The organism is Sphingomonas sp. NIC1, assembly GCF_001638925.1.
In the GTDB taxonomy this organism is placed as follows: Bacteria; Pseudomonadota; Alphaproteobacteria; order Sphingomonadales; family Sphingomonadaceae; genus Sphingomonas; species Sphingomonas aquatilis.
Genome location: NZ_CP015521.1, coordinates 2,149,419 through 2,608,654, shown reverse-complemented (window position 1 = coordinate 2,608,654; position 459,236 = coordinate 2,149,419). Strand labels below are relative to the sequence as shown.

At 67.7% G+C, this 459,236-nt stretch carries 415 protein-coding genes, 8 tRNA genes, 2 other RNA genes and 4 pseudogenes (2 of these 429 cut by a window edge); 191 read left to right on the top strand and 238 right to left on the bottom strand.

The genetic code is table 11. The annotated features are described in order from the left end of the window. The 10 genes in view from A7E77_RS12300 to A7E77_RS12255 are tightly spaced (at most 12 nt apart) and all read right to left on the bottom strand, a layout consistent with a single transcriptional unit that may run on beyond the window. Positions 1-1,677, bottom strand: the 5' portion of a protein-coding gene (locus A7E77_RS12300; protein ID WP_053111623.1) for an XrtA/PEP-CTERM system amidotransferase. The gene continues 210 nt to the left of window position 1, outside the view; 1,677 of the gene's 1,887 nt are visible here — the first part of the coding sequence; the start codon lies at positions 1,675-1,677; its stop codon lies off the left edge, out of view. After that, positions 1,677-3,173 (bottom strand): exosortase A, encoded by a 1,497-nt coding sequence (gene xrtA / locus A7E77_RS12295; RefSeq protein WP_053111622.1) that lies wholly within the window; start codon positions 3,171-3,173, stop codon positions 1,677-1,679. The genes A7E77_RS12300 and xrtA overlap by 1 nt, the downstream gene beginning before the upstream one ends. After that, on the bottom strand, positions 3,170-4,324 hold the full coding sequence (locus A7E77_RS12290) for a TIGR03087 family PEP-CTERM/XrtA system glycosyltransferase (protein WP_053111621.1): 1,155 nt from the start codon (positions 4,322-4,324) through the stop codon (positions 3,170-3,172). Before A7E77_RS12290 ends, xrtA begins: the two co-directional genes overlap by 4 nt. Continuing rightward, positions 4,324-5,367 (bottom strand): FemAB family XrtA/PEP-CTERM system-associated protein, encoded by a 1,044-nt coding sequence (locus A7E77_RS12285; protein WP_053111620.1) that lies wholly within the window; start codon positions 5,365-5,367, stop codon positions 4,324-4,326. The genes A7E77_RS12290 and A7E77_RS12285 overlap by 1 nt, the downstream gene beginning before the upstream one ends. Beyond that, the gene (locus A7E77_RS12280; RefSeq protein WP_053111619.1) at positions 5,367-6,221 is read right to left on the bottom strand and encodes an XrtA system polysaccharide deacetylase; all 855 of its coding nucleotides are present in this window, start codon (positions 6,219-6,221) and stop codon (positions 5,367-5,369) included. Before A7E77_RS12280 ends, A7E77_RS12285 begins: the two co-directional genes overlap by 1 nt. Continuing rightward, entirely contained in the window at positions 6,211-7,632 is a 1,422-nt protein-coding gene (locus A7E77_RS12275; protein ID WP_053111618.1) for an ExeA family protein, read from the bottom strand. Before A7E77_RS12275 ends, A7E77_RS12280 begins: the two co-directional genes overlap by 11 nt. Positions 7,633-7,644: 12 nt before the next feature. After that, positions 7,645-9,246 (bottom strand): hypothetical protein, encoded by a 1,602-nt coding sequence (locus A7E77_RS12270; protein WP_053111617.1) that lies wholly within the window; start codon positions 9,244-9,246, stop codon positions 7,645-7,647. Next, on the bottom strand, positions 9,246-10,277 hold the full coding sequence (locus tag A7E77_RS12265) for an AAA family ATPase (protein ID WP_053111616.1): 1,032 nt from the start codon (positions 10,275-10,277) through the stop codon (positions 9,246-9,248). The genes A7E77_RS12270 and A7E77_RS12265 overlap by 1 nt, the downstream gene beginning before the upstream one ends. Positions 10,278-10,287: 10 nt before the next feature. Then, a complete protein-coding gene (locus A7E77_RS12260) occupies positions 10,288-11,799 on the bottom strand; it encodes an XrtA system polysaccharide chain length determinant (RefSeq protein WP_053111615.1) in 1,512 nt (503 codons plus the stop codon). A gap of 4 nt (positions 11,800-11,803) precedes the next feature. Continuing rightward, positions 11,804-12,451 carry an XrtA/PEP-CTERM system exopolysaccharide export protein gene (locus tag A7E77_RS12255; RefSeq protein ID WP_017978189.1) on the bottom strand — a complete coding sequence of 216 codons (648 nt, stop codon included), beginning with the start codon at positions 12,449-12,451 and terminating at the stop codon, positions 11,804-11,806. A gap of 161 nt (positions 12,452-12,612) precedes the next feature. Between A7E77_RS12255 and A7E77_RS12250 the strand changes: the two genes are divergently transcribed. After that, positions 12,613-13,050, top strand: a complete 438-nt coding sequence (locus tag A7E77_RS12250) for a DUF4879 domain-containing protein (protein WP_053111614.1) — start codon at positions 12,613-12,615, stop codon at positions 13,048-13,050. 188 nt (positions 13,051-13,238) lie between these two features. Here A7E77_RS12250 and A7E77_RS12245 read toward each other — a convergent pair whose 3' ends face one another. Then, positions 13,239-14,453 (bottom strand): pyridoxal-dependent decarboxylase, exosortase A system-associated, encoded by a 1,215-nt coding sequence (locus A7E77_RS12245; protein ID WP_053111613.1) that lies wholly within the window; start codon positions 14,451-14,453, stop codon positions 13,239-13,241. Next, positions 14,450-15,943 (bottom strand): AMP-binding protein, encoded by a 1,494-nt coding sequence (locus A7E77_RS12240; protein WP_053111612.1) that lies wholly within the window; start codon positions 15,941-15,943, stop codon positions 14,450-14,452. The genes A7E77_RS12245 and A7E77_RS12240 overlap by 4 nt, the downstream gene beginning before the upstream one ends. Before the next feature lie 85 nt (positions 15,944-16,028). On the opposite strand from A7E77_RS12240, the gene A7E77_RS12235 reads away from it, so the two are divergent. Genes A7E77_RS12235 through A7E77_RS12225 form a run of 3 tightly spaced genes read left to right on the top strand, consistent with a single transcriptional unit; the run spans position 16,029 to position 17,775 of the window. Further along, entirely contained in the window at positions 16,029-16,301 is a 273-nt protein-coding gene (locus A7E77_RS12235) for an acyl carrier protein (RefSeq protein WP_017978185.1), read from the top strand. 11 nt (positions 16,302-16,312) lie between these two features. Next, entirely contained in the window at positions 16,313-17,023 is a 711-nt protein-coding gene (locus A7E77_RS12230; protein WP_053111611.1) for a hypothetical protein, read from the top strand. Beyond that, positions 17,011-17,775 (top strand): hydrolase 1, exosortase A system-associated, encoded by a 765-nt coding sequence (locus tag A7E77_RS12225; RefSeq protein WP_053111610.1) that lies wholly within the window; start codon positions 17,011-17,013, stop codon positions 17,773-17,775. The genes A7E77_RS12230 and A7E77_RS12225 overlap by 13 nt, the downstream gene beginning before the upstream one ends. Positions 17,776-17,851: 76 nt before the next feature. On the opposite strand, the gene trxB is transcribed toward A7E77_RS12225, so the two are convergent. Further along, on the bottom strand, positions 17,852-18,820 hold the full coding sequence (gene trxB, locus A7E77_RS12220; RefSeq protein WP_053111609.1) for a thioredoxin-disulfide reductase: 969 nt from the start codon (positions 18,818-18,820) through the stop codon (positions 17,852-17,854). A gap of 87 nt (positions 18,821-18,907) precedes the next feature. After that, entirely contained in the window at positions 18,908-21,970 is a 3,063-nt protein-coding gene (locus tag A7E77_RS12215; protein ID WP_226341740.1) for a TonB-dependent receptor domain-containing protein, read from the bottom strand. A gap of 360 nt (positions 21,971-22,330) precedes the next feature. Here A7E77_RS12215 and A7E77_RS12210 point away from each other — a divergent pair, with 360 nt between their 5' ends. From A7E77_RS12210 to fdhD, 3 genes are read left to right on the top strand one after another with little or no spacing between them, the layout of a single operon-like run. After that, the gene (locus A7E77_RS12210; RefSeq protein WP_053111607.1) at positions 22,331-24,619 is read left to right on the top strand and encodes an FdhF/YdeP family oxidoreductase; all 2,289 of its coding nucleotides are present in this window, start codon (positions 22,331-22,333) and stop codon (positions 24,617-24,619) included. Then, positions 24,526-25,119: a molybdenum cofactor guanylyltransferase gene (locus A7E77_RS12205; protein WP_226341739.1), complete on the top strand. Its 594-nt coding sequence runs from the start codon at positions 24,526-24,528 to the stop codon at positions 25,117-25,119. The genes A7E77_RS12210 and A7E77_RS12205 overlap by 94 nt, the downstream gene beginning before the upstream one ends. Next, entirely contained in the window at positions 25,116-25,907 is a 792-nt protein-coding gene (gene fdhD, locus A7E77_RS12200; RefSeq protein WP_053111606.1) for a formate dehydrogenase accessory sulfurtransferase FdhD, read from the top strand. The genes A7E77_RS12205 and fdhD overlap by 4 nt, the downstream gene beginning before the upstream one ends. On the opposite strand, the gene A7E77_RS12195 is transcribed toward fdhD, so the two are convergent. From A7E77_RS12195 to A7E77_RS12175, 5 genes are all read right to left on the bottom strand, one after another. Beyond that, complete coding sequence (locus A7E77_RS12195; protein ID WP_017978177.1) at positions 25,904-26,197, bottom strand: hypothetical protein; 294 nt, start codon at positions 26,195-26,197, stop codon at positions 25,904-25,906. The genes fdhD and A7E77_RS12195 overlap by 4 nt on opposite strands. A gap of 97 nt (positions 26,198-26,294) precedes the next feature. Beyond that, positions 26,295-26,371, bottom strand: a tRNA-Met gene (locus tag A7E77_RS12190). 44 nt (positions 26,372-26,415) lie between these two features. After that, entirely contained in the window at positions 26,416-26,925 is a 510-nt protein-coding gene (locus A7E77_RS12185; RefSeq protein ID WP_053111605.1) for a 2'-5' RNA ligase family protein, read from the bottom strand. Further along, positions 26,922-28,844, bottom strand: a complete 1,923-nt coding sequence (locus A7E77_RS12180; RefSeq protein ID WP_053111604.1) for a potassium transporter Kup — start codon at positions 28,842-28,844, stop codon at positions 26,922-26,924. The genes A7E77_RS12185 and A7E77_RS12180 overlap by 4 nt, the downstream gene beginning before the upstream one ends. Positions 28,845-29,044: 200 nt before the next feature. Next, the gene (locus tag A7E77_RS12175) at positions 29,045-29,488 is read right to left on the bottom strand and encodes an Lrp/AsnC family transcriptional regulator (RefSeq protein WP_053111603.1); all 444 of its coding nucleotides are present in this window, start codon (positions 29,486-29,488) and stop codon (positions 29,045-29,047) included. Positions 29,489-29,611: 123 nt separating this feature from the next. Here A7E77_RS12175 and ald point away from each other — a divergent pair, with 123 nt between their 5' ends. Both ald and A7E77_RS12165 read left to right on the top strand, forming a co-directional pair. Continuing rightward, positions 29,612-30,718 (top strand): alanine dehydrogenase, encoded by a 1,107-nt coding sequence (gene ald, locus A7E77_RS12170; RefSeq protein ID WP_053111602.1) that lies wholly within the window; start codon positions 29,612-29,614, stop codon positions 30,716-30,718. A gap of 38 nt (positions 30,719-30,756) precedes the next feature. Continuing rightward, on the top strand, positions 30,757-30,975 hold the full coding sequence (locus A7E77_RS12165) for a DUF3072 domain-containing protein (protein ID WP_017978172.1): 219 nt from the start codon (positions 30,757-30,759) through the stop codon (positions 30,973-30,975). 142 nt (positions 30,976-31,117) lie between these two features. On the opposite strand, the gene A7E77_RS12160 is transcribed toward A7E77_RS12165, so the two are convergent. Further along, positions 31,118-32,479, bottom strand: a complete 1,362-nt coding sequence (locus A7E77_RS12160) for a carboxylesterase/lipase family protein (RefSeq protein ID WP_413243577.1) — start codon at positions 32,477-32,479, stop codon at positions 31,118-31,120. Between the two features lie 70 nt (positions 32,480-32,549). Between A7E77_RS12160 and A7E77_RS18260 the strand changes: the two genes are divergently transcribed. Further along, positions 32,550-32,903 carry a hypothetical protein gene (locus A7E77_RS18260; RefSeq protein WP_226341738.1) on the top strand — a complete coding sequence of 118 codons (354 nt, stop codon included), beginning with the start codon at positions 32,550-32,552 and terminating at the stop codon, positions 32,901-32,903. Here the strand turns inward: A7E77_RS18260 and A7E77_RS12150 are convergent. The 10 genes from A7E77_RS12150 to A7E77_RS12105 form a co-directional block, all read right to left on the bottom strand. Next, on the bottom strand, positions 32,900-33,289 hold the full coding sequence (locus A7E77_RS12150) for a response regulator (RefSeq protein ID WP_053111681.1): 390 nt from the start codon (positions 33,287-33,289) through the stop codon (positions 32,900-32,902). The two genes, A7E77_RS18260 and A7E77_RS12150, sit on opposite strands and share 4 nt — an antisense overlap. A 58-nt stretch (positions 33,290-33,347) precedes the next feature. Continuing rightward, entirely contained in the window at positions 33,348-35,783 is a 2,436-nt protein-coding gene (locus tag A7E77_RS12145) for an ATP-binding protein (protein WP_053111599.1), read from the bottom strand. Between the two features lies 1 nt (position 35,784). Further along, a complete protein-coding gene (locus A7E77_RS12140) occupies positions 35,785-37,077 on the bottom strand; it encodes an EAL domain-containing protein (protein ID WP_226341737.1) in 1,293 nt (430 codons plus the stop codon). A 409-nt stretch (positions 37,078-37,486) separates the two neighbouring features. After that, positions 37,487-38,971 carry a flavin-containing monooxygenase gene (locus A7E77_RS12135; protein WP_053111598.1) on the bottom strand — a complete coding sequence of 495 codons (1,485 nt, stop codon included), beginning with the start codon at positions 38,969-38,971 and terminating at the stop codon, positions 37,487-37,489. Between the two features lie 55 nt (positions 38,972-39,026). Beyond that, complete coding sequence (locus A7E77_RS12130) at positions 39,027-43,283, bottom strand: translocation/assembly module TamB domain-containing protein (RefSeq protein WP_053111597.1); 4,257 nt, start codon at positions 43,281-43,283, stop codon at positions 39,027-39,029. Continuing rightward, positions 43,283-45,466 (bottom strand): BamA/TamA family outer membrane protein, encoded by a 2,184-nt coding sequence (locus tag A7E77_RS12125; RefSeq protein ID WP_053111596.1) that lies wholly within the window; start codon positions 45,464-45,466, stop codon positions 43,283-43,285. The genes A7E77_RS12130 and A7E77_RS12125 overlap by 1 nt, the downstream gene beginning before the upstream one ends. 150 nt (positions 45,467-45,616) lie before the next feature. Continuing rightward, positions 45,617-47,032, bottom strand: a complete 1,416-nt coding sequence (locus A7E77_RS12120) for a coniferyl aldehyde dehydrogenase (RefSeq protein WP_053111679.1) — start codon at positions 47,030-47,032, stop codon at positions 45,617-45,619. After that, positions 47,029-47,472 carry a hypothetical protein gene (locus tag A7E77_RS12115; protein WP_053111595.1) on the bottom strand — a complete coding sequence of 148 codons (444 nt, stop codon included), beginning with the start codon at positions 47,470-47,472 and terminating at the stop codon, positions 47,029-47,031. Before A7E77_RS12115 ends, A7E77_RS12120 begins: the two co-directional genes overlap by 4 nt. Then, positions 47,469-48,221, bottom strand: a complete 753-nt coding sequence (locus tag A7E77_RS12110; RefSeq protein ID WP_053111594.1) for a prepilin peptidase — start codon at positions 48,219-48,221, stop codon at positions 47,469-47,471. Before A7E77_RS12110 ends, A7E77_RS12115 begins: the two co-directional genes overlap by 4 nt. A gap of 1 nt (position 48,222) precedes the next feature. Continuing rightward, a complete protein-coding gene (locus tag A7E77_RS12105) occupies positions 48,223-48,435 on the bottom strand; it encodes a hypothetical protein (RefSeq protein WP_053111593.1) in 213 nt (70 codons plus the stop codon). Between the two features lie 151 nt (positions 48,436-48,586). On the opposite strand from A7E77_RS12105, the gene A7E77_RS12100 reads away from it, so the two are divergent. Then, entirely contained in the window at positions 48,587-49,771 is a 1,185-nt protein-coding gene (locus tag A7E77_RS12100; RefSeq protein WP_063688299.1) for a thiolase family protein, read from the top strand. 46 nt (positions 49,772-49,817) lie between these two features. Here the strand turns inward: A7E77_RS12100 and A7E77_RS12095 are convergent, their stop codons facing one another. The 8 genes from A7E77_RS12095 to A7E77_RS12060 all read right to left on the bottom strand — a co-directional run bounded on the left by A7E77_RS12095 (position 49,818) and on the right by A7E77_RS12060 (position 57,728). Further along, a complete protein-coding gene (locus A7E77_RS12095; RefSeq protein WP_063688297.1) occupies positions 49,818-50,402 on the bottom strand; it encodes a GNAT family N-acetyltransferase in 585 nt (194 codons plus the stop codon). 4 nt (positions 50,403-50,406) lie between these two features. After that, positions 50,407-51,534, bottom strand: a complete 1,128-nt coding sequence (locus tag A7E77_RS12090) for a calcium:proton antiporter (RefSeq protein ID WP_063688295.1) — start codon at positions 51,532-51,534, stop codon at positions 50,407-50,409. A gap of 249 nt (positions 51,535-51,783) precedes the next feature. Beyond that, positions 51,784-52,320, bottom strand: coding sequence for a hypothetical protein (locus A7E77_RS12085; protein ID WP_063688293.1), 537 nt, complete (start codon positions 52,318-52,320; stop codon positions 51,784-51,786). 312 nt (positions 52,321-52,632) lie between these two features. Continuing rightward, positions 52,633-53,904 carry an ATP-dependent Clp protease ATP-binding subunit ClpX gene (clpX, locus tag A7E77_RS12080; RefSeq protein WP_017978154.1) on the bottom strand — a complete coding sequence of 424 codons (1,272 nt, stop codon included), beginning with the start codon at positions 53,902-53,904 and terminating at the stop codon, positions 52,633-52,635. A gap of 112 nt (positions 53,905-54,016) precedes the next feature. Continuing rightward, positions 54,017-54,706, bottom strand: a complete 690-nt coding sequence (locus tag A7E77_RS12075; RefSeq protein ID WP_017978153.1) for an ATP-dependent Clp protease proteolytic subunit — start codon at positions 54,704-54,706, stop codon at positions 54,017-54,019. A 55-nt stretch (positions 54,707-54,761) separates the two neighbouring features. Continuing rightward, a complete protein-coding gene (locus tag A7E77_RS12070) occupies positions 54,762-55,703 on the bottom strand; it encodes a glycosyltransferase family 2 protein (protein ID WP_063688291.1) in 942 nt (313 codons plus the stop codon). A gap of 177 nt (positions 55,704-55,880) precedes the next feature. After that, positions 55,881-57,572 (bottom strand): trigger factor, encoded by a 1,692-nt coding sequence (tig, locus tag A7E77_RS12065; protein WP_063688289.1) that lies wholly within the window; start codon positions 57,570-57,572, stop codon positions 55,881-55,883. Between the two features lie 71 nt (positions 57,573-57,643). After that, positions 57,644-57,728: transfer RNA gene (locus tag A7E77_RS12060), tRNA-Leu, on the bottom strand. A 152-nt stretch (positions 57,729-57,880) separates the two neighbouring features. Between A7E77_RS12060 and A7E77_RS18030 the strand changes: the two genes are divergently transcribed. Together A7E77_RS18030 and A7E77_RS12055 are read left to right on the top strand one after the other, a co-directional pair. Then, positions 57,881-58,042 (top strand): hypothetical protein, encoded by a 162-nt coding sequence (locus A7E77_RS18030; protein ID WP_017978150.1) that lies wholly within the window; start codon positions 57,881-57,883, stop codon positions 58,040-58,042. Between the two features lies 1 nt (position 58,043). Next, positions 58,044-58,295, top strand: coding sequence for a hypothetical protein (locus A7E77_RS12055; protein WP_063688287.1), 252 nt, complete (start codon positions 58,044-58,046; stop codon positions 58,293-58,295). A gap of 56 nt (positions 58,296-58,351) precedes the next feature. Here A7E77_RS12055 and A7E77_RS12050 read toward each other — a convergent pair whose 3' ends face one another. The 7 genes from A7E77_RS12050 to A7E77_RS12020 form a co-directional block, all read right to left on the bottom strand. Beyond that, the gene (locus A7E77_RS12050) at positions 58,352-58,945 is read right to left on the bottom strand and encodes a peptidylprolyl isomerase (protein ID WP_063689942.1); all 594 of its coding nucleotides are present in this window, start codon (positions 58,943-58,945) and stop codon (positions 58,352-58,354) included. Positions 58,946-59,128: 183 nt separating this feature from the next. Further along, positions 59,129-59,476, bottom strand: coding sequence for a GFA family protein (locus A7E77_RS12045; protein ID WP_226341736.1), 348 nt, complete (start codon positions 59,474-59,476; stop codon positions 59,129-59,131). Between the two features lie 50 nt (positions 59,477-59,526). Beyond that, on the bottom strand, positions 59,527-60,993 hold the full coding sequence (gene gatB, locus A7E77_RS12040; RefSeq protein WP_063688283.1) for an Asp-tRNA(Asn)/Glu-tRNA(Gln) amidotransferase subunit GatB: 1,467 nt from the start codon (positions 60,991-60,993) through the stop codon (positions 59,527-59,529). Continuing rightward, entirely contained in the window at positions 60,990-61,409 is a 420-nt protein-coding gene (locus A7E77_RS12035) for a hypothetical protein (protein ID WP_017978145.1), read from the bottom strand. Before A7E77_RS12035 ends, gatB begins: the two co-directional genes overlap by 4 nt. Further along, positions 61,400-62,881, bottom strand: coding sequence for an Asp-tRNA(Asn)/Glu-tRNA(Gln) amidotransferase subunit GatA (gatA, locus tag A7E77_RS12030; RefSeq protein WP_063688281.1), 1,482 nt, complete (start codon positions 62,879-62,881; stop codon positions 61,400-61,402). Before gatA ends, A7E77_RS12035 begins: the two co-directional genes overlap by 10 nt. Next, positions 62,881-63,183 (bottom strand): Asp-tRNA(Asn)/Glu-tRNA(Gln) amidotransferase subunit GatC, encoded by a 303-nt coding sequence (gene gatC, locus A7E77_RS12025; RefSeq protein WP_017978143.1) that lies wholly within the window; start codon positions 63,181-63,183, stop codon positions 62,881-62,883. Before gatC ends, gatA begins: the two co-directional genes overlap by 1 nt. 224 nt (positions 63,184-63,407) lie before the next feature. After that, positions 63,408-64,235 (bottom strand): hypothetical protein, encoded by an 828-nt coding sequence (locus A7E77_RS12020; RefSeq protein ID WP_063688279.1) that lies wholly within the window; start codon positions 64,233-64,235, stop codon positions 63,408-63,410. Positions 64,236-64,381: 146 nt separating this feature from the next. Between A7E77_RS12020 and A7E77_RS12015 the strand changes: the two genes are divergently transcribed. The 3 genes from A7E77_RS12015 (at position 64,382) to A7E77_RS12005 (ending at position 67,356) form a co-directional block, all read left to right on the top strand. Then, on the top strand, positions 64,382-65,497 hold the full coding sequence (locus tag A7E77_RS12015) for a DUF3089 domain-containing protein (protein ID WP_063688277.1): 1,116 nt from the start codon (positions 64,382-64,384) through the stop codon (positions 65,495-65,497). Then, positions 65,494-65,970 carry a Holliday junction resolvase RuvX gene (gene ruvX / locus A7E77_RS12010; protein WP_063688275.1) on the top strand — a complete coding sequence of 159 codons (477 nt, stop codon included), beginning with the start codon at positions 65,494-65,496 and terminating at the stop codon, positions 65,968-65,970. Before A7E77_RS12015 ends, ruvX begins: the two co-directional genes overlap by 4 nt. A gap of 318 nt (positions 65,971-66,288) precedes the next feature. Beyond that, on the top strand, positions 66,289-67,356 hold the full coding sequence (locus A7E77_RS12005) for an NAD(P)-dependent alcohol dehydrogenase (protein WP_063688273.1): 1,068 nt from the start codon (positions 66,289-66,291) through the stop codon (positions 67,354-67,356). 46 nt (positions 67,357-67,402) lie between these two features. Here the strand turns inward: A7E77_RS12005 and A7E77_RS12000 are convergent, their stop codons facing one another. After that, positions 67,403-67,891 carry a hypothetical protein gene (locus A7E77_RS12000; RefSeq protein ID WP_226341735.1) on the bottom strand — a complete coding sequence of 163 codons (489 nt, stop codon included), beginning with the start codon at positions 67,889-67,891 and terminating at the stop codon, positions 67,403-67,405. Positions 67,892-68,159: 268 nt separating this feature from the next. Between A7E77_RS12000 and A7E77_RS11995 the strand changes: the two genes are divergently transcribed. From A7E77_RS11995 to rpoC, 3 genes are all read left to right on the top strand, one after another. Further along, positions 68,160-68,624 carry a hypothetical protein gene (locus tag A7E77_RS11995; RefSeq protein WP_063688269.1) on the top strand — a complete coding sequence of 155 codons (465 nt, stop codon included), beginning with the start codon at positions 68,160-68,162 and terminating at the stop codon, positions 68,622-68,624. Positions 68,625-68,993: 369 nt separating this feature from the next. After that, on the top strand, positions 68,994-73,148 hold the full coding sequence (gene rpoB, locus A7E77_RS11990; RefSeq protein ID WP_017978136.1) for a DNA-directed RNA polymerase subunit beta: 4,155 nt from the start codon (positions 68,994-68,996) through the stop codon (positions 73,146-73,148). A gap of 165 nt (positions 73,149-73,313) precedes the next feature. Beyond that, positions 73,314-77,603 carry a DNA-directed RNA polymerase subunit beta' gene (gene rpoC / locus A7E77_RS11985; RefSeq protein WP_043059954.1) on the top strand — a complete coding sequence of 1,430 codons (4,290 nt, stop codon included), beginning with the start codon at positions 73,314-73,316 and terminating at the stop codon, positions 77,601-77,603. 123 nt (positions 77,604-77,726) lie between these two features. Here rpoC and A7E77_RS11980 read toward each other — a convergent pair whose 3' ends face one another. After that, entirely contained in the window at positions 77,727-78,119 is a 393-nt protein-coding gene (locus tag A7E77_RS11980) for a winged helix-turn-helix transcriptional regulator (protein ID WP_226341734.1), read from the bottom strand. Between the two features lie 73 nt (positions 78,120-78,192). On the opposite strand from A7E77_RS11980, the gene A7E77_RS11975 reads away from it, so the two are divergent. The 4 genes from A7E77_RS11975 (at position 78,193) to A7E77_RS11960 (ending at position 80,465) form a co-directional block, all read left to right on the top strand. Beyond that, positions 78,193-78,801: an NAD(P)-dependent oxidoreductase gene (locus tag A7E77_RS11975; RefSeq protein ID WP_063689939.1), complete on the top strand. Its 609-nt coding sequence runs from the start codon at positions 78,193-78,195 to the stop codon at positions 78,799-78,801. A gap of 142 nt (positions 78,802-78,943) precedes the next feature. After that, on the top strand, positions 78,944-79,480 hold the full coding sequence (locus A7E77_RS11970) for a DUF2975 domain-containing protein (protein WP_063688265.1): 537 nt from the start codon (positions 78,944-78,946) through the stop codon (positions 79,478-79,480). Next, entirely contained in the window at positions 79,480-79,698 is a 219-nt protein-coding gene (locus A7E77_RS11965) for a helix-turn-helix domain-containing protein (protein ID WP_017978131.1), read from the top strand. Before A7E77_RS11970 ends, A7E77_RS11965 begins: the two co-directional genes overlap by 1 nt. After that, positions 79,695-80,465: a hypothetical protein gene (locus A7E77_RS11960; RefSeq protein WP_063688263.1), complete on the top strand. Its 771-nt coding sequence runs from the start codon at positions 79,695-79,697 to the stop codon at positions 80,463-80,465. Before A7E77_RS11965 ends, A7E77_RS11960 begins: the two co-directional genes overlap by 4 nt. Here the strand turns inward: A7E77_RS11960 and A7E77_RS11955 are convergent. Together A7E77_RS11955 and A7E77_RS11950 are read right to left on the bottom strand one after the other, a co-directional pair. After that, a complete protein-coding gene (locus A7E77_RS11955; RefSeq protein ID WP_063688261.1) occupies positions 80,462-81,214 on the bottom strand; it encodes a metallophosphoesterase family protein in 753 nt (250 codons plus the stop codon). The genes A7E77_RS11960 and A7E77_RS11955 overlap by 4 nt on opposite strands. 19 nt (positions 81,215-81,233) lie before the next feature. Continuing rightward, on the bottom strand, positions 81,234-82,334 hold the full coding sequence (locus tag A7E77_RS11950) for a catalase family protein (protein ID WP_063689936.1): 1,101 nt from the start codon (positions 82,332-82,334) through the stop codon (positions 81,234-81,236). A 155-nt stretch (positions 82,335-82,489) separates the two neighbouring features. Between A7E77_RS11950 and A7E77_RS11945 the strand changes: the two genes are divergently transcribed. Both A7E77_RS11945 and A7E77_RS11940 read left to right on the top strand, forming a co-directional pair. After that, positions 82,490-84,670, top strand: coding sequence for a histidine kinase dimerization/phosphoacceptor domain -containing protein (locus A7E77_RS11945; protein ID WP_063688259.1), 2,181 nt, complete (start codon positions 82,490-82,492; stop codon positions 84,668-84,670). Positions 84,671-84,841: 171 nt separating this feature from the next. Further along, entirely contained in the window at positions 84,842-86,059 is a 1,218-nt protein-coding gene (locus A7E77_RS11940; protein WP_063688257.1) for a sensor domain-containing diguanylate cyclase, read from the top strand. Here the strand turns inward: A7E77_RS11940 and A7E77_RS11935 are convergent. Both A7E77_RS11935 and A7E77_RS11930 read right to left on the bottom strand, forming a co-directional pair. Beyond that, a complete protein-coding gene (locus tag A7E77_RS11935; RefSeq protein WP_226341733.1) occupies positions 86,039-86,881 on the bottom strand; it encodes a hypothetical protein in 843 nt (280 codons plus the stop codon). The two genes, A7E77_RS11940 and A7E77_RS11935, sit on opposite strands and share 21 nt — an antisense overlap. 143 nt (positions 86,882-87,024) lie before the next feature. Beyond that, entirely contained in the window at positions 87,025-87,552 is a 528-nt protein-coding gene (locus A7E77_RS11930) for a biliverdin-producing heme oxygenase (RefSeq protein ID WP_063688253.1), read from the bottom strand. A gap of 289 nt (positions 87,553-87,841) precedes the next feature. Here A7E77_RS11930 and A7E77_RS11925 point away from each other — a divergent pair. Beyond that, positions 87,842-88,501 (top strand): annotated as a pseudogene (locus A7E77_RS11925) (DUF47 domain-containing protein); the annotation flags it as partial. A gap of 4 nt (positions 88,502-88,505) precedes the next feature. Continuing rightward, complete coding sequence (locus tag A7E77_RS11920) at positions 88,506-89,507, top strand: inorganic phosphate transporter (protein WP_043059964.1); 1,002 nt, start codon at positions 88,506-88,508, stop codon at positions 89,505-89,507. A 61-nt stretch (positions 89,508-89,568) separates the two neighbouring features. Here the strand turns inward: A7E77_RS11920 and A7E77_RS11915 are convergent, their stop codons facing one another. Further along, positions 89,569-92,535: a ligand-binding sensor domain-containing diguanylate cyclase gene (locus tag A7E77_RS11915; RefSeq protein ID WP_078462287.1), complete on the bottom strand. Its 2,967-nt coding sequence runs from the start codon at positions 92,533-92,535 to the stop codon at positions 89,569-89,571. A gap of 503 nt (positions 92,536-93,038) precedes the next feature. Between A7E77_RS11915 and A7E77_RS11910 the strand changes: the two genes are divergently transcribed. After that, positions 93,039-93,377: a hypothetical protein gene (locus A7E77_RS11910; protein WP_063688249.1), complete on the top strand. Its 339-nt coding sequence runs from the start codon at positions 93,039-93,041 to the stop codon at positions 93,375-93,377. 84 nt (positions 93,378-93,461) lie between these two features. On the opposite strand, the gene A7E77_RS11905 is transcribed toward A7E77_RS11910, so the two are convergent. From A7E77_RS11905 to A7E77_RS11870, 8 genes are all read right to left on the bottom strand, one after another. Next, positions 93,462-93,532 (bottom strand) — tRNA-Gly (locus A7E77_RS11905). A gap of 46 nt (positions 93,533-93,578) precedes the next feature. After that, the gene (gene nagE, locus A7E77_RS11900; RefSeq protein WP_063688247.1) at positions 93,579-95,258 is read right to left on the bottom strand and encodes an N-acetylglucosamine-specific PTS transporter subunit IIBC; all 1,680 of its coding nucleotides are present in this window, start codon (positions 95,256-95,258) and stop codon (positions 93,579-93,581) included. A gap of 20 nt (positions 95,259-95,278) precedes the next feature. Then, a complete protein-coding gene (gene ptsP, locus A7E77_RS11895) occupies positions 95,279-97,777 on the bottom strand; it encodes a phosphoenolpyruvate--protein phosphotransferase (protein WP_063688245.1) in 2,499 nt (832 codons plus the stop codon). Positions 97,778-97,872: 95 nt separating this feature from the next. Continuing rightward, a complete protein-coding gene (galA, locus tag A7E77_RS11890; protein WP_078462286.1) occupies positions 97,873-100,785 on the bottom strand; it encodes a beta-galactosidase GalA in 2,913 nt (970 codons plus the stop codon). After that, positions 100,782-101,957, bottom strand: a complete 1,176-nt coding sequence (nagA, locus tag A7E77_RS11885; protein WP_063688243.1) for an N-acetylglucosamine-6-phosphate deacetylase — start codon at positions 101,955-101,957, stop codon at positions 100,782-100,784. The genes galA and nagA overlap by 4 nt, the downstream gene beginning before the upstream one ends. Next, entirely contained in the window at positions 101,954-102,988 is a 1,035-nt protein-coding gene (locus A7E77_RS11880; protein WP_063689933.1) for an SIS domain-containing protein, read from the bottom strand. The genes nagA and A7E77_RS11880 overlap by 4 nt, the downstream gene beginning before the upstream one ends. A 38-nt stretch (positions 102,989-103,026) precedes the next feature. Next, positions 103,027-103,764: a GntR family transcriptional regulator gene (locus A7E77_RS11875; protein ID WP_020486424.1), complete on the bottom strand. Its 738-nt coding sequence runs from the start codon at positions 103,762-103,764 to the stop codon at positions 103,027-103,029. A gap of 78 nt (positions 103,765-103,842) precedes the next feature. After that, positions 103,843-104,613: a copper homeostasis protein CutC gene (locus A7E77_RS11870; RefSeq protein ID WP_226341893.1), complete on the bottom strand. Its 771-nt coding sequence runs from the start codon at positions 104,611-104,613 to the stop codon at positions 103,843-103,845. Positions 104,614-104,880: 267 nt separating this feature from the next. Between A7E77_RS11870 and A7E77_RS11865 the strand changes: the two genes are divergently transcribed. The 7 genes from A7E77_RS11865 to A7E77_RS11835 all read left to right on the top strand — a co-directional run bounded on the left by A7E77_RS11865 (position 104,881) and on the right by A7E77_RS11835 (position 121,539). Beyond that, entirely contained in the window at positions 104,881-107,601 is a 2,721-nt protein-coding gene (locus A7E77_RS11865; RefSeq protein WP_063688239.1) for a TonB-dependent receptor, read from the top strand. 169 nt (positions 107,602-107,770) lie between these two features. After that, positions 107,771-110,140 carry a beta-N-acetylhexosaminidase gene (locus A7E77_RS11860; protein ID WP_063688237.1) on the top strand — a complete coding sequence of 790 codons (2,370 nt, stop codon included), beginning with the start codon at positions 107,771-107,773 and terminating at the stop codon, positions 110,138-110,140. Continuing rightward, positions 110,137-112,674, top strand: a complete 2,538-nt coding sequence (locus tag A7E77_RS11855) for a beta-mannosidase (protein ID WP_063688235.1) — start codon at positions 110,137-110,139, stop codon at positions 112,672-112,674. The genes A7E77_RS11860 and A7E77_RS11855 overlap by 4 nt, the downstream gene beginning before the upstream one ends. A gap of 250 nt (positions 112,675-112,924) precedes the next feature. Continuing rightward, the gene (locus A7E77_RS11850; protein WP_063688233.1) at positions 112,925-115,468 is read left to right on the top strand and encodes a glycoside hydrolase family 3 C-terminal domain-containing protein; all 2,544 of its coding nucleotides are present in this window, start codon (positions 112,925-112,927) and stop codon (positions 115,466-115,468) included. A 140-nt stretch (positions 115,469-115,608) separates the two neighbouring features. Beyond that, on the top strand, positions 115,609-117,048 hold the full coding sequence (locus tag A7E77_RS11845) for a glycoside hydrolase family 125 protein (RefSeq protein WP_063688231.1): 1,440 nt from the start codon (positions 115,609-115,611) through the stop codon (positions 117,046-117,048). Next, positions 117,048-119,450 carry a GH92 family glycosyl hydrolase gene (locus A7E77_RS11840; RefSeq protein ID WP_063688229.1) on the top strand — a complete coding sequence of 801 codons (2,403 nt, stop codon included), beginning with the start codon at positions 117,048-117,050 and terminating at the stop codon, positions 119,448-119,450. Before A7E77_RS11845 ends, A7E77_RS11840 begins: the two co-directional genes overlap by 1 nt. 175 nt (positions 119,451-119,625) lie before the next feature. Beyond that, positions 119,626-121,539, top strand: coding sequence for an alpha-L-fucosidase (locus tag A7E77_RS11835; protein ID WP_063688227.1), 1,914 nt, complete (start codon positions 119,626-119,628; stop codon positions 121,537-121,539). Positions 121,540-121,715: 176 nt separating this feature from the next. Here A7E77_RS11835 and A7E77_RS11830 read toward each other — a convergent pair whose 3' ends face one another. Then, entirely contained in the window at positions 121,716-122,474 is a 759-nt protein-coding gene (locus A7E77_RS11830; protein WP_063688225.1) for a competence/damage-inducible protein A, read from the bottom strand. 50 nt (positions 122,475-122,524) lie between these two features. Between A7E77_RS11830 and map the strand changes: the two genes are divergently transcribed. Beyond that, positions 122,525-123,352 carry a type I methionyl aminopeptidase gene (gene map, locus A7E77_RS11825; RefSeq protein WP_063688223.1) on the top strand — a complete coding sequence of 276 codons (828 nt, stop codon included), beginning with the start codon at positions 122,525-122,527 and terminating at the stop codon, positions 123,350-123,352. Positions 123,353-123,510: 158 nt separating this feature from the next. Here the strand turns inward: map and A7E77_RS11820 are convergent, their stop codons facing one another. Then, on the bottom strand, positions 123,511-125,088 hold the full coding sequence (locus A7E77_RS11820) for an alpha-N-arabinofuranosidase (RefSeq protein ID WP_063688221.1): 1,578 nt from the start codon (positions 125,086-125,088) through the stop codon (positions 123,511-123,513). 86 nt (positions 125,089-125,174) lie between these two features. Further along, a complete protein-coding gene (locus A7E77_RS11815) occupies positions 125,175-125,597 on the bottom strand; it encodes a hypothetical protein (RefSeq protein ID WP_063688219.1) in 423 nt (140 codons plus the stop codon). 341 nt (positions 125,598-125,938) lie between these two features. Between A7E77_RS11815 and A7E77_RS11810 the strand changes: the two genes are divergently transcribed. After that, on the top strand, positions 125,939-126,322 hold the full coding sequence (locus tag A7E77_RS11810) for a hypothetical protein (RefSeq protein WP_063688217.1): 384 nt from the start codon (positions 125,939-125,941) through the stop codon (positions 126,320-126,322). A 268-nt stretch (positions 126,323-126,590) separates the two neighbouring features. On the opposite strand, the gene A7E77_RS11805 is transcribed toward A7E77_RS11810, so the two are convergent. Next, on the bottom strand, positions 126,591-126,872 hold the full coding sequence (locus tag A7E77_RS11805; protein WP_017978090.1) for an FtsB family cell division protein: 282 nt from the start codon (positions 126,870-126,872) through the stop codon (positions 126,591-126,593). A gap of 107 nt (positions 126,873-126,979) precedes the next feature. Then, positions 126,980-128,257 carry a phosphopyruvate hydratase gene (gene eno, locus A7E77_RS11800; RefSeq protein WP_063688215.1) on the bottom strand — a complete coding sequence of 426 codons (1,278 nt, stop codon included), beginning with the start codon at positions 128,255-128,257 and terminating at the stop codon, positions 126,980-126,982. 144 nt (positions 128,258-128,401) lie between these two features. On the opposite strand from eno, the gene A7E77_RS11795 reads away from it, so the two are divergent. From A7E77_RS11795 to A7E77_RS11775, 5 genes are all read left to right on the top strand, one after another. Beyond that, complete coding sequence (locus A7E77_RS11795; protein ID WP_063688213.1) at positions 128,402-128,863, top strand: hypothetical protein; 462 nt, start codon at positions 128,402-128,404, stop codon at positions 128,861-128,863. Positions 128,864-128,870: 7 nt separating this feature from the next. After that, the gene (locus tag A7E77_RS11790; protein ID WP_063688211.1) at positions 128,871-129,230 is read left to right on the top strand and encodes a phage holin family protein; all 360 of its coding nucleotides are present in this window, start codon (positions 128,871-128,873) and stop codon (positions 129,228-129,230) included. Next, complete coding sequence (locus A7E77_RS11785) at positions 129,227-129,556, top strand: DUF3618 domain-containing protein (protein WP_063688209.1); 330 nt, start codon at positions 129,227-129,229, stop codon at positions 129,554-129,556. Before A7E77_RS11790 ends, A7E77_RS11785 begins: the two co-directional genes overlap by 4 nt. Before the next feature lie 37 nt (positions 129,557-129,593). Further along, positions 129,594-130,019: a hypothetical protein gene (locus tag A7E77_RS11780; RefSeq protein WP_063688207.1), complete on the top strand. Its 426-nt coding sequence runs from the start codon at positions 129,594-129,596 to the stop codon at positions 130,017-130,019. 193 nt (positions 130,020-130,212) lie between these two features. Then, positions 130,213-130,443, top strand: coding sequence for a DUF4170 domain-containing protein (locus A7E77_RS11775; RefSeq protein ID WP_017978084.1), 231 nt, complete (start codon positions 130,213-130,215; stop codon positions 130,441-130,443). Between the two features lie 464 nt (positions 130,444-130,907). Here A7E77_RS11775 and greA read toward each other — a convergent pair whose 3' ends face one another. The 3 genes from greA to carA form a co-directional block, all read right to left on the bottom strand. Beyond that, positions 130,908-131,384, bottom strand: a complete 477-nt coding sequence (gene greA / locus A7E77_RS11770) for a transcription elongation factor GreA (RefSeq protein WP_017978083.1) — start codon at positions 131,382-131,384, stop codon at positions 130,908-130,910. An 80-nt stretch (positions 131,385-131,464) separates the two neighbouring features. Continuing rightward, a complete protein-coding gene (gene carB / locus A7E77_RS11765; RefSeq protein WP_063688205.1) occupies positions 131,465-134,788 on the bottom strand; it encodes a carbamoyl-phosphate synthase large subunit in 3,324 nt (1,107 codons plus the stop codon). A 279-nt stretch (positions 134,789-135,067) separates the two neighbouring features. Next, positions 135,068-136,249, bottom strand: a complete 1,182-nt coding sequence (gene carA, locus A7E77_RS11760; protein WP_063688203.1) for a glutamine-hydrolyzing carbamoyl-phosphate synthase small subunit — start codon at positions 136,247-136,249, stop codon at positions 135,068-135,070. A gap of 142 nt (positions 136,250-136,391) precedes the next feature. Between carA and A7E77_RS11755 the strand changes: the two genes are divergently transcribed. From A7E77_RS11755 to rpoD, 3 genes are all read left to right on the top strand, one after another. Beyond that, positions 136,392-136,844 carry a GatB/YqeY domain-containing protein gene (locus tag A7E77_RS11755; RefSeq protein ID WP_063688200.1) on the top strand — a complete coding sequence of 151 codons (453 nt, stop codon included), beginning with the start codon at positions 136,392-136,394 and terminating at the stop codon, positions 136,842-136,844. Positions 136,845-137,233: 389 nt separating this feature from the next. After that, complete coding sequence (gene dnaG / locus A7E77_RS11750; protein WP_063688198.1) at positions 137,234-139,114, top strand: DNA primase; 1,881 nt, start codon at positions 137,234-137,236, stop codon at positions 139,112-139,114. Continuing rightward, complete coding sequence (rpoD, locus tag A7E77_RS11745; protein WP_063688196.1) at positions 139,114-141,150, top strand: RNA polymerase sigma factor RpoD; 2,037 nt, start codon at positions 139,114-139,116, stop codon at positions 141,148-141,150. Before dnaG ends, rpoD begins: the two co-directional genes overlap by 1 nt. Positions 141,151-141,337: 187 nt before the next feature. Here rpoD and A7E77_RS11740 read toward each other — a convergent pair whose 3' ends face one another. The 5 genes from A7E77_RS11740 to A7E77_RS11720 form a co-directional block, all read right to left on the bottom strand. Beyond that, positions 141,338-141,652 carry a cytochrome o ubiquinol/quinol oxidase subunit IV gene (locus A7E77_RS11740; RefSeq protein WP_063688194.1) on the bottom strand — a complete coding sequence of 105 codons (315 nt, stop codon included), beginning with the start codon at positions 141,650-141,652 and terminating at the stop codon, positions 141,338-141,340. Further along, positions 141,649-142,275 (bottom strand): cytochrome c oxidase subunit 3, encoded by a 627-nt coding sequence (locus A7E77_RS11735; protein WP_063688192.1) that lies wholly within the window; start codon positions 142,273-142,275, stop codon positions 141,649-141,651. Before A7E77_RS11735 ends, A7E77_RS11740 begins: the two co-directional genes overlap by 4 nt. Beyond that, the gene (locus tag A7E77_RS11730) at positions 142,272-144,371 is read right to left on the bottom strand and encodes a cbb3-type cytochrome c oxidase subunit I (protein ID WP_063688190.1); all 2,100 of its coding nucleotides are present in this window, start codon (positions 144,369-144,371) and stop codon (positions 142,272-142,274) included. The genes A7E77_RS11735 and A7E77_RS11730 overlap by 4 nt, the downstream gene beginning before the upstream one ends. Continuing rightward, positions 144,368-145,234, bottom strand: coding sequence for a COX aromatic rich motif-containing protein (locus A7E77_RS11725; protein WP_063688188.1), 867 nt, complete (start codon positions 145,232-145,234; stop codon positions 144,368-144,370). Before A7E77_RS11725 ends, A7E77_RS11730 begins: the two co-directional genes overlap by 4 nt. 107 nt (positions 145,235-145,341) lie before the next feature. Then, on the bottom strand, positions 145,342-147,819 hold the full coding sequence (locus A7E77_RS11720) for a glycoside hydrolase family 3 protein (RefSeq protein WP_063688185.1): 2,478 nt from the start codon (positions 147,817-147,819) through the stop codon (positions 145,342-145,344). 188 nt (positions 147,820-148,007) lie between these two features. Here A7E77_RS11720 and A7E77_RS11715 point away from each other — a divergent pair, with 188 nt between their 5' ends. Continuing rightward, the gene (locus A7E77_RS11715) at positions 148,008-150,080 is read left to right on the top strand and encodes a TonB-dependent siderophore receptor (protein ID WP_063688183.1); all 2,073 of its coding nucleotides are present in this window, start codon (positions 148,008-148,010) and stop codon (positions 150,078-150,080) included. Between the two features lie 18 nt (positions 150,081-150,098). Here the strand turns inward: A7E77_RS11715 and kduD are convergent, their stop codons facing one another. The 6 genes from kduD to rhmD form a co-directional block, all read right to left on the bottom strand. Next, positions 150,099-150,851, bottom strand: coding sequence for a 2-dehydro-3-deoxy-D-gluconate 5-dehydrogenase KduD (gene kduD / locus A7E77_RS11710; RefSeq protein ID WP_063688181.1), 753 nt, complete (start codon positions 150,849-150,851; stop codon positions 150,099-150,101). A 132-nt stretch (positions 150,852-150,983) separates the two neighbouring features. Further along, positions 150,984-151,826, bottom strand: coding sequence for a 5-dehydro-4-deoxy-D-glucuronate isomerase (gene kduI / locus A7E77_RS11705; RefSeq protein ID WP_063688179.1), 843 nt, complete (start codon positions 151,824-151,826; stop codon positions 150,984-150,986). Continuing rightward, complete coding sequence (locus A7E77_RS11700; RefSeq protein WP_063688177.1) at positions 151,826-152,773, bottom strand: amidohydrolase family protein; 948 nt, start codon at positions 152,771-152,773, stop codon at positions 151,826-151,828. The genes kduI and A7E77_RS11700 overlap by 1 nt, the downstream gene beginning before the upstream one ends. Beyond that, on the bottom strand, positions 152,773-153,522 hold the full coding sequence (locus A7E77_RS11695) for an SDR family NAD(P)-dependent oxidoreductase (RefSeq protein WP_063688175.1): 750 nt from the start codon (positions 153,520-153,522) through the stop codon (positions 152,773-152,775). The genes A7E77_RS11700 and A7E77_RS11695 overlap by 1 nt, the downstream gene beginning before the upstream one ends. Next, the gene (locus tag A7E77_RS11690) at positions 153,519-154,382 is read right to left on the bottom strand and encodes a fumarylacetoacetate hydrolase family protein (RefSeq protein WP_063688172.1); all 864 of its coding nucleotides are present in this window, start codon (positions 154,380-154,382) and stop codon (positions 153,519-153,521) included. Before A7E77_RS11690 ends, A7E77_RS11695 begins: the two co-directional genes overlap by 4 nt. An 11-nt stretch (positions 154,383-154,393) precedes the next feature. After that, positions 154,394-155,581 carry an L-rhamnonate dehydratase gene (gene rhmD, locus A7E77_RS11685; RefSeq protein WP_063688170.1) on the bottom strand — a complete coding sequence of 396 codons (1,188 nt, stop codon included), beginning with the start codon at positions 155,579-155,581 and terminating at the stop codon, positions 154,394-154,396. 136 nt (positions 155,582-155,717) lie between these two features. Between rhmD and A7E77_RS11680 the strand changes: the two genes are divergently transcribed. From A7E77_RS11680 to A7E77_RS11640, 9 genes are all read left to right on the top strand, one after another. Beyond that, on the top strand, positions 155,718-156,482 hold the full coding sequence (locus A7E77_RS11680) for an SDR family NAD(P)-dependent oxidoreductase (RefSeq protein ID WP_063688168.1): 765 nt from the start codon (positions 155,718-155,720) through the stop codon (positions 156,480-156,482). A 221-nt stretch (positions 156,483-156,703) separates the two neighbouring features. Next, complete coding sequence (locus tag A7E77_RS11675) at positions 156,704-157,498, top strand: IclR family transcriptional regulator (RefSeq protein WP_043059125.1); 795 nt, start codon at positions 156,704-156,706, stop codon at positions 157,496-157,498. Between the two features lie 101 nt (positions 157,499-157,599). Then, complete coding sequence (locus tag A7E77_RS11670) at positions 157,600-158,412, top strand: rhamnogalacturonan acetylesterase (RefSeq protein ID WP_078462285.1); 813 nt, start codon at positions 157,600-157,602, stop codon at positions 158,410-158,412. Further along, the gene (locus A7E77_RS11665; protein ID WP_078462284.1) at positions 158,400-159,629 is read left to right on the top strand and encodes a rhamnogalacturonan acetylesterase; all 1,230 of its coding nucleotides are present in this window, start codon (positions 158,400-158,402) and stop codon (positions 159,627-159,629) included. Before A7E77_RS11670 ends, A7E77_RS11665 begins: the two co-directional genes overlap by 13 nt. 1 nt (position 159,630) lies before the next feature. Beyond that, positions 159,631-160,599, top strand: coding sequence for an alpha/beta hydrolase (locus A7E77_RS11660; protein WP_063688164.1), 969 nt, complete (start codon positions 159,631-159,633; stop codon positions 160,597-160,599). Further along, a complete protein-coding gene (rhaM, locus tag A7E77_RS11655; RefSeq protein ID WP_063688162.1) occupies positions 160,596-160,913 on the top strand; it encodes an L-rhamnose mutarotase in 318 nt (105 codons plus the stop codon). The genes A7E77_RS11660 and rhaM overlap by 4 nt, the downstream gene beginning before the upstream one ends. Further along, complete coding sequence (locus A7E77_RS11650; protein ID WP_063688160.1) at positions 160,910-163,864, top strand: beta-galactosidase; 2,955 nt, start codon at positions 160,910-160,912, stop codon at positions 163,862-163,864. The genes rhaM and A7E77_RS11650 overlap by 4 nt, the downstream gene beginning before the upstream one ends. Positions 163,865-163,884: 20 nt before the next feature. Then, complete coding sequence (locus A7E77_RS11645) at positions 163,885-164,997, top strand: glycoside hydrolase family 105 protein (RefSeq protein WP_063688158.1); 1,113 nt, start codon at positions 163,885-163,887, stop codon at positions 164,995-164,997. Then, on the top strand, positions 164,997-166,499 hold the full coding sequence (locus A7E77_RS11640; protein WP_063689924.1) for an MFS transporter: 1,503 nt from the start codon (positions 164,997-164,999) through the stop codon (positions 166,497-166,499). Before A7E77_RS11645 ends, A7E77_RS11640 begins: the two co-directional genes overlap by 1 nt. Before the next feature lie 16 nt (positions 166,500-166,515). On the opposite strand, the gene A7E77_RS11635 is transcribed toward A7E77_RS11640, so the two are convergent. Next, the gene (locus tag A7E77_RS11635) at positions 166,516-168,456 is read right to left on the bottom strand and encodes a rhamnogalacturonan lyase (protein WP_063688156.1); all 1,941 of its coding nucleotides are present in this window, start codon (positions 168,454-168,456) and stop codon (positions 166,516-166,518) included. A 209-nt stretch (positions 168,457-168,665) separates the two neighbouring features. Between A7E77_RS11635 and A7E77_RS11630 the strand changes: the two genes are divergently transcribed. Beyond that, positions 168,666-171,839, top strand: coding sequence for a TonB-dependent receptor (locus A7E77_RS11630; protein WP_226341732.1), 3,174 nt, complete (start codon positions 168,666-168,668; stop codon positions 171,837-171,839). A gap of 40 nt (positions 171,840-171,879) precedes the next feature. Here the strand turns inward: A7E77_RS11630 and A7E77_RS11625 are convergent, their stop codons facing one another. Next, the gene (locus tag A7E77_RS11625; protein ID WP_226341731.1) at positions 171,880-172,533 is read right to left on the bottom strand and encodes a DUF6250 domain-containing protein; all 654 of its coding nucleotides are present in this window, start codon (positions 172,531-172,533) and stop codon (positions 171,880-171,882) included. Then, positions 172,533-175,295: a hypothetical protein gene (locus A7E77_RS11620; protein ID WP_063688150.1), complete on the bottom strand. Its 2,763-nt coding sequence runs from the start codon at positions 175,293-175,295 to the stop codon at positions 172,533-172,535. Before A7E77_RS11620 ends, A7E77_RS11625 begins: the two co-directional genes overlap by 1 nt. Before the next feature lie 145 nt (positions 175,296-175,440). On the opposite strand from A7E77_RS11620, the gene A7E77_RS11615 reads away from it, so the two are divergent. Next, positions 175,441-176,454 carry a LacI family DNA-binding transcriptional regulator gene (locus A7E77_RS11615; protein ID WP_024310478.1) on the top strand — a complete coding sequence of 338 codons (1,014 nt, stop codon included), beginning with the start codon at positions 175,441-175,443 and terminating at the stop codon, positions 176,452-176,454. A gap of 7 nt (positions 176,455-176,461) precedes the next feature. Here the strand turns inward: A7E77_RS11615 and A7E77_RS11610 are convergent, their stop codons facing one another. The 6 genes from A7E77_RS11610 to A7E77_RS11585 form a co-directional block, all read right to left on the bottom strand. After that, positions 176,462-177,559 carry a glycoside hydrolase family 68 protein gene (locus tag A7E77_RS11610; RefSeq protein ID WP_063689922.1) on the bottom strand — a complete coding sequence of 366 codons (1,098 nt, stop codon included), beginning with the start codon at positions 177,557-177,559 and terminating at the stop codon, positions 176,462-176,464. After that, complete coding sequence (locus tag A7E77_RS11605) at positions 177,556-178,881, bottom strand: MFS transporter (protein WP_063688146.1); 1,326 nt, start codon at positions 178,879-178,881, stop codon at positions 177,556-177,558. Before A7E77_RS11605 ends, A7E77_RS11610 begins: the two co-directional genes overlap by 4 nt. A 97-nt stretch (positions 178,882-178,978) precedes the next feature. Further along, positions 178,979-180,229 carry a TolC family outer membrane protein gene (locus tag A7E77_RS11600; RefSeq protein ID WP_063688144.1) on the bottom strand — a complete coding sequence of 417 codons (1,251 nt, stop codon included), beginning with the start codon at positions 180,227-180,229 and terminating at the stop codon, positions 178,979-178,981. Next, on the bottom strand, positions 180,222-182,642 hold the full coding sequence (locus A7E77_RS11595; protein WP_063688142.1) for an FtsX-like permease family protein: 2,421 nt from the start codon (positions 182,640-182,642) through the stop codon (positions 180,222-180,224). Before A7E77_RS11595 ends, A7E77_RS11600 begins: the two co-directional genes overlap by 8 nt. Positions 182,643-182,655: 13 nt before the next feature. After that, entirely contained in the window at positions 182,656-183,333 is a 678-nt protein-coding gene (locus A7E77_RS11590; RefSeq protein ID WP_024310477.1) for an ABC transporter ATP-binding protein, read from the bottom strand. A gap of 11 nt (positions 183,334-183,344) precedes the next feature. Continuing rightward, positions 183,345-184,640 carry an efflux RND transporter periplasmic adaptor subunit gene (locus A7E77_RS11585; protein ID WP_226341730.1) on the bottom strand — a complete coding sequence of 432 codons (1,296 nt, stop codon included), beginning with the start codon at positions 184,638-184,640 and terminating at the stop codon, positions 183,345-183,347. 126 nt (positions 184,641-184,766) lie between these two features. On the opposite strand from A7E77_RS11585, the gene A7E77_RS11580 reads away from it, so the two are divergent. Genes A7E77_RS11580 through yghU form a run of 3 tightly spaced genes read left to right on the top strand, consistent with a single transcriptional unit; the run spans position 184,767 to position 188,050 of the window. Then, positions 184,767-185,987 (top strand): sigma-54-dependent transcriptional regulator, encoded by a 1,221-nt coding sequence (locus tag A7E77_RS11580; RefSeq protein WP_063688138.1) that lies wholly within the window; start codon positions 184,767-184,769, stop codon positions 185,985-185,987. Continuing rightward, positions 185,977-187,104: a sensor histidine kinase gene (locus A7E77_RS11575; RefSeq protein ID WP_063688136.1), complete on the top strand. Its 1,128-nt coding sequence runs from the start codon at positions 185,977-185,979 to the stop codon at positions 187,102-187,104. Before A7E77_RS11580 ends, A7E77_RS11575 begins: the two co-directional genes overlap by 11 nt. 55 nt (positions 187,105-187,159) lie before the next feature. Beyond that, complete coding sequence (gene yghU, locus A7E77_RS11570; RefSeq protein WP_063688133.1) at positions 187,160-188,050, top strand: glutathione-dependent disulfide-bond oxidoreductase; 891 nt, start codon at positions 187,160-187,162, stop codon at positions 188,048-188,050. A gap of 130 nt (positions 188,051-188,180) precedes the next feature. Here the strand turns inward: yghU and A7E77_RS11565 are convergent, their stop codons facing one another. From A7E77_RS11565 to A7E77_RS11515, 11 genes and pseudogenes are all read right to left on the bottom strand, one after another. Beyond that, complete coding sequence (locus A7E77_RS11565; RefSeq protein ID WP_063688131.1) at positions 188,181-188,849, bottom strand: response regulator transcription factor; 669 nt, start codon at positions 188,847-188,849, stop codon at positions 188,181-188,183. Then, positions 188,849-191,514 (bottom strand): annotated as a pseudogene (locus A7E77_RS11560) (DUF4118 domain-containing protein). Before A7E77_RS11560 ends, A7E77_RS11565 begins: the two are co-directional and overlap by 1 nt. Next, positions 191,514-192,083 carry a potassium-transporting ATPase subunit KdpC gene (gene kdpC / locus A7E77_RS11555; RefSeq protein WP_063688129.1) on the bottom strand — a complete coding sequence of 190 codons (570 nt, stop codon included), beginning with the start codon at positions 192,081-192,083 and terminating at the stop codon, positions 191,514-191,516. Before kdpC ends, A7E77_RS11560 begins: the two are co-directional and overlap by 1 nt. Before the next feature lie 12 nt (positions 192,084-192,095). Continuing rightward, the gene (kdpB, locus tag A7E77_RS11550) at positions 192,096-194,129 is read right to left on the bottom strand and encodes a potassium-transporting ATPase subunit KdpB (protein ID WP_063688127.1); all 2,034 of its coding nucleotides are present in this window, start codon (positions 194,127-194,129) and stop codon (positions 192,096-192,098) included. A gap of 14 nt (positions 194,130-194,143) precedes the next feature. Continuing rightward, complete coding sequence (kdpA, locus tag A7E77_RS11545; protein WP_063688125.1) at positions 194,144-195,847, bottom strand: potassium-transporting ATPase subunit KdpA; 1,704 nt, start codon at positions 195,845-195,847, stop codon at positions 194,144-194,146. A gap of 13 nt (positions 195,848-195,860) precedes the next feature. After that, positions 195,861-195,950, bottom strand: coding sequence for a K(+)-transporting ATPase subunit F (kdpF, locus tag A7E77_RS11540; protein ID WP_017978036.1), 90 nt, complete (start codon positions 195,948-195,950; stop codon positions 195,861-195,863). A gap of 110 nt (positions 195,951-196,060) precedes the next feature. After that, complete coding sequence (locus A7E77_RS11535) at positions 196,061-196,909, bottom strand: TorF family putative porin (protein ID WP_063688123.1); 849 nt, start codon at positions 196,907-196,909, stop codon at positions 196,061-196,063. 155 nt (positions 196,910-197,064) lie between these two features. Then, the gene (locus A7E77_RS11530) at positions 197,065-198,072 is read right to left on the bottom strand and encodes an adenosine deaminase (protein ID WP_063688121.1); all 1,008 of its coding nucleotides are present in this window, start codon (positions 198,070-198,072) and stop codon (positions 197,065-197,067) included. A 66-nt stretch (positions 198,073-198,138) separates the two neighbouring features. Next, on the bottom strand, positions 198,139-198,633 hold the full coding sequence (locus A7E77_RS11525) for a DUF427 domain-containing protein (protein ID WP_063688119.1): 495 nt from the start codon (positions 198,631-198,633) through the stop codon (positions 198,139-198,141). Then, complete coding sequence (locus A7E77_RS11520; RefSeq protein ID WP_413243576.1) at positions 198,630-198,932, bottom strand: DCC1-like thiol-disulfide oxidoreductase family protein; 303 nt, start codon at positions 198,930-198,932, stop codon at positions 198,630-198,632. The genes A7E77_RS11525 and A7E77_RS11520 overlap by 4 nt, the downstream gene beginning before the upstream one ends. A gap of 47 nt (positions 198,933-198,979) precedes the next feature. After that, positions 198,980-199,528 carry a TspO/MBR family protein gene (locus A7E77_RS11515; protein ID WP_063688115.1) on the bottom strand — a complete coding sequence of 183 codons (549 nt, stop codon included), beginning with the start codon at positions 199,526-199,528 and terminating at the stop codon, positions 198,980-198,982. Between the two features lie 112 nt (positions 199,529-199,640). On the opposite strand from A7E77_RS11515, the gene A7E77_RS11510 reads away from it, so the two are divergent. The 7 genes from A7E77_RS11510 (at position 199,641) to A7E77_RS11480 (ending at position 207,236) form a co-directional block, all read left to right on the top strand. Next, the gene (locus A7E77_RS11510; protein ID WP_063688113.1) at positions 199,641-200,519 is read left to right on the top strand and encodes a polysaccharide deacetylase family protein; all 879 of its coding nucleotides are present in this window, start codon (positions 199,641-199,643) and stop codon (positions 200,517-200,519) included. A 68-nt stretch (positions 200,520-200,587) separates the two neighbouring features. Continuing rightward, on the top strand, positions 200,588-201,787 hold the full coding sequence (locus tag A7E77_RS11505; protein WP_063688111.1) for an FAD-dependent oxidoreductase: 1,200 nt from the start codon (positions 200,588-200,590) through the stop codon (positions 201,785-201,787). Positions 201,788-201,860: 73 nt separating this feature from the next. Next, positions 201,861-202,262 (top strand): DUF2946 family protein, encoded by a 402-nt coding sequence (locus A7E77_RS11500; RefSeq protein WP_226341729.1) that lies wholly within the window; start codon positions 201,861-201,863, stop codon positions 202,260-202,262. 131 nt (positions 202,263-202,393) lie between these two features. After that, positions 202,394-204,760, top strand: coding sequence for a TonB-dependent receptor family protein (locus A7E77_RS11495; RefSeq protein ID WP_063688109.1), 2,367 nt, complete (start codon positions 202,394-202,396; stop codon positions 204,758-204,760). Further along, on the top strand, positions 204,760-206,115 hold the full coding sequence (locus A7E77_RS11490; protein ID WP_063688107.1) for a PepSY-associated TM helix domain-containing protein: 1,356 nt from the start codon (positions 204,760-204,762) through the stop codon (positions 206,113-206,115). Before A7E77_RS11495 ends, A7E77_RS11490 begins: the two co-directional genes overlap by 1 nt. 105 nt (positions 206,116-206,220) lie before the next feature. After that, on the top strand, positions 206,221-206,634 hold the full coding sequence (locus A7E77_RS11485; RefSeq protein ID WP_063688105.1) for a hypothetical protein: 414 nt from the start codon (positions 206,221-206,223) through the stop codon (positions 206,632-206,634). Beyond that, positions 206,631-207,236, top strand: a complete 606-nt coding sequence (locus A7E77_RS11480) for a DedA family protein (protein ID WP_063688103.1) — start codon at positions 206,631-206,633, stop codon at positions 207,234-207,236. Before A7E77_RS11485 ends, A7E77_RS11480 begins: the two co-directional genes overlap by 4 nt. A gap of 27 nt (positions 207,237-207,263) precedes the next feature. On the opposite strand, the gene A7E77_RS11475 is transcribed toward A7E77_RS11480, so the two are convergent. Continuing rightward, the gene (locus A7E77_RS11475) at positions 207,264-207,599 is read right to left on the bottom strand and encodes a hypothetical protein (RefSeq protein WP_017978023.1); all 336 of its coding nucleotides are present in this window, start codon (positions 207,597-207,599) and stop codon (positions 207,264-207,266) included. A 109-nt stretch (positions 207,600-207,708) separates the two neighbouring features. Between A7E77_RS11475 and A7E77_RS11470 the strand changes: the two genes are divergently transcribed. The 8 genes from A7E77_RS11470 (at position 207,709) to A7E77_RS11435 (ending at position 218,354) form a co-directional block, all read left to right on the top strand. Then, positions 207,709-208,068, top strand: a complete 360-nt coding sequence (locus A7E77_RS11470; protein WP_192929972.1) for a hypothetical protein — start codon at positions 207,709-207,711, stop codon at positions 208,066-208,068. Between the two features lie 161 nt (positions 208,069-208,229). Beyond that, positions 208,230-209,903 (top strand): L-lactate permease, encoded by a 1,674-nt coding sequence (gene lldP / locus A7E77_RS11465; protein ID WP_078462283.1) that lies wholly within the window; start codon positions 208,230-208,232, stop codon positions 209,901-209,903. After that, positions 209,900-210,667 carry an FCD domain-containing protein gene (locus tag A7E77_RS11460; RefSeq protein WP_063688097.1) on the top strand — a complete coding sequence of 256 codons (768 nt, stop codon included), beginning with the start codon at positions 209,900-209,902 and terminating at the stop codon, positions 210,665-210,667. Before lldP ends, A7E77_RS11460 begins: the two co-directional genes overlap by 4 nt. Positions 210,668-210,682: 15 nt before the next feature. Continuing rightward, a complete protein-coding gene (gene lldD / locus A7E77_RS11455; RefSeq protein WP_063688095.1) occupies positions 210,683-211,816 on the top strand; it encodes an FMN-dependent L-lactate dehydrogenase LldD in 1,134 nt (377 codons plus the stop codon). Positions 211,817-211,868: 52 nt separating this feature from the next. Next, entirely contained in the window at positions 211,869-213,332 is a 1,464-nt protein-coding gene (locus A7E77_RS11450) for a porin (RefSeq protein WP_226341728.1), read from the top strand. A gap of 382 nt (positions 213,333-213,714) precedes the next feature. Next, positions 213,715-214,842 (top strand): metallophosphoesterase, encoded by a 1,128-nt coding sequence (locus tag A7E77_RS11445; RefSeq protein ID WP_063688093.1) that lies wholly within the window; start codon positions 213,715-213,717, stop codon positions 214,840-214,842. Positions 214,843-214,939: 97 nt separating this feature from the next. After that, positions 214,940-217,264 (top strand): GH92 family glycosyl hydrolase, encoded by a 2,325-nt coding sequence (locus tag A7E77_RS11440; protein WP_063688092.1) that lies wholly within the window; start codon positions 214,940-214,942, stop codon positions 217,262-217,264. A 109-nt stretch (positions 217,265-217,373) separates the two neighbouring features. Further along, positions 217,374-218,354 carry an aldo/keto reductase gene (locus tag A7E77_RS11435; RefSeq protein WP_063688090.1) on the top strand — a complete coding sequence of 327 codons (981 nt, stop codon included), beginning with the start codon at positions 217,374-217,376 and terminating at the stop codon, positions 218,352-218,354. A gap of 85 nt (positions 218,355-218,439) precedes the next feature. On the opposite strand, the gene A7E77_RS11430 is transcribed toward A7E77_RS11435, so the two are convergent. Both A7E77_RS11430 and A7E77_RS11425 read right to left on the bottom strand, forming a co-directional pair. Beyond that, complete coding sequence (locus tag A7E77_RS11430) at positions 218,440-219,270, bottom strand: 23S rRNA (adenine(2030)-N(6))-methyltransferase RlmJ (RefSeq protein ID WP_063688088.1); 831 nt, start codon at positions 219,268-219,270, stop codon at positions 218,440-218,442. Positions 219,271-219,443: 173 nt separating this feature from the next. Next, on the bottom strand, positions 219,444-219,764 hold the full coding sequence (locus tag A7E77_RS11425) for a hypothetical protein (protein ID WP_017978013.1): 321 nt from the start codon (positions 219,762-219,764) through the stop codon (positions 219,444-219,446). 218 nt (positions 219,765-219,982) lie between these two features. Here A7E77_RS11425 and A7E77_RS11420 point away from each other — a divergent pair, with 218 nt between their 5' ends. Then, complete coding sequence (locus A7E77_RS11420) at positions 219,983-221,593, top strand: ABC-F family ATP-binding cassette domain-containing protein (protein ID WP_063688086.1); 1,611 nt, start codon at positions 219,983-219,985, stop codon at positions 221,591-221,593. A gap of 164 nt (positions 221,594-221,757) precedes the next feature. Here A7E77_RS11420 and A7E77_RS11415 read toward each other — a convergent pair whose 3' ends face one another. The 11 genes from A7E77_RS11415 to A7E77_RS11360 form a co-directional block, all read right to left on the bottom strand. After that, positions 221,758-223,287 carry a DUF4139 domain-containing protein gene (locus A7E77_RS11415; protein ID WP_063688084.1) on the bottom strand — a complete coding sequence of 510 codons (1,530 nt, stop codon included), beginning with the start codon at positions 223,285-223,287 and terminating at the stop codon, positions 221,758-221,760. Continuing rightward, positions 223,287-224,717, bottom strand: coding sequence for a DUF4139 domain-containing protein (locus A7E77_RS11410; RefSeq protein ID WP_063688082.1), 1,431 nt, complete (start codon positions 224,715-224,717; stop codon positions 223,287-223,289). Before A7E77_RS11410 ends, A7E77_RS11415 begins: the two co-directional genes overlap by 1 nt. A gap of 316 nt (positions 224,718-225,033) precedes the next feature. After that, positions 225,034-225,696, bottom strand: coding sequence for a hypothetical protein (locus A7E77_RS11405; RefSeq protein ID WP_226341727.1), 663 nt, complete (start codon positions 225,694-225,696; stop codon positions 225,034-225,036). A 57-nt stretch (positions 225,697-225,753) separates the two neighbouring features. Then, the gene (locus A7E77_RS11400) at positions 225,754-226,329 is read right to left on the bottom strand and encodes a hypothetical protein (protein ID WP_063688080.1); all 576 of its coding nucleotides are present in this window, start codon (positions 226,327-226,329) and stop codon (positions 225,754-225,756) included. 1,030 nt (positions 226,330-227,359) lie between these two features. Beyond that, positions 227,360-228,088, bottom strand: a complete 729-nt coding sequence (istB, locus tag A7E77_RS11390; protein WP_062127353.1) for an IS21-like element helper ATPase IstB — start codon at positions 228,086-228,088, stop codon at positions 227,360-227,362. Beyond that, positions 228,075-229,586 (bottom strand): IS21 family transposase, encoded by a 1,512-nt coding sequence (istA, locus tag A7E77_RS11385; protein WP_010487546.1) that lies wholly within the window; start codon positions 229,584-229,586, stop codon positions 228,075-228,077. The genes istB (A7E77_RS11390) and istA (A7E77_RS11385) overlap by 14 nt, the downstream gene beginning before the upstream one ends. A gap of 84 nt (positions 229,587-229,670) precedes the next feature. After that, positions 229,671-230,645 (bottom strand): relaxase/mobilization nuclease domain-containing protein, encoded by a 975-nt coding sequence (locus tag A7E77_RS11380; RefSeq protein WP_063688077.1) that lies wholly within the window; start codon positions 230,643-230,645, stop codon positions 229,671-229,673. Further along, complete coding sequence (locus A7E77_RS11375; protein ID WP_063688075.1) at positions 230,642-231,010, bottom strand: hypothetical protein; 369 nt, start codon at positions 231,008-231,010, stop codon at positions 230,642-230,644. The genes A7E77_RS11380 and A7E77_RS11375 overlap by 4 nt, the downstream gene beginning before the upstream one ends. Before the next feature lie 199 nt (positions 231,011-231,209). After that, a complete protein-coding gene (locus tag A7E77_RS11370) occupies positions 231,210-233,180 on the bottom strand; it encodes a hypothetical protein (RefSeq protein ID WP_151895479.1) in 1,971 nt (656 codons plus the stop codon). Positions 233,181-233,310: 130 nt separating this feature from the next. Then, positions 233,311-233,385, bottom strand: a tRNA-Gln gene (locus A7E77_RS11365). Positions 233,386-233,480: 95 nt separating this feature from the next. Further along, complete coding sequence (locus A7E77_RS11360; RefSeq protein ID WP_063688071.1) at positions 233,481-234,587, bottom strand: branched-chain amino acid aminotransferase; 1,107 nt, start codon at positions 234,585-234,587, stop codon at positions 233,481-233,483. A 61-nt stretch (positions 234,588-234,648) separates the two neighbouring features. On the opposite strand from A7E77_RS11360, the gene A7E77_RS11355 reads away from it, so the two are divergent. Beyond that, a complete protein-coding gene (locus tag A7E77_RS11355) occupies positions 234,649-235,137 on the top strand; it encodes a MarR family transcriptional regulator (protein ID WP_043059068.1) in 489 nt (162 codons plus the stop codon). Positions 235,138-235,166: 29 nt separating this feature from the next. On the opposite strand, the gene A7E77_RS11350 is transcribed toward A7E77_RS11355, so the two are convergent. From A7E77_RS11350 to A7E77_RS11330, 5 genes are all read right to left on the bottom strand, one after another. Beyond that, the gene (locus tag A7E77_RS11350; RefSeq protein ID WP_078462282.1) at positions 235,167-235,958 is read right to left on the bottom strand and encodes a pyrroline-5-carboxylate reductase family protein; all 792 of its coding nucleotides are present in this window, start codon (positions 235,956-235,958) and stop codon (positions 235,167-235,169) included. 4 nt (positions 235,959-235,962) lie between these two features. After that, positions 235,963-236,466, bottom strand: a complete 504-nt coding sequence (locus tag A7E77_RS11345) for a YbjN domain-containing protein (protein WP_017977954.1) — start codon at positions 236,464-236,466, stop codon at positions 235,963-235,965. Between the two features lie 110 nt (positions 236,467-236,576). Further along, entirely contained in the window at positions 236,577-236,843 is a 267-nt protein-coding gene (locus tag A7E77_RS11340) for an accessory factor UbiK family protein (protein ID WP_043059067.1), read from the bottom strand. 34 nt (positions 236,844-236,877) lie between these two features. After that, positions 236,878-237,396, bottom strand: a complete 519-nt coding sequence (locus A7E77_RS11335) for a TspO/MBR family protein (RefSeq protein WP_063688069.1) — start codon at positions 237,394-237,396, stop codon at positions 236,878-236,880. Positions 237,397-237,510: 114 nt separating this feature from the next. Beyond that, complete coding sequence (locus tag A7E77_RS11330) at positions 237,511-238,251, bottom strand: TlyA family RNA methyltransferase (RefSeq protein ID WP_063688067.1); 741 nt, start codon at positions 238,249-238,251, stop codon at positions 237,511-237,513. 376 nt (positions 238,252-238,627) lie between these two features. On the opposite strand from A7E77_RS11330, the gene A7E77_RS11325 reads away from it, so the two are divergent. Further along, a complete protein-coding gene (locus tag A7E77_RS11325) occupies positions 238,628-239,299 on the top strand; it encodes an RBBP9/YdeN family alpha/beta hydrolase (RefSeq protein WP_017977950.1) in 672 nt (223 codons plus the stop codon). Here A7E77_RS11325 and A7E77_RS11320 read toward each other — a convergent pair whose 3' ends face one another. The 10 genes from A7E77_RS11320 to A7E77_RS11280 all read right to left on the bottom strand — a co-directional run bounded on the left by A7E77_RS11320 (position 239,300) and on the right by A7E77_RS11280 (position 246,076). Continuing rightward, positions 239,300-239,710, bottom strand: a complete 411-nt coding sequence (locus A7E77_RS11320; RefSeq protein ID WP_063688059.1) for a PIN domain-containing protein — start codon at positions 239,708-239,710, stop codon at positions 239,300-239,302. Beyond that, positions 239,707-239,940: a hypothetical protein gene (locus A7E77_RS11315; RefSeq protein WP_063688057.1), complete on the bottom strand. Its 234-nt coding sequence runs from the start codon at positions 239,938-239,940 to the stop codon at positions 239,707-239,709. The genes A7E77_RS11320 and A7E77_RS11315 overlap by 4 nt, the downstream gene beginning before the upstream one ends. 60 nt (positions 239,941-240,000) lie before the next feature. Further along, the gene (locus A7E77_RS11310; protein ID WP_226341726.1) at positions 240,001-241,074 is read right to left on the bottom strand and encodes a LuxR C-terminal-related transcriptional regulator; all 1,074 of its coding nucleotides are present in this window, start codon (positions 241,072-241,074) and stop codon (positions 240,001-240,003) included. After that, positions 241,067-241,216, bottom strand: a complete 150-nt coding sequence (locus tag A7E77_RS18025; RefSeq protein ID WP_192929971.1) for a hypothetical protein — start codon at positions 241,214-241,216, stop codon at positions 241,067-241,069. Before A7E77_RS18025 ends, A7E77_RS11310 begins: the two co-directional genes overlap by 8 nt. Further along, positions 241,213-243,138: a 1-deoxy-D-xylulose-5-phosphate synthase gene (gene dxs, locus A7E77_RS11305; RefSeq protein WP_063688053.1), complete on the bottom strand. Its 1,926-nt coding sequence runs from the start codon at positions 243,136-243,138 to the stop codon at positions 241,213-241,215. The genes A7E77_RS18025 and dxs overlap by 4 nt, the downstream gene beginning before the upstream one ends. Before the next feature lie 54 nt (positions 243,139-243,192). Beyond that, positions 243,193-243,660, bottom strand: coding sequence for a Fur family transcriptional regulator (locus A7E77_RS11300; protein ID WP_017977944.1), 468 nt, complete (start codon positions 243,658-243,660; stop codon positions 243,193-243,195). Positions 243,661-243,701: 41 nt separating this feature from the next. Continuing rightward, the gene (locus tag A7E77_RS11295; RefSeq protein ID WP_221204578.1) at positions 243,702-244,109 is read right to left on the bottom strand and encodes a MerC domain-containing protein; all 408 of its coding nucleotides are present in this window, start codon (positions 244,107-244,109) and stop codon (positions 243,702-243,704) included. Between the two features lie 77 nt (positions 244,110-244,186). Then, positions 244,187-244,537, bottom strand: a complete 351-nt coding sequence (locus A7E77_RS11290) for a hypothetical protein (RefSeq protein WP_226341725.1) — start codon at positions 244,535-244,537, stop codon at positions 244,187-244,189. A gap of 74 nt (positions 244,538-244,611) precedes the next feature. Further along, positions 244,612-245,283, bottom strand: coding sequence for a ZIP family metal transporter (locus tag A7E77_RS11285; RefSeq protein WP_063688049.1), 672 nt, complete (start codon positions 245,281-245,283; stop codon positions 244,612-244,614). 445 nt (positions 245,284-245,728) lie between these two features. Next, complete coding sequence (locus tag A7E77_RS11280) at positions 245,729-246,076, bottom strand: hypothetical protein (protein WP_063688047.1); 348 nt, start codon at positions 246,074-246,076, stop codon at positions 245,729-245,731. 320 nt (positions 246,077-246,396) lie between these two features. Between A7E77_RS11280 and A7E77_RS11275 the strand changes: the two genes are divergently transcribed. From A7E77_RS11275 to rpsI, 3 genes are all read left to right on the top strand, one after another. Continuing rightward, complete coding sequence (locus A7E77_RS11275; protein ID WP_063689910.1) at positions 246,397-247,443, top strand: COX15/CtaA family protein; 1,047 nt, start codon at positions 246,397-246,399, stop codon at positions 247,441-247,443. 144 nt (positions 247,444-247,587) lie between these two features. Then, entirely contained in the window at positions 247,588-248,067 is a 480-nt protein-coding gene (gene rplM, locus A7E77_RS11270; protein ID WP_017977937.1) for a 50S ribosomal protein L13, read from the top strand. Beyond that, the gene (rpsI, locus tag A7E77_RS11265) at positions 248,067-248,627 is read left to right on the top strand and encodes a 30S ribosomal protein S9 (protein ID WP_063688045.1); all 561 of its coding nucleotides are present in this window, start codon (positions 248,067-248,069) and stop codon (positions 248,625-248,627) included. The genes rplM and rpsI overlap by 1 nt, the downstream gene beginning before the upstream one ends. A 158-nt stretch (positions 248,628-248,785) precedes the next feature. Here rpsI and A7E77_RS11260 read toward each other — a convergent pair whose 3' ends face one another. The 7 genes from A7E77_RS11260 to A7E77_RS11230 all read right to left on the bottom strand — a co-directional run bounded on the left by A7E77_RS11260 (position 248,786) and on the right by A7E77_RS11230 (position 258,778). Continuing rightward, positions 248,786-251,320 carry a TonB-dependent receptor domain-containing protein gene (locus A7E77_RS11260; RefSeq protein ID WP_226341724.1) on the bottom strand — a complete coding sequence of 845 codons (2,535 nt, stop codon included), beginning with the start codon at positions 251,318-251,320 and terminating at the stop codon, positions 248,786-248,788. Between the two features lie 80 nt (positions 251,321-251,400). After that, on the bottom strand, positions 251,401-252,003 hold the full coding sequence (locus A7E77_RS11255) for an ATP-binding cassette domain-containing protein (RefSeq protein WP_063688043.1): 603 nt from the start codon (positions 252,001-252,003) through the stop codon (positions 251,401-251,403). Continuing rightward, complete coding sequence (modB, locus tag A7E77_RS11250; RefSeq protein WP_063688041.1) at positions 251,993-252,682, bottom strand: molybdate ABC transporter permease subunit; 690 nt, start codon at positions 252,680-252,682, stop codon at positions 251,993-251,995. The genes A7E77_RS11255 and modB overlap by 11 nt, the downstream gene beginning before the upstream one ends. Then, positions 252,682-253,434, bottom strand: coding sequence for a molybdate ABC transporter substrate-binding protein (modA, locus tag A7E77_RS11245; protein ID WP_063688039.1), 753 nt, complete (start codon positions 253,432-253,434; stop codon positions 252,682-252,684). The genes modB and modA overlap by 1 nt, the downstream gene beginning before the upstream one ends. A 95-nt stretch (positions 253,435-253,529) precedes the next feature. Then, a complete protein-coding gene (locus A7E77_RS11240; RefSeq protein WP_063688037.1) occupies positions 253,530-254,150 on the bottom strand; it encodes a phosphoribosylanthranilate isomerase in 621 nt (206 codons plus the stop codon). Between the two features lie 67 nt (positions 254,151-254,217). Then, positions 254,218-257,589 (bottom strand): glycosyltransferase, encoded by a 3,372-nt coding sequence (locus A7E77_RS11235; protein WP_063688035.1) that lies wholly within the window; start codon positions 257,587-257,589, stop codon positions 254,218-254,220. 211 nt (positions 257,590-257,800) lie between these two features. Further along, positions 257,801-258,778 carry a quinone oxidoreductase family protein gene (locus A7E77_RS11230; protein ID WP_063688033.1) on the bottom strand — a complete coding sequence of 326 codons (978 nt, stop codon included), beginning with the start codon at positions 258,776-258,778 and terminating at the stop codon, positions 257,801-257,803. A gap of 109 nt (positions 258,779-258,887) precedes the next feature. On the opposite strand from A7E77_RS11230, the gene A7E77_RS11225 reads away from it, so the two are divergent. Next, positions 258,888-260,312 (top strand): aldehyde dehydrogenase family protein, encoded by a 1,425-nt coding sequence (locus A7E77_RS11225; RefSeq protein WP_063689906.1) that lies wholly within the window; start codon positions 258,888-258,890, stop codon positions 260,310-260,312. Positions 260,313-260,450: 138 nt separating this feature from the next. On the opposite strand, the gene A7E77_RS11220 is transcribed toward A7E77_RS11225, so the two are convergent. After that, positions 260,451-261,113, bottom strand: coding sequence for a spermidine synthase (locus A7E77_RS11220; protein WP_063688031.1), 663 nt, complete (start codon positions 261,111-261,113; stop codon positions 260,451-260,453). A gap of 172 nt (positions 261,114-261,285) precedes the next feature. Here A7E77_RS11220 and A7E77_RS11215 point away from each other — a divergent pair, with 172 nt between their 5' ends. Next, entirely contained in the window at positions 261,286-261,636 is a 351-nt protein-coding gene (locus tag A7E77_RS11215) for a DUF6481 family protein (RefSeq protein WP_017977926.1), read from the top strand. 214 nt (positions 261,637-261,850) lie between these two features. After that, the gene (locus A7E77_RS11210; protein WP_063688029.1) at positions 261,851-262,876 is read left to right on the top strand and encodes a hypothetical protein; all 1,026 of its coding nucleotides are present in this window, start codon (positions 261,851-261,853) and stop codon (positions 262,874-262,876) included. A 55-nt stretch (positions 262,877-262,931) separates the two neighbouring features. Here the strand turns inward: A7E77_RS11210 and A7E77_RS11205 are convergent, their stop codons facing one another. Beyond that, positions 262,932-263,270, bottom strand: coding sequence for a DUF2794 domain-containing protein (locus A7E77_RS11205; RefSeq protein WP_017977924.1), 339 nt, complete (start codon positions 263,268-263,270; stop codon positions 262,932-262,934). 13 nt (positions 263,271-263,283) lie between these two features. Continuing rightward, positions 263,284-263,988, bottom strand: a complete 705-nt coding sequence (gene epsC, locus A7E77_RS11200) for a serine O-acetyltransferase EpsC (RefSeq protein ID WP_063688027.1) — start codon at positions 263,986-263,988, stop codon at positions 263,284-263,286. Between the two features lie 204 nt (positions 263,989-264,192). Here epsC and A7E77_RS11195 point away from each other — a divergent pair, with 204 nt between their 5' ends. The 5 genes from A7E77_RS11195 to A7E77_RS11175 all read left to right on the top strand — a co-directional run bounded on the left by A7E77_RS11195 (position 264,193) and on the right by A7E77_RS11175 (position 269,122). Continuing rightward, positions 264,193-264,966: a sulfite exporter TauE/SafE family protein gene (locus A7E77_RS11195; RefSeq protein WP_043059418.1), complete on the top strand. Its 774-nt coding sequence runs from the start codon at positions 264,193-264,195 to the stop codon at positions 264,964-264,966. Between the two features lie 138 nt (positions 264,967-265,104). Next, the gene (ahpC, locus tag A7E77_RS11190; RefSeq protein ID WP_063688025.1) at positions 265,105-265,668 is read left to right on the top strand and encodes an alkyl hydroperoxide reductase subunit C; all 564 of its coding nucleotides are present in this window, start codon (positions 265,105-265,107) and stop codon (positions 265,666-265,668) included. 101 nt (positions 265,669-265,769) lie between these two features. Then, positions 265,770-267,356 carry an alkyl hydroperoxide reductase subunit F gene (gene ahpF / locus A7E77_RS11185; protein ID WP_063688024.1) on the top strand — a complete coding sequence of 529 codons (1,587 nt, stop codon included), beginning with the start codon at positions 265,770-265,772 and terminating at the stop codon, positions 267,354-267,356. 224 nt (positions 267,357-267,580) lie between these two features. Beyond that, positions 267,581-268,483 (top strand): hydrogen peroxide-inducible genes activator, encoded by a 903-nt coding sequence (locus tag A7E77_RS11180; RefSeq protein ID WP_017977919.1) that lies wholly within the window; start codon positions 267,581-267,583, stop codon positions 268,481-268,483. A 24-nt stretch (positions 268,484-268,507) separates the two neighbouring features. Continuing rightward, on the top strand, positions 268,508-269,122 hold the full coding sequence (locus A7E77_RS11175; RefSeq protein ID WP_226341723.1) for a fasciclin domain-containing protein: 615 nt from the start codon (positions 268,508-268,510) through the stop codon (positions 269,120-269,122). Between the two features lie 125 nt (positions 269,123-269,247). Here A7E77_RS11175 and A7E77_RS11170 read toward each other — a convergent pair whose 3' ends face one another. The 3 genes from A7E77_RS11170 to pgsA are packed head-to-tail and all read right to left on the bottom strand — an operon-like array spanning position 269,248 to position 270,520. Beyond that, positions 269,248-269,694 carry a molybdenum cofactor biosynthesis protein MoaE gene (locus tag A7E77_RS11170; protein ID WP_063688022.1) on the bottom strand — a complete coding sequence of 149 codons (447 nt, stop codon included), beginning with the start codon at positions 269,692-269,694 and terminating at the stop codon, positions 269,248-269,250. Next, positions 269,691-269,948, bottom strand: coding sequence for a molybdopterin converting factor subunit 1 (gene moaD / locus A7E77_RS11165; protein ID WP_063688021.1), 258 nt, complete (start codon positions 269,946-269,948; stop codon positions 269,691-269,693). Before moaD ends, A7E77_RS11170 begins: the two co-directional genes overlap by 4 nt. 5 nt (positions 269,949-269,953) lie before the next feature. Continuing rightward, complete coding sequence (gene pgsA / locus A7E77_RS11160; RefSeq protein ID WP_063688019.1) at positions 269,954-270,520, bottom strand: CDP-diacylglycerol--glycerol-3-phosphate 3-phosphatidyltransferase; 567 nt, start codon at positions 270,518-270,520, stop codon at positions 269,954-269,956. Positions 270,521-270,803: 283 nt separating this feature from the next. Here pgsA and A7E77_RS11155 point away from each other — a divergent pair, with 283 nt between their 5' ends. Then, complete coding sequence (locus A7E77_RS11155) at positions 270,804-272,093, top strand: MFS transporter (RefSeq protein WP_063688017.1); 1,290 nt, start codon at positions 270,804-270,806, stop codon at positions 272,091-272,093. A 16-nt stretch (positions 272,094-272,109) separates the two neighbouring features. On the opposite strand, the gene A7E77_RS18020 is transcribed toward A7E77_RS11155, so the two are convergent. Then, positions 272,110-272,277: a hypothetical protein gene (locus A7E77_RS18020; RefSeq protein ID WP_192929969.1), complete on the bottom strand. Its 168-nt coding sequence runs from the start codon at positions 272,275-272,277 to the stop codon at positions 272,110-272,112. Positions 272,278-272,373: 96 nt separating this feature from the next. Here A7E77_RS18020 and A7E77_RS11150 point away from each other — a divergent pair, with 96 nt between their 5' ends. Further along, complete coding sequence (locus A7E77_RS11150; protein ID WP_063688015.1) at positions 272,374-272,835, top strand: GreA/GreB family elongation factor; 462 nt, start codon at positions 272,374-272,376, stop codon at positions 272,833-272,835. A 196-nt stretch (positions 272,836-273,031) separates the two neighbouring features. On the opposite strand, the gene A7E77_RS11145 is transcribed toward A7E77_RS11150, so the two are convergent. After that, positions 273,032-274,360: an MFS transporter gene (locus A7E77_RS11145; RefSeq protein WP_063688013.1), complete on the bottom strand. Its 1,329-nt coding sequence runs from the start codon at positions 274,358-274,360 to the stop codon at positions 273,032-273,034. 201 nt (positions 274,361-274,561) lie between these two features. Here A7E77_RS11145 and cyoA point away from each other — a divergent pair, with 201 nt between their 5' ends. From cyoA to A7E77_RS11120, 5 genes are read left to right on the top strand one after another with little or no spacing between them, the layout of a single operon-like run. Then, on the top strand, positions 274,562-275,680 hold the full coding sequence (gene cyoA, locus A7E77_RS11140; protein WP_063688011.1) for a ubiquinol oxidase subunit II: 1,119 nt from the start codon (positions 274,562-274,564) through the stop codon (positions 275,678-275,680). A 7-nt stretch (positions 275,681-275,687) separates the two neighbouring features. After that, the gene (gene cyoB, locus A7E77_RS11135; RefSeq protein ID WP_063688009.1) at positions 275,688-277,736 is read left to right on the top strand and encodes a cytochrome o ubiquinol oxidase subunit I; all 2,049 of its coding nucleotides are present in this window, start codon (positions 275,688-275,690) and stop codon (positions 277,734-277,736) included. Between the two features lie 6 nt (positions 277,737-277,742). Next, complete coding sequence (cyoC, locus tag A7E77_RS11130) at positions 277,743-278,372, top strand: cytochrome o ubiquinol oxidase subunit III (RefSeq protein WP_017977908.1); 630 nt, start codon at positions 277,743-277,745, stop codon at positions 278,370-278,372. Then, the gene (cyoD, locus tag A7E77_RS11125; protein WP_063688007.1) at positions 278,369-278,773 is read left to right on the top strand and encodes a cytochrome o ubiquinol oxidase subunit IV; all 405 of its coding nucleotides are present in this window, start codon (positions 278,369-278,371) and stop codon (positions 278,771-278,773) included. Before cyoC ends, cyoD begins: the two co-directional genes overlap by 4 nt. Before the next feature lie 4 nt (positions 278,774-278,777). Continuing rightward, entirely contained in the window at positions 278,778-279,455 is a 678-nt protein-coding gene (locus tag A7E77_RS11120; RefSeq protein ID WP_063688005.1) for an SURF1 family protein, read from the top strand. A 124-nt stretch (positions 279,456-279,579) separates the two neighbouring features. Here the strand turns inward: A7E77_RS11120 and A7E77_RS17395 are convergent, their stop codons facing one another. Genes A7E77_RS17395 through A7E77_RS11110 form a run of 3 tightly spaced genes read right to left on the bottom strand, consistent with a single transcriptional unit; the run spans position 279,580 to position 281,424 of the window. Continuing rightward, complete coding sequence (locus tag A7E77_RS17395) at positions 279,580-279,756, bottom strand: DUF4169 family protein (RefSeq protein WP_078462278.1); 177 nt, start codon at positions 279,754-279,756, stop codon at positions 279,580-279,582. Then, entirely contained in the window at positions 279,756-280,301 is a 546-nt protein-coding gene (locus tag A7E77_RS11115; protein ID WP_063688003.1) for a hypothetical protein, read from the bottom strand. The genes A7E77_RS17395 and A7E77_RS11115 overlap by 1 nt, the downstream gene beginning before the upstream one ends. 37 nt (positions 280,302-280,338) lie before the next feature. Next, entirely contained in the window at positions 280,339-281,424 is a 1,086-nt protein-coding gene (locus A7E77_RS11110; RefSeq protein WP_226341722.1) for a GNAT family N-acetyltransferase, read from the bottom strand. A gap of 130 nt (positions 281,425-281,554) precedes the next feature. Here A7E77_RS11110 and A7E77_RS11105 point away from each other — a divergent pair, with 130 nt between their 5' ends. Further along, positions 281,555-282,004 (top strand): DUF2721 domain-containing protein, encoded by a 450-nt coding sequence (locus tag A7E77_RS11105; RefSeq protein WP_017977902.1) that lies wholly within the window; start codon positions 281,555-281,557, stop codon positions 282,002-282,004. Then, positions 282,001-282,402, top strand: a complete 402-nt coding sequence (locus tag A7E77_RS11100) for a DUF4345 domain-containing protein (protein ID WP_063687999.1) — start codon at positions 282,001-282,003, stop codon at positions 282,400-282,402. Before A7E77_RS11105 ends, A7E77_RS11100 begins: the two co-directional genes overlap by 4 nt. 38 nt (positions 282,403-282,440) lie before the next feature. Here A7E77_RS11100 and A7E77_RS11095 read toward each other — a convergent pair whose 3' ends face one another. Further along, complete coding sequence (locus A7E77_RS11095) at positions 282,441-284,024, bottom strand: amidase (RefSeq protein ID WP_063687997.1); 1,584 nt, start codon at positions 284,022-284,024, stop codon at positions 282,441-282,443. Between the two features lie 134 nt (positions 284,025-284,158). On the opposite strand from A7E77_RS11095, the gene A7E77_RS11090 reads away from it, so the two are divergent. Continuing rightward, complete coding sequence (locus tag A7E77_RS11090; RefSeq protein ID WP_063687995.1) at positions 284,159-285,394, top strand: MBL fold metallo-hydrolase; 1,236 nt, start codon at positions 284,159-284,161, stop codon at positions 285,392-285,394. Positions 285,395-285,525: 131 nt separating this feature from the next. On the opposite strand, the gene A7E77_RS11085 is transcribed toward A7E77_RS11090, so the two are convergent. The 5 genes from A7E77_RS11085 to A7E77_RS11065 form a co-directional block, all read right to left on the bottom strand. Then, entirely contained in the window at positions 285,526-286,839 is a 1,314-nt protein-coding gene (locus A7E77_RS11085; RefSeq protein WP_017977898.1) for a chloride channel protein, read from the bottom strand. A 49-nt stretch (positions 286,840-286,888) separates the two neighbouring features. After that, positions 286,889-290,998, bottom strand: a complete 4,110-nt coding sequence (locus tag A7E77_RS11080; protein ID WP_063687994.1) for a translocation/assembly module TamB domain-containing protein — start codon at positions 290,996-290,998, stop codon at positions 286,889-286,891. Between the two features lie 8 nt (positions 290,999-291,006). Further along, a complete protein-coding gene (locus A7E77_RS11075) occupies positions 291,007-292,983 on the bottom strand; it encodes an autotransporter assembly complex protein TamA (RefSeq protein ID WP_063687993.1) in 1,977 nt (658 codons plus the stop codon). 194 nt (positions 292,984-293,177) lie between these two features. Next, positions 293,178-293,381 carry a hypothetical protein gene (locus A7E77_RS11070; RefSeq protein WP_063687992.1) on the bottom strand — a complete coding sequence of 68 codons (204 nt, stop codon included), beginning with the start codon at positions 293,379-293,381 and terminating at the stop codon, positions 293,178-293,180. Between the two features lie 86 nt (positions 293,382-293,467). Beyond that, the gene (locus A7E77_RS11065; protein WP_043059437.1) at positions 293,468-293,677 is read right to left on the bottom strand and encodes a hypothetical protein; all 210 of its coding nucleotides are present in this window, start codon (positions 293,675-293,677) and stop codon (positions 293,468-293,470) included. Between the two features lie 177 nt (positions 293,678-293,854). On the opposite strand from A7E77_RS11065, the gene A7E77_RS18015 reads away from it, so the two are divergent. After that, entirely contained in the window at positions 293,855-294,025 is a 171-nt protein-coding gene (locus tag A7E77_RS18015; protein WP_017977893.1) for a hypothetical protein, read from the top strand. On the opposite strand, the gene A7E77_RS11060 is transcribed toward A7E77_RS18015, so the two are convergent. Next, complete coding sequence (locus A7E77_RS11060; RefSeq protein ID WP_063687991.1) at positions 294,022-294,639, bottom strand: helix-turn-helix transcriptional regulator; 618 nt, start codon at positions 294,637-294,639, stop codon at positions 294,022-294,024. The genes A7E77_RS18015 and A7E77_RS11060 overlap by 4 nt on opposite strands. 91 nt (positions 294,640-294,730) lie before the next feature. Between A7E77_RS11060 and A7E77_RS18010 the strand changes: the two genes are divergently transcribed. The 6 genes from A7E77_RS18010 (at position 294,731) to A7E77_RS11035 (ending at position 300,898) form a co-directional block, all read left to right on the top strand. Then, positions 294,731-294,907: a hypothetical protein gene (locus A7E77_RS18010; protein ID WP_167509714.1), complete on the top strand. Its 177-nt coding sequence runs from the start codon at positions 294,731-294,733 to the stop codon at positions 294,905-294,907. Further along, positions 294,904-295,197, top strand: coding sequence for a hypothetical protein (locus A7E77_RS11055; RefSeq protein ID WP_063687989.1), 294 nt, complete (start codon positions 294,904-294,906; stop codon positions 295,195-295,197). The genes A7E77_RS18010 and A7E77_RS11055 overlap by 4 nt, the downstream gene beginning before the upstream one ends. A gap of 24 nt (positions 295,198-295,221) precedes the next feature. Next, the gene (locus tag A7E77_RS11050; protein ID WP_063687987.1) at positions 295,222-296,004 is read left to right on the top strand and encodes a tryptophan 2,3-dioxygenase; all 783 of its coding nucleotides are present in this window, start codon (positions 295,222-295,224) and stop codon (positions 296,002-296,004) included. Positions 296,005-296,134: 130 nt separating this feature from the next. Continuing rightward, on the top strand, positions 296,135-298,243 hold the full coding sequence (locus A7E77_RS11045) for a TonB-dependent receptor (protein ID WP_063687985.1): 2,109 nt from the start codon (positions 296,135-296,137) through the stop codon (positions 298,241-298,243). A gap of 117 nt (positions 298,244-298,360) precedes the next feature. Continuing rightward, complete coding sequence (locus tag A7E77_RS11040) at positions 298,361-299,545, top strand: acyl-CoA dehydrogenase (protein ID WP_063687983.1); 1,185 nt, start codon at positions 298,361-298,363, stop codon at positions 299,543-299,545. Between the two features lie 234 nt (positions 299,546-299,779). Then, positions 299,780-300,898, top strand: coding sequence for a CaiB/BaiF CoA transferase family protein (locus A7E77_RS11035; protein ID WP_063687981.1), 1,119 nt, complete (start codon positions 299,780-299,782; stop codon positions 300,896-300,898). A gap of 1 nt (position 300,899) precedes the next feature. On the opposite strand, the gene A7E77_RS11030 is transcribed toward A7E77_RS11035, so the two are convergent. Both A7E77_RS11030 and A7E77_RS11025 read right to left on the bottom strand, forming a co-directional pair. Next, positions 300,900-302,192: a sugar MFS transporter gene (locus A7E77_RS11030; RefSeq protein ID WP_063687979.1), complete on the bottom strand. Its 1,293-nt coding sequence runs from the start codon at positions 302,190-302,192 to the stop codon at positions 300,900-300,902. A 98-nt stretch (positions 302,193-302,290) separates the two neighbouring features. Next, on the bottom strand, positions 302,291-303,091 hold the full coding sequence (locus A7E77_RS11025) for a DODA-type extradiol aromatic ring-opening family dioxygenase (protein ID WP_063687977.1): 801 nt from the start codon (positions 303,089-303,091) through the stop codon (positions 302,291-302,293). A gap of 77 nt (positions 303,092-303,168) precedes the next feature. Between A7E77_RS11025 and A7E77_RS11020 the strand changes: the two genes are divergently transcribed. From A7E77_RS11020 to A7E77_RS11010, 3 genes are all read left to right on the top strand, one after another. Next, the gene (locus tag A7E77_RS11020) at positions 303,169-303,714 is read left to right on the top strand and encodes a (2Fe-2S)-binding protein (protein ID WP_063687974.1); all 546 of its coding nucleotides are present in this window, start codon (positions 303,169-303,171) and stop codon (positions 303,712-303,714) included. A gap of 138 nt (positions 303,715-303,852) precedes the next feature. Then, positions 303,853-304,800: an RcnB family protein gene (locus A7E77_RS11015; RefSeq protein ID WP_063687972.1), complete on the top strand. Its 948-nt coding sequence runs from the start codon at positions 303,853-303,855 to the stop codon at positions 304,798-304,800. Between the two features lie 83 nt (positions 304,801-304,883). Further along, on the top strand, positions 304,884-305,564 hold the full coding sequence (locus tag A7E77_RS11010; RefSeq protein ID WP_017977881.1) for a 2OG-Fe(II) oxygenase: 681 nt from the start codon (positions 304,884-304,886) through the stop codon (positions 305,562-305,564). A 206-nt stretch (positions 305,565-305,770) separates the two neighbouring features. Here A7E77_RS11010 and ffs read toward each other — a convergent pair. From ffs to A7E77_RS10985, 5 genes are all read right to left on the bottom strand, one after another. Then, an RNA gene (gene ffs, locus A7E77_RS11005) (signal recognition particle sRNA small type) lies at positions 305,771-305,868 on the bottom strand. Positions 305,869-305,909: 41 nt separating this feature from the next. After that, positions 305,910-306,251, bottom strand: a complete 342-nt coding sequence (locus tag A7E77_RS11000; RefSeq protein WP_078462277.1) for a hypothetical protein — start codon at positions 306,249-306,251, stop codon at positions 305,910-305,912. Positions 306,252-306,502: 251 nt separating this feature from the next. Beyond that, on the bottom strand, positions 306,503-306,811 hold the full coding sequence (locus tag A7E77_RS10995; RefSeq protein ID WP_063687968.1) for a 2Fe-2S iron-sulfur cluster-binding protein: 309 nt from the start codon (positions 306,809-306,811) through the stop codon (positions 306,503-306,505). Beyond that, complete coding sequence (locus A7E77_RS10990; RefSeq protein ID WP_063689904.1) at positions 306,808-307,869, bottom strand: cysteine desulfurase family protein; 1,062 nt, start codon at positions 307,867-307,869, stop codon at positions 306,808-306,810. The genes A7E77_RS10995 and A7E77_RS10990 overlap by 4 nt, the downstream gene beginning before the upstream one ends. Further along, a complete protein-coding gene (locus tag A7E77_RS10985; protein ID WP_063689901.1) occupies positions 307,866-308,882 on the bottom strand; it encodes a cysteine desulfurase family protein in 1,017 nt (338 codons plus the stop codon). The genes A7E77_RS10990 and A7E77_RS10985 overlap by 4 nt, the downstream gene beginning before the upstream one ends. Before the next feature lie 133 nt (positions 308,883-309,015). On the opposite strand from A7E77_RS10985, the gene A7E77_RS10980 reads away from it, so the two are divergent. Then, complete coding sequence (locus A7E77_RS10980; protein ID WP_043059448.1) at positions 309,016-309,672, top strand: alpha/beta hydrolase; 657 nt, start codon at positions 309,016-309,018, stop codon at positions 309,670-309,672. Between the two features lie 327 nt (positions 309,673-309,999). Here A7E77_RS10980 and A7E77_RS10975 read toward each other — a convergent pair whose 3' ends face one another. Genes A7E77_RS10975 through A7E77_RS10965 form a run of 3 tightly spaced genes read right to left on the bottom strand, consistent with a single transcriptional unit; the run spans position 310,000 to position 312,148 of the window. Next, a complete protein-coding gene (locus A7E77_RS10975) occupies positions 310,000-310,179 on the bottom strand; it encodes a hypothetical protein (RefSeq protein ID WP_017977875.1) in 180 nt (59 codons plus the stop codon). Next, positions 310,179-310,502 (bottom strand): YbaB/EbfC family nucleoid-associated protein, encoded by a 324-nt coding sequence (locus tag A7E77_RS10970; RefSeq protein ID WP_018251134.1) that lies wholly within the window; start codon positions 310,500-310,502, stop codon positions 310,179-310,181. Before A7E77_RS10970 ends, A7E77_RS10975 begins: the two co-directional genes overlap by 1 nt. Beyond that, complete coding sequence (locus A7E77_RS10965) at positions 310,499-312,148, bottom strand: DNA polymerase III subunit gamma/tau (protein WP_063687966.1); 1,650 nt, start codon at positions 312,146-312,148, stop codon at positions 310,499-310,501. Before A7E77_RS10965 ends, A7E77_RS10970 begins: the two co-directional genes overlap by 4 nt. Before the next feature lie 47 nt (positions 312,149-312,195). On the opposite strand from A7E77_RS10965, the gene A7E77_RS10960 reads away from it, so the two are divergent. The 3 genes from A7E77_RS10960 to A7E77_RS10950 all read left to right on the top strand — a co-directional run bounded on the left by A7E77_RS10960 (position 312,196) and on the right by A7E77_RS10950 (position 314,489). Then, entirely contained in the window at positions 312,196-312,501 is a 306-nt protein-coding gene (locus A7E77_RS10960; RefSeq protein ID WP_151895478.1) for a hypothetical protein, read from the top strand. Between the two features lie 102 nt (positions 312,502-312,603). Continuing rightward, the gene (gene recJ, locus A7E77_RS10955; protein ID WP_063687964.1) at positions 312,604-314,358 is read left to right on the top strand and encodes a single-stranded-DNA-specific exonuclease RecJ; all 1,755 of its coding nucleotides are present in this window, start codon (positions 312,604-312,606) and stop codon (positions 314,356-314,358) included. Between the two features lie 56 nt (positions 314,359-314,414). After that, a tRNA-Glu gene (locus tag A7E77_RS10950) sits at positions 314,415-314,489 on the top strand. Positions 314,490-314,888: 399 nt separating this feature from the next. On the opposite strand, the gene A7E77_RS10945 is transcribed toward A7E77_RS10950, so the two are convergent. Further along, positions 314,889-315,200: an ArsR/SmtB family transcription factor gene (locus A7E77_RS10945; RefSeq protein WP_063687962.1), complete on the bottom strand. Its 312-nt coding sequence runs from the start codon at positions 315,198-315,200 to the stop codon at positions 314,889-314,891. 131 nt (positions 315,201-315,331) lie between these two features. Between A7E77_RS10945 and A7E77_RS10940 the strand changes: the two genes are divergently transcribed. After that, entirely contained in the window at positions 315,332-316,066 is a 735-nt protein-coding gene (locus tag A7E77_RS10940; RefSeq protein WP_192929968.1) for an SDR family NAD(P)-dependent oxidoreductase, read from the top strand. 113 nt (positions 316,067-316,179) lie between these two features. Here A7E77_RS10940 and A7E77_RS10935 read toward each other — a convergent pair whose 3' ends face one another. Next, a complete protein-coding gene (locus tag A7E77_RS10935; protein ID WP_078462341.1) occupies positions 316,180-318,723 on the bottom strand; it encodes a TonB-dependent receptor domain-containing protein in 2,544 nt (847 codons plus the stop codon). Between the two features lie 31 nt (positions 318,724-318,754). Continuing rightward, positions 318,755-319,456 carry a phosphatase PAP2 family protein gene (locus A7E77_RS10930; RefSeq protein ID WP_063687956.1) on the bottom strand — a complete coding sequence of 234 codons (702 nt, stop codon included), beginning with the start codon at positions 319,454-319,456 and terminating at the stop codon, positions 318,755-318,757. 212 nt (positions 319,457-319,668) lie between these two features. On the opposite strand from A7E77_RS10930, the gene A7E77_RS10925 reads away from it, so the two are divergent. Next, entirely contained in the window at positions 319,669-320,001 is a 333-nt protein-coding gene (locus A7E77_RS10925; RefSeq protein ID WP_063687954.1) for a hypothetical protein, read from the top strand. Here the strand turns inward: A7E77_RS10925 and A7E77_RS10920 are convergent. Beyond that, positions 319,961-321,340 carry a sensor histidine kinase gene (locus tag A7E77_RS10920; RefSeq protein ID WP_226341721.1) on the bottom strand — a complete coding sequence of 460 codons (1,380 nt, stop codon included), beginning with the start codon at positions 321,338-321,340 and terminating at the stop codon, positions 319,961-319,963. The two genes, A7E77_RS10925 and A7E77_RS10920, sit on opposite strands and share 41 nt — an antisense overlap. Before the next feature lie 2 nt (positions 321,341-321,342). Next, positions 321,343-322,023 (bottom strand): response regulator transcription factor, encoded by a 681-nt coding sequence (locus tag A7E77_RS10915; protein ID WP_063687951.1) that lies wholly within the window; start codon positions 322,021-322,023, stop codon positions 321,343-321,345. A 165-nt stretch (positions 322,024-322,188) separates the two neighbouring features. Between A7E77_RS10915 and A7E77_RS10910 the strand changes: the two genes are divergently transcribed. After that, complete coding sequence (locus A7E77_RS10910) at positions 322,189-322,566, top strand: STAS/SEC14 domain-containing protein (RefSeq protein WP_063687949.1); 378 nt, start codon at positions 322,189-322,191, stop codon at positions 322,564-322,566. 184 nt (positions 322,567-322,750) lie between these two features. Here A7E77_RS10910 and A7E77_RS10905 read toward each other — a convergent pair whose 3' ends face one another. Continuing rightward, positions 322,751-323,413: a Dps family protein gene (locus A7E77_RS10905; RefSeq protein WP_063687947.1), complete on the bottom strand. Its 663-nt coding sequence runs from the start codon at positions 323,411-323,413 to the stop codon at positions 322,751-322,753. A gap of 350 nt (positions 323,414-323,763) precedes the next feature. On the opposite strand from A7E77_RS10905, the gene A7E77_RS10900 reads away from it, so the two are divergent. Next, positions 323,764-326,577 (top strand): bifunctional YncE family protein/alkaline phosphatase family protein, encoded by a 2,814-nt coding sequence (locus tag A7E77_RS10900; RefSeq protein WP_063687945.1) that lies wholly within the window; start codon positions 323,764-323,766, stop codon positions 326,575-326,577. A 157-nt stretch (positions 326,578-326,734) separates the two neighbouring features. Here the strand turns inward: A7E77_RS10900 and A7E77_RS10895 are convergent, their stop codons facing one another. Continuing rightward, complete coding sequence (locus A7E77_RS10895) at positions 326,735-327,844, bottom strand: alkene reductase (protein WP_063687943.1); 1,110 nt, start codon at positions 327,842-327,844, stop codon at positions 326,735-326,737. A gap of 380 nt (positions 327,845-328,224) precedes the next feature. After that, positions 328,225-328,300, bottom strand: a tRNA-Thr gene (locus A7E77_RS10890). Between the two features lie 191 nt (positions 328,301-328,491). On the opposite strand from A7E77_RS10890, the gene A7E77_RS10885 reads away from it, so the two are divergent. After that, on the top strand, positions 328,492-329,820 hold the full coding sequence (locus A7E77_RS10885) for a hypothetical protein (protein ID WP_063687941.1): 1,329 nt from the start codon (positions 328,492-328,494) through the stop codon (positions 329,818-329,820). Between the two features lie 126 nt (positions 329,821-329,946). Next, positions 329,947-334,551 carry an NAD-glutamate dehydrogenase gene (locus A7E77_RS10880; RefSeq protein WP_063687939.1) on the top strand — a complete coding sequence of 1,535 codons (4,605 nt, stop codon included), beginning with the start codon at positions 329,947-329,949 and terminating at the stop codon, positions 334,549-334,551. A 364-nt stretch (positions 334,552-334,915) separates the two neighbouring features. Here A7E77_RS10880 and A7E77_RS10875 read toward each other — a convergent pair whose 3' ends face one another. The 8 genes and pseudogenes from A7E77_RS10875 to A7E77_RS10840 all read right to left on the bottom strand — a co-directional run bounded on the left by A7E77_RS10875 (position 334,916) and on the right by A7E77_RS10840 (position 342,698). Further along, positions 334,916-335,971: a PepSY-associated TM helix domain-containing protein gene (locus A7E77_RS10875; RefSeq protein ID WP_063687937.1), complete on the bottom strand. Its 1,056-nt coding sequence runs from the start codon at positions 335,969-335,971 to the stop codon at positions 334,916-334,918. 47 nt (positions 335,972-336,018) lie between these two features. Further along, positions 336,019-336,270, bottom strand: coding sequence for a ribbon-helix-helix domain-containing protein (locus A7E77_RS10870; protein WP_063687935.1), 252 nt, complete (start codon positions 336,268-336,270; stop codon positions 336,019-336,021). Next, on the bottom strand, positions 336,263-336,946 hold the full coding sequence (locus tag A7E77_RS10865) for a Fe2+-dependent dioxygenase (RefSeq protein ID WP_063687933.1): 684 nt from the start codon (positions 336,944-336,946) through the stop codon (positions 336,263-336,265). Before A7E77_RS10865 ends, A7E77_RS10870 begins: the two co-directional genes overlap by 8 nt. A 64-nt stretch (positions 336,947-337,010) precedes the next feature. Beyond that, positions 337,011-339,455, bottom strand: coding sequence for a TonB-dependent receptor (locus A7E77_RS10860; RefSeq protein WP_063687931.1), 2,445 nt, complete (start codon positions 339,453-339,455; stop codon positions 337,011-337,013). Positions 339,456-339,566: 111 nt separating this feature from the next. Next, entirely contained in the window at positions 339,567-340,886 is a 1,320-nt protein-coding gene (locus A7E77_RS10855; RefSeq protein WP_063687929.1) for a pilus assembly protein TadG-related protein, read from the bottom strand. A 4-nt stretch (positions 340,887-340,890) separates the two neighbouring features. Beyond that, a complete protein-coding gene (locus A7E77_RS10850) occupies positions 340,891-341,451 on the bottom strand; it encodes a TadE/TadG family type IV pilus assembly protein (RefSeq protein ID WP_063687927.1) in 561 nt (186 codons plus the stop codon). Next, on the bottom strand, positions 341,448-342,062 hold the full coding sequence (locus A7E77_RS10845) for a TadE/TadG family type IV pilus assembly protein (protein ID WP_063687925.1): 615 nt from the start codon (positions 342,060-342,062) through the stop codon (positions 341,448-341,450). The genes A7E77_RS10850 and A7E77_RS10845 overlap by 4 nt, the downstream gene beginning before the upstream one ends. 95 nt (positions 342,063-342,157) lie before the next feature. Then, positions 342,158-342,698 (bottom strand): annotated as a pseudogene (locus A7E77_RS10840) (J domain-containing protein). 113 nt (positions 342,699-342,811) lie between these two features. Here A7E77_RS10840 and A7E77_RS10835 point away from each other — a divergent pair. The 6 genes from A7E77_RS10835 to A7E77_RS10810 all read left to right on the top strand — a co-directional run bounded on the left by A7E77_RS10835 (position 342,812) and on the right by A7E77_RS10810 (position 346,059). Continuing rightward, the gene (locus A7E77_RS10835; protein WP_017977837.1) at positions 342,812-343,102 is read left to right on the top strand and encodes a BolA family protein; all 291 of its coding nucleotides are present in this window, start codon (positions 342,812-342,814) and stop codon (positions 343,100-343,102) included. Positions 343,103-343,115: 13 nt separating this feature from the next. Beyond that, positions 343,116-343,841, top strand: coding sequence for a glutathione S-transferase (locus A7E77_RS10830; protein ID WP_063687923.1), 726 nt, complete (start codon positions 343,116-343,118; stop codon positions 343,839-343,841). Between the two features lie 137 nt (positions 343,842-343,978). Then, a complete protein-coding gene (locus A7E77_RS10825) occupies positions 343,979-344,437 on the top strand; it encodes an NUDIX hydrolase (RefSeq protein WP_063687921.1) in 459 nt (152 codons plus the stop codon). Then, positions 344,430-345,329 (top strand): pirin family protein, encoded by a 900-nt coding sequence (locus tag A7E77_RS10820; RefSeq protein WP_063687919.1) that lies wholly within the window; start codon positions 344,430-344,432, stop codon positions 345,327-345,329. Before A7E77_RS10825 ends, A7E77_RS10820 begins: the two co-directional genes overlap by 8 nt. Before the next feature lie 50 nt (positions 345,330-345,379). Beyond that, positions 345,380-345,874, top strand: coding sequence for a nucleoside deaminase (locus tag A7E77_RS10815; protein ID WP_017977833.1), 495 nt, complete (start codon positions 345,380-345,382; stop codon positions 345,872-345,874). Then, on the top strand, positions 345,871-346,059 hold the full coding sequence (locus A7E77_RS10810; RefSeq protein ID WP_017977832.1) for a ComEA family DNA-binding protein: 189 nt from the start codon (positions 345,871-345,873) through the stop codon (positions 346,057-346,059). The genes A7E77_RS10815 and A7E77_RS10810 overlap by 4 nt, the downstream gene beginning before the upstream one ends. Positions 346,060-346,472: 413 nt before the next feature. Here the strand turns inward: A7E77_RS10810 and A7E77_RS10805 are convergent, their stop codons facing one another. The 10 genes from A7E77_RS10805 to A7E77_RS17995 all read right to left on the bottom strand — a co-directional run bounded on the left by A7E77_RS10805 (position 346,473) and on the right by A7E77_RS17995 (position 352,823). Next, positions 346,473-346,778, bottom strand: coding sequence for a hypothetical protein (locus A7E77_RS10805; RefSeq protein ID WP_063687917.1), 306 nt, complete (start codon positions 346,776-346,778; stop codon positions 346,473-346,475). 17 nt (positions 346,779-346,795) lie between these two features. Continuing rightward, a complete protein-coding gene (locus A7E77_RS10800) occupies positions 346,796-348,262 on the bottom strand; it encodes an HWE histidine kinase domain-containing protein (RefSeq protein ID WP_063689897.1) in 1,467 nt (488 codons plus the stop codon). A 160-nt stretch (positions 348,263-348,422) separates the two neighbouring features. Further along, the gene (locus tag A7E77_RS18005) at positions 348,423-348,587 is read right to left on the bottom strand and encodes a hypothetical protein (RefSeq protein ID WP_192929967.1); all 165 of its coding nucleotides are present in this window, start codon (positions 348,585-348,587) and stop codon (positions 348,423-348,425) included. A gap of 334 nt (positions 348,588-348,921) precedes the next feature. Then, the gene (locus tag A7E77_RS17385) at positions 348,922-349,065 is read right to left on the bottom strand and encodes an entericidin A/B family lipoprotein (protein ID WP_018250489.1); all 144 of its coding nucleotides are present in this window, start codon (positions 349,063-349,065) and stop codon (positions 348,922-348,924) included. 70 nt (positions 349,066-349,135) lie between these two features. Then, complete coding sequence (locus tag A7E77_RS10795; protein WP_063687915.1) at positions 349,136-350,017, bottom strand: hypothetical protein; 882 nt, start codon at positions 350,015-350,017, stop codon at positions 349,136-349,138. A gap of 33 nt (positions 350,018-350,050) precedes the next feature. Next, entirely contained in the window at positions 350,051-350,218 is a 168-nt protein-coding gene (locus A7E77_RS18000) for a hypothetical protein (protein ID WP_192929966.1), read from the bottom strand. Continuing rightward, on the bottom strand, positions 350,215-351,726 hold the full coding sequence (locus A7E77_RS10790) for a PAS domain S-box protein (protein WP_063687912.1): 1,512 nt from the start codon (positions 351,724-351,726) through the stop codon (positions 350,215-350,217). Before A7E77_RS10790 ends, A7E77_RS18000 begins: the two co-directional genes overlap by 4 nt. 10 nt (positions 351,727-351,736) lie before the next feature. Next, positions 351,737-352,168 carry a CsbD family protein gene (locus A7E77_RS10785; RefSeq protein WP_043060410.1) on the bottom strand — a complete coding sequence of 144 codons (432 nt, stop codon included), beginning with the start codon at positions 352,166-352,168 and terminating at the stop codon, positions 351,737-351,739. A 34-nt stretch (positions 352,169-352,202) separates the two neighbouring features. After that, a complete protein-coding gene (locus tag A7E77_RS10780; RefSeq protein ID WP_063687910.1) occupies positions 352,203-352,532 on the bottom strand; it encodes a hypothetical protein in 330 nt (109 codons plus the stop codon). A gap of 96 nt (positions 352,533-352,628) precedes the next feature. After that, entirely contained in the window at positions 352,629-352,823 is a 195-nt protein-coding gene (locus A7E77_RS17995) for a hypothetical protein (protein WP_192929965.1), read from the bottom strand. A gap of 161 nt (positions 352,824-352,984) precedes the next feature. Between A7E77_RS17995 and A7E77_RS10775 the strand changes: the two genes are divergently transcribed. Together A7E77_RS10775 and A7E77_RS10770 are read left to right on the top strand one after the other, a co-directional pair. Beyond that, positions 352,985-353,869, top strand: coding sequence for an alpha/beta fold hydrolase (locus A7E77_RS10775; RefSeq protein WP_063687908.1), 885 nt, complete (start codon positions 352,985-352,987; stop codon positions 353,867-353,869). Between the two features lie 275 nt (positions 353,870-354,144). Then, on the top strand, positions 354,145-354,627 hold the full coding sequence (locus A7E77_RS10770) for an RcnB family protein (protein ID WP_063687906.1): 483 nt from the start codon (positions 354,145-354,147) through the stop codon (positions 354,625-354,627). 210 nt (positions 354,628-354,837) lie between these two features. Here the strand turns inward: A7E77_RS10770 and A7E77_RS10765 are convergent, their stop codons facing one another. Next, the gene (locus tag A7E77_RS10765; RefSeq protein ID WP_063687904.1) at positions 354,838-355,950 is read right to left on the bottom strand and encodes a DUF2332 domain-containing protein; all 1,113 of its coding nucleotides are present in this window, start codon (positions 355,948-355,950) and stop codon (positions 354,838-354,840) included. 61 nt (positions 355,951-356,011) lie between these two features. On the opposite strand from A7E77_RS10765, the gene hisG reads away from it, so the two are divergent. From hisG to A7E77_RS10690, 16 genes are all read left to right on the top strand, one after another. Beyond that, complete coding sequence (gene hisG / locus A7E77_RS10760) at positions 356,012-356,671, top strand: ATP phosphoribosyltransferase (RefSeq protein ID WP_147036582.1); 660 nt, start codon at positions 356,012-356,014, stop codon at positions 356,669-356,671. Next, positions 356,668-357,963, top strand: a complete 1,296-nt coding sequence (hisD, locus tag A7E77_RS10755) for a histidinol dehydrogenase (protein WP_063687900.1) — start codon at positions 356,668-356,670, stop codon at positions 357,961-357,963. The genes hisG and hisD overlap by 4 nt, the downstream gene beginning before the upstream one ends. 17 nt (positions 357,964-357,980) lie before the next feature. Beyond that, positions 357,981-358,184, top strand: coding sequence for a hypothetical protein (locus A7E77_RS10750; protein ID WP_063687898.1), 204 nt, complete (start codon positions 357,981-357,983; stop codon positions 358,182-358,184). Positions 358,185-358,346: 162 nt separating this feature from the next. Next, the gene (locus tag A7E77_RS10745) at positions 358,347-358,901 is read left to right on the top strand and encodes a fasciclin domain-containing protein (RefSeq protein ID WP_063687896.1); all 555 of its coding nucleotides are present in this window, start codon (positions 358,347-358,349) and stop codon (positions 358,899-358,901) included. A gap of 161 nt (positions 358,902-359,062) precedes the next feature. Next, positions 359,063-359,515 carry a transcription antitermination factor NusB gene (gene nusB, locus A7E77_RS10740; protein ID WP_043060415.1) on the top strand — a complete coding sequence of 151 codons (453 nt, stop codon included), beginning with the start codon at positions 359,063-359,065 and terminating at the stop codon, positions 359,513-359,515. Positions 359,516-359,736: 221 nt separating this feature from the next. After that, positions 359,737-360,636, top strand: a complete 900-nt coding sequence (gene thiL / locus A7E77_RS10735; protein ID WP_063687895.1) for a thiamine-phosphate kinase — start codon at positions 359,737-359,739, stop codon at positions 360,634-360,636. 248 nt (positions 360,637-360,884) lie between these two features. After that, on the top strand, positions 360,885-363,071 hold the full coding sequence (locus tag A7E77_RS10730; RefSeq protein ID WP_063687893.1) for a sodium-translocating pyrophosphatase: 2,187 nt from the start codon (positions 360,885-360,887) through the stop codon (positions 363,069-363,071). Positions 363,072-363,275: 204 nt separating this feature from the next. Continuing rightward, positions 363,276-364,466 carry a hypothetical protein gene (locus A7E77_RS10725; protein ID WP_063687891.1) on the top strand — a complete coding sequence of 397 codons (1,191 nt, stop codon included), beginning with the start codon at positions 363,276-363,278 and terminating at the stop codon, positions 364,464-364,466. 64 nt (positions 364,467-364,530) lie between these two features. After that, the gene (locus A7E77_RS10720) at positions 364,531-366,477 is read left to right on the top strand and encodes an alpha/beta hydrolase family protein (RefSeq protein WP_063687889.1); all 1,947 of its coding nucleotides are present in this window, start codon (positions 364,531-364,533) and stop codon (positions 366,475-366,477) included. Between the two features lie 149 nt (positions 366,478-366,626). Further along, positions 366,627-368,057 carry a GGDEF domain-containing protein gene (locus A7E77_RS10715; RefSeq protein WP_063687887.1) on the top strand — a complete coding sequence of 477 codons (1,431 nt, stop codon included), beginning with the start codon at positions 366,627-366,629 and terminating at the stop codon, positions 368,055-368,057. A gap of 137 nt (positions 368,058-368,194) precedes the next feature. Then, complete coding sequence (locus A7E77_RS10710; protein WP_018250492.1) at positions 368,195-369,643, top strand: DNA methyltransferase; 1,449 nt, start codon at positions 368,195-368,197, stop codon at positions 369,641-369,643. Positions 369,644-369,952: 309 nt separating this feature from the next. Further along, positions 369,953-370,198: a translation initiation factor IF-1 gene (gene infA / locus A7E77_RS10705; protein ID WP_017977808.1), complete on the top strand. Its 246-nt coding sequence runs from the start codon at positions 369,953-369,955 to the stop codon at positions 370,196-370,198. Between the two features lie 32 nt (positions 370,199-370,230). Continuing rightward, a complete protein-coding gene (locus A7E77_RS10700; protein ID WP_063687885.1) occupies positions 370,231-370,800 on the top strand; it encodes a Maf family protein in 570 nt (189 codons plus the stop codon). Then, positions 370,793-371,734 carry a hypothetical protein gene (locus tag A7E77_RS10695; protein WP_063687883.1) on the top strand — a complete coding sequence of 314 codons (942 nt, stop codon included), beginning with the start codon at positions 370,793-370,795 and terminating at the stop codon, positions 371,732-371,734. The genes A7E77_RS10700 and A7E77_RS10695 overlap by 8 nt, the downstream gene beginning before the upstream one ends. Next, a complete protein-coding gene (locus tag A7E77_RS17375; protein ID WP_078462273.1) occupies positions 371,731-371,904 on the top strand; it encodes a DNA gyrase inhibitor YacG in 174 nt (57 codons plus the stop codon). Before A7E77_RS10695 ends, A7E77_RS17375 begins: the two co-directional genes overlap by 4 nt. 41 nt (positions 371,905-371,945) lie before the next feature. Then, positions 371,946-372,021: transfer RNA gene (locus A7E77_RS10690), tRNA-Phe, on the top strand. A gap of 16 nt (positions 372,022-372,037) precedes the next feature. On the opposite strand, the gene A7E77_RS10685 is transcribed toward A7E77_RS10690, so the two are convergent. Together A7E77_RS10685 and ssrA are read right to left on the bottom strand one after the other, a co-directional pair. Continuing rightward, the gene (locus tag A7E77_RS10685; RefSeq protein ID WP_063687880.1) at positions 372,038-372,910 is read right to left on the bottom strand and encodes a pirin family protein; all 873 of its coding nucleotides are present in this window, start codon (positions 372,908-372,910) and stop codon (positions 372,038-372,040) included. A gap of 96 nt (positions 372,911-373,006) precedes the next feature. Further along, positions 373,007-373,423: a transfer-messenger RNA gene (gene ssrA / locus A7E77_RS10680) on the bottom strand. A gap of 42 nt (positions 373,424-373,465) precedes the next feature. Between ssrA and A7E77_RS10675 the strand changes: the two genes are divergently transcribed. After that, positions 373,466-373,897: an RrF2 family transcriptional regulator gene (locus tag A7E77_RS10675; protein ID WP_024310459.1), complete on the top strand. Its 432-nt coding sequence runs from the start codon at positions 373,466-373,468 to the stop codon at positions 373,895-373,897. Positions 373,898-374,049: 152 nt separating this feature from the next. Here A7E77_RS10675 and mscL read toward each other — a convergent pair whose 3' ends face one another. Further along, a complete protein-coding gene (gene mscL / locus A7E77_RS10670; RefSeq protein WP_063687878.1) occupies positions 374,050-374,490 on the bottom strand; it encodes a large conductance mechanosensitive channel protein MscL in 441 nt (146 codons plus the stop codon). 112 nt (positions 374,491-374,602) lie between these two features. On the opposite strand from mscL, the gene A7E77_RS10665 reads away from it, so the two are divergent. The 4 genes from A7E77_RS10665 to A7E77_RS10650 are packed head-to-tail and all read left to right on the top strand — an operon-like array spanning position 374,603 to position 377,304. Continuing rightward, the gene (locus A7E77_RS10665) at positions 374,603-375,208 is read left to right on the top strand and encodes a LemA family protein (protein WP_063687876.1); all 606 of its coding nucleotides are present in this window, start codon (positions 374,603-374,605) and stop codon (positions 375,206-375,208) included. 5 nt (positions 375,209-375,213) lie between these two features. Then, entirely contained in the window at positions 375,214-376,107 is an 894-nt protein-coding gene (locus A7E77_RS10660; RefSeq protein WP_063687874.1) for a TPM domain-containing protein, read from the top strand. A 1-nt stretch (position 376,108) separates the two neighbouring features. After that, positions 376,109-376,780: a TPM domain-containing protein gene (locus A7E77_RS10655; protein WP_063687872.1), complete on the top strand. Its 672-nt coding sequence runs from the start codon at positions 376,109-376,111 to the stop codon at positions 376,778-376,780. Beyond that, entirely contained in the window at positions 376,777-377,304 is a 528-nt protein-coding gene (locus A7E77_RS10650; protein ID WP_063687870.1) for an NUDIX hydrolase, read from the top strand. The genes A7E77_RS10655 and A7E77_RS10650 overlap by 4 nt, the downstream gene beginning before the upstream one ends. A 128-nt stretch (positions 377,305-377,432) precedes the next feature. On the opposite strand, the gene A7E77_RS10645 is transcribed toward A7E77_RS10650, so the two are convergent. Then, positions 377,433-377,714 (bottom strand): ETC complex I subunit, encoded by a 282-nt coding sequence (locus A7E77_RS10645; RefSeq protein ID WP_063687868.1) that lies wholly within the window; start codon positions 377,712-377,714, stop codon positions 377,433-377,435. Positions 377,715-377,724: 10 nt separating this feature from the next. Then, entirely contained in the window at positions 377,725-380,190 is a 2,466-nt protein-coding gene (gene hrpB, locus A7E77_RS10640) for an ATP-dependent helicase HrpB (RefSeq protein WP_063689894.1), read from the bottom strand. 94 nt (positions 380,191-380,284) lie between these two features. Here hrpB and A7E77_RS10635 point away from each other — a divergent pair, with 94 nt between their 5' ends. Together A7E77_RS10635 and A7E77_RS10630 are read left to right on the top strand one after the other, a co-directional pair. After that, entirely contained in the window at positions 380,285-380,605 is a 321-nt protein-coding gene (locus A7E77_RS10635) for a hypothetical protein (RefSeq protein ID WP_078462272.1), read from the top strand. Between the two features lie 519 nt (positions 380,606-381,124). Then, entirely contained in the window at positions 381,125-382,063 is a 939-nt protein-coding gene (locus A7E77_RS10630) for a cation diffusion facilitator family transporter (RefSeq protein WP_063687864.1), read from the top strand. 381 nt (positions 382,064-382,444) lie between these two features. On the opposite strand, the gene A7E77_RS10625 is transcribed toward A7E77_RS10630, so the two are convergent. Then, positions 382,445-383,455: a polyprenyl synthetase family protein gene (locus tag A7E77_RS10625; RefSeq protein ID WP_043060425.1), complete on the bottom strand. Its 1,011-nt coding sequence runs from the start codon at positions 383,453-383,455 to the stop codon at positions 382,445-382,447. A gap of 66 nt (positions 383,456-383,521) precedes the next feature. Here A7E77_RS10625 and A7E77_RS10620 point away from each other — a divergent pair, with 66 nt between their 5' ends. From A7E77_RS10620 to A7E77_RS10600, 5 genes are all read left to right on the top strand, one after another. Continuing rightward, complete coding sequence (locus A7E77_RS10620; protein WP_043060426.1) at positions 383,522-383,836, top strand: chorismate mutase; 315 nt, start codon at positions 383,522-383,524, stop codon at positions 383,834-383,836. A 23-nt stretch (positions 383,837-383,859) separates the two neighbouring features. Next, a complete protein-coding gene (locus A7E77_RS10615) occupies positions 383,860-384,267 on the top strand; it encodes a DUF2147 domain-containing protein (RefSeq protein WP_063687862.1) in 408 nt (135 codons plus the stop codon). Then, the gene (gene tmk / locus A7E77_RS10610) at positions 384,264-384,923 is read left to right on the top strand and encodes a dTMP kinase (RefSeq protein ID WP_063687860.1); all 660 of its coding nucleotides are present in this window, start codon (positions 384,264-384,266) and stop codon (positions 384,921-384,923) included. The genes A7E77_RS10615 and tmk overlap by 4 nt, the downstream gene beginning before the upstream one ends. A 202-nt stretch (positions 384,924-385,125) precedes the next feature. Then, positions 385,126-385,686 carry a hypothetical protein gene (locus tag A7E77_RS10605; RefSeq protein WP_063687858.1) on the top strand — a complete coding sequence of 187 codons (561 nt, stop codon included), beginning with the start codon at positions 385,126-385,128 and terminating at the stop codon, positions 385,684-385,686. Then, positions 385,683-387,161, top strand: coding sequence for a PepSY-associated TM helix domain-containing protein (locus tag A7E77_RS10600; protein ID WP_063687856.1), 1,479 nt, complete (start codon positions 385,683-385,685; stop codon positions 387,159-387,161). The genes A7E77_RS10605 and A7E77_RS10600 overlap by 4 nt, the downstream gene beginning before the upstream one ends. Positions 387,162-387,215: 54 nt before the next feature. On the opposite strand, the gene A7E77_RS10595 is transcribed toward A7E77_RS10600, so the two are convergent. Together A7E77_RS10595 and A7E77_RS10590 are read right to left on the bottom strand one after the other, a co-directional pair. Further along, positions 387,216-387,680, bottom strand: a complete 465-nt coding sequence (locus tag A7E77_RS10595; protein WP_020486387.1) for a hypothetical protein — start codon at positions 387,678-387,680, stop codon at positions 387,216-387,218. Between the two features lie 116 nt (positions 387,681-387,796). After that, positions 387,797-388,882 (bottom strand): CobW family GTP-binding protein, encoded by a 1,086-nt coding sequence (locus A7E77_RS10590; RefSeq protein ID WP_063687854.1) that lies wholly within the window; start codon positions 388,880-388,882, stop codon positions 387,797-387,799. 140 nt (positions 388,883-389,022) lie between these two features. Here A7E77_RS10590 and A7E77_RS10585 point away from each other — a divergent pair, with 140 nt between their 5' ends. Both A7E77_RS10585 and A7E77_RS10580 read left to right on the top strand, forming a co-directional pair. Continuing rightward, a complete protein-coding gene (locus tag A7E77_RS10585; RefSeq protein ID WP_192929964.1) occupies positions 389,023-390,258 on the top strand; it encodes a GTP-binding protein in 1,236 nt (411 codons plus the stop codon). Positions 390,259-390,266: 8 nt separating this feature from the next. Then, entirely contained in the window at positions 390,267-390,845 is a 579-nt protein-coding gene (locus A7E77_RS10580; protein ID WP_226341720.1) for a DUF1826 domain-containing protein, read from the top strand. A gap of 72 nt (positions 390,846-390,917) precedes the next feature. Here the strand turns inward: A7E77_RS10580 and A7E77_RS17990 are convergent, their stop codons facing one another. Beyond that, entirely contained in the window at positions 390,918-391,226 is a 309-nt protein-coding gene (locus A7E77_RS17990; protein WP_192930048.1) for a hypothetical protein, read from the bottom strand. On the opposite strand from A7E77_RS17990, the gene A7E77_RS17370 reads away from it, so the two are divergent. Next, positions 391,225-391,938 (top strand): hypothetical protein, encoded by a 714-nt coding sequence (locus A7E77_RS17370; RefSeq protein ID WP_226341719.1) that lies wholly within the window; start codon positions 391,225-391,227, stop codon positions 391,936-391,938. The genes A7E77_RS17990 and A7E77_RS17370 overlap by 2 nt on opposite strands. A 410-nt stretch (positions 391,939-392,348) precedes the next feature. Here A7E77_RS17370 and istB (A7E77_RS10575) read toward each other — a convergent pair whose 3' ends face one another. The 17 genes from istB (A7E77_RS10575) to A7E77_RS10520 form a co-directional block, all read right to left on the bottom strand. Then, positions 392,349-393,077: an IS21-like element helper ATPase IstB gene (gene istB / locus A7E77_RS10575; RefSeq protein ID WP_062127353.1), complete on the bottom strand. Its 729-nt coding sequence runs from the start codon at positions 393,075-393,077 to the stop codon at positions 392,349-392,351. Further along, entirely contained in the window at positions 393,064-394,575 is a 1,512-nt protein-coding gene (istA, locus tag A7E77_RS10570; protein ID WP_010487546.1) for an IS21 family transposase, read from the bottom strand. The genes istB (A7E77_RS10575) and istA (A7E77_RS10570) overlap by 14 nt, the downstream gene beginning before the upstream one ends. Before the next feature lie 321 nt (positions 394,576-394,896). Then, positions 394,897-395,115 carry a hypothetical protein gene (locus A7E77_RS10565; RefSeq protein WP_063687848.1) on the bottom strand — a complete coding sequence of 73 codons (219 nt, stop codon included), beginning with the start codon at positions 395,113-395,115 and terminating at the stop codon, positions 394,897-394,899. Between the two features lie 53 nt (positions 395,116-395,168). Continuing rightward, positions 395,169-395,336 (bottom strand): hypothetical protein, encoded by a 168-nt coding sequence (locus tag A7E77_RS17985; protein ID WP_192929963.1) that lies wholly within the window; start codon positions 395,334-395,336, stop codon positions 395,169-395,171. 44 nt (positions 395,337-395,380) lie between these two features. Next, positions 395,381-395,659 carry a hypothetical protein gene (locus tag A7E77_RS10560; protein WP_063687846.1) on the bottom strand — a complete coding sequence of 93 codons (279 nt, stop codon included), beginning with the start codon at positions 395,657-395,659 and terminating at the stop codon, positions 395,381-395,383. Continuing rightward, a complete protein-coding gene (locus tag A7E77_RS17980) occupies positions 395,649-395,795 on the bottom strand; it encodes a hypothetical protein (protein ID WP_192929962.1) in 147 nt (48 codons plus the stop codon). Before A7E77_RS17980 ends, A7E77_RS10560 begins: the two co-directional genes overlap by 11 nt. After that, on the bottom strand, positions 395,788-395,961 hold the full coding sequence (locus A7E77_RS17975; protein WP_192929961.1) for a hypothetical protein: 174 nt from the start codon (positions 395,959-395,961) through the stop codon (positions 395,788-395,790). The genes A7E77_RS17980 and A7E77_RS17975 overlap by 8 nt, the downstream gene beginning before the upstream one ends. Further along, positions 395,958-396,500: a hypothetical protein gene (locus tag A7E77_RS10555; protein WP_063687844.1), complete on the bottom strand. Its 543-nt coding sequence runs from the start codon at positions 396,498-396,500 to the stop codon at positions 395,958-395,960. The genes A7E77_RS17975 and A7E77_RS10555 overlap by 4 nt, the downstream gene beginning before the upstream one ends. Further along, positions 396,500-396,796 (bottom strand): hypothetical protein, encoded by a 297-nt coding sequence (locus tag A7E77_RS17735; protein WP_192929960.1) that lies wholly within the window; start codon positions 396,794-396,796, stop codon positions 396,500-396,502. The genes A7E77_RS10555 and A7E77_RS17735 overlap by 1 nt, the downstream gene beginning before the upstream one ends. After that, positions 396,797-396,979 (bottom strand): hypothetical protein, encoded by a 183-nt coding sequence (locus A7E77_RS10550; RefSeq protein ID WP_063687842.1) that lies wholly within the window; start codon positions 396,977-396,979, stop codon positions 396,797-396,799. An 87-nt stretch (positions 396,980-397,066) separates the two neighbouring features. After that, a complete protein-coding gene (locus A7E77_RS10545) occupies positions 397,067-397,690 on the bottom strand; it encodes a DNA cytosine methyltransferase (RefSeq protein ID WP_063687840.1) in 624 nt (207 codons plus the stop codon). Beyond that, positions 397,687-397,956 (bottom strand): hypothetical protein, encoded by a 270-nt coding sequence (locus A7E77_RS10540; RefSeq protein WP_151895475.1) that lies wholly within the window; start codon positions 397,954-397,956, stop codon positions 397,687-397,689. Before A7E77_RS10540 ends, A7E77_RS10545 begins: the two co-directional genes overlap by 4 nt. Positions 397,957-398,025: 69 nt before the next feature. Continuing rightward, entirely contained in the window at positions 398,026-398,463 is a 438-nt protein-coding gene (locus tag A7E77_RS17365) for an HNH endonuclease signature motif containing protein (protein ID WP_078462271.1), read from the bottom strand. 254 nt (positions 398,464-398,717) lie between these two features. Further along, positions 398,718-398,794: transfer RNA gene (locus tag A7E77_RS10535), tRNA-Arg, on the bottom strand. Positions 398,795-398,838: 44 nt separating this feature from the next. Then, positions 398,839-399,495 carry an endonuclease III gene (gene nth / locus A7E77_RS10530; protein WP_063687836.1) on the bottom strand — a complete coding sequence of 219 codons (657 nt, stop codon included), beginning with the start codon at positions 399,493-399,495 and terminating at the stop codon, positions 398,839-398,841. A gap of 13 nt (positions 399,496-399,508) precedes the next feature. After that, entirely contained in the window at positions 399,509-400,237 is a 729-nt protein-coding gene (gene dapB / locus A7E77_RS10525; protein ID WP_063687833.1) for a 4-hydroxy-tetrahydrodipicolinate reductase, read from the bottom strand. Between the two features lie 192 nt (positions 400,238-400,429). Next, positions 400,430-401,779, bottom strand: a complete 1,350-nt coding sequence (locus A7E77_RS10520) for a methyl-accepting chemotaxis protein (RefSeq protein WP_063687831.1) — start codon at positions 401,777-401,779, stop codon at positions 400,430-400,432. A gap of 138 nt (positions 401,780-401,917) precedes the next feature. On the opposite strand from A7E77_RS10520, the gene A7E77_RS10515 reads away from it, so the two are divergent. The 3 genes from A7E77_RS10515 (at position 401,918) to A7E77_RS10505 (ending at position 404,939) form a co-directional block, all read left to right on the top strand. Continuing rightward, positions 401,918-402,109 (top strand): hypothetical protein, encoded by a 192-nt coding sequence (locus tag A7E77_RS10515; RefSeq protein WP_063687828.1) that lies wholly within the window; start codon positions 401,918-401,920, stop codon positions 402,107-402,109. 190 nt (positions 402,110-402,299) lie between these two features. After that, the gene (locus A7E77_RS10510) at positions 402,300-404,141 is read left to right on the top strand and encodes a methyl-accepting chemotaxis protein (protein WP_063687826.1); all 1,842 of its coding nucleotides are present in this window, start codon (positions 402,300-402,302) and stop codon (positions 404,139-404,141) included. Between the two features lie 75 nt (positions 404,142-404,216). Continuing rightward, on the top strand, positions 404,217-404,939 hold the full coding sequence (locus A7E77_RS10505) for an NAD-dependent deacylase (RefSeq protein ID WP_063687824.1): 723 nt from the start codon (positions 404,217-404,219) through the stop codon (positions 404,937-404,939). Between the two features lie 114 nt (positions 404,940-405,053). Here the strand turns inward: A7E77_RS10505 and era are convergent, their stop codons facing one another. The 3 genes from era to lepB form a co-directional block, all read right to left on the bottom strand. Beyond that, positions 405,054-405,953 (bottom strand): GTPase Era, encoded by a 900-nt coding sequence (gene era, locus A7E77_RS10500; protein ID WP_063687822.1) that lies wholly within the window; start codon positions 405,951-405,953, stop codon positions 405,054-405,056. A 184-nt stretch (positions 405,954-406,137) separates the two neighbouring features. Further along, positions 406,138-406,806 (bottom strand): ribonuclease III, encoded by a 669-nt coding sequence (rnc, locus tag A7E77_RS10495; RefSeq protein WP_063689891.1) that lies wholly within the window; start codon positions 406,804-406,806, stop codon positions 406,138-406,140. Beyond that, positions 406,803-407,657 carry a signal peptidase I gene (lepB, locus tag A7E77_RS10490; protein ID WP_063687820.1) on the bottom strand — a complete coding sequence of 285 codons (855 nt, stop codon included), beginning with the start codon at positions 407,655-407,657 and terminating at the stop codon, positions 406,803-406,805. Before lepB ends, rnc begins: the two co-directional genes overlap by 4 nt. Before the next feature lie 131 nt (positions 407,658-407,788). Here lepB and pgi point away from each other — a divergent pair, with 131 nt between their 5' ends. From pgi to gorA, 4 genes are read left to right on the top strand one after another with little or no spacing between them, the layout of a single operon-like run. Beyond that, a complete protein-coding gene (gene pgi / locus A7E77_RS10485; RefSeq protein WP_063689888.1) occupies positions 407,789-409,279 on the top strand; it encodes a glucose-6-phosphate isomerase in 1,491 nt (496 codons plus the stop codon). Positions 409,280-409,323: 44 nt separating this feature from the next. Further along, positions 409,324-409,536, top strand: coding sequence for a type II toxin-antitoxin system VapB family antitoxin (locus tag A7E77_RS10480; protein ID WP_017977720.1), 213 nt, complete (start codon positions 409,324-409,326; stop codon positions 409,534-409,536). After that, positions 409,527-409,940 (top strand): PIN domain nuclease, encoded by a 414-nt coding sequence (locus tag A7E77_RS10475; protein ID WP_017977719.1) that lies wholly within the window; start codon positions 409,527-409,529, stop codon positions 409,938-409,940. Before A7E77_RS10480 ends, A7E77_RS10475 begins: the two co-directional genes overlap by 10 nt. Before the next feature lie 4 nt (positions 409,941-409,944). Next, on the top strand, positions 409,945-411,291 hold the full coding sequence (gorA, locus tag A7E77_RS10470) for a glutathione-disulfide reductase (RefSeq protein WP_063687818.1): 1,347 nt from the start codon (positions 409,945-409,947) through the stop codon (positions 411,289-411,291). Positions 411,292-411,344: 53 nt separating this feature from the next. Here the strand turns inward: gorA and A7E77_RS10465 are convergent, their stop codons facing one another. From A7E77_RS10465 to A7E77_RS10440, 6 genes are all read right to left on the bottom strand, one after another. After that, positions 411,345-412,121, bottom strand: a complete 777-nt coding sequence (locus A7E77_RS10465) for an enoyl-CoA hydratase/isomerase family protein (RefSeq protein WP_063687816.1) — start codon at positions 412,119-412,121, stop codon at positions 411,345-411,347. A 192-nt stretch (positions 412,122-412,313) separates the two neighbouring features. Then, complete coding sequence (locus A7E77_RS10460) at positions 412,314-412,745, bottom strand: c-type cytochrome (RefSeq protein WP_063687814.1); 432 nt, start codon at positions 412,743-412,745, stop codon at positions 412,314-412,316. Next, positions 412,745-414,115 carry a dihydrolipoamide acetyltransferase family protein gene (locus A7E77_RS10455; RefSeq protein ID WP_063687812.1) on the bottom strand — a complete coding sequence of 457 codons (1,371 nt, stop codon included), beginning with the start codon at positions 414,113-414,115 and terminating at the stop codon, positions 412,745-412,747. The genes A7E77_RS10460 and A7E77_RS10455 overlap by 1 nt, the downstream gene beginning before the upstream one ends. A 1-nt stretch (position 414,116) precedes the next feature. After that, the gene (locus A7E77_RS10450) at positions 414,117-415,124 is read right to left on the bottom strand and encodes an alpha-ketoacid dehydrogenase subunit beta (protein ID WP_063689885.1); all 1,008 of its coding nucleotides are present in this window, start codon (positions 415,122-415,124) and stop codon (positions 414,117-414,119) included. Between the two features lie 187 nt (positions 415,125-415,311). Then, positions 415,312-416,598 carry a 3-methyl-2-oxobutanoate dehydrogenase (2-methylpropanoyl-transferring) subunit alpha gene (locus A7E77_RS10445; protein WP_063687810.1) on the bottom strand — a complete coding sequence of 429 codons (1,287 nt, stop codon included), beginning with the start codon at positions 416,596-416,598 and terminating at the stop codon, positions 415,312-415,314. A 310-nt stretch (positions 416,599-416,908) separates the two neighbouring features. After that, a complete protein-coding gene (locus A7E77_RS10440; RefSeq protein ID WP_063687808.1) occupies positions 416,909-417,910 on the bottom strand; it encodes a fumarylacetoacetate hydrolase family protein in 1,002 nt (333 codons plus the stop codon). Between the two features lie 270 nt (positions 417,911-418,180). Here A7E77_RS10440 and A7E77_RS10435 point away from each other — a divergent pair, with 270 nt between their 5' ends. The 3 genes from A7E77_RS10435 to A7E77_RS10425 all read left to right on the top strand — a co-directional run bounded on the left by A7E77_RS10435 (position 418,181) and on the right by A7E77_RS10425 (position 421,360). Further along, entirely contained in the window at positions 418,181-419,335 is a 1,155-nt protein-coding gene (locus A7E77_RS10435) for an acyl-CoA dehydrogenase family protein (RefSeq protein WP_063687806.1), read from the top strand. A 286-nt stretch (positions 419,336-419,621) separates the two neighbouring features. Beyond that, a complete protein-coding gene (locus A7E77_RS10430) occupies positions 419,622-420,977 on the top strand; it encodes a DEAD/DEAH box helicase (RefSeq protein ID WP_017977710.1) in 1,356 nt (451 codons plus the stop codon). Between the two features lie 116 nt (positions 420,978-421,093). Beyond that, positions 421,094-421,360 (top strand): hypothetical protein, encoded by a 267-nt coding sequence (locus tag A7E77_RS10425; RefSeq protein WP_043059739.1) that lies wholly within the window; start codon positions 421,094-421,096, stop codon positions 421,358-421,360. A 362-nt stretch (positions 421,361-421,722) separates the two neighbouring features. On the opposite strand, the gene A7E77_RS10420 is transcribed toward A7E77_RS10425, so the two are convergent. Next, positions 421,723-422,388, bottom strand: a complete 666-nt coding sequence (locus A7E77_RS10420) for a nitroreductase (RefSeq protein WP_063689881.1) — start codon at positions 422,386-422,388, stop codon at positions 421,723-421,725. 74 nt (positions 422,389-422,462) lie between these two features. Between A7E77_RS10420 and A7E77_RS10415 the strand changes: the two genes are divergently transcribed. Both A7E77_RS10415 and A7E77_RS10410 read left to right on the top strand, forming a co-directional pair. Beyond that, positions 422,463-423,632, top strand: coding sequence for an acetyl-CoA C-acetyltransferase (locus A7E77_RS10415; RefSeq protein ID WP_063689878.1), 1,170 nt, complete (start codon positions 422,463-422,465; stop codon positions 423,630-423,632). A 223-nt stretch (positions 423,633-423,855) separates the two neighbouring features. Further along, positions 423,856-424,638: an SDR family NAD(P)-dependent oxidoreductase gene (locus A7E77_RS10410; protein WP_063687804.1), complete on the top strand. Its 783-nt coding sequence runs from the start codon at positions 423,856-423,858 to the stop codon at positions 424,636-424,638. A 148-nt stretch (positions 424,639-424,786) separates the two neighbouring features. Here A7E77_RS10410 and A7E77_RS10405 read toward each other — a convergent pair whose 3' ends face one another. Continuing rightward, positions 424,787-425,566, bottom strand: coding sequence for a crotonase/enoyl-CoA hydratase family protein (locus A7E77_RS10405; RefSeq protein ID WP_063687802.1), 780 nt, complete (start codon positions 425,564-425,566; stop codon positions 424,787-424,789). Positions 425,567-425,737: 171 nt separating this feature from the next. On the opposite strand from A7E77_RS10405, the gene A7E77_RS10400 reads away from it, so the two are divergent. Together A7E77_RS10400 and A7E77_RS10395 are read left to right on the top strand one after the other, a co-directional pair. Further along, complete coding sequence (locus A7E77_RS10400; RefSeq protein WP_017977704.1) at positions 425,738-426,163, top strand: PaaI family thioesterase; 426 nt, start codon at positions 425,738-425,740, stop codon at positions 426,161-426,163. Then, positions 426,160-426,555 (top strand): PaaI family thioesterase, encoded by a 396-nt coding sequence (locus A7E77_RS10395; RefSeq protein WP_063687800.1) that lies wholly within the window; start codon positions 426,160-426,162, stop codon positions 426,553-426,555. The genes A7E77_RS10400 and A7E77_RS10395 overlap by 4 nt, the downstream gene beginning before the upstream one ends. A gap of 161 nt (positions 426,556-426,716) precedes the next feature. On the opposite strand, the gene A7E77_RS10390 is transcribed toward A7E77_RS10395, so the two are convergent. Continuing rightward, on the bottom strand, positions 426,717-427,856 hold the full coding sequence (locus A7E77_RS10390; protein ID WP_063687798.1) for a PQQ-dependent sugar dehydrogenase: 1,140 nt from the start codon (positions 427,854-427,856) through the stop codon (positions 426,717-426,719). A gap of 173 nt (positions 427,857-428,029) precedes the next feature. Here A7E77_RS10390 and rimP point away from each other — a divergent pair, with 173 nt between their 5' ends. From rimP to A7E77_RS10320, 15 genes and pseudogenes are all read left to right on the top strand, one after another. After that, positions 428,030-428,599, top strand: a complete 570-nt coding sequence (gene rimP / locus A7E77_RS10385; protein WP_063687796.1) for a ribosome maturation protein RimP — start codon at positions 428,030-428,032, stop codon at positions 428,597-428,599. A 1-nt stretch (position 428,600) separates the two neighbouring features. Beyond that, positions 428,601-430,232 (top strand): transcription termination factor NusA, encoded by a 1,632-nt coding sequence (gene nusA, locus A7E77_RS10380; protein ID WP_017977700.1) that lies wholly within the window; start codon positions 428,601-428,603, stop codon positions 430,230-430,232. Then, positions 430,232-430,462, top strand: a complete 231-nt coding sequence (locus tag A7E77_RS10375) for a tautomerase family protein (protein ID WP_017977699.1) — start codon at positions 430,232-430,234, stop codon at positions 430,460-430,462. Before nusA ends, A7E77_RS10375 begins: the two co-directional genes overlap by 1 nt. A 246-nt stretch (positions 430,463-430,708) precedes the next feature. Beyond that, positions 430,709-431,431: a DUF448 domain-containing protein gene (locus A7E77_RS10370; RefSeq protein ID WP_063687794.1), complete on the top strand. Its 723-nt coding sequence runs from the start codon at positions 430,709-430,711 to the stop codon at positions 431,429-431,431. Further along, a pseudogene (gene infB / locus A7E77_RS10365) lies at positions 431,428-434,263 on the top strand (translation initiation factor IF-2). The gene A7E77_RS10370 and the pseudogene infB overlap by 4 nt, the downstream one beginning before the upstream one ends. A gap of 152 nt (positions 434,264-434,415) precedes the next feature. Then, positions 434,416-434,814, top strand: a complete 399-nt coding sequence (gene rbfA, locus A7E77_RS10360; RefSeq protein ID WP_063687792.1) for a 30S ribosome-binding factor RbfA — start codon at positions 434,416-434,418, stop codon at positions 434,812-434,814. A gap of 32 nt (positions 434,815-434,846) precedes the next feature. Continuing rightward, complete coding sequence (locus tag A7E77_RS10355; RefSeq protein ID WP_063687790.1) at positions 434,847-435,125, top strand: AbrB/MazE/SpoVT family DNA-binding domain-containing protein; 279 nt, start codon at positions 434,847-434,849, stop codon at positions 435,123-435,125. Positions 435,126-435,135: 10 nt separating this feature from the next. Beyond that, positions 435,136-435,528, top strand: coding sequence for a type II toxin-antitoxin system VapC family toxin (locus A7E77_RS10350; RefSeq protein ID WP_063687788.1), 393 nt, complete (start codon positions 435,136-435,138; stop codon positions 435,526-435,528). Continuing rightward, on the top strand, positions 435,528-436,106 hold the full coding sequence (locus tag A7E77_RS10345; protein WP_063687786.1) for a thymidine kinase: 579 nt from the start codon (positions 435,528-435,530) through the stop codon (positions 436,104-436,106). Before A7E77_RS10350 ends, A7E77_RS10345 begins: the two co-directional genes overlap by 1 nt. Positions 436,107-436,189: 83 nt before the next feature. Beyond that, a complete protein-coding gene (locus A7E77_RS10340) occupies positions 436,190-436,879 on the top strand; it encodes a site-2 protease family protein (protein ID WP_043060613.1) in 690 nt (229 codons plus the stop codon). After that, on the top strand, positions 436,879-437,886 hold the full coding sequence (gene truB / locus A7E77_RS10335) for a tRNA pseudouridine(55) synthase TruB (RefSeq protein ID WP_063687784.1): 1,008 nt from the start codon (positions 436,879-436,881) through the stop codon (positions 437,884-437,886). The genes A7E77_RS10340 and truB overlap by 1 nt, the downstream gene beginning before the upstream one ends. Positions 437,887-437,902: 16 nt before the next feature. Beyond that, entirely contained in the window at positions 437,903-438,172 is a 270-nt protein-coding gene (gene rpsO, locus A7E77_RS10330; RefSeq protein WP_017977691.1) for a 30S ribosomal protein S15, read from the top strand. Between the two features lie 226 nt (positions 438,173-438,398). After that, entirely contained in the window at positions 438,399-440,750 is a 2,352-nt protein-coding gene (pnp, locus tag A7E77_RS10325) for a polyribonucleotide nucleotidyltransferase (protein ID WP_063687782.1), read from the top strand. 220 nt (positions 440,751-440,970) lie between these two features. Then, the gene (locus A7E77_RS17970; RefSeq protein WP_192929959.1) at positions 440,971-441,147 is read left to right on the top strand and encodes a hypothetical protein; all 177 of its coding nucleotides are present in this window, start codon (positions 440,971-440,973) and stop codon (positions 441,145-441,147) included. A gap of 350 nt (positions 441,148-441,497) precedes the next feature. Then, positions 441,498-443,999: a TonB-dependent receptor gene (locus tag A7E77_RS10320; protein ID WP_063687780.1), complete on the top strand. Its 2,502-nt coding sequence runs from the start codon at positions 441,498-441,500 to the stop codon at positions 443,997-443,999. A gap of 145 nt (positions 444,000-444,144) precedes the next feature. On the opposite strand, the gene A7E77_RS10315 is transcribed toward A7E77_RS10320, so the two are convergent. Together A7E77_RS10315 and A7E77_RS10310 are read right to left on the bottom strand one after the other, a co-directional pair. Further along, complete coding sequence (locus A7E77_RS10315) at positions 444,145-445,509, bottom strand: sensor histidine kinase (RefSeq protein ID WP_063687778.1); 1,365 nt, start codon at positions 445,507-445,509, stop codon at positions 444,145-444,147. Positions 445,510-445,512: 3 nt separating this feature from the next. After that, positions 445,513-446,187, bottom strand: coding sequence for a response regulator transcription factor (locus tag A7E77_RS10310; protein ID WP_017977685.1), 675 nt, complete (start codon positions 446,185-446,187; stop codon positions 445,513-445,515). A 237-nt stretch (positions 446,188-446,424) separates the two neighbouring features. On the opposite strand from A7E77_RS10310, the gene A7E77_RS10305 reads away from it, so the two are divergent. Further along, complete coding sequence (locus tag A7E77_RS10305) at positions 446,425-447,537, top strand: AI-2E family transporter (RefSeq protein WP_063687777.1); 1,113 nt, start codon at positions 446,425-446,427, stop codon at positions 447,535-447,537. Positions 447,538-447,657: 120 nt separating this feature from the next. Beyond that, positions 447,658-448,353 (top strand): response regulator transcription factor CtrA, encoded by a 696-nt coding sequence (gene ctrA, locus A7E77_RS10300; protein ID WP_020486368.1) that lies wholly within the window; start codon positions 447,658-447,660, stop codon positions 448,351-448,353. Between the two features lie 81 nt (positions 448,354-448,434). Here ctrA and A7E77_RS10295 read toward each other — a convergent pair whose 3' ends face one another. Then, on the bottom strand, positions 448,435-450,096 hold the full coding sequence (locus tag A7E77_RS10295; RefSeq protein WP_063687775.1) for an amidohydrolase: 1,662 nt from the start codon (positions 450,094-450,096) through the stop codon (positions 448,435-448,437). 56 nt (positions 450,097-450,152) lie between these two features. Here A7E77_RS10295 and A7E77_RS10290 point away from each other — a divergent pair, with 56 nt between their 5' ends. Beyond that, positions 450,153-451,394, top strand: a complete 1,242-nt coding sequence (locus A7E77_RS10290; RefSeq protein WP_063687773.1) for a threonine ammonia-lyase — start codon at positions 450,153-450,155, stop codon at positions 451,392-451,394. Between the two features lie 3 nt (positions 451,395-451,397). Here A7E77_RS10290 and A7E77_RS10285 read toward each other — a convergent pair whose 3' ends face one another. Both A7E77_RS10285 and A7E77_RS10280 read right to left on the bottom strand, forming a co-directional pair. After that, positions 451,398-451,913, bottom strand: a complete 516-nt coding sequence (locus tag A7E77_RS10285; RefSeq protein WP_017977680.1) for a hypothetical protein — start codon at positions 451,911-451,913, stop codon at positions 451,398-451,400. A 114-nt stretch (positions 451,914-452,027) separates the two neighbouring features. After that, positions 452,028-452,276, bottom strand: coding sequence for a hypothetical protein (locus A7E77_RS10280; protein ID WP_017977679.1), 249 nt, complete (start codon positions 452,274-452,276; stop codon positions 452,028-452,030). Positions 452,277-452,530: 254 nt separating this feature from the next. On the opposite strand from A7E77_RS10280, the gene A7E77_RS10275 reads away from it, so the two are divergent. Then, on the top strand, positions 452,531-453,322 hold the full coding sequence (locus A7E77_RS10275; protein ID WP_063689875.1) for an arginyltransferase: 792 nt from the start codon (positions 452,531-452,533) through the stop codon (positions 453,320-453,322). 6 nt (positions 453,323-453,328) lie between these two features. Here the strand turns inward: A7E77_RS10275 and A7E77_RS10270 are convergent, their stop codons facing one another. The 5 genes from A7E77_RS10270 to A7E77_RS10250 form a co-directional block, all read right to left on the bottom strand. Then, positions 453,329-454,291: a cell wall hydrolase gene (locus A7E77_RS10270; protein WP_063687771.1), complete on the bottom strand. Its 963-nt coding sequence runs from the start codon at positions 454,289-454,291 to the stop codon at positions 453,329-453,331. Between the two features lie 372 nt (positions 454,292-454,663). Continuing rightward, positions 454,664-455,467, bottom strand: coding sequence for a transglutaminase family protein (locus A7E77_RS10265; protein WP_063687769.1), 804 nt, complete (start codon positions 455,465-455,467; stop codon positions 454,664-454,666). After that, positions 455,467-456,402 carry an alpha-E domain-containing protein gene (locus A7E77_RS10260; RefSeq protein ID WP_063689872.1) on the bottom strand — a complete coding sequence of 312 codons (936 nt, stop codon included), beginning with the start codon at positions 456,400-456,402 and terminating at the stop codon, positions 455,467-455,469. Before A7E77_RS10260 ends, A7E77_RS10265 begins: the two co-directional genes overlap by 1 nt. 190 nt (positions 456,403-456,592) lie before the next feature. Next, positions 456,593-458,092: a circularly permuted type 2 ATP-grasp protein gene (locus tag A7E77_RS10255; protein WP_063687767.1), complete on the bottom strand. Its 1,500-nt coding sequence runs from the start codon at positions 458,090-458,092 to the stop codon at positions 456,593-456,595. 252 nt (positions 458,093-458,344) lie between these two features. After that, positions 458,345-459,236: the end of a protein-disulfide reductase DsbD family protein gene (locus tag A7E77_RS10250; protein WP_063687765.1), read on the bottom strand. The gene runs 1,136 nt beyond the window's last position; only the last 892 of its 2,028 coding nucleotides appear in the window; its start codon lies off the right edge, out of view; its stop codon occupies positions 458,345-458,347.

Genomic DNA, 459,236 nt, shown 5'->3' with positions numbered 1-459,236 from the left:
GAAGCCCATCTTGGGTCGGTAGAGGATGTCGCGCGGCAGATAGCGTTCCACGCTGCGTTTCATCAGCCATTTGCCCGTCCCCCGGTGCAGCCGCATCGACGCGGGCAGACGCGCGCCGAACTCGACCAGCCGATGGTCAAGCAGCGGCTCGCGCGCCTCCAGCCCCACCGCCATGCTGGTGCGGTCGACCTTGGTCAGGATATCGCCGGGCAGCCAGATCTTCAGATCGGCGTATTGCGCGCGATCGATCGCGTCACGCGCCGGCGCCGCGCGCATCGCGGCAATGTAGCGATCCTCCGCGCGATGGCCCTGCAGCGCGGCGCGCACATCGGCGCCGAGCAACATGCCGCGCAGCTCTGGCGAGGTGACACCGACGGCGCGCGCATAAGCCTCGTCGCCATCGCTGGCGAGGGCGAGCAACGTCGTCTTCGCGCGCAGGGGCCGCGGTGCCCAATCGGCCTTGGGATAATAGCGCCCCAGCGTCCCGAACGCCGCCGTGCGCCATGTGGGTGGCAACAGGCCCCGCACGCGCTCTTCGGCTGCCTGGAAACGGTAGCGGCGATAGCCGGCGAATACCTCGTCCGCACCATCGCCCGACAGTGCCACCGTCACCCGCGCCCTCGCCAATGCCGCGACCTGATAGGTGGCGAGCGCGCTGCCATCGGCAAAGGGTTCGTCGAAATGATGCACCAGCGTGTCGATCAGCGCGAAATCGTCGGGGCGCACGACCTGCGCATGATGATCGGTGGCGAAGCGCTGCGCGACCGCCGCGGCATGCGCGCGCTCGTCATGGCCCGCCTCGTCGAAGCCGATCGTACAGGTGCGCACCGCCGCCTTGCTCGCCTCCGCCATCAGCGCGACGACCGCCGAGCTGTCAACGCCACCCGACAGGAAGGCGCCGAGCGGCACATCGGCGACCATGCGGCTGCGCACGCCCTCGCGCATATGCGCCAGCAGCTCCTCGCCGAGCGCGCGTGTCGATCCGGTCGCGCGATCGGCGAAGCTGACGTCCCACCAGCGGCGCGGCGCCGGTACGCTTTGCCCCCGCCGCACCAGCAGGCAATGGCCGGCGGGCAGCTTGCGCACGCCGGCGATCAGACAGGCATCGTCGGGGACGTAGCCGAACGCCAGATAATCCTCGATCGTGGTCGCATCGGGCACCCGGCGCAGCAGCGGGTGCGCGAGCAGGCCTTTCAACTCGGACGCGAAGGCGAGGCTGCCGTCGGACAGTTCGACATAATGCAGCGGCTTCACGCCCAGCCGATCGCGAGCGAGGAACAGCGTCCCCGCCTCCGCATCGTGGATCGCGAAGGCGAACATCCCGTTCAGCCGATCGAGCAGCCCCGGCCCCCAGGCGCGCCAGCCGTGCAGCAGCACCTCGGTATCGCCATCGGTGACGAAGCGTGCGCCGCCCCGCTCCAGCTGCGCGCGCAGCTCGGCGAAATTGTAGATCTCGCCATTGTAGGTGACGCTCAGCGCGCCCGCATGCATCGGTTGCGGCGAGCCGTCCAGATCGATGATCGACAGCCGGCGATGGCCCAGCCCGACGCCGGGCGCGGTCCATATGCCTTCGCCATCCGGGCCGCGATGCGCCTGCACCGCGATCATCGCGGCAATGCGGGCGGGATCGACGGGCTTGGGAGTGCCGGGGTGGAACAGCCCCGCAATGCCGCACATCAGCGCGCGCCCGTCAGGCGATCCGCCACGTCGTCGATCGGGCCCAAGGCCGCGGCGAAGGCGGCGATGTCGGCGCGTGCATCACGGCCGGGCGTCACTTCGGCCGACAGATGGATCGCCACCGCACCCTGCGGACCGCCGAGCAATTTTGCCATCATCGTCTCAATCTTCACCACGCGCTCGTCCGCCGTAACACTGTTGCCAACGACGTACCATGTCGCGACGATGCGCTCCACCGCATGGCCGTCGCTCCCCGGCGCGGTCATGCGCAGCGTTGCACCGCCAGCGATCGGCGCGGCGTCGGCGATGCGGACCCAGCGGTCCTCCTCGCGGATCGGGCCGGTGCCGAACGCACCGATCTTATGCCCCTCGCCCTGCGATGCGAACACCGCGACGGCAAAGTCGACCGCGGCGCCATCGCGGGCGTAGCGACCGAACAGGACATGGTCGGCGCCGGGGTAGTAAGGCTGCCACGCCGCGCGCTGGCTGAGCGGCACGCGGGTCCAGCCGGCGATCACCGGCAGGTCGATCTGCGTCGGCAGCGGCGTGGCGCGATGCGCGATGGCGGCGCTCCACATCGGCCAGATCCCGGCGGTGGCGAGCGTCAGCAGCACGCCGAGTGGCAACGCGATCCGCCCCCTCCGCACGGGCGGCAGACGTGCAGGATCGAAGGCGGGTGCATCGGGTGCGCGATCGAACCAGCGCCACCCGATCGCCAGCACCGCCGCCATCACCAGCCCGAAGAACAGCCAGCCGTAGACGATATGGTCGAACCCCGTCGCCGCCTCTACGCTGGTCAGGTTCGCAGCGTAGATCGTCCCGAAGGCGCGCAGACCGTTGGCGATCACCGGCACCACCAGCGCGGCGACCATGAAGCCGATCCGCCGCCCCCACGACACGAAACAGACGTTGGCGACCAGAACGCCGAACGCGAGCATCGCGATGACGAACTTCGCGCCCGAACACGCCTCCGCCACCTCGAAATAATAGCGGCCGGCGTGGATCAGCACGCCGTTCGACGTAGCAGGCACGCCGAACAGGTGGAGGAGCGGCATGACGATCCGCACCGTCACCGCCTGCAACGGCGGCTCCAACGCCTCGCCGAAGGGGACGAGGAACAGCGCATAGGCCAGCGGGAACAGCAGCCCGCGCGCGACCTGCGCGCCGAGCAATGTCACCACCGCGCCTTGCAACATCAACACCACACCCAGCTGCCGCGCGAAGCTGACCGAACCCGCATCTCCCATCAGCCAGCCGGCGCCCCCCGCCGCGACGAGCAGCAGCCCCGGCCACCAGGCCGTCGGCGTCAAGGCGGCAAGCTCCCGCCGCCGCTGCCAGACCAGCCAGCCGATCACCGGCCCGATGAACAGGCAATGCCCGAAGGTCGTGCTGGTCCACCAGATCGTGACGAGCCGCACGACGTCGGCGCAGAACATCAGCAGGATGACTGCAACAGCCAGCGCCAGCGCGATCCCATGCCGCCGCCAGCCGCTCATGCGCCGAGCCCCAGCAGGTCGTCGAGCGGCGCCAGCCGCGCCGCCCAATCGTACCGCGCCAACACCCGCGCCCGCGCCGCATCGCCCAGCGCGGATGCCGCGTCCGGATCGTCCAACAGCGCGCCGATCGCCCGTGCCTGCTCGACCGCGCTCCCCGCCACTCGCAGCGTGCCGGCATGGTCGATCCCCTCGGCGGCGGCGGGCGAGGCGACGACGGGCCGCGCCCTCGCCATCGCCTCCAGCACCTTATTCTGGATGCCGCGCGCCAGATGCAGCGGCGCGACGCACACGCTCGCCGCCGCCAGCCAGGGGCGGACATCGTCGACCGCACCGGTGATGATCACGTCGGGCGCCGCGAGCGCCTGCACCGCCGCGGTCGGCGCACGCCCGACGATCGCGAAGCGGACGCCGGGGTGCGTCTGCCGCAGCCGCGGCATCACCTCGGCGGCGAACCACGCTACCGCCTCAACGTTCGGGCGATAATCCATCTGGCCGGTGAAGACGAGCAACGGGCCTTGTGTCGCCGGACCGACACCGGCCGGATCGAACGCCGCCGCGTCGATGCCATTCTCCACCGCGACGATCCGTCCTGCCCCACCGCCGCTGCGGAAGAGCGCCGCCTCCGCTTCGCTGACGAACAGGCTGGCGCGGACGCTTGCCGACACCTGCCGCTCGAACGCACCGAGCAGCCGTGCCTCCCGCCGCATCATCCAGCGCATGGCCATGCTGCCGGCATCGGCGAATTGCGCGAACTTGGCGGAATCGACGTCGACGAAGTCCATCACCGCCGGCACGCCCGTTGGCAGATATTGCGCCATCTGCCCGGAAAAACAGTAGATGGCATCGACCCGTCGCGCCGCGACCGCCCGCCGCATCGCCGGGGCATTGAAGGCGGTCAGCGACACCGGCCGCCCCGTCGCCAAGGCCTCGACCGCCGCCAGCGCCTGTGGCTTGGTGCGGCGGATCAGCGTGATGCTCTCCAGGCCTTCCGCGATCGGCGCTGGCACGTCGAAATCCGCGTCGCCTTCCCCGAACGCCACCAGATGCACGCGCGCGCGTGCCATCAGGTGACGGAGGACGTGATAGCTCCGGATCTTGTCGCCGCGATCGGGCGGAAAGGGCGCGCGGTGCGCGAGGAACAGCAGCTCCATCAGCCCAGGCCGCGGGCGATCCACGGTCCCATCAGATTGGCGAGCGGCAGCGGCAGCCGCTTCCATGTCGCCACTATCATCGCATATTTGGGATTGAGCGGATTGACCTCGCGCGCCGGCCCATCGCTGCGCGTCGCATAGCAGCGCGGCACGCCGGTAAAACCCCAGTTCTTCTTGAACGCCGCCGCGCCCGTGCCCGTCTTCGACCGGCCGAAGTCGAACCGCGTGCAGCCGCGATCCCGCGCATGGCTCATCAGCGCGAAGTACATGCGATCGTTGGCGCGCAGCCCACGCGCCGCCGCCGTCCCGCCACCCCAATAGGGAAAGACGGTGCCACGGAAATACAGGCTCAGCACGCTCGCCACGGCCCGCCCCTGATGCCGCACCGTCAGCACATCGCTGTCGAGTGCCCCCGCCACGTGGCGGAACAGATTGGCCGGAAACACCGGCGTGCCCAGGTTGCGCACCGATTCGGCGTAGACGCCATAATGCTCGCGCAGCAGCGCCTCGCCACCGGTGACGACCTCCAGGTCCAGCCCCAGCGCGCGGCGCACTTCAGCACGCTGCTTGCGCGGCACAGCAAGCAATTCCGCATCGTCATCCGCCGCCAGATCCCGAACAAAGCCGAGATAGGCGGTATCGTTGGTCGCCCAGCCCCGCGGCGCCGGCCCGCCCCGCAATTCGACGCCGGGGCAGCCCAATCGCTGCGCCAATGCCAAGGCCGCCCCCGCCAACGCCTCCACGCCATCGCCCAATATGCCGCCGTCGACACCGAAACCGGTCGACACCAGCGCCCGGCCGAACAGCGGCGATCGCATCTCGGTCAGTGGCAGCACGCCGGCGATATCGCCGTCAGGATAGCTCGCGACCAGATAGCGGGCACGCTGGCCGCAACCGCGCTCGACCGCGCGGCTCCAGCCGGTCAGGTGGAACGGCGTCGCCTCCGCCGCCGCGCGGACGAAGGCGTCGATCGCGCCGCTCTCCCGGACATCGCCCAGGTTCGCCTCGCGCACGTCCAGCCGCGGCTCGATCGGCGCATGCATCACGCGAGCAGCGCCGCCTCGCGCGCGACGACGGCGTCGACGCGGCCCCAGTTATGCCGTGCAATCAGGCCACGCAGCTTACCCGCCATCGCGCCGAGCCGGCTGTAGTGCCGCACCTTCGACCGCAGCGGCGCATTCGCGACGCGCGGCTGGTCCGGGTCGACCTCCCAGGGATGGAAGTAGAAGATGCCCGCATGCCCCTCCGCGTTAACCTGCCGCACCGCGAAATCGGTCAGTGCGCCGGGCAGCATGCGGAAGAAGCCGCCGCCGGTGGCGATATGCCGCCCGGCCACGCGCGCGACCGTCACCGGCAGCTCGACCAGGGGCGAGTCCTTCAGCGGACGAAAAGCGTACCGCGGCGCATCGCGCCACCCGTAATGATCATGCGTGACCGGCGCGACGCTGGACGAATAGGCATAGCCCGCCTCCGCCAGCACCGGAAAGGCCCACAGATTGCGCGGGTCGATCGAGAAACTGGGCGCGCGATAGCCGGTCACCGCCTGCCCGCTCGCATCCTCCAGCGCCGCCCGCGCGCGTGCCAGATCGGCACGGAAGGTCGCGGCATCCATGGTAAAGACGCGCTGATGGTCCCAGCCGTGGCTCGCGATCTCATGCCCCGCATCCGCAATGCGTCGGATCAGCCGCGGATGGCGATCGGCAACCCAGCCAAGCGTGAAGAAGGTCGCCTTCACCCCGCTTTCGGCGAACAGGTCGAGCACCGCGCCGGTGTTCGCTTCGACGCGGCTCGCGATCGTGTCCCAGTCGGCGCGGTCGATCGTGTGTTCGAACGCACCGACCTGAAACCATTCCTCGACATCGACCGACAGGCCGTTGCGCAGCGGCTCAGGCGGCATGGTCCCACGCGGCGGGCGAGCGGATGGGGACGGCATCATGGCCATGGTGCAGGTCGGCGACGCCGGCGACCATCGCGGTCGCCGCCGCCTCGCTGCGGTCGGCCTCGACCCAGTCGACCAGCAGCGTCAGCACCCGGCGCAGCGCTTCTTCCTGTTGCGCGATCCGCGCTTCCAGCGCCGCAATGCGCTCGGCATCGCTCGACGCGGGGGCCGCCGGTGCCGCTTGCGGCTCCGCTTCCGTCGCGGCCGGCGCGTCTTCGGTCGTCGTTTCTTCCACCAGTGGCTCTGACGTAACGTCGTCGGACGCATCCGCGACGATCGGCGCAAACGCAGGCGCTTCGGCCACAGGCTCCACCACGATCGGCAGCGGATCGCGCGGCGCATCGGCGACGGGTTCGAGCCATTGCGGCGTGCGCGGCACGAAGCGGCGGATCGGCGTCACGTCTTCAATGGCCGGTTCTTCGATGATGGTTTCCGGTTCCGCCTCGACCGTCACGACCTCGGGCTCGATAGCAACCGGCTCTGGCGTGACAGCCGTCTCGGCCACGGGTTCGGGGTCAGGGGCCGGCTGCACCACCGTCGGTGTAAAGCTCGCCGGCAGGTCCGCCTCAAGATCGCGCACCACTTGGCGCACCAGTCGACCGTCGATCAGCTCATGCCCTTCCAGAGCCGCGGCCAGCATCACCCGCGCGGCAAGCTGATTGAGCCGCCGCGGCACGCCGCCCGACCCGCGATACAGGGTCTCGAACGCATCGTCCGCAAAGTCCGGCCGCCCCTGCCAGCCGACCACCGACAGGCGGTGCGCGACATAATCGGCGACCTCATGCGGCTCCATCGGATCGAGGTGGTGAATGGCGATGACGCGCTGGCGCAATTGCTCCAGCCGCTCCGATCCTTGCAACCGCTCGCGGAACTCGGGCTGGCCGAGCAGCAGGATCTGCAGCAGCGCATGCCCGCCCGCCTGGAAGTTGGACAGCATGCGCAGCTCTTCCAGCGAATCGACGGGCAGCGCCTGCACTTCGTCGACGATCAGCAGCGTCCGCCGGCCGGAGCGCTTCACCGCATGCAGTCCGCGTTCGATCGCGGTCAGCAGCTGCGCCTTGGTCAGGTTGGCCGGATCGACGCCCAGCCCCGTCGCGACGACGCGCAGCAGGTCGTCGGCGGCGATCGCGGTCGACACGATCGTGATGACGTTCAGCGCGGCAGGATCGAGCAGGCCGGTCAGATGCCCCACCAGCGTCGTCTTGCCCGCGCCGATATCGCCGGTCACGACGATGAACCCCTCGCCCTGCGCGATGCCATAGCCGAGATAGGCCATCGCCTTGCGATGCGTCGCCGTCTCATACCAGAAGCGTGCGTCGGGGGTGAGTTGGAAGGGGCGTCCGGTCAGCCCGAAATGGTCTTCGTACATCCTGTGCGGCCCCTAGAAGGAATAGCGCGCGGCGATCAGCGCCTGCGCGGACCAGGTGGTGTCCAGATCGCCCGTGTCGAACGCATAGACGCCCGCACTGGCCGAGGTGGTGATCCGGCCGAAGCTGTGCCCATAGCTGGCGGTGCCGCCATAGGCCCAGACGCCGGCCGCCTGCGCAACGCCCGATTCGTAATAATTGACGAACAGGTTGCCGTCGATGGTCGAGACGGGCGACAGCTGTCGGTTGAGGAACAGCTGGCCATAGGCGCTCTGATCCTCGATCCCGTACAGCGTCACGCCGGGTACGTCGTCGCGGTTGAACAGCTTGCGATTGGCATAGCCGATACCGCCGCCATAGGTGGTGCGACCGCGCGTGACCGACAGCACCGCATCGACGCCGCGCGCGCGATAGCTGGCGGTCTGGATCGACTGGAACACGTCGTTCAGGCAGCCGCCCGGCGTCGCCCCGCTGGTCGAAAAGACGCAGCCGTTGAACTGCTGCGTGAACGCATCGCGGGCCGAGATGAAACTGGTCGGCAGCTGTTGCAGCCCGTTGCGCAGCTGCTGGCCGAAGGTCGTGACGCTGTCGTAGACGCTCGCCGCCATTCCGACATGTTCGGACGCTTGATAGGTGGCCAAGCCGCTGTAGCTGATCGATCCGAAACGTTTGCCGACGCGCGCCTCCGCTGACACGCGGCGATTGGGGCGCCAGACGACACCCGCATCATAATAGACGCCATCGGTGCGATAGGCGATCTGACGCGGCGCGGCGCTGTTGGTCACGAAGCGGCCATCGCCATCGACCAACGGCTGGCCCGCCGCATTGGTCAGCGCCGGGCGATTGCTCGTCTCGATCCGCTCGTAGCCGACACCTGCGGTCAGCGCGACATAAGGCGATACCGGCATCAACGCGTCACCGCGCACGCGCCAGCCCTCGTAACGGCCATCCAGTTGCCCCGCATCCTCGCGGTCCCAGCCGGCGCTGGCAGTCAGGCCGACGGGCAGGACCTGCCCCGGACGCACGCCCGCACTGATCCCGGCAGACTGGTTGAAGGCGGTATCGTAATAATCGAAGCGCGGCTGGCCGGGGCCGACGCCGACGAAACTGGGGCTTTCGACCTTGGTATAGCCCGCCAGATAGCTGGCGGCGACCGCCACCGGCCCGACGTTGGTCGCATAGCTGGGGCCGGCATAGACCGAATAGATCTGGCTGATGTTATCGACATTGCCGACCAGTACGCCCGGCGCCGCACCGCGGATGTCGGCACGCGCGCGCGTCGCGATACCACCCGCTTCCAGCGTCAGGCCACGCGCGACCTTGGCGGAGACGCGCGCCAGACCGGTGTGGACGTCCGAATCGCCGATCCGGTCGTCCCAGGCGATCCGCCGTTCGTAGCGATAGGAGAGTTGCCCGTTCACCCGCGACGTATTGGCGGCCAAATCGATCCCGGCCGCGATGGTCGAATAGGTCAACACATCGCCGCTGTTAAGGTCGGCGTCGAGCACCTGCCCCAGTTCGATATAGGGCGTCGCGGTGACGCGGCGTCCTTGCGCCTCGGCCGATCCGGCGACCGCACAGGCGCCCAGCGCCAGCCCGAGAGAGATAGACCGCATCACTTGCCCCCCTCCTGACCGTAATAGGTGCCGTAGCGCCGCCCGCCGGGCACGAACGACACGGCGTTGAGCACCAGCGCGATCTCGTCGCAGCCGTCGAGCCGCTGCACCGCCTCGCGCAATTCGTTTTCCGGCGTATCGTCGGCCCGCACCACCAGCATCACCTGCCCGACCAGCATCGCCAGCACCGCCGCGGGCGAGGCGGCCAGCGCGGGCGGCGAATCGAAGATCACGATGCGGCGCGGATTGGCGTCGAGCAGGCGCGACAGCACCGTCCGCGTGCGAGCGGAGGCGAGCAGCTCGGTATCCGTCGCCGTCTTCGTCCCCGCGGGCAGGATCGACAGGCCGCCGATATCGGTGCGGATGACGAGATTTTCGACATCGATCCGGCTGTCGGCCAGTGCGTCGAGCAACCCCGGCTGTTCGGCAAGACCCAGGCGCGCCAGCACGTCGGGCTTGGCGAAATCGGCATCGACCAGCAGCACCTCGGTATCGCGCTCCATCGCCATGGAGAGTGCGAGATTGACCGCGCAGAAGGTCTTGCCGTCGCCCGGTCGCGCCGAACAGACGAGCACGGTCCGCGCCTTGTCGCCGTGATGACCCTGCGCGATGCGTTCGCGTGTGATCAGCAGCTGGCGCTTGATCAGGCGGAATTCCTCGGCCAGCGGCCCCACCGGCGCGCCGGGCACGATCATCCCCGCCTCGGCCAGCATGCCGCGGTCGATGCCGGCGATGTCGCTCAGCTCGGGCGTTTCGTAAAAGGCCGGCGGCAACTCCTGCCCCACGGGTGCGCGCAATTCGGGCGGGATGGCGAGGAAGGTCGGATCGTCGATCGGCGCCGCCGCCTGCCATGCCGGCTCTTCGGCGACCGGTGCCGGCTCGACATCGGGCGCGGGCATCGGTGTGGGAACGGCGTCATCCCGCGCCGGATCACCGGCATCCTTCACCGGCGCCCGGAACCCCGCGCCGAAATCATAGGCGCGGGCGGCCCGTTCGAGCAGCGAATCGCGGCGGATGGGCTTGTGCATCATATCGTCCCCGTCACGCCGCCAGACCGCGTTGCAGCACTTCGACGCCGAGCAGCAGCACATAGGCCGCCACCAGCCCCGCGGCACCGCCCGCGAAGATTTTCAGGCGCTTCGCCCGCTGCTCCGCCTGAACGCGCGTCACGACTTCGCCGATTGCGCCGATCACCGGCATGCCGGTCGCCTTTTCCAGCCGCGGCGCGGTGGCAAAGGTCGCGCGCAGCTGACCCATCGCGAACGCCGCACCGATGCCCGCGCCCAGCCCCGCGACGAGGACGCCGGTCAGCAGCAGCATGCGGTTGGGCGCGGTCGGCGCACGCGGCACCGTCGGCGGGTCGATGACCGAGAATTTCACATTGTCCGTTCGCGTCGCCGCCTGCCCGCGCAGCGCGACCTGCTGGCGCTGGGTCAGCAGCTGATCGTACTGATCCTTCAGCACCTGATAATCGCGGTCGATCTGCCCCTGTTCGGCCGCGACCGCCGGGTCCTGCGACAGTTTCGCGGTCAGCTGGTCGAGATCGCCCTGTAACTGCGCCTTGCGCATCCGCAGCCCGGCGACCGCCGATTGCTTGTCGGCCAGCATCGATTGCAGCGACTGATAGACGGGGTTGGGCGTGCCCGCCGGCCCGGCACCCGCCGGCTCCCGCTGCGCCGCCGCCTGCGCGACGGCAAGCTGGCGCTTTAGCGCGATCACGTCGGGATGCTGATCCGTATAGCCCCGCGCCCGCGCATCGGCGAGCTGACCCTGGATGGCAGCGAGCGCCGCACGCGCCGGTCCCGCGGCGATGCCGCCAGTGCCCGCAACCGTCTGCGGCGTACCCGCCATCTGCGCCTGCAACGTCGCGAGGCTCGATTGCGCGGTGGCGAGATCGCCGTCGACCTGCGCCATCTGCGCGCGCGACGCGCCGATCCGGTCGGCGACCGTACCGGTCCCGGGCAGCGAGCCGAGGTAGCGCGTCTGGAAATCGGACCGCTTGGTATCCGCGTCCGACAGCCGCTTCTGCAGCTGCGCCAGCTGCGCATCGAGGAAGTCGAGGCTCTGCGTCGTCTGGCTGCGATCGCGGCCCAGGTTGGTTTCGACGAAGATGTCGATCAGCTTCTGCGTGATCTGCTGCGCCAGCTTGGGGCTGGCCGCGGTGGTGGTGATCTGGAACAGATTGTCCTGCTGGCTTTCCACCTTGATCGCCTGCGCGAGGCCCGCGACGCGATCGGCGACGTCGCGGTCGCTCGACACGGTCTGCGCAAGGTCGGTGCCGCGCACCACCTTTTCCAAGTTGACCGCGCTGACCAATGTCTGGCGGATCGTGTCGACATCCTTCTGCTGCGTCTGGGGGGCGGCATCCATCGACGCAGGCAGGATCGACTGCATCTGCACGAACACGCGCGCCCGGGATTCATAGCGGCTCGGAATCTGGCTCACCACGAACCAGCCGAGCACGCACACGCCCCAAGCGACCGCCAGCGCCAGCCAGCGCCGAGTCCAGATCGCATGGAGCGCGAGGCGCGCTTCGTCGTAGAGGCCGTTCATCCGATCAGAACATCGATTCGGGGATGATGATCACGTCGCCGGGCTGCAGGCTGACGTTGGCGCTCGAATCGCCGCGCTTCAGCAGATCGGCGATGTGCAGCTGATATTCGTGCTGTTCGCCCGTATCGCGATCGTGTCGGATCAGCTTCGCCTTGTTGCCCGCCGCATATTGGCTGAGGCCGCCGACCGCGATCATCGCATCGAGCAGCGTCATGTTGGCGCGATAGGGAATCGACGCAGGCTTTTCGGTCGCGCCGATCACGCGCACCTGCTGGCTGTAGGTGCCCGAGAAATTCTCGACGATCACCGACACGCGCGGGTCGGTGACATACTGGCTCAGCGCCTTCTTGATATCGGCGGCAAGCTGCGCGGGCGTCTTGCCGACCGCGGGCATGTCGTTGATCAGCGGCGTGGTGATGCGGCCATCGGGGCGTACCTGCACCTTCGCGGTCAGTTCCGGCTGGCGCCAGACGAAGACGTTGAGCTGGTCGAGCGGGCCGATGACATATTCCTCGCCCGGCTGTTCCTTGGATGCGACATAGCTGGCGGGCGGCAGTTCGGGATGGCTGGCGCCGCCACCGACGCATCCGCCGAGCGCGCTGGACGCGGCACCGATGGCGAGCAGGACACGGACGGACTTACCGGAACGCATGCAATGTCTCCTGACGCCCATGGACCGCCACGCACACGTGAGATCAAGGGCTTGAGCGATGGCTATGGCGCGAGAGAGGTGAAGATAGCGTTAGTGACGCTGCAGGGAAGGCCACCGTCGTCCCTCTCGCAACAGAACGACGACGCGGGTATGCTGGCCGGATGACACGGCTTTTCCTGTCCGCCGGCCTCATGCTGGCGCTTACGCCGGTGGCGGCGGGCGCGCAATCCGCCCCGCCGTTGACCGGCCTCCAGATCGTCGCCGTCAGTTCCGCGACGCAGTCCGAACGGATCGCCCCCGACCAGACGCACACCAACCGGCCACATACCGGCCCGATCAGTGTCGTCGTGCAGGAAACCGGCATCGGCCGGGCGCGTGTCGTCCGCATCGACGGCGCGGTCGCGGCCCCACCCTCCACCCAGCGCCCCTTGTGCGGCAGCGCGGTGACCGCGGGCGCCTGCCGCCCGGGCGAGCCGATGACGGGCGTGGAGATCACCTACCATCTCGGCCCCTTGCGCAAGGGCGCGACGGTCGCGTTGCAGGATACGTCGGCCAACCTGCCGGCGGTCACACTCGGTACGACGATCACGATCGACTGATCCCGCGCAGACCAATACCGACGCGGTAGCATCAATTCCTCCCCCGCCAGGGGGAGGTGGGATGCCGAAGGCATGACGGAGGGGGAGGAAGCGCGAACGGATGTGTCGCTTACCTCCGCCTCCATCACAGCTTTACCGCCCCCCTGGCGGGGAATGCATTGGTGGCGGCACCCGAATGCCGATTTCCCCTAACCCGCGACGATCTCCACCGCGGGCGGATGCCCCAGAAAGCCGGACGGACTGGCGCTGGCACCATAGGCCCCCGCCATGAAGATCGCGATCAGGTCACCCGCGTCGGCATGCGGCAGCGCGATGCGGTCGCCCAGCCGGTCGAGTGGCGTACACAGCGGCCCCACCACCGACACCGTCTCGTCGCCCACGCCGCCCACTTCGCGCGCCAGCGCAAGCGGATAGTTGCGCCGTACCACCGTGCCGAAATTGCCCGACGCGGCGAGCTGGTGATTGAGGCCGCCATCGGTGACGAGGAACGTCTCGCCCTGACTGTCCTTGCGATCGACGATCCGCGTCAGATAGACGCCCGCCTCCGCCACGAGCCAGCGCCCCAGCTCGATCGCAAAGCTGGTCTGGCCGAGAACGGCGGGCCGCGCCGGCAGTGCCTCGCCAAGCGCCGCGCCCACCGCCTCGACATCCAGCGGCACGTCGCCAGAGAAATAGGGCACGCCGAACCCGCCGCCCAGATTGACCAGCTGCGGCGCAGCGCCCGCCTCGTCGGCGAGTCGCGCAGCGAGCGCCAGCGTCGCGGCCTGCGTCTCGGCGATCGCGCCGGCATCCAGCGCCTGACTGCCGGCATAAATGTGAAAGCCCCGCCAGTCCGCCCCGCTCGCGACGATCGCGCGGACCAGCGCCGCCGCGCGCACCGCGTCGACGCCGAAGGGCGACGGTCGCCCGCCCATCCGCATGCCCGAACCGCGCAATTCGACGTCGGGATTGACCCGCACCGCCAGCCGCGGAGCGATGCCAAGCTCCTCACCCAGCCGCAACGCCCGCGTCGCCTCGCCTTCCGATTCGACGTTGAGCGTCGCGCCCGCCCTGATCGCCGCGCGCAACTCGACATCGCGCTTGCCCGGCCCGGCGAAGCTGATCGCCGACGCGGGCTTCACCGCCAAGGCCTTCTCCAGCTCACCCCCCGACGCGACGTCCAGCCCGTCGACCAGCGGCGCGACCCGATCGAGCAGCGCAGGCAAGGGGTTGGCTTTGATCGCATAATGCAGATCCACGTCGGGGAAGGCCGCCCGGAACCGCGCCACGCGCGCCGCGACGATGCCGACGTCATAGACGAAGACGGGCGTCGCCTCCGCCCAGTCGTCCGCAGGCCGCCCCGCGATCGTCAGCATGCCGCGCTGCCCGGCAAATTCGGGCGGCAGCGCCCCCATCGGCTTCATGCTCTCGTCTCCGCCCGGATCGCCGCCCGGTCCAGCTTGCCGTTCGCGTTGCGCGGCAACTCCTCGCGCCAGTCGTAGCGCGCCGGCTGCATGAAGCTCGGCAGCAGCCCGCGCAACCGCGCCCGCAAGGCGTCTTCGCCCGCCGGATCGCCCGCCAGCACCACCACGATCGCCTGACCGGAGCGCGCATCGGGCACACCGACCGCCACCGCCTCGCGCGCCTCGCCGCCGGCGAGTACCGCTTCCTCCACCTCCAACGGGCTGATCCGGTTGCCCGCGCTCTTGATCATCTCGTCATCGCGCCCGACGAAGCGGAGCAGCCCGTCCGCGCCCTCCAGCACCGTATCGCCCGACCAGACCGCCATGCCGCCGCTCGCCATCCACGCGGGCGCCGGACGAAAGCGCTGCGCCGTCCGCTCCGCATCGCGCCAATAGCCCTGCGCGACCAGCGGTCCGGCGTGGACGAGTTCGCCCGGCTCGCCGACCGCGCGCGTCCCGTCCGCCTTCACCACCGCCACCTCGGCAAAGGGGATCGCCCGGCCCATCGCATCGGGATGCGCATCGATCAGCGCCGGGTCGAGCCAAGTCGACCGGAACGCCTCGGTCAGGCCATACATCGCCACCAGCTCCGCCTGCGGGAAGCGCGACCGCAGGCCGCGCACCAGCCGCTCCGTCAGCGCGCCGCCCGAATTGGTCAGCCGCCGCAGCCGCGCCGCCGTCTCCACCGGCCAGTCCGCCTCCAGCAGTTGCACCCACAAGGGCGGCACCCCGGCCAGCGTCGTCGCCTGCGTGCGCTCGACCGCCTTCACCACGTCGCGCGCGGTCAGATAATCGAGCGGCGCCACCGCAGCCCCGGCATACCAGCTCGAAAGCAGCTGATTCTGCCCATAGTCGAACGAGAGCGGCAACACCCCCAACACGCGATCCGCGGACGACAGGCGCAGATAATGCGCGACCGACACCGCCCCCAGCCACAGGTTCGTATGGCTCAGCATCACGCCCTTCGGCCGCCCTGTCGACCCGGAGGTGTAGAGGATCGCCGCCAGCGATGCCGGATCGTGGTTCGACCGCCTCGGCCCGGCGTCCGCCATCGACACTACATCCGCCTCGACCAACCGGCAGTCGTCGGGCCGGTCACCAGCCTCTAGCGTCGCCGCGCGCGCCGCCTGCGTCACGAGCAACGTCGCGCCACTGTCCGCCAGGATGTGCGCCACCTGCGCCCGGCGCAGCGCCGGATTGACCGGCACATGGACCAGTCCCGCCCGCGCCGTGGCGAGCGGCATGACGCACGCCAGCGCCGTCTTGGGCAGCCATGTCGCGACCCGCGCGCCCGGCGCCAATCCCCACCCCGCCAGCCAGCCCGCGACACTCGCCACCGCCGCCTCCACCTCGGCGAAGCGCCACGTCCGCGCGCGCTCGATCAGCGCCGGGGCGTCGGGGTCCCCCCGCAAGAGATGGTCGATCGGAAACGGTGTCGGGTCTGTCGCCATATCCCCTCATAGCGTCACGTTATTGCCGAATGCAGCCCCAGCCTCTAACGCAGCCGCGCACGTCCCCGATCGAAGGCCGAACGCTTTGCTTCCCGAAGGCTACACCCAGGTCGAAACCACCGTTCGCGCCGTCCTTGCCGATGTGCTGGGCCTGTCGCCCGAGCGGGTCGCGGACTTCCGGGCGACGACGCCGCTGTTCGGCGCGCTGCCGGAACTCGATTCGATGGCGGTCGCGGGCGTGCTGACCGAGATCGAGGATCGGCTGGGCATCCTGATCGAGGATGACGAGGTCGATGGCGACATGCTCGAAACCTTCGGCGCGCTCGTCGAATTTGCCGCGGGCAAGGCGCTGGTCTAGCGTCGGGCGGCATGGCGCCGCGCATCGACCATTACGACTGGAGCGGCGGCCGCGAGGCGCTGCTGCGCTTCGGCCCCGACACCGGGCCGGTGGTCATCCTTGCCCTGCCCCTCTTCGAAGAAGCCAACCGCACGCGCACCTTCGCCGTCGGCCTGCTGCGCCAGCTGGCCGAACGCGGGATCGCCGGTCTGCTGCCGGACGTGCCGGGACAGGGCGAGAGCGTGGTGCTGCTTGAAGACTGCACTCGTTTTTGCATGGCCGAGATGCTGGAGGCGTTGACCGACCGCTGCCGTGACGAAGGGCGACGGACCTACGCGGTCGGCATGCGCAGCGGCGCACTGCTCGACTATTGCGCGCTGCATAGCGGCCGGTGGCATCTTGCCCCTCAGGACGGCGAATCCCTGCTCCGCGATCTGCACCGGACGTGGCGGGCGGCGGGCAACGACGGCGACCGACAGGCGATGATGTACGGCGCCGACACTGTGGAGATTGCGGGCAACGTCCTGTCGCCCAACCTACTCGCTTCGTTCAGCGCCGCCGCCCCCTTCGATCAACCCGGCACGCCTCGCCGTGTCGTGCGCCTGTCGTCCGATCCCGCCCCCGCCGACCGTCACATCGACGCCGCCCCGCTCTGGCGGGGCGCCGAGCCGGGCGACGACCCTGCCCTCGCCGAGTTGCTGGCCGACGATATCGCCGCCTGGATCGCCACATGCGAAGCCTGATCGGCTTCCCCTGCGCGGGCGACACGCTGATCGGTACGCTCGACGCAGCACCCGGCACGATCGGTCTGCTGATCGTCTCCGGCGGCAACGAAATCCGCTGCGGCGCGCATCGCGGCATGGCGCTCCTCGCACAGTCGGTGTCGGCGGCGGGCCATCCGGCCTTCCGCTACGACCGCCGCGGCATCGGCGACTCGACCGGCGTAAACGACGGTTTCCTGTCCGCCCGAGACGATCTGATCACCGCAGCCGCCGCCTTTCGCGCCCACGCCCCACAGCTCGACCGCATCGTCGGCTTCGGCAATTGCGACGCGGCGAGCACGCTCGCGCTCTTCGGCCGCGACGCCGGCATCGATCACCTGCTGCTCGCCAACCCCTGGACGGTCGAGGACAACGACGCCCTGCCCCCTGCCGCCGCGATCCGCGCGACCTACCGCCAGCGCCTCACCGACCCCGCGGCATGGCGTCGCCTGCTTACCGGCCACATCGACCTTGCCAAAGCAGTGAAGGGCCTGCGCAAGGCCGCCGCCTCATCGCCGCAAGCGCTCGCCACCCGCGTCGTCTCTGCGATCGAAACTTGGGGCGACGCGGCGACCGTGCTGCTCGCCAGCGGCGACGCCACCGCGCAAGCCTATGCCGCCGCCGCGCGCCACCTGCCCGCGACGCGGATCGACACCGCCTCGCACAGCTTCGCCCGGGCGGAAGACCAGCGCGCGCTACGCAACGCCGTCCTCGCCGCCCTAACCAGACTCTGACCACAACGCGCCCAACTCAACGTCATCCCAGCCTTCACTGGGGCGACATTTTGAGGCGGAAGTGGCAGCGGATCGCTTACTCTGCCGCCTCTGCCATCTCAGCGAACTCCGCCGCCGCCAGGAACCGCTCGGCATCCAGCGCCGCCATGCAACCGGTGCCCGCCGCCGTCACGGCCTGTCGGTACACTTTGTCCGCCACGTCGCCGCACGCAAATACGCCCGGCACGCTGGTGCGCGTCGAGCCCGTCTCCACCGCGATATAGCCATCGTCGTCGAGCGCCAGATGGCCGCGGAACAGCTCGGTCGCCGGATGATGGCCGATCGCGACGAAGCCGCCCTGCACGTCGAGCCGCGAATGCTCGCCGGTCTGCGTATCCTCCAGCTCCAGCGCGACGAGGCCCGCGGTGCCGCCGCCGTCGACGAATTCGCGGACTTCCTTGTTCCACAGCACCGTGATGTTGGGATGCGCGTGCAACCGCTCCTGCAGGATGCGCTCGGCGCGCAACGTATCGCGGCGGTGGATCAGCGTCACATCGTCGCTGTGGTTGGTGAGGTACAGCGCCTCTTCGACCGCGGTGTTACCGCCGCCGATCACTGCGACCTTCTTGCCGCGATAGAAGAAGCCGTCGCAGGTCGCGCAGGCGCTGACGCCCTTGCCCTTCATCGGCTCTTCGCTCTCGATGCCCAGCCACTTGGCCTGCGCGCCGGTCGCGATCACCAGGACCTCGCCCTCATACACATCGCCGCCGTCGCCAATCAGGCGGAACGGGCGCTTGGACAGGTCGACCTCGACGATCGTGTCCCACATCAGCCGCGTGCCGACATGTTCCGCCTGCTTCTGCATCTGCTCCATCAGCCAGGGCCCCTGGATGACCTCGGCAAAGCCCGGATAATTCTCGACATCGGTCGTCGTGGTCAGCTGACCGCCGGGCTGGATGCCCTGCACGACGATCGGCTGCATCCCCGCCCGCGCGCCATAAATCGCGGCGGACAGCCCCGCAGGCCCCGAACCGAGGATCAGCATGCGGGTGGTATGAATGGTCATGGGAAAGCCTGTCGGATGAAAGAGTCGTGGACCGATCTAGGCGATCGGCCCACGATTTTGAACCATCCGATAGGCAAAGGCGCGCTATTAGAAGCGCGCGGTCGCTCCCACGACGATCTGCCGACCGAGCAGGTCGTAGCGGAACAGCGTATTGCTACGCAGCAGGCCCAACACGTTGCGCGAGTCGGGAAGCAGCGGCGGGTCGCGGTCGAACAGGTTGTTCACCGACACGCGCAGCGCAAAGCGCTTGGCGATGTCGAAGCTGGTGGACAGATCGATGTAATCGTACGTCGGCACGCCCGTGTAGAACCGGCGGAACTGCGCCGTGTTCGCCGGAATGCCGGTGTCGGCCGGCGCGTTGTAGCTGATCGTCATGCCCGAGATGTGCCGCCAGTTGAGCGATACGCTCGCCACCTTGTCGGCGCTGGTCCAGGTGGTGCGCAGGCCGTGCGACCAGCGCGGCATGCTCTCGCCACAGCCCGGCCCGTAATAGCCGACGCAGTTGCGCGGCGTGGCATCGGGCGTATCCTGGCTGCCGACGCGCGTCGTCAGCGTCCCGTTGAACGACGTATCGAGCGACCCCGCCCCCGCCAGGCCCAGCGTATACTGCCCCTGGAAGTCCCAGCCATGCGACTGGGACTTGTAGCTGTTGCTCGTCCCGCGCGCATAATAGCCGGTCGTCGGATTGCCGCCCGGCGCGCTGTTCAGCGTGTAGGTGCCGGGGTTCCGCACGATACCGCGGCAGTAATATTGCAGCCCCGTGGTCAGACACCCGTTGAGGAAGTCGTTGACCTGGAAGAAGTTGATCGAGTCATTCAAGTTGATGATGAAGCGATCCGCCGACACCGTCAGCCCGCGGATGAAGCGCGGGCGCAGGATCACGCCGAACGTCTTCGTATAGGCGGTTTCGGGCTTCAGATTGAACCCGCCGTTGCGCACGGTGCAGCCGGGGTTCAGCGCCGAACAGTCCAACGTCGCGCTGCCGTACAGATTGTCGGGCAGGCCGGTGCGACGGCATTGCTCGATCGACGCCGTGGGTGCGACCCGCACGTTGGGGTTCGACGAATTGGGATCGCGGGTCGACGCGCACGGATCGTTCGGACCCGACGTCGTATAGTTGACGTTGCTCGCCTGATCCGCCTCGATCACGGTCGGCGCGCGCTGCGCCTTGTTGAACGACGTGCGGAAGCCGATGTCGGCGATCGGCGCCCAGATGCCTTCCACCTTCCACGTGTTGAAGGTGCCGTTCAAGCGGTTGTACTTCGACACGCGATAGCCGCCGTTGACCTGCAACAGGTCGGTGTACGGCTTGTGCTCGATCAGCGGCGCCTGCACCTCGACGTTCGATTCGACGACGTTCTGCGTGAAACGGGCATCGGTGCCGCCGTTGGTGGCGCGGAACTGGGCATCGGCGCTACGCTTGAACATCTCGGCGCGGAACTCGCTGGCGAAAGCGACCGCGACGCCCTGCTCGGCGAGCGGCGAGGTGATGCCGTACTTGCCAAGGTCACCGTTCAGGACCGCGAGCGCCTGCCACATCAGCGACGTGCTGTTCTCCGACCCGTCGGTGCTGGTGAACAGATAGTCGTTCAGCGCCAGGTTGCTGTTACCGGGGATGAAGGCGTTGAACGGCACGCAGGCGCGGTCGACACCGCTGACCACCGACGCGCAGGTCGGCGTGCCGTTGACGTTCACCACGTTCAGCGACCGGTTGACGCGGTCGTAATCCGGCTGCGACGGGTAGATCGTCTTGGCGCGCATCATCGAATAGACGCCCGCGATGTCGTACCGCCAGGCATCGTCGAGCACCTTGCCGCGCAGGCCGCCCGCAACGCGCACGCCGCGGTTCTCGAACCCCGTCTCGACCAGCGGCAGCGCATCGAAGCGATAGCGGACGTCGAGCGGCACGAGCCCGGTCGTCTGCGTACCGCACAGCGTCGTGCGCTGCGACGCCGACAGGAACGGATTATCGCAGTTGGTCTGATACGCCGGCGCGCCATAGGCGCTGTACGAATACACGCGGTTGGGGAGCGTATTGAACGACCGGTCGCGATAGAACATCGCGGTCGAATACAATTCGATGTCGCTCGAAATCCTGGCGTTCAGGAAGGCGCCGGTGTTCAGGCGATTGAACGGCCGCTGGAATGCCAGTTCGTCGTACGGATTGGTCGAGGTGCCCGGACCGGAGTTATAAGGCACGAATCGGCCCGACCCGCTGGGATCGTTGACCAACGTACTGCCCACACCGATCCCGCCCGGGACGATCGTGCCCGCCTGCGTATAGGTACTCCGCGTGCAGTTGAGCACACCGGTCGCGATCGTCTGCGTGACTTCGCACGCCGACAGCGACCGGTCGCCCAGGTTTACCTGCTCCGACTGGCGATAGTTGAGGTAGCCCGACAGGCTGACCGCCCCGTCCAGGAAGGTCTTGCCCGCGGTGAGCGTCACGTTCGCCCGACCGCCGTCGTTGGTCCAACCCTGCTTGGCCGGGAAGAAGGCCCGGCCGGCCGCTTCGGTCACCGGATTGGCGCGATTGTCGTGGTTGAAGAAGCTGTAGTTGCCGGTCAGCGCAATGCCGTTGAACTCCTTCTTCAGCACGAAATTGACGACGCCTGCGACCGCGTCCGATCCATAGACCGACGACGCACCGCCCGACAGAACGTCGATCCGCTCGACCAGCTCGTTGGGGATCAGGCTGACGTCCATGCCGTTCTGGATGCCGAGCCGCAGCCCGTCGACCAGCGTCAGCGTACGTTCGAAACCCAGGCTGCGCAGCTTGATACGCTGGCGGCCGTCGGAATCGGCGTAATTCTGTTCGGCATTGGCCTGCACCTGCGGCAAACGGTTCATCACCTCTTCGATCGTCGTCGCGCCCTGGGCAGCGATGTCGGCGACCGTGACGGTGGTGATCGGTGCCGCGGAGCGGTTGTTCGGCCGCGCAATGCGCGTGCCCGTCACGATGATGTCCTGCGATTTGTCTGCGTTGACCGAATCGTCGCGTGCCCGATCGGCGGCGAGCTTCGCAGAAGCGACCGGATCGCCGATCTGGGTCGCAGCGTCCTGATCGGTCGTGACCTGGGCGTGTGCCGGCATGGCGAGCAACGCCGCCAGACAACAGGTCGAGGCGAGTATCCCCTTGTACATCATCATATTCTTTTCCCCTTCGTGATCCGGGGATGATTGCATTTCGCCGCGACCGATCAGCGCGAATGTCCGTGTGTCATCGCCACGGATCACCCGGTTACGGCCAACAACAAAGGACAGCATAGCATCCCTTATTTGCTTGCGGTTTGTTTGAAACCACCCCTCAGAACCATCGTGGTCTCATTCCTTTCAGATCAATACAATACCAATTTGCGCGGAGCTGCTTCAAATTGTGGGGTTTGGCCATGCGCCGGTCGGCAGGCGTGTGATAAGATATCGGATGGCGTGTACATAAGCCGTGGCATGCGGCATGCATCCAACCGCCGGGCGGGACGTTGGCGTTCGGACGAGCGGAGGGACTACGACGTGAGCGACGACCAGACGATCAGCACCGAACCTTACACCGGTCCCGCCGGTGGCTGGGGATCGATGAAGTCGGTTGCGGAAATCAACCTTCGCGAGAAGGTGCGGCCGGAAACCGCGCGCGAGCTGACCCGGCTAAACAAGCCCGGGGGCGTCATGTGTGTCTCGTGCGCTTGGGGGAAGCCGGCGCATCCGCATATCGCCGAATTCTGCGAAAACGGCGCGAAAGCGACTGCGTGGGAGCTGACCACCTATCGCACCACGCCCGAATTCTTCACGAAGCATACCCTCAGCGACTTGCGCGGCTGGAAGGATTACGATCTGGAACAGGCCGGGCGCCTGACGCATCCGATGAAATATGATGCCGCCACGGATCGCTATGTCGCGATCAGCTGGGCGGAGGCGTTTGCCGATATCGGCACGCATCTGAAGCGCTACGATCCCAAGAAGGTGATCTTCTACGCGTCCGGCCGTGCGAGTCTGGAAACGAGCTACATGTGGGCGTTGATGGCGCGCCTGTACGGCAGCCAGAACCTGCCAGATTCCTCCAACATGTGTCACGAGACGACGTCGGTCGGCCTCAAGTCTGCAATTGGTTCGCCGGTCGGCACGATCCATTTGTCGGATTACGACCAGTGTGACGCTATTTTCTATTTCGGCCAGAATCCGGGGGTGAACTCGCCCCGCTTTCTTCACCCCTTGCGCAGTTGCGCCAAGCGGGGCGTCGAGATCGTGGTGTTCAACCCGCTGAAGGAACGCGGCCTCGAACGCTTCACCGACCCGCAGAACCCGATCGAGATGGCGACGCGCAAGTCGACGCCGATCGCCACGCAATATCACCAAGTGAAGGCCGGCGGCGACATCGCCGCTTTGGTCGGCATCTGCAAATACGTCATCGAGGCGGACGACCAGTGCCAGCGGATCAACGCCCCCGCGATTCTCGACCATGCCTTCATCGCCGAACACACGACGGGGTTCGAGGCGTTCGCCGACATGGTCCGCGCGACCGACTGGGCAACGCTGGAGCATGAAAGCGGCATCACCCGTCAGGACATGGAGGCCGCCGGGGCAGTCTACGCCAAGTCGAAGCGGGTCATCTGTGTTTACGGCATGGGCCTGACCCAGCACGTCCACGGCATCGACAATCTCCACACGCTGGTGAACCTGATGCTGCTGCGCGGCAACGTCGGCAAGCCCGGCGCCGGCTTCGGCCCGGTTCGCGGCCACAGCAACGTCCAGGGCCAGCGCACCGTCGGCATCACCGAAAAGCCCGAACTCGCGCCGCTCGACCGGCTGCAGCAGCTGTATGATTTCGATCCCCCGCGTGAGAAGGGCTGGGACACGGTCGAGGCGTGCGAACATATCATCGACGGCAGCGCGCAGGCGTTCCTGGGCCTGGGCGGTAACCTCGCCCGCGCGGTGCCCGATACCGCACGGATCGAGCCAGCGTGGCAGACGCTCGACCTTACCGTCAGCATCGCGACCAAGCTTAACCGCACGCATCTGTTGCCCGGCAAGACCTGCTATCTTCTCCCCTGCCTCGGTCGGATCGAGACCGACGAACAGGCGACCGGCCCGCAGGCGGTGACGATGGAGGACAGTTTCAGCCGCATCTACGGCAGCCGCGGCCGCGCGACGCCGGCGGCGGACACGCTGCTCAGCGAACCCGCGATCCTCGCCGGCATCGCCAAGGCGACGCTTGATCCCAACCCGAAGGTAAATTGGGATGCGTGGGTCGGCGACTACGGCCTCGTCCGCGATGCGATCGAGGCGACCTATCCGGACAAGTTCGCCCGCTTCAACGAACGGATGTGGATCCCCGGCGGCTTCTGGAAGGGCGTGCCGGCCGCCCACCGCCAATGGCTCACCGACAGCGGCCGCGCCGAATTCAACGTGCCGAGCGCGTTGAACGCCACCGGTTTCAAGGACGCCCCCGGCCGCTTTCGCCTGATGACGCTGCGCTCGAACGACCAGTTCAACACGACCGTCTATGGCTATCACGACCGGTTCCGTGGCATCAAAGGCACGCGCGACGTCGTGCTGATGAACCGCGCCGACATGGCGGAACTGGGCCTGGCCGAGCACGACAAGGTCGATCTGGTCGGCGATGAGGGCACGAATGGCGACAAGCGCGTCGATGGCCTGCTCGTCGTGCCCTATGACATTCCGCGCGGCTGCCTGGGCGGCTATTACCCCGAATGCAACATCCTGATGCCGGTCACGCACAAGGCGGAACAAAGCCATGTTCCGGCGGGGAAATCCGTGCCGGTGCGGGTGGAGAAGGCGGCCTGATCCTTGCCGCGATCCTCGCCGGCGGCCAATCGAGCCGCTTCGGCAGCGACAAGGCCGCCGCGCTATGGGACGGGCGGCCACTGCTCTCGCACGTCCGCGACGCCTGCGCACGCTGGGCCGATGCGGTGGTCGTCGTGGGGCGTGAGGGTGGGATCGCGGATCGCCCCGCCCCCGGCCTCGGACCGCTCGGCGGCATCGCGGGCGCGCTGCATTACGCAGTGACGCAGGGCTTCGACAGCGTGCTGACGGTGCCTTGCGACACGCCATATCTGCCCGAGGCGCTCGTCGCGTCGCTGCTGCGCCGCGCGCCCAGCTATTGCAGCGATGCGCCGGTCATCGGCCACTGGCCCGCCGACCTTGCCGACGCGCTCGCCGACCATGTTGCGCGCGACGGCCGACGTTCGGTGCGCGGCTGGGCGCAGCAGATCGGCGCGCTGCCGATCGCCGCACCGGAGCGGCTCGCCAACGTCAACACGCCCAAGGATCTCGCCGCACTGTGAGCGTATCGCGGCCCGAGCCGATCCGGGTGCTCCACGCCGATGGCCGGGCGACGACGGGCCTGCGAGACGTCGCGGTCGAGGCACCCGTCGCGATCGAGGTCGAAGGGCTGGGCTATGCGGTGATGATGATGACGCCGCGCGATCTCGACGTCTTCGCGCTCGGCTTCATGCTGACCGAACGCCTCGCCGACACCGCTGCCGATGTCGAGGATATCGACGTCTTCGAAGCGGAGGCGGGCTGGATCGTCCGCGTCGCGCTCGCCGCGCACTGCCGCCCCCGCATCCACGATCGCGTCCGCCACCGCAGCAGCGATACGGGATGCGGCCTGTGCGGGATCGCCAGTCTGGAGCAGCTCGCCCGGCCGGTGCGCCAGCGGCCGCCCCGCCCTGCCGTCGAGCCGGCCGCGATCTTTGCCGCGCTGGCGGCGATTCGCGCGCACCAGCGCCTCAACGCGGCGACAGGCGCCGTTCATGCCGCCGCCGCCTGCACCGCCGATGGCGCGATCGCGGCGATTTTTGAGGATGTCGGCCGCCACAATGCGCTCGACAAGCTGATCGGCGCGCAGGCGCGGGCGAGCGCAGGCTCGGCCTTTACGCTCGTTACCTCGCGCATCAGCTTTGAAATGGCGGACAAGGCGCTGGTCGCCGCGACGCCGCTGCTGGTCGGCATCTCCGCCCCCACCAGCTTCGCGCTGGATCACGCCCGCGCGCACGGCCTGACGCTGATCGCGCTCGCGCGGTCCGACGCGATGCTGGTGATGAACGATCCGTTTGGCGCCTTCGCCTAGGCGCGCCAGTCCCAGACGTGATCGGACCAATAGCGCACGCTGGCGACCCAGTCGGCGATGCCGCCCGTCACCATGTGGCGATACGCCCCGTCGAGCCACACGCTGTCGGACAGGACCAGAACCATCAGAACCGCCGCCCACAACACGCCGCGATGCATCGGCTGCGGCTTGCGGACCAGCTTCACCTCGGTCGCCCGGCGCTCCGCCAGACGACGCTCGGGCCCCGCATGGGGCTGCTTGGCGACCCGCCGATCGGCGGTCCGACGTTCATTGGAAAAGTGATAGGGCATCGACGCGACCCGAACCGACCAGCGCCTACCATCGCACGGCAATGGTGAACAAAGCGTTCCGGCTGTCGATGGTGTCACACGCGCGGCGCTACCGATGTGGTAGCGGAGGAGGGACTTGAACCCCCGACCCCAGGATTATGATTCCCGTGCTCTAACCAGCTGAGCTACTCCGCCCCGCCGTGTGGAGGGGCGCCTATAGGAGCGGGATACCGCCCCCGTCAAGCGAACATGTGACGGGAAAGTGCTTCCCATGGACCGCCACGATACCACCATGCCGCCAGCCCCGCGATTTCGACGTCGCGGGGGGCGAAATCGCGCGACAAAGCGGTCAGCAGCAGCTTCGCGATATTGGGCTGAACCTTGTTCTGAATGGTGACGTGCGGGCGCCAGCCGCCAGCATCCTGCGGGGTCAGCAGGCCCGCAAAGGCGTCGGCCAGTTCGCGCCGGATGGCGACCAGATCGGGCGATTCGATCCGATAGGCGACGCCGCGCCCCAGCGACATCAATCCGCCGACGCGCGCCTGCGGCGCTCGCACGCCGCGGGTCAGGCCGGTCAGGCGATGCTTGATCTCGCCCTCTGCCGAGGGCGGCAGGTGATGGAACAGTGTCAGATGCGCGGCCAGCACGTTGCGTTCGGGCGGGAAGTGCGCCGCCCGCTGCGCATCGAACCAGCCCTGGTCGCGCCGCCCGAACAGGGCCGTCACGATGATGGGCGCCGGCTCGCTCAAATCTCCACCTGGCTGCCCAGCTCGACCACGCGATTCGTCGGCAGGCGGAAGAATTCCATCGCGCTTTCGGCGTTGCGCAGCATCCAGGCGAACAGCTTTTCGCGCCACAGCATCATACCCGGCCGTTCCGAGGCAAGCAGCGTCTGGCGCGACAGGAAGAAGCTGGTGTCCATCATCTTGAAATCGGTGCCGCAGCCATGGACGCGCTTCAGCGCCGCGGGCACGTCCACCTCCTCCATGAAGCCGTAGCGCAGGACGAGGCGGTAGAAGCCGTCGCCCATCTCCTCGCGCGTGGCGCGGTCGGTTTCCGGCCAATAGGGCTGCTGGACGATCTTCACCGTCAGCAGGATGATTCGCTCGTGCAGCACCTTGTTATGCTTCAGATTGTGGAGCAGCGCATGCGGCACGCCATCGGCGCTGGAGGTCATGAACACCGCCGTCCCCGACACGCGGCTCGCCGAATTGATCGCGGAGGTGATGAACACCTTGGTCGGCATCGCCGCCTCGCGCAGCCGCTCCATCATCAGAGTCCGCCCCTTCGACCAGGTCGTCAGGAAGGTGAAGACGATCAGGCCGATCATCAGCGGGAACCAGCCGCCATCGGGCACCTTGGTCAGGTTCGCGGCGAAATAGGCGCCGTCGACCAGGAAGAACAGGCCGAGCAGCGGCGCCGCGGCATAGATCGGCCAGTTCCACAGCCGGGTGAGCGCCACGCCGAGCAGGCACGTATCGATGAACATCGCCCCCGTCACCGCGATGCCGTAGGCCGAGGTGAGGTTGGACGAGGTGCGGAAGAACAGCACCAGCAGGATCACCATCGTCATCAACAGCCAGTTGATGAGCGGGATATAGATCTGCCCCACCGTCGCCGCGCTGGTATGTTCGATACGCAGCCGCGGCATGAAGCCCAGCTGGATCGCCTGTTGCGTGACGGAGAAGGCGCCCGAGATCACCGCCTGGCTGGCGATGATCGCCGCCATCGTCGCCAGCAGCACCAGCGGCAGCTGCAGGCTGTCGGGTGCGAGCATGTAGAACGGGCTGCGCAGCGCCGCCTCGCCTTCGCGGAACAGCAGCGCGCCCTGCCCCAGATAGTTGCACATCAGCGCGGGCAGCACGAACACCAGCCACGACAGGCCGATCGGCTTGCGCCCGAAATGCCCCATGTCGGCGTACAGCGCCTCCGCCCCCGTCACCGCAAGCACGACGGAGCCGAGCGCCAGGAACGCGCGGACCGGGTCGGCGAGGAAGAAGTGGATCGCGTGGTGCGGCGAAAACGCCCACAGGACATGCGGCGTCTGGACGACGCTGAGCAGCCCCAGCACGGCGATGACGCCGAAATAGACGAGCATGATCGGCCCGAAGATCAGGCCGATTCGCGCGGTGCCGCTGCGCTGGACCCAGAACAGCGCGATCAGGATGGCGAGCACGATCGGCAGCACGAGCCCCGAAAAGGCCGGCGCCGCGATCGCCAACCCCTCGACCGCGCCGAGCACGGTGACGGCAGGGGTGATCATCGAATCGCCGTAGAACAGCGAGGTCGCGAAGACGCCGAGCAGCACGATGCCGGTCGACCATCGCTTGCTTTTCGTCCGCCCCGACACGAGCGCGAGCAGCGCCAGGCTGCCCCCTTCCCCATTGTTGTCGGCGCGCATGATGATGGCGACGTATTTGATCGTCACCACGATCATCATCGACCAGAACATCAGGCTCAGCACGCCCATGATGTGCAGCGGATCGAGCGCGAGCTTGTGATGCCCCGCAAAGGTTTCGCGGAAGGCGTAGAGCGGGCTGGTGCCGATATCGCCGAAGACGATGCCGATCGCACCGACCGCCAGCTTCAGCAGGCCATCGCTGTGGTGAACGGGGGTCTCATCCTCCGCACGGGCGTCGGGAGGGGCTGCCGGTACGGGGCTGCTCACGAGCGGCTCGATCGGTCCGTCGGTACGCGACCGGCGTTGTTCGCAAGCTGTTGCATCGGCGCTGCCTTAGCATGGCCTGAACGGCGGGAGCAACGGCAGCGGAAGGCGATGAGCCGCCCCGAGACAGGGCATGAAGCGTCACCCCACATCGCGCGTCGTCCGCCCAAGCGAGCGCGTACCGCATTGGAAGCAAACGCGAGTTAGGGCCTGCGAAAGACCTCGCGAATCACGAAATGCGACGCCAGCCGGGTGACGCCGGGCAGCCGCGACAGCGTTTCGCGGTGGATGCGTTCGAACGTATCGTCGCGCCGCACCTCGACGTGAAGCATATAGTCCGCCTCGCCGCTCATCAGAAAACAGTCGCGGATTTCGGGGACGTCGACGATCTGGCGCTCGAACGCGACCATCGTCTCCTCGCGCTGGTCGCGCAGCGTTACGTTGACCATCACGACGCTGGGATTGCCGCGCGCGGCCTTGCTGAGCACGGCGCGAAAGCCGGCGATCAGCCCGCGGTCCTTGAGTGATCCGACGCGCCGATGCGCGGCGCTGGGCGACAGGCCCACCTTCTCCCCCAGTTCGGCGCTGGTGAGGTCCGAACTGACGAGCAACTGGCCGAGAATCTTCTGGTCAAGGGCGTCGAGCATGATCCTCGCCCTACGACAGCCATTCACGCAAGGAAATCCCGCAGTGGTCGCTCGCAGACAATGACATTGCAAGCCTCTCCCGCCCTGCGCGTAGTAAGAGCGCCGTCGGAAGAGGAGATTCCCATGCGCATCGGTGTTCCCAAGGAAATCAAAAACCACGAATATCGCGTCGGCCTGACCCCGCCGTCGGTCGCCGAACTGGTCGCCGCCGGTCATGAGGTGGTCGTCGAGACGACGGCCGGCTCCGGCATCGACTTCGAGGACCAGGACTATATCGACGCGGGCGCCACGATCCTGGCCGATCCCGCCGCGGTGTTCGCCGCCGCCGACATGATCGTGAAGGTCAAGGAACCGCAGGCAAGCGAGATCGCGCTGCTCGAACCGCGCCACCTGCTGTTCACCTACCTCCACCTCGCCGCCGACAAGGCGCAGGCCGAGGGGCTGGTGAAGTCGGGCGCGACCTGCATCGCCTATGAAACGGTCACGGCGGCACGCGGCGGCCTGCCGCTGCTGAAGCCGATGAGCGAGGTCGCGGGCCGCATGTCGGTGCAGGTCGGCGCGCATTACCTCGAAAAGGAACAGGGCGGTCGCGGCGTATTGCTAGGCGGCGTCCCCGGCGTGGCGCCGGCGAAGGTCGCGATCCTTGGCGGCGGCGTGTCGGGCGTCAACGCCGCGCAGATGGCGGTCGGCATGCGCGCCGACGTGACGATCTACGACATTTCGAACGATCGCCTCGCCGAACTCGACATGTTCTTCTCCAGCCAGATCAAGACCGCCTATGCGTCGAAGGCGGCGATCGCATCGGCGGTGAAGAACGCGCACCTCGTCATCGGCGCGGTGCTGGTGCCGGGCGCCGCGGCGCCGAAGCTCGTGACGCGCGACATGATCAAGACGATGAAGCGCGGCGCGGTGATGGTCGATATCGCCATCGATCAGGGCGGCTGCTTCGAAACCAGCCATGCGACGACGCACGAAGACCCGGTGTTCGAGGTTGACGGCGTGATCCATTATTGCGTCGCCAACATGCCTGGTGCGGTCGCGCGCACCAGCACCTTCGCGCTCAACAACGCGACGCTGCCGTTCGCGATCAAGCTCGCCAACATGGGCGCCGAAGCGGCGATGAAGGCGGACGCACACCTCGCCAACGGCCTCAACGTCTATCACGGCAAGATCACGCATCATGCGGTGGCCGAGGCGCTGAACATGCCGTTCACCGGCTGGAACGGATAAGGAACAGGAATGTTGGGGTCTTCTGAAAGGAAGACCCCATGTCCACCACCGAGAATCCCAAGGACCACCCGACCGGCAACGCCGAAAAGAACCCCGACGACTGGACGACCGGCGACGAGGCGATGACCGGCGCGCAGGCGAGCTACCTGAAGACGCTGAGTGAGGAAGCCGGCGAAACGTTCGACGACACGCTGACCAAGGCGGAAGCGTCGAAGCGGATCGATGCGCTGCAGGAAGCGACCGGGCGCGGAAAGTAACGCGCCGCTTGCTTAGGGTAGCTCGGCAGTCGGCTACCGCCAGACACAGGATATCGGCCCGTCGCCTGTCATCGCGGCCGTAGCGACCAAACACGAAGAAAGTCGCGCTCGCCTCTCAACTAACGGAGGCGAGCGCTTCTTATTATTCGCGGGCCAGCGTTGCCCCGCCGCCCCGCGTCATCGTCAGCATCGCCGGGTCCGCCGCGTCATAGCGCCGCCATGGCACGGCACCCTTGCCGTTGGGGTCGCCCGTCTTGACGAAATTGACGAGATAGCGGCTCGCCACGGTCGCCGCGGCGCGATCGGTCGATGTGGTCGCCGCACCATATTTGATGTCGGCCGTGTCGAAGAAGAACGGGATGTCGGTCGCATGCCCCGCCCCCGCACCGTCCGGCGTCGCCGCCGACGTCGCAACATAGTCGAAGCGATAGTAATAGACCGGCACGCCCTGCTTCGCGAGCAGCCCTGCGACGTCCCGTGCGCCCCCGATCATGACGCCATCCGGTCCGCCGATATCGTTGCTGGTCGCCCCCACCATCACCGGTACGTGCGCGAAGCGACCGGCGCGATAGGCCTCGCGGCCGTCGACGAAGGTGCGGCCGTCTGGCACCGGCCCGCTGTATGTGCGCCCCTCGCCCTGCTGCTGCCCCAGGGTAGCGAGATTGAGGCCGTCGACCACCTGCTCACCGGACAAAGCATGGAGTGCCGTCGCGGCCGCCGGGCCTGTACCGTCGACGCCCTTGGCGCGTGCAAAGGCGGTCGCCGCCGCCTCTGCAGTCGCCACGCTGGCGCCCTTGTACGATCCGTCGCCGCCCGACTGGATCACCGCGGCGCGGAACAGGCCCCGCGCCGCGGGCGAGGTCAGCATGGCGTGGACGGACATGCCGCCCGCGCTTTCGCCGATGATCGTCACCGCATCGGGATCGCCACCGAAAGCCGCAACGTTCCGCTTCACCCAGCGCAGCGCGGCAAGTTGGTCGAGCAGACCGAAGTCCACCTTGCGCGGCGTGGTGGCGAGTGCGGGATGCGCGAAGGTGCCGAAGCGTCCCAAGCGATAGTTGAAGCTCACCATCACGATGCCCTGCCGCGCCAACGCCGCGCCACTGTAGGTCGGCGGCGAGGACCCGCCGTTGACGAAGCCGCCGCCGTAGATCCACACCAGAACGGGCAGCTTGGCCCCCGCCTTGACGTCCGCAGGCCGCCATACGTTTGCGTAGAGGCAGTCTTCGGCCGGAGCCGTGCCGAGCGGCGCTGCATCGCTGGGGAACGGCAGCTGCATGCAATCCGCGGCATAACGCGTGGCGTCGCGCGGCGCCGTCCAGGCCTGCACCGGCTGCGGCGGCTGCCACCGCAATGCGCCCACCGGCGGGGCCGCGAACGGAATGCCCTTGAACGCGTCCACGCCCGCGTCCGTCGCGCCGCGCACCGGTCCGCTGGCGGTGCGCGCCTGCGGCACGGCTTGCGCCAGCGCGGTGCCGCTCGTGCCGGCAATCGCCAGGGCCAAGACAAAACGAAGGGGATTCAAGTTCATAGGGCGCTCCGGGTCACATCGCGGCGGGCGAGCCTCGCACGGCATGACCGGGCGGGCAACAGAGCGGGTGCAGATCGCCGCGGCGGGCGTTCGCGGCAGCGGGCCTCAGCCAACGGTCCGTCGCAAATCATCCACATTGGTGGTTAATGTCGGAACGGCTCCATTCCTGACCAGTTGGACGCGGATGAGCGAGACACCCGAAACGTTGTTCGCCCTTGTCGAGGCGGATCATCTGACCCGCATCCACCTGAAGCTCGGTCTCGAAGACGTGGGCTTCGCGGTGAAGGAGCAGGACGACACGATCGCCCTTGTCGGAACACCCGACCCGACTGTGGCCGAAGATAGCCCGATCCTGCCCACGTGGCCGTCGGCCGTCGACGACAGCGGTGCGGCTTAGCCGATCGTCGCGCCGCCGGGATCCTGCGCCAGGATCCGCCCCATGGCCTCGAACAGCGCATCCATCGCCACCGGCTTGAACAGGACCTCGTTCGCGCCCGCGGCCAGGCATCGTTCACGCAGGTCCAATGCCGTGTCCGCGGTGATGACGATGATCGGCACGTTGGCCTTGTCATCGGCGCGCGCGCGAATGTGCCCGATCGCGGTGATGCCATCCATCCCCGGCATGCGCAGATCGATGAGCAGCATATCAAAGGTTTCGGCTTCGATCGCCGCCAGCCCCGCCTCGGCGTTCTCCGCCTCGACCATGCCGACGCCGGCAACGTCCAACATGTCGCGGACGACGCGGCGATTCATCCGGTCGTCCTCGATGAACAAGACGTTCATCGCACCATGGTCCGGCATCCGCGAGGGCAATGGGTCAACATGGCTGCGCGTCTACGCCTCATGCCGCCTGTGACACAAGCGTTGCGTCGCGGCTGGCGAACAGGACGGCGAGCAGATCGCTCGCCGCTATCGGTTTGAGAAGATGCAGGACTTCGATTGCGGGATCGAATGCCGCATGTGCCGCGGCGGCATCCGCCGGCCACAACAGCAGCACTGTCGCTTCGCGGCCCGCCGCTGCGACCAGGCGCCGCACCTCGGCATGGGGGTCGTCGCACGCGCGCAGCGCCGCGACGTCGACGACGATCCGGTCGACGGGGTCGTCGGCTAGCCGGTCGAATGCCTCGTCCAGCGTTGCGAGCGGTACGACGTCCGCCGCCCGCGTCGCGATCACCGTCTTCAGCATCGCCCGCGTGATCGGATGTGGGTCGACGACCAGAACCCCTGCCTGCGCTTGATCCTTCGGCTGCTCGGGCCGGTCGGCATGACGGAGCGGCAGGTCGACCGTGAAACTGGCGCCCTGCCCCGGCACGCTCGCCAGCGTCACCTCGCCGCCCATCGCGCGTGCGAGGTTGCGGCAGATCGACAGGCCCAGCCCCGTGCCGCCGAAGCGCCGCGTGGTGCTGGTATCCGCCTGGGTGAACGATTCGAAGATCGCCTGCTGCTGTTCGACCGCAATGCCGGTGCCCGTATCCGTCACCACGATTCGGATGCGCTCGCTGTCGCCCGCCGCCGCGGTCGCCTCGACGGTCAGCGTCACGCTGCCGCTCGCGGTGAACTTCAATGCGTTGGACATCAGGTTGAACACGATCTGCCGCACGCGCAATGCGTCGCCGACGATCCAATCGGGGCAGCGCGACAGTTCGGCGTGGAAGACGAGGCCTTTGGCCGCCGCCTGATCCTGCCACAGGCGCAGGCAGTCCCGCAGCATCGTAGCGAGATCGAATGGCGCGTCCTCGATCGTCAGGCGGCCGCTCTCGATCTTGGCGGCATCGAGGATGTCATCGACCAGCGCGCGCATCGTCACGCCGGCCCCATGGACGACGGTCAGCCGATCGCGCAGATCGCCCGCGACGTTGCCATCCGCCAGCATCACCTGTGTCATACCGAGGATGCCGTTCAGCGGCGTGCGGATTTCGTGGCTGGTCGTCGCAAGAAATTCGGACTTGGCGGCCAGCGCCTTTTTCAGGTCGGCGTTGACGGCACGCACACGGTCGCGACTGCGCCGCAGCGTGATGACGCCGATGCCGAGCATCAGCAGCACCGCCAGCACGCCGACGGCGAAGCCGACGAACACGGTCTGCTGCGTGCGGACACGCGCCTTTTCGAACGCGACGCTCCGCCGCGCTTCGTCGCGTTGTAGGTTGGCGATCCGCAGTTCCTGGTTCGCGAAATCGAAGCGTGCCGCCATCAGCGCCGCATTGGTCGACCGGGCGAGCGTCGTCGCCTCGTCGTCCAGCCGCTTCAGCGCCATCAGATGCTGTAGCGCGAGGTCGGGCGCGCCGCTCGCGCGGTAGATCGTATATGCGGTTTGATGCGCCTCACGGTCGATCAGCGTCGATTTGGCAAAATCTTGGCCAGCGAACCGCTCGCCGATCAGCCGCGCCGCCGTGGCCAGATCGTGGCGCTGATACGCCGCCTGCGCCGCCAGCCCGATCAGGACCGTGCGATAGGGCTGACCGGCGCCGTCCTGCCCCGACAAACGCAGGCCTTCGTCGATCGCGCGTTGCGCGCCCGCGACATTGCCCATTGCCAGCCGCGTTTCGGCGATATTGCCGAGTACCAGCGATCGCAGCAGCGGGCTTCGCATCTGGGCGGTCAGCGCCAGTGCCTTGTCGAACTGCGCCTCCGCCTCGCGAAGCCGTTTCAACTTTTTCAGTGCGCCGCCGCGGTTGTTGTACAGGGAGAGCGCCAGCATCGGATCGCCGCGGTAGGTCGCAAGCGCTTGGTCGAAATAGCGTAGCGCGCTCGCATGGTCGTTCGCGCCGCTGTACAGCGCGCCAATCGACTGCAACGCCTTGGACTGGCTGCGCACCTCGCCCTGCCGGCGGAAGATCGCATAGGCGTTCTGATAGTCGCTCAGCGCATCCGCGACGTCCACCTGCGCCGTGTTGATCCAACCGCGCGCCAGCAAGGCATCGCCATGCAGCATCGCATTCGGCGCCAGCCGCGCCGACACGCGCACCGCATGTTCGATCAGCGGACGGGCACCATCGACGTCGTTCAATCGCAGCAGCGCCTCGCCCTGCAACCATTGTGCCGTCGCCTGCATCATCGCGCGTTGCGATGCGGTCCGGGCACCGGCGGCCATCCGTTCGGCTTCGCGCGCGCGATCGACCGTCTTATGCGGATCGGTGAGCATCGCCGCACGGGCGTCTGCGATCAACGCATCGAACCGGTCGCCGGCCTGGACCGCCGCCGCGGGCGTCGCCAGTATCAAGGTAAGGGCAGCGAGCGTCATGCGGCCCGGCCGCGATGCAGGCCGGTACGTGGCCATGTCAGCGCCGCTGGACCTGCAAGCCACCGAAGGTGGCAAGCGGCTGCGGTCTGACGAGGCGATGAAGTCCGTCGTCCATATATTGGACCAGTGCGTCGAGCGGAACCGGCCGGCTGAGCAGGAATCCCTGCACCATGTCGCAACCCATCACCGTCAGCAACGCGAGCGCGGCATGCGTCTCGACGCCTTCCGCCACCACCTCCATCTCCAGCGCATGGGCCAGGTCGATGGTGGATCGCACGATCAGCGGATCGCGATTGGAGCTGGTGAGCTGCGTCACGAACAATTTGTCGATCTTCAGCTCGCGCGCGGGCAGTTGCTTCAGATAGGCCAGCGACGACAGGCCGGCACCATAATCGTCGATCGAAATGACGATGCCGAAATCGGCGAAGATCTGAAGGTTGGCGATCGCGCTGGCAGGATCGCGGATTACCGACGTCTCGGTGATCTCGAACCCCAGCCGGGCATCGCTGTCGCCCACGAGCACGCAGGCATCGCGCACGAAGGCGTCGTCGGCCAGCAACTGACCCGAGATGTTGATGAACAACCGCAGATCGTGGCCACGCGATACGAGGTCACGCTGGTCGGCGATGGCACGACGGATCGTCCACAGCGTCATCGCGCCGATCAGATTGCACTGCTCTGCCGCCGCAATGAAATCATTGGGCATCACCAGCCCGCGCGTCGGATGGCGCCAGCGCACCAAGGCCTCGGCGCTGGTGATCTCCTGCCGCCGGACGTGGACCTTGGGCTGATAGTGGAGGATCAGCTCGTCGCAGGCGATCGCCCGCTCGAATTCGTCACCAAGCGCGATCAGCTCCGCGGGCAGCGCGGATGGGGCGAGATCGCGCGACAGACGGGTGCGGGCGAGCGCCGCCTCGGCCGCTTCGACCAGCGCCACCTCGTCGACGGTCGATGCGGGCGCGGACGCGGCACCGAAATTGAGCGAGAACAAGACGCTGGCATCGCCGATCGGGAACGGTTCGCGAAACCCGGCGGCAATGGCGGCGGTCCGCATATCGATCGCCGCAGGATCGTCGTCGAGGAACGTACAGGCCAGTTGATCGCGGCCGATGATCGTCACCGAGGCATCGGGCAGTAACCGACTGATTCGGGCCGCTGCGATCGACGCGATCCCCTCCGCGCGCGCGCAGCCGACCCGGCGGCGCAAATCGGCGAAGTTGGCGATGGCGACCAGCAGGTGAAAGCGCTGTGAAACAGCCGCTGGCGTGGGCGCGCTGACCGCCCCATCCTTCGGAATTTGCTCGTTTTTCGTGCGGGGCGCGCGCGTCATGACGGGTCGGGGCTACGCCAGATCGCTGAAGATAGCGTTAATCCTCGCGATGCCCCTAAGCGCCTGAATGCCAGATTGAGTAATCCTTAATGTACTGTTAAGGTTAACGGGCATCCTCGCGGTGCGACCATAAGGGAGATAAGCATGTTGGAACTGTTCTTCGCGATCGTCGCCGCTGCCATCACCGTCGACATCAAGCCCTGGTAATCACGACCGGTTCGGGACGGCGGCAGGCTACGCCTCCAGCCATCCCGAACCGGATCCGTTGCGGCCCGTAGCGCCGGCGTTTCTATATCGATCGTGCCACGCCCCGACCCTGTCAGGTGACATCACGGCTCTGGCGCATGGTCCGCGAACCGCCGCCCCTTCATTCCATCGGAATGGCCCGACGAAGGCCAGCGCACCGCACTCAGGCCGCGATACTGTCCGTCCCCCTGCGCTCACGCGCCGGATTGCTGAACACCATATCGTCGTCCACCGACCCGAAGCGCAGCGCCAGGACGTCCAGCGCATAATTCTGGTTGAGCTTCCACGGCTTGCGCGAGCCCTGCTTGGGCAGATCGCGTTCGGCGCGCTGGATATAGCCCGAGGTGAAATCGACGAACGGTTCGGTCGTCATCGTCGTATCGTCGGTATGCGGCGTCGCCTGGCGCACCCCCCGCTTTGTCATCGTGTTGAGCAGGCGACAGACATAGGTCGCGACCAGATCCGCCTTCAGCGTCCACGAGGCATTGGTATAGCCGAACGTATAGGCCAGGTTCGGCACGTCCGAGAACATCATGCCCTTATATTGCAGCGCCTTGCTGAGATCGATCGGCATGCCGTCCTGGCTGAAGCGCACCCCGCTGAGCAATTGCAGTTCCAGCCCCGTCGCGGTGACGATGATGTCGGCGGGCAATTCCTTGCCCGATGACAGCCGGATACCCGTCGGCGTGAACCGATCGATCGTCCCCGTCTCGACCGACGCATCGCCGCGCTTGATCGCATCGAACAGATCGGCATCGGGCACCAGGCACAGCCGCTGGTCCCATGGATTGTAGCGCGGGGTGAAATGGGTATCGACGTCATAGTCCGGCCCCAGATGCTCCCGCACCATGCCGATCAGCCGCTCCTTGAACTTCTGCGGCCGCTTCTTCGCGATCCGGTAAAAGACCATACCGGTCAGCACGTTTTTCCAGCGCGTGGTGCCATAGGCGAGCTTCGCCGGGAGACGGTCGCGCAGCCAGTTGGCGAAGCGATCCTCCGCCGGACGTGACACGACATAGGTGGGCGAGCGCTGCAGCATCGTGACGTGGCCGGCGCGTTTCGCCATTTCGGGCACGAGCGTCACCGCCGTCGCGCCGCTGCCGATCACGACGACGCGCTTGCCGTCATACTCCAGGTCGTCGGGCCAGAGCTGTGGATGGACAATCCGCCCGCCGAAGCTGTCCGCGCCTTCGAAATGCGGCGTGTAACCGTTGGCATATTTGTAATAGCCCGAACACATGCACAGGAAGTTGCAGGTGAAGGTCTGCGGCTTGCCGTCCGGTCCGGTCGCCTCCACCGTCCAGCGTGCATCGGCGGTCGACCAAGACGCCGCGGTGACGTGGTGCCGGAAGCGGATGTGGCGATCGATGCCATAGGTCTGCGCCGTTTCCTCGACATAGGCCCGGATCGAGGGGCCGTCGGCGATCGACTTGGCCGCCCGCCATGGGTGGAAAGCGAAGCCCAAGGTGTGCATGTCGCTGTCGGATCGGATACCGGGATACCGAAACAGGTCCCACGTACCCCCCAGCGCAGCCCGCCCCTCCAGGATCACATAGCTGCGGTCGGGGCAGCGTTTTTGCAGGTGATACGCCTGCCCTACCCCGGAAATTCCCGCACCCACGACGACGACGTCAAAATGCTCGGCCACCGCTCTCTCCGCATACCCGTTATTCGGATTTGCGAAGAGGCTACCGTAGGTCGCGTCAATAGTCTCGCGAATATTTCAGGCGGACGTCCGATCCGCCCTGCGAGCCCGTCGCCGTCAGCAGGCTGAGCGTGCGGGTCAACGCGATCTCCAGCTGCGTCGCGGTATAGCCGCGCGCGTCGGTGACGATCTCCACGTAGATGTTGTCGGTGATGTATTTTCCCGCCGCCAGACTGGTGCCGCGCCCGGTCGCCTGATCGGCGCCGAGCACGCGCAGCCGGTCGAAGCCCGTCGCCGAGCGCAGCTTGCCGAGCGGGTTCAGCCCGCCGCCCGAGCCACGTAGCGAATTGAGCGCGCTCGCCAACTGGATCGCCTCGGTCGCCGACAGATTTTCGGGATTGGTGCCGAACAGCAGGCGGCTCAGTACCTCGTCCTGCGGCAAGGCGGGCGTGGAGGTGAAGGCGATCTGCGGGCGCTGACCGGTGCCCGTGATCTGGATCACCGCGGTGATACCATTGACCGTGGTGGTCGCCTGGATGTTGATATCGGGATCGCTCAGCGCGCCGCCGTTGAAGCGGATCGTGCCGCGATTGACCTCGAACCGCTTGCCCGCGAACGAATAGGTGCCGCGGACGAGATCGAGCCCGCCCGTCACCACCGGCGCTGCCGATGTGCCGCCGACATGCAGCTTCATCTGCCATTCGGATTCGAGGCCCATGCCCGACACGAACAGCTGGTTGGGCGCACTGACGTTGAGATCGAGGCGGATCGTGCTGACCGGTGCCGGCGTCGGGCGATTGGTGGGCCGCGGGGTGACAATCTGGCTCTTGCGCCGCACGCCCGTCAGTTCGGGCACCTCGGCCGCCCCCTGACGGATGATCTGATAGCGCGCCTCGGGGATGGTGAGGTTGCCTTGCAACAGCCCGCCATCACGGCCATGCGTGAAGCGGATCGTGCCCGACGAGGTCGCCGCGACCGCATCGCTCTTCGCGAGCTGCGCATTGTCCAGCCGCGCGCGCACATCGACCGGGAAACCGGCATCCGCCGCCAGGCCGATCGTACCCTGCGCCTGCACCGTGCCGCTGCCCGCCCGCGCGGTAAGCCCCGTGAGTTCGAGCCGGTCGTTGTTGAACCGCGCCGCGATCTTCATCTGCGACAGGCGCGTGCCGTACGTTTCGTTATCGTAGGTCAGATTGTCGGCACGGATCAGGCCGTTGAGCTGCGGTGCCGATACGCGACCGGAGAAGTCCGCGGCGACCGCGATCGGTCCGGACAGCTGCTGATTGGGCAGCGCGGCCAGGCTGAACAGCACCGCCGACGGGCCGTTATAGCGGATGCCGCCACCGAGCGGCGCCTGCATCAGCCGCGTCGTCCAGGATCCGGCGCCCGGCGGCAGCGGCCGCAGCGTCGCGAGCAGGCGACCGATCGCCATCGGCCCACGCTTCACGAGCGCCCGCATCTCGCCACCATCGGGCAGCAGCTTGCCGATCACCTGCACGTCGACCGGCTCGGATACAGCCGACAGGCCGGTGCGCTGGAAATTGGCGATCGTCAGCCGCGCGTCGGCCGCCGGGATCGCCTGCCCCTGCTGACGATAGTCGAGGCTGCCGGTGACGGCGCCCGATACGCCCAGGTTCGGCACGAACGCCGACAGGATCGACAGGTTGAGCGAGTCGAGCCGCGCCTGCGCCGCGGTGACGCCGCCGCCGAACGATCCCGCAAGGCGCGCCGAACCGGCGTTGGTGCCCTGGCCGAAATCGATCCGCGTCGGCGCCAGCGTATAGACACCACGAGCCGCGGTGATCCGCGCCGGCGTGCCGGTGCGGAACGGGATGCCGTTCGCCTGCCCCTGCGCCGCGACCAGATAGGCGTCGGGCGACAGCCGTGCGTTGACCGCCAGACGCAGCGGCACGCCGCTCGATCCGTTGAGCACCGCCTGCGCGGTGCCGCGACCGCCGGCATAGTTCACCTTGGCGCGCATCGCCTGGATGACGAAGGCATTGTAGCGCGTATCGCCCACCTGCACGTCGGCCACCACCTGCGGCGCCTTGGGGAGCATCACGACGCTGGCGTTGACGATGGCGCGACCGATGGTGAAGTCCGACTGGCCGGGGATGGTGGCGTTGAACGCGCGCGCGGCGACGTCGGCGCGCTGATAGCCGCCCTGATCCGCCAGACGCACATTGCCGGTGATGCCACGGCCGGCGAACTGCAGCGCGCCCGCAAATGGCCCTGCCGGCGTGGCGGCGATCCGTCCCTGTCCGACGATCCCGGCAAAGACGAGGCGGTTGACGTCCACCGTCAGCCGCGGGCTGGGCCGCACGAGCACATCGGCGGTGAACGGCCCATAATCGGTGCCGCCCTTTGCGGTCACGGCATAGGCGCCGCCGCGCCCGACGATCCGCGCATCGACATCGACCAAGCCGACGCCCAGCCCCGGCCGTGCCGCGTGCAGCACGACGACGGGCGCATCGGCGGTGCCGGTGACACGCGCCGTGACGGGGCCATATTGCGCCGAATAAGCGTCCGCATTCACCGCCACCGCGCCGGTGCCCGGATCGAATCGTCCCTCGCCGCGCGTGATGCGGAACTGCGGCGCGTTCATCCGCAAGTTGCGGAAGGTGACGATGCCTTCGGGGCTATAGCCGATGTCGCTGCGGACGATCGCATTGCCGCCCAGGAAATCGCGCACGCCGCTGTTGAACAGCTGCTTGGTCTGCGCGACGACGCGGCCGGTGATGCCGAAGCCGCCACGTGCGCCGGGCACGAGGCGCGCGTCGGTGGTCAAATCGATGATGCCGATGCTCTCGACGCGGTAGTTGTTGACCCGCCCCTTCAGCGCGCCGGTGTAGCGGCCCGTCTGCACGTTCGCGACGACCACCGCGGTCGCATCGATGTTATCGGACCGGATGCGCAGATTATCCGACAGGATATTGGGCATCGAAATGGCGAAATCGCCATTGATCCGCACGTTGTTCGTCAGGCCACCCACGGCCGCATTCAGACCGGTGACGCGACGCGCGCGCGCGTTGACGGGCACCAGGATGCGATCGGCGTTCACCCGCGCCAGCCCCTCGGCATAGACGGTCTCGACCGTCGTCGTGCCAAAGCCCAATGCCGCGGCGCTAACCTTGTAGTCCACCGTCGGCGTCGCAAAGGCACCGTCCAGCACCAGCCGCGCCATCACGTCACGGCCGCGCAAATTGGGTGCGATCGCGCCCGGCGTCAGCAGCCGTGCATTGACCGCGAAATTGCCGAAGCGGCTGTTAGCCAGATCGAGCAGACCGCCCGCATCCACCGCCAGCGCGTCGGACTTCAGCGTCATCCGCGTGTCCGCCTTGCGATCGTTCAGCGTCGTGTCGATCGCAAGGTTCAGCCGCGGCGCCGTCAGCCGCTCAACCGGACCGGTCAGGTACAGGCCCGGGGTTGCAAAGCCGCGCAGCTCGATATGGCCGTTCTTGGCGGTGATACCGATGTCGGCGAGTTGCCCCTGCCCCAGCGTCGCGAGCGCGCGACCTTGCCACGCCTGCCAGCTCCCACGCCCGTCGACGCTCGCGGTGAGCGGTGCCTTCAGCGACGCCATCGTGGCCACAACGCCGCCGACGGGCGCCGACAGCTTGGCATTCACATCGAGCATGTTGCGATCGGGAACCGCATTCAGCGTCAACCGCAGTCGGTCGCCACCGGCGATGCCCGGCCCGCGCAACGCCGCTGCGTCCGCCACCAGCTGCGCGCGGCGATCGGCGATATGCACCGCGCCATCGATACGTAGCACATGCGTCTCGCCCGTCACCGGCTTCGCCAGCACCAGCCGGCCGATGTGCAGCCGATTCACGTCGATATCCAAATCGGGCAGCAGCGGCGCGTTGGGGTCGCTCGGCGTCGCCTTCAACTCCGGCCGGCGCGCGAGCGTGACGAGATCGGTCGACAGCCCCCGCACATCGACATGGTTGCTGGCGAAGGCGAACGGCCGCCAGTCGACGTCGAGCCGCGGGCTGGTGAGGAACACGCCCTTGGGATCGGCGACGCGCACGTCGCTCAGCACCATCTTGCCGTAGAGCGACCCGTCGATCCGCCCGACCTTGATGTTGAGACCCGACGCCGTCGTATAACCGCCGATGCGGTTGGCGACGAAGCGGCGGCCGGGATCGGTATTGATCCCCAGCACGACGACGCCCAACAGCACGACGAGCGCGAGGATCGCGACCAGCAGCCATTTCAGGATGCGCTGCCACAGCGGGCGCTTCGCAGCCACGATCTCGGCGGGTTCGGCGACGGCAGGTTCGGTGGCAGGCACGGGCGTGTCGTCACTCATCAGTATGCCTGCCCGATCGAAATGTAGAGCGCGACGCGGCCGTCGCCCGGCCGCCGGTTGAGCGGCGTTGCAACGTCGATGCGCATCGGCCCGAAATTGGTGTAGAAACGGCCGCCGATACCCGCGCCGAACTTCAAATCGGTGCCCTTGGGCAGGCTCGATTCATAGCTATTGCCGGCGTCGAGGAACGGCACGATCCCGAAATTGCCGAAGCGATAGCGCGCCTCGATCGAAAATTCGTTGAGCGAACGTCCGCCGACCGGATTGCCCTGCTGGTCGAGCGGCCCCAGCCGCTGATAGCCATAGCCGCGCACCGACCCGCCGCCACCGCCATAATAGCGGCGCGACGGCGCCAGCGCATCGCGATCGATGCCCTGGATCGATCCCGCCTTGGCGCGGCCAGCGATCACCAGGCTGTTCGACACGGGATAATAGAATGTCCCCTCGATCATCGTGCGGACGTACGGGCGCACGCCGTCGCTCACCGCGCCTTCGGGGCTGAGGTTCAGGCGCAGGCGATAGCCGCGCGTCGGGTTGAGCAGGCTGTTCGACGTGTCCCATTCGACCTGCGCCGGCAGCGCGACGATGCCATAGTTGCGCCGCACCCGGTCACCCCGCGCGAAGTCGAAGACGCTTTCGTTCGTCGCGACCAGCTCGCCACCGTAATAATAGGTGAAGCGCTTCTGCCAGATCGGCGTCGACACATAGCTCCAGCGGCCGGAGATGGTCGCGGTATAGGCCTCGAACGCGTCGTAATTGTTGTGGTTGGCGCTGGCGAAGGCGAGGAAGGTCTTGTCGCGCTTGCCCGCGTTCGAGCGGCGGAAGGTCGCCGACAGCCCCTGTTCCTGCGTACCGGCGACGATCGTCCCGATCACCGCGCCCTCGGGCGGGAGCAGATTGCGGTGGGTCCAGCTGCCCTCGGCCTTAAAGCCCTGCCCGGTCGAATAGCCCGCACTGCCCGCCAAGCTGCGGGCCGGCCCTTCGGTCTGCCGTACCAGCAGGTCGACCGCCTCGGTGCCGTCGGCGTTGACCCGCCCGGTCTTCTCCGGCTGCACGGACAGGCTGGAGAACAATCCCGTCGCGACCAACGCGTCGCGCAGATCGTCGGTCTTGCGGCTGTCGTACAGGTCGCCGCTCTTGAAGCGGGGGAAGACGTTGAGGTGGTCGAGGCCGAACACCGTATCCCCGCTGGTCACCAGCTGCCCGAAGCGCGCGCGCGGGCCGGTATCGACCGGCAGCGTATAGGCACCGGTCGCCTTGTCCGACTGGTCGTCGAGCAGGATGTCGCGGTCGCCGACCTTGACGAAGGGATAGCCTTGCTGCGGCAGGACCAGGCTGACGTTCGCCTCCGCCGCCTGGATGCGCGCGGCCTCGATCGGATCGCCGACCTTCAGCGGCAGGTTGCGCGTGATGAGGTCGGCCGGGATGACCGGCTGGGCTTCGACCTTGATCGACGACAGGCGATACAGCCGCCCCGGGGTCGCCGTGACGGTGGCGCGCAGCCGGCCCGAAGGCTTGCCGTCGGTGCCGGGCTCCGCCTCAATCAGCGAAATCGCGGTGCCGTCATAATAGCCGAGCGACTTCATCAGCCGCACCGCCAGCCCCTCGTCCTCGCGTGCTCGGGCTGCGACCTGTGTCGCATTCGCGGCCTTGCCCTTGCCCTCCTGCAAGGCGGACAACGACTCGAACTCGTCCTCCAGCCCCAGTTTCTGCAAGCCGGTCAGCACCGTGTCGTACCGGATTTCGGGCGCGTTCGCACTCTTGACGTCGGCGGCGGTTTGCAGCGGCGTGGTATCGAATTGCGTCAGCGGGATCAGCGGCTGCGCCAGTTCGGGATTTTCCGCCGCGGCGGGGGGCAGCGTCGCATCGCCCTGATCGGCGCCCGCCTGTCCGATGGACTGAACCTGAGGCACAGCCGCCTTCGCGGCATCCTTCGGCATGGGCTCGAGCGGCGCGTTGATGTCGCCGCTTAGCGTCGGCAATGCGGCGTCGAATGTGGAATCGGGGATGATCGGCCCGGTGTCTACCGCGGGATCGTTCGCGGTCGTCGGAATCGCCTGATCCTTGACCTTCGGCGCATCGGGACCTTGCGCGGGCGCGGTGCCCTGTTGCTGGTTGAACTGAGCCGATGCCGGCGTCGCGGCGAGCAGCGCGACGGCAAGCCAATAATGTCGTCCGGTCAATACTCGCACGCGCTAACGTTCCCCTTTTCGAGAGCGTTCGCGTTCGAATACACCCCCAAGCCTTTGCACAACGCCGAAGCTTGGCTTTGGTTGCCGCCGCGCAGTTCTTTCTGTCAGCGACCCAGACTTATACCGCCGCCAGCGATCCCGTCAGGACCGGATTTGCCGCTTGATGGCCGCGGGAATCGCCTTGCCATACGGCGGCTTGATCCCGGCGAGCTTGGCGACGTCGATCCGCGGCTGCCGCAGCACCGCCTTGGCGTGACTGAAGGTACGGAAACCGTGGATGCCGTGGTAGCTGCCCATGCCCGACGGCCCGACGCCGCCGAACGGCAGATCCTCCATCGACACGTGAAAGACCACGTCGTTCAGCGTCACGCCGCCCGAGATCGTCCGGTCGAGCACCTGCCGCTGTTCGGCGGCGTCCCCACCGAAATGATACAGGCCCAAAGGCCGTCCCCCGCGGTTAATCCGGTCGATCGCGGCATCGATCCCGTCGTACCGGACGATCGGCAGCACCGGGCCGAAAATCTCCTCCTGCATCAGGATCATGTCGTCGGTGACGTCGCGAACGATATGCAGCGGCATCTTGCGCCCGTTGGCAGTCGCGATGGCCTCGTTCGCCGGATTGACGACCTCGACGCGCGCGCCCTTGGCGCGGGCATCGTCGATCCAGTCGGTCAGGCGCTGGTGATGCCGATCGTTGATGATCGCGGTGTAATCGGGATTGTCGAGCAGGGTGGGATACATCGCACTCGCCGCGCGGGTCAGGCCGTCGACGACCGCCTGCTCCTGCGCCTCGGGCACGAGCACATAATCGGGCGCGAGGCAGATTTGCCCGGCGTTCAGCATCTTGCCCATCGCGATCCGCTCGGTGGCGCGGGGGAGGTCGGCGCCCTTGCCGATGATCGCCGGGCTCTTGCCGCCCAGTTCCAGCGTCACCGGCGTCAGATTGTCGGCAGCGGCGTGCAGGATGTGTCGACCGATCCCGGTCGCACCGGTGAACAGCAGGTGATCGAACGGCAGCGCGGCAAAGGCTTGGCCGACATCAGCACCGCCGCTGACGAACGCCAGCTCGTCGCTCGCGAAATAGCGCGGCGCCACCTCTTCGAACAACGCCGCTGTGGCGGGCGTGAATTCGCTGGTCTTCACCATCACCCGGTTGCCCGCGGCAAAGGCGCCCGCGATCGGCCCCATCACCAGATTGACCGGGAAATTCCACGGCGCGATGACGCCGACCACGCCCTTGGGCTGATATTCGATCCAGCCCCGCGCGCCCAACAGGCCTAGCGGAAACTCCAGCTTGCGCTTCTCGCGGCGCATCCAGCGATCGACGTGTTTCAGCGCATAGGCGATCGGCGCGATCGAGCCGGCGATGTCGGTGACCATCGATTGATGGGGGCTGCGATGGCCGAAATCCTCGCTCATCGCCGAGCAGAATCGGTCGCCATGGTCGCGGATCATCGCGGCCGCGCGGCGCAGGCGGTCCTTGCGGGTCGCGGCATCGACCGGCAGCTCCGCGGTGAAGGCGCGGCGCTGCGCCGCGAGGATATCCGTCAGCGTCATGCCGCGCATCCGATCAGGCCCGCGACCGGCACCACGACGCCGTCGGCGCCGGGACGATCGATCTGCAACGCGCCGCTCGGCACGCGGGCGCCCGCGGTCAGCCCCTCCTGCTGGACCACATCCATCGTCAGCCGAGCACTCATCCCCTCACCCCGATATTCGGTGCTCGCCGCAAACCCCAGCGGCGCCGTGCCGCTGACCGCGCTGCGTGCCAGATCGATGGTCTTGCCCCCGACCGACACCCGCAGCGTCGCACGATCCACGCTCGCCATCGCGACCAATTGGCGATCGGCAGTGCTCCACAGATAGGCCGCACATCCCTTGGCGGGCAGCGCCTGCTGGCCGATCGGCCCCAGCAGGGGCGACGCCGCGGACACGATGGGCGGAGCGGCCGGCGCGGCCGCCTGGAGTGCGAGGGCGAGCAACGGTGCGATCATCATGCCGCAAATGCTATCATGGCGAGCCACGCTGCGTAAGCTGCGATAGCGAGCAACGCACCGAACGGCAGCGGCATATCGGCGGTGACCTTCGCGCCCCTCACCCGGGCAAACAGGGCGACACCGAGGCCGATCAGGCTCGCGATCACGAGCACCGCCGGCAGCATGCGCCAGCCAAGCCACAGGCCGATCGCGCCCATCAGCTTCGGATCGCCTCCACCCATCCCGTCGCGCCCACGCCACCGCCGATAGCCCCAGGCGATCGCGGCGAGCGACCCATAGCCGGCAATGCCGCCGATCAGCCGCTCGTCCAGCGTCGGCGCAAAACTCGCCAAGCCTGCGGCAAGCCCCGTTACGCCGAGCAGGCCAGTCAGCCGATCGGGCAACCAGAAAGCGCGTACGTCGAGCGCCGCGAGCGCCAGCAGCAACCAGCCGAACACGGCGCCGGCCACGCCATCCCACCCCGGCGCTGCGAACCCCGCCAGCACGCCAATCGCGACCGCCGCCAGTTCCACGCCCGGATGCCACGGATCAATCCGCGCCCCGCACCGCCGACAGTGGCCCCGCTGCACGACATAGCTCACCAGCGGCACCAGCTCGCGCGGGGTCAGCGCCGCGCCGCAGGCGTCGCAGGCGGAGCGTCCCCGCATCACCGACCGTTCCTCCGGCCAGCGGATCGCGAGCGCCGCGATGAAACTGCCCAGGATCGCGCCCATAACGCCCAGCCCCAGCGGCCACAGCGCCGCGGTCACGTCATTCCTCCGCAGGCTCCGGACCGCGAATGAGGTAGCGGTAGACCCCGAGCAGATCGATGCCGAGCAGCACGACATTCTGCGATCCCAGCGCCCAGTCGCGCATCAGCACCGCGCCGGTGATCCACGCGATTGCCGACAGGCAGAACAGTGCCATCGCCCAGCCTGTATCGCGCCGCCCCCAATCGAGGGCCACGACGGCCGCGGCGATCATCCCGCTGATCGACGCAAACCACCGTAAAGGCTCGATAAATTCTCCCACCCCGCCACAAAGCGCCGGGCGGTGTTTGTATCCGTGCGGCGATCATTGCCCCCGATCCTCCCACCCTTTAGATCACCGGCCCAGTAGAAACGCAGGAGAGCCTATGTCCACCGATCCCGTCGTCATCCTCGGCTACGCCCGTACGCCGATGGGTTCGTTCCAAGGCGCACTGTCGGGTGCGACCGCCACGGAGCTCGGCGCGGCAGCGGTGAAGGCCGCCGTCGATCGCGCAGGCGTATCGGCCGAGGCGGTCGAGCGCATCTACATGGGCTGCGTCCTGCCCGCCGGCCTCGGCCAGGCACCCGCCCGGCAGGCGGCGATCGGCGCGGGCCTCGGCACCCACGTCGAAGCGACAACGGTCAACAAGATGTGCGGTTCGGGCATGCAGGCCGCGATCATGGGTGCCGAAGCGCTCGCCGCCGGATCGGTCGACATGCTGGTCGCGGGTGGCATGGAGAGCATGACCAACGCCCCCTATCTGTCCAAGGCCCATCGCAGCGGCGCGCGCATCGGCCATGATCGCCTGCTCGATCACATGTATCTCGACGGCCTCGAGGACGCGTACGAACCCGGCAAGCTGATGGGCAATTTCGCCGAGGATACCGCGGCCGACTATCAGTTCACGCGCGCCGCGATGGACGATTATGCGATCCGCTCGCTCACCCGCGCGCAGGCCGCGCAAGCCTCTGGCGCGTTCGATCGCGAGATCGTCCCCGTCGAGGTGAAGGGGCGCAAGGGCTCGACCACCGTCGCGCTCGACGAACAGCCCGCCAAGGGCGACATCGCCAAGATCCCGACGCTGAAGCCCGCCTTTTCGCGCGACGGCACGATCACCGCAGCCAACGCCTCGTCGATCTCCGACGGTGCCGCCGCGCTGGTGATGACGCGCGCCAGCGTCGCCGAGCGGCTGGGGCTGAACCCGATCGCGCGCATCGTATCGCATGCCGCGCACGCGCATGCGCCGGCCCTGTTCACCACCGCCCCCGTCTTCGCGATGCGCAAGGCGATGGAGCGCGCCGGCTGGGGCCGCGACGACATCGACCTGTTCGAGGTGAACGAGGCGTTCGCCGCCGTCTCGATGATCGCGATCCACGATCTCGGCATCGATCCCGAGCGGCTCAACATCCATGGCGGCGCCTGCGCGCTGGGCCATCCGATCGGCGCGAGCGGCGCGCGCATTCTCGCGACCTTGCTGTCTGCGCTGGAAACGACGGGCCAGAAGCGCGGCCTCGCATCGCTGTGCATCGGCGGTGGCGAAGCGACGGCGATGGCGGTGGAGCTGCTGTAAGGGCGACGGTTTCGGGCGGGGCACGCCAGATGCTTGCCCCGCCCCTTCACCGCCGATCGGCAGGGCGCAGCATCGACCAGAAGCGTGGACCGTCCCGTCCGACGCGCCATTCGTCGGTCACCGCAAACCCCACGCTCGCGTAGAAGCCCAGATTGCGTTCGGTCGCGGTCTCCAGATAGCAGGGCGTTCGCCCGGCCGCCCGCTCCAGCCCGGCCACCAGCGCACGGCGACCAAAGCCCCTGCCCTGCGCCGCGGGATCGCATCCGGCGATGTGCAGATACCAGAAGTCGCTTTGCGGCATATGCGCCTCTACCGCGCCGCTGACCTGTAAGGCGCGTGGTATGGCCGTCCCAAGGGCGCCCGCGAAGGGTAGCAGATGGCGGACGATCTCGCCCCACCCCATGGCGGCCCGTCCCGGCCCGCGCCACAGCGTCGCCGCCTCGCCGCCCTCGCTCACCAGCCGCATTCCTGCTTCACCGTCGCTGTCATACAGCAGCCTGAACAGCCGCGGCAGCTGCCGCGCCCGCGTCGCCGGATCGGGAAAGATATATCCGAAAGCCGGATCGTCCTGAAAGGCGCGCGCCAGCATGCCGGCAACCGCACTCCGATCGCGTCCCGTCGCAAGCCGCATGACGTCAGGGCACCACTGTCGTGAACAGATAGGCGGCGAAGATGACGAGGTGGACGACCCCCTGCAAGATCGTCGTCCGCCCGGTCCCGAGCGAGATCGTCGTCACGAACAGCGACAGCGCCAGCAGCGTCATCGCCTTGGCGCCGATGCCGAGCGCCAGCGGCAACCCCAGCACGAGGCTGACGATCGCGACCGCGGGTATCGTCAGGCCGATCGTTGCCAGCGCGGATCCTAGCGCGAGGTTCAGGCTGGTCTGCAACCGGTCACGCCGCGCCGCGTTGAACGCCGCGAGGCTCTCGGGCGCCAGCACCAGCCCCGCAATCATCACGCCGACCACCGCGAGCGGCAGGCCCGCTGAGATCACCGCCTGCTCGATCTTCGCCGACAGCCCCTTGGCGAGCAGCACGACGACGACCAGCGCGACGAGCAGGACGCCGAACGCCGCCCATGCGGTCTGGTCGCTAGGCGGCGCGACATGCGCCTCCGGCTCGACATCGCCGGCGGGCAGGAAATAGTCGCGGTGCCGCACCGTCTGCACCAGCACGAACGTGCCGTAGAGGACGAGGCTGACCACTGCGACGAAGATCAGCTGCGAGGGGGCATAGGTCGGCCCCGCCGCGCTGGTCGTGTAATTGGGCAGGATCAGCGATAGGACGGTCAGCGCCGCCAGCGTCGCCAGCGCCGCACTGATCCCGCGCAGGGTGAAGCGTTGCTCGCCGTGCATCACCCCGCCGGTCAGCAGGCACAGCCCGATGATGAAGGTCAGGATGATCATGATCGCGGCGAACACCGTGTCACGCGCCAGCGCGGACACGTCGCCCGATCCCGACACCATCAGCGACACGATCAGCGATACCTCGATCACCGTCACCGCGACCGCCAGCACCAACGTGCCGAAGGGCTCACCGACGCGGTGCGCGACGACTTCGGCCTGATGCACCGCGGACACGACAGCCCCGATCAGGATCACCGCAGCGGCGATCAGCCCGATCGTCCCCATGGCATATAGCGATACGAGCACCGCCGGCACCCCCACGATCGGAAACGCCAGCGACCACAGGGGCAAGCCCAGCCACCCCTTGCCACCATGCGCCACCGTGCCGTCGTTCGCTGCCCCTGCCACGTCTGTCATCGCCTCCCGGATCGTTACGCAAAGCCAATGCTCCAACGCCACGAAAGCTCCCCATGACGGGCGCCTCGCGAGGGACGGCTTCACCTACCGCTGCTCTAGGTTGCGCCTCGCGATCGGAGGCAATTGCGCTCCCGACCCCCGCTATCGGGACAGGCAGCTCAACACGGCGACGGAGGAGATCGGACGGATCGCGATGTTGGCAACCGCCGTCGCCCTCAACCCCGACACGGCGCCTGCCTCGTTACACGATCACTTGCCCATGACGATCAGAAGCGCTGGGAACAGGTTCTGTAGGATGTGGACCGAGGCGACGATGGCCATGGCGCGCCAGGCGCCGTGGGGGCGCCAGGTGACGTAGAGCGTCGAGAAGATCAGGAACGGCCACCAGATCACCACGCCCCACCAGGGCGAGGACAGGCTATGCGCGATGCCCCATAGCAAGGCGCTGGCGACGACCGCGTGCCACGGCCGCAGGAAGCGAAGCAGCAGGCCGAGGACACCGGCCATGATCATCGTCTCGACCACGGGGCTGAACAGCGCGATCAGGAACAGCTTGGTGGTGCCCGAGACGTCGCCGAAGTCGGGGCCGCTATTGTCGGGCGCGAAACGGGCGACGATCCAGCCGATCAGCGTGCTGCCCGCGATCGTCAGCAGCCAGCCGACCAGGATCGCCAGCCACGGCCGTTCGTCGCGAAACAGCACGCGCGGCAGGATGGCGAGCGGCCCCGCACCGCCGCGCCAGCCGGGGCTCTGGGCCGGTGCCGTCTCGATCCGGGTTCCTACCACGCATAGCTCCTGTGTCGTCGGCGCCGGTTATGGCGGACGGGGCGTTAACGACGCGTGTGGACGGCGGGTCCTTGGGTGGGGCGCGACATAGCCATCCCCACCCCGTCACCCCGGACTGGTTCCGGGGTCCACCGAGCCGCAAGGGTGCCAATAGAGCCTCTGGCCTTCCCCTCGCCGCCGGGTGGACCCCGGACCAAGTCCGGGGTGACGCCGTGGGGAGGCAGCCCTCGCCCGACACACGCAACTGCTCACAATCCCAAACGAAAAAGGGCGCCGCTTTCGCGACGCCCCTTCCCTTACCGTCTTACAATCTTACGCCGCCGCGCCGGCGCCGTCCTTCTTCTTTTCGGCATAGACGCGGATCGGTTCCTTGCGGCCCTCGATCACGTCCTTGTCGATCATCACCTCGTCGACGCCGTCCATGCCGGGCAGGTCGAACATCGTGTCGAGCAATATGCCCTCCAGGATCGACCGCAGGCCGCGGGCGCCGGTCTTGCGCTCGATGCCCTTCTTGGCGACCGCAACGAGTGCATCGTCGGTGAAGCCCAGTTCCACCTGCTCCATCTCGAACAGCTTCTGGTACTGCTTGACCAGCGCGTTCTTCGGCTCCTTCAGGATCTTGACCAGAGCCTCGACGTCGAGGTCTTCCAGCGTCGCGATCACCGGCAGACGGCCGACGAATTCGGGGATCAGGCCGAACTTGAGCAGATCTTCCGGCTCGGTCTGACGCAGATACTCACCAGTCCGCTTCTCTTCCGGCGCGGCGACATAGGCACCGAAGCCGATCGACTTGCCCTGCAGGCGGTCGCCGATGATCTTTTCGAGGCCGCTGAACGCACCGCCGCAGATGAAGAGGATGTTCGTCGTGTCGACCTGCAGGAATTCCTGCTGCGGATGCTTGCGGCCACCCTGCGGCGGAACGCTGGCAGTCGTGCCTTCCATCAGCTTCAGCAGTGCCTGCTGCACGCCCTCGCCCGACACGTCGCGCGTGATCGAGGGGTTTTCGGCCTTGCGGCTGATCTTGTCGATCTCGTCGATATAGACGATGCCGCGCTGCGCCCGCTCGACGTTATAGTCGGACGCCTGAAGCAGCTTGAGGATGATATTCTCGACGTCCTCGCCGACGTAACCGGCCTCGGTCAGGGTCGTCGCATCCGCCATCGTGAACGGCACGTCGAGGATGCGCGCCAGCGTCTGCGCGAGCAGCGTCTTGCCGCAGCCGGTCGGGCCGACGAGCAGGATGTTCGACTTAGCGAGCTCGACGTCAGCGCCCTTAGCACCGTGGTTCAGGCGCTTGTAGTGGTTATGGACCGCCACCGACAGGACGCGCTTCGCCTGCTTCTGGCCGATGACGTAGTCGTCGAGGACGTTGCAGATTTCCTGGGGCGTGGGAACGCCGCCGTCCTTCTTGCTGACGAGCGCGGACTTCGTCTCTTCACGGATGATGTCGTTGCACAGCTCGACGCACTCGTCGCAGATGAACACGGTCGGTCCCGCAATGAGCTTGCGCACCTCGTGCTGCGACTTGCCGCAGAACGAGCAATAGAGGGTGCTCTTCGAGTCGCCACCGCTCAATTTCGTCATTCACACTTCCTTGTCGCGGGGCTTTCCCCGCTGGTGAGGCCGGTCATGGTAGACCGGCCGGTACGCATATCACAACGTCGAAAAGTCACTAAAGTCACGCCCAGGCGTGTTCTCAGGCCGCTTGGGCGACGTCTTCGGCCGGGGTCGGACGCTTGTCGAACACCTCGTCGACCAGGCCGAACTCCTTGGCTTCATTGGCTTCCAGGAACGTGTCGCGGTCCATGCGACGCTCGATCTCCTCGAGCGGCTGGCCGGTGTACTGCGCGTACAGGTCGTTCATCCGCTTGCGGATGCGCAGGATTTCCTTGGCCTGGATTTCGATGTCGCTGGCCATGCCCTGCGCGCCGCCCGACGGCTGATGGATCATGATGCGCGCGTTGGTGAGCGCGACGCGCATGCCGGGTTCACCGCTGGCGAGCAGGAAGCTGCCCATCGACGCCGCCTGACCGATGCACACCGTGCCGACGCGCGGACGGATATACTGCATCGTGTCGTGGATCGCCATGCCCGCCGTGACGACACCGCCCGGCGAGTTGATGTACATGAAGATGTCCTTCTTCGGGTTCTCGGACTCGAGGAAGAGCAGCTGCGCGGTGATCAGGCTGGCCATGCCGTCCTCGACACCGCCGGTGACGAAGATGATCCGCTCGCGCAGCAGGCGGCTGAAGATGTCGAACGAGCGTTCGCCGCGGTTCGACTGTTCGATCACGATCGGCACGAGGCCAGCCTGAGTCTGCTGCAAGCCAAGGCCTGCGCGCCCCAGATGGTTCGCGAAATCGCCGGTCTCGAACGGATTGTGCATGAAAGTCTCTCTTATGCCCTTGAGGCCGCCAACATCGGCGCTCGCGCGGGGGAGTTCAAGCCCCGCTTTGGGGCGCCTTGTGTCCCAGATAGGCAAGCCGGCGCACCTCACGCCGGCCGCGCACCACCGTGTCGAGGATCAGCCCCGCAAAGCCGCACAACGCGGCGATGATCATCAGCCCGGTGATGAGGACGGCGGTGGGGAAACGCGGCACCAGATGCGTGTGCATGTACGTGATCGCCAGCGGCACGCCGAGCACGACCGCCACCGCCGCAAACAATGCCCCGATCGCGCCGAAGAACAGCAACGGCCGTTCGATCCGGTAGAGCGTCAGGATGGTGTTGAGGATGCGGAAGCCGTCGCCATAGGTGCTGAGCTTCGACGCCGACCCTTCCGGACGCGCATAATAGGGCGTTTCGATCTCGGCACAGGGCATTTTGAGTTCGAGCGCGTGGACGCTGATCTCGGTCTCGATCTCGAAGCCCGACGACAGCGATGGGAAGCTTTTGACGAACCGACGCGAAAAGACACGATAGCCGGACAATATGTCGGTGAAGCTGCGCCCGAACAGGCGCGCGAGCATGCCGGTGAGCAGCGCATTGCCGAAGCGATGGCCGCGGCGGTAGCTTTCCTGCACCTGGCTGACCCGGCTGCCGACGATCATGTCGCATTGCTCGGACAGCAGCCGCGCGACCAGCGCCGGTGCCGAGGCCGCGTCATAAGTCGCGTCGCCGTCGGCCATCACATAAACGTCGGCATCGATGTCCGCGAACATCCGGCGGACGACATTGCCCTTGCCCTGGATGCGTTCGGTGCGCACGACCGCGCCAGCCTCACGCGCGACGGCGATCGTCGCGTCGGTGGAATTGTTGTCGTAGACGTAGATGGTCGCATCCGGCAGCGCAGCGCGAAAGCCGGCCACCGTCTGTCCGATCGCGGCGGCTTCGTTGTAACAGGGCAGCAGGACTGCGATCGTCGGCTGCGTCACGATGCTCATGCCTCCACCCTCACGGAGCCGTATACCCAGATACTCGTCATCCCGGCGGACGCCGGGATCCATGGATACGGAACATCGGGAGCGGGTCCACCGCCAGCCGCGCGCGTCCATGGATCCCTGCGTTCGCCGGGATGACGAAGAAGGGAAGGAAGCCGAAGCCCCCTCCCCCGATCATGATCAGCCTTCGGTCTTCGCCGCGGCCTTCTTCGCGCGCGGCTTCTTTGCCGGCGCGTCGGCGGCTTCGGTGCCCTCGGCGGCTTCGGCCGCTTCCGGCGACGATTCGGTCACCGCGGTTTCGGCCTCGACAGGCGCGGCAGCCTTCTTGGCGCGCGGCTTCTTGGCGGGAGCCGCCTCGTCACCAGCGGGCGCTTCCACCGCGCCGGCGTCTTCGCCCTTGGCGGCCGGCTTCTTCGCCGCAGCCTTCTTGGCGGGCTTGGCTTCGCCGCCCTCGTCCTTGGCGCCCGCGTCGGCCTTCTTCGCCGACTTGCGCGGCTTGTGGTTGTCGTGGTCGTGGCTGTGCGTGCCGGTGGCGAAGCCGTCTTCGCTCTCGATCGCGGCTTCCAGCTCTTCGCGGGTCGCGTCGCGATCGGTCACTTCGGCCTTGCCGAACAGGAAGTCGACGACCTTGTCCTCATACAGCGGCGCACGCAGTTGGGCGGCCGCCATCGGCTCCTGCTGGATGTACTGGATGAAGCGACGCTGGTCCTCGCCGCGATACTGCTGCGCGGCCTGACCGATCAGGCGGTTCATTTCCTGCTGGGTCACTTCGACGCCATTCGCCTGGCCGATTTCCGACAGCAGCAGGCCCAGGCGCACGCGGCGTTCGGCGATCTTGCGGTAATCGTCGCGCTCGGCTTCCATCTCGGCCATCGCCGCGGCGGGGTCTTCCTCGTGCGTCGCTTCATGCTCCAGCTGCTGCCAGATCTGCGCGAACTCGGCTTCGACCATCGACGGCGGCACTTCGAAATCGTGACCCTCGGCGAGCTGGTCGAGCAGCTTGCGCTTCATGTGGGTGCGGGTGAGGCCGTTATGCTCCTGCTCGATCTGACCCTTGATCAGGCCACGCAGCTGCTCGAGGCTCTCGAGGCCGAGGTTCTTGGCCAGATCCTCGTCGATCTTGCTTTCGCCAGCGACCTGGATCTTCTTGACGGTGATGTCGAACGTCGCGGGCTGGCCGGCGAGTTCCTTGGCGCCATAATCTTCCGGGAAGGTGACGTTGAGCGTCTTTTCCTCGCCCAGCTTCACGCCGACGAGCTGGTCCTCGAAGCCCGGGATCAGGCGACCCGAGCCGAGCTCGACGCCCATGTCGGTGCCGGTGCCGCCGTCGAACGCAACGCCGTCGCTGGTCTTGCCGACGAAGTCGACGGTGACGAGGTCACCCATCTCGGCCGCCTTGTCCTCAGCCGCATCGTCCCACTTCTTCGACTGGTCGGCGAACTTCTGCAGCTGCTCGTCCACCGCTTCGTCGGCGACGGGCACGGTCAGACGCTCCAGCTTCAGCGCGTCGATCGCCGGAGTCGGCACGGCGGGCAGCACTTCCATCTCGACGGTGACGACCGCGTCCTTGCCCGGCGCGTAATCGTCGTTCAGCGCGACCGAGGGCTGCATCGCGGGGCGCAGCTGCTTGTCGGCGATCAGCGACTGTACGCCTTCCTGGATCGCGCTGTTGAGCGCGTCGGCGGCCAGCGCCTCGCCGTGCATCTTGCGCACCAGGTTCACGGGCACCTTGCCGGGACGGAAGCCGGGCATCTTCACCTGCGGCGCGACGCGCTTCACTTCGGCATCGACCTTGGCATCGATGTCCTTCGGCGTGATGGTCAGCGTGTAGGTGCGCTTCAGGCCCTCGTTCAACGTCTCGACAGTCTGCATATCCGGCCTTCAATCTTGAGAAATCTGACGAAAAATCTTTAGCTGCCGTCCCGCGCTCGGAGCGGCGGGACTGGTGCGGGCGAAGGGACTCGAACCCCCACATCTTGCGATGGCAGGACCTAAACCTGCTGCGTCTACCAATTCCGCCACGCCCGCACGAAGGACCCGCCGATAGGAATCCCATCGAAGCGTTACTTCGAAGGGCATTCCCTTGGGCGCGCGTCTATACCAGCACGGCGCGTGCAAGCAAGGGGCGCCGCAACCCGCTGGCCTGCGGGACGTTTGGCGGGGTGAAGGAGAGTGTCACCATGGCCACCCAGCCCCCACCCGAAACGCCCGCCCAGCCCAGCCAGCCGGTCCAGCCGAGCGCACCGCCGCCCGAAATCACGCCGCCGACGCCCGACGTCGACATCCCCTCGCCCACCACGCCCGCTGGCGATCCCGGCACGTCGCAGCCGGCGGAGATCTGATATGACCGATCGGCACAACGACACGGTCGAGGCGCTGCCGGACGATGCGCCCGAGGGCAATCCCGATGCGCTGCGGGCGGATACGCGCGAGGACGAGCGCAGCGATATCGAACAGGCAGTCGAAGCACGCGCCGACGCGGTCGCGCGCGGCGAAGGCGGCCCAGAGCCGGTGCGCTTCACGGACACCGGCGAGTTCGACGGCAACAGCGGGACTGGCGGCGAGGTCAAGAACCAGGACCTCACGCAACAATAAGGCAACTGGGGCGGTCGACATTTCGACCGCCCCTTCGTCAGATCACCGCCCCCGCCTCAAGGCTTGACCGCAATCCCCACCGGCAGGCGCCGCGCGGTGATGACCTTTACCGCCGCCACAGGCACCTCGCCCTTGAACGATCCCTGGATCGTCGCGGTGGGAGAGACGGGTGCGTCCATGATCTTCGTCACCACATCCATCCCCTCGACCACGTGGCCGAAGGCGGCATAGCCCAGATTGTCGCCCGGTTTCGACGGATCGGCGTCAAGCGAGGCGCGCTGATCGCCGACGCTGATGGTAAAGTCGCCGCGTGCGGTGCCGGGCGCGAAGCGCGCGACGGACAAGGCGCCATCGGTATGATGTAGTCCGGTCTGCGTCGTGGGCTCATGTTTGATCGGCGGCAGCACGCGCTTGGGATCGCCGTTGGCGCCGAACTGCACGAAGCCGAATTTGTCCGCGACCTTGACCGCACGGTAGAAGACGACGCCATCCAGCCGCTTGCCGTCGACATATTTCAGGAAATTGCCGGCCGTGATCGGCGCGTGCTGCGTATCCGCTTCGATGACGATCCGGCCCGCGGTGGTGTCGAGCGCGACGCGGGGCAGCGGCGTGGACGGTGGCGCCTCCTGTGCGATTGCGGGCACGGCCATAAACGCCAACGTCAGAAGCCAGGCCTTCATCACGAGTCTCCTCAACGCTCACCCCGTACGTGTTCCGATGTTCATCGTCCCACGCATCTCTCTGCCGGTGATCCTGCCCAACAGTGGACCCCGGGACAAGTCAGGGGTGACGAAGGACCCGGGGCAACGGCACCGCGCCGCACCATGCGCAGATCAGGCGAAGTGGTCGATTCCCTCGCCGGTCACCGCCACCCACGGCAGCTTGCTCTCTTCGAGGATCGACAGCGTCGGCGTTGGCGCATCGTCATCGGCAAAGGCGCCGATCGGAATTGCCGGCATGTCCTCATAGCCTTCGTTGACGAACATCACGGTGGCACCGCAGCTTGGACACCAGCGAAACCAGGCGCGACGGCCGCTGTCGCCCACGCGCTCCCATGTCTGGAACGCACCCGCCAGCGTCACCGCCTCGGCGGGAAAGCGCGCCTGCGCGGAGAAGGCGCCGCCGGTCAGCCGCCGGCACCCGCGGCAATGACACACCGACACCCGCACCGGATCGCCCATGCAGGTCGCGGACAATTGTCCGCACCGGCACCGGGCGATCCGCGTGACCATCAGCCGGCGAGTGCCTTTTTGAGCAGTTCGTTGACGACGCCCGGATTGGCCTTGCCGCCCATCGCCTTCATCGTCTGGCCCACAAAGAAGCCGAACAGCGCCTCCTTGCCGCCGCGATACTGTTCCAGCTGGCCGGGGTTCTTCGCCAGCACCTCGGCGATCACCGCCTCGATCGCGCCGGTGTCGCTGGTCTGCTTGAGCCCGCGGTCCTCGACGATCTTGGCCGGCGCCTCGCCCGTTTCCAGCATCACCTCGAACACCTGCTTCGCCAGGCTGCCCGACAAGGTGCCGTCCGCGACCAGCGCCAGCAGTTCGGCCGCCTGCGTCGGCGACACCGGCGATTCGGCGATGCCCTTGCCGACGCGGTTAAGCGCGCCGAACAGCTCCGACGTCGTCCAGTTCGCCGCCGCGACCGGCTTCGCGCCCGCGTCGAGCAGCGCGTCGAACCAGCGCGCCGCCTCCACCTCAGCGGTCAGCACGCCCGCCTGATAGGGCGAGATGCCGGCGGCTTCGTAGCGCGCACGCTTGGCGTCGGGCAGCTCTGGCAGGCTTGCACGGCAGTCCGCCAGGAACGCCTCGTCCAGCTCCAGCGGCAGCAGGTCGGGGTCGGGGAAGTAGCGGTAATCGTGCGCATCTTCCTTCGACCGCATCGACCGCGTCGTGCCGGTGTCCGGATTGAACAGGCGCGTTTCCTGCACGATCGTGCCGCCGCTCTCCAGCACCTCCACCTGCCGCAGCGCCTCATGCTCGATCGCCTGCATCACGAAGCGCACCGAATTGACGTTCTTCGTCTCGGTGCGCGTGCCGAATTCGTCGCCCGGCTTGCGCACCGAGACGTTGACGTCGGCGCGCATCGACCCTTGATCCATGTTGCCGTCGCAGCTGCCGACATAGCGCAGGATCGAGCGCAGCTTGGTGAGATACGCCCCCGCTTCGGCGGGCGATCGCATATCCGGCCGGCTGACGATCTCCATCAGCGCGACGCCCGAACGGTTGAGGTCGACATACGACCGCGTCGGATGCTGGTCGTGCATCAGCTTGCCCGCGTCCTGTTCGACGTGGATGCGCTCGACGCCGATCGTCTTGGTCGCGTCCGGGTTCTTGTCGTCCGGCGCGATCTCGACCGCGCCCTCGCCGACCAGAGGATGGTAGAGCTGGCTGATCTGATAGCCCTGCGGCAGATCGGCGTAGAAATAGTTTTTCCGGTCGAACCGCGACCACGTATTGATCTGCGCGTCGATCGCCATGCCGGTGCGCACAGCCTGGCGGATGCACTCCATGTTCGGCACCGGTAGCATGCCCGGCATCGCCGCGTCGACCAGGCTGACCTGCGTGTTCGGCTCCGCGCCGAAGGCGGTCGCGGCGCCCGAGAACAATTTGGCGTTGGACGTGACCTGGGCGTGGACTTCCAGGCCGATCACGACCTCCCATTCGCCGGTGGCGCCCTGGATGCGATAGTCGCTCATGTTCGATTCCGATGATGAAGATAGTTGATCGCGGTCAGCGCAATGTTGCTGCCGAGCAGCGCGACGACCCAGCAGCCGGCCAGGATGCGCAGGATCGCGCCTTCGAAGCGCAGCACCGTGCCCTCGTGATGCGCGAAGACCGCGGCGATCAGCGCCAGGATCAGGAAGATCGCGCTCAGCCGGAACTCGCCGCGCAGGATCAGGCTGTTGCCGACCGACAGCCCCAGGATGAACACCGCCAGCGCGATGAAGAACCGCGCGAGCACGTGGTGGTCGAACGGATGGTTGTCGATCTCGGCGAGCGAGATCCCGACATAGGCGCTGAGGATCGCCCCGAACGCGACGTTGAGCGCGGCCTGCGCCTCGCGCAGCATCGCGACGTTGCGTGTCGTGAAGGTCCGGTCGGTTACCACCACGATCCCGGCCGCGCGACGAAGCCCGCACGCTCCTCGATCGCAAGCCCTGCGTTCAGCACGCCCTGCTCGTCCAGCGCCTTGCCGATGATCTGCAACCCCAGCGGCAGGCCGTCCTTGTCGAGGCCGCCCGGCACGCTCATCGCCGGCAGGCCCGCGAGGCTCGACGGCACGGTGAACACGTCGTTGAGGTACATCGCCAGCGGATCGGCCGACTTGTCGCCCAGCGCGAACGCCGCCGACGGCGCGGTCGGTGCCAGCAGCACGTCGCACTGCTGCCACGCCCGCTCGAAGTCGCGCGCGATCAGCGTCCGCACCTTCTGCGCCTGCGTGTAATAGGCATCGTAGAAACCGGCCGACAGCACATAGGTGCCGATCATGATCCGGCGCTTCACCTCGGCGCCGAAGCCCGCGGCGCGCGTCGCGGCATACATGTCCTGCAACCCCGCGCCCTCTGGCAGGTCGCGCAGGCCGTAACGCACGCCGTCATAGCGCGCGAGGTTCGACGAGGCTTCGGCCGGCGCGATGATGTAATAGGCCGGCAGCGCATATTTGGTGTGCGGCAGCGACACCTCGACGATCTCGGCACCCGCGTCCTTCAGCCAGTCGATCCCGGCCTGCCACAGCGCCTCGATCTCGGCAGGCATGCCGTCGACGCGATATTCCTTGGGGATGCCGACGCGCTTGCCGGCGAGGTTGCCGGTCAGCCCCTGTTCCCACTTCGGCACGTCGAGCTGCAGCGAGGTTGCGTCCTTCGCGTCGAAGCCCGCCATCGCCTCCAGCATGATCGCGCAGTCGCGCACGTCGCGCGCCATCGGCCCGGCCTGATCGAGCGAACTGGCGAAGGCGATCGTGCCCCAGCGCGAACAACGGCCATAGGTCGGCTTGATCCCGCTGATGCCGGTGAAGGCGGCGGGCTGGCGGATCGATCCGCCGGTGTCGGTGCCCGTCGCACCCGGGCACAGCCCCGCCGCGACCGCCGCCGAGCTGCCGCCCGACGATCCGCCGGGGGCGAGCGGCGCGTCGCTGCCCGGCTTGCGCCAGGGAGACACGACATTGCCGAACGCGCTGGTCTCGTTCGACGAGCCCATCGCGAACTGGTCCATGTTCAGCTTGCCGAGCATGCCCGCACCCGCGTCCCACAGATTCTGCGACACGGTCGATTCATAGGTCGGCGTGAAGCCTTCCAGGATGTGGCTCGCCGCAGTGGTGGCCACGCCCTTGGTGCAGAACAGGTCCTTCATGCCGATCGGCACGCCGGCCAGCGGCTTGAGCGTCTCGTTGTTGGCGCGCGCGGCATCGGCGGCCTTGGCGGCGGCGAGCGCATGGTCGGGCGTCTCGACCAGGAAAGCGTTGAGCGGCTTGGCCTTGGCCACCTTCACCACGAAGGCGTCGGCGACCTCGACCGCGGAAAAGCTGCCGGCGCGCACGCCGTCGCGGATCGCGGCGATGCCCAGATCGGTCAGGTCGGTCATTATTCGATCACCTTGGGAACGGTAAAGAAGCCGTGCTCCGCCTGGGGCGCATTGGCCATCAGGTCGTCACGGATGCCGCCGCCGGTCAGCGGATCGGCGTTCACCACGTCGTCACGCAGGCGCAGCGTGTTGGGGATGACCGCGGTCATCGGCTCGACCCCGGCGGTATCCACCTCGCCCAGTTGCTCGATCCAGCCGAGCAGGTTGCTGAGTTCGGGGGCGAGGCGGCCGGCGTCCTCATCGGTGATCGCGATGCGCGCGAGCGCGGCGACCTTCTTTACGGTGGCGGTGTCTACGGACATGCCGACGCGGCTACACCAAGCCCGCGCTGCGGCGCAACAGCTTCGGTTGCGGACGGATCGACCCGCCGCCCCTCGTTCGTGCTGAGCCTGTCGAGGCACGGGGTTCCACAAGCGACTCCAGTGCATGCGGCCGCCCGCCCTTCGACAGGCTCAGGGCGAACGGATAACGGGTAGAGGGTATCGGGTATCGGGTATCGGGTATCGGGTATCGGGTATCGGGTACTCTATCCCTGTGCGGCGACATACTCCTCTACCGACCGCGTGACGGCGCCCCCGCCGTCGATGCCCAGCTTCTTCAGCCGCAGCGCCACCTCCGCGCCGATCGTCTTTTCCATCGCGTCGCGCTGATCGGGCGGCATCGCCTTCAGATCGTCCTCGGTGATCTTCATGTCTTTCATCACCTGCCGCCGCATTCGCTCGGCCGGGGTCATCTTGCCTTCCTTGCGAAAGGCCTCCAGCGCCGCGTCGAGCTTGGCGCCGGCCGTCATGGGCGCCGACGATGCGAGTGGCCCGGCACCTGCCGGCCGATCGCTCTTCGTGTGGAACCGCTGTAGCGTGAACCGCGCCGACTCCAGATAGATCGCGTCACCGTCGACCCGCGCCTTTGCATCCGTGATCCGATCGTTCAGCGTCGCCAGCCAGTCGGTCGGCGCGCCGGCCGTCGTGCCGCCGCCGCCCGTATCGATCGCGGCGGTCAACTGCGCCATGGCGTCGGAGCGCGCCGCGCCGCTCAGCACGAGATGGCCGGTCACGATCCGCAGTTCCCGCGGGCTCATTGCGGAAAAGTCGTAGCGCCCCTCGGGCAGGCCCTGTGCCGCGCTGACGGTCCGCGCGCCCTCGGTATAATGCGCTTCGACGTCGGCCCGGCTGTGTCCACCGGCCCCATAGTCGAGGTCGAAGGCCGCCACCGCCGCGGCGGCACTGGTACGCGCATCATCCCCGGCGGCCGGCGTGGCCTGCGCCGCGAGCGCCGCCTCGAACCCGGCCTGACGCCGGCCCATGGACGGCATGGCAATCGCACGATCTGCTCTGGTCACCGCGGCAATCATCATGGCCTGCTCCCCTTCTGTCCGGCAGCAGTACCCACAATTGGTAAATGCCCAATGACCGTTTCGGACCGAAATCCTGATTGCCCCACCCCACATTGCCCCGCCGCCCCGCATCGGGCAGAGCACGCCCATCGAACCGGGAGCCCCGCGTGGCGCGTAAATTCCTCTATGTCTTCGCCGTCCTGATTGCGCTCGTGATCGCCGGGGCGATCGCCTATCGCCTTGCGGGCAACCGCATTCTGCGCATGGCGCTGGTGCCGTCCGAGACGTTCCAGGCACAGGCGAGCGTCGATCCGCGCGTCTATGCCGACGCCAAGATGTGGATCGCCCGGCCCGACATTCCCGGCAATCCCGCGCGGTGGACGCCCGCCGGCTACACTCCCGCCCCCGCCGGACAGGCGAAGGCTGCGGTCTTCTTCATCCACCCCACCTCGTACATCGGCCGCGCGCACTGGAACGCCGCGCTTGAGGATGCCGAAACCAACGCCCGCGCCGCGATCTTCCTGCGCGGCCAGGCGAGCGCGTTCAACGACAGCGCCGACATCTGGGCACCGCGCTACCGCCAGGCGACGTTCGGCGCCTTCCTGACCAGCGAGGCCAGCGCCACCCAGGCGCTCGACCTCGCCTATCGCGACGTCGCCGCCGCCTTCGACGCCTTCGTGCGCCAGGTCGACCCGAAGCGCCCGATCATCCTCGCCGGCCACAGCCAGGGCGCGCTCCACCTCACCCGGCTGCTGCGCGAAAAGATCGCCGGCAAGCCGATCGCGCGTCGTATCGTCGCCGCCTATGTCGTCGGCTGGCCGGTGTCCAAAGCGACGGACCTTGCCGCGCTCGGCCTGCCCGAATGCACCCGCCCCGATCAGGCCCGCTGCCTGCTGTCGTGGCAGAGCTTTGCCGAGCCCGCCGACCCGTCGCTCATCACCGACCTCTATGACACGACGACCGGCTTCGACGGCCGCCCGCGCAAGGGCAGCCCGATGGTCTGCACCAACCCGTTGACCGGCACCGCAGGCGCTGCCGCGCCGGCCAGCGCCAACCGCGGCACGCTGTACCCGAGCGCGGATCTCAGCACGGCGACGATCCAGCCGGGCAAGGTGCCCGCGCGCTGCGACCCGCGCGGTGTCCTGCTGATCGGCACACCGCCGGAGGTGGGGGGTTACGTCCTCCCCGGCAACAACTACCACGTCTACGACTACAGCCTGTTCTGGGCCAATGTCCGCGCCGACGCCGCCCGCCGCCTCGCCGCGTTCGGAGCCGGTGCATGATCACCCTCGACCGCACCGATTTCCGCGCGGCCTTGCCGCAGGGTGGTCGCCTGATCGGGCTCGATCTCGGCACCAAGACGATCGGCACCGCTCTGTGCGACGCCGGCTGGAGCTTCGCGAGCCCCGCCGACCTCATCCGCCGCACCAAGTTCACCGCGGACAAGGCCGCGATCGCCAAGCTGATCGCCGCGCAGCACGTCCGCGGCATCGTGCTCGGCCTGCCGCTCAACCTCGACGGGACCGAAAGCCCGCGCAGCCAGTCGACCCGCGCCTTCGCGCGCAACTGCGCCGATCTCGCCCTCCCCATCCTGCTGTGGGACGAACGCTGGAGCACGGTGGCGGTCGAACGCACGATGATCGAACAGGATATGAGCCGCGCCAAGCGCGCCGAACGGATCGACAATCTCGCCGCCGCCCACATTCTGCAGGCGGCGATCGATGCCTTGGTGATGGTGCCGGCGCCGACGAACTGATCGATCCGGCGACCACCGCCAAAACTCCTCCCCCGCCAGGGGGGAGGTGGCGCGGCGACGCCATGACGGAAGGGGGAGGTAAGGACGCCGATCGTTACGAAGCGCACGTGAACCTCCCCCTCCGTCAGCGCTCGCGCGCTGCCACCTCCCCCTGGCGGGGGAGGAATGATCGGCGCCGCACCCTCTTGGTAATCGACTCGGCCGATCCTGCTCATCGAAACGATCACCCGGACCCTTCCGCGTGCTTACCGCGTTGCAGCATAAGGGAAACGTTCCGTGGGACGTCCCTCACCTATCTCCATTCCAAAGGTTTCCATCATGCCCACCGCCACCCAGGGCTATGCCGCCCAGGCTGCTGACGCCCCGCTCGCGCCCTTCCACTTCGAACGCCGCGATCCCGGTGCCAAGGACGTCGCGATCGACATCCTCTATAGCGGCGTCTGCCATTCCGACCTTCACACCGCGCGCGGCGAGTGGGACGGGACGCTCTACCCCTGCGTCCCCGGGCACGAGATCGTCGGCCGCGTCACCGCGGTCGGCAGCGACGTGACGAAATTCAAGGTCGGCGACATCGCCGGCGTCGGCTGCATGGTCGACAGCTGCGGCCATTGCCCCTCGTGCAATGACGGCGAGGAGCAATATTGCGAGACGACGGGCTTCGTCGGCACCTACAATGGCCCGGACGAGGTAATGGGCGGTCACACCTTCGGCGGTTATTCCGACCATATCGTCGTGACCGAGGATTTCGTCCTCCACATCGGCCATGACGAAAAGGACCTCGCCGCCGTGGCGCCGCTGCTCTGCGCCGGCATCACCACCTATTCGCCGCTGCATCACTGGAAGGTGGGGCCGGGCCAGAAGGTCGGCATCGTCGGTCTCGGCGGGCTCGGCCATATGGGCGTCAAGATCGCCGCGGCTATGGGCGCGGACGTCTATGTCTTCTCGACCTCGCCGGGCAAGCGTGACGACGCCAAGCGCCTCGGCGCCAAGGACCTGATCGTTTCGAAAGACGCCGACCAGATGGCCGCGCACGAAGGCTCGTTCGACTTTATCCTGAACACGGTCGCGGCGCCCCACGACCTCGACGCGCTGCTCGTCCAGCTGAAGCGCGACGGCACGATGTGCCTTGTCGGCGTGCCCGCGGAGCCGCACCCGGCGCCCTCGGTCGGCAACCTCGTCTTCCGCCGCCGCGCGCTGGCCGGTTCGCTGATCGGCGGGATCAAGGAGACGCAGGAGATGCTCGACTTCTGCAAGGAGTACGGCCTGACCAGCGATATCGAGATGATCCGTATGGAGCAGATCGACGAGGCCTACGAGCGGATGGTGAAGGGCGATGTGAAGTATCGCTTCGTCATCGATATGGCGACGCTGAAGGCCGCAGCCTGAACCGCGTCGCCCGCCCGTCCGGTTCGTGCCGGACGGGCGGTGTCGGTTAGCGCTCTACGCCGGCACCATAAGGGCGGACCGCCAATTGCTCGTGCATGCGGGCAGGCTGGTCGAGCCAGAAGGGCGCTAGCTTAGCGCTGTCGACGCGCTCGACGCCGACCGCAAAGCCGCGCGCGCTCTGCCCGGCGATGCCCGCACCGGCATCGTACAGCGCGTTGACCGCGACGACGGGGACGAACAACGTCCGCCCGCCTGCGGTGAGCGGCACGATATCCGCTCGCGCCTGCGCGACGACCAGACGGATCCGCCGCTCCTCGCCGGGGCCGAGCGCGAAGGGCGGCGTCGCAGGGCGGACGATGGGCTGGTCGAACACGGGCGCGATCTCGTCGCCCTGCCCCGGTGTCGCGCCGATCAGCGCCGCGCCGATGCGGATCGCTTGCGCGGGCGCGCTGCCGTCGTTGCGGACGACCAGCTCGGCCTCCACCGTCGCGCTGAGCAGATTCAGGCCGGCGCGGCGCGGGTGAAGGCTTAGCAACAGCCGCCCGCGATCCCCGACGGGTGCGGATGGCGGCGCAGGTGCGGGCGTCGGCGGCGTGGCGGGTGACGCAGCCGGCGTGCGCGGCCGAACCGGTTGCGGTTTCGGAACGGGCACAGGCGCAGCAGGGGTGACCGGCTCATCCGCGGCGTCGGCGGGGCGGCGACGCCACCACCAGGCCCCTGCCCCACCGAGGCCCAGCACCACTGCCAGCCCGATCAGCCAGCCGTAATCGGACCCGCTATCCGGTGCGGTCGCAGGTACGGCCGTGGCCGCGGGCGACGGCGTAGCGGCCTCGACCGGCGTGGGCGATGCTGTGGAAGTAGCCGTCGGCGTCGGGGTCGGGGTCGGCACCGCTATCGCGGTCGGCGTGGCGGCCGGCGTAGGCGATGCGGTCGCCCGCGGTGTCGGGGTCGCTGTAACGCGCGGCGTCGGCGTCGGTGTGGCACGCGGGGTCACGCGCGGTGTCGGCGTCGCCCGCGGGGATGCCGTGGGGGTCGGCAACGGCGCGATGACCGGAGCCGGCGTCGGGCTTGGCGTGGGTGTCGGCTGCGAGGGCGGCAGGCTGAAATTGTCCAGCCCCGGCAACGTCTGCGCCGGCGTGCCATTGCCGGTCTGCGCGGCGGCCGGAGCGATCGTCACGGGCGCGATGGCGGTCACCATCAGGAAGGGGATCGTGCGCCGACGCACACCCCGGAAACTCGTCATCGGTGCGGAACTCTTCCAAAGATAAGCCCCCGCTCCTGCGGCATGCAGCGACGACCGCCAGTCGCGCTGCGACGAAACGCCCCGCCAAGGCGACCGGCCGAACCGGCTACCGGGCTGAACCCCGTGTTGGACCGCTGTTGGACGTCCCCCCTTTGACAGCATCCAACACCGCGCCTATATGGGCGGCTCACCACAGCTTTTCGGGACATGAAGCGCCGTCGCGCAGCGCTTCGTACGGATAGAGGGTTGCGGTTCCAGACGCCAAAGGCCGACGCAGTATCATGCGATCGGCTTTTTTGCGTCGCTTCGTGCGTCCGGTCCGGGGATTTCCGGGCACGACATTCCGGCGGGTCCCATCCGGGCCTCGCCAGCGACTTGAGGACAGATAACGCTCATGGCCACCAAGGCGATCCAGGGCAGCACCGCCAAGCGGCGCATCCGCAAGATCTTCGGGGATATCCACGAAGTCATTCAGATGCCGAACCTGATCGAGGTTCAGCGCGAAAGCTATGAGCAGTTCCTGCGCTCGGACAAGTCGACGGGCCACGTCTCGGGTCTGGAAAAGACGCTGCGCAGCGTCTTCCCGATCCAGGACTTCGCCGGCACCGCCTATCTCGATTTCGACGATTACGTCCTCGAACCGCCGAAGTTCGACGTCGAGGAATGCCGCCAGCGTGGCATCACCTATGCCGCGCCGATGCGCGTCACGCTGCGCCTGACCGCGTTCGAGGTCGATCCCGATACCGAAGCCAAGTCGGTCATCGATATCAAGGAGCAGGACGTCTACATGGGCGACATGCCCCTGATGACGGAGAACGGCACCTTCTTCATCAACGGCACCGAGCGCGTCATCGTCAGCCAGATGCACCGGTCGCCGGGCGTGCTGTTCGACCATGACCGCGGCAAGACGCATGCGAGCGGCAAGTATCTCTTCGCCGCGCGCGTGATCCCGTATCGCGGCTCGTGGCTGGACTTCGAGTTCGACGCCAAGGACATCGTCAACGTCCGTATCGACCGCAAGCGCAAGCTGCCGGTGACGGCGCTGCTCTATGCGCTGGGCATGACCAGCGAGGACATCCTCAACCACTTCTACAACCGCGTGACCTACGTCCGCGGCGAAGGCGGCTGGCGTATTCCGTTCGCGGCCGAGAACTGGCGCGGCGTGAAGCCGCTGTTCGACATCGTCGACGCCTCGTCGGGCGAAGTCGTGTTCGCGGCACAGCAGAAGATCAGCCCCCGCGCAGCCAATAAGGCGGCGAAGGACGGCCTGACCGAACTGCTGATCCCGACCGAGGAAATCTATGGCCGCTATTCGGCCTATGACCTGATCAACGAAGCGACCGGCGAAATCTACGTCGAGGCGGGCGACGAAATTGGTGCCGAAAACCTCGAAAAGCTCGACAAGGCGGGCATCGACCGCATCGAGCTGCTCGACATCGACCACGTGTCGACCGGCGCCTGGATCCGCAACACGCTGAAGGCCGACAAGGCCGAAGAGCGCGAGCAGGCGCTCAGCGACATCTATCGCGTCATGCGCCCCGGCGAACCGCCGACGCTCGAAACCGCCGAAGCCCTGTTCGCGGGCCTGTTCTTCGATCCCGATCGCTACGACCTGTCGGCCGTGGGTCGCGTGAAGCTGAACATGCGCCTCGACCTCGACTGCCCGGACACGGTGACGACGCTGCGCACCGAGGATATCCTCGCCGTGGTGAAGACGCTGGTCGACCTGAAGGACGGCAAGGGCGAGATCGACGACATCGACAACCTCGGCAACCGCCGCGTGCGTTCGGTGGGCGAGCTGCTGGAGAACCAGTATCGCGTCGGCCTGCTGCGCATGGAGCGTGCGGTCAAGGAGCGTATGTCGTCGGTCGACGTGTCGACGGTGATGCCGAACGACCTGATCAACGCCAAGCCCGCGGTCGCCGCGGTGCGTGAGTTCTTCGGTTCGTCGCAGCTGTCGCAGTTCATGGACCAGACCAACCCGCTGTCCGAAGTGACGCACAAGCGTCGCGTTTCGGCGCTCGGGCCGGGCGGTCTGACGCGTGAGCGTGCGGGCTTCGAAGTCCGCGACGTTCACCCGACGCATTATGGCCGTATCTGCCCGATCGAAACGCCGGAAGGCCCGAACATCGGCCTGATCAACAGCCTCGCGTCGTTCAGCCGCGTCAACAAGTACGGCTTCATCGAAACGCCGTACCGCAAGATCATCGACGGCAAGGTGACCGACGACGTCGTCTATCTATCGGCGATGGAAGAGGCCAAGCACACGATCGCGCAGGCCTCGGCCGAGCTGAAGGACGACGGCAGCTTCGCCGAAGACCTCGTCTCGGCGCGTCAGGCGGGCGAATTCCTGATGGCGCTGCCGGAAACGATCACGCTGATGGACGTCAGCCCGAAGCAGCTCGTGTCGGTCGCCGCGTCGCTCATTCCGTTCCTTGAGAACGACGACGCCAACCGCGCGCTCATGGGCTCGAACATGCAGCGTCAGGCCGTGCCGCTGGTGAAGGCGGAAGCGCCCTTCGTCGGCACCGGCATGGAAGAGACCGTCGCGCGCGATTCGGGCGCGGCGATCGCCGCCAAGCGTGCGGGTATCGTCGACCAGGTCGACGCCAGCCGTATCGTCGTGCGCGCCACGGGTGACGTGGACGCTGGCAAGTCGGGCGTCGACATCTACACGCTGATGAAGTTCCAGCGCTCGAACCAGTCGACCTGCATCAACCAGCGTCCGCTGGTGAAGGTGGGCGACGTGGTCAACGCCGGCGACGTCATCGCCGACGGCCCGTCGACCGAGTTCGGCGAGCTGGCGCTGGGCCGCAACGCACTCGTCGCGTTCATGCCCTGGAACGGCTACAATTATGAGGACTCGATCCTCATCAGCGAGCGGATCGTGAAGGACGACGTGTTCACGTCGATCCATATCGACGAGTTCGAGGTGATGGCCCGCGACACGAAGCTCGGGCCGGAAGACATCACCCGCGACATCCCGAACGTCGGCGAGGAAGCGCTGCGCAACCTCGACGAGGCGGGCATCGTCTATGTCGGCGCCGAAGTGGAGCCGGGCGACATCCTGGTCGGCAAGATCACGCCGAAGGGCGAAAGCCCGATGACGCCGGAAGAGAAGCTGCTTCGCGCGATCTTCGGTGAAAAGGCGTCGGACGTGCGCGACACCTCGCTGCGTCTGCCGCCGGGCGTTGCCGGTACGATCGTCGACGTCCGCGTCTTCAATCGCCACGGCATCGACAAGGACGAGCGCGCGATGGCGATCGAGCGCGAGGAGATCGAGCGCCTGAAGAAGGACTCGGACGACGAGCGCACGATCCTCAACCGGGCGACGTGGAGCCGCCTGCGCGAGATGCTGCTGGATCAGGTCGCGACTGCGGCGCCGAAGGGCGTCAAGAAGGGCTCGACCATCGACATGGACCTGCTCGACAGCGTCGACCGCCACGAATGGTGGAAGTTCGCGGTGCAGGACGATGCGGTCCAGTCGAACCTGGAAGCCGTCAAGCAGCAGTATGACGAAGCGGCCAAGCGGATCACGGACAAGTTCCACGATCGTCGCGAGAAGCTGGAGCGGGGCGACGAGCTGCCGCCGGGCGTGCTCAAGATGGTCAAGGTCTTCGTCGCGGTGAAGCGCAAGCTGCAGCCGGGCGACAAGATGGCCGGCCGTCACGGCAACAAGGGCGTCATCAGCCGCATCCTGCCGCAGGAGGATATGCCCTTCCTTGCGGACGGTACGCCGGTCGATCTCGTGCTGAACCCGCTGGGCGTGCCGTCGCGCATGAACGTCGGTCAGATCTTCGAAACGCACCTCGGCTGGGCGGCACGCAACCTGGGTATGCAGGTCGCGGCGCAACTCGAAGAGTGGCGTGAGGCCAATCCGGACGCCAAGGCGGGCGACATGCCCGACGCGGTCAAGACGCGCCTCGTCGAAGTCTACGGCGATCACTATGCCGAAGACATCCAGAGCCGCGAGCCGGAAGAGATCGCCGAGCTGGTGAAGAACATCCGCACCGGCGTGCCGATGGGCACCCCCGTGTTCGACGGCGCCCGCGAAAGCGACGTGTCGGCGATGCTGGAGCTGGCGGGTCTCGACACGTCGGGCCAGTCGGAGCTGTTCGACGGCCGCACCGGCGACAAGTTCGACCGTCGCGTCACCGTGGGCATCATCTACATGCTGAAGCTGCACCACCTGGTCGACGACAAGATCCACGCACGGTCTATCGGGCCGTACAGCCTCGTCACCCAGCAGCCGCTGGGCGGTAAGGCGCAGTTCGGCGGCCAGCGCTTCGGCGAAATGGAGGTCTGGGCGCTGCAGGCGTATGGCGCTGCCTATACGCTGCAGGAGATGCTGACGGTGAAGTCGGACGACGTCGTCGGCCGCACCAAGGTCTACGAGGCGATCGTCAAGGGCGACGACACGTTCGAGGCCGGCATCCCCGAGAGCTTCAACGTGCTCGTCAAGGAAATGCGCTCGCTGGGCCTCAACGTCGACCTCAAGTCCATGCAGGACCTGGAAGACGAAGGCGGCCTCGCCGAGGCGGCGGAGTAAAGCCACGGCCTTCCCTCTCCCGGCGGGAGAGGGAGGGAGGCGCGAAACGCGCCGGAAGGGTGAGGGCAGCGGTCTGCCCTGCCCTCACCTTCCCACCAGCTTCGCTGGCGGGCCCCTTCCTCTCCCGATGGGAGAGGAGTTGAGTTTGAAAAGAGGTTCATACCCATGAACGAACTGACCAATTTCGCCAATCCGATCGCGAAGCCGGAAACCTTCGACCAGATCCAGATCGGTATCGCCTCGCCCGACAAGATCCGTTCGTGGTCGTTCGGTGAGATCAAGAAGCCCGAGACGATCAACTATCGCACGTTCAAGCCCGAGCGTGACGGCCTGTTCTGCGCGCGCATCTTCGGTCCGATCAAGGATTACGAATGCTTGTGCGGCAAGTACAAGCGCATGAAGTACAAGGGCATCGTCTGCGAAAAGTGCGGTGTCGAAGTCACGGTGTCGAAGGTGCGCCGCGAGCGTATGGGCCATATCGAACTGGCCGCCCCGGTCGCGCACATCTGGTTCCTGAAGTCGCTGCCGAGCCGCATCGGCCTGCTGCTCGACATGCAGCTGAAGCAGCTCGAGCGCGTGCTGTACTTCGAAGCGTATATCGTGATCGAGCCGGGCCTGACCCCGCTCGAAAAGTATCAGCTGCTCACCGAAGACGAACTGCTCGAAGCGCAGGACGAATACGGTGAAGACGCCTTCTCCGCCGGTATCGGCGCGGAAGCGGTCCGCATCATGCTCGAGAACCTCGACCTCGAGGGCGAGAAGGTGCAGCTTCTGGAAGAGCTGGCGACGACCAAGTCGGAGCTGAAGCCCAAGAAGATCATCAAGCGCCTGAAGGTCGTCGAGAGCTTCCTGGAATCGGGCAACCGTCCCGAATGGATGATCCTCGAGGTCGTGCCGGTCATCCCGCCCGAGCTGCGCCCGCTGGTGCCGCTGGACGGCGGTCGCTTCGCGACCTCGGACCTGAACGACCTGTATCGCCGAGTCATCAATCGCAACAACCGCCTGAAGCGCCTGATGGAGCTGCGTGCGCCGGACATCATCGTCCGCAACGAAAAGCGCATGTTGCAGGAAGCGGTCGACGCGCTGTTCGATAACGGCCGTCGCGGCCGCACGATCACGGGCGCCAACAAGCGTCCGCTCAAGTCGCTGTCCGACATGCTCAAGGGCAAGCAGGGCCGCTTCCGTCAGAACCTTCTGGGTAAGCGCGTCGACTATTCGGGCCGTTCGGTCATCGTGACCGGCCCGGAGCTGAAGCTGCACCAGTGCGGCCTGCCGAAGAAGATGGCGCTCGAGCTGTTCAAGCCGTTCATCTACGCCCGTCTGGACGCCAAGGGTCTGTCGATGACCCTGAAGCAGGCCAAGAAGTGGGTCGAGAAGGAGCGCAAGGAAGTCTGGGATATCCTGGACGAGGTGATCCGCGAGCACCCGGTCATGCTGAACCGCGCGCCGACGCTTCACCGCCTGGGCATCCAGGCGTTCGAGCCGGTGTTGATCGAGGGCAAGGCGATCCAGCTTCACCCGCTAGTCTGCTCGGCGTTCAACGCCGACTTCGACGGTGACCAGATGGCCGTGCACGTTCCGCTGTCGCTGGAAGCGCAGCTGGAAGCGCGCGTCCTGATGATGTCGACCAACAACATCCTGTCGCCCGCGAACGGCAAGCCGATCATCGTGCCGTCGCAGGACATGGTGCTGGGCCTGTATTACCTCTCGCTCCAGAAGGAGAAGGAGCCGGGTGAAGGCATGCTGCTCGCCGACATGGAGGAGGTGCATCAGGCGCTCTTCGCCGGCGCGGTGACGCTGCACACCAAGATCGTCAGCCGCGTTCCGCAGACCGACGAGCAGGGCAACCAGTACCTCAAGCGCTACGAGACGACCCCGGGCCGCATGCTGCTCGGCGAGTGCCTGCCGAAGAGCCACAAGGTGCCCTTCGACACCGTCAACCGCGTCCTGACCAAGAAGGACGTCGGCGAGGTGATCGACGAAGTGTACCGTCACACCGGCCAGAAGGAGACCGTGCTGTTCGCGGACGCGATCATGGCACTGGGCTTCCGTCACGCGTTCCGCGCCGGCATTTCGTTCGGCAAGGACGACATGATCATCGCGCCGGACAAGGATCGTCTGGTCGACGAGACGCGCGAGCAGGTGAAGGACTTCGAGCAGCAGTATCAGGACGGCCTGATCACGCAGCAGGAGAAGTACAACAAGGTGATCGACGCCTGGAGCCGCTGCGGCGACCAGGTCGCGAACTCGATGATGAACGAGATCAAGGCGGTTCGTCACTATGAGGACGGCCCGATGGTCGGCCGCGAGAAGGACATCAACTCGATCTACATGATGGCCCACTCGGGTGCGCGTGGTAGCCCTGCGCAGATCAAGCAGCTCGCCGGCATGCGCGGCCTGATGGCCAAGCCGTCGGGCGAGATCATCGAAACGCCGATCATCTCGAACTTCAAGGAAGGTCTGACCGTCCTCGAATACTTCAACTCGACCCATGGCGCCCGTAAGGGCCTCGCGGACACCGCGTTGAAGACCGCGAACTCGGGCTACCTCACCCGCCGCCTCGTCGACGTGTCGCAGGATTGCGTCATCATCGAAGAGGATTGCGGCACCGAGCGCGCGCTGGAGATGAAGGCGATCGTGCAGGGCGGTTCGACCATCGCGTCGCTCGCCGAGCGTATCCTCGGCCGCACCACGGCCGAAGACGTCGTCGATCCGAAGACCAATGCGGTGGTGATCCCGATCGGCACGCTGCTGGACGAAGCCATGGTCGCGCAGATCGAGGCCATGGGCATCCAGGGCATGAAGATCCGCTCGCCGCTGGTCTGCGAATCGAAGATCGGCGTCTGCGGCAAGTGCTACGGGCGTGACCTCGCCCGCGGTACGCCGGTGAACATCGGCGAAGCGGTCGGCGTCATCGCGGCGCAGTCGATCGGTGAGCCGGGCACGCAGCTGACGATGCGTACCTTCCACATCGGCGGCGCGGCGCAGCTCAACGAGCAGTCGAACCTCGAGGCGCCGGTCGACGGCACCGCGGTGTTCAAGGACCTGCGCCTGATCGTCGACCAGCGCGGTCGTCGCGTGGTGCTGTCGCGTTCGGGCGAGATCATGATCGTCGACATGGACGGTCGCGAGCTCTCGACGCACCGCATCCCGTACGGCGCCTATGTGATGTTCGACGACGGCCACATGCTGTCGAAGGGCGATCGCATGGCGGAGTGGGATCCGTTCACCATGCCGGTGATCACGGAAAACTCCGGTATCGTGAAGTATCAGGACCTGACGGAGGGCAAGACGCTCACCGAGCAGACCGACGAAGCGACCGGTATCGCCCAGCGCGTCGTGATCGAATATCGCACTTCGTCCAAGTCGAAGGAGGATCTGCGTCCGCGCCTGACCCTCACGACGTCGGAAGACGGCGAGGCCGCCCGCTACATGCTGGCGCCGGGTGCGGTGCTGTCGGTCGACGACAATGCCGAGGTGCAGGCCGGTGACGTTCTGGCCCGTGTCAGCCGCGAGTCCGCCAAGACCCGCGACATCACCGGTGGTCTGCCGCGCGTCGCCGAGCTGTTCGAAGCGCGTATCCCGAAGGAAGCGGCGATCATCGCCAAGGTTTCGGGCCGCGTGGTGTTCGGCAAGGACTATAAGGCGAAGCGGAAGATCGGCATCCAGCCGGAGGACGGCGGCGATATCGTCGAATATCTGGTGCCGAAGTCGAAGGTGATCGACGTTCAGGAAGGCGACTACGTCAAGCGTGGCGACAACCTGATCGGCGGTTCGCCGAACCCGCACGACATCCTGGAAACGATGGGCATCGAGCCGCTGGCCGAATATCTCGTCAGCGAAATCCAGGAAGTCTATCGACTGCAGGGCGTGAAGATCAACGACAAGCACATTGAGACGATCGTTCGTCAGATGCTGCAGAAGGTCGAGATCACCGACGGCGGCGACACCACGCTGCTGAAGGGCGAGCAGGTCGATCGCGAGGAAATGGACGCGATCAACGACAAGCTCGACGCGAACCAGGTCCGTGCGCAGGGCAAGCCTGTCCTGCTCGGCATCACCAAGGCGTCGCTGCAGACCCGCAGCTTCATCTCGGCGGCGTCGTTCCAGGAAACCACCCGCGTCCTCACCGAGGCGGCGGTCCAGGGCAAGCAGGACACGCTGATGGGCCTGAAGGAGAACGTCATCGTCGGCCGTCTGATCCCGGCCGGCACCGGCGCGGGCATGAACCGCCTGCGCGTCGCAGCCTCCTCGCGCGATGCGGCGCTCCGCGTCCAGCAGCGTGCGTTGCAGGCGGCGATCGTCGCCCCGGCGTCGGCCGCGGAGCTGCGCGCTGCCGAACAGCAGCGTTCGGTGCGTGACGATGCCGGCACGGGTCCCGATCCGCTCGCCGAAGTCGTCCCCTCGGGCGACGGCAGCGACGAAGCCGCGGGCGAATATCTGAACCGGGAGTAATCCCGGCTCAGGCCCCGGCCTGACCTGACAGAAAAGCCGCCGTCCGGGATGCCGGACGGCGGCTTTTTCGTGGCCTGCGAATGGAATGGATTGGACGGTCGCTCCTTTCGGGCGTCCGGGGACTCACATCCGCCGCAGGCGATCGTCGAACTGCAGCTGCGCCGCCTCGACCATCGGCATCGCCGTTTCGGCCCAGTCGATCATCCCCTGCATGGCCGTCAGCAATCCCCGCGCCAGCGGGGTGATGGCGTACGATACGGACACCGGAACACTCTGTTCGACGCGGCGGGAAACGAGGCCATCGCGCTCCAGCGACCGCAGCGTCTGGCTGAGCATCTTTTGCGAAATACCGTCGATGCGCCGCTTCAAGACGCTGAAGCGCAGCTCGCCATCCCCCAGCAGCAGCAGGATCAGGACGCTCCATTTGTCGCCGATCCGGTCGAGCAGCTTCCGCGCGGGACAGTCGCGCGCATAGACATTGCCGCGGTCGATCACTTCCAGGTGACCGGGTAACATAAAGGTGCCGTCTTGCATGGCATCCGGTCGTAGCCGAGATGGTCACCATCGGAAACCATCGAGGACGATGATCATGAAGGTGGCGGTGTTGGGCGCGAGCGGGCGCGCGGGATCGGAAATCACGAAGGAACTGGCGGCGCGCGGTCATCGGGTCACGGCGATCGCCCGGCACCCGGATCGCATTCCCGTAGCGCACGGCATCACGCCGGTCGCCGGCGACGCGCAGGACAGTGCCGCCCTCGCTACGTTACTGCACGGCCATGACGCGGTCGTCAGCGCGCTCCATTTCGACGTGACCGCGGACATGCTGCTGTCCGCCTTGCGCCAGGCCGGGGTACGGCGGCTGCTCGTCACCGGAGGCGCGGGCAGCCTTGAGGTGGCGCCGGGTGTCGCACTGATCGACACGCCGGAATTCCCACAGGAGTGGAAGGCCTTTGCCGAGGGCGGCGTGGCCTTCCTCGATGCCCTGCGCAGCGAACGCGAGATCGACTGGACGTTCTTCTCGCCGGCCGCCGACATTTTCGAAGGCCCCCGCACCGGGCACTTCCGGCTGGGCGGCGACGCGCTGGTGACCGACGACGCCGGAAACAGCCGGATCAGCTTCGCCGATTATGCGATCGCGATGGTCGACGAACTGGAACACCACCGCCATCCGCACGCCCGCTTCACCGCGGCCTATTGAGGCGACGAAGCCGACGGGCGCTTCTGCACGTCGAAAAGGTCGGTAGCGGCTTGCGAGCCGCCCCGACCAGATCAACGCGCTCGGCATATCGTTTTTCAACGAATCACTTGCCGTTTTTCGATATCATGCGCATCATCCGGTTATGGAAGATGCGAAGTCCAAGCCCCCTCGCCTGCTGGTCTGGTCGGTCCGCGCCGTGCAGGCGTTCCGGATCGCCAATGCCATCGCGATCGCCTTTTTCGTCGCGGTGCTGATCGCGACGCTGCCCGGCGCCGAACTGATCGAGCAGCTGCTTGTGCGCAAATATCATGGCCGTATCGACACCGCGGCGGTGATCGCGTTCATGCAATTGACGATGCTGGTCGGCATCCCCGTCGGGGTGGCGGTCGAGCGGCTGCTCAAGGCGTTGCGGGCGATCCTGCGCACGGTCGAGCAGGACGATCCCTTTGCGCGCACCAATGCCGCGCGGGTGCGGACGATCGGGTGGATGCTGCTGGTGATCCAGCTCGCCGACCTTGGCTATGGCCTCGCGCGCGTGGCGGCCAATGTGCTGCACATCGACTATCCCGACTGGCAGCCGAGCTTTACCGGCTGGCTCGCGGTGCTGATCGCGTTCGTCCTGGCGCAGGTGTTCGAACGGGGCGCCGTGATGCGCGACGATCTGGACGGCACCGTCTGATGCCGGTGCGTGTCCACCTGGACGACATGCTGCACGCCCGGCGCATGACGCTGACCGAACTCAGCGAACGCGTCGACATCACCCTCGCCAACCTCTCCATCCTCAAGACGGGCAAGGCCAAGGCGATCCGCTTTTCGACGCTGGAGGCGATCTGCACCGTCCTCGATTGCCAGCCCGGCGACATCCTCACGTTCACGCACCAGGGAGATGAACCATGACCTTCTGGAAGGGCCTTCGGACGAGCTATGGCGGCAGCCTCGCCTTCCTCGCCGCCTGCCCGCTGCTCGCACTGGTGCCGGTCGTCTTCGAGCTGCTTCAGCACGTCGCCGAAGTGCATATCGGGATGTACGACAGCATCGCCGCCGCCAAGGCGCTGGAGCATCATCCGCTGCGTATGGCGCTGGGGATGGTGAAGGTGCTGGCGCTGCTCATCCCCACCTATTGGATCACGCGCTTCGTCCACACGCGCTCGCCCCGGTTCGCGGCGCAGCGCGATCCGCTGGCGATGCGGCTGTTCGCGGGCGTGGTGGCGATCCACATCGCGCTGTCGGCGGCGCAGTTGTTCGGCCTGCCGCAGACGCCGGGGGCGCTGCTCGCCGGTTTGGCGGGTGGCCTGATCGTCCAGTGCCTGCTGGTCGCCTGGACGGTCGCGGCGACGCTGGGCGATGCGTCGATCGGCCCCGTCGCCTCGGTTCGGATCATGGCGCGGCGGCTGCCGTGGACGATCGCCTTTACGGTCGTGGCGATGCTGCCGCTGATGATCCCGCACTATCTGCTGGGCGCTGCGGCGATCGTTGCACCACGCGTGTGGCTTTGGCCGATCCTCACCGTCGATGCGTTGCTGGTCGGCTGGCTGTGCGCGGTCATGGCGGCGAGCAACTATGTCGCCGCGATGCGTGCCATCGGCCTTGCGGGCGGTGCGCTGCGACCGGCGGGAGTGGCGGGCGTCGCAGGGCCGACCACCCTGGCGCCCTATCCCGGCTAAGCGGCCGCTACCGGCGCCTCGCCCATGCGCCTGACGATCGTTTCAAACGCCCCGTCCGCGACGCGGATTTCGTTGAAGGCCGGCGGCGTGTGGCGCGTCCGCTTCGACAATGTGCCCGCGCCGATCATCCGCACGATCCGGCCGTGACGCTCGATCGGCAGGTCGAAGGGATCGTGGACGTGGCCCGACAGCACGGCATGAGCGCCAGCCTCCGCTAGTGCGCCGAGCGCCGCGTCACCGCCATGCGTCTTCGCGGTCCCCTTGGCGCCGCCGTCGATCAGCGGGTGATGCGCGGCGACTAGGATGACGTTGCCCTTGGGCGCCTCCGCCATCATCGTCAGCGCGCGCCGCAGCGATCCCGAACTCACCCGCCCCTTCGACCAGTTCCACCGCCATTGGGCGCGCGCCGTCGTCTTCAACGGGACGATGGTGACGCCCGGCAGGTCGAGCTCGCGCTCGATCATCCGCTCGACCGCGGCATAGCGCTGATACGGCGCGAACAACCGGCGGAACGGGTCCCAGTAATAGGGGATGTCGTGGTTGCCGACCTCCAGCGTGACGGGCACGCCCAGGCTCGCCAGCCATTCGCCGCCGCGCTGGAATTCGCGGCGGGTGGCGCGCATCGTCAGGTCGCCGGTCATCACGACGGCATCAGGCGCTTCGTCGGCGACGCACTTGCCGAACCAGGCGATGGCGGCAGGATCCTCCGCGCCGAAATGGACGTCGCTGACGTGAAACAACCGTATCATGCTGCGCTGCTAGGCCGGATCACGCGAGGTCGGCAAGCCGCGCCGGCTCGTGCATCGGGCAGCCGTTGAAACTGCGGCGATAATCGGCGGAGAAGCGATAGGTGTCGCGGCGTGCGCGGTTGACGTTGCCGAGGGGCTGGTGCGCGGCAATGCCGTGCCAGATGCTGTAGGACAGCGCCTCGTCGGTGGCGCGCGTCTGCTCGTCGTCCCAGCCGATCTGCGGCGGCACGTCGAGCGTGGCGACCGTGACGAACGGGCTTTGCGCTTGGTCCCATTCGACCGTCGCATCCTCTACCGGCATCGCGTCGAGATCGGTGTTGAGCTGGACGCGCAGCTCCCACTGACCGCCATGCGCGATCAACGTGTCGCGCACCGCCGCCCGCAGCGCATCGCGATCGTCCGAGGTGTCGACGACAGCCCCCGTCAGCGCGACGAGTGCGGGCGACACCGGGAATAGTGCGAACTTGGCGACATGGTCGCCGTAGCGGAACGGCGTCTGGCTATAGAACGTCTCGCCCAGCGGATGGAGGTGCGGCGCGCCCCCCAACGTCTTCAACGTCGTCGACGGATGGCCGACCGCCTCCAGCCCCGCCTCGATCCCGCGCAGCACCTTCGACAGGACGACCTTGCCCGTCTCCATCCGATCGGTCGTCTTGGCGAGCAGCTTCAGGTTCTTGAGGAAGGCCTGCGCATCGGGCGCGGCGAATACGGGACCGTCCGCCATGACGAAATCCTGCGTCCGGTCGTCCTCGGATCCCGGCAGACGCGCGCCGTCGACATCCAGCACCTTGAGCGCCAGCCCGCGCGGCAGCCCGATCGCGTCGGGCAGCAGATCGCCCGCGTTGGTCGACAGGCGCAGCACCGCCTCATGCGTGCCCGCGCTTGCGAAGATGCCCTGTGCGAGTTCGGTCGGCAGCCCCTCATGGATCGTCAGCGTACCCCGCGCGATGCCATGCGCCTTGGCGTGCACCGACCGCACCGCCCGGCCATAGTCTCGCGATGTCGTGTCGAGTATGTCGCGGAAGGCGTCGGTCAACCCCGCGATCGTCTCTGCCTCATCCGGGTCGATCCGCTCGACATCGGGGCTGTAGCGGATCGGGGTATGAGCGAGCATCGACATGTCCTTGAAAGTCCGCACCGCCAACCCGCCATGGCCGCGGCGCGTTCCCCCAAATTCTTCGGCACGCCCACAATATTGATGCAGATTAATACGGGGCGGATTGTAATGCCTTGTGAGCGGGACCATGCTGTCTCGCGGATAGTATCAGAGTGATAATGGCGATTTCCCACCCGAACCGGGCCAGCGATGCGGCGGATTCGCCTCTCGACCTCACCATTTGCGATCGCGAGCCGATCCACATTCCGGGCGCTATCCAGCCGCACGGGATGTTGCTCGTCGCGAGCATCGAGGGCGACCATGCGGTGGTTGCGGGCGCCGGCGATCTGGAAACGCGGCTGCGCAGCGACTGGCTGGGGCAACCGCTCGCCACGCTGATCGGTCAAGAGGTGGGGCCGCTCATCGAAGGGCTATCGGGCGGACTGAACGCCCAGATGCCGCAGCCGATCGCCGGGCGCGACGAGCGCTTCACGGTGGCGCTGCACCGGTCGAGCACGCATCTGCTGGTCGAACTCGAGCCGATCGAGGCGGATGCGACCACCGCCGCTGCGACGCTGGCGTGGCTGGACGCCGTGGCCAGCAGCTTCGAGCGCGCGACGGACAAGACGACGCTGTGCGCGCGGGCCGCTGCCGCCTATCGCACGCTGACCGGCTTCGATCGGGTCATGATCTACCAGTTCCTGGACGATGGCGCCGGCGTCGTCGTGGCCGAGGATCGCGCGCCGCATCTACCGACGTTCCTCAACCATCATTTCCCCGCGAGCGACATTCCGAAGCAGGCGCGTGCGCTGTACGTCCGCAACCGGACCCGGGCGATCCCCACGGTGGACTATACCCCCGCCCCGCTGCGGCCGGCGGGCTTCACCGGCGTCGATCTGTCCGACGTCGCACTTCGCCACGTCTCGCCGATCCACCTTCAGTATCTGCGTAACATGGGCGTGGGGGCGTCCGCGTCGATCTCGATCGTCAAGGACGGGCTGCTCTGGGGCCTGATCGCGTGTCACAACGACGGGCCGCGCCAGCTGCCCGCGCCGACCCGCAGCGCTGCCGCCACGCTGGCGAGCGCCCTCGCCCGCCAGATCCGCACGAAGGAAGAGGCGGCGGCGTATCGCGAGCGGTTGCAGCTGCGCACCGTGGAGGACGGCCTCGCGCCCCGGCTGGGCAATGAGGGCACGCTGCCGCAGATCATCCGCGCGACCCGCGACGAATTGCGCGAGATGCTGGATGCCGACGGTCTGGCGCTGGTGACCCGCGATCATGTCGAGGCCAGCGGCCGCTGCCCGCCCGACGCCGTGCTGCGCGCGATCGCACGCTGGGTGCATGAGCGCGGCAACGAACCCGTGGCGACGCACGAACTGCCCGCGCTGATGGGCGTGGAGGACGATGTGCTGACCTATGCCAGCGGCATGATCGCCATGCCGCTGCGCCAGGAGGATGCGACACTGCTCTGGCTGCGTGCCGAGCGGGTCGAGACGATCGAATGGGCGGGCAACCCACACAAGGCCCCCGGCCACAGCGCCGGCCCGCAGGCGAACGACGCCGCCGCGCTCACCCCCCGCGCGTCTTTCGCCAGCTATGTCGAGACGGTGCGCGGGCGCGCGCGCCGCTGGTCGCAGGAGCAGGTGGAGGCTGCGCACCGTATCCGTCGTCGCCTGTTCGAAGGGCGCCAGCAGGTCCGCCTGCGCAGCCTGAATCGGGAGCTGACGCGGACGCTGCGCGAAAAGGAAACGCTGCTCGCGCAGAAGGACGTCCTGATGAAGGAGGTCAACCACCGCGTGCAGAACAGCCTGCAGCTGGTCGCGTCCTTCCTGCGTCTGCAGGCGAAGACCGCCGGCCCGGGCGCCATTGCGGACCATCTGGCCGAGGCGCAGGCGAGACTCGCGGCGGTCGCCCTGGTCCATCGCCGCCTGTATCGCGACGATCAGGTCGAGAGCGTCGATCTGTCACGCTATGTCGAGGAACTGGTCGGCGACATGCGCACCTCGCTAGGGGCCGACTGGGGACGCTACCTGACGCTGGATCTGGCGCCGGTGCTGGTGCCCACCGATCGTGCAGTGAACATCGGACTGATCCTCACCGAACTGGTGATCAACGCGACCAAATATGCCTATGACGGCGCTGCCGGTCCGCTGGCGATCACGCTGGAGCAGCATGGCGGTAGGCTGCGGCTGATCGTCGCCGACGATGGGCGCGGTCGCGGCGAGGCGAGCGGCGACGGTCAGGGATTCGGCAGCCGGATGATGGTCGCGATGGTGCAGCGCCTGTCGGGCACGCTCGATTATCACGACAACATGCCTGGCCTACGCGCCATCATGACCGCCCCGATCGCGGAAGAGTGAGGCGCACACCCACAATTTTATACTATTGAGATACAACGATATCTCCGATCACCGCAGTCAACGCGCCGGATTTCTCGATCGTTTCCGCACCGAAATGAGGCGCGGCTAAGCTTTATTTCACCTGTGCTGGTCTAGCATTGGTTCTCGTAAAGGTAATCGGGAACGTGACGGATGACGGTGCCATTGAGCCATGGCGATGCGCGTGGGACGGCGATGTCCGGGCCACGCATCGCGGGAGCGCGCGGCATCGACGCCCTGCCGCCCGTCATGCCCCACGATACGGCGCCGTCGCGCATGGCCCGTCTGTCGTCCTGGCTGACCGGCGGCACGGCACGCATGGCCGGGTCGGGCGAAGACGCCCGTCGTGAGGCGGGGCGGCGGCTTTTCGCTCAGATCGGCGATTTCCTGTCGGCCCACGATCTGTCGCCGACCGAAGCGCACTTTCGGATCGCCCGCCGCTATGTGCTGGGCGAGGACAACCGGCTGACGCGCGCGATCGACGACGAGCTGGCACGGGCCGGGCGCCTGAATCCGGAGTTCGTCGATGGGCTGGCGGGGCAGGCCGAGGCGGAGACTCATCGTCAGGCCGAACGCATGGCGTCAATGGCCGACACGCTGTCGCGGCGCCTGCGCGATTCGGAGCGCGTGATCCGTCAGGGACAGGCCTCGACGCGCGACTATGAGACGGCGTTGAGCGCGGAGGCGGACGGTCTGGATCGTGATCCGCGCGGCACCGTGGCGCGACTGATCGACCTGACCGCCGCCGCCGTCGCCCGCACCCAGCAGCTCGCCGAGCGGCTCGACGAAACCCGCCGCGAAACCGAGACGCTGCGCACCACCTTGAAAGAGGCGCAGCGGGCCGCGGACGAGGATCACCTGACCGGCCTGCCCAATCGGCGCAGCTTCGACGCACGCTTGCGCGCGCTGAGCGGCGACACCGACATCGACTGGGCCGAATCCCGCCACAGCGTCGCGATCTGCGACATCGACAATTTCAAGAGCATCAACGATCGTCACGGCCATGATGCCGGCGACCGCGTGCTGAAGATGATCGGCAAGCATCTCTGCCGCGAACTGGGCGTCGCCGCCTTCGTCGCGCGGCATGGCGGCGAAGAATTCGCCTGCCTGTTCGAGGATATGGACCCGGCCGACGCGATCGACCGGCTGGACATCGCGCGCGAGGCGCTCGCCGCCCGCACGCTCGTCAACCAGACGACGGGCGAGGGAATCGGACAATTGACCTTCTCGGCTGGCGTCGCGGCCTTTTACGGCAATCCGGCCAGCGCGATGCGCACCGCGGACGAAGCCCTCTACCTCGCCAAGCGGCGCGGTAAGAACCGCGTGCTTCAGTCGCAGCCGGGCAATCGCTCAGACGAACTGGACGGCTGACGGACGGCCGTCGATGTAGACGCTGGCCGGCCGGTCGATCGGAAAGCCGTTGGCCACGGCATGCGTCACGATCAGGCGGATGTTGCTGTAAGTGCGCGCGCTGGTCTCGGCGGCACCCGGCTGGGCCATCCACGCATCCGACACGATATACCCCTTGGCCACCCGCTCCAGCGATCCCGCCTCTTCAACCAGCAGCTTCAGGCGCCGGCGGACCGTGGTTTCCGGCAGGCTCATCGCCTCGGCAAGCGCGGCGGGCCGCACCGCATGGTCTGGGCCGAACCCGAATGGCTGTCCTGCGGCGCGGCTGCGCTGCAGGTTCGCATAGAGGACGGTCGAAAACAGCATCAGATCCAGCCAATTACGATGGATGGTCCGATTGCTGTCGACCGCCGCCAGCATCACGTCGACCGACGCCGCGATCCCGACCTGCGGATCATAGGGCTTGGCGGCGGGCCGGGCGCCGGTCCACTCGCCGAGCTGTTCCAACCCCTCGACGAAGCAGACGAAACTGTCGTGCGCCAGTCGCATCATCGCGGCGATGTCGGGCCGCTCCAGCACCTCGGCGCGCACCAGCACGCCATATTGCCCGCGCACGCACAGACCCGCCTCCGTCAGCGCGATGACGTGGCGGCGTACCGTTTCGAACGAGCGCGACAGCGAGATGGCGAGCGAATGCGTGGATATTGCCTTGCCGCGCGGATTGCGGCGCAGACTTTCGCGCACGATCAGCGAGAAGATGGCAAAGCGGTCGACGTCGCCTTCGAAGCTACGCAGGCCGGCCGCGTTGATCCGCGTCTGCATCTCGGCCAGCAAGAATGTCACTTTGCCGACGTTCGGCGCCATTGGTCCACGACCCCCCTTTCACCCCGGCTCGCGAATGACAGGTACGCTGGCAAAAGCGTAGCATTTTGGACTTATCTTATGCCAAAATGAGTAATGACGGTTAAATCTACGTCAATCTGCCGCTACCTCTTGGCATGCGCGGCCATGAACAGCGCGAAGGTCGCCTTGGCGCCGTCTACCACATCCTCACGCCATGCCGGCGGCGCCGTCGCGGCGCGCGCGTCGAGGCTTGCCAGCAGCGCCCGCCAGGCACCGGGCGCGTGACGCGCCGACAGATAGGCATGCGGCAGGCCCGCGGCGATGCCGCGCGCCAGCACTTGCCCGCCCAGCCGCGAACCCTCCGCAACATACAGCGCGCCCCAGGTCGCGGCCTCCTTCTCCGGCAGATCGAAGGGCAATGGGTCCGGCATACCGACATCGAGCGCGGCGAGGTCCGATACCAGCAAGGGGGTACGCGGCGTCCAGGCGGGCAAGCCCCAGGCGGGGTCGGCACGGGCCAGCACCGCCTCCACAACCGGCACAGCACGGGCGTGGGCGGTGAGCATGCGGCGATAATCGTCGCGCTCATCGAGGCGCATCGTGCCGAAGGCGGCGTCCACCCGCTCGTGATCGATGGCGGTGGCGGCGCGGAGCGTGGCGACGAAGGACATGCCACGGCCCTGCCCCGCGCGCTCGCCCTTGTCGAGCGCAAGGAAGAGCCGGGGCCGTTCCGCCCGGTCCTGCCGACCCCGTTTTTTTCCAGGCCTTGCCCCACCGTTCACGCGGGCTGGCGCAATTCGCGATGAGTCATGCTATCGTCATGGAAACTCGGCATGGCCGATGTGTCTTCCGCCGGACAAGTGGCCGCTTCCCGCGCGTCACCCATCCGTCCCGGTCCGGCGCAACGGGCAGAAACGGCTTGCGTGCCGCCTCTCCCGGCTCCATGCGCGCCGCGCCATTACTGAAAGGTCTTTTATGGTTGCCTGGTTCCAGGCGCTGATGCCGAAGCAGGGTCGCTTCTTCGAACAGTTCGAGGCGCACGCCGCCACGCTGGTCGCCGGTGCCGATGCCCTGCAACAGCTATTCAGCGGCGATGGCGCGATCGCGCAGCACATCGCGGAGATCGAGCATCGCGAGCATGAGGCCGACGACATCACCCGCGCGGTGTTGCAGGACGTGCGTCGCGTCTTCGTGACGCCGTTCGACCGCTCCGCGATTACCGACCTGATCGGGGTGATGGACGATTCGATCGACCAGATGCACCAGACGGCGATGACGATCGATCTGTACGGCGTCACAGCCTTCGCGCCCGACATGCGCGCGATGGCCGATCTCGCCGCCGAAGCCGCGCGCGTCACCGCCGAAGCGATCCCACTGCTGCGCAAGCTCGACAGCAACGCCCCCCGCCTGCACCAGCTGACCGAACGGCTGGTTGCGCTGGAGGGCGAGGTGGACAAGCACCACGCCCAGGGCCTGCGCGCGCTGTTCAAGGAATGCGGCGACAACCAGACGATGCGCTTCATCGTCGATCGTGAAATCTACAGCCATCTGGAAAAGATCGCCGACCGGTTCGAGGATATCGCAAACGAGATCCAGGGTCTCGTGATCGATCACGCGTGATCCGATGACGATCTCCTTCACGCTGCTGGTCGCGCTGATCGGCGTCGCGCTGCTGTTCGACTTTCTGAACGGGCTGCACGACGCCGCCAACTCGATCGCGACGGTGGTTTCGACCCGCGTCCTGAAACCGCATCACGCGGTGCTGTGGGCCGCCTTCTTCAACTTCATCGCCTTCGCCGTGTTCGGCCTCCACGTCGCGCAGACGGTGGGCAAGGGCATCGTCGATGCGCAGATCATCGACCCGCAGGTGATCTTCGGCGCGCTGATGGGTGCGATCGCGTGGAACGTGATCACGTGGCGCTACGGCATCCCGTCGTCGTCCAGCCACGCCCTGATCGGCGGATTGCTCGGCGCCGGCATCTCGAAGGCGGGCTTTTCCAGCGTCGTCTGGGCCGGTGTCGGCAAGACGGTGGCCGCGATCTTCCTGTCGCCTGCGGTCGGCCTGATCCTCGCGCTCATGCTGGTGCTGGCGGTCGCCTGGTCGTCGCTGAAGCTGACCCCCATGGGCGTCGACCGGCGCTTCCGCAAATTGCAGCTGGTGTCCGCCGCGCTCTACAGTCTGGGCCACGGCGGCAACGACGCGCAGAAGACGATGGGGATCATCGCCGTCCTGCTTTATTCGCAGGGCATGCTGGGCGGTGAATTCCACGTGCCCTTCTGGGTCGTCCTGTCCTGTCAGGCCGCGATGGCGCTCGGCACCATGTCGGGCGGGTGGAAGATCGTCCACACGATGGGGTCCAAGATCACGCGGCTGACGCCCGCGCAGGGTTTCTGCGCCGAGACCGGCGGCGCGATCACGCTGTTCATGGCGACGATGGGCGGCATCCCCGTATCCTCGACGCACACGATCACCGGCGCGATCGTCGGCGTCGGATCGGCGCGGCGCCTGTCGGCGGTGCGCTGGAACGTCGCCAGCCGCATCGTCGTCGCCTGGGTCGTCACCCTCCCCGCCGCCGGCCTGATCGGCGCGGCCTTCTACGAAGCGGCCGCTCTGCTGAGCCGGTAAGGCGCCGTTCAACGCGGGCGAGCCGGTCTCGCCCGCCGCGTTATCGTGAGCAGGGGCGTCCTCAGTCCGCCACCACGCGGTTCCGGCCCCATGCCTTGGCGCGATACAGCGCGGCATCCGCCGCCTTGAAGATGGTTGAGGCGTCCACGCCGCGCATTGCGCAGGTCGCCACGCCGATGCTGATCGTAATCGCAAGATCCGGCGCGATGCCCCCGTAATCGCGCTGCTGCACCGCCGTCCGGATGCGTTCCCCGATGCGCGCCGCCTGTACGGCATCGGTGTCGGGCATCAGCAGCGCGAATTCCTCGCCGCCCAGTCGCGCGACCAAATGATCCGCGGGCGCAGCATGGCGCAGCACCTCCGCGACCGCGCATAGCGCCAGGTCGCCGACGACATGCGAATGGCGATCGTTGACCTGCTTGAAATGGTCGATGTCGACGATCGCCAGCGACCAATGGCGCCCGTCCTGCGCGCTGATCGTCGCGACGTCCGACAGCATGTCGTTGAAGCGGCGGCGATTGGCGACCCCGGTCAGCGGGTCCTCGTTCGCCAATTGCTCCAGCGCATCGGCCTGCCCCCGCAGGCGGTCGAGCAGTTGCTCGCGCTCCTGCGCCACCTCTTCCAGCACATGGCTCTGTTGTCGCAGTTCGGCGGTGCGTGCATCGACCAGCCTCGCGAGCTGCCGTTCGCGTCGCGCCATCGCCAGCGTCCGCCAGCGGTGCAGGCACCACAGCGCCAGGATGACCAGCGCGGCACAGGCCAGCTGAAACCATGAGCGTTGCCAAAGGAACGGTTCCAGCCGCACCGTGATCGTCTTGTCCGGCCCCCAAGCGCCACGCGCCTGCGCCGCCTGGACGCGGAAGGTATAGGTGCCGGGCGGCAGGGTGGTGAATTCCGCCGTCCGCTGCGACTCGCGATCGACCCAGCCGGTATCGAAGCCGTCCATTTGCGTGCGATAGCGAATGCCCTGCGGCAGCAGGTAACTGAGGCCCGCATAAGTGATCGTCAGGCGATGCGTTCCGGCCGGCAGCACGTACGCCCCGTCCGGCCCCGCCGTCATCGGCTGGCCATCGGCCTCGACGCTTTCGATCGCGACTGCGGGGGGCGACATGAAACGGAAGTGGGCCAGCCGGCGCGGATCGACGAACGCCACGCCCTCTGCCGTCGCGATCCAGATCGTTCCGTCGCGCCGCAGCAACGTCGTCGGCCCCGACGCACCGTTGCTCTGCGCACTGGCGAGGCCGTCCAGCGCAGTAAACAGATCGGGCGCGATACGGGGCAGCCGGCCGTCCGCGGCCAGACGCAGCGCCTTGAAGCAGACGTGAACGATGCCCTTGTTGCTGCCGATCCACGCAGATCCGCCGCGCCCGACCGTCATCTGGAACAGCCCGTCGACGGGCATGCCGCGTTCGATGCCGATATGGTCCAGCTGGCCGTCGCGACGATGCCGGAACAGGCCGCGATCGGTGCTGATCCAGGTGTCGCCCGTCTCCGGATCATGGAAGAAGCCGAAGACGCTGTTGGCTTGGCCCGCGCCCATGATGTCGATCCGATGTACGCCACTGTGGTTCCACAGCCATGCGCCGCTCACCGTGCCGACCCACAGCCCCTGGGGCGTTTCCGACAGCGCATAGACGATTTCGGCCGGCAGATCGTGCGTCCGCGGCAGGCGGACGTGGCCGGCAGGATCGATCAGCGCGACGCCGCGCTGCGTCCCCGCCCAGACGCCCCCACCCCGCGCCTGCGCGAAGGCGCGAACGTGATTGGCCGGCAGACCCTGCGCCTGGGTGATGCGTCGGACGACCCGCCCGCCGCGCGCTTGCAGCACACCATCGCCGAAGGTGCCGATCGTCAGCAGGTCGTCGGGCCCGGCGGACAGGCTCATGACCGATACGCGATTGGCGGCCGGCCCCAGCGACACCGGTCGCGGCACGCCCGACGGGGGTACGACGTCCAGCCCCTTGCTCGATCCGACCCACAGGCTGCCATCCCGCGTCTCGGCGAGCGCCCGGACGTAATTGCCGGACAGGCCGTCTTCGGCCCTCAGATTGGCGAACAACGCCTTGCGCAGCCGAAACAGCCCGCCATTGGCGCCGACCCAGATGCTGTGTTCGCGATCCTCGAACAGTGCGGTGATCCGCCCCTCGGGCAGGCCGTTGCGCGTCGAAAAGTGATCGACGCGCGTGCCCTTCACCCGCAGCAGGCCATCATTCTCCGTGCCCAGCCACAGGTCGCCGTTCGTGGCGTGCAGAAAGTCGCTGAAGCGTTTGCCGTCGGGTTGCCGGAACACGAGGACCGCACGCCCCCCCTCGACGCGGAACAGCGACGATCCCGCCGTCAGCCAGATGCGTCCCGCCTTGTCGCGAAAGGGCATCGCCTGTCCCGGCGGCAGGCCCAATTCGGCCGACATGGCGCGCAGGCGACCGTCGCGATCGACACGATAGGCGCCGTCCAGCGTCCCCAGCCACGGCCGCCCTTCGGCGTCGATGGCGATCCGCAAGACGGTGATCGGCTTCCCCATCGGCCCGCGCAGCACCGTGAAGCGACCATCGGGATCGAGTCGTCCGATCCCCAGCCGGTCGAAGCCCACCCAGACGCGACCCGCGTCGTCCACCGCCATCCGGTTGATCGCGGCCCGCGGCATGCCCTGCGCCCGGCCCCAGAAACGCCAGCGCCCGGCAGGATCGCGCCGCCCCAGATTGCCGCGCGTATCGCCCGTCCACAGGTTGCCCAACCGATCGGCGGCGATCGTCGCGATCGCGCTGTCGGGCAAGGCGGGCGTCGACATGCGCGAAAAGGTCGTGAAGCCGACGCCATTGTAGCGCGCCACGCCCTCCCATGTCGCGAACCACAGATATCCGTCCCCGGTCTGCGTGATCGCATGGACGGCGTTGTGCGGCAGACCCGCGGACGTCGACCACGCATCCTTGGCGAATCCTTCGATCGATTCGCGATGCGCGGCGGGTGGCGCAGCCGGCACGGCTGCCGACGCCACCGCCAGCATGCTGATCAGCGCGAGCGCCAACACCCGTCCAAACCTCACTCCGCGCCGCACTACCCACTCCGGTCGATGACGAACGCGATGTAACGCAAGGATATTAACAGGCTCGAACCGGACGCTTCGCGCATGTGCCCATTTTGGCGGATTATCGCGACGCCGACGCTGGCGGCGGGCAGTGCTTTGGGCTGGATGTTCGTAACCCGCTCGCCGGTGCCTCAGTGGAAGGCGGCGAACGTCCGGTAGTGGACGTTAGCTGTTCCAAGTATTATCAGATCGAGAGCGCGCCTCTGCATCATCGTTCGTGGGACGGATCGCCCTCAAGCCGCTGAAGAATTGCCAAACGGCCCAGCCCATTGCGACTGCGGTCAGAGCCAGAAACATGGTCTTCATGTACTGGCGTACCATGCCGCCAGACACCGCTCAACGGTCGCTACCCCCGAAAGCAGACGGACCACGTTCGCCCAGTAGCGGACATCCCTGAGCTTCCGTAGAATGTGCCTATGGCAGCAAAATCATGGCTAGGCGGAGCGATGCTGATCGGCGGTTTAAGCCTGATGATCTACGTTCTGGCGAGTAGGGAACAACAGCTGCCGAAGGACCGAGCCAACGGATCCTACGCAAGCTCGTGCTGCGGCGTGATGGTCCTGCAAGATGGAGAAATGCACATCGGCAAGGCCGTGATTCCCTATACAATCGAAGCCGACAAAGTGGGTGCATACATCCTGCCCGCGAGCTTCGTCGGGGAAGGAGAAGGGGGCTATCGGGTTGATAGCGGGTCAGCGCCGCTCAAGCTTCGGCTCGATGACGCGGTCCGCCCTACGCGAATTGCGTTAGATCGTGGACATACGGCAGCTCTGTTCGAGATGTAAGCGGGAGTGTCTGCTTACTTGCCAAAAGCGGACATCCCCCCCTCCCCCACCAGGGTTCGAGCCGGTTCACAGGAGGAAGACGGGAGCGGGTGAAGGGAATCGAACCCTCGTATTCAGCTTGGGAAGCTGCTGCTCTACCATTGAGCTACACCCGCGCAGGCGCTCGGTTAGCCGGGCCGCCGCGGGGATGCAAGCGGTGTGTCAGGTCAGCAGGTGCAGCGTGTCGGGCGCGGCCCAGGCCAGCGCGCGGCCTTGGGCGGCTAGCGCCTCAGCGTCGACGCGGTTCCGATCGGTAACGACGATGCGTAGGCGCGTGCCGTGGCGGCTGGCCGAGGCGACATTGCCGCCGCCGCCCAGCGCCGCTTGCAGCGTCGGCGACAGGTCCACCGGCGCCGCGGCCGGTGTCGGCTCCGCAGCGACAATCGGGGCGCCCTCGCCCGCGTCCCCCGCATCCAGCGCCGCGCGCATGTCCATCGCGAGCGCATCCGCGATGCCTCCTACGATCACCTGCACCGACGTCCCGGACGGACGCAGCACGCCGCGCGCGCCGAGGCTGCGCAGGCGCGCTTCGTCGATCGCGGTGGCGTCCGCCACGCCCAGGCGCAGGCGCGTGGCGCAGGCGTCGATGCTGCGCAGGTTTGCGCGCCCGCCGAGCGCGGCGACGAAGGCCGCGGCCTTGGCATCCGCGGGGACGGCGGCGGCCGGTGCGGCCCCCGCCTCCACCGGCTCGCGGCCCGGCGTCTTGAGGTCGAATCGCACGATCGCCCAACGGAACAGCGTGTAATAGACCAGCGCATAGACCGCGCCGACGGGCAGCAGCATCAGCGGCTTGGTCGCCTTTCCGTAGTTCAGCACGTAATCGAACAGGCCCGCCGAAAAGCCATAGCCCATGCGCACGCCGAGCGCGTTCATGATCGCTTCCGACAGGCCGGTCAGCACTGCGTGGATCGCGTAGAGCACGGGCGCGAGGAACATGAAGCTGAACTCGATCGGCTCGGTCACGCCCGTCAGGAACGAGGTGAGCGCAAGGCTGAAGAGCATGCCGCCCACCGCCTTGCGCCGGTCGGGCGCGGCGGCGTGGTACATGGCGAGGCACGCGGCGGGCAGGCCGAACATCATGACCGGGAAGAACCCGCTCATGAAGCCGCCCGCGGTCGGATCGCCGGCGAAGAAGCGCGTCAGGTCGCCGGTCTTGCCGTGATAATCGCCGACGACGAAATAGGCGACGTTGTTGAGAATGTGGTGCAGCCCCGTCACCAGCAGCAACCGGTTGAGCAGGCCGAAGGCGAACAGGCCGAACCCGCCCGCGGCAACGACGCCGCGGCTCAGCGCATCGACGCCCGCGTTGATCCCCGCATAGCTCGGCCCCAGCAGCGCGCCGATCGCCAGGCCGGCGAAACCGGCAAGGATCGGCACCAGCCGCCGCCCACCGAAGAAGGCGAGATATTCGGGCAGCTTCACGGTGGCGAAGCGGTTGTAGAACAGGCCGCCGACCAGGCCTGCGATGATGCCGATCGGCACCTGCAGCTTGTCGATCGCCGCGCCCTTCCACGCCGTCGCCAACGTCGCGGCGATGGCATCCGCGGTGCCCGGCGGTACTGTGCCCGGGGGCGGCACGAGAAATACCTGGGCGGTGTTGCCGATGGTCAGATAGCAGACGATGCCCGCCATCACCGCGGCACCATTGCCATCGCGCGCGAAGCCGGTGGCGACGCCGACCGCGAACAGCAGGCCAAGATGCGCGAAGATCGCGTCCCCCGCCGCGCTGACGAAGGCGATGTTCAGTAGGTCCGGCTGCCCCAGCCGCAGCAGCAGGCCGGCGACGGGCAGCACCGCGATCGGCAGCATCAGCGCACGGCCGAGCGGCTGGAGGAAGCTCATCACGGAAAAGCGGGACTGGCTCATCGGGCGGCCTCCTCGGCGAAACGTCGGGCAAGGCCGCGGACCTCGGCGGCACTGGCGGCAGAGAGCGCGGCGGCGGCAAGGTCCTGCACCGCGGGCAGCGTTAGCCGCGCGACGAGCGCCTTGATCGCGGGCACACGCGCCGGCGGCACCGACAGCGTGCGGACGCCGAGGCCGACCAGGATGGGCGCCGCCAGCGGATCGGCGGCAAGGCCACCGCAGACGCTGACCGGCACACCGCGCGTCGCCGCGCCGCGGCAGGTCATCTCGATCAAGCGCAGCACGGCGGGGTGCAGCCCGTCGATCCCGGCGGCGAGCGCCGGATTGCCGCGGTCCATCGCCAGCACATATTGGGTGAGGTCGTTGCTGCCGATCGACAGGAAGTCGCTGTGCGACGCGATCAGGTCCGCGGTCGCAGCGGCGGCGGGGGTCTCGACCATCGCGCCGAGTTGCACCGGACCGACGCCGAGTTCGTCGCGCAGGGCATCGAGCGCGGCGCGCACCGCGACCATCTCGTCGACGCTCGCGACCATCGGCACCATGATGCGGCACCGCGCGACATCGGGGACGGAGAGGATCGCGCGCAGCTGCGCATCGAGCACCTCGGGCCGGGCAAGCGCGACGCGGATGCCGCGCAGGCCGAGCGCGGGATTCTCTTCCGTGGGGATATCCAGATAGGGTGCCGGCTTGTCGCCGCCGACGTCGAGCAGGCGGATCACGACGGGCCGGTCGGGCAACGCCGCGACGATACCGCGATAATCCGCCGCCTGTTCCGCGACGTCGGGCGGCGTCGCCCGATCGAGGAACAGAAATTCGGTGCGCAACAGGCCGCAGCCCTCCGCCCCCTGCGCCGCGGCGGCCTCTGCATCGGCAAGGTTGCCGAGATTGGCATAGACGTGGATCGCCTGTCCGTCCGCGGTTGTCGCCGGGCGGTCGCCCGCGGCGAGCGCCGCCGCTTCGTCCGCGGCGCGCTGCGCGATCGTATCGCGCGCGGCGGCAAGGCATTCCTCGGTCGGATTGGGGATCAGGATCGCGGCATCGGCGTCGAGCATCAGCACTGAGCCGTCGCCGATCGTGTCGATCGCGGTGCCGAGCGCCACGACCATGGGTACGCCCATGCCCGCCGCAAGGATCGCGACGTGCGACGTCGGCCCGCCGCCTGCCAAAGCGAAGCCCGCCACCTTCGCCGCCGACAGGGCGCCCAGCTGCGACGGCAGCAATTCGTCGGCGAGCACGATCGCCCCCGCGGGCACGCTGGCCAAGGCCGGCTGCGTGCCGAGGATCGCATGCACCACTCGCAGCGCTACGTCGCGAATGTCGTCCGCCCGCTCGGCGATGCGCGCGTTGCCGGAGGCGCGCAGCGCTGCGCCCTGCGTCTCCGCCGCGCTCAGCATCGCCGCGGCGGCAGACAGGCCGTTGGCCACCGCCGCATCGGCACGCGCGCGCAGATCCGGATCGGCCAGGATCGCGCGATGCGCCTTCAACACACCGCCGAGATGGCCGGGGCGCGCCGCCTCTGCATCCAGCGCCCCATCGACGCTGGCGATAGCGGCAGCGAGCCGCTCGCGCTCGACGACGACGCCTTCGCCGGCGCTGGGCACGTCGGGCAGTTCGGCACGTAGCCAGAAGGCGGGGCCGATCGCGAGGCCCGGCGCCGCCGACACGCCGCCCAGCACGCCCGGCGGCAACGCCGCCGGGGTGGCGCGCACCACCGGCCGGGCGGCGGGGGCCGGCGCCGCTGCATCCTCCACCTCATGCGTCAACAACGCCTCGATCGCGGCGATCACCCCCTCGGCACCGCGACCGCGCGCGACGATCGTCACCGGGCTGCCCGTCGCAAGGCCCAGCGACAGCAAGGCGATCGGGCTCGATGCCGCAGCCGTCTGGCCCGCCGCGATGAGCTGGACGTCGGCGCCACTCTCGCGCACCGCCGCGACGATCCGCGCGGCCGGGCGAGCATGCAGCCCGTGCGGCAGGCGCACGATCGTCTCGTGGCGCACCGTCTCGCCCGACGCGGCGAAGGTGGCGGCGTCGGCTGCACCGCTGACGATGCGGACCAGCGGATCGCCGACCGCGACCAGCCCCTCGCCCACCGCATCGGCCAGTGACACCGATGCGCCTTCGACGACGATCACCGGCGTGACCGCAGACGCGGCGCCGAGCACCACGGCGTCGAGATCGAAGCGGATCAGCGGATCGCCGCTGCGCACCGCATCGCCGGGCGCGACCAGCGGCGTGAAGCCCTTGCCGGCCATCGCGACGGTGTCGATGCCGATATGCATCAGCAGCGCGACGCCCTCGCCCAGCCCCAGCGTCACGGCATGGCCGGCAGCATGAACGGTCAGCACGGTCGCCTCGCAGGGGGCATGCAGCGTGTCGCCGACGGGGTCGATACCCAGCCCCGGCCCCATCATGCCCTCGGCGAACACCGGATCAGGAATCCCGCCGAGCGGCAGCACCCATCCTGCCAGCGGCGCCTTCAGCTGCACGTCGATCATCCCGTCATCCCTTCGGCCGTTGCCGCCGTCCGCCACCGCTCCCTGACGGGGCGATCATACCGATTGCATACCAATCGCAAAGTAAATCTGTAACATCAACGGGAGAGTGCAACGGGCCCGACAATTCCCGACGGCGTCTGCGCATCCGCCTGCACGATCAACACGATAGTTCGCTCGCCGCCACCAGGCGGCAGGGCGGCTGCAATTGGTCCGGTCGCCGCATCGGCCTTGTCGGCGATCCGTACGCCATCGACCCACAGCTCCGCCCGCCCGGCGACCGCAGCAAAGGCGATGCGGCTACCCTTGGCGGCGATCGCGCGGATCGGCGTCACGCGCGCGCGATAGACCTGCCAGCCCCCCTGCGGTTCGGGCGCGGTCGCGGTCCCGCTGCGGACGAAGCTCCAGCTGTTGTTGTCGCCATCCGCCGGCGCCAGGCTGGCGTCGGGCTTAGCGCTCAGCCGCGGCGAGCGACGCCAGGAGTCAATCGTCCGCACCATCGTCGCCGTCGGCACCTGCACCCGCGGCGTCGCCGCCAGCCGGTCGATCCGCAGCGTCGCCGGCTTCAGGCCGGGCGCCGTCGCACGCAATGCGATCCGCCCACGCGACCCCGCATCCGCCTGCACGATCACCTGCGCCAATCCGTTGAACAGCGATCGGGCGTTGCCCTTTTCGGACTCGTGGCTGTTGGGATCGCCATTGCCCAACCCGATGATCGTAGCGCCCTCGATCGCGAAGCCGACCGGCAGGTTCGCGGTCGGCACATGCCGGCCCTTCGCATCCACCGCATCGACGGTGACGGGCTGCACGTCCTCGCCATCGCCCGCCATCACACGCCGCGCCGGCGTCAGCCGCAGCGCGACCGGCGCACCGACCGTCTCATGCCCCGCCCGCGAGACCTCGCGGCCGCCGCGATACGCGATCGCCTCCAGCGTTCCCGGCGCATAGGGCACGGTGAAGCCGTTCCCCATCAACCGGTCGACCGCCCCCTCGCCAACGACCCGGCCGTTCAGCGTCACGACGATCCGTTCCGCGTTGGACATGACGAGCAGCTTGATCGGCTGGCCTTCCTTGCCCGGCCACGTCCAGTGCGGCGCGATGCCGATCACGGGTGCGTCGTCGATCCAGCCGGCGCGGTGGATGTCATAGGCGGTCTTGCGAAAGCCGCAGAGGTCGAGGATCCCGAAGAAGCTCGCGATCGTCGGCCAGGCGTAGGGCGTTGGCTCGCCATGATAGTCGAAGCCCGTCCACACGAAGCCGCCCGCGACGAACGGCCGGCTTGCGATCTTCGCCCAGCCAGCGCGATGCGTCTCGCCCCAGGCGGCGGCATGATCGTCCATCGACGACAGGACATGCGCCGCGGCATCGTCGGCGAAGGCGCCGCGCGTCATGAACGCGCTGGTATCCTCCGAACTCGTCATCGGCTTGGTCGGATTCAGGCGATGGAACTTGTCGTAATCGCCGGGATAGTAATTGAACCCGACGACATCGACGACGCTCGACACATTGTGCGGGTTGAAGAACGACCCGTTCATCGCCGCGGTCACCGGCCGGCTGTCGTCGAGGCGGCGCACCGCCGCTTCCATCCGCCGCACCATCTCGACGCCCGCCGCGGTGCCCTGCATGGGCTCTTCGTTGAACACCGACCACAGGATGACGCTGGGGTGATTGCGGTCGCGCCGCACCAGCCATTCCAGCTGCGCCATATAATCGGGCGAGGGATTGAAGTTGCGGTTCTCGTCCATGACGAGGAACCCCATCCGATCGCAGAGTTGCAGGAAGGCGGTGGCGGGCGCGTTGTGCGAACAGCGGATCGCGTTGCAGCCCAGCTCCTTCATCCGCTCCAGCCGCCACATCAGCAGCGTGTCGGGCACCGCCGTGCCGACGCCGGCATGGTCGAGGTGCAGGCACACGCCCTTCAGCTTGACGTGCTGATCGTTTAAAAAGAGGCCCTTGTCGGCATCGAAACGGATCGTGCGGAAACCGACCTGTACCTGCCGCGCGTCGACGCTTTGCCCGTCACGTTCCAGAGCAACCGCCACCGTGTAGAGCGTCGGCGTCTCGACCGACCAGCGCTGCGGGCGCGCGATGGTCAGCGTCGTCGTCAGCTCCGCAGCGTCGAGCGGTGGCACCGCCACCAGCTCGCTCGTGGCAGTCGCAACGGTCCGCCCGGCCGGATCGACCAGGCTCGCCACCGCGCGCACGCGCACCGGCGCCGCCTCGGTCGAGCGCGCGGTGACGGTCACCGGCACGCGCCAGGCGTCGCCGCCATCATGGCGCGGATCGCAATGCACGCCATCGGTCTCGATCGACACCGGTGCGCGGCGCGCCAGCCAGGCATGGCGGTACAGGCCGGCACCTTCGTACCACCAGCCCTCCATCGCATCGGCATCGACGCGGATCGCCACGACGTTCAGGGCATCCCCGAACCGCGCGAACGGCGTGATGTCGAGGTAGAGGCTGTTATAGCCCGACCAATTGTGCGCGACCGGACTGCCGTTCACCCAGACGGTCGCATTGGTCGCGATGCCGTCGAACTGCAATTCCAGGTAACGCCCCTCGTCGGCGGGATCGAGGCGGAAGGCACGGCGATACCAGCCGATCCCGCGCGGACGGTAGCCTTGCGACGGATTGGCGCTTTCGACGAACGGCTGGAAGCTCGCCCAGTCGTGCGGCAGCGTGACGGGGCGCCATTCGCTGTCGTCATAGTCCATCGCCGCCGCACCGCGGGCGTTACCCGCCTTGGCGCGCAGATACGTCTCTTCGTGTGTCGTCGCGGGCGGCACGATCACGTCGCCCTCATGGAACAGCCAGCCCGTGTCGAAGCCGATCCGCGACGGATCGATGACCGGCAGCGGATCGGGCAGCCGATCGGTGGGCAGCGGCATCGGCAGAGCGCCATAGCCCGTCGCGCTCTTGGCGGAGGCGATGGCGGGCAATCCCGCCGACAAACCCAATGTCAGGCCGGCACCGGCGGCTGTCCCGAGAAGCTGCCGCCGGTCGATCGTCATGCGTTTACTGCCTCATGCTCTTTCGCCGCGGCGCCCGGCACCGCGACGCCGCCGATCACCGTCTCGACCGGCGCCATCGCCGCGGTCAGTCGCGCCCAGTCTGCCCGCAGCCCGGCGGCGAGCGTGCCCCGCTCCGCCTCCAGGCCCAGGAAGGCCGCGGGATTGCCCGCCGCCATCCGCGCCGCCACCGCCGGCTCCAGCCCCAGCATGCCCATCGCATTGGCCACCGCGGTCGCCATATCGAGGTCCGATCCGGCGAGCGTGCCGTCCTCATACGCGCAGATGCCATCCGCCACGCGGATCTGGCGCCCTTGCAACACGAAATCCTTATGTTCCGCGCCGACCGAGGACATGGCGTCGGTGACGAGCATCATCCGCTCCGGCCCGCGCGCGCGGATCGCGATCCGCAGCACGGCGGGGGCGACATGCACGCCATCGACGATCAGCCCGCACCACGGCCGCGGATCGTCGAGCGCCGCGCCGACCAAGCCCGGCGTCCGCTGCACCATCGCCGGCATCGCGTTGAACAGATGGGTGATTCCGGTCAGCCCCGCATCGAACGCTGCGAGCGCCGTGTCATAGGGCACTTCGGTATGCCCCGCGCTGACGCGGACGCCAGCCGCCGCCAACCGGCGGATATGCTCGATGTTCGCGAGTTCGGGCGCGATCGTCACCATCGTCACGCCGCGCCGCGGCTTCGCGAGCAGTGCGACCATCTCCTCGTCGAGCAGGCGGAAACGCCCGGCGTCATGGATGCCCTTGCGCGCGACGTTCAGGAACGGCCCCTCGATATGCACGCCGACGACGCCCGGCACGCCCGCGCCGATCGCCTGATCGACGGCATCCAGCGCCAGCGCGATCCGGTCGGGCGTGTCGCTGATCAGCGTCGGCATCAGCGCGGTCGTGCCATATCGCGCATGGGCCGCGGCGATGGCGCGCACGCCCTCGACGGTCGGCTCGTCGTTCAGCAGTACGCCGCCGCCGCCGTTGACCTGCGTGTCGATGAAGCCGGGCATCACCCAGCCCCCCTCCAAGTCGACCGCATCGGTCGCCGCGCCATCGAGCGGGCGAATGCTCGCGATCCGGTCGCCGGTGACGACGATCTCGGCGCCGCGCCACACGGCATCGCCGACCACGACGTGGCCGTTGGTGAAGCGATGGGCGGTGCTCATAGCGTGCGCGTCACCTTGGCGAGATGCGGCGGCGAATCGGGATCGAGGCCGCGATGCCGCGACAGCGCCTCCGCCAAACCATAGAAGCTCGCCAGCATCAGGATCGGCTGCACCGCCGGGTGCGCCTCCAGCGCCGGCAGGTTCGCGCGCGCGTCGCCGGCATGCGCCGCCAGCACCGCCGCGCCGCGTTCGCGGAACGTCTCGACCACCGCCATCACGTCGTCGCCCGCCGCATCGGACGTGGCGAGCGCCAGCACCGGATAGCCTTCACCGACGATCGCCATCGGGCCATGACGAACCTCGGCGGCGCTGAACGGCTCGGCCTGCAACTGGCAGGTTTCCTTCAGCTTCAGCGCACATTCCTGCGCCACGCCGAAGCCATAGCCGCGACCGATCACGAACATCTGCTTGGCCTCGGCGAGCACCTCCACGCCCGTGCTCCAGTCGAGCTTCACCGCCGCATCGAGCTGTTCGGGCAACGCCGCGACCGCCGCCTTCAGCGCTGCGTCGCCCGACCAGGCCGCGACCAGCGCCGCGAGGCCCGCCATCGCTGCGATGCACGACTTGGTTGCCGCGACCGACTTCTCCGGCCCAGCCGACAGCGCAAGCAGCGTATCCGCCATCTCGGCGAGCGGCGACGTTTCGTCGTTCACCAGTGCGACGACCTCCGCCCCCGCCTTGGCATGCGCCTCGACGGTCGCGAGTAGGTCCGGGCTACGGCCCGATTGCGAGATCGCGATGCAGAGCGCGCGACGCGTCGACACCGGCGCATCGAACAGCGACACGACCGATGGGGCCGCCGACGCGACCGGCACGCCGACCATCGTCTCGATCAGATACTTGCCATAAGTCGCGGCATGATCCGACGACCCGCGGGCACAGGTGACGACGACGTCGGGCGCGTTCGCGCGCAGGCGCTCTCCCAGCGCGGTCAGCGCTTCGGCATTGCGCGCGACCAGCCGCGCGACGGTCGCCCCCGCCTCCAGCGTCTCGGCGCGCATCAGCGTCGTGCCGATCGTCGTGTCCGTCATCGTATCCGTCGTCACAGCAAGGCGCCCTTCGCTAAGGATCAGGTGTCGGCGAGCTCGGCCACGAAATCGTAGCTGTCGCCGCGGTAATAGGATCGGGTGAATTCGACCGCGCGGCCGTCGCGCAGGAAGGCGCGCCGCTCGATCAGCAGCCCGGGCGAGCCGGGATCGACGCCCAGCATGCGCGCATGATCGCCGCCGAACGGCACCGCACGCAGCCGCTGCAACGCGCGGACCGGGCGATGCCCCGCCTCGGTCAGCGCCGTGTACAGCGAGGCATCGACCGCATCGACCGACGGCAGGCAGAAGCCGGCGATCGTCGACAGCTCCAGCGCCATCGGCACCTCGTCGGCGAAGCGCAGCCGTTGGAAGCGATAGACCGGCGCGCTGGGCGACAGCGCCAGCGCCATCGATTCCTCGGGCGATACGATGCCGGCCGCGCGCGAAATCCACGCGCTCGACGGCACGCGCCCGCGCGCCACCATATCTTCCGAGAAGGACGACAATTTGCTGAAATTCTTCTCGACGCGCCCGGCAACGAACGTCCCCGCGCCACGACGGCGGGTCAGCAGGCCTTCCTCGACCAGCCCCTCGATCGCCTTGCGCACCGTGATGCGCGACACGCCATATTCGACCGCCAGATCACGCTCCGCGGGGATCGCATCGCCGCGCGTGATGACGTCCGTGGCGATCGCGTCACGGATCAGCTGTTGCAGCTGGAGATAGAGCGGCGAGGGATTTTCAGCGCGGAACCGCCCCACCTTGCTCATGAAACTCATCGTCGATCCCCTTTTCCGCAAGCGTCTTCGGCATCAGGCGTGCCACGCTACGCGGACCGGCGCCAGTGGCACCTTGCGCTACAATTGTCTTAGATTGGACTTGTCGTCAATCACCTGTCGCAGCGCTGCGACTCTATTGGCATTGGTCTGGCGCGGCAGCGGACCGAAGCCAAAGCGGTCCTGCTCCACTGCGGACGCAGGATCGCTTGCCGAGCCGTGCAGCGCGCCCGCATTGGTCGCATCCAGCAGCGCGGCTGCCGTGTCGGCCGCCACCCCCGCCCCCGCCATGATCGTGCAACGCCCCGCCGCGCGCGCAACCATCGCCGCGATCGTCGCCGCCCCCTCCATCGCGGTGCGCGCGCCGCCGGAGGTCAACACATGGTCGAACCCCAACGCGACCGCCACATCGACCGCCGCCACCGGGTCGGCCACGACATCGATCGCCCGGTGCAAGGTGAGCGGCAGGCGATCCTCCCCAAGCCCCGCGATCCAGGCCCGCATCGCCTGCTCCGCAAGCTTTCCCCCAGCCGTCGCGCCGAACACCAGCCCCTGTACCCCGGCCGCGACCAGGGCACGCGCCTCGGCCAACGCCAGCGCCAAATCCTCGGCGTCATAGTCGAACCCGCCCGCCCGCGGCCGCACCATCGCCCGTACCGGCACACCCGCCGGCACCGCCAGCGCAAGGACTTCCGCGACCAGTCCCGCCGACGGCGTCAGCCCGCCCAGCGCCAGCGCGCCGCACAGTTCGATCCGGTCACATCCCCCCGCGATCGCCGCCGCCGCGCCCGCCGCCGATTCGACACAGATTTCGAGCGCGACTCGGGAGCGCTCCACTGTTTGCGATACCATCACCTCGAAATCTCCTTTGGAACGGCATTTCGCCCTAAACAGCTCATCGTACGAGAGCGAAACGACACAATAGGTCAGCTACCCTACCAAAATAAATGTGACAGTTTTTATATATACCATTTGGGCTTTATTGGATATGTAGCAACGCAGCAGCAACGAGCAGGAAACGCGTAACTGTTTCGCCGTGGCTGCACTGTCGCCGGCTTTGCGGCAGCTGGGAATGGGGGGGGGCATGCGGCCGGGCGTGTTCCGACAAGGACAATAAACATGCGCCTTCGCCACATGATCTTTGTGACCACCGCGCTCGTCAGCGTCGCTGGCACCGCCCACGCACAGGATGTGACCGCCGCCGCCCAGAGCAGCAGCGCTACCACGCCCGGCTCGTCCGACGACATCGTCGTCACCGGCTACCGCAAGAGCCTCCAGGACGCGATCGCCACCAAGCGCCGCACCAACGCCATCGTTGATGTCATCAGCGCCGAGGACGTGGGCAAGTTCCCCGACACCAACGTCGCCGAATCGCTGTCGCACCTTCCCGGGGTAACCGTCGACCACCAGTTCGGCGAGGGCGAGCAGGTCTCAATCGCCGGCGTCGAACCCGCGCTGAACCGCATCCTGATCGACGGCCACGCGATCGCCTCGGCCGACTGGGGCGGCAACCCCGGCGATCGATCGAGCCGCACGTTCAACTATTCGCTGCTGTCGCCTGAAATCATCAGCCAAGCAGTCGTCTACAAGACCCCCGAAGCCCGGATTCAGGAAGGCGCGATCGGCGGCACCGTCGACGTCGTCACCCGCAAGCCGCTCGATCTGAAGCCCAACACGTTCACCGCAACCGGCGGCTACGAATATAACGACCGCTCGGCGCGCGGCAATTTTCGTGGCTCGGCGCTGTACAGCTGGCACAATGACAGCGACACGTTCGCGATCCTGGGTTCGGTCAACTACGACAAGGAAAACCTCGCCCGCGCTGGTGTCGCAGTCTACGGCTACCTGACCGGCAGCCAGTTCACGACGACCAACGCCGCGGGTCAAACCGTGCTGCAGAACCCGAATGCGGTGATCACGGGCGGCACGATCAACGATCTGAAGACCGCGCGCCTGCCGGCCTTCCTCGCCCACGAATATTTCCAGCAGACGCGCCAGCGCGTGGGCTTCACCGGGACCGCGCAGTTCAAGCCGACCGACAATTTGACGCTGACGGCGAACGCGATCGTGATCCGTGGCAATTACGACAACTTCAGCAACTCCGAATACAGCTACAACGTCCGTGGTTCGCAGCTGACTGCGGCGACGATCAGCAACGGCTTGATCACCTCGGCGACCTTCGCCGCGCAGCCGTCCACCAGCAAGACCTGGATGGGCGAACTCGATACCAACTTCCGCCGCACCCGTATCCGGAACGACAGCTTCAACATGCTGTTCGACTGGAATGTCGATGGTTGGAAGGTGACCGGCAACGGTGGTTACACGCGCGCCAGCGGCGGCAAGAACCCCGAATATCTCCTGAACTTCCGGACCCGTCAGGGCTTCACCGTCGGCGCCAACGGTCGCAACACGATGCTCAACTGGGACAATCCGGCGAGCGACGCCAAGCAGTGGATCAGCACCTCACCCGCGGAATCGAGCCTGCGCACGGAGCCGGCGGTTCTCGCCGCGACGAACGGCGCCGGTTTCTTCGGCGCGCAGATTGGCGGCATCACCAACGCCGAAAACACGGTCGACAAGGAGAAGTTCGGCCAGGTCGACTTACAGCGCGACCTCGACGCCGGCCTGCTGCGCAAGCTGTGGTTTGGTGTGCGTGCCAGCGTGCACAACAACCAGCAGACCACTTACGGTGGCGCGACCTTCACCAACAACTTCTTCACGCTCGCCGACCTCGGGTCGTACGTACTGGACGGCAACGTCTACAACGGCCTGCAGACCACCGGCAACGCGACGCCTTATGCGACGCTGACGCAGGCGAATGCGATCAAGGCGCTGACTGCGCCCGGCACGCTGAACGTGACCCGTCCGCTCGACACCGGCAGCTTCTTCCAGGTCGAAGAGCGGATCGGCACCGCCTATGTTCAAGTCGATTACGAGACCGGCAAGTTCCGCGGCAACATCGGCGGCCGCTTCGTGCGGACCAAGGACATCTCGAACTACTATCTGTCCTCGGGTGGCCGCACGACGCTCGTCACCGCACCGCGCACCGACGACCGCTTCCTGCCGTCGTTCAACATCGCCTATGACGCCGGCGACACCGTGGTGCTGCGTGGTGCCGCGGCGAAGGTGATCGCCCGTCCGCGCTACAGCGATCTTGCCGGTTCGCTGAGCCTCGACGACACGCAGAAGACGGGCAGCGGCGGCAACCCCGACCTGAAGCCTTATGCAGCGACCAACTTCGGCCTGTCGGCCGAATGGTATTTCGCGCCGGGCAGCTACCTGTCGGGCGAGCTGTTCTACCGCGACATCACCAATTACATCGGCAACACCACGCAAGAGCAGACGATCACCAACCAGCTGACCGGCCAGACCAACACGTACAGCGTGTCGCGTCCGACCAACGGCGGCAAGGCGTCGGTCACGGGCTTCTCGGTCACCGCACAGGCGAACCTGATCTGGGGCTTCGGCATCCAGTCGAACTACACCTTCGCCAGCGGCGAAACCCCGGTCGCCGGCCAGGGCCTGCCCTACCTGTCGCGCAACACCTACAACATCGTCCCCTATTTCGAGATGGGACCGTTCCAGGCGCGCGTCAGCTACAACTACCGTTCGAAGTATTTCTACGGCTTCGGTCGCCTGCAGTCGGCGAACATCACCGATGGCTATCGCCAGCTGGACTTCTCGGCGACGTACAACATCAACGAGCATTTCCGTATCACGGCGAATGCCTCGAACCTGCTGGACGAAACCTATTACCAGTACAGCAGCACGCCGGCGGCGCCGACCGCTCTGTACAAGAATGGTCGCGTCTTCTCGCTGACGGGCACCGCCCGCTTCTAACCCTTCCTCCCCGACGAGCGCGCTCCCCTGCGCGCTCCGGCCTCGGACCCCGGCGCGCGATCCAGCGACGCCGGGGTCTTTTTTGTGACTTTTTGATGCGCGGGCATGGACGCCGCGACGATGCTGCTTCAAGATACGTGCAATACCAAAACATGACCAAGGGGCAGGCATGACGCAGCACGTCGGTATCGCAACCATCGTCGGGGGAGCGGCGCTGGCCCTGCTCGCCTCCGCCACCCCCGCCATTGCGCAGACGGGCGCTGAGCCTGCGCTCGCGCTGCTGCCGATGCCGCAATCGGTGGTCCGCGGCACGGGCAGCTTCACCGTCGCCAACGGCGCGAGCATCGCCGCGACCGACGCCGGCGCCAGCGCCGCCGCCCGCCTGCTCGCCGACCACGTCCGCACCACCCGCGGCCTCGCGCTCACCCCCGGCACCACCGGCGCGATCCGCCTCGTCCGCGACGCCAGCGTCACCGGCGACGAAGCCTATCGCCTCACCGTCACGCCGCAGGGGATCACCGTCGCCGCATCGGGGAACCGCGGCCTCGTCCATGGCGCGATGACGCTCGCGCAATTGCTCAGCCCCGATGCGGCGTTCGGCAAGCCCGTTGCCGTCCCCGCCCTCACCATCACCGACGCGCCCCGCTTCGGCTGGCGCGGGCTGATGATCGACCCCGCGCGCCACTTCCTGCCGATGCCGGCGCTGCGGGCGATCGTCGACCAGATGGCGAGCGTGAAGCTCAATACGCTTCACCTGCACCTGACCGACGACCAGGGCTGGCGCGTCGAGATCAAGAAATACCCCAAGCTCACCAGCATCGGCGGCTGGCGCCTGCCGCCTTGGACTGGTGGCCCGCAGCCGACCGAGAAGGATCGCGTCGGCGGCTTCTACACCCAGGCGGAGCTGAAGGAACTGGTCGCCTATGCCGGCGTGCGCGGCATCACCATCGTGCCGGAGATCGACCTGCCCGGCCACGCCAATGCGCTGGTCGCCGCCTATCCGGAGCTCGGCATCCTCGGCGACCGGCCGCTGGTCAGCAACAATTGGGGCATCATGCCCTATCTGTTCAATCCGGGGCCGAAGGGCATCGCCTTCGTCAAGGACGTGCTCGACGAGCTGATGACGATCTTCCCCGGCACCTACATCCACCTCGGCGGCGACGAGGCGGTCAAGGACCAGTGGGAACGCAGCCCCGAGGTGCAGGCGCAGATGAAGGCGCTGGGCATCAAGTCTGAAAACGCGCTGCAAAGCTGGATGATCGAACAGTTCGGCACCTACCTCCAGTCCAAGGGCCGCCGCCTGATCGGCTGGGACGAGATCCTGGAGGGCGGCCTGCCCGCCTCCGCCTCGGTCATGTCGTGGCGCGGCGAACAAGGCGGGATCGACGCCGCCAACATGGGGCATGACGTCGTCATGTCGCCGGGCAACCCGCTCTACCTCAACGGCTTGCAGAGCCGCCGCAGCGACGAGCCGCCCGGCCGGCTCGACATCACCACGCTGCAACAGGTCTATGCCTACGATCCGCTGCCCAAGGGCATCGCCGCGGACAAGGCGCACCACGTCCTCGGCGCGCAGGGCAATCTGTGGAGCGAATATATCGTCACGCCGGGGCAGCTCCAGCATCTGATCTTCCCGCGCGCCGGCGCGCTCGCCGAAACCACCTGGTCGCCCAAGGTCCAGCGCGACCGGCCGACGGACCTCGCCGCCTTCCTCCCCCGCCTGCAACGTCAGGACGATCGCTGGTCGCGCGCCGGCATGCGCGTCGCCGACAGCGCATTCGCGGTCGGCTTCGACCTCACCGGCACGCCCGGCGATGCGCTGCGCAAGAACAGCGTGGCGCTCGCGCTGTCGACGCAGGTCCCCTATGGCACGATCCGCTACACCGTCGATGGCAGCGCGCCGACGCTGCGCTCGCCCGCCTATACCACGCCGTTGACGCTGAAGCCCGGCATCATGGTGAAGGCCGTCGCCTTCGACGCGAACGGCGCCCCGACGGCAGCGGTCCGCAGCTTCGATACGTCGCGCGCCGCCCTGCTCGCGCGTTCAAGTTCGGACATGGCGGCCTGCCCCGCCGGCGCGCTCGGCCTGCGCGTGCCGCTGACCTCGGAAGCGACCGCCGACGCGCCCGTCTACAACATCAACCTGTTCGACACGTGCACGCTCTACCCCGACGCGCCGCTCGACGTCGCGCGCGGCTATAGCGTCGAGGTCGTGCGCCTCGCCCGCCATTACGGCCTCGCACACGAACAGCGCATGGTGCGCGAACATTACAATGTGTCGGCGCATGGCGAGCTGCTCGTCCAGGTCGGCTGCATTTCCGCCGCCGCCGCGCAAAAGGCCGGCGACAAGACCGCCCACCCGATCGCAGTCGGCGCCTTCCCGCTGCCCGATCCGAAGACGGCGCCGCAGCGTTTCACGCTGTCGGGCACGCTGCCAAAGATGACGGGCGATCGGGACGTCTGCTTCCAGTTCACCTCCCCGCTAACCGACCCCTTCTATACGGTGGGCAAAGTCCAGCTGACGGAAGGTTCGAAGTGAAGCGCGCCCTCCTGACCCTGCTGCTCGCCACCTCGCCGCTTGCCGCGCGTGAGGTAGTGCCGCTCGACGGCGCATGGCAGGCGCGGCTCGACCCCGCCGACACCGCCGCCGCCAAGGCACACCCAAAGGAAGCGCGCTGGTTTGCCGCGCGCGTGCCCGGTAGCGTGCAGGAAGACCTGATCCGCCTGAAACGCGTGCCCGATCCCTTCGTCGGCACCAATGAAGGCGCGATCCAATGGGCCGGCCTGTCGGCGTGGCAGTACCGCAAGACGCTGACCGTCACGCCGCAGATGCTCGCGCACCGCCACCTCGACCTCGTGTTCGACGGGCTCGACACGTTCGCGACCGTCACCGTCAACGGGCAGCCGCTGCTGACTGCGGACAATGCCCATCGCCGCTGGCGTGCCGATGCGAAGCCGCTGCTAAAGGCGGGCGAGAACGAAATCCTCGTCACCATCGCCAGCCCGATCAAGACGCTCCAGCCGATGGTGCTGAAGGAAGCGCACCCGCTGCCCGGCGAATATGACAGCGCGTTCGGCGACGAGCCCAAGGGCGTGCAAACAAGTCCCTATATTCGCAAGCCGAAATATCAGTACGGCTGGGACTGGGGTCCCCGCCTCGTCGCCAACGGCATCTGGCGCTCGGTCAAGCTGGAGGCGTGGGACGATGCCCGCCTCGACCATGTCCGCGTCGCGCAGGACGCGCTGAACGACGCCGAGGCGCGCCTGACCGCGCACGCCACCGTGGTCTCGGACACGACGAAGCAGGTCACGCTCACCGCCACCGTGACCGGCCCCGACGGCAGCCGCCAGACCGGCCAGGCGACCGTCACGCTCGCGCCGGGCGAGAACCCGGTGACGATCCCGCTGACCGTGCCCAAGCCGCAGCGCTGGCAACCGGTCGGCTATGGCGCGCAGCCGCTCTATACCGTCGCGACCACCTTCGACGGCGACACGCAGACGCGCGCCATCGGCCTGCGCACCGTCACCCTCGATCGCAAGGGCGGCGCGTTCGGCTTCATCGTCAACGGCACGCCGATCTTCGCCAAGGGCGCGAACGTCATTCCGTTCGACAGCTTCCCCGCCCGCGTCGACCCTGCCGAACCCGAAGCGCTGCTCAAGGCGGCGCGCGACGCGAACATGAACATGGTCCGCATCTGGGGCGGCGGCTATTATCTCGACGACGCCTTCTACGCCGCCGCCGACCGGATGGGCATCATGGTGTGGCAGGACTTCATGTTCGGCGGATCGGTGACGCCGCCCGACGCCGCCTTCCGCGCCAATGTCGCTGCCGAAGCCGACGAACAGGTCGCGCGGATCGGCGACCACCCCTCGGTCGTGATCTGGGCCGGCGGCAACGAAGTGCTGTCGGGCTGGGAAAACTGGGGCGACCGCAAGGCGTTCAAGAAGGCGGTCGGCGCCGACGAGCAGGAACGGATCGGCGCCGGCATGGCCGTGCTGTTCGACCGCGTGCTGCGCGAGGCGGTGACGCGCAACAGCCCCGGCACGCCCTATATGCCCGGCTCGCCCTCGACCGATTACGAAGGCCCGGTGGATACCGACGCCAATGGCGACCGCCATTTCTGGGATGTGTGGTCGGGATCGAAGCCGGTCGAGAACTATCTCGACAGCTGCCCGCGTTTCATGAGCGAATATGGCTTCCAGTCGATGCCGACCATGGCGACGATCCGCCTGTTCGCCGGGAAGGGGACGCTCGACCCCGAAAGCCCGGTGATGAAGGCGCACCAGAAGTTTCTGGCCGGCGAGGGCAATGCCCGCCTCAAGCTCTACCTCGACCAGCGGCTGCGCCCCGCCAAGGACTTCGCCGACTTCGTCTACCTGACGCAGGTCAACCAGGCGCAGGCGATCGACCTCGCTGCGCGCCATCACCGCGCCTGCCGCCCGGTGACGATGGGCTCGCTGTTCTGGCAGCTGAATGACGTCTGGCCGTCGATCAGCTGGGCCAGCATCGACCATCTCGGCCAGTGGAAGCTGCTGCAATATCAGGCGAAGCGCTTCTTCGCGCCGCAGGCGATCGTCGCCGAACACCGCAATGGCGCGACCCGCGTCGTGCTGGTGTCGGACGCGACCGGCGCCATCCCCGCGCACTGGCGCGTGACGGTACGCGACATGACCGGCGCGACTTTGGGCGTGCGCGAAGCGGACGCGACGCTCGCACCATTGTCGTCGACCACCGTCGCCACGCTGCCCGACGCCGACCTGTTCGGCAGCGCCGATCCGGCGAAGAGCTATGCCGTTGCCGAATTGATCGTCGGTGGGCAGGCCGTCAGCCGCACGATCGTCGAACGCCTCGTGCCCAAGGCCATGGCCTATCCCGATCCGGGCCTGACCATGCGCCGCTCGGGCAACGCCCTGACGATCACCGCAAAGAACCTCGCCCGCGCGGTGATGGTCGACATGGGCGATACGCCCGGTCAGGCAAGCGACAGCGGCTTCGACCTGCTGCCGGGCGAGAGCAAGACGGTGACGCTGACCGGCAAACAGACGCCGGTCCTCAGGACGCTCGCCCGCTGATGGCGGCCACAACGCTCCCCCACTCCCCCCGTCACCCCGGACTTGGGTTCCCATCAAAGTATTACTTTGATGGGGTCCCTGTTCCGGGGTCCACTCCGCGGCGAGGGGGGTGGCAAGAGGCTCGAACGCTGCCCTCGCGGCCCGGTGGACCCCGGACCAAGTCCGGGGTGACGAAGCGCGCGGGGCACCCCAACCGCACACCCTCTTCGCGTCTTCGCGTCGTCGCGCGAACCATCATCGGAGCGCCTGAATGATCCCCGCCCTCCTGCTGCTCGCGCAAGCGGCCGACCCCATCTCCACCGCCATCGCCACGATGACGCCCGAACAGAAGGCCGCGCAGCTGCAAAGCACCGCGCCCGCCGACCCGGCGATCGGCCTGCCCGCCTATGACTGGTGGAACGAAGGCCTCCACGGCCTCGCCCGCGACGGCCAGGCGACCGTCTTCCCGCAGGCAATCGGCCTCGCCGCCACCTGGGACACCGATCTGCTGGGGAAGGTCGGCACCGTCGTCTCGACGGAGGCACGCGCCAAGTTCAACGCGCAGCCCGTCACCGCGAACCGCCGCATCTACCAGGGCCTCACCATCTGGTCGCCCAACATCAACATCTTCCGCGATCCGCGCTGGGGCCGCGGACAGGAGACGTACGGCGAGGACCCGTATCTCACCGGCACATTGGGCGTCGCCTTCGTGCAAGGATTGCAAGGCCCCGACCCCGCCCATCCGCGCGTCGTCGCCACGCCGAAGCACTTCGCCGTCCACAGCGGTCCAGAAGCCGGTCGCGACAGCTTCGACGTCGATCCGTCCCCACGCGATCTCGAAGCGACCTATTTCCCCGCCTTCCGCCGCACGATCACCGAAGGCCGGGCGATGTCGCTGATGTGCGCCTATAACAGCATCCATGGCGTCCCCGCCTGCGCCTCGTCGCCGCTGATGAACGAGCGCCTGCGCCGCGACTGGGGCTTTACCGGCTTTACGGTGTCGGACTGCGACGCGGTCGGCAACATCAGCAGCTATCACCATTATCGCCTCGACACCGCCGGCGGCGCGGCGGCGGCGGTGCGCGGCGGCACCGACGTCAATTGCGGCAGTGCCTATGCCGCCCTGCCCCAGGCGTTGAAGCAGGGCCTGATCACCCAGGCCGAGGTCGACACCGCGCTCACCCGCGCCTTCCGCGCGCGCCAGGCGCTGGGCATCGCGTTCGGCGGCACCAGCCCCTACAGCCGCATCCGCCCCGATCAGGTCGGCACGCCCGCCCATCAGGCGATCGCGCTGGAGGCGGCCCGCAAGTCGATCGTGCTGCTCCAGAACACCCCCGATCGCCTGCCGCTGAAGGCCGGCGCGAAGATCGCGGTCATCGGCGCCGACGCCGACGACCTCGGCGTGCTTCAGGGCAATTACCACGGCACCGCGATCCGCCCGGTCACCCCGCTCGACGGCATCCGCGCGCGCTTCGGCGCCGCCAACGTCAGCTATGCGCAAGGCTCCGCGCTCGCCGACGGGGCCGCGGTCGTCGTCCCCGAAACCGCCTTGCGCGCGGGCGGCAAGCCCGGCCTGCGCGCCGACTATAGCGGCACCGCGTCGGTCACCCGGCAGGACCGCCGCATCGACCTCGACTTCAACCGCGCCCCCGTCGCGCCAGGCCTGCCCGTCGGTCCGTTCAAGGCGAGCTGGACCGGCGAGTTCGTGCCGCCCGGCCCCGGCCAGTACCGCCTGATCATCGACCAGTCGCAATGCTGGAAGGATTGCACCACGCACGACAGCGCCCGCGTCACGCTGGGCGGCAAAGTGCTGCACGACGGCCCGCTGCCCAAGGGCCGCGTCGAGATGACGGTGGACAGCGACGGCACGCCGCAACCGATCGCGATCACGCTGGACCATGTATCCGAAGACGAAAGCTTCCGCCTGCTCTGGATGCCGCCCGCCCAACCCCTGCTCGACCAGGCTGTGGCGGCGGTGCGCGACGCCGACGTCGCGATCGTCGTCGCCGGCCTGTCGCCCGATCTGGAAGGCGAGGCGCTGTCCGTCTCCGTCCCCGGCTTCGTCGGCGGCGACCGCACCGACATCGCCCTCCCCCTGCCGCAACAGCGCCTGCTCGCCGCACTGAAGGCGACCGGCAAGCCGATCGTCCTCGTCCTCAGCAGCGGCAGCGCGGTCAGCGTCGATCCCACGTCCGCCGACGCGATCCTCGCCAACTGGTATCCGGGCGAGGCCGGCGGCACCGCGCTCGCCGATGTGCTGTCGGGCGTCACCAACCCCGGTGGCCGCCTGCCCGTCACCTTCTACCGCGCCACCACCGATCTGCCCGCCTTCATCGACTATGCGATGAAGGAGCGCACCTACCGCTACTTCACCGGCACGCCCCTGTGGGGCTTCGGCCACGGCCTCAGCTACACGCGCTTCGGCTATGCCGCCCCGCGCGGCGCCGCGAGCATCACCGCCGGCCAACCGCTCAAAGTCGAGACCACCGTCACCAACACCGGCGCACGCGACGGCGACGAGGTGGTGCAGGCCTATCTCGTCCCCCCTGCCTCCACCCGCCCGCTCGGCAGCACGGAGGCGGTGCTGCAACGCCAGCTCGTCGGCTATCGCCGCGTGAACCTGAAGCGCGGCAAGGGCATGTCCATCGCCTTCACCCTCACCCCCCGCGACATGAGCATCGTCGACCACGACGGCCGCCGCCACGTCGCGCCGGGCGCCTACCGCCTCTACGTCGGCGGCGGCCAGCCCGGCGACGGAGCGGGCCAGTGGTTCGACTTCGCCGTGACCGGCACCGACACGGACCTGCCGAAATGACCCGCGACCTCTCCACCCACACCCCGTCACCCCGGACTTGTTCCGGGGTCCACCCATCCGCGAGGGGCGGGCCAGAGGCTCAAGCCCTCCCCCCAGCCGCACAGTGGACCCCGGACCAAGTCCGGGGTGACGGTGGAAGTGTGGCGGACGTTCCGAACCTCTCTCGCCGCCATTTCCTCGCCGCCAGCGCGGCCACCGCCGCCAGCGCCGCCACCCCCGCCTTCGCCGCACCCGCCTTTCCCAGCAAGCGCCCCGCCCCCGCCGACCGCCGCTTCGTCAGCCCCGCGGTCGAGCGCGATCTCACCCGCGTCGCCAAGCTGATCGGCGACCCAAAGCTGCGCTGGATGTTCGGCAACTGCTACCCGAACACGCTCGACACCACCGTCCGCATGAGCAGTGTCGACGGCAAGCCCGACGCCTTCGTCATCACCGGCGACATCCCCTGCCTGTGGCTGCGCGACAGTTCCGCGCAGCTCAAGCCCTATCTCCACCTCGTCAAAACCGCGCCCGAATTGCGCCGCCTGTTCACCGGCCTGATCGCCCGCCAGGCGCGCTGCATCCTGATCGACAGCTACGCCAACGCCTTCATGGAAGACCCGACGGCGAAATCGAACCTCGAATGGTCGCTGCACGACGATACCGTGATGAAACCTGGCGTCGCCGAGCGAAAATGGGAGGTGGATTCGCTCTGCTATCCGATGCGCCTCGCCTACCAATATTGGCGCGCCACCGGCGACAAAACACCGTTCGACGCGACCTGGGCCGCGGCGGCGAAGCGCAGCATCGCGACCTTCCGCGAACAGCAGCGGATGGACGGCCACGGCCCCTACAGCTTCCGCCGCTCCGCCCCCCAGCCGACCGAGACGTTGCTGTGGGGCTATGGCAACCCCACCAGGCCGAACGGGCTGATCCATTCGGGCTTCCGCCCGTCGGACGATTCCTGCACCTATCCGATGCTGATTCCCAGCAACCTGTTCGCGATGACCGCACTGCGCGAACTCGCCACGGTGGCGCAGGAAACCGGCAACGACGGCGGCATCGTCCGCGATGCGACACAGCTCGCGCTCGAGATCGAAAGCGCGCTGCGCCGCTTCGGCACGATGCGCCTGCGCGACGGGCGCGAGGTCTGGGCCTATGAGGTCGACGGCTTCGGCAACGCGCTGTTCATGGACGACGCAAACGTGCCCTCGCTGTCGAGCCTCGCCTATCTCGGCTGCGTCGATCCCGCGGATCCCCTGTGGCAGCGTACCCGCGACGCCTGCTGGAGCGACACCAACCCCTGGTTCTTCAAGGGCACGGCCGGCGAAGGCATCGGCGGCCCGCATGTCGGCGAAGGCCAGATCTGGCCGATGTCGCTCACCATCCGCGCGCTGACATCCACCGACGACGCCACGATCCGCGCCTGCCTGAAGACGCTGCGCGACACCGACGGCGGCACCGGCTTCATCCACGAAAGCTTCGACCGGAACGATCCCGCCAAGTTCACGCGGAGCTGGTTCGCCTGGGCCAACGGCCTGTTCGCCGAACTGATCCTGCATCTGGCGAAGACGCGGCCTGCCCTACTCAAGGAGACCTTCTGATGTCCTCACCCTTCCGCGGCTTCGCCGCTCCCTCCCTCTCCCACCGGGAGAGGGAAGGGGCCCGCCCGGCGCAGCCGGGTGGGAAGGGTGAGGGCGTCACCCGCCGCACCCTGCTCGCCAGCACCGCCGCCGCCAGCCTCCCCCTGCCCGCCTTCGCCGCGACCGCCGCGCCGGCACGCGCCAACCTCTTCATCGGCACCGGCGGCCACGGCCACACCTATCCCGGCGCGACCGTCCCGTTCGGCATGGTGCAGCTCTCCCCCGACACCGACGTCGAACGCTGGGACGCGTGTTCGGGCTATCACCGCACCGACACGTCGATCATGGGCTTCAGCCACACGCATCTGTCGGGCACCGGCATCGGCGACATGCTCGACGTGCTGGTCGTGCCGACACGCGGCCCCGTAAAGCTCCTCCCCGGCCCGCTCGACAACCCAGACGCCGGCTATCGCCAGCGCTTTACCGCCGAACATGCGGAACCCGGTTACTACCGCGTCGCGCTCGAAACCGGTGTCCGCGCCGAGCTCACCGTGACGGAGCGGACCGGCTACCACCGCTACACCTTCCCCGCCGGCCCCGCACACGTCCTGATCGACATGTCGCACCTGATCCTCGACAAGAGCGACCATCCCCCGCTCGTCGCCGACGCCAGCCTGGACATGGACGCCGCCGGCACGCTCACCGGCAGCCGCACCGTCAACCGCTGGGCCAAGGGCCGCCACATCCACTTCGCGATGCAGCTGTCGCGCAAACCCGACCGCGTTACCTTCTATGGCGACGCCGATGCCGAACAGCCCAAGGGCGCAGCTGGCGTGAAGGGCAACCGCGTCAAGGCCGTCCTCCATTACGACGACGCCGGCAGCGCGCCGCTCGTCATCCGCTGCGGCATCTCCGGCGTCGACGTCGCCGGCGCCCGTGCCAACCTCGCCGCCGAGGGCAAGAGCTGGGACTTCGACGCCGTCCGCCGCGCGGCGCAAGGCCGCTGGACGCGCGAACTCGGCGCGATCGGCGTCGAAGGCGGCACCGAGGATCAGCGCACGATCTTCACCAGCGCGCTCTACCACGCCCTGCTCGCGCCGACTCTCTTCTCCGATGTCGACGGCCGCTACATCGGCCTCGATCGCAAGCCGCACACGCTCCCGCAGGGCAATGCCGCCTACAGCACCTTCTCGCTGTGGGACACATATCGCGCGCTCCACCCGCTGCTCACCATCGTCGCGCCCGACAAGGCGCAAAGCCTCGTCGCCGACCTCATCCGCCAGACCCAGCAAAGCCCCTACGGCCCGCCGTGCTGGCCATTGCAGGGCGTCGAGACGGGCACGATGATCGGCTGGCACGCCGTCTCCGTCCTCGCCGAGGCGCAGAAGAAGGGCATCAAGGCCGATTACGCCGCCGCCTGGCCCGGCATCGCCAAACGCAGCTTCGACTTCGCGGCGCCCGACCTCGACAACAGCAAGGGCCGCGACCTCTACGACACGATGGGCTACGTGCCCGCCGACAAGCTGTTCGAAAGCGTCAGCCGTACGCAGGAATATGCGTATGACGACTGGGCCTCGTCGCACCTCGCCCGCGCCGCCGGCAAGACGGCGGAGGCCGACCGCCTGCTCAAGCGCTCGCGCAACTGGCGCAACGTCATCGACGGCCGCATCGGCTTCGCCCGGCCGCGCTTCGCCGACGGCAGCTGGTGGACGCCCTACGACCCGATCCAGCTGGGCCACATGCCCAAGCCCTGGTGGCGCGACTATACCGAGGCGAACGGCTGGCAGGCGACCTTCCTCAACCAGCACGACATCTACGGCCTGATGGAGCATATGGGGGGCGAGGCGAAGTTCGAACGCCAGCTCGACGCTTTCTTCACCGCACCCTCGACCTTGCCCGCCAACGCCCCGCCCGACATCGCCGGCCTCGTCGGCCAGTACGCGCACGGCAACGAACCCGATCAGCACGCCGCCTATCTGTACGCCTACACCGGCGCGGCGTGGAAGACGCAAGGAATGGTCCGCCGCCTGTGTACCGAGATGTACAAGAACGACCCAGACGGCATCATCGGCAACGACGATTGCGGCCAGATGAGCGCGTGGTTCGTCCTGTCGTCGCTCGGCTTCTATCCGGTCGATCCGGTCGAGGCGGTGTACGTCTTCGGCTCGCCACTGTTCGAACGCGCGCAGATCGCGCTGCCTGGCGGCAAGAGCCTGACGATCGAGGCGCCCGGCAACACAGCCGACGCGCCCTACGTCCGGTCGATCACCTTCAACGGCCGCCCGTGGACGCGCAATTGGATCAGCCACGCCGACCTGATGAAGGGCGGGCGCCTGGTCTTCACAATGAGCAAGACGCCGGTGAAGACCTTCGGCCAAGCCAAAGCCGACCGCCCACCCTCCAACGGCCGTCAACTGGCGTGATCCCTCTCCAAACCCACCCCGTCACCCCGGACTTGTTCCGGGGTCCACCGAGCCGCACGGGGGAGGCAAGAGGCTCCAGCCCCGCCCCCAGCCGCGGAGTGGACCCCGGAACAAGTCCGGGGTGACGAACCGAATGCCGCACACTCCCGCTCTACCCAATACCCGGAGCCACCCCGTGACCGACCTCTCCCGCCGCACCCTGATCGCCTCCGGCCTCGCCGCGAGCGCCGCCACCGCCGCCCCCACCTTCGCCGCGACCCCGGTCGCCGCCCCCAAGCCATGGGGTGCCACGCCCTCGACGCGTCAGCTCGCGTGGCACAAGCGCGAACGCTACGCCTTCGTCCATTTTTCGATCAACACCTTCACCGATCGCGAATGGGGCTATGGCGACGAGAGCCCCAAGCTCTTCAACCCGACCGATTTCTCCGCGGACCAGATCGTCGCCGCGGCGAAGGCCGGCGGCATGACCGGCATCGTCCTCACCGCCAAGCATCATGACGGCTTCTGCCTGTGGCCGACGATGCTGACGGAGCATTGCATCCGCAACAGCCCCTACAAGAACGGCAAGGGCGATATCGTCCGCGAAATGGAGCAGGCCACGCGCCGTCACGGCCTGTCGTTCGGCCTGTACCTGTCGCCCTGGGATCGGAACCACGCCGGCTACGGCCGCCCCGAATATATCGACTATTATCGCAAGCAGGTGGTCGAACTCTGCACCCGCTACGGAGAACTCTTCGAATTTTGGTTCGACGGCGCCAACGGCGGTGACGGCTATTACGGCGGCGCACGCGAAACCCGCACGATCGACGCGCCCAAATACTATAACTGGCCCTCGATCATCGCGCTCGTCCATCAGCATCAGCCGATGGCCTGCACCTTCGATCCGCTGGGCGCGGACATCCGCTGGGTCGGCAATGAAGACGGCATCGCCGGCGACCCCTGCTGGCCGACCATGCCCGACCACCCCTATGTCCAGTCGGAAGGCAACAGCGGCGTACGCGGCGCGCCCTTGTGGTGGCCGGCGGAAACCAACACCTCGATCCGGCCCGGCTGGTTCTACCACGCCGACGAGGATTCGAAGGTGAAGACGCCCGCGCGCCTGATCCGCTTCTTCGATGAATCGGTCGCACGCGGCACCAACATGCACCTCAACCTGCCGCCCGATCGCCGCGGTCGCCTGCCCGATCATGACGTCGCGGTGCTCAAGAGCTTCGGCGACGCGATCCGCGGCAGTTTCGCGACCGATCTCGCGACGGGCGCCGTCGCCAGCGCCTCGGCGACCCGCGGCCCCGCCTTCGCGCCCGCCAAGGTGCTCGACGGCAACCGCGACACCTATTGGTCGACGCCCGACGGCGACACCACGCCGACGCTGACGCTCGATCTGCCGCCGGGCCGCCGCTTCGATCTCATCCGCGTCCGCGAATATTTGCCCCTCGGCGTCCGCGTCACCCGCTTCGCGGTCGAGGCGGAGGTCGGCGGCGCATGGCAGCGGCTCGCCACCCACGAATGCATCGGTGCGCAGCGGATCATCCGGCTGCCCCAGCCGATCACCGCCCGCCGCGTCCGCCTCGTCATCCTCGAAGCGCCCGCCTGCCCGGCGATCAGCGAGCTGTCGCTGTTCCTCGCCGTCGCGCCCGTGGCCGTCGCCGCACCGCCCAGCCACGATGCCGCTGTCCTGTCGCCGCGCGACTGGACAGTCGTCACCGCCACCGCGCCCGGCGCCGAAGCCCTGCTCGACGGCGACGGCTCCACCGTCTGGAGCCAGCCCGCGCCGACCACGACACCGGCGTCGGTCACGCTCGACATGGGCAAGACGCAGGCGGTGGCCGGCTTCAGCCTCACCCCCTGGCGCCACCCCGACAAGGTCAGCGCCCCGCCCCGCGGCTACACCGCCGAAACCAGCACCGACGGCAAGACCTGGACGCCGGCGGCGGAGGGCGAATTCCAGAACATCGCCTACGCCCTCTCGACGCAGCGCATTCCGTTCACCACGCCCCGCCCCGTCCGCTACCTGCGCCTCACCTTCGCCGCGACTGCGGTGCCGGCGCAAAAGCTGGCGATCGCCGACGTGGGCGCATTCACGCGCTAAGCCAGTTCACGCTAATCCCACTCACCCCGTCACCCCCACCCACTCCGTCACCCCGGCCGAAGAGCCGGGGTCCCGCTTCTTCTTCAGGCCGAGGAACGAAAAAGCGGGACCCCGGGTCAAGCCCGGGGTGACGGAGCGGCGGGATGACGGAGTAGGGAGTGACGGGGCGATCGGGACTAAATCCCCCCCGCCACCACCGCACGCCCTGTCGCTTCCAACTCCCGCGTCAAATCCGCCAGACACCGCTCGACCAACCCCGCATCGGCGCTGCGCACGACGAAGTTCGCCCCCGTCCGCCCTTCGCGGAAGAACGGATAGCTACCGATCGACACGCCCTCGTGCGCCTTCTCGGCGTTGCGCAGCAGATCGACGACCTCGCTCTCCGCGACCCAACAACCGATCGTCCCCGATACCACCGGCCGGCCGCCCTCCAGCGTGCCCGTCAGCGCATCCAGCATCCCCGCGGTGATATGCGGCACGCCCGCCATGATGTAGATATTCTCGACGTGGATCCCCGGCGCGCCCGACACGCGATTGGGGATCAGCCCCGCCCCCGCCGGCACACGGGCCATCCGCGCCCGCGCCTCGGTCAGCCCGCCGCGCGTCGCATAATAGCGCTCCAGCGTCGCCAGCGCCTCCGGATGGTGCTCGACGCCCACGCCCAGCGCCTCCGCGATCGCATCGACGGTGATGTCGTCATGCGTCGGCCCGATCCCGCCGGTGGTGAACAGATAGTCGTTGCGCGCGCGCAGCGTGTTCACCGCCTCGACGATCGCCGCGGTCTTGTCCGCCACCACGCGCACTTCAGCCAGCCGGATGCCCTGCACATTCAGCCAGCTGGCCAATTGCGCGACATTCTTGTCCTGCGTGCGCCCCGATAGAATCTCGTCGCCGATGACGACCAGCGCGGCGGTCCAGATGCGTTCCTGCTCCATGTGACCCGCTTTACCTCGCAAAATGACGCTCGCCACGTTATATACGCGCGATGACCGAATATGTGACCGTCACCTCCGACGCGCCGGAAGGGCGCACCGGCGCGATCAAGCTCCATGGCCCCGCCGCCTTCGCCGGCATGCACAAGGCCGGACGTCTCGCCGCAGAAACGCTCGACATGCTGGTGCCGCACATGGTGCCGGGCGTCACGACGGCGGAGCTCGACCGGCTGATCTACGACTTCATCACCGCGAACGGCGGCGTGCCGGCGACTCTGGGCTATCGCGGCTATACGCATTCGACCTGCATTTCGATCAACCACGTCGTCTGCCACGGCATCCCCAGCGACAAGACGCTGAAGTCGGGCGATATCGTCAACGTCGACGTCACGCCGATCGTCGATGGCTGGCACGGCGACACCAGTCGCATGTACCTGATCGGCGACGTGCCGCTGAAGGCGAAGCGGCTGGTCGAAGTGACCTACGAATGCCTGATGCTGGGCATCGAACAGGCCAAGCCCGGCAACCACATGGGCGACGTCGCGCATGCGATCCAGCGCCATGCCGAAAAGCACCGCTACGGCGTCGTCCGCGATTTCTGCGGCCATGGCCTGGGCCTGCTGTTCCACGACGCGCCCGAAGTCGTCCATGTCGGCAAGCCCGGCACCGGACCCGAACTCAAGCCCGGCATGATCTTCACGATCGAACCGATGATCAACATCGGCCGCCCCGACGTGAAGCTGCTCGACGACGGCTGGACGGCGGTAACGCGCGACCGCTCGCTGTCGGCGCAGTTCGAACATTCGATCGGGATTACGGACGAGGGCTGCGAGATCTTCACGCTCTCGCCCGCCGGCTTCCACCAGCCGCCCTACGCCTGATCTCCGTCACCCCGGCCGAAGAGCCGGGGTCCACCGGGCCGCAGGGGAATGGCCGGAGCCTCCAGCTACCCCCTCGCCGCAGAGTGGACGCCGGAACAAGTCCGGGGTGACGGAGTGATTGGGGCGAGCGGCGCCGAGAGACAGCGCCGCCCCTCCCCTCACCTTACATCCAGCATCACCACCGACTTCGCCGGCAGCGCCACCGACAGCAGGCCGTTCGCCCCTAGGCTCGCGCCGGTGAACGCGACCGGTTTCAGCGTGTCAGGCGCATCGAAGGTATTGTGCGCATCCATCGTCGGCGCGGTCAGGATGCGTCCCGTCACGCTCTTGCCCGCCAGCCCGGCCAGCTGGACGGTCACCGTCGTCGCCCGGTTGGGATCGACGTTGGTCAGCCCGACATGCACGACGCCATCGGTGCCGCGCACCGCGCTCGCGCTGACAGCGCGCACCTCGTATTTGCCGCGCGTATACCAGTGCGAGGCGACCTCGACCGGCAGCACCGTGCCGTCCTGATAGTCCTTGTACATGTCGAACACCCAATAGGTGGGCGTCCTCAGCATGCGATTGCCGTCGGTCAGGATCATCGCCTGCAGCACGTTGACCATCTGCGCGATGTTCGCGCCGCGCACCCGGTCGGCATATTTGGCGAAGATATCGAGGTTCAGGCTCGCCACCACCGCATCGCGCAGGCTGTTCTGCTGGTAGAGGAACCCCGGATGCGATCCCGGTTCCTGATCGTACCAGGTGCCCCATTCGTCGACCAGCAGCGCGACCTTCTTCTTGGGATCGTATTTGTCCATGATGCGCGAATGCTCCTGGAGCAGTTCGTCCATCTTCAGCGCCTTGGATATCGTCACCGCCCATTCGTCTTCGCTGAAGCCGGTGGCCGCGCCCTTATGCTCCCAGCTGCCGGGGACGGTATAATAATGGACGCCGATGCCCTGGATCATGGTGCCCGCCTTGCGCATCATGACGTCGGTCCAGTTATAGTCGGTCGAATTCGCGCCGCTCGCGATCTTCATGATCGGTACGCCTTCGGGCGTCTTGACGAAGGTCGCGAACTTGCGCGTCTCGTCGGCGGCATAGTCGGGCAGCATGTTGCCGCCGCAGCCCCACAATTCGTTGCCGATGCCGAACATCGGCAGCTTCCACGGCGTCTTGCGGCCGTTGGCGGCGCGCTCCTTGGCCAGCGTCGATCCGGTCGGCGAGGTCATATATTCGACCCACTCGGCCATCTCGCGCGGCGATCCGGACCCAACGTTGCCCGACACATAGGCGTCGGCGCCGAGCATCTCGGAATAGTCCATGAATTCGTGCGTGCCGACCGCGTTATCCTCGGTCACGCCACCCCAATGGGTGTTGATCTTGACCGGGCGCTTGTTGCGCGGGCCGATGCCCTCGCGCCAGATATATTCGTCGGCGAAACACCCGCCCGGCCAGCGGACGACGGGCACGCGGATCGCCTTCAGCGCATCGAGCACGTCGGCGCGATAGCCACGGACGTTGGGGATCTTGCTGCCCGGCCCTACCCAGATGCCGCCGTAGATGCCGGTGCCGAGATGCTCGGCGAACTGGCCGAACAGGCGGCGATCGTATTTGGGCCCCGGATGGTCGCCACGCACCGATACGATATCGGTCGGCCCCGTCGCTGTCGCCGTCGCATCCTGCGCATCCGCCGCGACAGGCACCGCCGCCGCCAGCGCAGAGCATAGCAGCAGCCTCAGCATCGTCTTCATGCATCTCTCCCCGACGCGTCCCTGCGCGCTGGGGCCATGACTATCGGGCTATATTCGGCCCGTCAATTTGTTAGACAAAAGGAGGTTCAGCGCCGTCCGCGCCGGCTTTCGGCCTGCCGCGCCGCCGCGATCGTATCCACGACCAGCTCGTAATGCGCTGGCGAATAACCGGCCGCCAGGAAGGCCTTCACCTCGGCCGACGCGATCGCATAGCCGCGCTTCCAGCTCAGCACCGCGACCCGGCGCAGCGCCTCCAGCTTGGGATCGGCCAGCATCGGGCTGATCCGCACGCCGAACACCAGCTCCAGCCCGCGCGACAGCCGCCCCGGCTGGCGCAGCGTCGACAGGCCATCGCCGCGCGCAAGGCCGATCACCGACCGCTCCAGCTCGCTCAGCAGCGGGCGGTCCTCGGTCGGCGCCGTCACCCGTGGGGCGTCCGCGGTCAGCCCCTGCGCGCTCACGCGGGCATAGCCGGCGTTGCCCGGTTCGGCGAAAGCGAGAAAAGCCATGGTGTCACTCCCTTTTGTCCGAGCCGCAGGCCTCCCGTCCGTGCCAAAGGGCACGGTGCGCGCTGCATCGTCAGTGTCGTTCAGTCGAGATGGCGAAGGCTCTTCATCCGGCGCTGCGGTCCCTCGCAACATGAATGCCTCGTCATCTTCTATACCAAGCGGTATAAAAGCGGATCACCGCGCCGTCAACGGCTTTCGTACCGGTCGGTATTAAAAGAATGGCGGCCTTGCCGACCATAGGGATTGCGCCGATTTTGAGCCGCTCGCGCCGCCCCTGATGTCCGACGGGATACGCCCGCGATCCCAACGCGTTACCTGTCATCCCACGACAGGAGGCACCGATGCCCGACACCAGCAAGGTCGATCCCGGCCGCGACACGACCGGCAATCCCTTCGATCGCGATGCCGGCCACTACGGCCTGGATTATCACCGCGACCGCGAATCCGACCTCGGTCGCCAGACCCCCAGCGGCACAAGCGCCGCCCGCCCCGACGATCCGCATCCGCCGCAAGACCCGAACCTGCCGCCCGAAAACGGCCTGCGCGCCTCGTTCGACCCTCAGACGGGCGCGGTTCACGGCAGCGGCAGCGGCGCCGGCGGCGGCAATCCCGGCGAGGACTTCAGCAGCGACGCCGCGGCCGGCGACGGTTACCCACAGACCGGCGGCGAAGGACGCGACAAAGGCGGCGACACCGACCTCGGACCGCCGCATTCCCAGGAATGATGGCGGGGAATTGATATCGCCGCACCTTCAGCGAAGACGCAACCTTGGTAGAGGCCCACCTCCGCAAACCCCACCCCGTCATGCCGGACTTGTTCCGGCATCCACCGGGCCGCAGGGGGACGGCAAGAGGCTCGAACCACCCCCCTCGCCGCAGAGTGGACCCCGGAACAAGTCCGGGGTGACGAAGAGTGTGAGGGGTGTGAAATCAACGACGAAAACCGCGCGCTCGCGGCATAACCCCCAAACGCACCCAACGCGCCCACCGCCCCTACTTCAACGGAACGATCACCTCATCCGGATGCGCCACGTTCAATTCCTTGCGCACCATCTCATCGACCATATCCGGATTGGCATGGTCGGGGTCGAGCAAGGCGACGCGGTTCTGCAGCACCGTCCGCTTCTGGTCGAGCGAGGCATATTGCACCTCCCGCCGCGCCAGCTGCTTCTTGTAATCGCCATAGGCCAGGATGCCGTTCGGCCCCAGCACGGCATAGGCACCGAAAAACGCCATGATCGTAAAGCCCAGCGCGGGCAGCGCGGCACGACGCATGACCTTGCGGAACGCGGTCGATGGGTTCGACCGCCCTCCGTTCGTGCCTTTCCGTGCCGTTACCGCCCGCGCCATGGTTTACATCCTCGCTTGCATCCCGTCCGGGATCAAGCCTTCAGAACGCTCCGGCCCGCATATCGTGCCGAGTCGCCCAATTCTTCTTCGATGCGAATCAGCTGGTTGTACTTGGCGAGCCGGTCCGAACGGGCCAGCGAGCCGGTCTTGATCTGGCCGCAGTTGGTGGCGACCGCCAGGTCGGCGATCGTCGCATCCTCGGTCTCGCCCGAACGATGGCTCATGACGGCGGTGTAGCGGTTGCGCTGTGCCATGTTCACCGCTTCCAGCGTCTCGGTCAGCGTGCCGATCTGGTTGACCTTCACCAGCAGCGAATTGGCATAGCCGCCCTCGATGCCGCGCTTCAGGCGCTTGGGGTTGGTGACGAACAGATCGTCGCCGACCAGCTGCACCTTGTCGCCGATCAGATCGGTCAGCGCCTTCCAACCTTCCCAATCGTCCTCGCTCATGCCGTCCTCGATCGAGAAGATCGGGTAGCGACGGGTCAGGTCGGCGAGATATTCGGCCATCGCGCCGCTTTCGAGCACCTTGCCCTCGCCCGAGATATTGTAGCGGCCGTCCTTGTAGAATTCGGTCGCCGCGCAATCGAGCGCCAGCATCACGTCGTCACCCGGCGTATAGCCCGCCTTCTCGATGCTCTGCATGATGAAGCCCAGCGCCTCTTCGGTGCTGGCGATGTTCGGCGCGAAGCCGCCCTCGTCGCCCACGCCGGTCGCCAGCCCCTTGTCGTGCAGCGCCTTCTTCAGTGTGTGGAAGATTTCCGATCCGCAGCGCACCGCCTCCAGAATGTTCTCCGCGCCGACCGGCACGATCATGAATTCCTGGAAATCGATCGGGTTGTCCGCGTGCTCGCCGCCGTTGATGATGTTCATCATCGGCACCGGCAGCATGTGCGCCGACACGCCGCCGACGTATTTGTACAGCGGCATGCCGCGCGCTTCCGCCGCCGCCTTCGCCGCCGCCAGGCTGACGCCCAGGATCGCGTTCGCGCCCAGGCGCCCCTTGTTCTCGGTCCCGTCCAGCTCGATCATCGCCGCGTCCAGATCGGCCTGATCCTCGGCATCCATGCCGATCAGCTTCTCGACCAGCTCGCCGTTCACCGCCTCGACAGCATCGTCGACGCCCTTGCCGCCCCAGCGGCTCTTGTCGCCGTCGCGCTTCTCGACCGCCTCATGCGCGCCGGTCGACGCGCCCGAGGGCACCGCCGCGCGGCCGAAGCTGCCGTCCTCCAACAGCACGTCGACCTCCACCGTCGGGTTGCCGCGGCTGTCGAGGATCTGCCGGCCATGGATGTCGATGATTGCGGTCACGTAACGATGCTCCTACCTCTGGGGCTCAGATGCCGCGGCCTCTACCCGCTCGCCGCGCGGGCGGCAATTGCCTGCCGCAAGGGAACCGGCCGTCGTCGGCCGGGGTTAGAGGCTTCGATACGAGACTGTCACGAAAGGGCCACCATGTCCGATACCGATCTGAACCCCGTCCTGGACGGCGACACCCTCTCCTCCACCGCCAGCAGCGATGCCGATGGCGCGACCAGCCGCGTCGAACAGGCGAAGCAGACCGCCAAGGACTATTCGGCGAAATACGGCGCGCAGGCGACCGACAAGATCCGCACGCTGGCCGACACCGGCAAGGAGCGCGCGATCGGCGGCCTCGACCAGCTGTCGCAGATGATCCAGGACGCTGCCGGCCAGGTCGACGACAAGCTTGGCGCGCAATATGGCGACTACGCCCGCTCGGCAGCCGGCGTCGTCTCCAACTTCTCCGGCCAGATCCGCGACAAGAACGTCGACGAGCTGCTCGACGACGCGCGCGCCTTCGTCCGCAAGAGCCCGGGTGTCGCGATCGGCGTCGCCGCGGCGCTGGGCTTCGCGCTCGCCCGGGTCGTCCAGTCCGGCCTCGACGACAAGGCGTAAGGGGCTCGTGGCGGTCTTGCCGACAATTGAAACCGCGGGCGCTGGCGAGGAAGGGATCACCGACCTCGTCAGCCAGCTCGTCGAGGACGCCCGCGGGCTCGCCAGCGCCGAAGTGGCGGTGGTCAAGGCCCGGATCGGCGAACGCGTCAGCGCCTATCGCAGCGCGATCGTGTTCTTCGTCGTCGCCGGGGTGCTGGCGCTCGCTGCGTTGATCACGGCGCTGGTCGGTGTGGTCATGACGCTCGCGACGCTGATCGGCCCGGGCCTCGCGACGCTCGCCGTCGTGATGGCGGTGCTCGCGATCGCCGCCAGCCTCGCCCTCATCGGCAAGAGTCGCCTCGCCCCTGCCACGGAGAAGCAGCTGTGACCGATCCCGCCACCCGCCTGCTCGACGCCGAAGCGGAAGCCGCCGCGGCGCGTGAACGCCTGTCGGGCACGTTGCGCAAGCTGCAGGTTCGCCTCAACCCGCGCGATCTCGCCAAGCAGGCGGCGCGCGACGTCGCCGACAAGGGGCAGGCCGCGGCCCAGGCCAGCCTCGACACGGCGGTGCGCAATCCCCGCGCGGTCGCCGGAGTAACCGCCGTCGCCGGCCTGTTCCTCGCCCGCCACCGCCTCGCCGGCCTGTTCCGCAAGAAGGACAAGCCGCATCGCTTCAAACGCAATCACGAACCCGGCCTCGGCCCCAAGGACTGATCCGCGTTCCCCGCGCATCCACGCAAAGGATAGACCCATGACCGACACCCAGACCCAGGATCGCGTCGCCGACGCCACCGCCGACATCAAGGCCGAAGTGCATGACCGTCTCGACGATGCCAAGCACGCTGCCAGCGACGCCGCGCGCCGCACCGCCGACGCGATCGAGGCGAACCCGCTCGCCATCGTTGCGGGCGGCATCGCGATCGGCGCGCTCGCCGGTGCGCTGATCCCGCGTTCGGCGAAGGAAAAGCAGCTGCTCGCCCCGCTCGGCCGTTCGCTCGGCGAGCGCGCCCGCAGCGCCGTCGCCGCCGCGCGCGAAGCGGGCGCCACCGAACTCCAGAATGCCGGCCTGTCGAAGGACGCTGCCAAGGATCAGGTGAAGTCGCTGTTCCAGGGCATCGCCAAGGCCGCGACCACCGCAGGTTCCGCCGCGGCGCAGTCGGCCCGCGCCAAGGATTAAGCCCAATCCCCTCATTGCGAGCGAAGCGACGCCATCCGGAGCCGGACCATGACGCCCTGGATCGCCGCGCTTCGCTCGCCATGACGAAACGGTGCCCCGATGGCCCACCCTACCTAGGCCATCCGGGGTTCAATATTGCGCCGCAACACGCTAGGGATGGCGGGGTAAAACATCACCCCAGGAATCTCAGCGCATGAGCAAGCTCCACCTCGTCTTCGGCGGCCGCGTCACCGATCCCCGCACGCTCGACTGGGCCGATCCGTCGAAGCTCGACGTCGTCGGCATCTTCCCCGACTATGCGAGCGCCGAAAAGGCCTGGCGCGCCAACGCCCAGCGCACCGTCGACGATGCCGAGATGAAGTTCGTCGTCGTCCACCTCCACCGCCTGCTCGAACCCGACCTGGTCACGACGCCCGAAGCGTAAGCGGACGGGGGCGCCTCGCCCCCACTGCGCCCCGGACCGGGTGCGGGGCCGCAAAGATTATGGTTAAGACGTGCGGAACGCCGCAGCGTCCGAGTCACGTTGACAGAGCCGGCCCACCGCCCCCCCGTCATTCCCGCGAAGGCGGGAATCCAGACACGCTAACGACAGCGATAAAGTCGAGAGCCCTCGGCATATGGATTCCCGCCTCCGCGGGAATGACGGCGTGGGCGGGGTCGCGTCGTGCGATCAACAGCAGATGACGGCCGTGGGTTAGACACCTAGCCGCGACGTAAAAGCCGAGCAGCGCTTCGGCTAAAGGCGAGACCACCCCCCCCGTCATCCCGGCGAACGCCGGGATCCATGGAGGCGAAAAGGCTGCTGTGTCCCACCAACGCGAATGGCGCCGTGTCCATGGATCCCGGCCTACGCCAGGATGACAAAGGGGCGGGCGAACCCGCACCCCCTCAGATAAACTCGACCTTCGACACCACATAATAGCGGTCGCCCGCCGGCACCGACACCTCGACCTCGTCGTCTACCTTGCGCCCGATCAGCGCGCGGCCCAGCGGCGAATTGTACGAAATCCGGCCCGTCTTGGCGTTCGCCTCGGTCTCACCGACGATCTGGTACTTCACCGGCTTGTCGTCGTCGTCGAGCAGCGTCACGGTCGCGCCGAACACCACCTTGTCGCCCGACAGCTCGCGCGGATCGATGATCTGCGCGCGCGACAGCTTGCTTTCGATGTCGGCGATCGTCGCCTCATTCTGGCCCTGCTGCTCCTTGGCAGCGTGATATTCGGCGTTTTCCGACAGGTCGCCGTGCGCGCGGGCTTCCTCGATCGCGTCGACGATCAGGGGGCGTTCGGCTTTCAGACGCTTCAGATCCGCGGTGAGCTTCTCATAGCCCTCCTGGAGCATCGGCATCTTTTCGACGGTCGCCATGTGTCAGTCCCCAATTGCTTCATCCCCGCGGGCGGGCCGTTTTCTGGCCCGCCCCCGCACATCACGTCATTATGTCGGGATCAGTTGTGCGACTGCGAATAGTAGGATTGCAGGGGGCGGACTTCAAGGGAGGCGACGCCGATTGCCGCGGCGGCCTGCACGCTGGCGGGGGCCGTGGTGAAATACGGGATCTTCTGCGCCAGCGCCGCCTGCCGGATCGGCTTGGAATCCTTCAGGCTCTGCCAGCCTTCGGTGGTGTTGAAGATCAGCGTCACCTCGCCGTCCATGATCCGGTCGAGGATATGCGGCCGCCCCTGCGCGACCTTGTTGACCTTCTCCACCGCCAGCCCCGCGGTCTCGAGGTAATCGGCCGTGCCGCCGGTCGCCAGCACCTTGAACCCGCGCGCCAGCAGCGATTTAACCGCCGGCACGATATGCGGCTTGTCGCCGTCCTTCACGCTGACGAAGGCGGTCCCGCCGGTCGGCAGCACGGTGCCCGCGCCCAGCTGCGACTTCATGAAGGCGGTGGTGAAGTCGGGGTCGATGCCCATCACTTCGCCCGTGCTCTTCATTTCCGGCGACAGGACAGGGTCGATGCCGGGGAAGCGGTTGAACGGGAAGACAGCTTCCTTGACCGCATAATAATCGATGTGGCGGTCGATCGGCGGCATGTCGGCGAGCTTCTCGCCCGCCATCACGCGGCTGGCGATCTTGGCGATGGGCGCGCCGATCGCCTTGGCGACGAAGGGCACGGTGCGGCTGGCGCGCGGGTTCACCTCGATCAGATAGACCTCGCCATCCTTCACCGCGAACTGGATGTTCATCAGCCCCTTGACGCCCAGCGCATGCGCCAGCGCGACCGTCTGCCGCTCGATCTCGGCGATCGTCTCGGCGCCAAGCGAATAGGGCGGGATCGAGCACGCGCTGTCGCCCGAATGGACGCCGGCTTCCTCGATATGCTGCAACAGGCCCGCGACGACCACCTCGTCGCCGTCGCACACCGCATCGACGTCCACCTCGATCGCGTCACGCAGATATTGGTCGATCAACACCGGGCTGTCGCCCGACACCTGCACCGCGGTCTGGATGTAATCGTCGAGCTGCTGAAGGCTGTCGACGATCTCCATCGCCCGCCCGCCCAGCACATAGCTGGGGCGCATCAGCACCGGATAGCCGATCCGCTCCGCCGCGGCGACCGCCTCGTCCCGGCTGCGCGCCAGGCCGTTCGCCGGCTGCTTCAGGCGCAGCTTGCTGACCAGCGCCGCGAACCGCTCGCGGTCCTCGGCCAGGTCGATCGCGTCGGGGCTGGTGCCGAGGATCGGGATCCCCGCCTTCTCCAGCGCGCGGGCGAGGTTCAGCGGCGTCTGCCCGCCGAACTGCACGATCACGCCGGCCAGCTCGCCCTTCGACTGTTCGACGTGCAGGATTTCCAGCACATCCTCTGCCGTCAGCGGCTCGAAATACAAGCGGTCGGACGTGTCATAGTCGGTGCTCACCGTCTCCGGGTTGCAGTTGACCATGATCGTTTCATAGCCCGCATCCGCCAGCGCGAAGCAGGCGTGGCAGCAGCAATAGTCGAACTCGATCCCCTGGCCGATCCGGTTCGGGCCACCGCCCAGGATCACCACTTTCCGCCGGTCGGACGGCATGCTCTCGTCCTCGGGCTCGCCGAACGACGGCGCCTCATAGGTCGAATACATATAGGGCGTCTTGGCGTCGAACTCGGCGGCGCAGGTGTCGATCCGCTTGAAGACGGGGCGCACGCCCAGCCGGTGACGCAGGCTGCGCACCTCGTCCTCGGTCACGCCGCCGGTCATCGCGACGACCGCCTCATGGATCAGGCCCGATCCCCGCGCGATGCCCCGCTCCATGCCGCGCAGATTGGCGGACTTCAGCGCCAGATAGGCGAGCCGCTTGTCGCTGAAGCCCATCGCCTTCAGGCGGCGCATGCCCGCCGCCTCGATCGGCAGGCCGTTGCGGCACACTTCCTCTTCGGCCGCGACGATCTCGGCGATGCGTTCGAGGAACCACGGATCGAACTTGGCGATCGCATGCACCTCGGCGACGGTGAAGCCTTCGCGCAGCGCTTGCGCCGCGACCAGCAGCCGATCCGGCGTCGGGTTGGCGAGCGCCGCCTCGATCTCCGCGCGCGGCGCGCCGACCAGATGGTCGACCGCGTTGAAGCCCGACAGGCCCGTCTCCAGCCCGCGCAGCGCCTTCTGCATCGATTCCTGGATGTTCCGGCCGATCGCCATCACCTCGCCGACCGACTTCATCGCGGTGCCCAGCACCGGCTCAGCGCCCTTGAACTTTTCGAAGGCGAAGCGCGGAATCTTGGTGACGACATAGTCGATCGTCGGCTCGAACGACGCTGGCGTCGCGCCGGTGATGTCGTTGTCGATCTCGTCCAGCGTATAGCCCACCGCCAGCTTCGCCGCGACCTTGGCGATCGGGAAGCCGGTCGCCTTGGACGCCAGCGCCGACGAGCGCGACACGCGCGGGTTCATCTCGATGACGACCAGGCGGCCGTCCTTGGGGTTCACCGCGAACTGGACGTTCGACCCGCCAGTCTCGACGCCGATCTCGCGCAGCACCGCGATGCTGGCGTTGCGCATGATCTGATATTCCTTGTCGGTCAGCGTCAGCGCCGGCGCGACGGTGATGGAATCGCCCGTGTGGACGCCCATCGGATCGACGTTCTCGATCGAACAGATGATGATGGCATTGTCGTTGCGATCCCGCACGACCTCCATCTCATATTCCTTCCAGCCGAGCAGCGATTCCTCGATCAGCACCTCGGTGGTCGGCGACGCGTCCAGCCCCTTGCGCACCATGTCGACGAATTCGGACCGGTTGTAGACGATGCCGCCCCCCGATCCGCCCATGGTGAAGCTCGGGCGGATGATCGCCGGCAGGCCGGTGATCTCCAGGCCCGCGAGCGCCTCCTCGACGGTATGCGCGATGGCCGAGCGGGCGCTTTCCAGCCCGATCTTGTCCATCGCCACCTTGAACTTCTGGCGGTCCTCGGCCTTGTCGATCGCCTCGGCATCGGCGCCGATCATCTGGACGCCGAACTTTTCCAGCGTACCGTCATGGAACAGCGCCAGCGCGGTGTTGAGCGCGGTCTGCCCGCCCATCGTCGGCAGGACCGCGTCCGGGCGCTCCTTCTCGATGATCTTGGCGACCACGGCGGGCGTGATCGGCTCGACATAGGTCGCGTCGGCCAGCTCGGGATCGGTCATGATCGTCGCCGGGTTCGAATTGACCAGGACGATGCGATAGCCCTCTTCCTTCAGCGCCTTGATCGCCTGCGTGCCCGAATAATCGAACTCGCACGCCTGACCGATGACGATCGGCCCCGCGCCGATGACGAGGATGGAGGAGATGTCGGTGCGTTTAGGCATCTATCTGGTGACCAATTATCGGGCGAACGCCCATTGTTGATAAGCGACGTTGGACACAGTCGAAGTCCTGACTGTGGCCATCCGTCCCATATTCCACCGCAACCAAACCACCCTGGGGGCCCTTGTGGTCGCGAACATGGTAGATGAAGCTTCTGTCCACACGGCATTCGCTCGCCGCCTGATACAAAACATCCTCACCGGCCGAAGGGCTGACTACCCAGACAGCTCCACCGACAATGATGGATAGGCCGCCGAAAAGTATGGCCCACTCGCGGCGTTTCACCGCAATGATCCCACAAACTTTTCGAACAGATACAAACTATCCTGCGGCCCCGGGCTGGCCTCCGGATGATACTGCACGCTGAACGCCGGGCGATCCGTCAGTTCCAGCCCCGCGTTGCTCCCGTCGAACAGCGACACATGCGTCTCGCGCACGTTGGCGGGCAGCGACTCCCGTTCCACCGCGAAGCCGTGGTTCATGCTGGTGATCTCGACCGCGCCATCGCTCAGGCGCTTGACCGGATGGTTGGCGCCGCGGTGGCCCTGGAACATCTTCGTCGTCCGCGCGCCCACCGCGAGGCCAAGCAGCTGATGCCCGAGGCAGATGCCGAACAGCGGCTTGCCCGTATCGAGCAATTGCCGGATCACCGGCACCGCATAGTCCCCGGTCGCGGCCGGATCGCCGGGGCCGTTGGACAGGAAGATGCCGTCTGGATTCTGCGCCATCACGTCGTCGAACGTCGCCTGCGCCGGCAGCACCGTCACCTTCGCGCCGGCCTTCACCAGATTGCGGAAGATGTTGTGCTTGCTGCCGTAATCGATCGCGACGACGTGCGGGCGCTCGCCCTCGCCGGCCGCGCCATAACCGAAGCCCAGCCGCCACACGTCGCCCTCGCGCGCTTCGCCCCAGGCGTAATGCGTCTCGGTCGACACGGTCTTGGCGAGGTCCATCCCCTCCAGCCCCGGCCAGGCGCGCGCCATCTCCAGCAGCGCATCAAGGTCGAACTCGCCGCTCGCCGAATGCGCGACCACGCCATTCGGCGCACCGCCCGCGCGGATGCGGCGGGTCAGCGCGCGCGTGTCGATGCCCGACAGGCCGATGCGCGCATGCCGCTTCATCCAGCCGTCCAGCCGCTCGACCGCGCGGAAGTTCGACGGCTCGGTCACGTCCTGCCGCACGATCATGCCAAGCGCATGCGGCGCATCCGCCTCGATATCGTCGGGATTGGCGCCGACGTTGCCGATGTGCGGGAAGGTGAAGGTGATGATCTGGCCCGCGAACGACGGGTCGGTCATGATCTCCTGGTATCCGGTCATCGCGGTGTGGAAACACACCTCGCCCACCGCCGCGCCTTCCGCGCCGAAACCGCGGCCCCAGGCCACCTCGCCGTTCGCAAGAACCAGAACGCCCGTGGCCCCATCGGGCTTTGCGGGCATGGCAATGGGCTTAGGCTCGGCCATGGCTTGGCGGGCACTCCTGAAGGTTTCGTCTATGTCGCTAAGTGGCGCCCGCTACCCCCCAGCTTGGTCTAGGTCAACCGGTTCACGGGGCCGCCGCTTTCCGCTAGGGTCACCGGCTTTCCCGTATTCGAGGCTTTCTTCCATGATTCGCGACGACATCAAGGCCGCCCAGGTCTCCGCCATGAAGGCCGGCGACAAGGAAGCGCGCGCCGCGATCGGCCTGATCCAGGCGGCGATCAAGAACCGCGACATCGAACTGCGCACCGGCACCGCCCCGACGGATGACGATGCCGTGGTGGTCGAGGTGCTGCAAAAGATGGTCAAGCAGCGCCGCGAATCGATCCAGATGTACGAAAGCGGCGGCCGCCAGGAACTCGCCGACGCCGAAAAGGCCGAGGTCGCGGTGATCGAACGCTTCCTCCCCGCCCAGATGAGCGACGCCGAAACGACCGCGGCGATCGAGGCGATCAAGGCGGAACTCGGTGCCACCGGCATGAAGGACATGGGCCGCGTCATGGCCGAACTGAAAGCCCGCCACGCCGCGAACCTCGACATGAGCAAGGCGAGCGGCCTGGTGAAGGCCGCGCTGTCGTAAGCGAAGGCGCGCAACGCCCACCCCACCCACTCCGTCACCCCGGACTTGTTCCGGGGTCCACCGGGCGGCGGGGGCAGCGCAAGAGGCTCCAGCCGCCCCCCTCGCCGCAGAGTGGACCCCGGATCAAGTCCGGGGTGACGAGGGATTTGCGGCAGTCGACGCCAACCACGCCTCTGTCCTACACGGAACAAACCGTGTATAGAGCACCTCGCTCTTTGCCATCGTCCACCCGACCCGCGCTCCCGGGGCGCGAACGGCCATTCCCGCGGCCCGCTCGCACAGGGCCGCATTCCGAACGTTACATACTGTCCACTTCGTCCACTTCCGCGCGCCTCCGGCATCGGCGCATTGCCTAAACGCCCCTCGTCGGGCATAGTAGAATCGCACGCATGAGCCTGTCCCCGCAGTTCCTCGACGAGCTTCGCGCCCGTACGTCGCTGTCGGCGCTGATCGGCAAGACGACCAAGCTGACCAAGGCCGGCCGCGAGATGCGCGGCTGCTGCCCGTTCCACAACGAAAAGACGCCCAGCTTCTACGTCAACGACGACAAGGGCTTCTATCACTGCTTCGGCTGTTCGGCGCATGGCGATGCGATTCGGTGGATGACCGATCAGCGCGGCCTGCCCTTCATCGATGCGGTGAAGGAACTGGCGCAGGCCGCCGGCATGGAGATGCCCGCGCAGGACCGTCGCGCCGCTGCCAAGGCCGAACGCGCCAAGGGCCTGCATGACGCGATGGCCGACGCCGCGTCGTGGTTCACCGAACAGCTGAACGGCATCGGCGGCACCGAAGCCCGCGCTGTCCTCGCCAAGCGCGGCATCACCCCCGACACCGCCCGCACCTTCGGCATGGGCTTCTCCCCGGACAGCCGCGGCAAGCTGAAGACCGCGCTGAAGGATTACGGCGACCCCGCGCTCGTCGAATGTGGCCTGCTGATCCAGGTCGAGGGCAAGGACCCGTACGACCGCTTCCGCGGCCGGCTGATGATCCCGATCCGCGACGCCCGCGGCCGCGTGATCGCCTTCGGCGGCCGCGTGATCGGCGACGGCGAGCCCAAGTACCTCAACTCGCCCGACACGCCGCTCTTCGACAAGGGCCGAACGCTCTACAACCTCGACCGCGCCGCCCCCGCCGCCCGCAAAGCGAACCGCGTGCTGGTGGTCGAAGGCTATATGGACGTCATCGCGCTGTCGCAGGCTGGCATCCACGAAGCCGTCGCCCCGCTCGGCACCGCGCTCACCGAAGCGCAGCTCGAACGGCTGTGGCGGATGGTCGACGTGCCGATCCTCTGCTTCGATGGCGACAGTGCCGGACAGAAGGCGGCGTTGCGGGCGGCGAACCGCGCCCTCCCCATGCTCGCCCCCGGCCGCAGCCTGTCCTTCGTCACGCTGCCTCAGGGGCAGGACCCCGACGATCTGGTGAAGGCCGGCGGCGCCGCCGCGATGGAGGCATTGCTCGGCCAGCCCCAGCCGCTGGTCGACCGCCTGTGGCAGAGCGAGGTCGCCGCCGGTCCGCTCGACACGCCCGAACAGCGCGCCGGCCTGAAGCAACGGCTCGCCGATCTCGCCGCGACGATCGCCGACGTGTCGGTCCGCAAGGAATATGAAAGCGACTTCCGCAATCGCTTCTACGAGCATTTCGCGCCGAAACGCCGCGCCTTCACCCCCAACGCATCGCGCCCCCAGGGCAAGCGTGGACCGGACGGCCAGTGGAAACAGCCGATCGCCCCGCCGACCGAGGATGTGAAGGCCTTCCACGCCGCCGGCATCGATCGTGTGCTCGCCAAGGCAGTGCTCGCCGGCCTGATCCGCCATCCGGTGGAGATCGCCCGGCATATGGAGGTGCTTGGCAGCCTCAAACTGGTCGATGGCGCGCTCGGCCGCTTGTTCGAAGCGGTCGTCGATGTCGCGCTCGAGGATCAGGCGCTTGATAGCGCGCGTCTGCGCACCATATTGGCGCGGAGTGGGTTCGATACGATCGCCAGCGATTTGTTGAGGGCCGACACGATGCCCTATTCGTTCACGCAAAGCGGCGGCGACGTCAGCCGCGCCCGGGCCGATCTTGACGAGGCGATCGCCATTCTGGTGGCCCGCCCCGAAGTCGACCTGGCCCTGCACGAGGCGACCGTCTCGATGCAGGCGCATTTCACCGATGCGGCGTTCGAACGGCAAGTGGCATTGGTGAAAGAGAAACAGGCGTTGGAGCTTCGACTTGCAAATCTCGTGCAAGCGAACGAAGACGCCCGAGCGTTTGGTTCCGAGGACAATTGATGGCGAAGCTTAACGGTAACGGTGGTGACGACGGTAGCGATGGGGCCGATGCACCGCTGATCGACCTGAACGATGCCGACATCAAAAAGCTGATCGCGCGCGCCAAGAAGCGCGGCTACATCACCTACGACCAGCTGAACGAGGCGCTGCCGCAGGACCAGATGTCCTCCGACCAGCTCGAAGATATCATGGCCGCCCTCAACGAGATGGGCGTCAATATCGTCGAGAACGAGGAAGCCGGCGAGGACGGTGACGAGAAGGAAGCGTCCGAGGAGGACGAGGCCGAGGTCACCGAGGTCGACGGCGATGGCACCGCCGCGCCTGCGCTCGAAACCAAGAAGAAGGAAACCGTCGACCGGACCGACGATCCGGTCCGCATGTACCTGCGCGAAATGGGCGCGGTCGAACTGCTCAGCCGCGAAGGCGAAATCGCCATCGCCAAGCGGATCGAGGCCGGTCGGGACACGATGATCCTGGGCCTGTGCGAATCGCCGATCACCTTCAACGCCATCATCGACTGGTCGACGCAGCTCAACGAAGGCACGATGCAGCTGCGCGAGATCCTCGATCTCGACGCGATGCTGTCGAAGGGTCCGTCGGCCGAGCAGGTCGAAGGCGCCGAGGACGACGACACCGGCGAGATCAGCGAAAAGACCGCCGGCGCCAGCTTCAAGGAAGAGGCCGAGCCCGAGGAAGCGTCTGCGGACGACGAGGACGAGGACGGCAGTCCGCGCCCGCCGCGTCCCAGCGACGACGAGGAGGAGGACAACACCCTCAGCCTCGCGCAGATGGAAGAGACGCTCAAGCCGCAGGCGCTCGAGCGGTTCGCCAACATCACGGCGCTGTACAAGAAGTTCAGCAAGATCCAGCAGGCGCGCCTCGATGCGATGCAGGCGGGTGGCGAGCTGTCGGCCGCGGACGAGCGCAAGTATCAGAAGCTGCGCGAAGAGCTGACCGCCGAGGTCGAGAGCGTCCAGTTCCACAACGCCAAGATCGAATATCTCGTCGACCAGCTCTACGCTTTCAACCGGCGCCTCACCGCGCTCGGCGGCCAAATGCTGCGTCTGGCGGAACGCCACAAGGTCAGCCGCAAGGACTTCCTCGACCGCTATGTCGGCCACGAGACCGACGACACGTGGCTGCAATCGGTCGCGAAGCTCGACAAGAAGTGGGGCAATTTCGCTGCCAACGAGGAAGCGGCGGTCGATCGCATCCGTGGCGAGATCAGCGAGATTTCGCAGCAGACCGGCATGGCGCTCGGCGAATTCCGCCGCATCGTCAACATGGTGCAGAAGGCGGAGCGCGAGGCGCGCATCGCCAAGAAGGAGATGGTCGAGGCGAACCTGCGCCTCGTGATCTCGATCGCCAAGAAGTACACGAACCGCGGCCTGCAGTTCCTGGACCTGATCCAGGAGGGCAACATCGGCCTGATGAAGGCCGTGGACAAGTTCGAATATCGTCGCGGCTACAAGTTCTCGACCTATGCGACCTGGTGGATTCGCCAGGCGATCACGCGCTCGATCGCGGATCAGGCGCGCACGATCCGTATCCCGGTCCACATGATCGAGACGATCAACAAGCTGGTGCGCACCAGCCGCCAGTTCCTGCACGAACAGGGCCGCGAGCCGACCCCGGAGGAGATGGCCGAGCGCCTCTCCATGCCGCTGGAGAAGGTCCGCAAGGTGATGAAGATCGCCAAGGAGCCGATCTCCCTCGAAACGCCGATCGGCGACGAGGAAGACAGCCACCTGGGCGATTTCATCGAGGACAAGAACGCGGTCATTCCGGTCGACGCCGCGATCCAGGCGAACCTGAAGGAAACGGTCACCCGCGTGCTCGCGTCGCTGACCCCGCGTGAGGAGCGCGTGCTGCGCATGCGCTTCGGCATCGGCATGAACACCGATCACACGCTGGAAGAGGTCGGCCAGCAGTTCTCGGTCACGCGCGAACGTATCCGCCAGATCGAGGCCAAGGCGCTGCGCAAGCTGAAGCACCCCAGCCGCAGCCGCAAGATGCGCTCGTTCCTGGATCAGTAACTGCCCGCCCAATTTCCGTTCGCCCTGAGCCTGTCGAAGGGCGGGCTTCCACAAGCATCGTCATCGCTTGCGGAAGCCCGTGCTTCGACAGTGAGCCAGGTCAAACCATCCCCCGGATGGTTTCAGCCGAGCCTGGGGGGCTCGGCGGCCTGCTCACCAGCACGAACGGATGGGAACGGGGCGGCCCCTACCCCATCCGCCCCCTCAGGTTGAACAGGATCACCAGCGTCCCGCTCGCCATCAGTGCGATGATCAGCGCGGTGAACAGGATCAGCTGCAGGTCGTGCCGCGACGACCGCTTCAGCCCGATGTGGAGGAAGCAGCGGAACTGCACCACCATCTGCACGAACCCCAGCGCCAGCACGATCCCGAACGTCGTCCGGCTCGCAAAGCTCAGCCAGCGCACCGCGACGAATGCCGCGGCCGTTAGCGCCAGCGACCCCGCATAGCCGATCGCATAGGTCCGTAGCGCCGCCGCCCGCCCCTTGGCCGGATCGCTCATCGGATCGCCCCCGGCAGATAGACCAGGCTGAAGATCGCGATCCAGACGATGTCGATCAGGTGCCAGAACAGCCCCAGCCGCAGCAGATTGACCCGCACCCTGGCATCGCAACCGTAAGCCAATATCTGCCCGATCATCACCACCAACCAGAAGCTGCCCAGCGTGACATGCAGCCCATGCAGCCCGACGAGGGCGAAGAAGGACGACAGGAAGCCGCTCCGGGTCGGAACGGCGCCATGAGCGAACATTGTCGCAAAGTCGTTTGCCTCCAAAGCCAGGAAGCTCAGCCCTAGCCCCAATGTTGCGACCAGCCAGCCGATCAGCACGCGCCGCGGCTCGCGCCAGGTCATGGCGACGCTCGCGCGGCCGAACGTCGCACTGCTGGTCAGGAGCAGCAGCGTTTCGACGAAGGTCGGCAGCAGCTTGAACTCGGACGCCGGCGTCGGCCCGCCGACGGTATTGCCGACCATCGTGCCATAGGTCGCGAACAGCAACGCGAAGAGCACGGCGTCGCTCATCAGGAACAGCCAGAAGCCGAAGATCGCCGTCTCCGCCCGCTCCTTGTCCAACCCCTCGCTTTTACCGAGCGGCAGGCCGACATGCGCCAGTTCGGGATCGCTCATGCCTTGATCTCCGCCCGACCGCGGTTGGCGTCGCTCATTTCCGTCTGCCGCGGCGTCGGCAACGTCGCATGGACCAACGCGAGCCAGGCATCATGCTCCGCCGCGACCTGCCGCGCCGGAATAGTCCGGTGCTGCCCCCGCCCGAAGCTGCGCAACACCACCGCCGCAACTATCAGCTCGACACCCACCACCGCGAGCCACCACATCCCCCACACCAGCCCGAATGCCGCCATCGCCGCGGACAGGCCGATTGCCATACCGCTCATGGCATTGCGCGGCATGTCGATCGCCTCATAGCCTGCGGGCCGCCGGTACGGATCGGGCTTCGCCGCATCGTGCTTGCGGTCGTAGAACCAGTCGCGCCGGTCGACCGGCGGCAACACGGCAAAGTTATATGCCGGCGGCGGAGACGGGATCGCCCATTCAAGGCTCCGCCCGTCCCATGGATCGCCAGCCAGCACCCGGCGCCGCTCCCGATCGCGGATGCTCACCCACAATTGCATACCCAGCGAGGCGAGCGCGGCGAGCAGCACGAATGCGCCGACGCAGGCGACATACAGCCACGGTCGGAAATCGGGTTCGAAGATCGCACTCGTCCGCCGCGCCATCCCGCTCGCGCCGAGCACGTACAATGGCATGAACGCGAGGTAGAAGCCCCCCACCCAGCACGCCACCGCAACCCGCCCCCAGCGTTCGTCGAGGCGGAACCCGAACGCCTTGGGAAACCAATAGGTGTAACCGGCGAGCATCCCGTACAGCAGCCCCGGGATCAGCATGTTGTGGAAGTGCGCGACGAGGAACAGCGTGTTGTGGACGAGGTAATCGAGCGGCGGCATCGCCAGCACGATCCCGGTCAGGCCGCCAAGCACGAACGTCATCATGAAGGCGATGGCATACAGCATCGGCACGCTGAACCGCACCTCGCCGCGAAACATCGTCCAGATCCAGTCGTAGATCTTCACGCCCGTCGGCACGCCGATCGTCATCGTCGCGATGCCGAACACCGCGTTGATCTCAGCCGATTGCCCCATGGTGAAGAAGTGGTGGACCCAGACGGTGAAGCTCAACACCGCGATCGCCATCGTTGCGATGACCAGCGAGGTATATCCGTACAGGTCCTTGCCGGAGAAGGTCGACACGACTTCCGAATAGACGCCGAAGGCGGGCAGGATCAGGATGTACACCTCCGGGTGGCCGAACAGCCAGAAGAGGTTGGCGTAGTTCATCATGTTCCCACCGAGGTCGTTGGTGAACATGTGGAAGCCCAGATATCGGTCGAGCGCGAGCAGGCCCGTCGCGACGGTCAGCGGCGGCAGCGCGAAGATCATCAGGATCGCGGTGCAGAGCGACGTCCAGCAGAACATCGGCATGCGCATCATGGTCATGCCCGGACAGCGTAGCTTGTACAGCGTGCAGGCGATGTTGATTCCCGCCATCGTCGAGCTGATCGACGACAGCGTCACCGCCCAGATCCAGTAATCGACGCCGACGCCGGGGCTGAACGCGCGCTCGGTATAGGGCGGATAGCCGCTCCACCCGCCGGTCGAAAACTGTCCGACGACGAGGCTCGCCATCATCAGCCCCGCGGCACCGATCGTCAGCCACAGCGCGATCGAATTGGCCCATGGGAAGGCCATGTCGCGCGCGCCGATCTGCAAAGGCATGACGTAATTGATCAGGCCAGTGAGGAACGGCATCGCCATGAAGAAGATCATGATCGACCCGTGCGTCGAGAACAGCTGGCCGAAATGATCGGGCGACAGGAAGCCCGGATCGCCGATCGCCACCGCCTGCTGCACGCGCATCAGCACCGCCTCGACCAGCGCGCGGGCGAGCATCACGAAGGCCGTCACGATGTACATGATGCCGATCTTCTTGTGGTCGAGGCTGGTCAGCCATTCCGTCCACAGCCGGCCCCACAATCGATAGCGGGTCAACAACACCACGACTACAACGGCGCCGATCACCACCAGCCCGCCGGCCGCGGCACCGACGATCTCGCTCGCATTCGGATCCTGCCACGCCCGTACGAACGGCAGATCGGCCCAGGCGAACCGCCCCAGCAGCGCCGGGAAGACGGGGGACGCGGCGGTCATCGATGATCCTTTTTATGGCCGTGATCGCCCGCCTGGGCGACGACCCGGTCGAAGAGCTGCGGCGTCACACTGGAAAAGACGACTGGTTGCGCGATGACCGAACGCGCCGAAAGCCGCCGCCACGTCGCCGCATCGAGTGGGCGGTTGGCTCCTCGCGCCTGCGTCAGCCAGCGATCGTACGCGCCAGCCGGAAGCGCCACCACGTCGAAGCGCTGATGTGCAAAGCCGTCACCATTGTATTGCGTGTTGGCGCCGCGAAAGGTGCCGGGGCGCGATGCCATGATGTGGAGCTGCGTCGTCATACCCGCCATCGCATAGACCTGCCCCGCAAGCTGCGGGATCATCAGCGACTGCATCACCGTACCGCTGGTCAGCCGGATACGCACCGGACGCCCGACGGGAATGGTCAGCCGATCGACCGAAGCGACGCCCTGCCCCGGATAGATAAACACCCATTTCCAATCGAGTGCGATCGCCTGCACCTCGACCGGTGACCTGCCGGGAAGCGGCCGATAGGGATCGTCGCGGATCGTATGGTGCCACAGCAGCACCGCCAGACCGATGACGATCGCGGTTGGCGGGATCCAGATCAGCGCCTCGACCGGCCAGGAAAACGACCAGTTCGGGCGATAGGCATGGCGGGTGTTCGACAGCCGGTAATGCCAGGCGAACAGCGGCACGAGCAGCAGCACCGGGCCGGCGACGAAGACGAGCACGCAGGCGAGCACGACGAACAGATGACGCTGATCCGCTGCAACCGGCCCGGCGGCGTTGGCGAACCCGTGCGACAGCGCGGCACAGCCACTCGACGCCAGCACCAGCGCACCGCCGACCACCAGCCGCACGAGACCCTTTGTGCGCACGTCGTCCCCTTCTCGATCCGGTCCCCATCGCCGGCATCCCATGTCGTCAGACGAATGCCCGGCAGGCCGGTTCCCACGCGATCAACGCGAGGATCGGCTGGCTTGGTTCAGCGCTTACCGCAGCTCACCGGTCCCGGCGGCGCGCTGGCGATGCGGATGCCCGAGACATCCATGCCGAGCCGCCCGGTGGTCGCGATCACCCAGGGGCGCTGCACCGCCCCCATCGTCGCCCCACCCTGCGCAAAGCAGCGCAGCGGCACGGCGATCTGCCGCCATTCGCCGACTTCGCCTTTCAGTGCACCGGTGATCGGCAAGGTGCCGGCCGCCTTACCCAGCACCCCCAGCGTTACCTCCGCGGTGGGCGCCTGCGTCACACGATAGTCGACGATCAGGCTAAGATCGCCATTCGTCTCGCGCGTCAGATCGATCGGCGTCGCCTCGTCCAGATAGGCACTCGCTGCACCCGTGCCGGCGAAGGTGAGGCGCAGGCTATCCTCCTGCGACGTGCGATCGACCCGGCTTAGCTGCACCGGTCCCTGTGTCTCCAACCGCGCGCCGGGGACGATGCGCCCGCGCACGAACAGAGCGTTCTGATCGGCCGCACCGCCCGCAGGCCTTGCCTCGCTCAGCTGCGGCACCGTCGAGCCCTTCGCATAGGTCAAGCCGTAGCCGAACGGGAACAGCGGGTCGTAGTTCGGATCGCGCCGGTTGAGCACATATTGATCGAGCCGCTTGGGCCACGAAAAGCTGAGCGTACCGTGAAAGTCGTTGCGCGGCTTGCCGTCGCGCCCTGCAATCAGCACGTCGGCGACGCCGCCGCCCTCCGTGCCGGGCAGGAAAGCCGCGACGAAAGCATCGGCCGCGTTCAACTCCGGGTTCACCCACAGCGGCCGCCCCGACAGGAACACCGCGACGACCGGGATACCGGCCGCCTTCAGCCTCTTCAGCAGCGCAAGGTCGCTCTTGTCTTCGGGGCTATATTCCAGCGTCGGGCGGTCGCCGGTAAATTCGGCGTAGGGCGTTTCGCCGAACACGACGATCGCAGCATCGGGCTTGGTCGTATACGCGCCATCGACCGCCAGCGTCGCCTTGCCGCCGCCCGCCCGCACCGCCCGATCGATCCCGCTCCAGATCGACTGGCCGTTCGGGAAGGCGGCATTGGTGACGCCCGTGCCCTGCCAGGTGATCGACCAGCCGCCCGACTGCTGGCCGATATTGTCCGCGCCGCGGCCGGCGACGAGGATATTGGCACTGGACTTCAGGGGCAGCACGCCGCCGTTGTTCTTGAGTAGCACGAGCGATTCACGCACCGCCTGACGCGCGATCGCGCGATGCTCGGGAGAACCCAGCAGGTCGAACTTGCCCGCCATCGGCCGCGACGACGGCCGCCCGGCATCGAACGTGCCCGCCAGCATCTTGACCCGCAGGATCCGCCGTACCGCATCGTCCAGCCGCGCGGCCGGGATCGTCCCGTCCTTCGCCTCGCGCAGCGTGTTCGCGTACAGCTCCTTCCACTTCGGGCCGGAATACATGAACATGTCGAGGCCTGCATTGATCGCTGCCGGGCAATCCTCGTTGCTGCACCCTGGCACCTGGCCGTGCGCGTTCCAGTCCCCGATCGCGAAGCCGTCGAAGCCCATGCGCTGCTTCAGCACGCCGGTCAGCAGGCTCTTGTTGCCGGTCATCTTGACGCCGTTCCAGCTGGAAAAGCTCGGCATGACGGTCAGCGCGCCCGCGGCGAGGCCGCTTTTGTAGCCCGCAGCATGGACGTCGCGCAGCACCTGTTCGCTGACGCGCGTATCGCCCTGATCACGGCCGCCGGTGCCGCCATCGCCCAGGAAATGCTTCACCGAGGAAATGACATGGCCGGGCGCCATGAAGTCCTGACCGACCGCGCCCTGCAGCCCTTCGACCATCTGCCCGGCATAGGCCTGAACGATCTCCGGCTCTTCGGAATAGCTTTCGTAGGTCCGACCCCAGCGGTCGTCCTGCACCACCGCGACCGTCGGCGCGAAGCTCCAGTCGATACCGGTCGCCGCCGTTTCCGCCGCGGTCGCCGCGCCGATACGCCGGATCAGCGCAGGGTCGCGCGTCGCGCCAAGGCCGATATTGTGCGGGAACAGCGTCGCGCCGACGATATTGTTGTCGCCATGCACCGCGTCGGTGCCCCAGATGATCGGCACGACCGGCCGCCCATCGCTGCGCTTCACCGACGCGTCGTAGAATGCGTCGAACAGCTTCAACCATTCCGCGGCAGGGGCGAATTCATCGCCGTTGGGCGCAGAATTGCCGCCGTTGAGGACCGAACCGAGTTTGTACGTCTCGAGGTCCTTGGGCGTGATCGAGGCGATATCGACCTGGATCAGCTGGCCGACCTTATCCTCCACGCTCATCCGCTTCAGGATCGCGTCGACCCGCGCCTCGACCTTCGGATTGCGTTTCAGCTTCATCGGCAGCGTCGGCCACAGCTCGGGGTGCGCGACGCCGGCAGAGGCCGCCTGCTGCGCAAGCCCCTCCCCTGTCACCATGCCGGCCGCCAGAGCGCTGGCGGCAACGATCATCGCCACGCTGCGGGAAAACGCCATTCAACCTCTCCTGATCCTGTCGGGCTGACTTGCCGGGCAGAGGCGAGCGCCGTCAACCGCTTAGGTCCGCGCTTCATGGTTTCGCTATCATAAAACCATTACCAGCAGTGGCACCCAGCTACCCTTCGAGATAATTGCATGCGATTCGCAATAGCGATATTGGCCCCGCCGTTACCAAAGGGGATTTCATGTCAGCTTTCGCATTGCTCGCCGGAACTGCGCTGGTCGCGTTGACACCGGGCGCCGCCGCCACCGACGATACTACCGACGCCCAGCGTAAGGTCGCAGATGGCCAGTCGGGCGGGGATATCCTCGTCGAGGGCCACGTGACCGAAGCGCAGGCGTCGACCAAGACCGACACGCCGGCGATCGAGGTGCCGCAGCCGGTCACGGTCATCCCGAGCGAGACCTATCTGTCGCAGGGCGCGATCAGCGTTGCCGATACGATGCGCTATGCGGCGGGCGTGCTGACCGACCCGTATGGCCGCGACACGCGCGTCGACACGTTCACGATCCGCGGCGTCAGTGCGCTCCAGTTTCGTGACGGCATGCGTGACATCTACAGCTATTACGTCAACATCGCGTCGGACCCGTACAATTTCTCGCGGGTCGAGGTGGTGCGCGGCCCCGCCTCGGTCTTGTTCGGACAGGGATCGATCGGCGGGCTCGTCAATCTCGTGTCGAAGACGCCGGTGTTCACGAACACGGGCGAGGTGCAGCTGACCTATGGCAGCTTCGATCGCAAGGAGGTGCTGGCCGACCTCAACCTTGCAGCCGGCGACAAGCTGGCGGGGCGCATCGTCGCGCGGGTGCGCGATTCGGGCACCTATGTCGATCACGTTCCCGACGACCGGATCATGATCGCCCCTTCGGTCACCTGGCGCCCGGACGCGCGCACCGATGTGACGCTGCTCGGCCTCTACCAGCAGGACAAGACCGGATCGACGCTCAACTTCCTGCCGATCGTCGGCACGGTGCGCGACAATCGCGGGCGGCCGCCGCTCGATCCCTATCTCTTCGTCGGCAAGCCCGGCTGGGATCGGTATGACGGACGCATGTGGCAGGGGTCGGGGCTGCTGACCCACCGGTTCAGCGATGCAGTGAAACTGAGCCTGAAGGCGCGCTACATCGATAGCCACCTCACCTATAACACCCATTATCCCGACAGTTATTCGAACCCGACGGATCCTTACGTGCCGGGCAGCGACGGCCGTCTGATCGGCGTTTACGCGGGGTCCCAGCTCGGGCGGCTGAACGTCTTGTCCACGGACAATAACGTGCAGGCCCGCTTCAACACCGGCGCGCATATCGAGCACACATTGCTCGCGGGGGTCGACTACAGTTGGAACAAGGTCGGCATCACGTCAGCCTATGATTACCAGACGATCGACCTGTACAATATCGACTATGCCACGCTCGCGACGCCGGTCGCCACCGACCCCTATTCGCGCACGACCCAGTCCCAGTTGGGCCTGTATGCGCAGGATCAGCTACGCTTCTACGATCGCGTGTCGCTCGTCCTCGGCGTCCGCCGTGATCATGTGATCGGCCACAGCGGCGCAACCCGCACATCGGACAGCGCCACCACCTTCCGCGCCGGCATCATCGGCGAGGTCGCGGCGAACATCTCGCCCTTCTTCAGCTATACCGAAAGCTTCCAGCCGATCGCAGGGACGACCAGCGATGGCAGGCCGTTCCGTCCGCAGACCGGCACGCAATTCGAAGCGGGCGCCAAGTGGCAGCCGGGCCCGAACACAATGGTCACCGCCACCGCCTTCCGCATCAAGGAAAACGGCCGCCCGATCACCGGCCCCGGCATGCGGATCACGCAGACCGGCGAACTGTTGACGAAGGGGTTCGAGGTCGAAGCGACGCACAGCCTGCCCGGCCGGTTCGACCTGTCGCTCGCCTATGGCCACAACACGATTACCGGCGACGAGGAAGCGGCGGGATATTTCCCGCGCACCATCGCGTCGGCGTGGACGACGAAGAGCTTCGACGCAGCGCTCGGCACGCTGCGGCTGGGTGCGGGCGTGCGCTATGCCGGCCGGCAGGTGACGAGCGACGCCAATTGGTCGATCGTCACGCCGGCCCGCGCGATGGTCGACGCCCTCGCCGAGATCACGCGCGAGCGGTGGCGGCTGTCGCTCAACGCGACCAACCTGTTCGACCGGCGGGGCTATGCCTCATGCCTGGTCCGCGGCGACTGTTTCGCCAACGCGCCGCGCAACGTGATGCTGTCGCTGCGCTACGGCATCTGACGATACGGCTGGCGCGACCTAGCGCGCCAGCCACCCGCCATCGACGGCGAGGATATGGCCCTGGACGTACGCCGCGGCGTCGGAGGCGAGGAACACGGCTGCGCCGCCGAGGTCGGCGGCATCGCCCCAGCGCCCCGCCGGGATGCGATCGAGGATCGCGGCGTTGCGCGCTTCGTCGGCTTGCAGCGCAGCAGTGTTGTTGGTCGCGATGTATCCCGGCGCGATCGCGTTCACGCTCAGCCCATGCTTCGCCCATTCGTTGGCGAGCAGCTTGGTGAGGCCGCCGATCCCCGACTTTGACGCGGTGTAGCTCGGCACGCGGATGCCGCCCTGGAAGGTCAGCATCGAGGCGATGTTGATAATTCGCCCCCTGCCCTGCGCGATCATGTGGCGCCCGGCCGCCTGACAGAGGAAGAACACCGACTTCAAATTGGTGTCGACCACCGCATCCCAATCCGCTTCGGTGAAATCGACCGCATCGGCGCGGCGGATGATCCCGGCATTGTTGACCAGGATATCAAGCCCGCCGAGCCCCGCCACCGTCTCGTCGACGATGCGCTGTACCGGCTCGATGCTCGACAGGTCGGCCGAGACGATCAGCGCGCGGCGGCCGAGATCGCGGATCGCTGCAGCGGTGTCCTCGGCCGGGGTGCGGCCGACCAGCGCGACATCGGCGCCGGCCTGCGCCAGCGCGATCGCGATCGCCTGCCCGATGCCGGTGTTCGCACCGGTCACGACCGCGACGCGGCCCGAAAGATCGAAGGGGTTCATCGTTACGCTCCTCCCCTCCCTGGAAGGGAGGGGCCGGGGTGGGTGGGGTTCGGGGATACGGTGGCCGGCAGTGCTCGCCCGTCCGTACCGCGAGCACGCCACCCCTCCCCTGTCCGGGGAGGGGCTAAGCCGTTACGCCAGCTGACAGATGTCCAGCACGGTCATGTCGGTATAATCCTGGTTCTCGCCCGCCATCGCCCAGATGAAGGCATAGGCCTTGGTGCCCGCCCCCATATGGATCGACCAGGGCGGGCTGATCACCGCTTCCTCGTTCTGCATCACGATGTGACGCGTCGCCTCGCCCTCGCCCATGAAGTGCATGACGCGGTCGGTATCGAGGTTATCGAGTTCGAAGTAGAAATAGATCTCGCTGCGCCGCTCGTGGATGTGCGGCGGCATCGTGTTCCACACGCTGCCGGGCTTCAGCACGGTGAGGCCCATCACCAGCTGCGCGCTGTCGCAGATGCCGGGGATGACGAGCTGGAAGATCGTGCGCTCGTTCGATTCGGCGAGGCTGCCGCGCTCGAGCGCATTGGCGTCGGCGATACCGAGTTTCCGCGTCGTATAGGCCTGATGCGCCGGGCATGAGGCGAGATAGAAACGCGCGCCGTCACCCGAAAACTGAACGTCCTTCGCGCCCATCGTGACGTAGAGGCAGTCCTTGTTGCCGAGCGTGAAGCTCTCACCATCGACCGTCACAATGCCGTCGACCTTGCCGACGTTGACGATCGCCATCTCGCGGCGCTCGAGGAACGGATGGCCCGCCGCCGACGCCGGCTCGGTCTGGTCGGGCAGCTTGACGCTGCCGCTCGCCACCGCGACGCCGCCGATCACGAAGCGCTCGGCGTGCGTGTAGTTCAACACGCACTCGCCGTCGCGGAACAGTCCCTGGATCAGATACCGATCGCGCAGCTCGTCGTTCGACACGCACTCCATCATGTCCGGATGCGTCGCGTAATAGGTCCGGTCGTACATCAGTGATTGTCCTTGGTAAGCGGCAGGTCGAGCCCCAGCCGATAGATGCGGTTGGCGTTGCCGGCGAACAGCGCACGGCGGTCGCTATCGCCCAGATCGATGACGGCGGCATGGCACGCCTCCATCTGCGCGTCGATACTGCCGAACAGGCGGTCGGTCGGCAGATCGCTCGCGACCATCGCCCGCTCCGGGCCGAACAGATCGATGACGGTGCGCACCGTGTCGCGCACGAACGCCGCATCCCAGTCGCGGCGGGCGAATCCGAAACCGGACAGCTTCACCGCTACCTGCGGACACGCGGCCAGCGCAGCAAGGCCCCGACGCCAGTCGTCACACCCATCGGCATCACTCAACACCGCCATGCCAGCATGGTTGACGACCACCGGAACCTCCGGATGCCGCGCGGCGAGCGCCGCCATCGCCGGCATCTGCCCCGGATAGCATTGCAGGTCGAACGACAGGCCATGCCGCGCCAGCGCCGCAAAACCGCGCTGCCATGCGTCGTCCTGCGTCACGTCACGCGGGGTATAGCTGCGCTGCGGATCGGCGTGCCAGTTGACGATATGGCGGATGCCCCGCACCCGCGGGTGGCGTGCATGCGCGGCAAGCACTGCCTCCACCTCGGGATCGTCAAGTGCCGCGAAGGCGACGATGCCGGTCGGCAGCCCATCCGTCTCCGCCAGCCCCTCCAGCCACTCGGTCTCGGCGAGCGCGTCTGCGGGATCGGCTCCGGCATCGACATGCACCGCGCCGACGACGTTCCACCGCGCCATCTCGCGCCGGTAATCCTCGGGCAGATAGGTGCTGGCGATCGCCTCGACCGATCCGTTCGGGCCATCGTCGGCGAAGGGCGGGGCCAGCCACGGATAGCGCAGTCGCGCGAGGTCCCACAGATGGATGTGCGCGTCGACGAACGGGATCGCCGCCTCGCCGCTCTCATGCGTCATCAGTAGGTCGTCCGCCCGCCCGACGTGTCGAAGGTCGACGCGGTGGTGAAGCTGCATTCCTCGCTGGCCATGAAGCAGACCATCGCCGCGCTTTCCGCAACTTCGCCCAGCCGCCCCATCGGAATCTTGCCGCGCATATAATCGACCTGGCTCTGCGGCAGTTGCGCGAGGATCGGGCTCTCGAACGTCGCCGGGGTCAACGCATTGGCGATCACGCCCTTGCCCGCCAGTTCCTTACCCAAGGATTTGGTGAGGCCGATCACGCCCGCCTTCGTGGCCGAATAGGCCGAGGCGTTGGGATTGCCCTCTTTGCCCGCGACGGACGCGACGTTGACGATCCGGCCATAGCCGTTGGCGACGAGATGCGGCACCACCGCGCGACAGCAATAGAACAGGCCGTTCAGGTTGATGTCGACCACGCGCAGCCAGCTGTCGATCGGATATTGATCGACCAAGGCGGTCGCGCCCGTGATCCCCGCCGAACAGACGAGGATGTCGACCTTCCCCAACGCCGCAACCGTGGCATCGGTCGCGCGGGCGACGGCAGCGGCATCCGACACGTCGAACGCCTCGATATGCGTTGCCCCGATTGCCGCCTGGGTTTCGGCGAGGCGGTCGGCATCGACGTCCCACAAGGCGACGCTGCCGCCTTCCTCGACGATCCGCTTGGCGACCGCGCAGCCGAGACCCGACGCGCCGCCGGTGACGATCGCGGTGCGGCCGGCGAAGCGGCCTGCGTAGCTGGTCACGCGGGCAGCTCCATCGCGAAGGGGACGCAGGTCTGGCGCTGTTCGCCGAGGCCGGTGATGCCGAGGTGCATCGTATCGCCCGCCTTAAGGAAAATCTTGTCGGGCTTCTGCCCCTCGCCCACGCCCGGCGGCGTGCCGGTGATCAGCAGGTCGCCCGGATGCAAAGTGATGAAGCGGCTAACATAGGCGATGCATTCGGCGACCGGGAAGATCATCGTCGCCGTATTGCCGGTCTGCATCCGCTTGCCGTTGACGTCGAGGAACATGTCCAGCGCTTGGCAGTCGCCGACCTCGTCCGCCGTCACGAGCCACGGACCGACGGGGCCGAACGTGTCGCAGCCCTTGCCCTTGTCCCACTGGCTGCCGAGTTCCTTCTGGAACGCGCGTTCCGAGACGTCGTTTGCGAGCACATAACCGGCAACATGATCGAGCGCATCCGCCTGTTCGACGTAGCGGCAGGTCTTGCCGATCACGATGCCCAGTTCGACTTCCCAGTCGGTCTTCTGCGAATCCCTGGGGATCATCACCGGATCGTTCGGTCCGGTCAGGCACGAGATCGCCTTGGTGAAGAAAATCGGCTCGGGCGGCGGTTCCAGACCCGCCTCCTTGGCGTGGTCGGCATAGTTGAGGCCGATTGCGATGAACTTGCCGATGCCGGCGACGGGCACGCCGTAGCGGGGTTCCCCCTCGACCAGCGGCAGGCTGGCGGGATCGAGTGCCCCTAGGCGCGCCAGTGCCTCGGGCGTCACCTCGGCGGGCGTCACATCGGCGATCACGCCCGACAGATCGCGGATGCGGCCGTCCGCATCGATCAGGCCGGGCTTTTCGGCACCGCGGGTGCCGTAACGACAGAGCTTCATGGGACAAATCCTCAGTGCGAATAGGGGCGATGCAGCGGCACGTCGGCGTTGAGCTCGACGCCGAAGCCGGGCTTATCGAGCGCGCTCGCGCGAATGCGGCCGTTCTGCGGCACCGGTTCGCCCAGCAATTGCGGCGCGAACATCGGCACGACCTCGGTGGGGCCGGGGTGCATCATCAGGAATTCGGCGAAGGGCGAATTGTGCCGGGTGATGACGAAGTGATAGCTGTAGACGCTCGATCCGTGCGGGATCATCATCACGCCGCGGCTGTCGGCATAATTGGCGATCTTGATCAGTTCGGTCACGCCCCCGCACCAGCCCACATCGGGCTGGATGATGTCGCAACAACCCATGTCGATCAGCATGCGAAAGCCCCAGCGCGTCGCCTCATGCTCGCCGGTGGTGACGAGCAGGCCCGGCGGCGCCTTCTTGCGCAGCTCGGCATAGGCCCAGTAATCGTCGGGCGAGAGCGCCTCCTCGATCCACTTCAGCCCGCATTCGTTCCAGGCCCGATGCGCGAGCCGGGTGGCGTAATCCAGGTCGAGTGCCATCCAGCAATCGTACATCAGCCAGAAATCGTCGCCGCACTTCGCGCGCATATCGGCGAGCAGCGCGATGTTCTTCTCCATCCCCTCCAGCCCCTCGCCCGGACCGTGATGGAGCGGCAGCTTGCCACCGATGAAGCCCAATTCCTTGGCGACGTCGGGCCGCGCGCCGGTGGCGTAGAACTGCAGTTCGTCGCGCACCGCGCCACCCAGCATGTGATAGACCGGCTCGCCGCGCAGCTTCCCGAGCAGATCCCAGAGCGCAAGGTCGACGCCGGAGATGGCGTTCACCACCAGCCCCTTGCGGCCATAATATTGGGTCGAGAAATACATCTGGTCCCAGATCTTCTCGACCTCGTGCGGGCTGCGGCCTTCGAGGAAGCGGGCAAGATGCTTTTCGACGATATAGGCGGCGGGCTCGCCCCCGGTCGTCACCGCGAAGCCGATCGTGCCGTCCTCCGCCTCGATTTCGACCACCAACGTGCCCAGTACGTTGATACCGAAACTCTGCCGCGACTGGCGATATTCGGGATAGCGGCTCATCGGCGTGGCGATGTGATCGTCGATCCAATGGCCCGCGCCCTGATCGTGGTAATCCGCCCCCGCCCCGCGCGCGACGAAGGCGCGGACATGCTTGATCTTCGACAACGCCACGGCAAGCCCCTCTGCCCGGTTTACTTTCTCACTTTATGGGATAGTATACTAGCTAGTGAGACTCCGGGCGTCAATTGGCTCTTTGGCTGAAATGGCACCGGGACTACAGCACAATGGATCGACGGAGAGGAATGCGATGAAACTGCTCGAAGGCAAGACGGTGGTCGTCACCGGCGCCTCCACCGGCATCGGCCGCGCCATCGCGATCGGCGCGGCACAGCATGGCGCGGACGTCGCGATCAACTTCGCGCGCGACACGGACGGCGCGGCGCAGTGCCTCGCGGGAATCGAAGCGGCTGGCCAGCGCGGCGTGGCGATCCAGGGCGACGTCGCCGATCCCGCCACCGCGACTGATTTCATTGCGCAGGCGGTGCAGGCGTTCGGCAAGGTCGACGTCATGGTGTCGAATGCCGGCATTTGCCCCTTCCACAGCTTCCTCGACATGCCGGTCGAGACGTTCGAACGCACGATGCGCGTCAACCTGCACGGCGGCTATTATATGTGCCAGGCGGCGGCGCGGCAGATGGTCGATCAGGGCCATGGCGGGTCGATCATCGCCGTCTCGTCCATTTCGGCGCTCGTCGGCGGCGAATTCCAGACGCATTACACCCCGACCAAGGCGGGACTCCATTCGCTGATGCAGTCCGCCGCCATCGCGCTAGGCCGGCACGATATCCGCTGCAATTCGCTGCTGCCCGGCACCATCCTGACTGAGATCAACAAGGACGACCTCGCCGACGAGGGCAAGCGCACATATATGGAAGGGCGCGTGCCGCTTGGTCGGCTGGGCGTGCCGGAGGACATGGCGGGGCCGGCCGTTTTCCTCGCGTCCGACCTCGCGCGCTACGTCACCGGCGCGGCGTTGCTGGTCGATGGCGGCGCCTTCGTGAACCTGCAATAGGCGCCACCCTACCCCACCATCACGCCGCCTGCGCACGTCGCCGAGTTCGCAACGCGGATTCGGCGACGTCCGCGGCGCATGGTCCGAACTCTCTCCGGTTTGGCCACTGATCGGTCAGATATCCCGCGTTTTATCGCTCGACAGCGCCCCATGCGCCGGGCAAATAGTCCCATATTATGGCACGAGGACGCAGGTCGCTCGCGTCGCAGGAGAGCTCGACCATGCCCGCTTCCGCCGCCAAGGCCGCAACAGCCGATCCCAGCGAGGCAAAGGCCCCCTCCGGCAGCCAGACGCTGTTGCGGGGGCTCGACCTGATCGACGCCGTTGCCGATCGTCCGATCGCGCTCGCCGAACTCGCCAGCCGGCTCGGCCTGACGCGCAGCACGACGCACCGTCTCGCCAGCGCGTTGATCGACCGCCGTTTCCTCACCTTCACGCCGCGCCAAGGCTATCGCCTGGGGCCGAAGCTGCTCGAACTGGGCTTCCTCGCGCAGCAGCAGGCCGACGTCGTCCAGATCGCGCGCGACCATATCGAGGCGCTGGCGGCCGCGTCGGAAGATACGGTGCATCTCGGCGTGCGCGACCATGACCGCGCCCTGTATCTCGACAAGATCCCCGGCCGCCGCCGTGTGGAGATCAGCAGCCGCGTCGGCGACCGCCAGCCGATGACCTCGACCGGACTTGGCAAGGCGCTGATGCTCGACGATCCCGAACGGCAGTGGCAGCCGCATTTCGAGGCCGATCATAATACCGCCGATTACGACCTGTGGCTGTCGCGGATGCGCGGTTACGTCGGCCGCGGCTGCGCGTTCGACCTTGAGGAAAACGAGGATCAGATCCGTTGCGTCGCCGCCCCGATCCGCGATGCGAGCGGCCGCATCGTCGCGGCGATCAGCGTGTCGAGCGCCGCGCAATATATGTCCGACGATCGCATGACGACGCTGACCGACGAGGTGCTCGGCACCGCGCATGCGATCAGCCGCGACCTCGGCTGGCGCGACCCGGCACAGGGCTAACCCTTCTCAAATACCAATCACCGCTTGCACTATGTGGGATAGTCTTCCATACCCTGCATCACGGCCAACAAGAGCCGCGGGCGATAGGAGGATGGGTGCATATGGCGACGATGAAGCCACTGCTCAGGATCGCCGCGATCCTGCTGCCGCTGGCGGCCAGCGCCGCCGCGCAGGATCAGGCAAGCCCGATGCGTATCGTCATCGCCGGCGATTCGACCGCGAAGGATTACAACGCGCAGCAATATCCGCTGTCGGGCTGGGGCAGCATGTTGCGCTGCGCGGTCGGGCCCGAGGTGACGATCGACGATCGCGCCCAGGCGGGTCGCAGCACCAAGAGCTTCATGGCGGAAGGGCGTCTCGACGCGATCGCGCGGACGTTGAAGCCGGGCGACACGCTGCTGATCCAGTTCGGCCATAACGACGCAAACCAGGCCAAGCCCGAACGCTACACGCCCATCCCCGATTACGAAGCGAACCTGAAGCATTTCATCGCGGTCGCACGCATGGCGCATGCGCAGCCGGTGCTGATCACCCCGGTGACGCGCCGCGCCTTCAAGGACGGCCATGTCGTCCCGAGCTTCCCCACCTATTCCGCTGCCGCCAAGCGCGTCGCGGAGGAAACGAAGGTGCCGCTAATCGATCTTGCCGCGCTGTCCGAACGCTGGATCGACGCGCTGGGGCCGGACGGGTCGAAACGCTATTACCTCCATTACGCCAAGGGTGAGGGGCTGCCCGGCTATAAGGACGCGGTCGACGACGACACGCACTTCAGCGAATTGGGCGCGCGCCGCATCGCCGATCTGGTCGCGGGCGGTCTCGCCACCACCGGCCTGCCGATCGCGGGCCATGTCCTGAAGGACCGTCCGGCCCTGCGCCGCGATACGCCCGCGGGCGGCCCGTCGTGTACGCTCTGACCGCCCTGGCAGCTGCAGTGGCGGTGGTCGCGCCGGCCGCCGTGCCCGCGCGCACCTATGTCCTCGCCGGCACGACCCGCGATCCCGCCGCGATCCGCGTCGCGCCCGGCCGGGCCTATGCCGACGGGTTCGGCTATGAAGCCGATCCCCATCTCTTTTCCATCGCGGCGGCACCCGGCAATTATGCGGTGACGGTCACGCTGGGCGACCCCGCCCATGCGACCGACACGACGATCAAGGCGGAGAACCGCCGCCTGATGCTTGACGCGGTCCGCACGCGTCCCGGCGAAATCGTCACGCGGCGGTTTATCGTGAACGTCCGCAACCCCCAGCTGGCTCCGCCGCCCGCCAACGCACCCGGCGGCAGTGCGGTGCGTCTGAAGTCGCGCGAGCTCGGCGCCCTCAACTGGGACGACCGGCTGACGCTTGAGGTGCTGGGCCACGCGCCCGGCCTGCGCACCGTATCGATCGCGCCCGTCGACGTACCGACGCTGTTCCTGCTCGGCGATTCCACCGTCACCGATCAGCCCGCCGAACCCGCGGCGAGCTGGGGCCAGATGCTCCCCGCATTCCTGGCACCCGAGATCGCCGTCGCCAACCATGCGGAATCGGGCGAAACGCTGAAATCCTTCCTGACCGAGTTGCGGCTCGACAAGGTGCTGGCGAGCGCGAAACCCGGCGACATCGCGATGATCCAGTTCGGCCACAACGATCAGAAGGCGCAGTGGCCGCAGACCTATGCCGATGCGGCGACGACCTATCGCGACTATCTGCGCACCTATATCGCCGAGCTGCGCCGGCGCGGCGTCACCCCGGTGCTCGTCACCTCGCCCGAGCGGCGGATGTGGACCGCCGACGGCCATATCCGCCCGACGCTCGCCGATTATGCTGCCGCGGTTCGCGCCGTCGGTGCGGAAACGCAGACGCCGGTCATCGACCTCAACGCCGCCTCGATCCGTGTCTACGAGGCGCTGGGGCGGACGCGCGCGCCGCTCGCGTTCAACGACGACGGTCGCGACGCGACGCATCACGACAATTATGGCGCCTGGGTGCTCGCGCATATCGTCGCCGATGCTGCGCGGCGACAGGTGCCCGCGCTCGCCCGCGTGGTGCGCCGCGACCTGACCCCGCTCGCCCCCTCACAACCGCCCGCGCCCGAGGCCTTTCGCCTCGCCGCCAGCGGCGCGCACAGCACGCAACGCCCGGCAGGAAACTGACATGCCATTGGACCGCCGCACCCTGATCGCCGCCGGCCTGTCGCTCGCCGCGACGCCGCGCGTGGCGCTCGCCGCCCCCGCCGTCAGCCGCTTCCCGATCTGGCCCGCCACGCCGCCGGGCATGCCGACGCCGCCGGTCGTCGACACGTTCGTGCTGCGCGCGCCCGAGGGTCCGGCCGACAATATCGCCTGGCCGCATGTCGCGACGCCGATGCTCACCGTCTGCCCCGCGACGAAGCCGACCGGCGCGGCGGTACTGCTGATCCCCGGCGGCGGCTATGCCCGCGTCGCGGTGGGCCGCGAGCCGTCCGCCGTGGCGCGCTGGCTTGCGGCGCAGGGCGTCACAGCGTTCGACCTGCTCTACCGCCTGCCCCACGACAATTGGGCGGCTGGCCCCGATGCGCCCTTGCAGGACGCCCAGCGCGCGCTGCGAGTGATCCGTTCGCGCGCACGGGAATGGGGCATCGATCCGACCAATATCGCGGCGATGGGCTTTTCGGCGGGCGGGCATCTCGCTGCGCGCCTTGCATCGCAGTCGGCGCTCAAGACCTACGCGCCCGTAGACGCGGCGGACAGCCAGCCGACGACGATCAAGACCGTCGGCCTGTTCTTCCCGGTCATCACGATGACCCAAAGCTTCGCCCACGCTCAGTCGAAGCGCGAACTGCTCGGCAAAGCCCCCGACGCAGCGACCGCCGCACGCTACTCCGCCGAGCTGAACCTGCCCGCCGACATGCCGCCGACCTTCCTCGGCCATGCCGCCGACGACCCCGTCGTGCCGGTCGCCAACAGCATCGCGATGTTCCAGGCGGTCCACGCCCTCCCCCGCCCGGCCGAACTCCATCTCGTCGAAACCGGCGGCCATGGCCCTCGCCTGATCGGCGCCGACGGCAAGCCCCACACCTGGCTCGCGCGCTTCGCGACCTTCGCCCACCGCCACGGCCTCAACATTCCCGGAGACGACGCATGAGCCAGCCGATCGCATTCCGCATGATGCTGAAGCCCGGCATGGCGGAGGAATATCGCCGCCGCCACGACGCGATCTGGCCCGACCTCGCCGAGGCTCTGCGCGAGGCAGGAATCTACGATTATTCGATCTTCCTCGATGAAGAGACGAACGCGCTGTTCGCCGTCCTGCGTCTGCACCCCGACGACAAGCGCGACGCTCTGCCTGCTAAGCCGGTGATGCAGCGCTGGTGGGACTATATGGCTGACCTGATGGAGGTGCAGCCGGGCAACCGCCCGGTCGAAGCGCCGCTGACGCCGATGTTCCACTTCGCATGAGCCTCACCGCCGCCCTGCTGCTGGCCGGTGCCGCTGCGCCGCAGGCCGCGCCCGCGACCGAGGTGCCGCGCGTCACCTTCGACAGTCGCTCGCTGCGCATCGACGGCAAGCCGACGCTGATCTGGTCGAGCGAATTCCACCCCTTCCGCCTGCCCTCGCCCGACCTGTGGCGCGACATATTGCAGAAGATGAAGGCGAGCGGGTTCAACACCGTCGCCATCTATATCGACTGGGGATTCCACAGCCCGAAGAAGGGCGTGTACGATTTCAGCGGCATCCGCGACATCGACCTGCTGCTGACCATGGCGCAGGAGGAAGGGCTCTACGTCATCACCCGCGCAGGGCCGTATGTGAACGCGGAGCTGTCGCGCGGCGGCTTTCCGGGCTGGCTGGTCAATCAGCCGGGCAAGGCGCGCACCGACGATCCCGAATATCTCGCGGCGGTCGACGAATGGCTCGACCGGATCAACCCGATCATCGCACGCCACCAATTGGGGCGCGGCGGCAGCGTCATCCTCCACCAGATCGAGAACGAACTGGCACTGACCACCCCCGCCCAGGGCCGCTACATGCAGCATCTGTACGACAAGGCGCGCAGCGACGGCATCACCGTGCCGATGTTCCACAACGACCAGGGCCGCAACGGCTATTGGGTGCCCAAAAGCTCGGGCGTGCCGCTGACCGTGCCGGGGCCACAGGAGCTCTACGCCTTCGACGGCTATCCCGGCGGCGTCTGCGGCGTCGACAACAAGCCGACGAAGGGCGCCCCCGCCCCCGACTGGGGCCTCTACGGCCCCGGCGGCGCGAAGGGCGGGGCCAGCGCCTCGCCCCACACGCCCGGCTTCATCGCCGAGTTCGGCGGCGGGTGGTTCGACTATTGGGGGTCGAACGGCATGTATCCGTGCAACGCGATCCAGCGCGGCAGCGGCTATCAGCGCGTGTTTTACGGCACCAACATCGCCAACGGCATCGCCATCCAGAGCATCTATATGGGCTATGGCGGCACCAGCTGGGGCTGGCTGCCCGCGCCGGTGGTCTATACCTCCTACGATTACGGGTCGGCGATCGACGAGGCGCGCAACCTGCGGCCCAAGGCGCTGGAGCTGAAGCAGATCGGCCAGTTCTTGGCTGCCGTGCCCGACCTCGCCCGGCTGGAGAAGGCGCCTCCGGTCACGATCACCGGCAGCGAGGCGGTGCAGGTCTATCACGACCGCAATCCCGATACGGACGCGCGTCTGCTGTTCGTCGCGCCCAAACCGTCCAACGCGATCGGCGATGCGCGCTTCACCATCACCGCCGACCTGCCCGATGGCCGCTACAGCTTCGCGAGCGAACTCCATGGCCGCGACGCCAAGCTGCTGGTCGCCGGGGTGAACCTCGAGCGCCAGCGGCTGGTCTATTCGTCGTCCGAATTGCAGACGACGATCCGTCACGGCACGGAGGACATCGCGCTGTTCTACGGCCGGGCGGGCGAACCCGGCGAGACCGTGCTGCGCTACACGAGCGCGCCGAAGGTCACGGTGATCGACGGGCAGGTTTCCAGTGCCTTCGATGCTGCCAAGGGCGACCTACGCCTGACTTACACCCATCAGGGGCTCGCTCGCGTGCGGATCGAGGGCGGCGGTCGTGCGCCGTTGCTGCTGCTGATCGGCGACGTTGCGGCGGGGCAGAGCTTCTTTCGACAGGACGGCCTGCTGGAACGCGGCCCCGCGCTCGTCCGCCACGCCACCGTGCGGGGCGCGACGCTCGAACTGACAGGGGATACCGAAACCGCCGCACCGCTGGAGGTCTGGGGTCCGGTTCGCTCGGTCCGCTGGAACGGACAAGCGGTGCCCGTGACCCGCTCGGTCAGCGGCAGCCTGATCGCGAGACGCCCCCTGCCCGCACCGCAGCCGCTTGCACTGCCGGACCTGACCGCCGCAACTTGGCGCTATACCGAGGGGTCGCCGGAAGCCCGCCGCGACTTCGACGATTCCACTTGGGCTACCGCAGGCTCGGCACGCAACGTCGCGACCATCCGCCCGCCAACCGGGCAGCCCAATCTCGGCGCGGACTCCTATGGCTTCCACGACGGCGACGTCTGGTATCGGGGGCGCTTCACCGGCTCTGCGGACGCGCAGACCGTGACCGTCCATTACGGCGCGGGCGGTGCCGGCATGCTCCAGCTGTTCCTCGACGGCCAGCTGGTCGGCCAGCACGAGCTGGCGGGCGGCCTGCCCCGGCCGATCACCACCGGCGTCGCGGAATTCGCCCTGCCCCGGGAGGCACAGGCCCCGGGCGAGCATGTGCTGGCCGCGATGGTCCGGGTGAACGGCCACAACTGGGACCTCGACGTCGACGACGCGCACAAGGAACCGCGCGGGCTGATCTCCGTCTCGCTCGCGCGGCCGGGCGGCGACAGCTTCGCCATGCCGATCGCGTGGAAAATCCAGGGCCGCGTGGGGGGCGAAGACCTGAAGGATGTCGCCCGCGGTCCCAGCAACAATGGCGGCCTGTACGGCGAACGCATGGGCTGGACCCTGCCCGGCTTTCCCGACGGCGCATGGCCAGCGCGCAAGCTCGCCGACGCCAAACCCTATACCGGCACCAGCTGGTATCGCACCGAATTCGACCTGTCCGTGCCCAAGCGCGATGACGCGACGATCGGCGTCCAGATCGGCGATCCCAAGACACCGCGCTCGCCCGGTCGCTACCGCGTGCTGATCTTCGTCAACGGCTGGAACATGGGCCAGTTCGTATCCAACGTCGGCCCGCAACGCGTCTTCCCGATCCCGGACGGCATCCTGCACCATCGTGGCCGCAACACGCTGGCACTCGCCATCACCAGCGACGGCGCGCCCGGCAATGCAATCGAGCCGGTCAAGCTCGTCACCCTGCATCACGCACGCGGCGGCGTCGCGGTCACCGACGTGGCCGCCCCTGCCTATCGCGAACTCTATCCAACCCCCTGATCCTTCGGAGACCCTTTCCCGTGGCAGCCCTCAATCACGACATTCCCCGCGCCGAGGTGACCGCGCAGATCGCCAAGCTGATCGACAACCTCGTCAACATCAAGGACGAGACCGGCGAGTTCCTGCTCCGGCTGGAGGACGGCCGCGTCATCGACACCAAGGGGTGGAACGACTGGGAATGGACCCACGGCATCGGCCTGTTCGGCCTGTACCGCTATTGGGAACAGACCGGCGACCAGGCCGCCTGGGACGTGATGCTAAAATGGTTCGAAGACCGTTTCGCCGCGGGCACGCCGACCAAGAACATCAACACCATGTCGCCCTTCCTGACGCTCGCCAACCTCTACGAGCAGACCGGCGACCAGACGTACCTGCCCTATCTAGACATCTGGGCCGAATGGCTGATGGCGGACGACGGCCTGCCCAAGACCGAAGAAGGCGGCTTCCAGCATATCGTCTTCAACGATGAGAACCCGCAGGAGATGTGGGACGACACGCTGATGATGAGCGTGCTGCCGCTTGCGCGCATCGGCCAGATCCTGGGTCGCCCGCACTATATCGAGGAGGCCAAGCGCCAGTTCCTGATCCACATCAAGTACCTGTTCGATCGCCAGACCGGCCTCTGGTATCACGGCTGGACCTTCGACGGTCGCCACAATTTCGCAGGGGCTTTGTGGGCGCGTGGCAATTGCTGGGTGACGATCGCGATCCCCGAGATCATCGAGATGCTCGATCTTCCGCCGGGCGATGCCTTCCGCACCTTCCTGATCGACACGCTCGCCGCGCAGGTGAAGACGCTCGCCGAACATCAGGACGACAGCGGCCTGTGGCACACGCTGATCGTCGATCCGACCAGCTATCTTGAAGCGTCGGCGACCGCCGGTTTCGCCTATGGCATTCTGAAGGCCGTACGGAAGGGCTATCTGCCGCGCCATTACGAAGCGGTCGGCATCAAGGCGATCCGCGCCGTCCTCGCCAATATCGATGACAAGGGCGAACTGAAGCAGGTCAGCTTCGGCACCGCGATGGGCGACACGATGCAATTCTACAAAGACATCGCCCTCACCTCGATGCCCTATGGCCAGAGCCTGGCGATCTGTGCGCTCGGCGAATTCCTGCGGACGTACATTTGATGACCCAGACCGCCATCGCCCCCGCCCGTCCGGTCCGCTGGTACAACTTCGCGGCTTATGGATCGAACGACATCCTCGGCGCCGGATCGATGGCGGTCATCAGCACCTGGGTACTGTTCTTCTACACCACCTTTTGCGGCCTGTCGGCGGCGCAAGCGACGCTGATCTTCGGCATCGCCCGCGTCCTCGACGCGGTGGCGAGCCCGACCATCGGCTATATCTCCGATCGGTTCGGCGACACCTGGGCGGGGCGCAGGTTCGGGCGACGGCGGGCGTTCATCCTCGCCGCCATCCCGCTCCTACCCTCGTTCGCGATCATGTGGGTGTCGGGCCAGACCTTCTGGTATTATCTCGTAACCTACGTCCTGTTCGAGCTGGTCTACGCGCTCGAGATCATCCCCTACGAAACGCTCGCTGCCGAAATGGCGAGCGACTATCGCAGCAAGGCGAAGTTCGCCGGCTGGCGCATCATGTGCGGCCAGATTTCCGCGATCCTCGCCGCGATCCTGCCCGGCCGGCTGATTGAGCATCTCGGCAAGGATTCGCCCGACACCTACCTCTACATGGGCATCCTGTTTGCCGTGCTGTTCATGGGTGCGGCGACGCTGCTGTACCTGTTCAGCTGGGAACGCCCGCGCTCGGCGGAGACCGCGGCGCTCGCGCGCGAAAAGATGACGCCGACCGCCGCGATCCGCGATCTCTATCGCAACCTGTTCTCGACGCTGCGCATCCGCGCCTTCCGCCTGCACCTCGGCATGTATCTCGGCGGCTATATCAGCCAGGATATCTTTAACGCCGCCTTCGCCTATTTCGTCGTCTTCGCATTGGGCGGCACGACGCTGGCGGTGTCGAACCTCGCCGGTCTCACCTATGCGGTGCAGACGGTCGCGGTCCTGCTGGCGATCAATTTCGCGCTGCGGGCGTCGCCCGCGCTCGCCTATCGTATCGCGGGCGTGAGCTTCGCGATCGGCGTACTGATCTTCCTGGGGTTGTGGTGGAGCGGCCATGGCGCCAGCGGCTGGATCTTCGCGATCCCCGTCGTCTTTGCAGGACTCGGCCGTGGCGCGCTCAACTACATCCCCTGGGCGACCTACAATTTCATGGCCGACGTCGATGAGATCGTCACCGGCCGCCGCCGCGAGGGCGCGTTCGCCGGCGTCATGACCTTCGTACGGAAGATGTCGCAGGCGATCGCGCTGATCGCGGTCGGGCAGATCTTGCAGCTGTCGGGCTTTGTCGCCGGCGCGACCAGCCAGTCATCGGTCACCGTCCACGCGATCGTCGCGGTGATGATCGGCGGCACGCTCGCCATCCTCGCCTTCGGCCTATGGGTATCGCTGCGCTTCCGCCTCGATCCCACCACCCATGCCGTGCTGATGGACGAGATCGAACGGCTGCGCGCCGGCGCCACGACGCCCGCCACCCCGCAGAGCGGCGCGATCGTCGAGGACCTGTCGGGCTGGCGCTACGACCGATTGTGGGGCCGCAACCCGGTCCTCTGACCGGGCTGCGCGCCGTTCATTCCGGTGTATCGGATGCCTTGGTCATGCCAAGGTAGAAGCCCGTGTGCGGCGGCTGATTATACGCCGTGTTCTGCCACGCTATGCCGGCGCGATAGATCGGGTCCTGCAACAGCGTGGTGATCCGGTGCGTCGTCGGCCACGGCGTCGTATAGATGCGCAGCTCGCGATTGTCGGCGCTGCGCCACACCACCTCCTCGCGCCAGTCGCCAATTAGGTCGGCCTGGAGGGCAGGCGTCGCCTTGGTGCCGTTGTTGGACGCCGCGCCTTCCGCCACCAGTAGCGGTTCGGCCTTGCCCGTCTTCCAGTTCCACTTGCTGATGGTCGTGCCGTCCAGCAGTTCGCGCAGCAGATCGCCGTCCCACCAGATCGCGAAGTTGGTCTGCCTGGGATGCGGCCCGATCGCCTTGCCGTGCACGTCATAGAGGTCAGGCTGGTTTGCCCCCCACATTTCCTCGCCGACATACCGCGGGTCGATATCGGCGCTGAGTCCGCGGCCGGTGTCGGTCTTGGCGGGCTTGGTCCACAGTATCTCGCCGGTCCGCGCATCGAGCAGTGCCGATCCGATCCCGCCATTGTGCAAAATCTGTTCATGAACCCCGAACTTCTCCAGCCCCGGTCGCGATGGATCGAGGTCGCCGACGTGCATCGTGTCGCCATGGTAGAGCGGCTGCGTCCACAGCCCCTTGCCATCGGCGCTGACCGCCATTGATCCGTAGATCACCTCGTCACGCCCGTCGCCATTGACGTCGGCGATGCTCAACTGGTGATTGCCGCGATCGGCGTAATCCGCGTTGCCCGGCTGGTTCGTGTCGAACAGCCAGCGTTCGGTCAGCTTGCCGTTGCGATAGTCCCACGCGGCGATCGCGGTGCGCGCATAATAGCCGCGGGCGAAGATCATGCTCGGGTGCCGCCCGTCGAGATAGGCGACGCCCGCCAGAAACCGGTCGACGCGGTTGCCGTACGCATCGCCCCACAGCTTCGCCATCTCGGCAAAGCCCGGATCGTTGCGGGGGCCGCGCGGCGGATCGTAGGGCGCGGTGGCCAGCGCCTTGCCCGTGCGCCCGTCGAACACGGTCAGATATTCCGGGCCGGTCAGGATACGCCCGGCGAGCTTCGCGACCATCCGCCCGTCGGCGGTGACATGCGCGCCGGTCTTGTCCGCCTGCGGCACCTCGCCGTCATGCTGGCGCCAGTCGGCCTTCGCGTCGCCGATAACGGTGCCCAGGCCATCGACCGTGCCGTCGGCGGTCTTCATCGCCACTTCGGCGCGGCTATCGCCGTCGAAATCCTGCACCAGGAATTGCGTGTAATGCGCACCGGCGCGGATGTTGCGCCCCAGGTCGATCCGCCACAGCCGCTTGCCGCCCAGCGTATAGCCGTCGAGATAGACCGGCCCGGTATAGCCACCCTGGCTGTTGTCATGGCTGTTGGTCGGGTCCCATTTCAGCACCAGATCGGGCTGACCGTCGCCGTCCAAATCGCCCATACCGACGTCGTTCGCCGTATAGCTATACGCCTCGCCATCCGGCGTCGTGCCGCCCGCAGGGGGATCGAGCGGGATCGACCAATAGCCCTTCGCCCAGACCGGCACCGCCGGCGTCATCGCGCCTGCCGTGCCCGGCGCGATCATCCGCACCGCATAGCGGCTGGCCGGCGTGCCGTCGGGATCGCGGAAGTTGGTCGATTGCGTGACGGGTGCAGAGGTCACCTTACGTCCGTCGCGATAGACGTCGAACCCGACGCCTTTGGGATCGGACGACAGCGAGCGCCAATCGATCAGCACGCCGCCGCCCTCCGCCGGCACCGCGACGACACCGCGGTCCAGCCGTTCGGCCTGCCGCGCCGGCCCTTCCGCCCCCGCCTGCACGGACGCCGCCACGCCCGTTGCCAGCAAGACCCAGCCCGCGATTCCGCTCCGTAATGCCTGCCGTCCCATCGCATTCCTCTCCAGACGCATCGCGCCGCTTACCCCTGCGCCGCCTCGTCGGTGCGGCTTGCGACAGTGATAGCACCCTTTTTCAAAATTCCAATCTATACGATTGCATTCCACATTGTGGTTAGTTACAAAGCCAATCGAGAATGGGGCTCCACCGCCGCCAACCCGCGCAGATCGGGGGCAGGCATGGACGCATGAGGGAGGATGACATGACGGGTTCCACTGCATTCACGGTTTCGCGGTCCGGTGCCCGCGCCATGCTGCGCACCTCGGCATGGAGCGCCCTGGCGTTTGGACTGATCGCAGGCACACCCGCGCTGGCACAGACCGCAACCCCGACCGCGCAGGCCCAGCCCGACGCCCCCAAGCAGGACCTCGACGAAAAAGCACCGGGTGACATCGTCGTCGTCGGCACCCGCGCCTCGCTGCAATCGGCGATCCAGCGCAAGCGCAACGCCGGCACCGTCGTCGACTCGATCGTCGCCGACGACATCGCCAGCTTCCCCGACAAGAACGTCGGCGACAGCTTGGCGCGTGTCACCGGCGTGCAGCTGAGCCGCGACTTCGGCGAAGGCACGCAGGTGTCGATCCGCGGCGTCGAACCCGACCTCAACCGCGTCGAAGTCAATGGCGTCAGCCAGGCATCGGCTCTGGGCTCGCGCGCTGGCGACTTCCGCGAACTCGCCACCGAATTGGTCAAGTCGATCGACGTCTACAAGGGCTATCAGGCGAGCCTGACGGAAGGTGGCTTGGGCGGCACCGTGTCGATCGAAACGCGCAAGCCGCTCGAATTGAGGAAGCCGCTGGGAACCGTCGTCTTCTCCGAACAGCACCTCGACCTGACGCAGGACTGGCGTCCGCGCGCCACGGTGATCCTGGGCACGCCGAAGTTCCTGATCGACGGCCTCGGCGTCCTGTTCAACGCAACCTACGACGACAAGTCGACCCGCCAGGATTATGCCAGCAACACTGGCTGGACCCGCCTCGCCGACTTCGATCACTCCGATCAGAAGACCGTCGCCGATCCGCTCTATTCCAACTTCAACACCTATGCGAGCTGCGCAGGCGTTGGCGGCCAGAACGCGTCGAATGCGACAGCGCGGCGGCTGGCATGCGAAACGCAGTTCTTCGATTGGGCGCCCAATGGTCCGCGCTATCGTAACCTCGTCCGCCGCGACAAGCGCCTCTCCGCCGACCTGACGGTCCAATATGAAGTGGCGCCCAACTTCCGCGTGTTTGGCGAGGCGGTAATCAACAATCGTGATCAGCGGTTGTTCGACACCAACTACGCGCTCGACCTTGGACGCTTTCAGCGCTTCCCCCTCGATGCCCAGCTACCAGCGGGCCTCAACGGTGGCACGTCGCGCCCGCAGGTTCAGCAGAGCAGCGCTACGGTCAACGCCAATCACATCGTGACGAGCTACACCACGGCGGCGAACCCGGTGAATATCGGCAGCGCAACCGCCCCGAATTACAGCGGCTCCAGCAACATCCTTGGCGTCCAGCGCCGCGACTTCCAGTACAATCAGCAGTCACGCTACTATCTCGGCGGCTTCGATTGGGACTTCGACCGTGTCAAGGTGAAGGGGCTTGTGTCGCATTCGACGGCGGACACCAACGGCCAGACAAACCTGATTTCGCTGTCGACCGGCATTTCGAGTGTTCAGGTCGATACGCGCAACAGCCTCGGCATTCCGGTCTTCACGTATCCGAGCTCGATCAATCCGGCCGATCCCAGCATCTACACCAACTTCACGCGTCCCGGTAATGGGATTGGCACGACGTCGACGGTGCTCGGACCGACCGTCCAATATCGTCCGACATTCTCCGGCAACAGCGAAGACCAGCTGAAGCTCGACGTCGATTGGCTGGTCGAAGCCGGTCCACTGAAGAATATTCAGTATGGCGGCCAGTTCCGCAATCAGGACTATCTGCTTTACAACGGTGGCGGGTCGCGGATTTTGTCGGGGGGCGGGACCAGCGCGCCGGTGTACCAGACCAGCGCCAACGTGTCGTACACGACCAGCATCGTACCGACGGTCACCAATCGCATAACGCCGACCGGCACGATCGGTGGCGGCGGCTACAACGTTCAGCTGACGCAGGCGGAATATGCTGCGCTGCTGACGTCGCTCGGTGCGACCAGCGGCGGCGCACCTTTGTTCAGCGGACTGAAGGGGGCACCAAGCGGCATTCCTGATCGGATCGCGTTCGCAAACTTCACCCCGCAACTGATCGGTCAGTTGTACGATCTGTCCGGGTTCGATCAGGATCTGCTGTTCCAGTCGGACGGGCTGCCCCAAATCCCACAGGCGAAGATCAACGAGAAGATCGCCTCCGGTTACGTGCAGGCGAATTTCGACACCCGGGTTTTGGGCATGCGCCTGACCGGCAACGCCGGCGCACGCTACACCTATACACGCGATCAGGGCACGGGCACCAATATCGCCCGCGTCACCCGCTTTACGGCGACGGGCGGCACCGAAACCGTCTTCCTTCGCGCCCAGCAATTGTCGCTCACGAACAGTTACTTCGATGTCCTGCCCGCGTTCAACGCAGCGCTCGAGATCACGCCTACGCTCGTGTTGCGGGCAAACTGGGCAAAGAATCTGGCGCGGCCGAAGCCGCTGGACCTCGTGCCCAACATCAACTGCCTCGATGACGCGACCGTCGCTGCGGCCGACGACATCTGCACTGCCGGCAATCCCGCGCTCAAGCCCTATCGCGCCGATGCCTGGGAAGCGAACCTCGCTTGGTATCCGAACCGCGACACGCTGGTGAGCATCGGCTATTACAAGAAGTACGAAAAGAGCTTCGTCGTTCCGAACGTCACCCGCAGCGGTGTCGACCTGTTCGGTGACGGCATCACCTACACTGTGCGCCAGCCGATCAATGGCTTCGGCGCCTTGCTCGACGGTATCGAAGCGAGCGCACAGACCGCGTTCACGTTCCTGCCGGCGCCGTTCGACGGTCTGGGTGCCTCCGGGAATGTCACCTTCGCCCGCGCGATCCGGACCAACCTGACCAATAGTGCGACCGGTCAACCGCTCGACGAATATCCCGGCCTGTCGAAGTGGACGTACAATGCCAGCGTCTTCTACGATAAGGGGTGGCTCAACGCGCGGCTCAGCTATAACTATCGCTCCGACTGGCTGGTCGAGGCGGTCAACAGCGCGAACAGCAACAACCCGATCTATCGTAAGGGCGAGGGCTATCTGGACGGTAAAATCACCTTCCGCTTCCCGCAGTGGCACTACAGCCTGTTCATGGAAATGCAGAACATCAACAAGGAATATTCGCAGAGCTACATCAAGAATATCGGCACCGTGGAAGTCTATTACCCGGGCCAGCGCTTCTTTGCGGGGTTCCAGCTCAAGTTCTGACAAGGCACGGGCCGGATCGCCAGACGATCCGGCCCTTTCTCTATGGACGCGAGAACCGCACGTTCCGCACCCGCAAATGGCTGCGGGTCGAGCGCAAGCCGAACCAGCCGCGCGTGTAGGGCGCAGCGTCCTGCATCGTGAACAGCCGCACGCCGTCGCGCGCCACGGCGATCTCCTGCCCGTTCGCGATCAGGCGGATATGCATCCAGCGGTTGGGCACCAGCATCGCCGCGGCGTCGCTGCGGTCGTGTTCGGGCAATAGCGGCCGATCCCCCGGCCGGCCGACATAGCGCCGCATGCGCGTCGTCGTATTCCGGTTGCCGCCGATGCCGACATAATAGGTCTTCAGCGTATCATATTGCGCGAAGGCGCCGTTGCGCGGCCGCGCGAGCACCGATCCGCCGGTCACCGTCGGGTCCTGCGCCATCCAGAAGGCGTTAACGTCGCTGACCGCATCATGCGGGCCGCCCGCCTGTACCGCCATCACGTCGTAATCGATCGCGACGGGTCCGGTCAGCGGGCGAGCATACCAGAGCGTCACGCCGTCCGCCGCATCGATATCGATCACCCCGCCGCGCCGCAGCGTGACCTTGGCCCCCGGCTCCGCCTCGATCCGCCAGCGCGACAGGGTTTCGCGCGCGCGCGCCGCCGGCGCCGCGACCACCACCGCGGCGAGCAGCAGCGCACGCACCATCACAACGTCCCGCCGTCCATCAGCGGCGCGAGCAGCACCAGATTGGCGGTCGCCGCCAGCCCCCATTGCGCGGCATCGTTGGTCGACACATCGGCCAGTTCATCGACCGGCTTCAGCACCGCAGGCGGCAGGATGCGACGCGTGCCCTTGGTCTGATCGCGACCCGCGCGGTCGCCCGCGCCGGTAAATTCCGCCCACGCGCGCCGGGCGAGCGCCGTGTCCTTCGTCGCCACGGCGGCATAAGCGGTGAAGCGCGAATGTGCCTGCGTCAGCGCGCGCCCCTTGCCGGGATCGCCGGTCTTCACGCGGAACGCGGCTTCGGGCGCGTTATAATAGGCGCAATAGTCGATCCACGCCGCGCGATAGGCGGGCACGTCGACCAGTTCGAGCAACTCGGCCATCGTTTCGAACACGCCGAACACGCCGTTGAGATGGCTCATGCTGACGGTATCGCCGCCGCCCACGAACCGCCCGGTGGCAAGATCGAACGCCGCGCCGCCCGCGAACCATTGCTTGGGCAAAGTCGGGATGGTGCGCATGCCGGCGACGATCCGGTCGCGCCAGCGCGTATCGCGCGTCCGCTCCCATTCGGTCATCCAGGCGGCGACCAGCGGCCCCCAGATCGTGCCGAACGACATGAACACCTGCCCCTCCGGCAAGGGCTTTTCGGAGACGACCGCCCCCGTCCCCACAGTCGCACCGTCATTGGGCAGATGCGCGCCGACCTTGCGCATGATGTCGACGGTGGCGAGCATCCGGTCGCTGTCGATCAGCGCGTGCATCAAGTCGCCGCAGCGTTCGTCGGCGGCGAGGTAATAGAAGATGCGGCGATAGGCGGCGTTGGAGATGCGCGGCTGCTTCGAGCTGTCGCCCCAATGCTGCACGCCGTGGCGCGTGCCGAAGCCCTTGAAGCGGCCGGTGTGATAGACGTCGACCTCGCCCGTGTGGCGCGTCATCGCCTCCGCCATGCGGAACACGTCGGCGCGGCCGGTGCGCAGATAGGCGTACCAGAGCCACAGGTCGCTCGACAGCTCGCTATTATCCCAGGCGAAACCACCGATGTCGTAACGCCAGACGTGCCGGTCGTCGTCATAGCTGTGCATGACGTCGCCGTAATTCCAGAAGCCGTACCAGCGACGCTGCTCGATCTGGCCGATGTAGAAATCCAATTCCCTCGCCGCGCGGGTCTCGATGCCGCCGCGCACCCCCGGACCAGGCGGGGTGGCAGGCCCCCAGATGCCGAAGACATGGGCGTCATGCACCGCGGCATTGGCAGCGACGATGCGCGGTGGGCGGGCGACCTGCGCCGCCATCTGCGCGAGGCGCGTACGGCTCGGCGTCGCGGGCAGCGCCCATAGCCGGAACTCGCTGGTCCGCGCGATGCCCGACGCATCGCCCCAGCCGGGCTCATAATCCTCGTAGGTGACGTCGAGCCCCAGATTCTGGTGCGCGTAATCCGCCATGCCCATCGTGCCGTGATAGAAGCGCAGGTCCATCGCCGGCGCGTCGGGCGCGTGATACCAAAGCGTGAAGCGCGCCGCGTCGCCATCCGCGCCGGCAACGTCGAGGCCCACCGGGCAGCGCTGCCAGAAATCATGCATGGCAAAGGCAACGCCGCCGCTCGCCCCGCCGATATAGCCGAGGCCCGCGGCGCGCTGACCGCCATCCACGTCGACCCAGCCATGGCCCGGTCTGGTCCGCTTGGTGATCGCGAAGCCATCCGCATTGGGCTGGCGCAGGCGGAATTCGCCCCAGGCCGGGATATAGTCGAGCTTGTCGCGCACCGCCGCCGCCATCTGGCCGATCGGCGGTACGGCGCGGCCCTCGGCCTGGGCCGTGCGGAACGCCTTGCCGGGATCGCGGCGCAGGCCGGTGAGCGGCCGCACCGCTTCCGCCCACAAGCCGCCATCCTGTCCGGCGAAGCGGATGTGACGGTCGTACAGCGCGTCGCGCAGCGGCGCCTCACCGGTGACGCCTAGGCCGCGTACGAAGCGCTTGGCGGGATCGCCATCGAAGATCAGGCTATGCACCACCCGCACCGACGCGGAGCCCGCATGGAAGTAGAGGCGGAGCGAGAAGGGCAGCCACCGCTCGCCCTCGCCCTCATGCTGGCCTTCGACCCGCACCACCGCGCGGATCGGCCCGGTCTGTTCGACCACCGCACGATCAATGCGGCTGGCGTAGCGCAACCGCCGCGGGGCGGCCTCGGCATCGTCGTCGGAACCATCTTGCGCCGATGCGGTCAGTGCCACGTTGCGCAGCACCTCGCGCCCGCCACTCGTCGCGCTGCGGATGATCGCCGCGCCGCTGCGGCCGATCGTCCAGCGCGTGTCGCCTACCGCGACCTCGATCGCGTCGCCGCGCTCGGTGACGCGCACTGCGGCGCCAACGCCGCCGGCCTTCCCCGCCTCGACCCGCAGGTCGGCTGCCAGCGCCGCATCGGAGGGCACCGCATGGCCGGTCCATTTGATCGAGCCATCGGGCCACCATGCCAGCGGCCAGCTCTGCACGGATTGCGTCGCCCCGCCTGCGCGGACGCGGTATGCATCGGCCATTCGCGTGCCGCGCGGCCAGGGCTGGCCCCAGGTCATGCCCTCATGCGCTGCGGGTGGGGTGCCGTCGAGCCAGCCGGCATTGCCGCCGGTCGCGCCTGTCGCCTTCGCGACGGCATCGGCGGCGGCGACCGCCTCCGTGCCCATCACGCTTGCCGCGGTCGCGGCCGTCGTCGAAAGCAGGAACGTCCTGCGGCTCCAGTCGGCCATGTCCGGCATCCTCTCAAATATAGGACAGCTTTTCATCATATGATACTATTTGACGGCTGCGGTCAAAGCCATTTCCGGGCGGGCGCTCTGGCGCAAGATGCGGTGGCATCTTCATTTCCGCCGCAGTGCGACCTATGCCGTCACCATGACCACGGCTGAGCGCCCGATCCGCACCCTGAAGGACATCGCCCGGCTGGCCGGCGTCAATCCCGGCACGGTATCCCGCGCGCTCGCCAACAGCCCGCTGGTCAACGAACAGACGCGCCAGCGCATCGCCGCGATCGCCGCCGAACATGGCTTTCGCCCCAATCTGATGGCGCGTCGGCTGCGCACGCAGCGCACCGGCGTGATCGGTATCGCGGTGCCGCTGGGCCATGAGCGGCGACAGCATCTGTCCGACCCGTTCTTCATGACGCTGCTCGGCCATCTCGCCGACGGCATCACCGCCCGCGGCTATGACGTGCTGCTGTCGCGCGTCGTGCCCGACAGCGACGACTGGCTGGACGATATCGTCCGGTCGGGGACGCTCGACGGCGTGCTGCTGATTGGGCAGTCGGACCAGTTTGCGGTGATCGAAGAGGTCGCGCGCCGCTATCGCCCGCTCGTCGTCTGGGGCAGCACCGTGCCGGGTCAGGCGCATTGCGCGATCGGGGTCGACAATGTCGCGGGCGGCCGACTGGTCGGCGAGCGGCTGATCGCCCGCGGCTGTCGCCGGCTCGCCTTCATGGGCGAGGTGCGGACGCTGGAGCTGATCGATCGCCACCGCGGCCTGTGCATCGCCGCGGAGGCCGCCGGCCTGCCGCCACCGCTGCAGCTCGACACGCACCTCGCCTCCGACATCATGGCCGCGGAGATCGCCGCGAATCTCGACCGTGCGGGCGATGCGATCGACGGCATCGCCGCCGCCTCGGACGTGATCGCGATGCAGACGATCGCGGTGCTCGATCGGCGCGGGATGGCCGTGCCGCAGCGGATCGCCGTCACCGGTTTCGACGATCTGCCCTTCGCCGCGCAGGCGCGCATCGGGCTGACGACGGTGCGGCAGGATTTGCCACGCGGCGCGGAGGCGATGGTCGATGCGCTGTTCGCGCGCATCGCGGGTGAGGATCGCCCGTCGCTGGTGATGGAGCCGGTGCTGGTCGCACGCGACAGCGCCTGACGAGAGGTCAGGCGATCCGCGCGCTATCGCCCTTCAGTTCCAATCGAAAGAACGGCGCCGCGGTCCCGCCGAAATGCGCGCGGCGGAAGGCAGCGTTGCTGCCGCGCGGCACACCGTCGAGACCCCAATAATCGACGAAGCTGATGACATCCCCCTCGCCCGTCACCCACCAGCAATAGGCCTGTGTCGGTTCCTCGGCCGGATTGGCGGCGACGAGGCCGCTGTCGTTGAGCGGGCGCCACGGGCCGGACAGGCGATCGGCGACCATGCCGTACAGCCCGGTCGGCGCGCCGATGCCAGGGGCGAAGCGCTTCGCCTGCGTCGACCAGAACAGATAATACAGCCCGTCGCGCACGACGATATGCGGCCGTTCCAGCTCGTTGTTGACGCCGGTCGCGTCCACCAGCGGCGCCTCGATCGCCCAGCCAAGGCCGTTGCGGGTGGCGAGGCCGACGACGCCGTCATGGACGTCGCTTGCGCCCGCCGCAGAGCCGGTGAACAGCAGGTGTTCGCGCCCCGTCGCGGGGTCGAGGAAATAACCCGGATCGCGGAATCCCTTGATCCGGTCGTCGATCGCGGCGTCCTGTTCGGCCGGCGCGTACCAACGGCCGTCGGCGCGCACCGTCTCGACCGGCGCGCTCCAGTCGGTGACGCGGCCGTCGACCAGCCGGCCGGTGGTTTCGAACAGGCGCTGCGTGAAGCGCGGGCCGCCGCCGCGCACACCCGCCGCAGTGAAGTGCATCGTCAGCGTCACGTCGTCATCGGCGAGCCAGGCGCTGCCCGACCATTCGCGCGTGCCCGGCGTGAAGCCCTCGGGAAAGGCGTCGCCGTGATCGCGCCAGTCGTCCGCGCCGACGCTATACAGGCGGATGCGCGCGACATCGTGTCGCGCCTCGGGATCGGGCGCATGCGGCACGGCAAGGAAGAACCAATAGTGCCGTCCGTCGATCGTCGCAGTGGTGCCGTCGCGGCGTGCGATCGGCCACATGTCCCACAGGTCGCGGGCGGGATCGATCGCCTTCACATCCTTCGCCAGGATCGCCGGCAGCCGCGCCGCCGTATCCGCCACCGCCCGCACGGCATCCTCGCGCCGCCACACGCTCATGCCCTTGCCTCCGCCGCGGGGCGTTCGCGCACCCAGACGACCGCCGCCGCCGCGCAGACCATCAGCACGCCGCACAGGGTCAGCACGTTGCGCGGATCGCCGCCCAGCCACGGGCCGTAGATCAGCGGCATCGTCGCGGAGAAGATCAGCATCGGAATGACGATCATCATGTTGAAAATGCCCATGTACACGCCCGTCCGTTCGGGCGGGATCGCACCGGCGAGGATCACGTAGGGATTGCCCATCATGCTCGCCCAGCCGATGCCGATCCCGATCGCCGGCACGAACAGCATCGCCGCGGTCGTGACATGCGGCAGCGCGATCATCCCCGCGCCCGCCAGCACCAGGCAGACGCCATGCAGCCGTGCCGCACCGATCCGGCGGGCGAGCGGCACCATCGCAAAGGCGGCGACGCAGGCGATGCCGTTATACCAGGCCGCCATCACGCCATTGGTCAGCACCGCGGAATGGAAGCCGCTGGAGGTCGCGTCGGCGGTGCCATAGACCGACCGGCCGATCGCGTAGATGACATAGGCCCAATAGGCCATCATCGCATACCATTGGAACAGGCTCATCAGCGCGAGCTTGCGCATCGCCAGCGGCATCTGGACGATCGCCGTGCCGATCTCGCGCAGCGCCGCCCCCAGTCCTTTAGGCGCCGCCGCGATCCGCGCGCGCTCGGCGAGCGACAGCGGCAGTTCGGGCACGCGCCGCACCGAATAGACGATCGTCGTCAGCGACAGCACCGCGCCGACCATGAAGGCGATGCGCGCGGTATAGGGGATGTTGTGCGCGTCGACCCAATCCTGGTTCATCCCCGCCCACACCAGCAGCGACGGCGTCAGGAAGGCGAGCATCTGCGCAAGGCCGGTGAACGCGGATTGCGTCAGGAAACCGATCTGATGCTGGCTGGGATCGAGCCGATCGGAGACATAGGCGCGATACGGCTCCATCGTGATGTTATTGCCGGCATCCAGGATCCACAGCAGCGATACCGCCATCAGGATCGAACTGCTCAGCGGCATGCAGAACAGCCCGATCGCGCACATCAGCGCACCCACCAGGAAGTAGGGCGTCCGCCGGCCCCAGCGCGTATCCGTCCGGTCGCTCAGCGCACCGATCAGCGGCTGGACGAGCAGCCCGGTCATCGGCCCCGCCAGTTGCAGCAGCGGCAGCGACGCCTCCGACGCGCCGAGATAGCTGTAGATCGGCGCCATATTGCCCTGTTGCAGCCCGAAACTGAACTGCAGCCCCAGGAACCCCAGGTTCATCTCGAGGATGCGGGGCACCGACAATCGCGGCTTCATCTCCGGCATACGCATGGCGCCTCTCCCTGACGGACGCCATCGTCGCAGCGTCATCGGGTCAGCGATAGCGGTTTGCGCCGATCAATACAACAATCGATTGCATGCGCCGCAATCAGCCATAAGCACTGCCATCCAGCCGCCCCGTCGCGCGCAGCAGCGCCGCCTGTGCCACCAGCACATCCGCCCGCGCCGACGCGACCGCCAGTTGCGCGCTGCGATAGCTCTGGTCGGCAACGAGAATGTCGATCGTCGTGCGCAGGCCGACAGCATATTCGGCACGCACGCCCTTCAGCGCGAGGTCGGCGGCGGCAAGACCATCGACGTTTGCGCGCAGCCGTGCCTGCGCCGCGCTCAGCGTCGCCCAGGCGGCATCGACGCTGCGGACGGTTTCGCGCTGCGTCGCCTCGGCCTGAAAGCGTTCGGCGCGGTTGGTCGCCTGCGCCTGGCGGATGCGCGAGGGTACGAGGCCGCCGGTCAACAACGGTATGCGCAGGCTGAGACCGGCGGAGGCGGCGGCGTCATACCCCCGCGTCCGGCCATCGCCGACGATCAGGCCGCGGCCGTAACCGCCCGTCAGGTCCAGCGATGGCGCGCCCTCCGCACGGGCCGCCTCGATCCGTGCGGCGGATCCTGCGACGACGCGGCGCTGCTGGAGCAGCAGGGGGTTCGACGCCTCCGCCGCCGCGCGTGCCTGGCCACGATCGGCGGGCAGCGCGGCGGGCGGCGGCACGTCGGCGACCAAGGCACCGGCATCCTGCCCCACCGCGGCGCGATAGGCTGCGGCGGCGGTGGCCAGCGCCCCTTCCGCATCGGCGAGATTGGCGACGACCGTCGCGCGCTGCGCCTCCAGCTGCGCGACGTCGGTGCGCGTCCCCTGCCCCAGGTTGAAGCGCGAGCGCGCCTCCTCCACCTGCCGGTCGAGCCGTTCGATGCCGACACGCGCCACCTCGACCGCCTGCTGATTGTAGAGCAGATCGGCATAAGCGAGCACGACGCCCTGCAGGATCGCTGCCTCGGTATCGCGCAGCCCCTCCGCGCCCGCGGCGACATCCTCGCGCGCCGCCCGGACCGCCGCGCGCACCCGCCCGCCGGTCCAGATCGGCAGGTCGGCCGCGACCGACGCATTGCCGGCACTGCCATACCCCAGCCGGTCGTACCCCGCACCGCCACTGGCGGACAGCGTCGGCCGCCCGAGCGCCCGCGCCTGTGCAGGCGTTTCCGCCAGCGCCTCCTGCCGCGCCCGCGCTGCGGCGAGCTGCGGGTTGGTGGCATAGGCCGCCGCGATCGCCTCGCGCAGCGTCTCGGCAGAGGCGGGCGCTGCGCTCAGCAGCAGCAGCGCGATGGCGGCGAGGCGCTTAGTCATGGCGCAGCGCCCAGGCCGGCGCCGCGCGGCTCGCCTTCAACGCCTGCCCCAGCACGGTCAGCACGGCGATCACGACGGCGAGCAAGGTCGCGCCGAGGAAGAACAGCGGCGACAGGCTGATCCGATCCACGAACCCTGCCAGCCACGTCCGCATCGCGAAGAACGCGATCGGCCAGGCGACGAGGTTGGCGATCAGCACCGGCCGCAGGAACTGCCCGACCAGCAGCTTCACGATATCGCCCGACGACGCACCCAGCGTCTTGCGGATGCCGATCTCCTTGATCCGCCGCGCGGTGTTGAACGAGGCAAGCCCCCACAGGCCGACGCACCCGATCACCACCGCCAGCCCTGCGCCGATAGCAAACAGCCGCGTCGCCTGCTCATCGGCCTTGTAGAAGTCATCGAGCCGGTCATCCGCGCTCTTGCCGCCGAAGGGCACCTGCGGCGCCATCCGCTGCCAGATCGCCTTCACCTGCGCCAGCGCGACACGCGGATCGCCTGTGACCCGCACGCTCGCGACGGTCACGAACGACGGCGCCTTGGTCGTGTAGTAATAATAGGTCGCCACGGTCGGCGTGCGGGGCGATCGGAAGCGCATATCGGGGACGACCCCGATGATCGTACGCGGACGGTCGCCGCCGACCGTCTTCCCGATGGCCTCATCCGCCGAACGGAAACCCAGCGTACCGACGGCCTTCATCGTGATGATGATGTTCTTGGCCGCTCCGGCCGGTCGCTGACTGTTGTCGTCCATGCGGTGCGCGTTGTCGAACAGCCGCCCCGCCACCGCGCCGACGCCATGCGCTCGGAAGAAATCGGGGCCGACATCGACCCAGTTCAGCATCGGGCCGTCTCCCGGCCGCCCGGGGATCGGAACGTTGTCGCTGCTCATGCTGCCGCTGCCGCCCACGGCGAAGTTGGAGAGGCCAACCGCCTTGACAGTCGGCAGCGCGCGGATCGCGGCGACGATGGCATTGGCCTGGCCCGGACTGATCTGCGCACTCGACAGCGACGGGATCACCAGCAGGCCGTCGCGCCGGAACCCGATATCGGCGGTGCGCACATAGCGCGTCTGCGCGACCAGCACCGCGGTGCCGATCATGAACGCGATGGCGAGGCCGAACTGAAAGACGACCAGCGCCTCGCGCGTCCGCGTCCCCGCCCGGCCGCCGCCCGGCGCGCGTGACGACGCCAGCACCGCCGCCGCCGGAAAGCGCGCCAGCATCACTGCAGGGTAGAAGCCCGCCGCGATCCCGGTGACGATCGCCAGCACGACCAGCGCCGGCACCACGATTTGATAGGGAATCGTCAACGACAGGCCGCCCGCCGCATTGACCAGCGGCAGCCCCAGCTCGGCCAGGATCAATCCACCCAGCGCCGCCACCGCGACGGTCAGCACGGCTTCGCCCAGGAATTGGCGCACGAGCGCGCTGCGACTGCCCCCCAGCACCTTGCGCATCGCGACTTCCCGCGCGCGCAGCCCCGCGCGTGCCGTGGCGAGATTGACGTAATTGACCAGCGCGATCAGCAACGTCAGCACGCCGACGATACCCAGCGTCACCACCGTCTGGCGCTGCCCATCGCCGATATCGTTGGTCAGATGAACCTTGGCGAGCGGGTACATCGCAAGCCCGATCGACTCCGACGGCTTCGGCCCCATGTCCCGCACGCCATGCCGCTCGACGAACGCAGGCATCTTTTGTTCGAACGCCTGCGCCGCCGCCGACGTATCGAAGCGGAGATAGGTCGACAGCGACGTGCTGCCCCAGTGCGTCCATTGCTCGGGACGCCCCGTCTTCGGCAATTGGACCAGCATCGTGAATTGCCGTTCGGTCGCCGCGGGAAGGTCGTGGAAGATGCCCTTGACCTGATATTGCTTTGGCGTGCCGCGACCGGTGGCGATCGTCATCATCTGACCGACGGGGTCGGTGGTCCCGAAATATTTGCGTGCCAGGCTTTCGCTGATGAGCAAGCCGGTCGGCGAGGCGATACCCTGCCGCCCGTCCCCCTCGACCATCGGAATGTCGAAGACGTCGAAGAAGGAGGGATCGACCTGCGCCACGTCCTCAGGCGTCGCGACGCCGTTGCGCAGCACGCTGCCGCCATTCTTGCCGCCGTCGAAGCGGGTGCCAACGACTTCTGGGAAATCGCCCTTCAACTCGTCGAGCAGCCCACCCATCGTCTCGGGCGTCGGGCCGTTATATTCGCTGCCCTTCATGTTCCAGACGGTTTCGACCAGATAGATCTTGTCATGGTTCGGCAGCCACTTCTCGAAGCTCGTCTCGAACCGGACGTAGAGGCCCAGCACCAGGAACACGGCGATGCCCACGGCAAGGCCCCCGATGTTGAGTGCGGCATACAGCTTGTGCCGGGTCAGCGAGCGGTACAGCGACAAAAGCGCAAAGCGGTTCATGCGTCCCCTCCCCTCAGATCGCGCGCATGGCGCTGGCGACGATGCGACCGTCGAGCATGTCGATACGGCGCTTCGCCATGTCGGCGTGGCTGGGCGAGTGCGTCACCATCACGATCGTCGCGCCCTCGGCATTCAGCGCAGACAGGATCCCCATCACCTGCTCGCCGTTGGCGGTATCGAGGTTACCGGTCGGTTCGTCCGCCAGGATCAGCTTGGGATCGCCGACGATCGCACGGGCGATGGCGGCGCGCTGCTGCTGGCCGCCCGACAATTGGTGCGGGAAGTGGCGCGCACGGTGGGCGATGCCGACCTTGTCCATCGCCGCGGCCACGCGCGCCTTCCGGTCCCCTGCATCCTTCCGATAGGCGAGGCCGAGTGCGATATTCTCCTCGATCGTCAGCTCGTCGATCAGGTTGAAGCTCTGGAACACGAAGCCGAGGGTCGAACCGCGAAACTTCGCCAGCTCCGCCTCGTCCAGCGCGGCAAGGTCGCGATCGCCGAACAGATAGCGGCCGCCCGTCGGCCGATCAACCGTGCCCAAGGTGTTGAGCAATGTCGATTTGCCACAGCCCGACGGCCCCATGATGGCGAGGAACTCCCCCGCCGCAACGTGCAGGTCGATGTCGGCAAGCGCGGTGGTTTCCACTTCGTCGGAAACGTAGCGGCGCTGGATGTTTTCGAGACGGATCACGAAGGGCCCTTTCAACGGATGTTGAGGATGTCGCCCTTCACGGACGACGTGTTGGTGGTGACGATGCGTTCGCCGGATTGCAGGCCGGACAGGATTTCGACCTGTTCGGGGTTGCGGCGGCCGGTCTTTATGGTGCGACGGCGGGCATGGCGGCCATCGGCGTCGAGGACGAAGGCGGACGAACCACCACCCGATTCCAGCCAGCCGCCGACCGGTGCGACCAGTGCGGGTGCGGTGCTGCCCAGCGTGATGCGCGTGTCGATCGTCTGGCCGCGGTTCAGGCTGGCCGTCGGCGCGCGGTCGAACGTCAATTCGACGCGGAAGCGACCGTCCTTCACCGCCGGCAGCACCTTCGACACGGTCAGCGCCATGCCGTTCGCCGTGGCGCGCTGGCCGACCGCGACGCGGCCGAGATAATATTCGTCGACATCCGCCTCCAGCTTCCACAACCCTTCGCTGTCGACCTGCCCCGCGGGGTCGCCGGGCTTCAGCGTCTGTCCGGGCTGGAGCGTGAAGTTGGTCAGGCGCCCGCCCGCCGGTGCGCGGATCGTCAGCGCGTCGAGCCCAGAGCGGACCGCGGCAAGGTTGCGCTCCAGCCGCGTACGCGTGTCGTCGAGCCGTGCGCCCTGCGTCGTGGTGATCCGCGCCTCCGCGGCGCCACCCGATTGCAGCTGCGCCAGCCGCTTTTCCTGATAGGCCGCCTCTTCGGCATAGCTCTTCACGCCGGCATCGGACACGAAGCCCTTGTCGTGCAGCTGCTGGCGGATACCGAGGTCGCGGCGCGCCTTGATGAGGTCGTAATTCGCCTGTGCGATCTGTCCGGCCCGATCGAGGCGATTGCGCGCGATGCCGAGATTTTCGCCGGCGAGCCCGCCCAGCTGGCTGGCGATCTGCGCCTCGCGGGTCAGCACGTCGAGCTTCAGCGTCGGGTTGGCGAGGGTCGCGAGCGGCTGCCCCTCCGCCACCATCGCGCCGTCCTGGACCAACAGTTTCTCGACCTGCCCGCCCGACAGCACGCCGACCAACGTGGTGACGCGCGGTGCCACGGTCGCCCGGACGGGCAGATAATCGGCGAAGGGCGCGCGTTCGACGGTGCCCGTGTCGATGTCCGTGGCGGCGACGTCGGTCGATCCGCTCGCCGGCATGATCCGCCACAGCGCGATCGCCGCGATCAGCGCGAGGCAGACGGCAATCGCGCCGCGGCGGCGCCACCAGGGGCGTGCGGGCCGATCGACGCGGCGGTCCATGGCGGCGCCCGGCGACGTACCGGGGGAAGCAGTTGCGTGTTCGGACGGTTCGGTCATCATGGCGCCAGTGTCGCCGCGAACAGCCGAAAAGCCCAAACCGTTATGAATACTGGACTTTTTCCTCAAACACCGGACGGTGACCGTTCGCAGGCGGACGCACTGTCCGGAAATGGACGGTCGGAGGGCGTGTCAACCGGACGGACAATTCTGCTGATCGACGATAATCCGGCGGTGTTCGGCGCGATGGACATCGCCTTTCGCATGGCCGGCCATCGGCTGGATGGGGCCAAGGGGCCGGAAGAGGCGATGTCGCGGCTGGCGACACAGCGCTACGACGCGATCCTGCTCGATCTCAATTTCACGCCGGGGGAATCGAGCGGCGAACAGGGCCTCGCCTGCCTCGCGCGGATCATGGCCGACGATCCCGCCGCCTGCGTCATCGTGCTCACCGCGCACAGCGGCATCCGCATCGCGGTCGCGGCGATGCAGGCCGGCGCGCGCGATTTCGCGATGAAGCCGTGGCGCAACGCCGACCTGCTCGCCCGCGTCGAGGGGGCGATCCTGCGCGGGGCGGCCGCGGTGCCGGCATCGCCGCAGTTCGCCGGAGCCGAACCCGCCCGTCTGCTCGGCGACAGTGCGGCGATGGAGCGCGTGCGCGCGCTGATCCGCCGCATCGCGCCGACACCGGCGGGCGTCACCATCACCGGCCCCGCCGGAAGCGGCCGGACGCTCGCCGCGCTCGCGATCCACGCCGCCTCGCCATGGGCCACGCAGGCGCCGATCACGATCGACCTGCGCGATCCCGCCGCCTGGGCCCTGCTCGAGACGGCCGAAGGCACCGTGATCCTGCGCCACCCGGACGGGCTGGACGCGTTCGCACAGGATCGGCTCGCTCATCGGCTGCCCGCCGGCATCCGCTGCATCGCGATCGCGTCCAGCGTCACCGCGCTGTCGCCCGCGCTGCAACGCCGGCTGGCGACGGTGGAGGTGGCGATGCCGCCGCTCAGCGCGCGCGACGACGATGCCGTGCTGCTCGCCCGCCATTTCGCGCGCCTCGCCGCCGAGCGGTTCGTGCGGCCGCCGGTCCGCTTCACCGACGCCGCGGTCACGGCGATCCGCAGCGCCGTCTGGCCGGACGAGGTCCGCGGCCTCGCGCTGGCGATCGAGCGCGCGGTGCTGCTGTCGGACGATGGCATCCTCGATGCCGCGCTCATCGCACCCGCCGCCCCGATCGCGGACAGTGCGGTCCCCACCGCGCCAGAGGCGAACTTCGCGCTCAGCGATGCGGAGCGCGCGATGATCGAGGCAGCGCTGCGCGAACATCGCCACAATGTCACGCAGGCGGCGACGGCGCTCGGCCTCAGCCGCGGCGCACTGTATCGGCGGATGGCGCGTTATGGTCTCTAGGCGCGGGCCCTCGCCGATCGCCCTCAGCCTCGGACTGGTCGTGGCGGGCATCGTCGCGGCGCTCGCCTGGCAGCAGAGCACCTGGGGCGTGGGCGCTGGCGCAGCGCTGGTTGCGCTGTGGCTCGCCGCGCTTAACTGGTGGCTGGTGGCGCGCCCGCGCGACGTGGTGCGACCGGACCCGGCACGGACCGACGACGCCGACGGGCTGGTCCTGCGCCTGTTGCTCGACGCCGCGCCGACGCCGCTGCTGGCGATCGACGCGACTGCCGCGCGCGCGCTCAACCGCGCCGCGCGCCGTCTGTTCGCGACCGACGACCGTATCCTTCCCGTGCCGCCGGCACTGACCGATGCCACCGCCACCCATCTGCGCCACGAAGGCCGCGGCTGGCGGATCGACCGCGTGCGCGTCGCCAATGGGCAGGACGTCGCCGCGCTGATCGACATCGAACAGGAGGAGCGCGCCGCCGAAGCCCGCGCCAGTGCGGAGATGATCCAGGTCCTGGGGCACGAATTGCTCAACGGCCTCGCCCCCATCGCCTCGCTCGCCGAAAGCGGCGCCGTCGCGGTCGCGCGGCCCGAGGTCGACGTGGCGCTGCTGCGCGAGATCCTCGACACGCTCGCGCGCCGCGCGGAGGGGTTGCAGCGCTTCACCGAAGCCTATCGCGCCATCGCCCGCCTGCCGGAACCCACGCGGCGTGCGGTGCCGGTGGGTGAGCTGGCGGACGATCTCGCGCGCCTGTTCGCCACGCGATGGCCCGCCGTCGCATTGTCGGTGGCGGCGGATGCCGACGCCTGGACGCTCGATCGCGACCAGATCGTACAGGCGGTCTGGGCGCTGCTACAGAACGCCGCCGAAGCGGCCACCACGGCGCACGCCGCCGGGGCGCAGGTGGCGCTGCGCATCACGGTAAGCGACGCGCTGGCCATCGAGATAGAGGACAATGGCGCCGGCGTTCCCGCGGACGCCGTCGCCCGCATCTTCCGCCCCTTTCATACCACCAAGGCGGACGGCACCGGTGTGGGCCTCAGCCTCGCGCGGCAGATCGCGCTGGCGCATGGCGGCACGTTGACGTTAGCCTCCGATGCGCCGACCCGTTTCCGCCTCACGATCCCCTGACGGCGCCAAACCCCCTTTTGCGCGTTCAGCGCTCGACCCAAGAGGAGCCCGATCGATGGCCGACGACACCAGTGCCAACAACCAGCCCGCCGGCTATGTCCCGCCCGAGGTATGGACGTGGAACCCGGGCAATGGCGGCCACTTCGCCAGCATCAACCGCCCCATCTCCGGCGCGACGCAGCAACGTGACCTCCCGACCGGCGATCATGGCCTGCAACTCTATTCGCTGGGCACGCCCAACGGGCAGAAGGTGACGATCATGCTCGAAGAGCTGCTTGCCGCCGGCCATGCAGGCGCGGAATATGACGCCTGGCCGATCGAGATCGGCAAGGGCGACCAGTTCGGCAGCGGCTTCGTCGCGATCAATCCCAATTCGAAAATCCCGGCGCTGCTCGACCGCCGCAGCGATCCGCCGCTGCACCTGTTCGAAAGCGGATCGATCCTGATCCACCTCGCCGAAAGCTTCGGCGCGTTCCTGCCCGCCTCCGGTCCCGCGCGGGTCGAAACGCTCAATTGGCTGATGTGGCAGATGGGCTCCGCGCCCTTCGTCGGCGGCGGCTTCGGCCATTTCTACGCCTACGCCCCCTTCCGCATCGAATATGCGATCGACCGCTATGCGATGGAGGCGAAGCGCCAGCTGCACGTGCTCGACACGCGGCTATCCGACAACGCATTCCTCGCGGGCGACGACTATACGATCGCCGATATCGCGGCCTGGCCTTGGTATGGCGGGCTGATGGACGGCATCTACAGTGCGCAAAAGTTCCTGTCCGTCGAGGACTATCCGAACGTCCGCCGCTGGACCGATACGATCGCCGCACGCGAAGGCGTCCGCCGCGGCCGTATCGTCAACCGCCTGACCGGCGCGCCCGGCACCTTCCTCGCCGAACGCCACAGCGCAGCGGATATCGACCGTGCGTTGGCGGAAGCGCACGAGGCCGCGTGACATCCCGGACCGGCTGACATTACCCTCACCCTTCGCCGGTTTTTGCCGGCTCTTCCCTCTCCCTGTGGGAGAGGGAGGGAGCGCCGAAGGCGCGGAAGGGTGAGGGCGACACCGTGCCAGCAAAAAAACCCTACCCTATCAGCCGGTAGCCAATCCCCTGTTCGTTCGCGATCAGGCTGCCGACGGCATGCGGCGCCTCCAGCTTCTGGCGCAGGTTGCGGATCACGATGCGGAGATATTCGACCTTCGGATCGTGACCGCCCCACACGCGCTGCAAAATCAACTTATGCGTCACGACGCGCCCGGCGTGGTCGGCGAGCAGCGTCAGCACCTCATATTCTTTGCGCGTCAGATGCACCTCCGCGCCCGCGCGTTCGACGCGGTGCGCGGCGGGATCGATCGTCACCTCGCCCGCGCGCACCACGCCGCCGCCCTTCGCCTCGCTGCGCCGCAATGCCACGCGCAGCCGGGCGAGCAATTCCTCGCTGTCGAACGGCTTGGTCACGTAATCGTCCGCGCCGAGGTCGAGCGCGGCAACCTTGTCCTCGGTCGCATCGCGCGCAGAGACGACCAGCAGCGCGATCCCCGGCGTCCGCGCAATGACCGGCACCAGCTCCAACCCGTCCCGCCCCGGCAACCCCAGATCGAGCAGCACCGCATCCGGCGCGTCCTGCGCCACCGCGGCCAGCGCCGTGCGCGCATCGGCGGCGTCGATCACGTCGTGGCCGGCGCGCTCCAGCGTCTGGCGGAGCAACCGCCGGATCGCCGGCTCATCATCCACCACCAGCACCCGCGCCATCAGACCTGCCCCTCGACCATTGCGTCGCGCACGATCGTCGCGGACGGGAAGACCAGCGTAAACCGGGCGCCCGCGCCATCGTCACGATTGGCCGCCTCCACGCCGACGCCCATCGCCTCCGCAAACGCCTTGACGATCGCAAGACCCAAACCCGTGCCCCCGGCCGACCGGTCCGATCCGTCGAAACGGCGGAACGTATCGAAGATCGCGCTTTCCGCCCCCGGCGGCAGGCCCGGCCCCTCGTCGACCACCGACAACCGCAACGTTGCGCCACGATGCGCGCCGACGATGCGGATCGCGGTGCCCGGATCGGCATAGCGGCCGGCATTGTCGAGCAGGTTGAGCAGGCAATGATGCAGCAGCTGCGCGTCGCAGCGGACGAGTGGCAGGTCGGGCGGCACGTCCAGCCGGATCGCATGGCCGGCGAGCGCCGCACGCGCGTCATGCGCCGCGCCCGTCACCGCATCGGCAAGGTCGGTCGGCTCGATCGCCAGCGTCAGCGCCCCCGCCTCGATCCGCGCCATGTCGAGCAAATTGGCGACGAACCGGTCCAGCCGCCGCGTCTCGACCTCGATCGTCGTGACCAGATCCGGCGTCACGCCGTGGCGCAGCTCAGCGGCGGCCGCCTTCACCGCGGTCAGCGGCGTGCGCAGGTCGTGGCTGACCGACGACAGCAAGGCGCCGCGCAGGCGATCGCGGGTGCGGATCGTCTCGACGTCGCGCATCTCGCCTTCCAGCCGCAGCCGTTCCAGCACCATCGCCGCCTGGTCGATCAGGCTGGTCAGCAGCGGCAATTGGTCGGCGCGCACCGGATCGCCGCCGCCGTCGCGCGCCAGCCCCAGCACCGCCAGCGTCCGCCCGGCATGCGACAGCGGGTGGAACACCCAGTCCGATGCGGTGAGCGTCCCCGATCCGCGCCCCGTCGTCGTCGCATTGTCGAACGCCCATTGCGCCGCGGCGAGGTCGAGCGTGCCGAGCTGATACCCCTCCGCATCGGCGGCCTGTACGTCCAATCCGCCGGCGCCCGCACCGAGCAGCACGCTATGCACGTCGAGGATATGCGCGATTTCGCGACAGGTGGCGCGCTTCACCGCCGCATCGTCGGCCAGTTCGGTCAGCTGGCGCAGGAAGCCGGTCAGCGCCGCATTGGTCCGCGCGCTCTGGCTGGCGAGGTCCGCCTGCGCCCGTACCCGCGCGGCGAGATGGCTGGTGACGAAGGCGACGCCCAACAGCACGAATACCGAAATGACGTTTTCGGGGTTGCTGATCGTGAACGTGCCGGTCGGGGGCAGGAAGAAGAAATTATAGGCCAGGCTCGATGCCAGCCCCGCGAATAGGCCGGTACGCAGACCGAACAGGCTCGCCGCCGCCATCACCGGCAGCAGGTACAGCATGCCGACATTGCCGAGTTGCAGCACGCGGAACAGCGCGGTGCCGGCACCGGTGACGCCCGCGATCATCGCGCTGGTCGCGACATAGCCCAGCCGCGTGCCCCACACACCGCGCCGGCGCGGCTGGCGTTCGGGCTTTCCAGTACGGTCCGCAACCGGCAGCACGTGGACGGTCACGCCCGGCGTCTCGCGCACCAACCGGTCGACCACCGAACCATGCCGCAGCTCGAACCAGCGCGACCGCCGCGACTTGCCGACGATCAGCTGCGTCGCGCGCGCATCGGCCAGATAGGCCTTGATCCCCTCGACCACCCCCCGCCGCGGGGACGGTCACGACCGTCGCACCCAGCTGCGTCGCGAGCGTCATCGCCGCCGCGACGCGGGCGTGCTGCGCGTCGCTGAACGCGGCGACACGCGGCGTTTCGATGAACAGCGCCGTCCACGGCCCGCGCAGGCCGTCCGCGACGCGCTTGCCCGCCCGCACCAGCCCTTCGCCGCCCGCCAGTTCGTTGATCGCGACGACGATCCGCTCCGCCCCCCGCCCAGGTGCCGCCGACGCCCAGCGCGCGGACATGCTCCAGCATCTGCGCGTCGACCGCCTGCGCAGCGCGGGTCAGCGCCAGTTCGCGCAGCGCCGACAGGTTGGATTTGGAGAAAAAGTGCTGGAGCGCGCGCGTCGCCTCCTGCGGCAGATAGACCTTACCCGCCTTCAGCCGCTCGATCAGCTCGTCGGGCGGGATGTCGACGACTTCGATCTCGGCCGCCTCCAGCACGCTGTCGGGCACCGTCTCGCGCACCCGGACATGGGTGAACCCTGCGACGATATCGTTGAGGCTTTCGACATGCTGGATGTTGATCGTCGAATAGACGTCGATCCCCGCAGCGAGCAGTTCCTCGACGTCCTGATGGCGCTTGGGATGGCGGCTGCCCGGCGCATTGCTATGCGCCAGCTCGTCGACCAGCGCGAGGCGCGGCGCGCGGGCGATCAGCGCATCGAGGTCCATCTCGTGCAGCGTCCGCCCTTCATAGGGGATGGCGAGGCGCGGCAGAATCTCGAACCCGCGGGTCAGCGCGTCCGTCTCGGCGCGGCCGTGCGTCTCGACCACGCCGACGACGACATCGACGCCTTCGCGCGCCCGCGCCTTCCCCTCGGACAGCATTTCGAACGTCTTGCCGACGCCCGGTGCCGCCCCGAGGAAGATCTTCAGGCGGCCGCGACCCTCCTGCGCCGCCTGACGCAGCAATGCCTGGGGGTCGGGCCGGCCGTCGCTCATCACCTGCGGGATGCGTCGAGCGCGCGGTTGAGTGCAAGCACATTTACATGGGGTTCGCCCAGCACGGGGGCCTCGGTTGCCGCGGCGACCAGCGCCTCGATGCGTGCCACCGGCAGGCCGCGGACGCGCGCGATGCGGGGGGCCTGCGCCATTGCAGCGTCGGGCGACAGATCGGGGTCGAGGCCCGATCCGCTGGTAGTGACGAGATCGGCGGGGATCGCCCTTGTCACGCCCTCCGCCCGGCGCTTCGCCACGTCGGCGGTCACGCGATCGGCCAGTGCCTTGCTCGCCGGGCCGAGGTTCGATCCGCTCGACGCCATGCCGTCATAGCCCTTGCCCGCCGCGGAGGGGCGCGTCTGGAAATAACGGTCCGACGTGAACGCCTGCCCGACGACGTCCGACCCGATCACGCGCCCGCCTTGTTCGATCAGGCTGCCGTTCGCCTGATGGGGGAAGACGATCTGGCCGACGCCGGTCATCGCCAGCGGATAGACGATGCCGAGCAATGCAGCGAACAACAGCGTCATCACGATCGCCGGCCGCAAGGCCGAAGAGAAATCCTTACCCATTATCTCTACTCCTCAGGCCAGTCCGAGGCCACCGACGACGATGTCGATCAGCTTGATTCCGATGAACGGTGCGAGCAGGCCGCCCAGGCCATAGATCGCCAGGTTGCGCGCCAGCAGCGGCCCCGCCCCCATCGGGCGATAGGTCACGCCCTTCAGCGCCAGCGGCACCAGTGCCGGGATGATCAGCGCGTTGAAGATGATCGCCGACAGGATCGCGCTCTGCGGCGTCGTCAGCCCCATCACGTTGAGCACGCCCAACCCCGGATAGAGCGCGACGAACATCGCCGGGATGATCGCGAAATATTTGGCGACGTCATTGGCGACCGAGAAGGTCGTCAGTGCCCCGCGCGTCATCAGCAGCTGCTTGCCCAGGCCGACGACCTCGATCAGCTTGGTGGGGTCGCTGTCCAGGTCGACCATGTTGCCGGCCTCGCGCGCGGCCTGCGTGCCGGTGTTCATCGCCACGCCGACGTCCGCCTGCGCCAGCGCGGGCGCGTCGTTGGTGCCGTCACCGCACATCGCGACCAGCCGCCCGCCGGTCTGTTCCTTGCGGATCAGGTCCAGCTTGTCCTCGGGCGTCGCCTGGGCGAGGAAGTCGTCGACCCCCGCCTCGGCCGCGATCGCCGCGGCGGTCAGCGGATTGTCGCCGGTGATCATCACCGTGCGGATGCCCATCTGGCGCAGCTCGGCGAAGCGTTCGCGGATGCCCGCCTTCACCACGTCCTTCAGGAAGATCGCGCCCAGCAGGCGGCCGTCCTTCGCCACCGCCAGCGGCGTGCCGCCGGCGCGAGCGATCTCGTCGGTGATGCGGCGCAATTCGGTCGCCGCCGCGGTTTCGCCGCTGCCCGGATTGGCGCGCAGGATCGAATCGACCGCGCCCTTCTGGATCAGCGTGTCGCCGATCCGCACGCCCGACACGCGGGTCTGCGCGGTAAAGGCGATCACCTCGGCATGCTCGGGAAGTGTCGCCGTCTGGCCGAAGCGCTCGCGCGCCAGCACGACGATCGACCGGCCTTCGGGCGTCTCGTCCGCCAGGCTGGCGAGCAGTGCGGCTTCGGCGAGGTCTTCCGCGCTCGCGCCGCCGACGCTGCGGAACTCGCTCGCCTGCCGGTCGCCGATGGTGATCGTCCCGGTCTTGTCGAGCAGCAGCACATCGATATCGCCTGCTGCCTCCACCGCGCGACCCGACTTGGCGAGCACGTTGAAGCGGACCAACCGGTCCATCCCCGCAATGCCGATCGCGGAGAGCAAAGCGGCGATCGTCGTCGGGATCAGCGTGATCAGCAGCGCCGCCAGGATCGCGACCGGGATCGACCCGCCGGCATAGCTGGCGAAGCCCGGAATGGTCGCGACCGCGATCAGGAAGATGATCGTCAGACCGGTCAGCAGGATGGTCAGCGCGATCTCGTTCGGCGTCTTCTGCCGCTCGGCGCCCTCGACCAGCGCGATCATGCGATCGAGGAACCCCTGCCCCGGCTCGACGGTGACGCGCACCTTGATCGAATCGGAGATGACGCGCGTACCCGCCGTCACCGCCGACCGGTCGCCGCCCGCCTCGCGGATCACCGGCGCGCTTTCCCCGGTGATCGCGGCTTCGTTGACCGAGGCGACGCCCTGGATCACCTCGCCGTCGGACGGGATCAGGTCGCCCGTCTCGACCAGCACGACGTCGCCGACGCTGAGCCGCGTGCCGGCCACCAGCTCCCAGGCGTCGCCGACACCGATCAGCCGTTTGGCCTTCAGTTCGGCCTTGGCATCGCGCAGGCTGGCCGCCTGTGCCTTGCCGCGCCCTTCCGCCAGCGCCTCGGCGAAGGTGCCGAACAGCACCGTCAGCCACAGCCAGACGACCAGTTGCAGCTTGAAGCCGGTCGACAGGCCGTCCTGCCCCACCGCCAGCAGGACGGTCAGCAGCACCGCGACGACCGCGGTGGTGAACATGACGGGGTTACGGATCAATTGCCGGGGATCGAGTTTGACGAAGGCATCGCGGATCGCCGGCACGATCAGCTCTGCGGTGAACAAGGATGCGTTGCGTGTCTGGGCCATAATAGTGGCGCCCCTTACGAAAGCTGGCCACCGATCATCGCGAGATGATCGGCAATGGGACCGAGGGCGAGGCTCGGCAGGAAGGTAAGGCCGCCCAGCACCAGGATGATGCCGACCAGCAGGCCGACCCACAGGCCGCCGGTGGTCGGGAAGGATCCCGCGCCCGCCGGCGTGTGGCGCTTGGCGGCAAGGCTGCCGGCGATCGCCAGCATCGGCACGATCACGAAGAACCGCCCGATCCACATCGCGACGCCCAGCAGGCCATTGTACCAGGGCGTACCCGCGGTCAGGCCGGCAAAGGCCGATCCGTTGTTCCCGACCGCGCTGGTGAAGGCGTACAGGATCTCGCTGAAGCCATGTGGCCCCTTGTTGAGCGGCCCGGCAAGGCCCGCCTGCACGACCGCGGACAGCGCAGTGCCGCCCAGGATGACCAGCGGCAGCACCGCGATCGCCAGCACGGCGAGCTTCACCTCGCGCGCCTCGATCTTCTTGCCGACATATTCGGGCGTGCGCCCGACCATCAGGCCGGCGACGAAGACGGCGAGGATCGCGAACAGCAGGAAGCCATAGATACCGGCACCCACGCCGCCGACCACCACTTCGCCCAGCTGCATGTTGATGAGCGGGATCATGCCGCCCAGCGCGGTGAAGCTGTCGTGCATCGCATTGACCGCGCCGCACGACGCCGCCGTCGTGACGACCGAGAAGAGTGCGGACGCGGCGATGCCGAAGCGCACCTCCTTGCCCTCCATGTTGCTGCCCGCAACGCCCAGATGGTGCAGCACCGGATTGCCCGCCGCTTCCTGCCAATAGGTGACGCCGACGCCCGCGAGGAACAGCAGCATCATCGCCGCCAGGATCGCCCAGCCCTGGCGCGTGTCGCCCACGGCCTTGCCGAACGTCCAGGTCAGGCCCATGCCGATCACGAAGATCGACGCCATCTGCACGAAATTGACCAGCGCGCCGGGGTTTTCGAACGGATGCGCGCTATTGGCGTTGAAGAAGCCGCCACCGTTGGTGCCGAGCATCTTGATCGCTTCCTGGCTGGCGACCGGGCCCAGCGCCAGCGTCTGGCGCAGCCCTTCCAGCGTCGTCACGTCGACCGAACCGGCCAGCGTCTGCGGCACGCCGCTCGCGATCAGGAAGATCGTGTAGACGATGCACGCTGGCAGCAGCAGGTACAGGGTGATCCGGGTCATGTCGGCCCAGAAGTTGCCGATGCCACTCGCCTGCCGCCGCGCGAAACCGCGGAACAGCGCAAAGGCGAGCGCGATGCCCGTCGCTGCCGACGTGAAATTGTGGATGGTCAGCGCCAGCATCTGGCTGAGGTTCGACAGCGTCGATTCGCCCGCATACCATTGCCAGTTGGTGTTGGTGGTGAAGCTGATCGCGGTGTTGAACGCACCGTCCGCACCCACACCCGCATAATGCAGCGGGTTGAGCGGCAGCACCGCCTGCAAGCGCAAGATGGCATAAGTGAACAGCATCAGCGCGATGTTGAACAGCAGCATATGGACGGCGTAGCGGCGCCAGCCCTGCTCTTCCGCCGGGTCGATGCCCGACAGACGATAGAAGCCGCGCTCGACGGGGCCGAGCACGGCGTGGAGCGGCGTGCGCCGCCCCTCGTACAGCGCGAACAGCCACAGGCCGACCGGCTTGACGAGGGCGAGCAGCACCGCGACGAAGGCGAGGATCAGGCCCCAACCCTGGATGGTCATGACGGCGCTCCCTTCAGAAGCGTTCGGGGCGGAGCAATACCGCCACCAGATAGGCGAGCAGGCCGAGCGCGCAGGCGGCGGCGAGCCACAGGTCGATGGTCATGGACGCGCCCTCACGCTTTGTCGCACAGGCGGGCATAGGCCAGCGTCAGCGCCGACAGCCCGCCGATGATCGACAGCCAGATGATATCCTGCATGGAAAGGTCTCCCCGTTCAGAAGGCGGCGGTGAGCGAGACGAGCGCGGTGCTGCCGGCGATGTTGCCGGTGCCGTCCTGTCCCTTGCTGAAGCTCGGCCGCAGATAGGCGGCGTCACGGTCCGAAATGTTGGTATCGATCCAGGCAACGCCCAGCGTCAGGTTGTGCCAGCTGGTGTCGACGCCCAGCGACCAGTCCCAATAATCGCCGGTCGGCGTCGGCGCGGTGGCGTTGGGGCCGAGGCCGTCCATGCCCCAGCTGTGGCCGATATGCGCCTTGGCGGTGAACGGCGTGCCCATGATCGCCGCCGCGCCGTCGCCCCAGACGTACAGATTGTCGCTCTTCGCGCCGGGATGGTCGTAGACGCCCGCCGCCGCGCTGGCGCCGTTATCGTACCATTTGCCGATCGCCTGCTGCTTGGGGGCATAGGCCGCGCCCGCGGTCAGCGACACCGGGCCGGTGGTGCCCGACAGCTTCACATAGGGTTCGGCATAGTCCGTCTTGTTGGCGCCGCCCGGATACATGTACCAGGTCAGGCCGACGTCGAGCGTGCCGGTCGGGCTGATCTTCGTCTTGTACCCGCCGATCAGGTCCAGCTCCATATTGGCGCCGCCGAACGTGCCCCAGCCGGCAAGGTTCGACGCCCAGGCACCGACATAGACGCCGCTCTTATGCGCGACGGTCAGCCCGGCCTGCACCGCCATATGCTCGTCGGTCTGCGAGATGCCGCGCAGGCGATAGTCCGACAGGATCGCGGCAGAGCCGCTGACGGTGACGGCCGGCGGCGGCGCGGTGTCGGCGTTCTGGGCATAAGCGGGCGCCGCGACCGGCAGCAGGGCGACGGCAAAACAATAACGGATACGCACGAAATCGAACCTCCCACGAACGGAAGATCCGGGCGCCGCGAACGGGCGCCGGATCCTCCTGCGGGCAAGGCAATTAGGCCGTGCGTCCGTAGGGTTTCGAGAGCGATTATCGGGTCAGGGCGTATGTTTTCCGTATGTTTTTACGCTGGCCCCTCTCACGCTGCCGCGACGAAGGCGTCCAGCCGCGCCAGATGCGCCACCACCGCGTCCGGCGGCAGGAACGATCCGGTAAAGCTGTTGCGCGCCAGCGTCGCCAGCGCTTGGCGGTCCAGCCCCCGCGCCGCCGCCACCGCGCGGTAATTGTCCGCGACATAACCGCCGAAATAGGCGGGATCGTCCGAATTGATCGTCGCGCGCAGCCCCTGCGCCAGCATCGCATCGATCGGGTGATCCTCGATCCGGTCGACCACGCACAATTTCAGGTTCGACAGCGGGCACACGGTCAACGTCATGCCCTCGTCCGCCAGCCGCGCGACCAAGGCGGCGTCCTCCAGCGACCGATTGCCATGATCGATCCGGTCCACATCCAGCAGGTCGAGCGCCTGGCGGACGTACTCCGGCGGCCCCTCCTCGCCGGCATGTGCGACCAGCTTCAGCCCCTTCGCGCGGGCGGCGGCGAAGACGCGCGCGAACTTCTCGGGCGGGTGGCCGACCTCCGACGAATCGAGGCCCACCGCGGTGATCCGGTCGAGCCACGGCGTCGCCTCCTCCAGCGTCGCAAACGCCTCCTCCTCGCTCAGATGGCGCAGGAAGCTCATGATCAGCGCGCTGGTCATGCCATGCCGCGCTTCCGCCTCCGCCATTGCGGAGAGCAACCCCTCGATCACCTCGGCAAAGGGAATGCCGCGCGCGGTGTGCGTCTGCGGATCGAACATGATCTCGGCATGCACCACGCCATCCGCCGCGGCACGGTCGAAATAGGCAGCGGCCAGATCGTGGAAGTCGGCCCGCGTGCGCAGCACGTCCGCCCCGGCATAATAGATGTCGAGGAAATCCTGCAGATTGGAAAAGGCATAGGCCGCGCGCACCGCCTCCACCGATGCATAGGGGATCGCGACACCGTTGCGCTCGGCCAGCGCGAACATCAGCTCGGGCTCCAGACTGCCCTCGATGTGCAGGTGCGGTTCGGCCTTGGGCAAGGCGGCGATGAAATCCTCGGTCATTCGGTCACTCCAGGCACGGCGACCGAAACTGCAACGCGAACCGCCGTTCCGCAAGCGGCGCCCGGCCTACCAGCCCATGCTGCCCGGCACACCCTTGAACGGCCCCGCCAGATCCGCCGTGATCCACCCGCCATAGAAGCCGCCCGGCTGCGGGATCACCTGCTCGCCATCGACCAGGCAGCGGTCGAACGGCCCGGCATAGAACGCGACATGGTCGCGCAGGATCGCGAAGCCGCGTGTCGGATCGGGATAGCTCCAGGCGACATCGGTCAGCCGGACGTCGCCGACCTGCACATGCCAGTACACCGCATGCCCCTTCCATTCGCAGAAGGATCGCCGGTCGGACGGGATCAGCACGCCGGGCGTGATATCGGCCGGCGGAATGTACCAGCTCGGCGGATGGCTGGTCTCCAGCGTGCGGACGGGCGCGCGGGTATCCGCCACCACGACCCCGCGATGCTCGATGCGGACGTGCCGGTCGCTCGCCTCCGCCACCGCGGGCCGCGGAAAATCCCAGACGCTCTGCTGGCCCGGACCAACGGGATCGCGCCACGGCCTCATGCGCGTGCCTCGCGCCGCCGCAGCCAGCGTTGCAAGCGCGGCCGCACCCGCAGGAAGCCGCGATACGCGCGCTCCAGCATCGCCAGAACGATGGGGTTGCGCGCCGCGATGCCCAGCGGGCGCAGCAGCGGGATCGCCCGCCACATCGCCGCGAAGGCGGCCGCACCCGACAGTAACGGCCCGTCGCCTTCGCGCGCATGGAAGCGCGCCAGCATCGCGCTGCGGTCGATCGGGCAGGTTCCCGGGCCGGCGACGTCGACGAAGTCGATCCGGCCGCGCCGGTCGAGCCGGCGCATCATGGCGATCTCACGCCGGCACAGCGGACACTGGCCATCATGCCATACGGTTACGCGGTGCATCGCCCCTCCGCCGGATTGTCGCGCCAAATCCGCCCGGCCAGCAACGTCGCAAAGCCCAGCCAGCCCACGAAGGGGACGGCCAGCGCCGCCGCCGGCCGGTCGACGCGCGCGGCGGTGGCGACATAGGCCGCGCCCGTCGCCACCATCGCGCCCGACACCGCCGCGCTTGCGCCCAATTGGCGCTCGCGAAAGAACAGCTGTGTCCACCCACCGATCAGCGCGCTATTGACCAGCCACAGGCCAACCGCCGCATTGCGGCTCGCCCCCGACGGGCTGCGCAGCAGGCGATAGCCGCCCACCGCCAGCCCCGTCTCCAGCACCGGCCACACCGCGCCGAAGGCGGCATCGGGCGGCGTGAAGCCCGGCTTGTCGAGCTTGCGATACCAGCGACGCACGCCCGGATGCGTCGCGTCGGGCGCATTGCGGCGCCCCACCAGCGCGCTGATTCCCAGCACGGCGGCGACCGACGCCAGCGCCGCACCGCGACCCCATCGACCGCCGCCGGTGTCCGTCGTCCGTCCGCTATCCGTGCCCACGTCTGACCTCCTGTGATGACCTGCCGCTACAGCGAGCCACGCGCGCGGACGTTCCAGCCCATGCGACGACCGGCGATTTGGGCCCAAGCCGCCCGCGACGCGTTACCGGCGAATGAGCTCGCACCACCACCGCTACGCCTATCGCCCGATCACCGATCGCCCCGTCTACGACTGGCCCAATGGTGGCCGCCTCGCCATCTATCTGGGCGTCAATTACGAGGTGTTCCAGTTCGGCAGCGGCCTGGGTGCCGAGCTGGCCCCGGCGCAGACCGATCCCGACGTCATGAACTACGCCTGGCGCGATTACGGCAACCGCGTCGGCGCGTGGCGGCTGTTCGATCTGTTCGACCGCCTCGACCTGCGCACCACGGCGCTGGTCAACGCGGACGTGCTCGATGCCTGCCCCGGCCTGGCGGAGGCGTGCCGCGACCGCGGCGACGAGATTGCGGCGCATGGCGCGACCAACGCCGCCGCGCAGGGCGACCTGTCCGGCCGGCACGAAGCGAAGATGATCGGCGACGTTACCGATCGGCTCGCCGCGCTGGGCGTCCGCCCGACGGGGTGGCTCGGGCCCTGGATTTCGGAAAGCGACCAGACGCCGGACCTGCTCGCTCAACAGGGCTATCGCTACGTGCTCGACTGGGCGCACGACGACCAGCCGACCCGGCTGTCGACCGCCCACGGCGGGCTGCTGTCGGTCCCCTATTCGCAGGAGATCAACGACATCCCCGCGATCATCGCGCGCCGGCAAGAGGCGGAGACGTTCGCCAACATGATCCGCGCCGCCGTCGATCAATTGCTGTCGGAATGCGACCGCCGCCCCGTGGTGCTCGGCATCGCGCTCCACCCGTACATCATGGGGCAGGCGCATCGCACGCCCGCCCTCGCCCGCGTGCTGACCGAGCTCCGGGCCGCGAACGATCCGCGCATCTGGTGGACCACCGCCGGGGATATCGCCGCGCATGTCGAGGCAAACGATCTGGCGGTGTGAACCGCGGCCGGCACGTCATTACGATCGAAAGGGATGGCGCGACGCCGCCGTCCGGCTAGGCTAGCGCGATGCGGCGTCTTCACATCGCGATTGCCGGCTGCGGCCCGGCGGGCCTCGCCACCGCGCTGCTGCTGCATCGCGACGGCCATCATGTCACCTTGTTCGAGCGGTTCGATGCGCCCCGCCCCGTGGGATCGGGGCTCATGATCCAGCCGACCGGTTTCGCGGTCCTGCGCGAACTGGGGCTGGCCGACGCGCTGCTCGACCATGGTGCCCGCATCGATCGCCTGCATGGCGAGGCGGGACGCAGCGGCCGCGTCGTCCTCTCCGTCCGCTATGCCGCGCTCGGCAAGCGGGCCGAGTTCGGCGTCGGCGTGCATCGCGCGACTTTGTTCGCACTGTTGCACCAGGCCGTCGCGGCCGAGGGCATCGCGATCGAAACCGGCTGCGCGGTGTCGGGCAGCGACCTCGCCGCCGGCGACCGTCGCGTCCTGCTGCTGGAGGGCGGCCGCCGGATCGGCCCATTCGACCTCATCGTCGATGCGCTCGGCACGCGGACGCCGCTGGCGCCGCCCTGCGGCCGCACGCTCGCCTATGGCGCGCTGTGGGGAACGCTCGACTGGCCCGCCGATGCCGGCTTCGATCCCACCGCGCTCGAACAGCGCTATCGGCGGGCGAGCGTGATGGTCGGCGTGCTGCCGATCGGGCGGTTTCCGGGCGATCCGCGCCAGCAGGCGGCGCTCTTCTGGTCGCTGCGCGCCGATCGGCTCGCCGAATGGCAGGCGGCGGGGCTCGATGCCTGGAAGGCGGAGGTCTCTGCCTTATGGCCGGCGACGCGCGCTCTGCTCGACCAGATCCGCTCCCCCGACCAGCTCACCTTCGCCCGCTACGCCCACCGGACGCTGCCGACGCCGGCGGAGGCGGGCATGATCCACATTGGCGACGCCTGGCATTCGGCCAGCCCGCAATTGGGACAGGGCGCGAACATGGCGCTGCTCGATGCCTATGCGCTCGCGCTGGCGTTGCGCCAGTCGCCGGACGTGGCCGCGGCGCTGGGCCAGGCGATCGCGATGCGGCGGCGGCACGTGCATCTGTACCAAGCCCTCACCGCGCTGTTCACCCCCGTCTACCAATCCGACAGCCACGCGCTCCCGTTCGTCCGCGACCGGATCGTCGGGCCCTTGTCGACGCTGTGGCCGGCAACGCGCATCCAGGCGGCGATGGTCAGCGGGCTGATCGGCAACCCGCTGAAGCCGTTGTTCGGCTGACGGCACGCCGGCGCATCGCGCTCCTACCAAAATGCAAGGTGACGGCGGCACCATCGGGCGATAGGGCGGTACGGTGAGCGCGATACGCCATCATGTCCTGCATCATCGCTGGTTGGCCGTCTGGCTGATCGCCTTGACGCTGCTGATGAAAATCGTCGTGCCCACCGGCTATATGCTGGGCTCGTCGAACGGCGCGATCACGATCGAGATCTGCTCGGGCTATGGCCCGGTGACGATGACCATGGCGATGCCCGGCATGGCGCATCACGACGACAAGCCGGATCACGGCAAGGCGGAGCAGCCCTGCGCCTTCGCCGGCCTCAACGCCCCTGCGATGAGCGGCGCCGATCCGTTGCTGCTCGCGCTGGTCGTCGCCTTCATCGTCGCGACCGTCTTCCGGACCGTCGTTCCGCCCGCACCGCGGCAGTTCACCCGCCTCCGCCCCCCGCTGCGCGCGCCACCCGCCACCGCCTGATCGATGGCGAGACGGGACGCCCCGCGGCGTTCCCCTCGCCCGTGCCGCAGGCGATCGTTCGAATCGCGCGCGGTTTCGGCTGCCGGCCGCCCATCGGGCGGCACGGCGCCTGATGCTTTCAGGGGATCATCGTGCCTTCATTTCAGTATCTTGCCGCGGCCTCGCTGGCCGCGCTCGCCGCGTCGTCGGCGTCTGCCCAATCCACCGACCCGCGCCGCGCCGAATTGCTGCGCCAGCGCGACGCCATCGACGCCGAATTGCGCAAGCTCGACGCGCCTGCGTCGGCACCCGCCGCCACGCCGACGCCGGTGGCGTCCACGCCCATCGACACGCAAGCCGCGCCCGGCGACATCATCGTCACGGGACGCGCACTGACGCTCACCACGCAGGTCACGGGCCAGACCGACACCACCATTTCGGACCGCGATGTCCGCAACACGCCGGCGCGCACCATCGCGGACATCGTCAAGCTCTCGCCCGGCGTGACGGTGATCGGCGGCAACGGCCCGCGCGACGTGGGCGTGTCGATCCGCGGCTCCAACGCGCGCAACAGCTTCGGCGCGCGCAACATCCAGGTGTTCGAAGACGACTTCCCCGTCACCCAGCCCGACGGCCTCGCCCGCTTCGACCTCACCGATCCGCATGCCTACGGCGCGGTCGACGTGGTCCGCGGGCCGTCGTCCGCCCGGTACGGCAATTATGCGATCGAGGGCGCGATCAACTTCCGCACGCGCCGCGGCCGCGACATCCAGGGGGCCGAGCTGGGGCTGGACGCTGGCAGCTACGGCTATCTCAACGCCTATGCGACGATCGGCCACGGCAACGCCGACCAGGACTATGCGCTGTTCGGCAGCTTCGTGCGCGCCAACGGCGCGACGGGACATACCGGCTATGAGACGGGCACGATCAACGCGCTGGCGACCGTCGCGCTGTCGGATCGCGACCGGCTGACCGGCAAGCTCATCTACAACGAAGGCGAGTTCCGCCTGTCCACGCGCCTGTCGTTCAACCAGTTCGCCGCCAACCCCTATCAGCAAGGGTGCGAGCAGGCGGCGACCGCCGCGCCGGGATGCGGCACGATCTCGGTCCTGGTGAACGGGATCAACGGCACCCGCATCGCCCAGACCGCGACCGAGGGCGATCTCGCCCGCAACGATCGCCGGACGATCGTCGGCGCGCGCTGGGAGCATGACCTGTCGTCGGCGACGACCTGGCGCACGCAGGCGCTGTTCGACAGCCGCGTCGTCAACCAGCCGACCGGCGCCACCCCCTTCAAGGGGACGCTGGACAGTTATGCGATCAGCTCGGACGTGACGAACCGCGGGCGGCTGTTCGGCATGGATGCGGTCAGCTTCGTCGGCCTGTTCTACGGCTATCTCGATAACCAGAGCTTTTCGTTCAACAAGACGCCTGCCGGCCGCAACGGCATCGGCGCGCCGACGCAGACCGTGTTCGGCGACGTGCGCAACCTCGGCATCCGCGCGCGTGAGGAATTGCGGCTGACCCCAACGCTCACGTTCGTGGCGGGCATCGGCGCGGAACGCTCGATCATCAACATGCGCCAGACCGCCTACACTTATCCGGTCGGCGCCAGCCCGACGATGACGGTCGTGCCCGCGCTGCGCCACTTCGGCAATGTCGCCCCCGAAGCCTCGCTCGTCTGGCAGGTGGATCCGGCGCTGCGCCTGCACGCCCGCGTGGGAACCGCTTATGGCATCCCGCAAGCCGGCCAGCTATTCGTCACGCCCGCCGGCGTACCGGGCGACAATGTCGCGCTGAAGACCCAGAAGAACACCGGCGTCGACCTCGGCGCCGAGCTGCGCCTCGGCCGCACGCTCACCGCCGAACTGACCGGCTATTACGAATGGTTCCGCAACGAACAGGTCAGCCAGTCGGCGGGCGTCAACCTGTTGTCGTTCACCACCAACGTCCCGCGGTCGATCCACCGCGGCGTCGAACTGGCGGTGGAATGGCGCCCCGATCTGGTCGAGGGCGGCTATGTCCGCGGCAATTACAGCTACAACGACCAGCGCTACACCCAATATCTCGAGCGGCTGACGTCGGGCGCGGTGTCGGCCGTGTTCGACCGCGACGGCAACCGCATTCCGGGGGTGATCCCCACCTTCGCCAACCTTCGAACCGGATATGACCGCCCTGCCGGTCCGCTCGCCGGACTGGGCGGGTTCGCCGAGGTGACGTGGCGTTCGCGCTACTGGATCGACAATGCCAATTCGCTGCGCGTGCCGGGCTATGCGCTGGTCAACCTGAACCTGCATTACGATCCCCCCGCCGGCGCCGGCTGGTGGTCGCGCCTGTCCTTCTACGCCTCGCTCGAGAATCTGACCGACAAGACCTATGTCGGCTCCGCCTCGATCATCGCTAACAGCCTGGCCGCGAACGGCACGCTCAATTCGCCGACGGTGCTGCGCGGCGTCACCGGCTCGGTCTATGCGGGCCAGCCCCGCACGATCTACGCCGGCATCAAGGGACGGTTCTGATGGCACGCGACACGCAGGGCCGCACTGGACAGGCAGGCGGCTTCTATTCGTCGGTCTGGCGCTGGCATTTCTATGCGGGGCTGTTCTGCATCCCGTTCGTGATCTGGCTGGCACTCACCGGCACGATCTATCTGTGGCGTCCGCAGATCGAATCCTGGCTCGACCGCCCCTATGATCGACTGCCCGTCGCGGGCGCGCCGGCCTCGCCCGACGCACAGGTCGCCGCCGCATTGCACGCCGTGCCCGGCGCGACCTTGCGCAAATATGTGATGCCCGAACGGCCCGACGCCGCAGTCCGCGTGCTCGTCACCCGCGACGGCGCGGACCGGCGCGTCTACGTCGATCCCCACTCGCTCGCCGTGCTGGGCGTCGTGACGGAAGAGCAGCGCCCCATGCGCGTCATTTTCCGCCTGCACGGCGAATTGCTCGCCGGCGCGGCCGGCAGCTACCTCGTTGAGATCGCCGCCTGCTGGGCGATCGTGATGCTGCTGACCGGCCTGTATCTGTGGTGGCCGCGCGGGCGGCGCGGCCTCGCCGGCATCCTCTACCCGCGGCTACGCGCACGAGGACGCCTGTTTTGGCGTGACCTCCATGCGACGGCGGGCATCTGGGTCACGGTGTTCGCGCTGGGGCTGATCCTCACCGGCCTGCCCTGGGCCAAGGGGTGGGGAACCTACCTCACCCAGGTGCGCCAGATCACCGGCACGTCGCGGGGCCCGGTGGACTGGACGATCGGCGGCAAGGCCCCCAAGGCCGATGCCGCGTCGGGCGAGCATGCCGGGCATGGCGGCATGACGATGCCGGCGCCGCCTCCGGTCCCGGGCGATCTGGCCCGCGTCATCGCGACCACCCGCCCGCTGGGCCTCGCCGGACCGGTGCTCATCACGCCCCCCGCGCGGGCCGGCGCGCCCTGGTCCGTCGCCTCCGACACGGCAGACCGTCCCTTGCGCAGCACGCTCAAGATCGACGGCGCCAGCGGTCGGATCGTCAGCCGCACCGATTTCGCCCAACGCCACTGGATCGATCGGGTGATCGGCTATGGCATCGCGGCGCATGAGGGCGCGCTGTTCGGCCTCGCCAACCAGTTGCTCGGCACCGCCACCGCGCTGCTGCTCGTCCTCTTGTCGGTGTCGGGCGCGGTCATGTGGTGGCGACGGCGGCCGATCGGCCTGCTCGGCGCCCCCATCCCCGTCGGCCGGGCGCGGTTCGGCGCCGGCCTGGTCGTCGCGATCCTCGCGCTCGCGCTTTACCTGCCGCTGTTCGGCCTGACGCTGATCCTCGTTCTGTTGTTCGAGGGGATCGCACGGCGGTGGCTCCCCGGCCCGTCGCAATGGCTGGGCCTGCGATCCGCCTGACACGGCCGCCGGACGTCATTCGGGGCAAGCGGGCATCGCGCCCGCCCCGCCCCCGGATGACGCCGCAACGTTGATCGCCGCCCCGGCCCGGCGTATCGCGGGGACATGACCCGCACACAGCCTTGGCGCAAAGCCCTGATCGCGCTGTTCGTCGCGATCGTGGCGTTCACCGGCTATCACGCGGTGCGGACGGTCAGCGACGCCCTCTATTGGAACGCGCACCGCGACGAACCGATCGAGCCGTGGATGACGATCGGCTATGTCGCGCATTCCTATCACGTCCCGCCGCACATCCTGCACGCCGCGCTGAACCTGCCGCCGACGCCGGATCGCCGGCCGCTCGCCCGCATCGCGCGCGACAGCGGCCGGTCGATGTCCCAGGTCGAGGCGAAATTGACCTATGCGATCGTCCACGTCCGGCCGCCCTATCCGCCCCCCGGCCCGCCACCGCCGCCCGTGGCCCCATCCGGATCAACATCGTCCGGATCGTCGTCCCGATCGGCGTCGCCCGCCCGATGACCGACCAACTGCTCGAACTGCTGACGACCTATGGGCTGCCGGCATTGTTCGTCGCGATGATCCTGGCGGCGGCCGGCATGCCCTTCCCCAGCTCGCTGACGCTGGTGGCGATGGGATCGTTCGTCGCGCAGGGCGAATTGTCGTTCTGGCCCGTCGTCGCTGCGGGCGCGGCCGGCGCCGTCATCGGCGACCAGATCGGCTATGCCTTCGGGCGCTATGGCGGGCGCCCCCTGCTCGCGGCGGTGACCAGGCGCATCGGCGGCGCGGACAAGGTCGAACAGGCAGAGGCCTATTCGCGCAAATGGGCGGGATGGGGCATCTTCTTCAGCCGCTGGCTGATCGGGCCGCTCGGACCGTGGATCAACGTCACCAGCGGCCTCACTGAATATCCCTGGGCCCGCTTCCTCGCCCTCGACGTGGCGGGCGAGGTCCTGTGGCTCGTGATCTACGTGTCGCTGGGCCGCGCGTTCAGCGATCAGGTGCAGACGATCGCCAGCCTCCTCGGCAACCTCACCTGGGTGATCGTCGGCCTGCTGGCGGCCGCGCTGCTCGGCTGGAAGCTCTTCGGCCGATCCCAGACGCCGACCGACGATCCCGCATAGCCAGCCGTCGGATCGGGGCGGCGGCGATCAGCGCTGCTTCTTCGTGATTGTCGCCGTGAAATCGGGATCCTTCTTCGCCACCCAGTCGACGAATTTGCGCACGTTGGGGTGATCCAGCAGGCCCGCGACGTTCATGCCGTGCCGCTGCAATTCGGAATTGGTGAAGTTCGCGGTCAGCGTCTGCTGGCAGATCGGATGCATCGGCACGACGTCGCGGCCGCCACGGCTCTTGGGCACGGGATGATGCCAGACGATGGTCTTGCCCGTCGGCCGGCCGCACAGCCAGCACGGCGGCGGCGCGGCCGGCGTGTCGTCGTCGGCGGGAAGGTGATCGTAGGGATCATATTTCGAACGTCTGGCCATGGCGCGATCCGATTGCTTCGATTGCCCCCGCCTGTAGCGAAGCGATCCGCCGCGTCCTAAAGAAAGCGGCGAACAGGGTCCGATCACCGCGGACCGATCGGGGACTATCATGACAGATTCAGTGAAACCTTGGGACCCGGCGTTGGTGCGCCGATGGCTGGACCGTCGCCACGCCGCCGCGCGGCTGGATCAGGCGGCGGCCGATCGGCAAGGCTATGACGCGCGCGACGATTACGACAAGGCGGCGGCCGAGGAATGGGTGTGCCGCACGCTGAAGGATGACGACAGCACGGCCGACCAAACCGCCTTCGCCGCCCGCCTCAAGCAGTTGATCGCGCAGGACGACTATCCCGCGACCGGCCTGAATGACGAGGATCGGTTCGAACGGCACGTCCGAACCTATCTGCGCAAGGTCGCCAAGATGACGAAGGCGAACGAAGGCTTCGAAAAGACCCTACGCCACCAGTGAACGCGGCGCGGCCATGCACGACCGCCAAGCAGGGCCGCATGCAACACTGGTAGGACCACAAAGCGCTAGCTAAACCCTTAGCCGCGTTGACGCGCGTGTCTGCTCAGCCGATGAATGTCCACAACATCGCATATCTGGTACTACCAGAAGAGAGAGGTGCCGTGGACGTCTGGGCGCAAAATTACGACCCGTTGGGCAATATCTGGCTTTCTAGCTTGGTCGCCGCCGTACCAATCATATTCTTCTTCCTAGCCCTCACCGTCTTCCGCCTGAAAGGCTATGTCGCGGGGACGATCACCGTGGCGCTGACGTTGGCGGTCGCCATCGCGCTGTACGGCATGCCAATGCACAGTGCGCTCGCCGCCGGTGTGTTCGGCTTCTTCTACGGTTTGTGGCCGATCGCCTGGATCATCCTGGGCGCAGTGTTCCTCTACCGTATCGCGGTGGCGACCGGCGCGTTCGACATCATCCGGCAGTCGATCCTGAACGTCACCGAGGATCAGCGTCTGCAACTGCTGCTAGTCGGCTTTGCGTTCGGTGCCTTCCTAGAAGGCGCGGCGGGGTTCGGCGCGCCGGTCGCGATCACATCGGCCTTGCTCGTCGGGCTTGGCTTTCGGCCGCTCTATGCCGCGGGTCTGTGCCTGATCGCCAACACCGCTCCCGTGGCGTTCGGGGCGATGGGCATTCCGATCGTCGTCGCCGGACAGGTGACCGGCATCGACCCGTTCCTGATCGGACAGATGGCGGGGCGGCAGTTGCCGCTGCTGTCGGTCCTCGTGCCCTTCTGGCTGATCCTGATCATGGACGGCCCGCGCGGCGTACGCGAGACGTGGCCCGCCATTCTGGTCGCCGGTGGGTCGTTTGCCATCGTCCAATTTCTGACCGCGCAGTTCATCGGACCGGAGCTGCCCGACATCACCGCCGCGCTCGCGACCTTGATCACGCTGCCCATCTTCCTGCGCTTCTGGCAGCCCAAGCGCATCTTCCGCTTCGACGCGGCGGAGGTCGCCGCCGACGGCGCGGTGCCGGTCGCGCCGGTCACGGCGCAGACCGTCCGCCATTCGCCCGCACAGATCGCCTGGGCCTGGTCGCCCTTCCTGATCCTGACCGTGTTCGTCACGCTGTGGAGCATCGCCCCGGTCAAGGCGCTGTTCGCCGCCGACGGGCCGCTCGCACACCTCGTGCTGAAGCTGCACGTGCCGTTCCTCGACAAGCTGGTCGCCAAGGTGCCGCCGATCGTCCCGCAGGTCACGCCCTATGAAGCGGTGTACAAGTTCGACTGGCTGTCGGCGACCGGCACCGCGATCATGCTGGCGGCGATCGTCACCATCGCCTTCCTGCGGATGAAGCCGGCGGATGCGGCGCGTACCTTCGTCGACACGTTGAAGAGCCTGCTCATCCCGATCTATTCGATCGGCATGGTCCTCGCCTTCGCGTTCCTCGCCAATTATTCGGGGCTGTCGGCGACGCTCGCGCTGGCACTGGCGCATACCGGGTCGGCCTTCACCTTCTTCTCGCCGTTCCTCGGCTGGCTGGGCGTGTTCCTGACCGGGTCGGATACCTCGGCGAACGCGCTGTTCGCGGCGTTGCAGGCCAATACCGCGCACCAGATCGGGGTCAGCGACGTGCTGCTGGTCGCGGTCAACACGACCGGCGGCGTCACTGGCAAGATGATCTCGCCGCAGTCGATCGCCATCGCCTGCGCTGCGGTCGGGTTGGTCGGCAAGGAGTCCGACCTGTTCCGCTTCACCGTACGCCACAGCCTGCCGCTCTGCGCACTGGTCGGGATCATCACCACGATCCAGGCCTATCTCCTACCATGGATGATCCCATGAGCGTCCCAGCCAGCGTATCCCACCGCGCGGAAACCGCGATCGAGGCGCTGATCGCCCAGCGCAAATTGCTGCCCGGCGCGCGCCTGCCCTCCGAACGATCGCTGGCCGAGACGCTGGGGGTATCGCGCAACATCCTGCGCGAGGCGATGAACCGGCTGGCGGCGCAGGGACGGATCATCATCCGCCCGCGTGCCGGGGCGATCCTGGCCGAGCCCTCGGCGCAATGGACCGAGCAGATGATCGCCGAACCGCTGGCTCCGCTCGTCGAGGCCAATCCGGGCTATGGCCATGACATTTTCGAGGTGCGGGAGTCGCTGGACGGCACCGCCGCCTATCATGCCGCCCGGCGCGCCGACGCGGTGGACAAGGACCGTATCCGCCGCCGCTTCGACGCGATGGAGAAGCTGCACGGCGCGGGCGACGTTGCGGCGGAGGCGCATGCCGACGCCGCTTTCCACCTCGCCATCGCGCATGCCTCACGCAACGCGGTGCTGACGCATGTCATGTCCAGCCTGTTCGGGCTGCTGCACACCAGCATCTCGCAGAGCCGCGAAAAGATCTACGCCGTGCCGCGGACGTTCGAGGCGCTGTCGGCGCAGCACCGCGCGATCATGGAGCGAATCGTGGCGGGCGACGCGGACGGCGCACGCGATGCGGCCGATGTCCATCTCGAATTCGTGCGCACTACGGTCCGGCAGGTCGAGGACGACCTGGCCCGCACCGAGCGCGCCACCGCCGCGCGCAGCGCCGAACTCACGTTATAGATTGGGAACGACCCGATGATCATCTCCGCCCCCACCGACTATCGCGAAGCCGCGCGCCGGCGCCTGCCCCCGTTCCTGTTCCACTATATCGACGGCGGCGCCTATGCCGAGCATACGCTGCGCCACAATGTGTCGGACCTGTCCGAGGTGGCGCTGCGCCAGCGGGTGCTGCGCGACGTCGCCGATATCGACCTGGGCACCACGCTGTTCGGCCGGTCGGTCGGCATGCCGGTCGTCCTCGCCCCCGTCGGCCTCACCGGCATGTATGCCAGGCGCGGCGAGGTGCAGGCGGCCCGCGCGGCGGCGAGCAAGGAGGTGCCCTTCACCTTGTCGACCGTATCGGTCTGCGCGATCGACGAAGTCCAGCGCCAGTCGCCCGCACCGATCTGGTTCCAGCTCTATGTACTGAAGGATCGCGGCTTCATGCGCGACGCGCTGGAACGCGCGCAGGCAGCCGGGGTGGAGACTTTGGTCTTCACCGTCGACATGCCCGTCCCCGGCGCGCGCTACCGCGACGCGCATTCGGGCATGTCGGGACCGGGGGCGGCATGGCGGCGGATGCTGCAGGCGATCACCCATCCGCGCTGGGCCTGGGACGTCGGCATCCATGGCCGGCCGCATGACCTCGGCAATATCTCCGCCTATCGCGGCGCTGCCACCGGCCTTGAGGATTATATCGGCTGGCTGGGCGCCAATTTCGATCCGGGGATCGGCTGGCGCGACCTGCAATGGATCCGCGACGTCTGGGAGGGATCGATCGTCATCAAGGGCATCCTCGATGTCGAGGATGCGCGCGAGGCGGTGCGTTTCGGTGCGCAGGGTATCGTCGTGTCGAACCATGGCGGGCGGCAGCTCGACGGTGTGCTGTCATCGGCGCGCGCTTTGCCCGCCATCGCCGACGCCGTGAAGGGACAACTGACGATCCTCGCCGATTCCGGCGTGCGATCGGGGCTGGACGTCGTGCGGATGCTGGCGCTGGGCGCGGACGCGGCGATGCTGGGTCGTGCCTTCATCTACGCGCTGGCCGCCGATGGCCAGGCGGGGGTCGCCAACCTGCTCGACCTGTTCGACCGCGAGATGCGGGTCGCGATGGCGCTGACCGGCGTGCGGACGATCGCGGACATCGACTCCACCATCATCGCGCGCTGACGCCGACCGGGCCGGCGACGCGCGCCGGGCCTCTCGATAAAGGGACTACAGGATGCCGCATCTTCGGCAGCGGACGACGTGCGCCATATTGCTATCCGGCGTGGCGCTGATCACCGCGACATCAGCCGCCGCGCAGTCCGCCGAGGACTATCAGGCGCTGCGCAGCAAAGTGGCGCAACTGCAGCAACAGCTTGACGCGCTGCAACGCGCGCTCGATGCGACGCACCCGCCCGCGCAGCCCGTGCCGGTCGTCGCCGCCACGCCCGCCCAGACAGCGCCCGCCCCGATTGCGCACCCCCCGATTGCGCGCGCAGCCGCGCCAGACCCCCTGCCCCGCCCGGCGGGCACCCCGTCGATCACCGCACAAGGCGGCACGGCGTCGCTGCCGTCGGGCTATGGCTTCCGCATCGGTGAGACCAGCTTCCGGATCGCGGGCTTCATCAAGGGCGACCTGATCGTCAGCCGCTACGGCAACGGCGATACCGCGACCAACCCGCTGGGGCGCGAACTGTCGCTGCCGCAATCGATTCCCGTCGGCGGCCGGCGATCCGGTATCCTCACCGATGCCTCGGCCAAGCAATCGCGCATCGCCTTCCAGACCGCGACACCGGTCGGCACCCAGTCGCTGACAACGCTGATCGAGGCGGATTTCCAGGTCGCGCCCGCGGTGGCCGGCGGGGAACGTGCGCTCAATCCCTATACCTTCGGCTTGCGCCGCGCGGTCGCGGGCTATGGCGGCTTTGCGGTCGGACAGGATTGGAGCAACTTCCAATATGTCGCGGCCCTGCCCGAAACCGCCGATTTCGTCGGCGTCACCGACGGCACCGTGCTCGTCCGGCAGATGCTGCTGCGCTACAGCCGTCCGATCGGCACCGGATGGACCGTATCCGCCTCGATCGAGAACCCCGAAACCGTGTCCGCGATGGCCGGCGCGACCGCGCTATCGGACAATGACGATGACAGCATCCCCGACCTCACCGGGCAATTGCTCTGGGCGTCGAAGGGGGCCAGCCTGTCGCTCACCGGACTGTTCCGATCGATGCGCCTCGATCCCGCCAACGGCCGGCCGGCGGCAACGGCGCAAGGCTATGGCATCTCGCTGGCGGGCATTGCGCCGCTGCCTACGGGCAAGGGCGACGATATCCGCTTCATGATGACCGGCGGCCGCGGCCTCGGCCGCTATGTCGGCGCGAACGTCGCCGCCGATGCGATCTATCAGGCGGCGGACGACCGACTGGTGGCCGTGCCGCTGGTCGCGGGATTTGCGGCGATCCGCCATGTCTGGACCGGCACGCTGCGCAGCACGTGGATGGGGTCGTTCCAGCGCATCTGGAACCCCGCGTCCGCCTCGCCCCTGTCGACGCGGCAGGTATGGGACACCGCGATCAACCTGTTTGTCTCGCCGTTGCCGCGCCTCGATCTGGGCGTGGAGGCACGCCTGTCGCACCGGGAACTCGCCAATGGATCGGCGGGCACGCTCGACCGCCTGCATGTCACGGTCAAACAGGGCTTTTAGGACCGATCGACATTCATTTCCGCCAAGATACGAAGAGGTGAAGACAAGACGGTTCGCGCGGAGGCGCGGAGGACGCAGAGGTGTCGCGTTTGCCGCGCGAGCGGCCTGTCTATCTCGGTCAGGTCAAGGCGAAGCGCTGCCACCCGCGTGACAGCTCTGCGTCCTCCGCGCCTCCGCGCGAACAAAACTCTTATTTCTGCATGTCTGTCCGCTCGTCGGAAAATCCATCACGACGGTGAATGTCGATACGGCCTAGTTCGTCCCCTCTGCCATCGCGTCCAATTTAGGGAAAAGCCACAGCCACGCCGTCTTGCGCGGACTTGGGGATGGACACAGCGGCCCCGTGCCTCGTTTACAGCGGGCATCGCATGCAAACGCCGGAGTGCATCTCATCTTCAACCTCGTCTTTGCCATCCCGGCGCTGATCGTCATCGCGCGCTGGCTATGGCCCCTGCCGCTACCGCTCTGGGCCAAGATAGCCGTCGGCGTCCTGATGCTGGCGGCGTCGCAATTCCATTTATGGAGCCGATTGTCGTCGGGATCGGTCTTCGCGCCTGAATTTCCGCGCCCCATCGTCATCCTGTTCAACTGGGCATTCGGCGCCCTTGTGCTGCTCGCCGTCTTCCAATTGGTCCTCGACCTCGGCGCACTGCTGACGATGCTCGTGCGGCAGACGGCGATCCGCGAGCCGGACGCGCTGCGCTACGCCGTTGCGAGCCTGGCGGCGGTGCTCGCCGGGCTCGGTGTCGCCAACGCACTGCGCGTGCCCCCGATCAAGGACGTGACGGTGGCGATCCGCGACCTGCCGCCATCCTTCGACGGCTATCGCGTCGTCCAGCTGACCGATCTGCACATCAGCCGTCTCTTCACGCCGCGCTGGGCGCAAGCGGTCGTCGATCGCACCAACGCGTCGGGCGCCGACCTGATCGTCGTCACCGGCGACTTCATCGACGGGTCGGTGGCCATGCGACGCGACGACGTGGCGCCGCTCCAGCGGCTGCGTGCGCCGGACGGCGTCTATGCCATTCCGGGCAATCACGAATATTTCTTCGATTACGGCGCATGGATGCGGCACCTGTCGGGTCTGGGGGTCCGCATGCTGACCAACGCCCATACGGTCATCGCACGCGGCGGGGAGCGGCTGGTCGTCGCCGGAGTCACCGACCTGTCGGCATCGAGCGTCGGCGAGGCCGGGCCGGATCTTACCCTCGCGCTGCGGGGCGCCCCCGCCGGTGCGCCGATCATCCTGCTCGACCATCAGCCCCGCAAGGCGCGCGACGCCGCTGCGCGCGGAGTTGCGCTGCAACTGTCCGGGCATACGCATGGCGGCATGATCCGCGGGCTCGACCGGCTCGTCGCGCGCGGCAATGCCGGCTTCGTGTCGGGACGTTATGCGGTCGGCGGGATGACGCTCTACGTCAGCAACGGCACCGGCCTGTGGCCGGGCTTCGCGCTGCGGCTGGGCGTGCCGTCGGAGATCACGCGCTTCACCTTGCGCCCCATGGCATAGGATCGCCGCACCGCACCGCCGCCCAAGTCGTTGAAACAACGCGGCATCATCGACAAACGGCCTTCCCCTGATGCCGGGGGAATGCTCTAACCGTCCGATGACCACCCTTCGCTTCCGTACGCTTCTGGTGCTGCTGGCCGGGTTCGCGGCCACGCCGCTCCTCGCCCAATCGACGTACGATCAGGTCGATCCGATGATCGGCACCGGCGGCGAAGGCCATACCTTTCCCGGTGCGGTCGCGCCGTTCGGCATGGTGCAATTCTCGCCCGACACGGACACCACCTGCGTCCTGCGCGCCTGCTACAGCCATGCCGCCGGTTACCGGTACGAGGACCCGACGATCCAGGGCTTTTCGCTGACGCACTTTTCGGGCGCCGGGCATTCGGATCTCGGCGATGTGCTGATGATGCCCGTGGCAGGCGACACCGTTCCGTTCGAGCCGGGCGACGCCGGCAAGCCCGGGACGGGCTATCGATCGCGCTACGATCATGCGACGGAGGTTGCACGGCCGGGCTATTATGCGGTGGCCCTGAAGGATCGGGGTGTCCGCGCCGAACTCACCGCAGGGACGCGGATCGGCGTCGCCCGCTATCGTCCCACCGCCGGGGCGCAGCCGATGCATCTGCTGCTCGACCTGCGCAGCTCGCTCTACAATTATCCGGGCAAGGTCCTGTGGTCGTCGATCCGGCTGCGTCCCGACGGCATCGTCACCGGCTGCCGACAGACGCGCGGCTGGGCGCCGGATCGCAACTTGTGCTTCGCCATCCGCTTTTCGGCGCAGCTGACGGGGCACGCCTTCGTGTCGACCGAGACCGATGTCGCGTACAAGGGCTTCCAGGGTCCCGGGCGCGGCAGCGACGCGGTGGCCGAACGCGCCGGGCGGGCGCTCGTCGCCCGGTTCGATTTCGGCACCACCGATCGCCCGATCGAGGTGACCAGCGCCATCTCCTCGGTCGACGAGGCGGGCGCGGTCGCCAACCTGCTGAGCGAAACCGGCGATTTCGACGCGATCGCCGCCCGTACCGCGACCGCATGGCACGCCGCGCTCGACGTGCTGCGGATCGACGCGCCCGCGCCTATGCAACGATCGGTCGCGACCGCGCTGTATCACAGCCTCCTCGCCCCGTCCGTCGCCGGCGACGTCGACGGCCGCTATCGCGGGCCGGACAATCAGGTCCATCGCGCGGACGGCTATACGTTCCGATCGACCTTCTCGCTGTGGGATACGTTCCGCGCCGAACATCCGTTGCTGACGCTGGTGCAGTCGGCCGCCACGACGCGCGACATCGTCCGCTCGCTCATCGCCAGCCGCGAACACAGCCCCGACGGCATCCTGCCCGTCTGGCAGTTCCAGGGGCGCGAGACGTGGACGATGATCGGCTATCACGCCGCCCCGGTGATCGCCGACGCCTATCTGAAGGGCATCCGGGGGTTCGACGCGGATGCCGCGCTGGCGGCGATGGTCGCCAGCGCCACCTATGCGCCTTATGCCGGGCTCGGCGAATATATGGCGCGCGGCTACGTGCCGATTGACCGCGAACCCGAAGCGGCATCGAAGACGGTTGAATATGCCTACGACGACTGGACCATCGCCCGCCTGGCGCGCGCGATGGGGCGCACCGACGTCGCCGCAACCTTCGCAAAGCGCTCGGAAAATTGGCGCAACAGCTTCGATGCGAAGACCGGTTTCATCCGCGCGCGCAAGAGCGACGGGACGTTCCGCATGCCGTTCGATCCGACCGCGATCAACTACGGATCGGATTATACGGAGGGCAATGCCTGGCAATACAGCTGGTTCGTGCCGCAGGATCAAGCCTCGCTCATCCGCGCGCTCGGCGGCGACGCGGCGACCGTCGCAAAGCTGGATGCGATGTTCGACTTCGACACGTCCAAGCTCGACTATAGTCATGCCGAGGACATCGCCGGGCTGATCGGCCAGTATATCCACGGCAACGAACCCAGCCACCATGTCGCCTATCTGTACAATTATGCCGGCGCGCCGTGGCGCACGCAGGCGCGGCTGACGCAGATCGTCCGCAGCCAGTATCGCGCGACGCCCGATGGCCTGTCCGGCAACGACGATCTGGGCCAGATGTCGGCATGGCTCGTCTTCACTGCGTTGGGCTTCTACCCGGTGACGCCCGGAAGCCTCGAATATGTCATCGGCCGGCCGTTCGTGAACCGGGCGGTGCTGACGCTGCCCAACGGCCGAACGCTGACCGTCATCGCGGACAGTCTCGACGACCGACACCCCTATGTCGGTAAGGTCACGCTGAACGGAGCGCCCGTCACCCGCGCCTATGTACGCCACGATGAGATCATGGCGGGCGGCGAATTGCGCTTCGTCATGCAAGCGGCGCCAAACACCACATGGGCCACACGCCCCGCGGACCGCCCCTACTCCAGCAGCAACGCGCGCTGATCAACAGGCCGCCACGACCCTCGCATACCCGCCCGCACCAACGACGATCGGCAGCGACACAATCGCCGCCCGTGCGTTGATGCGGCAAATTGAACAAGCGAGACGACCCATGGACTATATCAAGCTCGGCAACACCGGCCTCGACGTATCGCGGCTGTGCCTCGGCTGCATGACCTACGGCATTCCCGATCGCGGCAATCACGCCTGGACGCTGGACGAAGAGACGAGCCGCCCGCTCCTGCGCCAGGCGGTGGAGGCCGGGATCAACTTCTTCGACACGGCAAACGTCTATTCGGACGGCACATCGGAGGAAATCGTCGGCCGCGCGCTGAAGGACTTCACTCGCCGCGACGACGTGGTGATCGCGACCAAGGTCCATGGCCGCATGCGTCCCGGCCCGAACGGCGCCGGCCTCAGCCGCAAGGCGATCATGACAGAGATCGATGCCAGCCTCACCCGGCTTGGCACCGATTATGTCGACCTCTACCAGATTCACCGCTTCGACCATGACGTGCCGATCGAGGAAACGCTGGAGGCGCTGCACGACGTCGTGAAGGCGGGCAAGGCACGCTACATCGGTGCCTCATCGATGGCCGCCTGGCAGTTTGCGACGATGCTCCACGTGGCCGAGGCGAACGGCTGGACGCGCTTCTCGACCATGCAGGATTACGTCAACTTGCTCTATCGCGAGGAGGAGCGCGAGATGCTGCCGCTGTGCGCGGCGGAGGGGATCGGCGTGATCCCATGGAGTCCGCTCGCCCGCGGTCGGTTGACGCGGGACTGGGACGAGACCACCGCCCGCTCGGACACCGACGAATTCGGCCGCACGCTGTATGCCGCGACGCAGGAGGCGGACCGCAAGGTGGTCGAAACCGTCGCCGCCGTCGCCGCGGAGCGCGGCGTGCCCCGCGCGCAGGTCGCGCTCGCCTGGGTGCTCGCCAAGCCCGAGGTGTCGGCACCGATCGTCGGCGCGTCCAAGCCGGCACACCTCGATGACGCCATCGCCGCGCTCGACCTGGAGCTGTCGGACGACGAGATCGCCCGGCTGGAGACGCCGTACGTGCCGCATGCGGTGGTCGGCTTCTCATGACCGCGCATCCGGGCGGATCAACCGGCGTCCATTAAACTTGGTCGTTCAGCGCAGCCCTACCGTCGCCGAGCAGCCGGCGCGGTAATCAGCCGCGCAGCCAGTTGGCCGTGATCTCGCCGTCATGCCCCTCCGGCGCCAGCACGGTGCGCAGCGCCTCCAGCAGCGGCGGCAGCGCCTGGGTGAAGGCGTAGGGCGGATTGATGATGAACAGGCCGGCGCCGTTGTAGATGCCGGGCTGATCCTCGTCGTACAGCCAATGCTCCACCGTCAGGAATTTCGGGATGGCGAGCCTGTGCAGCTGTTCCTTCCACCGCGAATGCGTGGCGCGGTCTTTCAGCGGATACCAGATCACGGTCACGCCATGCGCCCATTTGCGATGGGCGGCGGCAAGGGTCGTGACGATCCGGTCGCGTTCGTCGGTCTGCTCATAGGGCGGGTCGACCACCACCACACCGCGTGCGGTGCGGGGCGGGACCATCGCCAGCCAGAATTCGTAGGCGTCGCGCTCGTGCACGGCCGCGGGCGTATCGCGCATCGCCCGGCGTAGCGTGCGGACATCCTCGGGATGTTTCTCGTTCAGGATCAGGACGTCCTGCGGGCGTAGCAGCTGCGCCAGAAACCGCGGCGACCCGGGGTAGAGGTTTGGCTCGGCCGCGCCATTCACTGCTTGTACGGCGGCACGATAGTCGTCCAGCAATGGGGTCTGGTCGGCAAAGGCCCGCATTACGCCGTGCACGGATTCGCCGGTGCGCAGGGCATCCTCGCCGAACAGGTCGTACAGCCCGCAGCCGGCATGGGTGTCGATCAAGGTCAGCGGGGTCTGTTTCTGCTGCAAAGCCTGCACCAGCGCGATCAGCAGACTGTGCTTGACCACATCGGCGCTGTTACCCGCATGAAAGGAATGGCGATAATTCACGGCGACGCTAGTTCCTGACGATCCACCCCATATGCGCCGCGACAGGTGGCGCCGCGCAAGGCGGCCGCTGTAACCCATCGGGCACGAATGGAAAGCGATCGGACCGGCCGCGGGCTACGGCTGGCTTTCGCGGTCAGGCAGGATCGCGGTCGTGTCCCGCCCGCATCGACCGCTCAATTGCCTTCGGCATCGACCGAAAACACCATCGGCTTGCCCCGCGACGTCGGCTCCCACCCCGCCGACAGAGCGGCTCGCACGCATCGCGAGATCGTCGCGTCATCCAGTTGCAGACGACCGCGCGGCAAGCCTTTCAACAACCGCTTGGGCGGCGGAAATTCCACCCAGGCTTCGCGCTTGGCATCGCGTTGCAGCAGCGCGATCGTCATGCCCTTCCACCCTTCGTCGTCCGACTGATGCGGTTCACGTTGCAGGTGCCATTCATAGGTGGCGCCATCGACCAGGACGACGCCGTCGGTGCTATGCGATTTGGACATGCCGGCGGCTCTAGCATGCAATCCCGGTCAGGGCACGACTGCCACGGCGCGTGGAATATGCGCCGTGGCTGTTGGCGACGCCTGCGGTCCTCGTCTGGCGCCAGGTGACGCAGGCGTCGCCATCGACTATATCGGTGGCGAGACCGAAGGAGCCACGACCATGAACGACCGGAAGATCAGCGCCACCCGCCCTGCCCTTTCCGTCCGCCACGGTGTCTATGTCGAGCTTCCTCACCCTCTCTCATCTCTCCGCCGCCACGCCTGACGGCCGACCGCTCTTCCAAGACTTGACCCTGTCTGTCGGTGCGGAGCGCATCGGCCTGGTCGGGCGCAACGGATCGGGCAAGTCGACGCTGCTGCACATCGTCGCAGGCGAAACGCTTCCCGTGTCCGGCACAGTCCACCGCACGGGCACGGTCGATCGGCTTGCCCAGCATTGGCATGACGGGGACAGCGTCGCCGAAGCGCTCGGCGTCCACGCCGCACTGTCGATCCTGGCACGGATCGAAGCCGGGGATGGCACCGCCACGGACTTCGACACCGCCGACTGGACGCTGCCGGCCACGATCGACGCCGCGCTCGCCGATGTCGGCCTGGACGGCATTGCCCTGGAGCGCCCGATGGGAAGCCTGTCCGGCGGCGAGCGGACGCGGGTCGGCATGGCCCGGCTGGCGATCGCCAAGCCCGACCTGTTGCTGCTCGACGAACCGACCAACAATCTCGACGCCGAAGGCCGAGCCGCCATCGAACGCTGGATCGCGGGCTGGCGTGGCGGCCTGTTGGTCGCCAGCCATGATCGCGCATTGCTCGAAAACATGGACCGCATCGTCGAATTGAGCCCGATCGGCAATCGCATCGTCGGCGGCGGCTGGTCGGCCTTCGCGGCGGCACGCGATGCCGAACGGTCCCGTGTGGAGGCCGAACAGACCCGCACCGATGCCGCCCTTCGCACCACCCGCCTGGCCGCCCAATCCGCGCGCGAGGCCAAGGACCGGCGCGACAAGGCCGGGCGCAGCTTCGCCGCCAAGGGATCGGAGCCGAAGATCCTGCTCGGCCGCCAAGCCGAGCGCGCCGAGAACAGCAGTGGGCACGGCCGCCGCCTCGCCGAACGGCAGATCGAGGAAGCCGTGCAAGCCCGCGCATCTGCCCAGGCACGGGTCGAGGTGCTGACGCCGCTCACGATCGACCTCCCCGCCACCGGCCTCCCGGCGCAGGCCGAGATACTCTCGATCGAGCACGCGACCGTCGCTTATGGCGATCGACGTTTCGGCCCCTGGACGCTGACGATCCGCGGACCGGAACGAGTCGCGCTGACCGGCCATAACGGCGCCGGAAAATCGACCCTGCTCGGCCTCGCCAAGGGCGATCTCGCCCCGGCCAGCGGTACGGTTCGCCGACGCGCCGATCGGATCGCCATGCTCGACCAGCATGTCGGCCTGCTCGACGCCGCCGACACCATCGTCGGCAACTTGCGCCGCCTCCACCCCACACTGGACGACGAGGCGGTCCACGCCGCCTGCGCGCGCTTCGCCTTTCGCAACCGTGACGCGCAGCGGGTCGTCGGCACGCTGTCGGGTGGGGAGCGGCTCCGGGCGGGATTGGCCGCCGCCCTCTCCGGCCCGCAGCCGCCCTGGCTGCTGATCCTCGACGAGCCGACCAACCACCTCGACATCGAGTCGATCGAGATTCTGGAGCGCGCCCTGCAACGGTTCGACGGCGCACTGCTCGTGGTCAGCCACGACGCTCGCTTCCTTCGTGCGATCGGCGTCGAGCGGTCTATGGCCGTCACCAACGTCACGACGGATACGGCCCCGCCCAAGCCCGGTTAGCCCATCGCAAGGCAACCGGCGCGCGGACGGATATTCCGCGACATCCCCAACGACGTCTATCGCGCACAGGCGAGGCTGGCGCCGATCTGCTCCGCCGTGGTCGCATCGTCCCCCGCCAGCAGGAACCTCATCGGCCGAGATGCCCCGTCACCCGCACCCCGCGGCTAGCGCTGGCAGCGGTCCCAGCAATAGCGATAGCGCAATTCGGCAGTGCCGCCTGCCGGGACGACAACCGACCAGGTGTGGGCACCGTCGACGATCGGCAACGTCGCGTCGATCGCCTCGATCCGCTGGCCGGCAGTGCCGATCGGCACGTCGACCGACGCAGGGGCAGCACCGGCATTGGTCAGCACCACCCGCATAATGTCGGCAGAAATAGGCTCCTGCATGATCGCCACCTGCGGGCTGATGCCTGCGGCAATGCGAAACGACTCCCCCTCCGCTCGGTCCGTCAACGCACCCTGACCGAGCAGCAGTCGCTCGCCGTTGCGCGTGGCATAGACCGCGGTGCTGCCCGCCGGCAGCGGCAGGCCAAGGCCGGCGTCACGGCGGTTGCGCAGCGCGAGGACGATTCGGGTCGGCGCGCTCGCGACGGGCTGTCCGGGATAGAGGCGAGCGCGATACCGTCGATCGAAGGGAACGCCGGCGCGGGACAAGAGCGCGACCTGCTTCTGCGCGCGCGGCGCGACGGTGACGCGCATCGGCACGCGGTAGAGCTTGAGGTCGCCGAGGTTCTCCGGTGCCGGCGGTGCAGGTGCCGGCTCCGGTGCCGGCGGCGGCGGCGGCGGAGGCGGCGCTGCCATTCGGAAACCGGTGACGACGATGTCGTCGGCCTGCTCGAACGTCTCCTCAGGCAGATCGGACGTCGTCGTGCCGAGCGGATAACAGGACAGCGACAGCGCTGCGACGGCGCGCTCGATCCCCGGCGTCCAGACGCGGTTGAGGCGACCCGCCACCGCGCTGAGCTGCGCGTCGGGGAAGCGCTCGGGATTGGCGTTGGCGAGCGTCAGCCAGGCGAACAGGTCGAGCGTACGGCCGTCGGGCGCGACGGTGGCGACATAGCTCGAACGCCAGTCGAAGCCGCTGGCGAGGTAGCTCAGCTTTACGGTGACGGTGCGCGCCACCGCGCTGACCGTCGCGACGCTGAGCACGGGCTTCGCCGATAGTCCGCCGGGCACGCCGGCGAAGCTCAGCCGCTCGGGCAAGCCCGAACAGCGCAGCGTCTCGATCCCGGCGCGCGTCTTCAGCACGACGCCTCTCGCGGGACCGGCGACGATCGTCGCCTGTTCGGAAACCCGGCGGCCGGTGGCGCGATCCGTGTGCGTCAGCGTCACGGTGCGGCCCAACGTGCCGTCGATCAGCGAGGCAGGCGACAGCAGGCGCGCGTCGCGGTTCTTTTCGATGACGCCGCCGGGCAACCCCTCGACCACCGCGCTCACCGGCACGATGCCCTCGGCGACGCCCTCGAAGCGCAGCGTCGATGCGCCCTTCGGCACGGCGATGCGGCGGGTTTCGGTGACCAGCGCGAAGCCTTGGAGATAGCCGAGGTTCATCGCGCCTTGGCCGTAGGGCGCGCGATAGACGGTCAGCGCGACGGCTGCGGGCGCCGGCGACGTCACGACGACTGGCGTCACAGGCGGAGGTGCGGCGCCGATCGCGATGAACGCCGGCAAGACCATCAGCAGCGCACGCATCAGTAACGCGTGTCGAAGATCGCGGTGACCACCGCCTCCCCATTGGCGGGAACCGGCACCTGCCACGTCGCGCTGCCGGCATTGGGCCGCTCGCTCTTGCGGCTCTCGTCAATGATCCGCGTGTCGGACCAGTCGAGGCCCGATTGCACGAGCTCGACCGTCACGGCGCGCGGCCGCGCATTGGTCAGCGTGTAGCGCATGCGCGTCCGCCACCGGTCGCCGCCCAGCCGGGTACGTTCGACCACGGCAGGCTGCACCTTCACGTCGAAGGCGTCGCCGGTCGGCAGCGCGATCGTCGACCCTTGCGGCGTGTGCTCGATGCGGTTCTCGCCGGTAAATTGCGGCTGGCCGCGCGCATCGCGGATGTAGACACGCACCGTGCCGGCCGGCAGCGCATCGCCGACCCCGCCGGTGCCGCCGCGATTGGAGAAGCGCAGCACGCTCTGCGCGCTGCGCGGGGCGTCGGCCGTGCCGAGCCAACCGTTGTCGAAGCGATAGCCCGAGCTGGCAGCAACGCCCTTCACGTCGAGGAAGCTGACCTGTTTGGTCTGCTTGTCGGCGATCGTCGTCCGCTCGGCGAGCGGGTAGAGGTAATAGTCGCCAAGCTGCTCGCGCGCCGACGTCTCGGTGCCGGCCTGGGTGCGCACCGGCCGCCGGGGGCGAACCGGGGCGTCGTCCTCATCGTTCGCGCTGCCCACCTCGCCTGCGACGAGCAGGGTTTTGGCATTGGTGAAGGTGGTCCCGGTCGTGTTGCGCAGCGTCACCCAGCCCTGCACGTCGATCGTGCCGGCCTTGTCGTCGAACAGCGCGACATAGTCGGCGCTCCAGCCGAGGCCGCGGGTGAGATAGGACAGCGTCGCAGGCCGCGTTCCCGATCGCGCACTCGCCAGCGTCACCGACAGGGTCGGGCGCGCACGCAGCGATTCCGGCACGCGGTCGAACACCGCACGCACCGGCAGGCCGTCGTCGCGCAGCACCTCGATCCGCCCGTCAATGTCGAGGACGACACCGCCGTTCACCGCCAGCACCCGCGCGCGCTCGCGCGTTTCGGCACCGGTGGCGGGGTTGGTGCGGACGAGCGTGATCGTCTCGCCTACCGCCTTTTCCATCAGGCTCGACGGGCTGAGCAGATCATAGTCGAAATTCTGTTCGACGATGCCGGCGTCGGGCATCGTCAGCGACACCGTCTCGGGCCGGATCTGGGCGCTGACATCCGGGAAGGACTGGCGGACGCGGCCGGCCGCGAGGGTGAGCTGGCGGACGTCCTGCACCAGCGCGACGTCGCCATTGTAGATCGTGACCGACACGTCGCCCTGCGCGCTGCCCGCCCCCGGGACCGCGGCGGGGGACGGCACGGTCGTCGGCGATACCTGCGCGCCCGCGCCCGTCGGCAGGGCGAGCAGTCCAGCGATCATCCACCCGTTCCGCATGTCTCGTCTCCCCCCGGCGCTTCGCCGCGGAGCATGCGATGGCGACGGCGTCGGTGCAACGCGTAAACGTCAGGCGATGGGCAGCGGCGTCGTCGTTACGGCGACGCGGGCAAGACCGTCGTCGCTCATGGCGCCGTTCGACTATACCACATTTGCCTGCATACGGCCGGTGGCATCGGCGAAACGGTCGAGCGAATGGCGGAAGATCAACACCGAAGCGACGTCGCGCGGCCATCACTGCGTCGCGTCTCAAGCGATATCCCTTACGAGCGCAGATGATGGCCAACGATGTGCGAGCGCATATCCAGCCAACCTTTCATTTCCTCATCAATGGCACTTCGCTTCCGATCGACGGCGATGCGCCCGCTGGCGGAGCGTTCACGGTCGATTGCGACCGCAGCATCTTCGCCGCCTCGGCGCGGATCGCGGCCTGCACCTGCGGGCTGGTGAGGTCGACGGGGCCGCTATACTGGTTGCCGGGTATCGCACGGCTGTTCGCGACGAGCGCCGCGGGGCGCGCCGGCGAGCCGTCCGCGAGTTTGTAACGCGTGGCCATCGCCCCCGGGCAGACCTCTCCCGTGGCTGCGAAAAAGGCATCCGCGCTTTTGATGTCCTGGCACATGCGCGCTACCGCGACATTGTCGAAGCCCATGGCATGCCACGCGGCCGCATCGGACCGGCGCTGGCACCCCTCGTCGCTCTTGCCGACGTTGATGTTGAAGGCGATGGGGCCGCCCGCAGCGCCGCCGCCGCTGCCGATCAGGCACGGATTGGCACCGCCGAAATAACTGCCCTGGGCGCTCGGCGTCGTCCATGTGTGCCCGCCGTAGACGACCTCCTGCCGTGTGGGAACGTCGGTCTGCGGCCCGGTGATGGCCATGACGTTGACCGTATTGCTCGACTGCGCCTCCATTTGCTGCGCCGTGGCGCTCAGTGGCAGGAGCGCGAGAACGGCGGCTGGACCCAGGACACGTTTCATCTTCCCTCTCCCTCTTCAAGAAATGGGGTGGCGGCCGCGCCACCCCGAGTTGGTCGATCAATCGACGTCCCAGCCGAGCGAGCCGAAGCCGAAGGCGGTGGCACCTGCCGCCCCGGCCATCGTCCAGTCGGTCGAGGTGAGGTTGAACTGGTCGGAGTGGGTCGCGTCGAACGAGCTGACCAGTTTGAAGTCCGCGGTGCTCTGGCCGAAGTTCATGACCTGCATGTTGAGCGCCGCCGAACCGCCGGTCAGACCACCGTACAGGCCCGCATTGAAGCTAGTCGTGGTGATGGTGCCGTTGTTCGCCGCATCGATGTTCGCGGCGATCGACGATCCGGACGTACCGACGCCGCCGACCACGGCATAGCTCGACCCGGCCGGCACGCTGCTGATGTTCATCGTGCCGCCGAAGCCGCTGCCGGACGATGCCGAGATGTTGCGGGTGACATCGACGCTGAGCGCCTGATTGTTCGTCCCGCTCACTGCCGAGGTATCGATGGCGCCGTTGGTGAAGCCGCCGACACCGATGCCGATGCCGGCGCCGCCGGTCACCGTGCCCGATGTCTGCGCTGCGGCGGGCACGGCGATCGCGAATGCAAGAACCGACAGCGAACTGTAGATAGCTTTCTTCATGGCAAGTGCTCCTGTTGACCAACTGTCGTTGGGTGAACGGCCGGCGAAGGGGTCGCCGTCCGGCCTGGAACACACCGCGCGGATCGGCGGGCCGCACGATGACGGACAGGCAGATCCCGCGGCAATGCACCGCGCGCGACGACCGCGTCCGTGACGACCGCCGCAGATCTTCGGGTTTCCTTTCGATCGGCAGTGCCGCTCGCACCTGGGGGAGGTGCGAGCGACGACCGCCGGGATTCAGGACGGAAGTGGCTGTCGTCCTGATCGGCCAGCCATCGTGGCCACGCCGGACACCACGCGGGGGGCTTTGGGGCAAGCCCGGCGATCCCGGAACCGATCCGGCAGGATGGCGCCCGGCCGCCCACGACGGTCGGCACGGGCGTCCACCCTGAAGGCGGGCATCAGCCGGCCGTGCCGATCGTCAGTTTTCCCTTCCACCGCCCGATGCAAAACTGTGTCCGGCATGACGCACCTCCTGCCGCTATCGCTACGACCGCCAGGGCCTCCCGAACATTCGCGCGATTAGGGATCACCCCGCCGCATGCGATCCGTATTGTTTCGGAATTGCTGGACATGCCGCTCCGGCAGCAGGGTGCGCCCGGGGGCGGACGCTGGCTCGTCCCGCTTATGAACCGCCTATGCGAGGAGCGTCGCATCATGTCCGTCGAAGCATCGCCGGTCTATCTGACGATCCAGTGGAAGGACCTGCCCGCATCCATCCGGATAACGGACCACGCGGACGGCGCGATACGGTCCGGTCGGTTGCACGATGGCGGCCTGGACGCGGCGTCGCGATTGCCTGTCACGATCCCCGCGACCACGGACGACGGCCGGATCGTCAGTCTCTCCATCACGTCTGTCAATCGGCGTCCAAAAAGGACCCCCTATCGGCGTGCAAAAGGGACCCCCTTCGTCGAGCAGCGTAACGGGTATGACGGGCGCACTGTTCGTGCTGGTTGCGGCGTAGGGCGGGCGTAGCCCGACCGGAGGCGCAACCAGCACGAAGCGTTCTCTGCCGGTGCCCCAGGCTTCAGCTTCGATGTTTGAAGCGCCAGCTGTCGTTGCCGGTTTCGACGATGTCGCAATGGTGGGTAATGCGGTCGAGCAGCGCGGTGGTCATCTTGGGGTCGCCAAAGACGGTCGGCCACTCACCAAAGGCCAGGTTGGTGGTGACGATGACCGAGGTCTTCTCGTAGAGCTTGCTGACGAGGTGGAAGAGCAGTTGACCGCCCGAGCGTGCAAACGGCAGGTAGCCAAGCTCGTCGAGCACCACGAGATCGAGGCGCGAAAGCTGGGCCGCCAGCGTGCCGGCCTTGCCGAGGCGCGTTTCCTCCTCGAGCCGGTTCACCAGGTCCACTGTGTTGAAGTAGCGTCCGCGGGCGCCGGCTCGTACCACATTGGCAGTGATGGCGGTGGCGAGATGCGTCTTGCCGGTACCCGTTCCACCGACCAGCACGACGTTGCGTTGGCCCGGAAGAAACGAGCCGCTGTACAGCGAGCGCACCAGTCCCTCGTTGATGGGAGTGTCGCCGAAGACGAAGGCGTCGAGGTCCTTCACCGCGGGTAACCTGGCGGCCGACATCCGGTAACGGACCGAGGCTGCATGGCGGTGCGTCGCCTCGGCACGCAGCAGGTCGGTCAGGACCTCCATGGTCGTGCGCTTGCGCTGGAGACCGGTAGTGACCGCCTCGTCGAAGGCGCCAGCCATGCCCTTCAGCCCCAACTCGGCCATGGCCGTCATCATCTCATGCCGCTGCATGGAGACCTCGCAGGCTGTCATAGCGGTTGCAGTCGGCACGGGGCGGATGGCGCAGCGCCAGATCTTCTGGCGTGACAATAGTCAGCGGTCGCGGCGGTTCGCGCCGGCGGGCCAGGATGTTGACGATGACGTCGTCGCTGGCGACGCCGGCCAGCAATGCTTCGCGCACGGCCACTTCTACCGCCTCCAGCCCGTCGTCGAGCACCGCTGCCAGCACCCGCACGAACCGCCGGTCGGCATCGTCGCCGGTGCCAAGCTTGCGCCGCAGTCGTGCCAGCGCAGGCGGCAACTCCCAGCCCTGGAACGGTGCGCCGTTGCGCAGGGCACCCGGCTTGGTCACCAGCACCGGCAGATAGTGCCACGGGTCGTAGATGGTCCGGTCGCGGCCGAAGAACCGGGGATGGTCGGCGACGACTTCACCGTCGCAGCGCACGACGATGCGGTCGGCATAGGCGCGGACCTGGACGGCACGTCGCACCACCCTGGCAGAAACGGAATAGCGGTTGCGCTCGAAGCTGATGAGGCATGTGCCGCTTACCGCATGCTCGCTCTCGTGGAAGCCGTCGAAGGGTGCGACAACAGGCTGGAGCACCGCCCGTTCTGCTGCCCATGCCTGGGCGACTGTCAGCTCCTTCTGCTCGGGATGCTGGTGCAACTCTGCCCAGCGCCGACACTCCGCCTCCAGCCAGCCGTTCAACTCCTCGAGGCCGGTAAATCGCAGGCGCGGCTGGAAGAAGCGACCGCGTGCGGTCTGCACCTGGTTCTCGACCTGACCTTTCTCCCAGCCCGACGCCGGCGAGCAGGCGGTCGGCTCGACCATGTAATGGTTGGCCATGACCAGGAAGCGACGGTTGAAGACCCGCTCCTTGCCGGTGAACACGCTCGTCACCGCCGTCTTCATGTTGTCGTAGATGCCGCGCGTCGGCACGCCTCCGAAGAAAGCAAACGCCCGTGCATGCGCGTCGAACAGCATCTCCTGTGTCTCGCGGGGATAGGCCCGCACATACATTGCCCGCGACGCGCACAGCCGGACATGCGCGACCTTCACGCGCATCGGCTTGCCCGAGATCTCGACGTCCTCGTGGCTCCAGTCGAACTGGTAAGCCTCGCCCGGCCGGAACAGCAGCGGGATGAACGCCGGCGCATTCATCACGTCGCGACGCTGCGCCTGCCGCCAGCGCGCCGCATAACGGCGAACCGCGTCGTACGAGCCATCGAACCCCTCGCGTAGCAGCAGGTCGTGGATGCGCGTGAGGCGCAGCTTCTCGCGCCGCGGCCGTGCCTCATCTTCCTCCAGCAACGCATCCAGTCGCGCCTGAAACGGCCCCAGCTTCGGCAGCGGCTGCACCTCTCGCCGATAACCCATGTCCGCTTCCGGCGCCCGGATCGCCTTGCGCACCACCTTGCGCGACAGGTGCAGGTCCCGCGCTATCGCCTTGATGGCCTTGCCCGACGCGTGCTCGCGCCGGATCCTCAACACCGTCTCCAATACCAGCATCCCGATCTCGCCGCCTGACACACCGCCAAGCGAACAGCCTAGAACACCAGGATGAGGGGTCCCTTTTCGACGCCGATCACCCCGCTAACGGGGTCCCTTTTCCACGCCGATCCACAGGGGATTACGCGGTACGTCACGAATCGTCTCACTGCGTGGCTCAAATGGACCGAGACGTTTCTCTACCTGGGTCCGGGTGATCGCTCGATCGATGCTGGACGCTTTCACGCGTTCGTCATCGACCGTGAGGGTCACCCCATTGGTACCGACGATGTCGTAGCGAATACCGACCTCCGCCAACGTGGCATGCAGGTCGCTCCACGATCGGGCAGCCTTGATGCGTGGTACCGCGTCCTCCTGCACAATCCGCTGTGCAGAGCGATAGCCGGTCCGGTTCTCGAACGCCGTCGCCTTCGGACTAACCGGCTTGCGTCCCTCCTTTCGTTTTGCTGCGGCACTGGCCGCCGTAACCAGCCTGCCGTTCACGACGCTATATCGCGCGTCGGCCTCCGCCTGCCATCCGAACTGATCGACAATCAAAGCGATCGCTTGATGCGCCGCTTCGCGGGTGAAACCGTCGTTGATTTCAACCATCCGCTCCGACAGCGGATCGTATCGATTGAGTGCCAGATGGACGTGCCGATTATCGGTGTCGCCGTGGCAGGCATAGATGCAAGGCTGGTTATCGACGCCGAGGTGCTCGAGGAACATCGCCACTGTCTCGTCGATCTCTGCAGGCGTCGGAAGTTCGCCCTCGCGCCAGCTGAGCAGCCAGTGATCGATCGGATTGGGACTGCGGCTTGCCATCTGAGCGATGGCGATCATTTCAGCGCGTTGCCCGGCGATATCCGTGCTGACGAAGTTGCGTGCACCGATATGGAAAAGGCGCTCTCCTTTCGTATCGCCCAGCCCCTCGCGAAGCATGTAGGCGACCTGATAATCCTTCTCAGCGCTCTGCTTTTCAGGCTGTCGAAGATAGTCGACGAGATTGCGGGCGTGCCTCGCCCGCTCGATGGTCGCGTTGCGTCCGGCAGGCCGTGCCGGAATATGCTTCACGATCACGACGCGAGCGCCCCGTCGCTAGCATCGTCTAGATCGACGGTCAGGCCCCCGATCGCCGCGCATATGTCACCAAGCGTGTCTGCGACGATCATGGCATCAATGTCTGTCTTCTCGGCCAACTCCTGAATACGTCGCCCAAGCACATGGAGGACGGCTATCTCTCGAAGCGCGTCCCGATCGCGCAAGCCGCCGTCAAACAGGCGTTTTCGGACGTACTTCGATATGCCGATTTCACCTGCCTCTTGAACGAGCAGCCGCTTCTCCTCGGCCGTGACACGGATGTTGATGCTCTCGCCAGTTTTTGCGCGCGGCGCGCGCTTCCCGCGTGGCTTACGGCTTGGCCGGTCGGTCGCGACCTTGCTCATTTCTCTGCCCCTGCGACAAGCCATCGGCGCGGAGCGGGTCCGCCCCGGCGAACTGTGGTGTTGTACACCACCCATCCTGCTACCTCTTTTCCTCGCTCGGCATTGCGAAGGTGAGAGCCGGAGCGCATCCTCTTCTCCTTATTGGTGCGCACCCCTCTTCTTCTTTTCTGCTCAGCCCGCCGGGGCTGCCTGAAGCGCGTCATGCGCGGTCCCCTTTGGCGCGCGTCGGGCGCGCCTGCCGCATGTTTGGCGGTAAAAGGCGGATGGTCCGCTGGTCGGCCAGATGGCCGGTAACGATCGGGATCTTCGCCACCGTGGCCTTGAGCTTCTCGAGCGAGGCGCGCCCCGGATAGCGGGTCATGCCCTCGCCACCGGTCCCCTTGTGGCCGAGCAGATCGTTGCGGAACTCGATGAACACCTCCTGGTCCTTCAACTCGTCCGAGACGGTGTGGCGGGCGGAGTGCATCGCCTGACCGCGCTTCCGGTCTGGCACGCTCGGCGCGATATAGATCCACCACAGCTTGTAAAAGACATCGCCCAGCTTCCGCTTGGTATCGCCGCCGGGCACAAACTCGGGGAACAGCAGCGTCTCGCCAGCCGCGCGCATCGCCTCGACATAGCGGAGGAAGCCAAGCCGGATCAGCTCATCGGCGATGACGATCACGCGCCGGGCGGACTTGTTCTTGATCCGCCCGGTGATGGTCGGGCGGATCAGCAGATAGTCGATGCCATGCCGCTCCTCGACATCGTCGAGCATCAGCTTGGCCAATTCTTCGCGGCGCGCGCCGGTGTACCAGACGAGCAGCAGCAGATAGAACAAGCCATCGTGGATGACCTTGGAGCCGGGCTTCAGTCGCTCCTCAACGCCCACGCAGCCCGTCCATGGCGGCAGGCGGAAGATCGCCTCGCCCTGTTCCCGCGTGTAGCGCAGCCGCGCTTCGCGTTCGTCCTTGTCGATTGGGGCCGTGAACTCACCGAAGTCGATCGGTTCGGCGATGGGCACCGCCTTGCGCGTGAAGCTGTGGATCTGGCCCAATTTGTTGAAATGCTTGTTGGCGGTGCCGGTGGACAAGCCTATCTGATCCATCGGTACATCGCCCGTCTCAACTCGATCGGCGAACACGGCCGCCGCCTGTTCCAGGCTCTGCCCGAGGTCGTGGTCGCCAGCCGCCTTGCCATAGTTGACGGAGAGCCGGTCGAACCATTTGTCGAGCTTGACGATGTCCGCCTTGGTGACCCGCCACATCGGCGTGCCGGGCGACAACGACTTCTGCAGCAGCACGGCGGCCCAGCGGATCTGGCGCAGCGTCTGTTCGCCGACGCTGTCCTTCTCACGCTTGCCGCCCTTGCGATGCTCCAGCAGGCGGGGCGTCGTGGCGATCATTCGCTCCGCTGCCTCGACTGGGGTGCAATGCAGCCAGTCCTCTGGCACCGCCGGAGCCATACCGACCGGCGCCGGATGGATGCCGGCGACCGGAGAAGGCGATGGCTGCGCCGGTGCAGGCGTGGCCGAACTGTTAGGGGCCACCGTCCTGGGCGTGGCCGCGCCTCGAAGCTGCGCCTCTGCGGCGGCATAGACGTCGCGGTACGCCGGGTAGAGGGCTAGCTCCAGCATCCAGCGCAGCCGGTCATCGACTGCGAAACCCGCAGCGGCGAGATGGCGATCGATCTCGTCTCGCCGGATCAGGCTAACGCCACGCTCCTCGCGCATCGCGATGATGGAGCGCAGATCGGCGATCCGCTGCGCGCTCCAGCCCTCCGCGTCCAGTTTGCGCTCTTCGGCCGGTAGGAAGGACATATGGCCGCCCTGGTTCTTCAGGCGCTCGAAATAATCGATGAAGGCGAGATTGGCGGCTGAGTGGTTCTCGACATCGTATGGCGTCGATCGCTGCAAGGTGCAGACCTCGGCTAGGCGCTCCTCGTACATCGCCTTGGCGATCGCCTGGAGCTCCTGCTCGGTGATATTGGTCTTCTGCCTGGCCCGCCTGTCGAGCATCTCCAGCACCCTCGGCGTCACCGCCGTGAGCGCCGCCCCCATGTTGCGCGCTGCCTTCCGGTCGGTGGTCCGCAGCGACAGCCGAACATCTAGGGTGCCATTATCCAATAAACGGTGAATTCGGCGCCACCAGAAAATGTGCCCGCGCCGGTAAACGTGTTGAAGACAGTCCAAAACCGCGGCCTTCCCGGCCAGCGCATTGGCACAATCCGATGCACAATTGTGCAGGTGCCAACAGCCGACCCTGATAGTCAGCCAGCATCTTCAAACACTTAGCAGCCAATTGGCTGGGATTTCAGGCAGATGGCTGGGGCGGCAGGATTCGAACCTGCGTATGACGGTACCAAAAACCGTTGCCTTACCGCTTGGCGACGCCCCACCGGGAGGCGCGCCTTATAGCCGGCGGGCGGCGTGTGAAAAGCCCCAACACGCCGGGTTTTCGCGTGAAAGCCACGAAAACCCGGCCGCGCGTCCTTAATCCAACCGTTCGAGCCAGCCGTGCGGGTCGGCGGCGCGGCCGCGCTGGATCGCCGACAGCGCGTCGAGCATGCGCTGCGTCAGCTGGCCGGTGCCGCCGCTGCCGATGGTGAAGCGACCGGTCGCTTCCACCACCTGGCCGATCGGGGTGAGGACCGCGGCGGTGCCGCAGGCGAAGGCTTCGGTCAGGCGGCCGCTCGCGGCGTCGGCGCGCCACTGGTCGATGCCATAGAGCTCTTCGCGCACCGTCAGGCCCTGGTCGCGAGCGATGCGGATGATCGAATCGCGGGTGATGCCGGGCAGGATCGTGCCGGTCAGCGGCGGGGTGACCATCGATCCGTCGTCGAACACGAAGAAGACGTTCATGCCGCCCAGTTCCTCGACCCAGCGGCGCTCGACCGCGTCGAGGAACACGACCTGGTCGCACCCTTGCGCGATCGCTTCCGACTGCGCGGCGAGGCTGGCGGCGTAATTACCGCCGCACTTCGCCTCGCCCGTACCGCCGGGCGCGGCGCGCGTGTAATTCTGGCTGACCCAGATCGATACCGCGCGCGCGCCACCCTTCCAATAGGCGCCGACGGAGGATGCGATGACCATGTAGAGATATTCGGCGGAGGGCTTCACGCCCAGGAACGCTTCGCTCGCATACATGAAGGGGCGAAGGTACAGCGCGCCGCCGTCGATCTGGGGGAACCAGTCGCGCTCGGTCCGGACCAATTGGCGGCACGATTCGAGGAACAGGTCTTCGGGCAGTTCGGGCATCGCGAGGCGCCGCGCGCTGTTGTTGAAGCGGCGCGCGTTCGCGTCGGGACGGAACAGCGCCATGCCGCCGTCATCCAGACGATAGGCCTTCAGCCCTTCGAAAATCTCCTGCGCATAATGCAGCACCGCGGTGGACGGATCGACCGTCACCGGCGCGCGCGCGGTGATGACGGCGTCGTGCCAGCCCTGCCCCTCGGTGTAGCGGATCACCGCCATATGGTCGGTGAAGACGCGGCCGAACCCCGGATCGACCAGCCGCGCCGCGCGCTCGTTGGCGTCCACCGGCGTGGTGCTGGGATCGAAGCGAAAAGCGGCCGACCCGGCCGTCGAAGGCGCATTCATTTGATTTCTCTCAGACATCAGGGGTTGCAGACGCGTAGGGACGGTGGCTAAACCGGTCAATATGGCTGCCCCAGTGTCCTCCGCATCCGCGCAATTCCTGCGTGAACCCGAACTCCGTCGTGGCATGGAACTGCTGTATTTCGGCCATAGCCATCTCACGCGCTCCATCGACCAGGGGCTTGCCGCCCAGGGATTGGGCCGCGCGCACCACCGTGCCTTGTATTTCATCGCCCGCAAGCCCGATCTGACGGTCAGCGAGCTGCTGGCGATGCTAGCGATCACCAAGCAATCGCTGGGTCGCGTACTCAACGAGCTGAGCGACCGCAAGCTCGTCACCGCCCGGCCCGGCGAACGCGACCGCCGCCAGCGGCTGCTGCGTTTGACCACGGAGGGGGCGCAGCTCGAAAGCGACCTGTTCGAGGCGGTGCGGATCAAGATGGCGCAGGCCTATCAGGCCGCCGGCCAGGAGGCGGTGTCGGGCTATTGGGCGGTGCTGGAGGGCATGATCCCCGAGGCCGAGCGCGCCAACATCCAGAAGCTGGGGCTCTAACCCGCACGCCCTATCGGCCCCGCGGCCGTTCAGCGCGTTTCGGCCGCCATCTCGCGGTTCCGGCGCGCCGAGGCGGCCAGCGTATCGGTCAGCAGTGCGACCAACCCGTCGGCACGGTCGAGCACGTTCAGCCCCTGCCGCGTCGATCCGCCCGGGCTCGCCACGCGATCGGCGAGCGTCGCAGGCGGAGCATCGGCGTCGGCCGCCATGACCGCGGCGCCCTCCAGCGTCGCGAGCGCCAACCGCGCCGCCTGATCCGCCGGCAACCCCAGTGCCGCCCCCGCCTGCGCCAACGCATCGGCGAAGCGGAACACGAAGCCCGGTCCGCAGCCCGCCAGCGCGGTCACGTCGTCGAACCGCGCTTCGTCGGCGATCCATTCGACATGGCCCAACGGTCTCATCCAGGCGGTCACCTCGTCGCGCACGCTTGCGTCCGCGCTCGAGGAATGGAGCGCCACCACGCCCTTGCCGATCGCGACAGGCAGGTTCGGCATCGCGCGCACCACCGCCCCGGCGCGGCACAGCGGCGCCAGCGTCGCTTCCTCCACCCCGGCCAGGATCGACGCGAGCAGCCGCGGCGCATGGCCCGCGATCGCACCGCCCGACAGGCTGCGCAGCTGTTGCGGCTTCAGCCCGAGCAGGATGACGTCATACGCCCCCTCCTCCGCCGCCGGCACCGCGGGCACGACGCGGACGCCATCGGGCATCGCACGGCCGCTGGGGCTGACGACGGTGACGTCACGCGCCTCCATGCCGGCCGCGAGCCAGCGGCGCAGCATCGCGCCGCCCATATTGCCGGCGCCGATCATCAGCAGCTTCACCGCCTCAGGCCTCGCCCTGCGTCTCGATCAGCGCGGCAGCCAGCGCCTCGCGCGGGGTCTTGCCGCCCCACAGGACGAACTGGAACACCGGGTAGAAGCGCTCGCACTCCTCGATCGCCGATTCGACCAGCAGCTCTGCCGCACCCAGCGACATCGTGCCTTCGTCCTCGCCGTCGATCATCGCCGCATGCCGATACAGCAGCACGCCCGAGGACGACCAAAGCTCGAAATGGCCGATCCACAATTGTTCGTTGACCAGCCCGATCGCCTCATAGACGCCGCCACGCCGATCGTCGGTCACCTTGATGTCGGGGAAGGCGAGGAATTGCAGGACGCTGTCGTCCTCACGCCACAGCGCGCGCAATTCGTAGGTGGTCCAGCTGCCCTTGACCGTCGCGACGATCTCGTCGTCATGCCGCTCATGCTCCCAGCCATGCGCGGCGTAATAGGCCTCGAGCATGTCGATGGGGGCGGCGGGATCGGTATCGTGTTCGGCGGAATCGAGCATTATCGTGCCCCTTATCGCACGACGAGGCTGCCGAGGCAAAAAGCCCCATGCAACCCGGTCGTGGACAAGCCTGTCGATAAAGCTGTGGAAAAGTGGGTTGGACGCCCCAATCAGGCAACCGGCGCCGCACTGGTGGCAAGCTTCGCCTCCAGCGCATCGATCCGGGCCTTCAGCGCGTCATTTTCGTCGCGGGCGGCGACGGCCATCGCCTTCACCACCTCGAACTCGTCGCGGCTGACGAAATCGAGCCCGCCGATCCATTCGCGCATCCGGGCGCGCGCGCCCGATTCCGCCTCACGCCCCACGCCGGCGAGCGTGCCGGCGGCGCCGTTCATCAGCTTCACGAAATCATCGAACAGGCGGTTGTCGGACTGCATATCTTCGGTTCCCGGCACATAAGCGTGCGTATCGTCACAGCATCTGGGACGTGTGCGCCCCCGGCACAAGGGTTTCCGCACCGGGGTTGAGCTGGCCGATCCGCCAGGTCAGCACGCCGGCAAAACTGATCCACACCATATAGGGCACCATCAGCCACGCCGCAGCGGTGCGAATCCGTCCGAACAGCACCGTCGTGACGATCGACAAAAGCAGCATCGCGACGATCACGACCAATGCCGCGCCGATACGATGCGCCCCGAAGAACAGCGGCGTCCAAGCAAGATTGAGGGCGAACTGCACCGCGAATACCGCCAGCGCCAGCCCCCGCCCGCGGGCGCCGCGCGCATGTAGGATCAGCGCGACCGCAAGGCCCAGCAGGATGTACAGCGACGTCCAGGCGACCGGAAACACCCAGCCCGGCGGCGTCAGCTCGGGCTTTTGCAGCGCGACGTACCAGCTGTTCTCCGACCCCGCCGGCACGGCACGGCCCGAGGCGAAGCCCAGCAGCAGGATCAGCGGCACGGTCACGATCGCCCAGCGCAGAAACGACATTCGCAGCTGACCCTTGGACGCAATCCCGCTCACCGACGCTTCCTCCGCATGCCTTTCGCGCCCCTTGTCGCGTGACGGCCCGTTCGTAAAGCGTCCGTTACGATTATCGTTCCGTCATGGCCCGTTTCGGGATGCCGCAACCAGAAATTCGATATTGCCTTCGGGCCCGGTGATCGGACTTTCGGTGACGCCCGCGACACTCCAGCCGCTTGCCTCCAGCCAGGCGACCACGTCGTCGCACACCCGCGCATGTACGGCGGGATCGCGCACGACGCCGCCCTTGCCCACCTCCTCGCGCCCCGCCTCGAACTGGGGCTTGATGAGGGCCAGCAGGCGCGCGCCCTCCCGCGCGAAGGTCATCGGCCGTTCCAGCACCTTGGACAGGCCGATGAAGCTCGCATCGCACACGATCAGGTCGACGGGCTCGGGGATATGCGCCTCGGTCAGGATGCGTGCGCTGGTCTGTTCGTGGACGATCACGCGCGGGTCCTGGCGCAGTTTCCACGCAAGCTGGTTGGTGCCGCTGTCGACCGCATAGACGCGCGCCGCGCCACGGGTCAGCAGGACATCGGTGAAGCCGCCCGTCGACGATCCCACGTCGATCGCCACCGCGTCGGTCACGTCCCACCCGACATGGTCCAGGCCGTGCGCCAGCTTGATCCCCCCGCGCGACACCCAGGGATGATCGCGCCCACGCACCTCGATCGGCGCATCCACGGGCAGCGCCTGCCCCGGCTTGTCGACCTTGCGCGTGTCGACGAACACGAGGCCGGCCATGATCAGCGCCTGCGCCCGCGTCTTCGATTCGGCGAGCCCGCGGTCCACGAGCAACTGGTCGGCACGGATCTTCGCCATCAGGGCTCCGTAGCGAGGGCACCGCCCGGCGTCACGCCCCCTGCTGTGCGAGGCACCCCCGCCCCCCGTCATTCCTGGGCAGTCGCCCACCCCTGCCCCATCCGTCATTCCCGCGAAGGCGGGAATCCAGACGCGCTACCGTCCCGATTCCATCGCGAATGTCAGAGGTTATGGATTCCCGCCTACGCGGGAATGACGGCCCCCGGAGCATGCAGAGCCCCCTCCCGCTCCACCCGTCGCATCCCGCCCTCCATCAGCCGCGACTCTATTGCCTATAGGAATAGTAGGATTACCTTGCCTGTCGGGAAGCATGACCGTACGGCGTGTCCCGATACGCCGGCCGGCCCCGCTGTCCCCCATTGGAGGGAGATGCAGCATGACCGGATTTTCCCATTACGACGCGACCTTGCCGACCATCCTGACCGTGCCCGGGCTCGGCGGCTCCGGGCCTTCGCACTGGCAAACCTTGTGGGAGGAGGCGCGGCCCGACACCGTCCGCGTCGAACTCGGCATGTGGCATACGCCGCACCGCAACGCCTGGGTGACGAAGCTCGACCAGGCGATCGCCCGCGCCGAAGCCCCCGTCATCCTCGCCGCGCACAGCCTCGGCTGCCTTGCGGTGGCGTGGTGGGCGGAATTGTCGCCGCAACCCTATGGCTGGCCGGTGGCCGGCGCGCTGCTCGTCGCGCCTGCGGACGTCGACCGCCCGAACGCGCCCGACGAATTGCGTGGCTTCGCGCCGACGCCGAAGACGCCCCTGCCCTTCCCGTCGATCGTCGTCGCGTCGAGTGACGATCCGTGGATCACCATCGACCGTGCGCACAGCCTCGCGGCGCAATGGGGCAGTCATTTCGTCGACGCCGGGCCGCAGGGCCATCTCAACGCCGCGAGCGGGGTCGGCTGGTGGCGAGAAGGGCAGGAACTGCTCGACCGCGTGATCGCCGCCGGCACCGACGGGCACGGCCATGCCCGCTCCCCCGGCGATGCCCGCTCGATCCTGGCGATCAACGCGACCGACGCCGCGCAGACGCACTATCTCGGCCGATAGCTATCCCGCGACGGGCGCAAACGGATTCACGATCCGCACGCGCCCGTCGATGACGAGGCCGTCGTGCATATCCTCGGAATAGAGCGTGTCGCACTCCGCCGTCAGCGCCGCCGCGGCGATCATCGCATCGTAGACTGACAGCCGATAGCGTTCGGCGAGGCGCAGGCCGAGGTGGTGGAGGTCTGGCGTCAGCGTGATGATCGTCGGGCAGCGAAACGTCACGGCCTGTGTCGCGCGGGTGATCTGCTCCCAGGTCCATCGCCGTTTGCGCAGCAGAACATTGGCCAGTTCGTTCAACGACTGCACGCTGATCGCGCCGCCGTCGTCCAGCAATCGCGATGCAACGGCGCCCCGCGCGTCCTCGTCGAAGGTGTAGACGAGAATATTCGTATCGAAGAAGGCGCGGGTCACCGCGCGTTCGCTTCCTCCCGATCGAACTTATACCCGGGCGGGAGCGGGTTGGTGCCGCGCAACTCGCGGATCGTGCCCATTGCCCACCGCCGCTGTTCCTCCGTCACAGGAATGGTAATCGGATTCGATTTGGCGACCTTTACCTGGTCGCCCTCATGCAGCCCCAGCGCCGCGACGACATCGTCGGGCACCTGCACCACATAACCGTCGGCGGTCTTCTCGAGCTTCATGGCACGTCGCATACCACGAAACCGGCCGCCGTGCGAGCGGCCGGCCGTGGGCCTCCGCCGTCAGCGCTTCGCGTCGAACGTCAGTAGCGATGGCTCCGCCGGCACCCCGTCCAGGCTCTTGAAGTTGCGATAGTGTGCGCTGTTGAAGCCCACCGCATAGGCCTGTCCGGCCACCGCGGTACATTGCATCGTAAAGCTGCGCCCATCCGCCGACCGACGCGGCGTGCCGTCGCATTCGGGATAGGCGCCGCGGTCGGACGTCACGAACGAAAAGTCTCCCGGCTGCATCGGTCGATCGAAGGTGACGCCGAGCGTGAACGGCCCCGGCGCGATCGTCGCGTGCATCGCCGGCGTCGTCGTCACCACATAGGGTACGTCGGCGGCGCGCCGGTACAGATAGGCGACGAACGCAGCCCCCTGCCCCGTGTCGTCCCCACCCACCGAAAAGCTCGATTCGCTGGAAAATCCCAGCGTCCGCACGCCGAAAAGGGCGACCTGCTGCACCTCCAGCAACGCCGCATTGGCGGTGTCGCCCGGTGCGATCCGCCCGGCCACTTCGCACAGATCCGTCCCGCACAGGACGCGCAGGCTGTTGACCCCGTTGATCCTGCCGAACCGGTTCATCAGCCGCGTTTCCGCCGGCGCGGCCCAGCCGGCATCACGCGCTTCCCGGCGCACCTTCGCATGCAGTGCCGCCGCGTCATGGGGCTTGTCCACCACCAGAGAGCCGAGCAACGGATCGGGCGCCTGCCCCCGCTCCCGCTGCCAGCCGATGCCGCCCAGCAGCACTGCCGCCGCCGCTATGCCGAGTCCCAAAACCATCGGACGCACCCCTTTCCGTGTCGTGCCCGCCGCACGCTGCGGCAGGTCCGGCACGGCCTCTGGCGGCACGGCGGCGGCGGGGGCCACCCCGATTTTTGCGTCACAAGTTTCTTGGGCGGCCAGCGCGCGGGCGAGATCGCGGCTGCTGCCCGCGCCCGTCTTGCGCCGCGCCTCGCGCAGCCGCTCGTTCACCCCGTGGACGCTGAGGCCCAGCGTCGCTGCCGCCGTCTTCGCGGTATGCCCCGCCGCCAGCAGCGCCAGAATCTGCCGCTCCGCCTCCGTCAATGAGGCGAAGCGGTCGCGCTCAGACACCGCGGTCCTCGCGCGGGTCCGCCTCCAGCGCCCGGCCCTTCGCCGTCGCCGCCTTCATCGCGCGATACATGCGCACGTTGACCGCGATCAGCACCAAGACCGCCAGGCCGATAATGATCGCGGCCTTCAGCGGTCCGCTCACGCGCGCGCGCCCTCGTGCACGCCCGTGCTGTTGTGGCGCAGCGCGGTCAGCACCGTGCTGACGATATGGTCGGCGTCGAGGCCCGCCTCGGCATATTGCTTCTCGGGCTTGTCCTGATCCTGGAACGTGTCGGGCAGGCGCATCGTGCGCAGCTTCAGCCCGCCGTCGATCAGCCCCTCGTCGCTCGCCAGCGTCAGCACGTGCGCGCCGAAGCCGCCGACCGCATTCTCCTCGATCGTCACCGCGACTTCGTGCGTCGTCAGCAGGCGGCGGATCAGCGCCTCGTCGAGCGGCTTGGCGAAGCGCAGGTCAGCGACCGTGGTCGACAGTCCCTTCGCCTCCAGCGTGTCGGCGGCCTTCAGCGCCTCTTCCAACCGGGTGCCGAGCGACAGGATCGCCACCGTCTTGCCCTCGCGGACGACGCGGCCCTTGCCGATCTCCAGCCGCTCCGGCACCTCCGGCAGATCGACGCCGACGCCCGCCCCGCGCGGATAGCGCACCGCAATCGGCCCGATGTCGTGCAGCGCGGCCGTGTGCGTCATATGCGCCAGCTCCGCCTCGTCCGCCGCCGCCATCACGACGAAATTGGGCAAAGTCGCCAGATAGGTGACGTCGAACGATCCGGCATGCGTCGCGCCATCGGCGCCGACCAGCCCCGCACGATCGATCGCGAAGCGCACCGGCAAATTCTGGATCGCCACGTCATGGACGACCTGATCGTAGGCACGCTGCAGGAAGGTCGAATAGATCGCGCAGAACGGCCGCATCCCCTGCGCCGCGAGGCCCGCCGCGAAGGTGACGGCATGCTGCTCCGCGATCCCCACGTCGAACGCGCGATCCGGAAACGCCTTGGCGAAGCGATCGACACCGGTGCCCGAGGGCATCGCCGCGGTGATCGCGACGATCGTCGGATCGCGCTGCCCTTCCTTCACCAACTGGTCGCCGAACACGTTCTGATACTGCGGCGGCCCGGGAGGCGCTTTCGCCTGCGCACCGGTGATGACGTCGAACTTCTGCACGCCGTGATACTTGTCCGCCGCGGCCTCGGCGGGGGCATAGCCCTTGCCCTTCTTGGTCACGACATGGACCAGGATCGGCCCTTCCTCGGCATCGCGCACATTCTCGAGCACCGGGATCAGATGGTCGAGGTTATGCCCGTCGATCGGCCCGACGTAATAGAAGCCCAGCTCCTCGAACAGCGTGCCGCCCATCGTCATGCCGCGGGCGAATTCGTCGGTCTTGCGCGCGGCGTGATGGAACGGCCGCGGCAGGCGGCGGGCGAAGCGCTTCAGGATGTCGCGCACACCCAGAAATTCGCGGCTCGACACGATGCGGGACAGATATGCCGACAGCCCGCCCACCGGCGGCGCGATCGACATGTCATTGTCGTTCAGGATCACGACCAGCCGGTTGCCCGCCTGTTCGGCGTTGTTCATCGCCTCATAGGCCATGCCGGCGGACATCGATCCGTCGCCGATCACCGCGATGCCGCGCCCGGGCGTGCCGGCGAGCTTGTTCGCCACCGCAAAGCCCAGCGCCGCCGAGATCGAGGTCGACGAATGCGCCGCGCCGAACGGATCGTATTCGCTCTCGCTACGCTTGGTGAAGCCGCTGAGGCCGCCCCCCTGACGCAGCGTGCGGATACGGTCGCGGCGCCCGGTCAGGATCTTGTGCGGATAGCATTGATGCCCGACGTCCCAGACCAGCCGGTCGCGCGGCGTATCGAAGACATAGTGGATCGCGGTGGTCAGCTCGACCACACCCAGCCCGGAGCCGAGGTGGCCACCGGTCGTCCCGACGGCGGAGATCGTCTCCTGCCGCAGCTCATCCGCCAGTTGGCGCAGCTGCTCGGGCTTCAATTTTCGCAGCTCTTCCGGGGTGTTGACGGTATCGAGCAGCGGAGTCTCAGGGAGTTCGGCCATCCCACCCGTCTACGCGCTTCGCCATCGGCTGTCGATTGGCAGCGCGAACCGGGCTCAGTCGCAGTCGGCGCAGCGCCCCCGCACCTCGATCACGGGACGAACCGGTGTGAATCCAGCAGCTTGCGCGGCAGACCGCACCCCGCGGGTGACGCTGTCATCGTCCAGATGCACGGTTCGTCCACAGGAATCGCACACCAGAAAGATGCAGTCGTGCAGGCAATCGGGATGCGCGTTGGCGACGTAAGCGTTGGAGCTTTCGACCTTTCGCGACAGGTTCGCGGCGACGAACACGTCGAGGATGCGATAGATGCTGTTGGCGGCCACCCGCCGCCCCTCGCGCTGCGACAGCGCGTCGGCGATGTCATAGGCGCTGGCCGGCTTGTCGAACGCCGCCAGCGCCGCGAACACGCTGGCGCGCATCGGCGTCCATTGCTCGCCGGCTTTTTCCAGCGTCGTCTGCGCGGCCTTCATCAGGTCGTCGCCTTGCGGCTCGTGGTGATCGTGATGCGCGTGGCTGGCCATGCTGCTGAAATAAGGTGCGCTCGCCCCCGCGGCAAGCGGCGTCAGTGCCCGGCGCGGCGGTTCAGGTCGTGCCCGAAGGCGAGCAGGCCGACGCCGATCACGGTCCACAGCGTCTCCGCACCATGGCCGCCCTCATGCGGCAGGCTCATCGCGCCTGCCATGATCCCCAGACCGAACGATCCCATCGCGGCGGGCATGATATAGCCATGCTCCATCACCCCCCGCCCCAGCGCCACTGCGCCGAGCAGGATCGCGATGCTGAGACCGATCTCGTGGAACAGCGGGTTGAGCAGCAGCCCGCCCGCCGCGGACAGCATGGCGAGCAGCACCGCACTCGCGATGCAATGGACGACGCACAGCCCCGACAACGCGATCGCCGCGCGATCGAGCCCCGCCCAGCCGAAGCTGCGCACGACCGAGGTCGTATGGGAGTGAGTCCTATGGTCCATCCGAGCCGACCATCTAGGCGCAGCCGCGCTGCGTTACAACATTACATCTCCGAATTTTACGGCAACAGGCGACGCCGTCACTGCGGCGCGCCGGGCGGGGCGAGCCGGATCACGCTATCGGGCTGTACCGACTGGATTCCCGCAACGCGCTCCAACCGTCGCCGTAACGCCGCGCCGTCCTGCGGCCGCCGGGCCGTCACCGCAAATCCGCCGATGGTCGCGTAGGCATACAAGATCCTGCCGCCCGCGCGCTCGATCCTGCGCTGCACCCTCGCCCGCTTCGCGGACGTCGCGCAATCGCATGACACGATGAACGTCGATGGGGCGGTCGCGCCGTTCGCCAACGGCCGGGCCAGCAGCGGCGCGGGCACGCATGCGGCCGCCACCAGCAGCGTCAGGGGCCACCCGCGTCCGATTATATGCGCCATGCCATCGTCCTTCCCGTAATATGGCGCGATGCTATCCGCCCCGGCTGTACCGGCGATGAAGCCGCACGGCGCCGTCACCCCGCCGCATAGGTGAGGCAGGCCATCACGCCGATCCCCGCCATGCTCGCCAGCCCCGCGCCATAGCCCCGCGCGCCGCCGCGGCTGCGCGGCAGCAATTCGGACGCGCCGATGTACAGAAAGCCGCCGGCGAACAGCGCGAGCAGCAACGACAGGTGATGCGCGTCGATGCGGATCGCCTGCCCGATCGCGACGCCCGCCAGCGGCGCGGCGGCATTGGCGATCAGCCAGCGATGCGCCCGCTCCGGCCGGCACACGGTGGACGACAGGCCGATCATATTGGCGCCGTCCGCCATGTCGTGCGCCAGCACGGCCGCCGCCACCAGCCAGCCGGTCGACTGCGACACCTGGAAGGCAAAGCCGATGCCCAGCCCGTCCATCAGACTGTGCAGCGCCAGGCTGACGCGCCCGACCATCGCCCCTCCGGGCAACCGGTGGAGCAGGATATACAGCGCCATGCCGATCGCGACCGCGCCGAACACCCATTCGCTCGCGCTCCCGCCGCCCTCCACCGCTTCGGGCAGCAGATCGAGCAACGCCAGCCCCACGACCATCCCGCCGGTCAGACCGAACAGCAGGTCCTGCCGCCGCCCGAACCGCATGGCGAGCCGCCCGCCGGCATAGGTCGATCCGGCGGCGGCGATCCCCAGCAGATACGGGACCAGCATCACCGTGCCGCCCCCATCGTCCCGGACGCCAGCGCCCGCGGCACTTGCACGTCATCGTGCATCGTCACCTCCATGATATAATGTATCATGCGTTAGGTGCGGTCGGAGGCGTTGTCCAGTCGGCGGAGGGACTCGGGTATCGAATCAGTGATCGGCACCAGATGCCCTCTTAAATTCCTCCCCCGCCAGGGGGAGGTGGCATGCCGCAGGCATGACGGAGGGGGAGGTCAGGGCAGCGTTTGATTGCCGAGGACGTTCCTATCCGCCCCCTCCGTCACCGCCTTCGGCGGCGCCACCTCCCCCTGGCGGGGGAGGAATTTACGCTCCCTACGCCGATCAGCACGTGCCGATCGATCCGCGCGTCATGACCCGTGTCAGCCCCCCGCCCCCGTCCCACCTATGCCGCAACCGGTTGCGACGACACGTCACCCTCTTCCGCAAACAGCTAGGCCCGCGCCTCGTCCTTGTCGGTGAAGAACCGGAACTCGGGGCGGTTGCGCGTCGCGCGGACCGCCTGCATCCGCGGCATGACGTCGCCCGTATACATGGCCACCCGCCGCGATCGGACGATCGGATTCTCCATGATCTTGGTCAGCGCGGCGATGACCTCCTGGCTCTGCGTCATCGCACCGGTGTAATCGCACAGGCTGATCGGCGCCCGCCCGGTCGCCTGGATACGGCGCCCCGCTTCGGTAACCGCGCGATGGAAGTCGCTGATGGTCTCGAGCGTCCAAAAGCCGAAGATTGTACTTTCGAAACAGCCGCGTTCGATGTCTACCGTCACGTTAAACATCGAAAACTCCCGCCCTATCCTGGACATGGTCTATCGCCATTTGGTTACGGGAAGGTGCATGCCTTTTAGGGACGCAAAATATCGCTGTCCTATTTAGGAAAAAGCGTGAACAGTCGACATATGACTGATTCGGTCCGGCACGATTCGTTGCCGGCATCCTGTTCCGTCGTAGGACGTCCCTCGCCGCTCCGGTCGATCCGCCCCTTCGCATGGGAGGGCTTCGGGACGCACCGTATCGTCCACTTCGTCCACTTCCACGCTCGTTTTGGCGGTTTCGACGCCGCTGGTCGGCAGTCGGGAACAGGCGTATGAGCCTCGGCATGCTTCAACCCAGCGCCGCTTTCCTTTCCCGTGCCCGCCCTCGCAGCGTGGCGCGATGGCTGTTTGTCGTCGCCGGCCTGATCGTCGCGATGGTCGTGATCGGCGGCATCACCCGCCTGACCGAATCCGGCCTGTCGATCACGCAATGGAAACCGATCAGCGGCACCATCCCGCCGCTGAACCAGGCGCAGTGGCAGGCCGAATTCGACAATTACAAACGCATCCCGGAATATCAGGCGTTCAACCGCGACATGACGCTCGCCGGGTTCAAGCACATCTTCTTCTGGGAATATCTGCACCGCCTGTGGGGCCGGCTGATCGGCATGGCCTTCGCACTGCCGCTGCTGTGGTCCGCGGTCCGGCGGCAGATCCCGGCGGGCTACGGCTGGCGCCTCGGCGCGCTGCTCGCGCTCGGCGGCTTTCAGGGCGCGATCGGCTGGTGGATGGTCGCCTCGGGCCTGTCGGTCCGCACCGACGTCAGCCACATCCGCCTCGCCGTCCATCTGCTCACCGCGCTGACCATCCTCGCCGGCATCGTCTGGACCGCGCTCGACCTGATGGCGTTGCACCGCGATCCCTCCGCCCCGCCAGCACGGCTGACGCGCACCGCAGTGCTGGCGCTGGCGGCGCTGGTCGTGCAGCTCGTCTATGGCGCATTCACCGCCGGGCTCGATGCCGGCTATGCCTTCGCCAGCTGGCCGCTGATGGGCGACGCGCTGTTCCCCGCGGGCGTGCCGATGGTCGACCCGGCGTGGCGCAACGCGATCGACAATCCCGTCGTCGTCCAGTTCTTCCACCGCTGGTGGGCGTTCGCCACCGCCGCCGCCTTGGTCTGGCTCGCGATCCGCGCGACGCGCAGCGGATCGAAGGCGGGTCTGTGGGTCGTGCTGCTCGTGACGCTGCAGATCGTACTCGGCATCGCCACACTGATGAGCGGCGTGCAGATCGACATCGCCGTCGCGCATCAGGGCAATGCCGCGCTGCTGCTGATCGCCACCGTCTTTGCCGCGCATGCGATCGGGGGCCGCGACCGCCGCTTCGCTTGAGCGGCGTCGGACTGTGGTATTATTTTACCCGTCAGCAAACGCGCTGTTTGCTTGACTTTCGCGGGGCCCTCCCGCATTGGCACGCTCAACCACGCCGCTTGGAAACAGGCGGCGTGTCTCGTTTCAAACCGAAAGGTCTCGCCCATGAAGGCGCTCATGAAGACCACCAAGTCGGCCAAGCCGCATGAGGTGGAAAAGAAGTGGCACATCATCGACGCCACCGACCTCGTCGTCGGCCGCACCGCGTCGATCATCGCCAACATCCTGCGCGGCAAGCACAAGACGTCGTTCACCCCGCACGTCGACTGCGGTGACAACGTCATCGTCATCAACGCCGACAAGATCCGCTTCACGTCGAACAAGGCGGCGAAGAAGGTCTATTACAAGCACACCGGCTATGCCGGCGGCATCAAGGGCATCACCGCCGCCAAGGTCCTCGAAGGCCGCTTCCCGGAGCGCGTCCTCGAAAAGGCCGTCGAGCGTATGATTCCCCGTGGTCCGCTCGGCCGCGAGCAGATGCGCAACCTGCGCATCTTCAAGGGTTCGGAGCATCCGCACGAAGCCCAGAACCCTGAGGTTCTCGATATCGCGGGCATGAACCGCAAGAACAAGGTGGGCGCGTAATGACCGACAATCGCCAGTCCCTTTCCGACCTCGCCTCGCTGACCCAGCAGGCGGCCCAGGCTCCCGCCGCCGCTTCGGCGACCAACGGCGCCGCCAATGGTGCCGAGGGCGAAACCGCCGCGCCGGTGCAGACCCAGCCGACCACGCCGCTGCGTCAGCAGGAACTCGACAAGTTCGGCCGCGCCTATGCGACCGGCCGTCGTAAAGACGCCGTTGCGCGCGTCTGGCTGAAGCCGGGTTCGGGCAAGATCACGATCAACGGTCGCGATCAGGAAGTCTATTTCGCGCGTCCGACGCTGCGCCTCGTCATCAACCAGGTGTTCGGCATCACCGAGCGCGAAGGTCAGTATGACGTCGTCTGCACCGTCAAGGGCGGTGGCCTCTCGGGCCAGGCCGGTGCGGTCAAGCACGGCATCAGCCAGGCGCTGACCAAGTACGAGCCGATCCTCCGCTCGCCGGTCAAGGCCGCTGGCTTCCTGACCCGCGACAGCCGTACGGTCGAGCGTAAGAAGTACGGCCGCGCCAAGGCCCGCCGCAGCTTCCAGTTCTCGAAGCGTTAATGAGCCTCGGATTGCTTCGGCAATCCGCGGACTCATAGCGCCGGCCGGCGGGGCGGCTCGCCCGCCCCGTTCGACGTCACGGACTTGCTCCGTGACGGCACGGCCCGAAGCCAAAAACGAAAAGGCGGCCCGGCAAGGGACCGCCTTTTTCGTTTCCCTCAGAACAGCTTACGCACCGACAGCTTCACGATCCGCCCATACCAGTCCAGAAACGACGGCTGGAAGGCATAGGGCGTCGCCCCGCTACGGTCCCGAACCTGCACCCGGTTGTTGAACAGGTTCTGCACCGTAAATTGCAGCGTCATCCGCTTCGTCCAATCGGCCTTCGGCGCCAGCTTGGCGGCATCGAACGTCGAATAGAGCGAAAAGAACATCCTCGGCGAAAAGCGCAGGTCGGCGCTCGGAATATCGCTGCGGATCCGGGTCGGCGACTTCCACAGGCCGAAGATGCCGCCCTGCACCGCCCCCACCGAACCGCCGATCGCCCCCTGTGCCTCGAACCGCGACCGCTCCTGCACGCTGCTCACCCCATCGCCGACCAGCGCGTCGAAGACCGGCTGACCCGGTCGCAGCCTCACCTGATCGTCCAGCCGCAGCGTCGCGGTGACGAAGCTGTACAGCGACGGCCGCTGGCGTGGCGGAGGCGGCGGGGCGGTGCTGCCGACCGGCGCGGCAGGCGGCTTGGGCACAGCGCCCAACGGCGTCCACAGGTTGATCCGCCCTTCCAGCTTGCGCTCCCGTTCGAAGGCGACGTTGATCGGCCGCAGGTCCGCCGTCAGCAACTGGCCATCGGCATCGCGGCGAAACCGCTCCGGAAACGCCGCGAGCAGCGCCGGGCTGCCCCGGACGATGTTGACCGTCTGATCGTCGATCCGCGTCTCAATATAATTGAGCGCCAGCCGCAATTCGCGTGCCTTCATCGGCTTCCACGTCGCCCCCACTGTGCTGACGCGCCGCCGCTCCGGCGCCAGATCGGCATTGCCGCCACTCGTCAGGGTGACGAGCGCATTGGTGCCCGTCGCGAAGTCGAAGAAGGCGACGTTGGTGATCGTGACGACCGGCTGGGTCAGTTGCGCGATGTCCGGCGCGGTCTGCGTCACGTTCAGCGACGCGGTGACCTGTACCGGCGAAACGGGGGTCCAGGTCAGCCCCAGATAGCGCGACAGCAGGCTCCCGTAGTCCGATACCGACGATACGCCCAGCGTCGCATTGGCCGACAGCGTGCCGATCGCGCCCAGCACACCCCGCTCCCGCGATGCGATCGGCAGATCGACGTTGGCGCTTGCGCTCCGCACCGACCGCGTCAGGCTTCGCGCGGTCCCGTCGCTCCCAGCCAGGGTGCCGTTGCTACCGGTGCGGGCATAGTCCGCGGTCAGCGTCATCCGCGCCTCTCCCGCCGGCAGTCGCGCCACGGGTCCCGTCGCCGTCGCGTTGCTCGACAGCGTCTCGGCGACGGATCGGCTGCGGCTGGTCAACCGGGTCGCGACGTCCTGCGCCGCAAAGCCGCGAAACGGATCGGCACCGGCCGTGATCGCCGCCTGGACGCGTGTCAGATCCACGCCCTGATCGAGCATGAAGCGGGTCAGCGCCCGGTCGTAATTGCCGGTAACGGTCCACAGCCAGCGCTTCACGCTCCCCTGCACCGTGCCACCCGCATGCAATTGCAGGCCCCCGCCCGACTGGCGCAGGACGCCCGCTTCCGGCAGATTGCGGTACAGCAGCACATCGGTGCCGAAGGGGGAATACGGGTTGCTGCCCGGCACGCGCAGCACCGCGGTGGCGAGGCCGCCCGGTCGCGACCCGCCCTTGGCGTCCATCGACAGATTGAGCGATGCCGTCACCGTTTTGCCGATCGGTACGGCCTGCGTCGCGTTGATCTTGACCTCGTCGTTCGATTGCAGCGCTCCATACGGCGCCATGTCGAACCGCCGTGGCACGTTCGCCGCCGCGGCATAGGCCGACAACAGGCCACGCTGCGCCGGATCGAGCGGCACGGGCGCCACCGTCACGCGTTGCCCCGCCAGCGCGTCGAGCGTCGGCGACAGGCTGGCCCCGCCGATCCCGGTGATGTTGCCGGTCGGATCGAACAGGCTGTCGGGATCGGCAAAGGTCGGCCGCCGCGCATAGGGCAACGCGTCCTGGTGGAGATATTCGATCGTCGCGACGAAGCGCCGGTCGCGATCGATCCGCGTCGGACTGAGCGACAGCGTCGCGGCGCTGCCGCCGCCATCGGTCGTGGTCGACGCGCTCTGCTCCACGGCCAGCGCCCGGAAATGCGGCTTGGTGATAAAATTGACGAGCCTAACGGTTGGCGGAAAGCCGAAGCGCGACGCCTCCGTTTCGGGCAGCACCTCGGTCCGCTCGATCGCCTCGGGCGGCAGCGTCTGCACCTCCTGATAGCCCGAGATGCGGCGCCCGTTGAGCAGGAGCACGGGATCCGCGCCGCTGGGCGAGGTGGTCAACGGCTTCAACTGACGCAGGATATCGTCGATATTGGTGCCGAGCGTCCGCAATTGCCCGGCGTCGAGCACCGCAACCGGCTCCACATCGCCGATCGCCGACCCACGTGGTCGCTTGCCGGTAATGACGATGTCGCCCGTCTTCGCCTCGTCCGCCTGCGCTGCGGCGACACCCGAAACCAACATCGCAACGCCAGCGAGCACACGCAGATAGCCAAGACGCGAGTCGTGCATGACCGCTTCTCCCCCCAAAGCCCGGCCGCGATGCTCCCGACCGCCCCGATGTCTGGCAGGCAATTGCGGTGAAAGATTGGTCAGAGCCGGACGATACGTGTGCCCAGCCGCTCCGCTTCGTCGGGGTCGTGCGTCACCATCAGGATCGGCAGGCGAACCTCGTCGCGAACGCGCAGGATCGCGTCCATGATCTCACCCCGTCGCGCCCGGTCGAGCGACGACAGGGGTTCGTCGAGCAGCAGGAAGGCGGGGTCGCTGAGCAGGGCCCGGCCGATCGCCACCCGCCGCGCCTCGCCGCCCGACAACGTGCCCGGCCAGCGCCCCAACAGATGGCCGATGCCCAGCATCGCGACGGTAGCATCGAGGGCGCTCTCGTCCTTCGCCCCGTACAGCAGGTTCGCGCGCACCCGGCGGTGCGGGAACAACCGCGGGTCCTGAAAGACATAGCCCGCCCGCCGCCGCTCGGGCGGCAGGTCGATGCCGGCCGCCGCGTCGAACACCACCGTGTCGCCGACCACGATCCGGCCTGCATCGGGGCGCAGCAGGCCGGCGACCATGTTGAGCACGCTGGTCTTGCCGATGCCGGACGGCCCGAACAGCACCGTCAGCCCTTCCCCCACCGCCAGATCGATCGCGACGCGCGTGTCGCCCAGCGTCTTGGTGACGCGCACTTCAAAGGACATGCAGCCCCCGTCGCACGCGCCGGGTGAGCAATTCGGACGCCAGCAGCGCGATCAGGCTCAGCGCCACCGCGATCCCCGACAGCCGCCACACGCTCGCCTCTGCCCCCGGTTGCTGAAGCGCCGAATAGATGGCGAGCGGCAGCGTCTGCGTCTGTCCCGGCACGTTGGAGACGAAGGTGATCGTCGCGCCGAACTCCCCGATCGAGCGCGCGAAACCCAGCACTGCGCCCGCCAGCACGCCAGGCAGGCTGAGCGGCAGCGTCAGCGTCCAGAACACGCGGGCAGGCCCCGCCCCCAGCGTGCGCGCCGCGCTTTCCAGCCGCGGGTCGACCGCCTCGATCGACAGCCGCATCGCGCGCACCATCAGCGGCATCGCCATTACGCCCGCCGCGATCGCCGCCCCGGTCCAGCGAAACAGCACGCTGACCCCAAACCAGCGTTCGAGCAGCGCGCCGGCGGGGCCGTTCGGGCCGAAAGCGATGAGCAGCAGCCACCCCGTCACCACCGGCGGCACCACCAGCGGCAGGTGGACGATCGCGTCGAGCAGCAATTTGCCCGGAAACCGCCCGCGCGCCAAGGCCCACGCCAGCGCGAAGGCGACCGGCAGCATCGCCGCCACCGCCACCCCGCCGACGCGCAGGCTCAGCCCGACGATCCCCCATTCCTCTGCCGAGAGCATCAGCGGGGCAGGAACCCGTAACGGCGGAAGATCGCCTTGCCCGGCGCGCTGATCAGGAAGCGGCGGAACCGCTCGCCTTCCGGGTTCGTCGATCGGGCGAGGCGCGCGATCGGATAGGTGACGGGCGGATGGCTGCTCGCCGGAAACACGCCCGCGATCCGCACCTTGGCCGACGCCTTGGCATCGGTGGCATAAACGATCCCGAGCGGCGCTGCGCCGCGTTCGACCAATGTCAGTGCCGCGCGGACGCTGTCGCCGCGCACCACCTTGGGCGCGACCGCACTCCACACGCCCAGCGATGTCAACGCCGCCTCGCCATATTGGCCCGCCGGGACCGGTGCATCCGCCATGGCGAGCGGCCCCGCGCCCAGCACCCGCGCCAGCGCGGCGGGTGGACGCACCGGGATGCGCACCGGATTGTCCTTCGCGGCGATGACCACCAGCTGGTTGCCGAGGAAGGTGACGCGGCTTGCCGGCACGATCAGTCGCTTGGCGGCGAGCGCTTCCATCCATTGCTGGTCTGCCGACACGAACAGATCGGCGTCGCCCCCCGCCTCTACCTGCCGCGCCAGTGCGGACGATGCGGCGAAGGAGATGACGGGCCGCGGATGGCCCCGCTTCGCCCAGGCGTCAGCGGCGGCGGTCATCGATTCCTGCAGACTGGCCGCCGCCAGCACCAGCGGCGGCTTGGCCTGCGCGATCGCCGGAGCGGCAGCGAACAGCGACGCCAAAAACAGCAACGGACGGATCATGCAGGCTCCCTAAACGCGTGCAACCGTTCGTAAACCTCGCGCGCCGGGAAGGCGATGCCATTCTGCCGACGTTTACCGGCTAACGGTGCGGCAGCCTATCGAGACATCGCCATGTCAGCCGCGCGCACGGCATGCATAAACGCGTCGAGCTTGGCAGCGTCGAGATGACCGTCCGTCCGTACGCCGGAGCACAGGTCGAGCCCATATGGCCTCACCTGGCGGATCGCCTCGCCCACGTTGCTCGCGGACAGGCCGCCGGCCAGAAAGACCGGACGCATGCTCGCCCGGACGAAGTCGGCGCTGATCGTCCAGTCATGCGCCCTGCCCGTGCCGCCCAATTCGGCGATCGCCGCATTCGGCCTGCCAGAATCGAGAAGGAATGCGTGGACGTACGGCGAATACAAGGAGATCATGTCGAGGGCTTCACGCCCCTCGACGTGGATCACCTGTACCCGACGGACGTGGGGAAGCCGTTCCGCAAGCGTGCGGGACTCCGCGACATCGATATGCGATACGATTTGCACCGTCGTCGGCTGCGTGCGCGCCACATGCTCCGCGATCGCCTCCGCCGTGGTTTCCGACGTCAGCAGGAACGTGGCGACGGGCGGCAGGGCCGCCGCCGTGATGTCGGCGATCCGGTCATCGGGGATCGGCCCGGGACCCGATGGCATCCGCGCCACCAGGCCCAATGCATCCGCCCCGGCGGCGGTCGCCATGTCCGCTTCGGCACGTGACGCGATGCAGCACACCTTCACGCGTGTTCGGAACACGGCGCGCGCTCCCTCACCCCGCCTGCACGCGGCCGGTGCGTTGCAGCTTGCCCCAGCCGACCATCGGCCCGCGCATCGCCTGCGTGATCGCCTTCAGCACGACGTAATACATGATCTGGCGATAGCCGACGCGCTGCGGGATCAGCAGCCACAACAGGCTCCACTTCTCGCGCCGTTCCAATGCGAAGGCGACCGTCGCCGCCAGCAGGTCGATCGTCGTGAACACGGCCCAGAAGGTCAGCATCGTGTAGACGTCGTGGCTCGTCTGCGCCCAACCGTGCGCCTGCACGTCGAGATAGGTGACGACGAAGCTGACGAGCAGCGCCAGGTCGATGATCGGGCTGATCGCGGCGAGCAGGATCTGGAACACGATCGCCTGCGGCAGACCGACCCAGCCGAGCCCCCGCGGGTGGCTGCTACCGATCGCCGAGCGATGCTTCCACAGGCATTGCAGCGTCCCGAATGCCCAGCGGAACCGCTGCTTGGCGAGCGCGCGGAACGTCTCGGGCGCCTCGGTCCACGCCACCGCATATTGATCGTAGCGGACGGCCCAGCCCGCGCGCTGGATCGCGATGGTGAGGTCTTGGTCCTCGGCCAGCGTATCGTGCGGATAGCCGCCGACCTGCTGGATCGCTGCCAGCCGCCACGCGCCGACCGCGCCCGGCACCACGGTGATCGCATTGAGGCGCGCGAACGCCCGCCGCTCCAGGTTCTGCGCGGTGATATACTCCAGCGCCTGCCACTTGGTGACGAGGTTCACGCGGTTGCCCACCTTGGCATTGCCCGCGACCGCGCCCAGCTTCGGATCGTCGAACCAACGGGCGAGGCGTGCAATCGTCGTCGGTTCGAACTGCGTGTCGGCGTCGAGCGCGATGACGATCTCGCCCTTCGCCTGCGCCAGCGCGGTGTTGAGCGCACGCGCCTTGCCGCCGTTTTCCAGCGTCAGCAGGCGGACGCGCGGATCGTCGCCGAACGCCTCCGCCACGACGGCAGAGGTGCGATCCTTCGACCCGTCGTCGATCACGATCACCTCGATCGCGACATCGGTGGAGGCAAGCACGCCGCGCACCGCGCGCTCGATCACGCGCTCTTCGTTATACGCCGGGATCATCACCGTCACGAAGCGCGTGGGATCGATCGCCGGGAACACCTCACGCCCCTCGCGCCGCGCCTGGATCAGCGCCAGGGCCGACAGCGCGAGCGCGCGCAGGATGCCGACGGTGATCGCGATCGCGAACATCCAGTGCAGCGCGACGACGATGAAGCCCAATGCGCTGAACAGTCCGAGGTCGACGCGCGCGGCCAGCTGGTCGCTGGCGCTGATCGGCGGCATCGACGCGTTGCGCGACAGGCCGGCGAGGGTCGAGACGGGCACGAAGTGATAGCCCATCGCCCGCAGCCGATCGATGATCACCGGCAGCGCCGCCACCGTCTCGGCACGATTGCCGCCGGCATCGTGCAGCAGGATGACGTTGCGGCTGCAATCGACGGGCGAATCGTTGGTGCAGTTGGCGGGACCATCCGTGACGCGCGCGATCGTGCGGTCGATGATCGCCTGCACGCCCGGCCGCTTCCAGTCGTCCGGATCGACGTGCAGACCGACCGAGACATAGCCACGGTTCTGCGCCTGGAGCACCGGCCCCAGTTCGTCCGCGGTGCTCGGCTCGGCATCACCGAAATAGGGCGCGCGGAACAGGCGCAGCGATCGGCCGGTGAAGGCCTGGAACAGGCGCTGGTTGGCATTCAGCTCGAACAGCACCTGCCCCGGCGACGAGGTCGCGAGATTGGGGTGGGTATAGGTGTGGCTGCCGATCTCATGGCCTTCCATGATCATCCGCTGCAACAACGGTCGCTGCGTCAGCGCATTCTCCCCGACGATGAAGAACGTGCCGGGGGCATGTTCGCGCTTCAGGACGTCGAGGATCTGCGGCGTCCACTTGGGGTCCGGTCCGTCGTCGAAGGTCAGCGCCAGCAGCTTCTTGCGATAGCCGGTACGGTCCACCTCCAGCGGCGCCGGCAGGCGATCGAAGCGCACGTCGGTGATCGCGCCGTTGGGGCCGGTGACCACGGACCGCTGGCCGGTGACGGGCGTGCCGGCCACCTTCAGGATTTCGCCCGGCCCTTCGATATCGACGTCGGTGCCCGCGGGGATCGTATCGATGACGCTGGCTGGCGGCAGCGTGCGATGATCGCGGCCGAACAGCTTCCACACGCTGGGGTCTTCGGCACCCAGGCGCCACAGCGCGATGCTGCCGATGCCCGCACGCTGCAGGAAGGTCATCTCGTTATAGGCGGACGCCGCATCGAGCAGCCAGACGACATGGCTCTCGTCGCCTTCCTTATAGGCGAAGCTGCTGTTGCCGCTGACCGGATCGAAGGTCGGGACCGTGCCCGAATCGCGTGCGGCCTGCCACGCTTCCTCGACGCTCATCGCGTCGTTACCCGCCGGCGACCAATTATAGGCGTAGGAGCCGATCGCCACGACCAGCTTCTGCGGCGGGATCCCGCGCGAAGCATTGGCGACCTGTTCGACGAACCAGTGCTGCGACGCGATCGGCCCCGGCTCGCCCGAGGTTTCATGCTCGTCATACGCCATCAGGAAGATCTTGTCGGTGACCTTGGCGTAAGCGGGCAGGTTCCATTCCGGATTGCCGACCGGCGCCGCGATCGCGACCACCCAGCCGCGCGGCGCGAAGCGGCGCTGCGCATCGGCCAGGAAGGCGCGGTAATTGGCCTGCGCACTGGCGGGCAGATTTTCGAAGTCGAAGAAGGCGCCGCCCGCGCGATTGTTCGCGAGCCAGGGAACGAGCTTGTCGAGGAAGGCCGCGCGCGCCTTCGGATCGGCCATCAGTGCGGCAGTGCCCTTGCCGTCCCAATTGCCGTTCAGCGCATTCTGGATCATCGGCAACACCACCGGGCGGTGGATCGCCTTGTTCAGGATCGTGCGGCCGGCCGTGTCGCGGAACACGGTGATCTGGTGGTTGGGGCCCGTTACCGAGACCCAGCCGGGGATTACCCAGTCGAGCTGTTCGACATGGCGGCGAAGGCTCGCGGCGCTCGACGGGTCCCAGGGCGTGTGGAAGGCGATGGCGAGCGACGGATTGCCCGATGCCGCCGGCTTACGCGCCGCGGTGCCGAACAGCTTATTCTCATAATAGGCGATGCTGCGCCGCGCGCGCCGCAACACGCCATGCGGCGCCGCCATCCGCTGGAGCGGCGGCCGTTCGACCTCCACGGGCAGCAGCGGCGCGACCGGCACCGCGCCGATCGACACCGCGAACATCGCGACCGACAGCACGAGCAACAGGACGAACGCGACGACCGCCAGCGTAAACCGCCGTTTACGCCGACCGCTGGCATCGTAGAAAACCGAATTCTGGGACATTGGCGACACTCCGGCGCCCGCCATGCCCGACGATCGATGGCACGATCAAGACGTCAGAATGACAAACCGTTCATGCAGCCGGCCCCTATTGCTTCGTCTATCCGATTGCGTGCGGCCATTACCCGGCCTTTACAGCACGATGCCCTCGAACGACTTGCGCCACCCCGACAGGGTGACTGCCCCTTTTCTCTGCGCTCCGCGATCCGGCGCCTCAAACGGTCAAAATCGTGCTGCCCCGCGTCTCGCCCGCTTCCAGCGCCCGATGCGCGTCCGCCGCGTCCTCCAGCGCGAAGGTCTGGCCGATCTCGGGACGGATCGCGCCCGATCGCAGCATCGCGTAGAGCCGCTCGATCCCCGCCTGCCGTTCGTCGGGCGTGACATAATAGTCGAACAGCGTCGGACGGGTGACGAACAGCGACCCCTTGGCCGCCAGCACGCCCAGATTGACGCCCGTCACCGGGCCACCGGCATTGCCATAGCTGACGATCAGGCCGCGCCGTGCGGTCACGGCCAGCGTCCGCTCCCAACTCGCCATGCCGACGCCGTCGAACACCACCGCGACGCCCGCGCCATCGGTCATATCCTTGACGCGCGCCACGACATCCTCGTCGCGGTGGAGCAGGACATGATCCGCGCCCGCCGCCCGCGCATGCTCCGCCTTCTCCTGCGTGCCTGCCGTACCGATCACCGTCGCGCCGATCGCCTTCAGCCAACCGGTCATCAGCTGCCCGACGCCGCCCGCCGCCGCCCACACCAGCACCGTCTGCCCCGCCTGCACGCGTGCGCAGCGGTCGACCAGCGCCTCGACCGTACAGCCCTTCAGCAGCATCGCGGCGGCGGTGCGATCGTCGACATCGTCGGGCAGCCGGAAAAGCTGCTTCGCCGCGACGTTGCGTGCGGTGGCATAGGCGCCGCGCGACGGCCCGAACGTGCCGACCCGATCGCCCACCGACAGGCGGTCGACGCCCTCACCCACCGCCTCCACCACACCCGCCGCCTCGCTGCCGAGCCCCGCCGGCAGATCGACCGGATAGACGCCGCTGCGATGATAGGTGTCGATATAGTTCAGGCCGACCGCATGATGGCGCATCCGCACCTCACCCGGCCCGGGCGGCGGCAGGTCGACGTCGACCCATTCGATCACCTCCGGCCCGCCGGTGCGGGTGATGCGTGCGACGCGTTCGCTCATATGCCGTCCGTCCTTCTCGTGCCCCGCCCCAACCCGCGATACGCGTTTCGGGTTGCAACCGATCCCGGCGCATCGCACTATCGATGCAAATCCGATGGAGAGCGATGCGATGACTGATCCCCTCACCTTCTACATCGACGGCGCTTGGGTGGCGAGCGAGGGTGGCCGCCCCTATGACGTCATCGATCCGTCGACCGAACAGGCAGTGACGACGATCACGCTCGGTACGCAGGCCGATGTCGACAAGGCGGTCGCCGCCGCGACCCGCGCGTTCGAGACATTCTCGCAGACCACGCCGGAGGAACGCGCCGATCTGCTCGACCGCGTGATCGAGGTGTACAAGAGCCGCATCCCCGATCTCGCCAAGGCGGTCAGCCAGGAAATGGGCGCGCCGGTCGGCTTCGCTCAGGCGGCACAGGCGCCCGCGGGCCTCGGTTACCTGATGGGCACGGTGAAGGCCTTGCGCGAATTCACCTTCTCCGAACAGGTCGGCAAGGCGCGCGTGGTCCACGAACCGATCGGCGTCGTCGCGATGATCACGCCGTGGAACTGGCCGCTCAACCAGATTTGCGCCAAGGTCGCGCCCGCGCTTGCTGCCGGCAATACGATGATTCTCAAGCCGTCCGAGGAAGCGCCAAGCTGCGCGATGATCCTCGCCGAAATCCTGCACGAAGCGGGCGTACCCGCGGGTGTCTTCAACCTCGTCAACGGCGACGGTCCCACGGTCGGCGCCGCGCTGTCGACTCACCCCGGCATCGACATGGTCAGCTTTACCGGATCGACCCGCGCCGGCATTGCGGTGGCACAGGCTGCGGCGGCGACCGTCAAGCGCGTGCATCAGGAACTGGGCGGCAAGGCCCCCAATCTGGTGCTGGAGGGCGCAGACCTCGCCAGCGTATTGCCGCCGACGCTGCAGGGTGTGCTCGCCAATTCGGGGCAAAGCTGCATCGCGCCCACCCGCCTGCTCGTCCACGACAGCCAGGCGGAGGAAGCGGCACAGGTCGCCAAGGCGATCTTCGAATCCGTGCCCGTCGGCGACCCCGCCGAGATGGGCGCCCACATCGGCCCGGTGGTCAACAAGGCGCAGTTCGACAAGATCCAGGCGCTGATCCAGTCGGCGATCGACGAGGGCGCGACGCTTGTCACCGGCGGCCCCGGTCGTCCCGATGGTCGCAACGCCGGCTATTACGTCCGCCCGACCGTCTTTGCCGACGTGACGCCCGACATGCGCATCGCGCGCGAGGAAACCTTCGGCCCGGTCGCGACGATCACGCGCTACACGGACAGCGACGAGGCCGTGCGCCTCGCCAATGCCACCGAATATGGCCTGTCGGCGGCGATCTCCGGCGATCCGGCGGAAGCGGCCAAGGTGGCGCCGCGCTTGCGCGCCGGCCTCGTCACGATCAACGGCTGGAGCGGCCCGGTCGGCACGCCGTTCGGCGGCTTCAAGCAATCGGGCAACGGCCGCGAGGGCGGCAAATACGGCATCGCCGACTTCATGGAGCTGAAGACGATCGTCGGCGAGCCGGCGTAGGAGACGCACGGACGCGTCATCATTCCCGAGGTCGCGACCCTCACCCTTCCGGCGCTTCGCGCCTCCCTCCCTCTCCCATCGGGAGAGGGAAGGGGCCCGCCCGGCGCAGCCGGGTGGGAAGGGTGAGGGCGCCGAGCCCTACCGCTTCCGCGCGAACCAGATCGTGTGCATCGCGCCCTTGCCGTTGCTGCGCGCGCGGACGCTCACTTCGTCCACCTCGAACCCGGCGTCGCGCAGCCGTTTGGTGAACGCCGCGTCCTTCCCCGCAGACCACACCGCCAATATGCCCCCCGGTGCCAGCGCCACACGCGCCGCCGCCAGCCCGCGGTTCGAATAGAGCCGGTTGTTCTCGGCCCGCACCAGCCCGTCGGGGCCGTTGTCGACGTCGAGCAGGATCGCATCATACGTCCCCGCCCCGATCGCGTCGGCGACATCGCCCATCCGCACCGTCACGCGGGGATCATCCAATCCGCCCGCGGTCAGGTCCGCCATCGGCCCACGCGCCCAGGCGATAATCTCCGGCACCAGCTCGGCCACGGTCACACGCGCATCCCGCCCCAATGCCGCCAAGGCCGCGCGCAACGTAAATCCCATGCCGTATCCGCCGATCAGCAGATGCGGGGTGCGGGACGCCAGCCGCTCGATCGTCATGACGGCGAGCGCCTCTTCCGACCCGCTCATCCGGCTGTTCATCAGCTCGTTGCGTTCCAGCACGATCATGAAATCGCCGCCGCGGCGGAACAGGCGCAGCGGCTCGCCGCCCGGCACCTCGGCGGTTCCCAATAACTCGCGCGGGGTCATCGATCGCGTCCTTCGTTGCGGCGAAAGGCGCCGCCCTACACGCTCGCCCGCCGCACCGCGAGCCGGTTCGATACGCAGCGTTTTGGAGAATGCGACGTTTTGCTGTAACGGCACGCCGCCGAGGTCGCATCATCGACCCGTCAGTCCGACAATAAGGAATACCGTTCACCACATGGCCGCCTACAAACCCCAGACGTTCCAGGAGCGCGCCGCGCTGTCCGCCAAGGCCAAGGAGGCCGCACTCGAAAAGCTGCGCAACCGTCCGCAGGTCGACGAAGCGGTTCTCGCCGAGCGTATCGCCGCCGCCGAAGCCAAGGAAGCTGCGCGCGCCAAGGCGAGCGCCGAAAAGAAGGCCGCCCGCGAACAGGCGATCGCCGAGAAGAAGGCCGCGGCCGAAGCCGCGCGCATCGCTGCCGAGGAAGCGGCCGCCAAGGCCAAGCCCCGCATCCCGACCGAAGCGGAGATGAAGGCTGCCCGCGACGCCCGCTACGCCGCCCGCAAGGCCCGCGTCGGCAAGCGCTGATCCCGCGTGAGTGACGGCGCGGCCCATCACCGCTCAGGCGAGTCGCCCGTCACACCCACCGGAACCCCACCGTCATTGCGTCCCGTAGGTCGCGGTGACGGAGCGAGGAACTCCCTCGTCCGCTAAGCGCCCAAACACCCAAGACATTAGTGTGTTGAACAAATAATACACTACTGATAGCCTCCCCCGATCGGCAACTTGGGGAAGGATCGCCATGTATAGCGAAAGCGACATCGATGGCGCGGTGGCGGCGGGGGCGATCTCCGCCGACGCCGCGGCGGCGCTGCGCGCGCACATCGCCGCGGCGCACGCAGCACCGGCGGTGGACGAAGAGCATTTCCGTCTGCTCACCGGCTTCAACGATATCTTCGTCTCGATCGCGATCGTGCTGCTGCTCGTCGCGGTGGGGCAGATCGGCACCTCGCTTGCCCGTCCGTTCGGTGGCGTGTTCGTCGCGGGCACGGCATGGGTGCTCGCGGAATATTTCACCGCCAAACGTCGGATGGCGCTGCCCAGCATCCTGCTGTTGATCGCCTTCGTCGGCGGTGTCGCTGGCGGGCTGTTCGAGGGCGTGCAGGCCATCGCGCCGAACCTCAGCGATCGTGCGGGGGCGCTGGCGATCGCGGGCATCGGCCTGGCCACCGCCGGCGCAGCGTGGCTGCACTGGCGCCGCTTCATGGTGCCGATCACGGTCGCCGCCGGGGCGGCCGCATTGGTCGCCACTGCGATCGGCCTGATCCTCGCCGCCATCCCCGATGTGAAGGATGCGGTCTGGCCACTGCTGCTGGTCGGCGGCCTTGGCGTCTTTGCCGCAGCGATGCGCTGGGACATGAGCGATACCGAACGCAAGACGCGTCGGTCGGATGTCGCCTTCTGGCTTCACCTCGCCGCTGCACCGATGATCGCGCATTCGATCTTCCAGATGCTGGGCGTGTTCCGCGGCGATATCGGCGCAGGCATGGCGGTGGTGGTGCTGGCGCTCTACGTCTGCTTCGCCGCCATCGCGCTGGCGGTCGACCGGCGCGCGCTCCTGGTGTCGGGCCTCGCCTATGTGCTGGCCGCGCTCTACGCGCTGTTCCGCAACGCCGGCGCCATCGAACTGGGCGCGGCGCTCACCGCCTTCGTCATCGGATCGGCGCTGCTATGCCTGTCGGCATTCTGGCAGCCGATGCGCCGCGCCGTCGTGACCGCCCTGTCGCAATCGCTCCGCCGCCGGCTGCCACCGGTACAATACGCTTGAGGAGGCCGGGGGAGGCGCCGCCTTCCCCATCATCCTCTGATCGGAGCAGCCGCCGTCAGTCCACCAGCTTCATCAACCGCCGCTCGATCGGCGCCAGTACCGGGCCGAGCTCCTGACCGCGCTTCAGGACCATGCCCTGCTCGCCGATCAGCGCCCACATGCCCTGCCGCGCACGCAGCGCAGGGCGTTTCTCGATACGGAATTCGGGACGTTCGGCGGTCCGGCGAAAGGCGGCGAAGACAGCGGCATCCTTGCCCAGCTCCATCGCATAGTCTTTCCAATGCCCCGCCGCGACCATGCGGCCGTACAGGTCGAGAATGCGGTTCAGCTCGACGCGTTCGAACCCGACCTGCCCCGGCTCGCGTCCCAGCGGAAACGGCGTGACGATCCCCATCAGGCCCCGCCCATCACGCTCTGTCACGCTCCGCCTGCGGCACGGCGTCGTCCGCTCGTTCGGCGAGCAGCGCGTCCAACCGCTTGCGCATCGATTCCAACTCGCAGCGCATCATCTCGATCTTCTGCGTCGCCGGATCGAACATCTCGCTGCACGGCGTGCCATAGGGCACGAAGCGCGACGGCGTTTCGGCCGCACCGCCCTCCACCATCGTCGGCCGCGCCGGGATGCCGACCATCACCGCACCGGCCGGCACGTCGCGCGTCACCACTGCATTGGCCCCGACACGCGCGCGCGGACCGACCAGGATGGGTCCCAGCACCTGCGCGCCCGATCCGATGATCACGCCATCGGCGAGCGTCGGGTGGCGCTTGCCCGCGACGCCATTGTCGGGGCTGGTCCCGCCCAGCGTCACGCACTGATAGATGGTGACGTCGTCGCCGATCTCCGCCGTCTCGCCGATCACGACGAAACCATGGTCGATGAAGAAGTTTCGACCGATCGTCGCGCCCGGATGGATATCGATCGCGGTCCACGCCCGCGCGAAGTGATTGACGGCCCGCGCCAGGAAGAACAGCCGCCGCCGATACAAAGCATGCGCGACACGGTGCAGGCCCAGCGCCCAGACGCCCGGATACAGCAGGATCTCGGCACGCGAATGCGGGGCCGGATCACGCGCCCGGATCGAATCGAGATAGGCGGCCAGCCGTCCGAACATCCGTTACTTCCCCTTGCCCTTCCGGCTCGTCATCCGCTGCATGTAACGCTTCGGCGGCGTAATTTCCATGGTTCCGCCGCAGAGCCGTCGGCAGAGACCCCGCGGCTTGGGGGCGGCAAAGCCCAGCTTTGTTGTCGGAATTGGCCACAGCGGGCACGATGCGACCAATGCGTCTTTGCCGGGCGCCGGGAGTTACCGCCTGCGATGCCTGATTTTCTGACTGCGATCGACTGGTCCCAGGTGCTGCCGTTCATCGCGATCGGCTTTGCGGCGCAGGTCATCGACGGTGCGCTCGGCATGGCGTTCGGCGTCATCAACTCGACCCTGTTGGTGACGGTGATGGGTGTGCCGCCCGCGGTCGCCTCCGCCAGCGTCCATGCGGTCGAAACCTTCACCACCGCCGCGTCGGGCGTCAGCCATGTCGTACACCGCAATGTCGATTGGAAGCTGTTCCGCCGGCTCGTCATCCCCGGCATGATCGGCGCGGTGGCGGGTGCAAAATTGCTCAGCACGATCGACGCCTCGGTCGCCAAGCCGTTCGTCATGGCCTATCTCGCGTGCATCGGCCTGTATCTGCTGTTCCGCGCGGTCGGTGGCGAGATCAAGCCGCGCAAACCCCGCGTCGTCGCGCCGCTCGGCTTGGTCGGCGGCTTCCTGGATGCCGCGGGCGGCGGCGGCTGGGGTCCGGTCGTCACCTCCAACCTGCTGATTCAGGGCGCGACGCCGCGCCACACGATCGGCACGGTCAACACGGCGGAGTTTTTCCTCACCGCCACCGCCTCGGTCACCTTTTTCTCCGTGCTAGGCTGGTCCGCCTTCACTTTGCACACGCTTGGCATCCTCATCGGGGGTATCGTCGCGGCGCCGTTCGGCGGCATTCTCGCCAAGCGCGTCCCCACCCGCCACCTGATGGCGCTGGTCGGCGTGTTGCTGACCCTCACCAGCGCCTGGTCAATTTATTCCGCACTTGCAAAGTGATACACTCGCGCTTGCGGTAGAAAGATGCCAGCGCCCTCGTACTAATCGATCACATCGATCATGCGGCGCAAACAGATCAATTTTGCATTGCAGCATGATCGCCTATATCGGCTCCACACCATTCAACGGAGACGACCCATGGCCCTCATCGGCAGCAAGCTGAAGCCCTTCACCACGCAAGCCTATAAGGAAGGCAAGTTCGTGTCGGTCAGCGACACCGACGTGCTCGGCAAGTGGGCGGTGTTCTTCTTCTATCCGGCCGACTTCACGTTCGTCTGCCCGACCGAGCTGGAAGACCTCGCCGACGTATATCCCACGCTCCAGAAGATGGGCGTCGAGGTGTACAGCGTGTCGACCGACACCCACTTCAGCCACAAGGCGTGGCATGACAGCTCGCCCGCGATCGGCAAGATCAACTATTACATGCTGGGCGACCAGAACCACGCGATCAGCAACAACTTCGAGATCCTGCGCGAAGGCCAGGGCCTGGCCGATCGCGGCACGTTCGTGATCGATCCCGACGGCGTGATCCAGCTGATCGAAGTGACGTCGGAAGGCGTCGGCCGCAACGCCGCCGAACTGCTGCGCAAGATCAAGGCCGCGCAGTATATCGCCGCGCATCCGGGCGAAGTCTGCCCGGCGAAGTGGGAAGAGGGTGAAGAAACGCTCGCCCCCAGCCTGGACCTCGTCGGCAAGATCTAAGCCGGCTGCCCCCGGGGCCACGGCACGCGCGGCCCGGGGCGGACCATCCGCCTCGGGCCGTTCGCTTTTTTACGTAGACCCATTCCTTTCGGGAGCCTCCCATGCTCGACTCCAATCTGACGCAGCAGCTCAAAGCCTATCTGGTCCACGTCCGCTTCCCCGTGGAGCTGGTCGCGAGCCTGGGGCAGGACGCCAAGTCGCAGCAGATGCGCGAGCTGCTCGACGAGATCGCCGCGCTGTCGGACAAGGTCAGCGTCACCACTAGCGATGACGACCGCACGCCCAGCTTCCTGATCCGCCGCGCCGGCACGGACATCGGCGTCCGCTTCGCCGGCCTGCCGATGGGCCACGAATTCACCTCGCTCGTGCTCGCGCTGCTCCAGGTCGGCGGCCACCCGTCGAAGGCGGCGCAGGACCTGATCGAGCAGGTCGTGGCGCTCGACGGCGACTATCATTTCGAAACCTATTTCTCGCTGTCCTGCGCCAATTGCCCCGACGTCGTGCAAGCGCTGAACCTGATGGCGGTCCTCAACCCGCGCGTGACGCACACCGCGATCGATGGCGCGCTGTTCCAGGACGAGGTCGCCAGCCGCAAGGTGATGGCGGTGCCGACCGTATTCCTGAACGGCGAACCCTTCGGCCAGGGCCGGATGGAACTGGAACAGATCGTCGCCAAGCTCGACACCGGCGCCTCCGCGCGCGCGGCCGAAAAAATCGGAGCCAAGGACGCGTTCGACGTCCTCGTCGTCGGTGGCGGCCCCGCTGGTGCCGCCGCGGCGATCTATACCGCGCGCAAGGGCATCCGCACCGGCATCGCGGCGGAACGCTTCGGCGGGCAGGTGCTCGACACGATGGGAATCGAAAATTTCATCTCGGTGCCGCATACCGAAGGTCCGAAGCTCGCCGCCGAGCTGGAACGCCATGTGCGCGACTATGACGTCGACATCATGAACCTGCAGCGCGCGGAAAAGCTGGTGCCGGCGGGCGCCGACGGCCTGCACGAAGTCGTGCTGGAAAACGGCGCGTCGCTCAAGGCGCGCACCGTCATCCTGTCGACCGGCGCGCGCTGGCGCACGATGAACGTGCCGGGCGAGGCGGAATACCGCAACAAGGGTGTCGCCTATTGCCCGCATTGCGACGGCCCGCTCTTCAAGCGCAAGCGCGTCGCGGTGATCGGCGGCGGCAACTCGGGCGTCGAAGCGGCGATCGACCTCGCCGGCATCGTCGCGCACGTCACGCTGATCGAATATGACAGCGAATTGCGCGCCGACGCGGTGTTGCAGCGCAAGCTGCGCAGCCTCGCCAACGTCACCGTCCTTACCTCTGCGCTGACCACGGAAGTCCATGGCGACGGCGACAAGGTCGTCGCTCTGTCCTACCGCGATCGGAATAACGAGGCGGTGCATCGGGTCGATCTCGCCGGTATCTTCGTACAGATCGGCCTCGTCCCCAATACCGAGTGGCTGGCGGGAGCCGTCGCGCTGTCGCCGCACGGCGAGATCGAAATCGACCACCGCGGCCACACTTCGCAGCCCGGCATCTTCGCGGCCGGCGACGTGACGACCGTGCCGTACAAGCAGATCGTGATCGCGATGGGCGAAGGGTCGAAGGCGGCGCTGTCGGCCTTCGATCACCTGATCCGCATGCCGGTGGAAGAAACGCGCGACTGGGAAGAAGCGGCGGAGTAATCCCCCAGGCGAAATGATCGCCCAGTAAAACCCGGCACCCCGGACTCGTTCCGGGGTCCACCGGGCGGCGAGGGAGTGGCAAGAGGCTCCAGCCCTCCCCCCGCGGCTCCGTGGACCCCGGAACGAGTCCGGGGTGACGAGTTTTGCCTGGCATCCGCCACGCCAGCCAACCCGCCAGACTTAGGACTGGCATCCCCCTGCCCCACCCCCTATCTCGCCGGGCCATGGCGGCGACCTACCTCCCCACGCTGAAACAGCTGCAATATCTCGTCGCGCTGAAGGACCATGGCCATTTCGGCCGCGCGGCAGAGGCGTGCTTCGTCACCCAGTCGACGCTGTCGGCGGGCCTGCGCGAACTCGAAACGCTGATCGGTGTCACCCTCGTCGAACGCACCCGCCGTGTCGTGCGCTTCACGCCGCTGGGTGACCGGATCGCGGACAAGGCACGCCGTGTGCTGCGCGAGGCGGAGGAATTGGGGGACATCGCGCGCGCTGCCGGCCGGCCGCTGTCGGGCGAGATGCGGATGAGCGTGATCCCGACGATCGCGCCGTTCATGCTCCCCCACATCCTGCCCCGCCTGCGCCGCGACTATCCCGACCTCAAGCTGTTCCTGCGCGAAGAGCCTTCGGGCGCCGCATGCGAAGGCTTGCATAACGGCCGCACCGATTGCGTGCTGCTCGCTTTGCCCTTCGCGTGCGGCGACGTCGCCAGCCAGCCTTTGTTCGACGATCGGTTGTTCGTCGCCTATCAGCCGCAGGACATGCCGTCGGACCCGCCCGCCGTGCCCGCCGCGCTGATCGACGAGACGCGGCTGCTGCTGCTCGAGGACGGGCATTGCCTGAAGGACCATGCGCTCTCGGCCTGCAACCGCCCGGAATTGCGCGCGGAAGCGACGATGCTCGGCACCTCGCTGCACACGATCGTCCAGATGGTCGACAACGGCCTGGGCATGACGATGCTGCCCGAAATGGCGCTGAAGGCGGGCATCCTCGATCACACCAATATCGTCGCCAAACCGCTGGACGCCGACAATGCGGTGCGGCGTATCGCATTGGTCTGGCGCCGCGCGTCGCCACGCGAAAAGGATTTCCAGTTGCTTGCCGAGGCGCTGGCCGAAGCCCGGTAAGGGCCGAGAAACACAGGAGTGCGCGTGACCCGACCCTACGCCCGATCGATCCGCCGGCTCGGCCCGTCCGTCCTGTTCGCCAGCCTTGCCGGCTGCGTGCCGCCGGCCACCGCGCCGGTGGTCACGCCACCGCCCGTCGTATCCGCGCCGGCACCGGTGGCGGTCGATCCCAGCCGGATGGAGTCGGAAGCGACGATCGCCCAGTCGGTCGCGACGACGCCCGGCCTCACCACACTCGCGCGGGAGCTGCGCGTCGCCGAACTCGATCCGCTTCTGGCGGGCAACGGCCCCTACACGCTGTTCGCGCCGACCGACATGGCCTTCACCCGCCTGGCGCCCGGCATCGCAGGCGATCTGCTCGCGCCGGAGAACCGGCCGACGCTGGTCGCGCTCCTGCGCTACCATATCGTCCCCGGCACCATGACCACCGAGCAGCTGGAGGCGCGCATTGCAGCAGGCGGCGGCCGCGCGACGCTGACGACGCTCGGCGGCCAGCCGCTGACCGCGACGATGACCGGCGACGTCATCACGCTGACCAGCGCCAGCGGCAATCGCAGCTATGTCGAGGCGGCGGATGTTGCTCAGGCGAACGGCGTGATCCACGTCGTCAACGGCGTGCTGGTGCCGCGGCTGCCGTAAATCTCCGGCGCCCACCCACTCCGTCATTCCCGCGAAGGCGGGAATCCAGACGCGCTACCGCCACGGCTCAGGTCGAAACGTCGGAGCTGATGGATCCCCGCCTCCGCGGGAATGACGGAGCGGCTCTAACGCTCGCTCCACCGCGCCGCCGCGTCGGCATCACTCTCGCGAGCCTCCACCCAGCGCGCCTCGCCGCCGCGGGTCTCGCGCTTCCAGAACGGCGCATCGGTCTTCAGCCGGTCGATCAGATAGGCGCACGCCTCCAGTGCCGCCGCGCGGTGTGCCGCGGCCGCCGCCACGAACACGATCCGCTCGCCCGGCGCCATCGGCCCGACACGGTGAACGATCGTCGCCGCACCCAGCGCCCAGCGCGCCGTCGCCTCCTCCGCCAGCCGCGTCAGCGCAGCCTCGGTCGCGCCGGGATAATGCTCCAGCTCCAGCGTCCCCACGCCGTCGTCGCTCCGCACGAGGCCGGTAAAGGTCGCGACTGCCCCGGCACCATCGGCGCGTTCGACTCCGGCCATCTCCGCCGCCAGATCGATCGGTGCGGGCGAGACGTAGACGCGGATCATCCGCCCGTCACCGGCGGGAACAACGCCACCTCGCGCGCGCCGGCGATCGGCGCGTCGAGCGTCACGAACGTCTGATCCACCGCCGCCCGCAACCGCGCGCGATCGGTCAGCGCCGCGGCGGAGGCATCGTCACGCGCCGCCAGCCAGTCGACCAGATCGGCGACGCTCGCCAGCGTGTCCGGCGCGTCCACCGTCTCGCTCGCCCGGCCCATGCCCTCCCGGACCCAGGCAAAATACAGCATGTCGATCCGCATCACGCTCAATCCATGTGCTTCAGGCCGACGCGCAGGTAGTCCCAGCCCGTCACCAGCGTCAGCACCGCTGCGCCCCACAAACAGCCGAGGCCGGCGACCTTGATCCACACCTGCGCCGGCAAAGCCCCCGCCAGAATCAACGCGCCGAAGGCGACGAGTTGCAACGTCGTCTTCCACTTGGCGAGCTTCGATACGGGCAGCGACACTTGCAGCCCGGCAAGAAACTCCCGCAGCCCGGATACCGCGATCTCGCGCAGCAGGATGATCAGCGCCGCGATCAGATGCACGCCGGTGATCAGCGCGCTGTCGTCGTGCCGCGTGCCGACCAGCATCAGGATGACCGCCGCGACCATGATCTTGTCCGCGATCGGGTCGAGGAAGACGCCGAGCTTCGACACCGCGCCTTGCGCGCGCGCGAGATAGCCGTCGAAATAGTCGGTGATCCCCATCAGGCAGTAGAGCGCGAAGGCGATGGCGAACCCCGCCTCCCACCGCGGCCACCACAGAAAGGCGACGAGCAACGGCACCGCGACGATCCGCGACAGCGTCAGAAGATTGGGCAAGGTCAGCATCGTGGGTCTCTCCTAACCCGCTGCGGGCCGGGAAGTAATGATGTTTTGCATTCCGCTGCGAAACATGTGCAAGCGCCCTCCTCAACCGTCATTCCCGCGCAGGCGGGAATCCAGACGCGCTACCATATCGATGGAGCCGCAGCGTCAGAGGTTCTGGATTCCCGCCTTCGCGGGAATGACGACCTGCGCGGGGAAGCACCCGCCCACCCAACCCCGGTTGGCGTCGCGCCGCCACTGGGCTATGCCCGCCGCAATCCTGCCACGATCGAAGGCCGTGTTCCGCATGATCAATGCTTTGGGGTTGCTGAAGCAGCGCCGCTTCCTGCCCCTCTTCACGACGCAGTTCCTGGGCGCCTTCAACGACAATCTGTTCAAGACGTCGATGGTGCTGTTCGCGACCTATGCGATCTTCAACGATCCGAAGGTGGAAACGATCTTCAACGCGGTCGCCACCGGCATCGCGATCCTGCCCTTCTTCCTGCTGTCCGCGCTGGCGGGTCAGCTCGCCGACAGCCACGACAAGGCGCGCATCATCCGCATCGTGAAGACCGCGGAAATCGGCATCATGCTGCTCGGCGCGGGCGGCCTGATGGTGGCCCGCGCGGGCTATCCGCACGTCGGCATCGGCCTGATGCTGGGCGCAGTGCTGTTCCTGGGCGTCCATTCGACCTTCTTCGGCCCGATCAAATACGCCATCCTGCCGCAGCATCTGAAGGCGCACGACGTCCTCGGCGGCACCGGCCTGGTCGAGGCGGGCACGTATCTCGCCATCCTGATGGGCACGATCATGGCGGGCTGGGTGCCGATCGAGGGCGCCGCGATCCTCGTCCTCGTCATTGCCGGCATCGGCTGGGTCACCGCCCGCGCGGTGCCGCCCGCGCCGCGCGAGGGGCCGCGCCTGAAGCTCAACTACAACCCCTTCACCGCCTCGTTCCGCCTGATCCGCACGACGATGCACATCCCGCGGCTGTTCCTGGCGATCTGCGCGATCAGCTTCTTCTGGACGATCGGGTCGGTGCTCATCATCATCTTCCCGCCGCTGGTGAAGAACGTGCTGACCGCCGACGAGCGCGTGGCGAGCGGTGCGATCGCCATCTTCTCGGTCGGTGTCGCGATCGGCTCCGTGGTCATCAACACGATGCTGAAGGGGAGGATCAGCGCGCGCTATTCACCGGTATCGGTGATCGCCATGGGCGCGTTCGTCGTCCTGTTCTCGTTCCTGTGCCGCGGCTGGACGCCCGCGGCGCCGGGCCATTTCTACGACTGGGCGCAATTCGTCGCCCAGCCGCGCGCCATCCCGATCATGCTGTCCCTGCTCGCGATCGCGACCACGGGGGGGATGTTCGTCGTGCCGCTCTACGCCTTCCTGACGACGACCGTAGAGAAGGATCAGACCGCGCGCACCGTGGCGGCGAACAACGTCGTCAACTCGGGCGCGATGACGCTGGGTTCGATCGCCGCGATCGGGATCAACGTCGCGGGGGTTCAGGCGGTCGACATGCTGTTCCTGGTCGCCGCCATGTGCCTCGTCTCCGCATGGATCGCGCAGAGACTGCATCTCGCCTGCGACTGAGGCAGGCGCGCGGTGTTCAGAACAGGAACGTGTAGAAGCAGGTGAAGAAGGCGGCGAAGCTGAGCAGGAACAGCTTCCAGTCGCTGTCGTCGCTTTTGCGGGTATCGACCACCTTCGGCGGCGGCAACGCGCGACGGAAAGGATGCCGGGCGGATTCGTTGGTGAGGACGAGGCGTCTGGTCATAGCAAAGGCGTTAACGCCGCGTTTACGATTTGGACCAGCGGCAAAGGTGGTTAAGCCCCGCCTGTCCGATGGTGGGACAGTGATGGAGAGGATGAGATGAGCGTCGCCTTCCGCCGCGAGAGCGACGAAGAGCATCTGGAACCCAAGTTCGAACGTCCCCTGCCAGCCGGCCCTAATTGGGTGACGGCAGCAGGCAAGGCGTTGATCGAACGCCAGATAACCGACCTGGAAGCCAGACTGGCCGACGCCGATACCGAACAGGCTGAGGCGATCCGGCGTGATCTGCGCTATTGGCAGACGCGGCGCACGACCGCGATCGAGACGCCGGCGCCTGCGGACGGGAGCGCCGGCTTTGGCACGATCGTCACGATCCGGATGGGCGGTCGCACGCGCGAGATCGGCATCGTTGGCGATGACGAATCGGAACCGCAGGCCGACCGGCTGTCGTTCCAGTCACCACTCGCGCGCGCGCTCATGGGGGCCGAGCCCGGCGACACCCTGCCCTTCGGCGGCCGCGACGATGCGATCGAGGTGCTGTCGGTCCGCGCGATCGACTGACGGCGCCGCATCTTACGCCTTCGAAATCGTCGCCCCAGCGCAGGCGGTAGCCCCCGCCGGCCTTTGCCAAATGCCACCACCGGGGGGGGCCAAGCCCTCGCTGTGACGACGGCCAATTCAACCGCCTGCCCCAGAAACCAAAACGCGCGCCGGCCAGAAGCCGACGCGCGCTCGCATACCCTGTAAGCAGCGTCGATCAGTCGAGACGGCGTGCCAGTTCCTTGTTGAGGCCCAGCGCCACCAGCGTGCCGATCGCACCCGACAACAGATAACCACCCGCGGCGATCAGCCCGAACTCGCTGGCCAGCACCAGCGCAGCGAGCGGCGCGAAGCCCGCACCGAACAGCCACGCAAGGTCCGACGTCAGCGCCGCACCGGTATAGCGCGCACCCTTGGGGAAATTGTTGGTCACCGCGCCCGACGACTGGCCGAACGCGAGGCCGAGCAGGATGAAGCCGCCGATCATGAAGGCAAGCTCACCCGAGCTGCCCGCACCCAGCAGCTGCGGCGCGAAACCGCTGAACACCGCGATCGCCGCCGCGGTATAGCCCAGCACCGAACGCCGCCCGATCCGGTCGGCGAGCAGGCCCGAAATGACAACCGCGCCCAACCCGAAGAAGGCGCCGACGATCTCGATCCCCAGGAAGCGCGCGATGTCTTCCTTGGTGAACAGCGCGACCCAGGACAGCGGGAAGACCGTCACCATGTGGAACAACGCGAAGCTGGCGAGCGGTGCGAAGGCGCCGATGATGATGTTGCGCCACTGCGCCTTCACCGTCGCGGTCACGCGGCTGGGGGTCAGCTCGCGCGTCTTGAACAGCTGCGTATATTCCGGCGTCACGACGATGCGCAGCCGCGCGAACAGCGCGACGACGTTCAGCGCGAAGGCGACGAAGAACGGATAGCGCCAGCCCCACGACAGGAAATCGCCCATATCCATGTTGGACAGGAAGAAGGCGAACAGCGCACTGGCGACGATCAGCCCGAGCGGTGCGCCAAGCTGTGGCACCATCGCGTACCAGCCGCGCTTTTCGGCCGGCGCATTGAGCGCGAGCAGCGACGCGAGGCCGTCCCACGCCCCGCCCAGCGCGAGGCCCTGGCCGATGCGGAACAGCGACAGCAGGATCGCCGACCAGATGCCGACTTCGGCATAACCGGGCAGGAAGGCGAGCGACACGGTCGACGTGCCGAGCAGGAACAAGGCGATCGTCAGCTTCGTGCCGCGGCCGTAGGTGCGATCGACCCACATGAAGATCTGCGTGCCGATCGGTCGTGCGATGAACGCCAGCGGGAAGAGCGCGAACGACCACAGCGTGCCGGTCAACCGGTCGACATAGGGGAACACCAGCGCCGGAAAGACGATGACCGAAGCGATGGCATAACAGAAGAAGTCGAAGAATTCGGACGTGCGGCCGATGATAACGCCGATCGCGATCTCGCCCGGACGGACCTCATGGTCGCCCCGCGTGTTGACGGCACGGGCATCGCGTTCAAGCGGTGCGGAATGGGCGGAAGCCACTGACATGTATCGCAGTCCTGTCGTCTCACGGCCTTTCGGCCACCGGTCGTCAACGCACGTCGTGTCCTTTCGGACGCAGCGCGCGCACGACCTTCTAGCGCGCGAACGGCGGGGACGGGATAGGACAAAATGTCCTATTTTGCGGTGCAGCGAACGGGATTAGCGCGAATGACGATGCGAACCCTTCCGTCTTTCCGCGCGGCGCGCATGCGCACCGCCGCCCTCGCGCTCCTCGCGCCGGCCCTTCTGGGTGGGTGCGATCTGGTGGTGATGAACCCGGCCGGCGATGTCGCGCGGCAACAGGCCCATCTGATCCTGTGGTCGACCGGCCTGATGCTGCTGATCATCGTCCCCGTGATCGCGCTGACCGTCCTGTTCGCGTGGAAATACCGCCACACGAACGAAGACGCCGAATATCGCCCCAACTGGGACCATTCGACGGCGCTCGAGCTGATCATCTGGTCGGCGCCGCTGCTGATCGTCATCGCGCTCGGCGCGCTGACCTGGATCAGCACGCACAGCCTCGACCCCTATCGCCCGCTCGCGCGCATTGCGCCCGGCCAGCCGGTGGCGAAGAACGCGAAGCCGCTGGAAATCCAGGTCGTCTCGCTCGACTGGAAGTGGCTGTTCATCTACCCCGAACAGGGCATCGCGACCGTCAACGAGCTGGTCCTGCCGGTGAACCGTCAGGTCGTGTTCCGGATGACCTCGTCGTCGGTGATGAACACCTTCTACGTCCCCACCATGGCCGGCATGATCTACACGATGCCGGGCATGGAGACGCAGCTGCACGCCGTGCTCAACAAGCCCGGCCGGTTCGAAGGCATTTCGGCCAACTATAGCGGTGCCGGCTTCTCCGACATGCGCTTCACCGTCGATGGCTTCGACGATGCCGGCTTCGCCAAGTGGGTGTCGGAAACGCGCAGTGCGCAGGGCAAGCTCGACAATGCGACCTACCTGAAGCTGGAGCGTCCGAGCGAAAAGGTCCCCGCGATCCGCTACGCCGGCTTCGCGCCCGGCCTGTTCGACCGCATTCTGGGCATGTGCACCAAGCCCGGCGAAACCTGCATGCAGGCGACGATGATGAAGGACGGTGGGATGGACATGGGCCATGCCCCTCCCGTCAACGACACCGGCCACATGCGCGGCAGCGATTCGAAGGGCGCGCTGCAAAAGGAGCCGGAGGAAAAGGGCAGCAGCCCGCACCGCAACGCCCCCCGCCAGCAAGCCCCCGGCAGCAGCCAGCCGGGCAGCGAAGCCAACCGCAGCATGACCGCGATCGATCCGCTGCCCCTTCCCGGCGTTACCGCCGTGGCCCGTTCGTAGGACCGACATGATGTCCGATAGCTTTCTCAAGACCATCTTCGGGCGCCTGACGCTCGACAGCTTCCCGATCCACGAGCCGATCCTGGTCGCGACCTTCATCATGGTCGCGATCGGCGGTGCGGCGGTGCTGGGCGCGCTCACCTACTTCAAGGTGTGGGGCTACCTCTGGAAGGAATGGTTCACCAGCGTCGATCATAAGAAGATCGGCGTGATGTACATGGTGCTCGGCATCATCATGCTGCTGCGCGGCTTTGCCGACGCGCTGATGATGCGCGCCCAGCAGGCGATGGCGTTCGGCGCCAACGAAGGCTTCCTGCCCGCGCACCATTACGACCAGGTGTTCACCGCCCACGGCGTCATCATGATCTTCTTCGTGGCGATGCCCTTCGTTACCGGCCTGATGAACTATGTCGTGCCGCTGCAGATCGGCGCGCGCGACGTGTCGTTCCCGTTCCTCAACAACTTCAGCTTTTGGATGACCGCGGCGGGCGCGGCGATCGTCATGGTCAGCCTGTTCGTGGGTGAGTTCGCCCGCACCGGCTGGCTGGCGATGGCGCCTTTGTCGGGACTCGACTATTCGCCCGACGTCGGCGTGGATTATTACATCTGGGGGTTGCAGGTCGCCGGCGTCGGCACCCTGCTATCCGGCGTCAACCTGCTCGCGACCATCGTGAAGATGCGCGCACCGGGCATGTCGCTGATGAAGATGCCGATCTTCACCTGGTCGGCGCTCGCCACCAACACGCTGATCGTCGCCGCCTTCCCGATCCTGACCGCGGTGCTCGCGCTGCTCAGCCTCGATCGCTATCTCGGCACGCACTTCTTCACCAACACCATGGGCGGCAACCCCATGATGTACGTGAACATGATCTGGATCTGGGGCCACCCGGAAGTGTACATCCTGATCCTGCCGGCGTTCGGCGTGTTCAGCGAAGTCACCAGCGCATTCTGCGGCAAGCGGCTGTTCGGCTATACGTCGATGGTCTACGCGCTGCTGGTCATCACCATCCTGGCGTACCTCGTCTGGCTGCACCACTTCTTCACCATGGGGTCGGGGGCGAGCGTCAATTCGTTCTTCGGCATCACCACGATGATCATCTCGATCCCGACGGGCGCGAAGATCTTCAACTGGCTGTTCACCATGTACAAGGGGCGCATCCGCTTCGAACTGCCGATGATGTGGACGGTCGCGTTCATGATCACCTTCGTGATCGGCGGCATGACCGGCGTGCTGCTCGCAGTGCCGCCTGCCGACTTCGTGCTGCACAATTCGCTGTTCCTGATCGCGCACTTCCACAACGTGATCATCGGCGGCGTGCTGTTCGGCATGTTCGCCGGCATCAACTTCTGGTTCCCGAAGGCATTCGGCTTCAAGCTCGACAAGTTCTGGGGCACGATCAGCTTCTGGTTCTGGGTCGTCGGCTTCTACGTCGCGTTCATGCCGCTGTACGTGCTCGGCCTGATGGGCGTGACGCGCCGCCTGCGCCACTTCGAGGATCCGTCGTTGCAGATCTGGTTCATCGTCGCGGCGATCGGCGCGCTGTTGATCGCGGTGGGGATCGGCGCCTTCCTGATGCAGATCTTCGTCAGCATCAAGAATCGCGACAGCCTGCGCGACGAGACTGGCGACCCGTGGCAGGGCCGCAGCCTGGAGTGGGCGACTTCGTCGCCGCCGCCGGCCTACAACTTCGCGTTCACGCCCGTCGTCCGCGATGTCGACGCCTGGTACGACATGAAGGCGAACAACGCCGTGCGCCCGACCACCGGCTTCCGCGACATCCACATGCCGCGCAACACCGGCACGGGCGTGATCCTGGCGGGTCTGGCCGTGGTCTTCGGCCTCGCGATGATCTGGTACATGTGGTGGCTCGCCATCCTGTCCTTCGTCGGGATCGTGGCGGTCAGCATCGGCCACACCTTCAACTACGACCGCGATTATTACATCCCCGCCGAGGACGTGACGGCGTGCGAGGACCTGCGCACGCAGCAACTCGCCGCCCGCGCGGCCCAGCAGCCGGCCCAAACCCCGGCCCAAACCCCGGCAATGGGGGCCTGAGGAGCCATGAGCGAAGCGACCATCCCCCCGGGCACCCAGGCCCCGGTCTTCTACGAGACCGACGAACATCATCACGACGCCGGCGGCAGCACCATGCTGGGCTTCTGGCTGTACCTGATGAGCGACTGCCTGATCTTCGCCATGCTGTTCGCAGCTTATGGCGTGTTTGGCAGCAGCTATGCCGGCGGCCCGCAGCCGCACGAGATTTTCGAGCTGCCGCTGGTGGCGCTCAACACCTCGATGCTGCTGCTGTCGTCGATCACCTATGGCTTTGCGATGCTGTCGATGAACGACGGCAACGTGAAGGGCACGCAGGGCTGGCTGGCGATCACCGGCCTGTTCGGCCTCGCCTTCCTCGGGATCGAACTCTACGAATTTTCGAACCTGATCGCCGAGGGCGCCGGCCCGCAGCGCAGCGCGTTCCTGTCGTCGTTCTTCACGCTCGTCGGCACGCACGGCCTGCACGTCACCTTCGGCATCATCTGGCTGGTGACGCTGATGGTGCAGGTCGGCCGCAAGGGCCTGATCCCCGCCAACCAGCGGCGCCTGCAGTGCCTGTCGCTGTTCTGGCACTTCCTCGACGTGATCTGGATCGGCGTCTTCACCTTCGTCTACCTGCTGGGAGTGCTGCGATGAGCGCGCACAACGCACACGATCATGCGCACGATCACGGCCATGGCCATGACCACGGCCATTCCTCTGGCGAGGCGCACGGCACCCGCCGCGATTATGTGATCGGCTTCGTCCTGTCGGTGATCCTCACCGCTATTCCGTTCGGGCTGGTGATGAGCGGCGTGATTGCCGACGCGCGGATCACGGCGGGCATCTGCATGGCGTTCGCGCTGGTGCAGATCGTCGTCCACATGATCTACTTCCTCCACATGAACTCCAAGTCGGAGAATGGGTGGACGCTGATGGCGCTGATCTTCACCGTCATCATCGTGGCGATCTGCCTCGCCGGTTCGATGTGGGTCATGTATCACATGAACGCGAACATGATGCCGGGCATGAGCGGCGGCGACATGGGGGCGATGTAGCCCCATGAATCGTGGGCGCGCGATCACGACCGGCCTGCTGCTGTTCGTGATCGCCGCGCTGATCGGACTGGGCGTCTGGCAGCTCGAACGCCGGACGTGGAAACTGGCGCTGATCGCGCATACCGAGGCGATGCTGGCCCAGCCGCCGGTGCCCGCCCCCGGACCCGATCGCTGGCCCGCCATCGGCAAGGACGATGTCTACCGCCCCGTCGTCGTTCGCGGACATTATCGCACCAACGCCGACACGCTGGTGCAGGCGGTGACGGAACTAGGCGGCGGCTTCTGGGTGATGACGCCCTTCGATACCGACCGCGGCTTTACCCTATTGGTCAACCGCGGCTTCGTCCCCGCCGACCGGCGCACCGGCATCGCCCCCTCCCCCGCCATGCAATCCATTCGTGGCCTGTTGCGGCTGAGCGAACCGGGTGGCGCGTTCCTGCGCACGAACGACCCGGCGGCGGACCGCTGGTATTCGCGTGACATCGCCGCGATCGCGGCGCGCCGGGGATTGGGCCGGGTCGCCCCTTACTTCATCGATGCGAGCGAACCCAAGAGCGGGTGGCCGCGCGGCGGGCTGACCGTGGTGCGGTTCCGCAACAGCCACCTGGTGTATGCGCTGACCTGGTTCGGACTGGCCGCGCTGGTTGCGGCGATGGCGTGGCGGGTGCGGCGGCGGGTGTGAGCCGCCGACGCGCCGTACCTGCCCTCACCCTTCGCCGCCCTCGGCGGCTCTTCCCTCTCCCGATGGGAGAGAGAGGGAGGCGCGAAGCGCCGGAAGAGTGAGGGTGGGCGCGATGCCCTATTCCTCAATCCTCCAGTTTCGCCCCATCCAGCGTCCGCTCGACCCGCGCCGCCTCGGCGTCTGCCGCCTCACGCTCCGCCTTGGTCCGCCCGAACTTGGCGCGATTGGCGTCGGCGACCCTGCCCGCCGCAGCCCGGTCTCGCGCTTTGCGGGCGCGGCGGAAGTTGACCACCTCGCCCATCAGGCCCCCGCCCGCTCTTCCGCGGCGCGCTTCACCAGCCCCCAACGACGCCATTCGTCGCGCGCGTCGGCCAGCGCCCGGTGCGCCGGCACGTCATGATCGCGCACCTCGCCCAGCACCACGGCATCGGCCACCGCCCGCCCCAGTTCGACATCCGGCACCACCCCGCGCAGGATCGCGGTCGCCGTCTCGCGTTGCGCCTCCTCGCTATCGCGCAATCGCAGCGCGTGGCGCGGCTGTTTCGCGGCCCGCAGCAACGCGCTCAGCCATTTGCCGTCCCACGACGGCGCGCTCGCGAACAGGGCATGGCCACTCAGCACGTCGATCATCCGCTGCGCGACCACGTCATGCGGCGTGCCGTTCGCCTCGATCTCGGCGCGCGTGATGTGATGGATCGCCTCCGCCTCGTCGTCCCAGTCCGACCATTGCAGCGGCGGGCGGATCAGGTGGCTTTCCTCGGTGCCGTCCTCGAACACCCAGGCGACCTCGATCGGATAGCTTTTCTTGGCGAGCGACGAGGCTTCGAAATCGAGGAAGACGAACATGATGCCTCAACGCCTACGCGCTGGGGCCGGGTTCCGTCTACTGCCCCGATCGCCGCCATACGCCCGCAGCGAGCCGTCCGACCAGCGCAGGCACGCCCGGACGCACGAGCAGCCAGTCGCGGATCGCCGGCCCCCGATCGGCACCGATCACCTGCTTGTACCCGCTGTCGCCCGCCCCCCAGTCGACCCGCGTAATCCCCCGCGTCTGTGCCTGCACGAGATTGCGGTAATACAGCAGCTTGCCCGGCGAATGCTTGGCATAGGCGGGGTCGTAGCTGTTCGCGATCGCGTAGGTCAGCGCCCCCGCGTCCAGATCGAACGAAAAGGCCGCAGGCGTGCCGTCGATGGTCAGCAAGGCCGCGCGCATCTTCTGCGCCAGCACCGGGTCCCGCGCCGCCGCGCGCCAGAAGGTGCCATGGCCGTCGCGCGTGAACTTGGCATCGCGGCCGTCGGTGCGCGATGCGATCCAGCTCGTCTGCTCCACCGCCGCCAGATCGTCGAATGCCGCCGGCCAGTCCGCCCCCGACAGGAAGCGCCAGTCGGGCACGCCATGGCTCGCAAGATGCTTTTCGTGGAAGCGGTTCTTGCGCAGCGTCGACCCGCGCGGCCACGCCCCCTCCTGCTGCCGTGCCGCCATGTCGAGCAGCCAGCTGTCCGCGACGAACCGGTCGAGCACCGCCCAGCCCTGCGCCTGCGCCGCGGCGATCAGCGGCACCACCGCGGCATCGTCGTCATACACCGGTCCGATCCGCAACAGTGTGACGGCGCGCGCCAGCGTCGCCAGCGCCACCCGCAGCACCGCCTCCCCCGCGTCGGCGGCGAGCGGAAAGCTGCGAAACGGCCAATAGCTGCCCGGCACCGCCGCCCCGCGCGCGAACCCTGGCCCGATACCGACGAACGGCAACGCCAGCGCGGGCCGCCCCTCCTCCTCGACCACCAACGTCCGGGCCCTGCCGCCATAGGCATCCAGCGCCGCGGCATACCATCCATAGCGCAGGAAGCCGTGCGTCGACGCCGCCCGCGTCGCCACCGCATCGATCGCCACGGACAGGCCATCGTCGATCCGCGCGCGCGCGGCGGGAGGCAGACGTTCGAACGTCGAAAGGCGCATCGGCGGCCGCACGTCCGCGGGTCTATCGCTCGATCGGCGGCGGGCAACGAAAATCCGCCGATCGCGGCCCCGCGATCGACAAACTGCCCGCCCGGCACGGATCGGCCCTTTCCCGCGGCGCCGTCCCGGATATGATGGCGCCATGCCCACGTTGCTCCAGGTGTCCACGATCGCGCAGACGATCCAGCTGTCGCTCGCCCCCGTCTTCATGCTGGCGGCGATCGGCCAGATCCTGAACGTGCTCGCCGGCCGCCTCGCCCGCGTCATCGATCGCGCCCGCGTGCTGGAAGAACGGGTCATTGCCGAAAGCGGCCGCGATCAGCAGCGCGACATCTGGGAATTGAAACTGCTCGACGAACGCATGTCGATCATCAACGCGGCGCTGTTCCTGGCAGTATTGAGCGCGGTGATGGCGTGCATCGTCATTGCGATGCTGTTCGTCGCCAATATCGCGCGGCTGCATATCGGCACCGGCATCGCCTTCTGCTTCATCGTCGCGGTGACGTTGCTCACCTGCTGCCTCGCCGCCTTCATGTGGGAGGTGCGCGTGTCGCTCCGCGCCATTCACGTGCGGAAGGAGATTCTGTCGTGAGCCCCGCGGTGGAGCGCCGTGCGCTACAGGTGGTCGTAGCATTCGCCTGCCTCGTACCGCTGTCGGTCGGTGGCTGGAGCGTGGCGCGGGGGCCCGGCTTCCTTGGCCATCCGCCGGTGATCCCGACCGATCTCGACAGCCATTTCCGCTACATCTCCGGCATCTTCTTCGCCGTCGGTATCGCTTTCGCGACGTGCATCCCCGGGATCGAGCGCAAGGGCCCCCGCTTCCGCCTGCTGGGTGAGCTGGTGGTGGCGGGCGGCCTCAGCCGGATCGTATCGCTGGTCGCGGTCGGCGCACCGTCCGCGGGGCATGTGTTCGGTTTCGCGATGGAACTGGGCGCCGTGCCGCTGCTAATGCTGTGGCAGTGGCGCCTGGAAAAGCGGTTTCGCGCCTAATCCACCCTCACCCGCGGGGTGAGGGTGGGTGCGAGACCTCAGCGACTCCCCTCCAGCCCCGCCCCCACATCCGCCTGCGCGAGATAGCGCGGCGCCACGCGCGCCTTCGCCCGCTGCTCATAGGCATAGCCAGCGCCCAGCACCGTCGCCTCGCCGTTCTTCGTCGCGATGAACGACAAGCCCACCGGCAGCCCCCTCACCAGCCCCATCGGCACGGTGAGATTGGGATAACCTGCGATGGCCGGCAGCTCTGACGAGGACGGCCCGTTATATTGATCGCCATATACGGGATCGCTCAGCCACGCCTCGGCATAGGTCGGCTCGACCAATATCTGTGCGCCCGCCGCCGCCAGCATGCCGTCGATCGCCCCGCTCGCCGCCTTCAGCGATTTCGCCCGCGCCGCCAGATATTCGGGATCGCGCAGCCCCTTGGTCTGCGCCGCCATCTCGAAAATCTCCTGCCCGAAGAACGGCATTTCCTGCGTCGCATGATCGCGATTGAAGGCGATCAGCTGGTCGAGGTCGCGCGCCGTCACCGCCGTCGGCGTCGTCGCGAGATACGCGTTCAGGTCAGCCTTCAGCTCGGTCTTCAGCACCATGAATTCGGCATCGCCCACCCCATCGAGCTTGGGCGGCGTCACCGGCACCAGCACCGCGCCCGCCGCGGTCAGCACGGCCAGCGCCGCGTCGTAGCGCGCGGCGAGGTCCGCGGGCATGTCCTTCGGCCGAATGACACCCACGCGCATCCCCGACAGCGCACTGACCGACAGCCCCGCCGCATAATCGCGCAGAACCGCGCCCGCCGTCACCGGATCGGCGGGATCGGACCCGACCATCGCCGAAAACAGCACCGCCACGTCGCGCACGCTGCGCGCCATCGGCCCGGGCGTGTCCTGCGAATGGCTGATCGGCACCACATGCGTGCGACTGACGAGGCCGATCGAGGGCTTCAACCCGACAAGGCCGTTGATCGACGACGGGCACACGACCGACCCGTCGGTTTCCGTCCCCACCGCCGCCGCGGCGAAGCTCGCCGCCACCGCCGCGCCCGAGCCGGACGAGGATCCGCACGCGGTACGATCCAGCGCATAGGGGTTCTTCACCAACCCGCCGACCGCGCTCCACCCGCTCATCGCGTGCGTCGACCGGATGTTCGCCCATTCGCTCAAGTTCGTCTTGCCGAGGATCACCGCGCCCGCCGCGCGCAGCCGCGCCACCACCGGCGCGTCGCGCCCGGTGACATTGTCCTTCAGCGCCAGGCTGCCTGCGGTCGTCGCCATCCGATCGGCGGTTTCGACATTGTCCTTGATCAGCACCGGCACGCCATGCAGCGGCCCCCGGATACGCCCCGCCTTGCGTTCGGCATCCAGCGCCTTCGCCTGCGCGAGCGCATCCGGATTGATCGCGATGACGCTGCGGAGTGCCGGCCCCTTGCGATCCAGCGCGGCGATCCGGTCGAGATAGGCGCGCGTCACCTCGACGCTCGTCGCCTTGCCCGCGGTCATCAGCGCCTGCACCTGCTCCAGCGGCACCTCTTCGACCGTCACCCGACGCGCGACAGCCGGCGTTGCAAGCACCGCGCTCGCCAGCAGAAAACCCAACGCAATCCGACGCATATCCATCCCCTTTGCGGCGGGATGCTAGCCGAGCGCGCGGCCTGCACAAGTCCCCTCCCACGCCCACCCGCGATTGACGTGCCATTGAACCCACGGCACCTCCGCGGCGTTCACCCGCATCAATCTCCAAAGGGGCTGCCGTGGCGCTGACACTGAAGATCATCGGCGGCATCGTGTTGGCGCTCGTCATCGCATTCGGCCTCACCGTGACGATCGTCCCGCGCTTCCTCGACCGCATCTATTACGAAGGCGACGAAAGCGACCATTACGACGGGCAGCGCTTCTTCAATCCCGATGGCGATCAGGACACGATGCGCATGCCCACGGGCGGCAGCCGCACCGGCTTCTTCTGGCGTTACCTGACCGGAAACGACGGGCGTCCCGATTGGCCGAAGAGCGTGGCGGTCACACCGTCCCGCCCCGCCGCGCGGATCGACGGCGATCGCATGGTCGTGACGTGGATCGGCCATGCCAGCGTCCTCATCCAGACGCACGGCCTCAACATCCTCACCGACCCCATCTATGCGGAGCGCGCCGGCCCGTTCGGCTTCGGTCCGCAGCGCGTCGCAGCACCCGGCATCCGGTTCGACGATCTGCCCAAGATCGATCTCGTGCTGGTCAGCCACAATCATTACGATCACCTCGATCAGGCGACGCTGAAGCGGCTGTGGGAGCGCGATCACCCCGCGATCGTCACCAGCCTGGGCAACGACAGCGTCATCGGCCAGACCGGCGCGGAGGCGACGGCACTCGACTGGGGCGGCAACGCGACGCTCACCGCCGCCGGGATTCAGGACACCAGCAGCGACATCCGCTGTGACCCGGACAGCTGGTGCCCCGGCGACCGCGCCCGCGTCTTCGTGACGCGCAACCACCATTGGGGCAGCCGCTGGTTCACCGATCGCAACCGCGCGCTCTGGTCCAGCTTCGTCGTCGCGTTGCCCAGCGGCGGCAACATCTTCTTCGCGGGCGATACCGGATTCGGCGACGGCCTGTGGCCGGCGGAGGCCGCGACCTACGGCCCGATCCGTTTCGCAATGCTCCCGATCGGCGCCTTCCGCTTCGCGCCCGGCCAAATGTCGTCGGGCAGCCATGTCGGCCCCGCAGAGGCGGCGCTCATCCACCAGCGCCTGGGCGCGGCGCGATCGATGGCGATCCATTGGGGCACGTTCCGCCTGTCCTACGAAGGCTATGATACGCCGCCCAAAATGCTGGCAGCAGCGATGCGCTGCACGGGCGGCAGCGGCTTTACGGCGGAAGGGCTCGGCAAGCCGTTCGACGTGCCCGTCTACACCGCGCCGCAGACCGGCCGCGCGATGCAATCCGCCGACATGATGCGCTGCCTCGACACGCCCGAGGTCCGCGCGCTGCGCTAACCCCCACCCCCCGTCATTCCCGCGCAGGCGGGAATCCATAACCTCTAACCTCAGCGACAGAAGCGAAACGGCAGCGCGTCTGGATTCCCGCCTGCGCGGGAATGACGATGAGGGGTTTGTCGTCGCGCGCCTTACCGAAACGTCTGCGACAGCCCGTGATACAGCTTCTCGCGGCACACCAGCTGGCTCGCCCAGTCGGCGATGAAGGCGGTGGCGAACATCGGCAGCAGCAGCCCGCGGCTGACCGTCGTTTCGGACAGGATGATCACCGCAGTCAGCGGCGCGCGCACGACGCCCGCGAAATAGGCGACCATGCCGAGGATCACGACCGCGCCCGCCGGATCGTTCGGGAACACCGCGTGCAACAGATTGCCGACACCCGCCCCCACCGCCAGGCTGGGTGCGAAGATGCCGCCGGGCAGCCCGGCGACCGCGGTCGCCGTCGTCGCCAGCGCCTTCGCCGGTCCGAACCACAAGGGTGCATCGACGCCGATGATCATCGCCCGCGCCGCGGAATAGCCGGTGCCCCAGGTCAGCCCCGCCGAGAACACGCCCAGCACCGCGACGACGACGCCGCAGATGCCGGCGAACAGCACCGGGTTCGCCTTCGTCCAGCGCGTCACGCGACCCGGCCCGCTGGCGAGCCCCAGCAGCACGCGCGAGAACAGCCCGCCGGCCAGTCCGCCGAAGACGCCCGCGACCGGCACGACGATCAGCGCGCTCGCGGTCGGCATATGCGCGCCGATCGCGCCGAAATAGATATAGTCGCCCGCCAGGCTCTGCGCGACGAGGCCGGCGATGACGATCGCCGACAGCACCAGCAGCGTCACCTTCTGCTCATAGGCAGCGGCGAGTTCCTCGATCGCGAACATCACGCCCGCCAGCGGCGTGTTGAACGCCGCCGCCACGCCCGCCGCGCCGCCCGCGATCACCACCGCGCCCTTCAACGGCACGCGCAGCACGCGGTGACTGATCCCCATCACCGCCGCGGCGATCTGCACCGTCGGCCCTTCGCGCCCGACGCTCGCGCCGCACAGGATCGCCGCCATGGTCAGCACGACCTTGCCAAGCACCGTCTTCACCGCGATCAGCCCGCCCATCGCCGCGGTCGGGTCGGTCTGCGCCGCCATCACCTGCGGGATGCCCGAACCGCGCGCCAGCGGCACGAACCGCCGCGTCAGCCAGACGAGCGCCATGAAGCCCAGCGGCGTCGTGACGAGCGGCAGCCAGTGCCAGGTGCGCGCATAGGCGCTGAACACCAGTCCCGTATAATCGGCCGCCTCGGCGAACAGCACCGCGACGATGCCGATCAGGATCGCCCCGGTGATCACCGCGATCCGCCGCCGGAAGCGCACGCTGGTCGGCCCGCGCGATCGCAGCAGCGCGCGCAGGCGGTAAAGCGTCCAGCGGCGGGAACGCGGCGACGGGGCGGATGCGTCGGACATGGACAGGCCCTAGCCGACGATGGCGCTCAGCGGAACCGCTGGCGGCGGGTTAATAATCCTTCGACACGCGCACGTTTGCGCTTTGCCGGCCCAGGGTGGAGATGCTGGACAGCAGCGAGAGCCAGCGCGTGACCTGATATTCCAGCCGCGTCGCCGAATAGCCCTGCCCGTCGGTGACGATTTCCGCGTACAGTCGCCGCGTCACGAACTTGCCCGCCGCGATCGACGTGCCCTGCCCGGTCTGCGGATCGGCGGGCAGGATGCGCAACCGGTCGAGCCCCGCCGCGCGCCGTACCGCGTTGATCGGGTTGAGCCCGTTGCCGCCGTCCTGCAACGCCGCCACCGCCGCGGCGAGCTGCAACGCCTCGGGCGCGGACAGCTTGGTGATCGACGTGCCGAACAGCAGGCGGGACAGCAATTCGTCCTGCGGCAGCGCCGGCACGCTGGTGAAGCTGATCTCGGGCTTCAGCGCGGTGCCGGTGACGCGGATCGAAGCGCTCAGGCCCGTGCTGTCGGCATTCGCCTCGATATCCAGCGCGGGATTGGCCGGCACCTCGCCGCCGAAGCGGATGATGCCGCGACGCAGCTCGAACTTGCGGCCGGCGAATTCATAGTCGCCGCGGACCAGCGTCGCCTGGCCGGTGATCGCCGGATTGCCCGGCTCGCCCGCGATCGCCAGGTCGGCGGACCATTCGCTCGACAGGCCCAGGCCGCTGACGATCATCTTGTCGGGCGCCTTCGCCTTGATCGCCAGCGTCCAGGGCGATGGCGGCGCCTCGTCCTCTTCGCCGCCGTCGGGCAGGTTGATCTCGCGGATGTTGAGCCGCGGCACGGCGGTGGCGGCACTCGCCTGGCCCAGGCGATAGCGGCTGCGGTCGAGCAGGACGTTACCCGCGATCTGCCCACCCACGCCCTTGGACAAGAAGGTCAGCGGCCCCGTGACGGTCGCGCCGAAATCGTCGCGGTTGATCATCACCGCGCGATCCGCCTGCAAGCGCACTTCGACCCCCACGCCGCGCGCCGCGCCGAAATCGAACGTGCCGACACCCGTCACGCGCCCGCCCTTGCCCGCATCGGCCGCGAAGCGATCGATCTGCAATTGCGATCCGCCGAACTTGCCGCTGGCGACGACGTTGGTCAGCACGGTGCCGGTCGCAGCGCTTTCGATCCGCGCGCCATTGGCCTGCAAAACGCCCCGGATCACCGGCGCGCCGATCCGCCCGCTGACGTCCGCGCCGATCGCGACGGGACCGGACAGGTCGAACAGCTCGACACCCGTCAGCCGCCACAAGGTATCCGCCGGCCCCTGATAGCGCAGCTGCGCGATCAGCGGCGCCGCGGCGATACGGCTGGCGAGATCGCCCGCCCCCAGCGGCTTGAGCAGCGCCTGCGCCCGCCCGATCGTGCGCCCGCCCGACGCCATCACCGCGCGCACGCCCAGCCGGTCGGCGGAGAGCACGCCCGCCAGCCCCACGTCGATCGGCCGCGACGCGAGGACGAGGCCCGCGCGGCTCAGCCCGCGCAGCGTCAGGTCGATCCGCCCGGTCGGTGCCTCGCCCGCCCGGCTGGCATAGACGATCCGCCCCGACGCGGTGCCGCCCAGTCCCAGCCGCGGGAAGCCAATGTCGAGGATCGCGAGCGGCATGCGCGTCAGGCTGGCATCCACCGCCAGCGCGTTGTCGGCGAACCGTCCCGCCAGGCTGCCCTCACCACCCGCGAAGGCAAGCTTGGTCGGCGCCAGCTGCCACCCGTCGCCATCGCGCGTGACGATCGCAGGTTCGAGCAATTTCAGCGGCCGGCGGTCGAGCGTGCCCTGCGCCGACACGGTATAGCGATCCGGCGCCACCGCAATCACGGTCTGCACGTCGAACGCGCGCCCCCGCGATCCGGCGATCGACGCGCGGATCTCGCCCGTCCCGCCGCGCAGCTTCGCATTCCCCGCAAAGCGCGCGAGGCTCAGCCGCCCCTGCCGCAGTCCCTGCCCCGATGCGGTCGCGTCGATCGAAGCGCCCGCCGGATCGAGCAGCAGCGTCGCTTCCAGATGCCCACGCCGCAGCGTCGCACCCGACAGCTGCGCATTCGCGGCATCCAGGCTCATCACGATCTGCTGCACCGTGCCCACCGGGTGGAAGCGCAACGCGCCCGACAGGCCGCCGCCCGCTACGGTCAGCGTGCCCTCGAACCCGCCCGGCGGCATCGCGAGCCGGCCCGATGCAATTGTGCCGCTCACCGCCAGCCGGTCGACGAACAGCACGTCGTCGACGCCCGGCGGCAGCAGCAGGATACGTCCCGTCCCCGCGAACGGCCCCAGCCGCGATCCGCCCTGCGCCTGAACGTTGAAGCCGGTCGGCGTCGGGTCGAGGTGCAATCGCACCTGACTCAGCCCCATCGTCGCATTGGGCGCGGCGAAGACGATATCGAGCGTCGGCCGGTCGATCTTCCCGTCCAGCCGCAGCAGCGTCACCGGGCCGTAGCGCGCGTGCCGCCCGGTCGCGTCGATATGGAACGTCTCGTCGTTGCGGCGATAACCGCTGCCCCGCAACGTCAGCAGCGGCGACGTCAGCACCAGATCGGCAAAGCGGATCGTGCCGTCGGGCGCGCGTTCCAGCGACGCGACGACGCGCGGCAAACCGCCGGTCAGCGTGCGCAGGAAGCCGTTATCCAGCCGCACGACCTGTGCCGTGCCACGCCCGACGATCCGCGTGCCCTTGCCGCCCGGCCCCGGCACGACGGTGAGGTCGGATCGGACGTCCACGACGCCCAGCCCCTTGATGTACAGCCGCCCGAGCGTGCCGTTCAGCCCCGCCTCGTATCGCCCGGTCGCCAGATCCAGCGACACCATGATCCGCCCGTCGAGCTTGTCCGATCGCAGCCGCAGCGCATCGGCGGTCAGCAACGATCCCGTCAGCCGCACCGGCCCGTCGAGGCTGAGGTTGCGCAGGATGCCGCCGGCGACGTCGCCCACGCCCGTCACCTCCGCCGCGACGAAGCGCGTCCGCATCGTCAGCACACGGCCGCCCAGCCGTCCGCTGCCCGCCAGCCGCACCCCGCGCATGCCGGTCCGGTCGATCGCCAGCTGGTCGGCGCGCAGGCGATAGTCGAACAGCGCGGTCCGGAACCCGCCATCCAGCACCGCGCGCAGCACGACGCCGCTGCCGCTCATCGTCGGGATCACCGCCGCGGGCCGCAGCAGCCGCGCCTCGATCCGCACATTGCGCCAGGCCGATGTGCCCAGATCGATCACCCCGGTCGTCGTCATCGCCAGCGCCGTGCTGCGCAGCGACAGCGTGCCGTCGAGCCGCCGGTCGGCGAAGGTCGCAGAGCCCGCGATACGCACACGCGGGCTGGTCAGCCGCTGGACGACCGGGCTGGTCCATCCCGCCGTCGCCACCTCGCCCCCCAGCGTATAGCGGCCGGCATCCGCGGCTAGCGCAAGGTCGACCGCCCGTGCCGTACCGATCCGCCCGACCGCACGCCCGCGCCAGTGCGTCCAGCTGCCCTTGCCGTCGACGTCCAGCCGCACCGCCCGCCGTACGCCGAGACTGCGCGCGAGCACGCCGGTCGCGGCGCCGGCCGCGCGCACGTCGATATCGAACCGGTCACGATCCGGCGCCGCATCGATCCGCACCGCCAGCCGGTCGGTTCCCGCGACCACGGCGCCGAGCCGCACGAGGGCGCGTCCGTCGCGGATATCCGCCCGCCCCGCGACCCGCCCGACCCGCGGTGTGCCGAGCACCGGTTTCGCCAGCACCAACCGGTCGACACGCAGATCGTCGATCGCAATATCGAAATCGGGCAGGATCGGTCCGCGCTGCGGGTTTGCCCGCGTATGCGGCGCGTGGAACAGCACCGCCTGCCCCACCGCCAGCCGCCGAATCACCAGCCGATGCCGCACCCATGCCCAGGGCCGCCAATCCAGATCGACCGATGGCGCCTGCAGCAACAGTCCGTCGAGATCGTAGACGCGCACATCGGTCAGCCGCGCCCTGCCATACAGCGACCCGTCGATCCGCCCGATCGCGAAGCGCAGCCCGTTCGCGGTGCGCACCGTCGCGATCCGCTCCGTGACCCAGCGATGGCCGATGCCGGTATCGACCAGCGCCAGTGCGGCGACGAACACCGCCACCAGCGCGGCGATGCCCAGCCCAAGCCAGCGCAAGGCGCGCCTCAAAACGCCTGCCCCAGCGATACGTAGACGGCGATGCGGCTATCGCCCGGCTTGGGGTTCAGCGGCGTGCCGACGTCGAGGCGGATCGGCCCGAAGTTCGAATAATAGCGCACGCCGACGCCCGCGCCGTATTGGAAATCGCCCAGCCCCGGGAAGGCCGTGGTATAGACCGTGCCACCGTCGAGGAACGGCACGATGCCGAAATTCCCGAACGTCTTCACCCGCGTCTCGATCGAGAACTCGGCCAAGCTGCGCCCGCCGATCGGATCGTTGTTGACGTCGCGCGGGCCGATCGCCTGGAAGCCGTACCCGCGCACCGACGCGCCGCCGCCCGCATAGAAGCGCCGCGACGGCGCGATCTGGTCGCGCGGCGCGCCCAGGATCGACCCCAGGCGGATGCGCTCCGCCAGCACCACGCCGCTATGGACGGGCTGGTAGGCGCTGGCATCCAGCTGCATCCGCGCGTAGCCGAAGACATTGCCCTGCAACGACACTTCCGGGCTGAATCGCCCGCCGATGCGAAAGCCGCGCGTCGGGTTGAGCAGGTCGTCCGATCCGTCGTAATTCAGGCTGGTCGGCACCGCACCGATGAAGAAGGTGCGCCGCCGCGGCTCGCCCGTCGCCGCGATCACGTCGCGCTCGTCCGACGCGATCAGTTCGCCGCCCAGCGACCAGGTCCACGCCTTCTGGAAGAAGATCGTCGTCTGCCGCTCCAGGCTGCCGGCCAGCGTGAACGTCTTCGCGTCATAGGCGTCACGCACCGTATGGGCAGCAGCCGCCTGTAGCGTCAGCACCCGGTCGCGCCCGCCGACATTGCTGCGTCGGAAGACGATGTTGCCCAATTGCTCCTGCGTGCCCAGCACGCTGCGCAGCGTCAGCGCGCCTTCGGGCGGGAACAGGTTGCGGTGCGTCCAGCTGATTTCGGCGCGCGCGCCTTCGCCCGTGCCATAGCCCAGCTCGCCTGCGATCGTGCGCGGCGGCGCAGGCTCCATCTTGACGCCGATATCGACCGTGCCCGGATCGGCGTCCGCGATCGGCTTCACTTCGACGGAGGACACGAGGCCCGTCTGGATCAGCGCGCGCTTCAGATCGTCGAGCGACGCGGCATTATACGCATCCCCGGGCTGGAAGCGCGCGATCTCCTGCACATGGTCCGCGTCGAACACCCGATTGCCGGGCAATGCGACGATCCGCCCGAACCGCCGGGCATTGCCGGTCGCGACGGCAAGGTCGAGCGTCGCGGTCTTGGTCGCATGATCCACCACGATCTGCGGCTCGCCGATGTCGGCGAAGGGAAAGCCCGCCTGCCCCGCCTTCGCGCGCAGCTGGGTCGTGCCCGCCACGATCGCGTCGGCGTTGACCGGGTCGTCCGCCTTCACCCCGAAGGCCTTGTCGAGCACCGGCGCCTTGTCCCCCGCCGCGCCGACGCCGCCCAGTGTCACCGCGGTGAAGCGATACAGCGTCCCCGGCTCGACCGCGAGCACCACCTGCGGCTTGGCGCCCGGTTCAATCCGCGTCGTGACGCGCGCATCATAATAGCCCTCGCCGCGCAGCAACGTGCGCAGCAGGTCGCCGTCCTCGCGCGCGCGCCGGTCGAGCTGCGCGGCATTGGCGGCGCTGCCGTCATTCTCCGCCAGCGTCGACAATTCCTCGAACCGGCGGCGCAGCAGCGGCGTCGCGGCGCTATCGATCCCCTCGATCCGCCAGCCATAGCGCCGCTCGCCCGCCGCATCGGTCGCCTGCGTCGCGGCCGCCTCGGTCGCGTCGGGCTTCAGCTCGGGCCAGGCGACCCCGATATCGGGCAATGCCGCGAGCGGGGCGTTGGGGTCGAGCGATACGCCATCCGTGGTCGGCGGGGTCTGCGGGGTCTGCGGGCGCGTGGTATCCCCCGCGGGCGAGGTCTGCGCCGCAGCCGATCCGGCAACAAGGAACGCGGCAGTCGCGCCTAGCCCGAACCACCCCCAACGCGACACCATGCGCCTGTCCTAGCGCGCGGCGCCCCGGCGCAAAAGTCCCACACCGGCGCGAATCCCGATCGACCCGACGCAGCGAGGAACCGGCCGGACGCATGCAGACGCCGAGGCCCAGAGCCGCGCATCCCATATGTCGACGTTTTGCCCGGGCTTGTGCTCCTGCGTTCGCACGTCCCCCCGCCCACACGCCAGCGATGCTATTTGACTGTTACGGGCCAGCGCTGGCGTACCAGCCGATAGACATCGAGCACAATCGACGGCGCTGTCACGGCCGCCAACAGGATAAGGTCATGCCGCTTGATAAGGCAGACGTTATTGAACGCCAGCCGCTCGATGGCGAAACCCACGGCGGCGCTCCCCACGGTCAACGGCGTCCGCCACCTGTCCTTGCGCTGCTCCATCGGCGGAGGATCGCAGCGCCCACATGACAAAACACTGTCGGGCGGATGACGTCATGCGCCGGCAGCCCGAATCCTGCGCGCGCGGCTTAGTGGACCGTACCGACCACCTCGTCCGACGCCAGCAGCTCCACCAGTCGCTCGGTCTGACGCCAGCGGCAGAAATGCACGTGGTTGCCGATGTCGCGCATATGGCCTGCGCGGATCGCGGCCTCCACCGGTGCATGATCGCCGAACGTCGCGATCAGCTCGGCCGCCTCAGCGACCTGTTGCGCATCGACGACATACAAAGCGACCATAAGCGAAAAACTCCTCAAGCGAACGCGGCACCGGTCGTATCTACAATCGCCGTGCCAATGTCGGCGGATCGGCGCGCGCCTGCCGCGTCCGATAGTAAATGCCTGTGCGGCCTACCGTCCCACGTGTCCCGAGCGGGGACGCTGGCGTCCCGGCGCGGGACGTGGCAGGGCTCGACCATGGCCGACACTCCTCCTTCCGCCGCGGGCGGCATCCTGATCGCCCTCTGCTCGATCGGCGGCACCGCCATCGGGCTGATGCAGGGACAGGTGACGATCGGCTTCCTGGCGGGACTGGCGATCGGCGCTGCCGGTGCCGTTGCGGTCTGGCTGCGCGACCGACAGCGCTAACGCGGCGCGCGCATCAGCCAGACGACGCGGCCGATCACCTCGACCGTCCCCTCGGGCACCGGGGGGGCCGACGGATTGTCGCTGCTGATCGTCAGCCCGTCCCGCCCGCGCACCACGCGCTTCACCATCACCGCATCGTCGACGCGCAGCACGAACACCGCGCCCGCCGTGTCCGGTGACCGCCGCGCCCGGTCGACCACGATCAGGTCGCCGTCGATCAGCCCCGGCTCCATCGAATCGCCACGCACCCGCACGATTCCCGTCAGCCCCTCGCGCAGGCCCAGTCGCGCGGCGAGCGCCGGATCGAGCGCCTCGGCCCCCAGCACGATCTCGCTGTCGACCAGCGCACCCGGCCCCGCCGACGCCGCCACGTCCAGCCGCGGCACGGTGAACGCCCGCCGCTGTTGCGGCCCGCCCAAGGCCGCCTCGTCGACCCCGAAATAGTCCGCCAGCCGCCGCCGGTCGTCCTCCGCTAGTCGCCGCGGCGATCCACGCATCACGAACTGCTGCAGATAGGCCGCGTTGCGCCCGATCATCGCCGACAGCGCCGCCAGGCTGTCACCCCGCGCGTCGGCCAGGGCCTTCAGCCGCCCCCTTGGATCGTCCTGCTCCACGAGCCCGACCTTAGCGTAGGATTTTTCCTAGACAAGCGGAAACGATGAGAACATATGAGGAACATGATTCGCGGACTCGGGAGGGAGATGCATGTGCCTGCTGTTGAAGATCGATCGCTATCTGCGCGTGACCAAGATGTCGCGCAGCGAGTTCGGCCGGCGGACGGTCAACGATCCCCGGCTCGTGACCGACATGATGCGCGGCCGGATCGTCGGCCAGGATCTGGAACATCGCATCGAACGCTTCATGGCGGAGCGGCGCGCATGAGCCGTGGCCACGACCCGCATGCCAGGCTGTTGAAATCATTGGAACGCAGTGCGCGAAACTATGGCGTGGGTGCGACTTTTAGTGACTTTTCGGAAACGCCCTGGTCCAGCGCCACCTTCATTGGCTATCGCCTGACCATGGCGGTGATGGTCGATGGCGACGCTACCGCCTGGTTCGCCGCCCTGCCCGAGGAAGACGTGTCTGCGCCCGGCCGCCTCGTTGCCGACCTCGCGCTGCGTCGCGACGCGGACGCCATGCGGCTCGAACTGTTGGTGCTGCTGGAAGCCTGAATCAGGCTGCGCTACGCTGTCGCCATGACGATCACCTACCGCAGCTATCTGCGCCTGCCCGAACTGCTCGACGTGCAGAGCCCGTTGAGCGGCGTCCACGACGAACTGCTGTTCATCACCATCCACCAGGCGTCCGAACTCTGGATGAAATTGTGCCTGCATGAATTGGGTGAGGCGCGGCGACGGATCGCGGCGGATGACGTCGCACCGGCGCTCAAGATGATGGCACGGGTCAGCCGCATCCAGGCGCAGCTGATCCAGTCGTGGGAGGTGCTGGCGACGATGACCCCCGCCGATTACGCCGCGATGCGCGGCAAATTGGGGTCGAGCTCGGGGTTCCAGTCCGACCAGTATCGCAGCCTGGAATTCGTGATGGGCAATCGCAATCCGGCGATGGTCGACGTGTTCGACGAGGACGACGTCCGCGCCCGCCTGTCCGACGAACTCGCCCGCCCCAGCCTGTATGACGAGGCGTTGCGCCTGCTCGCGCGTCGCGGCCTGCCGATCCCAGCCGACCGGCTGGAGCGCGACTTTGCCCAAAGCGTCCCCCCGTCGCCCGACGTCGAAGCCTGCTGGGCGACGATCTACGGCCATCCCAACGATCATTGGGATCTGTACGCACTGGCCGAGAAGCTGGTGGACCTCGAATATCACGTGCAGTTGTGGCGGTTCGGCCATTTGAAGACGGTGGAGCGCGTCATCGGCTTCAAGACCGGGACCGGCGGCACCGCGGGCGTCCCCTATCTCGCGCGTGTGGTGGAACAGCGCTTCTTCCCCGAGCTGCTCAACGTCCGCACCAGCCTGTAGCATCGGGGCCACAGTGCTGACGTAACCGCGCCGTCACACCGATTTCATCTTGATATAACGTATCACGTCGCACAAACGCTTCGCACTTGCACAACGCCCGGGTCCGGGCCTGTTCTTACGCGGAGTATCCATGCGCACCTTCCTGCTCGCCGGCGCCAGCCTGCTCGCCAGCCCCGCCTTTGCCCAGACCGGCGCCCCCGAAGCCGCGCCGCAGGGCAAGGACATCATCGTGACCGCTGCCGTACCGCAGAGCGAGCGCGACGTATTGCAGGGCACCACCGTCCTGTCGGGCGAGCAGCTGACCCGCGAATTGCGCCCGACGATCGGCGAAACGCTCGCCCGCCAGCCCGGCGTGTCCGCGACATCGTTCGGCCCCAGCGCCTCGCGCCCCATCCTGCGCGGCTTCCAGGGCGACCGTATCCGCGTGCTGACCGACGGTATCGGCGCGATCGACGTCAGCAACACCAGCGTCGACCATGCCGTCATCATCGATCCGCTGCTCGCCGAGCGGGTCGAGGTGCTGCGCGGCCCGTCCGCCTTGCTGTTCGGATCGTCCGCGGTCGGCGGCGTCGTCAACGTCATCGACACGCGCATTCCGCGCACCGTGCCCGAAAACGGCTACCGCCTGAACGGCATCGCCGCCTACGGCTCGGCGGCGACCGAGCGGTCGGGCGGCGCTGCGGGCGACCTCGCGGTTACGAACAACATCGTGCTGCACGCCGACGGATCGTACCTCAAGTCGAACGACCTGCGCACCGGCCGCGGCTACATCCTCTCCCCCGCCGCCCGTGCCGCCGCACTCAGCCAGGTCGGCCTGCCGCAGGATACCGACGAACCGATCGACTTCGCCGCCTCGGCTGCGCTGCGGAACCGCCTGCCCAATTCGGCGTCGGAGACGTGGACCGCGGGTGCCGGCGCATCGATCATCACCGACACTGGCAATCTGGGCGTGTCGTACAGCCATTATGACAGCCTGTACGGCGTCCCCATCCGCTACGCGACCACGGTGGGTCAGGAACAGGAAGCGCCGCGCCTCTCCGTCGTCCAGAACCGCGTCGACCTGCGCGGCGAGGTGCAGACCGGCGGCGGCGTCCTCGAGAAGATCCGCGTCCGCGCCGGCCAGGCGAACTACCGCCACTTCGAACTCGAAGAGGACGGCAGCGTCGGCACCGCTTTCTACAACAAGGGCCTTGAGGGGCGTCTCGAGCTGGTCCAGGCCAATCGCGGCGGCTGGCAGGGCGCCAGCGGCGTTCAATATTTCAATCGCATCTTCAACGTCGTTGGCGACGAAGCCTTCCTGCCCAAGAACGAAACCAACCAGACCGGCTTCTTCACGCTGCAACAATATGCCAACGGCCCGTTCCGCGCCGAGGGCGGCCTGCGCTATGAGTTGACCGACGTCGCCGGTCGCGTGCCGGTGGGCAACGATCGCTTCTTCGGCGGCAAGCGCCATTTCGAGGCGCTGTCCGGCTCGATCGGCGCCTCCTATGCGATCGCCGACGGGGTGCGCATCGGCCTCAATGGGTCGCGCACCGAGCGCGCCCCCTCGGCGGAGGAGTTGCTGGCCAACGGCCCGCACGCCGGCACCCAGGCCTATGAGCTCGGCAACCCGAACTTCAGCCTGGAAAAGAGCTGGGGCCTCGAGGCGACGCTTCACGCGCACGGCGACGGCTTCAGCCTCGATGCCTCGGCCTATTACAACTGGTTCACCAACTACATTTCGGAAAACCGCGTCGACCCCGCCGTCTGCCTCGCCCGCACCGACGACCTGTCGGGCCTGCCTTGCTTCCAGTATCAGCAGGGCGACGCGCGCTATTACGGGTTCGAGGCCGACGCCTCGGTCCGCCTCGCGCGCATCGGCAAATACACGATCAACGCCGACCTGCTCGGCGATTACGTCCACGCCAATATCGTCGACGTCGGCCCCGTGCCCCGCATCCCGCCGGCCCGTGTCCTCGGCGGGCTCGAAGCGCAGGGCGACCGGCTGGGTGGCCGGATCGAGGCGGAGCATGTGTTCGCGCAAAATCGCCTCGCCGCCTTCGAAACCCGCACGCCGGGCTACACGATGGTCAACGCCAGCGCCTCGATCCGTCCGTTCGGGCAGGACAGCAAGACCAGCCTGCTGCTCTCGGCCAACAACATCTTCGATGTCTTGGCGCGCCGCCATTCGAGCTTCCTGAAGGACTTCGCGCCGCTCGCCGGCCGCGACATCCGTGTGACGCTGCGCTTCGGCCTGTAACCGCCGCTCGCCTCGCGCCCCTCGTCACCCCGGACCGGTTCCGGGGTGACGGGATGGATGCCCCCCTTGCCCCCTCCCCCAACCTCCCGTACCGGCTCTTCAAAAGGAGACGATGCGATGGCCGGCATGGGCAAGTTCGACTGGGCGGATCCCTTCCTGCTCGACGAGCAGTTGAGCGAAGACGAGCGGATGATCCGCGACACCGCGCGCGCCTATGCGCAGGATCGCCTCGCCCCGCGCATCGTCGAGGCGTTCCAGCACGAACATACCGACCCTGCGATCTTCCGCGAAATGGGTGAACTGGGGCTGCTCGGCCCGACCGTCCCGGAGGAATATGGCGGCGTCGGCGCCAGCTACGTCGCCTATGGCCTGGTCGCGCGCGAGGTCGAGCGGATCGACTCCGGCTACCGCTCGATGATGAGCGTCCAGTCGAGCCTCGTGATGTACCCGATCTACGCCTATGGTTCGGAGGAACAGCGCCACGCCTTCCTCCCCAAGCTCGCGAGCGGCGAATATATCGGCTGCTTTGGCCTGACCGAACCCGACGCAGGCTCCGATCCCGGCGGCATGACGACGCGGGCGCGCAAGGTCGATGGCGGCTATGTGCTCAACGGCGCCAAGACCTGGATTTCGAACAGCCCGATCGCCGACGTCTTCGTCGTCTGGGCGAAGAGCGACGCACACGGCGGCGCAATCCGCGGCTTCATCCTCACCAAGGGACTGAAGGGCCTGTCCGCGCCGAAGATCGAGGGCAAGCTCTCCTTACGCGCCTCGATCACCGGCGGCATCGTGATGGAGGATGTCGAGGTCGGCGAGGACGCGCTGCTGCCCAATGTCGAGGGGCTGAAGGGCCCGTTCGGCTGCCTCAATCGCGCGCGCTACGGCATCAGCTGGGGTGCATTGGGCGCCGCGGAATTCTGCTTCCACGCCGCCCGCCAATACGGCCTCGACCGCAAGCAGTTCGGCACCCCGCTCGCTGGCCGCCAGCTCTACCAGAAGAAGCTCGCTGACATGGAGACCGAGATCGCACTCGGCCTGCAAGCCTCGCTGCGCGTCGGCCGCCTGATGGACGAGGGGCGGTTCGCGCCCGAGATGGTCTCGATCGTCAAGCGCAACAACGTCGGCAAGGCGCTCGATATCGCCCGGATGGCGCGCGACATGCACGGCGGCAACGGCATCAGCGGCGAATATCAGGTCATGCGCCACGCGATGAACCTGGAGACGGTCAACACCTACGAAGGCGCGCACGACGTCCACGCGCTGATCCTGGGCCGCGCAATCACCGGCATCGCGGCGTTCTGAGGACGTCGCGAGAGGTTCCCAGGGGTTCGCCGGTCCGTCACCTCCCATCGTCACCCCGGCCTTGAGCCGGGGTCCCGCTTCTTTGACCGCACAGGCGTAGCGGGACCCCGGAACTAGTCCAAGGTGACGGAAGTGGGGCATTGCCTGAGCTAAGACGCCTCACACCTAGCATAACATTTGTTGTGCTCACTCGCCGCGCCGCTTACCCTCCCTCTAAACAGAGGGAGAGGACCCATGGCGCCACCACCGCTCACCGGGCTACGCATCGTCGAGATGGCCGGGATCGGTCCCGGCCCGTTCTGCGGCATGATGCTCGCCGACCATGGCGCGGAGGTGATCCGTATCGATCGCGGCCCCCAGCCGGGGTTCAGCGATCCGACCAAGGACCCATTGCTCCGCTCGCGTCGATCGGTGGCGATCGACCTCAAAACGCCGCAGGGCATCGCCGCGGTCCGCCGCATCGTCGCGAGCGCTGACGGCCTGATCGAAGGCTACCGCCCCGGTGTGATGGAGCGGCTGGGCCTCGGCCCCGACGTGCTGCTCAACGACAATCCGCGCCTCGTCTACGGCCGCATGACCGGCTGGGGACAGACCGGCCCCCTTGCCGCCGACCCTGGCCACGACATCGACTATATCGCCATCTCCGGCGCGCTCCATGCCTTCGGGCGCGCTGGCGACAAGCCGACGGCACCGATCAACATGCTCGGCGATTTCGGCGGCGGCGGCATGATGCTGGCATTTGGTATGCTCGCCGCGCTGCTCCACGCGCAACGCAGCGGCGAAGGACAGGTCGTCGACGCCGCGATGACCGACGGATCAGCACTGTTGATGAGCATGATCTGGGGCTTCCGCGGCATGGGACGGTGGAGCGACGCGCGCGGCACCAACCTGCTCGACGGCGGCGCCCCCTTCTACGACACGTATGAAACGCAGGATGGCAAATGGATCGCGGTCGGGGCGATCGAGCCGGCCTTCTACGCCGCGCTCCGCCGAGTCCTGGGCCTCAGCGATCCGCTTTGGGACCGCCAGCTCGATCCCTCCGCGTGGCCGGCGCAGCGCGACGGTCTGGCGGCTCTGTTCCGCACCCGGCCGCGCGATGCCTGGGTCGCAGCGTTTGCGGGCAGCGAGGCGTGCGTGGCCCCTGTCCTCGACTTCGACGAAGCCACCGCTCACCCGCATAATATCGCGCGGGGGACGCTGGTCGAGGCGGGCGGCGTGATCCAGCCCGCCCCCGCCCCGCGCTACTCGGCGAGCGCCACCGTGCCCCCCGCGCTGGGGAGCGAGCGGACCGATGCCGCCACGCTCGCCGATCTCGGCTTCACGCCCGCGGAGATCGCGAGCCTCGGCCTGTAGCTCAGGCCGTCACCGCCGACCGCCGTGCGTAGAGGCCATAGGCCAGGATCAGCGCGTAACAGATCGCCGGCAGCGTCAGCGACAACTGCATCGATCCGGTCGCATCGGCGATCAGGCCGGTCAACGGCGGGATGATCGCGCCGCCGACGATCGCGGTGGCGATGATGCCCGATCCTTCCGCGGCGCGCTTGCCCAGGCCTTCGCTGGCGAGGCTGAAGATCGTCGGGAACATGATCGAATTCATCAAGCCGATCGCGAGCAGCGCATAGCCCGAGATCGCACCCGTCGTGTTGGCGGAGATCAGGATCAGCGCGATCGCGCCCGTCGCCACGGCGGCGAGCACCTTGCCCGGCGCGACGCGCGTCAGCACCCACGAACCGATGAAGCGGCCGACCAGCGCCCCGCCCCAGTAATAAGGGACGTAATTGCCCGCGGCCTGATCGCCGATGCCGAACACCGACGCCTGCATCAGATACAGCACGATGACCGACCCGATCGCGACTTCCGCACCGACGTACAGGAAGATGCACGCCGCCCCCATCGCGAAGCGCGGGCGCTTCAGCAGGGTGAAGGCGTGGAAGATGCTGCCCGTCTGGTCCTGTTCTTCCTTCAGGCGGTTGCGGCGGGTCCACACGACGGCGGCGATCACCAGCAGCGCGACGGCGAGGCCCAGATAGGTGTGGACGATCGCCTGCGACGCTTCCTGCCGGTACGTCACCAGTGCCGCACCGCTGAGCGACGCCGCGCTGACGCTGGCGAGCCCGCCGAGGATCAGCGACGACCCGACGCGCGGGAAGATCGTGGTGCCGAGCGAGTTGAACGCCTGCGCGAAGGTCAGGCGGCTCGACGCCGTCTCGGGCTTGCCCAGCAGCGAGATCAGCGGGTTGGCGACGACCTGCACGATCGTGATGCCCGCGCCCAGCACGAACAGCGCCACCAGGAACATCGCGAACGTCGCGCTCTGCGCCGCAGGAATGAAGAGCAGGCAACCGACCATCATCGTGACGAGGCCGATCGACGCGGTGCGCATATAGCCCGCCTTGCGCACGATCGCCGCCGCGGGCAGCGAGAACAGCGCATAGGCCAGGAAGAACGCCGACTGGACCAGCATCGACGTCGCATGGTCGAGCGTGAACAGCTCCTTCAGCTTCGGGATGATGATGTCGTTGAGGCTGGTGATACCGCCGAAGATGAAGAATAGCGCGATGACGAAGATGCGCAGATCGGGCGCGTCATAGCCGTGCGCGGCATCGCCGCGGGCCGCGGCTTGGGTTGTGTCGACATGCATGGCCATGGGACTGGCAGCCTCTCCTGGGGAAGATTATGATCCCCAGCGCATAGGCGCCCGCCGCCATCGCTGGCAAGCCGCACCACCGACCCCCGGCATACCCGTCACCCGAATCGAAACCCCGACACCGCCCAGCCCATCACCACGTCGCGATAGTCGCAGAGCGCCGCATCGTCGGCGCCCGCCCCCAGCGCGACCATCAGCGGCAGCAGATGCTCGGCCTCGGGGTGCGCGAACCGGGCGTGCGGCAGCGTCTCCCACGCTGCCACCCTTACCGCGCGCCGCGCCGGATCGGGATCGGTCACGGCGGCGACCAGCGCATCGTCCCATTCGCGCGCGACCGGCGTCACCGCAGGCCCCCGCGCGCGCAGATTGTGGAAGCTCATCCCCGATCCGACGATCAGCACCCCCGCATCGCGCAGCGGCGCCAGTACCCGCCCGATCGCGATATGCGCGGCGGGGTCCAGGTCGGCCCGTAGCGACAGCTGGGCGAGCGGGATGTCGGCGTCAGGGTTGGCGACCATCATCGGGATGAAGACGCCATGGTCCCAGCCGCGCTGCGCCTCTTCGCCGACGGCATGCCCTGCCGCGCGCAACAGATCAGCCGCAGCACGTGCCACATCGACCGCCCCGGGGGCATCCCAGCGCAGGCGATAAGTGTGGTCGGGAAAGCCGTAATAGTCGAACAGCAACTCGGGTCGCTCACCGACATGCACCGTCAGATCGGGCGTCTCCCAATGACCCGATACCATCAGGATCGCGCGCGGCCGTTCGGGTAGCGATGCGACCAGCCCGGCAAGATACGCCTGCATCGGCCGCCACATCGGGTCGGGCGGCCCGCCATGCGGGTCCATGAAGAAGCACGGGCCGCCGCCATGCGGCACGAACAGCGTCGGAAGCGTCATGCCGCCAAGATCGCCGCACGCCGCCCCGTCCGCAATCGCTGTGGATCGAAACGCCGCGTTTCGCTTATGGGGCTTTCATGTCGCGCCTCACGGTCAACAACCAGCCGGTCGAATATCGGCTCGACCCCGCAACGCCGCTGCTGTGGGCGCTGCGCGACGCATCGAACCTGACCGGCACCAAATACGGCTGCGGCACCGGCGATTGCGGTGCCTGCACCGTCGATATCGACGGTCGTGCCGTCTTGTCCTGCCGCGTTCCCATCGGGGCGATCGAGGGCAGCTACGTCACCACGATCGAAGGGCTGTCGCGCGAACGCAACCACCCGCTGCAACTCGCCTTCATCGCCGCCAATGTGCCGCAATGCGGCTTCTGCATCTCCGGCATCATCATGGCGGCGTCGGTGCTGCTGAAGCGCGACACCGACCCCGACGAAGCAGCGATCAAGTCGGCGATCCGCAACCTGTGCCGCTGCGGGATCTATCCGCGACTGGTCGAGGCGATCCAGCGCGCCGCCCGCGCCGCGCGCGGTGAGGAAACCATCCCCGCCGGCGCCCGTCCCGGCATCGATCCCGCGGACGCCGCCCGCGTCGTCCCCGCGCTGGTGCCGCCGCCCACGCGGTAGGGGAAACGGGTCCGCTACGGGCCCAAGCTTTCGCAACGCTGACGAACCAATTCAGCTTCGGCACAGCGCCGGTGTGTCATTCCGACGTCATCATCGGGGCCGGCTCGTGCGCCGGCAGTGGAAGGACGAACGTTCGTCATGAAGAGCGTGATCAAGGCGTTGCTGGCTGCATCGATGCTGATGCCGGTTGCGGTGCAGGCGCAGGAGGTGGGCGAGCGCGGCCCGGGCGGTCCCGGCCGTCGTGGCGACTGGCAGGCGCCGGGTGGCCCACGCCCCGACGGCGGTCGTCCGCCGCTGTCGGCCGAGGTCGGCGTCGATGCCCAGATTCGTACCGAGCGCCCGCAATGGCGCGGCGAGCGCCCCGGCGGCCCCGATGGCGGTCAGTGGCGCCGCGACCGGCCCGGCGGCCCGGACGGCCAAGGCCCTGCGCCCGGCCCGGATCGGCGCCCCGGCCCCGATGGGCAACGCCCCGATTGGCAGCGGCCCGATCGCCCCGATCCCGGCATGGAGCGCCGCCCCGACTGGCAGCGTCCGGGCCGGCCCGGACCGGGCATCGACCCGGGTCCCCGCCCCGACTGGAATCGCCCCGGACCGGATCGTGCCGATCAGGACCGTCGCGACCGTGAACGCCAGGATTGGCAGCGTCGCGACCGCGAACAGCGCGACTGGCAGCGGCGTCAGGACATCGACCGGCGCTGGACCGAACAGCGCGGCTGGGATCAAGGCTGGAACCAGCGCGGCCGGTTCGACCGGCGTAACGACTGGGGCCGTAACGACTGGGATCGGGGCTGGCGCAACGACCGGCGCTACGACTGGGCGCGTGAGCGTGCAGCGAACCGCGGTGTCTTCCGCCTGCCGCGCTATTATGCGCCGTCGGGCTGGGGCTATGGCTACCGCCGCTTTTCGGTCGGCATCTCGCTGGCGCCGCTGCTCTTCTCGCAGAGCTACTGGATCGACGATCCCTTCGTCTATCGCCTGCCCGAAGCCTACGGCCCGTATCGCTGGGTGCGCTATTACGACGACGCCTTGCTCGTCGACGTCCGCAGCGGGCTGGTGGTCGATGCGGTCTACGGCATCTTCTACTGATCGATCGGCAGGATGACGGGAGGCCCGATGGCGACATCGGGCCTCTTGTCTTGTCCCTATCCCGACGGCATTTTCCCCGCGCCATGTTCTTCCGCAAGAAAGCCGCCGCCCCCTCGCCCGCACGCCGCGACACGGGTCGCGCGGTCGCCACCCGCCTTGCAGCCAATCCGCAGATGACGGCGGCCGAGGTGTCGGGCGTCGAACTGTTCTACCACCTCGATTTTCTCGATGCCGCCCAATGCGACACGCTGATCGCGATGATCGACGCGGACCGCCGGCCGTCGTCGCTGCTATCCGACCGCCCTGAATCGGATTTTCGTACCAGCGAAAGCTGCGACATGAATCGCTATGCGCCAGAGGTGCAGCCGATCGACGAATCGATCGCCGACCTGCTGGGCCTGCCGCACGAAAAGGGCGAGACGATGCAGGGCCAGCGCTACGCGCCCGGCCAGCACTTCCGCGCGCACCACGATTACTTCCACGACACCGAAAGCTATTGGCCGCAGATCCAGGCGTCGGGCGGGCAGCGGACATGGACCGCGATGATCTACCTCAACGACGTCGCCGAAGGCGGCGAAACCTGGTTCCCGCAGGCCGGCTTCAAGATCGCACCACGCCGCGGGCTGCTGCTCGCCTGGAACAACATGAACCCGGACGGGACGCCCAACACGCTGACGCTGCACGAAGGCATGGATGTAGTGGAGGGCACGAAATATATCGTGACCAAGTGGTTCCGCGAAGGATCATGGCTCAAGCGGGGATGAGGCTCGGACCGGCCGAACATCTGGCCACACCTAAACCGTCACCCCGGACATGATCCGGGGTCCCGCTTCTTTTGCGCGTACAGATCAGTGGAACGTGCCGCAGAGGATGCAGCGACAAAAGGCGAAATAAGCAAAAACGGATCATGGCGAAGCCATGACGTCGGACAGTGCTCAGCACCGCCGGCCGCGCAGCATGCCTGGCATGCTGCGGTGGGAGCCGGGACGACCCGCGGCGAAATCGTTGCGGCTGCTTCCTTCCGGACCTGACCGGGTTGGCGACGACCACGTCCGCCCGACTCCCGCGGCGCATATGGCGGGGTCGGGCGGCAGGATCAAGTGGTCAGATCAGCGCCATACGCGGAAGCAGCGCCGCACCGGCCCGTAATAGCCCGGCTGCAACCGGCAGACGACACGGCTGCGGCCGTAGCCATAACCGGGGCGACCCCAGCCCGGCCCGCGATCCCAGCCGGGACCGCGATCCCAACCACGGTGGCGACCCGGCCCACGATCCCAACCCGGACCGCGACCCCAACCGGGTCCGCGATCCCAGCCCGGTCCGCGATCCCAGCCCGGTCCGCCGCGCGGGCCATGCCAGCCATGCGGCCCCGGAGCGGCCTCGGCCGGGGCGGCGGCGACGACAGTGCCCGCGGCGAGCGCAGCGGCACCGAATAGAGCGACAAGCTTCATGATCGAACACTCCCTCTCATGAACCCGCCAAAGCGGGCATGAGCGTACAATCGCCGATCCGCGATGCACGATCCCTGAACCCGTCGTTGTCCAACCGTCAGGAAAGGCGGGAGCATTTTGGTGGGATCAACGATGAGATGCGCCACAGGCCCCCCTTATCCGTCACCCCGGACTTGATCCGGGGTCCCGCCTTTTCTGGGCCAGCGAACAGAAGCGGGATCCCGGCTCAAAGCCGGGATGACGGGTAACCCCTACCCCGGCACCCGCACCGTCAGCCCGTCGAGCGCTGCACTCAACCGGATCTGGCACGCCAGCCGGCTGGTCCGCGTCGCCTGCGGCACCATGTCGAGCAGGTCTTCCTCCTCCTCCCGCGGCGGCGGCAGGCGATCGGCATCCTCGGCCGCGACGATCACGTGGCAGGTCGCGCATGCCATATCGCCATCGCACGTCCCCTCCAGCGGCTGCCCGTCCGCCTGCGCCACGTCGAGCAGCCGCGCGCCCTCGACGCCCTTCGCATCGCGCACGCTGCCGTCCGTCCCGATGAACCGCACCCGGATCACACCACCCCCTGCGCCCGCGCCGCCGCGGCGATCGCCTCCAACGCCTGCTCCAGTTCGTCCTCGGTCGTGTAGCGCCCCCAGCCGAGCCGGATACTCGACCGCGCCTGCGTTTCGCTGAGACCCAGCCCGCGCAGCACATGGCTAGAACGCCCCGATCCGCTCGCGCACGCCGACCCCGCCGAAAAGGCGATGTCGCGGCAATCGGACATCAATCGCGCCACATCCAGCCCGTCACGCCGCACGTTGAGATTGCCGCGATAGCGCGGCTCGACCGCACCGTTGATCGTCCACCCGCGCAGCCGCTCGATCGCCCGGGCCCACAATCGCTCGACATGCGCTGCGTCTGCGTCCCACCGCTCCGCCATCAATCGCGCCGCCACCCCGAAGCCGACACAGAGCGCCGGCGACAGCGTGCCCGATCGCCCACCCTCCTGGTCGCCACCGTGCAGCAACGGCGCCAGCGTGACGCCATCGCGCACCCACAGCGCGCCGATCCCCTTCGGCCCGTAGATCTTGTGCGCCGACACCGCGACCAGATCGACATGCTCCGGAATCGCCACGCGACCATAGCCCTGCACCGCATCGCACAGCATCAGCGCAGATCCGGCCTGCGCCCGCGCGGCCAGCTCCGCGATCGGTTGCACCACCCCAATCTCGTTGTTGACGAGCATCGCCGCGACCAGCCCACCCTCAACCGACACGTCCGTCGCGGCGACGAGTCCGTCCTCACCGACTCCCAACACCGACGCCGCCCGCCCCGACGCCCGCACCGTATCGAGAACCGCGGCATGTTCCGTCGCCAGCGTGACGATCGCCCCCTGCGTTCCCTTGATCGCCCAGTTGAGCGCCTCGGTCGCTCCGCTGGTGAACACCACGCGCCCGCCCGGCGGCAGCAGCGCCGCGACCTGCGCGCGCGCCACCTCGACCGCCGCCTTGGCGGCCCGGCCGGGACGGTGCGGCGAATGCGGGTTGGCGTGCTGATCCGCCAGCCAGGGCAGCATCGCCGCCAGCGCTTCCGGCGCGAGCGGCGTCGTCGCCTGATAATCGAGGTAGATCACGGCGCCCGCCGCATCTGCTTCGCCATCGCGCGCCATGCCGCGATAAAGGCGTCGACCTCCGCCTCGGTCGTCGTGCGGCCAAAGCTCACCCGGATCACCTCGCGCCCCGCCTCTGCGCTCCAGCCCATCGCGGCGAGCACATGGCTCGGCTTCATGCTCCCGCTCGAGCACGCACTGCCCGCCGAGACTGCAAAGCCGGCGCTGTCGAGCAGAATCAGCTGCGCCGCCGCCGCGGACCCGCGCAACCGATACGAACCGATCGCCGGATGACGCAGCACGCTCTCCGCGACCACCTCACCGCCCGATCGCCGGATCGCATCGTCCAGCTTCGCCCGCAGCGCGCCATGATCCGGCTCCGGCTCAGCCAACGCTGCGGCATAGCCGAGCACCCCCGGCAAATTTTCGGTGCCGGGCCGGTAGCCCCGCTCCTGCCCCCCGCTCGGATGCAGCAGTGCCAGATCGCGCACCAGCAGCGCCCCCACGCCCGGCGGCCCGCCGCGCTTGTGCGCCGACAGCGCAACCATGTCGGCAAGGTCGGCCAGTTCGGCCGACGCCGGCATCTGCGCCGCATCGACGAGCAACCATCCCCCCGCCGCATGCACGCGCTCGGCGATCGCGGCCAGCGGCTGGCGCACCCCCGTCTCGCTGTTCGCCCATTGCACGCAGACCAGCGCCGGCCCCGCCGCCACCATCGCCTCCAGCGCCGCAAGATCGACCAGCCCGTCGCGGCCCACCGGCACCACACCCGCATCGCCCCCGGCCCTCAGCGCGGCATCATGCTCCACCGCGGTCATCAGCCGCCGCGGCGCGGTCGTCCGCCCGAGGGCGATGCCGAGCGATTCACTCGCCCCGCTGGTCAGGATCGTCTCCCCCCGCCAGCCATGGGCCGCCGCGATCGCGCGCCGCGCCTCCTCCAGCGCCGCACGCGCCGCGCGCCCTTCGCGATGCGGCGACGACGGATTGGCCCACAGATCGAATCCCTTCGCCACAGCCGCGCGCGCCGCGGCGGTCATCGGCGTCGTCGCGGCATGATCCAGGTAGAGACGGTCGGGCAGGATTCGTTCCAATTGCGAAAACGGGTGTGCGGCCTATATAGCGCGCAACATTCTGCGCATACCCGCGCGCCCCTTATCTGTGGCGAGACCCATGCCCGAAGTCATCTTTCCCGGCCCCGAAGGCCGTCTCGAAGGGCGTTTCGCCCCCGCTCCCCGTCCCCGCGCACCGGTCGCTATGATCCTGCACCCGCACCCCAGCGCGGGCGGCACAATGAACAACCGGCTGGTGCAGGAGCTCTACAAGACGTTCCAGCGCCGCGGCTTCGCGACGCTGCGCTTCAACTTCCGCGGCGTCGGTAAGAGCCAGGGTACGTTCGACAATGGCGTCGGCGAACTCAGCGACGCGGCAAGCGCGCTCGACTGGGTGCAGAGCTTCCACCCCGAAGCCTCGACCACCTGGATCGCGGGCGTCAGCTTCGGCGCGTGGATCGGCATGCAGTTGCTGATGCGCCGCCCCGAAATCCGCGGCTTCATCTCGGTCGCGCCGCCAGCCAACATGTACGACTTCAGCTTCCTCGCCCCCTGCCCCTCGTCGGGCATCATCATCCAGGGCGAAGCCGACGAAGTCGCGACGCCTGGCGCGACGCAGAAGCTGGTCGACAAGCTGCGCACCCAGAAGCATATCACCATCCACCACGACACGATCCCGAAGGCGAACCACTTCTTCGAGAACGAGACGCCCGAACTGATGCGCTCGGTCGACAATTATCTGGATATGCGGCTGGACCCGAACTCGCCGATCCGGTGAGGCTGGCGTAGCGGAATAGCGGCACGCTAATCCGCGTCTCGGCCGCCAGCCCGGCCAGCGGGGCGCAGCCCCGACTGACGGCATAGGCTTCGCCTATGCCGGGCGACCAGCGGTTCCCAAATTCCTCCCCCGCCAGGGGGAGGTGGCACGCCAAGGGCGTGACGGAGGGGGAGGACACGACGCCCCTATCCGTTGCCGCGGCACTGGGCATACCGCCGCCACGAGGCTCTGAAATCCCGAGCACAGGGCGTCCGCGGAAACGCCCCTCCACCATTCGCTACGCGAACGGTCCCCCTCCCCCGCTAAGGCGAGCGAGGACCTACAACATCACATCTGCCAGATCAGCACATTCCCCAGCAGCACGGCGGACATCACCAGCAACAGCACCGCCTTCTTCCGGTCGCCGCCCCGCGCCAGCAGCGCGCCGCCGCCGATCAGGCAGGCGAAGCACCCCAGCATCGCGATCGCCGGTGCGGCACGCGCGACCGATCCCAGCGGTCCGTCCATCAGAACGGCAGCTTGAAGCCCGGCGGCAACGGCAGGCCGCTCGTCATCTTCGACATTTCGGCGCCCGATGCCGCATCCGCCTTGGCCCGCGCATCGTTAAACGCGGCGGCGAGCAGGTCTTCCAGCATCTGCTTCTCGCTCACCTCGATCAGCGAATCGTCGATCGCGATGCCGATGATCCGGCCCTTGGCGGTCGCCTTCACCTTCACCAGGCCGCCGCCCGACACACCCTCGACCTCGATCGTGTCGAGCTGGTCCTGCGCCTTTTGCAGCTCGCTCTGGACGTTCTGCGCCATCGCGAGGATTTCATCGAGGTTCTTCATGCCACACTCCGTTTACCGGGCCAGGTTTCCAGCTCCGCGTCGGGAAACGCCGCCAACGCCGCCTGTACCAGCGGGGTCGCCAGGATCGCCTGCCGCGTCGCCTCTTCCTCGGCCTTGTCCTTCTCGCGCAAGGTAGGCGCGCCGGGCGCATCCTCCAAGGCTATCTTCCACACCTGCCCGGTCGCGCGCTTCAGCGCATCCGCGGCATCGCGCAGCGTATCCGCAGACATCGGCCGCGATCCACTTAGGATCAGTTCGGGCGGTTCGTACCGCACGACGCGCGCGCCATAGCCCAATTGGGCGGCGACGGCGTGATGCCCCTTGTCCTCCAGCATCGCAACCAGCGCCTCGAAGTCCGCCGGCATGGCTGGCTTTTCATCGATGACCGCAACCGGCGCAGGCGCCGGGGCCGCCGCCGGGGCGGACGCGGGCGCAGCGCCACCGATCTTGCCGCTCGCGATCTGCTTCGCCAACTCGCCCGGATCGGGCAGGCTGGACGCATGGATGACGCGCAGCAGCGCCATCTCCGCCGCCTCGATCGGCAGCACCGCCTTGGCAACCTCGTCATGCCCCTTCAGCATCAGCTGCCACAGCCGGTGCAGCGCCGGGAAGGAAAGGCTCGCCGCCCATTCGCTGCGCGCCTGCCGTTCCTCGACCGGCTGCGCCGGGTCCTCCGCCGTGCCGACTTTGGCGAGCGTGATGCCGTGTACCGTCTCCAGCAACGCACGCAGCACCGATTGCGGATCGACGCCATAGTCATATTGCCGCCGCAGGCTGGCGAGCGCGCCCGCCGCATCGCCGGCCAGCAGCAACGCCATCAGGTCACGCACCGCGCCACGATCGGACAGGCCCAGCATCTGCCGCACCGCCGCTGCGCTGACCCCGCCGCCCTCCAGCCCGGCGTGCGCAATCGCCTGGTCCAGAATCGACAGGCCGTCGCGCGCCGACCCCTCCGCCGCGCGCGCAATCAGCATCAGCGCTTCAGGCTCCGCCTCGACACCCTCCTCACGGCAGACGAAGGCGAAATGCTCGGCCAATTGCTCTGCCGAAATGCGCCTAAGGTCGAACCGTTGGCAGCGCGACAGCACCGTGATCGGCACCTTGTTCACCTCCGTGGTGGCGAACAGGAATTTGACGTGCGCGGGCGGCTCCTCAAGCGTCTTCAGCAGCGCGTTGAACGCGTTCTTCGACAGCATGTGGACTTCGTCCACGATGTAGATCTTGTAGCGCGCGCTGACCGCCGCATAGCGCGCCGCGTCGATGATCTCGCGCACGTCGTCGACGCCGGTGTGGCTGGCGGCGTCCATCTCGATCACGTCGATATGGCGGCCTTCGGCGATGGCGCGGCACGGCTCGCACACCCCGCACGGATCGATCGTCGGCCCGCCCTGCCCGTCCGGCCCGACACAGTTGAGTGCCTTGGCGATCAGCCGCGCGGTCGACGTCTTGCCCACCCCGCGCACCCCGGTCATCAGGAACGCATGCGCCAGCCGGTCGCGCTTGATCGCGTTGCCCAGCGTCGTCACCATCGCATCCTGCCCGATCAGCTCGGAAAAGGTCTGCGGACGATATTTGCGCGCGAGCACGCGGTAGGGGTTGGCCTTCGCAGGCTGGGGCGGTTCGCCAAGGTCAAAGGAATCGGCCATCACGTTCCTCTATAGGAGCGCAAGGGGTTGGTGTCGAAGGGCGGACGATGGTCCAGGCGCTCGTGGCGCGCTATGCTTCGGCGATGACGTCGCTGTCGCATCTGTTGAACGCATTCCTGTCGACACTCCTGCTCGCCGGGCTCGGCAATTGGGCGATCAGCCGCTTCGCGCCGAACGCCCCGGCCCGGTTCGGCGCGTTTATGCTGGCGATCGGTTATGCGATCGCACGCTTGAGCGGCGAAACGCCCACGTGGATGGCAGACGCGCGGCTGCCGCGTGCGGCAGGCGTGGCAGTTGCGCTCGCGCTCATATGGTATTGGTGGTTCCGACGGCGTATGCCAGCGGATCGGTAGCCGGCGGACCAGCCGTCGGAATATGATCCGCGCGAGTCCGCCACGCATATCGTTTGACGGTCGCGCTCTGCGGCTCAACCATTTTCGGAAAATTCAACTCCCATGTCCCCCGTTCTCGGCGTCACCCACTCGATTCTCGGCCAGCCCTGGCATTGGCGCAGCCTTGCCGCCGACGGGCGCGACGGCTTCGGCACCGACGATCTGGTGACGCAGTTGCTGCTCGCCCGCGGCGCCCCGCGCGAGGCGCTGGAGCAGCATCGCGCACCCTCGATCCGCGCGTTCATGCCCGACCCCTCGGTCTTCCGCGACATGGACCGCGCCGCCGCCCGCCTCGCCGACGCGGTCGAAGCCCGTGAGAGCATCGCCGTCTTCGGCGATTATGACGTCGACGGCGCCACCTCCGCCGCCCTTCTCATCCTCGTTCTGCGCGACCTCGGCATCGAGGCGCGCCCCTACATCCCCGACCGCCTGCTCGAAGGCTATGGCCCGTCGGGCGACGCGCTCGTCCGCCTGGCCCACGAAGGCGCCTCGCTGATCGTCACCGTCGATTGCGGCGCGCAGGCATTCGACGCGCTCGCCATGGCGCACGCCCACCCGGTCGACGTCGTCGTCGTCGACCATCACAAATGCGCCGCCGCCCTCCCCCGCGCGCATGCTCTGGTCAATCCCAACCGGCTCGACGAGGACGAAGGCGCCGCGCATGGCCACCTCGCCGCGGTCGGCGTTTGCTTCCTGCTCGCCGCCGCGTTGATCCGCGAGCTGCGCCGCCGTGGCTTCTTCGTCAGCCGCGCCGAACCCAAATTGATCGATCATCTCGATATCGTCGCGCTCGGCACCGTCGCCGACGTCGCGCAATTGCGCGGCCTCAACCGCGCTTTCGTCGCGCAGGGGCTGAAGGTCATGGCGCAGCGCCGCAACATCGGCCTCGACGCGCTGATCCAGGCATCGCGCCTCACCCGCGCGCCGACGTGCAGCGACCTCGGCTTCGCATTGGGGCCCCGGATCAACGCGGGTGGCCGCGTCGGCCGGGCGGACCTCGGCGTGCGCCTGCTCACCACGCAAGATCCCGCCGAAGCCCGCACGATCGCCGAAGAGCTCGACCGCCTCAACGATGAGCGCCGCCTGATCGAAAGCGGCGTGCAGGAAGCCGCCGACGCGATGATCGCGAGCGACCGCGCGGTCGCAGTCGTCGCAGGCGAAGGCTGGCACCCCGGCGTCATCGGCATCGTCGCCGGGCGATTGAAGGAAAAGCTCGGCCGCCCCGCGATCGTCATCGCGATCGACGAACATGGCGTCGGCAAGGGATCGGGCCGGTCGATCGCCGGCGTCGACTTGGGCGCCGCGGTACTCGCTGCCAAGGAGCACGGCCTGCTTGTCGCTGGCGGTGGCCATGCGATGGCGGCAGGCCTCACCATCGCTGCCGACCAGGTCGCCGCTTTCACCGACTTTCTAGAAGAGCGCCTCGCCGCCGCCGTCACCCGTGCGATCGGCGAGCGTGCGCTGCTGGTCGACGCCGTGCTCGCCCCCGGCGGCGTCAATCCGGCACTGGTCGATTCGCTCGATGTCGGCGGTCCCTATGGCATGGGCTGGCCCGCGCCGCGCATCGCCGCCGGCCCGGTGCGCATCATCAAGGCCGACGTCGTCGGCAACGGCCACGTCCGCGCCATCGTCGCGGGTGACGACGGCCGCAGTTTCAAGGCGGTCGCCTTCCGCGCCGCCGACAGCGCGCTGGGTCAGGCGCTGCTCGCCGCCGCCCCGCACCGTCGCCTGTGGGTCGCTGGCCGCGCCAAGATCGACGATTGGGGCAGCCGCCCCGTCGCCGAACTGCATCTGGAAGACGCCGCCTGGGCCGATTGACGAAAAGAGGCTTGACCGACGGCCCCGCCTCCCCTAACCGCCCCCAACGCCTTCACGGCCCCTTCGTCTAGCGGTTAGGACGCGGCCCTTTCACGGCTGAAACACGGGTTCGATTCCCGTAGGGGTCACCAGCGCTCGCCGGAACGGCGGATGTGCGCGGTTCAGGCGGTCCTCCTGCACGCTTTACCCATCCTTGTGTGCAACGGATGCGTACAATGTGGTCCGTATGACCACCCCTGAAAATATTCTTGCACCGGCATTTTCTTCGTTCGGCCCGTCATCCTCGCTGCGCTGCGCCGCCCGCGCTGTCTGAATTGATCCCGCACGGGGCCGCATCGTACCACCCTCCGTCCTAGTTACCGGCTCTGGGGCGCTTTTCCCCAGGCTTTCCCTGTCGCCGAACGGACCATAGCTGCAAACACGGCCAGCCAAGACGGTGCCGACCGTCACCCAAGTCTATAAAAACTAGGCAAGATGCAAGACGCGCGAAACAAACCGCGACGACGATGCGGCGGCCGCGATCGGCCGGCTCAGCCCGGCCGGTTGGCGAGCACCACGTCGATCAAGCCCGGGAAGCGCCGGTCGAACTCGTCCCGGCGCAACTTGTTGATCATCTCGCGGCCGGCCTGCGTCGTCTCGATCAGCCCGGCCGCGCGGAGCAACTTCAAATGGTTGGACAGCGTGCTTTTCGGGATCGTCTCGCACGGCGCGGCATCGGTGCAGCTCAGCCGCTCGGTCGCGGCAAGCCGCGCCACCATGGCCAGCCGATTGGGATCGGCGAGCGCGTGCAGCGCCAGATCGAGCGGAACGTCCTCCAGCCGGGGGTGCGTGAAGCGGGCCATGCCGTCGATATAGGACGCCGCAGCGAATTTAATAGTTCGGTATTATTGAACGATTGAAACGTCACCCCATTTCTCGCCTGCCGACAGCGCACGATGCCGTGATCGCGGGCCAGCATTTTTGGAGATTTTATATGTCGATTCAGGGCAGGACAGCGCTCGTCACCGGTGGATCGCGCGGCATCGGCTCGGCCATCGCCAAGCGGCTGGCGGCAGAGGGCGCGACCGTGGCGATCACCTATGCGGGCAACAAGGCTGCGGCCGACGCCACGGTGGCGGCGATCGAGCGTGCGGGCGGCACCGCCTTCGCCTTCCAGGCCGATGCCGCCGATCCGGCGTCGCAGCGGGCCGGTGTCGAACAGGCCGCCGCGGCTTTGGACGGGATCGACATTCTGGTCCACAATGCCGGGGTCGCCGAGTTCGCGTCCGTCACCGAGGACACCGACGAAACGTACGACCGCCAGTTCGCCGTGAACGTGAAAGGCCTGCATGTCGGCACCCGCGCGGCCCTGCCGCACCTGCGCGACGGTGGCCGGATCATCCTGATCGGCAGCATCTCGGGCGAAATGGCCTTCCCCGCGACCACGGTCTACAGCGCGACAAAGGCGGCGGTGGCCGCACTGGCGCGCGGCTGGGCCAAGGACCTCGCCCACCGTCACATTCTGGTCAACACCGTGCAGCCGGGGCCGATCGACACCGACATGAACCCCGCCGACAGCGACTTCGCCGCACAGCTGCTGCAATCCATACCACTCGGCCGCTATGGCACGGTCGAGGAGATTGCGGGGGCGGTCGCCTTCCTCGCCGGCCCGGATGCCAGCTACATCACCGGCACCACGCTCAACATCGATGGCGGTGCGACGGCCTGACGGCCAGCCTGGACGTGCCGGCCACAACAACCGGCACGTCCAGGCCCACGTATGTCCGCCGCGGTCGGGCGGACGCCCCCTCGTCGATCTCCACGCCGTCGGGCAGGCAGGATTTACCGGAAGGAGATGCCCGCAGTCAGCAGGAAGGAGCGCGGCGGCAAATAGTTGAACTGGTCGAGCTGGCCATAGCCCGACTGGTATTTCGTGCCGTTGATGGTCGTCGTCGGTGCGCCGGTGATGCTGGTTGCGATCTGCGTCACGGCGCGGCTGTTGAAGACGTTGTTCACCGTCACGCCCAGCTTCAATCCGCCCTCGAACGTCTGGCTGATCGCGAACTGGCCGATGCTGTAGGGGCGAATGCGATAGAGGCGGAACCCGGGGCTGCCGTTGTAATCATTGGCATATTGCGAGCCGGTATATTTCTGGTCGAACGACACGCGGAAGCCGTCCTTGCGGAAGATGAAGCCCGCTGCCGCGGTGGCGAAGGGCGCCTTGCCGATCTGCGCATCGGTCTGCTCGCTGCGCGCCTGGTTGTAGCTGACATTGCCGAACAGGGTCAGGCCATGGATCGGCATGACGCTGAGCTGCCCCTCGACGCCCTTGTATCGGACCTGCCCCTGGTTCACGAGCAGCGTCTGGTCGCAGCCGGTGGTCGTGCAGGTGCCGATCTTGTTGTCGACGTTGATGATATAGCCATCGACATCGAGCGAGACGCCGTGCCCGTGCCAGACGGTGCCGATCTGATAGTTGGTGGTCGTTTGCGGCTTCAGCTGATCGAGCGCGGTGACGAGCTGGCCCGAAGCGGAATAGAAGCTCGACAGGTCGGGCACGTACATGCCCTGCGCGTACTGGCCATAGAAGGACCAGCTGTTCGTCACCAGCCAATTGGCGGTCAGGAACGGCAGCGTCTTGGTCCAGGTCGCGCGGAGGTCGAGCGGCGTGCGGGTCTTCTGTTGCAGGACCGCATCCACGCCGCGGGTGAAGTGGACATATTTCACGCCCGGCGTGATCGACACGCCGTCGACCGGGCGGATCTCCATCTCGCCGAACAGCTGATACTGGTGCCAGGTCGAATGCTGCGCAAAGTTGATGTTCGCCTGCGAAATCGGCGGCAGCGCGCTGGTCGCGGCCGTGCCGCTGGCGAACTTCTCGTTATAGCTGGGCAGGCTGGTGGTGCGGTCGAGGTCGAAATTGTGGCGATCGGTGACGGCATATTCGTACCAGCCACCCAGCCGCAGCTTGCCGAACCCGAAGTCGTAATCCGCCTGGCCTATATAGCCGAAGACGCGGTATTTGTTGAGCTTGTCATAGCCCAGCACGTCGTTGCCACCCGACACCGCGACATAAGGCGAGGCTGCCGTGCCCGCGCCGGTGAAGCCGGTGACGACACCGTTCGACTTGACGATGAACACCGGCAGCGTGCCGCCCTTGGGCACGCCGAAGGACGAGCTGCCATTCCCCGACAGCGTGTTGTTCGTATAGCCATACACGTACGCGCGATTGTCGAGCGTCAGCCCGCCGCCAAGGTTGCTCTGTAGACGCAGGTACGAAAAGTCCGTCGTCTTGTCGGTGCGGTTATATTCCCAATAATCGTGCTGAGTCGGATTGTTGCCGAGCCCGTAATTGAAGCCATATTGCCCGACCTGCGACGTCGCACCACAGCCGCGCCCGCTCAGCTGCGTCAACGGCTGGCCATCGGCACCCAGCGCGGTGGTGATCGTCGCCGTCGGATTGGCGGCGTTATAGGCGTCGGTCGCCGCGCTGCCGCAGGTCGCGCCCTTCAGCACGTCGGACTGATAATAGAAATTGCGGTTCCAGCTGCTCATCACGGTCAGCGTGTTGGCGCTGCCGATCGGCACGACGGCCTTGCCGAACAGGTTCTTCGATCCGACCGGCGAATAGCTGAGCGCGCCGTCGGACTGGAGATACTGGCCGGTCAGCACGATGCGTGTGCCGCCGAGCTTGTCGATGCTGCCGCTTTCGAACAGCGCGCGGCCGATGAAGGTGTTCCAGTTGCCGACGATCGCCTCGCCGCGCAGCTCCGCATCCGCCGTCGCGGCGCGCGAATACATGTTGATGTTGCCGCCATAGCTCGCCTGGCCGAGCTGGCTGGCGTTGCCCGGACCGCGATCGACGACGATCGTCTCGATCGTGTTCGACGGGAAGAAGGCCGTCGAATGGTGCGTCGGGTTGTTGGTGTCGGCAAAGGGGATGGAGTCGTAGGTGACGTTATATTCGCCATCCTGGAAGCCGCGGATCGTCGCCTTGGTTTCCGACAGGCCATAGCCGTTGCCCGCGCCGGAGATCGACACGCCCGGCGTCAATGCGATCAGCTCGTTCACGTCGGCCGTGGCGGCGCTGTTCTCGATGAAGTCGCGGCTGACCGCCGATTGCGGCTGCGTCGTGGTGAGCGAGGCGGTGAGCGGCGCCGCCTGGGCGGTGCGCGATCCGGTGACGATGATGTCGGACGTGGTCAGCGATTGCTTGTCATTGGCCTGCCCCGCCTGGTCGGCGCTGGTCGATTGCGGCACGGCCGTCGCCGTCGGCTCGCTCACCGGCACGGCGACCGGGCCCGCAACGGGATCGGCATGCGCCAGCGTCGGCAACGCGAGCGTGGTGGCCGCCAGCAGAGCGGCGCGGAACGGAACATGGGTCATCATCGGGTCCTCGGACGAAAGGGAAGTGCGGTCAGCGGCGGGCGAGTTCGGCGCGGGCGGCCGCGACCTGATCGGCCAGGCGCGGGTCGTGGAGCAGCCGGTCGGCGACCAGCTGGCCGACCGCGTGGCCCGCCTCGACATCGGAGGGGTAGTGGACCGCGCAGATCTCGCGCCCCTCGGCATAGTCGCGCGACCGGTCGAGGATCGCGGCGGCGCGATCCGGCATCAGCTGCGCCAGCGTCCAGCCGGTCGACCAGGCGAAGGCCGAATGACCGCTGGGATAACTGTCATCGACCCCCTTGCCCTTGCCGCAATGCGGCAGCGTCGGGTCGGTGCGGTACGGGCGGATACGGCGGAAGTGATCCTTGGCGCGATCGACCACCGCGTCGGTCTCGGTATCGACGCGAGCGAGCAGCGCGGCGGTGGCGGGCAGCGCGGTCAGGTCGCGCCCCGTCACCGCGTTGAAGGCGTGCGGCCCCTTGTCATGCCCATCGGCATCGGCGCGCGCGATCCGCTCCGCCGGTGCCGCCTGATGCAGCGCGCGCAGATAGGCGAGTTCCTGCCGCGCCACGACCGAGTCCTGCGCGGGCGGCGGCGCGATGATCGCGGTGGGCGCGAAGGCAGCCGGATCGAGCAGCGACGCCGCGGGCCGTCCGTCATGCTTGGCGACCGCAGCGGTTGCGAGCAGGCCGAGCGCGAGCGCGACCGGCATCCCGTATCGGATATGCATCATGGTATCCCCCGACCGGTCGGCGGCCCCCTCCCGCCGGGGCACGACCGTGTCGAGCGGCGCGCTAGGTGCGCTGTATGACCGATCCGTGACAATCGGGCGCCGGGGCGGGCAAAGCGTGCCTACATTGCAAACTTAGAATGAAAGCATCGCCGGCCTGTCACATTGCGGGTGTCAGGGCGACGCCACCTGCCCCCCATGATGGATATGCGTCGATGCGCCGTTGGCACCGCCTGCTCGCCCCCTGGTTCGCGCTCCTGCTGCTGCTGCTCGCCGCGACCGGGCTGGCGACGCAGGCGACCGACCTGCTCGATCGCGCGCCGGCCAAGACGGCATCCGCCGATGCGCCGGCGGCGCCAAGCGCGATGAAGAGCTGGAACCGCTGGTTCAAGCACATCCATTCAGGCGAGACATTGGGCCCGGCGGGTATCGCGCTCAACATCGGCGGCGGCGCCGCGCTACTGTTCTTCGCGGGCTCAGGGTTCTGGATGTATCTAACGATGTGGCTCAACCGGCGGCGGAACCGGCGCAAGCGTCAGGCGGCATAAGCGGCAGCGCGATCCGGGCGGCGAGACCCGGCCGGGCATCGTCCAGCCGCAGCGTGCCGCCGTGGAAGCGGACGATCGCCTGGACGATCGCCAGCCCCAGCCCGCTGCCGCGCGTTTCCGCCTGGGCCGCGCGCTCGAACGCCTGCACCACGCGCGCGCGGTCGGCCTCGGCCAGCCCCGGGCCATCGTCCGCCACCGTGATCCGCGCAAATCCGCCGTCCGACGCCAGCGACAGGCGCGCGCGGGTGCCGCGCGGCGTATGCGTCACGACATTGTCGAGCACGTTGACCAGCATCTGCCCCAGCAGATCGGCGTCCCCCGCCACCATCGGCCGCGCCCCCGCCTCCAGCGTCAGCGTGCCATCGTGGTCGGCCAGCACGGGCTCCATCGTCTCGGCGACATCCTCGATCAACGCACGCAGATCGAGCGGGGCGAGCGCCGCCGGATGCCGCCCGCCCTCGATCTCCGCCAGCCGCAGCAGCGCGTCGAAGATGCGGATGATCGCGGCGCATTCGCGCTCCGCCCGCTCCAGCACGGCGGGCTCCTCCGCGCCATTGCGCAGGATGCCGCGCAGCCGGGTGAGCGGCGTGCGCAGATCGTGCGCCAGGTTGCTCGCGAACAACCGCTGGCAGCGGACCAGATCGTCCATCCGGTCGAGCATCCGGTTGAGGCTGTCGGCCTGTCCTGCGAACACGCCGTCCAGCCCCTGCGTCGGCACCCGGCGGCTGAGGTCGCCCCCCGCGATCGCATCCGCCGTCTCTTGCGTCGCGGCGAGCCGCACCGCAATCAGCCGCGCGAACACCAACGTCACCGCGACGCCGGTCACTGCGGCGGCGAGGGACAGCGCGACGACGACCCAGGGCAGGAGTTCGTGCAGCGATTCCCCCGCCTCGCTATGCTGAACGATGACGAGCAGGCTACCGCTCGGCAGCCGCGTCGCCAGCGCCCGGCCCTTTTGCGTGCCGCGCCCACCCGCATGGAAGCGGACGTTGGAATAGCCGAGCGGCGGCGGCGCGATGTCGAGCCGCCCGGCGATCCGCCTGCCGTCCGCGCCGAACAGCACATAGGTGCGCTGGCTCAGCACCTTGCGCCGCTGCCAGTCGACGATCTTCGCGGCGACCACCGCATCGGTCACCGGCTGGCCATGGCCCAGCCCCAGATATTTGGCGGCATGCGCGCGCAGCGACGTGTCGACCCGGCGCGCGATCCACGCATCGGCGACGCTGAACCCGATCACCCCGACCAGCGCCATCATCACGGTAAAGGTCAACCCGACCTGAATCGGCAGCCGCCCCAGGCCATGCGGACGCCCCCGCCCTCCCCAACCGGCGAGCCGCATGATCAGGCGCATCGCTCGGAGCGCAGGATGTAGCCCGCACCCCGCTGCGTCTCGATCGGGTCGCAGTCGATGCCGATCAGCGCGGTACGCAGCCGGCTGAGATTGCTTTCGACGATATTGGCGGTGGGCGCGAAGGCATAGCCCCACACCGCCTCCAGCAGCATCGATCGCGTCACCAGCCGGTCGGCATGGCGCATCAGATGCGCGAGCAGCGAATATTGCCGCCGGTTGAGCGTCACCGACTGGCCGCGGAACCAGGCCTGATGGCCACTGGGATCGAGCCGCAGCCGCCCCACCTCCAGCCGCGCACTGTCACCCGCCGGGGTGCCACGGCGCGCGATCGCCGCAATGCGGGCGGCGAGTTCGTCCATATCGAACGGCTTGGCGAGATAATCGTCCGCGCCGCTCGCCAGCCCCTCGATCCGGTCCTTCACCGATCCCAGTGCGCTCAGCATCAGGATCGGCGTGGACAGGCCGTCACGGCGAATCTGGTCGATCACCGACAGGCCGTTGAGATCGGGCAGCATCCGGTCGAGCACGATCGCGTCGCAATCGTCCTGCCGCAACGCCAGCAGCGCCGCCGCCCCCGTCGCCGCCACGCGTAGTTGATGCCCCACGGCGTGCAGGCTGCGGGCGATCTGATCGGCGATGACGGGATCGTCCTCGACGATCAGCAGGCGCATGGGATGTCTACGGTCTTCCTACCGCGACGATGCCACGCGGATGTGACAGGTGTGTGGCACGCCAACAGGGCCCGGCATGCGGATGATCGCCCCCACGCGCGGGCCAGCCGATAGTCACTTTATCAACGACTTACCGCTAGCGTGACATGCGCTGGAGGACCGCGCATGTACAAGATCGTCGTCGACCGCACCCATGCTCTCATCAGGCTAGACATGCACGGCATGCTCACCCGCGCCGACGCCGACCAGCTGGTCGCCGACCTGATCACCCAGATCACCGCCGCCCGGCTGCCCAGCTACGCAATGATCATCGACGTCTCACGCTGTCCGGTGCAAGCGCAGGACATGATCGCCGCGATGGGCGATCACCTAACCAAGATGAGGAACGCGCGCGCCCTCGCCATCGTCACCGGCACCACGCTGGTCCGCCTGCAAGTCCGCCGCATCTTCAACCAGCCCTTCACCCGCTTCGCCACGTCCTACGACGACGCGCTCGCATGGGTCGTGTCGGGGATCGAACCAGACGGCATCACGAAAGCATAAGGACGATGCGAGGGCGCCTGTGATGGCGCATCCGGATGGCCCCAGGAAGGTTTACCCTCCGCGATCCGGCAACGGCGAACTTCCCGTAGGCGGAGCCGCAACTTGCAAAAGCCACCATCGCGACGGACGCCTCTCCAGGCGCTCCGTCGCGATGGTTTGGTAATTGATGTTTTCGGCCGTCCAATCAGCGGGCAGGAGCCGTCCGTGTCATCGGCGGCACCGGGCGTCCGCCGTTGAGGTCAGCCCCGGTATTGGGGTCCGTCGGCGTCGGCTGGATCATGGCGCGCATCTGCCACTGATATTTGTCGATCACATGTTGCACCTCCTGCAACAGGTTCGAGGTGGTCGGATCGCCGTCCTCGCTGGCCTTGATACCCTGACCGATCTCGTCGCTGACCACGCGATAATTGGTCGCGAACCATGTGATGACCTGCGCGTCGTCGATGAAGCCGCCCGGCATTTCGGGCACGCGGCTGGTGCGGACGATGGTGTTGGCGCGGCCGTCCGCCGACGCACCGATCGCGAGCAATCGCTCGGCCACCTCGTCGGCATATTTGGCGACGCCGTCGTGATGGTCCTGCAGCAATTCGTGCAGCGGATAGAAGAGCGTGCCCGACACGTTCCAATGGGCCTGTTTGGTCTGAAGCTGGAGCTGTTGCAGCTCGATCAGCGCCTGCTGCAGTGCCGCGATCGACGCGCGCTGTGCCTGGGCTTGGGGACCGCCGTGGACCTGGCTGGACAGGCTGTTCTGGGGAAACCCATTGTCGGACCGGGTATCGGTGCTCTGGGCGAAAGCAGGCGTGGCAAAAAGGCACGCGACCGCGGCGAGCGAAGCGAAGCGCATCATTCGTATTCCTTCGGCGATAGCCTCAGCCAGGGTGGTTCGGCTCAGGCTGTTGACAGGCAAAGGATGAACGCGACCACCGGCATAGAGTTGTCTAAATTTGTGTTTATGTTTCGAGGCAGGAACAACCACTTACCCGTAGAGAATAGCTCCATTGGTCCCGCGCCATGATTGGGCGGAAGCATCCTTGCCACCGGCTTGACGACGCAAAGCCGGTCAGTCGCCGACGTGCGCCACCTTCCAGTTTCTGCCGTTCATCCCTGTTGTGTTCGACGCGATGAAGGGCTGTCGTCGCGACGTGAATGGTGAGACGTCACATTCCAGTTCTATGGTCACCGATCTCGGAGATCACCATGCGCCCATATCTATCCGCCTTCGCGATCCTATTGTCCGCCCCCTGCGCTGCGCAGGACCGGGCCGGGCAACCCTTGCCGACCGGCCAGCGCCTCACCCCTACCGCAGCGCCGGGCGCGCGGTTCGAGCCGCTGGTCGCGCGCACCGGTCCCGACCCCGCCTATGTCGTCGATGGCGCGGCGGCGATCGCGCGCCGTCCGGACGGGCGCGAAATGCTGGTGCTGACCAGCGGGTTCAACCGTTTCAACGGGCCCGACGGGAAGGTCGTCGCGGCGCAGTCCGTTCAGTACATCTTCCGCTACGCGATCGATGGGCATGGCAGCCGGCGGATACAGACGCTGACCGTCCCCAACAGCTATGGCGGCATCGCATGGCGCCCGGATGGACGCGGGTTCGTCGTCGGTGGCGGCGTCGACGACAACGTCCATGTGTTCGGATGGGCGGGCGAGCGGTATGTCGAAACCGCGACGATCAGGCTCGGCCACACCGCCGGCATCGGAGCCGGGGTCAAGCCGCAGGCGGCGGGCGTCGCGGTCAGCCCGGACGGGCATTACGGACTGGTCGCCAACTATTACAACGACTCGGTCAGCTTGCTCGACCTGGATCGCGGTACGGTCATCGCCGAACAGGACCTGCGTCCCGGAAAGATCGACCCGGCGCAGAGCGGCATCCCGGGCGGCGAATTTCCCTTTGCGATCGCATGGACCGATGCCGGCCATGCCTGGGTGTCGTCGCCCCGCGATCGGCAGATTGTCGCGCTGACGCCGACGCGGTCGGGCATCCGGATCACCGGCCGGATCGCGATGATCGGCGAGCCCACTGCCCTGCTGGCCGATGCCCGCACCCACCGATTGTTCGCCACCGAGGACAATGACGACCGGCTTGCGGTGATCGATACGGTCCAGGCGCGATTGGTCGCGGAGCCGCGCCTCACCTTGCCGGACGCGCTCGCCGCCCCCGCGATCGGCAAGGGGCTCAACCCCAACGGCCTTGCCCAGCTACGCGACGGGCGATTGCTGGTGACGCTGGGCGGAATCAATGCCGTCGCCATCGTCGCCCCGAGCGCCACCGGCGGGACCGTCACGGGGCTGGTGCCGACCGGCTGGTATCCCAGCGCAGTTGCGACGTCGGCCGATGGCAAGCGCGTGTTCGTCGTCAACCGCAAGAGCCCGCCCGGCCCCAACCCGCAGGGCTGCGCACCGAAGCTCGCCATCTATCGCGGTCAGCCCAATGCCTGCGGCGCGGCGAACCAATATATCTACCAGCTGGAAAAAGCGGGGATGCTGGAATTCCCGCTGCCCGACGATAAGGCGCTGGCCGCGACGACGCTTCAGGTCGCCGACAATATCGGGCTCCCCGGGGCCGCCGCCCGCGCCGCAGCCGAGGCGAACATGGCGACGATCCGGGCGCGGGTCAGCCACGTCGTCTTCATCATCAAGGAGAACCGCACCTACGACCAGGTGCTGGGCGACTTGGAGGTCAGCAACGGCGATCCGCATCTCGCCATCCTCGGCCGGGCGCTGTCGCCCAACCACCATCGCCTCGCGCGCCAGTTCGCAACGCTCGACAATTTCTACGATTCGGGAGAGCAATCGAGCACCGGCTGGACCTGGTCGACCGCCGCGCGCACGCCCGACCTGCTCGAAAAGACGGCGCCCGTGAATTATGCGCAGCGCGGCCTCGCCTATGAAGCGGAGGAAGCAGACCGCTTCGTCTACGCGCAGCAGACCCCGGCCGAGCGTCAGGCGACGAACCCGGCGCTATCGAAGGACCCCGACCTGCTCGCCGGCCCTGCCCTGTTGACCGCGCCCGATGGCGACGATGACGATGACAGGAACCAGGGCTTCCTGTGGGATCAGGCGATCCGCGCAGGCCTTTCGGTGCGCAATTACGGCTTTTCCGACGCCTCGGTCTACGATGCCGGCGCGCCTGGCGCGATACCGGTGATCCGCGAACCGTGGAAGACGGGCACGCGCATCTACACGCCCGGGGACCGGCTGCTGGCGAAGCGCAGCGATCCCTATTTCCGTGGCTTCGACCAGAAACTCCCCGATTATTGGCGCATGCTGGAATGGCGGCGCGAATTCGACGCCGCCGATGCGGCCGGCAAGGTCCCTGCCCTGACGCTGCTGCGCCTCAGCCACGATCACTTCGGCGACTTCAAGGAGGCGATCGACGGGGTGAACACCGTCGAAACGGAAATGGCCGACAATGATTACGCGCTCGGCATGGTCGTCGAGGCGATCGCCAACAGCCGCGTCGCCGGCTCGACGCTGGTGTTCGTCATTGAGGACGATGCCCAGAACGGTGCCGACCATGTCGATGCGCGCCGATCGTTCGCGTTCGTGGCCGGGCCCTATGTCCGGCAGGGCGTGGTCGTCTCGACCCGCTATACGACGGTCAACGTCCTGCGCACGATCGAGGCGGTGCTGGGGCTGAAGCCGCTGGGGCTCAACGACGGGCTGGCGGCGCCGATGGCCGACCTGTTCGACCCCGGGCAAACGCACTGGACGTATCGCGCCGACGCGGCCGACGTGCTGCGCACGACGCAGCTTCCGATCCCCGCCGATCGCTTCGCCCCCCGGATCGCGGCAACGACCGGGCGGTGCGATCACCCCAGCTCGGCCTGGTGGGCAGAGGCGATGCGCGGGCAGGATTTCCGCACCGAGGATCATCTCGACACCGCGGCCTTCAACGCGGCGCTATGGCGGGGACTGGGCTCCGGCGTCCAGCCGACCGAACGTGATGGGCGGAATTTGCGAATGGCTCGATCGGGGCTGATCGAGAAGGCCGGCGCCGGCTGCCCGCGCTGATCCCCGTTCGGACACTCAGGTGCCGCCTTCGGACTTCCGACTTACATCGGACGCGGAGGCCGGTCTTCGACCACCCGCGCCCACGGCCGCCACACCTTAGCCTCGCTCACCCACGGCATGGACCCGATCCTACGACAGGGTCCGATACTCGGTTGGCTCAGCCGCGGTCCGGGTTTCCGCGCATCGTCGGCCAGTCCGAATAGCCGACCGATCCGCCGCCGTACCAATATTCCTTTGGCGCCTCCGCAAGCGGCGCGCCCGTGCGCAGGCGATCGATGAGGTCGGGGTTGGCGATGAACGGCCGCCCCATGCTGAACAGGTCGGCATCGCCGCGCGCGAGAACTTCCTCCGCCAGCTCGAGCGTATACTGGTTGTTCGCGATGTACGCCCCGTCGAACCGCTTGCGCAAAGCGGCGAAATCGACGCCGTCCGCGTCCCGGGTCTGCTGGGTCACGCCCTCGATATCATGGATATACAGCAGGCCGCGCTGCGACAGCGCGTCAACATAGATGCCGAAGGTTTCCATCACCGTGCTGTCGAGCGGGGTTTCGCCGGGCATCGTCGTCGCCGGCGACAAGCGGATGCCGACACGCCCCGCGCCCCAAACGCCGACGACCGCGTCGACGACCTCGAGTGGGAAGCGCAAACGGTTCTCGATCGACCCGCCATAGCGGTCGGTTCGCTGGTTCGTGCTGTCGCGGACGAACTGTTCAAGCAGATAATTGTTCGCCGAATGGACTTCGACCCCATCGAAGCCGGCCGCCTTGGCGTTGGCGGCGGCGCGGCGATAGTCCTCCACGATGCCGGGGATCTCGTCCGTTTCGAGCGCGCGCGGCGTGACGTGGTCCTTCATCCCGTCTTTGGTGAACGCCTGTCCGACCGGCTTGATGGCCGATGGCGCCACCGGAGGCTTCCCGCCCTGCAGGTCCGGGTGCGAGATGCGGCCCGTATGCCACAACTGCAGAAACATGACGCCGCCCCGATCATGGACGGCCTGCACGATCGGGCGCCATGCCTCGATCTGCTGGTCGTTCCAGATGCCCGGTGTCAGCGCATAGCCGACCGCCTGAGGGGATACATTGGTCGCCTCGCTTATGATGATCCCCGCGTCAGCGCGCTGCGCGTAATAGTCGGCGGCGAAGTCAGGCGGGATTCCGTCGTCGTTCGAACGGCTGCGCGTCAGCGGCGCCATAACGATGCGGTTGCGTAGAGACAGGTCCCCGATCTGGACGGGCTGCAATATGGGCGATGCGGAATGGTCGGGCATGGTCAGCGATATCCATCAAGCAGTGCAACGTCAGGAGCGCTGAACGGACAAACTGCCATTCCGGTCCGGCGCTCGGCCGCGAATTCAGTCGGTTGGACCGACCGGGACGATGCCAATGGCGCTTTGACGACCGCAACGGGCCCGTTTGCGACCGAGACCCATTGCGGTCATCCCGCGCTGTGTCGCCGCTGTTCAAACCCGGGTGGAAGCGGAAGGCGAAGATGCTTCGACGTCATGAACGTGCGTCTATGCGCCCTCATTTCGGGAATGATTTGAACGGCCTAGCCCTTCTTCGAAAGGGCCGTTTTGCGGCACTCATGTGCGACAAACAGCACGAAACCGTCGCTTGGACGGTTGTTTTACAACGATTTTCGGAAAAATGGTGCCGCTTACAGGACTCGAACCTGTGACCCCCGCATTACGAATGCGATGCTCTACCAGCTGAGCTAAAGCGGCCCGGGGTGGACCGGCCCGCTGAGGGGCCGTTCGGGGGTGCGCCTAACAGGTCGGATCGCGGCTGACAAGCGGCCTTTGTGTCGGAACATGCCAATTGTTCGCCCCGCGGCTTTACGCTCCGTTTACCACGGACGGTGCAGAAGCAGCCTAGGACCAGGACCGTCATGTCCTGATGCGAGAAGGGTTTGGGCATGGATACGGCGCGCGGCTTCGATGACGGGCGAGTCGGGGATGGCGAGGGCCTGCGCGCCGATGGCGGCGGCCATGACGTGCTCGACGCAGCGCTGGCGAGCCCGCCGGATGATGGTGGCGACATCGACGGTGGCGGCGTGGACGATGCCGCCTTCTCGCTCGGCGGCGACGAGCGGCGCATGCACGTGCGCGCCTATAACCATTGGGTGTCGCTGCTGAAGGGTCGCCCCTGCCCCGGCATCAACGACCTCGATCCCGCCAATATCGCGGACTTCGGCCCGCACAGCGTATTGATCGATTTCACCCGCGGCATCGACGATCCGACCATCGCCTATCTGGGGCGCACGTTGCGCGAGGAATGCGGGCTGGACGCGAATGTCGTGCGCGTCGCGGACGTGCCGGGCCGGTCGCTGCTGTCGCGCCTGACCGACCATTATCTGCAGATCATCGCGAATCGGGCGCCGATCGGGTTCGAGGCGGAGTTCGTCGGCATCCGCGGGCGCACGACCTTGTATCGCGGCATCCTGATGCCCTTCACCTCCGACGACAGCACGATCGACTTCATCTACGGCGTCATCAACTGGAAGGAGCTGGCCGACGCCGACACGCAGGCGACGCTCGCCGCCGAGCTGGACGCCGCGGTGCGCAGCGCCCCGCGCGCGCTCGCCGCGACGCCGGTGTGGGCGGACGGGCCGAGCGGTGGGTTTGAGACGGCGGAGGAACCGATCGCCGAGTCTGCGACCGACGCATCGCTGCGCGACCGACTGGCGATGGCGCGCGAAAGCGCGGCGGCGGTGCGCGCCGCCGATGCGCGCGGGCGCGCCGCGCTGTATCGCGCGTTGGGCCGCGCCCATGACTTCGCGCTGGCGTGCGAGCGGGATGCCGAGGGCTATGCCGCGCTACTGTCGCAGGCCGGACTGACGGCGCAGCCGCGCGCGCCGCTGACCGCGATCGTCAAGCTCGTGTTCGGATCGGATTACGACAAGACGCGCCTTGCCGAATATGCCGCCGTGCTGGCCTACGCCCACCGCACCGAGGTGCCCGCAGGCGGCCTCACCACCGTGCTGGAAAGCGCGCAGGGCGGCATCAAGGCGGTGGTCGCTGCCGAGCGCGCCACGCGGCGCCCCGACGAGCGCGTCGACCTGTTCGATCGCGCCGCCGCCGAACTGCGGGCGCTGCCCGTGTTGGGCCGCGTCGCCTTGCCCGCGGTGGCGGACGAATTCGTCGTGCTGCTGGCGCGCGCCGGCGAGGATGGCCTGGTCGACGTCATCAAATGCGTCGATGACAAAGCGCTGCTGGAAAGCGTGCTGCGCAAGGCCGCGGCCTGAGCCGCGAGCGCCCTTCGACGACGAGCGGAGGGCGCCCGACCAGCGCAACACTTTATTGCGCTACCACGTAATTTTCGCACTGCAGCAAAGCTTGAAGCCCGGAAGAGACGGGCGTAGGCGGCTGCCATGGCCGACCAGAACCAGAGCATGGCCGAGGCGCTTGCCGCCCGGCTGACCAAGGGCGCGCTACCGGGGGAGCTGACCGGCTTCGGCGATGCCGAGCGGGCCGCCGCCGCGGCGTTCGTTGCGGAGACCGCCGCGCGCCGTGAGCCCGGGAAACCCGCGATCCGGCTGGAGCCGATCGCGTCGGACGACGTGCGCCGCCGCATGCGCCTCGCCATCGTCAACGACGACATGCCCTTCCTGGTCGATTCGATCGCCGCCGCGATCGGCGCGCAGGATCTCGACATCGACCGCCTGATCCACCCCGTCGTCCGGGTAACGCGCGACGCATCGGGGGCGCTGACCGACATCGGCGGCGCCGGCACGCCCGAATCGATGATCTATATCGAACTGGAGCGAGCCGATGCGCGTGACCGGCGCGGCCTGGTCGAGGATCTGACCGCGGTACTCGCCGACGTGCGCGCCGCCGTCACCGACTGGCCCGCGCTGCAACGCGCGATGGCGCGCGACGAAGCCGCGCTGCCGCAGGGCGAGGGCGCCGCGCTGCTGCAATGGTTCCTCGACGGCCAGTTCACGTTGCTCGGCCACCAGATCTGGCGGCGCGACGGCAGCGCGGGCGAAGCGCTCGGCATCGTCCGCCATCCGCACGAAACGCCGGTGCTCGCCGAGGCGAACCGCGCGCTCGCGATCCGCTGGTTCGAAGAGGGCAATGACGCGCCGCTGCTGCTGAAATCCAGCCTGATCTCGACCGTCCACCGCGCCGTGCCGCTCGACCTGGTGCTGGTGCCGGTGATGGAAGCGGGCGAGGTCGTCGGCCTGTCGATCCACGCCGGCCTGTGGACCAGCGCCGCGCTCAGCGCCAAGCCGCGCGACATCCCCGTGCTGCGGGCGCGCCTGTCGGTGCTGGAGGCGAAGTTCGGCTTCGATCCCAAGGGCCATACCGGCAAGGCGCTGACGCATGCGCTGACAGCCCTTCCCCACGACCTCGTCGTCGCCTTCGCACCCGATGCGCTGGAAGAGGTGGTGCTGACGGCGATGAGCCTCGCCGACCGGCCGCGGCCGGCGCTGGTGCTGGTGAAGTCGGCGCTGGGGCGGCACCTGTTCGCCTTCGCCTGGCTGCCGCGCGACGACCTGACCACCGCGCGCCGCGTCGCGATCGGCCAGATGCTGGCCGACGCCTCGAACGGCAATGTCCTCAACTGGTCGATCAGCCTCGACGACGGCGTCGTCGCGCTGCTGCGCTACACGATCGACCTGCGCGGGTCGGGCCGCATGCCCGAGACCGAACCGCTCGCCGAGCGCTTGCGCAAGATGGTGCGCGGCTGGATGTCGGACGTCGAGGCGGCGCTGGCCGAACAGGTGCCCGCGCAGCGTGCGGCGCGGCTGGCGTTGCGCTGGGCCAACGCCTTCCCCGCCAATTACCGCAACGTCAGCAGCCCCGCCGAAGCGGCGCAGGACATCCTGCGCGTCGCGGGGCTGGAAAGCGCCGACGACCGCTCGGTGCGCATCTTCCCGGTCGTCGCGGGAGAGGATCGCCAGCTCAAGATCTACAAGCTGCACGGCGCGCTCGCGCTGTCGGACGCGGTGCCGGTGCTCGAGAATTTCGGCTTCCGCGTGATCGGCGAACTGCCGACGCGGTTGCAGGACGAAGCGGACACCTTCGTCCACGATTTCGTCGTCGAAACCGATGCGACCGACGATGCCAATGACGCCGCGGTGCTGGAAGGCGCGATCGCCGCGGTGTTGGAAGGCGCAGCGGAAAACGATGCGTTCAACCGCCTGATCATCGACGTCGGCCTCTCGCCGCAGTCGGTGGTGCTGCTGCGCGCCTGGTTCCGTTATCTGCGTCAGGCAGGCCTGCCCTATGGCCTGACCACCGTCGTCGACGCGCTGCGCCGTGCGCCCAAGCTGACCAAGGCGCTGATTGCGCGCTTCGCGGCCGCGCATGATCCCAAGGGCAGCGGCGACCTGACCGCCAGCGACGAAGCGATCGCGCGCGGCCTCGACGCGGTGTCGGCTATCGACGACGACCGTATCCTGCGCGCCTATCGCGACCTGATCGGCGCCTGCCTGCGCACCAACGCCTTCGCCCCCGCGGCGAACGAGGCGCTGGCGTTCAAGCTCGACAGCCACCTGATCCCCGGCCTGCCCGCCCCCGTGCCGTGGCGCGAAATCTGGGTCTATTCGCCGCGGGTCGAGGGCATCCACCTGCGCGCCGGCCCGGTCGCACGCGGCGGCCTGCGCTGGTCGGACCGGCGCGACGACTTCCGCACGGAAATCCTCGGGCTGATGAAGGCGCAGCGCGTCAAGAATGCCGTGATCGTGCCGACCGGCGCCAAGGGCGGCTTCTACCCCAAGCAGCTCCCCTCCCCCGCGGTCGACCGCGACGCGTGGCTGGCGGAAGGCACCGAAAGCTACCGGATCTTCATCCGTTCGCTGCTGTCGATCACCGACAATATCGTCGACGGCCGCGTCGTGCATCCGGCGGACGTCGCGGTGCTCGATGGCGAGGACCCCTATTTCGTCGTCGCCGCCGACAAGGGCACCGCGACGTTCAGCGACGTCGCCAATGCGCTGGCGCTGGAGCGCGACTTCTGGCTGGGCGACGCCTTCGCGTCGGGCGGCAGCGTCGGCTACGACCACAAGGCGATGGGCATCACCGCCAAAGGCGCGTGGGTGTCGGTGCAGCGCCACTTCGCCGAGCGCGGCGTCGACGTGCAGACCCAGCCGATCACCGTCGTCGGCTGCGGCGACATGTCGGGCGACGTCTTCGGCAACGGCATGCTGCTCAGCAAGGCGCTGAAGATCGTCGCGGCGTTCGATCACCGCCACATCTTCATCGACCCCAATCCCGATCCCGCGGCGAGCTGGGAAGAGCGCGCGCGCATGTTCGCTCTGCCCCGCTCCAGCTGGGCGGATTACGACGCCGGCCTCATCAGCGAAGGCGGCGGCGTGTGGGCGCGCAGCGAGAAGGTCATTCCGCTGTCGCCGCAGGCACAGGCTGCGCTCGGCATCACCGCGACGCAGCTCGACCCCGCATCGCTCATCTCCGCGATCTTGAAGGCGCCTGCGGACCTGCTGTGGTTCGGCGGCATCGGCACCTATGTGAAGGCGGCGCGCGAGAACAATGCTGCGGTCGGCGATCCCGCCAACGACCGTCTGCGCGTCGATGCCGAACAATTGCGCGTCACCGCGATCGGCGAGGGCGCGAACCTGGGCGTCACCCAGGCAGCGCGCATCGCCTTCTCGGAACGCGGCGGCCGGATCAACACCGACTTCATCGACAATTCGGCGGGCGTCGATTGTTCGGACAACGAGGTGAACATCAAGATCGCGCTCAATCGCGAGATGAACGAAGGCCGCCTCGGCTACGAGGAGCGCAACGCGCTGCTCGCCAGCATGACCGACGACGTCGCGCATCTGGTGCTGGAGGACAACCGCCTCCAGACGCTCGCGCTGTCGATCGCCGAGGCCGATGGCGCGAGCGCCATCCCGAGCTACGTCCGCGTCATCGAAATCTTCGAAGGCGCCGGGCGACTGGACCGTGCGGTCGAGGGGCTGGCCGGCAATGACGACCTGCTGCGCCGCGGGCAGGAGGGCCATGGCCTCACCCGCCCCGAACTCGCCGTGCTGCTCGCCACCGCCAAGCTGTCGCTGCAGGACGGGATCGAGCAGGCACCGCTGGCGCTCGCCCCCGAACTCGCGCCGGACCTGCATGCCGCCTTCCCGCCGGCAATGCAGCGCGACTTCGCCAAGGCGATCGACGAGCATCGCCTGCGTGGCGAGATCGTCGCGACCAAGCTCGCCAACCGCATCGTCAATCGCCTCGGCGTGCTGCGCCCGTTCGAGCTGGCCGAAGAGGAAGGCGCCGCGGTCGCCGACATCGCCGCGATGTTCGTGGTGGCGGAACGTGTCTTCGGCCTCGACAGCCTGTGGGCGGAGATCGAACGCGCCGACATCGCCGAGGGCGCGCGCATCGCGCTGTTCAACGAGGTGGCGGTGGCGACGCGGTCGCACATCGCCGACCTGCTGCGCGCCAATGCGCCCGGCACGCTGCCGGGTGCGGTGATCGAACGGCTGGGCCAGGGCATCGCCGCGCTGGAACGCCAGACGCAGTCGCTACTGCTCGAAGAAGCGAGCGCGCAGAGCGCCCGCATCGCGGCCGAGCTGGAAGCCGCGGGTGCGCCCGCCGAGTTGGCACGTCGCGTCGTCCGCCTGTTCGACATGGACGGCGTCGTCGGCCTCGCCGCGCTGGGCCAGCGCCTCGGAATCGACGAGATCGAGCTGACGCGGGCCTATACCCACCTCGGCCAGGATCTCGGCCTCGACTGGGCACAGGCAGCGGCGGCGCGCATCGTCTCAGGCGATCCGTGGGAACGCCTGCTGCTCGCCGGCCTGGCGCGCGATTTCCAGCAGCAGCGGCTGGAGTTCCTCGGCCGCACCGGTGACGGCGATCCGCGCAGCGCGGTGCAGGCATGGCTGGCCGCGAACGGCGCGCGCGTCGCGCAGTTCAAGGCGCTGGTCGACCGCGCCCGCCATGCGGCGCAGCCCAATGCGGCCATGCTCGCGCAGATCGCCGGCCAGGCCCGCGTGCTACTGGGTCGGTAAGCCCCATAACTCCTCCCCCGCCAGGGGGAGGTGGCGCCGCGAAGCGGTGACGGAGGGGGCGGTAAGGGTGGAGCGCCGTTCGGACGGACACCGCCGCCCACCCCCTCCACCACCCGGCTAAAGCCGGGCGGTCCCCCTCCCCCTGGCGGGGGAGGACTTGAGGCATCGCTCAGTCCGACGACGGGCGCGTCCAGCACGCGCCATATTCCACCACGGCAGCCCCACCCACTCCGTCACCCCGGACTTGGTCCGGGGTCCACCGGGCCGCAAGGGCAGCGCTGGAGCCTCCAGCCATCCCCCTCGCCGCAATGTGGACCCCGGACCAAGTCCGGGGTGACGGAGTACTGGGTGGCAGGTCGCCCCCCTACCCCCGCGCCGCCACCTTCGCGCGCCAGCCCCGCGCGCGCCACCACATGATCACGCCGGTCACCGCAAGTCCCGCCGGCAGCAGCCCGCCGAGGAAAATCACCACCTGCCAGACGATCCCCATATCGTCGCCATCGTGGATCCGCCGCATCCAGCGCGCCGCGCCGCCCGGCTTGCGCGCCGCCGCAGCGACCGCAACGCCGCCGTCGTCCGCCACCTTGATCCGGCGCCCATCAGCCAGGCTGACCGTCCAGTCCGCCGACCGCTCGGTCGGCCAACCGACGCTGCGCAGCGGCCCCTTCGCCACCCCCGCGGCACGCGCGACGACCGTATCCACCGACTGCGCCGGCTCGGCCACCGGCGGCGCGAAGGCGGGGCGCCCGCCGCCCTCCCGCCCCCCGAACACGCCAGGAAAGCTGATCCACACGCCCGTCAGCGACAGGACGAACAGCGGCAGCGCGATCCAGAAGCCCATCTGGTAATGCAGGTTGCTGTCGGTGTTGCGATGCCGGCGCCAGCGAAACCCCTTGGTCCAGCGACCGACGCTCGGCCACCACAGCCACAGCCCGGTCATGCTCGACAGCAGCATCGCGACACCGATCCAGCCCACGATCGTCCGCCCGATCCCCGGCACCTGCAGGCTGCCGTGCAGCACATGCAGGAAGCGCATCACGCCACCGCTGCGCGGCGCCACGGCCAGCACGCGCGCGGTGGGCGGGTCGAGATAGACGGTGGTGCGCGCTGGCGGTCCGCGCCGCGGCGCCTGCGCACCCACCGCGCTGACCGTCACGGGGCCATTTCCCTCGGGCAGGCCGAGGTCGCTGATCCGCTCGCCCGGCGCCAGCACGCGCTGCGCCGCCGCCACATAGGTTTCGGGTGCCAGCAACGCGGTGCCGCTGGTGGCATAGCGTTCGGCATGGATCAGCCGGTCCAGCGGCTCGCGCCAGACGAGCGCCGCACCCGACAGCGACAGGGGAATGATGAGGATGGCGAGCGTCAGCCCGATCCATTTATGGACCTGAAACCAGGTCTTTCGCCATTTGACCGCGTTCATCGCTGCATATCCCCGACTGTGCACCGGCGGTCGCATGGCGGCGGGCGTCAGGTCAACGTCCGCGCGAACAGCCAGCTTCTCAACGCACTGGCAAGGTTGGGCGGTTCGTCCGCGGCGATGCGCAGCACGTCGATTTCGGCGACCAGCGCGGACAGCGGCAGGCCGCAGCCCTGCGCCGCCTCTTCCAACGCACGCCAGAACACGGGCTCCAGGCTGATCGACGTCTGGTGGCCGGCGATCGTGATCGACCGCTTCACCGGGCCGATGAAGCCGCAGGCAGGGGCCGCGATATCAGGCATCGGCCCAGCGCCGCAGCAGATTGTGGTAGATGCCGGTCAGTTTGACGACCGCGGGATCGCCCTGGCCGTTGCTGGCCGCGACCGACTGGATCGCCTCGTCCAGTTCGAACAGCGTCCGCCGCTCGCCATCGTCGCGGACCATCGATTGCAGCCACAGGAAGCTCGCGGTGCGCACGCCTCGCGTCACCGGCGTCACGCGATGCAGGCTGGAGGCGGGATAGAGCACCAGATGCCCGGCGGGCAGCTTCACCACCTGCGGCCCGAAACGATCCTCGATCACCAGCTCGCCGCCGTCGTAGCTGTCGGGATCGTCGAGGAACAATGTCGCCGACAGGTCGGACCGGATGCGGAAGTCGCTGCCGCGTTGCAGACGGATCGCATTGTCGACGTGCAGCCCGAAATCCTCGCCGCCCTCATAGCGGTTGAACAGCGGCGGAAACACCTTGAGCGGCAGCGCCGCGGCGAAGAACAGGGGCGACCGCCCCAGCGCCTCGAGCACGAACGCCGCGCCGGCCCGCGCCGCCTCCGTGCCTTCGACCAGTTGCCGGTTGCGCTTGGCGAGCGCCGCCTGCGGGCCCGAGGTGACGTTGCCGTCCACCCATTCGCCTGCGTCGATCAGCCCCCGCAGCCGCGCCACGCCCGCCGCATCCAGAATATCGGGGATGGCAATCAGCATGACTGGTCGTTCCTCAGGTCTCTTCCCCGCCGGGGGCTGATGTGGCGGGGAAGAGTAGCAAAGATCAGAAGCTGCGGAACAGGCTGAGCACCGTCTGGCGCCGGTCGCCGGGCATCGCCCAGCCGCCGGTCACGACGCCGCTGGTCGCGTTGATGTTGTTGCGGACGTTGGTCAGATACTTTTCGTCCGTCAGGTTCTGGATGTTGAGCTGCGCGGTCCAGCCGTTGCCGAAGCTGTAGGCCAGATAGGCGCGGTGGATCAGATAGTCGGGCGCGCGCAGCTGCACGCCGTTGGTCAGCACCGGAACATAGGTGGTGAACGACCCCTGATAGGTCAGGCCATAGCCGATCTCGAGCCCGAACGGCAGCTTGTAGGTGGTGAACAGGCTGCCCGAGTGGGTCGGCGTCTGCACCAATGGGCTCCCACGCTGCGGATCGGGGTTGGCGACCGAATTGCCGCAATTGGGCGTGCCCGTGCTGCCGGGATTGGCGAGACAGTAATCGGACACCGACTGCAACACCGTGCTGTCCAGATAGGTGTAATTGGCGAAGATCGTCCACGCCTTGGTGATGTTGCCCGATGCACCCAGCGCGATGCCGTCGACGCGGCTCTTGCCGCCCAGCACCTGCACCGTCGGCAGCGCGGGGTCGTTCGAGGGCACGCGATAGTTGGTGCGCTCGTTGCGGAACACAGCCGCGGTCAGTTCCAGCCGGCGGTTGAACAGCCCCGCCTTCACGCCCGCTTCGTAGTTGCGTGCGGTTTCGGGCGCGACGCCGCAGGTGTTGGTGACGATATTGTTCGATACGCTGACGCAGCCGGCGCGCACGCTCGGCGACGAGGGCGTCTTGGCGTTGCCGTAGCCGGCATAGACGCTGACGTCGCGCACCGGGTGGAACACCGCGCCGACGCGGTACGAGAACAGCCGTTCGTTGTTGATCTGCGGCGTCTGCAACGCGGCAACCGGCTGCGTCACGCCCGGCGCCAGCGTCCGGAGCGGCAGCGCGCGGAAATCGCTGCGCTGCATTTCCCAGCGCACGCCGCCGTTCAGTTCGAAGAAGCGGTTCAGCTCCAGCGTGTCGAAGGCATAGACCGCGACATTGGTCTGGGTCGACCGCGACTGGGCGGTGGTCACATAATTGATCGGCCCGCGATAGACGCTGTCGGGGTTGCTGATCGACAGCGTCGGCAGCGGCGACACCGCCGATCCGTCCGCATTGCGCAGCAGCGATCCGCTGGTGATCCGATAATCCTCGACGATTGCCGACATGCCGATGTTGGCGACGTTACGAAGCCCGCCTTTCTCACCATGCTCCAGCCGCAGGTCGGTCTGGTTGGCGAGCAGCTGGTTCTCCTGGTCGCGCACCAGCCCGCGCGGGCCGGACGGGATCCACTGGCCCGGCTGCAACCCCGTCGGACAGGCGAGCCCCTGCGGATTGGTCGCACTCGTCGCAACCGGCTGGCGGCCCGTACCGGCGAGGCAGAAGGTGCCCTGCGGCGCGCTCGTCACGCTATACTGGCCGACGCGCTGCCAGCGGGTCAGGTTGCGGATCGAGACATGCGCATCCGCCTGATGGCGGAAGGTCGCGGTGAAGCGATCGACCGTGATCCGCTGGCGATCGAGGTTGCTGTAGCCGTAATAGTCGCTGCGATCCGCGCCGGTGATCAGGCCGCCGACCAGCGCATTGTTGAAATAGGGCACACCGTACAGCGGCGTGTTGTCGTCGCGCTGGTGGACATAGGCGAGCGTCAGGCTGGTCGGCCCGCCGATCCCGATCGTCACCGCAGGCGCGACGCCCCAGCGTTCGTACTTCTCGACGTCGCGGCCCGGCACGTCATTGTGGTGATAGACCGCGTTCAGGCGCACCGCGACATCGTCGCCGACGCGATGGTTCGCATCCACCGTGCCCCGCCAGTAAGCGTCGGTGCCGACCGATCCCTGCACGATCGTCAGGTCTTCGGCGCGCGGTTCCTTGGTGACGAGGTTGATCGTGCCGCCGACGCTGCCCGATCCGTTGAACACCGAATTGGCGCCATTATAGACTTCGATCTGCTGCAGATTGAACGGATCGGTGCGGCTGTATTGCGCGCTGTCGCGAATGCCGTCGATCGTGATGTCGGTATTGGCCGAATAGCCGCGCAGGTTGATGCTGTCGCCATAGCCGCCGCCGCCCTCGCCCGCGCCGAAGGTGATGCCGGGGATCGTCTGCAACGCATCGCGCAGCGTCTGGAGGTTCTGCTTGCGCAGCACCTGGTCGGAGATGACGGTGATCGTCTGCGGCGTGTCGATCAGCGCCGACGTCGCCTTGGGGCTTTCGACCACCGCAGGCGCCACCTGCCCCTTGCCGTTGACGATGATGTCGTCGCGCTCGCCCTCGCGCCTGGCATCCTGCGCCTGCGGGTCGGCGGCAACGCCGGCCTTTGCGGTCGCCGCAACCGGATCAGCGGCAAAGGCTGGCGCGGACGCAAGGAAGCCGATGCACGACAGCGCCAGAAACGGTGGTTTGGTCATTAAGAACGGTCCCCTTTATGGGGCGTCCGTTAATGCGAGTTATTATCACCGTCAACGCTAATGCGAGCTACTCGCATATATTTACACGTTATACGTCGCGGTGGCACACCCTCATTGCGTGATCCGCGCCGTCGCCACCGCACTCTGGAACAATGCCGACAAGGCGGCCGCAATGTCCCCATCGGTCGTCACCTTGGTGTACAGGCCCGTCGAGGCGCAGGCCTGCAGCGCGGGTTCGACCTTGTACAGATTGGGTGCGACGTTGACCTGCGACCAATTGTCGTTGTCGAGCGATTCGCGCAGATATTCGGTGTACAGCACCGCGATGCGGATGCCGCGCGCCTTGATCGCGTCGCATTTGGCGGTGTCGATCGCGATTTCGGGCTTGCCGCCGGAACGCGCTTCGTCGCGCATGCCGTCGGTGATCATGAACATCACCGCCTTGGGCGCCTCGCCGTTCAGCCCCGATCCCGGATCGGTCATCATCGCGTTGATGTTGTCCATGGCATCGCTGGTAGCGCTGTCCTGGTCGTTGAAGCCGACCTCGGTGCTTTTGCACGCGGAGGTCGGGCAGCCATTGCTGTAGAATTTCGATGGGCCGATCAGGCCGGTCGCATCGATGATCTTCTGGACGGTGCCGGTCAGGGCCTGGAACGTCGAAAAGCCGCCCTTGCCCCGGAACCCCGCCATCGCGAACTGATAGGCCGCGCCGTTGCGACTGGCGGTCGTCGTCGCCGTGCTGATCAGGCTGCGCACGGCGGTCGCCTCTTCATCGACCCGCAAGGTCAGATTGTACGACCGGGCGACGTTGTACAGGCTCGTCTGATTGCCGTTGGCGTCGGTGCCGGTCAGGTCGTTGACCGAATGGCAGGCGAATTTGCAGCCCTTGCTGTTGCTCTGGGCGATCTTCAACAGGCCTGCGCTCGTCGTCGGCAGCGCCATCGATCCCGACACGTCGAGCAGCATGTAAAAATTCATGTTCGGCGCGATGGCGTTGGTCGTCGACGACGCACCACTGATGTTGAGCACCCGAAGGCCCAGCACGCGCGCAAAGACGTTCCCCGACGTCGCGGTATAGGTGACCGACGCGGTGCGCCGCCCGGTGCTGTCCTTCACCGCGGTCGCGGTGACGTTGGTCAGCTGCACTGCGCCGGGGCCGAGCACCGACTGCGCCTGGATCAGGAACATCTGCCGCGCCTGATCGGCGGCGGTCTTGTCGTCCAGCGGCATCGCGATCTTGCTGACCGCCACCAGCGCCGCCGCATCCGCGACGCCGTTCAGCTTGGTCTGCGACTTCATTGCGCGCGCGTAATCGATGCCCATGCCGACCGCGAAGGTCATCGGCATCACGGCGAAGCCGAACATCATCAGCACGTTGCCGCGGCGGTCGCGGCGGACGTCACGCAGGCGGGAGAGCAGGGAAAAGGTCATGGGATCAACAATCCACACAGGTGACGGCAGAGGAATTGCGCGGCAGCATGATCAGCGAATCACCCAGCTTGATCGGCCCGATGAAGCCGAAATTGGTCGGCGGCTGATAGGCATAGGTCACGCGGGCGATCAGGAACGACACGCCGCGCACCCGCATCTGGGTGGGGATCGTCGCCACGGTGCCCTTCACGTCGGGAATACCGTTCAGGGCCCGGCTCCAGTCGACGCGCGCCTGGTAATTGTTGTCGATCGTGACATGCGTCAGCCGGATCGTCGCGCGGGCGGCGGGATAGGGCGCCATCACCTGCGTCGCGGCGGCCAGGCTGTTGTCGATCTCGCGCTGCGTCGTCGAGCCGGTCGCGTTCTGGGCAATCAGGTCGGCGACGCCGCGCGTCGCGATCGTCACCTTGCGATTGCACGAAATGCCGTCCTGCAACTGGACGCTGCCCAGATACAGGATCAGCAGGATCGGCAGGATCATCGCGAATTCGATCAGCGCCAGCCCGCGTCGATCGCGCCGCAATGCGCGGAAGGGGCGCGGCCATCGGATGCGGCGCCCGGTCATTGATAGGTCTCCGACTTGGCGACCGACGTCGCCATCAGCAGCCGCCGGCCCTTGCCGATATTGCTGAAATCGAACAGCGGCGACGTCTGGATCGGCCACACGTACATGAAGCGGACGGCGACGATCGATCCCTGGTTCCCCAGGTCGTAGGCGAAGACGTTGGCGATGCGGCCGTCGGGGCCCATGGTGATCGCCGGCGGCGAATTGTCGAGCAGCGTCCAATCGACCGCGCTCTTCACCTCCACGTACAGGCGCGAACACGGCAGGAAGGCCGGCAGCGATGCGCAGCCGGCCTGACGGAATCGTTCGGCCAGTTGCGCTCGCGTCATGCCCGACATGGTGCCGTTATTGTCGGCGGCCTGCGTCCGGCCGGTCACGATCCCGCGCGCGGCGCGCTCGACCGCGGTTTCCAACGTTTCCTGGACGAAATAGGCCAGGCTCGTCACGGCCACCGCCAGCATCAGCGCGACGAAGGGCACCGCGACGATCGCGAATTCGACGATCGTCGCCCCCCGCGCATCGCGCAACAGGCGCGCGGCGCCGCGGTGCGCCGCGGGCGCGCGATGCGCCGGGCGCCGGGCACGGGCGCGTGGGATGGTCGGAGGCCTCATGCGGCCATCCTACCGGACAAAAGTAAACAAAAATCCAAACTGGTCCGCTTCGGGCTTTCCAGCGCAATGGTTCTATATGCGGGTCGCGTCAGCGGTCACAGGAAGGCGGGCGCCTGCCGCAGCTGCTGATAGGCCGCGATCACCTTTTGCAGCATCGCTTCGTGGCTGCGATCGCCGCCGTTGCGATCGGGGTGATAGGTGCGGACGAGTTCCGAATAGCGCTTGCGCAGCGCGGTCCGATCGGCGTCCGGGGCCAGCCCCCAGCACCTTCAGGCTCGCCCGGTCCTGACCCGACAGCGGCTTGCCGTCGCGGCGCTCGGGCGCGACCTTGCGGCGATAGCGGGCGCCGATCGCATCGAGCGGATCGCGGAAATCGGCCCAGCGCGGCCCCTGGTCGCCCGTGCCCGCCCGCGCGAACGCCCGCGTTTCGCTCTCCCAACCCGCCAGCGGCCGCTGCGCGCGATGGATCTCGTCCGCGGTCATCCCGTCGAAGTAATTGTACCGGCTGTTGAACGCGCGGACATGCTCCAGGCACATCCAGCGGAACGCGCCCGGCCCGCTGCCGCCATCGCTCGCGCCTTCCAGCGGCGGCGCGCGGAATTCGCCCGGCTCCTCGCAACCCGGCTCGGCACACATCCGGCCATTCGCTTCCACCCGGCCATGAAACCGCGTGTGCGGCCGGTCTTTCCTGTCACTTCCGCGCGCCACGAACGCTCCCTAATCTGCGCAAGTCTGGCTATATAGGCGCGATGACCGACACCGCCACCGCCGCCCGTCCCCTCGCCGACATCATCGCGGAGCGCCTGCGCGACGCGCTGCAACCGACCCATCTTGAGGTCGTCAACGACAGCCATCATCACGCCGGCCATATGGGGGACGACGGCACGGGGGAGTCGCATTTCAGCGTGTCCGTCGAAAGCCCGCTGTTCGCCGGCGAAACCCGCGTCGCACGCCAGCGCCGCGTGAACAAAGCGCTCGCCGATCTGTTGTCGACGCGCATCCATGCCCTCGCGATCAAGGCACGCGCGCCGGGCGAGTGAACGGGAGAGCCTGATGCCCTATCGCTTGTGGTATTGGCCGACGATCCAGGGGCGCGGCGAATTCGTGCGCCTGGCGCTGGAGGCGGCCGGCATCGACTATCTCGACTGCGCCCGGCTGGAGGGTGTCGAGGCGATGATGGCCGACATGGAAACGCGGGCGAAGGCCGGCCGCGGCCCGTTCGCCCCGCCCTATCTCGCGCTCGACAATCACGCGGTGGCGCAGGTCGCCAACATCCTGCAATTCCTCGGCCAGCAGCACGATCTGGCGCCGTCGAACCTTGCCGACCGGCAGTGGATCAACCAGCTGCAACTGACCATCGCCGATTGCATCGCCGAGGTTCACAGCGTCCATCATCCGGTCGCCATGATGGCCTATTACGACGATCAGAAGGACGAGGCCGCACTCGCCGCCGACCAGTTCCGCCGGGAACGCCTGCCCAAATATCTCGACCATTTCGAGGCGGCGGCCCGGCATGGCCCGACGGAATGGCTGGTCGACCATCGCTGGACCTATGCCGACACCTCGCTGTTCCAGCTGGTCGAGGGGCTGCGCTACATGTTCCCGCAGCGGATGGCGGCGCTGGAATCGCGCTATCCCGCCTTGCTCCGCCTGCGTGACGCGGTGGCGGACCTGCCCGGTATCCGCGCCTATCTGAAAAGCGATCGGCGCCTGCCCTTCACGACCGAAGGCATCTTTCGCCACTATCCCGAACTCGACTGCGGATCGCGCTTGCACTGAACCGCAGCGTTTCCGGATTGCGGGCTGTCGCAATCGCGCTGGACCGGTAAGACACGCCCCAGCCCGCTGGCCTCCCGCCGCGTCGGCGGGAGCCGTGCCCGTACGGCTGACACCGAACGGGAGTGGAAGGAAGCCCGATGTCATCGTCCGTGCCCCGCGTCCCCCGCCCCGCCGCCCGCATCCTGCTGGTCGATGGCGCCGGCCGCGTGCTGCTGATGCGCTTCACCCCCGGCGACCGCCCGCCCCTGTGGTGTACCCCCGGCGGCGCAGTCGATCCCGGCGAAACCTACCCGCAAGCGGCCCGCCGCGAATTGTGGGAAGAGGTGGGGCTGGACATCGATTGCGGGCCTGAGGTGGCGCAGCGCACCTGCGAATTCCTGACCTTCGAAGGCGTCGAGGTGATCGCCGACGAACGCTATTTCCGTGTCGATATCGATCGCCACGACGTGCAGGCCGGCGCGCTGACCGCACTCGAACAGCGCGTGCTGGCGGGATCGCGCTGGTTCGCATTGTCCGAACTCGCCGATTGGCCGGAAGTCATCTACCCTGCTGATCTCGAACAGCTTCTTCGCGAAACGGAGCCTGCCCGTGCTTGACGATTTCGTCCTCCAGACCATCACCCCCGTCACCCACGACCTGGGCGGGTTCAAGGTTCACCGCACGCTGCCCGGCCGCGCCCGCACGATGGTGGGGCCGTTCCTGTTCTTCGACCAGATGGGCCCGGCACAGCTCGCCGCGGGCGGCGGCATTGACGTGCGCCCGCACCCGCACATCAACCTCGCCACCGTCACCTATCTGTTCGACGGCGCGATCGAACATCGCGACTCGCTCGGCACGCAGCTCCGGATCGAACCCGGCGCCGTGAACCTGATGACCGCCGGCCATGGCATCGTCCATTCGGAGCGCTCGCCCGGCGACGAGCGCGCGCACGGTCCGGTGCTGTCCGGCATCCAGACCTGGCTCGCCTTGCCCGATGCCCAGGAGGAAATGGCGCCCGATTTCGAACATGTCGCGCGCGATGCGCTGCCGACGCTGGAAGCGAACGGCGCCCGCGCGCGCATCATCATGGGCGAATTGTGGGGCCAGCGTGCGCCGACCACCACCTATGCCGGCACGATCTACGCCGACATCCTGCTCGATCCCGGCGCCGCCGTCCCCATCGATGCCGCGGCGGATGAGCGCGCCATCTATCTCGCCTTCGGTGAGGCGACGCTGGAAGGCGTACCGCTCGAACCGATGAAGCTCTACGTCCTGCGCCCCGGTATCGCCGCGACCCTGCGTTCGGAGACCGGCGGCCGCGCGATGCTGGCGGGCGGCGACGCCTTCACGACGCCGCGCCACGTCTGGTGGAACTTCGTCTCGTCGCGCCGCGAACGGATCGAGGAGGCGCGCCGCGCCTGGACCGCGGGCGAATTTCCGCTCGTCCCCGGCGACGACAAGGAATGGATTCCCATCCCGCAGGTGCCCAACACGGTCAGCTATCCCTGAGGCGTCTTTCCCCGCGCTTGTGCGTTAGGCCCTTCGAAAGCGGGGCGAATATGTGCGCAGGTGACGACGAATATTGGATGCGGATGGCGATCGACGTCGCGCGATCGAAAGGGTCCGATCCGTCGACCTCGCCGCTCGGCTGCGTGATCGTGCGCGACGGCAAGGTGCTCGCCGCCGAACGCAACCAGACACACGAACTGCCCGACGCCACCGCACATGCCGAAATGATGGCGATCCGCCGCGCCTGCGAAGGGATCGGCGAACTCGAACTGCGCGGCGCGACGCTCTATTCGACGCTGCAACCCTGCGGCATGTGTACGATGGCGTCGATCTGGTCGAAGGTCGGCCGCGTCGTCTTCGGGGCCGGCCGTGACGACGTCCATCCAATGTATTTCGAAGCGCGCCACGTCGACACGCTCGCCTTCATCGCCGACGCCTATCGCGACGATATCGAGATCGAGGGCGGCTGCCTCGCCGACGAGTGCGCCGAACTGTATTACGGCCCCGATGCCGATCTGCCGAAAGAGGAGCAGGCGAACCTGTGAGCGTCAATGTCAACACCGCCACCGCGGACGAGCTCGACGCCGTTCCCGCACTCGCCGGCCACGGCTTCGAAATCGTCCGCTACCGCGAAGACCGCGGCGGCTTCACCGCGCTACGCCAACTGGACGAAGTCCCCGGCCTCGCCGGCAAGGTCGACCCCGACGACGACACGCTGACGCTGGAGTAACGCTTCTCTCTTCGTCATCCCGGCGCACGCCGGGATCCATGGAGGGCGACGCCCCCAGCGTCAGCGCGCAACCCTCGACACGCGCGCATCCATGGATCCCGGCATGCGCCGGGATGACGAATGGAGAGGGGCGTCGACCGAAGCGCTTGGTACACAGCCCCGGCAGCCCCTGCCCCACCGATCGCACAGCCCCACCCGTCATTCCCGCGAAGGCGGGAATCCAGACGCGCTACCGTCGCGACTCCATCGCAGTCGGTAGCGGTTATGGATCCCCGCCTCCGCGGGGATGACGGTCAGGCTTAAAGGGCACGCCGACCGACACCCGCCAGCCAACCGACACCGGCTAGCCGACCGACACCCGCCAGCCAACCGACACCGGCTAGCCTACCGACGCCCGCCAGCCAGAGAACGCCCTACGCCCCTAAACCCGCAAACCACGCCGCATACACCGTGTTGCGCGCCATATGCCGGTTGAGGTCCGGCGCTCCGTCATCCCACCACACCGGTCCGCGTTCGCCGAGCGCCAACTTCGCCGCATCCACCGCGGCATGCGCCTGCGTCTCCGCGTCCGCGTCACCCGCCCGTTTCGCCGCCGCCACCGCCCGCCGCGCCGCCATCAGCTGCGCTACCAGCCTTTGCCGCTCGTCCTCTGCCAGCGCAGGGTTAGCGCGCCGCCACAGCCGTCCGCGCACCACGATATAGCGCAGGTCCGGCGTCACCGGCGGGGTCGTCCCGCTCAGACCGGGGCCTCGATCGCGAAGCGCACGCCCTCGGGCGCATAGGTGATGCCGGCCTCCCCCTCGACATGCTGGGCGAAGACGCGCTGGATCATGCGCGTGCCGAAGCCGGTGTGCATCGGCGCGGTCACCGGCGGGCCGCCCTGTTCGGCCCAGCTGAAGGCGAAGCGCCGCGCGCCGACCGCGCCGACCAGCGCCCAGCGGATCGCGACCTGCCCCTCGGGCACCGACAGCGCGCCATATTTGATCGCGTTGGTCGCCAGTTCGTGCAGCGCCATCGACAGCGCCAGCGTGATTTCGGGGCTCAGGCGGATGTCCGGCCCTTCGATCGTGAAGCGCCGGCCGTTGCTATCGAGGAACGGCGCCAGCACGCGCTCGACGATCTCGCCGATCGCCGCGCCCTCCACCTCGTCGCGCACCAGCAGCTCATGCGCCGCGCCCAAGCTCGCGATCCGGCCCGCCACCGCCGCCCGTGCCTCGCCGAGCGACGGCGCGTCGCGCAACGTCTGGCTGACCACCGCGCCGACGGTCGCCAGCGTGTTCTTCACCCGGTGCGTCAGCTCGCGCGCCAGCACCGCGCGATGCTCCTCGGCGAATTTGCGCGCCGTGATGTTGCTGGTGAAGCCCGACATTTCCAGCGGCGTTCCATCGGCGCGGCGCTGCACCGCGCCGCGCGCATGAATCCAGCGCTGCTCGCCCGCCGGCGTCAGGATGCGATATTCGATGTCATAGGGCGCGTCGTTGACGACCGTGTCCCTGATCGCGGCGAGCACGCGCGCGGCATCATCCGGGTGCAGGCTTTCGGCGAGGTCCTGCTCGCCGAAATGCGCGCCCGGAGGAAAGCCGAAATTCGCCAGGCACGATTCCGACGCGGTCAGCACGTTGCTCGGCAGCGCCAGCGTCCAGGTGCCGAGGCCACCCGCGTTGAGCGCCATCGCCAGCCGCGCCTCGCGCTCGGCGAGCAACGCCTCGCGCTTTTCCAGTTCGGCATTCAGCGAGTCGCGATCCTGCTGCAATTGCTGCAGCCGGTGCCGCTCGATCGTCACGTCCAGCTGCGACGCAACGAAATAGCGCAGCTCGCCCGCGGCATCGAACACCGGCGCCACTATCAGCCGGTTCCAGAAGGGCGTACCGTCACGCCGGTGGTTAAGCAGGTCGACTTCGATCCGCTCGCGCCGTCGGATCGAGGCGCGCAGCCGCTCGACATCCGCGGAAACGGTCAGCGGCCCCTGCATGAACCGACAGTTGCGGCCCAGCACCTCGGCCGCCTCGAACCCCGTCAGCGCGGTAAACGCGTCGTTCACATAGATGAGCGGATTATCGGGCAGCGTCGGATCGCTGACCACGATCGCGGTGATCGAATGCTGGACCACCGCCAGGAACGGATCGCTGGGGTCGAGCCCGCGCAGGAACGCGTCGATCGCCGCGCGCACGGCGGGCGGCGCGTCGAATGGCGTGTGCGGCACGGGGGGCAGCGGCTGTCGGTCCAAAGCAGGAACAGTCTTAGGCTAAAGCGGATGCCCGGACAAGAGACGCTACCGTTACGGATGCAATCGGATTGGCGTCAAAAGGCATCGGCGGCGAACCATCATGTCGTTGATCCGCCGCGATTTAATGGCGGGCTCGTTATGCGCCGTTGGTTGCCTTGAACGCGGCGGTCCGGGCGATGCGATCCGCCATCGCCAGCCATGCCTCTTCCGACCGGCGATAGCGATCGCGCACCTGCGACAGCTGGGTCGCCGCGGCCTCGCGCGCGCAGGACGCCGCCTGGTCCCGATAATAGCTCTCCATGGCGTCAGGCCCCTTTCTGCATGGTCGATCGAGATGGTCGATACGCTACGCAACAGCGCCGGCGCGCCCAGCGGCGCGGGCCATCGCGATGGCTTAGGAAAACGAAGGACCCGCATCCGCGCATCCGGTTCGGATGGCGCTGCTCAGGCCGTGCAAGGGGCATCGCGATGGGGAGACTTTTGGTCAGGGCAGGTCCGGCAGGTCAAACGATGCGGGCGCAATCGGATGAGACCCGCCCGTTTGATCTACAACGCGCGATCCGCTCACCGGTTCCCGCGCTATAACGGCCCCCGATACGAAACGGGGCGGACCCTTCGGCCCGCCCCGCCCGGCGTCACTTCTTCTTTTCGCCCGAGGCGTCGGAGATGGCGGAGCCGGCCGACTTCAGGTCCTTGCCCGCGCCGTTGACCGTGTTGCACGCCGACAGCGACAGCACGGTGGCGAGCGCCAGCGCGGCGCCGATGGTCTTGGTGGTCATCATCGTGTCCTTTCCAGACAGTCCGTAAAAGGATGCGGCGGGCCCGAATACGCCGGCCCGCCGCGCACACTCAGCGCAGCTTGCGGCGGGTCGCCGCAGTTGCACCGAAACCAGCCGCACCAGCGCCGATCAGCAGCGCAAGCACGAGCATGAACGAGGTGCCGGCAGCAGCACCCGCCGCCTTGTCGGTCGCGACCTTCGCGGTTTCGACCGTCTTGTCCTTGGCCTGGACGAACTGCTGCTTGGCGCGCGTCACCTGGGCCTGCGCCTGTTCGCGGCTGATCTTGCGCTGCGCGGCGACGATGTCGACGACGCGGGCTTCCGCCTGCTGGCCTTCGGCGCCGCCACGGGCCATCGCCGGCAGTTCCTTGGCGATCGCGGTCTGCGCCTGCTCGGGCGTCATCTGTGCGGGATCATTCGGCGCGTCCGACAGATAGGCCGCGGCCTCGCTGCGCACGTCCTGCTTGTCGATGCCCGCGACCGAGGCTGCGGCCGGTGCCGCCGCGCCCACCGTGCTGCCCGCCGCGCCGGCGACCGCACCCACCGTGCGGAACGCGCCGCCAATGATGCCGCCGACGACCGAGGTCAGCAGGTACAGCGTCAGGATCAGCGTGACGCCCCACACGACCAGGCCGTGGACCAGCGCGTCGAACCGGTCATGCACGCCCGCGACGCGCGCCGCGGCATAGCCGCCCGCACCCAGCGCGATGACGGTGGTGATCAGCCAGAAGATGCCCGCGCCGATGCCGAAGCCCGCCGCGCCCGGCGTCGTGCCCTCGACCGGATCGACCATGGTCAGGCCGATGCCCGCGCCCAGGATGCCCAGCACCAGCTGCACCGCCACGGCGATGACGACGCCGGCGAACACCGCGCCCCACGACAATCGGGTCGGCGTCTTCGCCGTGCGCAGGTCATCGCCCGGCACCGGGCCGGTATAAGCATGGGTAGCCATAATCACTCCTGTTGGAAAAATGCGTGTCCGGGATCAGTCCCGGGAATCCTTGGTCCGCCGGGTCGCCGCAGCGGTGCCCGCGTCCTTTTCGGCACGACCGCGCTCGCGCGCCGCATCGTCGCCGATCAACTTGCCGATCGCTTCCTGCACGGACCCCTTGGTCGCGCGCTTGGCGGCATCGGCTTTCGGGGTCTTGCTCATGCCGCCGCCTCCGTTTCGATGACGACGCCTTCGCCGTCGAAGCCGCGCGCGCGGGCCCAGGCGACCGCGGCGATGCGACGGTTGACGCCGATCTTGGCGTAGATGCGCGCGACATGGTTGCGCACCGTGTTGCCCGATACGTCGAGCGCCCGCGCGATGCGCTTGTCATCATAGCCGCGGCAGATCAGCGCCAGCACGTCGCGTTCGCGCCGCGTCAGATCGTCCAGGCCCGGCCCGTCCGCCTGCCGCTCGGGCGCGCGCAGCCGGGCGAGCTTGTCCATGATCGACCGGCTGAACCAGCTGGTGTCCTTCATCACCGCCTCGATCGCCTCGACCAGCTCCAGCTCGGTCGCCTTGCGCTGCGTGATGTCCTGGAACGCCCACAGCACGCAGGCGTCGTCGCCCAGCCGGATCGCCTCGGTCGACACCAGACAGTCGATCCCCGCGCCGTCCTTGGCATGGATGCGCGCCTCATGGCCGCGCAGAGCATGGCCGTCCTCGATCAGCGCCTCGATCTCTTCGCGCATCGTGGAATGTTCCCACAATTCCACCTCGCCCAACGGGCGGCCGATGATCTCGGTCGAGGCATAGCCGGTCATCTGCGTGAAGCTGGCATTCACTTCGCACAGCAGATGTCCGTCGCGCGCGCCGATCGCCATCGGCACCGGCGCCATCTGGAAGGTGCGGGTGAACCGCTCCTCGCTGTGGCGCAGCGCGCCCTCCGCCTTCCGGCGCGGTTCCAGGTCGGCGAAGGTGAACAGCATGCACGGCTGGTCGCCCATGTCGATCGGCTGCCCGGCGACGATCACCAGCTTGGTGCCGCCGCCCGGCAGCTCCAGCTCCGCCTCCATCTGCGGGATCGTCCGCCCTTCGGCGAGCCGTTCCTTGGCCAGATCGCGGCGTTCCGCCTCGCGCAGCACGTCAATGTCGTACACCGTCTTGCACAGCACCTGGTCGCGCTGATGCCCGGTCATCTCCAGGAAACCCTGGTTGACCTTGACGAAGCGCAGGTCGCTGAGCCGGCAGATCACCGCCGGCGCCGGATTGGCATTGAACGACTGTTCGAAGCGATCCTCCGCTTCGTAGCGCGCCGACACGTCCTGGATGATCAGCACCAGGCACGCCGGCTCGCCATCGTCCGCGTCGTTGAGCACCAGGCTGCGCACCTGATGCACCCAGCGCGGGGCATCCTCGCCCGCCACCGTCACCTCGACGACCACTTCGGAAAAGCTGTCGCCCGCGACGACGCGTTCGATTGGGTAATCGTCCGCTTCCAGCCGGTGGTTGTTGCGATAGCGCAGCTGGAAGCGGGACCGATATTCGTCGACGGTCGCGCCCAGCTCCTCGACCGATCCGACGCCGTGCATCGCCAGCGCGGCGTCGTTCGCCCAGAGCAGGCTCTGGTCGGGATCGATCAGGATCACCCCTTCGTCGAGGCCGACGATGATCTGGCGCAAATGGCGCAGATCGACGGTATCACGCAGGGATTTGAGCAGGGCGGCCGTCATCGCGTGCCCCTCAGGCGCGACGCCCGTGGATCAGCCAGCCGAGCGCATAGCCACCGACCAGCGCGGCCACCGCCCACAGAGCCGGCGTGTCCTGCACGGTCTTCGCCGCCGCCTTGCCATGTTCGCGCGCGGCGTCCGCGGCGACCTTGCCGTGCTTGCCCGCGGCATCCTTGGCGCGCGCGGCGGTGTCGCCCGCCACGTCGGCGATCCGCTCGCCCGCGTCCTTCAGCCGGTCGCGCGCTTCGTCGAGCAACTCGGGTGCGCTATCCACCGCCTCGCCGATGATCGACTTGGCGCGACCATAGGTGTGCTGGGCACCGCCGGCGACCTGATCGACGACGCCGTCGACCTGCCAGTCGCGGCTGTTTACCGTATCGCCGATCGCCTTTTCGACCTTGCCGGTCGCATAGCGCACGCCGCCGTGGAATTCGTCCTTGTTCATGGAATATCTCCTTTGCGGATGGGAAAAAGCAGGATCAGGGCAGGACGCCGCAGCCCGCCGCGGCCTTGCCGACCGACAGAGCGATCTTCGGATCCTTCAGCTCGCCCGCGACGCGGATCAGGTCGCCCACCGTCAGCACGCCCGGATTGGGATCGTTCTGCTTGTAGGCTGCAGCGGCGCGGCCCAGCTGTTGCAGCTGGCCGAGCGTCAGGTCGCTCTGCAGCCGCCCGCCGACGCAATCGGCGCGGCTTTCGTCCAGGCCATAACGCTGCAGCCCGGTCGAAATCCGCGTCGCGGGTGCAGCACAGGCGGCCAGCGCCACCGCACCGCAAAACACCGTCGCTATGGTCCGGGTATGCCCCATGGCCGATCCCTGCCTCTGCCGGCCCCACAGCAGGGCCGGTTCGGGCGCATCAACCCATGTTAGGCTGGTCCGTTCCTGGTATCTTTGCGCAAATACCTAGTCAGGAAGCACTATTTCCAGCAGCCCAACTTGCTCGCGATATAGCTGCTCCAGCCGCAGATGGATCGCGCGCGATCCCATATCCGCTGCTTTTTCAGCACCTTGCCGATGCTCCTCCGCCCGGCGCCGCAGATAGGCCAGCTCCTCGGGGCCGGACCGGAAAACGGGTGTCTCTGAAGGCGTATCGGTCATGGGGCGGCACGCTAACGTGCTGTTTCACAGTGCCTATCGGCCAGGATGCACCCATGACATGGTAGATCGGTATGCCCTTGCGCACGGGCATGACGGCATGACCAAAGGCCGCTAGGCTTGCTGCACGACGACCCGCACAGGGCTTGCGACAGGAGAGAGTGATGACCGACATGCCGCTGACCCGTATCGCGCTGCCCACCGGCGTGGAACTCGACGTCGCGATCGCCGGCGATCCCACACATCCGCCGGTCATCCTGCTGCACGGCTTTCCCGAATCGCACCGCACGTGGCGCGGCGTGATCCCCGATCTTGCCCGCGACCATTATGTCGTCGCGCCGGACCAGCGCGGCTTCGCCCGCTCCTCCAAACCGCAAGGGGTGGAGGCCTATGCCGCAGAGCATATCCTCGCCGACCTGATCGCGCTCGCCGATCACCTCGGCATCGATCGCTTCACTTTGGTCGGCCATGACTGGGGCGGCGCGATCGCGTGGATGGCGGCGCTGACCCGGCCCGATCGCGTCGCGCGCCTCGTCATCGTCAACGCGCCGCATCCCCTGCTCTTCCAGCGCGCGCTGTTCGACGAGCCGGAGCAGCGCAAGGCCAGCCAGTACATCACCCGCTTCCGCGACACGGGCATCGACCAGGGCCTCGTCGGCGCCGGCCTCGAAAAATTCCTCGGCTCCACCTTCGCGCATCACGTGACGCACGCCATCGCCGGCGCGGACAAGGCCGCCTATCTGGACGAATGGTCGCAGCCGGGCGCGATGACCGCGATGCTCAACTGGTATCGCGCGTCGAAGGTGATCGTCCCCGCGATGGACGAAATCCCACCCCGCCCCGCCTTCCTCGACGCGCCCTTCCCGCCGATCACGCAGGACACTTTGGTCATCTGGGGCATGCGCGATTCGGCGCTGCTGCCGGTGCTGGTCGACGGTCTGCCGCCCTATGTCCCGCAGCTGACGGTCGAGAAGATCGACGCCGGCCATTTCGTCCCCTGGGAAAAGCCCGAGGCGGTGGTCGCGGCAATGCGGCGCTGGGACATCTGACGCCCCCACACCCACCCCGTTCGCCCTGAGCCTGTCGAAGGGCGGGGCGCCTCACACACCGCCATCGCCCGTGGTATCCGTGCTTCGACAGGCTCAGCACGAACGGCGTGGATGGGGCGGCAATGCGTAGATGCGAAACCGGAATAAAGGACAGCCACCTTTCCCCAAGATGACCAAAGCATTCCTCACGCGTTCAGCGACGCGCGGTCACAAGACCGTTCTGCGTTACGCCCCGACCCACAAGCGGGCGGTACGCGAACCGAGGAGTGAAACACATGCGTAAGATCATGATCGCGGCCCTCGCCGCTGCCACCATCCTGCCTGCTGGCGTCGCCAATGCGCAGAGCGCCCGCGAAGTCCGCCAGAGCGAACGCGAGCTGCGCCAGAGCCAGCGCGATCTCGCCGAAGCGCGCCGCTACGGCGACCGCCGCGACATCCGCGATGCGCGCCGCGAAGTGCGCGAGAATCGTCAGGAGCTTCGCGAGGATTGGCGCGACTATCGCCGCACGCACGGCGACGTCTATCGCCGCGGCACCTATGCCGGCCCGCGCGGCTATCGCTATCGCCCGGTGACCAACGGCTATCGCTTCGCGCCGAGCTATTACGGCCGCCAATATTGGATCAACGACTACGCGACCTACCGCCTGCCGCGCCCGGGCTACGGCTATCAGCGCTGGGTCCGCTACGGCAACGACGTCGTGCTGGTCGACACCCGCTCGGGCCGCGTCGTCCAGGTCTACAACCGCTTCTTCTACTAAGCGCGGTCGGCAGTCAGGGTGGTATTCAGTCCTCCCCCGCAAGGGGGAGGTGGCGCCGCCGAAGGCGGTGACGGAGGGGGCGGATAGGAACGTCCCAAGTCATTTGCCGCCACCCTGACCTCCCCCTCCGTCATGCCTGCGGCATGCCACCTCCCCCTGGCGGGGGAGGACCAGAATAGCGCGATCAACCCCGCGACACACCGGGGCGGCTCACGCCGTCCCGGTATCCGCCTCATACGCCCCGCGCCGCATCACATAGTCGCGCGTCTCGTAGGGCGGCGACAGCCCTTCCACCCAGGCGCCATGCGCATGGGTCAGCGCCACCAGCTCCATGGGCGTCTCGCCCGGCCAGCCGCGCACGCGCACCTCATGCCGGTGCAGATCGCGATTGGGCTCCATCATCACCCAGCCGAGCGGCCGCTCCGCCGTGGCACGCGCGCCCGCTGCCGCCATCGCTTCGCCGACTCGCGCGCGTGTCGCGGGCGGTAGATATTGCCACACCACCGAATGCATCAGCACGCGCGTAACGCCCGCCGCCTGCGGTTCGGCGAGCCGCGCCTCCACCCAGTCCGCCGCATCGCCCTGCACCAGATCGACGCCGTGCGCGCGTACCAGATCGATCGCCCGCGCCAGCCGCTCCTGCCGATCGGTCGCCTCCACCCAGACATAGGCCTGCAACCGCTGCGCCTGGCGTTCGTCGGACAGATCGACCGGCGCGATATCGACGCCCCTCACCCGCTCCACCGCGATCGGCACCGCCGGCGGCGGCGGCCCGCGCCAGTCGGGCGTGAGCATCAATGCCGCCTCCGCCGGCCCCACCCGCGTGCCGCCAAGGTCGAAGCCATAATGCCCGATCATCAGGTTCAATCCCGCGCTCGACCCGATCTCGAGCAGCTCGACGCGCGGGCCATAGCGTGCGGCGATATGCAGCAGCCCGGTCATCAGCCCCGCCGATCGCCCGACCTCATTGGTCTGCGGCGGCCCGTCCAGCCACGGCCGGATCGCCGCATCGTGCCGCGCCAGCGTCGCCCGCAACACGTCGGCAATCGCCGCCGGATCGGTCATCTCGCCCGCGAACACCCGTGACAGATCGGCGTCCGCGCCCGCCCGATGCAGCGCATGCAGCCCGCCGACCAGACGCAGCACCAGCGCATCCGCCACCGGCTCGCCCGGCCAGTCGAGCACCGTCCGCCCCGTCTCCGTCGATCGATCCAGCGCCGCTGGCAGCGCTTCGACGATCCGGTTGGTCACCGGCGCGTCCATCGCCTTGCAATAGCCCGCCTGCACCTCGAACGACTTGAGATTCTCTGCCTCACTCGCCATCGACTCGCCTCCTGCCGGCGCCGTGTTGCGCCTGCTCCCCACCGCCAGTAAAGCCCCGCGCGTGCCGACACCTTTAGTCATCGCCGTGCCCAAGGGGCGCATCCTCTCCGAGGCCCTTCCCCTGCTCGCCCGCGCCGGTATCCATCCCGAAGCCGCGTTCGGCGACGAAAACAGTCGTGCGCTGCGCTTCGCCACCGATGTGCCGCATATCGAGCTGATCCGCGTCCGCGCCTTCGACGTCGCGACCTTCGTCGCACATGGTGCCGCGCAACTCGGCATCGTCGGGTCGGACGTGCTGGCCGAGTTCGATTATTCCGAACTCTACGCCCCCGTCGACCTCGGCATCGGCCATTGCCGCATCTCGGTCGCCGAACCCGCCGCCATGGCCGCGACCGACGATCCGCGCGGCTGGAGCCATGTCCGCGTCGCGACCAAATATCCGCACATCACCGCCGCCCACTTCGCCAATCGGGGCGTCCAGGCGGAATGCGTCAAGCTGAACGGCGCGATGGAGCTGGCGCCGACGCTGGGTCTCGCCCCGCGCATCGTCGACCTCGTCTCCTCGGGCCGCACGCTCAAGGAAAACGGCCTCGTCGAAGTAGAGGTGATCGCCGAAGTCACCAGCCGCCTGATCGTCAACCGCGCCGCGATGAAGACGCGCGCCGAAGTCGTGCCGCTGGTCGAGGCATTCCGCCGCGCCGTGGCGGAGGGCATGAAGTGATCCACCTCGACACCCGCGACGCCGGTTTCGCCGACGCCTTCACCTTGTTGGTCGACGGTCGCCGCGAAGCCGCCGCCGATGTCGCCCGCGACGTCGCAACGATCATCCGCGCCGTCCGCGACGATGGCGAAGCGGCGATCCGCGCCTTCACGCAAAAGCTCGATCGGCATGACTTGGCGGAGACCGGCTGGCGCATCGAACCCGCCACCTGCGCCGCGGCGTATGAGGCGCTCGACCCGCAGCTGCGCGACGCGCTCGACCTCGCCGCCACCCGCATCCGCGCCTATCACGAACGCCAGAAGCCGACCGACACCGATTATGTCGACGAGGCCGGCGTCCGCCTCGGCGCGCGCTGGCGCGGCGTCGATGCCGCGGGCATCTACGTCCCCGGCGGCCGCGCGGCCTATCCGTCATCGCTGCTGATGAACGCCATCCCCGCCAAGGTCGCCGGCGTCGAGCGGCTGGTGATGGTCACCCCCACCCCCGATGGCGAGATCAACCCGCTCGTCCTCGCCGCCGCGCACCTGGCCGGCGTCGATGAAGTATGGCGCATCGGCGGCGCGCAGGCGATCGCCGCGCTCGCTTATGGCGCCGGGCGCATCGCCCCGGTCGACGTCGTCACCGGCCCCGGCAATGCCTGGGTCGCGGAGGCCAAGCGCCAGGTCTATGGCGTCGTCGGCATCGACATGGTCGCCGGCCCCAGCGAGATCGTCGTCGTCGCCGACGCCAAGAACGATCCGCAATGGACCGCCGCCGACCTGTTGAGCCAGGCCGAGCACGACACCACGACGCAGTCGATCCTGTTCACCGACGACGCCGACTATGCGCAGGCCGTCGCGCGGGCAGTGGACGAGGAACTGGCCATCCTCCCCACGGCCGCAGTCGCGCGCGCCGCATGGGACGCCAACGGCGCGATCATCGTCGTCGACAGCCTCGAGGCCGCCTGCCCGCTGGTCGACCGCCTCGCCCCCGAACACCTCCAGCTCGCCGTCGATAACCCGCAGGCGCTGTTCGATAAGGTGCGCCACGCCGGCAGCGTCTTCCTCGGCCGCCACACGCCCGAAGCGATCGGCGATTACGTCGCCGGCCCCAACCACGTCCTCCCCACCGGCCGCCGCGCCCGCTTCGCCAGCGGCCTGTCGGTCCTCGACTTCATGAAGCGCACGAGCTTCCTCGGGCTCGACGAAGCGGCACTCGCCACGCTCGGCCCCGCGACGGTCGCCCTCGCCCATGCCGAAGGCCTGCCCGCCCACGCGCGGTCCGTGGCCCTGCGGTTGCGGCTCAACAGATAAGGGTCCGGGAAGTAGAGATGTCGCCTGTCGAGATTTATGGCGAGGACGAACTGAAACCCCTCTTTGAGGGCAAATTCGCCTTTCTTCCGCGCATTGGAGATACGATCTCCAAAGAGAGGGGCGGCTACTTCGACTATTACAAAGTCGTTGAAATCTGGCAACGGGAGGAGGGGGAGAGCGGCGTCTTCCAGCCCTGTCTCAGCGTCAACGCCATCGACTAGCCGCTGCGGCGGTGGCACCACGCAACGCTCCCAGCAACAAAACTTAATATACATCAATTTCAGCTACTTACATTTAAGTTGCTGAAACAACGCATCTTTGTGCCGCGACGGACGTATCTCCGCCGCACCCGCCCCAGGGTGACCAGACAAAGGATGCCTGAGATGACCCGCTTCCAGTTCCGCGGCGCGATCGCCGCCGTCGCCCTGCTCGCCGCCGGTCCGGCGATGTCCGCCGCCAAGAACCCGATGGTCGGCGGCGCCGCGATGTACCCGACCAAGACGATCGTCGAAAACGCCTCGACCGCCAACAACCTGACCACGCTGGTCGCCGCGGTGAAGGCCGCCGGCCTCGTCGACACGCTGTCGGGCCCCGGCCCCTTCACCGTCTTCGCGCCGACCGACGCCGCGTTCAAGAAGCTGCCCGCCGGCACCGTCGACACGCTGGTGAAGCCCGAGAACAAGGCGCAGCTGACCAATATCCTGACCTATCACGTCGTCGCCGGCACGATGACGTCGAAGCAGATCGCCGCCGCGATCAAGGCCGGCGGCGGTAAGGCGACGCTGACCACCGTGCAGGGCGAACCGCTGACCGCGACGATGATGGGCAACCGCATCATGCTCACCGACGCCAAGGGCGGCATGAGCCACGTCAGCACCAAGGACGTGATGCAGTCGAACGGCGTCGTCCACGTCATCGACACCGTGTTGATGCCCTGAGTGGGCTTCGGTGCCGGCCCGCTCCCCCTCCCGGCCACCCACATCGTATCCTGACGGGTGGCCGGGAGGGGGAGCGGGCCGGCACCGCCTTCGGAACGTGCTCTACCGCACGTTCCGCAAAGGGGTGACGGACGCCCCGCACGCCACTACATGCCCGCACGATGTCCCGTACCACCAACCGTACCCAGGCGCGCGCCGCCGCCCGTCTCGCCGCCGTCCAGGCGCTCTACCAGCATGAGATGGAGGGCACGCCGGTGCCCGCATTGCTCCACGAATTCCACAACCACCGCCTCGGCGCGACGATCGAGGACGCGGAATATGCCGAAGCCGACGTCGATTTCTTCGACGATCTGGTCAAGGGCACCACCGCGCGCGCGGGCGAGATCGACCTCGCGATCGAAAAGAAGCTCGCCAGCGGCTGGACGCTCGCCCGCCTCGACAAGCCGATGAAGGCGCTGCTGCGCGCCGGCACCTACGAACTGATGGCGCGCAAGGACGTGCCGGTCGGCGCGACGATCAGCGAATATGTCGATGTCGCCCACGCCTTTTACGAACGCCGCGAATCGGGCTTCGTCAACGGCCTGCTCGACGCCATCGCCAAGGACGTCCGCTAACCCAAAAGTCCTCCCCCACATCAGCGGGGGAGGGGGACCGCTAACCCAAGTCCTCCCCCGCCAGGGGGAGGTGGCACCGCGCAGCGGTGACGGAGGGGGAGGACACGGCAAGCCCGATCATCGCGTCGCGCCGCCGCCCTCCCCCTCCACCCTTCGGCTGACGCCGAACGGTCCCCCTCCCCCTTGCGGGGGAGGACCGATGCAGGCTCTTTCTTCCGCGTATGACCGAAGCCGACTTCCTCGCCGCCCTGCGCATCCTCCCGCTCCACCCCGCCGCGCGCGGGCTGCGCGACGACAGCGCCCGCCTGACGCGCGCACCCCTCGTCGTCACCACCGACACCTTGGTCGAGGGCGTCCACTTCCTCCCCACCGACACCCCCCAGGACGTCGCGTGGAAGCTCGTCGCGACCAACCTGTCCGACATCGCCGGCAAGGGCGGCAAGCCCGACGGCATCCTTCTGAACTACCCGCTCACCGACGACGCGTGGGACCGCGCCTTCCTCGAAGGCCTCGCCGACGTGCTAACCGCCTGCGACGCGCAGATCCTCGGCGGCGACACCGTCCGCCTACCGACCGGCGCGCCGCGTGTTCTCACCGTCACTGCCTTCGGCTGCGACACCCCCGCCCCTCCGCGCGGCGGCGCCGGCGAGAATGACGCGCTCTGGATAACGGGCACGATCGGCGACGCCGGCGCCGGCCTCGCCATCGCGCAAGGCCAGCCCGGCCCCGCCGCCCTCGCCGCCCGCTACCGCCGCCCGACGCCGCGCCTCGCGGAAGGCCGCATCCTCGCGCGCCTCGCGCATGCGATGATGGACGTCAGCGATGGCCTGCTCATCGACGCCACACGCATGGGCGCGGCGAGCAACCTCGCCGTCATCCTCGACCTCGCCGCCGTTCCGCTGTCGCCCGCCTACATCGCCCACGCCGGCGAAGACCGCGCCGCCCGCCTGACGGCCGCCAGCGCCGGCGACGACTACGAACTCCTCTTCGCCATGCCCGCCAACGTCGTGCCCCCCGTGGACGCTACCCACATCGGCCGCTTCGCCAGAGGCGAAGGCCTACACCTGTTCGACGGCGGAGAACCAATCCCCCTCCCCGACCGCTTGGGCTTCCAACACTAACACCCCCAAAAAATACCGTCATTCCCGCGCAGGCGGGAATCCATAACCTCTGACCTTCCGGCTCAAGCGAGACCTGCGCGTCTGGATTCCCGCCTACGCGGGAATGACGAAGGAAGGGGGCAGGCCCCCCCCACCCACCGCAACCCACAACCGCTTGCACTCCCCCCGTCCCCGCCATAGCCTCACCCGCAGCGCGCCAGACCGGGGGACATCGGCCGGCGACGTCAACAGGAGAAGGATTTGCGCGAATGACCACGGTCGCCCTCGCCATCCTCTGCGGCGTCATCGCCGTGGTCTATGGCTTCGTCACCAGCCAACAGGTGCTCCGCGCCTCTCCGGGCGACGCCCGGATGCAGGACATCGCCGCCGCCATCCAGGAAGGCGCCAAGGCCTATCTCGGCCGCCAGTACACCACCATCGCGATCGTCGGCGTCATCGTCGCCGCGATCCTGTTCCTGACGCTCAACGCGGTCTCCACCATCGGCTTTGTCGTCGGCGCGGTGCTGTCGGGCGTCGCGGGCTATGTCGGCATGAACATCTCGGTGCGCGCCAACGTCCGCACCGCCGAAGCCGCGCGCACCTCGCTGCAGGGCGGCCTCACCATGGCGTTCCGCTCGGGCGCGGTCACGGGCATGCTCGTCGCGGGGCTCGGCCTGCTCGCGATCAGCACCTTCTTCTGGTATCTCACCGGCCCCGCCGGCCACGCCCCCAATGACCGCGTCATCGTCGAGGCGCTGACCGCGCTCGCGTTCGGCGCATCGCTCATCTCGATCTTCGCGCGCCTCGGCGGCGGCATCTTCACCAAGGCGGCGGACGTCGGCGCCGACCTCGTCGGCAAGGTCGAGGCCGGCATTCCGGAGGACGATCCCCGCAACCCCGCAGTCATCGCCGACAACGTGGGCGACAACGTCGGCGACTGCGCCGGCATGGCCGCCGATCTGTTCGAGACGTACGTCGTCACGCTGGGCGTCACGATGATCTCGATCGCCCTCCTGATCCGCGCCGACGCCGCGGAACTGATGCGCCTGATGAGCCTACCGCTCATCGTCGGCGGCGTGTGCATCGTCACCTCGATCATCGGCACGTACATGGTCCGCCTTGGCCCAGTGAGAAACGGCAAGGGCGGCACGATCATGGGCGCGCTCTACAAGGGCTTCTGGACCAGCGCTTTGCTGTCGATCCCGGCCATCTACCTCGCCGCCAAATACGTCCTCGGCGACCTCAACCGCACGATCGGCAGCGCCGGCTTCCTCGACGCGGTGTCGGACGACCTCACCACCGGCTTCGACGCCCCCCGCGCCGCCGCCGCGACCGCGCAGGCGTTCACCGGCATGGATCTGTTCTGGTGCATGGTCATCGGCCTCGCCGTCACCGGCCTGATCGTCTGGATCACCGAATATTACACCGGCACCAACTATCGCCCGGTAAAATCGATCGCCGCCGCCAGCCAGACCGGCCACGGCACCAACGTGATCCAGGGCCTCGCGATCAGCCTGGAGGCGACCGCGCTGCCGACGATCGTCATCGTCGTCGCGGTCATCGCCACCTACCAGCTCGCCGGCATCATCGGCATCGCCTTCGCCGCCACCGCGATGCTCGCGCTCGCCGGCATGGTCGTGGCGCTGGACGCCTATGGCCCCGTCACCGACAACGCCGGCGGCATCGCCGAGATGGCGGGTCTGCCCGACGACGTCCGCACCCGCACCGACGCGCTCGACGCGGTGGGCAACACCACCAAGGCGGTGACGAAGGGCTATGCGATCGGCTCGGCGGGCCTCGCCGCGCTCGTCCTATTCGGCGCCTATACCACCGACCTCGCCACCTACTTCCCCGAGGTGAGCGTCGATTTCAGCCTGTCCAACCCCTACGTCATCGTCGGGCTGCTGCTCGGCGCGCTGCTCCCCTATCTGTTCGGCGCGTTCGGCATGACCGCGGTCGGCCGCGCGGCGGGCGCCGTGGTGGAGGAAGTCCGCGGCCAGTTCCGCGACAATCCCGGCATCATGGAAGGCACCAGCCGCCCGAACTACGGTCGCACCGTCGACCTCGTCACCCGCGCCGCGATCAAAGAAATGATCGTCCCCAGCCTGCTCCCCGTCCTCTCACCGGTCGCGCTCTACTTCATCATCCGTACCGTCGCGGGCCAGGCGCAGGGCTTCGCATCGCTGGGCGCGATGCTGCTCGGCGTCATCGTCTCCGGCCTGTTCGTCGCCTTGTCGATGACCAGCGGCGGCGGCGCCTGGGACAATGCCAAAAAGTATATCGAAGACGGCAATTACGGCGGCAAAGGCTCCGAAGCCCACAAGGCCGCCGTCACGGGCGACACCGTCGGCGATCCGTACAAGGACACCGCCGGCCCCGCGGTCAACCCGATGATCAAGATCACGAATATCGTGGCTTTGCTGCTGCTGGCAGCCTTGGCTGGCGGCGGAGGCTGAGGCAGAGCCTCAGCAAGCGCGACCGGCCGGCGGACGGGCGCGTAAAGGCGCCCGATCCGTCCGACGTCACGGGGAGTGGAGGTGAACGATGCCCCGCATCGTTCACCTCCACTCCCCGTGACGTCCGCCCGCGTCCCGCCACCAATTGACGGCCACATCGGCCCTGTTACCCTCCCGAAACTACCCGGGGGAGTTCATCACGCCATGGTCCATCGCCGCGCCCTCACGCTCGCCCTCGTCCTGGCCGCCACCCCCGCCCACACCGCCCCGAAGTCGGGCGCGGTCACCCTGCTACCACCCTACGAAACCGCGACGCCGAAGGCAGGATCGCTCGCCGATATCCGGCTCAAATCGCTCGCCCGCATCGATCCCGCCCATCCTCTGGCCGGCGACCCCAATCTGCAAACGTTCAGCCTGTTCGGCCGCGAAGACCTGATCGCCGCAAGCAGCGACGATTATCGCCCCACCCATTGCGCCCCCGCCAAGGACACTACCGATCCGCTGACGGCGATCATCCAGGCCGCGCGCAAGACATCGATCGTCATCATCAACGAAAGCCACGAACGCTCCGAGCATCGCGGCTTCACGACGGCGCTGCTCGCCCCCTTGCATGCCGAGGGCTATACGACGCTGGCGCTGGAGGCTCTCGCCCATCCGGAGCCGGATACGCCGAAGCAGTATCTGCCGTCCTTCCAGCGCGATCCCGGCTTGCCTTATCTCGAGGACGAGGACGGCTTTTACCTGGGCGAAGCCGCCTTCGGCCGGCTGGGCCGCACGGCGAAGCGGCTGGGCTACGCGCTCGTCCCCTATGAAGCGCATTACGATCCCGCCACCGCCAAACTCTCCCAAAAGGAACGGATTGGCATCCGCGAGGAAGGGCAGGCGAACACCCTCGCCGCCTGGGTCGCCGCGCATCCCGGCGCCAAGCTGCTCGTCCACGTCGGCTATCACCATGCCATCGAAGTCCCCACCGCCGACGGCCTGCGCTGGATGGCGACGCGGCTCAAGGCCAAGACCGGGATCGATCCGCTCACCATCTCGCAGACCACCTGCCACGGCGGCGGTAGCACCACCCGCCTCGCCGCCTTGCCCGCCGACGAACCGCCCGGCACCTTCGACCTCGTCGTCGATCACCCCACCGCCCGCTTCGTCCGCGGTCGCCCGGCGTGGCGGATCGCCGCCGGCGACACGCCCGTCAGCATCCCCGCCCAGCTCCGCCCCACCACGGGCTGGCGCGTCATCGAAGCCCGCCCCGACGGCGAACCGCCCGCCTCCGTCCCAATGGACCGCGTCGCGATCCGGCCTGGCGAAGACATCGCCCTAATGCTGCCCCCCGGCCGCTACCGGCTCCGCGTGCTCGACGTCGCCTACACGCCCGCGCCCGACGCGGATTGACGCCACACTAACCTGCGTTAGTCTTTCGTCACTGGCCTTGGGGAAGGCCGCCGGGGGGATTTCCATGCTTCGTACCTGCGCGCTGTCGCTCGCCACCGCTCTGTTCGCGACCACCGCCACCGCGCAGACGCCGCCCGCCACCACGCCCGCCGCCCCACCCGCCGCAGACGCCCCCATTCCCGCCGCGGTCTTCGCCCAGCTGCCTAGGTTCGAATCCCCCCGCCTGTCGCCCGACGGCACGCGCATCGCGGCGAAGATGGCGATCGACGGCGTCCAGAGCCTCGTCGTCATGCCGCTGTTCGACGGCAAACCCGCCGCGCTGAAGGTCGGCGAGAATATGGACATCAACTGGTGGCGCTGGGTGGGCGATAAGTGGCTCGTCGCCGGCATCGGCAGCCAGTCGCATCTCGACGGGGACGACATCTACATCACCCGCATGGTCGGCCTCAGCGCCGATCTGAAGACGCTCAACCGCATCGACTGGAGCAATTCGGGCATCCGCGCCGACGACCTGCTCTGGTCGGCCAAGGACGGCAGCCCGCGCATCCTGTTCGCACGCTCGACCGGGATCGATACGATGGCGGACATCTATCCGTCCGTGTGGGACGCCGACGTCTCGACCGGCAAGGTCCGTCGCGTCGCCGCCAGCCAGCCCGACGTATGGGACTGGTATGCCGATGGCGCGGGCACACTGCGCATGGGCATCCGCTACATCGACGATACCGGCCGCGGCGCGCTGCTGTATCGCGGCTCCAACGCCGAATCCTTCCGCACCATCGCGCGCAGCGATTCGCGCAAAGAGCAGAGCTTCATCGTCCCCACCACCTTCCGCGCCGACGGCACCGCGCTTGCGACCAGCGACAGCGGCGGCCGCGACGCGCTGTACGAGGTCTCGCTGCCCGACTTGAAGCTCGGCAAGAAGGTGTATGACCACCCCGGCTACGACATCGACGGCGTCGTCGAAAACCGCGACGGCAACGACGTGCTGGGGATCAGCGTCACCGACACGTTCGACCATATCGTCTGGCTCGATCCCGCTCTGAAGCGAATCCAGGCCGCCGCCGACGCCGCGGTGGGCAATCGCCGCGCACGCATCGTCTCGCGCAGCGCCAGCGGTTCGCAGATGCTGGTCGAGGTCGGCAGCCCGTCGCAGGCCGGCGCGCTCTATTACTGGGATCTCGGCAGCGACCGCATGCAGCGCTACGCCTTCCAGAACGACACGCTCGCCGGCCGCAGCCTGTCGCCGGTCAAAACCGTCCATTATACCGCGCGCGACGGCACGGCGATCGAGGCGATCCTGACGCTCCCCCGCCATCGCCCGAACGCGAAGAACCTGCCGTTGGTCGTCCTGCCCCACGGCGGCCCGATCGCGCGCGACAGCGAAGGCTGGGACTGGTGGGTCCAGTATCTCGCCGAACAGGGCTATGCCGTCATTCAGCCCAATTACCGCGGCTCGTCCGGCTATGGCACCGCCTTCGTCAAGGCGGGCGAAGGCGAATGGGGCCTCAAGATGCAGGACGACCTCAACGATGCGATCACCTTTCTGGCGAAGGAGGGCATCGCCGATCCCAAGCGCGTCTGCATCGCCGGCGCATCCTATGGCGGCTATGCCGCGCTCCGCGCCGCGCAGCGCGACGGCGCGCTCTATCGCTGCGCCATCTCCTATGCCGGCGTATCGGACCTTGCCGGCATCAAGAAATACGACGCGCAATTCCTCAACGGCAAGACGCTGGGCCGCTACTGGACCAAGCGCGCGACCGACCTGCACGCCGTCTCCCCCCGCTTCGGCGCCGATCAGGTAACCATCCCCGTCCTGCTGCTGCACGGCAAGGCCGACAAGCGCGTGCCGGTCAAGCAATCCCGCCAGATGGCCGATGCGCTGAAATCCGCCGGCAAGCCCTATCAATATATCGAGCAGCCGCTGGGCGATCACCACTTCACCCGCAGCCAGGACCGGCTGGAATTCCTCACCGCAATGGGCGCGTTCCTGGCGAAGTATAATCCGGCGTGAGGGCGATTGCCGCACCCGGCCATCCCCCCGCGTGTGACGAGGGCCGATTAACCCACGGCGGGTGATTTGTCGTCGTCTTCCCACGGCTTCGCTCACGCGACGCGGCGAACATTAACCCCGTTTTGACTGATCTCGATCAATTTGGGTGGATGGGAGAGACAGTCCGCACCACGCGCCCATCGGGAACGCCATCCGGCATCATCTGGCTGGTCGCGGCATCGCTCTATTTCCTGTGCGCCGCCTCGACCATCCACCTCACCAGCGACGGCCGCACGATCGCGACGGTATGGCCGGCCAATGCCGTCCTCGTCGCGCTGCTGCTGCTCGATCGGCGCCCGCGCTGGTGGACGGTGCTCAGCGCCGGCCTCGTCGGCAATGTCGCCGCCAACTGGCTGACGCGGGGCAGCATCGCCGGCCCGCTGCTCTATGCTGCCGCGAACGGACTAGAGGTGGTGGTTGCCACGATCCTCATCCGCCGCGGCTCGGGATCGATCGACCTGCTCCGCTCCACCGGCGCGCTGCTGCGCTTCATCCTTGCCGCCGGCCTGATCGCGCCCGCGCTCAGCGGCGCGGCGGGCGCCGCCACCGCGACCCTCGTCTACGACCAGGCGTTCGTCTCCTCGTTCAAGACGTGGTTCCTCAGCGACGGCCTCGGCCTGCTCGTCTTCACGCCGGTGTTCATGGCCATCCTCGGCGGCCAGCTGACCGACTGTATCCGCAGCAAGTCGCCGATGCAGCGGCTGGAATCGCTCGCCTATCTCGGGCTGGTCGTCGCCACCGCCTATCTCGTCTTCTACGTGGCGGTGCTGCCCGCGCTGTTCCTGCTGTACGCGCCGGTCATGCTCGTCACCTTCCGCGTCGGGCCGCTCGGCACCAAGATGGCGGTCATGGCCATTGCCGTGATCGGCGCGTGCGCCACCGCGTCGGGCCATGGTCCGGTCGTGATGACGACCGGCGACCCGGTGCTCCAGGCGCATCTGTTCCAGTCCTTCCTCGCCATCATGCTGATCACCTGCCTGCCCGTCGCGGCGGAGATTGCCGCGCGCACCCGCCTGTCGCGCAAGCTGGAGGAACAGGCCGCCGAAGCGCATGCCGAGGCGATCACCGACACGCTCACCGGGCTGCTCAACCGCCGCGGCTTCGAACGCCGCGCCGGCGCGCTGCTCGATCGCGCCGCTTCGCCCTTGTGTTGCGTCGCGATCGACATCGATCACTTCAAGGGCATCAACGATTCCTGGGGCCATCCCTTCGGCGATCACGTGCTGCGCCACCTCGCCGCGACGCTGCGCGCCAACACCCGTCCCGACGATCTGATCGGCCGGCTGGGCGGCGACGAATTCGTGATGATCCTGCAGGTCGGCGATCACGACACGGGCGAGGCGATCTGCACGCGCATCCAGGCCGCATTGCGCCAGCAGCCGATCGCCGCCGACGCCGCGACGCACGTCCTGCTCAGCATCAGCTGCGGCATCGCCGGCATCACGCCCCCCGATCGCCTGCGCGACGTCATCGCCCGTGCCGACGATGCGCTGTACCGGGCGAAGGCCGGCGGGCGTAACGGCTTCCGCTCGGCGGGGTGATCGGGGCGGGCCTGCCGACGCCAACCATCCGCTTTGGATGAATCGATCGGGAACAGGCCCGCAACATCGGATGCGTCGCAGCCGATCCGGATCAAACGTCATGCCACGCTCGCCGCTGCCCCCCGCACAGTCCGGCAATGCGGAACAGACCCCTCAATCACCTCTACTATGGCGATAATCTGGACGTACTGCGCGACCATATCGCCGATGCCAGCGTCGATCTGATCTATCTCGACCCGCCCTACAATTCGAACGCCAACTACAACATCCTGTTCAAGTCGCCGACCGGCGCCGGCGCGGATGCCCAGATCGAGGCGTTCGAAGACACGTGGCACTGGAACGACACGGCGGAGGACGCCTTCGACCAGGTCTGCAAGAGCGGCAACACGCGCGCGTTCGAACTGCTCCGCGCGATGCGCGCGTTCCTCGGCGAAAACGACATGATGGCCTATCTCGCCATGATGGCGATCCGCCTGGTCGAACTGCATCGCAAGCTCAAACCGACCGGCAGCCTGTTCCTCCACTGCGATCCGACCGCCAGCCATTATCTCAAGCTGCTGCTCGACGCGGTGTTCGGCGCCCAGCGCTACCGCAACGAAATCGTCTGGTGCTACACCGGACCGGGGTCGCCCGGCATGCGGCAGTTCATGCGCAAGCACGACACGATCTTCTGGTTCAACAAGGGCGACACCTGGACCTTCAACGCCGACGCCGTCCGCGTCGAACACAGCGCCAAGACGCGCGAAAACTATAAACCCGGCCTCGTCGGATCGGGCTTCGTCGGCGCCGATCACCTGATCCACGCCAAGGGCAAGGTGCCGGAGGATTACTGGAACTTCGCCATCGCGCCGCGGGGCAAGGAATATCTCGGCTACCCCACGCAAAAGCCGATCAAATTGCTCGAACGCATCGTCGCCGCCTCGTCCAACGAAGGCGACGTCGTGCTCGACCCCTTCTGCGGCTGCGGCACCGCGGTCCATGCCGCGCAGAAGCTCGGCCGGCACTGGATCGGGATCGACGTCACCCATCTCGCCATTTCGCTGATCGAACGGCGCATGCAGGCCGCCTTCCCGGATGCCAGCTTCACGGTAGAGGGCACGCCCAAGGACCTCGCCTCCGCCACCGATCTCGCCAGGCGCGACAAATATCAGTTCCAATGGTGGGCAGTGTCGATGGTCGATGCCGTGCCCTATGGCGGCAAGAAGAAGGGCGCGGACGGCGGCGTCGATGGCCTGCTCTATTTCAAGCCGGACGGCAAACGCACCGAAAAGGCGATCGTCTCGGTCAAGGGCGGGGACCATGTCGGCGTCGGCATGATCCGCGACCTGCATTCGGCGATGGTCCGCGAAAACGCGCCGATCGGCGTCTTCGTCACGCTCGCCACGCCGACCGGGCCGATGCTGAAGGCGGCGGCGGCGGTCGGCCGCTTCGAGGACGGATTCAAGCGTACATATCCGCGGCTTCAAATCCTGACGGTCGCCGATCTGTTCGCCGGGCGAAAGCCCGATCTGCCCTATCCCGATCCCAACCTCGCCTTCCGCAAGGCAGCCCGCGAAGACACGGGCCGGCAGGACCGGCTGCTCTGATCCGATCTTTCCCCTGTCCTACAGCCCCCGAATATGCATCATCCCGCAATCGCTCTTTGACCCGTCCGACCCCACCCCCCGCGCTCCCCGTGCATGAGGGGGTCTCCGGCACATGACGTACCGTCCACTTCGTCCACTTCCGAGGGGGCCGGCCGGCTTGCGAATCGCCCCCGCCGCCCCCATCTCGCATCCCGCAAGGTCTTGCGACGCGCCGCCCCCTGTTGGACCGGCGCCGCCCGTCCGCCTTGCTTCCCTTTTTCGGCGACTTGCGCTAAGGGCGCGCCCGAACACGCGAACAGAGGTTGATTTTTGGCCAAGGAAGAACTGCTCGAGATGCGCGGCCGCGTGGTGGAATTGCTCCCCAACGCGATGTTCCGTGTACAGCTCGAAAACGACCACGAAATTCTCGGCCATACCGCCGGCAAGATGCGCAAGAACCGCATCCGCGTGCTGGTTGGTGACGAGGTGCTGGTCGAACTGACCCCCTACGACCTGACCAAGGGGCGGATCACCTACCGCTTCATGCCCGGCCGCGGCGGCCCCGGCCCGCAATAAGCGGCGGCGGCACCCGCGTGCCGCCCGACCTTATGCCACTGGTTCTCGCCTCTTCCTCGCCGCGCCGGCGCGATCTGCTGGCGCGTCTCGGCGTCGTGCCTGATCGCATCGCCGCGCCCGCGATCGACGAAACCCCGCGCCTCCGCGAATTGCCCCGCGTCTATGCGCAGCGCCTCGCCGTTGAAAAAGCGCTGGCGGTGGAGCGCGCACCGAACGAGACGGTCATCGCCGGCGACACCACGATCGCGCTCGGCCGCGCGATCCTGCCGCCCGCCGAGACCGAGGCGATCCAGCGCGACCTGCTGCTCCGCCTCTCCGGCCGCCGCCACCATGCGCTCTCGGCGATCTGCGTGATCGGCCCCGACGGCACGCAGCGCACGCGCCTGTCCGACACGATCGTCGCCTTCCGCCCGCTCTCCCCCGCCGAAATCGATGCCTATATCGCGTGCGGCGAAGGCCTTGGAAAAGCCGGCGGTTACGCCATCCAGGGCCGCGCCGAAGCCTTCGTCCGCTTCCTCCACGGCAGCCATTCGGGCGTCATCGGCCTGCCGCTCACCGAAACCCGCGCCCTCCTCCGCGCCGCCGGGCTCCCCCTTGCCTGAATGGGTCTATGAAGCCGGCATCGGCGAAGCCCGCGCCGCACTCATCGAGGACGATCGCATCGTCGAAGCCGCGATCGAACTGCCGAACACGCTCCGCCTCGGCACCATCGCCAGGGCCCAGCTGGTCGAACTGACCGCCGGCGGCATGGGCCGCCTGTCGATCGCCGGCGACGACGCGGTCCTCCCCCGCATTCCCAAAGGGCTGACCAAGGGCGCGAGCCTGACCGTCGAGATCGTCCGCGAAGCCATCCCCGAACCCGGCCGCCCCAAGCCGCCCCGCGCCGTGGCGACCGACGCTAGGCCCGCCGACGGCCCGGACCTGCTCGCCCGCCTCCACGCCACCGGCCATCCCGTCCGCACGCTCCGCCCCCACGAACCCGACGCGCTGGAAGCGGCCGGCTGGTCCGAATTGCTCGAAGAAGCGATGGACGGCGCGATCGCCTTCCCGCTCGGTGCGCTACGCCTGTCGCCTACCCCGGCGATGACGCTGTTCGACGTCGACGGGCCGCCCCCGCTCGAACCGCTCGCCGTCGCCGCGGCCAAGGCGGTCGCCGCGGCGATCCGCCGTCACGGCATCGGCGGCTCGATCGGCATCGATTTTCCGACGCTGGAGGGCAAGGCCGCGCGACAGGCGGTCGCCGAAGCGCTCGACGCCGCGCTGATGCCGCCGTTCGAACGCACCGCGGTCAACGGCTTCGGCTTCCTGCAGATCGTCCGTCCTCGCCCCCGCGCCTCGCTGCCCGAACTGCTGCGCACCGATCCGGTCGGCGCCGCGACGCGGGCGCTGCTGCGCCGGCTGGAGCGCGAGCCCCCCGGCAGCCCGCTGCATCACCGCCTGCCCGCCCCCATCCACGCCCGCCTCGTCAGCCGCCCCGACTGGCTGGCCGAGCTTGCACGCCGCACCGGCGTTACCCATCTGTTCGACAGCCTATGACCGCCACGACCTGCCCGATCTGCGACAAAGCCGTCGACCCGCTCCACACGCCCTTCTGCTCGCGCGGCTGCCGCGATCGCGACCTGCTGCAATGGCTGGGCGAAGGATATCGCATCCCGGTGAAAAATGATGCGCATGAGGGGCTGGACAGCACCGGCGGGGACCATTAGAGGCGCCACTTCCGAACGCGAAGCCTTCGCGTGACGGCCCTGCCCGGGTAGCTCAGTTGGTAGAGCATGCGACTGAAAATCGCAGTGTCGGCGGTTCGAATCCGTCCCCGGGCACCACTTCCAAGCGCAATGATCACACCGCCGGTAGCGGCCCCGTGCCGTTGAACAGCCCCGCCTGATAGTCGCGGATCGCCTGGCCGATTTCGTCGCGCGTGTTCATCACGAACGGCCCATGCGCCACCACCGGCTCGTCGATCGGATCGGCATGGCCGTACAGTAGCACGGCATCGTCGCTCGCGGTCAGCTCCACCGAATCACCGTCGTCGCGCAACGTCGCCAGATGCCAGTGCGGCACGCTCCGCCCGCCGATCGCCACGGTGCCGGCAACGACATACAGGAACACAGACCGTCCCTTCGGCGCCGGCAGCGTCACCGCCGCACCGCTACGCAACCGCACGGTCGACAGCATCACGCCGGTCAGCGATCGGATCGGTCCCTCCACGTCGCCGAACCGCCCCGACACCAATGCCACGCTGCCCGCATCGTCCGGCAGCGGCACCACAGGAATCGCATCCGCCTGCAAGCCGGTATAGGCCGGCGCGGTCATCTTCAGCCGGCCGGGCAGGTTTACCCACAATTGCAGGATCTCCATCGGCCCGCCGTCGCGCTTGAACGCGGGCGGCGAGATTTCGGCATGGATCAGCCCCGACCCCGCCGTCATCCACTGCACGCCGCCCGCCTCGATGATGCTGGCATGGCCGCCGGTGTCGTGATGCGCCAGGCTGCCGTCGAGGATGAACGTCACCGTCTCGAACCCGCGATGCGGGTGCGGCCCGAACGGCAGGCCGTTGTTGCCGGGGCGATACGTCTGCGGGCCATGATGGTTGAGGAACAGGAACGGATCGACCTGCTCCAGCCCCGGCCCCGGCACTGGCCGCCGCGTGACCAGATCGCCGATATCGTCGCGATGGGCGGGGTGGATGGCGGCAAGCGTGCGGGCGGTCATGCGAAAGGCTCCTTCCCGCCCAAGATGGCGGCAACGCCGCGCAGCGACAACGCCCGCAGCGGGAACGCTGCGTTTCGTACGACCATCGCTAGGGACAGTGGGGAGCTTCTGTTGCCCGGTGCTCCCCGTACCGCTGGAATCCCCTTCTGTTGCCCGGTGGGGTCCAACCGCGCTATTTTGGAGTAACCTTAGGCCGTGAGGCCCTCAGTTACGCCGCAATCGCGAGTGCTTCGTTATCGTTGGCACTTGTGTAATGGGCCGTTGCGGTGGTCCCATTCCGAGCGAAAGACAGCGCTTTTCAACACACGTCGATCCTAGTTCGGCCCCGTCATCGATGCTGTGCCGATCACCAGCACGCATGAAGCGTGCCGCCGAGCGGCTCAGCGTCGGTGGTGGAGCCGCCGGGTACTGCCCCCGGGTCCGCTGCGCCTATTTAACGCCACCGTTTATCGCCATAGCCGGCTGGAAGCCGGCCCGGTCGATATAGGGGCAGCGTCACGTCCCTGCAATCCACGCCTTTCGTTAGCCACAATATCCGGCCATAGCGGCGCCATCATGTTGACCCAGCGTTCCCGTTACGCGTTGCGCGCGATGCTGTTTCTCGCCGAAGCACCCGCCGCCAGCCCGCCGATCCCGATGGGCAAGATCGCCGTCGCCGCCAACGTGCCGCGCAAGTTCCTGGAACTGATCCTCGCCGATCTGCGCGATGCCGGCTTCATCCAGAGCACGCGCGGCAAGATGGGCGGCTACGTCCTCGCCCGGCCCGCGCACCTCATTTCGCTGGGCGACGTGATCCGCGTGATCGAAGGGCCGCTCGCGCTCGTCCCCTGCGTCAGCCGCACCGCCTACCGTCCGTGCAAGGATTGCAAGAGCGAGGCCGATTGCGCGATCCGCCACGCGATGATGCGCGTCCGCGACGAAACCGCCCGCATCCTCGACGGCACCAGCCTCGCCGATGCCACCGCCGACCAACTTGTCGCGGCGTAAGGGCACCCCCTATTCCTCCCCCGCCAGGGGGAGGTGGCAGCGAAGCTGACGGAGGGGGAGGTCAACGACTCCCGTCGCGCTTGCGGCAACGCCCCCTCCACCATGCGCTCCGCGAACGGTCCCCCTCCCCCGCCAAAGCGAGGGAGGATCCATCACACCCGCGGCCGCGCCTTCAGTTCGTCGCGAATCTCGCGCAGCAGCGCGACGTCGGCCGGCTCGGGCGCCGGGGCGGCGGGCGCCTCGGGCTTGGCGATCACGCGGTTAACGCTGCGCACCAGCAGGAAAATGATGAAGGCGAGGATCAGGAAGTTCGCCGCCTGCGTCACGAACTCGCCATAGCCCAGCAGCGGCACGCCCGCCTTCTTCAGCGCGGCATAATCGGTCGGCGATCCGGAATAGGTCGCGGGGATCGCGCCCAACCGAATGAAATAGCTCGAAAAATCCAACCCGCCGAAGATCTTGCCCACCACCGGCATGATGATGTCTTCGGTCAGCGACGTCACGATCTTGCCGAATGCGGCACCGATGATGACCGCCACCGCCAGGTCCAGCACGTTGCCTCGCGCTATGAAGGTCCTGAATTCCTTGAACATGTTCGCGTCCTCCCCGTTGTTCAGGCGTCGGGCGAAAGGGTAGGCTGCGATTACCCCTTCGCCAAGCCCGCACGCTGTCCTATATGGATAGGACAGATACGCTCTCAGGAGGATGTTCATGTCGTCGCTTCGTCCCGTTGCCGCCTTCGCGCTGGCTGCCACCGCGAGCCTGTCGCTCGCCGGATGCGGGATCAATTCCGTGCCGACGGCCGAGGAAAACGCCAAGGCGCGCTGGGCCGACGTCCAGAACCAGTATCAGCGCCGCGCCGACCTGATCCCCAACCTCGTCGCGACGGTGAAGGCCGCGGGCGCGCAGGAAAAGGACATTCTGGTGCAGGTGACGCAGGCCCGCGCCGGCGCCAACCAGGTGAAATTGTCGGGTGACCAGCTGACCGATCCGGCCAAGATGCAGGCGTTCGAACGCGCGCAGGGCGCCGTCACGCTGTCGCTCCAGCGCTTGCAGGAGGCGTACCCCGAGCTGAAGAGCCAGAGCAACTACACCACGCTGATGAGCCAGCTGGAAGGCACCGAGAACCGCATCACCATCGCGCGCAGTGATTACAACAATGCGGTAAAGGACTATAACACTCGAATTCGCACCTTCCCCGACGCGGTCGGCGCGAAGATCTTCTACGGCGCCAAGCCGCTCACCCCCTTCGCGGCGACGACGCCGGGGGCGGATCAGGCCCCGACCGTCAACTTCGGGAATGCGAGCTGACGGCGATGCGCCTCTTTGAGCGGGCGGCGATCGTGTGGCGGGCAGCCTTGCTGCTGCTCGCCGCGAGCCTGATGCTCGCGCCCGCGACCGCGCAGACCTTCCCCAAGTTCACCGGCCTCGTCGTCGACGCCGCGAACGTGCTGCCGCCGGAGACGAAGGCCGCGCTGACGCAGAAGCTGGAGGCGTTGCAGAAGGACACCAAGCGCCAGCTGGTCGTCGCGACGATCCCCGATCTGCAGGGCGATACGATCGAGGATTACGGCTACAAGCTCGGCCGGAGCTGGGGCGTGGGCCTGCGTGACGTCAACAACGGCGCGATCCTCATCGTCGCGCCCAACCAGCGCAAGGTCCGCATCGAAGTCGGCCGCGGGCTGGAGCCGTTCATCACCGATGCTTTGTCCAGCGTCATCATCAATCAGGACGTCATTCCCCGTTTCAAGGCGGGTGACATGCCGGGTGGCATCACCGCCGGCGTCGACGCCCTCGCCCAGCAACTCCGCGCCTCACCCGAAGAACAGCAGGCCCGGCTCGATGCGGCGGCGAAGCAGTTCGACCAGATCCACCAGCGCTCCGCCGAACGCCGCAGCGGCGGTGGCGGCGTGCCGTTCGGCCTGATCATCTGGGCGGTCATCCTGTTGTTCGTCCTCGTGCCGCTGATCATCGGTCGCCGGCGCAGCGCAGGGCCGTGGGGTCGCCGCTATGACGATGGCGGCGGCAGCGCGTTGCCCATCGTCCTGTGGGGCATCGCGAACGAGATCGGCCGCTCGTCCGGCGATCGTGGCGGCGGTTGGGGCGGCGGCGGCGCGTCGGGCGGCAGCGACGGCAGCTGGGGTGGCGGTGGCTTCACCGGCGGCGGCGGCGGCGATTTCGGGGGCGGCGGCGCCTCGGGGGATTGGTGACATGCGCCTGACCCCCGCCGATGCCGCCCGCGTCGCCGAAGCCGTGGCAGAGGCCGAGCGCACCACCTCGGGCGAGATCGTCACGATCGTCGCACACCGATCCGACAAATATCACGACGTCGCACTGCATTGGGCGGTGCTGGCGATGCTGCTCGTCCTCGCGCTGCTCGCGCTCTGGCCGGGGATCGCGGTGACATTCCACGGTCTCGTCGCCAATCCCTGGGACGGCGCGCCCGCGCCCGGCGGGTTGTTCACGGTGGCGCTGGTACTGCTCGCCACGACCTTCCTGATCGTCCGCGTCGCGCTTGCCTGGATGCCGCTCCGCCTCGCGCTGACGCCCAAGGGCACCGCCGCCCGCCGCGTCCGCGCCCGTGCGCTGATGCTGTTCCGCGCCAGCGCCGAGGCCCGCACCCGCGATGCGACCGGCGTGCTGCTGTACCTCTCGCTCGACGAACATCGCGCCGAGCTGATCGCAGACGCTGCGATCCACTCCCGGGTCGCGCCCGAAGTCTGGGGCGCCGCGATGGCGGCGCTCATCACCGCAACGCGCGACGGCCGCCCCGGCGACGGCATGGCAGAGGCGATCCGTCAGATCGGCATCGTTCTCACCGAACACTTTCCGCCGCGCGCCGACGATACCAACGAACTGCCGGACCGCCTGATTCAGCTATGACGACCGAGACGATGTGGCAGGGCAAATACCTGTCGGTCCGCAAGGCGGGCACCTGGGAATATGCCGAGCGCAACGGCGGCATCGGCGCCGCGGTGATCGTCGCGATCGATGCCGAGGGGCAGTTGCTGCTCGTCGAGCAATATCGCGTGCCTTTGGGCCGCCCCTGCCTCGAACTCCCCGCCGGCCTGGTCGGCGACGAAAGCGCCGGCGAAAGCATCGCCTCGGCCGCCCGCCGCGAGCTGGAGGAGGAAACCGGCTATCACGCCCAATTCGTCGAGGAGCGCGGCGAGTATTTTTCCTCGCCCGGCATGACCTCGGAAAGCTTCACGCTCGTGCTGGCGACCGGCCTCACCCGCACCGGCGACGGCGGCGGCGATGCCGACGAGAACATCACCGTCCACCGCGTGCCGCTATCGGGCGTCGAAGGCTTCGTCGCGGAGAAACGCCGCGCCGGCGTCGCGATCGACGCCAAGATGCTGCTGCTGCTCGGCAGCGGAATCGTCGCGGAGATGATGGGGCGGTAAACCCACCCCAATCGTCATTCCCGCGAAGGCGGGAATCCAGAAACGCTACCGCCCCGGCTCAAGCCGCAACGTCAGAGGTTATGGATTCCCGCCTCCGCGGGAATGACGGTGCGTGTTGGAAAACGCCCTTACCGGAAATTATCCGCGTACGCCTGCAGCTTCAGCTTGCGCTCCGGCGCCGGAATCAGCTCGTAATCGAAGCCCTGCGTCTCGCAATAGGCGATCGCCGCTTCGGCCGACGGGAAGCTCAGCCGCACCTGTTCGCGCGTATCGCCGCTGCCCGCCCAGCCGGTCAGCGGATCGGGCTGCTTCGGCTCGGCCGGTTCGAACTCGAGGGCCCAGGTGTGCGTGCGGGCCTTGCCCGATTGCATGGCGTTCTTGGGGCGCTGGAAGATGCGGGCGGTAGGCATAGACGCCCCTTTAGCGCGTCCCGCCGCCCCGTGCATCCGCCTTTTTCGTCCGCAACGTCGCGGTCGCCGCGGCGGGATCGTCGGGCCAGGGATGTTTGGGATAGCGCCCGCGCATCTCCTTCGCGACCGCGCTCCAGCTGCCCGCCCAGAAGCCCGGCAGGTCGCGCGTCGTCTGGATCGGCCGTCCGGCGGGCGAAGTGAGGCTCAGCACCAGCGGCACGCGCCCCGACCCGATACAGGGATGCTCCCCCAGTCCGAACAGCGCCTGCACGCGCAGCTCCACCTTCGGCCCGCCCTCCGCCGCATAGTCGATCGCGTGCGTGCTCCCTGCGGGGCTGGTGAAGTCGGCAGGCGCCAGCCGATCGATCTGCCGCATGGCATCCCAACCGATCAGCGTGCGCACCGCATCGGTCAACGCCCCCGCCGGTATCGCATCGAGCCGCCGCCGCCCGACCAGCAGCGCCGGCAGCCATTCGTCCAGCCGCTCGACCAGCATGTCTTCCAGCGGCACGCCCGCATAGTCCGCCCGCGCCCGCAGCGCCGCCGCCCCCGCGCTCCACGGCAGCAGCGCCAGCCCATGCGTCCGCACGCCCTCCAGCAAGGCCGCGGCGATGGCATCCGGCTCCGCCCCCGCGTCCGGCCCCGACGACAGCCGCAGCGCGCCCAGCCGCCGCTCGCGCAGCGTCACCACGCCGCCGCTCGCCGCATCGAACGTCACCGTCCGCCGCGTCTCGATCCGGTCGGCGAACAGGCGCTCGATCGTCGCCAGCGCGATCGGCGCCGCCGCCAGGATGCGCGCGCCCGATGCCGCCCCCTGCGTCTCCGCCACCGCCAGCCACGCATGCCGCGCCAGCGGCAGCGTCGGGTCGAGCCGGAAGCCACGCCCGCCCGCCGACGCCCATAATTCGCCGCTCGCATCCCGCGCCTTCGCGATCCGGTCGGGGAAGGCCAGCGCGATCGCCACCTCCACGCCCGCGCCGTCGATCCGCAGCGGCTCGCCCACCGGCTTGCCCGCCAGCGCCGTCCACCGCTCCGCCAGCCGCCGCGCCGCGGTCGCCTTCGTCCCCCGGTCGCTCCGCCAGCGCCGCAGCCGCACCTCGAGGTCGGGATCGTTGCCGCCCAGCCCGCGCTCGGACAATAGCACCGCCACCTCGGCGGCGAGCGCGCCCTGCCCCATCGCCCCCGCGCGCAGCAGCATATGCGCCAGGCGCGGCGGCATCGGCATCGCCGCGACGCGCCGCCCGTGCGCGGTCGGCCGCCCGTCGCCGTCGATCGCCTCGATCGCGGCCAGCCGCTCGCGCGCCTCCGCCACCGCCGCGGCGGGCGGCGGATCGAGCCACGCAAGGTCGCGCGGATCGCCGACGCCCCAGATCGCACTCGCCAGCACCAGTCCCGACAGATCCGCTTCCACGATCTCCGGCGGGTCGAATCGCGGCAGGCCGCCCGTCGCCGCTTCTTCCCACAGGCGATAGGCGACGCCCGGTCCCTGCCGCGCCGCACGCCCGGCGCGCTGCGTCACCGCCGCCTGGCTCGCGCGCTCGGTCACCAGCCGCGTCATCCCCGCCGCCCGGTCGTAGCGCGGCCGCCGCGCCAGCCCCGAATCGACGACGATGCGGATGCCGTCCAGCGTCAGGCTGGTCTCCGCAATGCCCGTCGCCAGCACCAGCTTGCGCGCGCCATCGGGCTCGGGCCGGATCGCCGCGCGCTGCGCCGCCGGCTCCATGCTGCCGTGCAGGTGATGCACCCGGATCGTCTCCGGCAGCCCCTCCAACCGCTCCGCCGTCCGCTCGATCTCGGCGACGCCGGGCAGAAACGCGAGCACGCCGCCCTCCGCCTCGCGCAGCGCCTGCCGGATCGCACTCGCCATCGCATCCTCGATCCGGCCATCACCGCTGCGCCCTAGATAGCGCAGGGCGAGCGGATAGCTGCGCCCCTCGCTCTCGATCACGGGCGCCCCCTGCTCCGTGGCGCCCAGCAGGCGCGAAAAGCGCGCCCCGTCCAGCGTCGCCGACATCGCCACCAGCCGCAGGTCGGGCCTCAGCGCGCCCTGCGCATCCAGCGCCAGCGCCAGACCGAAATCGCCGTCCAGGCTGCGCTCATGCACCTCGTCGAACAGCACCGCCGATACGCCGGTCAGCTCGGGATCGGCCTGGATACGCGCGACGAAGATGCCCTCCGTCACCACCGTCACCCGCGTCTCCGCGGACCGCTTGCTGTCCATCCGCGTCGCATAGCCATAGGTGCCGCCCGCGCTTTCCCCCGCCAGCGCCGCCATCCGTTCCGCCGCCGCACGCGCCGCCAGTCGCCGCGGCGACAGCAGCAGCACCTCGCCCGTACACCAGTCCTCGCCCAGCAGCGCCGGCGCCACCGCGGTCGTCTTGCCCGCCCCCGGCGGCGCGACGAGCACGGCGTTGCTCCCGGTCCGCAACGCGGCGAGCAGGTCGGGCAGGACGGCGAAAATCGGCAGGTCGGTCACGATGCGCGGCTTCTTGCCACGGATCGCCCCGCGACGCGACCGCACGGCGCTGCTATGCTCCACGCCCGCGCAAATCGACGCGCGCAGGAGACATATGATGGGTCTGTTGGACGGCATCCTCGGCCAGATGGGCGACAATCCGATTCTCACCAACCTCGCCGAAAAGATCGGCCTCTCCCCCGAACAGGTCGCCCAGGCGATCGCCGCGCTGGGTGCCGCGCACGCCGAACCAGGCGACACGGTGGCCGGCGCCGCCGATTCGACCGGCCTGCCCCCCGACGTCCTGCACCAGATCCTCGCCCACCTCGGCGGCGAAGGCGCCCTCGCCAACATCGGCGGCCTGCTCGGCGGCGAAGGCAACGGCGCGCTCGGCAATCTGGGCGGCATGCTCGGCGGCTTCTTCGGCAAGTCTTGAGGGCGCGCGCCTACTCCCCTCTCGTCACCCCGGGCTAGCCCCGGGGTCCCGCTTCTTTCGCGCTCGCCCCAAAAAGCGGCCCCCCGGCTCTCCGGCCGGGGTGACGAGGGAAAAGGCCCGCCACCCCAAATCCCCCAAACGAATGAGAGCGCGAGGCACGCCCCAAACACCCCCGTCACCCCGGACTCGTTCCGGGGTCCACTCCGCGGCGAGGGGGACGGCCACAGACTCCAGCCTCCCCCCGCGGCCCGGTGGACCCCGGACCAAGTCCGGGGTGACGAAGGAGATGAGGCACCCCGCCAGACCCACACTCCCGTCACCCCGGGCTCGACCCGGGGTCCCGCTTCTTCCCGCAGTTGCCTCAAAAAGCGGGACCCCGGCTCTTCGGCCGGGGTGACGGGGGGGGGTGTGGCGAACGTCCCCCGCACCAGCCGCCGCAACGCCCCCCGACAATCGATGCGCTAGTATCACGCACCGCCGCAGTGATACGACCACCCCACAACCACCCGGACGAGATCATTGGGCGCCCATCACCACCACGGCCACGCGCACGACCATAGCAAACACGGCCACAGCCACGGCGGCCACGGCCATTCCCACGCCCCCGCATCGTTCGACCGCGCCTTCGCGATCGGTATCGCGCTCAACATCGCTTATGTCCTGGCCGAAGGTGGCGCCGGCCTGTGGACGGGATCGGTCGCGTTGCTCGCCGACGCAGGCCACAATCTGTCCGACGTGCTCGGCCTCGCCGTCGCCTGGGGCGGCGCCGCGCTCGCCCGCAGTGCGCCCTCCAAGCGCTTCACCTATGGCCTCAAAGGCTCGACGATCCTCGCCGCGCTCGCCAACGCGCTGCTGCTGCTCGTCGCGTTGGGGGCGATCGTGCTGGAGGCGGTGCAGCGGATCGGCGACCCGCCGGTGCTCGCCGGCCTCACCGTGTCGACCGTCGCGGGCATCGGCATCGCCGTCAACGCCTTCACCGCCTGGCTGTTCGCGCGCGGGCGCAAGCACGACATCAACGTGCGCGGCGCCTATCTCCACATGCTCAGCGACGCAGTCGTTTCGGCGGGCGTCGTCCTCGCCGGCCTCGCGATCTGGGCGACCGGCCTCGGCTGGATCGATCCGATCGTCAGCCTCGTCATCGCCGCGCTGATCTTCTGGCAGACCTGGGGCCTGCTGCGCGAGACGGTCGAAATGAGCCTCTCCGCCGTGCCGCGCCACATCGATTATGACGCGGTCACCGCCGCGCTCGCCGCGCTGCCCGGCGTCGCGCGCGTCCACGACCTCCATATCTGGCCGATGTCGACCACAGAACCCGTGCTCACCGCGCATCTGGTCATGTCCGGGCGCTATCCGGGCGACGCCTTCCTCGTGGACGCACGCGCGATGCTCCACGACCGCTTCGGCATCGGCCATACGACGCTGCAGGTCGAAACGGGTAGCGATTGCGCGAGCTGTTGAGCCCCGCTCAGCCCCACCCACGTCCGTCATCCCCGCGAAGGCGGGGATCCAGATTGGCTAGCCTGTCGACTCCAGCGAAGCGGTAGCGGTTACGGATTCCTGCCTGCGCGGGAAGGACGTGAGAAGGAGAGTGTTGGACACCACCCCTCGCAAGCTGCTGACCAAGCAGCGCAATCCTGCCCTGACAGCACTCTGTCTCAGCCCTGAATTACCGCCCATTCCAAAACGATAGCTCCACATCGTTTCGGTCAAGGTGTTCATGGTGTCCATAACGCGCATCTGACCTGACGTCGGACGGGTTCGGCTGGGCCGACCCGCCGGCCGGGCCGGGCGCTGCTCGCTATGCTCGCAGCGGCGCGGGCGTGGCCGCGCCTGCGCCCGTCAGTACGCGCGGGCCACCGCGAATTCGACCGCCTCGATCATCGCGTCCTTCGCCTTCCCGTTCGGGAAGTGCCCGATCGCATCGATCGCGCGCTGGCCGTAATGCCGCGCCCGCGCCAGCGTGTCGTCGACCGCACGCGTCTTGCGCACCAAGTCGATGGCGTGCGCAAAATCCTCGTCCGACGCGCGCCGTCCCTCGACCGCATCCTTCCAGAACTTGCGGTCGGTCTCGTCGCCGCGCGCATAGGCCAGGATGACGGGCAGCGTCATCTTGCCTTCGCGGAAGTCGTCGCCCGCGTCCTTGCCCATCGTGCCCGCGTCCGACACGTAATCGATCGCATCGTCGACCAGCTGGAACGCGATGCCCAGGTATCGGCCGTACGCATCCAGCGCCAGCTCGTCCGCCTCGCTCCGCTCCGCCACCACCGCCGCGATCCGACAGGCGGCCGCGAACAGCGCCGCGGTCTTGGCGTTGATGATGTCGAGGTAACGGTCCTCGCCCAGGTCGATCCGCCGCGCCGCGGTCAGCTGGTTGACCTCGCCCTCCGCGATGACGGCGCTGGCGTTGGACAGGATCTTCAGCACCTTCAGGCTGCCGTCCTCGACCATCAGTTCGAAGCTGCGGCTGAACAGGAAGTCGCCGACCAGCACGCTCGCCGGATTGCCCCAGATCAGGTTCGCCGCCCGCTTACCGCGCCGCATGTCCGACCCGTCGACCACATCGTCGTGCAGCAGCGTCGCGGTGTGGATGAACTCCACCGATGCCGCCAGCCGGTGGTGCCGCGTGCCGGTGTAGCCGATCAGCCGCGCACTCGCGAGCGTCAGCATCGGCCGCATGCGCTTGCCGCCGCCCGCGATCAGATGCCCGGCGAGCTCGGGGATCAGCGGGATCTGCGACTGCATGCGATCCAGGATCACCGCATTGACGGCGTTCATGTCGGCCGCGACCAATTGGAGCATCGGCTCCAGCGACGGTTCGGGACGATCGAGGCGGTGGATGGTGGCGGTCATCTCGCCACGCGCTGTGGCCGCTGGCGCCCCCGAACGCAAGTCTTGCTCGCGCCCGCAACAACGCTCATGGGGGTCGGACTTGACCATCGAAGGGGGCGACCGGTGAGCGACGACGTGCTGCAAGGCTATCGCAAGAGCATCGACAATATCGATGCCGCGCTCGTCCATCTGCTCGCCGAGCGGTTCAAGGTGACGCAGGCGGTCGGCCGGCACAAGGCGACCAGCGGCCTGCCCGCCGCCGATCCAGGTCGCGAGGAACGCCAGATCGCGCGCCTGCGCCGCCTCGCCGAAGACGCCGAACTCGATCCCGAATTCAGCGAGAAATTCCTGCGCTTCATCATCGACGAAGTGATCCGCCACCACGAACAGTTGCGCGGCTGACCCTCGCCAACCATCTGATCGACGTGTCCGTCCTCTCGTTCCTTGCCGCTCTGCCGCTCGCGCTTCAGTCCGCCACGCTACCGGCGGACCCGCATGCGCCGATCATCGGCAATTGGCACAACCCCAAGAACACCGTCGCGGTGCGCACCGGGCGGTGCGGCTCGAACCTGTGCGGCTGGGTCATCCGTGCCTCGGACAAGGCGAAGGCCGACGTCGCGAACAAGGGCTATCCGCCGCTGATCGGCACCGCGCTGTTGCGGGGCTATCGCACCAACGGCAAGGGCCGCTGGGCGGGGCAGATCTACGTCCCCGACATGGGCCGCGCCTTCGGGTCGACCGTCACGATGATCGATGCCGATACGCTGAACGTGAAGGGCTGCCTGATCGGCGGCTTCATCTGCAAATCGCAGATATGGCGCCGGGAATCATGACCCCGCGCGGCGCGTTCATCGCGGTCGAGGGCGTCGACGGGTCGGGCAAGAGCGGCGTCGTCCGCGCGCTCGTCGCCGCGTTGCAGGCCGCGGGGCATGACGTCGTCGCCACCCGCGAACCCGGCGGCACGCCGCAGGGCGAGGCGTTGCGCGGCCTGCTGCTCGCCGGCGACGACGCGGCATGGGAACCGCGCGCCGAACTGCTGCTGATGACCGCCGCGCGTGTCCAGCACGCCGCGCACGTCATCCGCCCCGGCGTCGCCGCCGGCCGGATCGTCGTCTCGGATCGCTACGCCGGCTCGACGCTCGCCTATCAGGGCGCCGGCCGCGGCATGGATGAAGCGCTGATCCGCGGCCTCCACGCGACGATGCTCGACGATCTATGGCCTGACCTGACCCTGGTCCTCGACCTCGACCCGGCGATCGGCCTCACCCGCAGCCGCAAGCGCCTGTCCGACGAGGCGATCGACGAAGGCCGCTTCGAAAGCCTCGCCCTCCCCTTCCACCAGCGCATCCGGGCCTCGTTCCTGGCACAGGCCGCCGCGGCACCCGACCGGCATGCGATCATCGCCGCCGACGACACGCCGGAGGCGGTGCGCGAGACGGCATGGCGTACGGTGCGCGACTTTCTGGCACGCGGCGACGCACGCACCTGACCGGCCCGGAGAGCGTTTGAGCCAGCCTCGACCAACCACCGCCTATTTGATATTGATTCGCATTACGGCTCGCACTAGGTCGTCGTTCGGAAGGGGGACCGATGACACCGACCGTACATGCGCCTGCCCGCACCGTCCCGAATCGCCTGACGCCGCGTCCGGCTGACGGGCCGTCAGGCCGAGCCCCGATCGGACGACCGGCATGATCGCGCTGCCCGCACTCCTCGCCATCGCAGGCGGCATCGCCGGTGCCACGCTGCTGCGCCGCGCCTGGGCCGATCGTCAGCGCGAGCGACCCGACCTGATCGCGGCGGGCTGGGCAGTGATCGGCGGCACGATCCTGGCCGACGCCGCCTGGATCGGCTGGATCCGGGGCGGCGCGCTCGCCGTCGTCGCGGTCGGCATCGGTGCGCTGATCGTCCTCATCCGGGGCCGGACCGTAAAGGCCACGCGCGCCACCCGCGCCACCACCGCGCCGTCCGAGCCCGACGAACCGTCCAGGGCGTGGCGCGGCGTGCTGAAGACGATCCTGGCCGGGCCGCTCGGGCTGGCCGCCGCCGTGGCCATCGCCTATTGCGCCGCCGCCTGGGTGCCCGGCGCGCCGCCCACCCGTGTGCTGATCGGCGGGCTCACGATCCCCATCGTCTGGGCGCTGGCGATGATCTGGACGCTCGCCGACCCCCGTCTGATGCGGTCGCTCGCCATGATCGTCACCACGACACTGACCGGCTTCGCGCTCGCCGCCTTGCAGGGACCGGTATGACCAAAGCCGCCAAGACGGACGCGCCGCGCGGCTGGCCGCTGGCGCCGGGCACGGTGCGCGCCGTGCTCAACGGGCATGGCATCCTCGGCCTCGCCTTCGCCGCCCTCATCTATCTCGTCTGCCTCACCGGCACGCTCGCCGTCTTCGCCGGGGACATCGCACGGTGGGAAGCGCCCGGCACACCCGTGGCGAACAAGTTCGCCCCCGGCGCGCTCGATCGCGCGGTCAAGGCGGCGCAGACCGGCGGCCCGGCACAGGCAACGCTCTATCTGACGCTGCCCTCCCCCGCCCAGGACGGCGCCCGCATCCTCGCCTATACGCCAGCCGAGCACCACGACTGGGCGATCGCCCGCGACGGCACGCTGACCGAACAGCACACGCCGTTCAGCGAATTTCTGATCGATCTCCACATCGCGCTGCACCTGCCGCGGACATGGGGCGCGATGCTCGTCGGGCTGACCGGCGTCGCGCTGCTATCCGTTCTGATCTCGGGCATCCTCGCGCATCCGCGCGTCTTCAAGGACGCCTTCAGCCTGCGACGCGGCGGCGCACGGCGCTTGCAGGAGGCGGATCTGCACAACCGCCTCGGCACCTGGGCGCTGCCGTTCCACGTCACCATCGCGCTGACGGGTGCGATCCTGGGGCTGACCACGCTGATCGTCGGCGTGCTTGCGATGCTGCTCTACGGCGGCAACACCGCGCGCGTGTACGGCTTCTTCTTCGAGCCACCGCCCGCCGCAAACGCCGCCGCCCAGCCGCTGCCCGCCCTCGCCCCCTTGTTGCTGGACGCCCGCCGCCGCAGCGACGGCGCCGCCCCGCAGCAACTGATGATCGAACGCGCCGGCCGGGCCGATGCGCGCATCGCCATCACCTCGCGCCGCGACCGCCTGCTCGTGCCGCAGGACACGACCGTGTTCGACGCGCGCGGCCGGATGGTGACGGACCGCCACCCCGCTGATCTGCCCGCCGGCGTGACGCTGCTGGGCGGGATCGGCCAGCTTCACTTCGGCTGGTTCGGCGGCTTGCCGGTGCGGCTGCTCTACGGTCTGTTGGGTCTCGCCCTCTGCCTCGTCACGTCGAGCGGCGTGACGATCTGGCTCGCCCGCCGCCGCGACCGCGGCCGCGCCGTGCCGCTGTGGGAACGGCTGTGGACGGCGGTCGCCTGGGGCCAGCCCGTCGCGCTGGCGCTCACCGCCGCGGCGTCCCTCGCGCTGCCGACCTTCGGCGACGCCCTGATATGGCTGTGGCTTGCGCTGACGCTCGCCCTGCTGCTCGCCGCGGGGCTGTCCCGACAATTCGGCGCGGCGGCCGGGTCGATCGGCGCGCGTCAGGCCGTGGGCGGTACGCTCCTCGGGGTCGCCCTCTTCTACCTGCTCATGCGTCCCGTCGACGTCTCGGGTCTGGGAGTGGAGGCCGCCCTGCTGCTCGGCGGCGCGCTGCTGCTTCGGCGGCCCGCGACGCATCGCATCGCCTGACGCGCGTCATCGAAGGAACGGCAGCGCTGCGGGCAACGCTGCCGTGCCGAACGATCAGGGCTGATAGGGCAGCGACGATTGGTGCAGGACGATGCGCACCTTGCCATCCTCGCACGCCTTGAACACGAAGCTCTTGTTCACGAAGATGTGGCTGTCGTCCTGGCCGATGAAATGCACGTTGCACTGCACGATCGCCAGATCGCCGTGCAGGATGAAGTCCTCCTTGCTGTACCACACCTTGACCCAGGGCTTCAGCTTGAACCCCTTGTCGTCGGGAAAGGCCTCGCTCCCGCCCGTGAAATAGGCCAGCGCGCCCTCCTTCGTCGGGCGGTAGGTCTGGGTGCCGAAGGTCAGCGTCGGCTTGAACAGCACCTTGCCATGGTCATAGTCGTAATTGTCGCTCAGCACCCGTTCCGCCACCGCGCGCGGATCGCCGCCTTCGGCATGTGCCTTGCCGACCGCCACGACATTGTCGCACCACGTCTGCAAGGCCGTATGGACCATCTCTTCGGTAAACATCGTATTCACTCCCGTTGAAAATAATGGGCGGCCGGATCGTCGCCGGCCGCCGGTGGCGCGCGATCGCTACGCGCGCGCGGAGGCGGCAGTGTCGTCGCCCCGGATCACGCCGACCATCACGGCGTCACGCTCTCGATCAGTCCCTGCAGGTCGACGCCGTTCAGGCCCACGGTCATCAGCGCCAACGTGCCCCGCAATTCTTCGGGATCGATGTTGCGCGTGACGAACACCATCCGCGTGCGCCGGTCCGCCGACGGCCAGCGATCGAGTTCGATCGGCGGGTGGAAGACGTGCTGCACCCCGTGAATGACCACCGGCGCGTCATGCCCGACGAGGTTCACGATGCCCTTCACGCGCAGCAGGTCGGCGCCCTTGAACATGGTCAGCAGCCCCAGCCAGCGATCGAAGGCGAGCGGCTCCAGCGGCGTATCGAACGTCAGGCAGGTCGCGCGGATACCGGCATCGTGCCGGTTCACGTCATGATGGTGATGGTGGTGATGGCCGGCATGCGCGGCCTCGTGCGCCAGCCAGCGATTGACGTCCTCGCTCTTGCTGGCCGGGTCCCATAGCCCCACGTCGAACAGCGATGCGGGGTCGACCGCGCCGTTGGTCACCGCGATGATCGGCGCGCCGGGGTTCAGCGCGGCCAGCCGGTCGCGGATCGCCTGCTGTGACGTCGCATCGCTAAGGTCGGTCTTGGTCAGCAGCAGCCGGTCGGCGACGGCCGCCTGCTTCACCGCTTCCGGCTGGGCGTCCAGCGTCGCCATGCCCGCCGCCGCATCGACCGTCGCGATGACCGCATCCAGCCGATAGAGCGGCGCCAGCTGCGGATCGGTCATCAGCGTGTGCAGGATCGGTGCGGGATCGGCCAGCCCGGTGGTTTCGATCACCACGCGGTCGAACCAGCACTCGCCGTCGCGGGCGAAGCGCCACGGCGCGTCGCGCAGCGTCCGCGACAGGTCGCCGCGGATGGTGCAGCACAGGCAGCCGCCCATCATCTCGACGACCAGATCCTCGTTCGATCGGGCGATCAATTCGTGATCCAGCCCCACCGCGCCGAACTCGTTGATGACGACCAAAGCCCGCGCCATGCCGGGGGACCGGACCAGATGGTTGAGGACGGTTGTCTTGCCACTGCCGAGAAAGCCGGTCAGCACCGACACGGGAATACGCGTGCCCGGCCCCTCTGGAACGCTGCTCATGCCACACGCCTCGCCGCGACGGCGCCACGGCCCGCCCTCACCTGCATCGGTCCACGCGGTTTCATGATCAGGATGTCACTGGACATCGTTGGGCATCTCTGGATAGGTCATGTTGTAACATATCACATTGGACCGTCATCATGGCAAGCCTCTCCCCATCCGACACCCGTCTGCCCGTGACCGTCCTGTCCGGCTTCCTCGGCGCGGGCAAGACGACGCTGCTCAACCATATCCTCGCCAATCGCGAAGGGCGGCGCGTGGCGGTGATCGTCAACGACATGTCGGAAGTGAACATCGACGCCGATCTCGTGCGCGGCGGAGAGGCGGCGTTGTCGCGGTCGGAGGAGGCATTGGTCGAAATGACCAACGGCTGCATCTGCTGCACCTTGCGCGACGATCTGCTCGCCGAGGTGCGCACGCTCGCCGAGGCCGGGCGGTTCGACTATCTGGTGATCGAATCGACCGGCATTTCCGAACCCCTGCCGGTCGCCACCACCTTCTCCTTCCGTGACGAGGACGGCGTGTCGCTGGGCGACGTCGCGCGGCTCGACACGATGGTGACGGTGGTCGACGCGCTCAACCTGCTGGCCGATTATTCCAGCCAGGATTTCCTCGCCGATCGCGGCGAGAGCATGGGGGAAGACGATACGCGCAGTCTCGTCGGCCTGCTGGTCGAGCAGATCGAGTTCGCCGACGTCGTGATCGTCAACAAGGCCTCGTCGGTGTCCGCAGAGCAATTGGCCACGGTCAAGAAGCTCGTCGCCAGCCTGAACGCCGATGCGGTGATCGTGACCGCCGATCAGGCGCGCGTCGACCTCGACCTCGTGCTCGCCACCGGGATGTTCGACGAAGAGAAAGCGGCGCGCCACCCGCTGTGGGCCAAGGAGCTGTACGGCTATGCCCACCATCAGCCCGAAACCGAGGAATATGGGATCGAAAGCTTCGTCTATCGCGCCCGCGCGCCGTTCGATCCGGCGCGCTTCTATGCGTTCCTGACCGAAGGGGGGCTCGAAAATGTCGTGCGGGCCAAGGGGCATTTCTGGCTCGCGACGCGCCCCGACTGGGTCGGCGAGCTGGCGGTGGCGGGCAGCCAGACGACCACCTCGCGGATGGGCCGCTGGTGGGCCGCGGTGCCCAAGCATCACTGGCCCGACGACGGCCGCTTCGAAGACTTCGTTGCCCAGCATTGGGACGACATCTGGGGCGACCGCCGACAGGAAATCGTATTCATAGGCATAACCATGGACGAACCCTCCCTCCGGCGCCGGCTCGACGCATGCTTGGTGGCCGCCTCTGCCTTTACCCCGACGCTGTGGACGTCGCTGCCAGACCCATTCCCGGCTTGGGGTGAGCGCCAGCTGGAGACCTCCGTATGACGCCCGCCATGCTAGAGGACGTCGTTGCCTTCGGTTATGATCGCATGTCGCTCGACGCAATCGCCCGCCCGAAAACAGCGCTGGCGATCTGGTGGCGCCCGCTCCCCGACGCACTGCAGGCCGGACTGGCTGCGCTGGACCTCGACACGGTCGATGACGTGACGCTGGACCTCGACGCGGACGCGCCGCTCGATGATACGCTGCGCGACGCTGGCTACCCCGACGATATCGCCACCCCGCTTGCTGCGGACATCGGCCTCCTGCTCCGGCGGCAGGCAGCGCTGACCGGTGACGATCACCTCCGGCTGCGGCTCGAAGTGATCGAGACAGATGCCTGCCGGCGCTTCCATGCCGACTATGTCACGCTGCGGCTGCTATGCACCTATGCGGGGCCGGGAACGCAATGGTGCCGCGCCGCGGCGCCGGATGCGATCTGCGAGGTGCCGACCGGCGCAGTCGGCGTCTTCAAAGGCCGGATGCTGCTCGATCCCCCGACCGGCCTCCACCGATCACCGCCCATCGCCGCCACGGGCGGACAGCGCCTGATCCTCGTGATCGACCCTATTCGTAGCAACGATGGAATGTAGCGATAGCGCGTCAGGAACAGGCGCAACGCTCAGAATACCAGACGTGTCCGACCCGTGAAGGTCAGTCCACTATCAAAGCCATGGAAGAAGGCAGTTGCCGATTTTGACACATCCGACAGGATTCGAACCTGGGACCTCTACCTTCGGAGCGCCGAAAGGCATTACTTTTAAGAAGTATTGAAATATATAACCGGGTTGTATTTGTTTGATTTGTTGCACCATGGCGTACAACATTATCCGGCCATGTTTTCCGTGATTTTTCCGCAAGGAATTAGCCGAAGTTGGATCATGGCGATCGACTTGAGCAGGGTCAAGGAGCAGGATGCGCTGCGGGCGCAGCGCGAGCCGTTTTGGCAACGCATTCAGCCAGGGTGCTTTCATGGTTACCGTCCGTCCGCACGTGAAGGTGCGGGAACGTGGATGGCGCGCCTACGATGAGGGACAACGCCGCTATCACCTCAAGGCTCTCGGCGACTTCGGCACCCTCCCCGGTCGTGAGCGGTTCGCTGATGCAAAGAAAGCGGCTGAAGCGGTCGCGCTTTTGGTCGAGTCAGGCGGCCAGCCTGCGGAGCGGATCGACACCGTCGAGGATGCTTGCCGACGCTACCTTGAAACCCACCCCGACGTCGTAGGCCGCGTCACATGCGGCATTTTTTCCGACCCTATCGCCAGCGTAAAGCTGACAAAACTTCGGCGCAGCCACTTTCAGGCATGGCGCCAGCGCCCGCAGCAGAAGCCGGCGCTGGTGACACGTCGCAAGAAGGGACCGCAGGTCACGCGCCCTCGCGCGCCGTCATCGATTAATCGTGAATTGGCCACTCTTCGGGCAGCCCTCAACAAGGTGCTGACGCCAGGAACGCCTGGGACGGAGGCCGCGTGGCAGGAAGCCCTGCGCGCGATCCGAAATGCCGATCGCCCAGCGTACCCTTTATCTCGATCGGGATCAGCGGCGTTTGCCGTTGCAAAAGATCGATCCCGAAGCGGAGCCGTTCATCCGGCCACTATGCCTACGGCGGCTGCGTCCGGGCGCTGTGGCGCGCCTGACCGTCGCCGACTTCGACGCGCGAACGTCGGAATTGAGCATAGGACATGACAAGAGCGGTAAGCCGCGGCGCATCCTCATACCGAGCAAAGCTGCGGAGCTTCTCGGCGCCCGCGCTGAAGGGAGCCCCCCCCGCTCCCCCCCTAGCCCGCGCGAACGACAAGCCTTGGGCGAAAGAAACGTGGAAGCGGCCGATTGCCGACGCCGTCGCCGCCGTAAAGCTGCCGGTGGGGACTGCCGCCTATACGCTCCGGCACAGCACCATCACCGACCTCGTCGACACCCGGTTGTCAATCGGCGTCCAAAAAGGACCCCCTATCGGCGTGCAAAAGGGACCCCCTTCGTCGAGCAGCGTAACGGGTATGACGGGCGCACTGTTCGTGCTGGTTGCGGCGTAGGGCGGGCGTAGCCCGACCGGAGGCGCAACCAGCACGAAGCGTTCTCTGCCGGTGCCCCAGGCTTCAGCTTCGATGTTTGAAGCGCCAGCTGTCGTTGCCGGTTTCGACGATGTCGCAATGGTGGGTAATGCGGTCGAGCAGCGCGGTGGTCATCTTGGGGTCGCCAAAGACGGTCGGCCACTCACCAAAGGCCAGGTTGGTGGTGACGATGACCGAGGTCTTCTCGTAGAGCTTGCTGACGAGGTGGAAGAGCAGTTGACCGCCCGAGCGTGCAAACGGCAGGTAGCCAAGCTCGTCGAGCACCACGAGATCGAGGCGCGAAAGCTGGGCCGCCAGCGTGCCGGCCTTGCCGAGGCGCGTTTCCTCCTCGAGCCGGTTCACCAGGTCCACTGTGTTGAAGTAGCGTCCGCGGGCGCCGGCTCGTACCACATTGGCAGTGATGGCGGTGGCGAGATGCGTCTTGCCGGTACCCGTTCCACCGACCAGCACGACGTTGCGTTGGCCCGGAAGAAACGAGCCGCTGTACAGCGAGCGCACCAGTCCCTCGTTGATGGGAGTGTCGCCGAAGACGAAGGCGTCGAGGTCCTTCACCGCGGGTAACCTGGCGGCCGACATCCGGTAACGGACCGAGGCTGCATGGCGGTGCGTCGCCTCGGCACGCAGCAGGTCGGTCAGGACCTCCATGGTCGTGCGCTTGCGCTGGAGACCGGTAGTGACCGCCTCGTCGAAGGCGCCAGCCATGCCCTTCAGCCCCAACTCGGCCATGGCCGTCATCATCTCATGCCGCTGCATGGAGACCTCGCAGGCTGTCATAGCGGTTGCAGTCGGCACGGGGCGGATGGCGCAGCGCCAGATCTTCTGGCGTGACAATAGTCAGCGGTCGCGGCGGTTCGCGCCGGCGGGCCAGGATGTTGACGATGACGTCGTCGCTGGCGACGCCGGCCAGCAATGCTTCGCGCACGGCCACTTCTACCGCCTCCAGCCCGTCGTCGAGCACCGCTGCCAGCACCCGCACGAACCGCCGGTCGGCATCGTCGCCGGTGCCAAGCTTGCGCCGCAGTCGTGCCAGCGCAGGCGGCAACTCCCAGCCCTGGAACGGTGCGCCGTTGCGCAGGGCACCCGGCTTGGTCACCAGCACCGGCAGATAGTGCCACGGGTCGTAGATGGTCCGGTCGCGGCCGAAGAACCGGGGATGGTCGGCGACGACTTCACCGTCGCAGCGCACGACGATGCGGTCGGCATAGGCGCGGACCTGGACGGCACGTCGCACCACCCTGGCAGAAACGGAATAGCGGTTGCGCTCGAAGCTGATGAGGCATGTGCCGCTTACCGCATGCTCGCTCTCGTGGAAGCCGTCGAAGGGTGCGACAACAGGCTGGAGCACCGCCCGTTCTGCTGCCCATGCCTGGGCGACTGTCAGCTCCTTCTGCTCGGGATGCTGGTGCAACTCTGCCCAGCGCCGACACTCCGCCTCCAGCCAGCCGTTCAACTCCTCGAGGCCGGTAAATCGCAGGCGCGGCTGGAAGAAGCGACCGCGTGCGGTCTGCACCTGGTTCTCGACCTGACCTTTCTCCCAGCCCGACGCCGGCGAGCAGGCGGTCGGCTCGACCATGTAATGGTTGGCCATGACCAGGAAGCGACGGTTGAAGACCCGCTCCTTGCCGGTGAACACGCTCGTCACCGCCGTCTTCATGTTGTCGTAGATGCCGCGCGTCGGCACGCCTCCGAAGAAAGCAAACGCCCGTGCATGCGCGTCGAACAGCATCTCCTGTGTCTCGCGGGGATAGGCCCGCACATACATTGCCCGCGACGCGCACAGCCGGACATGCGCGACCTTCACGCGCATCGGCTTGCCCGAGATCTCGACGTCCTCGTGGCTCCAGTCGAACTGGTAAGCCTCGCCCGGCCGGAACAGCAGCGGGATGAACGCCGGCGCATTCATCACGTCGCGACGCTGCGCCTGCCGCCAGCGCGCCGCATAACGGCGAACCGCGTCGTACGAGCCATCGAACCCCTCGCGTAGCAGCAGGTCGTGGATGCGCGTGAGGCGCAGCTTCTCGCGCCGCGGCCGTGCCTCATCTTCCTCCAGCAACGCATCCAGTCGCGCCTGAAACGGCCCCAGCTTCGGCAGCGGCTGCACCTCTCGCCGATAACCCATGTCCGCTTCCGGCGCCCGGATCGCCTTGCGCACCACCTTGCGCGACAGGTGCAGGTCCCGCGCTATCGCCTTGATGGCCTTGCCCGACGCGTGCTCGCGCCGGATCCTCAACACCGTCTCCAATACCAGCATCCCGATCTCGCCGCCTGACACACCGCCAAGCGAACAGCCTAGAACACCAGGATGAGGGGTCCCTTTTCGACGCCGATCACCCCGCTAACGGGGTCCCTTTTCCACGCCGATCCACAGTTCAGCGTCTCGCGCATAACGTTGAGGAAGCGATTGGCGTTGGGTTGGTCGCCTGAAGATGCAGTAGCTAAGCTGACTAGCACACAAGCCCGGCATCGTTACGCCGCTGGGAAAATGGTGTAGAAGGTCCCTGCTCTGCGCTATGGATTGGGCTTACCCGGTCGGCGCATCAGGCTTGGGGTGGCGGTTCCGGTAGCCGCCACCTCACCCCTTCATCGGCAGCATGGACAGATCGCCAGCCAGAAACCGCCGCGCCCGATCGCGGAAGAAGTCCCGATACTCAGCGGTGGCGGTGAACCACGTCGTTCCAAACGGTACGTCGAACGGTATTTCGCTGACCGGTGTGTAGGCTGCCAGCTCCTTCGCGCACGCATCCGTTATGGGGTTCACCATATCGTCGGCGTGTTTGCAGCGCGGGTCCATGGTGGAACGTTAGCGGAACATGCAACGGATGTATAATCCGCGGTGGCCACTTTTTACGATCGGGGCTTTCCGTTTAATCCCCTCACCTCATCAAGCGCGACGATCGCGGCGCGGGCGAGGCCATACACCACGGTATGCGCCTTGTTCTCACCGCTGAAATCCAGCAGGTCAAACAGGCGCGGAAACTCGCCCTCGTCGTCTCGGATGACCGCGTTGCGCATGGCCTCTGCTACGGCTACCAGTTCCTCGGATCGTCCTATTTCCATCACTCCCCCCGCGTATCAATGCTGCGGATGGCATCCGGAAGCGCCTCGAACACAGCGAACCTGGCTTGCCAAGCAAGATCCTCGCATACCGACAGGCGCTGTTCGGCTAGCGCGGCCGCACGCTTCCGCATCGCCTCTTCGGCTTGGCGGCGGTGGGCGGCAAGGACGACCATCAGCGCCGCTGAAACGGTTTGATGATCCGTGTCCCACGATGGCCACTCATCCAAAATGAACTGGCGCGCCGCCTCCTGATCGATCTGCTTCACCTCAACGCTCATCGGTGGCTCCTGTCTTTTTCAGTTCGGCGATCATCTCGGCGAGGTTTGCCCATTTCCGCGACAACCGACGCCAACCGAAGTCCATGATTGCGGCGCCAACCAGTCCGCCCCAGACGAATGCGACGACGTTATCCACGACCCGCCTCCATCGCTCGGGCGCGTAGAGCCAGCGCCAAGTCCTCCACAATCCGGTAAACGTTCGTCGGCTTATCGCTGTGGTTGCCCGTCATTCGGCCAAGTGCCGCAGCTTTATCCGCCCTTGCCAGCAGCTCCACCAGCCCTTCGCGCGTGAGGTCGGTCATGCGAACACCTCTTGCAGCCGGTCGATCTGATCCTCGGTGCTGTAGCCGTAGCCGCAGTCCTCTAGACCGGCACCTACACCATACCCGCTGAAGCCGGTCCATACCGTGCCGTCAGGATGCGTCAGCCGCGCATACTGATAGTAATTGTCGGTCTGTTCGAACAGCACTTCCAGTTTATGGCCGCTAAGGTCGAAGATAACGGCAGGCGCGTCGTTTTTAGCCAAATCATATCCGCTAAGGCCGTCCAACTCGGGAGCTTTCACGAATGCACCGTCTACCAACCTATAGGCCATCAGGTGGCATGACTTGTACATGACTGCGAATACCGGGCCATCGCCAAGCACGACATGTCCATCCAGCGAGGCATCGCGCACCTGCTCGAACTGCGCCAGCGTCTGGCCAGCGGCAAGGGCGACGAAGCCTGGATACGCACCTGCTGCGCCGACGTTCACCATATCCGGCCGAATGACTGCATCGCTGCGTTCCTCGACCCGCTCACCATTGCGGTACGCATAGCCGCCATAGTCGCTGTACGCCATTATTCTGCGCTCCTGGGTTTGGTGGTGGGGGTGGAGACCTTGGCCAGCGCCTTGCGCGCCTCCCAGATGCGTGTGACGTAGCCAGTACCTGATGCATTATCGACATTCAGCCAGCGCAGGGCCTCAGCTATTGCCGCCTCTGCTGCCCACAGCTTCCGTCGTTCGGCAGTCCATCCGGCTTGAGCGTCACGGCATAGGTCGCGCATGCCTTCATAGCCGCGCTGCAAATCCTCATAGGATGCCGGCCGATCGTCAAACGCCTCGTCCAACGCGTTGTCGCTTGGGCTTAGGTTCATCTATCCCTCTCCCTTGTCGAGGTGGTGGGGGGTGGTGGCGTAAATCTCGCTGGCGAATTTCCGCTCTGCTTCTTCGGCGCGCAAAGCCCTGTCTTTCCAGTACAGCACTTTGTCAGCCAGATCGGCGCAAGTTTCAGCTATTAGCTTGGCATCGGCGCGCGGGATGGGTGGCTTGCTGCTCATGCTGGACCCTATTCCGCCGGCAGGCTGCGATGATTGCCTGCCCAATATTGTACGCAATAGCCGGCACGACGGCGTTGCCGAGTTGCGCTAAGCGGTGGGGTCGGCGGAAAGCCCATCAACCACTCGACCCACAGTGGGTTCGGTATCCCACCAAGCGCGGTGCTGAGACTGGTCCCACCCTGTGGAAATTTCGAGCGGCGGAAACCCGTCTCGCTGGCCAGAGGGGTAGGCCACAATCCAGAGGCGATCCCGCCGGTGAGGTGCGCCAACGGCGTTAGCGGGGATACAGTGCCAATCCGCATCATGCCCGATCGAAGCGAGCTCGCTGAGCATTGCTTCCAGTCCGCGAGAGCGAAGGACGGGGGAGTTTTCGATGATGACCCACGCGGGGCGCGTTTCCTCGATGAGGCGCCGGTAATGCTGCCACAGGCCGGACTTGGCACCGTCGATCCCTTCCATGCGGCCGGCGAGGCTGATGTTCTGGCAGGGGAATCCCCCACAGATGGCGTCAACGGTAATTCCATCTGCGGTAAGGTGCTGGGCGCTGAGGTCGCGCACGTCGTCATAGATCGGCACTCCTGGCCAATGTTTTGCCAGCACACGCCGGCACTTTTCGTCCGCCTCGCAAAGGGCGACGGTTCTGAAGCCGCCAGTGCGCTCCAGCCCGATGTCGAACCCACCGATCCCGGCGAACAGCGACAGGACATTCATGACCACGCCTTCGGCGAGATGCGATCTGCAAAGCCATTTGCATAACCGCGCTGCTCACTGTCCCACGCATACCAGACGCCGCGGACCTTGTCTCCGCCGCCTCGAAGCATCTCGGCTACGACGGCAAGGGCGCTATCGGCGTTGCGAAGCCACGCATTAGCCTCATCTGCCCACGTCGTGTCAAAGTCTCGCTGCGTGTCAACCAGTTCGTCTAGTAGCATTCGTCTTGCGACAATCTCGCGTAACGTTATCTGTTCATCAGCCATTCGACCCTCCTACGGTCTTTGGCAGCCCGTCCCGTTGGCGCGGGGCGGGCAAGCCGAAGTCGCCGCGCATCATGCGGCTCCCTTTTCAATTTGGCAGAACGGATGCGCGATCATCGGTCGCGGCTCCCATCCGAACGCTGCTGATTGCTTCCGCCAAGACCGGCCGGTGCGGATGCGGCTGACCAGCGAATCGCTCACCGGAAACCGCCGGGCTATCTGCTGATTATTCAGGCCATCCCGAAAGCACTGAACGATCTGTCCGACCTGTTCCTCGGTCAGCACCGCCGCGCCGTTATGCTCGCCATCTTGACGGCCGGTTCGTCCTCGCCCTCGGGCGGTCTTGTCGTCCATGTTGTCCTGATGCGTGCCAAGCAGCAGGTGCGCTGGGTTGCAGCAAGCGGGGTTATCGCAGGCGTGGCGCACCAGCAGGGGAGCCGGCTCGCGATCGTGGTGGATTGCCCATGCAATACGATGCGCGCTGCGCGTCTCATGGCTTGCGACCTTCATGTGGCCGTAACCGCGCCCGTCGCTGCTGGCGGTCCACGGCCAGCAATCGTCGGCGCCGCGACGGTCGACCTTATCCCAGAACCGTACGACGATCGATGGATCGGACTTCAGGTAGGCAAGGATGATTCGCGGGCTGGGATCTGGCCAAACCGATGTACGCGGATTGTACGCACGTTCCGGGTTTGTGCGCGCATGTTCCTGCGCGGTTCTACGAGTGCGGCGAGGCGTGCGGGGGCCAGAAACGGCGGAAAAGGTGGCGCACCCGGCAGAATTCGAATCTGCGGCCTCTGCCTTCGGAGGGCAGCGCTCTATCCAGCTGAGCTACGGGTGCCTAGGTGGCTCGCCTAGCAAAGGCGTTGGGGTTGCGCCAGTGGTTTATGGGGCCTTGGTACGCTTGGGTGGCGGGGTCTTGGGCTTATAGGCGCACAGGTCGGCGACGGGGCAGCGCCAGCATTCGGGCGTGCGCGCCTTGCAGATGTAGCGGCCGTGCAGGATCAGCCAGTGATGCGCGTGCAGGCGAAATGGCTGCGGCGTCGCCTTGTCGAGCTTTAACTCGACCGCGAGCGGCGTCTTGCCGCGGGCAAGGCCGGTGCGGTTGCCGACGCGGAAGATATGCGTGTCCACCGCGAAGGTTTCGGCGCCGAAGGCGACGTTGAGGACGACATTGGCGGTCTTGCGGCCAACGCCGGGCAGCGCTTCCAGCGCCGCGCGATCGTTCGGCACCTCGCTGCCGTGCTGTGCGATCAAGGCATCCGAAAGCGCGATGACGTTCTTCGCCTTTGTATTGAACAGGCCGATGGTCTTGATGTGCTGTTTCAGGCCGTCCTCACCCAAGGCCACCATCTGTTCGGGCGTTTTCACCTCGGCAAAGAGCGCGCGCGTCGCCTTGTTGACGCCGGCATCGGTCGCCTGGGCGGACAGCACCACCGCGACCAGCAGCTGGAAGACGTTGCCCGATTCCAGCTCGGTTTCGGGATGCGGGTTCGCTTCCGCCAGACGGCGGTAGAATTCGAAGACGTCTGCCTTTTTCACCGGCCCCTCGTGATCACAGGCCGAGCACGTCGCCCATGCGATAGCGGCCGGCGGGCCGGCCGGCCAGCCACAGCGCGGCCCGCACCGCGCCCTTGGCGAAGATACCGCGATCCTGGGCCAGATGGGCGAGTTCGATCCGCTCGCCCTCGCTGGCGAAGACGACATTGTGATCGCCGACGATCGAACCGCCGCGGATGCTGGCCAGCCCGATCGTGCCCTCGGTCCGCGCGCCCGTCAGCCCCGCGCGGCCGTCGACGCGCAATTCGGACAGCGTCGTCCCCCGTCCGCTCGCTGCGGCTTCGCCAAGCAGGATCGCGGTGCCGGACGGCGCGTCGACCTTGTGGCGGTGATGCGCCTCGACGATTTCGATATCCCAGTCGGTGCCGAGCCGAGTTGCCGCCTCGCGGACCAATTGTGCGAGCAACGTGACGCCCAATGACGTGTTGCCGGTCTGGAGCACCGCAATGTCCGTCGCCGCGGCGTCGATCATGGCATGCTGGTCGATGCTAAGGCCGGTGGTGCCGATGACGATCGGCGTGCGCGTCGCGCGGGCGGCGGCGACATGCGCCTCCAGCGCGGCGGGGGTGGAGAAATCGACCAGAACGTCGGATATCTGCGCAAGCGCGCGCGGATCGCCGCCGGCATCGACGCCGCCCGCCAGCCGCGCGCCCGCCGCCTCGATCTGCTCCGCGATCGCGCGGCCCATACGACCGCTGCTGCCGTAGATGCCGATCGCGGTCATAGCGCCCCCGACAGGTCACGAGGGGCGCACGAACACGCAAGGTTCGCGGAGCGACGGCGGCGCAGGTCACAGGTCATGCCGCCCGTCTGGCACAAGTCGGGCGCGCAGGACAGGTGGGAGCTTTTGCCGGAATTATTGATCGGCGCCCGACGCCACCCGCGCGCGACCGGGGTCAGCCCCGCGCGCCGAGAATCAGCGGCGGGCGCGGCCGGCGAGGGCTACGACCCGACCGCTCATCGCCGGCTCGTGCCGCGCCTCGCCGACGCGGAAGCGGCAGACCGCATCGGCGAGGCGTTCCGCATCCGCCGCCAGATTGCGGGCGGCGGCGGTGGTTTCCTCGACCATCGCGGCATTCTGCTGCGTCATCGCGTCCATCTCGCCGACCGCCGTGTTGATCTGGCTGAGCCCGCCGGCCTGCTGGCGCGCGGCGGATGCGATGCTGGCGACCGAGCTGCTGATGTCGGCCATCTGCGTGATGATCCGCTGGAGCGCAGCGCCGGTTTCGGAGACGAGGCCGACGCCATTGTCGACCTGTAGCGTCGAGGCGGTGATCCGCGCCTTCACGTCGCGCGCCGCATCGGCCGAGCGCTGCGCCAGCGCACGCACTTCGGAGGCGACGACCGCAAAGCCCTTGCCCGCATCGCCGGCACGCGCCGCCTCGACCCCGGCATTGAGCGCGAGCAGGTTCGTCTGGAAGGCGATGCCGTCGATGACGCTGATGATTTCGGAAATCTCGTTCGACGCGCGTTCGATTCCCGCCATCGCCTGCATGGCGCGCTCGACGACGACGCTCGATTCCTCCGCCGCGCGGTGCGCGCCGGCGACGATCGTCTCGGCCCGGCCGGCGGTGTCGGCGGTGATGCGGACGTTGCTGGTGATCTCGTCCATCGCCGCCGCGGTTTCTTCGAGGCTTGCCGCCTGACGCTCGGTGCGCAGCGACAGATCGTCCGCCGCGGTGCGGATGTCGCCGCAACCCGACGCAAGGCCGTTGCCGACCGCGACCACCGTCTGGAGCGAATCCTGCATCGTCGCGGCGGCGCTGTTGAAGCTGGCGCGCAGCGGTTCGAATTCCGGAGTGAACGCGGCGTCGATCCGTACGGTGAGGTCGCCCCCGGCCAGGCGTTCCAGCCCCTCGCCGATCGCATCGACGACCTGCGACGTCGCGGTCATGTCCTGCACAAGCACGAGGACCTCTGCCCCGCCGTCGATCGCCACCGGGATCAGCGTGACCAGCATGCGCACGATCTGGCCGTTACGCATGTTGAGCCATTCGAACCGGGCATGGCCGTCACGGATGGCCTGCGAGACGCGTTCGTTGACATGTTCGATCGTCGGACGCCCGTCGCCCTGTTCCGGCGCCGAGAAGACCACGGGATTCTGCCCGAGGATCGCGGCAGTCGGCGCGCCATACACCTGCTCGGCAGCCGCGTTGCAGGCGACGAACCGATTATCGCGCAACAGCATCATCGCGTCGGGCGAATGGCGGAAGACGGCGAGCGCAGTGCGTGCTTCGAGCGTGTCGGAAGGGCGTTTGAACAGCATGGTTAAACCGATATCGACCGTTTCTTAATATGTGGTTGATCCGGATCGGAACTATCGCACCATCCGTGATGCGCGGACAGGACGGCCCCGTCCCCTGCGGCCGTTGCCTGCCAAGGTCGCGCAAGCTAGTCTGCTCTGATGTGGACCACCGTCCTGACGATCATCGCGATCACCATCCCCGCGCTCTACTGTCTTGCGAGAGGGATCGTCGATCTGCGCGCCCGCCGTTATGGCTGGGGCCTGATCGGAGTGTTCAGTGCTGTACTGCTGTTCCTTATTCCGATTCCGACTAACGCCATCAAGGTAGACTTGCTGTTCGCCGGACAGTGATCACATCGGTTTGCAACGGCCGATATTTTCCAGTCTTTTCAGGTGGACAGATACGTCCGCGCGGCGCCCTACTTCAATAAGCCACTGCTTTAAGGAGGTTCTGCAGGCCACTTTCCCACATTTGGTTTATGGCCATAGTGAACCTTTTTATTAACTCATGTTGCTTATCGGGTCCTCTCAGGAGGATCGCATGACTATCCGCAACAAGCTCTTTTCTTGCCTCGCATCCCTCGCCGTGGCGATCGTGCTGCTCGCAGGCGTGTCGCTGTGGAGCATGCACAACAGTAAGACGGCGCTCGATTCGATCCTGCAGGATCGGGTGGTGCCGATGCGCGATCTGAAGATGGTCGCAGACAAATATGCCGTCGATATCGTCGATGCGTCGCACAAGGCGCGCAACGGCAATCTCAGCTTCGCCCAATCGTCGGCAAAAGTGCGCGCCGGATTGCGCACCTTGCATGAGCATTGGAAGGCCTATCGCGCCACCCACATCACCGGCGACGAAGCGGCGCTGGCCGACGAGGCGGAGGCGCGCATGCGCATCGCGGACGCGCGCGTCGCCGAACTTCAGACGATTTTGGATAGCGGCGATCGCGCCGCGCTCGACCATTTCGTCGTCACCTCTCTATATCGAGCCATCGATCCCGTGTCCGACTCGATCGGCAAGCTCGTCGACCTGCAACTGAAGATCGCGGAGCAAACCGGCACCAACGCCACCGTCACCGCGCAGACGAACCGCACGATCATGATCGCACTGGTGCTCGCCGGAATCGCGGTGCTTGCCGTGTCGCTGTTCATCATCGCGTCGAAGGTCGTCGCGCCGGTCAAACGCCTGTCCGGAACGATCCGCGGACTGGCCGCACAGAATGGCACGGCCACCGTGCCGCATCTGGATCAGCAGGACGAGATCGGCGACATCGCGCGGGCGGTCGACATCTTCCGCGACTCCGTCGTCAGGGCCGAGCAGGACAAGGCCGCGGCCGCCGCGCAGGCGACCGAGGCGCTGGCGACCGGGCTGGCCGCCCTGGCCGACGGCGATCTCACCTGCCAGCTGAACGGCAGCTTCCCGCCCGCCTATGCCAAGCTGCAGTCGGACTTCAACGACGCGGCCGCATCGCTGCGCAGCGCCCTGTCGCAGGTCACGGAGTCGGCGAGCGGCATCAACAGCGGCGCCAACGACATTCGCCAGGCTTCGGACGATCTGTCGCAACGGACCGAGCAACAGGCGGCATCGCTGGAGGAAACCGCAGCCGCGATGGACGAGATCACATCGACCGTCCGGTCGACGGCGGAGCGTGCCGGTCGCGCCGACGCCGCGATGCGCGACGCCCGCGTCGAAGCCGAGCGTTCGGGCGAGGTCGTGCAGCGCGCGGTGGACGCGATGGGCGGGATCGAGCGCACCTCGCACGAAATCTCCGAGATCATCAGCGTCATCGACGGCATCGCGTTCCAGACGAACCTGCTGGCGCTGAACGCCGGCGTCGAGGCCGCGCGCGCCGGCGATGCCGGCAAAGGCTTCGCGGTGGTCGCATCCGAAGTGCGCGCGCTGGCACAGCGCTCTGCCGAAGCGGCGAAGGACGTGAAGGCGCGGATCACCGCGTCCTCGGTCCAGGTGACGGCGGGTGTCCAACTGGTCGGCGAGACGGGCGACGCGCTTGGCCGCATCATCGGCAAGATCGGCGAGATCAACGGCCTCGTCTCCGCCATCGCGGCGTCGGCCGAGCAGCAGGCGACCGGCTTGCAGCAGATCAACACCGCCGTGTCCGAGATGGACGGCGTGACCCAGCAGAATGCCGCGATGGTGGAGGAGGCGACCGCCGCCGCACGCAGCCTGGCATCCGAAGTCGAGGAGATGAGCCGCCAGATCGCTCGGTTCCGGGTGGGCGAGGCCCCGGTGGGCGCCGCCGTGCCCGTCGCCGTCCTGCGTCACCGCCCCGCCCCGGCCGCGCAGCGTATCGCCCGCCCCGCGCCGCCGCGCGCGGTCGGCAATACCGCGCTGGCGGTGAGCAACGACGACTGGTCGGAATTCTGACCGCGGGGACGGTGGTGCGCCGATCGCCGGCCACCACCTTCCCGCCACCCGGTTCCCGCCCTATCGTCGCGGGTCATGACCGCCATCCGCAACATCGTCGTCCTGACCGGCGCCGGCATCTCCGCCGAATCCGGCATCGCCACCTTCCGCGGGCCGGGTGGGCTATGGGAGGGGCACCGCGTGGAGGACGTCTGCACGCCGGAGGCGTTGGCGGCGGACCCGGCGCTGGTGCATCGCTTCTACGACCTGCGGCGGGCGGCGCTGGCCGAGGTCGCGCCCAATGCCGCGCATATCGCGCTGGCGCGGCTGGATCGCGCGTGGCCGGGTGAGTTGCTGATCGTGACGCAGAATGTCGACGATCTGCACGAGCGTGCCGGTGCGACGCGGTTGCTGCACATGCATGGCGAGCTTCGATGGGCGCTGTGCGCGGTCTGCGGCATCCGCGAGGATTGGGACGGCGCGCTGCCACCCGACACCGAATGCCCCAATTGCGGCGAGCCGGCGCTGCGGCCCGACATCGTGTTCTTCGGCGAGATGCCCTATCACATGGACCGGATCGAGGCGGCGCTGGCGGCGTGCGACCTGTTCGTGTCGATCGGCACGTCGGGCGCCGTCTATCCCGCCGCCGGCTTCGTGCAGATGGCGGAGGCCTACGGCGCCGACACGCTGGAGCTGAACCTGGAGCGATCGGCGGGCAGCGGCTTCTTTGCCGAGACGCGGCTGGGGCCGGCGGGGGAATTGGTGCCGGCATGGGTGGATGCGCTGCTGGCGGAGGCTGGCAGCCCGGCGGAGGGATAGACTCTCGCGCGCCTCATGCCTCCCCCGCCAGGGGGAGGTGGCACCGCGCAGCGGTGACGGAGGGGGATAAAACGCCGCATGCCGCGCCATGTGGGCGCGGTCGCCGGCAGGCCTTTACTCCACCCAGTCGAGACCGATGTCGCGGTAGATCTCGCGGTCTTCGTCCCAGCCGGGCTTGACCTTGACGTGCAGGTAGAGGTGGACCGGCACGCCCAGGATGCCGGCGAGTTCGGTGCGTGCGCGCGCGCCGATGTCGCGGATGCGCACGCCGCCCTTGCCCAGCACGATCGCGCGCTGCGTCGGGCGTTCGACCAGGATCTGCTGATGGATTTCGACCGATCCGTCCTCGCGCTCGCTATACTTTTCCGTCTCGACCGTGCTGGCGTAGGGCAGTTCGGCGTGGAGCTGGAGATAGAGCTGTTCGCGCGTTACCTCGCTGGCGAGCGCGCGTTCGGTGGCGTCGGAGACCTGATCCTCCGGATAGTGCCACGGCCCCTCCGGCATCGCCGCGGCGAGCGCCGACTTGAGCTCGGCAAGGCCGTCGCCGGTCTGCGCCGACACGAACCACGTGTCGGCGAAGTGCATCAGCGCGTTGAGCTTTTCGGCGTGGAGCAGCAGCTTTGGCTTGTCTGCGACGTCGACCTTGTTGAGGATCAGGATCTTAGGCTCGGGCCGGTCCTTCAGCGCCTCGGCGATACGCTCCACCTTAGGGCCGATGCCGCCCTTGCCGTCGACGACCAGCGCGATCATGTCCGCGCCCTCGGTGCCGCTCCACGCCGCGGACACCATCGCGCGGTCAAGGCGCCGCTGCGGTTCGAAGATACCGGGCGTGTCGACCAGCAAAATCTGCGCCGCCTCCTGGATCGCGACGCCGAGCAGCTTGGTGCGCGTCGTTTGCGCCTTGGGGCTGACGATGGCGACCTTCTGGCCGACGAGGGCGTTGACGAGCGTGGACTTGCCCGCGTTGGGCGCGCCGACGACGGCGACGAGGCCGCAATGTTGGGTCTGGGTCATGGGGCTTCTTTTGGTTGGGTGGCAGGCGTTGGGCAAGTCACTCCTCCCCCGCCAGGGGGAGGTGGCGGCGCTACCGCGCCGACGGAGGGGGAGGATACGGCACAGAGGTTGTTTGTGGAACCGCCCCCTCCACCATTCGCTGGCGCGAACGGTCCCCCTTCCCCGGCTGCGCCGAGGGAGGAATTTACGACGCCACCTTTGCCAGCAGAGCCTTGGCCGCCGCGGTTTCGGCGATCTGCTTGTTCGCCCCCGTCGCGGTGGCTTCCGCGAACGTCCCGATCTTCGCCTGCACGGTGAACCGTGGCGCATGATGCGGGCCGGAGCGGTCGACGACGACATACTCCGGCGTCCGGCGACCATGCGCGGCGGCCCATTCCTGCAGCGCCGACTTGGGGTGCTGCGGCGCCTTGTCGCTGCGGCGGACGCGGTCGCCCCAGGCGGTGCGGACGAAGGTGCGTGCCGCATCCAGGCCGGCTTCGCGATACCAGGCGCCGATCAGCGCCTCCATCACGTCGCCCAGGATATTGTCGCTCTCATACGCCCCGTCATCGCGCGCCTGTTTGCCGAGCTTCAGATGCGCGCGGACGCCGATCGACCGGGCGACGTCGGCGCAGACTGCGCCGGTCACCAGCGCGTTCAGGCGCTTCGACAGGCTGCCCTCGGTTTCCCTGGGGAACAGCTCCCACAGCCATTCCGCCATGATGAGGCCGAGCACGCGGTCGCCGAGAAATTCGAGCCGCTCGTAATTCTCCGCCGCCTGGCTGCCATGGGTCAGCGCGCGCGCGAACGGGGCGAGGTCGGCGGGTGCCCGGCCGAAGGTCTGCGCAATCCAGCTGGCGAGATCGGGGGTCAGAAGCCTTCTCCGATGCGGTTCCAGCGGGCGGCGGTGAACCAGCTGATCGGATTGAACCAGCGATAGTTGCCGTTGGTCGAGAAGAAGGTGACGACCGCCTTGCCCTCGATCCGCTCCATCGGGATGTAACCCATGCCGATCGGTGCGGGGAAACGGCTGTCGGCGCTGTCGTCGCGATTGTCGCCCATCAGGAACACGCTGCCCGCGGGCACGGTGTAGAGGCCGGTGTCGTCCGCCTGCGGGATGTCCGCTTGGTCGAGCACCATATAGCTCTTGCCGTTGGGCAGGGTTTCGCGGAACTGGGGGTAGCGGCAGATCGGCTGCCCCTTTGCGTCGACGTCGACGAAGGTCGCGCCGCACTTCTGCTCGTTGAAATTGGCGGTCAGCGGCAGGACGAAGTCGGCGACGCGCTGCTTGGGCACGGGCACGCCGTTCAGGATCACCTGGCCGCGGCGCATCTGGATCGTGTCGCCGGGCAGGCCGATGACGCGCTTAATGACGTCGTGGTCGGCGTGTTCGGGATCGGTGTCGCCGGGCGCGGGATCGGGCGAGCGGAACACGACGACGTCGCCACGCGCCGGATTGCGGCCGAGCAGGCGGCCCGGGATCGGCGGGAAGCCATAAGGCAGCGACCAGCGCGAATAGCCGTAATTCCATTTCGTGACGAACAGATAGTCGCCGATCAGCAACCGCGGCAGCATCGATTCGCTGGGGATCGAGAAGGGCGCGAAGATGAAGCTGCGCAGGATGAACACGGCGACCGCCAGCTTCACGAGGAAGCGGATCGTCTCGCTGGTTTCCGAGCGGGGCTGTACCGGCTTGGGCGTCGCGGGGGCAGGAGTATCGGCCATAGGAGCGGAGCTTTAGCCGCCCCCGTGCGTCCTCACCAGTCGTTCCGGTGTCGGCGGAAACGGGCTTGTCGCCCGGCGCAGGATCGATACGGGACGGTCACGACTTACCCCTTCCCATGAAGGACGGACATATGAGCGACTGGTCTGCGATCGAAGCCCTGCCCTCCCCCAAGCTGATGGACCTGTTCGCCGAGGATGGCGACCGGCTGAAGACGTTCAGCCTGGACGTCTCCGGCATCCATTTCGACTGGTCGAAGACGCATCTGACGCGCGAGGCGGTCGCGGCGTTCGAAGCGCTGGCCAAGGCCAAGGACCTTGCCGGCAAGCGCGACGCGATGTTCGGCGGCCAACACGTCAATGTCACCGAGGATCGCCCGGTCGAGCATACCGCCGAACGCGGCGAGGGTAACCCAGATAGCGTCGCCCGCGCCCGCCGCTTCCACGAGCGGATGCGCGCGCTGATCGACGCGATCGAGGCGGGCGCGCTGGGCGACATCCGCCACGTGCTGCACATCGGCATCGGCGGATCGGCGCTGGGGCCGGACCTGCTGGTCGATGCGCTGGGGCGCGAAGACAAGCGCTATGACGTCGCGATCGTCTCCAACGTCGACGGCGTGGCGCTGGAAGAGGCGATCAAGGATTTCGATCCGTCGGCGACGCTGCTCGTCATCGCCAGCAAGACCTTCACCACCAAGGAAACCATGCTCAACGCCGAATCGGCGATGCAGTGGTTCCGCGAGCATGGCGTCGAAGACCCGTACGGCAAGGTGATCGCGCTGACCGCCGCGCCCGACAAGGCGATGGAATGGGGCATCGATGAAACCCGCATCCTGCCGTTCAGCGAAGGCGTCGGCGGCCGCTATTCGCTGTGGTCGTCGATCGGCTTCCCGGCGGCGGTGGCGCTGGGCTGGGGCGCGTTCGAGGAACTGCTGGAAGGCGCGGCCGAGATGGACCGCCATTTCCGCCTAACCGCGCTGCACGAAAATGCCCCCGCGCTCGCCGCCTTCGCCGACCTGTATTACACGCAGGTCCGCCACGCCGAAACGCGCGCACCCTTCGCCTATGACGAGCGGCTGCGGCTGCTGCCGAGCTACCTCCAGCAGCTGGAAATGGAGTCGAACGGCAAGGGCGTGACGGTGGACCGCCAGCCGGTCGGGCGGCCGACCGCGGCGATCACCTGGGGCGGCGTCGGCACCGATGCGCAGCATGCGGTGTTCCAGCTGCTCCACCAGGGCACGCACCTCGTCCCCGTCGAATTCATCGCGGTGATCGAGCCGGGCGATACGCTGGCGGAGGATCACCATCGCCAGCTGCTGCTCAATGCCTTTGCGCAGGGCGCCGCGCTGATGAAGGGCAAGCAGGTGGACGATCCCGCGCGCTCATACAGCGGCGACCGCCCGTCCTCGACGATCCTGCTCGACGTGCTCGACCCGCGCACGCTGGGCGCGCTGATCGCCTTCTACGAACACCGCGTGTTCGTGAACGGCGTGCTGCTCGGCATCAACAGCTTCGACCAGTTCGGTGTCGAGCTGGGCAAGGAAATGGCCAAGGCCGCCGACCAGGGCGGGCAGGACTTCGACCCCTCCACCGAAGACCTGATCCGCCGCGCCGGTCTGGATTGAGCTCGGGCTAGACGCTATGTGTATGGCTCTGCGGAGCCATACACATGCGGACGAATATCGAGATTGACGATGCTTTGATGGCGGAGGCCATCCAGCGCAGCGGCTTGAAGACCAAGCGTGACGTCGTGCAGTTCGTGCTTAACCGCTACGTTAACATCGAGCGGCAGCGTGAAGCGCTCGAAGGTTTACGTGGCTTGGGCTGGGACGGTGATCTCGACGCCATGCGGACCGACGACCCGGTGCGCGAATGGGGCTGACGCTCGTCGACTCGAGCGTATGGATCGACCTGTTGGCCAACCGCTCAACTGTACAGACCCGCGCGCTGACGCAGTGCCTTGATCGTGGCGACCCACTCGCGATCGGCGACCTAGTGTTGATGGAGGTATTGCAGGGCGCCCGCAGCGAACGGAGCGCCGATGATGCAATCCGCTTCTTCGCCAAGTTTAACAAAGTCCAGATCGCCGACCACCGCGTCGCCGTGCAGGCCGCCCGCAATTACCGGCACCTGCGCAGCCTCGGCATCACCATCCGCAAGACGATCGACACGCTGATTGCGACGCGGTGCATCCTCGACCGGCTTCCCTTGTTATACAGCGATCGCGATTTCGACCCTTTCGTGCAGCATCTGGGCCTTCGCCCGGCGCTCGCCACCCCGGAGTAACACCATGCCCCAATACGACTACGACCTCTTCGTCATCGGTGCGGGGTCCGGTGGCACGCGCGCGAGCCGCGTCGCAGCGGCGCATGGTGCGCGCGTGGCGGTGGCCGAAGAATATCGCGTCGGCGGCACCTGCGTGATCCGCGGCTGCGTGCCCAAGAAGCTGCTCGTCTACGGCGCGCATTTCGCCGAGGATCTGAAGGACGCCAAGCGCTTCGGCTGGCAGGTCCCCGACCAGTGCGATTTCGACTGGAAGACGCTGCGCGACAATGTGCTGGAGGAGGTCGACCGGATCAACGGCGCCTATACGCAGACGCTGGAAACGCACGGCGTCGAGATCATCCACCAGCGCGCCACCGTCAGCGGCCCGCACAGCGTGCGGCTGGCCGACGGCACCGAGAAGACCGCCGAGCGCATCCTGATCGCGGTCGGCGCGCATCCGGCCGTCCCCGCCTGCCCCGGTGCCGAACACGGCATCACCAGCAACGAGGCGTTCCACCTCGACGCCATTCCGAAGCGCATCCTGATCGCGGGCGCGGGCTATATCGCCAATGAATTTGCCGGCATCTTCCACCAGTTCGGCGCACACGTGATCATCATGAACCGCACGCAGGACATCCTGCGCGGTTACGACCTCTCGATCCGCGACCGCCTGCTCCAGATCAGCATGATGAAGGGGCTGGAGTTCAAGTTCGACGCCAAATTCGAGCGCCTCGACAAGGGCGAAGACGGCTGCCTGACGGTCCATATGTCGAACCACGAGCCGGTGACGGTCGACATGGTGATGTTCGCGACCGGGCGCGTGCCGAATACGGAAGGGCTGGGCCTGGAAGAGGCTGGCGTCGCGCTGGAGAAGGGCGCGGTCGTCGTCGATGAGCAGAACCGGTCGAGCGTCGATAGCATCTTCGCGATCGGCGACGTCACCAACCGCATCCAGCTGACGCCCGTGGCGATCCGCGAGGGCCAGGCGTTCGCCGACACCTTCTTCGGCAACAAGCCCACCACGGTCGATTACGCCAACATCCCGTCGGCCGTGTTCAGCCATCCGCCGATGGCGGGCGTCGGCATGACCGAAAGCGAGGCGAAGCAGAAGCTGGGGTCGGTCGCGGTCTATTCGTCCGATTTCCGGCCGATGAAGAACGTGCTGGCCGGGCGCAACGAGCGCGCGCTGTACAAGATGGTGTGCGATGGCGTGTCGGGGAAGATCGTCGGGCTGCACATGATCGGGCCGGACGTGCCGGAGATCCTGCAGGCCGCGGCGATCGCGGTGAAGGCGGGGCTGACCAAGGCGCAGTTCGACGACACGGTCGCGCTGCATCCGACGATGGCGGAAGAGTTGGTGCTGATGAAGTAAGCGCCCCCGTCACCCCGGACTCGTTCCGGGGTGACGGCGTGTATGGGACGGCGTTAGGCGCCTACGAACCGTCCAGGACGGCGTTCGTTGACCGCGCGCACGCCTTCGGCAAAGTCGGCCGTCTTCTGCAACCAGGCCTGTTCGGCCAGTTCGTGGTCGGTCTGCGCCTCGACCAGCGCGAACAAATCGCCGCGCATCGTCGCACGCGTCGATTGCACCGCGAGCGGCGCTCCCGCCGCAATCTCCTGCGCCAATGCCAGCGCCTCGGCGCGCAGGCGGTCGGCGGGCACCAACAGATCGACGAGACCCCAGTCCGCCGCCTGCTCCGCCTTGATGCGACGCGCGGTGAGATTCATCAGCAGTGCGCGCTGGCGTCCGATAACCCGCTCCAGCACCGCCGAAATGCCGAAGCCCGGGTGAAATCCAAGCGCGACGAAATTGGCGACGAAGCGCGCCTCCGGCGCGGCGACGCGGAAATCGGCGACGAGCGCGAGGCCGAGGCCTGCTCCCACCGCCGCGCCCTGGATTGCGGCGACGACCGGGGTCTTCACCGCGTAGAGGCGCGCGGCGGCGACGTAGAAGGGGTTGCGCGTGCCCGCGGGCTGGTCCTTTTCGACCGGATTGTCGCGGGCGAGGTCGGCACCGGCGCAGAAGATGCGGCCGTCCGATTGCAGCACGATCGCGCGTACCTGCGGGTCGGCGTCCGCCGCGGCAAAGGCGGCGCCGATCGCCTCGATCAGCGCGAGATCGGCGAAATTGTGCGGCGGGCGCGCGAAGGTGAGGATCGCGACATGGCCGTCGCGGGCGGTGTGGACGAGGGGCTGGGTCATGGTGTGACAGTGGCGCGGATCGGGTTGCGGCGCCAGTGGGGTGGCTCGTCAGATGTTGCGAGAGACGTCCTGCACGACACCCCTATTTCGTCATTGTGAGCGGAGCGAAGCAATCCAGGGCGTCCTGGTCCGGCTCTGGATTGCCGCGCTACGCTCGCAATGACGATGCGTAGGAATATCGCCCGCCGTGCTTCACCGCTGTGCGCTGAGATACGCGATCAGGTCCGCTCGGGCGAGCGGGTCGGCGAGGCCGGGATAGCCCATCGACGTGCCGGGTGCGAAGCGGTGCGGATTGGTGAGCCACGCATCCATCCGCTCCGGCGTCCAGCGGCCGCCGATGCGCTGCAGCGCGGCGGTGTAGCCGAAGCGCGGGCTGACGCCCGCGACCGGCGCGCCCATCGCGCCGAACAGATTGGGGCCGTTGCGATCGGGCGCGCCCTTGCGGATCGCATGGCAGGCCGCGCAGGCGTTGAACAATCGCCCGCCCGTCCCGGCATCCGCGACGCGCAACAGCGCCGTGACGTCTGGGTTGGGCCCTGCCGCGCGCAGCCGGGCCGCCCGATCCGCACCGCCATCGCCGCAGCCGGCGAGCAGCAGCAGCGCGACGGCGGCGGCCCTTCGCATCAGTCGGCGAACAGCAGGACCGGCGTCTCGAGCTGCGTCTTGAGCGCCTGAATATAGCTCGCCGCATCCCAGCCATCGACGACGCGATGGTCGCAACTGATCGACACGTTCATCAGCTTCGCGCGACGGATCTCATCGCCGCGGCCGGTAAAGACGGGGCGCTCGACGATCTTGTTCGGCCCGATGATCGCGACCTCCGGCCGGTTGATCACCGGCGTCGTCGCGATGCCGCCGAGCGGCCCGAGCGAGGTAACGGTGATCGTACCGTTGCCCAGTTCGTCGGGCTTCAGCTTGTTGGCGCGGGCGGCTTCGGCGAGGCGCGATATCTCGGCGGCGAGCTGCCAGACGTTCTTGTCCTGCGCGTCGCGGATGACCGGCACGGTCAGCCCGGCGTCGGTCTGCGCCGCCATGCCGAGGTGGACCCGGCCGGACCGCGTCACCACGCCCGCTTCGTCGTCGTAACGCGCGTTGAGCATCGGGAATTGCGGCAGCGTGCGGCAGATCGCGACGATCAGCAGCGGCAGCATGGTGAGCTTGGGGCGCGGACCGCGGTGTGCGTTGAGATCGGCGCGCATCGCCTCCAGCGCGGTCACGTCCACCTCGTCGACATAGGTGAAGTGCGGGATGTGGCGCTTGGCGGCGGCCATATTCTCGGCGATGCGGCGGCGCATGCCGATGACGCGGACCTGTTCGTCCTCGCGCGCACGCGACGCGCCGGGGGCGTGATAGCCCTGACCCGCATTGTAGCGCAGAAAGGCGTCGAGGTCGGCGTGGCGGACGCGATCGGCGTCGGTCTTCACCTGGGCGAGATCGATGCCGAGATCGCGGGCACGAGCGCGCACCGCGGGCGAGGCGAGGACGTGGGCGGCGACGGGTGCCTTCTCCGCCGTTCGCCCTGAGCCTGTCGCAGGGCTGGTCGCCGCGGGGGGTGCGCTTGCGGCCTGTGCTTCGACAGGCTCAGCACGAACGGGGGATGGCGTATCGCCCGATCCCGCCGGCGCGGTCACGGCCACCGCTTCGACCGCCTCGACGCCGGGGTTCTCGGCCTCATATTGCTGCGCGACTTCGGCCTGTTCCGCCGTCGCGGGCGCGGCGACAACCTCGCCCCCCGCATCGTCTGCGCCCGCATCTTCGGTTTCGATCACGACCAGCGCCGCGCCGATCGCGACCTGATCGCCGACCTCGCCCGCCAGTTCGACCACCACGCCCGACACCGGCGATTCCATCTCGACGGTCGCCTTGTCGGTCATCATGTCGGCAATGTTCTGGTCCTCCTCGACGCGATCGCCCACGGCGACATGCCAGGCGACGATCTCGGCCTCGGCGATGCCTTCGCCGATATCGGGCAGGCGGAAGGTGAAGCGGCCCATCTTATGCGTCCTTCATGATCTTCTTGAGCGCCTGGCCGATGCGGACCGGGCCCGGGAAATACGCCCATTCCAGGCTGTGCGGGTATGGCGTGTCGAAGCCGGTCACGCGCTCGATCGGCGCTTCGAGGTGGTAGAAGCAGCGTTCCTGCACCAGCGCGGACAGTTCGGCGCCGAAGCCAGACGTGCGCGTCGCCTCGTGCACGATCATGCAGCGGCCGGTCTTCTTCACCGACGCCTCGATCGTCTCGATGTCGAGCGGCACGAGCGTGCGCAGGTCGATGATCTCGGCGTCGACGCCCTCGTCGGCGATCACCTGCGCGCAGACGTGGACCATCGTGCCATAAGCGAGGATCGTCAGTGCCTCGCCCGGGCGCACCACCTTCGCCTTGCCCAGGTCGACGCGGTAATAGCCGGTCGGCACCTCGCCACCGGGGTGCTTCGACCAGTTCTCCGCCGGCCGATCCCAATGGCCGTTGAACGGGCCGTTGTAGATGCGCTTGGGTTCGAGGAACAGGACGGGGTCGTTGTCCTCGATCGCCGCGATCAGCAGGCCCTTGGCGTCATAGGGCGTCGACGGGATCACCGTCTTCATGCCCGATACGTGCGTGAAGATACCCTCAGGGCTCTGCGAGTGCGTCTGGCCGCCGAAGATGCCGCCGCCATAGGGCGAGCGGATCGTGATCGGCGAGGTGAACTCGCCCGCCGAGCGATAGCGCAGCCGCGCCGCCTCGCTGACCAGCTGGTCGAGCGCGGGATAGATGTAATCGGCGAACTGGATTTCGGGGACGGGGCGCAGGCCATAGGCGCCCATGCCGATCGCGACGCCCATGATGCCGATCTCGGTGATCGGCGTATCGAACACGCGGGTCTTGCCGTATTTCGCCTGGAGCCCCGCGGTCGCGCGGAACACCCCGCCGAAATAGCCGACGTCCTCGCCCATCACCATCACGTCCGCATCGCGCCCCATGCAGACGTCGAGCGCGGAGTTGATCGCCTGGATCATGTTCATGCGGGTGGTGGCAGGCGTGTCGATCGTGGTGTCGGTCATGGCGTCACTCATAATCCCTCTCCCGGCGGGAGAGGGTGGGAGCCGCGAAGCGGCGGAAGGGTGAGGGTCGAAAGGCAGGCTGCCCTCACCCTTCCCACTGCCTCCGGCAGCGGGCCCCTTCCCTCTCCCGCTGGGAGAGGGAGATACATCACTTGCGCGCCCATGGCCGCCCGCTCGCTTCTTCCTCGGCGATCATCTGCGCCTGTTGCTCGCGCAGATGCCACGGCATCTCTTCGAACACGCCGTCGAACAGGCTGTCCAACGGCTGGTGCAGACCATGGCCGAGGATGCCGTTCTTCTCGGCGTCCTTCTGCTGCGCACGGACATATTCGGCTAGCTCGCGGTCCTGCGCGGCGTGGCGCTCTTCGTCCCATTCGCCGATGACGATGAGGTGCTGCTTCAGCCGCGCGATCGGATCGCCGAGCGGCCAGGCAGTCGGTTCGCCCGCGCTGCGATATTGCGTCGGATCGTCGGAGGTCGAATGGCCTTCCGCGCGATAGGTGAAATGCTCGATCAACGTCGGACCGGCGTTGGTGCGCGCACGCTCCGCTGCCCACAGCGTCGCGGCATAGACCGCGAGCGCGTCATTGCCGTCGACGCGCAGGCCGGCGATGCCATAGCCGATCGCACGCGCCGCGAAGGTCGTCGATTCGGCGCCCGCAAAGCCGGAAAAGCTCGAAATCGCCCACTGATTGTTGACGACGTTGAAGATCACCGGCGCGCGATAGACGGATGCGAAGGTGCAGGCCGAATGGAAGTCGCCCTCCGCGGTAGACCCCTCGCCGCACCAGGTCGCAGCGATGCGCGTGTCGCCCTTCGCCGCCGAGGCCATCGCCCAGCCGACGGCCTGCGGATATTGCGTGGTGAGGTTGCCGGAGATCGAGAAGAAGCCGAAATCCCTAGCCGAATACATGATCGGCAGCTGCTTGCCCTGCAGCTTGTCGCCGGTGTTCGAATAGATCTGGTTCATCATCTCGACCAGCGGATAGCCGCGCGCGATGAGCAGCCCCTGCTGGCGATAGGACGGGAAGCACATGTCGTCGGCGTCGAGCGCCTGCGCCGCGGCGATCGCCACCGCCTCTTCGCCGGTCGCCTTCATATAGAAGCTGGTCTTGCCCTGGCGCTGGGCGCGGAACATGCGCTCGTCGAAGGCGCGCAGCAGTGCCATGTTGCGCAGCATGCGGCGCAGCATGTCGGGCGACAGCTTGGGGTCCCACGGCCCGACCGCGCGCCCGTCCTCGTCGAGGACGCGCACCATCGTATAGGCGAGGTCAGTGAAATCGTGCGCCGATTCGGCGGTGTCGGGCCGTCGTGCGGCACCGGCCGGGGGAATGTCCACGCCGACGAAATCGACGGGATCGCCGGGGCGGAACTTGGGTTCCGGCACATGCAGCCGCAGCGGCTGCAAATTGGCGCGAGGATGCTCGCCGGCCACGTTTCTCTCCTGTCCGTGCCCCGCGGGAGTCGCCGGCACCGTTGATCGATACTTTCGCGCCGTTGTAATTAGATTTCAAGCGAGATTTTGGCTCGGTCCTCCCCCGCCAGGGGGAGGTGGCGCGCCCGCAGGGCGTGACGGAGGGGGAGGAAGGCGGTGTTCCTGCTACTCGGGATCGACCCTGTCCGCCCCCTCCACCCCCACGCTGGCGCGTGGCGGTCCCAGCATCGGGTCGGACCGTCCCCCGGACGATCCTTGAGCATGCGGGGCATGCGCAACCCGATGCTCCCTGGCGGGGGAGGAATTTTCGTCACCCCACGGTCTGTTCGATGACGCCGAAGATCGGGTGGTGCTTGTCGTCCTCCGCCCAGATACGCACCGTGTCGCCCGGCTTGAGGAACGGCGTCGTCGCCTTGCCGGTCGCGATCGTTTCGACGGTGCGCAGCTCGGCAAGACAGCAATAGCCGACGCCGCCCTCGGCGATCGTCTTGCCGGGGCCGCCATCGGCCCCGCGGTTGCTGACGGTGCCCGATCCGACGATCGTGCCCGCTCCCAGCGCGCGCGTCTTTGCGGCATGCGCGACGAGCGTGCCGAAATCGAAGGTCATGTCCTCGCCCGCCTCGACCCGGCCGAAGGGCTGACCGTTGAGGTCGACGTTAAGCTTGCGGTGGAGCTTGCCGTCCCGCCACCAGTCGCCCAGCGCATCGGGGGTCACGAACACAGGCGAGAAGGCGCTGGCGGGCTTCGACTGGAAGAAGCCGAAGCCCTTCGCCAACTCGCCGGGGATCAGGCCGCGCAGCGATACGTCGTTGGTCAGGCCGACGAGGCGGATCGCGGCGAGCGCCTCGTCGCGGCTTGCGCCCAGTGGTACGTCGCCGGTCACGACGACGACCTCCGCCTCCATGTCGCAGCCCCAGCTCTCGTCGCCGAGCGGAATAGGATCGCGGGGGGCGAGGAAGCCGTCCGATCCGCCCTGGTACATCAGCGGATCGTGCCAGAAGCTGTCCGGCATCTCGGCACCGCGCGCCTGCCGCACCAAGGCGACGTGGTTCACATAGGCCGACCCGTCCGCCCATTGATACGCCCGCGGCAGCGGCGAGGCAGCGTCATGCTCGTGGAAGCGTTCGCGCGGGATCACCGCATGCTCCAGGTCGGTCGCCAGATTCTGGAGGTCGGGCAGATACCGGTCCCAATCGTCGAGCGCCGCCTGCAACGTCGGCACGATATGGCCCGCATCCGCACACCAGGCGAGGTCGTTGGAGACGACGACGAGCCTGCCGTCACGCTTGTGCTTCAGACTGGCGAGTTTCATCGGGCATCCTCTTTTGGTTGGGCGCCCATGCTATCGTCGGCGGTGACGGGATGCACCGAAAAAGTCTCAGGCGTTACGATCTCCTCCATCCGTTCGTGCTGAGCCTGTCGAAGCACGGGTGGCCCCAGGCGCGGCGCTAGGGGAAACCCGCCCTTCGACAGGCTCAGGGCGAACGGCAGGGGTTTCCGAGGCTGTCCGTAACATTTGTTATTTTGACTTGACGGGGGCGCCTCTCGCCCGCAGCCTCAACCCAAACACAAGGAGAGGATCATGACGCTGGACGATGTCGCGGGCCGCAGCGCCTATGACGGGGATCACGAGGCGTTCCGGCAGAGCGTCCGCCAGTTCCTGCGCAAGGAAGGCGTGCCCAACGTGGCGGACTGGGAGGCGAACCGGCTGGTGCCGCCCGCCTTCTGGCGCGCGGCGGGGGCGGTCGGGATGCTGTGCCCGACGGTGCCGGAGGAATATGGCGGGCTGGGCCTCGACTTCGGCTATAACGCGATCGTCAACGAGGAGCTGACCTACAACGGCGTCCCCGCGGGCTTCACGCTGCAATCGGACATCGTCGTCGGCTATCTGGAGCATTACGGATCGGAGGAGCAGAAGCGCCACTGGCTGCCGCGCATGGTGTCGGGCGAGACGATCACTGCGATCGCGATGACCGAGCCGGGCACAGGCAGCGACCTCCAGTCGATCCGCACCACCGCGAAGCGCGACGGCAATCACTACGTCCTCAACGGCAGCAAGACCTATATCACCAACGGCCAGAACGCCGATCTGGTGCTGGTGGTCGCCAAGACCGATCCCGATGCCAAGCCCGCATGGCGGGGCATGTCGATCATCTTGGTCGAGGCGGAACGCGAGGGCTTTCGCCGCGGCCGCAAGCTCGACAAGATCGGGCAGGAGGCCGCGGACACGTCCGAATTGTTCTTCGACGATGTGCGCGTGCCCATCACCAATTGTCTGGGCGAAGAGGGCAAGGGCTTCGTCTATTTGATGAGCCAGCTGCCGCAGGAACGGCTGTCGATCGCGGTCGGCGCGCAGGCGTCGGCACAGAAGGCGTTCGACGATACCGTCGCCTTCACCAAGGATCGCAAGGCGTTCGCCGGCGTGGTGTTCGATTTCCAGAACACCCGCTTCGTGCTGGCGGGCATCAAGACGAAACTGCAGGTCGGCTGGGCGCATCTCGACTGGGCGATCCGCCGGCATCTCGCGGGTGAGCTGACCAACGAAGAGGGTGCGGCGGCGAAGCTGTGGCACACCGAATTGCAATGGGAGGTGCTCGACGCCTGCCTCCAACTGCATGGCGGCGCGGGCTATATGAACGAATATCCGATCGCGCGGGCGTGGCGCTCGGCGCGCGTGACCCGGATTTACGGCGGTACGAACGAGATCATGAAAGAGGTGATTGGGCGGGCGTTGTAAGCCTCGCCCTTCGTCATCCCGGCGAACGCCGGGATGACGAATCTCGGGGGAAGCGCGGACGCTCCACCCAAGCCCCACCTTGACTTTTGCGGCAGTGCAGCGCACATGCCGGACCATCGAGGCGTCATGCAGCGTGAACGGGTTGGCCCTGCCACCCCCGGCTCCGCCTCGGTCGTTAGCTGAAGGCTTCCCTTTTCACGCGGGGTGTCGGTTTCCCCCGCCGCACCGGCGTGCCCTCTCCTTCGGACGGCGCGCTGGCGAGGCCGTTTTTGAAGGTTGTTATTCCATGTCATTCGCTCATCTCGGCCTTGCCGAGCCGCTCGTCCGTGCGCTCGAGGCCAAGGGCTATGCCACCCCGACGCCGATCCAGGCGCAGTCAATCCCGATCCTGCTGGAAGGCAATGATCTGCTCGGTATCGCGCAGACCGGCACCGGCAAGACCGCGGCGTTCGTGCTGCCGTCGATCCAGCGCCTGGTCGCCGCGCAGAAGCGCGTGCTGCCGACGCATGTCCGCATGCTCGTCCTCGCTCCGACGCGCGAACTCGCCAGCCAGATCGCCGACAATGCGCGCGGCTATGGGCAGTTTTCCAAGCTCAGCGTCGCGACCGTGTTCGGCGGCACCAGCATCAACAAGAATCGCCAGGACCTGAGCCGCGGCGTCGACATCCTCGTCGCGACGCCGGGCCGCCTGATCGACCTGGTCGAGCAGGGCATGTGCAACCTGTCGATGATCGAGATTCTGGTGCTCGACGAAGCCGATCAGATGATGGATCTGGGCTTCATCCACGCGCTCAAGAAGATCGTGCGGATGATCCCGCGCAAGCGCCAGACACTGTTCTTCTCGGCGACGATGCCGACCGCGATCCGCGATCTCGCCGGTCAGTTCCTCACCAACCCGAAGACCGTGTCGGTGGTGCCGGAATCGACCACCGCCGAGCGCGTCGATCAGTATGTCACCTTCGTCAACCAGACGGAGAAGCAGGCGCTGCTGACGCTCGTGCTGCAGGACCCGGCGATCGATCGCGCGCTCGTCTTCACGCGCACCAAGCATGGCGCCGACCGTGTCGTGAAGCTGCTCGCCGGCAACGGCATCGCCGCGAACGCGATCCACGGCAACAAGAGCCAGGGCCAGCGCGAGCGGGCCTTGGGTGAGTTCAAGGACGGCAAGACCAAGGTGCTGGTCGCGACCGACATCGCCGCACGCGGCATCGACGTGTCGGGCGTCAGCCATGTCGTCAACTTCGAGCTGCCAAACGTCGCGGAACAGTATGTCCACCGCATCGGCCGCACCGCACGCGCGGGCAACAGCGGCATCGCCATCGCCTTCTGCGCCGATGACGAGCGGCCGTATCTGAAGGACATCGAGAAGATCACGCGTCAGAAGGTGACCGTGCGTCCGCTGCCGGACAATTTCACCGGCCTCGCCAACGAGATCAAGGCGACGCGCGTCAAGGCGATCGGTGCGGACCCCGCGCCGCGCGCCGACCTGCCGCGCGGCCAGCGCCAGCCGGCCCGCCCGCGCGCAACGCATGCGCCGACCGCGACGCGCAATTACGCCAACGCCAGCCGTCGTGGCGGCGGTGGCGGCCGCGGCCGTTCGGGCGGCGGCGGCCGTGGACAGGGTGCCGGCGCGGCGCGCTGATCCCCTTCCCTTCGCGACTTTAATGGCGGCCCGGCGAGCATCCCTCGCCGGGCCGTCATCGTATCCGGCAACCGCGTTGCGGGTTCGCGCATTGTCCATGGCAAAGGAGAGCAGCCATGGACGTGTCGACCACTCCCGTCGCCGAACGGATCGCCCGCGTGCTCGCCGGGCAGCGGATCAGCGTGAATGCCGGCGGCGATACCGAAAGCGCGAGCGATCAGGTGGATAGCGCATGGCGCGATTACCTGCCCGATGCGCTGGCGGTGCTGCGCACATTACGCGAGCCGGACCAGCGCATGGCCGCGGCAGGCGACCCGGCGGTGTGGGAACGGATGGTGCTGGCAGCGATCGAGGAGTCGAAGCCGGAGCGGGTAATTCTCTGATCTTCCGTCGCCCCGGACTTGATCCGGGGTCCCGCTTCTAGGGCCGATCAACATTCACCGTCGTGATGAAGTTTTCGACGAGCGGAAAGACATAAGACGAGCGGAAAGACATAAAGAGAAGAGAGTTTTGTTCGCGCGGAGGACGCGGAGATGTCACGCGCGTGGCAACGCTCCGCCTTGACCGCGACCGAGATAGACAGGCCGCTCGCGCGGCAAACGCGACACCTCTGCGTCCTCCGCGCCTCCGCGCGAACCGTCTTGTCTTTACCTCTTCGTATCGTGGCGTGAATAAATGTCGATCGGTCCTAAGACGGCCGTTAAGGAGCGGGACCCCGGATCAAGTCCGCGGTGACGGGATGGCGCTATTCCACCACGCTCAGCCACTCGTCCGCCGGTGCGCGCTCGCTGCGTAGCGCATTGGCCGGCGCGTCCGTATCCTCGAACCCGATCGCCACGCCGCAGAACAGCATCCGACCCTCGGGCAAGTCCAGAAACCGCCCCACCGTCTCGGGATACATCGCCCAGCATTCCTGCGGGCAGGTCGCCAGCCCCGCCTCGACCGCGAGCAGCATCAGCGTTTGCAGATACATGCCGAGGTCCGACCATTGCGGCGGCCCCATGCGTCGGTCCACCGAGCAGAAATACGCCGCCGGCGCCCCGAAGAAGCGATAATTGGCGGCGAACCAGCGCCGGCGCCCCGCCTTATCCTCCCGCGGAATGCCGATCCGATCGTACAGCGCCTCACCCACCGCAAAGCGCCGGCCGCGCCACGGGTCATCGAGTTCGGGCGGATAGATGGCATAGGCCGGCGTCTCGCTCTCGCCGCTCGCCAGCCGATCGGCCATGATGGCTTTCAGCCGCGCCATCGCGTCGCCCTGCACGATCTGCACGTGCCACGGCTGAAGGTTGCCGCCCGAGGGCGCCCGCGCCGCCGCCTCGGCGAGGTCCCGCAACTGCGCCAGCGGCACCGGCGTATCGAGGAACCCGCGCACCGATCGTCGTGCCGCCACCGCCTGTCGAACGTCCATCGTCACCCTCTTGCGCTTTGCCATGGATTACGCGACACATCGCCACAATAACAAGAGTTATGGAGAGCGAAGCGATGGCGGAGGCCTATATCGTCCAGGCGGTGCGGACCGCGGGCGGACGGCGCGGCGGGCGGCTGGCGGGCTGGCACCCGGCGGACATGGCAGGAGCGACGCTCGACGCGATCGTCGGACGGAGCGGCATCGATCCCGCCGCGATCGAAGACGTCATCATGGGCTGCGTCAGCCAGGGCGGCGAACAGAGCTTCCAGGTCGGGCGTGGCGCGGTGCTCGCCTCGTCGCTGCCGACCAGCGTGCCCGCCGTCACGATCGACCGCCAGTGCGGATCGTCGCAACAGGCGATCCAGTTCGCCGCGCAGGCGGTGATGAGCGGGACGCAGGACGTCGTGATCGCCGCGGGCGTCGAAAGCATGACGCGCGTACCGATGGGCTCGACCGGCGCGCTGTTCGCACAGGCCGGCCTCGGCAAGGCGAAAAGCCCGCGGCAGGAGGCGCGCTTTCCCGGCGTGCAGTTCAGCCAGTTCATGGGCGCCGAGATGATCGCGCGCAAATACGGTTTCGACCGGGCCCAGCTCGACGCCTATGCGCTCGAAAGCCACCGCCGCGCTGCTGCGGCGACCGAGGCTGGCGCCTTCGCCGACGAGATCGTCGGGCTGGAGGTGGAGACGCCCGAGGGAACGGTGATCCACGACCGCGACGAGGGCATCCGCTACGACGCGACGCCGGAAAGCATCGGCGCGGTGAAGCTGTTGCAGGAAGGCGGCGCGATCACCGCCGCCAACGCCAGCCAGATCTGCGACGGCGCGAGTGCGGTCATGGTGGTGAGCGAGGCAGCGCTGAAGGCGCATGGCCTGACGCCCCTCGCCCGCATCCACAATCTGACCGTCACCGGCGGCGATCCCGTCGTGATGCTGGAAGAGCCGTTGTTCGCCACGGATCGCGCCTTGCAGCGCGCCGGGATGCGGATCGACGACATCGACCTGTATGAGGTGAACGAGGCTTTCGCGCCGGTGCCGCTCGCCTGGTTGCAGCATACCGGCGGCGATCCGGCGAAGCTCAACGTCAATGGCGGGGCGATCGCTCTCGGCCATCCGCTCGGCGCGTCGGGCACGAAGCTGATGGCGACGCTGGTCCACGCGCTGCACGCGCGCGGCGGGCGGTACGGCTTGCAGACGATGTGCGAAGGCGGCGGCATCGCCAACGTCACGATCGTCGAGCGGCTGTAAAATTCCTCCCTCGCTTCAGCGGGGGAGGGGGACCGCGGCCGAAGGCCGTGGTGGAGGGGGCGCTTCCACGAGCGCGACGTTCGCCGCTTACCTCCCCCTCCGTCACCGCTTCGCGGCGCCACCGTGCGAGGTCGATCATGCCCCCGGCATGATCTTGAACGGCCGGGGGCCGTTCATCCTCACACGCCCTGGCGGGGGAGGACTCAATAGGAAGGGGATCATCATGCATATCACGAACACCACCGCCGCGGTCGTCACCGGTGGCGCATCCGGGCTCGGCGCGGCCACCGCACGCGCGCTGGCGGCAAAGGGCGCGAAGGTCGCGATCTTCGACCTGCAACGCGAGAAGGGCGAGGCGCTCGCCGCGGAGATCGGCGGCATCTTCTGCGAAGTGAACGTCACCAGCGACGACAGCGTCGACGCCGGCTTCGCCAGGGCGCGCGAGGCGCACGGGCAGGAATCGGTGCTGGTCTGCTGCGCCGGCACGGGCAATGCGGTGAAGACCGCCAGCCGATCGAAGGAAGACGGCAGCATCAAGCACTTCCCGCTCCAGGCGTTCGACTGGCTCATCCAGATCAATTTGGTCGGCACGTTCCGCTGCGTCGCCAAGTCCGCGGCCGGCATGCTGACGCTGGAACCGGGCGAGCATAACGAACGCGGCGCGATCGTGATGACCGCCAGCGTCGCGGCGGAGGACGGCCAGATCGGCCAGGCGGCCTATTCCGCGTCGAAGGGCGGCGTCGTCGGCATGACGCTCCCCATCGCACGCGACCTGATGGGCGAAGGCATTCGCGTGAACACGATTCTGCCCGGCATCTTCGACACGCCGCTGCTGCAAGGCGCGCCGCAGCCGGTGAAGGATGCGCTGGCGGCGAGCGTGCCCTTCCCGAAGCGGCTGGGCGATCCGGCGGAATATGCGCACCTCGCCATGACGTTGATCGAGAACGGCTATTTCAACGGCGAGGATATCCGCCTCGACGGCGGCATCCGCATGGCGCCGCGGTAATCCCCGAAACACCCCGTCACCCCGTCACCCCGGACTTGTTCCGGGGTCCACTCCGCGGCGGGGGGGACGGCAGGAGCCTCTTGTCATCCCCTTGCCGCCCGGTGGACCCCGGACCAAGTCCGGGGTGACGAGGAAGGAGAAGCCCCCCTCAATCCATGAACACCGGCGCCCGCTTGGCCATGTTCGCCGCGACCGCCTCCATCATATTGGGTTTGCCGATCACCTTCAGCTGCTCGGCCGTCTCTGCCTCCAGCATCGCGCGTGGGTCGGCGTCGTGCGCCATGTTGAGCAGGCGCTTCGCCCCGCGGATCGCATGCGGGCTGCGCCTGGCGATCTCGCGCGCCAGCGCCATGGCGGCCTCGTAAGGGTCGTCCGTCAGCCGCGTGACGAAGCCGTGGTGCAGCGCCTCCGCCGCATCGAATTCGCGCGCGGTATAGACCAGCTCGCGCAGCACGTCGTCGCGCACCAGCCCGCGCCAGATCGGGAAGCCCGCCATGTCGGGCACCAGCCCCCAATGCGTCTCGCGGATCGCGAAGCGCGTGTCTGGCGCGGCGATGCGGATGCAGGCGCCCGACATGATCTGGAAGCCGCCGCCGAAGGCGACGCCATGCACCGCGGCGATCACCGGCATCGGCAGCTGGCGCCAGCCCCAGGTGACATGCTGCGGCAGGATGCTGCCCTGATCATTGCGCGCGATCCCCGTGCCGGACCCGCCGCGCGCCATGCTCGCCATGTCGAGGCCGGCGCAGAACCCCCGCCCCTCACCCGACAGCACGACGCAGCGCACGTCGGTGCGATCCGCCAGCGCATCGATCGCCGCGCCGATCGCTTCGAACATCGCAGGATCGATCGCGTTCATCTTGTCCGCCCGCGTCAGGCGGACGTCGGCAATGCCGTCGGTGATGGTCGTGGTAACGCGGTCGTTCATGGCTCTCTCCCAAATCCTGCCCGTTCGCCCTGAGCCTGTCGAAGGGCAGGTGGCCGCCACCGTGCTTCGACAGGCTCAGCACGAACGGCGTGCAGATGCGTTCATGCTTTACCGCACGCTACCTGCTCGCCCCGCGTTGCGCCACCGGGCGCGGCGTGTAGAGACGGGGTCATGAGCGGTTTCAACTTAGAGGCGTTCATGGCGCATCGCTTCGGCGGCCATGGCGGCGCAGTGGGTATCACCTATCACGGCAGGGACGACGATTGGGTCGAGCTGGCGCTCCCCTACGATGCGCGGCTGATCGGCGATGTCGACAGCGGCGTCCTCGCGTCCGGCCCTATCATCGCGCTGATGGACATGGCGACCAGCGTCGCGGTGTGGATCAAGCGCGACAAGTTCGCGCCCCAGGCAACCCTGGACCTGCGCGTCGATTACCTGCGGCCCGCGGTGCCGGGGCGGACCGTGATCGGGCGCGGCGAATGCCTGAAGCTGACCCGCTCGATCGCCTTCGTCCGCGGCATCGCTTACGACGAAACGCCCGACGATCCGCTGGCGCATGTCGCGGGCACCTTCATGCTGATGGACCAGATGGCATGAACACGCAGCACGCTTTACCGCCTTATGCCGAGATGCTCGGCGTGACGCTGGAGCCACGCGACGGCGCCGCGCCGCTGCTGGTGATGCCCTTCCGCAACGAAGTGCTCGGCCGCCCCGGCTTCCTGCACGGCGGGGCGATCTCGGGCCTGCTGGAGGTCGCGGCGATCGTGTCGTTGCAGCATGCGCTGGCCGAAGAGGGTGGCGGGCGGATCAAGCCCGTCAACGTCACCGTCGACTTCATGCGCGGCGGCCGTGACAAGCCGACGCATGCCGAGGGGATCGTGACGCGGCTCGGCACGCGCGTCGCGAACGTCGAGGCGGTCGCCTGGCAGGACGACCGCGACAAGCCGATCGCGCACGCGCGGATGAACTATCTGGTGGTGCGGGACTGAGCCAATTCCCCCCTCGGCGCAGCCGGGGGAGGGGGGACCGCGGCCGTCAAACCGTGGTGGAGGGGGCGTTTCCGCGAGCGCCACGCTCACCGTCTCCTCCCCCTCCGTCACCGCGTCGCGGCGCCACCTCCCCCTGGCGGGGGAGGAATTATCTACGCCCCTTACCGCGGCGTCAGTCGGATCAGCCGCCCCTGCGACTCGCCGCCGTCCTCGATCACCCAGATCGCGCCGTCCGGCCCCTGTTCGACGTCACGGATCCGTGCGCCCATGGGCCATTGGTCGGCCTTCTTCGCAGTCTGCCCGTCGAGATCGACGCGAACCAGCGACCTGGACGACAGGCCACCGATGAAGGCATCACCCTTCCACGCCGGGAAGAGGTTGCCCGAATAGATCATCAGCCCGCCCGGCGAGATCACCGGGTTCCACCACACCTTGGGCGGTTCGTAGCCGTCGCCGGGGCGGTGATCGGGAATGTCGCGGCCGTCGTAATGGCTGCCGTTCGATGCATTGGGCCAGCCATAGTTGCGCCCGGGCATGATGAGGTTCAGTTCATCGCCGCCCTTCGGCCCCATCTCCTGCTCCCACAACCGCCCCTGCGCATCGAAGGCGATCCCGAGCAGGTTGCGGTGGCCATAGCTCCACACCTCCGGCGCGAACCCCTTGGCGACCAGCGGATTGCCCAGCGCGGGCTTGCCGTCGAGCGTCAGGCGCAGCACCTTGCCCAGCGTCGCCTGCGGGTCCTGCGCCGGCGTGAACTTCTGCCGCTCGCCATTGGTGAAGAACAGGCTCTGGCCATCGGGCGCGAAGGCGATGCGGCCCGAATAATGGCCGTTACCTTCGACGAAGGGACGCGCCTGGAACAGCGCCTCGATCTCGCCGAGGCGTTCGCTCGCCCCCTCGCCGCGAAGCCGGCCGCGGGCGAGCACGACGCCCTTGCCGCCCTGACCGGCGGTCGAATAGCTGAAATAGATGCGCTTGCTGGTCGCGAAATCGGGCGCGGGCACCACGTCCATCAATCCGCCCTGCCCCGCCGAATCGACGGGCAGTGTCGCGATCGTCTGGCGGCGCTTGCCGTCGGCCGACAGCAGGATCATCTGCCCCGCCTTTTCGGTGACGAGGATGCGATTGTCCGGCAGGAACGCCAGCGCCCAGGGCGAGACGAAATCGGCGACCACCGTCTCGCGGAACGGCTTGGCACTGGGCGGCGTCTCACCAGCCTGCGCGCCCTCCCCGGTCGCGGGGGCGTTGCCCGAACAGGCGATCAGGGCCACCGGCAAGGCGGCGAGCAGGTGCAGGCGCATGAATGTCTCCCTTTTTATCGGTGCAGCGAACGCACGGGCCCGCACGATGGATGCTTGTTTCTATGCGGGCGCCGGCGTATATAGCCGCTGCCTTCTCTAACATCGTCAGGTGAAAGAGGCTGCGGGGGACCCCTTCCGCGGCGGCGAACACGCATATCTGTTTTGGAGCCCGCATGGCGGACATCGCCCTTCTGACCGCATTGATCGAACCCGAAGCCAAAGCGCTGGGTTTCGACCTCGTGCGCGTGAAGATGTTCGGCGGCAAATCCGACCCCACGCTCCAGATCATGGCCGAACGGCCCGACACCGGCCAGCTGACGATCGACGATTGCGCCGATCTGTCGCGCCGCATCTCGGACGTGCTCGACGCGCTGGAGGCCGAGGGCAAGGACCCGATCGAGGACGCCTATCGCCTCGAAGTGTCGTCGCCCGGCATCGACCGCCCGCTCACCCGCCCGCAGGATTACGTCAATTGGGCGGGACATGAGGCGAAGGTGACGCTGGTCGAGAAGATCGACAACCGCAAGATCCTGACCGGCGATCTGGTCGGGATCGAAGGTGATCAGGTGACAATCGACGTACGCGGCTATCGGCCGATGACCGTCGGACTCGACCAGATCCACGACGCGAAGCTGACGATCACCGATCGCCTGCTCGCCGCCACCGCGCCGCTTTCCAGCGAAGGCGCGGACGAATTCGAAGAAACAGACGACACCGACGCATCCAACGAAGGACAGCAGTAAGATGGCCACCGTCGCCACCGCCAACCGCGCGGAACTGATCGCGATCGCCAATTCGGTCGCATCGGAAAAGATGATCGACAAGAGCATCGTGATCGAGGCTCTTGAGGAAGCGATCCAGCGCGCGGCCAAGACCCGCTACGGCATCGAGAACGACATCCGCGCGAAGCTCGACCCGCAGACCGGCGACCTGCGCCTGTGGCGCGTCGTCGAGGTGGTCGAGGCGGTCGACGATTATTTCAAGCAGGTCGACGTCAACCAGGCGCAAAAGCTGCAGAAGGGCGCGACCGTCGGCGACTATATCGTCGATCCGCTGCCCCCGATCGAATTCGGCCGCATCCAGGCGCAGGCATCCAAGCAGATCATCTTCCAGAAGGTCCGCGACGCCGAGCGCGAGCGCCAGTATGAAGAGTTCAAGGACCGCCAGGGCGAGATCATCACCGGCGTCGTCAAGCGCGTCGAGTTCGGCCATATCGTCGTCGACCTGGGCCGCGCCGAGGGCGTCATCCGCCGCGACCAGCAGATCCCGCGCGAAGTCGTCCGCGTCAACGACCGCATCCGCTCGCTGATCCTCAACGTTCGCCGCGAGAACCGCGGCCCGCAGATCTTCCTCAGCCGCGCGCACCCCGACTTCATGAAGAAGCTGTTCGCGCAGGAAGTGCCCGAAATCTACGACGGCATCATCACCATTCAGGCGGCGGCGCGCGACCCCGGTTCGCGCGCGAAGATCGGCGTCATCAGCCGCGATTCGTCGATCGACCCGGTCGGCGCCTGCGTCGGCATGAAGGGCAGCCGCGTCCAGGCCGTCGTGCAGGAAATGCAGGGCGAAAAGATCGACATCATCCCCTGGTCGCCCGACACCGCGACCTTCGTCGTCAACGCGTTGCAGCCGGCATCGGTCAGCCGCGTCGTGATCGACGAGGAAGAGGACCGGATCGAGGTGGTCGTGCCCGACGACCAGCTCAGCCTCGCCATCGGCCGCCGCGGCCAGAACGTCCGCCTCGCCAGCCAGCTGACCGGCAAGGCGATCGACATCCTGACCGAAGCCGACGCGAGCGAAAAGCGCCAGAAGGAGTTCGTTCAGAATTCCGAGATGTTCCAGAACGAACTGGACGTCGACGAGACGCTGGCGCAGCTGCTGGTCGCCGAAGGCTTCGGCGCGCTGGAAGAGGTCGCCTATGTCGAGCTGGACGAATTGGCCGGCATCGAGGGCTTCGACGAGGACCTCGCGCAGGAACTGCAAAGCCGTGCACAGGAAGCGCTCGACCGCCGCGAGGCCGCCGCGCGTGACGAACGTCGTGCGCTGGGCGTCGAGGACGCGCTCGCCGACATGCCGTACCTGACCGAAGCGATGCTGGTCACGCTCGGCAAGGCGGGCATCAAGACGCTCGACGACCTTGCCGACCTCGCCACCGACGAACTGGTCGAGAAGAAGCGCGCCGAGCCGCGTCGCCGCAACGAGGACGCGCCCAAGCGCCCCGAACCGAAGGGTGGTATTCTCGCCGAATACGGTCTCAGCGACGAGCAGGGTAACGAGATCATCATGGCCGCGCGCCAGCATTGGTTCGAGGACGAAGCGCCGGCAGCCGCCGATGCCCCCGCCTCGACCGACGCGTCGGAGGGTGAGGAGGCCTGATGCCTTTCGTCTCGATCCGACTGGCCGGCTCCGCGACCAAGGAGCAGAAGGCAGGGGTCGTCGCGGACGTGACGGCCAGCCTCGTCACGCGCCTCGGCAAGAATCCCGCCGCGGTCCAGATCGTGATCGAGGAAGTGTCGACGGAAAATTACGGCGCCGGCGGTCAGCTGATCGCCGACCGCGATGCGCCCCAAGTGCGGGAGGACGCTGATGCGGTTCCCTCGCAATGAGACGCTGACGGTTCAGCAGGTTCGGCGCAGGCAGACGGACTCGTGGGCGACCGCGAGTGTGATGCCCTGCGCTTCGCCCCATACCCCCCGTCACCCCGGACGTGTTCCGGGGTCCACGGGGCCGCGGGGGCGGCTGTTCGTTGGCTTGGCTGATGGGTCGTTACTCGTCCGTGCCATCCCCTCCCCGGCCCGGTGGACCCCGGAACACGTCCGGGGTGACGGCGTGAGCGTGGCGGAGGTGGCGGCATGACCGACCCCATCCGCAAATGCATTCTGACGCAGGACCGCGACGTCCGCGACAACCTCGTGCGACTCGCGATCGCGCCTGACGGGCAGGTGCTGCCCGACGTGCGTGCCAAGGCCCCCGGCCGCGGCGCGTGGATCGGCGTCACCCGCGCCGAACTGGACGAGGCGATCGCCAAGAAGCGCCTGCGCGGCGCGCTGGCCCGCGCGTTCAAGGGTGCGGAACTCGTGATCCCCGACGACCTGCCCGCGCGCATCGCCAGCGCACTCGAACGCAACGCGCTCGACCGGCTCGGCCTCGAATCGCGCTCTGGCCTGCTGCTGACCGGGTCGGAAAAGATCGAGACGGCGGCACGATCGGGCCAGCTCCACGCGCTCTATCATGCTGCCGATGCCGGCACCGACGGCAACCGCAAGCTCGATCAGGCGTGGCGGATCGGATCGGATCGCGAAGGATCGGACATCCGGGGCTTGGTATTGCCGGTTTCGCGCACCATATTGTCGTTGGCGCTGGGCCGCGAAAATGTGGTACACATCGCCCTGACCGACCGCGCTGCCGCCGCGCGGGTGAGCGACGCGCTCGACCGCTGGCTGCATTTTATCGGACCTGAACCCACTCCCGTGCCTTGCGAAACGGCCCCGCAAGGCGCATCGGCGCACCGGTTATCCGGCGCCGAACCCGGCGGGACGCGACCGGCCGTAGACGTGAACGAGGAATTTGAGTGAGCGACACCGACAACGATAAGCCGAAACTTGGCATGCGCGCGCCCCTGGGGCTGAAGCGCACGGTCGAGACCGGCCAGGTGAAGCAGAGCTTCAGCCATGGCCGGTCCAATACGGTGATCGTGGAAACGAAGAAGCGGCGCGTGCTGGGCCGCCCGGGCGAGGCGCAGGCTGCGCCGGAGCAGCCGGTGCAGGCGCCCGTCGCCGCGCCGACGCCGGCTCCGGCAGCCCCTGCCCCGCGCCCGGCGCCGTCGAACGAGACGCCGCAGGAGCGCCAGGCCCGCATGCTGCGCGAGGCCGAGGAGCAGCGCATCCAGGCCTCGGAAGACATCCGTCGCCGCGAAGAGGCCGCTCGTGCGCAAGCGCTTGAGGACGAGCGCCGCCGCGCCGCCGAAAAGGCCGCCGCTGCTGCGGCAGCCGCCGCCGCGCCGCCGGCTGCGCCCGAGCCCACGCCCGCGCCCGAGCCGGTTGCGCCTGCCGCAGCCGCCCCGGCGGCGCCTGCCGCGCCGACTGTGACCGTGCCGACCCCGGCCGGCCGTGGCTTCCGCCCGGTCGAGCGGCCCGTACCGCCGACGCCGGTCGAGGAACCCGTTGCGGCGCCCGAACCGACGCCGGCCCCCACGCCGGCGCCGGCCCCGCTCCGGTGGTCGCGCAGCCTGCGCCGCGTCCGGCGGCCCCGCCCCGGCGCCTGCGCCGACGGTGGAACTGGGTCGCGATCCGTCGCTGCCCGCGCCGCGTCGCTTCTCGCCGGTCGCGCGTCCCGAAATTCCCAAGCCGCAGCCCAAGCCGGCGCCTGCGCCCGCCCCTGCGGCGGCTCCGGCCGCGAGTGCGTCGGGCAGCAGCACTGCCGGTGGCGCCAACCGCAACCTGCCCTCGGGCCAGGCCACGCCGCGCAACGCGCCGCCGAGCCGCCCGACGCAGCGCGACCGCAAGGGCGACGAGCGTCGCGGCGGCAAGCTGACCGTCAACCGCGCGCTGGGCGACGATGGTGCGCGCAGCCGCAGCCTCGCCGCGCTGAAGCGCGCGCGCGAAAAGGAAAAGCGTCACTTTGGCGGCCCGCGTGAAGCGCAGCCCAAGCAGGTCCGCGACGTGCAGGTGCCCGAGGCGATCACCGTCCAGGAACTCGCCAACCGTATGGCGGAAAAGGGCGCCGACCTCGTCAAGACGCTGTTCAAGATGGGCATGCCCGTCACGATGACGCAGACGATCGACCAGGATACGGCCGAACTGCTCGTGACCGAATTCGGCCACAACATCGTCCGCGTCTCCGACAGCGACATCGATCTGGCGATCGACACGGTCGAGGACGCCGAAGAGGCGATGAAGCCGCGTCCCCCGGTCGTCACGATCATGGGCCACGTCGATCACGGCAAGACCAGCCTGCTCGACGCGCTGCGCGGCACCGACGTGGTGCGCGGCGAGGCCGGCGGCATCACGCAGCATATCGGTGCCTATCAGGTCACGCTGAAGGACAAGTCGAAGATCACCTTCCTCGACACGCCGGGCCACGAGGCGTTCACGCAGATGCGCGCGCGCGGCGCGGACGTCACGGATATCGTGGTGCTGGTGGTCGCGGCCGACGACGGGCTGATGCCGCAGACGATCGAGGCGATCAACCACACCAAGGCGGCCGGCGTGCCGATGATCGTGGCGATCAACAAGATCGACAAATATGAGGCCAATGCCCAGCGCGTGCGCGAGCGCCTGCTGGAGCATGAGGTGGTGGTCGAGGAAATGGGCGGCGACGTCCAGGACGTCGAAGTCTCCGCGCTCAAGAAGACCGGCCTCGACGAACTGATCGAGAAGATCCAGCTGCAGGCCGAACTGCTCGAACTGCGCGCCAACCCCGACCGTCCGGCCGAGGGCACGGTGATCGAGGCGAAGCTCGACAAGGGCCGCGGCCCGGTCGCGACGATCCTGGTCAACCGTGGCACGCTGAAGGTCGGCGACGTCTTCGTCATCGGCGCGGAAAGCGGCAAGGTCCGCGCCCTCGTCGACGACAAGGGCCGTCAGGTGAAGCAGGCCGATCCGGCGATGCCGGTCGAGGTGCTCGGCATCTCGGGCGTGCCGTCGGCGGGCGATCCGCTGCAGGTCGTCGAGAACGAGGCGCGCGCCCGCGAGGTCGCCGAATACCGCCAGGGCGTGCTGACGCAGAAGCGCACCACGACCGCGCCGGCGAGCCTCGAGAGCATGTTCTCGGCGCTGAAGGCCAATGCGGCGAAGGAATATCCGCTCGTCGTCAAGGCCGACACGCAGGGCACGGTCGAGGCGATCGTCGCGTCGATCAACAAGATCTCGACCGACCTCATCAAGGCGCGCGTGCTGCATTCGGGCGTCGGCGGCATCACCGAAAGCGACGTGACGCTGGCGGGTGCCAGCGGCGCGCCGATCATCGGCTTCAACGTCCGTGCCAATGCCAAGGCACGCGAGATCGCCGATCGGCAGAAGGTGGCGCTCAAGTATTACGACGTCATCTACGACCTGATCGACGAGATCCGGGCGGGCATGGCGGGCGAGCTCGGGCCGGAAGCGTTCGAAACCGTTGTCGGTCGTGCGGAAATCCGCGAGGTCTTCTCGGCGGGCAAGCACGGCAAGGCCGCGGGTCTGCTGGTCGTCGAAGGCGTCATCCGCAAGGCGCTCAAGGCCCGCATCACGCGCAACGACGTCATCATCTACCAGGGTGAGATCGCGTCGCTGCGTCGCTTCAAGGACGATGTCGCCGAAGTCCGCGCGGGTCTGGAATGCGGTGTGACGTTCACGCAGAACTTCACCGACATCAAGGCCGGCGACTTCCTCGAAACGTTCGAAGTCGAGATGCGCGAACGGACCCTCTAATCCTGACGTCCCTCTCCCCTTTGGGAGAGGGAGGGAGCTGCCGCAGGCAGCGGAAGGGTGAGGGTGGCAATGGCACCGGCCGTCACCCTCACCCTCCCACCGCCTAACGGCGGCGGGCCCCTCCCTCTCCCGGCGGGAGAGGGGTTGGAGGCATGATGAACAAAGACCCCCAGGAAAAATCGGTTCGCACGCTGCGCGTCGGCGAACAGGTGCGCCACGTGCTGTCGAAAATCCTCCAGCGCGGCGACGTGCATGACGAAACGCTGGCCAAACACATGGTCAGCATCACCGAAGTGCGCATGTCGCCTGACCTGCGCCATGCGACCGTCTTCGTGAAGCCGCTGCTTGGGCGTGACGAGGAGGCGGTGCTGAAGGCGCTGCGCACCAACACCGCCTACCTGCAACGCGAAGTCGCGCACCGCATCCAGAACAAGTACGCCGCGAAACTGAAGTTCCTCGCGGACGAAAGCTTCGACGAAGGCAGCCACATCGACCAGCTGCTCCGCCGGCCGGAAGTGGCACGCGATCTGGGCGACGCGGGCGAGGATTGACCGGCAGCGTTACGCGACGCATTTTGCGTGGGATGAACGCCTTCACCAAAGTCTCCGCTTCGGGCGACCTTCCGCTGCCGCGGGAGACACGCGATCGCTTGGGCTGGCATCCGGGCGTGGCCTTGGAGATTATCGAAGCGGGTGACAGCGTCACATACCGCGTGCGGCGCGACGACCGGAAGCTGGAACCCGCGGAGGCCGTTCGCCTTTTTGAAGCACTGCGGCAGCATGATGGGCCTCCGGTCGCGCTGAACCAGATGAAAGACGATGCGCGCCGGATCGCGTCGGGCGAAGATACGATCGCCCAGTGACAATCGCCCAGTGAAAGCTGTCGACACGAACATTCTCGTTCGCTGGATCACGCGCGACGATCCGGTGCAATCGCCGTTGGCCGACACGGTCATGGCGGAGCCGGTCCATGTGTCTGACACGGTGTTGCTGGAACTAGCTTGGGTCTTGGGAGGGAGGACCTATCGCTACGATCGGCAAAGGCTCTCGCATGTTTTGAAGCTCGTCCTCCAAACCAAAACAGTCAACGTCTCCGATCCAGCCGCTCTCGACTGGGCGGTCGAGAGGTTCGCCGCCGGTGGCGACATCGCCGACATGATCCATATCGCCGCAGCGGGTGGTAACGATCGGTTCGTCAGCTTTGAAAAGCATTTGGCGGAGCATGCCGGTCCCGACGCCCCCCTCCCGATCGAACGTCCCGACTGATGGCCAAGCTCTATTTCTACTACGCCTCGATGAATGCGGGGAAGTCGACGACGCTGTTGCAGGCGGACTTCAACTATCGCGAGCGAGGTATGGAGACGATGCTGTTCACCGCCGCGGTGGACGATCGCTTTGCGCACGGCACGATCACCAGCCGCATCGGGCTGGAGGCACCGGCCACGCCGTTCGAGGGCACGACCGACCTCGCCGCCTGTGTCGCGGATCGCCTCACACGCGGCCCGCTCGCCTGCGTGCTGGTCGACGAGGCGCAGTTCCTCTCCGCCGCGCAGGTCGCGCAGCTGGCGCACATCTGCGACGTGCTGAACGTGCCGGTGCTCGCTTATGGCCTGCGGACCGATTTCCAGGGGCGGTTGTTCGAAGGATCGGCGCGGCTGCTCGCGATCGCCGATGCGCTCATCGAGATCAAATCGGTGTGCGTATGCGGGCGCAAGGCGACGATGAACCTGCGCGTCGATGCCGAGGGCCGCGCCATCGCCGAGGGCGCGCAGACTGAGATCGGCGGCAACGATCGATACATCGCACTGTGCCGGCGGCATTTTTCGGAGGCACTGGGCACATAAGCCCCTGTTCGTCATCCCGGCGTACGCCGGGATGACGAACAGGGGAGTGGCGCTCTCCCCTCCCCCACGCCATATCGCGCGGCATGAACCCCGATAACATCGTCTACCGCACGGCCGTGTGGATCATCCCGCTCGTCATCGCGATCGTCTTTCACGAAGTCGCGCACGGCTGGATGGCGAAGTGGCTCGGCGATCCGACCGCCGCGGAGCGGAAGCGGCTGAGCTTCAACCCGCTCCGCCACGTCGATCCGGTCGGCACGCTCATCCTGCCGCTCGGCCTCGCCATCGCAGGCGCGCCGGTGTTCGGCTGGGCGAAGCCGGTGCCGGTCGTCGCCCAGCGCCTGCGCAACCCGCGCTGGGGCATGGTCGCGGTGGCGCTCGCCGGACCGGGCATGAACCTGATCCTCGCCACGATCGCCGCGATCCTGATCGGCTCGGCGGTCGCGCTGCTGCATGGCGCACAGCCGACCGGTGTTGCGGCGTTCGTCTTCGCGAACCTCGTCAACTTCCTGCTGGTCAACGTCTTCCTCGCGATCTTCAACCTGCTCCCCATGCCGCCGTTCGATGGCGGGCATGTCGTCGAGGGTATCCTGCCCCGCCCGCTCGCGGCGCAATGGGCGAAGATCGGGCGGTTCGGCTTCCTGCTGCTGCTCTTCGTCCTCGTCGTGCTGCCGATGATCGCACCCAAGGCGGATGTCGTCGGGCGGCTGGTCGGCCCGCCGGCCGATGCGGTGATCGGCCTGTTCCTGAAACTGGCGCAGGCGATCGGCTGATGCACGGCTGGATCATCGTCGACAAGCCGTTGGGGCTCGGCAGCACGCAGGTCGTCTCCGCGGTGAAGCGTGCGCTGCGCCAGGGCGGCTATGGCAAGTTCAAGGTCGGCCATGGCGGCACGCTCGATCCGCTCGCGACGGGCGTGCTGCCGATCGCGGTCGGCGAGGCGACGAAGCTGGCGGGGCGGATGCTCGACAGCGACAAAGTGTACGACTTCACCATCCGCTTCGGCGAGCAGACCGATACGCTGGATGCGGAAGGCGTGGGTGTCGCGACGTCGGACGTGCGGCCGACGCTGGCCGACGTGGAGGCGGTGCTGCCGCGCTTCACAGGCCCGATCAGCCAGGTGCCGCCGGCATACAGCGCGCTGAAGGTCGACGGCGAGCGGGCCTATGATCTGGCGCGCGCCGGCGAGGATGTGGTGCTCGCGAGCCGGGACGTGACGGTGCATGCCCTCCATTCTTCCCCCGCCAGGGGGAGGTGGCAGCGCGACGCGCTGACGGAGGGGGAGGATACGGCGAACGTCCCGTCTGCGGACACGCCCCCTCCACCACTCACCTGCGGCGAGCGGTCCCCCTCCCCCGCTGACGCGAGGGAGGAATTGGACGAGATCACCCTCACCGCCCACGTCTCCAAAGGCACCTATATCCGCTCCCTCGCCCGCGACATCGCACTCGCGCTCGGTACGGTCGGCCACGTCACCATGCTCCGCCGCACCAAGGCCGGCCCCTTCACCCTCGCCCCCGCGATATCGCTGGACAATCTGGCGGAAGCCGGTATGGGGCGCACCCTTGAACAGATACTCCTGCCGTTGAGGGCGGGGCTGGACGACATCCCGGCTCTACCCCTCACCCCCGATCAGGCAGGGGCGCTCCGCCAGGGGCGTGTTCTGACCGGGATCGCCACGGACGATGGCCCATACTTCGCATGCGACGGCGACACGCCGGTCGCGCTGGTATCGGTGGAGGACCAACAGGTCCGCGTCGTCCGGGGTTTCAATCTGTGATGTCGAGGATGAACACATGACCATTACCGCCGAGCGCAAGAACGAACTCGTCAAGGCTCACGCCCGCCAAGAAGGCGACACGGGTTCGCCGGAAGTCCAGGTCGCGATCCTGTCGGAGCGCATCAAGAACCTGACCGAGCACTTCAAGGGTCACAAGAAGGACAACCATTCGCGCCGCGGGCTGCTGATGATGGTCAACAAGCGGCGCTCGCTGCTCGACTATCTGCGCAAGACCGATGGCCAGCGGTATCTGGATCTGATCGCGAAGCTGGGTCTTCGCAAGTAACCCCCAGCGGGTGAAACGAGAGGGCGGCCTTCGGGTCGCCCTTTTCGTATATCCGTGCTATGGGCGCGCCACGCGTTTCACGAATACCGGCACGAGCCGGGTAAGCGGAAGACGGGCAATTCGGCCCCGATCCATCGGAGCGACAAGACGCTCCACACCGCGCGAGCCGGCTTAGCTCGCAGATAGGCCCCCCGACGCATTTGGCGTGGGGAGTGAAGGAAAATACATGTTCAATGCCAAGAAGGTATCGATCGAGTGGGGCGGCCAGACGCTCACCCTCGAAACGGGCAAGGTCGCCCGCCAGGCCGACGGCGCGGTGATCGCGACGCTCGGCGAGACGGTGGTGCTCTGCGCCGTGACCGCCGCCAAGTCGGTGAAGGAAGGGCAGGATTTCTTCCCGCTCACCGTCCACTACCAGGAAAAGTTTTCGGCTTCGGGCCGCATCCCCGGTGGCTTCTTCAAGCGCGAGCGTGGCGCGACCGAGCGTGAGACGCTGGTCAGCCGCCTGATCGACCGTCCGATCCGCCCGCTGTTCCCCGAAGGCTTCTACAACGAGATCAACTGCATCGCGCAGGTTCTGTCGTATGACGGCGAGAACGAGCCCGATCTGCTGGCGATGATCGCCGCCTCGGCCGCGATGACGCTGTCGGGCGTGCCCTTCATGGGCCCGATCGGCGCGGCGCGCGTCGGCTACAAGGACGGCGAATACGTCCTCAACCCGTCGGACGCCGACGTGCTGACCGGCGAGCTCGACCTGATGGTCGCCGCGACGCATGACGCGGTCATGATGGTCGAATCCGAAGCCAAGGAGCTGTCGGAAGACGTCATGCTCGGCGCCGTGATGTTCGCGCACAAGGCGTCGCAGCAGGTGATCGACGCGATCATCGACCTCGCCGAACAGGCCGCCAAGGAGCCTTGGGAACTCAAGGTCCAGGCCGACAGCGCAGCCGTGAAGGCCAAGCTCAAGAAGCTGATCGGCAAGGACCTGGAGGCGGCCTACAAGCTGACCGACAAGCAGGCTCGCCAGACCGCGATCAACGACGCGCGCGCCAAGGCCCGCGACGGCATGGCCGACCTGAAGGACAGCGATCCGCAGGCCTATCTCGCCAGCCTGAAGCTGGTGAAGAAGCTGGAGGCGGATATCGTCCGCACCGCGATCCTGAAGACCGGCCGCCGCATCGACGGCCGCAACACCACGACCGTCCGTCCGATCGAATCGGAAGTCCACTTCCTGCCGCGTGCGCACGGTTCGGCGCTGTTCACGCGTGGCGAAACGCAGACGATCGCGACCACCACGCTCGGCACCCGCGACGCGGAGCAGATGATCGACGGCCTCAACGGCCTGTCGTACCAGAACTTCATGCTCCACTATAACTTCCCGCCCTATTCGGTCGGTGAAGTCGGCCGCTTCGGTGCGCCGGGTCGTCGCGAAGTCGGCCACGGCAAGCTCGCCTGGCGCGCGCTGCACCCGGTGCTGCCGTCGAAGGAGGAGTTCCCCTATACGATCCGCGTCACGTCGGACATCACCGAGTCGAACGGCTCGTCGTCGATGGCCACCGTCTGCGGCGGTTCGCTGTCGATGATGGACGCGGGCGTGCCGCTGAAGCGCCCCGTCTCGGGCATCGCGATGGGCCTGATCCTGGAAGGCAAGGACTTCGCCGTCCTGTCGGACATCCTGGGCGACGAGGATCATCTTGGCGACATGGACTTTAAGGTCGCCGGCACCAGCGAGGGCATCACCGCGCTGCAGATGGACATCAAGATCTCAGGCATCACCGAAGAGATCATGAAGGTCGCGCTGAAGCAGGCGCATGAAGGCCGCGCGCACATCCTCAATGAGATGGCCAAGGCGCTGGGCGAGACCCGTTCGGAGCTGTCGGCGCACGCGCCGCGCATCGAAACCTTCACGATCGACAAGTCGAAGATCCGCGAAGTGATCGGCACGGGCGGCAAGGTGATCCGCGAGATCGTCGCCACCACCGGCGCCAAGGTCGACATCGACGACGAGGGCGTCATCAAGGTGTCGTCGTCGGATTCGTCGCAGATCGAAGCCGCGATCAAGTGGATCAAGGGCTTGGTCGAAGAGGCCGAGGTCGGCAAGATCTACGACGGCAAGGTCGTCAACCTGGTCGATTTCGGCGCGTTCGTGAACTTCATGGGCGGCAAGGACGGTCTCGTTCACGTCTCGGAGATCAAGAACGAGCGCGTCGAGAAGGTCTCGGACGTCCTCAGCGAAGGCCAGCAGGTCAAGGTGAAGGTCCTCGAGATCGATCCGCGCGGCAAGGTTCGCCTGTCGATGCGCGTCGTCGATCAGGAAACCGGCGCCGAGTTGGAAGACACGCGTCCGGCGCGCGAACCGCGTGAAGGCGGCGACCGTGGCAGCCGTGGCCCGCGCGGCGACCGTGGTCCCCGTCGTGACGGCGGCGATCGTGGCGGCGACCGCGGTGACCGCGGCCCGCGCCGTGACCGTGGCCCCCGCGGCGAAGGCGGTGACCGTGGCCCGCGTAACGGCGGCGGCAACGATGACGGCCCTGCGCCCGAATTCGCGCCGGCCTTCCTGACCGGTGATCGCGACTGATCGTCGGCCAACGGCTGATGGAATGGGGGGTTCGGCAGCGATGCCGGGCCCCCTTTTCGTTTGGAGACCGATCGGTTTGTGTGCCGTTCGAGAGCCGCCGCGCAGGACCGAGGCGGATTGATGCAGATGAAGGCCAAACGCGCCCTATCGTGCTAAAGGGTCATGGCTTGTGACGTGTTGCCCGTTGGCGACAAGCATCACCCCAATGAGGGAGGCCCTCATGCCGACTCATGCCGAAACCCAATTCTATATCCACCGGGAGCGCCAGGAACGCGCGCTCGCGGATCGCACGCCAAACAGCGACGGCCGCCGCGTCCACCTCGACATGGCCCGACGCTACGCCAAGCTGATCGCCGAGGGAGAGGCGCAGGACGCCGTCGACCGACGTCCGTCCTGACGCCCACCGCCCCAGCATTTGCCGATATCGGCAGCATCGTTCTGCTGACCTTTGCGATCGCCAGCAGCGAGGAGCAGCGGGTCTTCGCTGCCCTCGACATGCGGTCGCCCCCAAAACTGCGCGTCGGTCCGCCGCGATCGTCAACCGCCCCGTTCGGGGAACCCCAAGGCTTCGCATGGATTATGCCGACCCGTATCCAAATCGTCACCACGGCGTGGCCCCGTTCCGAAAATGACACCAGAATGAAATCCCGCTCGCCGGCGGCGTCATCGAATCGCAACACGCCCGCCACAGCCCGGCGGTAGGCGCGCCCCAGGAAGGCACATTGCCTCGAAGGGGAATATTTCGTCATGATGAAGATGTCCGGCAGCCGCGCGCTGCTGATGATCGGCGTCGCCGCATCCGCCCTCGCCGCCGCACCGGCGTTCGCCGCCGATGCCGCCAAGGCGACCGCCACCACCGCGCCGGCCGCCGATCCCACGCCCGCCACGGACCCGACCCCCGCGGCCGAGCCGGACCAGCTGCAGGACATCGTCGTCACCGCGACCAAGCGCGAAACCAACCTGCAGAAGACGCCGATCGCGATCAGCGTGCTCGATCCCGAAGCGATCAAGGACCGCCACGTCCAGAGCCTGCTCGACCTGGGTGACGGCGCGGTGCCGTCGCTGCGCGTCGCGACCTTCGAAGCGCGCCAATCGGCGCTGACGATCGGCATCCGCGGCATCGTGCCGTTCGACCAGAACCAGACCGCGCGCGATTCGGGCGTCGGCGTCTATATCGACGGCGTCTACCTCGGCCGCTCGCAAGGCCTGAACGCCGCGCTGTTCGACGTGCAGCGCATCGAAGTGCTGCGTGGCCCACAGGGCACGCTGTTCGGCCGTAACACCGAAGGCGGCGCGCTCAGCATCGTCACCAAGGCGCCCACCGGGGAATTCGGTGGCCGCGTCACCGCAGGCTTCGGCAATTATGGCGCGCGCAATGGCGAAGCGCATATCGACCTGCCCGAATATCAGAACATCTCGATCAAGCTGGACGGCGTGTACCAGCATCAGGATGCGACGACGCGCAACCCGCTCGCCGGCCAGCTCGGCTGGAACGCCTATGACCGCGTCGGCGGCCGCATCGCCGCGCGCTGGAAGCCGACCGACAGCTTCACCGCCGACGTCGCCTTCGACAAGGCGCGGGACGAGAACACGCCGTTCTTCAGCCAGCTGATCAACTACAACCCGCTCGGCCGCACCGTCGGCGTGCTGGACCGCACCACCAACCGCATCGTCCTGCCGGGCAGCGCGGCCGGCGCGCCGACCTGCCTGTCGAGCACGATCTCGGCCACTACCTGCATCGCGCCGCTGCCCGCGCTGGTTGGCGTCCACCCGAACCGCCAGAGCGTCGCCGACGTCGGCGTGCCGCAGCAGTACAGCGTCGACAAGACGCAGGGCGTCAGCGCGACGCTGTCGTACAAGGTCGATCCGGCGATCACGCTGAAGTCGATCACCGCATGGCGCCGCGTGGCGACCAACCAGTGGGACAATTCGGGCGGTCCGGAGCGCGTCGCCTACGCCCCCAACGGCAAGTTCAGCCGCTACAGCCTGTCGGATCTGTACCAGAGCCAGTTCAGCCAGGAATTCCAGGCGATCGGCAGCGTCGACCAGCTCGACTGGGTCGCCGGCCTCTATTATTTCAACGAACAGGCCCGCGAATCCGCCGCGACGCCCTCGTCGAACCAGTGGAACGCCGACGGCACCGCCTACACCATCCTGCCCTCGCAGGTGTTCGGCACGATCAGCTCGTCCAACCAGGGCTGGGACTATAACTCCCGCTTCCTGCAGCGCGCCAGCGTCGCCCGCACCCGCAGCTATGCCGCGTACGGCCAGGCGACCTGGACCCCCGCCGCGGCGGAGATGCTGCACCTGACGGTCGGCGGCCGCTATTCGAAGGACAAGCGTAACGGCACTTTGTACCTCGTGTCGGGCGTCCCCACCAATTACGTGCTGAACTATGATCGCGGCCGGTTCGACCCGATGGTGACGCTGGCCGCCGACGCGGCGCCCGGCATCAACCTGTACGCCAAATATTCGAGCGGTTTCCGCGCCGGTGGCGCCAACGACCGCTCGTCCAACTTCGGCGCGTTCGGGCCGGAATCGGTGAAGGCCTATGAAATCGGCGCGAAGACCGACTTCCTGAACCACAAGGTGCGCGTGAACGTCGCGGGTTATATCATGGACCGCAAGAACACGCAGATCGACTTCGACAACGTCGATACCAACCAGTTCCTGCCGGGCACCACGATCGCCAACCCGAACTTCAACCTGCACACCGAAAACACGGCGAATGCGCCGGGCACGTCGAAGATCCGGGGTATCGAACTGGACGTCAGCGCGCGCCCGATCGACAGCCTGACGCTGACCGCCTCCTACGCTTACACCTACACCAAGGTGCCGGCGACGGCGAACCCGAACCCGGGTCCGACCTTCGGCGTGCTGACGCAGGTCTACACCGTCTACACGCCGCCGCACGCGGCATCGGCGGCGATCGATTACGATCTGCCGGTTGGCACGGGCAGCACGCATGCGCGCTTCCACCTCGACGCCAATTATGCGGCGCCGCAGTACAGCTTCCAGTCGGAAAGCGTGAAGACCGACTCGAGCTTCATCGTGAACGGCCGCATCGCGCTGGCGGACATCCCGCTGAGCGCACAGGGGCAGAAGGCGACGCTGTCGCTCTGGTCGCGCAACCTTCTGAACGAACAGCATATCTATCGCCGTTCGGACGCGAACATCGCGGTGCTGGGCTCGTATGCGAACTTCAACCCGCCGCGCACCATCGGTCTGGAAGGATCAGTGAACTTCTAAGCGGCCGACAGGTCCGACTGCGAAGGGGCGGTGCCGGCAACGGCGCCGCCCCTTTCGTTTGGACCCCAACAGACGTCATCCCAGCGAAGGCTGGGATCTTTCCGTTATGGTGCGCGCACGGAGCCGCCATGGAGGCGAACGACCTTTAAGCGGCCAGCGGCACGCTCAACACCACGCGCAGCCCCGGCGCCGCATCCTCCAGCGACAGCTCGCCATGATGCAGCCGCGCGATCGCCGCGGCGAGCGGAAGGCCGAGGCCGAACCCGCCGGTCGACCGGCTCGCATCCAGCCGGCCGAAGCGCCGCAGCGCGGTGGCGCGATCTGCCGCGGCGATGCCGGGGCCGTTATCGGCCACGCGGACGATCGCCTGCCCCCGCACCGCCACGGCCGACAGCGTGATGCGCGTGCCCGGCGGGGTGTGGCGCACGGCATTGACGATCAGATTGACCAGCACCTGAGTCAGCAACTGGCGATCGGCGTGAACGGGCAGCGCGGCGACGGGATCGCAGACGAGGATGTGCGCATCGTCCTCGACCACCGGCGCCATCATCTCGCCGACCTCCGCGACGAGTTCGCCCAGGTCGAAGCGCGCGAAACCCGCCCGCCGCGCGCCGCCTTCCACTTCGGCAATGCGCAGGATCGCGGCGAACATGCCGAGGATCGTGTCGCTCTGCGCGATCGCCGCGGACAGGCCGTCGCGCATCGCCGGCGTCTCGGCGCGGCGTTCGAGCTGCACGAGCTGGCCACGCAGGCGCGCGAGCGGGCTGCGCAGGTCGTGCGCAATGTCGCTCGACACTTCGGCAATCCCGCGCATCAGCTCGGCAATCCGGTCGAGCATCGCGTTGAAAGCGTGCGCCTGCGCGTCGAAGGCGCCGCCATCGCCCTCGGTCGGCACGCGGCGCTGCATGTCGCCATCGACGATCGCCGCCGCGGTCGCGCGCATGGCGCCAATGCGCCGCTCGACGAGCCGCGAAAACATCACGAGCCCCAGCCCGACGACCAGCAGGATCGACCCGAAACCGGCGAGGTAGCTGCGCAGCCGCGCCGTGCCCGAATCGTCGAACGGCTCGGTCTCGGCGATCATCGTCAGCCGCCGCCCATCACCGACGTCACCGGTATAGGCGCGCCCTGCGGTCAGCCCCTTGATCCCGTCGTCGCTGTGCAGCGAGCTGAAGCCGCGCGGCGGCACCTGGCGCAACCGGATGTTGCCGCCGATCTGCCGCCCCTGCGCATCGACCAGCATCGCGCCGATATCGCCCGTGTCGCGGTCGCTCGCCAGCATGCGCAGCCGCTCGACCAGCACCGGCGTCGGCATCGGTCGCTCGCCCTCGTGCGCGATCGCGTCGACCGCCGTGGCGATCCGCTGGTCGACCAGCTGGACGATCGCCCGGCGCTGCGCGGTATAGATGGCGACGCCCGTGCCCAGCGTCGCCGCGATCATCGCCGCGACGAAGATCCAGGTCAGCGCCCGCAGCGATCGCGGCGCACGCAGCCGCCGGCCCCGCGGCATGCGTCAGCTGCGCAACAGATAACCGACGCCGCGCATCGTCTGGATCGGATCGTCGCCGCCATGCGCGGTCAGCTTCTGGCGCAGGCGGCGGATGTAGACGTCGACCAGATTGGTGTCCGGCTCGAAATCGTACCCCCACACCCGCTCGATCAGCATCGCGCGCGTCAGCACCGTATCGGCGTTGCGCACCAGTTCGGCTAGCAGCTTCAGCTCCAGCTTGGCGAGGTCGAGCGGCTTTTCGTCGCGCCACGCCCGGAAGCGCGACGGGCTGACCACGATATCGCCCGCGCGCAGCGTGTCGCTCGCCTCGCGCGTCCACTGCCGGCCGCGCACCACCGCCTGCAGCCGCGCGTGGAGTTCGGCCGCCTCGACCGGCTTGACGACATAATCGTCGGCGCCGGCGGCCAGGCCGCTGATCTTGTCGTCGGACTGGCCGCGCGCGCTCAGCATGATGACGGGCACCGATCGCGCGTCGCCGCGCAGCCGCTCGAGCAGCGCGATTCCGTCCACCCGCGGCATCATCCGGTCGAGCACCACCGCATCGAACGCATCCTGATCGATCGCCGCCAGCGCCGCGCGCCCGTCGCTCGCGGTCGACAGCGCGTGGCCGAAGCCGGTCAGTTCATCCGCCAGCGAATCGGCCAGGACGGGGTCGTCATCAACCAGGAGGATCTTCATGGGGCTCGGGTCCGCTCGACGCTGTTACGTCCAAATGGCTGCCGCGTCGGCGGATAAAGATCAAATGACAAAGGTGTAAGGTGCGTGCGGGCGGCGGTCGCGACGCCCCCCCCATCGCCCACCTCCGCTACCCTGCAACCGGAACCGATCCGGCCCCACGGCAGTACTGCCCCCACCTCTTGTCCATTGCCCCCCGATCCTGTCAGGATAGCCCATGCCCAGCGCCCCCCGACCCGCGTGAACCGTCTCGCCCCCGATCCCGACGATGCGCGCTTCATCCGGCGCATCTTTTACGTCCTCATCATCGCGGCGGTCGCCGCGGCGCTGCTGCGCGCGGGCAATCTGCTGATCCTCGCCTTCGGGTCGATGCTGGGCGCGATCGCCATCCACGCGCTCGCCGACCTCTACCGCGATCACCTGCGCGTGTCGGACCGGACCGCCTTCTGTCTCGGCATGGCGACCGCCTATGGCGTGGTCGCGTTCCTCGTCTGGCTGTTCGGGGTGCAGTTCCGCGAGCAGGTCAACGTGCTCGTCACGCAACTGCCCAACCTGCTCGACCAGCTGGCCGCCTGGGCATCGCAAAGCCCGGTCGGCGCCAAGATCGTCGATGCGGTGCAACAGGCCTATGCCGGGTCGAAGGCGGCGCAGGACGTCGGCGGGCTGGTGCAGGGCGCGGGCGAACTCATCCTCAACAGCATCCTGCTGCTCGTCGGCGCGGCCTTCTTCGCCGCCGATCCCGGCATCTATCAGCGCGGCTTCCTGTTCCTGATCCCGCCCTCGAAGCGCCCGGCGATCGAAGATGCTTTGTTCGACGTCGGCTCGACGCTGCGACTGTGGCTGCGCTCGTCATTGATCCTGATGACGACGATGGGGCTGCTGATCGGCATCGGCCTGTGGATATCGGGCGTGCCCTCCGCCGCCGCGCTAGGCCTGCTCGCCGGCCTGTCGGAATTCATTCCCTATGTCGGCCCCACGGCGGCGATGATCCCCGCGCTGGGCCTCGCCGCGACGCAGGGCAATGGCGCGCTGATCGGCGCGCTCGCCACCTATGCGATCGTCCGGCTGATCCAGACCAACTTCATCACCCCCTACGTCCAGGCGCGTGTCGTCTCGATCCCGCCGGCGATCACCGTCTTCGCGATCATCGGCATCGGCGTGATCTTCGGTATCTTCGGCCTGTTCTTCTCGGCGGCGCTGCTGGTCGTGATCTTCACATTGGTGCGCAGCCTGTATCTGCGCGAGGTGCTGGGCGAGGATATCCCGCGCAGCCGCCACCAGACGTTGCTCGGCCCCGACCTGACGCCGCACGATCCGGATGCCGACCCCGAGGCGGACGAGCACCAATCGTAAAGATTGACGCCCGCACTTAATCCCGAATTAACCTTTTGCCTTCAGATGTCGTTTGGTTAATGAATCGGGGCGAGCCGCGAGCCAGGGGTGCTGGCGGCCTCGCCAACAGGGGACGACGCGATGCGGGTGTTGTTGATCGAGGACGAGCCGACCACGGCCAAGGCGATCGAGCTGATGCTCGGCACCGAGGGGTTCAACGTCTATACGACCGACCTTGGCGAGGAGGGCTTGGACCTCGGCAAGCTGTACGACTACGACATCATCCTGCTCGACCTCAACCTGCCGGACATGCACGGCTATGACGTGCTGAAGAAGCTGCGCGTCGCCCGCGTGACCACGCCGGTGCTGATCCTCAGCGGCATCAACGAGATGGACAGCAAGGTGCGCAGCTTCGGCTTCGGCGCCGACGACTACGTCACCAAGCCCTTCCATCGCGAGGAACTGATCGCCCGCATCCACGCGGTCGTCCGTCGTTCGAAGGGTCATTCGCAATCGGTCATCCGCACCGGCAAGCTCGCCGTCAATCTCGACGCCAAGACGGTCGAGGTCGATGGCGCGCGCGTGCATCTGACCGGCAAGGAATATGCGATGCTCGAGCTGCTCAGCCTGCGCAAGGGCACCACGCTGACCAAGGAAATGTTCCTGAACCACCTGTACGGCGGCATGGACGAACCCGAACTCAAGATCATCGACGTCTTCATCTGCAAGCTGCGCAAGAAGCTCAGCCTGGCGTGTGACGGCGAGAATTACATCGAGACCGTCTGGGGCCGCGGCTATGTGCTGCGCGAACCCGAAGAGGTCGTCGCGGTCGCCTGACCGCGCAGGTTTCCCCTCCCCAGTATCCGGGAGTGAAGGGCCGCAGCATCGGGGGGTGCTGCGGCCCTTTTGGCGTGCGGCTTACTTCCGCTGCCACACCTTCTGGCCGCCGATCCACGTCTGTTCGACCTTGGTCGCGCGCAGGTCTGCGGGGGAGGCGAGCAGGGGGTCGCGGTCGACGATGACGAAGTCCGCCTTCTGGCCGGGAGCGAGGCGGCCGAAGCGATCCTCGGCGAAACCGGCATAGGCCGCACCGCCGGTATAGGCCCACCACGCCTGTTCGCGCGTGATCGCCTCCTGCGGCTGCCAGCCGCCGAACGGCTGGCCATCGGGACCCTGGCGGGTGAACGCCGCGGCCCAGCCGGCCCAGGGATCGGGCTTTTCCACCGGATAGTCGGAGCCGAACGCCAGTTTCGCGCCGTTGCGCAGCATCGACGCCCAGGCATAGGCACCCGCCAGCCGCTGCGGCCCCAACCGCGCCTCGGCCATCAGCCGGTCGCTCGTCTCATGGACCGGCTGCATCGACGCGATCGTGCCATATTTTCCGAAGCGCGGCAGGTCGACGGGGTCGACGATCTGCGCATGCTCGACACGCCAGCGCCGGTCGCCTTTGTAGGTCTGCGCCATCTCGTCGATCGCATCCAGCACCTCGGCATTGGCGCGGTCGCCGATCGCATGCACCGCGACCTGGTATCCGTCCATCGCCGCGCGGCTCATCCGGTTGCGCAGCACGGTGTCGTTCATGAAGCCCGCGCCCGTCTGGCCCGGCGCGTCGGCATAGGGCGCCTTCAGCCACGCCCCGCGCGACCCCAGCGCCCCATCGGCGTAGAGCTTGACGCCGACCAGCTTCAGCCGGTCGTCGTACAGCCACGGCGTCGGCCCAGTGCCGCCGATCTGCACCGTCGTATCCACCCCCATGCCATAGCTCATGATGCGCACGCGCAGGCCGCCGAGGTCCGCGATCCGGCGATAGGTCAGCCAGTCGTCGATGCTCGTGCCCATGTCGGCGGTTGCGGTGACGCCATAGCCGAGCAGGATCTCCTGCGCCTTCAGGAAGGCGGCGTTGCGGTCCTTGCCCAGCGGCTGGGGCAGGATCTTCACCACCAGATCCTGTGCCGCATCGACGAACACGCCCGCGGGCTGCCCCCCCGGCCCCTTCTCGATCCGGCCGCCCGCGGGCGACACGCTCTTCGCGGTGACGCCGGCGGCCTTCAGCGCGGCGCTGTTGCCCCAGCCGGCATGGCCGTCGGCGCGCGCCAGCCAAACCGGACGATCGCCGACCGCGGCGTCGAGATCGGCGGTCGTCGGGAAGCGGCCCAGCCCCCAGGTCTCCTGGTTCCAGCCGCCGCCAATGATCCACGCCTTGTCGGGATTGTCGCGCGCATAAGCGGCAATCTTCATCTGCGCCTCGGCGAGGCTCTTCGTATCCGACAGGTCGAGCTCCAATGCGCGAAAGCCCAGTTCCATCACATGGCCATGCGCATCTATCATGCCGGGCAGCAGGTATTTGCCCTTCATGTCGGCCCGCCAGTCGAGCTTCTCCGGCCGTTTGTCCTTTGCCGACAGCAACCTGACGACGGCGCCCTGCGCATTGACCAGCATCGCCTGGAACCGGACGACCTTGCCGTCCTTGTCCAGCGTCATGCCGTTGACGTTATCGACCAGCCCGTCGGCGCCGGCCGCGTGCGAAGTCGCCAGAACCGCGGCCAGCGCCGCCACTATTGTCAAAGCCGATCGTGCCATAGCCTCAGCGCATAAGCGGTGTTCCCCCGCCGCACCAGATGGTCTAGCTCGGCGCCATGGCCACCAACCCTGCCGACACCGCCTCGCTCCCCGTCTCCATCGACGATGTGTACGCCGCCCACGCCCGCATTCGCGACGCGATCGTCCGCACGCCGACGCTGATCAGCAAGACGCTGAGCGAGATGACCGGCGCCACCGTGTTCCTGAAGTTCGAAAATCTGCAATTTACCGCGGCGTACAAGGAACGCGGCGCGCTCAACACACTGTTGCAGCTGTCGCCGGAAGCGCGCGCGAAGGGCGTCATCGCCGCCTCGGCGGGGAATCACGCACAGGGCCTCGCCTATCACGCCAACCGCCTCGGCATCCCCGCGACGATCGTGATGCCGCGCACCACGCCGACGGTGAAGGTGACGCAGACCGAAGGGCACAAGGCCAAGGTGGTGCTGGAAGGCGACACGTTCGACGCGGCCTACGCCCATGCCCGCGTGCTGGAGGCGGAGTGCGGCTTCACCTTCGTCCACCCGTTCGACGATCCGCGCGTCATCGCGGGGCAAGGCACCGTCGCGGTCGAGATGCTGGAGGACGTGCCGAGCCTCGACACGCTGCTGATCCCGATCGGCGGCGGCGGGCTCATCTCGGGCAACAGCGTCGTCGCGCGCGCCGCGGACCATCCGATCGAGGTGATCGGCGTGCAGGCCGAACTCTTCCCCTCGATGTACAACCGCATCCGCGGCACCGCTTTGCCCTGCGCCGGCGATACGCTCGCCGAGGGTATCGCGGTGAAGGAACCCGGCGGCATCACCTCACGCATGGTCGCCGAGCTGGTCGACGACATCGTGCTGGTCGGCGAGCGCAATCTGGAAGAGGCGGTCAGCCTGCTGCTCCAGATCGAAAAGACCGTGGTCGAGGGCGCCGGCGCCGCCGGCCTCGCCGCGCTGATGGCCTATCCGGAGCGGTTCAAGGGCCGCACCGTCGGCATCGTCCTGTGCGGCGGCAATATCGACACGCGCCTGCTCGCCAACGTGCTGCTGCGCGACCTCGCCCGGTCGGGCCGCCTCGCCCGCCTGCGCGTGCGGCTACAGGACCAGCCCGGCGCGCTCTACAACGTCGCACGCATCTTCGACGCGCAGCGCGTCAACATCATCGAGGTGTACCACCAGCGCATCTTCACCTCGTTGCCGGCAAAAGGCCTGATCACCGACATCGAATGCGAAGCCCGCGACCGCGACCACCTCAACCGCCTGATCGCCGCCCTCCGCGAAGGCGGCTTCGAAACGAGCATGGTGGAACAGGCGTAGGGGCTAGCGGATACTCCACGCATTGATGCAGCGTCCGTTCCATCCTGCGGGCGAAAGCCGCATGATGCACAGGCCCCCGTGGGCGGAAATACCTTTGCTGTAAGATACTTCCACCAGAGCGATGCGGCGATCGGTCGACAGGATGGGAGCGCTGAACGCAACCGCATAGCCGCTCTTCTCCCCCACGGAGTCGTCCTTGTCCCATGCGCACTGCGGGACGAAACCGGGGGATACGGCCGCCGCCTCATGGGCCTCCAGGTCCGCAAACTCGCCGGGGGTCAAGCCGGTATAGCTTCGGAATTCCGGCCTATACTTCGCCAGAGGCGACGGGTCCGTTTTTGCAAGTCCGACCGTCGACAGATCGGTGTCGTGCCCTTCGCCTGTCGATATTCGATAGGCCTTTTGCAGCAACGTACACGTCTCGGGGGGCGTAACCGCTTGCGCAGGTGTCGGCGTCGACAGCGCCAGTGCGATAACCCAAAATGCCGGCATGATTCCCCCGACGATCAGACGGATCATAAACACCCCGCACCCCGGTACAATGATGCTTGGCGCCGGACGTCTTCGGGGAACGCGACACAAAAAAAGGGGCCGCGCCGTGGCGCGACCCCCGCTTTGCAGCTGAGCGAACGCTCAGTTGCTGTCGGAATTGCCGTCGTCGACGATCGCGACGACACCGATTGCCACCACGCTGGCGGCGATGATCGCGGCGAGCAGGCCGCCACCGGCGAGCTTGTTCTTCTGCGCCGACGGGGCGCTGGCGCGGACCGACTTGGCCACTGACAGCGAGGCGGCGGGGTTCACGGGCGCCGCGAACGCCGGCGTGGCGATCGAGGCGGTGGTCAGCGCGAGCGCGGCGAGCGAGCCTGCAATCTTGGTCATCAGTCAACTCCGAAGTTACACCTAGGGACAACGCCAACGTCCCATTCCGATAAAAGTTCCCGCACCGCAGCAATCAGGGTGCGGCGCAATAAGTTCGTCTTCCGTCCCGGATCGGACCAACAGGCCGTGCTGGAAAGACTCTCTGCCGCCAATTAACCTTCTTTGATGGTAAAGCCGCTTTTCAGGACCGACGGGGTGATTCATATGTCGCCGCGGCGTATCGTGCGCCTGTCTGCTTCGGGGGTTTGTCGGCGGTGACTGCGCCTTTTCGCTTTCCGCGCTTCTTCGTCACCACGCCCGCGCCCTGCCCCTATCTGCCGGGCCGGCAGGAACGGAAGGTGTTCACCGAATTGTCGGGCCCGCATGCCGCCGAGCTGAACGACGCGCTTGGCCGCATCGGTTTTCGCCGGTCGCAGGGCGTCGCCTATCGCCCCTCGTGCGCGGGCTGTGCCGCCTGCGTGTCAGTGCGCGTCGTCACCGACGAATTCGTGCCCAATGCGACGCAGCGCAAGCTGCTCCGCCGCAACGAGGACCTGGAGGTCAGCGCCTGCCGCCCCTGGGCGACCGACGAACAGTTCCAGCTGCTGCGCCGCTATCTCGGCGCGCGTCATCCGGGCGGCGGCATGGCGGGGATGGACGAGGAGGATTATGCCGACATGGTCGAGCATTCCCCGGTCAATTCGCACGTCATCGAATATCGCACGCCCTCGGTCGGGGGTGCGCGCGGCCAGCTGGTCGGCGCCTGCCTGACCGATCGGCAGGCGGACGGGCTGTCGATGATCTACAGCTTCTTCGATGCGGATGGCGATGATCCCGCGACCGCGCGGCCGGGCCTCGGCAATTACATCATCATGGACCATATCCTGCGCGCGCGGGACAGTGGCCTGCCCTATGTCTACCTCGGCTATTGGGTGAAGGGGTCGGCGCGCATGGCGTATAAGACGCGCTATCGCCCGATCGAGATGCTGGGCCCCAACGGCTGGCGCGCACTGACCGACGAGGAACTGGCCCCGCCGCCGCTGCCCGACGCAATGGCGGTCGCCTGACGCGGCTCAGGTCGGGTCGGATTCGGCGCCGATCACCGCACCCTCGGTCATCAGGCGCCGCGGCGCCTCGCTGCCGCGATGCACGCGAACGCCCGCCGCGATCATCATCCGTGGAGCAGGCGCGTCCGCCTTTGGGGCATCCGTCGCGGGCGCCTCGGCGACGCTCGCCACCGGCGTCATCCGGCCGCGATGCACCGTGACGCCGCGATCGTCCTGGCTGTCGCGATACAAAGTCGCGACCTGCGACTGCGCTCCGCCATCGCCACCGCCCGCGACCACCCCCGGCTCGACGCCCGCATAGGCCGCGCGGAAGCTGAGCGCGCTCTCCATCGCGCCGCGCCAGCGATAGAAGATATGCGCGCCGACCGACCCGATCCGCGTCAGGCTGGACGCCCACCACGGCAGGATCGCATCGGTGTGGTAGAAGGTCGCGCCGCCGACCGGGGCATAGACGTTGCCCGCCAGCGCCGCCTCGGCCACGCTGCGCGCCCGCGCCCAGGCATAGGGTTCGCGGCGATGCGCCATCGATCCGTCGCAGGTGAAGCTGAACTGGCACCCCGTGCGCCGCGTCGATCCCTGAAACACCACGCCGCACACGCTGTGCGGAAAGGCACGGTCGCGCACACGGTTCAGCACCGCCTGCGCGACGGCGCGCTGGCCATCGATGGGTTCGGAGCGCGCCTCGTAATAGACCGCCGCGGTCAGGCAGTCGGTGGCGCGCGCCGCATCCTCCTGGCTCTGCATCTGCGCGAGGAAGGGCGGCGCGGCCTGCGGCGCAACGGCCGCGGCATCTTCGCCGTCCACCGCATCGCGCAGGCTCGCGGGCAGACCGGCGAGCCCCGGCAGATCGCCGGGCACGTCGAGCGCCAGATCGCGCAGCAACTGCCGCGGCGTCGGCGGCGGCACCGCCTGCGACACGCGGCTGACGCCCTGCCGCGGCGGCACGCACGACGCAGCGCTGACCAGCATCACGCCAACCCATGCGTATCGCAGCCTCGAGATGCGGACATACCCCACGCTGCCCGCCTAACGCCCGCGGAGTTGTGATCCGGTTAACTGCGTTTGTGGGGGGAGCGATGATGCACAGGAACGCCCCCCCTTTTCGTCATCCCGGCGCAAGCCGGGATCCATGGATGCGGTGTCCCTGCCGCATCGCCCGCCAATCGGCGTTCCGACTCCATGGATCCCGGCGTCCGCCGGGATGACGAAGGGGGCGGGAATAACGCCCCCCAATCGTCATTCCCGCGCAGGCGGGAATCCAGACGCACTACTGTCTCGGCTCAAGCCCCACCGTCGGAGAGCATATATCGCGCCCGCACGAGAATAACCGCACGCACGCAGCTATTGCGCCGCCGACACCTTCACCGCGACATCCAGCTCTTCCTCGCCCTCGCCCAGCCGCGATCCCGCCACCGGCGCCGCGCCTGCCGCATCCAGTGCCGCGGCGACGCGGACGCTTTCCTCCTGTGGCGATCGCCCCGTGCAGGGATCGAACCCGACCCAGCCGAGCCCGGGCACATGCGCCTCCGCCCAGCCATGCGGCGTCGGGCGCAGCGATCCTTCGACGATGCTATATCCCGACACATAGCGCGCCGGAATGTCGAGGCTGCGCGCCGCCACCGCGAACATCTGCGCCAGATCACGCGATGTCGCCGCCCCGCGCGTGAACGCCACCGCCGCGCTCAGCCCCGCCTCCGGCCGCCGCCGGTCGAGCGCAAAGCGGCCATGGAACGCATGGTTCAGCCGGTGCAACCGCGCGATCACGCCATCCGCGCCCGCCACCGCCTCGCGCGCATAAGCGGCGATCGCGGGGTCGCGCGGCGTCGCATCGGTCGCGCGCAGGAACACCGCGGGCGGCAGCACCTCGTTGACGCCGCGCACCACGCCATCCGAATGGCTGGTCAGCACCTCGCCGCGCACCGCGATCTCGATGTCGAGCAGCGGCCCCTCGACGTACAGCATGGTGACGGCATTGCCGAAGCCATCGCGTCCGCGCCGCATCGTCGCGTCGTGATCCACGTCGATCCGCCAGCGCGCCACCGTCTGGTCGTGGCTGTTTTCGGGCGTCATGCGCAGCATCTGGACGAGCCGGCTCTGCGGTTCGCTGAAGCGATAAACGGTGCGGTGATCGATCGAAAGGCGCATCAGCCGAACCGGAACTGGCGGCCGATCGCCTCGTGCAATTGGCCGTTTTCACGAATGAAGGCTTGCAGATATTGGTGCAGCCCGCTGGCGATCACCTCGCCCGACCGCGTCCGCCCCAGCCGCGCGGCGCGCATCCGCGCCATCCGGTCCGCCTCGCCATGCGCGCCGGTGCGCTCGGCGAGCAGCCCGAGCAGATCGACCGTCGTCTCGGCGGAGGCGAGCAGGCTGCGCGGCAGGTCGCGGTTGGCGATCAGCAGGTCGATGACGTTCGCCGGCGTCAGCCCGTCCGAATACAGCCAGCGATAGGCGGTCACCGCCGACACCGTCTGCAGGATCGTCGTCCACTGGTCGCGATCGACGACGCCGCCCACCGCCTCGCCCTCAGGCAGCAGGATATGATATTTGACGTCGAGCAGCCGCGCGGTGTTGTCGGCCCGCTCCACCGCCTGCCCCAGCCGGATGAACCAGTGCGACTGGTTGCGCAGCATCTGATGTACTGCGCCTTCGAAGCCGCGCGTCTCGTTCTTCACCGCCTCGACCAGGCTCAGCGTCTGGACGGTGTCGCCGACCTGGTTGCGGTTTTCGAACACCAGCCAGGCGCGATTGATCGCGGTCCATGCCTCGCGGCTCAGCGCGGTGCGCACCGCCTTGGCATTGTCGCGCGCGCGGTCGAGGCAGCGGATCACCGATCCCGGATGGCTGGTATCGAGCGTCAGAAAGCGCACGACCTCGGTCTGCCGCAGCGCCGCCCCGCTGGCCGCGAACGCCTCTTCGGTTTCGGTGACCGCGAGCGCCGACGACCAGGCGATCTCCCCCGCCGGCCGCGACGACATGACGTCGAGCCGCACGGTCGCCTCGATCAACCGCGCGATGAAATCGGCCCGCTCGAGATAGCGACCGAGCCAGTAGAGCGACGCACCGGTGCGGGAGAGCATCATGCGAAACGCTCCCCGGAAAGTGTGGCACGCACCCCACGCCCCACCCACTCCGTCACCCCGGACTCGTTCCGGGGTCCACCGAGCCGCGGGGGCAGCGCCCGAACCTCCAGCCATCCCCCTCGCCGCGGAGTGGACCCCGGAACAAGTCCGGGGTGACGGAGGGTTCGTGGGTAATGGTGCGACACGCTCACGCCACGCCCCCCTGGCTCTGTGTCATCCCACCCATCGTTTGCGTCTGTCCCTGCCGCGGCGCTTCCTCCGCCATCAACACGAAGCTGTCCTTCGTCCCCCCGCCCTGGCTCGAATTGACGACCAGCGACCCCTCCTTCAGCGCCACACGCGTCAGGCCACCCGGCACCACCTGCACCCCGCACGATCCGGTCAATACGAAGGGGCGGAAATCGACATGCCGCGGCGCGACGCCCGCATCGGTCAGCGTCGGCACGGTCGACAGCGCCAGCGTCGGCTGCGCGATATAGCGGTGCGGCTCGGCGACCAGCGCGGTGCGGAACGCCTCGATCTCGGCCTTGCTCGCCGTCGGGCCGACCAGCATGCCATAGCCGCCCGACCCGTCGACCAGCTTCACCACCACCTCGTCCAAATGATCGAGCACATAGGACAAGGCCTCGGGCTCGCGGCAGCGCCACGTCTCGACATTGGGCAGCTTCGCCTCGCCGCCCGAATAGAAGCGGACGATCTCGGGCATGTAACTGTAGATCGCCTTGTCGTCGGCGATGCCGTTGCCCGGCGCGTTGATGATCGCGACATTGCCCGCGGCATAGGCCGCGATCAGCCCCGGCACGCCCAGCATCGAATCGGGGCGGAAGACCAAAGGATCGAGGAAGTCGTCGTCGATCCGGCGATAGATCACGTCGACCTGCACGCGGCCCGCGATCGTGCGCATCCACACGCGATCGTCGTCGACGACCAGATCGGCCGCCTCGACGAGTTCGATGCCCATCGAATCGGCGAGGAAGCTGTGTTCGTAATAGGCCGAATTGTAATGACCCGGCGTCAGCACGACGCAGACCGGCTGGCTGCCGCGCCCCGGCGGCGCGACCGACTTCATCGTCTGGAGCAGGCGATCGGGATAGCTGTCGACCGGCTCGACGCGATATTCGCGGAACAGCTCGGGGCACAGCCGCACCATCGCCTCGCGGTTTTCGAGCATGTAGCTCACCCCCGATGGCGTGCGCGCATTGTCCTCCAGCACGAAGAACTGGTCGGGCCCGGTGCGCACCAGGTCGATGCCGCAGATATGCGCCCAGATGCCGTGCGGCGGGCGCATGCCGGCGATCTCAGGCCGGAACTGCGGATTGCCGAGGATCAGGTCGGCGGGCAGCACGCCCTCTTTCAGGATGCGGCGCTCACCATAGATGTCGTCGAGGAAGGCGTTGATCGCCTCGACGCGCTGCACCAGCCCCTCGGACAGGCGCGCCCATTCGTCGTGGAGGAAGACGCGCGGCACGATATCGAACGGGATGATCCGTTCGCGCGTATCGGTGTCGCCATAAACCGCAAAGGTGATGCCCAATTGGCGAAAGGTATTTTCGGCGGCCTGTTGCCGACGGCGCAGATCGTCATCCGGGGTATCGGCGAGCCACGTGCCCAAGGCTGCCAGTTCGGGCCGCGGCGGCGTATCGCCGTGCTGCCCCATGATCTCGTCGAACGCCGGTCGTTTCCCCATCGGAACGATAAAGCCCCCCTGCCAGCTTCGGTTCCATGCTGCGAGGAATCGCTGCGCCGCACAAGAGGGGAATATTCAACCAGTTCCACCCAGGCGCCCCCCCCCCAAGTCCTCCCCCGCCAGGGGGAGGTGGCAGCGAAGCTGACGGAGGGGGAGGACGGCGGCGCACGTCGTTTGCAAGGGGATCGCTTACCTCCCCCTCCGTCACCGCTGCGCGGCGCCACCTCCCCCTGGCGGGGGAGGACTTAGGGGTTATTTCAGCTCCGCCAGCATCCCCGGCGTCAGCACCTGCGGTAACACGCGCGGCTCGGCCGCTCCCGGCGCATAATATAGATACAGCGGCACGCCCGCGCGGTTGTGCGCCTGGATGAACCGCCCCAGTGCCGGATCGCCATCCGTCCAGTCGCCCACAAGCACCGCGACATTGTTGCGCTCGAACGCCGCGCGCGTCGCGTTCGTGTCGATCGACGAGGCTTCGTTGACCTTGCACGACAGGCACCAGTCCGCGGTGAAATAGGCGAAGACCGGCCGCCCCTGCTTGCGCAGGCTCGCCAGCCGTTCCTCACTAAACGCATCGCCACCGGTATGCGCGGGCTTGGTCGCGCCGCCGGTCAGCGCCGCGGCCAGCCCCGCCGGCACCACCAGCGCCGCCAGCGCCAGCGCCCAGCCGAAGCCATCGCCGCGCCGCTGCCGCGTACCGCCCAGGCTCAGGATCACGCCGGTCGCGACCAGCGTTGCGAGGCCCAGCGCCAACCCCATCGTCCCCGCCTGCCGCCACGCCAGCCACAGCAGCGCGAGCACCGTCAGCGCCATCGGCACGGCGAGCACACGGCGGAACCGCTCCATCCACAGCCCCGGCTTGGGCAACCGCCGCCGCAGCGCCGGCACGAAACCGATGGCAAGGAACGGCAGCGCCAGCCCCAGCCCCAGCCCCGCGAACACCGCCAGCGCCGCCGGCCACGGCAGCACCAAGGCCGCGCCCAGTGCCGCGCCCATGAACGGGCCGCTGCACGGCGTCGCGACGAAGGCAGCGAGCGCGCCGGTCGCGATCGATCCCGCCGCCCCGCCATGGCTCGCGAAGGCGGGCACGGGCACCTCGAACCGCCCGGCGAGGTTCAGCGTGATCGCAAAGGTCAGCGCGATC

What these genes read in the sequence shown, in the direction of transcription:
- A7E77_RS12230 (WP_053111611.1), top strand. Translation starts at nt 16,313, where the DNA reads ATGGCGCCGCGCATCGACCATTACGACTGGAGCGGCGGCCGCGAGGCG.
- A7E77_RS10625 (WP_043060425.1), bottom strand. Translation starts at nt 383,455, where the DNA reads ATGACCGCCACCATCCACCGCCTCGATCGTCCCGAACCGTCGCTGGAG.
- A7E77_RS10875 (WP_063687937.1), bottom strand. Translation starts at nt 335,971, where the DNA reads ATGAACGCGGTCAAATGGCGAAAGACCTGGTTTCAGGTCCATAAATGG.
- A7E77_RS17735 (WP_192929960.1), bottom strand. Translation starts at nt 396,796, where the DNA reads ATGAACCTAAGCCCAAGCGACAACGCGTTGGACGAGGCGTTTGACGAT.
- A7E77_RS11720 (WP_063688185.1), bottom strand. Translation starts at nt 147,819, where the DNA reads ATGGCGTTTTCCCGCAGCGTGGCGATGATCGTTGCCGCCAGCGCTCTG.
- A7E77_RS11740 (WP_063688194.1), bottom strand. Translation starts at nt 141,652, where the DNA reads ATGAGCGATCCGGCCAAGGGGCGGGCGGCGGCGCTACGGACCTATGCG.
- A7E77_RS11870 (WP_226341893.1), bottom strand. Translation starts at nt 104,613, where the DNA reads ATGGTATCGCAAACAGTGGAGCGCTCCCGAGTCGCGCTCGAAATCTGT.
- A7E77_RS11875 (WP_020486424.1), bottom strand. Translation starts at nt 103,764, where the DNA reads ATGAGTTTCATGAGCAAGGTGGGGCGGTTCCGCGCTGAAAATCCCTCG.
- A7E77_RS10785 (WP_043060410.1), bottom strand. Translation starts at nt 352,168, where the DNA reads ATGAACAAGGACGAATTCCACGGCGGCGTGCGCTATGCGACCGGCAAG.
- A7E77_RS11805 (WP_017978090.1), bottom strand. Translation starts at nt 126,872, where the DNA reads ATGCGTCGTGCCGCGCTGCCCGCGCTGGGCTTTACGATCATGGCGTTT.
- mscL (WP_063687878.1), bottom strand. Translation starts at nt 374,490, where the DNA reads ATGTTCAAGGAATTCAGGACCTTCATAGCGCGAGGCAACGTGCTGGAC.
- A7E77_RS12275 (WP_053111618.1), bottom strand. Translation starts at nt 7,632, where the DNA reads ATGTACGAAGACCATTTCGGGCTGACCGGACGCCCCTTCCAACTCACC.
- cyoD (WP_063688007.1), top strand. Translation starts at nt 278,369, where the DNA reads ATGAGCGCGCACAACGCACACGATCATGCGCACGATCACGGCCATGGC.
- A7E77_RS10555 (WP_063687844.1), bottom strand. Translation starts at nt 396,500, where the DNA reads ATGGCGTACAGCGACTATGGCGGCTATGCGTACCGCAATGGTGAGCGG.
- A7E77_RS11475 (WP_017978023.1), bottom strand. Translation starts at nt 207,599, where the DNA reads ATGGCCAGACGTTCGAAATATGATCCCTACGATCACCTTCCCGCCGAC.
- A7E77_RS10340 (WP_043060613.1), top strand. Translation starts at nt 436,190, where the DNA reads ATGAACCCCGATAACATCGTCTACCGCACGGCCGTGTGGATCATCCCG.
- A7E77_RS10440 (WP_063687808.1), bottom strand. Translation starts at nt 417,910, where the DNA reads ATGAAACTCGCCAGTCTGAAGCACAAGCGTGACGGCAGGCTCGTCGTC.
- kduD (WP_063688181.1), bottom strand. Translation starts at nt 150,851, where the DNA reads ATGAACCCCTTCGATCTTTCGGGCCGCGTCGCGGTCGTGACCGGTGCG.
- A7E77_RS11035 (WP_063687981.1), top strand. Translation starts at nt 299,780, where the DNA reads ATGGCGCCACCACCGCTCACCGGGCTACGCATCGTCGAGATGGCCGGG.
- A7E77_RS11530 (WP_063688121.1), bottom strand. Translation starts at nt 198,072, where the DNA reads ATGACCGAGGATTTCATCGCCGCCTTGCCCAAGGCCGAACCGCACCTG.
- A7E77_RS12240 (WP_053111612.1), bottom strand. Translation starts at nt 15,943, where the DNA reads ATGGCGACAGACCCGACACCGTTTCCGATCGACCATCTCTTGCGGGGG.
- A7E77_RS11780 (WP_063688207.1), top strand. Translation starts at nt 129,594, where the DNA reads ATGACCGACACCCAGACCCAGGATCGCGTCGCCGACGCCACCGCCGAC.
- A7E77_RS10745 (WP_063687896.1), top strand. Translation starts at nt 358,347, where the DNA reads ATGACCCGCTTCCAGTTCCGCGGCGCGATCGCCGCCGTCGCCCTGCTC.
- A7E77_RS12100 (WP_063688299.1), top strand. Translation starts at nt 48,587, where the DNA reads ATGTCCACCGATCCCGTCGTCATCCTCGGCTACGCCCGTACGCCGATG.
- A7E77_RS11360 (WP_063688071.1), bottom strand. Translation starts at nt 234,587, where the DNA reads ATGAATGCGCCTTCGACGGCCGGGTCGGCCGCTTTTCGCTTCGATCCC.
- A7E77_RS11150 (WP_063688015.1), top strand. Translation starts at nt 272,374, where the DNA reads ATGAGCGTCGCCTTCCGCCGCGAGAGCGACGAAGAGCATCTGGAACCC.
- A7E77_RS12055 (WP_063688287.1), top strand. Translation starts at nt 58,044, where the DNA reads ATGACCGATCGGCACAACGACACGGTCGAGGCGCTGCCGGACGATGCG.
- A7E77_RS11335 (WP_063688069.1), bottom strand. Translation starts at nt 237,396, where the DNA reads ATGTCGTTTCTGCGCTGGGCGATCGTGACCGTGCCGCTGATCCTGCTG.
- A7E77_RS18030 (WP_017978150.1), top strand. Translation starts at nt 57,881, where the DNA reads ATGGCCACCCAGCCCCCACCCGAAACGCCCGCCCAGCCCAGCCAGCCG.
- A7E77_RS11930 (WP_063688253.1), bottom strand. Translation starts at nt 87,552, where the DNA reads ATGTCCTTCGTCGCCACGCTCCGCGCCGCCACCGCCATCGATCACGAG.
- A7E77_RS10475 (WP_017977719.1), top strand. Translation starts at nt 409,527, where the DNA reads ATGGGGCTGACGCTCGTCGACTCGAGCGTATGGATCGACCTGTTGGCC.
- kdpF (WP_017978036.1), bottom strand. Translation starts at nt 195,950, where the DNA reads ATGACCATCGACCTGTGGCTCGCCGCCGCCTGCGCGCTCGGCCTGCTC.
- A7E77_RS10975 (WP_017977875.1), bottom strand. Translation starts at nt 310,179, where the DNA reads ATGGACGGACCGCTGGGATCGGTCGCGCGTGCCGCACCGGCGATCGCG.
- kdpB (WP_063688127.1), bottom strand. Translation starts at nt 194,129, where the DNA reads ATGGCCCAGACACGCAACGCATCCTTGTTCACCGCAGAGCTGATCGTG.
- A7E77_RS10515 (WP_063687828.1), top strand. Translation starts at nt 401,918, where the DNA reads ATGTGGACCACCGTCCTGACGATCATCGCGATCACCATCCCCGCGCTC.
- A7E77_RS10430 (WP_017977710.1), top strand. Translation starts at nt 419,622, where the DNA reads ATGTCATTCGCTCATCTCGGCCTTGCCGAGCCGCTCGTCCGTGCGCTC.
- A7E77_RS10655 (WP_063687872.1), top strand. Translation starts at nt 376,109, where the DNA reads ATGCGCCTGACCCCCGCCGATGCCGCCCGCGTCGCCGAAGCCGTGGCA.
- A7E77_RS10910 (WP_063687949.1), top strand. Translation starts at nt 322,189, where the DNA reads ATGTACAAGATCGTCGTCGACCGCACCCATGCTCTCATCAGGCTAGAC.
- A7E77_RS10645 (WP_063687868.1), bottom strand. Translation starts at nt 377,714, where the DNA reads ATGCCTACCGCCCGCATCTTCCAGCGCCCCAAGAACGCCATGCAATCG.
- A7E77_RS10845 (WP_063687925.1), bottom strand. Translation starts at nt 342,062, where the DNA reads ATGAGGCCTCCGACCATCCCACGCGCCCGTGCCCGGCGCCCGGCGCAT.
- A7E77_RS11490 (WP_063688107.1), top strand. Translation starts at nt 204,760, where the DNA reads ATGGCACGCGACACGCAGGGCCGCACTGGACAGGCAGGCGGCTTCTAT.
- A7E77_RS11865 (WP_063688239.1), top strand. Translation starts at nt 104,881, where the DNA reads ATGCGCCTTCGCCACATGATCTTTGTGACCACCGCGCTCGTCAGCGTC.
- A7E77_RS10375 (WP_017977699.1), top strand. Translation starts at nt 430,232, where the DNA reads ATGCCTTTCGTCTCGATCCGACTGGCCGGCTCCGCGACCAAGGAGCAG.
- A7E77_RS10940 (WP_192929968.1), top strand. Translation starts at nt 315,332, where the DNA reads ATGTCGATTCAGGGCAGGACAGCGCTCGTCACCGGTGGATCGCGCGGC.
- A7E77_RS11145 (WP_063688013.1), bottom strand. Translation starts at nt 274,360, where the DNA reads ATGTCAGTGGCTTCCGCCCATTCCGCACCGCTTGAACGCGATGCCCGT.
- A7E77_RS10855 (WP_063687929.1), bottom strand. Translation starts at nt 340,886, where the DNA reads ATGACCTTTTCCCTGCTCTCCCGCCTGCGTGACGTCCGCCGCGACCGC.
- nagA (WP_063688243.1), bottom strand. Translation starts at nt 101,957, where the DNA reads ATGAGCACCGCCCATCGCTTCACCAACGGCCACGTCGTGGTCGGCGAT.
- A7E77_RS12165 (WP_017978172.1), top strand. Translation starts at nt 30,757, where the DNA reads ATGTCCACCACCGAGAATCCCAAGGACCACCCGACCGGCAACGCCGAA.
- A7E77_RS10255 (WP_063687767.1), bottom strand. Translation starts at nt 458,092, where the DNA reads ATGGGGAAACGACCGGCGTTCGACGAGATCATGGGGCAGCACGGCGAT.
- A7E77_RS11460 (WP_063688097.1), top strand. Translation starts at nt 209,900, where the DNA reads ATGAGCGTCCCAGCCAGCGTATCCCACCGCGCGGAAACCGCGATCGAG.
- A7E77_RS11230 (WP_063688033.1), bottom strand. Translation starts at nt 258,778, where the DNA reads ATGAGCGAACGCGTCGCACGCATCACCCGCACCGGCGGGCCGGAGGTG.
- A7E77_RS11755 (WP_063688200.1), top strand. Translation starts at nt 136,392, where the DNA reads ATGATTCGCGACGACATCAAGGCCGCCCAGGTCTCCGCCATGAAGGCC.
- A7E77_RS11065 (WP_043059437.1), bottom strand. Translation starts at nt 293,677, where the DNA reads ATGGTCGCTTTGTATGTCGTCGATGCGCAACAGGTCGCTGAGGCGGCC.
- istB (WP_062127353.1), bottom strand. Translation starts at nt 393,077, where the DNA reads ATGCAGCGGCATGAGATGATGACGGCCATGGCCGAGTTGGGGCTGAAG.
- A7E77_RS12290 (WP_053111621.1), bottom strand. Translation starts at nt 4,324, where the DNA reads ATGGAGCTGCTGTTCCTCGCGCACCGCGCGCCCTTTCCGCCCGATCGC.
- A7E77_RS11860 (WP_063688237.1), top strand. Translation starts at nt 107,771, where the DNA reads ATGACGCAGCACGTCGGTATCGCAACCATCGTCGGGGGAGCGGCGCTG.
- A7E77_RS10620 (WP_043060426.1), top strand. Translation starts at nt 383,522, where the DNA reads ATGGGGGTCGGACTTGACCATCGAAGGGGGCGACCGGTGAGCGACGAC.
- A7E77_RS11240 (WP_063688037.1), bottom strand. Translation starts at nt 254,150, where the DNA reads ATGGCGACCGCCGCCGGGGCGGATGCATTGGGCCTGGTGGCGCGGATG.
- A7E77_RS11975 (WP_063689939.1), top strand. Translation starts at nt 78,193, where the DNA reads ATGAAGGTGGCGGTGTTGGGCGCGAGCGGGCGCGCGGGATCGGAAATC.
- A7E77_RS12205 (WP_226341739.1), top strand. Translation starts at nt 24,526, where the DNA reads ATGCAACATCCTGATGCCGGTCACGCACAAGGCGGAACAAAGCCATGT.
- modA (WP_063688039.1), bottom strand. Translation starts at nt 253,434, where the DNA reads ATGATCCGTCCGTTGCTGTTTTTGGCGTCGCTGTTCGCTGCCGCTCCG.
- A7E77_RS10435 (WP_063687806.1), top strand. Translation starts at nt 418,181, where the DNA reads ATGACGCTGGACGATGTCGCGGGCCGCAGCGCCTATGACGGGGATCAC.
- A7E77_RS17375 (WP_078462273.1), top strand. Translation starts at nt 371,731, where the DNA reads ATGACCGCCACGACCTGCCCGATCTGCGACAAAGCCGTCGACCCGCTC.
- A7E77_RS12140 (WP_226341737.1), bottom strand. Translation starts at nt 37,077, where the DNA reads ATGACGCGCGCGCCCCGCACGAAAAACGAGCAAATTCCGAAGGATGGG.
- A7E77_RS10710 (WP_018250492.1), top strand. Translation starts at nt 368,195, where the DNA reads ATGCGGAACAGACCCCTCAATCACCTCTACTATGGCGATAATCTGGAC.
- kduI (WP_063688179.1), bottom strand. Translation starts at nt 151,826, where the DNA reads ATGTACGACCGGACCTATTACGCGACGCATCCGGACATGATGGAGTGC.
- A7E77_RS11220 (WP_063688031.1), bottom strand. Translation starts at nt 261,113, where the DNA reads ATGACCCCGCGCGAGTTATTGGGAACCGCCGAGGTGCCGGGCGGCGAG.
- A7E77_RS11205 (WP_017977924.1), bottom strand. Translation starts at nt 263,270, where the DNA reads ATGGGGATCGTCACGCCGTTTCCGCTGGGACGCGAGCCGGGGCAGGTC.
- A7E77_RS12195 (WP_017978177.1), bottom strand. Translation starts at nt 26,197, where the DNA reads ATGCCCTATCACTTTTCCAATGAACGTCGGACCGCCGATCGGCGGGTC.
- A7E77_RS10730 (WP_063687893.1), top strand. Translation starts at nt 360,885, where the DNA reads ATGACCACGGTCGCCCTCGCCATCCTCTGCGGCGTCATCGCCGTGGTC.
- A7E77_RS11830 (WP_063688225.1), bottom strand. Translation starts at nt 122,474, where the DNA reads ATGGAGCAGGAACGCATCTGGACCGCCGCGCTGGTCGTCATCGGCGAC.
- A7E77_RS17985 (WP_192929963.1), bottom strand. Translation starts at nt 395,336, where the DNA reads ATGCGCAACGCGGTCATCCGAGACGACGAGGGCGAGTTTCCGCGCCTG.
- A7E77_RS11095 (WP_063687997.1), bottom strand. Translation starts at nt 284,024, where the DNA reads ATGGATATGCGTCGGATTGCGTTGGGTTTTCTGCTGGCGAGCGCGGTG.
- A7E77_RS10715 (WP_063687887.1), top strand. Translation starts at nt 366,627, where the DNA reads ATGGGAGAGACAGTCCGCACCACGCGCCCATCGGGAACGCCATCCGGC.
- A7E77_RS18005 (WP_192929967.1), bottom strand. Translation starts at nt 348,587, where the DNA reads ATGGAGAGCTATTATCGGGACCAGGCGGCGTCCTGCGCGCGCGAGGCC.
- rpsI (WP_063688045.1), top strand. Translation starts at nt 248,067, where the DNA reads ATGACCGACAATCGCCAGTCCCTTTCCGACCTCGCCTCGCTGACCCAG.
- modB (WP_063688041.1), bottom strand. Translation starts at nt 252,682, where the DNA reads ATGCTCTCGGCAGAGGAATGGGGGATCGTCGGGCTGAGCCTGCGCGTC.
- A7E77_RS10795 (WP_063687915.1), bottom strand. Translation starts at nt 350,017, where the DNA reads ATGGCTACCCATGCTTATACCGGCCCGGTGCCGGGCGATGACCTGCGC.
- A7E77_RS11480 (WP_063688103.1), top strand. Translation starts at nt 206,631, where the DNA reads ATGACCGACCAACTGCTCGAACTGCTGACGACCTATGGGCTGCCGGCA.
- A7E77_RS10725 (WP_063687891.1), top strand. Translation starts at nt 363,276, where the DNA reads ATGGTCCATCGCCGCGCCCTCACGCTCGCCCTCGTCCTGGCCGCCACC.
- rplM (WP_017977937.1), top strand. Translation starts at nt 247,588, where the DNA reads ATGAAGGCGCTCATGAAGACCACCAAGTCGGCCAAGCCGCATGAGGTG.
- A7E77_RS12050 (WP_063689942.1), bottom strand. Translation starts at nt 58,945, where the DNA reads ATGGCCGTGCCCGCAATCGCACAGGAGGCGCCACCGTCCACGCCGCTG.
- A7E77_RS10545 (WP_063687840.1), bottom strand. Translation starts at nt 397,690, where the DNA reads ATGAATGTCCTGTCGCTGTTCGCCGGGATCGGTGGGTTCGACATCGGG.
- A7E77_RS18260 (WP_226341738.1), top strand. Translation starts at nt 32,550, where the DNA reads ATGACCGGGCGGGCAACAGAGCGGGTGCAGATCGCCGCGGCGGGCGTT.
- A7E77_RS12225 (WP_053111610.1), top strand. Translation starts at nt 17,011, where the DNA reads ATGCGAAGCCTGATCGGCTTCCCCTGCGCGGGCGACACGCTGATCGGT.
- lepB (WP_063687820.1), bottom strand. Translation starts at nt 407,657, where the DNA reads ATGGCCGATACTCCTGCCCCCGCGACGCCCAAGCCGGTACAGCCCCGC.
- A7E77_RS11235 (WP_063688035.1), bottom strand. Translation starts at nt 257,589, where the DNA reads ATGTCCCAGAATTCGGTTTTCTACGATGCCAGCGGTCGGCGTAAACGG.
- A7E77_RS11965 (WP_017978131.1), top strand. Translation starts at nt 79,480, where the DNA reads ATGCCGGTGCGTGTCCACCTGGACGACATGCTGCACGCCCGGCGCATG.
- A7E77_RS11940 (WP_063688257.1), top strand. Translation starts at nt 84,842, where the DNA reads ATGACGGTGCCATTGAGCCATGGCGATGCGCGTGGGACGGCGATGTCC.
- A7E77_RS11910 (WP_063688249.1), top strand. Translation starts at nt 93,039, where the DNA reads ATGCTGATCGGCGGTTTAAGCCTGATGATCTACGTTCTGGCGAGTAGG.
- A7E77_RS11040 (WP_063687983.1), top strand. Translation starts at nt 298,361, where the DNA reads ATGGCCGGCATGGGCAAGTTCGACTGGGCGGATCCCTTCCTGCTCGAC.
- A7E77_RS10450 (WP_063689885.1), bottom strand. Translation starts at nt 415,124, where the DNA reads ATGAACATGATCCAGGCGATCAACTCCGCGCTCGACGTCTGCATGGGG.
- A7E77_RS12260 (WP_053111615.1), bottom strand. Translation starts at nt 11,799, where the DNA reads ATGAACGGCCTCTACGACGAAGCGCGCCTCGCGCTCCATGCGATCTGG.
- A7E77_RS17975 (WP_192929961.1), bottom strand. Translation starts at nt 395,961, where the DNA reads ATGACCGACCTCACGCGCGAAGGGCTGGTGGAGCTGCTGGCAAGGGCG.
- A7E77_RS11680 (WP_063688168.1), top strand. Translation starts at nt 155,718, where the DNA reads ATGAAACTGCTCGAAGGCAAGACGGTGGTCGTCACCGGCGCCTCCACC.
- gatC (WP_017978143.1), bottom strand. Translation starts at nt 63,183, where the DNA reads ATGTCCGTAGACACCGCCACCGTAAAGAAGGTCGCCGCGCTCGCGCGC.
- A7E77_RS11730 (WP_063688190.1), bottom strand. Translation starts at nt 144,371, where the DNA reads ATGACCGCCGCGTCCCCCGTCTTCCCGGCGCTGCTGGGGCGGTTCGCC.
- era (WP_063687822.1), bottom strand. Translation starts at nt 405,953, where the DNA reads ATGACCCAGACCCAACATTGCGGCCTCGTCGCCGTCGTCGGCGCGCCC.
- A7E77_RS11315 (WP_063688057.1), bottom strand. Translation starts at nt 239,940, where the DNA reads ATGAAGCTCGAGAAGACCGCCGACGGTTATGTGGTGCAGGTGCCCGAC.
- nusB (WP_043060415.1), top strand. Translation starts at nt 359,063, where the DNA reads ATGTCCCGTACCACCAACCGTACCCAGGCGCGCGCCGCCGCCCGTCTC.
- A7E77_RS11225 (WP_063689906.1), top strand. Translation starts at nt 258,888, where the DNA reads ATGACTGATCCCCTCACCTTCTACATCGACGGCGCTTGGGTGGCGAGC.
- A7E77_RS10945 (WP_063687962.1), bottom strand. Translation starts at nt 315,200, where the DNA reads ATGGCCCGCTTCACGCACCCCCGGCTGGAGGACGTTCCGCTCGATCTG.
- A7E77_RS11945 (WP_063688259.1), top strand. Translation starts at nt 82,490, where the DNA reads ATGGCGATTTCCCACCCGAACCGGGCCAGCGATGCGGCGGATTCGCCT.
- A7E77_RS10675 (WP_024310459.1), top strand. Translation starts at nt 373,466, where the DNA reads ATGTTGACCCAGCGTTCCCGTTACGCGTTGCGCGCGATGCTGTTTCTC.
- A7E77_RS12005 (WP_063688273.1), top strand. Translation starts at nt 66,289, where the DNA reads ATGCCCACCGCCACCCAGGGCTATGCCGCCCAGGCTGCTGACGCCCCG.
- ald (WP_053111602.1), top strand. Translation starts at nt 29,612, where the DNA reads ATGCGCATCGGTGTTCCCAAGGAAATCAAAAACCACGAATATCGCGTC.
- A7E77_RS10510 (WP_063687826.1), top strand. Translation starts at nt 402,300, where the DNA reads ATGACTATCCGCAACAAGCTCTTTTCTTGCCTCGCATCCCTCGCCGTG.
- A7E77_RS10915 (WP_063687951.1), bottom strand. Translation starts at nt 322,023, where the DNA reads ATGCGCCTGCTGATCGTCGAGGACGATCCCGTCATCGCCGATCAGATC.
- A7E77_RS18015 (WP_017977893.1), top strand. Translation starts at nt 293,855, where the DNA reads ATGGCCGACACTCCTCCTTCCGCCGCGGGCGGCATCCTGATCGCCCTC.
- A7E77_RS10315 (WP_063687778.1), bottom strand. Translation starts at nt 445,509, where the DNA reads ATGCCGCGGGGCCGGCGGCTGCGTGCGCCGCGATCGCTGCGGGCGCTG.
- A7E77_RS11275 (WP_063689910.1), top strand. Translation starts at nt 246,397, where the DNA reads ATGCTTCAACCCAGCGCCGCTTTCCTTTCCCGTGCCCGCCCTCGCAGC.
- pnp (WP_063687782.1), top strand. Translation starts at nt 438,399, where the DNA reads ATGTTCAATGCCAAGAAGGTATCGATCGAGTGGGGCGGCCAGACGCTC.
- A7E77_RS17370 (WP_226341719.1), top strand. Translation starts at nt 391,225, where the DNA reads ATGGTTACCGTCCGTCCGCACGTGAAGGTGCGGGAACGTGGATGGCGC.
- A7E77_RS10260 (WP_063689872.1), bottom strand. Translation starts at nt 456,402, where the DNA reads ATGCTCTCCCGCACCGGTGCGTCGCTCTACTGGCTCGGTCGCTATCTC.
- A7E77_RS10480 (WP_017977720.1), top strand. Translation starts at nt 409,324, where the DNA reads ATGCGGACGAATATCGAGATTGACGATGCTTTGATGGCGGAGGCCATC.
- rpoB (WP_017978136.1), top strand. Translation starts at nt 68,994, where the DNA reads ATGGCCACCAAGGCGATCCAGGGCAGCACCGCCAAGCGGCGCATCCGC.
- A7E77_RS10660 (WP_063687874.1), top strand. Translation starts at nt 375,214, where the DNA reads ATGCGCCTCTTTGAGCGGGCGGCGATCGTGTGGCGGGCAGCCTTGCTG.
- A7E77_RS17365 (WP_078462271.1), bottom strand. Translation starts at nt 398,463, where the DNA reads ATGAAGGTCGCAAGCCATGAGACGCGCAGCGCGCATCGTATTGCATGG.
- A7E77_RS11715 (WP_063688183.1), top strand. Translation starts at nt 148,008, where the DNA reads ATGTCAGCTTTCGCATTGCTCGCCGGAACTGCGCTGGTCGCGTTGACA.
- A7E77_RS10905 (WP_063687947.1), bottom strand. Translation starts at nt 323,413, where the DNA reads ATGATGCGCTTCGCTTCGCTCGCCGCGGTCGCGTGCCTTTTTGCCACG.
- A7E77_RS10965 (WP_063687966.1), bottom strand. Translation starts at nt 312,148, where the DNA reads ATGGCCGATTCCTTTGACCTTGGCGAACCGCCCCAGCCTGCGAAGGCC.
- A7E77_RS11405 (WP_226341727.1), bottom strand. Translation starts at nt 225,696, where the DNA reads ATGAAACGTGTCCTGGGTCCAGCCGCCGTTCTCGCGCTCCTGCCACTG.
- nusA (WP_017977700.1), top strand. Translation starts at nt 428,601, where the DNA reads ATGGCCACCGTCGCCACCGCCAACCGCGCGGAACTGATCGCGATCGCC.
- A7E77_RS11300 (WP_017977944.1), bottom strand. Translation starts at nt 243,660, where the DNA reads ATGGCCAGCCACGCGCATCACGATCACCACGAGCCGCAAGGCGACGAC.
- A7E77_RS11085 (WP_017977898.1), bottom strand. Translation starts at nt 286,839, where the DNA reads ATGTCCGACGCATCCGCCCCGTCGCCGCGTTCCCGCCGCTGGACGCTT.
- A7E77_RS11815 (WP_063688219.1), bottom strand. Translation starts at nt 125,597, where the DNA reads ATGGCTTTTCTCGCTTTCGCCGAACCGGGCAACGCCGGCTATGCCCGC.
- A7E77_RS10985 (WP_063689901.1), bottom strand. Translation starts at nt 308,882, where the DNA reads ATGACCGCCGCGGCGCGCGCGGCTGTGGCGAAGGGATTCGATCTGTGG.
- A7E77_RS11410 (WP_063688082.1), bottom strand. Translation starts at nt 224,717, where the DNA reads ATGCGGAACGGGTGGATGATCGCTGGACTGCTCGCCCTGCCGACGGGC.
- ptsP (WP_063688245.1), bottom strand. Translation starts at nt 97,777, where the DNA reads ATGATCGACGTGCAGCTGAAGGCGCCGCTGGCAGGATGGGTGCTGCCG.
- A7E77_RS12105 (WP_053111593.1), bottom strand. Translation starts at nt 48,435, where the DNA reads ATGATCGCCGCGGCCGTCGTGGCCCTCGATTGGGGGCGGCGCGATACA.
- A7E77_RS10405 (WP_063687802.1), bottom strand. Translation starts at nt 425,566, where the DNA reads ATGAACGACCGCGTTACCACGACCATCACCGACGGCATTGCCGACGTC.
- A7E77_RS11045 (WP_063687985.1), top strand. Translation starts at nt 296,135, where the DNA reads ATGCGCACCTTCCTGCTCGCCGGCGCCAGCCTGCTCGCCAGCCCCGCC.
- A7E77_RS11280 (WP_063688047.1), bottom strand. Translation starts at nt 246,076, where the DNA reads ATGTTTAACGTGACGGTAGACATCGAACGCGGCTGTTTCGAAAGTACA.
- A7E77_RS18010 (WP_167509714.1), top strand. Translation starts at nt 294,731, where the DNA reads ATGTGCCTGCTGTTGAAGATCGATCGCTATCTGCGCGTGACCAAGATG.
- tig (WP_063688289.1), bottom strand. Translation starts at nt 57,572, where the DNA reads ATGCAGACTGTCGAGACGTTGAACGAGGGCCTGAAGCGCACCTACACG.
- A7E77_RS11675 (WP_043059125.1), top strand. Translation starts at nt 156,704, where the DNA reads ATGCCCGCTTCCGCCGCCAAGGCCGCAACAGCCGATCCCAGCGAGGCA.
- istA (WP_010487546.1), bottom strand. Translation starts at nt 394,575, where the DNA reads ATGCTGGTATTGGAGACGGTGTTGAGGATCCGGCGCGAGCACGCGTCG.
- A7E77_RS10815 (WP_017977833.1), top strand. Translation starts at nt 345,380, where the DNA reads ATGTGCGCAGGTGACGACGAATATTGGATGCGGATGGCGATCGACGTC.
- A7E77_RS11605 (WP_063688146.1), bottom strand. Translation starts at nt 178,881, where the DNA reads ATGCGTATGCCGGAGATGAAGCCGCGATTGTCGGTGCCCCGCATCCTC.
- A7E77_RS11485 (WP_063688105.1), top strand. Translation starts at nt 206,221, where the DNA reads ATGACCCGCACACAGCCTTGGCGCAAAGCCCTGATCGCGCTGTTCGTC.
- A7E77_RS10920 (WP_226341721.1), bottom strand. Translation starts at nt 321,340, where the DNA reads ATGCGGCTCGCCGGTTGGGGAGGGCGGGGGCGTCCGCATGGCCTGGGG.
- galA (WP_078462286.1), bottom strand. Translation starts at nt 100,785, where the DNA reads ATGACGATCGACCGGCGGCAGCTTCTCGGGACAGCCGCCGGTGCCGGC.
- A7E77_RS11950 (WP_063689936.1), bottom strand. Translation starts at nt 82,334, where the DNA reads ATGTCGATGCTCGCTCATACCCCGATCCGCTACAGCCCCGATGTCGAG.
- A7E77_RS11585 (WP_226341730.1), bottom strand. Translation starts at nt 184,640, where the DNA reads ATGATGACCGAACCGTCCGAACACGCAACTGCTTCCCCCGGTACGTCG.
- A7E77_RS11050 (WP_063687987.1), top strand. Translation starts at nt 295,222, where the DNA reads ATGACGATCACCTACCGCAGCTATCTGCGCCTGCCCGAACTGCTCGAC.
- A7E77_RS11010 (WP_017977881.1), top strand. Translation starts at nt 304,884, where the DNA reads ATGTTCTTCCGCAAGAAAGCCGCCGCCCCCTCGCCCGCACGCCGCGAC.
- A7E77_RS10370 (WP_063687794.1), top strand. Translation starts at nt 430,709, where the DNA reads ATGACCGACCCCATCCGCAAATGCATTCTGACGCAGGACCGCGACGTC.
- A7E77_RS10770 (WP_063687906.1), top strand. Translation starts at nt 354,145, where the DNA reads ATGCGTAAGATCATGATCGCGGCCCTCGCCGCTGCCACCATCCTGCCT.
- A7E77_RS12090 (WP_063688295.1), bottom strand. Translation starts at nt 51,534, where the DNA reads ATGACAGACGTGGCAGGGGCAGCGAACGACGGCACGGTGGCGCATGGT.
- A7E77_RS17990 (WP_192930048.1), bottom strand. Translation starts at nt 391,226, where the DNA reads ATGAAAGCACCCTGGCTGAATGCGTTGCCAAAACGGCTCGCGCTGCGC.
- A7E77_RS12020 (WP_063688279.1), bottom strand. Translation starts at nt 64,235, where the DNA reads ATGATGATTGCCGCGGTGACCAGAGCAGATCGTGCGATTGCCATGCCG.
- cyoB (WP_063688009.1), top strand. Translation starts at nt 275,688, where the DNA reads ATGATGTCCGATAGCTTTCTCAAGACCATCTTCGGGCGCCTGACGCTC.
- A7E77_RS11285 (WP_063688049.1), bottom strand. Translation starts at nt 245,283, where the DNA reads ATGCTGGTCCCGTATCTGCTGGGGATCGCCGCCGCCGGATCGACCTAT.
- thiL (WP_063687895.1), top strand. Translation starts at nt 359,737, where the DNA reads ATGACCGAAGCCGACTTCCTCGCCGCCCTGCGCATCCTCCCGCTCCAC.
- A7E77_RS10590 (WP_063687854.1), bottom strand. Translation starts at nt 388,882, where the DNA reads ATGAGCAGCGTTCCAGAGGGGCCGGGCACGCGTATTCCCGTGTCGGTG.
- A7E77_RS10970 (WP_018251134.1), bottom strand. Translation starts at nt 310,502, where the DNA reads ATGAAGAACCTCGATGAAATCCTCGCGATGGCGCAGAACGTCCAGAGC.
- A7E77_RS11180 (WP_017977919.1), top strand. Translation starts at nt 267,581, where the DNA reads ATGGCGGCGACCTACCTCCCCACGCTGAAACAGCTGCAATATCTCGTC.
- carA (WP_063688203.1), bottom strand. Translation starts at nt 136,249, where the DNA reads ATGGCCGAGCCTAAGCCCATTGCCATGCCCGCAAAGCCCGATGGGGCC.
- A7E77_RS10790 (WP_063687912.1), bottom strand. Translation starts at nt 351,726, where the DNA reads ATGACGGCCGCCCTGCTCAAATCCCTGCGTGATACCGTCGATCTGCGC.
- A7E77_RS11600 (WP_063688144.1), bottom strand. Translation starts at nt 180,229, where the DNA reads ATGACTAAGCGCCTCGCCGCCATCGCGCTGCTGCTGCTGAGCGCAGCG.
- A7E77_RS10860 (WP_063687931.1), bottom strand. Translation starts at nt 339,455, where the DNA reads ATGACCAAACCACCGTTTCTGGCGCTGTCGTGCATCGGCTTCCTTGCG.
- A7E77_RS10775 (WP_063687908.1), top strand. Translation starts at nt 352,985, where the DNA reads ATGACCGACATGCCGCTGACCCGTATCGCGCTGCCCACCGGCGTGGAA.
- A7E77_RS11880 (WP_063689933.1), bottom strand. Translation starts at nt 102,988, where the DNA reads ATGACGGACACGACGATCGGCACGACGCTGATGCGCGCCGAGACGCTG.
- rhaM (WP_063688162.1), top strand. Translation starts at nt 160,596, where the DNA reads ATGAGCCAGCCGATCGCATTCCGCATGATGCTGAAGCCCGGCATGGCG.
- A7E77_RS11260 (WP_226341724.1), bottom strand. Translation starts at nt 251,320, where the DNA reads ATGCACGACTCGCGTCTTGGCTATCTGCGTGTGCTCGCTGGCGTTGCG.
- A7E77_RS11980 (WP_226341734.1), bottom strand. Translation starts at nt 78,119, where the DNA reads ATGTTACCCGGTCACCTGGAAGTGATCGACCGCGGCAATGTCTATGCG.
- A7E77_RS10900 (WP_063687945.1), top strand. Translation starts at nt 323,764, where the DNA reads ATGCGCCCATATCTATCCGCCTTCGCGATCCTATTGTCCGCCCCCTGC.
- cyoC (WP_017977908.1), top strand. Translation starts at nt 277,743, where the DNA reads ATGAGCGAAGCGACCATCCCCCCGGGCACCCAGGCCCCGGTCTTCTAC.
- trxB (WP_053111609.1), bottom strand. Translation starts at nt 18,820, where the DNA reads ATGACCATTCATACCACCCGCATGCTGATCCTCGGTTCGGGGCCTGCG.
- dapB (WP_063687833.1), bottom strand. Translation starts at nt 400,237, where the DNA reads ATGACCGCGATCGGCATCTACGGCAGCAGCGGTCGTATGGGCCGCGCG.
- A7E77_RS10765 (WP_063687904.1), bottom strand. Translation starts at nt 355,950, where the DNA reads ATGGCGAGTGAGGCAGAGAATCTCAAGTCGTTCGAGGTGCAGGCGGGC.
- A7E77_RS10550 (WP_063687842.1), bottom strand. Translation starts at nt 396,979, where the DNA reads ATGAGCAGCAAGCCACCCATCCCGCGCGCCGATGCCAAGCTAATAGCT.
- A7E77_RS11610 (WP_063689922.1), bottom strand. Translation starts at nt 177,559, where the DNA reads ATGAGCGTGTGGCGGCGCGAGGATGCCGTGCGGGCGGTGGCGGATACG.
- A7E77_RS10780 (WP_063687910.1), bottom strand. Translation starts at nt 352,532, where the DNA reads ATGGGGCATACCCGGACCATAGCGACGGTGTTTTGCGGTGCGGTGGCG.
- lldD (WP_063688095.1), top strand. Translation starts at nt 210,683, where the DNA reads ATGATCATCTCCGCCCCCACCGACTATCGCGAAGCCGCGCGCCGGCGC.
- A7E77_RS12270 (WP_053111617.1), bottom strand. Translation starts at nt 9,246, where the DNA reads ATGCGGTCTATCTCTCTCGGGCTGGCGCTGGGCGCCTGTGCGGTCGCC.
- A7E77_RS10825 (WP_063687921.1), top strand. Translation starts at nt 343,979, where the DNA reads ATGTCATCGTCCGTGCCCCGCGTCCCCCGCCCCGCCGCCCGCATCCTG.
- A7E77_RS10310 (WP_017977685.1), bottom strand. Translation starts at nt 446,187, where the DNA reads ATGAAGATCCTCCTGGTTGATGACGACCCCGTCCTGGCCGATTCGCTG.
- carB (WP_063688205.1), bottom strand. Translation starts at nt 134,788, where the DNA reads ATGCCTAAACGCACCGACATCTCCTCCATCCTCGTCATCGGCGCGGGG.
- pgi (WP_063689888.1), top strand. Translation starts at nt 407,789, where the DNA reads ATGAGCGACTGGTCTGCGATCGAAGCCCTGCCCTCCCCCAAGCTGATG.
- A7E77_RS11340 (WP_043059067.1), bottom strand. Translation starts at nt 236,843, where the DNA reads ATGCAGTCCGACAACCGCCTGTTCGATGATTTCGTGAAGCTGATGAAC.
- tmk (WP_063687860.1), top strand. Translation starts at nt 384,264, where the DNA reads ATGACCCCGCGCGGCGCGTTCATCGCGGTCGAGGGCGTCGACGGGTCG.
- A7E77_RS11255 (WP_063688043.1), bottom strand. Translation starts at nt 252,003, where the DNA reads ATGTCCTTTGAAGTGCGCGTCACCAAGACGCTGGGCGACACGCGCGTC.
- gatB (WP_063688283.1), bottom strand. Translation starts at nt 60,993, where the DNA reads ATGAGCGACTATCGCATCCAGGGCGCCACCGGCGAATGGGAGGTCGTG.
- A7E77_RS11970 (WP_063688265.1), top strand. Translation starts at nt 78,944, where the DNA reads ATGGAAGATGCGAAGTCCAAGCCCCCTCGCCTGCTGGTCTGGTCGGTC.
- A7E77_RS11000 (WP_078462277.1), bottom strand. Translation starts at nt 306,251, where the DNA reads ATGAAGCTTGTCGCTCTATTCGGTGCCGCTGCGCTCGCCGCGGGCACT.
- A7E77_RS11325 (WP_017977950.1), top strand. Translation starts at nt 238,628, where the DNA reads ATGACCGGATTTTCCCATTACGACGCGACCTTGCCGACCATCCTGACC.
- A7E77_RS12175 (WP_053111603.1), bottom strand. Translation starts at nt 29,488, where the DNA reads ATGCTCGACGCCCTTGACCAGAAGATTCTCGGCCAGTTGCTCGTCAGT.
- A7E77_RS11630 (WP_226341732.1), top strand. Translation starts at nt 168,666, where the DNA reads ATGACGGGTTCCACTGCATTCACGGTTTCGCGGTCCGGTGCCCGCGCC.
- A7E77_RS11440 (WP_063688092.1), top strand. Translation starts at nt 214,940, where the DNA reads ATGACCACCCTTCGCTTCCGTACGCTTCTGGTGCTGCTGGCCGGGTTC.
- dnaG (WP_063688198.1), top strand. Translation starts at nt 137,234, where the DNA reads ATGAGCCTGTCCCCGCAGTTCCTCGACGAGCTTCGCGCCCGTACGTCG.
- A7E77_RS11700 (WP_063688177.1), bottom strand. Translation starts at nt 152,773, where the DNA reads ATGACGCATGAGAGCGGCGAGGCGGCGATCCCGTTCGTCGACGCGCAC.
- A7E77_RS11640 (WP_063689924.1), top strand. Translation starts at nt 164,997, where the DNA reads ATGACCCAGACCGCCATCGCCCCCGCCCGTCCGGTCCGCTGGTACAAC.
- A7E77_RS10750 (WP_063687898.1), top strand. Translation starts at nt 357,981, where the DNA reads ATGTCGCCTGTCGAGATTTATGGCGAGGACGAACTGAAACCCCTCTTT.
- A7E77_RS12130 (WP_053111597.1), bottom strand. Translation starts at nt 43,283, where the DNA reads ATGAGTGACGACACGCCCGTGCCTGCCACCGAACCTGCCGTCGCCGAA.
- A7E77_RS12095 (WP_063688297.1), bottom strand. Translation starts at nt 50,402, where the DNA reads ATGCGGCTTGCGACGGGACGCGATCGGAGTGCGGTTGCCGGCATGCTG.
- rpoD (WP_063688196.1), top strand. Translation starts at nt 139,114, where the DNA reads ATGGCGAAGCTTAACGGTAACGGTGGTGACGACGGTAGCGATGGGGCC.
- rbfA (WP_063687792.1), top strand. Translation starts at nt 434,416, where the DNA reads ATGATGAACAAAGACCCCCAGGAAAAATCGGTTCGCACGCTGCGCGTC.
- cyoA (WP_063688011.1), top strand. Translation starts at nt 274,562, where the DNA reads ATGCGCACCGCCGCCCTCGCGCTCCTCGCGCCGGCCCTTCTGGGTGGG.
- A7E77_RS17385 (WP_018250489.1), bottom strand. Translation starts at nt 349,065, where the DNA reads ATGACCACCAAGACCATCGGCGCCGCGCTGGCGCTCGCCACCGTGCTG.
- A7E77_RS10830 (WP_063687923.1), top strand. Translation starts at nt 343,116, where the DNA reads ATGCCCTATCGCTTGTGGTATTGGCCGACGATCCAGGGGCGCGGCGAA.
- A7E77_RS11375 (WP_063688075.1), bottom strand. Translation starts at nt 231,010, where the DNA reads ATGAGCAAGGTCGCGACCGACCGGCCAAGCCGTAAGCCACGCGGGAAG.
- epsC (WP_063688027.1), bottom strand. Translation starts at nt 263,988, where the DNA reads ATGTTCGGACGGCTGGCCGCCTATCTCGATTCGATCCGGGCGCGTGAT.
- A7E77_RS11210 (WP_063688029.1), top strand. Translation starts at nt 261,851, where the DNA reads ATGTATAGCGAAAGCGACATCGATGGCGCGGTGGCGGCGGGGGCGATC.
- istB (WP_062127353.1), bottom strand. Translation starts at nt 228,088, where the DNA reads ATGCAGCGGCATGAGATGATGACGGCCATGGCCGAGTTGGGGCTGAAG.
- A7E77_RS10980 (WP_043059448.1), top strand. Translation starts at nt 309,016, where the DNA reads ATGCCCGAAGTCATCTTTCCCGGCCCCGAAGGCCGTCTCGAAGGGCGT.
- A7E77_RS11075 (WP_063687993.1), bottom strand. Translation starts at nt 292,983, where the DNA reads ATGGTGTCGCGTTGGGGGTGGTTCGGGCTAGGCGCGACTGCCGCGTTC.
- A7E77_RS11295 (WP_221204578.1), bottom strand. Translation starts at nt 244,109, where the DNA reads ATGGACCATAGGACTCACTCCCATACGACCTCGGTCGTGCGCAGCTTC.
- ahpF (WP_063688024.1), top strand. Translation starts at nt 265,770, where the DNA reads ATGCTCGACTCCAATCTGACGCAGCAGCTCAAAGCCTATCTGGTCCAC.
- greA (WP_017978083.1), bottom strand. Translation starts at nt 131,384, where the DNA reads ATGGCGACCGTCGAAAAGATGCCGATGCTCCAGGAGGGCTATGAGAAG.
- A7E77_RS11400 (WP_063688080.1), bottom strand. Translation starts at nt 226,329, where the DNA reads ATGAAGAAAGCTATCTACAGTTCGCTGTCGGTTCTTGCATTCGCGATC.
- rpoC (WP_043059954.1), top strand. Translation starts at nt 73,314, where the DNA reads ATGAACGAACTGACCAATTTCGCCAATCCGATCGCGAAGCCGGAAACC.
- A7E77_RS17395 (WP_078462278.1), bottom strand. Translation starts at nt 279,756, where the DNA reads ATGGGCGAGGTGGTCAACTTCCGCCGCGCCCGCAAAGCGCGAGACCGG.
- A7E77_RS12145 (WP_053111599.1), bottom strand. Translation starts at nt 35,783, where the DNA reads ATGGCCACGTACCGGCCTGCATCGCGGCCGGGCCGCATGACGCTCGCT.
- ctrA (WP_020486368.1), top strand. Translation starts at nt 447,658, where the DNA reads ATGCGGGTGTTGTTGATCGAGGACGAGCCGACCACGGCCAAGGCGATC.
- A7E77_RS11195 (WP_043059418.1), top strand. Translation starts at nt 264,193, where the DNA reads ATGCCTGATTTTCTGACTGCGATCGACTGGTCCCAGGTGCTGCCGTTC.
- A7E77_RS11650 (WP_063688160.1), top strand. Translation starts at nt 160,910, where the DNA reads ATGAGCCTCACCGCCGCCCTGCTGCTGGCCGGTGCCGCTGCGCCGCAG.
- A7E77_RS10560 (WP_063687846.1), bottom strand. Translation starts at nt 395,659, where the DNA reads ATGAGCGTTGAGGTGAAGCAGATCGATCAGGAGGCGGCGCGCCAGTTC.
- A7E77_RS10885 (WP_063687941.1), top strand. Translation starts at nt 328,492, where the DNA reads ATGGATACGGCGCGCGGCTTCGATGACGGGCGAGTCGGGGATGGCGAG.
- A7E77_RS10665 (WP_063687876.1), top strand. Translation starts at nt 374,603, where the DNA reads ATGTTCATGTCGTCGCTTCGTCCCGTTGCCGCCTTCGCGCTGGCTGCC.
- A7E77_RS11595 (WP_063688142.1), bottom strand. Translation starts at nt 182,642, where the DNA reads ATGAACCGCTTTGCGCTTTTGTCGCTGTACCGCTCGCTGACCCGGCAC.
- A7E77_RS11030 (WP_063687979.1), bottom strand. Translation starts at nt 302,192, where the DNA reads ATGGCCATGCATGTCGACACAACCCAAGCCGCGGCCCGCGGCGATGCC.
- A7E77_RS11810 (WP_063688217.1), top strand. Translation starts at nt 125,939, where the DNA reads ATGCCCGACACCAGCAAGGTCGATCCCGGCCGCGACACGACCGGCAAT.
- A7E77_RS11015 (WP_063687972.1), top strand. Translation starts at nt 303,853, where the DNA reads ATGAAGAGCGTGATCAAGGCGTTGCTGGCTGCATCGATGCTGATGCCG.
- A7E77_RS12280 (WP_053111619.1), bottom strand. Translation starts at nt 6,221, where the DNA reads ATGCCGCCTGAGCCGCTGCGCAACGGCCTGTCGGTCGATGTCGAGGAA.
- A7E77_RS11155 (WP_063688017.1), top strand. Translation starts at nt 270,804, where the DNA reads ATGATCAATGCTTTGGGGTTGCTGAAGCAGCGCCGCTTCCTGCCCCTC.
- A7E77_RS11690 (WP_063688172.1), bottom strand. Translation starts at nt 154,382, where the DNA reads ATGAAGCTCTGTCGTTACGGCACCCGCGGTGCCGAAAAGCCCGGCCTG.
- A7E77_RS11735 (WP_063688192.1), bottom strand. Translation starts at nt 142,275, where the DNA reads ATGAGCGATCCCGAACTGGCGCATGTCGGCCTGCCGCTCGGTAAAAGC.
- A7E77_RS10880 (WP_063687939.1), top strand. Translation starts at nt 329,947, where the DNA reads ATGGCCGACCAGAACCAGAGCATGGCCGAGGCGCTTGCCGCCCGGCTG.
- A7E77_RS11635 (WP_063688156.1), bottom strand. Translation starts at nt 168,456, where the DNA reads ATGGGACGGCAGGCATTACGGAGCGGAATCGCGGGCTGGGTCTTGCTG.
- A7E77_RS10390 (WP_063687798.1), bottom strand. Translation starts at nt 427,856, where the DNA reads ATGCGCCTGCACCTGCTCGCCGCCTTGCCGGTGGCCCTGATCGCCTGT.
- pgsA (WP_063688019.1), bottom strand. Translation starts at nt 270,520, where the DNA reads ATGCTGACCTTGCCCAATCTTCTGACGCTGTCGCGGATCGTCGCGGTG.
- ahpC (WP_063688025.1), top strand. Translation starts at nt 265,105, where the DNA reads ATGGCCCTCATCGGCAGCAAGCTGAAGCCCTTCACCACGCAAGCCTAT.
- A7E77_RS11670 (WP_078462285.1), top strand. Translation starts at nt 157,600, where the DNA reads ATGGCGACGATGAAGCCACTGCTCAGGATCGCCGCGATCCTGCTGCCG.
- A7E77_RS10565 (WP_063687848.1), bottom strand. Translation starts at nt 395,115, where the DNA reads ATGGACCCGCGCTGCAAACACGCCGACGATATGGTGAACCCCATAACG.
- A7E77_RS10415 (WP_063689878.1), top strand. Translation starts at nt 422,463, where the DNA reads ATGGCGGAGGCCTATATCGTCCAGGCGGTGCGGACCGCGGGCGGACGG.
- A7E77_RS10925 (WP_063687954.1), top strand. Translation starts at nt 319,669, where the DNA reads ATGCGCCGTTGGCACCGCCTGCTCGCCCCCTGGTTCGCGCTCCTGCTG.
- A7E77_RS10895 (WP_063687943.1), bottom strand. Translation starts at nt 327,844, where the DNA reads ATGCCCGACCATTCCGCATCGCCCATATTGCAGCCCGTCCAGATCGGG.
- A7E77_RS10295 (WP_063687775.1), bottom strand. Translation starts at nt 450,096, where the DNA reads ATGGCACGATCGGCTTTGACAATAGTGGCGGCGCTGGCCGCGGTTCTG.
- A7E77_RS10605 (WP_063687858.1), top strand. Translation starts at nt 385,126, where the DNA reads ATGATCGCGCTGCCCGCACTCCTCGCCATCGCAGGCGGCATCGCCGGT.
- A7E77_RS10935 (WP_078462341.1), bottom strand. Translation starts at nt 318,723, where the DNA reads ATGACCCATGTTCCGTTCCGCGCCGCTCTGCTGGCGGCCACCACGCTC.
- A7E77_RS10395 (WP_063687800.1), top strand. Translation starts at nt 426,160, where the DNA reads ATGAACACGCAGCACGCTTTACCGCCTTATGCCGAGATGCTCGGCGTG.
- kdpA (WP_063688125.1), bottom strand. Translation starts at nt 195,847, where the DNA reads ATGACCATCCAGGGTTGGGGCCTGATCCTCGCCTTCGTCGCGGTGCTG.
- dxs (WP_063688053.1), bottom strand. Translation starts at nt 243,138, where the DNA reads ATGGCCGAACTCCCTGAGACTCCGCTGCTCGATACCGTCAACACCCCG.
- A7E77_RS11565 (WP_063688131.1), bottom strand. Translation starts at nt 188,849, where the DNA reads ATGGCGCGGGTGCTGGTGGTGGATGATGAGCCGGCGATCCGGCGGTTG.
- A7E77_RS10410 (WP_063687804.1), top strand. Translation starts at nt 423,856, where the DNA reads ATGCATATCACGAACACCACCGCCGCGGTCGTCACCGGTGGCGCATCC.
- A7E77_RS10460 (WP_063687814.1), bottom strand. Translation starts at nt 412,745, where the DNA reads ATGCGAAGGGCCGCCGCCGTCGCGCTGCTGCTGCTCGCCGGCTGCGGC.
- A7E77_RS11470 (WP_192929972.1), top strand. Translation starts at nt 207,709, where the DNA reads ATGACAGATTCAGTGAAACCTTGGGACCCGGCGTTGGTGCGCCGATGG.
- rimP (WP_063687796.1), top strand. Translation starts at nt 428,030, where the DNA reads ATGGCGGACATCGCCCTTCTGACCGCATTGATCGAACCCGAAGCCAAA.
- A7E77_RS10505 (WP_063687824.1), top strand. Translation starts at nt 404,217, where the DNA reads ATGACCGCCATCCGCAACATCGTCGTCCTGACCGGCGCCGGCATCTCC.
- A7E77_RS12285 (WP_053111620.1), bottom strand. Translation starts at nt 5,367, where the DNA reads ATGCATGCGCCGATCGAGCCGCGGCTGGACGTGCGCGAGGCGAACCTG.
- A7E77_RS11955 (WP_063688261.1), bottom strand. Translation starts at nt 81,214, where the DNA reads ATGATACGGTTGTTTCACGTCAGCGACGTCCATTTCGGCGCGGAGGAT.
- recJ (WP_063687964.1), top strand. Translation starts at nt 312,604, where the DNA reads ATGTCCCCCGTTCTCGGCGTCACCCACTCGATTCTCGGCCAGCCCTGG.
- A7E77_RS12215 (WP_226341740.1), bottom strand. Translation starts at nt 21,970, where the DNA reads ATGATGATGTACAAGGGGATACTCGCCTCGACCTGTTGTCTGGCGGCG.
- A7E77_RS11345 (WP_017977954.1), bottom strand. Translation starts at nt 236,466, where the DNA reads ATGCTCGATTCCGCCGAACACGATACCGATCCCGCCGCCCCCATCGAC.
- A7E77_RS10850 (WP_063687927.1), bottom strand. Translation starts at nt 341,451, where the DNA reads ATGACCGGGCGCCGCATCCGATGGCCGCGCCCCTTCCGCGCATTGCGG.
- A7E77_RS18000 (WP_192929966.1), bottom strand. Translation starts at nt 350,218, where the DNA reads ATGAGCAAGACCCCGAAAGCCGATGCCGCCAAGCGCGCGACCAAGGGG.
- A7E77_RS10650 (WP_063687870.1), top strand. Translation starts at nt 376,777, where the DNA reads ATGACGACCGAGACGATGTGGCAGGGCAAATACCTGTCGGTCCGCAAG.
- A7E77_RS11620 (WP_063688150.1), bottom strand. Translation starts at nt 175,295, where the DNA reads ATGGCCGACTGGAGCCGCAGGACGTTCCTGCTTTCGACGACGGCCGCG.
- A7E77_RS10320 (WP_063687780.1), top strand. Translation starts at nt 441,498, where the DNA reads ATGATGAAGATGTCCGGCAGCCGCGCGCTGCTGATGATCGGCGTCGCC.
- A7E77_RS12150 (WP_053111681.1), bottom strand. Translation starts at nt 33,289, where the DNA reads ATGAACGTCTTGTTCATCGAGGACGACCGGATGAATCGCCGCGTCGTC.
- A7E77_RS11510 (WP_063688113.1), top strand. Translation starts at nt 199,641, where the DNA reads ATGAGCTCGCACCACCACCGCTACGCCTATCGCCCGATCACCGATCGC.
- truB (WP_063687784.1), top strand. Translation starts at nt 436,879, where the DNA reads ATGCACGGCTGGATCATCGTCGACAAGCCGTTGGGGCTCGGCAGCACG.
- A7E77_RS10540 (WP_151895475.1), bottom strand. Translation starts at nt 397,956, where the DNA reads ATGGCTGATGAACAGATAACGTTACGCGAGATTGTCGCAAGACGAATG.
- yghU (WP_063688133.1), top strand. Translation starts at nt 187,160, where the DNA reads ATGGCCGACGACACCAGTGCCAACAACCAGCCCGCCGGCTATGTCCCG.
- A7E77_RS12045 (WP_226341736.1), bottom strand. Translation starts at nt 59,476, where the DNA reads ATGGGCGATCCGGTGCGGGTGTCGGTGTGTCATTGCCGCGGGTGCCGG.
- A7E77_RS10585 (WP_192929964.1), top strand. Translation starts at nt 389,023, where the DNA reads ATGGCAAGCCTCTCCCCATCCGACACCCGTCTGCCCGTGACCGTCCTG.
- A7E77_RS10425 (WP_043059739.1), top strand. Translation starts at nt 421,094, where the DNA reads ATGGACGTGTCGACCACTCCCGTCGCCGAACGGATCGCCCGCGTGCTC.
- ruvX (WP_063688275.1), top strand. Translation starts at nt 65,494, where the DNA reads ATGATCACCCTCGACCGCACCGATTTCCGCGCGGCCTTGCCGCAGGGT.
- A7E77_RS11660 (WP_063688164.1), top strand. Translation starts at nt 159,631, where the DNA reads ATGCCATTGGACCGCCGCACCCTGATCGCCGCCGGCCTGTCGCTCGCC.
- A7E77_RS11120 (WP_063688005.1), top strand. Translation starts at nt 278,778, where the DNA reads ATGAATCGTGGGCGCGCGATCACGACCGGCCTGCTGCTGTTCGTGATC.
- clpX (WP_017978154.1), bottom strand. Translation starts at nt 53,904, where the DNA reads ATGACGAAATTGAGCGGTGGCGACTCGAAGAGCACCCTCTATTGCTCG.
- A7E77_RS10280 (WP_017977679.1), bottom strand. Translation starts at nt 452,276, where the DNA reads ATGACCAAGATTGCAGGCTCGCTCGCCGCGCTCGCGCTGACCACCGCC.
- A7E77_RS10265 (WP_063687769.1), bottom strand. Translation starts at nt 455,467, where the DNA reads ATGCGCCTTTCGATCGATCACCGCACCGTTTATCGCTTCAGCGAACCG.
- A7E77_RS10270 (WP_063687771.1), bottom strand. Translation starts at nt 454,291, where the DNA reads ATGCTGGTCAGCGCTGCGTCGTGCGTGCCGCCGCGGCAGGGCGTCAGC.
- A7E77_RS11105 (WP_017977902.1), top strand. Translation starts at nt 281,555, where the DNA reads ATGCCCACGTTGCTCCAGGTGTCCACGATCGCGCAGACGATCCAGCTG.
- map (WP_063688223.1), top strand. Translation starts at nt 122,525, where the DNA reads ATGACCGAATATGTGACCGTCACCTCCGACGCGCCGGAAGGGCGCACC.
- A7E77_RS11505 (WP_063688111.1), top strand. Translation starts at nt 200,588, where the DNA reads ATGCGGCGTCTTCACATCGCGATTGCCGGCTGCGGCCCGGCGGGCCTC.
- A7E77_RS10600 (WP_063687856.1), top strand. Translation starts at nt 385,683, where the DNA reads ATGACCAAAGCCGCCAAGACGGACGCGCCGCGCGGCTGGCCGCTGGCG.
- A7E77_RS10455 (WP_063687812.1), bottom strand. Translation starts at nt 414,115, where the DNA reads ATGGGCCGCTTCACCTTCCGCCTGCCCGATATCGGCGAAGGCATCGCC.
- A7E77_RS11920 (WP_043059964.1), top strand. Translation starts at nt 88,506, where the DNA reads ATGACGATCTCCTTCACGCTGCTGGTCGCGCTGATCGGCGTCGCGCTG.
- A7E77_RS11775 (WP_017978084.1), top strand. Translation starts at nt 130,213, where the DNA reads ATGAGCAAGCTCCACCTCGTCTTCGGCGGCCGCGTCACCGATCCCCGC.
- moaD (WP_063688021.1), bottom strand. Translation starts at nt 269,948, where the DNA reads ATGCGGATCGACATGCTGTATTTTGCCTGGGTCCGGGAGGGCATGGGC.
- A7E77_RS10355 (WP_063687790.1), top strand. Translation starts at nt 434,847, where the DNA reads ATGAACGCCTTCACCAAAGTCTCCGCTTCGGGCGACCTTCCGCTGCCG.
- A7E77_RS11525 (WP_063688119.1), bottom strand. Translation starts at nt 198,633, where the DNA reads ATGAGGCCGTGGCGCGATCCCGTTGGTCCGGGCCAGCAGAGCGTCTGG.
- A7E77_RS11520 (WP_413243576.1), bottom strand. Translation starts at nt 198,932, where the DNA reads ATGATGCGCCGGCTCGACCGGCGCGGCCGGATCGACTTCGTCGACGTC.
- A7E77_RS10290 (WP_063687773.1), top strand. Translation starts at nt 450,153, where the DNA reads ATGGCCACCAACCCTGCCGACACCGCCTCGCTCCCCGTCTCCATCGAC.
- A7E77_RS10345 (WP_063687786.1), top strand. Translation starts at nt 435,528, where the DNA reads ATGGCCAAGCTCTATTTCTACTACGCCTCGATGAATGCGGGGAAGTCG.
- gatA (WP_063688281.1), bottom strand. Translation starts at nt 62,881, where the DNA reads ATGACCGACCTGACCGATCTGGGCATCGCCGCGATCCGCGACGGCGTG.
- rpsO (WP_017977691.1), top strand. Translation starts at nt 437,903, where the DNA reads ATGACCATTACCGCCGAGCGCAAGAACGAACTCGTCAAGGCTCACGCC.
- nagE (WP_063688247.1), bottom strand. Translation starts at nt 95,258, where the DNA reads ATGAGCTTCCTCCAGCCGCTCGGCCGTGCGCTGATGCTGCCGATCGCG.
- A7E77_RS10285 (WP_017977680.1), bottom strand. Translation starts at nt 451,913, where the DNA reads ATGATCCGTCTGATCGTCGGGGGAATCATGCCGGCATTTTGGGTTATC.
- A7E77_RS11425 (WP_017978013.1), bottom strand. Translation starts at nt 219,764, where the DNA reads ATGTCCAAATCGCATAGCACCGACGGCGTCGTCCTGGTCGATGGCGCC.
- A7E77_RS12070 (WP_063688291.1), bottom strand. Translation starts at nt 55,703, where the DNA reads ATGAGCATCGTGACGCAGCCGACGATCGCAGTCCTGCTGCCCTGTTAC.
- A7E77_RS11055 (WP_063687989.1), top strand. Translation starts at nt 294,904, where the DNA reads ATGAGCCGTGGCCACGACCCGCATGCCAGGCTGTTGAAATCATTGGAA.
- A7E77_RS11290 (WP_226341725.1), bottom strand. Translation starts at nt 244,537, where the DNA reads ATGGCGCATATAATCGGACGCGGGTGGCCCCTGACGCTGCTGGTGGCG.
- A7E77_RS12075 (WP_017978153.1), bottom strand. Translation starts at nt 54,706, where the DNA reads ATGCACAATCCGTTCGAGACCGGCGATTTCGCGAACCATCTGGGGCGC.
- A7E77_RS11820 (WP_063688221.1), bottom strand. Translation starts at nt 125,088, where the DNA reads ATGAAGACGATGCTGAGGCTGCTGCTATGCTCTGCGCTGGCGGCGGCG.
- istA (WP_010487546.1), bottom strand. Translation starts at nt 229,586, where the DNA reads ATGCTGGTATTGGAGACGGTGTTGAGGATCCGGCGCGAGCACGCGTCG.
- A7E77_RS11625 (WP_226341731.1), bottom strand. Translation starts at nt 172,533, where the DNA reads ATGGTGCGTGCGCTGCTGCTCGCCGCGGTGGTGGTCGCGGCGCCGGCG.
- A7E77_RS10930 (WP_063687956.1), bottom strand. Translation starts at nt 319,456, where the DNA reads ATGATGCATATCCGATACGGGATGCCGGTCGCGCTCGCGCTCGGCCTG.
- A7E77_RS11215 (WP_017977926.1), top strand. Translation starts at nt 261,286, where the DNA reads ATGGCCGCCTACAAACCCCAGACGTTCCAGGAGCGCGCCGCGCTGTCC.
- A7E77_RS11020 (WP_063687974.1), top strand. Translation starts at nt 303,169, where the DNA reads ATGTCGCGCCTCACGGTCAACAACCAGCCGGTCGAATATCGGCTCGAC.
- A7E77_RS11025 (WP_063687977.1), bottom strand. Translation starts at nt 303,091, where the DNA reads ATGACGCTTCCGACGCTGTTCGTGCCGCATGGCGGCGGCCCGTGCTTC.
- kdpC (WP_063688129.1), bottom strand. Translation starts at nt 192,083, where the DNA reads ATGGGTAAGGATTTCTCTTCGGCCTTGCGGCCGGCGATCGTGATGACG.
- A7E77_RS17970 (WP_192929959.1), top strand. Translation starts at nt 440,971, where the DNA reads ATGCCGACTCATGCCGAAACCCAATTCTATATCCACCGGGAGCGCCAG.
- A7E77_RS10420 (WP_063689881.1), bottom strand. Translation starts at nt 422,388, where the DNA reads ATGGACGTTCGACAGGCGGTGGCGGCACGACGATCGGTGCGCGGGTTC.
- A7E77_RS11435 (WP_063688090.1), top strand. Translation starts at nt 217,374, where the DNA reads ATGGACTATATCAAGCTCGGCAACACCGGCCTCGACGTATCGCGGCTG.
- A7E77_RS10870 (WP_063687935.1), bottom strand. Translation starts at nt 336,270, where the DNA reads ATGCCTGATATCGCGGCCCCTGCCTGCGGCTTCATCGGCCCGGTGAAG.
- A7E77_RS10835 (WP_017977837.1), top strand. Translation starts at nt 342,812, where the DNA reads ATGACCGACACCGCCACCGCCGCCCGTCCCCTCGCCGACATCATCGCG.
- A7E77_RS10700 (WP_063687885.1), top strand. Translation starts at nt 370,231, where the DNA reads ATGCCACTGGTTCTCGCCTCTTCCTCGCCGCGCCGGCGCGATCTGCTG.
- A7E77_RS11795 (WP_063688213.1), top strand. Translation starts at nt 128,402, where the DNA reads ATGTCCGATACCGATCTGAACCCCGTCCTGGACGGCGACACCCTCTCC.
- A7E77_RS11420 (WP_063688086.1), top strand. Translation starts at nt 219,983, where the DNA reads ATGTCGAGCTTCCTCACCCTCTCTCATCTCTCCGCCGCCACGCCTGAC.
- A7E77_RS10635 (WP_078462272.1), top strand. Translation starts at nt 380,285, where the DNA reads ATGATGGGTCTGTTGGACGGCATCCTCGGCCAGATGGGCGACAATCCG.
- A7E77_RS11415 (WP_063688084.1), bottom strand. Translation starts at nt 223,287, where the DNA reads ATGCGTGCGCTGCTGATGGTCTTGCCGGCGTTCATCGCGATCGGCGCC.
- xrtA (WP_053111622.1), bottom strand. Translation starts at nt 3,173, where the DNA reads ATGAGCGGCTGGCGGCGGCATGGGATCGCGCTGGCGCTGGCTGTTGCA.
- A7E77_RS11450 (WP_226341728.1), top strand. Translation starts at nt 211,869, where the DNA reads ATGCCGCATCTTCGGCAGCGGACGACGTGCGCCATATTGCTATCCGGC.
- A7E77_RS12250 (WP_053111614.1), top strand. Translation starts at nt 12,613, where the DNA reads ATGACACGGCTTTTCCTGTCCGCCGGCCTCATGCTGGCGCTTACGCCG.
- A7E77_RS11355 (WP_043059068.1), top strand. Translation starts at nt 234,649, where the DNA reads ATGGCTGCCCCAGTGTCCTCCGCATCCGCGCAATTCCTGCGTGAACCC.
- A7E77_RS10685 (WP_063687880.1), bottom strand. Translation starts at nt 372,910, where the DNA reads ATGACCGCCCGCACGCTTGCCGCCATCCACCCCGCCCATCGCGACGAT.
- A7E77_RS11070 (WP_063687992.1), bottom strand. Translation starts at nt 293,381, where the DNA reads ATGGAGCAGCGCAAGGACAGGTGGCGGACGCCGTTGACCGTGGGGAGC.
- A7E77_RS11575 (WP_063688136.1), top strand. Translation starts at nt 185,977, where the DNA reads ATGGTCTCTAGGCGCGGGCCCTCGCCGATCGCCCTCAGCCTCGGACTG.
- A7E77_RS11615 (WP_024310478.1), top strand. Translation starts at nt 175,441, where the DNA reads ATGACCACGGCTGAGCGCCCGATCCGCACCCTGAAGGACATCGCCCGG.
- A7E77_RS10400 (WP_017977704.1), top strand. Translation starts at nt 425,738, where the DNA reads ATGAGCGGTTTCAACTTAGAGGCGTTCATGGCGCATCGCTTCGGCGGC.
- A7E77_RS11170 (WP_063688022.1), bottom strand. Translation starts at nt 269,694, where the DNA reads ATGATCCGCGTCTACGTCTCGCCCGCACCGATCGATCTGGCGGCGGAG.
- A7E77_RS11850 (WP_063688233.1), top strand. Translation starts at nt 112,925, where the DNA reads ATGATCCCCGCCCTCCTGCTGCTCGCGCAAGCGGCCGACCCCATCTCC.
- A7E77_RS12115 (WP_053111595.1), bottom strand. Translation starts at nt 47,472, where the DNA reads ATGATGATCGCACCGTTGCTCGCCCTCGCACTCCAGGCGGCCGCGCCG.
- A7E77_RS12265 (WP_053111616.1), bottom strand. Translation starts at nt 10,277, where the DNA reads ATGATGCACAAGCCCATCCGCCGCGATTCGCTGCTCGAACGGGCCGCC.
- A7E77_RS10520 (WP_063687831.1), bottom strand. Translation starts at nt 401,779, where the DNA reads ATGCTGTTCAAACGCCCTTCCGACACGCTCGAAGCACGCACTGCGCTC.
- A7E77_RS11330 (WP_063688067.1), bottom strand. Translation starts at nt 238,251, where the DNA reads ATGGCGAAGATCCGTGCCGACCAGTTGCTCGTGGACCGCGGGCTCGCC.
- A7E77_RS18020 (WP_192929969.1), bottom strand. Translation starts at nt 272,277, where the DNA reads ATGACCAGACGCCTCGTCCTCACCAACGAATCCGCCCGGCATCCTTTC.
- A7E77_RS10960 (WP_151895478.1), top strand. Translation starts at nt 312,196, where the DNA reads ATGGTCCAGGCGCTCGTGGCGCGCTATGCTTCGGCGATGACGTCGCTG.
- A7E77_RS12245 (WP_053111613.1), bottom strand. Translation starts at nt 14,453, where the DNA reads ATGAAGCCGATGGGGGCGCTGCCGCCCGAATTTGCCGGGCAGCGCGGC.
- gorA (WP_063687818.1), top strand. Translation starts at nt 409,945, where the DNA reads ATGCCCCAATACGACTACGACCTCTTCGTCATCGGTGCGGGGTCCGGT.
- A7E77_RS10595 (WP_020486387.1), bottom strand. Translation starts at nt 387,680, where the DNA reads ATGTTTACCGAAGAGATGGTCCATACGGCCTTGCAGACGTGGTGCGAC.
- A7E77_RS10465 (WP_063687816.1), bottom strand. Translation starts at nt 412,121, where the DNA reads ATGACCCAGCCCCTCGTCCACACCGCCCGCGACGGCCATGTCGCGATC.
- A7E77_RS10580 (WP_226341720.1), top strand. Translation starts at nt 390,267, where the DNA reads ATGCTAGAGGACGTCGTTGCCTTCGGTTATGATCGCATGTCGCTCGAC.
- A7E77_RS12120 (WP_053111679.1), bottom strand. Translation starts at nt 47,032, where the DNA reads ATGACGCTGACGGATATCCTCGCGGCGCAGCGCCGCGCCTTCACCGCG.
- A7E77_RS17995 (WP_192929965.1), bottom strand. Translation starts at nt 352,823, where the DNA reads ATGACCGATACGCCTTCAGAGACACCCGTTTTCCGGTCCGGCCCCGAG.
- A7E77_RS10865 (WP_063687933.1), bottom strand. Translation starts at nt 336,946, where the DNA reads ATGCTGATTGCCATCCCCGATATTCTGGATGCGGCGGGCGTGGCGCGG.
- A7E77_RS12255 (WP_017978189.1), bottom strand. Translation starts at nt 12,451, where the DNA reads ATGCGTTCCGGTAAGTCCGTCCGTGTCCTGCTCGCCATCGGTGCCGCG.
- A7E77_RS10720 (WP_063687889.1), top strand. Translation starts at nt 364,531, where the DNA reads ATGCTTCGTACCTGCGCGCTGTCGCTCGCCACCGCTCTGTTCGCGACC.
- A7E77_RS11115 (WP_063688003.1), bottom strand. Translation starts at nt 280,301, where the DNA reads ATGTTCGTCTTCCTCGATTTCGAAGCCTCGTCGCTCGCCAAGAAAAGC.
- A7E77_RS11840 (WP_063688229.1), top strand. Translation starts at nt 117,048, where the DNA reads ATGTCCTCACCCTTCCGCGGCTTCGCCGCTCCCTCCCTCTCCCACCGG.
- A7E77_RS11960 (WP_063688263.1), top strand. Translation starts at nt 79,695, where the DNA reads ATGACCTTCTGGAAGGGCCTTCGGACGAGCTATGGCGGCAGCCTCGCC.